Origin of the sequence: Embleya sp. NBC_00888, assembly GCF_045207655.1 — a bacterium.
Classification (GTDB): Bacteria; Actinomycetota; Actinomycetes; order Streptomycetales; family Streptomycetaceae; genus Embleya.
The window spans coordinates 6,377,007-6,838,379 of the sequence record NZ_CP108784.1; the positions used below are offsets into that span (position 1 = coordinate 6,377,007).

Below are 461,373 nucleotides of genomic sequence, written 5' to 3' on the forward strand. Positions count from 1 at the left end.
CCGGTTTCGTCGAGGGCACGCTGGCCGCGATCGGCGGGCGGACCATTCACGCCTATCACACCGAGGGTGCCGGCGGCGGGCACGCGCCGGACATCATCACCGTGGCCGGACTGCCCAACATCCTGCCCTCGTCCACCAATCCGACCCGGCCGCACACCGTCAACACGGTCGAGGAACACCTCGACATGCTGATGGTCTGCCACCACCTGAATCCGGCCGTTGCCGAGGACCTGGCGTTCGCCGAGTCGCGGATCCGGCCCTCGACCATCGCCGCCGAGGACGTGCTGCACGACCTCGGGGCGATCTCCATGATCGGCTCGGACAGCCAGGCGATGGGCCGGGTCGGCGAGACCGTGCTGCGCACGTGGCAGACCGCGCACGTGAACAAGGTCCGGCGCGGCGCGCTGCCCGGCGACGGGGCCGCGGACAACCTGCGGGCCCGGCGCTACGTGGCCAAGTACACGATCTGCCCGGCCGTCGCGCACGGCCTGGACGAGGAGGTCGGCTCGGTCGCCGTCGGCAAGCTCGCCGACCTGGTGTTGTGGGACCCGAGGTTCTTCGGCGTACGACCGCACCTGGTGGTCAAGGGCGGGGCCATCGCGTGGGCCGCGATGGGCGACGCGAACGCGTCCATTCCCACGCCGCAACCGGTGTTGCCCAGGCCCATGTTCGGTGCGGCGGCGCGCACCGCCGCGGCGACGTCGGTGCACTTCGTGGCGCCGGCGGCGCTGGAGGACGGGCTCGCGCGGCGGCTGAACATCGACCGCCGACTGGTGCCGACCGGGGACGTGCGAGGACGGGGCAAGTCGGCCATGCCGCTCAATGACGCCATGCCGCACATCGAGGTGGATCCCGAGACGTTCTCGGTGCGCGTGGACGGTGAGAAAGTGGTTGCGGCGCCGGCCGGAACCTTGCCGATGGCGCAACGTTATTTCCTGTTCTGATTGCGCCCGATCGCTTCTTGACGGAGGGTCAGTGAAAGCTGACTCACCGTCAGGATGTAGAACTGTGACTGCGGTGACCGGCCAGGACCGACATCGACACGTTACGACCAGTAAGAGGTGGTACTCATGGGTGCTGGACTTCTCCTGCTCGGGGATTCCAGGCTGCCGGCAGGCGGCTACGCGCATTCGGGCGGCTTGGAGAACGCCGTCCTGCGGGGCGAGGTGCACGACCTCGACACACTCACCGAATTCCTGCTCGGCAAGCTCTACGGCACCGGCGCGGTGCAGGCGGCCTTCGCCGCCGTCGCCGCGCTGACCGCGGGGCCGTACGCGCTGCCCGAGATCGCGCCGTGGGCCGAACTCGACGCCGAACTCGACGCGCGGACCGCCTCCGCGCCGGCCCGGGCCGCCTCGCGCGCCCAGGGCCGATCACTGCGCCGGGTGGCCAAGGCGGCCTGGCCCACCGAACCGTGGCCGGTCCTGGGGGTGTCCCCGCATCACGCGATCGTGCTCGGCGCGGCGGCCACCCGGGCCCGGCTCGACGAGCGCGAGGCGGCCGTGCTGGCCGCGACCAACGTGGTCAACGGGCCCGCCTCGGCGGCGGTCAAGCTGCTCTCCCTCGATCCGATCTCGGTCACCGTGGTGCTCGCCGAGATGGCCGGGCACTGCGACCAGGTCGCCGAGGAGGCCGCCGATGCGGCCCGCACCGTGTTCGCCGACGGCGACTGGGACCGGCTGCCGTGCTGGTCCTCGGTCGGCCTCGACGTCTGCGCCGAACTGCACGCCCACGAGGAGGTCGTCCACTTTGCATCTTGACCACGCCCCCGGCAACGGCGGTACCCACACGCACACTTCGCCCCCGCCCGCGGTGCCCGGCTCGCGCGCGTTGCGGATCGGCATCGGCGGACCGGTGGGATCCGGCAAGACGGCGCTGGTCGCCGCGCTGTGCCGGGTCCTCGCCGACCGCTTCTCGCTCGCGGTGGTCACCAACGACATCTACACCACCGAGGACGCCGACTTCCTGCGCGCCGCCGGGGTGTTGGCGGCGGACCGGATCGCCGCCGTGCAGACCGGCTGCTGTCCGCACACCGCCGTGCGCGACGACATCAGCGGCAACCTGGACGCGGTCGAGGATCTGGAGGCGGCGCATCCGGACCTGGACCTGGTGATCATCGAGTCCGGCGGCGACAACCTGACCATGACCTTCAGCCGGGGCCTGGCCGATGTGCAGATGTTCGTCATCGACGTCTCCGGCGGCGACAAGGTGCCGCGCAAGGGCGGTCCCGGGGTGACCCGTTCCGACCTGCTGGTGATCAACAAGACCGACATCGCCCCGCAGATCGGCGCCGACCTGGCCGTGATGGACCGCGACGCGGCCCGCATGCGACCGGGCACCCCGGTGGCCTTCCTGTCGCTGCGCGAGAGTCCGGGCGCGGACGTGGTCACCGCGTGGGTGCTCGACCAGATCGCCGCATGGCGGGCCGGCACGGCGGTACCGGTACGGCCGGCGGGCGCGGTCGGGGTCGCGTCGGCCGCGGCCCCGGTCCTCGGGTGAGGGCAACCGCCGTGGTCCGCGCGGAACTTCGGCACGGCCGCACGGTGCTGACCGAACTGCGCGGACAGGTGCCGCTGCTGCCGCGCGAGGTGTCCGTGCCGGGCGGTGTTGCCGAGGTGGTCTTCGTGGGCGGCGCGGCCGGACCGATCGGCGGCGACGACCTGGCGCTGCGCGTCGAGGTGGGGGCCGGCGCGCGGCTGCGGGTACGCACCGCCGCCGCCGCGGTGATCCTGATCGGCGACGGCACGCCGGCCCGGCAGCGGGTTCACCTGGTGATCGGTGCCGGCGGCCTGCTGGAGTGGCTGCCGGAACCGGTCGTGGTGGCCGCGCGGGCCGCCTTCCACAGCGTCGTGCGGGCCGAACCGGCGCCGGACGCACGCCTGTTCGTGCAGGAGACGCTGGTCCTGGGGCGTGTAGGCGAGCCTTGCGGGGACGCGCTCTTGCGCTGGGACGTTCTCGTCGACGGGCGTCCGGTGCTGCGCCAGCAAAGCGGCTACGGCCCGGCCGCGCATCCGGGCTGGCGCGGACCGGCAGGCACGGCCGGCGGGACGGTGGTGGCCACCCGGTTGACCCTGCCGGCCCCGCCCGATCGACCGACCAGTGCGCCGGGCCGGGCGGTGTGCGATCTCGCGGGCGGCGGGCTCCTGGTGACCGTGACCGCGCGGGACACGATGACGGCACACCGCGCGCTCGCGGGGATGTCGGCCTCGGCTTTGGCCCCGGCGACGCCCGCGGCCCCGGTCGCGCCCTTGGCCGATCAGCTCTCCAGGGCGACCAGTTCGGAGCCGGCCGTACCCAGCAACAACACCTCGCCGGTGCCCGCGGGAGCGGCGGTCAGGTAGGTCGGCAGCGGATGCGTCCAGCGCCGCCGGCCCGTCGCCCGATCGAAGGCGTGCAACTCGTCGGTGCCGCCGGCGTAGGCGATCCCGTTCACCACGGCCACCGGGCTGGGCACACTGGCACCGGTGGTCCGCCGCCAGCGCTCCGCGCCGGTGCGCGCGTCCAGCGCGTACAGCGTCCCGACGTCGGTGGTGTAGATGATGTCGTCCTCGACCACCGGCGCGGTCAGGTCCGGGGTGCCGCGGAAGCGCCAGACGATCTCGCCGGTGGCGATGTTCAGCGCGACCAGGGTGAACCCGGTGACCACGTAGACCAGATCATGGATGACGTGCGGAGGCCGGGTGATCGGCGCGGCGAGGTGGATCGACCATCGCGGCTCCCTGCGCTCGGGGACGATCGCGCTGACCGTGCCGTCGGTGTGGGTCAGGAACACCAGGTCGCCGCCGTTCTCGCCGATCACGGCCGGCATCACCCCGCCGCGCTGCGCCGACTCGCTCCACTCCCAGCGGTGCGCGCCCTGCGCGATGTCGAACGCGAGCACCCGGTCGTCCCGGGTGCCCACCACCAGGGACGAGCCCAGCATCACCGGCGCGCCGAGGATCTGGTCGCCCGCGTACTGCTGCCACACCCGTTCACCGCTGCCCGGGTCGAGCGCGGAGAGTTGCCCCGCCACACACGCCAGGAACACGGCGGTTCCGGAGACCACCGGCTCGGACCACACCATCGACTCGGTGCGCGCGGTCCACAGCGCGACGCCGGTCTCGGTGCCCAGGGCCATCACCACGTTCTCCGTGGTCGTGCAGTAGGCGACGTTGTCGAAGACCTGGAGGGTGGTCACCCGACCCTCCACCGCGCGCCGCCATCGCGTCTTCGGCCGCGTCCGGCCCTCGCCCAGCCGCGCGAACGCGACGCCGGCCGAGGTCACCGTCGCCGCGGTGACCGCGAAGCCGCCCGCGATCAGGAGCCGGCGCCGGGTCAGTCTGCTCCCGGTCGGCGGGTCCTGTGCCCGGGCCGCCTGCGGCATGTCGGCGCGCTCCGGCGCGGGGGCGGCGGGCAGGACCAGTACCGAGGGCCGCGGGGTCAGCACTCGGTCCACGTCCACCGCCGTCGGACGTTGTCCGGGATCGGGATCCAGGCAGCGCCGGAGCAGCGGGCTCAACTCGGCGGAGGGCGTGCCGCCGCCGGCGAGCGTGATCAGCGTGCCGAACGCGTACACGTCCTCGGAGGGATCACCGCCGTCGTCCGCGTCCGTGCGGCCCGCGAAGCCGGTCACGCGCGGACCGTACGGGGTGATCAGCACCTGGTCCGGACCCAGCCGTCCGTGCACGAGACCGATCGCATGCACACGGGCCAGAGCGTCGGCGATGCCCGCCGCGACCTCGCGCAACGGGCCGTCCGCAAGCGGACCGTCGTGGTCGAGCACCTCACCGAGCGTCCGCACTCCGGGCATCGCCCACGCCCTTCCGGGACCTGTCGACGTGCTTGCTGGAGAGCAGAGTAGGACCTGGGGGGCGGCACGGATAGAGCCCGCAAAAACGATCCGGAAACGGTTCGCCGGCCCGACGCGCGAGGGGAACACGAGGCGCCCGGGGCGATCTCGGCGGCGTTTTCGGACCGGTTCGCGCGTGCTCCGGGACCGGGCCGGAACCGGTTCGGACCGGGGGCGGGTCGGCTTCGGATCGGGTCCGGATCGTGTGGGGATCGGCTTCGAGCCGTGTTCGGACCGGGGCCGGACGGGACCGGGGCCGGCTTCGGGGCAAAAGACGGGCCGGCTTCGGACAAAAGACGGGCCTGCTTCGGACAAAAGAAAAGGAGGCGCCCGGCCAAAGGCGCCTCCTTCGCGAACCGCACAGCGTTTCGCGAGCAGGACGATCATAACCCGCCCGCGCCCGCCGGATCGCCGGCGCCGGCTCGGGGTCGTCGCGGTGCTCAGTCCCGCGCCGACTCGAGCGCGCCGTCCCACACCCGGTGCCAATGGGCGACCGCCGACTCGCCCGTCCCCACGACCATCGTCGGCAGACCCGCGTCGAAGCCGCGCTGACAGGACTCGGCGCCGGGGAAGTCCTCGGTCACCAGCACCCGCTTGTTGGTCTCGTGGTTGGCCCGGGCCATGGCGATGCTGCTCTCGGCCAGTGGCTCCCAGGTGCCCTCGGTCATGTGCACGACCGAGCGGTTCGGCCGGTCGCCCGGGTAGATCCGCAACATTGTGGTGCTCAGCGGGCTCTCGATCAGCACGGTGGACGGCAACACCGTCTGCACGTTGACCATCGGCAGCCGCGCGGGCCAGGACTCCTCGGGGACCTCGGCGAGCTGCTCGAACCCCACGATCGGGACCGCGAACCGGGTGTGCGGTCCCCACGTGTCGACGATGCCGTGGTTGAGCACGATCCCGTTGATGGTCGCGGTGTGCAGGAACGGTACGTGGTACGCCTCGACGTTGACGTCGACGGTGAGCTTCCAGTTGCAGGCCAACTCGAACCGCTCGCTGACCACCGCGCGGGTGCGGTCGTACGGGAAACCCGCGTAGGCGTCCTCCAATTCGTCCAGCGCACCGGCCACTTCGACGTCCGGACGCAGGCCGACCACGACCAGGCCGGCGGACAGCGCGACCGGCAGCGGGCGCAGGCCGAACCTCTCCGGGTCGATCCCGGGGAACTGCGGACGCCCGGGCAGCCCGGTCAAGGCGCCCCGGTCGTCGAAGGTCCAGCCGTGATAGCCGCAGCGAAAGCGCTGCGCGCTTCCGCAGCCGGTGCCGGTCAGGCCCTCGGTCTCCGGGACGTCCCGGCTGACCCGCATGCCCCGGTGGGTGCACGCGTCCAGAAAGGCGTGCAATCCGCCGTCCCGGTCCCGGGTCACCAGGACCGGTACGCCGTCCACGTCGCGCGCGATGAAGTCGCCCGGCTCGGCCACCTCTCCGGCCCAGCCGATCACCTGCGGCGTGCGGCGGAAGAGCACCTCCCGCTCGCGGGCGTGCCGGACCGGGTCGGTGAAGCACGAGCCGTCCAGGACGGCGGGCGCCGTGCCCAGGTCGAGCGTGCGGTGGGTGATGTGCTCGATGATGCGCCGCCCGGTGGCGACCACGTCCTGGTGCTTCACGGTGTGACTCCGATGTCCGGGCCGGCCGGCACAACCCCGACCGGATCTCTGTTACACCGTTACATTGTTGGACCGAGCCGATACCCCGTCAATGACCCGCGACCGGATGTGGTGTCATCAGTGGGCAATCGCACGTGGAGGTCAGCACCATGCCCGGCCGGGTCGAGAACGTTGCCTATGACATCGCGGGCCTGACCCTGTCGGGTCTGCTCGCCCGACCCGGACCCGGCGTCCGCCCCCGCGGACTGCTGCTCGCGCTGCACGGCGGCGGGTCGCGCGCGGCCTACTGGCATCGCGAGGGCGCCGCCGAGGGCTCACTCCTGCTGTTGGGCGCGGCGCTCGGTTGGACGGTCCTGGCGATCGACCGACCCGGTTACGGAGCCTCCGCGGGTCTGGCCCGGGAGCGACAGGGGCTGGATGCGCAGGCGGACCTGGTGTTCGCGTTGCTCGACGAGGTGGCCGAGAGCCTCGTCGACACGCCGGACGAGGCGACCGGGATTCCGGCCGGCGCGGAGTCGGACGGGCCGGGTCGGCTGCCGGTGTTCGTCGTCGCGCACTCGATGGGCGCGATCCTGGCGCTGCGGATGGGCGCGGACAAGCGCGGTCGGGAACTGCTCGGGCTCGCCGTCGGCGGCGCGCCGTTGCGGTACACGCCACAGCGGTTGGCCGAGTTCGCCTCGGTCCCCACCGAGGGCGACTTCGTGCCGTCGACCGGCGGCGGCGCTCCGGACACCTTCTTCGGGCCGCCCGGGTCCTACGACCCGGCGCTGCTCACCCGGGCCGGGCGGGTGGCGGCGGCGGTGCCGATGGCCGAGTTCCTCGACGTTCGGGAGACCCCGCACACGCTGCCCGCGGTGCTGGCCAGGGTGGTGCCGCCGGTGCACTGGACCGTGGCCGAGTTCGAGCGCTCCCAGCCGGCCGGTCCCGAAGTAGCGGCCGAGGCGCGCGAGTTGCTCACCGCCGCGGGTTGGGTGGAGACGCACACGCAGCGCGGTGTCGGGCACAACATCAGCCTGCACCACGCCGCGCGCGCGTATCACCTGCGGGTGCTGGCCTTCGCCGAGGAATGCCTGCTCGCGAGCCCCGCCGACGGCTGACGCGCCGACGACGGGGGAGCGAGCGGCGGAACCACCGACCCCGGACCGACCGACCCCGGACCGACCGACCCCGACCCGTCCGGCGCCCGGGCGTCGCCGGTCACGGCCGGTCCGGCAGGGTGAACCACACCACCTTGCCCGGGGGGAGTCGATCGGCGCCCCACGCGTGCGCCAAGCCGTCGATCATCCGCAACCCCCGACCCGACTCCTCGTCCCAGTCGCCGACCCGGGCGATCGGCATGCGCGGTGACGAGTCGCGCACCTCCACCCGCAGCACGTCGCCGTCGTGCAGCAGGGTCAGCGCGTGCCAGGCCCCGGGCCCGACGTGGACGAGCACGTTGGTCAGTAGTTCGGTCAGCAGTACCTCCGCCACGTCGACCAACCCGGCCAGGCCCCAGTCGTGCAGGACCTTGCCGGTGGTCCGACGGGCCCGGCCCACCCCCAGGGCCGAGGCGGCGAGTTGAACGCAATAGTGACGGACGTCCTCCGCCATCACCGGCATGTCGACCTCCGGACGTGCGGCAGGGGGTCGCACGATCCGAGGCATGCACTCAGAGCGACCCGTGGACAACATTAAGTCATGGCCGACATGGAGCGTGCCCGGCCGTGAATGAGTGTGCAACTCCCAATCTTGGATCGACGGGAAGTTTCCGGTAGTAACCACACTTCCACGCGCAGTAGGGCACACTGTCCCCCGATCGGACGCGCCGACGTTCCGGTTCGGTGCGTGAACAGCGTGTAAGTGGAGGTGCGGCGTGGCCATGGCGCCCAATCCGACCGTTCGGCAGCGCAGGCTCGGAACCGAACTGCGCCGGTTGCGCGAAGCGCGCGGCCTCAGCCTCGAAGATGTCGCCGTGCGCCTGGAGTGCTCGGATTCCAAGGTCAGTCGGATCGAATTGGGCCGCAGCGGCGTGCGACCGGTGGACCTGCGCATCCTGCTGGACCTGTACCGGGTCGCGGACGAGCAGGAGCGCGATTCGCTGCTGACCCTGGCGCGCGAGGCGAAGAAGCGCGGCTGGTGGCACAGCTACTCGTCGATCCTGCCCAGCTCCTATGCCGAACTGCTCAGCCTGGAGGCCGAGTCCTCGGGTATGCGGGGATTCGAACTCTCGCTCATTCCCGGCCTGTTGCAGACGCCGGACTATGTCCGGGCGGTGATCGCCGCGGTGCGCGAGGACATGTCCGCCGAGCAGGTGGACATGCTCGTGCGGGTCCGCCAGGAGCGGCAGGCGGTGCTGGACCGCGTCGGGCCGCACGGTGAGGCGACGTTCCGGCTGACCGTGGTGATCTCGGAGTCCGTGCTGCGCACCGTGGTGGGCGGTCGGGAGACGATGCGGGCCCAGTTGGAACACCTGATGGCCGCCGCCGCGCGGCCGCACGTGCGCCTGCAGATCCTCCCGTTCTCGGCGGGCGCACACCCGGCGATCGAGGGTTCATTCGCGATCATCGGATTCCCCGCGCTTTCCGATCTGGATGTGGTCGTCCTCGACACGCATACGAGTAGCCTCTATCTGGAGGAGCCCGAACACGTCAGCGTCTATGAGCGTTTGTTTGAGGACATCCGCGCTTCGGCGCTGTCGTACGGTGAATCCTTGTCCATGATCGAGCTCGCAGCAAAGGAATTGTCTTGAGCAACACAAACCCGGGTTCGCTTTTCCGGTTCGATTCCCCGAGTATCACTGCGGTTTCCTACCCCGATGGGAAAGACGCAGGTCAAGGCGCTGTCGCCGGTCACGCGTGGCGGCGGAGCACATACAGCGGCGCCACCAGCAATTGCGTCGAGACGGCCCCCGTCGAGAGCGCCGTCCTGGTGCGCGACTCGAAAGTTGCCGCCGGTCCGGTGCTCGAACTGGAAGCCGGTGCGTGGCAGACCTTTATCGGTGGGATCGGCGCCTGAGTCGAGTCCGTTCCGATACCGAACGGTTGATTGTTCGCGCTCCTCACTCCCAAGAGTGGGAATTAATCCCACGAAAGAGTGAATTCTCCCGATGATCGTCCCGGGTTCCCGTGCCCCGGGACGCTCCCAATGCGCAACTCTCCGTCGCCGACCCCTTACTCCACTCCGTGCGCTGCCCTCCGGTACGCTCCGGCAGCGCATCGGGGTGGAAGAGTGGTGGGGTGCAGATCTCGGTGCTTGGCCCGCTCCAAGTGTGGGACGACGACGGTCGATCCGTGACGATCGGCGGCGCGCGATTGCGTGCGCTGCTGATCCGGCTTGCCCTGGACCCCGGCAAGCCGGTTTCCGCCGACCGGCTGATCGCGGCCGTGTGGGGCGACGAGCCCCCCGCCGGGGCCGGCAACGCGCTCCAGTCGCTGATCTCCCGGCTGCGTCGACAACTGCCCGCCGAACTCGACTCGGGGCCGGCCGGCTACGTGTTGGGGATCCGCCCCGAGGACGTGGACGCGCACGTGTTCGGCACGCTCGCGGTCCGCGGTCGCCGGATGCTGGGCGAACGCGACCCGGCGGGCGCCGCCGAGACCCTGGGCCGGGCGCTCGCGCTGTGGCGGGGGCCGGCGCTGGTCGACGCCGCCGACGCGCCGTTCGCGATCGGCCCAGCGGCGCGGCTGGCCGAGCAGCGCCTGGGCGCGATCGAGGACCGGGTGCAGGCCCAGTTGACGCTCGGCCGCAGCCAGGGACTGGCCGCCGAACTGGAACAGTTGACCCGCGAACACCCGCTGCGCGAGCGACTGTACGGACTGCTGATCCGCACGCTGCACGAAGAGGGCCGCCGGGCGGACGCGCTGACGCTGTATCAGGACCTGCGCGAGCGGCTCGCGGACGAGTTGGGCATCGACCCCTCGCCGGACCTGGAGGCGGCCTACCTCGCGGTGTTGCGCGGCGGCGACCCGCGCCCGACGGCGCGGGCGACCCCGCCCGCGCCGGCCGAGCCCCGCCCCCCGGCCGCGCCCCGCCCGGCGCCGGGCAATCTGCCCGCGCGGCTGACCACGTTCGTCGGCCGCGAGGACGAGGTGGTCCGGGTCGACCGGCTGCTCGAAGAGTCGCGCCTGGTCACCGTGGTGGGCCCGGGAGGCGCGGGCAAGACCCGGCTGAGCACCGAGGCCGGCGCCCGGATCGCGGCCCGCGGCCAGGGTGTGGACGGCGGCATCTGGTTCGTCGAACTCGCCCCGGTACTGGACCCGTTGGACGTCCCACAGGCGGTCCTGGCGGCATTGGGACGACGTGAGGTGGGTCTGCTGGACACCCATCTGCCCGGCCCCGGCCGCGATGTCGTGGACCGGATCGCCGAGCTGCTCGCGGGCCGGCCCATCCTGCTGATCCTGGACAACTGTGAACACCTGATCGCCGCCGCCGCGGCCTTCGCCGGCCGGCTGCTCGCCCAGACACCCAACCTGCGGATCCTGGCCACCAGCCGGGAACCGCTGGGCATCGACGGCGAGATGTTGTGCCCGCTGGGGCCGCTCGCGCTGCCCCCGGTCGACGTCGGCGTGGACGAGGGCACGACCTACGCGTCGGTGCGGCTGTTCGCCGACCGGGCCCGCGCGGTCCGCCCGGGCCTGGTGATCGACGCCGCCACCATCGGCGCGGTCGCCGAGATCTGCCGGCGGCTGGACGGGCAACCGCTCGCCATCGAACTCGCCGCCGCCCGCACCCGCTCGCTCACCCCCGCGCAGATCGCGCACCGGCTCGACGACCGGTTCCGCCTGCTGACCGGCGGGAGTCGGACCGCGCTGCCCCGGCACCAGACGTTGCGCGCGGTGGTCGAGTGGAGCTGGGACCTGCTGGAGGAGCACGAACGGGTCGCGCTGCGCCGACTGTCGGTGTTCGCCGGCGGCACCACGCTGGAAGCCGCCGAGGCGGTGCTGCCGGGCGAGGACTTCGCCGCGGCCGATGTGCTCGACCTGCTCGCCGGGTTGGTGGACAAGTCGCTCGTGGACGTGATCGGCAGCACCGAGACCCGCTACCGGTTGCTGGAGACGATCCAGGCCTACGCGAGCGAGCGGCTCGACGACGCGGGCGAGGCGGACGCGACCGCGGACCGGCACGCGCGCTGGTTCATCCGCTACACCGAGGCGGAGGACGCGCGGCTGCGCGGGCCGGGACAGATCGAGGCGATCAACCGGATCGCCGCCGAGCACGACAACCTCGCGGTCGTGCTGCGCCACGCGGTCGAGCACGGGGACGCGGACATCGCCACCCGGCTGGTCGAGGCGCTGTCCTGGTTCTGGGCGATACGCGGCAATCACGGCGAGGGACACGCGTGGGGCCACGAGGGGCTCGCGGTGCCCGGACCCGCGCCGCAGGACAAGCGCGCCACCGCGCTCGCGTTCCACGCGCTGCACGCCTTCTCGGCCGGCGAGCGGTGGGACGCGATCCGCGCCTACGCCGGGGCCCGGATCATCGTCCGTCGACTCGGACCCGAGGCGCCGCGGTCGCTGCCGGTGTTCCTCGACATGCTGGGCTACGTGGTGCGCGGGGACAACGAGGCCATGGGCGCGGCGCTGGTGGCGGCCGACACGCTCGACGACCCGTGGACCCAGGCGATGGCCCGGCTGATGCGTGGGCACTTCGCGGTCAACCTCGGCCGGCCCGAGAGCGCGGTCTACTTCCTGAACGACGCCCGGGACCGGTTCGCCGCCATGGGCGACCGGTGGGGACGCGCGTCCGCGATCTCGGGGCTGGCCGAACTGCTGATGTACACGGCCGACTTCGACGGCGCCTTGGTCGCCGTGGACGAGGCGCTTGTGCTGCTGTACGAGTTGCAGGCGGAGGACGAGATCCCACAACTCCTGGTCCGTCGGGGGATGATCCACGCGCGGGCCGGCGACATCGAGGCCGCGCGGCGGGTGATGGACGATCTCGTCGAGCGCGTCGATCAGCACTCGACTCCGCTCTCACTCCTGCTCGCCGAGCTCGGACTGGGCGAACTCGCTCGCTATACCGAGGACTTCGAGGGGGCCGAGCAACACTATCGGCGCGCCTTCGCGGAGCTGCCGAACACCTCCTTGCTGCCCCCGCAACTGATCGGCAGCCTGCACGTCGGCCGGGCCCACGTCGCGTGCGGCCGCGGCGACGTGGCGGCGGCCCGGCACCACCTCGAGGCCGCGGTCCCGTACGCGCTGGAGAGTCAGGACATGCCGGTGTTGGCCTCGTGTGTCGAGGGGTTCGCCGTGCTGGCCCTGACCAACGGTGACCTCGAGGGCGCGGCGCTGCGGCTCGGCGCGGCACAGGTGGTGCGCGGCCACCCCGGTTTCGGCGACATCGACGCGGACCGGGTCGCGCGACGGTTGGAAGTGAGCATGGGGGTCGAGGAATTCACCCGGGTGAGGGCGATCGGCGCGGCGCTGGGGGTGGACGAGGTGATCACGCTGGTCCGCCCGGAACCGCTCGCGGCCCCGGAACCCTGAGGGCGCCGGGGCGGTTCGGAGCGCGAGCGGGCCGGCGTCGGCTCCGGCGGTCGGGCGGTACCGCCGGAGGGTCGGCTCCGGCGGACTCACCGGCGAGGCGTCAGACCCGGCGGTTGTACTGGCGAAGCGTCAACGGGATGAACACCGCCATCAGGGCGAACGCCCAGATCACCGCCACGGTCGCGTGATGGGCCACCGGTCCGCCGGTGAGCAGACCACGCGAGGCGTTGGTCACCTCGGTGACCGGGTTGATCTTGACCCACGCCTGCAACCAGCCCGGCATCGTCGAGGTCTTGGCGAACAGGTTCGAGCCGAAGGTCAGCGGAAACATCATCACGAACGAGACGCCCTGCACGGTGCGCGGCTGCTTCAAGGTCACCCCGAGCAACGCCACGACCCAGCAGATGGCGAACGCGAACAGCAGCACCAGGCCGACCGCGGCGATCACCGCGAACACGTTCGTGTGGAACCGGAAGCCGATGATCGTGCCGAACACGAACACGGACGCGACGGCAACCAGGAACCGGAGCACGTCGCCGAGCACGGTGCCCGCCAGCGGCGCGATCCGCGAGATCGGCAGGCTGCGGAACCGGTCGAACACACCCGTGGACATGTCGGTGCACAGCCCGACTCCGGTGCCCACCGAGGCGAACACCACGGTCTGCACCAGGATCCCGGGCAGGACGAACTGGAGATAGTCGTGCGTGCTGCCCTCGATCGCGCCGCCGAAGAGGTACACGAACATCACGGTGAACAGGATCGGCTGCAAAGTCAGGTCGATCAGTTGTTCGCTCTGCTTCTTCAACTTCACCAGGCTGCGCCAGGTGAGCGTGAGCGTGTGCCGCACCGCGGCGCTGGGGGCGTTGCGGTGCGGTACGTGCGCGGCCGGCTGCTCGGGCGGGTGCGCGGCGGTGTCGTCGGCGGGACGGACGGTGGTCGTGGTCATCGGGAGGCTCCTAGGACACGGGCCAGATGGGAGATGGTCAGCAGCAGGACGGCGAGCAGTGGCAGAACCCGGGTGCCGTAGACGTCGGGACGGTGTTTCACGCGGCCTTGCCCCGGTCGGTCGCCCCGTCGTCGCGCTCGGTCGAGTCCTGGCTGCGGTGCCCGGTGAGGGTCATGAACACCTCGTCCAGGCTGGGCAGTCGCAGGGCGAACTCGGTGGCCCGGATCCCGGCCTGGTCGAGCCGGGAGACCACCACCGGGAGCAGGTTCTCGTCGGAGACCGCGACGGTGACCTGACCGCGCTCGCTCTCCACGATCGGATCCCGGCCGGTGAGTTCGCGCAACAGCTCGACCACGTCGGGCATTCGGGTCGGGTCGGTCGGCCGGACCTCCAGGCTCTGGCCGCCGACCTGGCTCTTGAGCTGGTCGGCCGTGCCGTTGGCGATCACCCGACCGTGGTCGATCACCACGATGTCGCTCGCCAACTGATCGGCCTCGTCGAGGTACTGCGTGGTCAGCAGCACCGTGACCCCCTCGTCGCGGACCAGTTCGCGCAACATCTGCCACACGTCGCCGCGACTGCGCGGGTCGAGCCCGGTGGTCGGCTCGTCCAGGTACAGGAAGGCGGGGCGACCCACGAGCGAGGCGGCCAGGTCGAGCCGGCGGCGCATACCACCCGAATAGGTGCCCGGGGTGCGACCGCCGGCCTCGGTCAGGTCGAAACGGGCGAGCAGTTCGCGGGCACGCGCCTTCGCCTCGTTGCGGGGCATGTCGAGCAGCCGGCCGAGCAGGAGCAGGTTCTCGAAGCCGGTCATCTCCTCGTCCACCGAGGCGTACTGGCCGGTGAGCCCGATCAGGCCGCGCACGTCGTGCGCCTGCCGGACCGTGTCGAACCCGCCGACCCGGGCGATGCCCGCGTCCGGCTTGATCAGCGTGGCCAGTACGCGGACCATCGTGGTCTTGCCCGCGCCGTTGGGGCCCAGCAGGCCCAGCACGGTGCCGGCCTCGGCCCGCAGGTCGACCCCGGCCAACGCGGTGGTGGTGCCGTACCGCTTGACCAGGCCCTCGGTCTCGATCGCGTATGTCATTGGGGTCGCTCCCCGCTAGGTGTTCGTCGTTCGTGTTCGACGTCTTCGTCGTGTGTCGCCATCAGCTTCACCGGGCCCGCTGATATCGCGCGCACACGCCGCCGGCACCGCCGGCACCGACCTGACACGGTGCCGCCACCGACCCGGCGCCCGCAGCGGTAATGTCCTGGCCCTGAGGGTCGGCGTGGGGAGAACGAGGGAAGACCATCGGGAGCCGCCACATGCTCGCGATAACTTCGAGGTGACAGCGTTCGCGGAGCACGCGGGCGGTCGGGGGCGGCGGACGTGGGTCGGGTCGACCGACAAGGGGCACACGCGACAGTGGGGGAGGCAGAGCGTTGGCGGCAGCCGTTCCGATTTCGCAGGCACCGGGCCCGGGAGTGCCCGCACGGGCTACGGGCGGTCCGGCCGGGATGATGCGATCACGAGGCATATCCGTGCGCCGACTGGTTCGAGCCGGCGCCACCACTCCCGGCCTGATGCTCGTCACCGGCGTGGTGCTGGTGCTGATCAGCCTGCTGGCCGGACTGTTCGCCGTCCTGGCGGTGGGGGACCGCGCGGACGCGGCCAAGGCGGTGGCCACCGGCAGTGAACCGCTCGGCGTCAAGACCCAGGAGATCTACCGGGCACTCGCCGACGCCGACGCGACCGCGGCGGCCGGGCTGCTCGAAGGCGGCGTCGAATCGGCCGATGTGCGCGAGCGCTACCAGCGGGCCATCCAGACCGCGTCGAGCACGCTGATCTCCGCGACCGCCGCCGGCGCCACCGGCAAGGTCGCCGAACAACTCGCCGTGATCGGCGTGCAACTGCCCGAGTACGCCCGCCTGGTCGAGCGCGCCCGCGCCGAGACCCGGCAGGGCAACACGGTCGGCGCCGCCTACCTGCGCTCCGCCTCCAAGAACGTGATGCGCGGCAAGATCCTGCCCGCCGCCACCACGCTGCACGACATGGTGGAAAAGCGCCTCGCCGGCGACCACCGCGACGCCACCTCGACCCCGTGGGTGCCGCTGAGCCTGCTGCTGGTCAGCCTGGCCGCGTTCGCCGCCGCCCTGTGGTTCTTCGCGCTGCGCACGCACCGTCGGATCAACATCGGCCTGCTGATCGCGGGACTGGCCACGCTGGTGTCCATCGGGTGGCTGTGGGCCGGCACCGACAGTTCGCGCACCGACCTCGACCGCAGCCGCAGCGGAGGCTGGGGGCCGGTCGAGACGCTCGCCCAGGCCCGCTTCCTGACCCTGCAGGCGCACGGCGACGAGAGCCTGACCCTGGTCATGCGGGGCAGCGACAACGAACAGTACGAGAACGACTTCAACGAGGTGTGGGGCAAGCTCGTCGGCGTCCCGGCCGAGGGGGGCAAACCCGCGGTGACCGGCATGCTGACCCGCGCCGAGCAGGTCACCGGCTCGGACGCGAGCACGCTGGCGAAGGTCAAGGCCGCGCAGGCCGCCGCCGCGGACTGGAAGAAGGCGCACGGGGACGTCGTCCTGCTGTACCGAAACGGCGAGTTCGAGAAGGCCGTCGCCCAGGTGACCAAGGCCGACGGCGCCTCGCGGGTGGCCTTCACCAAGATCGACGAGGCGTTGGCGGCCGCGGTCGACAAGGACCAGAAGGACTTCGAACGTTCGGTGGCCGCCGGTCGGGACGCGCTCACCGGTCTCGACGTCGGCCTGGGCGTACTGGCGCTGATCGCCGCCGCCGCGACCGTGGACGGCGTCCGTCGCGAGGTCGGGAGGTACAACCGGCCATGAACACCCGCATCGCGCTGCCCGCGGCGGTCTGCGCCCTCGTGCTGACCGTCGCCGGTTGCGGCGCCGGGGTCGACCAGCGCGGCACCGGGCAGCCCGCGCCGCCCGCCGCCGCGCCGCGCGCGACCCCGGGACCCGACACCTCGTGTCCGAACGTCACCGCGAGCCTGCGCCCGACCGGCGCGCTGCCCGCGCCGACCGCGCTGCCCGCCGGCAGCACGATGGAGGTGCTGCGCCGTCGCGGCTTCCTGATCGCCGGCATCGACCAGAGCAGCTTCCCGTTCGGCTTCGTGGACCCGAGGTCGAACACCCTCCGCGGCTTCGACATCGACCTGCTGCGCGAGGTGGCGAAGGCGATCTTCGGCGACGACGGCCCGCAGCGCATCCAGTTCCGGGTGGTGCGCAACGAGGAGCGCGCGATCGCGGTTGCGCGCGGCGACGTGGACATCATCGCCGAGACCATGACGATCAACTGTCAGCGCAAGCAGAGCGTCGAGTTCTCCTCGGTCTACTTCAACGCCGGCCAGCGGCTGCTGGTGCAGCGCGACGGCACCGCCGATCGCGCCGACTACGGCGCCGGGTTGGCCGCACTGCCGCGCGATATGCGGGTGTGCTCGGTGCCCGGCTCCACCTCGATCACCCTGCTGCGCGAGCAGGCGCCGCAGGTGAAGGTGGTCGAGGGCGACACCTGGGCGGGCTGCCTGGTGTTGCTGCAACAGGGCGAGGCGGACGCGATCACCACCGACGACACGATCCTGGCCGGTCTCCAGGCGCAGGACCGCGTCTTCACCGTCGTGGTCGGCGGCAACCTCACGCTGGAGCCGTACGGCATGGCGATCGCCAAGGATCGTCCCGACTTCGTCCGGTTCGTCAACGCGGTGCTCGAGCGGACCCGTCAGAACGGCCGGTGGAAGGCGTTGTACCGGGAGTACCTGGGCAACTCCCTGGCAGCCGAGGTCCCCGACCCGCCCGCGGCGGTATACCGGGACAGCGCGTGAACCGAGCCCCCCGCGTGCTGGGCCGCGACGAGATCGACGAACTGATGGCTCGTCACGAAGCGGAGTACGACGGCATCACGGCCGGTCTGATGGAGTTGGAGAGCCACCCGGGACGGCAACTCCTGGAAGGCGGACCGCTGACCGGCCGCACCGCCGAGCAGTGGGAGGCCGGCCGCCGGGCGATCTCCCTGCTGTGGGGGCACCGCGAGGCGTACGGCGCGGTGCTGGATCGGCTGCGCGCGCTGCGCGGTCGGCGCGGCAAGCCGCTGCGGCCGGAGTTGGAGGAGTTGTCCTTCCTGCTGCTGGGACAGTCCGCCGAACTGGCCGCGCGCGACATCCCGATCGGCCGGCGCGGGCTGACCGACCCGGCGACCCAGGCGCGCCGGATGAGCCTGGCCGAACTGGTCGCGGACATGGCACCGGCGTGGACCGAGGTGACCGCGGTGGTCGAGGCGGCGGACGAGGTGTGGACCCGACTGGTGCCCACCCTGGACCGGGTGGACGCGGGAATCGTGGCCGCCGAGGCCCGGATCGCCGAGCTCGGCGGCCCGGACGCGGTGCCCGAACAGGCCGCGGCGCTGGACGGGATCCGCCGCCGCCTCGAGACCGCCCGTACCCTGGTGGCCGGCGATCCGCTCGCGCTGACCGGTGCGAACGAGCGCCGCATCGGCACCGTGGACGTCTCCGCCATCGAGGCCGATCTGCGCCAAGTCGCCGACTCGGTGCGACACTTGCTCATCGTCCGGGGTCGCTTCGACGAACGGATCCGCCGACTGGCGGGCATGCTCGACGAGTTGGGGTACCAGGAGGGCGACACGATTCGGCGACGCGCGCATGTGCTCGGCCGGATCGGCGACAAGCGGGTGCCCGAGGTGCCGCTGCGGGCGGCCACCCTGCGGGATCGGCTGGCCTCGGTCACCATGCTCGGCGGCGAGGGCGACTGGGCGCGTGTCTCGCGGGAGCTGAGCGCGTTGGAGAACGACGTACAAGGTGCCCGGGACCGGCTGGCGGCCACCCGCGCGCACATCGACGCGCCACTTGCCCGGCGTGACGAACTGCGCGGTCTGGTGCAGTCCTACCGGGCGATGGCCGCACGCGGCGGACACGGCGAGGACGCCGCATTGGAGTCGCTGTACAGCCACGCCAAGGAGTTGTTGTGGCGAGCGCCGTGTGAACTCGAAGTGGCGGTACGGGTGGTGACCCGCTATCAGGAGGCGGTGATCGCCGCGCACCGCGAGGATCGTCCGGACGACAAGGGGGAACAGAGATGACCAAGTGCAATCGCCCGCCTTGCCCGGGCGAGATCGACGACGGGTTCTGCACCGAGTGCGGCCGCGAACCGCTGGCCGCCGGCCCGGCCCCGGTGGATCCCGGGCACGACCCGAATCGGTCCGCGAGGTCCGGCGTCTCCGGCGTCTCCGGCACCGCCGGCACCGCCGGCTCCTCGTCCGCGCGCAGCGCCTCCGGGCGCAGCTCGCGGCGCTCCGGCAGCACCGGTACCAGCCGTCGGCTCGGCGGCGGTCTGGTCGAGATGCCCAACGTGCCGCGCCGCAACCCGGAGACCGCGCTCGCGCGCAACCCGGTGATTCCCGAGGAGAAGCGCTTCTGCCGCAAGTGCGAGCAGCCGGTCGGGCGCGGCCGCGGCGGTCGGCCCGGCGTCGCGAACGGGTTCTGCCCGCGCGATCGCACGCCGTTCTCGTTCGCGCCCAAGCTTCAGCGCGACGACATGGTCGGCCAGTACCGGATCATCGGCTGCCTCGCCCGCGGCGGCTTCGGCTGGGTCTATCTCGCCCAGGACACCGCCGCGCACAACATGTGGGTCGTGCTCAAGGGCCTGCTCGGCAGCGACGACGCCGACTCGCGTGCCGCGGCCCTGGCCGAGCAGCGCATCCTGACCCAGATCCAGCACGCCAACATCGTGCACATCCAGACCGTCGTGCAGCACCCGGACCCGCTCACCGGCCGGGACGAGACCTACCTGGTGATGGAGTACGTCGGCGGCCTGTCGCTGATGGACCGGCTCAAGTCGATGCGCGAGAGCGACCCCAAGGCCGTGCTGCCGGTCGAGCAGGTGCTGGCCTACGCGATCGACATCCTGCCCGCGTTCGGCTACCTGCACCAACAGAACCTGGTCTACTGCGACTTCAAGCCGGACAACGTGATCCAGACCGAGGACCAGCTCAAGCTGATCGACCTCGGCGCGGTGACCGACCTGGCCCGACCGGGCAAGTTCACCTACGGCACGGTCGGCTACCAGGCACCCGAGATCGAGACCGTCCGGGCCGAACCGTCGGTCGAGTCGGACCTGTTCACCATCGGCCGCACGATGGCCGTGCTCAGCTTCTACTTCGCCGGTTACACCCGCAAGTACAAGGCGGCCCTGCCACCCGCGTCCGAGGTGCCGCTGTTCACCGAATTCGAGTCCTACCACCGGCTGTTGCTGCGGGCCACGCACCCCGAGCCGGAGCAGCGCTTCGCCTCCGCGGCGGACATGGCCGAGCAGTGCGTCGCGGTGCTGCGCGAGGTGGTCGCGATCCGCTCCGGCGAGCCGCGTCCGGGCGTGTCCGGCCTGTTCGGGCCGGAGACCCGGGTCGTGCACGCCGAGGTGGCCGCGCGCAACACCGAGCCCGGCCTGCTCGCGCCCGCCCCCGACCCGGCGGTGATCGCCGGCGCGTTGCCGGTGCCCCGGGTGGACGCCGCCGATCCGGCCGCGAACCTGCTGGCCACGGTGGCCACCACCAATCCCGACGAGTTGCTCTCCGCGCTCACCGCCGCGGGCGTCTCCTCGCCGGAGGGCACGCTGCGGCTGGTCCGGATGTGCATCGAGCAGGGTGATGTGGTGCGTGCCCGGGCCTTCCTCGCGGACATCGACGCCGACGACTGGCGACTGCCCTGGTTCGAGGGCCTGGCCGCGCTGTCCGACCAGGATCTCCCGCGTGCCCACGAGTGCTTCGACGGAGTGCGCGGCGCGCTGCCCGGCGAGCCCGCGCCGCGGATCGCGCTCGGCGCGGTCCGCGAACTGATGGGCCGCCACGACGAGGCGGCCGCCGAGTATCGCGGTGTGTGGGCCACCGACCGGGCCTACGTCGCCGCGGCCTTCGGGCTGGCCCGATGCCAACTGGCCACCGGCGACCGGGCGGGTGCGGTCCGCACCCTGGAGAGCGTGCCGGACACCTCGGCCAACCACGTCGCGGCGCAGACCGCGGCGTTGCGCACCCGGATCAGTGGTCGGGGCGCGGGCGAGGCGTTGGGCCCCGACCTGACCGCGGCGTCCGACCGGCTGGGTGCGTTGCGCCTGGAGGGCGAGGCGCACGATCGGCTCGCCGTCGAGTTGTTGGAGACCGCGCTGGAGTGGGTCAAGGCGGGCGCGAAGGGTGGGAATTCGGGCACCGGGGACGCGGGTGGAACCGCGAAGGTGCTCGGCAGCGAGTTGAAGGAAAAGCCTCTGCGGTTCGCCTTGGAAAAGTGTTACCGCGATCTGGCCCGGCACGTGACGACGCATGCGGAGCGCATCGCGCTCGTCGACCGGGCGAACGAGGTGCGACCGTGGACGTGGGTGTGATCAGAGTGGCTGGATATGGACGACTGGACGCGGCCGGGCCCGGGGGCGCCCCGGATGGGGACGAGGCCGCCCCGCCCGAGCCGCCGACGGCCCCCGGCGGGGCGTGTCCCTCGTGCGGGCTCGCCGGCGACGCGGACGACCGGTACTGCGAGTCCTGTGGCTACGACCTGGACATCCCGGTGCCGCCGGTGGCCGAACGGCCGCCGCCCAGGCGGGTGGTGACGCCCAGCGGGCACGGCCCGGTGTGCTCCGCGTGCGGTACCGCGACGATCGGCTCGGACGGGTGGTGCGACGCGTGCGGGCGGCCGTTCAACCCGCGCGATCACGTCGAGAGCGACCTGGGGCTGGTCGCGATGGTCAGCAACCGGGGTCTGCGGCACCGGCGCAACGAGGACTCCGCCGCACTGCGGGTGTTGCGGATGCCGGACGGCAGCGATCACGTGGTCGCGGTGGTGTGCGACGGGGTGTCCTCCTCGCCGCGCCCCGACGAGGCGTCGGCGACCGCAGCCGAGACCGCGTGCGCGACGATGGCGGCCACGCTGGTCGAGGGGTGTGGACCGGCCAAGGCCACCAGCGCGGGAGTGGCCGCCGCGGCGAGCGCGGTGGCCCGGATGCCCGGGGCCGAGGACGCGGGCAACGCCCCGGCGTGCACCCTGGTGTCGGCGATCATGACGCCCGGCGAGATCACCGTGGGCTGGGTGGGCGACAGCCGCGCCTATTGGCTGGCCGATCCGGACAGCGGCGCGGACGACGCCGCGGACGGCGACGACACGCTGCCCGGTGCGAGCACGCTGCCTCGTGGGGCGGTCGGCGAGCCGTACGTGGACGACGCGGGGCCGGACGAGGTCCGGCGCACCCCCTCCGCGCTGCTGACCGAGGACGACTCCTGGGCGACCCGGATGATCGCGCTCGGCGCGATGACCGAGGCCGAGGCGTACGCGGACCGACGCGCGCACGCGATCGTGTCCTGGCTGGGCGCGGACGCGGGCGAGGTTCGGCCCCGGGTGACCAGCCTGCGCCCGTCCGGCCCCGGAGTCCTGCTGCTGTGCAGCGACGGGTTGTGGAACTACCTCTCGGTCGCGCCGACGCTGGCCGCGATGGTGCTGCCCGGTGCGCTGGAACAGCCGCTGGCCGCCGCGCGGATGCTCACCGGCTTCGCGCTCGACCGCGGCGGTGCCGACAACATCACCGTCGCGCTGATCCCGTTCAACCCGCCCGGGGATCCGGTGCGCGGCCCCGACCACGTCTGAGCCGGAAACGAAGGAGTCGGATTCATGTCAGGCGCCCCCGAATTCACCATCGAGATCAACCAGAACCCCTACCTCCCGATGGGAGGTCACGAGGTCCACGCCGTCGCGCACATCCAGGCGTCGGGGCCGCCGACCGGGGTGCGGGCCGGCGCTCGCGGCGCCGAGGTGATCATGGTGGACAGCTCGGGTTCGATGGACTTCCCGTCCACCAAGCTCAAGGCCGCCAAGCAGGCCACCAAGGCCGCGATCGACACGCTGCGCGACGGTACGCTGTTCGCGGTGGTCTCGGGGACCGGCATGGCGTCGATGGTGTATCCGTTCGAGGAGGGCCTGGTCGCGGCCGACGAGCGCACTCGCAAGGAGGCCAAGCGCGAGGTGGACAAGCTCCGCGCGCGCGGCGGCACCGCGATGGGGCAGTGGCTGCTGATGGCCCGCCGCCTGCTGGAACCGCACAAGGACGCGATCCGGCACGCGATCCTGCTCACCGACGGCAAGAACGAGAGCGAGCGCGAACAGGACCTGGCCGAGGCGATCGCCTACTGCGAGGGCGTGTTCGTCTGCGACTGCCGGGGCATCGGCCTGGACTGGCGGGTGGAGGAGGTGCGCAAGATCTCCACCGCGCTGCTGGGCGACATCGGCCTGGTGAGCGAACCGGCCGACCTGGTCGCCGACTTCACCAGGATGATGCAGAACGCGATGGGCAAGTCGGTGGCCGACGTGACGCTGCGCGTGCGCACGATCAACAACGCCCGGGTGAAGTACGTCAAGCAGACCTACCCGGTGATCGACGACCTGACCGCCCGGCGCACCGAGGTGGGGCCCAACGTGGGGGACTACCCGACCGGTTCGTGGGGCGGCGAGAGCAAGCACTACCACGTGTGCCTGGAGGTCGAGCCGGACGAGGTCAACCCGGGCGGCAAGCGCCGCCCGTGTCAGATCTCGGTGGTGCTGCCGGACGGCGCGGGCGGTCTGGAACTGGCCAAGGCCGGCGTGTTCGCGCAGTGGACCGACGACGAGGAACTCTCCACCCGGATCAACCAGGAGGTGGCCAAGGTCACCGGCCGGGAGAAGCTGGCCAACGCGGTCCAGGAGGGCCTGCAGGCCCGCCGGGACGGGGACGAGACCACCGCGACCGCGCGGCTGGTGCAGGCCTTGGAGCTGGCCAACGAGGCGGGTGACGAGCACACCGCGCGGCTGCTCGGCCGGGTCGTGGAGATCGAGGCGGACGGCACCAGCAGGCTCCGCAACGACGACGACGAGGGAATGATGATCATCGACGTCGAGTCGCACAAGACCGCCCGGGTGGGACCGCCGATCGAGGGCTGAGCCTGGTTGCCGGCATGTGTCGGGCTGGGTACGGGGAACAGGAAGGAGGTCCGCTCATGCACATCTGTCCGGTCGGTCATGAGTCCACCGCCGCGGACTACTGCGACGAGTGCGGACGTACGATGCCCACCGCCGGCGATCCGTCCGACGGTCCGACCGGGTCGGGCCCGGGCGGGCCGGGGCCGGGCGGGGACGTGCTGACCTGTCGCTTCTGCGCGACCGAGTACACGCCGGACGACCAGTTCTGTGAGGGCTGCGGGCACGAATTGACGCACGGGTCGAGCGGGCCCGGCGGCGGGGAGGACGACGGGAACAAGGGGGGCGGTGGGCAGGGCGGGAACGGCACGAAGGGCGACGAGGGCGGGAACGGCACGAAGGGCGGGCCGGGGCCGACCGAGGACCCGCCGCCTCCCCGCACGGTGTGGACGGCCCGCGTGGTGCCCGACCACGACTACTTCCTGCGGGTGCTCGAATGGGACGGCCCGGACGCGCACAGCATGCGCTTCCCGCACGAACAGGAGCCGTGGACGCTGGAGTTGACCGGCGAGTCGATGCGCATCGGCCGGCGCAACTCCAGCACGAGCTCGGCCCCGCCGGAGATTCCGATCGGTGACCCGGGAGTCTCCCGCCGCCATGCGATGTTGCTGCGCTGCGGGGACGGCACGTGGGAGGTGATGGACCTGGGATCGGCCAACGGGACCACCATCAACGCCGGTTTCGACCGGGTCCGCCGCGACCCGGTGCACCTCAAGGACGGCGACCGCGTGCACGTGGGGGCCTGGACGACGCTGGAGATCCGGCGCGTGGAGCTGTGAGGCCGCCGGCGCCGCGACGCCGGTCGGACCCGGGGGCACGCCCCACGGCCGACCGGCGCCGGTGCGGTCAACCGGTCGCGGCCACGCCCGGGGCCAGTGCGGCCAGGATCGGGCCCGGGTCGGCGGCGGCCTCGGCCGAGGTCAGCCGCGCGGTGACGCGTCCCGTGGACAACACCGTCAGATGATCCGCGATGCCCTGGACGAAGCCCAGTTGCGGGGCGGCGACCAGGATGGTCAGACCCTCGTCGGCGAGCGTGGTGATCAGCGCCCGGATCTGCTCGGCGATCACCGGGGACAGGCCCTCGGTCGGCTCGTCCAGCAGGATCAGCCGCGGCCCGCCGAGCAGTGCCCGGGCGATCGCGAGCATCTGCTGTTCGCCGCCGGAGAGTTGCGAACCCCGGTTGCCCGCGCGCTCGCCCAGGCGCGGCAGTAGCTCCAGCACCCGCGCGGGGGTCCACGCGGCGTGCTTGCGGTGGGCCAGCTTGAGATGCTCGGCCACGGTCAGGCTCGCGAACACCCGCCGGCCCTGCGGCACCAGGCCGATGCCCGCGAGCGAGACGCGGTGCGCGGGACGTCCGGTGAGGTCGCCGCCGTCCAGCGTCACGCGTCCGCCGGAGGGCTTGAGCAGCCCCGCGACGGTGTGGATGAGGGTGGACTTGCCCGCTCCGTTGGCGCCCAGGAGCGCGTGCACCGTGCCCTCGGGGATGCTCAGGTCCACCCCGTGCAGCACCGAGCCGCCCTGGTAGCCCGCCGTCAGTTCGCCGATCTCCAGCACGATTCAGCCCACTTCCTGGTGCTCGGGCTCGGACGCGCCCAGATACGTGTCGCGTACCGCCTGGTCCGCCGCGATCTCGTCCGGCGTGCCGGTGGCCAGCAGTTGTCCGGACGCCAGCACCGTCACGGTGTCGGTGACCTCGCGCACCAGCGCGAAGTTGTGCTCGACCAGCACCATGGTCACCTCGGCCGGCAGCGCCTTGAGCACCGCGGCCAGCCGCTCGATGTCGGTGTCGGTCAGACCCGCGGCCGGCTCGTCCAGCAGCAGCAGCTTCGGATGGCCCGCGAGGGCCATCGCGATGTCGAGCAACCGCCGGGAGCCGTGCGAGAGTTCGCCGGCGATCTCGTCCGCGCGGTCGGTCAGGCCGACGGTCTCCAGATGGGTCGCCGCCTCACCCGCCAACGCGCGGTAGCGGGTGGGTCGCCACGCCGTGCCGGCGACCCGGGCGTGCCGCCACGCGGCCAGTGTCACGTTGTCCAGGACGGAGAGCGAGGGCACCACCGCGGGCTGCTGGAACGCGCGCGCGATGCCGAGCCGGGACCGGCGCGCCGGGGGCAGCCGGGTGATGTCGCGACCGGCGAACACGATGCTGCCCGAGGTCACCGGGGTCGCGCCCGCGACCATGCCGAGCACGGTCGACTTGCCCGCGCCGTTGGGGCCGAGGAGCGCGTGCCGAGCGCCGCGGCGCACGGTCAGATCCAGGTCGCCCACCGCCGCCAGCGCGCCGTAGCGGCGGGTCAGGCCGGTGATGGTGAGCAGCGCCTCCGGGTCGGCGACGGTTTCCGGCTTCGTGCTCGGATCCGCCGGCGCCTTCTCGGCTTCCTCCTCCTGCTCTTCCTTCTCGGTCGCTCCGCCGGCCCGGGCCAGGGCTCGCCACGCGGCGCGTGAGCCGCCCGCGGTCAAGCCGACCAGGCCGCCCGGCAGCGTGTACACCGCGATCAGGAACAGCACGCCCAGCAGCAGCGGGCCGTGCCCCGGCCAGGGACCGGAGAGCCAGTCCCGGGTGAACACGATCAGCGCCGCGCCGATCATCGCGCCGACCAGCGACGCGCCGCCGCCGATGACCACCGCGAGCAGCACCAGCGAGGAGGTGTCGAAGCCGATGTGCGCGGGCGAGATGTAGCGCTGCACCGAGATCAGCAACGCGCCGGCGACGCCCGCGAGCGCGCCGACCCCGATGTAGGTGACCGAGAGGTAGCGGGTCACCGGGTGGCCGGTCGCGCGCATCCGGGTCTCGTTCTCGCGCGCGCCGTCCAGCAGCAGACCGGCGGGCGAGCGCAGCACCAGCGCGGTGATCCCGATCACCACAAGCGTGGTGATCAGCACGTACCAGTAGGTGTCCACGTCGTCGACGAGGTCGCCCATGCCCCAGAAGGGCTCGATCGGCGGCACCCCGGACTTGCCGTCGGTGCCGCCGGTGACCGACTTCCACTTCTCCGCGGCGGTGCGCACCAGTTCGCCGACGGCCAGGGTGATCATCAGCACCGTGACGCCGCGCGTGCGCACCACGATCGGCGCGGTGACCGCGTTGAACAGGGCGCCCGCCGCCGCCGCGACCAGGGTGTGCACGACGCCGATCCGCATGCCGTGCTCGGCCAGGATCGCCGCCGTGTAGCCGCCGACCGCGTACGGCGCGACCTGGCCCAGCGAGGGCAGTCCGGCGCCGCCGCCGAGCACCGCGACGCTGGCCGCGAGCACGCCCAGGGACAGCGCCTGGGACAGCAGGATCAGGGTGAACAGGCCGACCAGGTACGGCGCCGCGAACAACCACACGATCGCGGCGACGGCCAGGATTCGGCCCACCAGGACCGCGCGCGGCGAGCGCAGCGCGGTGCGCGCGCGCAGGGCGAGGGTGGTCATACTCGGCTCCCCGTCGGGCCGAAGCGCGCGGTGCGCGCGATCAGCATCACGGCCATCGTGGCGAACAGCAGATAGGGCGCGAGGTCGGGCATCAGCGTGACGCCGAGCGTCTGCACCTCGCCGACCAGGATCGCCGCCAACAGCGCACCGCCGACCGAACCCAGCCCGCCGATCACCACGACCAGCAGGGATTGCAGCAGCACGGTGTTGGCCACCGACGTGGACGGGCCGATGATCGGCGCGCCCAGACCGCCCGCGAGGCCGGCCAGGGCACCCGCGGCGATCAGTACGCCGGTGCGCACCCGGGCCGGCGAGATGCCGCCGGCCGCGAGCATCTCGGGGTCGTCCACCGACGCGCGCACGGCCGCGCCGACGCGGGTACGCGAGAGCACGTACCAGCCGCCGAACCCGAGCACGACCGCGACCACGATGAACGCGAGTCGGTAGCCCGGGTAGTTGTGGCCCAGGATCGACACCGGCTCCTCGAGTGCGCCGGGCACCGGGACCTGCGGGTCGTCCTTGCCGAACGTGGTGGTCAGCAGATCGCTGCCGACCAGCGCGACGCCGAAGGTCAGCATGGCCTGCGCCATGTGACCTCTGCCGGCGATCGGCGCGGTCAGCGCCGCGAGCACCCCGCCACCGGCCGCGCCCGCCCCGATGCCCGCGAGCACCGCGAGTGCCAGACCCACCCACGAGCCGTCGGCGACGGCGGTCGCGGTGTAGGCGGCGAACGCGTAGAGCGTGCCGTGCGCGAGGTTGAGGACTCCGCCCGAGCCGAAGGCCAGAGTCAGGCCCGCGGCCACGACGAACAGCAGCAGCCCGTAGGCCACTCCGTCCAGGGCGGGGATGAAATTGTCGTCGAACCAGCCCACGGCACGCTCCCTTTCGCTCCGAATCCGCCGCTAGCCGAGCGTGCCGAGTTCGCGGACCATCACGTTGCTCAGCGCGGTGCCGTCCTGCTTGACCTCACGCAGGTACCACTTCTGCACGGGAGCGTGCGTGTTCGGGTTGAACTCCCAGGAACCGCGCGGGCTGTCGATCTTGCCGGTCTTGGCGATCGCGGCGTTGACCGTCTCCGGGGTGACCTTGTCGCCCGCGGCGGCGATCGCCTTGTCCAGGACGGCGGCCGCGTCGTACATGGTCGCCGACATCATCGTCGGCAGCGCGTTGTACTTGCCCTGGTAGGCCGCGACGAACGAGCGGTTGGCCGGGATGTCCAGGGTGGGCGTGTAGTTGAGCGAGGTGAACACGCCCTTGGCCGCGTCGCCCTCGGCCCCGAGCACCGCGCCCTCGGTCAGGAAGCCCGCGGCGTACAGCGGGATGTCCTTGACGTCGGACTGCTTGTACTGCTTGACGAAGTTCACCGCGGCGGTGCCCGCGTAGAACGTGTAGACCGCCTTGGCGCCCGAGTTCTTGATCTCGGTGAAGTACGGCTGGAAGTTGGTGGTGGCCGGGAACGGCGTCCACTTGGTTTTGCCGTCCGGGTTCGCCAGCTTGCCGCCGAGCTTTTCGAACGTGTCGGTGAAGCCGCGGAGCTGGTCGAAACCACCCTGGTACTCCGGGCCGATCGCGTAGACCGTGCCGGCCACGTTCTCCTTGATGTACGGGGCCGCCGCCACACCCGGCTCCTCGGAGAGGTAGCTGGTGTGCCAGACGTAGTCCGGCTTGTCGATCTTGCCGGGGCGACCGACGGCGCCGATCATCGGCACCTTGTTGTCGTTGACGATCTGCACGTTGGCGGCCACCGTGGCCGCGTTGGTCAGGCCCACCACGGCGGTGACCTTGTCCTGCTTGATCAGCTTGGTGACCGAGGGCACCGAGGTCTGCGGGCCGTCGCCCTCGTCGGTGATCACGAGCTCGATCTTGTGCCCGCCCAGCTTGCCGCCGTGCTGGTCGAGGTAGGTCTGGAAGCCGTTCTGCAGGTCCGGGCCGAGCGACGCGTAGACACCGGTCAGCGGGATCGTCAGGCCGATCTTGAGCGTGCCGGAGGACGATCCGCCCTTCTTGTCGTCCGCCGCGCTGCCGCTGCACGCGGTGGTGAAGGCGAGGGCGCCGGCGATCAGGCCGGCGGCGGTGACGCGGAACGTGCGTCGGGTTATGGGACTTGCCGGGGTCATGACGTGCTCCAGGGTGTGGACGTGGGAGAGCGATCGAGCAGAGGGAGGGCCGCGTCGGGAGGGACGCGAGGATGCTTCGGTCAGCCCAGCGCGCCGCGCTGTACGTGCAGGAAGCGCTCGCGGGCGGCCGGGGTCAGGGCCGGGCCGACCTGGTTGATCAGCTCGGCCATCTCGAACGAGACCTGACCGATGTCGCACTCCCGCGAGGCCAGCACCAGCAGCGAGGCGCCGTCGCTGACCTGCATCGAGAACATGAACGCGCCGTTCATCTCGGTCAGGTTGCTGGCCACCGGGTCGGTGCCGAACAGCCGTGCGGCACCGGCCAGCAGGCTGACCAGGCCGGACGCGACCGCGCCGAGCTGGTCGGCGCGGTCCTGCGGCAGCGAACTGGTGTTGGCCACCACGAGTCCGTCCGCGGAGACCGCGACGGCGTGCAGCACCTCGGGCACCCGGGTGGCGAAATCGTTGAGCAGCCAACTGAGATCGGCTGCGGTGGGGTGGGTCACGATCTCTCCTTGTGATCCGGTTCGCCGCCGCCGGGGCGGGGCGAGGGGGCGCGGCGGGCCCGGCTGTGCCCGATGCCCTGCGCGAAGGCGGACATGGCCGCGGACACCTGGCGGGCGTCCCGGCGGTCCGGCGTGTCGTTCGCCCGGGCGGGCGTTCCGGCCGAGCCGACCAGCGGCGCGGCGGGTGCGGCGGGGCTGCCCGGGTGCACGGTGGGAGTGTCCCGGCGAACCCGCAGCGGCAGCCCCGTGTTCGTGGTGCGGCCGGACTCCGTCGGTTCCGGAGCCGACGGCAGCGACCGTTCCGGACGCCGCTCGGGTTCGACCTGCGCCGGCGGGGCCGGCGGGGCGAGCGCGGGCGGGGTCGGGGCGGCGGGCACGGGCGGCCGAGATCCGGTGAAGCGCAGTCCCGAGGGCGCGGGTTCACGCGGTCCGGGAGCGCTCGCGTCGCTGACCGGTTGCGGCCGGGTGGGCGTGAACACGCTCGGCACCGGCTCGAACGGACCCGGGTCGGGATGGCCGCCGGCGCGTACGCCGACGTCCGGCACCCGACCGGAGGGGGGCAGCTGCGCGACCTCGGCCTTGGGCACGCCGCGGTGCCGACCGGGGCGATCGCGGAAGACCACGATGTCCTCGGGCAGACCGACCTCGGCGACCGTGCCACCCTGCGGGCCCGGGGCCAGGGTGATCGTGATGCCGTAGCGCGTGGCCAGGTGGCCGGCCACGGTCAGACCCATCGCGCGCACCGCGTGCACGTCCAACTGGGCCGGCGACGCGAGGCGTTCGTTGAACCCGGCCAGTCGCTCCGGGGTGATGCCCACGCCGGAGTCGGTCACGGTCAGCACCGCGCCGTCGCCGCGACGGTTCGCCTGGAGTACCACCCAGGTCTCCGGACGGCTGAACTTGGTCGCGTTGTCCAGCAGTTCGGCGAGCAGGTGCGCGACGTCGTCGCGGGCCCGTCCGGCGATCAGGATGCGCGGGTCCACCGCGCCGGGGTCGACCCGGGTGAACCGTTCGATCCGGCCGATCGCCGCGCGCGCGACGTCCAGGAGCAGCGCGTCCTCGCGTACGCGCGCGGTGCCCTCGCCGCCGAGCACCAGCAGACTGGTGTTGTTGCGGCCCATGCGCTGGACCAGGTGGTCGAGCGAGTACAGCCGCTTGAGCCGGTCCGGGTCGTGCTCGTGCGCCTCGGCTTCGTCGAGGACCTTGACCAGGCCGTCGGTGAGCCGCTGGTTGCGGCGGGCGAGCGCGACCAGCACGGTGGCGATACCGGCCCGCAGGACCGCCTGTTCGGCGGCGATGCGGACGGCGGCGGTGAAGACGGTGTTGAACGCCGAGCCCACCTCGGCGATCTCGTCCTTGCCGCGCACCTCGATGGGGGTGCCCGCGCGTTCGGCGATCTCGTCGGCGGTCGCGCCGTCGAGGGAACGCCCCTGCTGGAGCTTGGCGACGGCGTCCGGCAGACCGGTGTAGGCCACCTCGTGCGCGGTGTCGCGCAGGCGCAGCAGTTCGCGCGTCATCGGCCGGCCCAGGCGCAGCACCAGGAGTACGGCGGCGGCCAGCGCGAGCAGCACCGCCGCGGCCTGTCCGATCGCCCACCAGCGTCGGCTGTCGCGTTCGTCGCTGACCGAGGTCAGCACCGACGCGTCCACGCGTCGTTCGACGTCGCTGATCCGGGCGATCCGGTCGGCGGTCGCCTTGGTCCACACGTCCTGAGGGATCAGGATGGGCGTGTCCACCCTGGCCCGGGAGACGGCGTCCTCGAGCTGGTGCACGGCCAGGATCTCCGGGCCGGTCTGGGCGAGTTCCAGCCAGCCCAGCCACTCCTCGTCGGCGAGCGACTCGAAGGACGTCTCGCTCTCGTCGTAGCCGGTCCGGGTGGCCAGGATGTCCTGCTGTTGGGACGGCGAGATCCGGCTGGACGCCAGCGCGCGCAGGACCGCCGTCTGTTGTTGTCCCAGCCACTCCGTGGCGTGCGAGAGCGCGGCGGCGGCACGCAGGCGGTCCGAGTTGTCGGGGCCGGCGCCGCCTGCCTGGGCCACGCTGTCGCGGTAGTCGAGCGCGTCCGCGATCAGGATGCGGTAGCGGAAGACGACGGCGGTCAGCGAGGTGCCCTTGGGTGCCTGGACCTGCTCGCGCAGCGCGGTCAGGTCGGTCAGGCCCGCGTCCAGCCTGCGCAGCCGTTCCTTGGTGTTGCCGGGGATCGAGCCGAGGTCCTTGCGCAACTTGCGGTAGCGCGTGGCGCTCTCGTCCGTCGCGGCGGTGCGCTGGTGGTACGTGACCAGCGCGCCGCTGCCGGCGTCCGGCCACAGCACCGCGGCGGCAGCCGCGCGTTCGCTCTGCAGACGGTGCGCGAGCTCGCCCGCCTCCGCGGAGACCTTGGTCAGCGAGCGCAGGCGGTTCGCGTCGAGGGCCTCGCCGGTCGTGGTGGACACGGCGAGTCCCGCGGAGCCCACCATCACGGTGAGGGGCACGGCGACGAGCAGGACGAGTTTCCGAGTGATGTTCAGGTCGTCCACCACCAGGTCGGTGCCGGGGTGGAGCGAGGCAGGGATACGGAGTCGAGTATTCCGCTTGTCAAGTACGTCATTTTCCCGATGATTCGCACTTTCCGGTCTTGCGCTTTCGGTGACGCGGATCGCGTCCTATTCCGTGCACGACGGGCAGAGCCTAGCGGCATTCGCACGTGTGCTCGCAGTGGCCGGTGGGTAATGCATCGCGCACCCCGCATACGGCGGCGAATGTTGACATCCGTAAGTTAACCCTGCGAAGGAATACCCATGGTCGATCATGGCAATACACAGACGCATATCACGTGATTTAGCACGGACTTCTACGGTCGGGCACCTATATCCGTATTTCGGCCCCCATCTTCGGGCGCCCGTTTGCCAACCATTCGTTGGGATATACCGGATCGTTGCCCTCCGTTTTTGAGGTGCCGACCAACCGGATAGTCGAACCCGGCTGCCTAGACTGAGCCGAGACCGATCCCGGCGGACCGAATTGGGAGAGTCACATGCAGCGCCGACGCGCCCTGGCTTTTTTCCTGGCCGTGCCGATCGCCGCCGCCGCGGGGACGGCCGTGTGGGTCACCGACTCGTCCTCCTCCGACGGCAGCCCCGGGACCGACCCGGGCGCGGCTCCGGGCTCGGGCGGGCCGGACCCCGGTGCGGCCGAGCCCGGCGGCGCCGAGGCCGGTGAGCCGCCGCCCGGACCACTCGCCGCCGACGCCCGAGGACTGGTCCCGATCCCGATCGAGGCGCTCGGCGCCCAGGGCGCGGGCTGGACGCTGTCCCGGGACACCAGGGTGCGGGCCGCGAGCGAGGCCGCGCGGGCGGTCGCCGAGGTGGTCGCCGCCGAACTGCGCACCGCCACCGGCCTGCCCCTGCCCGTGGTGGTCGATGCCCGCGCCCGCGCCGGAACCGACCTGTCCCTGGTGCCGGACCCGCCCGGGACGACGCCGGCGGACCGGCCGGCCGGCGACGAGGCGTACGCGTTGACCGTGACCGCGCGCGGCGCCACGATCCGCGCGAGCGCTCCGGCCGGCCTGTATCGAGGCGCCCAGACGCTGCGCCAACTGGTCCCGGCCCGGGCACCGTTCGAACTGCGTCCCGCCGTGGTCCGGGACGCGCCGCGGTATCCGTACCGGGGCATCATGATCGACCTGGCCCGGCACTTCTATCCGCCCGCCGAGATGCGCCGGCTGATCGACCACATCGCCGCCTACAAGTTCAACCACCTGCACCTGCACCTGACCGACGACCAGGGCTGGCGGATCGCGATCGAGGGTCGACCCCGGCTCACCGGGATCGGCGCCTCCACCCAGGTCGGCGGCGGGCCGGGCGGCTTCTGGACGGCGGCCGACTACCAGGGGGTGATCGGCTACGCGGCCGAGCGCTTCATCACCGTGGTGCCCGAGATCGACATGCCCGGACACACCAACGCGGCGATCGTGGCCTACCCGGAACTGGCCTGCGACGGACGCAAGTACGCCCCCTACACCGGTACCCAGGTCGGCTTCTCCGCGCTGTGCGTGGACGGCGAGGCGACCTACACCTTCCTCGACGAGGTGCTCGGCCGGCTCGCCGAACTCACCCCGGGCCCCTACCTGCACATCGGCGGGGACGAGACACACACCCTCAAGCCCGCGCAGTACCGGGCGTTCATGGCCCGCGCGCAACCGATCGTGGCCAGGCACGGCAAGCAACTCATCGCGTGGCACCAACTCGCCGCAGGCGACCCGGTGCCCGGCGCCATCATCGAGTACTGGGGCGCGTCCAAGCAGGACGCGGCCGCGGTCGCGGCCGCCGCGCGGGCCGGGCACAAGGTGGTGATGGCCCCGGCCGACCACGCCTACCTGGACATGAAGTACGCCGGGGGCGAGCGGCTCGGGGTGACCTGGGCGGGCACCGTGGATGTGCGCACGTCGTACGACTGGGAACCCTCGACGCACCTGCCGGGGCTGCCCGCGGACGCGGTGCTCGGGGTCGAGGGCGCGTTGTGGGGCGAGACGATCAAGAGCGTCGCGGACGCCGAGTATCTGCTCTTCCCACGGCTCGCGGCGGTCGCCGAAGCGGCCTGGTCCCGGCCGGAGCGGCGCGACTGGGCGGACTTCAGGACCCGGATCGGCACGCACGAGGCGCGGTGGCAGGCGCGGGGGATCAACTACGCGCGGAAGTTGTCCTGACGCGGGCGCCCGGCGTGGGTGGGTCCGGCCCTCGGGGACTGTCCATGGGGACTGTGCTCGGGCCTGCGCTCGGGCCTGCGCTCGGGCCCGTGTATCGATTCGGGCTCGTACCTCGTGCCCACACCCCGTGCTCGGACCCCTCCTCGAATCTGTGCTCGGATCCGTCCTCGGGTACCGGGACGCCGATCGGATCGATCGGTGGGCCGGTACGGCCGGTACCCGGGAACGGACCGCTCAGCGGCGGACCGCGCCCGCGGTGAGGGCGATGATCGCGACCAGCACCGCCGGAATGGCCAACGCCGTGGTCAGGCTGGTGTGGTGGGCGATGAAGCCGATCATCGGCGGGCCCGCGAGCAGCCCGATGTAGGCGATGCCGGTCACCCGCGAGATGGCCCACGCGGCGGGCACTCCCGGGGTGTTGCCGGCCGCGCTGAACGTCACCGGCGCGACCGGGGCCACCCCGACGCCGAACAGCGTGAAGCCGAGCACCGAGACCGCCGGCCACGGCGTGGCCAGCGCGAGCGTCATGCCGAGCGCGCCGATCAGCGCGCCCACCCGCAACACCGCGACCGGGCCGAACCGTTCCACCACCCGGTCACCGGCGAACCGGCCCGCGGCCATCGCCACCGACATGCCCGCGAAGCCCAACCCGGCGACACCCGGCGAACTGTCCAGCGTCTCGCGCAGATGTACGCCGCTCCAGTCCGCCACCGCACCCTCGCCGACGAACGAGCACAGCCCGATCAGCGCGAGCAACACCACGGCGCGATAGCCCGCGAGCAATCGGAGCAGACCACCGCCCGCGGCCGGCGCGGCCGGTCGCGTCGGATCCTCCGGCTCGACCGGGGCGTGTACGTGCGGGTCGTCCGCGACGCCCAGCAACGCGCGCGAACCCGCCCACACGGCCAGTGCGAGCACCACCGCCATCACCGACAGATGCACCCGGGGGGTGATCCCCAGAGCCGCCGCGCCGGATCCGACGAGCGCGCCGAACAGCCCGCCGAGGCTGTAACCGCCGTGCAGGCTGTTCATGATCGGGCGGCGCAAGTGCTGCTCGATCGCCACGCCCTGCGCGTTCACCGCGACATCGGTGAAGCCCATCAGCATGCCCAGGACCAGCAGGCCCACCGCCAAGGAGGGCAGGTCCCACGCGAACGCCGGCAGGAGCAGCGCCAGACAGCCGCCGATCACCGACACCCGCGCGACCCGTTTGCTGCCCCATCGCCCGGCGGCGGTACCCGCGAGTTGCACCGCCACCAGCGCACCGACCGGCGAGCCGAGCAGGGCCAGCCCCAACTGGGCGTCGTCGAGCTCCAGATCCTCCTTGAACTGCGGGATCCGGGCCAGGAAGTCCGCGACCGCGGCGCTGAACGCGAAGAACACGAACAGCGCGGCCAGTCGCGCGCCGCGCAACCGCTCGGCGGAGAGTTCGCGGGTCGTTCCCCCCGAGACGCTCACACCGCGCAGGAGCCGTCGGCGCACGCGTCGCCGTCGCCCGCGGGCGCGGCCGACTCGGCGCTTTGATCCCGCACCTGCTCCAGGACCTGGAGGAACGTGGACGCCTCCTGCGCACCCTGGACCGCCCACTTGCCCTCGAACACGAACGTCGGCACCGCGGTGACGCCCATCTCCTGCGCCTCGGCGATCTCGCGCCGGACCTCGTCGGTGCCCTCGTCGGACGCGAGGAAGGCGACCACGCGGTCCCGGTCCAGGCCGGCCTCGACCGCGAACTCGGTCAACCGGTCGTGGTCGGCGACGTTCTCACCCTCGGTGAAGTACGCCGCGAGCAGCCGGTCCTTGAGTGCGGCCTGGGCCGTCGGGCCGAACTCGGTGAGCGCGAGCCACAACACTCGGTGCGCGGTCAGCGTGTTCACCGCCAGGGCCCGGGTGAAGTCGAAGGTGATGCCCTCGCCGGCGCCCACGTCGGCGAGCCGCGCGTTCATTCCGTCGAGGTTCGCCGCGCCGAACTTCGCGGCCAGCCGCTCGCGCAGCGGCGCCGGCTCGGCCGGAGTGGTGGGGTCCAGCTCGTAGGGACGGTACGTGACCTGGATGTCCTCGGCGCCCGGGAACGCCGCGAGCGCGCGCTCGAAGCGCCGCTTCCCGACGTAGCACCACGGGCACGCGATATCGCTGTAGATCTCGACCTTCACTTGCTCTCCAGCTTCCTTGCTCGGTGGTCGGGGACACGCGACGCTCGGCGGCGGCGTCCCGGGACACACGGGATCGAAGACACGCCCTGGGGCGATACAAAGGACGGACGTACCGACGGTCACGGCGGCGGACGCACCGGATGTGAAACATACGTGCAGGCGCCAAACATTCCCCAACCGGCCGTATCGCCGCCGGGGACCCGGGCGTAATCTGACCGCTGCTCGTCGTCCGTCACCCGGAACGCACGCCGTACCCGCGCGGCGTCACCTGCCCGAGGAGTCCTCGTGGACCAGATAACCCAGTACAAGCGCGCCGTCGACGCCTTCCGTCCGCTGCTCGCCGAGGTCGGCGACGAACAGCTCGGGCTCGAGTGTCCGTGTGATCAGTGGGACGTACGAGGTCTGCTCACGCATGCCACCGGCGCACAGCGCGGTCTGGCGGCGGCGCTGGCCGGGCCCACCGAGCCGGTCTCCGAGGACCCCCGGGAGGACTTCGAGGCGGTGGTCGAGACGATGCTCGCGACCTTCACCCCGGAGCGGATCGCCGCGGCGATCAAGACCCCGTTCGGCGAGCAGACCGGCGGCTTCCTGCTCGGCCTGGCCACCGGTGACATCTTCGTGCACGCGTGGGACCTGGCCCGGGCCCTGGGCAAGCCGACCGACCTGGACCCCGAGCTCGCCGAGGCGCTCCTGGAGCGCATGCGCAAGACCCTGCCGGACGCCGCGCGCGGGGAGGGTCGCGCGTTCGGCCCGGAGCAGCCGGTCGCCGCGGACGCGCCGGCCGCCGACCGGCTCGCCGCGTTCACCGGCCGTGCGGTGAACTGAGCCCGAATCGCCCCGCCGGGCCCGGGACATCCCGGACAAGCCCTACCGGACGCGGCACCTGACGGCTCGTCAGGCTGCGCATGGGGCGGTCGGCGGTGTATGCACGTCAACGCACACCCCCAGTCGATCGGGAGTATCGATGAGCACGTCGCAGCACGATCACGGCCGGATGGATCCGCCTCGCGTCCAGGAGGTGGCCGACGGAGCGTACGCGTACATCCAGCCGGACGGCACCTGGTGGATCAACAACACCGGGTTCCTGGTCGGTCCGGAGGGCGTCGTCGCGATCGACGGCTGTGCCACCGAGGCCCGGACCCGCACGTTCCTGGAGACGATCGCGAAGCACACCGACGCCCCGGTGCGCACGCTGATCAACACCCACCACCACGGCGACCACACGAACGGGAACTACCTGTTCGAGTCGGCCACCATCGTGGCGCACGAGAACACCCGGACCGAGATCCTGAAGCTGGGGATCATGGAGGTCGAATCGATCTGGCCGGGCGTCGGCTGGGGCGGCGTGCGCGCGGTCCCGCCGTTCCTGACCTTCACCGACAGCGTCACCGTGTACGCGGGCGATCTGCGGGCGCAGGTACGGCACTTCGGCGCCGCGCACACCTCGAACGACTCGGTGGTGTGGCTCGAGGAGCAGGGCGTCCTGTACACCGGCGACCTGATCTTCAACGGCGGTACCCCGTTCCTGCTGATGGGCTCGCCCGCCGGCTACCTCGAAGTGCTGGAGCGGGTAAAGCAGTTGGGCGCCACCACGCTGGTCCCCGGACACGGCGAGGTGTGTGGTCCGGAGCAGATCGACTACGCGATCGGGTACACGAACTTCGTGCTGGAGACCGCGCGCAAGGGGCTTGACGCGGGGCTGGACCCGTTGAGCGTGGCGCGGGAGACGGACCTCGGCGAGTACGCGGCGCTGTCCGACCCGGAGCGGATCGTGGGCAACCTGCATCGTGCGTACGCGGAGTTGAACGGGGTTGAGCGGGCGGGGGCGATCGACATATACGGCGCGCTCGGGGACATGGTGACGTTCAACGACGGCAAGCCGCTCTCCTGCTTCGCGTGACGGGCTTGGCCGACCTGCGGTTTCGCTTCGCGTGACGGGGTGGGCCGACCTGCGGTCTGGCGGCCTCAAGCGCCGGCCGGGCTGAGTGGCCTCAAGTGCCGGCCGCGCTGGTTTGGCCGTCGGTCGGGCTGGGTGTGGGTGGTTGAGGGTTGGTTGTGGGGCGGTTGGTTGGTTGTGGGGGCGCCGGTTGGGCTGTGGGATGGCCTGGCCGGCGCTTTTGGTTGGTTTCCGGTGAGTGGAAGGTTGGGGGGTGGGGCGGGGGGTGGGCGCATAGCTTCGGGGGGTCGGGGTGGTGGGTGATCGGAGATGGCGTGGACAAGGTGGTCGGTACGGCCGAGGCGGCGGTGGCGGATATCGGGGACGGGGCCTCGATCGCGGTCGGCGGGTTCGGGCTGTGTGGGATTCCCTCGGTGCTGATCGGGGCCCTGTACGCGCAGGGCGCCGGCGATCTGCGGGTCGTCTCCAACAACTGCGGCGTGGATCGATGGGGACTCGGCATCCTGCTGCACGCCGGGCGCATCTCGCGCGCGACCGGCAGCTATGTCGGCGAGAACAAGGAGTTCGCCCGGCAGTACCTGTCCGGTGAGATCGAGCTCGAACTCACCCCGCAGGGCACCCTCGCCGAACGGCTGCGGGCCGGTGGGTGCGGCATCCCGGCCTTCTTCACCCCGGCCGGCGTCGGTACCCAGGTGGCCGAGGGCGGTCTGCCGTGGCGCTACGACGCGGCCGGCGCGGTCGTGGTGGCCTCGCCGAGGAAGGAGGTGCGGGTCTTCGACGGGGTCGAGTACGTCCTGGAGGAGTCGATCACCACCGACTACGCGCTGGTCCGGGCGGCCCGGGGCGATCGGCACGGCAATCTGGTGTTCGACAAGTCGGCGCGCAACTTCAATCCGCTCGCCGCGATGGCCGGGCGGATCACCGTCGTCGAGGTCGAGGAGCTGGTCGAACCGGGCGAACTCGACCCGGACGAGGTGCACCTGCCCGGGGTGTTCGTGCAGCGGGTGGTGGTCCTGAGCGCGGCCCAGGTCGCCGACAAGCAGATCGAGAAGACCACGATCACCGCGCCGGCGGCGCGGGGAACGGTGCGCGACTGATGGCCTGGACCAGGGACGAGATGGCCGCGCGGGCGGCGGCCGAGCTGGCCGACGGGTCGTATGTGAACCTCGGTATCGGGCTGCCCACGCTGGTACCCAACCACATCCCGGCCGGCGTGCACGTGGTGCTGCACTCGGAGAACGGGCTGCTCGGAGTGGGACCCTATCCGCACGAGGACGAGGTCGACGCGGACCTGATCAACGCCGGCAAGGAGACCGTCACGGTCCTGCCGGGTGCCTCGTTCTTCGATTCGGCGCTGTCCTTCGGGATGATCCGAGGCGGTCACATCGACGCCGCGATCCTGGGCGCGATGCAGGTCAGCGCGGTGGGCGACCTGGCGAACTGGACCATTCCCGGCAAGATGATCAAGGGCATGGGCGGCGCGATGGACCTCGTGCACGGCGCCCGTCGGGTGATCGTGCTGATGGAGCACGTGTCCCGGAAGGGCGAGCACAAGATCGTCGAGACGTGTTCGCTGCCGCTCACCGGCAAGCGCTGCGTCCAGCGGGTGGTCACCGACCTCGCGGTGATCGACGTGACCGAGCGCGGCCTGCTCCTGGTCGAGACGGCCCCCGACGTCACCGAGGACGAGGTGCGCGCGAAGACCGGCGCGAAGTTGCTGTCCTGACACGGTGGGCCGACTCCCGCGGATCCGTCGCGGCTCTGTGATCATGTGGCGATGATCATGGGGCAGTGATCATTTACCTGTGATCATTCAGCGATACCGACACCGCGTCGCCGGTGCTCGGCACGTATCGGAACAGGGAGCAATCGCATGAAGTTCGCCACCTTCGACCTGGCCGGCTCGACTCGTTGCGGAGTCGTGGCCGGTGCGGGCGACGCCGTCGTGCACCCGCTGCCGGTGGGCGTCACGCTGCTCGGCCTGATCGAGCGCGGCGCCGAGGAGTTGCGCGCGGCGGGCGAGCGGGCCCGGTCGGAACCGGCGGTCGCGCTCACCGACGTGCGGCTGCTGCCGCCGCTACAGCCGCCCACCGTCCGCGACTTCGTGGCGTTCGAGGAACACGTCGAGGGCGTCGCGGTCACCGTGCAGGGCCCGGACGCGACCGTGGTGCCGGAGTGGTACGAGCTGCCCACCTTCTACTTCACCAACCCCTACGCGATCATCGGCCCGAGCGACGTGGTGCCGATGCCGCCCGGGTCGAACGTGCTCGACTTCGAGTTGGAGGTCGGCATCGTGATCGGCCGCGCGGGCAAGGACCTGACGGTCGAGCAGGCGGCGGAGCACATCATCGGCTACACCATCTTCAACGACTGGTCGGCGCGCGACCTCCAAGCCCGTGAGATGCGGGTGGGTCTGGGCCCGTGCAAGGGCAAGGACACCGCGACCACGCTGGGCCCGTGGCTGGTGACCGCCGACGAGTTCGAGGTCCACCGGGACGCGGACGGCTTCCTGGACGTGGCCATGCGCGCGTCGGTCAACGGCGTCGAGGTCGGCCGGGACTCACTGGTCAACATGGGCTGGCCGCCCGCCGAACTGGTCGCCTACGCGTCGCGGGGCACCTGGGTCCGACCCGGCGACGTACTGGGCACCGGCACCTGCGGCAACGGCGGCTGCCTGGGCGAACTGTGGGGCCTGGGACGGGAGTTGCCGCCGCTGCGACCGGGCGACACGGTCGCGCTCACGGTCGAGGGAATCGGCACGCTGACCAACACCGTGGTCGAGGGCGCCGCACCGCGAGCGATCCCGGCCGCGCGCAAGCGCCCGCGCACCCGCAAGGAGTCCTTCGACGCGTGAGGCCGTGGCCTTCTCGGCCTTCTCGGCCTCCTCGGCCTCCTCGGCCTCCCGGCACCCGGTCGGCGGGTGCTCGTTCGCTCAGCCGTTCAGATAGGCGAGTACGGCGAGCACCCGTCGATGCCCCGCGTCGTCGGGGGCCGGCCCGAGCTTCGCGAAGATGTTGCGGATGTGCTTGTTCACCGCGCCCTCGCTGATCACCAGAAGCCGGCCGATGTCCGTGTTCGACCTGCCCTCCGCCATCAGTGCGAGCACCTCGCGCTCGCGGGGGGTCAGTTCGCGCAGCGGGTCGTCGGAGCGGCGCCGGACCAGGAGTTGGGCCACCACCTCGGGATCCATCACCGTGCCGCCCGCCGCCACCCGACGCAGCGCGTCGGCGAACTCGTCGACGTCGCCCACCCGTTGCTTGAGCAGATAGCCGGTCGCCCCCTTGCCGTCGGCGAGCAACTCCGCCGCGTACCGGTCCTCGACATAGGCGGACAACACCAGCACGGGCAGCCCGGGCCGGCGCCGCCGGGCCTCGATCGCGGCCCGCAACCCCTCGTCGCGAAAGTCCGGCGGCAGCCGCACGTCGACGACCGTGACGTCCGGGGCGTGCGCCGCGACGGCGGCCAGGAAGTCGGTGCCGTTGTCCACCGCCGCCGCGACCTCGAAGCCCTCACCGGTCAGCAGCAGGACCAGGCCCTCGCGCAGCAGCGCGTCGTCCTCCGCGATCACCACCCGCACGGCAACTCCGCGCGCAGTCGGGTCGGTCCGCCTACCGGGCTGTGCACGCTCAACCGGCCGTCCAGCGCGGCCGCGCGCCGCCGGATGCCGACCAGGCCGCTGCCCGCGTGCTCGTCCGCGCCACCGCGCCCGTCGTCCTCGACCTCGATCACCAGCGTGTCCTCCTCGCGGGTCAGCCGGACCTCGACGTGTGCGGCGTGGCTGTGTTTGGCCACATTGTTCAATGCCTCGGCGACGACGAAGTACGCGGCCGTCTCCACCGCGGCCGGTGTGCGGGTCAGCCCGGCGGTGTGCACGACGCAGGGCACCGGACAGCGGGCGGCCAGGGCCGAGACGGCGCCGTCCAGGCCGCGTTCGGCCAGGATTGGCGGGTGGATGCCGCGCACCACGTCGCGCAACTCGTCCAGCGCGTCGCCGGCCGCCCGTCGAGCGCGTCGGACCAGCGGCAGCGCCTGCTCCGGATCGCGTTCCAGGGCCCGTTCGATCAGCCCGAGATGCAGCACCACGGCGAGCAGTCGGTTCTGCGTACCGTCGTGCAAGTCCCTTTCGATCCGCCGCAGTTCGGCGCCGTGCGCGTCCAGTGCGGCGGCTCGGCTCGCGGTGACCTCGGCCAGCCGCTCGACCACCGACCCGTCCGGCGGGGTGAGCAGCGGGCGGGTCAGCCGGGCCTGGCCGCGCAGCAGCGGCGCGGCCAGGGCAACCGCGAGCACCGCGACGGCCGCGCCGATCGGGAGCATCGCCGCGGCCTTCCACCACGAGTCGACCGCGAAGCCGACGCCGGACGGCGCCCGACCCGGCACGGCCCACCACCACAGCGGCATGGTGAGGTTGTTGACGGCGCTGACGGTCAGGCCGAGGCCGAGCACGGCGGCGAGGGTTGCGGTCAGACCGTGTACCGGAAGCCACAGCAGGTCCCGTCGTCCGGCGGGGTCGGTCAGCGCGATGCGCGCGCGGGTGAGCAGCGGGCCGTCGAGGGGGCGATAGTGCTCGGGCACAGGTGGGCCGCCGAGCACGACGCCCACCCGACGGCGTTCGGCGCCGGCCAGTCGCCGCACCCCGCGCAGCAGCGGGGTCAGCAGGGGCAGGCCGAAGCCGGCGACGTACAGGCACGCGCACATGAGGACCACGGGCAGCGCGAGCAGGGCGAGGAGGCCGGTGCCGCCGGCCTGCGCGAGCAGACCCAGCCGGGTGGGCAGGCCGCGAAGTGCGGCGCGCGCTGCGGGCAGGCCGGACAGTGCGGCTCGCCCTGCGGGGAGCACGGCGCGTGCTTGGGGCAGTTCGGGTTTCGTGTGCACCGCTCGACCCCTTTCCTGGGCTCGTTCGATGGTCTCCGCCGCCGCGCGCGAGAGGTAGCCGAGCCGCGGGTGTCCCGATGGTGGTGCGCGCATCACCATCGGAACGGGCGCGTGCGGGCTGCCGGGACACCGCCACGGAATCCTACGTTTGTGCGGGTCGGCGGCTCACCCGGAGCGGTCGGCGGCAACGACGAAGGAGTCGACCGTGAGCGACCGATCCTCCCGACCGCGTCCGGCGCTGCGTCCGCCGTGGTCCTGGCTGCTGCTTGTGCTCGTCGTCGGCGTGGTCGTGAACGTACTGATCACGGTGTGACGGGCGGCGCCGCTGACCCGCCCTCCACCCGGTGCGCGCGCACCAGTTCCAGCACCCACACCAGCAGCGCCAGGGCCCCGAAGGCCGCGCCCAGCACGCACACCGCAAGCCAGCCGGCCGCCGCGTACAGGGTGGTCGAGGCGATCGCGCCGCCCGCGCTGCCGATCGAGTAGAAGATCATGTAGCCGCCGATCAGCCGGCTGCCGGCATCCGGGCGCAACGGGTGGATCAACGTCTGGCTGGTGACGTGGACCGCCTGTACGGCGAGGTCGAGCACGATGGTGCCCAGGACCAGTGCCCACAGCGACTGGCGGGTGAAGGCGAGCGGCAGCCAGGACAGGGTGAGCAGCACCAGCGCGATCCCGGTGACCCGGTTCGCGTGTCCTCGGTCGCTCAGCCGCCCGGCCGGGATCGCGCCGAGCGCCCCGGCCGCGCCGGCCAGGCCGAAGGCGCCGATCGCGGTGTGCGACAGCGACAGCGGCGGCTCGCTCAACGGGAGTGCGACGCTGCTCCACAGGGTGCTGAAGGCGGCGAAGATCAGCAGCGCGAAGAGCGCGCGGACCCGGAAGAGGCGTTCCTCGACGAACAGCGTCACGGTCGAGACGAGCAGCTTGCGATAGGACGGTGGCGCCTTCCGATCGCCCGGCGGCGTGTCGACGGAAGCGGGCACCCGATCGTCGCGCCGACGCGGCAGCACTCGGTACAGCGTCCCGGCCAGCGCCAGGGTCAGCGCGGCGAAGCCGAGGTACACCGCGCGCCAGCCCGCCAGGTCGGCCACCGTGCCGGAGACGGTGCGGGCGAGCAGGATGCCGGTGACCACGCCGCTGGTCACCGAACCGACGACGCGACCGCGTTCGGCCGGCGCGGCCAGCGCGGCGGCATAGGCGACGACCGCCTGGGTGACCACCGCGAGCAGGCCCACGGCGATCATCGCGACGAACAGCAGCGCGGCGTTGCCGGCCAGCCCGACGGCGGCCAACGCGGCGGCCAGCAGCGCGAATTGGCCGACGAGCAGCCGGCGACGGTCGATCAGGTCGCCGAGCGGGACGAGTAGGAACAGGCCGAATCCGTAGCCGACCTGGGTCAGCGTGACCACGACGCCCACGGTGCCGGCGGCGAGACCGAGGTCGTGCCCCATGGTCACCAGGAGCGGTTGGGCGAGGTAGACGTTCGCGACGGCGACGCCGGCGGCGATCGCGAAGACGAGGGTGAGCGCACGGGGGAGCGAGCCGGATCCGGCGGTCGGCGCGGTGCCCACGGCTTCCCGGGTTCGCGCTTCGGCCCTCTTCCCGGTTCGCGCTTCGCTCACCTTCCCGGTTCGCGCGTCGGTCCTCTCCGCGGTGCGGTCTTTGCTCCTCTCCCCGGTGTGCTCCGGCGCGTCGTGCTCGGCAGCCATGTCCCACTCCTCGTGCATCTGGTTGCAAGTTGCCACCGGATGCACGCTAGACGAGCTTGGTAGCATGTTGCAACCAGGGTGATGATGGGTGATCGCCCGGCAGGAGAGGACGAGGCATGGTGCAGCGCACACGGTTCGACGACAGCACGTGTCCGGTGGCCCGGTCCGTGGACGCGATCGGCGACTGGTGGTCGCTGCTGATCGTGCGCGACGCGTTCGACGGGAGCCGGCGGTTCGGCGAGTTCCAGCGCAGCCTGGGCGTGGCCAAGAACATCCTGACCACACGGCTGCGCGCGCTGGTGGCCGGCGGGATCATGGAGGTGGTGCCCGCGTCGGACGGCAGCGCCTACGGCGAGTACGTGCTGACCGCCAAGGGCCGCGACCTGTTCACCGTGATCGTCGCGCTGCGGCAGTGGGGCGAGGCGCACTGGTTCGAGCCGGCCGAGCCGCAGTCCAGCCTGCTGGACCGCCGCGACGGCCGGCCGCTGCGGGCGCTCGAGGTGCACGCCGCGGACGGCCGGCGGATCCGGCCGGAGGACACCGAGGTACGCAAGGTCGAGTGAGCCGCGAGCGGCCCGGGGACGGGTGAGCCGCGACCGCCCCGGGACCGCGATCGACCTACCGCGCGGGCGCCGCCACCAGGCCCAGGCGGGTCAGCAGGTCGAAGAACAACCGCTCGACGAACGGATCCCGCTTCAGGGCCAGCAATTCCAGGACGGGCTCGGGCCGCACCTGGTACCCGGCCGCCGCGGCCCACCGGACCGCGGCCTCCGCGACGCGCGGCCGATCCTCCTCCAGCCACGCGGCGGCCTCGTCCCGGAACCGGGCGAAGTCGCCCCGCCCGCCCGCGCGTTCCCAACGGTCCTGGGCCAACCGCGAGGCGGCGGTGCCGGGGTCGAGCCAGCCCTCCCAGAAGTGCGTCCCGCTCAGCCCCTGGACGTGCGCGACATCGCTCTCGAACACGCCACACACCAGTACGGGGGAGCCGGTTCGGGCGGCCAGGTCGGTCAGCCACGGCCCCTGGAAGGCGTACGGATCCTCGAAGTGCCGCACGTGCACCGCGCGCCAGCCGTCGAGGTAGGACCACTCGCCGTAGACCGGATGTCCGTTTCCGCCGACGAAGGGGGCCAGGTCCGTCAACGGCGTTTGTGCGCGTAATACGACGATGTCCCCGTTGAATCCCATGGCCCACCCCTTCGGTCGCGATGTCCGTCGGGGTTCAACGTAGATACCGCGTCCGACAACCGACCGGGTGTCAGGTCCGCGCCTCGGGGACCTGCTCCACGGCGCTCGTTCCGCTGCCCGGCCTGGATTCCCACTCCCAGGTCTCCTCCAGCCGGATCCGCCCGTCCGGCAACACGAGCACGGCACTGACGCAGTGCCCGGACGCGGTGGCGCCGGACCGGTTGAGTTGCGTGTAGCGAAAGTCCAGCGTGTCCGCCTCCCGAGTGCCGATCAGGTGGCCCCGCACGATGTCGCCGCCGCTGTACTCGGCCCAGATCACGCCGTCACGCTCGTGGTACGTGAAGAATGTGGAAGCGTCCACCTCGCCGTGCTCGGGACGATCGAGCGGGGCGAAGCCGAGTCCATCCAGGGACGGTGCGGGCATGGTGCGTACCTCCGACGGGCGGTGTGCGGTCGGGCATGCGACGCGCGACCGGGCACCCGGTGTCGTGCCGGGCACCGCGCGTGCGGTACTCGGCTCCGGGTGCGCGACGCGGCGCTCGGACGCGAGCAGCGTAGACGCGGGGCGCCTGGATCGACGTCCTCCACCCGGAGGATCCGACGGCCCCGGCCTACGTCGCGGGGAGGCCCTGCCAGCGCCACTTGCCGACCCGGCGCGGGTGACCGGGGAGTTCGGTACGGCCGGTGCACCACAACAGAGTGGGCCAGGCGTCGAAACCGGTGGGCGCGTCGGGGAACATCCGCGCCCGCACCCGGGCGCAGATCCGCGGATCGGGCCGGTAGGCCAGGTCGAGTCCGGCCGCCAGGTCGTGCATGTGGACCATGACCTCGACCATGCCCATTCCCGCGAAGCCGTCCGGGTCGGAGATCCCGTACGGATGGAACGCGCGGGCCGAGTCGGGCCGGGTGGCCACCATGGCGGTGAGGAATGCCCCGCCGGCCCGGACCGCGTGCAGGATCTCGGCCGGCGTCGCGTCGGCGTCGGCCTCGATGTCCACCGGGAGGTAGTCGTCCATCCGGCTCGACGCGAGTTGGCCGGCGTACGCGTACAGATCGCCGACGATGTGGACCAGGGTGTAACGACAGTCCCATTCCAATTCCCCCGCCCGGCGTGACCAGTCCCGTTCGCTCTCGGTTGCCTCGGTCAACACCGCGACGGCGTGTGCGACCGTCGATTCCACGTCCTGTGCAGCCTGTGATCCCATTCGGCGATTTATACCGGGGGTGGGTGCGAAGGCGCATGTCCATTCGGTGAGGATGGTGGTTCTGCCGGCCACCGCGTCCCCGGAGAGCATCATGACCACCGCCACCACGACCGCGACCATCGTGCCGATGCGTGCCGAGCACGCCGACCAGGTGCTCGCGATCTATCAGCTCGGCATCGACGGCGGGGACGCCACCTTCCAGGAGAGCGCGCCGGACTGGGCCGAATTCGACGCGGGCAAACTGCCCGAGCACCGCTTCGTCGCGCTCGACGGGGCGACCGGCACGGTGCTGGGTTGGGTGGCCGCGAGCCCGACGTCCAAGCGCGCGGTCTACCGCGGTGTGGTGGAGACCTCGGTCTACGTCCACCCCGACGCGGCGGGCCGAGGCGTGGGCCGCGCCCTGCTGACCGCGCAGATCGCCTCGACCGAGGCGGCCGGCGTGTGGACCATCCAGGCCGGCGTCTTCCCGGAGAACACCGGCAGCCTCGCCCTGCACGCGGCTCTGGGTTTCCGCACCATCGGCACCCGCGAGCGGGTCGGCCGGCACCACGGCCGCTGGCGCGATGTCATCCTCCTGGAACGCCGCAGTCCGACGGTGGACTGAGCGGAGCGCGCACGCTTGCGGGTCGCGGCGGGTCGCGGCGGGTCGCGGCGGGTCGCGGTGCGTCGCGGGGGAGAGGTGCACCCTCCGGATCGTGGTGGGTCGAGTGGGACGCGCACGCTTCCGGATCGCGGTGGGCCGAGCGGGACGCGCACCCGACGGATCGCGGTGGGCGGGGCGCGCGCCCTTCGCGGCGCGGCCCTCGACGCGCCCACGATCGCCGCTCGCGCCCGCCTCCGCGCCCGGCGACCGCCGTCGTCAAACGTCCGACGGGTCGTCAGATCCCAGGCCCGCTATGCCTTGACCTCTTCGGCGCGCGGTGAATAATCGACATCGTTGTAGTGATCAAGGATGTGGAAGTTCGGCTTGGGGTGGGCCGGTCCGGTGCGCGGCGAACACACCTCGCGGCGGGCCGTCCGCCCGGAACGAGGAGACGGTACATGCGCGCGATCCTGCACACCGCCACGGGCGCCGAGATCCGGGACGATGTCACCGTACGTGACCCGGAGGCCGGTGAGGTCCTGGTACGGATCGTCGCGACCGGGGTCTGCCACAGCGACGTCAGCGTGCTGGAGGGCGTCATCGAGTGGCCCACGCCGTCCGTGCTCGGGCACGAGGGCGCCGGGATCGTGGAGAAGGTCGGCGCGGGCGTCGGTACGGTCGCGCCCGGCGACCACGTGGTGATCACCACGATCGCCGCGTGCGGGATGTGTCGGCACTGCCAGACCGGCCACCCCAACCGCTGCCGCCAGACGCTGGGCAACCGGGGCACGCCGTTCGCGATCGGTGACGAGCCGGTGTGGAACTTCGCCGGTGCGTCCACCTTCGCCGAGCTCACCCTGGTCAAGGAAATCCAGTGCGTGACCATCCCCAAGGACGTGCCGCTGACCTCCGCGTGCCTGGTGCCGTGCGGCGTGGTCACCGGCTCGGGCGCGGTGCTCAACCGGGCGAACGTACTGCCCGGTCAGACCGCGGCCGTGATCGGCCTCGGCGGCGTCGGCCTGTCCGCCGTCCAGGCGCTCCGGCTCAAGGGCGCCGGCCGCGTGGTCGGCATCGACACCGTGCCCGGCAAGTTCGAGCTGGCCGGCAAGTTCGGCGCGACCGACTTCGTCAAGTCCGGGAAGGACGTGGACGTCGCGGACGAGATCCGCACCCTGTTCCCGTACAGCGACGAGGTCAAGGTCGGCGTGTTCGGCGCGGGCGGCGTGGACTGGATCTTCGAGTGCACCGGCATCCCGGCGGTCCTGGAGAACGCCATGGAGGCCCTGGACTGGGGCGGCACGCTGATCGCCGTCGGCCAGCCCGCGCAGACCGCGACCGCCAACATCCGGATCGCCAACCTGCTCCAGTGCGACCGGGGCATCCTGGGCACGCGCGCCGGCGGGGTGCGTCCGCACGAGGACATTCGGGCGATCGTCGAGCTGTACCGCCAGGGCAAGTTCGACCTGGACGCGCTGGTCTCCAAGGTCTATCCCGCCGACGGCTTCCACGACGTGCTCGACGACATGCACAACGGCCGGATCGCGCGCGGCGTCATCGCGTTCTGAGGCCCGCCCGGCCCGGATCGACCGGCCGGATCGCCGATCCGACCGGCCCGCTCGCCGGTTGCGGATCGCCGATCCGGCCGGCCGCCCGAGAGGACCGCCGACCCATGACGGACGACACCCGACCCGGTACGGACGAGCCGGTGCCCGCCGCCGGGAACTGGGGCCGCTGGGGCCCCGAGGACGAGCGCGGGGCGCTCAACCTGATCGAACCGGCGGGCGTCCGGGCCGCCGCGCACGAGATCCGGACCGGGCGCTCGTACTCGCTCGCACTGCCCATCACGCGCGGCAACCAGCCCGCCTTCGACTTCCGCGGCTCACCGCAGCGGCTGACCCTGGTCAGCCAGACCGACGCGATGTTCGAGGGGTTCGAGGGCGGCGACGACGTCGGCTCGAACGAGGACGTGCTGATCATCCCGTCGCACAACCTCACGCACATGGACGCGCTGTGCCACGTGCAGGCCAAGGGCCGCTTCTACAACGGCTTCCCGGCCGACACGTTCCGCTCGCACACCGGCGCCGGCCGCTGCGGGATCGACAAGCTCGGCGCGTTCGCGGCCCGGGCGGTGCTGCTGGACCTGCCTCGGTACTTCGATACGCCGCACCTGGAGGGCGGATACAAGATCACCGGCGCCGACCTGGCCGGATGCGCCGAGCGACAGGGCGTCGAGGTCCGCTCCGGCGACGCGCTGCTGGTCCGCACCGGCTATCTCGACGAGTACCGCGCCATCACGGCCTCGGGCCGCGAACCGTCGTTCGCGCAGCCGGGCCTGTCCCTCGACGCGGTGGAGTACGTCCGGGCGCGGGACATCAGCGTCGTGGGCGCGGACAACAGCGCGATCGAGTGCATTCCGTTCGACGATCGGTTCCTGTCGGTACACATCGCGTTGCTGGTCGAATCGGGCGTCCCGCTTCTCGAACACCTGTGGTTGAGCGAGCTCGCCGAGGCGATGGCGGAGGCGGGCGCCTATTCGTGCCTGTTGTGTGTTGCGCCGCTTCCGGTCACCGGCGCAACGGGTAGCCCCATCAATCCGGTTGCCATTGTCTGATCGTCTGACGACTGACATAGTCCATGGGCAGGTCGTCTCGGTCTCGTTTCCTCCGTCGGGACCGAGGCGACCGCTTAGCCGAGACGGTTAGTCGAGTCGGTTAGTCGAGTCGCTTGGGCCCGCCGCCGGGCCGCGGAAACAACATGTGTGATCACACATGATCGCGGGTGCGTCGCGTATGTAGCGCAGACCCCGCCCCACGGATCTCGACGGATCTCCACCGATCTCGACCGATCTCGACGGTTCTCCGCGAGCCTTCCCGGACGTGAAGCCTCGTTCGTGGGTCCGCAATGCCGAACCTTTAGTCGCGGTGTACAACCCAACCCAACCCGGCTTCGGAAATCCGGCCCGAGATATGCACGTTATCGCACAGTATTAAATTGACGCAGTCAAGGACTGCTATCATGGTCGGGTGAACTCCACCGAAAACGTCGAAGCGATCCAGCGGGCGCTGGAGGCCCTGCTTCGGCGCCACGCCAGCCGCCGAGTGTACGCGGGCCAGGCCGCCGCGGCGGGCGCGACCATCTCGCAGCCCGCCTACGTGCTGCTGCGCCGAATCGAGAAGCAAGGTCCGCTCCCCATGGGGGAGTTGGCGCGCATGACCAACATGGACCCGGGCGCCACCGCCCGCCAGGTGGGCCAACTGGAGCGGGACGGCTACGTACGGCGCTCACCCAGCCCGGACGACGGACGGGTCAGCCTCGTCTCGCTGACGCCGCGCGGCGACTCGGTCCGGCGCCGGCTCAACGACGTCATGGATCGGCGGATGAGCGAGATGCTCGACCGCTGGAGCGACACGGACCGCGAGACGTTCGCCACCCTGCTGCAGCGATTCGTCGAGGAGATGGCCGAGGGCGAGATTCCCGCCGCCATCGAGGACCCAGCCGTCTGAGCACGGCCGGCGCCTTCGGGCGGCGCGCCCGACAATTCGTCATACCCCAAATTGCCAGGGCTTCTCGTTGCGAGAGGCCCTGGCAATTTGCGTGAGCCATCGACTTGTCCACAAAGCCGGCCGCATCCGCATCCGCATCCGTATCCGGGTTTCGACTGTCAGCTATCCGACGCCCGGTTCGGCGGACCGCCCGGCAATGTCCTACGCGCTGTCGGTAGCCCCGATATCGGTGCGGTCGAGGCCGTATTCGCCGCCGATCGGGAACGGCGCGGCGTTGTCCCCGGCTCTCGGGCTTCCATTCGGAAACGGGGGATGCGCCCAATCCGCCACGGGGCCCATAGGGCGGTCGATCGGTTCGAGATCCGCCGACAGCGCGAACCAGGCGGGACCGCCCGGCGGTTGGACGATCGCCAATGTGCCCTTGTCCACGGCCCACAACTCCATGACCGCGCCGACCGGCCGCTCCTTCGCGTCCTGCGCTCCGACGTACGCGACGCGCTCGTACAGGACCGGCCGAGAGATCCGGAGAATGACCAGGTCCCGGATTCGGCAGGTGAATTCGATGCCGCTTCGCAGGCGCAGGTGGACCTGCCGACCCCATACATCCATGAGCACGCCTTCACGACCGGAGCAGGCGTCGCGGCACCACGCATGCCGGTAGCGCTCGAAGAACGCGCGGCCTCTGTCGAGGTCCCGCTGCGTGCTCCCCGCAAGCTGCTTCGAGGCGGTCATCGCCCGTCCCGCCCACCTGAGCGCGGCGTGCGAAACCGCACCGACAACCGCCAGGCCCGCCAGGTCTGCCAGGTCCGCCAAGTCCTCCCCCAACGACGATGAGAACGCAGGTGCCTAAGGACCTGCGTCGGGTGCGGGGCACGCGGGGCAGGTCGGAGAGCGCAGAAGTCCGCTTCGTCGACCCACTTCCGGACGAGCAGGCGCAACTGCTCGTCCCGCGCGTCGCGTTCCGGTGCCGACACGAGCGTCGAGCTTCGTTGGGTCCATCCGATGCGATCTGTCATCGTGATGACGTGTCCTTTCTCGTTTCGGGCACGCAGGGGGCGAGACGCTGTCCAGGCATTCACTCGCCCCCTACCTCCCATCCCTCGTCGGGCCGCCGCTCGACCACGGAACGGCTGCGCCGACTCCCTCGCCCCGCACGGTCGGTCAGGGAAAGGGCGGCCTTGGCGCACGCGGGAGTCCATCGCGCGCCGGAGTGGCCCTCTGCGGTTGCGGTGGGTGGTGATTCGGCCACTCTGTGATCCAGGATCGGCCAATCGCCCTAGTCTTTGAAGAAACCCACCGTTGCGGATGCAATTGGAACGAAGAGGGGTACGGGTGTGCGATTCCGGGAGCGTCGGACCGATCCGACAAACGGATCACCTCGTCAGCGCGTGGCCGCCCAGATTCGCGAGCATCGAACGCGAGCCGGCATGTCCGTAACGGAGTTGGCCGACGTCGTTGGCTACAGCAAGGCGTCGATGAGCCGCTTCGAGACGTGCGACAGTCCGGTCCCGGAAGAACTGTGCCCGAAGCTCGACGCGGCGTTCGGCACGAACGGCCTGTTCACCGCTCTGTTCGAGATGCTGCGCGGAGTGCGGTTCCCGGATCGGTACTTGGAGTACATGAGCCTGGAGAACGACGCCTTTGGCTTGAGGGAGTGGGCGGGGTTCCGCATTCCCGGACTACTCCAGACCCCGGCATACGCGCGCGCGGTCTTCCGGGAGGCGGACCGGGGGGCAACCGAAGAAGAGATCGAAGCGCGCGTCGCTGCCCGGATGGACCGACGCGCAATCTTCGACAAAGACCCAAGCCCCTACTTCGCGGCGATCCTTGACGAGTCGGTCCTACGCCGCTGGATCGGTGGACCGATCGTCATGGCGGAACAACTCGCTGCCCTCCTGCCGATGATGGATCACGAGTACGGCACCGCTCGGGTGCTGCCCCTCTGCCGCGGCGAATTCGGCCTCAGCGAGGCAACGCAGATCGTGATCGAGCTGGAGGACGGTACGTCGCTGATCTACGTGGAAGGCAGCGCGAGTGGGCAGATCCTTGAGGATCCGGACGTCGTCACCATGCGCAAACGCACCTACGATCGGGTGAGTGCCTACGCCCTGACCCCGAGGGAATCGGCAGCCATGATCCGCGCCGCAATCAAGGAGTACGAGGCATGCACGCAATCCCCGATCTGAGCGCCGCTGCCTGGCGTAAGTCGAGTCACAGCAACGACGATCAAGGCGCGTGCGTCGAAGTTGCCGATGGCTTCCCGGGTTTCGTCCCCGTTCGCGACAGCAAGGACCCCAGCGTCGGTTGTCTGGTCGTGTCTGCGGGTTCGTGGGGTTTCCTCATGACGTCGTTGCGCGGCTGACGCAACCGGGTTGCCGTGGAAGGAGTACGAGGCGTGCACGAATTGCCTGATCTGAGCGCCGTTGCTTGGCGTAGGTCGACCCACAGCAACTCTGACCAGGGTGCGTGCGTCGAGGTCTCCGACGGCCTTCCCGGCGTCGTCCCCGTCCGGGACAGCAAGGACCCGAGCGTCGGCTGTCTGATTGTTCCTGTCGCTTCATGGGGTGTGCTCACGGCGTCGTTGCGCGGCTGAGGCGATCGGCCTGCCCCGTCGCCCGAATCGGTGGGTGACGGGGCATCGTCCTCGGTACGCGGCTCGCGCTACGCCAGGCCGGAGAAGTCGAGGTTTCCGACGGTCAGGCCGGCGTTGAAGCCGCCGTCCAGGTTGATGTTCACGCCGTTGAGGAAGCCGGAGGCTTCCGCGCCCAGGAACGCGAGCGCGAGGGCGACGTCGCGGCCGGTGGCGAGTCGGCCGTTGCCCTGGGAGATGTTCCAGTCGATCACCTTGTCGGAGATCGTCTTACGGAAGTCCGGCAGCAGCGGGGTATCGATCGGCGACGGGCACACGCTGTTGATCCGCAGGCCCTTCGCCGCGGCCGTACGGGCGTAATACATCGTGTAAACCTGTACGAGCTCCTTGCTGTAGCTGTAGGCGTCGCTGCCGAGTTCGTTGCTCGCGAGCCATTTCTGCGCGGCGTCCCAGTCCTCGATCGCGATCAACTGCTTGATCGCCTCCAGGTGGGCAGGCCACGAAATCCCCGCGATCGACGCGGTGTTCACGATCGCCGCGCCCTCGGGCAGCGCGCCCTTGGCCACGAGTGCCTCGGTCAACCGGCGCAACGAGAGGTAGTTGATCGCGAACACGGCCGGCGCGGGCAGCGTGCTGGCCACGCCCGCGTTGTTGAACAGCGCGTGTACCGGGCCGTCGATCGCGTCGACGGCGGCGTCGACCGACGCGGCGTCCGACAGGTCGGTCCGGATGAATGTGTGCGCCGAGCCGGTCGGCTCCTTGAGGTCGAGCACGGTGATGTGCTCTGCACCCTGCTCGGCCAGCACCTCGACCAGGGCGGCGCCCACACCCGAGAAGCCTCCCGTGACGACAACGCGCTTACCTTCGAACCCGAACGGGTTGGTCATGGTGTGGAGTCCCCTCGTGACAGTGGTTGGTCAGACCCTAGGATCGTCCCTTGATTCGGTCAACGATCTGCCCGGGGTGTTCTCGTTGCGTTCGCTTGACCTTGTCAAGGACTCGGCTTACCGTCCCAGAGTGATCCAGTTCGCTATTCACGACGGCATCGCCGTCATCACGCTTGACCGGCCCGAGAAGCTCAACGTGTTCTCCGGCGGGATGGGCGTCGCCCTGGGAGACGCGTACGCGCGTTGCGACGTGGACGACGCGGTGCGGGTGGTGGTGCTGACCGGCGCGGGGCGGGCGTTCTGCGCCGGGGCCGACATGTCGCCGGCCGCGGACACTTTTGCGGGGCCGGAGTCGGGGCCGCCGGGGTCCGAGCGGGGCTCGGGGTCGGGGTCGGCGTACGGACCGGAGCCGGAGCCGAGGTCGGGGTCCGGGCTGGGGTCGGTGTCGCCGGCGGCGTTGGCGTCGGCGTACGGACCAGAGTCGAAGCCGGAGCCCGGTGGGCGTGGGTGTGCGCCTGCGCGTGCGCGGGAGTTCAGTGCGTCGCCGGTCCGGCCGCCCGCCTGGGCCGTGCGCAAGCCGGTGATCGCGGCGATCAACGGGCACGCGATCGGCATCGGGTTCACCCTGGCGATGCAGTGCGACATCCGGATCGTGGCCGAGGACGCGAAGTTGGCGATTCCCCAGGTGCGGCGCGGCATGGTGCCCGACGCGCAGTCGCACTGGACGGTGCCGACCGCCACCTCGCGAGCGGTGGCCGCCGACATCCTGTTGACCGGGCGTACGTTCCGGGGGAGCGAGGCACTCGCGCTGGGGCTTGCCTCGCGCGCGCTGCCCGCCGCCGAGGTATTGCCCGCCGCGCTGGAGATCGCCCGCGACATCGCCACCAACGTGCACCCGGTGTCCGCCGCGCTCACCAAACGCCTGCTGTGGGCGGACGCCGGTCCGGACGAGGTCGAGCGACTCGAAACCGCCTATCACCGCATCCTGATGGGCACCGAGGACGCGCGCGAGGGCCCGCGCGCCTGGTCGGAACGGCGCGCGCCGCGCTGGACCGGCACGGTCACCGGCGCGTGGGACCGTGTACACGAAGCGGAAACCGCGAAATCCTCGGTACAGGAGAACAAGTGACGCCCCCTCAGCTCGATGTCATGGCAGCCGGCCTCACCCTGCGCGGCATGCAACGCGCCGCAGCCGCCACCGAGCGGGCCGGCTTCGACGGGCTATGGCTCACCGAAGGCGGCCGCACCGCGTACACCGCCGCGACCGCCGCGGCGCTGGCCACCGAGAGCCTGACCATCGGCACCGGCATCGCGGTCGCCTTCGCCCGCAGCCCGATGGTCACCGCGTCGGCGGCCTGGGAACTCGCCGAGGCCACCGGCGGACGCTTCGTCCTGGGCCTGGGCACGCAGGTACGACCGCACATCGAACGGCGCTACTCGGCCGAGTTCGACCAGCCGGGACCGCGACTGCGCGAGTACGTCGGCGCGTTGCGGGCGATCTGGGCGGCCTTCCGGGGTGAGGAACGACTGCGGTTCAAGGGCGAGTTCTATCGCTTCACGCTGATGACGCCGGAGTGGACGCCGGGCGGCTCGATCGCCGACCCGCCGATCTACCTGGCCGGGGTCAACCCGTGGATGTTGCGGATGATCGGCGAGGTGGCCGACGGCCTGCACGTCCACCCGCTGCACAGCGTGCGCTACATCGAGGAGGTGGTCCGCCCCCAACTCGCCGCCGGCGGCGCGGCCGACGACTTCGCGCTGGTCTGCCCGGTGATGACCGCGACCGGCGACACCGACGAGGAGATCGAGGCCGAACGCGAGAAGCTGCGCCTGCGCTTGGCCTTCTACGGCTCGACACCCGGCTACGCCAAGGTCTTCGAGACCCACGGCTGGGACGACCTCCAACCCCGCCTGAACCGCCTCTTCGCTGCCAAGGACCGCGCGGGCATGGCCGCCGCGATCGACGACGAGGTTTTGGACACCCTGACGGTGAGCGCCCCGTGGGACGGCCTGGCCCAAGCCCTGATGAACCGCTACCGCGGCGTCGCGACCCGCGTGGTCGCGTACTCGGCGGTCAGCACCTGGCGCGAGGACACCAGCGCGGTGGAACGCTGGACGGAGGTCGCAGCCGCGTTCCATGAGCTGGCGTGAGGGCAGCCGGCCGGGGCGGCGGCGCAACGACAAGGCGCTTCACTCGGCTGGGCGGGGTAGGCGGTCCTGAGACGCAACGCCCTGCTGCGCGCGGCCGGGGCAGCTCGGGATGAAGGTTGCTCGGGGTCGTCACGAGGGTTGCGTTGTCCGGCGAGCCGGGGCCTGGGCCGGCAGAAAAAGCGACCACCACCGGCGGCGGGAGAGGGCGGCCCTTTGGTCGGGCTTACCGAGGACCCTCCCGAGTGACCAGTGCTCTTCACGGAGAGCACTGCTCTCGGCGTGCGTTGCGCGTCGGTGAGGGTCGGGCGCGGGTGGGCTTGTGCTCGGGGGTCGGCGTTGGCCGGTGTCGGTCGGTGTCGGTCGGCCCGGTCCCGGGATGCTGGTGGTGGGGCTGATTTCTCGGGCGAGGTGCGGGTTTTGCTCGGCAGGAACGCCGCCGACAACAGTGGAGGGCGTGGGCGGCCGGGTGCGGCTGGCCGGGGCGCGTTCGCGAGTCCCGAGTGACCCGTGCTCTTTACAGAGAGCACTGCTCTCGGCGTGCGTTGCGTGTGTCGGCGGGGTCGGGCGCGGGTGGCCTTGTGCTCACTGGTCGGCACAGGGCGGTGTCGGTCGGATCGGTGTGGTCTATCGGCGGTCGGGAGCTCTAGTCCTCCGGCGAGATCCGGGCTTTGTTTGCCATGAAAGGCGCCGGCAACGGCGGAGGGCGTGGGTGGCCCGGTGAGGTTCGCCGGGGAGTCTTCCCGAGTGAGTTGGCTCTTTGTGAGAGCACTGCTCGCGGTATGCCTTGCGCGCCGGCGTAGCCGGGGAGGGGGTGAGGTTGGCCGGGGCCGGGGCGGTTCCCGAGTGACCCGTGCTCTTCACGGAGAGCACTGCTCTCGGTGTGCACTGCGGGTCGGTGGGGTCGGATGCTGGCGGCTTTGTGAGCAGGGGTTGGCGTTGGTCGGTGTCGGTCGGCTCGGCCCCGGGTCGCCAGCGGTGGAGTCTGAGTTCTCCGGTGCGATGCGGGCTTTGCTCGGCAGGAAAGGTGCCGGCAACGGCGGGGTGGGTTGGCCGGTGGGGCCGGCCGGGGTGCGTTCGCGAGTGACCTGTGCTCTTGATGGAGAGCACTGCTCTCGGTGTGCGTTGCGCGTCGGTGGCGTCGGGCGCGGGTGGCCTTGTACTCAGGGATCGGCGTCGGCTGGTGTCGGACGCCCGGTGCCAGGTCACCGGCAGTCAGTGGCCCCGGCCCGCCGATGAGACCCAGGCTTTGCTTGTCAGGGAAAGCGCCGGCAACGGCTGAGGGGGTGGTCCGGTGAGGTTCGCCGGGGCTCATTCCCGAGTGGGTTGGTTGGTTGCGGAGAGCACTGCTCTCGGTATGCGTTGCCTGTTGGTGGGGATGGGCGGGGTGGCTTTGTGCGCATGGGTTGGCGGTGGCCGATGTCGGTCGGCCCGGTCTCGGGTCGCCGCTGTTTGAGCCTGAGTTCTCCGGCGAGATGCTCGGCAGGAAAGGCACCCGCAGTAGCGGAGGGGGTGGGATGGTCCGCCGAGGTGCCCCGGGGGGCCTTCCCGAGTGGCCCGCCTCTTTATAGAGAGCACTGCTCTCGGCATGCGTTGCGCCTTGGTGGGGTCGGCCACGGGCGGCCTCGTGCCCCCAGGTTGGCATTGGCCGCTGTCCGTTGGCCCGGTCTCGGGTATCGGCGGTCAGGAGCCCTGAGTTCTCCGGTTCTCCGGTGAGATGCCGGCATGTCTTGCCGCGAGGCGCCCGCAACGGTGGATGGAGCGGGTGGCCCGGTGCGGTTGGCCGGTGCCTTCCCGGGTGCGTCGGGTGGTTGCGGAGTGCGATGCCGGCGGTATGCGTCGCGCCAGAGTGAGAACGGCTGCGGGTGGCTTTGTGCTCACCGGTCGGCGTTGGCCGGTGTTGGTCGGTCGGTCCCGGGTGACCAGCGCGGTTCGGGAGCCCACCACCGTCCGGCGAAATGCATCGAGATTGGTGGCCTTGAAGTCACTGGGAATGGTGTTGTGCGCGGTTTCGGTGGGCCCCCGGTCGCAATTTGGAGGCGGGTCTCGATTCCAGGGTCGACAGCCTCCGGGCAGGCGTTCACACGCCCGTCCATACCTTCGACAAACCGGCTCTGACCTGCTGGATTTCCGGAGTTTGCCTAGGCTGATGTCTTCTGCCGCACACCCTCGGAGGGGACATCGTGAGTGGGGAAGCGATCAGGTACGACGCAGCCGACATCCAGGTGCTGGAGCCTCGGGAAGCTGTTCGGAAGCGGCCCGGGATGTACGTCGGATCAACCGGTGAACGCGGGCTGCACCACTTGGTGTTCGATGTTGTCGACCGGGCGGTGAACGAGGTTCTGACCGGCCGTGCCGGCTGCGTCGACATCACGCTCACACCCGACGGCGGCGTGCGCGTCGCCGATGACGGGCCGGGTCTTTCCGTCGAGGACGGCGAGGACATCGGCAGTCCCAATCTCGAAGCCCTGCTGACACGCATGCACTGGCGGCCGGGGCCCGGTGGCCGCTACGACGTGGCGCCCCTCGACGGCGGTATCGGGCTCTTCGTCGCCAACGTCCTGTCGAGTCGGATGACGGCCGAGGTGTGGTGCGAAGGGGTCCATTGGGGACGGGAGTACGCGCGAGGCGTCCCGGTCACCGCGCTCACCGACGCGGAGCCGGCAACCGGAAGCGGGACCGCCATCGCCTTCCGGCCGGACCCCGAAATCTTCGGGACGACGGACTGCTCGTTCGACACCCTGGCGGACCGCTTCAGGGAACTGGCCCTCCTGAACCGGGACTTGGAGATCTCACTGACAGATCTGCGCCGCCCGGCCGAGTCCCGGTCGGTTCGATTCCGATCCCCGGACGGCATGCGGGAGTTCGTCCCAATCCTCGACGCTCAGGCGGCGGCACCCGCTTACCCGGACATCATCGGCTTCGAACAGGAAGACCCACGGATGGCCGGGAGGATGGAGGTGGCGTTCCGGTGGCGCGGCCCCGGCGAGGAGCGGATCCGGAGTTTCGCCAACAGCAGGCCCACCTCCTGCGGCGGCACCCACGTGAACGGCTTGCGTGACGGGCTGGCTGCTGCGGTCAACGCGTACGCGCGGGCGCGGCAACTCCTGACGGCGACGGACCCCGATCTCGGCATCGACCGGATCGGCGAGGGCCTGACGGCGGTGGTGTCGGTGAAGCTGGACCATCCCGAGTTCGAGGGCTCCACGCGCGGCGTACTGGGCAACGCCGAAGTACGCGCCTGCGTCGCACAGGCCGTCCGGGAACACCTCGCCAGGTGGCTGGAAGAACACCCGGAGCAGGCCGCAGCCCTGATCGACCGAATCCTCCGGGGCGCCGACCAGGACTGACCGCCACCAAACCGCCCCGCTGGTTCCCGTATCCGGGACCAGTGGGGCGACCGGCACCACACGCATAAGCAGCCAAGCCCGCGCCACGGCCGCGCCCAAGGCCAACTCCCGCGCCCAGTGCCACAGACAGCACACCGACAGCCCGTCACGCGAGACAACGAACGAATCTGCCCGGCCCATCCGAGACGACGGCAACCAGATCACCCGAGCCGGGCCGTCGGCGATTTCGACCCGGATCGCGGTGACGGTTGCGGGTGTTGCGAGCCTGCGCGACCTGCGGTTTCGGTGGGACGGCGCAAGCAAGAACCTGCCGAGTGCCGGCTTCGCGCACCGTCGGCACAACGCACCGCTCCACCCGATCAAGTACCGCCGTATGAATCGAAAACCCGGATCCCGACGTCCGTGATCTCGCTCCGCGCTCACCCCGATCTGTGGTTTTCAACTCAAGCGAAGCCGCAACCCCCAACGGCATCCGGCTTCGTGACACCTCGTCACCTCCACTCGCCGCACCCAAAGCGCCCCAACCCACCCGGGAGGGCGCCCCGGCGAACCTCACCAAGACTGCCCACTCCCTCCGCGGTTGCCGGCGCCTTCCCGACAGGCAAGGCCCGCATCTCGCCGGAGGGCCCATGGCTCCTGGCCGCCGGTGACCTGGGGTCGGGCCGACCGGCACCGGCGTACGCCGATCGGTGAGCACAAAGCCACCCGCGCCCGACCCCACCGAGGCGCGGCGCATACCGAGAGCAGTGCTCTCCGCAAACAACCAACCACATACCAACGCGCCCCGGTGAGCCTTACCGGACCGCCAACCCCCTCCGTCGTTGCGGGCGCTTTTCTTGGCAAGCAAGGACTGGATCTAGTCGGCGGGCCCAGGGCCCCTGGCAGCCGGCGACCTGGCACCGGGCCGACCGACACCGGCCAACGCCAACCCGTGCGCACCAAAGCCACCCGCATTCGACCCCGCCAAGCGCAACGCATCGCGCGAGCAGTGCTCTCGCAAAGAGCCCACCCGTTCGGGAAGGCGCCCCGGCGAGCCTCATCGAACCGCCCACGCCCTCCGTCGTTGCAGGCGCCCTTTTTGGCAAGCAAAGCCTGGATCTCGCCGGAGAACTCAGGCTCCCGACCGCCGGTTGCCTGGGATCGGGCCGACCGACACCGGCCTATGTCGACCCGTGACCACAAGGCCATCTGCGCCCAGCCCCACCAACACGCACTGCATGCCGAGAGCAGTGCTCTCCGTGAAGAGCACGGGTCACTCGCGAATGCGCCCGTGCAGCTTCATCGGGCCGCCTACTCCCCGCCGTTGCCGACGCCTTTCCTGCCGGGCAAGCCCGCACCTCACCAGAGAACTCAGGCTCCACCACCGGCGACCCGAGACCGGGCCGACCGACATCGGCCACCGCCAACCCATGCGCGCAAAGCCACCAGCTTCCGGCCCCACCAACACGCACTGCACGCCGAGAGCAGTGCTCTCCGTGAAGAGCACGGGTCACTCGGGATCCGCCCCGACCGACCTCAGCGAACCGCCCCTCCCCGACCACGCCGGCGCGCAACGCATTCCGCGAGCAGTGCTCTCGCGAACAGCCGACCCACTGCGGTGGGCGCCCCGGCGAACCTCACGGGGCCGCCCACGCCCTTCGTCGTATCCGGCCGCTTTCCTGCCGAGCAAGCCCGCGTCGCGGGGGTGAGCTCAGGCTTCTCCGTGAGCACAAAGCCACCCCTGATCGACCCCTCCATTGCGCGATTCACACCGCGAGCAGTGCTCTCGCAAGGAGACGACCCACTCGGGAGCGCGGCTCGGCAAGCCTCGTCGGACCGCCACCCCCATCCGTCGTTGCCGGCGCGTTTCCTGCCGAGCAAGGTCCGATCGCGCCGGGGAGTCCAGGGCCCCGACTGCCGACGGCGCGACACCGGGCTAACCGACACCGGCCAACGCTGAGGGCTGGGCACGAGGCCCCACCCCTGCTCGAACCCACCATCGCGCAAGGCACACCGAGAGCAGTGCTCTCGCAAAGCGCCGACCCGCTCGGAACGCGGTCAGGCCGGCCTCGTCGGACGGACCGCCACCCCCGAGCAGTGCTCTCGCGAAACGCCGACGTGCTCGGAACGCGGTCGGGCCGGCCTCGTCGGACGGACCGCCACCCCCACTCGCCGTTGCCGGCGCCTTTCTCGCGAGCACAGCTCGCGTTTCGCCGGAGAGTTCGGGCTCCAGGCCACCGGTGACCTGGAACAGGGCCGGCCGACGCCGGCCGACGCCGGCCCATGAGCGCAAAGCCGGCGGCCCCCGGCCCGACCATTGCGCAACGCAGGCCGAGAGCAGTGCTCTCTGTGGAGAGCATGAGTCACTCGGGAGGCTCCTCGGCGAACCCGACCGAAGTCCCGCCCTCCTCCCGCCGCCGCTGGTTGCTTTTTCTGCCGGGCGAAGCCCCGTCTCACCGGATAACCCAACCCCCCGAGGACCCCGACTCGCGCCCCGATTCCGGACCCAGGCCAACCCCTCGACCGCGACAGTTAGCTGACGGGCCGTCAGGGAATTTATATAGCAAATCAGATCAAAACGTACCGACGCCCAGTGATCACTCTTCCCCGTGCCCGTGTGCCGTGCTAAACACTGTCAATCAGTTCGGCTGGAGTACACCGATCCGGTTGGCACCGTCCACGAGACGCGCCCGCCCCATCGAGGCCGAGCGGCGCTTTGCCCCCAAAGATTCCGTACAAAACCGGACGTGTCGCAGTGGTGACACGTGTCCGGCGCGCGCCTCTGCACAGAACGGAAAGTACCGGTATGTCTGCGACCGTTGAAGTACCCGCGAAGCCGCCGGAGCCCGAATCGGACCCGTCCTCGGTCGACACCGGTCGACTCGACGGAGTGTCCAAGGGCCGGGTCTTCGCAGTTCTGGCCGTCGTGGTCATGTTCTCCGAGGTCGTGCCGCTCCAGTACGCGATGATCTCCTCGGCCGTGCCCGAGATCGCCCCGTCGTTCCGGTCCGTCGGCGAGAGCATCTCGTGGATGGTGGTGATCCTGGGCCTGGTCGGCGGCGCGGTGAGCCCGCTGATCGGGAAGCTCTCTGACGTCTACGGCAAGAAGCGGCTGCTGCTCGCGACCAGTGTCTCGTTCCTGGTCGGCTCGCTGGTCTGCGCGCTCACCAGTTCGTGGCCGCTGTTCCTGGTCGGCCGCGCGCTCCAGGCGGTCGCGTTCGGCATGACCGCCGTCGTGTACGGGCTCATTCGCGACCTGATGCCGCGCAAGTTCATCCCGGTCGCGATCGGCATCTCGGCCACCGGCCTCGGCCTCTCGGCCGCGCTCGCGCCGGTGGTCGGCGGGCTGCTCACCGAGCACTACTCGTGGCGCTCGCTGTTCTGGTTCCTGGTCGTCTACATGCTCGTGCTGATCCCGCTGCTGCTGGTCGTGGTGCCGGAGTCCAAGCTGCGCGTTCCGCAGAAGGTGGACTACGTCGGCGGTGTCATCCTCGGCGTCGGGCTCGCGCTGATCCTGCTCTACATCAGCCAGGGGCAGTCCTGGGGCTGGGGCAAGCCCTCCGCGTTCGGATACGCGCTGCTGGGCGTGCTCGTGATCGCGCTGTGGGCACTGTGGGAGAAGCGGGTGGAGAACCCGATCATCGACCTGAAGCTGCTCACCGCTCCGCGTGTGGCGCTCGTGCTCGGGATCGCGTTCCTGGCGAACATGATCATCGGCATCCAGAACTACCTCACCAGCTACATGGGCCTGACCCCGGACAACGTCAAGCAGAGCACGCTCGACCAGTACGCCGACGGCGCCGTCCAAGGCGCCAAGGCGATGGGCGCGCCCGAGGCGATGTGGGCCGGAATCGCCGACCAGGTCAAGGCGGCCGTCTCGTTCAACGACTCGCTCGACTACGCGCTCGGCTTCACCCTGCTCGGCCTCGCCCTGCACGTGCTGATCTGGCAGTCGATGTCCAGCATGATCGCCGGCCCGCTGGCCGGGCTGTGGGGCCAGCGTCGAGGGCTGCGGATGCCGATGATCGTCGGCGTCGCGACGCTGACCGTCGCCGGCTTCATGTACCTGTTCCTGCACGACTCCTGGCAGTTGATGCTGCTCTGCGGCGTGGTCTACGGCATCGGCTTCGGGATGTACTACGCCGCGGCGCCGAACCTGATCATCGAGGCGGTACCGCAGGAGCAGCAGGGCATCTCGTCCAGCATGCTGGTCGTCGCCCAGTCGTTCGGCGCGTCGGTCGGGGTCGCGCTGCTGTCGCCGATCTTCACCGACAACCGGTTGAAGATCACCGGACCGGCACCGAGCGGCCAGGGCCTGGCCACCAACGACGCGTGCAACGAGCGGGGCTGTACGTACACCACGGACGCCTTCACCACCGGGTTCTGGGTCCTGATCGCGTGCGGTGTGCTGGCGCTCGTGATCGCCCTGGTGATGAAGCACGGCCGCAAGCCCGCGACGGGCGGCCTGCTGCACTAGCGGCCGGCCGCAACCGAACGGGTCGACCCGGTCGAGTCGGTCGGCGTCCGACGGGGGCGGCCTGCGGCCTGACACACCCTCAGGGCCCGGGTATCCGAGGGGGATACCAGGGCCCTGACGGCACGTCACCGACCGACCCGCCGACCCGCCGACCCGCCGACCCGCCGACCCAGGCCTTGCCTCGCCGACGCGACCCAGCCCTCGGCTCCGCCGACCGACCCGACCCGGTCCCCGCCCCGCACCGCTTCGCCCCGCCTACACTCCGAGCTTCAGCGTGTCCAACAGCGCGATCAGCCGCGCCGCTTGCTGCTCCGGGTCGCCGTCCGCCGGGGTGAGTCGCAGTTCCGGTGCCTCCGGCGCCTCGTACGGGGCCGAGATGCCGGTGAAGTCGCCGATCTCCCCGCGGCGGGCCTTGGCGTACAGGCCCTTCGGGTCGCGGCGTTCACATTCCTCGATCGGGGTGTCCACGAACACCTCCAGGAACGGCAGGCCGTCCCGGACGTGCAGGGCGCGGACCCGGTCGCGGTCGGCGCGGTACGGGCTGATCACCGGGACGATCGCGATCACACCCGCGTCGGCGAAGAGGCGGGCCACCTCGCCGACCCGGCGGATGTTCTCGGTCCGGTCCTCGGCTCCGAAGCCCAGGTCGCCGTTCAGTCCGAGCCGGACGTTGTCGCCGTCCAGGCGGTACGCGGTGATCCCGCGCTCGACCAGGAGCCGCTCGGCGATCACCGCGACCGTCGACTTGCCCGAGCCCGACAGCCCGGTGAACCAGATCGTCGCCCCGAGCGCCGGACGCTGCTCGCGCGTCACTCCGCCCTCGTGCCAGACCACGTTGCGCTCGCTCACGACTCTCCATCCGCGTTGATTCGCGTTGATTCCGCGCTGATACCGAGGCTTCGTACGGTACGGGGCGCCCCTCACCCTCCCGGATCCGGTCCGCCACCCGGACCACTCTGCCCCGAGCCCGAGCCCGAGCCCGAGCCGGCACCCCGGGCCGCACTCCGAGCCCGAACCCGAGCCGCCACCCCGAGCCCGAGCCCAAGCCGCCACCCCGGGCCACCCCGCCGCCCCCACACCCGCATCGCCGATCAGTATCTGACACCTCTTCAGATTTACCTTCACAAAGAGCTAATCTGCGGCGGGGCCGCGCCCGCTCGGCGTCCGCCCGCGAACTCGAACGACGTGAGGGAGGCCGTACCGCCATGGCCTGGACACCGCCGCACCGCGCCGCCTGGACCGAGACCCTTGCCGCCGGCGACATCCCGCCGCTCACCGACGACCTGGACCGGCCGTTCGCCGCCGCCGCGCTGATCGGCGAGGCCCGGGCCAGGACCGGACTGACCGACCCGGGCGAGGACGACGACCCCGGCTTCCGCGAGGGGCTGGACCGACTGCTCCACGCGCTGGAGCACGAGGCGAACCTGGACCGGGTGGGCCGCTGGTGGGCGCACACCTGGGTTGCCCGGCTTCTCGACGTGCGGCTTCAGGTCGCCCGCTACGTCCGGGACGATCCCGGCGTGCTCGACGAGCCGATCCACCGGCCGATCTTCGTCACCGGCGGTCCCCGGACCGGGACTTCGATCCTGCACGCGCTGCTTGCCCGGGATCCGGCGAACCGGGTGCCGGCCACCTGGGAGTTCCTGCGCCCGGTTCCGCCGCCGGAGCCCGCGACCCGGGACACCGATCCGCGGATCGGGCTCGCCGAGCGCGAGATCCGGTTCATCACGAGTGCGGTGCCGGCCATGGACGCGATTCACGAGAAGAGCGGCACGCTGCCCAAGGAATGCATCAGCGCGCATGCGCTCGCGTTCCGATCCGAGGACTTCACCGGGCAGTTCGCGATCCCGTCCTATGCCGCGTGGTTGGCCGAGTGCGACATGCGGCCCGCGTACGCCTATCACCGGCTCGTGTTGCAGATCCTCCAGCGCCGCACGCCGGGGGAGACCCGCTGGGTGCTCAAGTCACCCGCGCACCTACTGACCCTGGACGCGCTGGTCGACGTATACCCCGACGCGCGGCTCGCGGTGACCCACCGCGACCCGCTCACCGTGCTGGCCTCGTTGAGCAGCCTGATCGCCACGATCCACCACGCGTACGGCAATCCGTCCGACATCCGGGACGTCGCCCGCACCCAGAGCGATCTGTGGTGCACCGCGTACGACCGGCTCACCGCGTTTCGTGACGCGGGTCGGGTCGCCGAATCCGACTGGCACGATTCGGCCTACGCCGACTTCATGCGCGACCCGATCGCGGTGGTGGGCGAGTTGTACGTCACATTCGGTCTGGATCTCACCATCGAGGCCGAGACGGCGATGCGCGCGTACCTGGCCGAACGGCCCCAGGGCAGGCATGGGAGGCACAACTACTCGTTCGACGACCTCGGATTGGCCCGGGAGGACGTACGATCTCGGCTGACGGACTATCAGAAGCGGTTCCTGGTCCCGACGGAAGAGATCTGACGTGCAGTCGAACGAACTCCGCACGAACGACCCGCACCAGCAAGTCCCGCACCAGCAAGCACCGCAGCAGCAAGTCCCGCACCGGCAGGACGCGAACGACCGGCACCACCACGACCCGCGCCGCAACGACCCACCCGCGCACGACGTGGTCAACGGCACCGCGTGGCGCGCCTATTGTGAGCGGATGGCCGCGCTCGGCGACCGCATTCTGGAGGCCGACTTCCCCGGCGCGACCGACGCCGACCGGGCCGAGGGCATCCGGCACCTGGCCAATCAGGTCGCCTGCTGGCTGACCTACCAACTCGCCGCGACCGACCCGCAGAACCCGGCCTTCTTCACCCACAACGACCTCGCCTACCGCTGGGGCGGGCCGAACGTGGACCAGAACGCGCGCCGCGCGCCGATCGCGGGGGACGGCGTGTACCGGCTCACCGTGACGATGAACGCGTGCGAGAAGTTCGTACTCCAGGTCAAACCGGGGGACATGCACTCCGGGCGGACCGACATCGTCGCCGAGACCTCCTCGGCCGCGCTGGGTGTCGGGCCCGGCGACACCGTCGAGATCATCCTCAGCGCCACCGAGCAACCCGGGAACTGGGTCCCCCTCACACCGGACGCCCGGGTTCTGCACGTACGCGACTACTACTTCGACTGGAAGCCGGAACAGCCCGCCATGCTCGCCCTCGAACGCCTGGACACCCAGGGGCGACCGGCCGCACGGGTGACCCCGGAGCGGGTCGCGGGCATGCTCGACGGCGCCGCGACGTCGGTGGAGAACTCGATCGAGGTCTGGAACGACTGGGTGCGCACCACCGGCGACCGGCAGGCGGTGAACACGTTCAGTACGCCGGCCACGGTGGCCGGCGGGGTCAAGGAGGTCGTGTACGGCTTCGCGCGGGTGCGGCTGACGGATGATCAAGTGCTGATCGTGGAGACCGACCCCCGCGTCTCCGGGCAGTGGGATCTCCAGCTCTACAGCCCCGGTTGGTTCGAGTCGCTCGACTTCGCCAACCGCCAGACCTCGCTCAATCACGCGCAGGCCGAGCGCGATCCCGACGGGCTGATCCGGGTCGTGATCGGCGCGCTGGACCCCGGCGTACCGAACTGGCTGGACACCGAGGGCCGAACGGAGGTCTTCGCGACGCACCGCTGGCTCGACCCCCGCGAACAACCCACCGTCCGGGCCCTGGTGGTCCCCCGCCACGAGGTCCGCGACCACCTCGTCCCGACCACCCGAACGGTCGACGAACCGGAACGCCGCGAAACGATGCGAAGGCGCTCCGCGCACGTCTCGTGGCGCTTCCGGGCCTGACATCGGATCGACACCGACACCGACACCGATACGGTCCCGCCACATCCGGCGGGCGGGACCGGCGCCCGGACGGCCGCTACCGCTACCGACCATGGCCCGACTCTGGGCAGCCGACGGCCGGAACCTCGGATCAGACCGTTGCGCTCTCCGTCTCCGGCTTCGGGGCGGGGACGACCTCGGTCTTCTTGCGGAGCGTGGAGGCGGCGTCCGAGTCGCGGATGGTCAGGGCGGCGATCGCGCCGAGGACCGCGAGGCCGGCCGCGACCAGGAAGGCCACGTGGTAGGCGTGCAGGTTCGGGCTCGGGGCGCCGCCGGAGTGGATCGTCATCGTGCCGATTCCGGCGAGCACGCTCGCCAGCAGCGCGACGCCGAGGGCCGAGCCGAGTTGGCGCTGCACGTTGAAGATGGTCGAGGCGCGGCCGTTGTCGGCCGGCGCGGTACGCGCGAACGCCGCCGCCTGCATCGGGATCATCACGTGCGCCATCGAGGCACCCGTGCAGAACATCAGCACCACGATCAGCACGGCCGAGGTGTCGCCGTCGACCAGGGCGAGCAGCGCCGCGCACGCGCCGATGCCGAGCAGACCGCCCGCCATCAGTCGACGCGGACCGACCACCGGGTACAGGCGCGAGACCCACTGGGTGGCGATCACGACACCGAACGCCTCGGGGAAGGTGAGCAGACCGGTCTCCAGGGCGCTCTTGCCGAACGCCTGCTGCTGCATCAGCGGGAAGACGTACAGCACGCCCAGGAACGCCGCGGAGTTGACCATCGACACCACGTTGGTGCTCACGAACAGCCGGTCGCGGAGCAGCCGCAGGTGCAGCATCGGCTCCTTGACCCGCAGTTCGACGAAGACCATCGCGATACACAGGATCAGTCCGGAGATCCCGGTGGACAGGATGATCGGCGAGCCCCAGCCCTTGGTCGCGCCCTCGCTCAGCGCGTACATCAGCAGCGCGAAACCGGCCCCGGAGAGCACGAAGCCGGGCAGGTCGAAGCGACCGGCCCTGGGGTTCTTGTACTCCTCCAGGAAGATCAGGCCGAACACGAACGCGGCCACGCCCACCGGCAGGTTGATGTAGAAGACCCAGTGCCAGGACGCCTTGTCCACGAGCAGGCCGCCGAGCACCGGTCCGAGCGCGGGCGCCAGGGCGGTGGGGACCATCAGGATGCGGGACGCGCGCACGCGCTCCTCGGGCGGGAAGACCCGGAACATCATCGCCATGCCGACCGGCGTCAGCATGCCGCCGCCCGCGCCCTGGAGGATGCGGAACAGCACCAGTTGGTCGATGCTCTGGGCCAGCCCGCACAGCGCGGACGCGCCGGTGAACAGGGCCAGCGCGATCAGGAAGATCCGCTTGCTGCCGAAGCGGTCGCCGAGCCAGCCGGACGCGGGGATGAACACCGCGAGGCTGACCAGGTAGCCGACCGCGACCGTGGCCAGGCTCGCCTGGGAGGCGCCGAGGTCCTTGCCGATCGCCGGCAGTGCGACGTTGATGATGGTGATGTCGAGGATGTTGACGAACATCGCGGCGACGAAGACGGCGCCGACCACGACCTTCTGACTGAGGCGTGACGCGGATATGGGCGGCATACGGCGGGGGCCTTCGTTCGGGGAGGGTGCGTGGAGGGCGGGAGAGGGAGGCGAGAGCCGAGCGTGGAATGCGGAGCGTAATACTGAGCGAAGCTCACTATATCTTTTCGTACAGGTGCATACGACAGGTTTTTCCCGACCGGACCAACGCCGACGGCCCGGGAGAGCTTCCTCCCGGGCCGTCGGCGTGACGCTTCTTACAGGTGGTCGGGCCGGTCGGCCCGCCGGTTCCCTACCGGTCGACCGCGCTCAGTGCTCGCCCTCGCCGCGCGCCGGCACGCCGAGTGCCTTGCACGCGTCGTTGTACTGCGTGACGACCTCGATCCGCACGTCCCGGCGCTCGGTGATCGAACGACTCCACGGCACCCGCACCGCGACCGGTTCGCCGGCAACGATCGCCGAGTAGTACGCCGCGTCGCCGTCCAGGCCGGTCATCGTGGCCGAGGTGGCCTCCGGCTGCCCGCCCAGGCCGCGCGAGATCAACAGGCAGTCGTCGGGGTGGTCGTCGTTCATGTGCTTGCAGACGGCGGTGATCGCGTCCGCTCCGAACGGGTTGACGCTCGCCTCGCTCATGCGGGTCGCCTCCAGCGGTAGGGGTGGGATCAGGCGCGTGCGGAGTCGCGGCGTCGACGAGACGCGGCGACCGCACCCACGCCGACCACCAGCATGCCCGCGCCGACATAGGCGAGCTGCGTGCTCGACGAACCGGTCTTGGGCAGCTTCGGCTCGCCGGCCTCGGTGGTGGCGCCGGTCTGCGGCGTCGTCGTGGCGGGCGCCGCGGGCGCGGCGGCGCCGAAGGTCACCGGGACCCACACGTCCTGGTCGCGGTTGGCCAGGTCGGTGTGGTCGTTGAAGGTGGCCACGAAGCACGCGGTGGCGGCGCAGTCCACCTTCTTCTTGTCCTTGCCCTCGAAGCTCTGCGCGGGCTTGATCTTGACCGAGAAGGTACCGTCCGCGCCGACCTGCGGGACGTAGCCCGCGTTGCCGTACTGGGTGGGCACGCCGCCGGCCGGCTTGGCCACGGTCTGCGCGATGTACACGCCCTTGCCCGGCTTGTAGCCCTTGCCGGTGACGGTGATCTCCTCGCCGCCGGCGGCCAGGCCGGTCGACTTGGACAGGGTGATGGTGGGGGCGTCGGCGGCCGACGCGGGGGCGGCGGCGAAGGTGGTGAGGCCGAGGCCGGCGATCGCGCCGGCGGCGACGGCCGCGGCGGTACGGGACTTGCGCATATGTGGACTCCGGAAGCTGGGAACGAGCTCGGTGGGTCAGGGGAGGTGGTCAGGCGCTCGGACGACGGCGCTTGACCACCACGCCGACGGCCACCAGGACCACCACGACCGCGGCGATCAGCCCGATGATCAGGCCGGTGTTGCCGCTGTCGTCGTCCTCGTCCTGGGCCGAGGTCTTCGCGGTGTCGGCGCCGGGCGAGGCGGCAGGCGAGGTGGCGGGCGCAGCGGCCGAGGACTGCGGCGCACCGCCCGCGCCGGGAGCGCCGGCCTGCGGGGCGGCGGTGGCCGGCCCGGGGCTCGCGGGCAGGCCCGGGGCCTCGCCCGCGAAGCCGATCGGGAGGTAGACCTCCTGCGTACGGTCCTTGCCGTTGGCCGAGTTGGACGTCGCGATGGCGCACCGGGTCTTGAGGCAGTCGACCGTGCCGAACTTGGCGGCGACCTTGACGTCGGTGCTGAACGAGCCGGTCGCGTCCGCCTCGGTGGGGCCGCCGAACGAGCCCATGTCGCACGCGCGGCCCGCGCCCTGGGCGGGGTCGCACGGCAGGATGAACAGCCGTACGCCCGGCGTGAAGCCCTTGCCGACCAGCTTGACCACGTCGCCCGCCGGGTTCAGCCCGGTGGTCTTCTCCGCGGTCAGGGTGGCCTTGCCCGCCGCCGGGGTGCCGCTCGCGTGCGCGGGCCCCGCGAGGCCGACGAGCGCCCACGCGAGAAGGAGGGTCGCGATGGCGGCGACGGTGCCGCCGAGGCGTCCGGTGCGGGCTGGGCTCACGTTGTGTCCTCTGGGCCGACCGTACGACCGCGTACGGAATGATTGGAGGTGAGGCTATCCTAAGACCGGGCCGGATCGCCCGGACTTCCGGGGGTTGCCACAAGGCCGTCCGGGAACGGCGCGAAACCGCGTCGTGCCCGCCGTACGCGAACGGCGCGAAACGCGTCACAACGCCATACGCGAAACGGCGCGAAACGCCATGCGCGAACGGTGCGACATCGAGTGACGGCGGCGCCAGGGCGGCCCGATCGAGGGGTCGGGTCCGCCGCGCGAGGTCCGGACCGCGCCGGCCGGGATCGCCGCCCGGGTCGACCGAGACCCCGCCGCACCCTCACCGACACCCTCACCGACACCCCCGCCGACAACGTGCCGACAAGTTGTCGGTAACTTATTGACGGCACCGCATGGCGCCACACAGACTGCGAGGACCGGCGGAAACGGGCGGCAACCCGAATCCCCGCGAGCGCTTCGCCATGGGCGAAACGCCGAATCCGCACGGGCGAAGCCGCCTGATCCGTCATAGTTCGCACCGTACGCCCTCACCTGGGCCTGTTCGGTAGATCTTGTCGCACCTAGGGGAAACCTCATGACCACGACCGAGACCGCCGAGACCGCCGGTGCCACCCCGACCTTCGCCGAGTCGCTGCGCAAGCGCTCGTGGGCCTTCCATCAGGAGGCCGAGGGTTCGGGCTTCCTGGAGGCGCTGATGAAGGGCGAGCTGACCCGGGACGCGTACACCGCGATGGTGGCCCAGCACTACTGGGCCTACGTCGTGCTCGACGACGCCGCGGACACCATGCGCGACGACCCGATCGGCGCCCCGTTCGCCGACGGGCGACTGGACCGCCGGGCCATCCTCGAGGCCGACATGCTCTTCCTGGCCGGCGAGAACTGGAAGCAGGAGTGGCCCGCGAACGAGGCCACCGTGCGCTACGCCGACCGGATGCGGGAGAAGTGCTACGACTGGGCCGGCGGCTTCGTCGCGCACCACTACACCCGCTACCTCGGCGACATGTCCGGCGGCCAGTTCATCGCCAAGCAGATGCGCAAGCACTACGACCTGCCCGGCACCCAGGGCAGCGACTTCTACGTGTTCGACCAGCTCGGCGACCTGACCGTGTGGAAGGACGCCTACCGCGCGGCGATGAACAACGCGCCGTGGGACGCCGAGGAGCAGGAACTGGTGATCCAGGAGGTGCTGTTCGCGTACGACATCAACAGCGCCGTGCTGCGTGAGCTGGGTCGGGACCTGGAGCGCTTCCGCAAGACCGCCTGAACCACCGACACCGCCTGAACGACCGAGACCGCCCGAACCACCGAGACCGCCTGAACGACGGCGGAACGCCACGTTCCGCCGGCACCGCACGACCCGGGGGCCCACCGTCCGATGCGCCGTCAGACAATGGATGGCGCATCGGATCGGCAGGGAGAGTGATGACGAACTACCTGGTGCGGCGGGTCCTGGGCGTCGTCGTGGTGATGTTCGCCGTCGTGACCGGCCTGTTCCTGCTGCTGCACGCGTCCCCGGTGAGCCCGGTCAACCAGCTCGCGCCGCAGGTCGCGGCCGATCCGGTGGCCCGTGCCGCGGTCGAGCATCGGATGGGTCTGGACCGGCCGTTGCCGACCCAGTACCTCGACTACGTCGGCGACGCGCTGCGCGGCGACTTCGGCACCTCGCTCTACGACGGCACCTCGGTCTCCGGGCAACTCGGCCGCGCGCTGCCGATCTCGCTCGAACTGGGGCTGCTCGCCTGCGTGTTCGCGGTGATCCCGGCGGTGCTGCTGGGCGTGTGGTCGGTGCTGCGCCGCGGTGGGGTGGTCGATCACGGCACGCGGGTGCTGAGCGTGGTGGCGATGTCGTTGCCGGGCTACTGGCTGGCCGTGATCGCGCTCGTGGTGGTCGGCGACAGCCATCCCGATCTGCTGCCCAACGCGGGCGGCTTCGTCACCTTCGGCGAGGATCCCGCGACCAACCTCAAGGTGCTCGTGTTGCCCGCGATCGTGCTCGGCCTGGCCACCTTCGCGATGCTCACCCGCTCGTTGCGCGGCGGGCTGGCCGACGCGATGGCCTCGGACCATGTACTGTTCGCCCGCGCGATGGGCGGTTCGCGACTGCTCACGCTGCGCCGGGTGGCGCTGCGCGGCGCGCTGCTGCCGACGCTGACCGTGGCCGGCGTGCTGCTCGGCGGGTTGTTGTCGGGCACCGTGCTGATCGAGAACGTCTTCCAGATCCCCGGGATCGGCCAACTGATGGTCACCGCGTTCCAGCGGCAGGACTACCCGCTCGCGCTCGGCGCGTGCGTGGCGACCTCGGCCATCTTCCTGCTGTTGAACCTGGTGGTCGACCTGCTCTACCCGCTGCTGGATCCACGCACCGCGGCGGGCGTCACCCGGGACAAGCCCGGACGGGCCGCGTGAGGGCCCGACCGCGCCTGCCGCGATGGGGCGTGGCCGGTTGGATCGGCCTGGCCTGCGTCCTGCTCTATCTCCTGGTGGCCACCGTCGGCCGGCTGCACGGCGACCCCACCGCACTGGTGACCGCGGGCCCCGAGGCGCCCTCGCTCGCGCACCCCTTCGGCACCGACCACCTCGGCCGCGACCTGCTGTCCCGGACCGCCGAGGGCGCCTGGACCTCGCTGTGGATCTGCCTGACCTCGATCGGCTTCGCGGTCGCGGTCGGCATGCCGCTGGGCGTGCTCGCCGGATACCGGCACGGCGGCCGCCTGGACGGTCTGCTGATGCGCTCGGTGGAAACCCTGCAAGCCCTGCCGCAGTTCGTCTTCGTGATGTTCCTGATCGGTCTGATGGGCACCGCGGACATGCACTTCGGGCCGATCACCGTGGGCAACGGACCCCGGGTGGCGCTCGCCATCGGGCTGGGCTTCGTGCCCTACTTCGCCCGGGTCGCGCGCGGCGCGACGGTGGTGGAGATGCGCGAGGACTACGTCGGCAACCTGCGCGGGCTGGGCGTGCCCACCCGGGAGATCCTCTTCCGCGAGGTGCTGGTCAACGTCTGGCCGCCGGTGCTCGGCCAGGCCTGCCTGGCGATGGCCATCGCGGTCTTCGCCGAGGGCGGCCTGAGCTTCCTGGGCCTGGGTGTGGCCCCGCCGCAGGCCACGCTGGGCAACCTGATCGCCGACGCCGGCGGGCAGATCATCGGCGGCGACTGGTGGTACGCGACGCTGCCCGGCACCGTTCTGGTGCTCGGGATCCTGGGCTTCAACCTGCTCGGCGACACGTCCGGCGGCGCCCGACCACGCCCCGCGGCGGCCGGTCCGACCACACGCCGGATCCCCAGGCAGACCCGGGCCACAAAGCAGGCCGCAAAGCAGACCCCGACCCTCGAGCAGACTCCCACTCCCAAGGAGATCCCGTGACCCCGGTGCGCACAGTCGGCTTGAACCGTCGAGGCTTTCTCGGCCTCGCGGCGCTCGCGGCGGCCGGCGGTACGGGCGTGCTCACCGCTTGTTCGAGCTCCTCCGGGGCCAAGCGGGTGGCCGACCGGCACAAGGACGGCATCCTGCGGATCGGCGTCGCCTCCGCGCCCGGCAGCCTGAACCCGCTGGACTCCGGCTCGGAGATCACCCGGTGGATCGCCGAGCCGATCATGGAGAGCCTGTACGGCTACGACGCCAAGCTCGCCTCGGTGCCGCTGCTCGCGGATGGCGAACCGCAGATCAGCGACGACAAACTGGCCTGGACGATCCGGTTGCGTCAGGGCGTGGTGTGGCACGACGGCACGCCGTTCACCGCCGACGACGTGGTGGCCACCCTCGCGCACATGCTCGACCTCTCGGCCGGCAGCGAGTGGATCACCTACATGCTCGGCTACCTCTCCCGGTTCGAGCGGGTCGACGAGCACACCGTGCGGATCGTGCTGAGCAAGCCGTACGGCCTGCTGCGCTCGCACCTGACCAACCTGCCGATCACGCACCGCGACTACGTGGCCCGCAAGGACACGATGATGGGCACCGGGCCGTACCGGTTGGACCGGTTCGTGGCCGGCCAGAGCTTCACCCTCTCCCGCTTCGACCGCTACCACGGCGGCCAGTACGCCGCCGGCGCCGCGCCCGCGTTCGCCGGTATGGAGTACACGGTCTTCGCCGACGCCAACACGCGCGTGTTGAGCCTGCGCCAGGGCAAGGTCGACCTGATCACCGCACCGTCCTTCGCCACCTTCGACATGATCCGCAAGGACAAGTCGCTCGCGCTGGTGCTCACCGAGGCGCCGTTGGACGTGCTCAGCTACGTGATGATGAAGAAGGAGCCGTTCAACGATCCCGACTTCCGCAAGGCGGTCGCGCTGTCGATGGACCGCCAGGGGGTGTTGCAACGGGTGTACGGCGGCGAGGGCACGGTGGGCCAGGGCCCGATCGGGCCCGCCGAACTCGGCTGGGATCCCACCTTCAAGCCGTTCGCACCCGCGCCGGACCTGGAGCGGGCGCGCGTGCTGCTGGCCCGGGCGAAGACGGCCAAGCGCTCGTTCACCGTGACCATCGGCACCAACCAGGGGATCCGCGACATCGCCCAGGTGCTGGTGGCGGGCTGGAAGCAGATCGGCCTCGACGTCACCATCGAGCAACTCGCGGGCGGGCCGTGGTCGAACAAGTGGCTCTCGCGCGACTACGACATGCTGATGAACACGTTCTCGTCCGGGTTCACCTCCGGCCCGGCGAACTACCTCACCCTCGCGCCCGCCGGCTCCGCCAACGTGCTCTCCTGCGGCTACGCCAACCCCGAGGTGGACAAGCTGATCGACACCGTCTGGCAGACCTCGGACGACGCCGAGCGGGTGGCCGCGCTCGGCCGGGTGGACAAGCTGCTCGCCGAGGACGCGGTGATCACCCCGCCCGCCTATCCCAAGCTCGCCCTCGCCCAGCGCGCCGAACTGTCCCCACTGGACCCGACGATGTTGCGGATCAGCCGGCTGGACCCGCAACACCTGCGGTTCGTGTGATGGACGGTGCGACCGCGGCCGAGGTGCCGCTGCTGCGGGTGCGCGATCTCGACGTCGACTACCGGGGCCCGGCCGGGCCGGTGCCCGCGGTGCGTGGGGTCTCCTTCGACGTGGCACCCGGCGAGATCCTGGGCCTGGTCGGCGAGTCGGGCAGCGGCAAGAGCAGCGTGTGCGCCGCGCTGATGGGCCTGCTGCCGGACGGCGCGCGGCGGGCGGGCGGCATCGAGTTCCGGGGCGAGGACCTGGCCGGCATGCGGGAGCGGGACCTGCGCCGGATCCGGGGGCGCAGGCTGGCGTTCGTACCGCAGCAGCCGATGACCTCGCTCGCGCCGACCACGCCGGTGCTGCGCCAACTGCGCTGGTACCTGGGCGATCGGCTGGACGACGTGGAGGTCCGCGAGACGCTGATCGGGATCGGTCTGGGGCCGGTCCTGGAGCGCCCGCGCGATCTGCCCGGCGGCTTCTCCGGCGGTCAGCTCCAGCGCGTGGTGATCGCGATCGCCGCGCTCGCGCACGAGCCCGCGCTGCTGCTCGCCGACGAGCCGACCACCACCTTGGACGCCACCGTGCAGGCACAGGTGCTGCGGCTGTTGTTGACCCTGCGGGACAAGCTCGGACTCGCCCTGGTCTACGTCTCGCACGACCTCGCGGTGGTCTCCACGATCTGTGACCGGGTCGGTGTGATGTACGGCGGGCGCCTGGTGGAGACCGCGCCGGTCCGGGAGATCTTCGCCGCGCCCAGGCACCCGTACACCCGGGCGCTGATCGCCGCGATGCCCGCGACGACGCCGGCGGATCGGCCGCTGCGCGCGGTCGAGGGCAGCGCGGACGGCGCGAACCTGCTGCCCGGATGCCCATTCGCACCGCGCTGCCCGCACGTGCTGGACGTGTGCCGCGAACGCATGCCGGCCGCGGCCCGGCACGGCGCGAGCGACGTGTGCTGCCACTGGGTGGACGAGGAGGCCGGCCGGTGAGCGCGCTGTTGACGGTGGACGGGCTGACCCGTCGATACGTCCTGCCCAAACCGTTCGGCCGGCGGGCCGAGCCGCGGGTCGTGCCCGCCGCCGAGGACGTCTCGTTCGAGGTCGCGGCCGGCGAGGTGCTGGCCGTCGTCGGCGAGTCCGGCTCCGGCAAGACCACCGTCGCGCGTGTGCTCGCGGGGCTGGACACCGCGACCTCGGGCACGGTGGCGCTGGCGGGCCGCACGCTGCCCGGTGAGCGCGGCCCGGCGGATCAACGCCTGGTGCAACTCGTCACACAGAACCCGCGGGCCGCGTTCAACCGGCGCCGCTCGCTGCGGCACGCGCTGCATCAGCCGTTGCGCGTGCACGGACTGGGCGCGAACCGGGCCGAGCGCGAGGAACTGGTTCTGGCGATGGTCGAGCGGGTCGGCCTGACGGCGGATCACCTGGACCGGCTGCCCGGCGAGGTCAGCGGCGGCGAACTGGCCCGCTTGGTGCTCGCCCGCGCGTTGCTCGTGCGCCCGCGCGTGCTGGTCCTGGACGAGCCGACCGCGAGTCTGGACGCGAGCGTCAAGGCGACGGTGGTCAACCTGCTGCTGCGGCTGCGCACCGAACTCGACCTGGCGATCGTGGTGATCACCCACGAGATCGACATCGCCCGCCGGCTCGCCGATCGCGTGGCGGTGATGTACCTGGGTCGGATCGTCGAACTGGGCCCGGCCGAGCGCGTGTTGGGTGATCCGCGACACCCCTACCCGCGGATGTTGCTGGCGAGCGTGCCGGTGCCCGACCCGGAGCGGATCGGCCGGGCGAACGCGGCGTCGTTGGGCGAGGGCATCGTCGGCGAGGTGCCCTCGGCGCTCGCCCCGCCGGCCGGCTGCGCGTACCACCCGCGCTGCCCGTTCGCGACCGAGGTGTGTCGCGACCGGCGACCGCCGCTCGAGTCGCTCGGCGACGTCGAGGTCGCCTGTCACCATCCCCACTCCGGGCCGAGTGGGACCCCGAGCAGGTAGCGCGCGGACCGTAAGGCGACCGCGGTTCGACCCGGGCAGCGCATTCGGGTATCGATTCGGTGTACGGCGGCGTGTCGGCGCGCACCGCTATCCTCCGGGTATTCCGCAAATCCGGAAAGTTGATCAACATTTCGCCGGCCACTCGCTTTATCGACCCCGCTCGGTCCATTGCGCACGGATAATCGCCGTACTCCTCATGCGGAAGACGGAACTCCGCACTACTCCGCAAGGAGGGGATCGCGCGACGAAACCTCCTCAGGTGCCCGGAAACCACCGGGGGATGCCGGACGTCCTGAGTGGTACGGGGATCGTCGGCGGCACCCGAGAGGTTCGCGGTGATAACAAAAGTGTTTCGCGAAGGAAAAGTCCGGGTGAGCTATGACACGCGTGTTCTCGGTGCTTGATCGATCCGACTTCGATCGGGCAAGCTGAACCGTCAGACCGACCGGGACGGCACGAATTCCTGGCCAACTGTAATGTTGGGGATGTTTTCGGGGGTCCAGGGAGAGATATGGGGAGTGATTCCCGCGGTCTTGAGCGCGCGCCCGGCGCGAGCGACGACGACTCGGCGGGCATCGACGCCGCGGTCATCGACCCGGACGTGGTGATGCGCCAGGCCGGCCACGAGAACTTTCCCGTGGCGATGGGGATCCTGCGCCCCGACCACCGGCGCCACCTGCTGGCCGTCTACGGCTTCGCCCGCCTGGTGGACGACATCGGCGACGAGGCCGAGGGCGACCGGGTCGCCCAGCTCGACGCGTTCGAGGGCGACCTGCGCCGTGTCTACACCGGTACCCCGAAGCTCGAGGTGCTGCGCCGCCTGCAACCGAGCGTGCGCGAACTCGACCTGCCGATCGAACCGTTCCTGGGTCTGATCGAGGCCAACCGACAGGATCAGGTGGTGCGCCGCTACGCGACGTACGAGGATCTGGTCGCCTACTGCGCGCTGTCCGCGAACCCGGTCGGCCGGATCGTGCTGCACGTGTTCGGTCGCGCGAGCGAGGAACGCGTCGCGCGCTCCGACGAGATCTGCACCGCGCTCCAGATCGTCGAGCACCTCCAGGACGTCGCCGAGGACCTCGAACGCGACCGGATCTACCTGCCCAAGGAGGACCTGGACCGGTTCGACGTCACCGAGGCCGACCTCGCGGCGCCCGCCGCCGCGCCCTCGGTGCGCCGACTGATCGCCTACGAGACACACCGCGCGACGCAGTTGCTGCGCCTGGGCGCACCGCTCGCGGGGACACTGCGAGGGCGCGAGCGCCTCGCGATCGCCGGGTTCGTGGCCGGTGGACGAGCGGCCGTGGCCGCGATCAAGGACGTCGGCTTCGACGTCCTGGCCCACCGGGCCAAGCCCGGCAAGGCCACCCTGCTGCGCGAGCTGTCCGGCGTACTGGTACGAAAGAGGTAAAAGGGGAACCATGGACGTCGACGCTTCGTACGCGTATTGCGAGCGCCTGACCCGCAATCAGGCACGCAACTTCTACTACGGCATCCGGCTGCTGCCCGAGCCCAAGCGCCTCGCGCTCAGCGCCGTGTACGCCTTCGCGCGAGAGATCGACGACATCGGCGACGGCGACCTGCCGGCCGACCGCAAGGTCGCGGAGCTGGCCCGGATGCGCAAACAACTCAAGGACCTGAGCGCGGATCGCGACCCGGTCGCGGTCGCGCTCGCCGACGCCGCGACCCGATTCCCGATCCCGCTGCCCGCGCTCGACGAACTGATCGACGGCGTCGAGATGGACGTGCGCGAGACCGAGTACGAGACCTTCGACGAGCTGCGGGTCTACTGCCGCTGCGTCGCGGGCACGGTGGGCCGGCTCTCGCTGGGCATCTTCGGCTCGCGCGACTCGCTGCACGCGCCCGATCTCGCGGACACCCTGGGCATCGCGCTCCAGATCACCAACATCCTCCGCGACATCAAGGAGGACAAGGACAACGGCCGGGTCTACCTGCCCCGCGAGGACCTGGCCAAGTTCGGCCTCGAGGACGCCTGGCACAAGGGCGGCCGGTTCACCCAGAGCGCGGCCTTCGAGGACCTGGTCCGGTTCGAGGGCAATCGCGCCGAGCAGCTCTTCGAGCGGGGTCTGACCCTGCTCCCGCTGCTCGACCGGCGCAGCGCCGCCAGCACCGGCGCGATGGCGGGCATCTACCGCCGGCTGCTGACCAGGATCATGGAGGAACCGGGCCAGGTGCTGATAGGTCGGCTCTCGCTCCCGAGCTGGGAGAAGGCCGAGATCGCCGCACGGGCACTGGCCGGCCTACCGGTCGGCGCCCGTTCGCTGCTCGCGCGCAGGCGGTGAACATCGATCGATGACCGGCCCCGGGCCGGAACGGGAAGCCGGTCGCAGGGGCCGGTACAGGGATTGATCACGTGGGTACGGAGCAAGGCATGAGCGCACGCATGGTGGTGATCGGGGGCGGCCTGGCGGGCATCACCGCCGCGCTGGCCGCCGCCGACGCCGGCGTCCGGGTCACTCTCCTGGAGGGCCGGCCCCGGTTGGGCGGCGCGACGTTCTCGCTGCGCCGCGACGACATGTGGCTCGACAACGGGCAACACGTGTTCCTGCGCTGCTGCACCGAGTACATCTCCTTCCTGGAGCGGATCGGCAGCGCCGACAAGGTCTACCTCCAGCCCCGGATGGACGTCCCGGTCCGCACCCCCTGGGGCACCCGCACCCGGCTGCGCCGCTCCGCGCTGCCCGCCCCGCTGCACCTGTCCTCGGCGCTGGCCCGCTACCCCCTGCTGACCATGGCCGGCCGGGCCCGGGTCGGCCTGGCCGCACTCGCCCTGCGCCGCCTGGACCCGGCCGACCCGGCCCTGGACGAACTCACCTTCGCCGCGTGGCTGGACCGCTTCGGCGTCACCGCCCGCGAGCGCGAGGCGATGTGGGACCTGATCGGCGTCGCCACGCTCAACCTGCCCGCCACCGAGGCATCCCTCGGCATGGCCGTCAAGGTCTTCCGCACCGGCGTGCTCGACCGCAACGACGGCGCCGACATCGGCTGGAGTCTGGTCCCGCTCCAGGAACTGCACGGCGACGCGGCGACTCGCGCGCTGGAGCGCGCGGGCGTGCGGGTGCACCTGCGCACCCGGGTGGACGCGCTCGACGCCGGCGCCGGCGGGTTCGCCATACACGCCGGCGGCGAACGAATCGAGGCGGACGCGGTGGTGCTGGCCGTACCGCACTACGACGCGGCCCGACTGCTGCCCGCGGGCGCCCTGCTGCTCGGCGACATGCCCGCCGACCCGACCCTGCTCGCCGGCCTGGGCACCTCGCCGATCGTCAACCTGCACGTGCTCTACGACCGCCCGGTCCTGGACGTCCCGCTCGCCGCGGGCATCGGGAGCCCGGTCCAGTGGATGTTCGACCGCAGCGCCGGTCACGGACTGGCGGCCGGCCGCTACGTGGCCGTGTCGCTGTCCGCGGCGGGTCGGGAAATCGACCTGACGAGCGCACAGCTGCGGGATAGGTTCGTCGCGGAGTTGGCCCGCGTGCTGCCCTCGGCCCGAAACGCCCGGGTCGAGCGGTTCGTGGTCACCAAGGAGCGGGCCGCGACCTTCCGTCCCGCCCCCGGTTCGGGCCGGCTTCGTCCCGGCCCCCGGACCGCGGTCCCCGGTCTCGCCCTGGCCGGGGCGTGGACCGCCACCGGATGGCCCGCGACGATGGAGGGCGCCGTTCGCAGCGGCCTTTCCGCCGCCCGCGAGGCCCTCCCGCATCTCGGCCGCACCCGTGCCATCCCGGAGAGGACGACGCCGCTATGACGCTCGCCGACGCATCGATCGCCCCCGCCGTGCTCGATCGCGCGCGCGAGGCGAGCCGCCCCGCGCTGCGGGTCGCGACGGCCCGACTCGAACCACCCCTGGCCCGTGTGGCCGCGTATCACATGGGGTGGGCCGACGAGGCCGGTCGCGAACTGCCCGGCAACGGCGGCAAGGCGCTGCGCCCCGCGCTCGCGCTGCTCTCCGCCGAGGCGGTCGGCGCGCCGACCGGTGTGGGCGTGCCCGGCGCCGTCGCGGTCGAACTCGTGCACAACTTCTCGCTGATCCACGACGACCTCATGGACGGCGACGAGGAACGTCGGCATCGGCCCACCGCGTGGAAGGTCTTCGGTCCGGGACTCGCCGTCCTGGCCGGCGACGGTCTGCTCGTGCTGGCCGAACAGGTCCTGATGGACGCCGACGACGCGGACGGCGATCGTGCCGCCCGACTGCTCACCGAGGCCACCGCCCGGTTGATCGACGGACAGTCCCAGGACCTGTCCTTCGAGGCCCGACTCGACGTCACCGTCGAGGAGTGCCTGACCATGGCGGGCAACAAGACCGGGGCCCTGCTGGCCTGCGCGTCGGCGATCGGGGCGGCCCTCGCGGGCGCCGACGAACGCACCGTGCAGGCGCTGTACGGCTTCGGGCACCACCTAGGCGTCGCCTTCCAGGCGGTGGACGACCTGCTGGGGATCTGGGGACGACCCGAGGTCACCGGCAAACCCGCCTGGAACGACCTGCGCCGACGCAAGAAGTCCGTGCCGGTCGTCGCCGCCCTCTCGAGCGACACGACCGCCGGACGCGAGCTGGCGCGCATCTACACGGACGAAGGACCGCGCAACGAGGAGGGACTCGCCCTGGCCGCGCGCCTGGTCGAGGAGGCGGGCGGACGTGCCCGCACCGAGACCGAGGCGGCACGGCGCCTGGAGCAGGCCATGGCCTGCCTGGACTCCCTGGACGTCCCGCAAGGTACCTACACGGACCTGACCTCACTCGCGGCCTTCACCACCACTCGGGAGTTGTGAAGAGATGACAGTGACCGTCCAGCCGGGAATCGGCGACGTCGACGACGACGGGGTCAGGGGCGCACTCGACAGGGCCGTCGCCCATCTGATGGAGCTTCAGGACGATGCGGGCTGGTGGAAGGGGGAGCTGGAGACCAACGTCACGATGGACGCGGAGGATCTGCTCTTCCGCGAGTTCCTCGGCATCCGCACCGAGGAGCAGACCCTGGCCAGTGCGCGCTGGATCCGCGCCAACCAGCGCTCGGACGGTACCTGGGCGACCTTCTTCGGCGGTCCCGCCGACCTGTCGGTGACCGTCGAGGCGTACGTCGCGCTCAAGCTGGCCGGTGACGACCCGGACGCCAAGCACATGGCCGCCGCGGCGGCCTTCATCCGCGACGGCGGCGGCATCGCCAACACCCGCGTGTTCACCCGGTTCTGGCTGGCCTTCTTCGGCTGGTGGTCGTGGGACGACCTGCCGGTGCTGCCGCCGGAGATCATCTACCTGCCCAAGTGGTTCCCGCTCAACGTCTACGACTTCGCCTGCTGGGCCCGGCAGACCATCGTGCCGCTGACCATCGTCAGCTCGCTGCGCCCGGTCCGGCCCGCGCCGTTCGAGCTCGCCGAACTGCGCCCCACCGGCGCGGTCCGGAGCCGGCCCGCGGCCGACGACCCGTGGTCGCGGGTGTTCCGCGCGCTGGACGCGGGGCTGCACCAGTACCAGAAGCGGCCGATCAAGCCGATCCGGCAGGCCGCGATGCGCAAGGCCGAGCAGTGGATCGTGCAGCGCCAGGAGGCGGACGGCGGATGGGGCGGCATCCAGCCGCCGTGGGTCTACTCGCTGATCGCGCTGCGCCTGATGGGCTACCCGCTCAACCACCCGGTGATGGCGCAGGGCATCAAGGGCCTGGACGGGTTCACCATCGTGGACACCGACGAGGACGGCGAACTGCGCCGCCGGTTCGAGGCGTGCCAGTCGCCGGTGTGGGACACCGGGTTGACCCTGGTCGCGCTGCGGGACGCGGGAGTTCCGGCCGCCGACCCCAGGGTGGTCAAGGCGGCCGGGTGGCTGATGGACGAGGAGATCCGCGAGGTCGGCGACTGGGCGGTGCGCCGACCGGACCTGGAACCGGGCGGCTGGGCCTTCGAGTTCGCCAACGACTACTACCCGGACACCGACGACACGGCCGAGATCGTGATGGCCCTGCGCTACACCGACCACCCGGACGGCGCGCGCAAGGACGCGGTGCTGGACCGGGCCGAGCGGTGGACGGCCGGGATGCGCAGCAAGGACGGCGGTTGGGGCGCGTTCGACGCGGACAACGTCAGCATCCTGCCGCTGAAGCTGCCGTTCTGTGATTTCGGCGCGGTCACCGATCCGCCCTCGGCCGACGTCACCGCGCACATCGTGGAGATGCTCGCCGACGGCGGTGCCCGCTACAGCTCCTATGTCGCCGACGGCGTCAAGTGGTTGATGGACCATCAGGAGGCGGACGGCTCCTGGTTCGGCCGCTGGGGCGCGAACTACATCTACGGCACCGGCGCGGTGCTGCCGGCGCTGGTGACCGCCGGCGTCGACCCCCGGCACGCGGCGATCCGGCGCGCGGTGCGCTGGCTGGAGGCACGGCAGAACCCGGACGGCGGCTGGGGCGAGAACCTGCGCAGCTACGATCAGCCGAAGACCTGGTCCGGGCGCGGCGAATCCACCGCGTCGCAGACCGCGTGGGCGCTGCTCGCGTTGCACGCGGCGGGCGAGTTCGGCGAGGTCGCGCAGCGCGGCATCGACTGGCTGACCGAGCATCAGAACGAGCTGGGCGGGTGGGACGAGCCGCAGTTCACCGGCACCGGCTTCCCCGGCGACTTCTACATCAAGTACCACATGTACCGACTCGTCTTCCCCGTGATGGCGCTCGGCCGGTACGCCGGGACGACGGACTGAACATGCCCCTGATGGTGGTCACCCCGCTGCGCATCGAGATGCGCGCGGTCGAGGCGGGGTTGATGGGCGCCTTCAACGTGCGCGTGGAGCGCGCGGGGATGGGACCGGACAAGGCTCGCGCCCGGGCGCGAGCCCTGTCCGCGCTCCCGGCCGCGGAGTACGGCTCGCTCGCGGTCGCGGGATTCGGCGCGGGCGTGGGGGAGAAGGTCGCGGTGGGCGACGTGGTGATCGCCTCCGAGGTGCGCGGTTCGGACGGCACGGTGATCGAACTGCCGAGCTCCGAGGTGTTGTTGGAGTGGATGCGGCGGGTCTCGCCCAAGCTGAGGCTGCATCACGGTCCGATCGAGACCGTGGACCGGTTGGTCAAGGGCCGGGCCCGGCAGGCGCTGCGCGAGCGCGGCGCGCTGGCGGCCGACATGGAGTCGGCGTACCTGCTCGCGGCGGCGGGTGCTCGGCCGGCCGGGGTGGTCAGGGTGATCACCGACACCCCGGAGCGGGAACTGCTGCGGCCCCGCCTGCTGGTGGACGGGTTCAAGGCCTTCCGCACGTTGCGCCACGCGACCCCGGCCCTGCTTGACTGGGCCAACGACGAGCGAACCAAGTCAGGAGGTACGGCGGGCGATGACGTTCGACCTGGGTGAGACGTACGAGGCGTACGCGGACCGCGGCTTCGAGCTGCACGCGAAGCACCTCAACCCGCAACTCCCGCGCGTGCTGCGGACGATCGGCATGGACCGCAATTACGTCCGGGCCGAGGGGCCGTACCTGTACGACGACAAGGGCGACCGGTACCTGGACTTCCTGTCCGGGTTCGGCACCTACGGCGTGGGCCGGCACCACCCCGTGGTGCGCAAGGCGATGCAGGACGTGATCGCGCTCGATCTGCCGGACATCGTGCACTTCCACACCCCGCCGCTGGCCGCCGCGCTGGCCGACCGGCTGCTGGCCAGGGCGCCGGGGATGGACCGGGTGTACTTCTGCAACAGCGGGACGGAGGCGGTCGAGGCGGCGCTGAAGTTCGCCCGCTTCGCCACCGGGCGGCGGCGGATCGTCTACATCGACCACGCCTTCCACGGGTTGACCACGGGCGCGCTCTCGGTCAACGGCGCGGCGGAGTTCCGCAAGGGCTTCGATCCGCTGCTGCCGGACGTGGGCATCGCGCTGGGCGATCTGGACGCGCTGGCCCGGGAGTTGAAGCGCGGTGACGTCGCGGCGCTGATCATCGAGCCGATCCTGGGCAAGGGCGTGCTGGCGCCGCCGCCGGGCTGGCTGGCCGCCGCGCAGCGGTTGCTGCGCGAACACGGCGCGTTGTTGATCGCCGACGAGGTGCAGACCGGGATGGGCCGCACCGGCAAATTCTTCGCGTACCAGTGGGAGGACGGCGTCGAGCCGGACATCGTCACGGTCGCCAAGGCGCTGTCGGGCGGATACGTGCCGATCGGCGCGACACTCACCCGGGACTGGGTGTTCAAGAAGGTCTATTCGACGATGGACCGCGTGCTCGTGCACGACTGCACGTTCGGCGGCAACAACCAGGCGATGGCGGCGGGTCTGGCCACCCTGGCGGTGCTCGACGACGAGGACCTGATCGGCAACAGCGCGCGGATGGGCGACGCGTTCGTGGCCGGGCTGGCCCCGCTGATCGACAAGTACGAGCTGTTCGCCGAGGTGCGCGGGCGGGGCCTGATGATCGGCCTGGAGTTCGGCAAGCCGCGCTCGCTCAAGCTGCGCGCCGGGTGGACGGCATTGCAGGCGGCCCGGCACGGGTTGTTCGCGCAGATGGTGGTGGTGCCGCTCTTCCAGCGGCACCGGGTGCTGACCCAGGTCGCGGGCGACCACATGGACGTGATCAAGCTGCTGCCGCCGTACGTCGTGGGGCCCGAGGACGTGCAGCACTTCGTGGCCGGGTTCGTGGACGTGATGGACGACGCGCACAAGGGCACCGGTTTGATGTGGGACTTCGGACGGACCCTGATCAAGCAGGCGATGACCAACCGCTGACGCCCTCCGTGGCTATGGCCCATACCCCCTGCTGCTGTTAAGTTGATGGAGTCAATCAACTTGATGGCGCAGGGGGTTTTGCCATGTCCGCAGTCGGGTCCACGGCCGGGGCGGGGGCGATCGACTTGATGATCGGTTTCCCCAGTGCACAGGCCAAGAGCCACTACGACTTCCTGAAGCCGCAACTGCGCGACGCGGAGAGCGGCGAGATGGAGTTCCCCGCCGAGTACATGTTCAAGGGGGTGCCGAACCACCTGGACGAGGGCGTCGATCCGATCGCGGTGACGCTCGGGCAGATGGACGCCTGTGGCGTCGAGATCGGTCTGGTCGGGATGAGCGAGACCGCGCTGCGGGCGATCGCCGAGCACCCCGACCGGTTCCGGCCCACGCTGGAGGTGGACCCGAACGACATCACCACCACGGTCCGCCGGATTCGCCGGGCGTACGAGGAGCACCACATCGTCGCGGTGACCACGTTCCCGGCCGGCTGCAACCCGCAGGTACCGGTGAGCGATCGGCGCTACTACCCGATCTACCAGACCTGTATCGACCTGGACCTGCCGATCGTCTCCAACGCGGGCATCGCCGGCCCGCGCGTACCGTCCGCGTGTCAGGACGTCATGCACTTCGATCAGGTCTGTTACGACTTCCCGGAGTTGCGCATCGTGATGCGGCACGGCGCGGAGCCGTGGGAGGACCTCGCGGTCAAGCTGATGCTCAAGTGGCCGGGGCTGTACTACATGACGTCGGCGTTCGCGCCGAAGTACTACCCCAAGGCGATCGTCGACTACGCCAACACGCGCGGCGCGGACAAGGTGATGTACGCGGGCTACTACCCGATGGGCCTGTCCCTGGAGCGGATCTTCCGGGAACTGCCGGACGTGCCGTTCAAGCCCGAGGTGCGGGCGAAGTTCCTGCGGGAGAACGCGATGCGGGTGTTCAAGCTGGACGGAAAGGGGTGAGGGCCGTGTCGGATCGGCACACGATCATCTCGGCGGACGGGCACGCGGGCGCCGGGATGGACACCTATCGCGAGTTCCTGGACCCGTCCTGGCGCGCGGAGTTCGACGACTGGCGGGAGCGCTACCGCAACCCGTTCCGGGACCTCCAGGGCGACGGTCGCACCCGCAACTGGGACGACGACCGGCGGATCGCCGAGTTGGCCGCGGACGGCATCGTCGCCGAGGTGGTGTTCCCCAACACGGTGCCGCCGTTCTTCCCGACCGGGCAACTGCTCGCCCGCCCGCCGTCGGCGCGCTCCTACGCCCGCCGGCTGGCCGGGATCCGGGCGCACAACCGGTGGCTGGCCCAGTGGTGCGGCGGGGCGAACGCGGTGCGTCGGGCCGGGCTGGCCCAGGTGTTCCTGAACGACATCGAGGACGCGGTCGCCGAGGCGGTGTGGGCCAAGGAGCAGGGGCTCGCGGGCATTTTGATCCCGACCACGCCGCCGGACGTGAGCGGCATCCTGCCGCTGTACGCGCCGGAGTGGGACCGGCTCTGGGAGGTGTGCCAGGACCTGGAGTTGGCGGTGGTCAACCACGGCGGTTCGGGCAGTCCGGACTACGGCGACCACCCGGCCGCGACGTTCCTGTGGATCGCCGAGGCGACGCTGTTCTCCCGTCGGCCGCTGACCCACATGCTGCTGTCCGGGGCGTTCGCGCGCTTTCCCCGGCTCAAGTTCGCCATCACCGAGCAGGGCGCGGCCTGGATCCCGCCGCTGCTGCGGCAGTTGGACGGCTATCACGCGCAGATGGCCACCGGTCGGATCGGTGAGCTCAAGTACACCGAGGCCGACCGGCTGCCGGAGCCGCCCAGCGCGTATTTCGCCCGCAACTGCTGGGTGGGCGCGAGCTTCCCGTCGCCGACGGAGGCGCTGGCGCGGCACGAGTTGGGCATCGACCGCTATATGTGGGGCGCGGACTACCCGCACGACGAGGGCACCTATCCGTACACGCGGGAGGCGCTGCGTCGGTCCTTCCACGACGCCTCGCCGACCGAGTTGCGCGCGATCCTGGCCGGGAACGCGGCGACGCTGTACGGCTTCGACCTGCCCGCGCTGGACGCACTGGCGGCCGAGGTCGGCCCGACCCACGCGGAACTCGCCGAGCCGCTGGCCGACCTCCCCGCGAACAGCAACAGCCCCGCGTTCACCCGGCCGTAGCCGCCTCGTCCGCCGGCCGGACCGCGCCCGATCGGCTCGGCTGCCGTTGACCGACCGGTCGCGGACGCCCCACCTGCGGTTCTGGCCATCGTCTGGCCCCGGCAATCCCGCTCGGCGGCGGTGGCGAGCCTCGTTCGGGCGGCCGCGTCGGTGGCCGAGCGGGGGACGGTCGCGTCGTGACGCGGCCCACGTCGCGGGATCCCCGAACGGCCATTGATGGTTGGCGGGGGCCGGACTAGAGTCGCGCAACCGAACTGTCGCGCGTGCCTTCCCGGGAGCAAAAACGATCATGGTGGAACAGAAGAACGACGAGTTCATCGAGCCCTCGCCCGAGGAGATCGTTCTCTTCACCAAGGAGCACGTCTCGCAGATGGAGCAGTCGGACGGCGACGACGTCTGGCTCCTGGCCGGGATGAACCACGTGCTCGTGCACACGGTCGGCCGCAAGAGCGGCAAGCTGCACAAGGTCGCGCTCCCGTTCTGGGCGGACGAGAACGGCCACCGCGTCGTGGTCGGTTCCTTCGCCGGCGCCGCCAAGCACCCGTCCTGGTACGTGAACCTGTCCGACCGCACGGCCAACCCGCAACTGCTGGTCCGTGTCCAGCACGCCACGTACTGGAGCACCGCCGAGATCCTCGACGGCGACGAGTACACCAAGACCTGGGCCGCGCTCACCACCGACCGCGAGTACTACAACAACTACCAGACCCGCACCGACCGCCGGATTCCGTTGGTCCGCCTCCCGGAAACCACCCTGATCGCCCGCCGCGACTGACGCCTCGAACCGAAACGCCTCGAACCGCGCCCGTCAGCCCGTCAGCAGCTTCTTCTGGACCTTGCCCATTGCGTTGCGGGGCAGTTCGGTGACGAAGACCACGCGCCTGGGGCGCTTGTGCACGGACAGTCCCGACGCGACGTGGTCGATGAGCTGACGCTCCGTCACCTCGGCACCGGAGACCACGAAGGCGACGATCTCCTGGCCCAGATCGGGGTGCGCGACGCCGATCACCGCCGCCTCGTGGACGGCCGGGTGGGCCAGTAGGGAAGCCTCCACCTCGCCCGCGCCGACCCGGTAGCCGCCGGTCTTGATCAGGTCGGTGCTCGCCCGGCCGACGATGCGATGCCGGCCCTCGGCGTCGATCACCGCGACGTCGCCGGTGCGGAACCAGCCGTCCGGGGTCAGCGTCTCGGCGGTCGCGTCGGGGCGGTTCAGGTAGCCCTGGAACAGGGTCGGCGAATCGATCTGCAACTCGCCGACCGTTTCGCCGTCGTACGGACACGCGGACCCGTCCTCGCCGACCAGTCGGGTGCGCACGCCCGCGATCGGCAACCCGACGAAGCCGGGCCGGCGCTCGCCGTCCGCCCGAGTGCTGACCGTGATCAGCGTCTCGGTCATGCCGTACCGCTCGATCGGCCGGTGCCCGGTGAGTTCGGTCAGCCGCTCGAACACCGGGACGGGCAGCGGCGCGCTCCCGGACACCAGCAACCGCGCGCTCGTGAGCGCGCGTGCCGAGTCCTCGTCCCGGGTGACCCGCGACCACACCGTGGGCACGCCGAAGTACATGCTCCCGCCGGCCTGTGCGTACGCCGCCGGCGTGGGCCGGCCGGTGTGCACCACCCGCGAGCCGACGCGCAGCGCGCCGAGTACGCCCAGCACGAGACCGTGCACGTGGAACAGCGGCAGGCCGTGGACCAGGACGTCGTCCGGTGTCCACGCCCACGCTTCGGTGAGGCCGTCGAGGCCGGCCGCGATCGCCACGTGCGGGATCAGCACGCCCTTCGGCGGACCCGTGGTGCCGCTCGTGTACAGGATCAGCGCCGTCGTGTCCGGGGCCGGCTCCCGGTGCGTGCTCGCCGAGCGCGCGGTGAGGTCGACCGGCATGGTCGGCAACCCGGTGTCGGTCCACGGGCCCGGCGCGAGCAGCAGTACCGCGCCCGAGTCGGACAGGATGTGCGCGCGCTCCAGCGGACCCGAGTCCGGCGGAACCGGGACCACCGGGACGCCCGCGATCAGGCCGGCCAGCGTGGCCACCACCGTGGCCGAACTCGCGTCCGCCCGCAGCGCGACGGCCCGCGCGCCCGCGATGCGATCCGCCAACGCCGTCGCGGCCCCGAACAACGCCTCGCGTGACATCGCCTCCCCGGCCACCGTGACCGCGTCGAACCGATCCGGCACGGGTGAGTCAAGCGAGACGAGAGCAGACACGAACCGACCTCCAGCCACGACAACCGACCCGCCGATGCTAGTGCGCGCGGCGCCGCGTCAGGCGCCGTCGCCCGAACCCGCGACCTGCCCCGGCACCCCCGCCCCGGCACCCCCGCGCCGCGCGGCACGGACGACGGCGGGCATCCCGCGTCGCGAGCCTGGGGATTCCCCCGGGACAACGGGTGGGGCGGCGCATAGCGTGGGGGTGAGTGGGGCGGGGAACCGGCTGGGGGGTCGGGCCGTCCCAGGGGCAGGACGATCGGTGGAGCAAGGAGTGGTTGTGCGTCGAAATCGCGCGAGGACACTGAGGATCTCGGCCGTTGCGGCGGTGTGCATATCGCTCGGCGCGCTGACCGCGTGCGGAACCGCCGAGAGTCCGCTGTCGACCATCGAGAAGACGTCGCCGACCGAACCGGTGACCGAGCCCGCGGGTTCCGGCCTGGACGAGAACGTCCGCAACGAGGACCTCGACGTCGGCGAACTGGCGCGCCGGGCAAAGCAGTCCGCGTCCGGTCTCAAGACCGTGCACGTGGTGGCGGACATCGTCTCCGACGGCAAGGCGATGCGGCTCGACCTACGCGTGGACCGCGGTAGCGAGGACTTCCAGGGCACCATCCAGCAGAACGACGTCCGGCTGGACGTGCGCCGGGTCGGCTCCGACATGTACGTCAAGGGCGACGAGCGGGCGTACCGCTCGCTGGTCGGCACCGTGGACGGCGAACTCGCCGCCAAGCTGCTCGCCGGCAAATGGCTCAAGGGCGACGTCAACAGCGAGAAACTGCGCGGCGTCCGCAGCATCACCACCGTCGCCGATCCCGGCGCGGCCTTGAAGAACTTCCCCGAGGACGGCGTCAAGCTGCCCATCGAGACGATCGACGACCGCAGGATGATCCCGCTCACCGGTCCGCCCGGGAGCAACAACGGCAAGGTCTACATCGAGGCCCAGGGCGGCAAGCCCTACCCGGTGCTGATCGTGTCCAAGGGTGCGAGCAACAGCGGGTCGATCAGCTACGGCGACTTCGACGTACCGGTCAAGGTGACCGTGCCGCCGGCCGCCGACGTGATCGAGATCCCCGACCGCACGAGCTCGTCGAGCACCCCCCGCCCGGGCAGCACGGCCTGACACCGTCCGCCCGACGCCGAAAGGCCATCACCCCCGTTGACCGGCCCCGCCCGCCTCGGAGTCCGCGACGGGAGGCCGAAGGCACACCCTAGGATGCTCTGCGTCAACGCGCCGCGTCCGTCGACGAGGCGCGGCATCGGGGAACCACCGCGGAGGGGAGTTGCGATGACGGTCGTTCTCGCACAGGGGGAGCGCGTCACCATCGGCAAGGGCGAGGCCGGTTCGGTCGCCCGGGTCCGGATGGGACTGGGCTGGGACCCGATCAAGCACGAGGGGCTGCGCCCGGGGCTGCAGGCGCTCACCGGCGTCGACCTGGACGCGTCGTGTCTGCTGTTCGACGCCGATCACCATCTCGTGGACACCGTGTGGCCCAGGCAGTTGGTCTCCAAGGACGGCGCGGTCACGCACACCGGGGACAACACCACCGGGGCCGGCGAGGGTGACGACGAGTCGATCATCGTGGACCTCGCCGCGCTGCCGCTGCGGGTGACGGCGCTGGTCTTCACGGTCAGTGCGTTCTCCAGCGACGACTTCTCCCGGGTCGCCAACGCGTTCTGCCGGCTGGTGGACGAGCGCGACGAGAGCGAACTCGTGCGCTACGAACTCTCCACCACCGACTCGCACGACAACGCGCAGATCATGGTCAAGCTCGCGCGCGGCGGCGACGGCTGGGTGCTGACCGCGATCGGCCGCTCGGCCAAGGGAAACACGTTCAGCGACCTGCTGCCCGAGGTCCAGAAGTACCTGTAGGCGTCACCTCGGCGGGACACCCCGCCACAGGCGACCGCGGACTACGCCGCGACGACGAGCCCGCGCTCGCGCGCGTAGTCCGCCAACGCCTCGCGCAGCCGGCGCCGACCCCGGTGCAGGCGCGACATCACCGTGCCGAGCGGGACGCCCATGAACGCGGCTATGTCCTTGTACGGATAGCCCTCCACATCGGCCAGGTACACCGCGATCCGGAACTCCTCGGGCAGTTCCCGCAGTGCGGCCACCACCTGCGAGTCCGGCAGGTGGTCCAACGCCTCGGTCTCCGCCGACCGCAGCCCGGTCGACTCGTGTGTTCCGGCCCGGTAGAGCTGCCAGTCCTCGATCTCCTGCACGCCCGACGCCACCGGCTGCCGCTGCTTCCGGCGGTAGGAGGTGATGAAGGTGTTGGTGAGGATCCGGTACAGCCAGGCCTTCAGGTTCGTTCCGTCGCGGAACTGATGGAAGGACGCGTACGCCTTCGTGAACGTCTCCTGGACCAGGTCCTCGGCGTCCGAGGCGTTGCGGGTCATCCGCAGCGCGGCCGGGTAGAGCGGGTCCAGGAACGGCACGGCGTCACGCTCGAAGCGTTCGCGCCGCGGTCCGGGGGTGGTCAGGAGATCAGTCAAGTCGTCGCTCCCGCTACACGATGCACGGACCCGTCGGCGCCTGTCGGTCCCCACCGCGCCCGGGTATGTAAATCTCCCCTGCCCATCATGTTCCCGCCGATGCGGGAAACAGCCGGGCCATTGGTCCCTCATCGGTGCGAAATCGGTGTGCGGACCGAACCGCGTGCGAGATCGGCGCGATCGAGCACGATCGGGGCACACCGCGGTCACGGAACGTCGGGATCGGTTCACGCTGTGTCGACCGTGGTGTTCCCCGGTCCGGCCGGGAGCCCTATGCTCACCGTGATGGGCACGTCACAGCTTGGCCACCGCGAGCTTCGCCAGCGTGACCAACTGGTCCTTGGTCGGCGGCGGGTCGCCGCCGCCCGCGTTGAGCGAGAACACCGCCGTCTCGTCGCCGCGACGGGCCGCGATCACCAGCACGCCACCGATGGTGTCGGGCTGTACGTACACCGCCGCGTCGCCCAGCCCCGGCACCTTCTCGGTCCGGGTGTCGCCCAGCGTGCCCAGGTAGGCGTCCAGCGCCTTGTCCACGCCGCCCGAGGTCTTCGAGCGGGTCGCGATCGTGCTGATCACCGGAGCCCCGTCGGCCGCCGCGTAGTCGCAGCCCAGCGGATTCTGCGCGGCCCGCAGCCCCGGCATCGCCAGCGCCTGCGAGACCTGCTCGGCGGTGAGCACCCCACACGCGTCCACCGCCCGCAGATCGCCGCCCGCGCCGGCGCCGCCCGCGGTCGGGCTCGGGCTCTTCGCGCCGTCCGCCTTCGTGCCGCCGTCGTCGTTGCACGCGGCCACCGGCAGCACGACGGCCGCGACCGCGACCACCACGCCCATCCGAACCCTCACGGCGCTCCCCATTCCCGGCTCGTCCCCCCGGGACGTCCCCCGGCTCCCGGCATGATCCGACATTTCCCGGTCCGCGGTGCGGTCCCGCACAAATCGTCGCGGCTTCCGAGCGGCGCGACAATGCCGCCGCGTCTCGCGATGCGGGCTGCGATCAAGCTCACACCACCCCCGACGAACCCGGAATCCGCAGGTGGGGCCGGGAATTCGGTCGGGTCCGATGTGCCCGGCATGTGGACCGGGCCTGCGGGGCACCTGCACACGTGTCCTAAAGTCACGCAGGTTCGACCCCGATGCCGCCGCTCCACCAAGGGCACGGCACTCTGTCGTCCCGAGGCACCCGTCCGATTTCCCCCGCACCCGGACACCCCGGGCAAGGAGGTACGTAGCTCGTGATCCGTAAGCTGTTGGTGGCCAACCGAGGCGAAATCGCCGTGCGCGCCCTGCGCGCCGCCACCGAGCTCGACATCACCACGGTCGCCGTCTACGCGTACGAGGACCGGCACTCGCTGCATCGCCAGAAGGCGGACGAGAGTTACGAGATCGGCGAGCGGGGTCATCCGCTGCGCGCCTACCTCGACGTCGACACGATCGTCGGCGCGGCGATCGCGTGCGGTGCCGACGCGATCTACCCCGGCTACGGCTTCCTGTCCGAGAACCCGCTGCTCGCCGAGGCGTGCGAGGCCAACGGGATCACCTTCGTCGGCCCCTCGGCCGAGGTGCTCTCGCTCGCGGGCAACAAGGTGCGCGCGCTCGAGGCCGCGAAGGGCGCCGGGCTGCCCACGCTGCAGACCGCGCCGCCGCAGGACGACGTGGACGCGCTGGTGGCCGCCGCGGACACGATCGGCTTCCCGATCTTCGTCAAGGCCGCCGCCGGCGGTGGTGGCCGAGGGCTGCGCAAGGTGGACCGCCGCGAGGACCTGCGCTCCTCGATCGAGACCGCGATGCGCGAGGCGCAGACCGCCTTCGGCGACCCCACCGTCTTCCTGGAAGAGGCGGTGATCCGCCCGCGCCACATCGAGGTCCAGATCCTGGCCGGTGCCGACGGCGGCGTCGTGCACCTGTACGAGCGGGACTGCTCGATGCAGCGGCGGCACCAGAAGGTCGTCGAGATCGCGCCCGCGCCCAACCTGGACCCCGAACTGCGGGACCGGATCTGCGCCGACGCGGTGCGCTTCGCGGAGGCCGTGGGCTACCGCAACGCGGGCACCGTGGAGTTCCTGCTCGACGAGCGCGGCCGGTACGTGTTCATCGAGATGAACCCGCGCATCCAGGTCGAGCACACGGTCACCGAGGAGATCACCGGAGTCGACCTGGTGCAGGCCCAGTTGCGGGTCGCCTCCGGCGCGAGCCTGAGCGATCTCGGGCTGGTGCAGAGCGAGATCCGGATCCAGGGCGCGGCCCTGCAGTGCCGGATCACCACCGAGGACCCCGCGGCCGACTTCCGCCCGGACACCGGCACCGTGTCCGCCTACCGCTCGCCCGGCGGCGCGGGCGTGCGCCTGGACGGCGGTACCTACACCGGCGCCGAGGTGCTGCCCTACTTCGACTCGATGCTGGTCAAGCTGACCTGCCGGGGCCGGACCTTCGGCGACGCGGTCAACCGGGCCCGGCGCGCGGTGGCCGAGTTCCGCATCCGCGGTGTCGCGACCAACATTCCGTTCCTGCAGGCCGTGCTCGAGGACCCGGCCTTCCGCCAGGGCCGGATCACCACGTCGTTCATCGACGAGCACCCCGAGCTGGTCCGCTCCCGCCCGGGTGCCGACCGCGGCACCCGGCTGCTGGCCTACCTGGCCGACGTCACGGTCAACCGCCCGTACGGCCCGACCCCGAGCATCGCCGTCCCGCGCACCAAGCTGCCCGAGCTGCCCACCGGCGACCTGCCCACGGGCAGCCGGGACCGGCTCCTGGAGCTGGGCGCGGCCGGGTTCGCCCGGGCGCTGCGCGAGCAGAGCGCGCTGGCGATCACCGACACCACCTTCCGCGACGCGCACCAGTCGCTGCTGGCGACCCGGGTGCGCACCTACGACCTGGCCGCCGCGGCGCCCTACGTCGCGCGGCTGACGCCGGAGCTGCTCAGCGTCGAGGCGTGGGGCGGCGCGACCTACGACGTCGCGCTGCGCTTCCTCAAGGAGGACCCGTGGCACCGCCTGGCGGCGCTGCGCGAGGGCATGCCCAACCTCAACATCCAGATGTTGCTGCGCGGTCGCAACACCGTCGGGTACACGCCGTACCCCGACAAGGTGTGCGTGCGGTTCGTCGAGGAGGCCGCCCGCACCGGCATCGACGTGTTCCGCATCTTCGACGCGCTCAACGACATCGAGGCGATGCGTCCGGCGATCGAGGCCACGCTCGGCACGCACGCGATCGCCGAGGGCACTCTGTGCTACACTGGCGACCTGTCCAACCCGGCCGAGAAGTTGTACACGCTGGACTACTACCTGCGGCTCGCCGAGCAACTGGTCGAGGCCGGCGTGCACGTGTTGTGCGTCAAGGACATGGCCGGCCTGCTCCGGGCACCCGCCGCGCGCACCCTGATCGGGGCGCTGCGCGAGCGCTTCGACCTCCCGGTGCACCTGCACACCCACGACACCGCCGGCGGCCAGTTGGCCACCTACCTCGCCGCCGTCGAGGCGGGGGTCGACGCGATCGACGGCGCCTCGGCCGCGCTGGCCGGGACCACCAGCCAGCCGCCGCTGTCCGCGATCGTGGCCGCGACCGACTACACCGAGCGCGCCACCGGCCTGTCCCTGGACGCGCTGTGCGCGCTGGAGCCCTACTGGGCGGCGGTGCGCGAGGCGTACGCGCCGTTCGAGTCCGGCCTGCCCGCGCCCACCGGCCGGGTCTACCGGCACGAGATCCCCGGCGGCCAGCTCTCCAACCTGCGCCAGCAGGCCATCGCACTGGGCCTGGGCCACAAGTTCGAGGACATCGAGGACGCCTACGCGGCGTCGAACCGGATCCTGGGCAACATCGTCAAGGTCACCCCGTCCAGCAAGGTGGTCGGCGACCTCGCGCTGCACCTGAGCGCGGTGGGCGCCGATCCGGCCAAGTTCGAGGCCGACCCCGGCGCGTTCGACGTGCCGGACTCGGTGATCGGCTTCCTCCAGGGCGAGCTGGGCACCCCGCCCGGCGGCTGGCCCGAGCCGTTCCGCACCCGCGCCCTCGCGGGCCGCACCGCGAGCGCGGCGCGCACGGTGGAGCTGACCCCGGAGCAGGACGCCGCGCTGGACGGCGACGAACTGCGCGACACGCTCAACCGACTGCTGTTCCCCGGCCCGGCCAAGGACTACGACGAGGCCGAGCGGCTGTACGGCGACGTCTCCGCGGTGCCGACCGTGCCGTTCCTGTACGGCCTGGTCCAGGGCGAGGAACTGGCCATCAAGTTGTCCACGGGGGTCTCGCTCTACCTCGCGGTCGAGGCGGTCGGCGACGCCGACGAGCGCGGCTTCCGCACCGTGTACTGCCGGATGAACGGTCAGCCGCGGGTGCTCTCGGTGCGCGACCGCTCGGTCAAGCCGGCCCGTCCGGAGAGCGAGCGGGCCAACCCGGACAACCCGAAGCACGTGGCCGCGCCGTTCAGCGGTGTGGTCACCCTCCAGGTGGCCGTGGGCGACGAGGTCGAGGCCGGCGGCACGGTGGCGACCATCGAGGCGATGAAGATGGAGGCGTCGATCACCGCGCAGAGCGCGGGCACCGTGGCCCGGTTGGCGATCGGTGCGGTGTCCTCGGTCGAGGCCGGCGACCTGCTGCTCGAACTGGGCTGACCCGGCCCGATCCGCGGCGGAGCGATCCGAGCGGGTCGAAGCCGATCGAATCCGGACCAACTCGATCGTTTTCTCGACCGGCCCGAACCACACGAACCACCACCCGAGCATTCGGGTGGTGGTTCGTGGCGCTTTTCGGACACGTTTGGCAGACGTTTGATTGCCTCATGTCCGATTTCACTGCGCCGTATGGGCTGCTTTCGCTCGTTTTTTCCGTTTCGTCGGTCCGTCGTTTCCCGAGGTGGGGCCGCATGTCGCGATCCTGACGTCAGGACGTACCCCCGGAGGGCTCTTGATCTTCCTGTGCTTCAGGTCACAGACTCGATGTCGCTCGGGGTTATCGGTGTCCATCCATCCGGATTGGGAGACCCTGCATGGCCGTGCGCCTGAGCACCCTCGACACGACCGCGGAACCCCGCGCCGCCGCACCCCCGCCACCACCGACCGTCGATCTGGACGACCTGCTGGCCCACCCGCACCTGGTCACCCGGCTGCCCACGCCGATGGCCCGGGCGGCGGGCGATCTGATGCTCGCCCGGCTCGCCACGCTGGAACCGGGCACCGTGGACCACTCGTACCTGCGCGGACTGCTCGTCGAGCTGAACCTGCCGATGGTCCGGCACGCCGCCGGGCGCTACCGGCGCCGCGGTGAGCCGGTCGAGGACATCGTCCAGGTCGGCACGATCGGCCTGATCAAGGCGATCGACCGCTACGAGGCGGATCGCGGCAGCAGCTTCATGGCCTACGCGATGCCGACCATCATCGGCGAGATCAAGCGCTTCTTCCGGGACACCTCGTGGTCCGTGCGGGTGCCGCGCCGGCTGCGCGAACTGCGCACCGAACTGCTGCGCGCCACCGACGAACTGACCGCGCTGCACGGCCGCACGCCCACGCCGCGCGAACTCTCCGAGCGGTTGTGCATCACCGAGGAGGAGGTGCTCGAAGGACTGGACGCCTGCACGGTGTACACCGCGACCTCACTCGACGAGACCGCCTACGGCGACGCGGACGGTCAGGAGACGGTCGGCGACCGGCTCGGCTCCGAGGACCACGCGCTCGATCTGGTCGAGTACCGCGAGGCACTGCGCCCGCTGCTGGCCGAACTGCCGCAGCGCGAGCGCGCCATCCTGGTCATGCGGTTCTACGGCAACCTGACCCAGGCGCAGATCGGTGAGCGGATCGGCATCTCGCAGATGCACGTGTCCCGCCTTCTCGCCCGGACCCTGGCGTCGCTGCGCGAACGACTGATGATCCCGGGCTGACCACCCGCGCGCCCGGTTCGCCGACCGGGCGCGTTCCCCTTCCCGGTGGCAGCCAGAGGTTTGTTCGCCGGCGGGCCGAGAAGCCGCCAGGCGTAGGCTCGACTCGGGAAGGGGAACGCGCATGAGCGTTCGGCTCGACCGCAGGATCGCGCACGACGGCGTCGCCGAGGAGGCGCGGGAAGGTGTCCCGAGCGTCGACGAGGTGCTCGCCGAGCCGATCCTGATCGAGGGCTTGGCCCCGATGGCGGCGCGCGACCTCGGGGAGCGCATGTTGTGCCTGCTGGCCCGTACCGAACCCGGCACCCGTACACACAGCGAACTGCGCGGATGCCTGGTCGCGCTGAACATGCCGCTCGTGCGCCATGCCGCCGGACGCTACCGGCGCCGGGCCGAGCCGATGGAGGACATCCTCCAGGTCGGCACGATCGGCCTGATCAAGGCGATCGACGGCTACGACGGCGGCCGGGAGACCGGCTTCCTGGCGTACGCGATGCCCACCATCGCGGGCGAGATCAAGCGCTTCTTCCGGGACACGTCCTGGGCCGTGCGGGTACCGCGCCGGCTGCGTGAACTGCGGGGGGAACTGATGCGGGCCAACGACGCGTTGACCGCCGACCTCGGCCGCGAGCCGTGCGCCGCCGAGTTGGCGCGGCGGCTCGACCTGAGCGAGGCACAGGTGGCGGAGGGACTCGCGGCGTGTTCGGCGTACAGCGCCTCCTCGCTCGACGAGTCCGCCTACGGCGACGCCGTCACGGTCGGCGAACGGATGGGGCGCGACGACCACGCGCTCGACCTGGTCGAGTACCGCGAGTCGCTCAAGCCGCTGATCGCAGGCCTCCCGCAGCGCGAGCGGACCATCCTCGCGCTGCGGTTCACCGGCGACCTGACCCAGGCCCAGATCGGCGAACGCCTGGGCATCTCCCAGATGCACGTCTCGCGCCTGCTCACGCACACCCTGAAGGTGCTCCGGGAGGGCCTGACGACCGGACGCGAGAGCTTCGCGGTGTGAGGCGGGGCGGCGGGCCCGCCGGCCCGCCTGCTCGCCGGCCGTTCGGCCTCGGCGTCCGGCGGGTCAGCGGAAGACCACCTCGAAGGGGCGGCGGAAGTAGGCGAGTTTCTCCGGGGGCAGCGGCACCCGGTCGTCGCGGCCCGGGACCAGCGGCGCTATCTGCGAGGCCAGGCAGGACAACGCCCGTTCCTTGCGCGCCTGTTGCACCTCGGTCAGGTCGACGCGCAGGGCCCGGCTCCAGGGCACCCGGCTGTCCTGCGGTCGCGCCCACTGCCACATCCGCAGCGGGAACTCCAGCAGTGCGACGCCGGTCTCGCGGGCCGCGACGTCGGCCGCGCGCCCGGTGCTCTCGTGATCGGCGAGGCCGTCCTCGCGCCAATTGCTCACGCACAGCGCGAAGTCGGCGACGAGTGGGATCAGCCGGTCCACCACGTCGCGTTCGTGCGTACTCACCGTACGGTCCGGGACGCGCAGCCGGATCACCTCGACCGGGGCCACCCCGCCGGGATTGCCGACGATCGTGGCGAACGCGCGGTCGGACTCGCGCACCCGGCGGGCGGCGAGTACGGAGCCCGGTAAGCGGCTGCCCGGATGGGACGCGTCGCCGTCGGTCACGCTGACCACCCGCACCCGCGAACCCTCCGCCACCGCACGGGAGATGAGCCCGCCCACACCCAGGAGCGCGTCCTCCGGGTGCGCCGCGACCACCACGAGACCGCCGGCCAGGATCGGCCAGTCCTCGGGCAGCGCGCTCGGCAACGATTGCCGCTGCCAGTCGGTCTCGGTGGTCCACCCGCTTCCGGGGGCCGGATCGGGTGCGGAGGAGCGTGATCCGCGGAAGGTGGGAAGGCTCATCGTGTCTCCCTGTCGAGAGGCGGAGTCGGGGTGGCGGTCTCCCAAGGGTGTGGTCGGCGCCGGGGTGAGACTTACGAGCATCGGCTACCCGGGCGGGTTCTGGCCATGTGTGACGGGGGAATCACCGAGCCTTCAGCCGGCTGTCGGGACCGCCTCGGCGTCGTCCGTTCGCTTCGGCGCCGGGATGTGCGCGGCTTCGACCGGTTTGCGTCCGGGGATGAACAGCGCCACGAGCAGGCCCAGGACGGCCGCTCCGCAACCCAACCACAACGCGGTCACGAACGCGTCGTGCGAGGGGAACTCGCGTCCGCCCGCGCGCATCGTCATGTTCGCCAGCACGACGCCGATCACCGCGCTGGAGGTCGAGGTGCCGATCGAGCGCATCAGCGTGTTCAGACCGGTCGCCGAACCGGTCTCGCCGATCGGTACGGCCTGCATGATCAGCGACGGCATCGCCGCGTACGCCAGCGCGACGCCGAGTGCCGAGACCACCGTCATCGCGACGATCTTCCACAGCGCGTCGAGCATGAACACCGAGAGCGCGTAGCCGATCGCGATCACCAGGGTGCCCACCAGCAGCGAGACCTTCGGCCCGTAGGCGGCGGACAGCCGCGCGGACAGCGGGGACACCAGCATCATCACGATGCCGGACGGCGCCATGCACAGACCCGCGACGACCATGCTCCTGCCCAGCCCGTAACCGGTGTTCTCCGGGTTCATCAGCACCTGCGGGAACACCAGCGACTGGGCGAACATCGCGAAGCCGACCACGACCGAGGCGAGGTTGGTGAACAACACCTGCGGCCTTGCCGATATGCGCAGGTCCACCAGCGGTTGCGCGGTCCGCAGTTCGAGCCATCCCCAGCCGAGCAGTACGACGACCGCGACCGCGAGCAGGCCCAGTGTGGTCGCGCCGCCCCAGCCCCAGTCGGCGCCCTTGGTGATCACGAGCAGGAGCGCGACCAACCCGACGGACAGGCCCGCCGCACCGGCGAAGTCGAAGCGGCCCGGCAGGCGGACCGGCGACTCGGGTACCAGGAGCAGCACCAGCACGACGTCCAACGCGCCGATCGCGCCGGCCGCCCAGAACATCATGTGCCAGTCGGCGTGCTGCGCGATCAGCGCGGCCACCGGCAGCCCGATCGCGCCGCCGATCCCCAGCGTCGCGCTCATCAGCGCGATCGAGGAGCCCAGCTTCGCGGGCGGGAGTTCGTCGCGCATGATGCTGATGCCGAGCGGAATCACGCCGAACGACGCGCCCTGGAGGAGGCGGCCGATCACCATCGGGAGCAGCGAGTCCGACAGCGCGCACAACACGGAGCCGACGACCATCAGGCCCAGGCTGACGATCAGGATCCGGCGCTTGCCGAACATGTCGCCGAGCCTGCCCATCACCGGGGTGCAGACCGCGCCGGAGAGCAGGGTCGCGGTGACCACCCAGGACGCGTTGGCGGGCGAGGTGTCGAGCAGCCTGGGCAGGTCGGGCAGCAGCGGTACGACCAGGGTCTGCATGAGCGCCACGACCACGCCGCAGAAGGCCAGCACCGCCACCACCGATCCGGCCCGGTCCACAGGTCCGGGCGGGTGGGCGGGAGCGCCCGCCGGGCTCGGCTCGGATATGCCGCTCGGACCGGTCACGGACTGCCTCCAGGGTTCGCCGGGTGAATGTTGCGGTCGACCTGCTGTGGGCGACCTGGCGCGGTCGACCTGCCGTGGTCGACGAATGTGCACGATACACATCATGTGTATCGTGCACATGACCTGGGGTGAGCGCTAGGGTCGTGGGGACGGCGCATTGGTGTGAAGGCGGGAGTGGACGTGTTGGAAGGGATCGAGCGGGAGCTGATGCTGATCGCTCGGCACCACGTCATGGGCAAGCGGCGGGGTGACGGCATGGAGCGGTCCGCCTACCTGCTGCTGACCCGCCTGGAGGTCGAGGGGCCGATGTCGATCGGGCAACTCGCAGAAGCGTTTCGGCTCGACACCTCCACGGTGAATCGCCAGGTGGCCGCGCTGCTGCGGGCCGGCGACGCGGAGCGGATCGCGGACCCGGACGGCGGGCTCGCCCGCAAGCTGCGGATCACCGAGGGCGGCGCGGAACGGCTCGCGGGGGAGCGGGCGACGCACTGCCACGGTCTGGAACGTGTCCTGGCGTCCTGGGACGAGGGCGAGCGGCGCGAACTGTTCGAGGTGCTGACCCGGTTCAACCGGTCGGTCGAGAACGTCGAGGGACGCGAGTGGCCGAGGAACGAACTCGCGCCGGAGCGTACGGGCGACGTGGCGCACACGGGCGGCGTTGCGCGCGGGTGAGCGCGGGCGGGGAGGTGCGCGGGTCGCCGAGTCCGGCGTCGGGCGCGGGGGCGGGGTCGCGGGTATGACGTGCGGCGTGTCGCCTCACCGCTCGGGGGTTGCCGGGCGGTGAGGTGACGACGAGTCAGAGGCCTTTGTCCGGGCCGGATTCGGGCGCGGACTCGGGGTCGGCCGGCGGAGTGGGGTCGGTCTGCGGATCGGCATCGGGTCCCGACGTCGCCTCGGCGGTGAGGGTGATCGCGGGCTCGGCCTCGGACGTAGTCCCGGGCTTCGGTGGGGACTTCGGGTCGGTGTCGGGCTTGGACGCCTGCGCGGGTGGGGACTTCGGGTCGATTCCGGGCTTGGACGCCTGCGTCGGTGGGGACTTCGGGTCGGTCTTGGCATCGGCCTCGCCGTCGGCCGTCGGCTGCTCCGGTATGGACTCGGTCGTCGGCTCCGGTTCCCGGCGTTGATCCGGGCGTTGATCCGGGCCCTGATCCGGGTCCGGGGCTGCCGGGGCCTGGTTCCGGTCCCGCTCCGACCCGGGCTCGCGCGCGGAATCCGGGTCCGGCTTCGAAGCAGGTGTCGGCTCGTCGGCCGCTTCACCCGGCTCGCCCTTGTCCGGCTCCGGCGCGCTCGCGTCCGACGTGTCCGGCTTCGCGGTTGCCGATCCCGCCGCGGGAGCGCCCTCCGTCCGCACCGTGGCCGGGTCCGTCGACTCCGGTTCCGTAGCCGGTCGTTCCGCCGCTCGGCCGCCCGCCACGGGCACCGGCACGGGCGCGGCGGCGGTCGCCGGGACGGGGGCGGCGGCGGGGTCGGCGAGGTCCTCGTCGTACCCGTCCTCCGCCGCGTCCGGGTCGTCCGCGAACCGGCGGCGGCCCGCGAGCGCGAGCAGGGCGCCGGCCGCGACCAGGATCAGGCCCGCGACCAGGATCGTCGGCTCGTTCCCACTGGCGCCCGCGATGTCCGCCGCGGTCGACGCCGTGCCTTCGAGGGTCCTCAACGGTGTCATCCGATCCATCGGCGAACAGGTCCGGTCGTCTTACTAGCAGACTCGCCGAACCCAGGGAAACCGGCCTCGACCTGAGAGTTTTCCTGGTCGAAACACGAAGGCGCAAGGATCGCCCCGCGAACAAGGGAGCCGCGATGACTGTCATGGCGACACGTACGGGGCTGGGCTGGGAGCACGGGATCGACGACGTACCGTCCGCCGTCGCGTTGTCGGGTGGATTGTGCGTGGTCGCGGGAGCCGCCGGCGGGGTTCGGCTGCTGGACGCGGCGACCGGGCAACTCCAGGGCCGGATCGTGTTGCCCGGTGGGGTGTACCGCGCCGGCTTCTCGCCCGACGGCACCGTGGTCGCGCTCGCCGGCCCCACCGGGTACGCGCTGTGGCGGGTCACCGACGGTGCGCTGCTGATGCGCACACCGGGCCTGCCCGCGCGCTTCGCGTGGTCCGCGGGCAATCGGTGCGCGGTGTCCTTCGGCGGCGCGGTACGCGTCTACGCGGGCGACACCGGGACCGAGTCGTGGCGCGCCGTGGACGGCCCGGTCCAGGTGGACGACGTGGTCTGGGTCGACTCGGTCGGCGGGCTGGCGGTCGCGCTCGGCGGCGAGGTGCACATGTACGGGCCGCGCGGGCGGACGAACGTGTGGACCTACCCGATTCCGGTGCGGGTGCTCGCGGGGGCGCCGGACGGGGCGTGGTTGTGCGCGGCGGGCGACGCGCCGGGTGTGCACATCCGCGGCGCGGGCGGTACGCACGAGGACCTCGGCGCGGTCGGCGGCGCGCCGGTGACCGGGCTCGCGCTCGATTGCGGCGGACACCGACTCGCCGCCGAGGATTCGGCCGGACTGACCGTGTGGGACCTCGCCGCCCGCGGTGGCCGGGTGCGCCCGCGCCCGCGCCGGTTGCCCGCTCAACCGCACGCGTGCGTGCCGAGTTGGCGGCCGGGCGGCGGTGGACTGATGGCCACCTCGGGCGGCGACGGCATGCTCGTGGTGTGGGACGTGCGTGCCGGCTCGGCCCGCAAGGCGCCGACCCCGCTGGCCCGCCGGCACGTCTCGGCGCCGGTGACCGCGCTCGCGTGGCACGGCCGGGACGCGCTGCTGTTCGCGGACCGGACCGGGCGGGTCGGCGCCCAGTGGTTCCGGGAGATCGGGAGCCGCTGACCGGGCCGGCGGTGCCGGCGGCACGATCGCTTAGGTTAGCCTCGCCTTACATTCGCTGTGTACGGTCGGGAGGGTCCGCCCATGGAACTGCTCGTGGAAGATCTGCACGCCGGTTATCCGGGGCATCGCGCCGTGTCGGGTGTGGATCTGGCGGTGGCCGCCGGCAGTGTCGTCGCGATCGTCGGGCCCAACGGTTGCGGCAAGTCCACCCTGCTGCGCTCGATCGCCCGCCTGCACAAGCCGGATTCGGGTCGGGTCACCGTCGGCGGCGACGACATCTGGCGGCTGAAGCCGCGTCAGGCCGCGCACCGGGTCGGGCTGTTGCCGCAGAACCCGACGGCACCGGAGGCGGTCACGGTGGCCGGCCTGGTGCGCTACGGCCGGCATCCGCACCAGGGACTGTTCCGCCAGTGGTCGCGCGCGGACGAGCGGGTCTGCCGGGACGCGCTGACCGCGACCGGTGTACTCGACTTGGCCGATCGGCGGGTGGACCGGCTCTCCGGCGGGCAACGGCAGCGCTGCTGGGTCGCCATGGTGATCGCGCAGGAGGCGCCGGTGATGCTCCTCGACGAACCGACCTCGGCGCTGGATCTGGGGCACGCGGTGGAGGTGCTGGGCCTGGTCCGACAGGTGGCGGCGGGTGGGCGCACGGTGGTGATGGTGCTGCACGACCTGCCGTCGGCGGCCCGATACGCGGACGTGCTGGTCGCCATGCGCGACGGTCGGGTGGTCGCCTCCGGACCGCCTCGCGAGGTCGTCGACGCGGCGCTGGTGCGGGCGTTGTACGACGTGGACGCGGACATCCTGCGCGCGCCGGGCGACGGCACACCCGTCGTGGTGCCCAGGATGGCCGGTGCCGGTGCCGGTGCCGGTGCCGGTGTCGACGCCGAGGTCGAGGTCGTTTCGGTCGCGGATGTCGAGCGGGCCGGGATCGCTCCGTCCGGCGGGTGAGGCGACCGGTTCCGGGCCGCCCGGTCCTCGCCCGGGCCGGGTGTTCGGGTAGGTTGCCCACACGAATGTGACGATGCGTCAGTTGATGAGGTGGGCAATGTTCGGCAGGAAGAATAAGGTCGCGGCGGCGGCCGAAGGCCGCGATGTGGCTGCGCTCGTGCTGCGCGCGACGCTCGGTCCGATGCTCTTCGCGCACGGCTACAACAAGGTCGCCGGCCCCGGCGGCCTCGCGGGCACCACCGGTTGGTTCGAATCGCTCGGGCTCAAGCCCGCCGAGGTGCACGCGCGCCTCGCGGCCGGCACCGAGATGGCGGCCGGCGTCGGTATAGCGCTCGGCGTGGCCAACCCGCTGCCGGCGGCGGCGACGGTGGGCCTGATGAGCGTCGCCGCGGCGACCGACCACAAGGGCAAGGGCTTCTTCGTCTTCAAGGGCGGCTGGGAGTACACCGCGGTCGTCGGCGGCGCCGCGGTCGCGCTGGCCGCGCTGGGCAACGGCAAGTACTCGGTGGACGCGCTGATCGGCCGCAAGAGGTCGGGCCTGCGCCCGGCGCTGTTCGCGGCCGGCGTCGGCGTCGCGAACGCCGCGCTGCTGATGAAGCTGTGCTACAAGCCGGACCCGAAGCCGGACGAGACCGTCGAGGCGTAAGCGCGACGAGGCCGTCCGCCCGTGCGCCGGGGGCGAGGGCGTCGAGCGCAACGCGGACGAGACGGTCGACACGTCACACTTCGGTCGGCTCGGCCCGCACCGATCCACTGGGTGCGGGCCGGGGTGTCCGGGCGAGCGGCTACGTTGGATCCCACTTGGATCCATGGGCGTTGCGCCCTCGTGTGGAGGTTCTTGCTGTGCAGACGTTGCCCGAGTCCTGGCAGCCCGTGCTCGCGGAGGAGTTGGCGAAGCCCTACTACGCCGAGCTGACCGCGTACGTGGACGCGGAACGCAAGGAACACCAGATCTTCCCGCCGGACGAAGAGGTCTTCGCGGCGCTGGAGGCGACGCCGTATGAGGACGTCCGGGTGTTCGTCGTCGGGCAGGACCCGTACCACGACGACAACCAGGCGCACGGCATGTGCTTCTCGGTGCGGCCCGAGGTGCGGATCCCGCCGTCGCTGCGCAACATCTACAAGGAGATGCACGCCGACATCGGCCTGCCCATCCCGGACAACGGCTACCTGATGCCGTGGGCGCGTCAGGGCGTGCTGCTGATGAACACGGTGCTCACCGTGCGCGCGCACGAGGCCGCGTCGCACAAGGGCCGCGGTTGGGAGAAGTTCACCGACGCGGTGATCAAGGCGGTGAACGACCGGGACGAACCGGTGGTGTTCGTGCTGTGGGGCGGGCACGCGAAGAAGAAGGCGGCGCTGATCGACACCGCCAAGCACACCATCGTGCAGGGCGCGCACCCCTCGCCGTTGTCCGCGAAGCTCTTCCACGGCAGCAAGCCGTTCTCCCAGATCGACGCCGCGCTCGAGACCATGGGGCACAAGCCGATCGACTGGACCATCCCGAACCTGAAGAAGTAGCGCGCGGACGGGGCGCAAGAAAAACGACAACCGACGTTCCGGTTCGGTATCGGCTCGGCCGGTATCGGACCGGAAACGGGCGTCGAAGGGGAATGGCCGGAAATCTCCTTGCATCGGTGCGGAACACCTATCACGTGCCCTTACGGTGTGAGGCTCCCCCTTTCCATGCCTCCGAGGCGGCCCCCGTGTCGACGACCACCGTTTCACCCGCGTCTCCCACCCGAACCCCCTCCCGCGCCCCCACGCTCGACCTCACTCCCGGCTACGTCGCGCACCGCGGTCTGCGTGAGGAATTGGCCCGACTGACCGAGGTGACCCGAAACCTCGATCCGGTCGACATCCTGCGCGTGCGGGCGGTCGAGGAGCATCTCGCCCTGGTGCTGCGCTTCCTGCGCGCGCATCACCGCGAGGAACACACCGTGCTGTACCCGTGGGTGCGCGCCGGCTCGCCGCGCGCCGCCCGCACCGTGACCGCGTTCCAGGTGGACCACTCGGCCCTGGAGGACGCGATGCGCCGCGCCGCCGATCCGAGCGTGCCGCTGCGCGACCGCTCGCCCGCGATCGGGCGGTTGTACGACCTCGTGGCCCGACACAGCCTGGCCGAGGAACACCAGTTGTTCCCGCTGATGCGCCTGCACGTGCGGGCCACGCCCGACGGACGGATGCCGACCCGCACGGTGCGGGTCTGGGGCCGCGACCTGCCCGCGCTCGTCGCCTTCCACCTGCACCACGCCACGGACGCCGAGCGGCGGCGCGTGCTGCGCTGGATCCCGCCCGGCACGGCCCTGCTGTGGCGGGCGGGCTGGCGGCGGGCCTACGAGCGGCGCCGGCGTGCCGCGTACGGAGATTGACGCCGGTTCGGCGGATTCGACTCGGCAAGTGAGCGGCCGCGCGGCCTTTGCTCAGGAGGGCTGTTCGGCCGAGTCGGCCGGGCGGGTCAGCTCGGCCAGCAACGCGCGGACGTGCTCGATCTCCGGTCCGGTCGGCTGTACGTCCTCCAGCGCCCGCACCAGAGCGTCCAGCGCGCGCGCCGGTGCCGGCTCGGCGAGCGTGGACAGGTCGTGGATCAGCCGCAGCAGCATGATCCGCGGCGCGGCGATCTGCTCGCGGGGCAAAGGGTGTTCGTAGTAGCTCTCGGCCAGATCCAGCCACAGGTTCCACAGGTCGGTGCGGGCGATCCTGGGCACCGCCAGGATCGCGTCGGTCAGCGCCCGGATCTGCCCGGCCGTGATCGTGCGCCGGAGCACGGGCGCGGCCGGCAGCCGGGGCGCGGGCGCCGCCGGGACCGTGCCGCCCATGCCGCCCGTTCCGCCGGTGCGCGGGGCCGGGAACGCCGGTGGCGCGGTCGGCCGGGACGGCCCGTGGACGGCCGTCATCAGCTCCTCGCGCGCGTCCTCCTCGGACTTGCCGTACAGCGTCTTGCGCAGCAACGGCCGCAGCACGGACGGGATCGCCTCGCGGTCCAACTCGTGCACCACGAGCGGGATCAGCCGGCGCCCGCTGCCGCGCAGCGCGTCCGACATCGCGGTCCACTCGACGGTGGTCCAGCGCTCCGCCACGAAGTACGCCGGGGAGAACAGCGCGATCATGTGTCCCGCGTTGTCCAGCGCGCGACTGACCAGGGTGGTCAGGTTCTCGCCCGTGGCCCAGTCCCACGCGTCGAGTTCGACCTCCAGGCCGTCCTGCAGGAGTTGGCCCGCGATCCACTCCGCCCAGGCGGTGTCCGAACCGGCGTGGCTGATGAAGTAGCGCACCGCGTCGCCCCCGTGCTCCCCGTCGTTCGCCATGGGCACCAGCATCGCGCACCCGCCGGCCGGATTCGGCCGCTCGGCCGGAAGGGTGGGCGGAACCACCCGTTCAGCCGGGCAGGTTCTCGATCGCGCGACAGACCTCCTCGACGCCCTGGGTGTTGGGCAACACGTCGTGCAGCGCGCGGCACAGGCACTGCAGCGAATGGATCGGCTCCGGCCCGTTGACCAGGGTTCGGATCATGTGCAGAAGCATCGACCGCGCGTCGGTCATGTGCCGGTGCAGCAACTGGTGTTCGAGGTAGTCCTCGGATAAATCCAGCCAGATCGACCACGTGTCCGGCGCGCGCAGGCCGCGTACCGCCAGGAACAGGTCGGCGAGGTAGACCACCTGGTTCTGCGGGATGGTCCGGGACAGCTTGGCCATGTTGCCGAAGCGCAGCAGTTCCAGCGTCACCTCCGGCGACACCTCGCCGGAGGCGAACAGTTCGGCGACCCGGGCGATCGCGGCCGGTCGATCGCCCACGAACGCGGCGATCGCCTCGGCGGTGACCATCTCCAGCTCGAATCCGCGATGCGCGTCGAAGAGCATCAGCACCGAGGAACCCCGGTCCAGCGGCGGCAGATCGACCGTGGTGCCCAGGTGGCGGGCCAGCGGATCGGTGCTGGTGATCAGCACGTGGCCGGGACCGGTCGGGATCATCTCGCCGATCAGTCCGGGCCGGTCCACCTCGTCGAAGACCAGTAACCAGCCCTCACGCGAGCGCAGTTCGTGCCCGGGACCGACCTGCTGGTCGACCCGCCGGCCCAGGTCGGCCAGTTGGCCGAGCGCCCGATGCACGAACGCGACGCCGCTCTCGCCGGCCCGGGCGGCACAGTCGAACCACCACACCACGTCGTACAGGTGCCGGTGCCGGTAGGCGTACTCGCGGGCCAGGTGGGTGGTGCCCATGCCGGGCAGGTCGTCCTGCGGGCGCAGCACCACCCGGTGTTCGACCTGCATCAGCGTGCGCAGGTCGGCGAGGGTGCTGTCACGCCCGTAGAACCGGCCTCTGGCGCCCGGGACATGCCACACCGGCGGATTGTCCGTGGGCGAGCGCGGTGGGGGCGGAGGCGGAATCCTGGGCGGTCGCGCCGGTCTCGGTGGCGGCGGTGGCGGGGGTATCGGGTCCGACACGTTCAGGAGGACCCCGGATTCCGCGCGGGCAACGGCGCGAACCGGTGCACCGCGTCGACGAGCAGGTCACGCTGCCCGACCGCGTCCGCCTCGGTCAGGTCGACCGGTCGAACGCCGCGGAACATCGACGGTACCTGGGTGCTGCCGATCACGATCGGCAGCAGCCTGCCGCCGGTGCCCGCGTCGCCCAGCGCCTCCTCCCACTCGTCCATGGCCAGCCGTCTGGCCTCGAAGTAGTGCTCGGAGAACAGCGCGAGCACGTGTTCGCCCAGGCCGCGCGCGCGGCCCATCGCCTTGCCGAAGCTCTCGCCCGCGCTCCAGTCCCAACGGCTCAGCGAGACCCGGTAGTCCTCGAAGGTGAGCACCTCGCTGACCCAGTCCGCCCAGGCCAGGTCGTTGCCCACATAGCTGATCACCAGGTCGGTGCGGGCCGGGGGGACCGGCTCCAGGATCGGCAGGCGGCGCGGCGCCTCGGGCAGCGTGCGCGTCCCGGCCTCGTGGCTGCCGAACATCGGCTCGACCTCGTCCGCCTCGACGACGGTCAGCGGCGCCAGCCGGTGGCGCAACGCCTCGGCCACCCGGTCGGCGACCGCGCGCACCGCGCGCACGTACCCCAGGTCGCGGATGCCGCCCAGCCGCAGCATGTCGAACACGCCCGGGCCGCGGCCCGGTCCGGCGATCCCGACCGGCCACTCGATCGTGCCCACGGCGTCCGGCGGCGGTTGTTCGAGCGTGGTCCAGGGCACCGCGATCAGATTCGGCGGCGCGACACCGACGATCGACTCGTGTCGACGCAACCGGTCGGTGAACACCGCCCAGTCGCGCCCGCAGTCCAGGTCCTCGAAGTAGTCGTCCGAACACAGCGCGACCATCGCGCGCGCCTGCGCGGGCGGGTCGCCGTCCGGCACCTGGATCGGGCCGAAGGTCGGCTGCAATCGGATCGCCGCGCGCACCCGCTCCCTCCCGCGCCGCAGTTCGGCCTCGACGTCGTCGTGAAAGCGGGCCGCCCACTTGGGATCGTGGTCGGCGACGTGACTCGTGAAGAAGTCGTAGTCCACCAAGCGACCCCCGGGATCGAGCACCGTACGAAGGACGGCCGAGTGGCACCCACGCGCCGGAACGTCGGGTCTGGCAAGTGCCTTCCCCATGCCGGCCGTTCGTGTGTACGACTCTGCCCACACAGAGCATCGCGCAGGCCGACCCGGCCCGGCTAGTATAGGAAGGCTTGTGTAATCGTGGCGATACGTTCCGCACTCGAATGTACGGGTTTCACCCGGACGGCACGCGCGAGCGGCACACGCCGGCCGTGCGGGGGGAAAACCGACGGTCGAGCGACGCGGGAGAACGGGGGACCTGCGGTGCAAGGAGAGCGCGGTGACGTGGAGTCGGCCCTGCCCGACCTCGACGGGCTCTGTCTCGACGACCTCGACGACCTGCCGGCCTCCGTGCTCGCGTCGGCGCTGCGGCGGCTGATCCACGAGTCCGAGGAGCCCTCGGAGGCGGTGGTGGCCGGCTTCCAGAGTGTGGTCGACCCCGTGCCCGTGGAGGCGGCCTGCGCCGGTCACGCGAGCGGGCCGGCCGGCGACGACGATCCCCGGGCGGGCGGGAGCGGCGCCGCCGGGGTCTGAGCACGGGAGGGCCGATGAGCGAAGCGACACCGTTTCGACAATTCGTGGTCAAGATCGCCTCCCGCTGCGACCTCGCGTGCGATCACTGTTACGTGTACGAACTCCGGGATCGGAGTTGGCGGGACCGCCCCCGGGTGATCGCCGCCGGCACCGTGGACGCGCTCGGCGGCCGACTGCGCGCGCACGCGCGCCGGTTCGGCCTGCCGGTCCTGGACATCGTGCTGCACGGCGGCGAACCGTTGCTCGCCGGACCGGAGCGGATCGACGCCATCGCGCGCGACCTGCGCGCCGCGGTGGCGGGTGTGACCGAACTGCGTTTCACCATGCAGACCAACGGCGTCCGGTTGGACGAGCGGTGCGCCGAGGTGTTGTCGGCGCACCGGATCCGGGTCGGCGTCTCGTTGGACGGCGACGCGCGCGCCCACGACCGACACCGCCGGCACGCCGACGGGCGCGGCAGCCACGCCGAGGCGGTGCGGGCCGTCGCCCTGCTGCGCACCGAGCGCTACCGGCCCCTGTACGGCGGCCTGTTGTGCACGATCGACCTGCGCAACGACCCGGTGGCCACCTACGAGGAGCTGCTCTCGCACGCGCCGCCGATGATCGACCTGCTCCTGCCGCACGCCACCTGGGAGTTCCCACCCCCCGGCGGCGGAGCGGGCGAAACCCCCTACGCGCGCTGGCTGATCGCGGTCTTCGACCGCTGGTATCGGGCGCCGGTGCGCGAGACGCGCGTACGGATCCTGGAGGACCTGGTGGATCTGATCCTGGGCCGGGCGGTGCAGAGCGAGATCCTGGGGCTGGGGCCGCCGGGTTCGGTGGTGATCGAGACCGACGGCACGTTCGAGCGCGAGGACTCGCTCAAGGCGGCCTACGACGGTGCGGCGGCCACCGGCCTGGACGTCTTCCGCCACGACCCGGCGACGGTGCTCGCCGCGCCGGCGTACGCCCGCGCGGGAGCCGGTGCGGCCGGGCTGAGCGCGACGTGTCGGCGCTGCCCGGTGGTGCGCACCTGCGGCGGCGGGCTGCGGGCGCACCGGTATCGCCCGGACAACGGCTTCGACAACCCGTCCGTGTACTGCGCCGACCTGCGCGCGCTGATCGACCACGTCGGTGCGCGGGTGCGGGCCGACGTGCGGGCCCTGGTGGCCGGGTCGGGGAGGCGCGGATGATCGGCACCCATCGGCTCGACGCGGCCGCCTTCGACCGACTCGCCGCCGGGCACGGCGACTTCGACGCGGTGTCCGCGCTGGCCCGGGCGCAGGAGAGCCGCCGACTGCTCCAGGTGTACGCGGTCGTGGCCACCGCCCGTGAGCGCTTGCCGCACGCGCGCACCGCGCACCTCACCGATGCCCTGGACCTGCTCGCGCACGTGCAACGCACCGCGCCGGACGCGGCCAGGACGGTGCTGATGCACCCCTACACCGGCGCCTGGGCGATGCGCTGCCTGCTGCGACTGGGTGGCGCCGACCCCGACCCGTCGCCCGCCGAATCGGATCGACTCCTGGGCCATCTGGGGGCGATCGCCGCCGCCGCCGCACTGCGCGCCGACCCCGAGCACGGCCCGCCCGGCCGGGTCGAACTGCACACCGTCGGCGGCTGGGCCCACCTGCCCACGCTGGGCCGGGCGCGGGTGGCCGGCGACCCGGGGCGGATCGCGCTGACCGGACGGCACTGGTCGACGGGCGGGCGGCCGGTGGCCCGCCGACAGGTCAACCGCAGGTGTTCCGCAACCGCCGCCGGCCTGACCGCGTCCTTGGCCATCGAGGACGTCGACCCCTACCGGGACGTGCACCGCTGGCAACCGACCGCCCGGTTGAGCGCACGCCAAGTATCCTTGCTACAAAGGAATTTCGCGTCCGCATGGGGTGAGCTGGCACACTCTCACCGAGCCTACGCGGGTGCCATGACGGCGGCGCTGTCCACGCTGGTTCCGGTCGTCGGCGGGCCGGGAGTCAGCTTCAGTTCCTCGTCCCGGTACGCGTTCGGCGGCCTGGCGCTCACGCCCGAGGTGGGTCCGACCACGCTGGCCGTCACCCTGGTTCACGAGTTCCAGCACAACAAGCTCGGCGCGATACAGGACATCACGAATCTCTCGGTGCGCTCGGCGGTCCGGTATCGGGCGCCCTGGCGGTTGGACCCCCGACCGGTGGGGGCGTTGTTGCAGGGTGCTTACGCGCACCTGGGGATCGCGGATTTCTGGCGGGTTCGCCGGCAGATCGCGGACAGGGAGGAGCAGGATCGGGCACAGGCCGAGTTCGCGGTGCACCGCGCGCACGTCGCCGAGGCGATCGACACGCTGCGCGGGTCGGGCGAACTGACCCCGGACGGCGAACGGGTGGTGCGGGCCATGGCGGGCACCGTCGCATCGTGGTGGCACGAGGACGTTCCCGCGGAGGCGGCACGACACGCGGCCGAACGGGTGCGATCGGGCCGTCGGGCGTGGGTCGAACGCAATGGCGATCGGGACGGCGCGACCCCGGCGGGCGGGCAGTCGGCACGAGTGGAGCGACACGAAACGAGAGATGAACATGAGATTACCTGATGTAACGAGGAGTAACTTCGAGTGATGGACTCGGGTAGCCTGGGAACAACGAGTGACGGTCGGGGAGGGCAATCCACCGCGCGTCGCGACCAAGCGCCGATACCAGGGGTCGAGATGACACCAGTCTTCTTCACGAGCCGGTCGTGCGGGGACGAGCGTGCCTACGTCGAGCGCTTCCACGCCGACCTCGAACAGGCCGTCTCCGCTCGCGCGCCCGGTCGCAACGGCGCGCGCGGACTGCTGTCACCCTGCGGCGATCGTGATCCGGGCGCCCCACCCGATGCGTCGGCCGCGTGTTCGGTTCCCGCGGCGGTGGTGCTGGCATCGCCCGACTACCTCGCCGATCCCGACGCCATGCGCGAATGGGCGGTGATGGCCGAGCGGGTGCGTGGCCATCGGGTCCGCACCGGCGAGCACCTGGACGCGATGGTCACCGTGCGCTGGCGGGCCACCGAGCCCCACCCCGGCGAGCAGCCGACCCCCGATCTGGGGGCCGACGACGACTTCGGTCCGATCTACGCCGGCCAGGGCCTGTTCGACCTGATGCGGCTGGAGGGCCACTCGGCCGACTATCTGCGCCTGATCGCCGAGTTGGCCCGCGTGGTGGTCGAGGTCAACCGCGTCCCACTGCGCCCGCTGCCACCGGCCGAGGCGCGCGAACTCTTCCCGACCGTGCGCACCCGGCCGAGCCCCGCCGCGCGGGTTTCGGCCGCCGGCTCGCCGTTCGCGACCGCCGCCCGGACCCTGCCGCCGCGCGCGCGCACCGGCCCGGACCTGCCCGCCCGACCCCGTTGGATCACGGCCCGACACAACCCTCGCCGCCCGTTGCTGTGGGGACCCGGTGGCGATGTTGAGGAGCACTGAAACGATGAGCGACAACCCACCGGGAACCGTCGTCACGTTCTACTCGTACAAGGGCGGCACCGGGCGCACGATGGCCCTCGCCAACGTCGCCTGGATCCTGGCCTCCCGAGGCAAGCGCGTGCTCGTCGTGGACTGGGATCTCGAATCACCGGGCCTGCACCGCTACTTCCACCCCTACCTGATCGACAAGCGGCTCGAGGACACGCGCGGCGTGCTCGACATGATCCGCGCGTTCGCCAAGGTGGTCGGCTCCGACGCGAGCACGGACGCGATGATCGAGGCGGCCCGGATCGCGGAGAGCCGGGTGGACGGCTGCGCGGTCAAGGTCGACCGGGACTTCCCCGACGGCGGCCTGATCCGCTTCCTCGGTCCGGGCCGACAGAACCACGAGTACGCCGCCACGCTGGCCGGCTTCAACTGGGCCGACTTCTGCGAGAGCCCGCACGGCATCGGCTTCCTGGACGCGCTGCGCGAGGACATGCGCGCGTCCTACGACTACGCGCTGATCGACAGCCGTACCGGCCTCAACGACATCGCCGGGATCTGCACCACACTGTTGCCCGACGTCGTGGTGGACGGCTTCACCCTGAACGAACAGGCCATCGACGGCGGCGTCAACGTGGCCCGCTCGATCGCCCGACAGGCCGATCGCCCGCTGCGCATCCTGCCCGTCCCGATGCGCGTCGAGGACGACGAGAAGGACAAGCTCGAAGCCGGCCGCGACCACGCCCGCGAGCGCTTCGCGGAATTCGTCGCGGATCGATCCGAGGCCGAACGGGCCAAGTACTGGGGCGAGGTGGAGATCCCGTACAAGGCGTTCTACGCCTACGAGGAGACCCTGGCCACGCTGGGCGACCGACCGCTGCAGGAAGGCAGCCTGCTGAGCGCGTACGAGCGGCTGACCGGCGTGCTCACCGACGGCGCGATCAGCCGGCTGAATCCGATCGACGAGGTCGACCGCCGCCGCGAACTGCGCCGCTTCGAGCGTATCCGCTACACCGCCCCGGTGACCGTGCGGATCCTCTACAGCGCCCGGGACCGGATGTGGGTCGACTGGGTGCGGGCCCAACTGACCGCCTCGGGCGCCCAGGTGGTCGGCACCGGTGGTGGCGACACGCCGCTGGAGAAGCTGCGCGTCGTGGACAGCGTCGTGGTGGTCTCCTCCGCGGACTCGCTGAGCAGCCCGACCTGGACCGCGATGCGCACGGCGCTGCGCCGGCTCGTGGCGGTCGACCGGATGAGCGTGGTCACGCTGCGGGTGGACGACGTGCTCGACAGCGACCCGGGGGTGGGCGAGACGATCATGTTGTCCTCGCTGTCCGAGGAGAACTGCCGGGACGCGCTGCTGACCGCGTTCGGCCGACCCGTCTCGGACGCACCGCCCGCGGACGGTCCCAGGTTCCCCGGCACCAAACCGAAGGTGTCCTACCTGCTGCCCCGACACTCGGCGTTCACCGGCCGCGACGACATTCTCGAACGCCTGCGCGACCAGCTCGCCAAGGGCGCCACCGCCGTACTGCCCCAGGCGCTGCACGGCTTGGGCGGTGTCGGCAAGACCCAGGTCGCCCTCGAGTACGCGCACCGTTTCGCCGCCGACTACGACGTCATCTGGTGGGTCTCCGCCGAGCAGGCCCAGGGCGTCGCCGCCCAACTCGCCCGGCTCGGCGGCCGACTGGACCTGCCCACCGGCGAGAACGTCGCGGACGCGACGGCCACGGTGTTGCAGACCCTGCAACAGGGCGAGCCGTACGACCGCTGGCTGTTGATCTACGACAACGCCGACGAGCCCGCGTCGCTGGCCGACCTGATGCCCCAGGGCAGCGTCAACGGGCATGTCCTGGTCACCTCGCGCAACGACCTGTGGGCGCGCAGCGCCCGCCCGTTGGAGGTCCCGGTCTTCCGCCGGGACGAGAGCGTCGCGCTGCTCCAGCGCCGGGTGCCCACGCTCACCGAGGCGGACGCGCAGAAGGTGGCCACCGCGCTGGGCGACCTGCCGCTGGCGGTCGAACAGGCCGGTGCCTGGCTCGCCGAGTCGGCGATGCAGGTCGAGGAATACCTGGAGCGGGTCAACACGCGCGTCACCGCGATCCTGGAGGAGGGCCAGCCGCCGGACTACCCGACCACGGCCGCCGCGACCTGGACCGTCTCGCTCGACGAACTCAAGGAGCGCCAGCCGGCCGCGGTGCGCCTGCTGGAGCTGTGCGCGTACCTGTCGCCGGACTCGATCTCGATGCGCCTGCTGCGCTCGCGCGAGGTGCTGCGCGAACTGGCCCAGGTGGACAGCTCGCTCGGCGACACCCTGCTGTTGCCCAGGATCTTCCAGCAACTCGGCCGGTACGCGCTGGCCCGGGTGGACCGGGGCGCGGACACCATCCAGGTGCACCGGCTGGTCCAGGCCGTACTGCGCGACCAGATGCCGCCGGACGTGAACCAGGCGCGCCGGGAGCGGGCCCTGGAGATCCTGGCCGCCAACGCCCCCGGCGACGTGGACGACCCGGGCAACCAGGAGATCTACGACGAGCTCTACAAGCACCTGGTGCCCTCGCGCGCGCTGGAGAGCGACTCGGAGGCCGTACGCCGCTGGATCGTCGAACAGGTGCGTTTCGCCTGGCGCTCCAACGACTGGGAGTTCGCCCAGTACATCGCCGAGATCGCGTTGGACCGCTGGCGGGCGGCGTTCAGCCGGCACGACGCGCTGACACTGCGGATGTGTACGCAGTTGGCGAACATCTACCGCTCCCAGGGGCGTTACCGCAAGGCGTACGACCTGGACCGGTCCACCCTGGAGTTGCAGCGCGAGACGCTCGGCCCGGATCACCCGCACACCCTGATCACCGGACGCGGCTACGGCGGCGACCTGCGATCGCTCGGTCGTTTCCAGACCGCGCTGGAATCCGACCGGGACAACTACCGGCGATTCAGCGAGGTCTTCGGCGAGGACACCAACGACGCCCTGCTCGCGGCCAACAACCTCGGCGTCTCGCTGCGCCTGATGGGCCGGCTGGAGGAGGCCCGCGAGGTACACCAGGCGGCGTACGACCTGCGTCGGCGCAACCAGGGCGAGGACCACCCCAGGACCTGCTACCTGGCCAACCAGGTCGGCCAGGACCTGCGTGAACTGGGCGACTACCCGGGCTCGCGGGCGGTGTTGCAGGCGACGCTGGCCCGCGAGGAGGCGATCGGCCGCACCCGGGACGCGCTGCGCACCTCGAAGAACCTCGCGGTGACCATTCGCCAGACCGGGGACGCGCGCTACGCCCGGTCCCTGGACAGCGACACGCTGGAGAAGTACCGCTCCTACCTCAGCCCCACCCATCCCGACATGCTGGCCTGCGCGGTCAACCTCGCGGCCGACCACCACGCGATGGGCAACGACGACCAGGCGCTCGAACTCGCCCAGGACGCCTACCAGGGCTACCGCGAGCAGTTCGGCGCGCAGCACCCGTTCACCTACGGCTGCGGCAGCAACCTCTCGACCTACCTGCGGGCGATCGGTCGGCACGAGGAGGCGATGGCGCTGGGCCGCAGGTGCCACGAGGGCCTGCGCGAATCGCTGGGCGAGGAACACCCGTTCACGCTCGCCGCGGCGCTCAACCACTCGAACAACCTGTATCAGGCGGGCGAGACGAACGAGTGTGCCGAGCTGGACCGGGTGACCTACGAGCGGTACGAGGTGCTGCTCGGCGCGGACCACCCGCACACCCTGGTCGCGGCCTGCAACCGGGTGCAGAGTCTGGGCGAGATCGGTCTGGCGGACGAGTCCCGCGAGTGGTTCGTCCGGGTCGAGCGCGCGTGTCGGCGCAAGCTCGGCGACGCGCACCCGATCACCCAGGGGCTGCGGGAGCGCCGCCGGCTGGAGACCGACATCGAGGTGCCCACGACCTGATCGGGTCGCCTTCTCGGCGCACGCGGCCGGCCCGACCACTGGTCGGGCCGGCCGCGGCGTGCTCAGGCCGGGTAAATCCGGACCGGCATGTCCTTGATGCCGTTGAGGAAGTTGGAGCGCATCCGCCGCGCCGGGCCGAGTGATTCCACCCGCTCGACCCGCTCCGCGAGGGTGCGGAAGATGATCTCCAGTTCGAGCCGGGCCAGGTGCCGGCCGAGGCAGAAGTGCGGGCCGCCGCCCCCGAAGCCGAGCATCGGGTTCGGATCGCGCCCGATGTCCAGGCGATAGGGGTCGGCGAAGACGTCCTCGTCGCGGTTGGCGGACGCGTAGAAGACCACCACCTTGTCGCCCGCCGCGATCGGCTGCCCGCTCAGTTCGGTGTCCTGTACCGCCGTGCGCTTGAAGGCGTTGACCGGGCTGACCCAGCGGACGATCTCGTCGGCGGCGGTGCCGGCCAGGCCGGCCGGGTCGGCGCGCAGCCGCTCCCACTGCTGGGGGTGCTCGATCAGGGCCAGCATGCCGCCGGAAATCGCGTTGCGGGTGGTCTCGTTGCCGGCCACGGCGAGCAGCATGAAGAACAGATCGAACTCGAGCGCGGTCAGCTCCTGACCGTCGCGGTCGGGGCACACCAGCTTGGACACGATGTCGTCCACGGGACACGCGCGCCGGGCCGCGCCCAGCGCGTCCGCGTAGCCGAACATCTCCATCTGCACCTGCTCGGCCTCGCCCGCGTCCCGGCGCAGGTCCGGGTCCGCCTCGCCGACCAGCTTGTTCGACCACTCGAACAGTCGATGCCGGTCGACCTGGGGCACACCCATCAGGTCGGCGATCACCACGAGCGGCAGTTCGGCCGCGCACATCGCCACGAAGTCGCCCTCGCCGGTGTCGACGGCGTTCGCCACGATGCGTTCGCAGGCGTCGCGGACCTTGTCCTCCAGGGTCAGCGTGCTGCGTGGGGTGAAGCCCTTGTTGACGATGTTGCGCAGCCGGGAGTGCTCCGGCGGATCCATGTTGAGCATCATCAGCCGCTGGGTGTCGAGCATGTCCCCCTCGGGTTCGCCGAGCAGCGACAGCCGCTCGCGCGACGAGAAGATCTCCGGGTTCCGGGACACCCGGACCACGTCGGCGTGCCGGGTGACGGCCCAGAAGCCGTCCGGGCGTTCGGGATCGGGGTGGCGGTACACGGGCGCGGCGCGGCGCATTCGGGCGAACGTGGCGTGCGGGATGCCCGCCGCGTAGCTGTCGGGGCTGTAGACGTCGAACGCGGTGGCGTTCGGGACGGCGCTGTCGATCTTTTCGGGCACGGGCTGACCTTCCGGCAGTGGTGCTGACGGGGGGCGCGGGCGCGGTCAGAATTCCACGGCTCGGGTGGGTCGGGAAGAGCGATCGGGGCGTTGCCGCGGGAATGTCGCGGCGGGCGCGCTCGCGGGACCGACTGCGCCGGGACACCCGGACACGCCGTCGACGGGCCTCGACCCGCGGGCACGGTTCCGGACACGCCGTCGACACGCCGGGCGCGTGGTTACGGAGCGCGACTCACCGTGCGAAAGCGTGACGTTTTGCTACTTTATAGACACTTTCTGTTAGTTTTTGTGCCGGTGACAAAAGCACATAAATGCCGCCGTCCCACCGGCACTCGTCTCGCGCCGTCCCGAAATCGGTGCGGCCGTTCCGTCCCCTGCGCTCCCGAGCGCGCCCTCCCGAGGAGTCACCCCATGGCCTTGTCCATCTCCACCGTCGTCTTGCTCGGCGTCATCGTGTTCATCTTCATCCGCAAGGGCGGCATGCGAATCCCGCACGCGATCGTGTGCGCGTTGCTCGGGTTCTACCTCGCCAGTACCTCGATCGCGCCGAGCATCCACAGCAGCGGGAAGAGCGTCGCGAACCTGCTGAGCAACCTGAACTTCTGATCGCGGCGGTCACCCGAAACCGGCTCGGCGGCAGGTCCGCCGGGCCGGTCTTCGCCGTATGAGGCCGGACGAACCGGTGTCGGACCGGACGAGGGCGCGGCGCCGAACGAGGACGTAGTGGAGGCAGGCATGGCGAACCCGGACGCGGTCGAGACGCCGCTGGTGGTCGTGGGTACGGACGGCTCGGAACACGGCGACCGGGCGGTGGCCCGGGCCGCCGAGGCGGCCGCCCGGTGTGGTGCGCGGCTGCGCGTGGTGCACGCGATCCGGGTGCCGATGGCCACCCCCGGCTTCGAGCCGGTGGAGCCGAACGAGGCCACCCGCCGGGCGGCCGAGGAACTGGTCAAGGACGCGGCGGCGGCGGCGTTGCGGCGCCATCCGGATCTGGCCGTGGAGGCCGGGGTCGGCTACGGCCTGCCCGGGGACGCGCTGCTCGCGGCGGCCGAGGGTGCGATCCTGCTGGTCGCCGGATCGCGGGGCCGAGGCGGCTTCGCCGGCCTGCTGCTCGGTTCGGTCTCCCGCTTCCTGACCGCGCGCACGCCGTGCCCGCTGCTGATCGTGCGCGGCGAGTACGGGGCGCCGGCCGGGACCGGTCCGGGCGGGACCGATGTGCTGCTCGGCGTCCAGGGCGACGGTGACGAGCGGGCGGTACGGGCCGCGTTCGAGGCGGCTCGGGCGTGGCGCCTTCCGGTGCACGCGGTGCACGCGTGGAGTTGGCCCGGCTACGCCGGCCTCGCCGGGCCCAGCGATGCGGACATGCGCGCGGTTTCCGAGGTGCACGCGACCGCGCTGGCGGGTGCGCTGGGGCAGTCGCGGGCGCGGTTTCCCGATGTCGAGGTGCGCGCGGACTCGGTCATGGCCGACGCGGCCGGGACGCTGGTGGAGGCCTCGGCGGGCAGTGCGCTGGCCGTGGTCGGGGTTCGGCACCGCCGAGGCCCACTGCGGCACTGGGTCGGCCATGTCGCGGCCACCGCGATCGAACACGCGCACTGCCCGGTTCTGGTGGTGCCGCTGGAATGAGCGGGTGGGCCGGCGACGTGCGCGATCCGCCGCCCGCTCGCCCACCGACCGCGCGCCCCCGGCCGCCCGGCCGGGCTCGTCGGCCCGACCGCGGGCCGCCGCGCGGTGGCCGCGTTTCGATCGCCGTTTCAATCAGTGATTGAAAATGCCGGCACTTCGTGGTTTCGTGCCTGCCGTGACAGCGCGATCGCGGGCCCGGCTGCTCGACGAGGCCGAACGGCTCTTTCTCACCCAGGGTTACGACAAGGTCTCCGTCCGGGCGGTGAACGCCGCCGCCGGGATGAATCCGGCCGCCGTGCACTACCACTTCGGCTCCAAACGGGACCTGGTGGTGGCGCTGCTGCAGGAGCGCCTCGGGCCGTTGTGGGCCGGGCCGCTGGCCGAGTTGGACCGCGCCCGCGCGGCCGGGTGGACGCCCACGGTCGGCGAGGTGGTCACGATCATCGTCGAGCCGTTCGACCGGCTGGCCCGCGAGCCGAACGGGCCGATGTTGCTCCAACTGCTCGCCCGCACCGTGCTTTCCGGGACCGAACTGCCCTGGGACGACCCGTGGTTTCGGCACGGACCCTGGCGCGAACTGCTGGCCGCGGCGCGCCCGGACCTGAGCGCCCGGGAGATCACGGACCGCTGGCGGCTCGCCTTCGACCTGTTGCTCCAGCTCTACGGCCAACCCGTGGCGGACGTGTTCATGGCGCCGCCCGCCGCCGCGGCCGTCGCCGGCTTCGTCACCGCCGGCCTCGACGCCCCGCGCGCCGCCGACCCGTCCACGCCCGGTCCGTCCTCGCCCGGTCCGTCCCGGACCGCACGCACAGAACGAGGTGCCCCGTGATACCCGACGTCCTCGCCCCCGCCAAGCTCGGCCCGCTCACGCTGCGCAACCGGATCATCAAGGCCGCCACCTTCGAGGGAGTCACTCCGGACGCGCTGGTCACCGACGACCTGATCGAGTACCACCGCCGCCCGGCCGCGGGCGGCATCGGGATGACCACCGTGGCCTACTGCGCGGTCGCCCCCGAGGGCCGCACCGACCGGCACCAGATCTGGATGCGCCCCGAGGCGGTGCCCGGACTGCGCCGGCTCACCGACGCGGTGCACGCCGAGGGCGCGGCGGTCTCGGCCCAGCTCGGCCACGCCGGCCCGGTGGCCAACGCCAAGTCCAACGGCCGACCCGCACTGTCCGCGGGGCGGATGTTCAACCCGCTCGGCATGCGCGTCACGCGTGCCGCGACCGAGGCCGACATCGACCGGATCACCCGCGCGCACGCCGACGCCGCGCTGATCGCGATCGAGTCCGGCTTCGACGCGGTGGAGATCCACCTCGGCCACAACTATTTCGCCAGCGCCTTCCTCAGCCCCAAGCTCAACCACCGCAAGGACGCCTACGGCGGCTCGCTCGCCAACCGGGCCAAGGTCGCGCGCGGTGTGTGCCGGGCGGTGCGGGACGCGGTCGGCGACCGCATCGCGGTGACCGCCAAGCTCAACATGGAGGACGGCGTCCCGGGCGGCATCCGGTTGGAGGAGAGCATCCGCACCGCCCGTTGGCTGGAGGAGGACGGCTCGCTGGACGCGCTGGAGCTGACCGCCGGCAGCTCGCTGCTCAACCCGATGTACCTCTTCCGCGGCGACGCCCCGGTGCCCGAGTTCGCCGCGACCTTCCCGCAGCCGCAGCGGCTCGGGGTCAAGCTGATCGGCAACAGGATCCTGCGCTCGTACCCGTACGAGGAGGCATATCTGCTCGCCTCCGCACGGCAGTTCCGAGCCGAGCTGAAGCTGCCGCTGATCCTGCTCGGCGGGATCACCAACCGGGACACGATGGACCTCGCGATGACCGAGGGCTTCGAGTTCGTCGCGATGGGCCGCGCGGTGCTGCGCGAGCCGGACCTGATCAACCGGATCGCGGCCGAACGCGACACCAGGTCGTTGTGCATCCATTGCAACAAGTGCATGCCGACCATCTACAGCCGCACCCGCTGCGTGGTGATCGAACCGCGGGCGTAGCCGTGCCGACGCCGGACGGACCGGGACACGGACCCGTCCGGCGTTCGCACGCACGTGCGCGGATACGTTCGCGGACACACCTTCGCCGACACCGGGTGCGGCCCGGCTCGGGCTGTGCCGAGTCGCGCCGCACCCGCCCCGCGCTCAGGCCAGGTAGCGGCTGATCGAGTCGATCACGCACGCCGGCTTCGCCGAGTCGGCGATCTCGATGGTGATCCGGATGGTCGCCTGGATGCCGCCGGTGATGTCGGCCACCGCCACGATCTCCGCGCCGCCGCGTACCCGCGAACCCACCGGGACCGGTGCCGGGAAGCGCACCTTGTCCACGCCGTAGTTCACGCCCATCGAGATGTTGCGCACCTCGAGGATCTGCGGCAGGAAGAGGTTGGACAGCGCCAGGGTCAGGTAGCCGTGCGCGATCGGCGCGCCGAACGGACCCTCTTTCGCCTTCTCCACGTCCACGTGGATCCACTGGTGGTCGCCGGTCGCGTCGGCGAACAGGTTGATCCGCTCCTGGGTGATCTCCAGCCACTCGCTGTGGCCGAGGTGCTTGCCCACCGAGTCCTTGATCTGCTGGAGGTCGGTGAAGACGGTGGCCGCCATATGCGCTCCCGGTCGTTTCTGATGGTCTGTCAGATCAGCTCTCCCGGGTATACCAGACCGGCCCGCCCGGACGCCGCGCGGGACGCTCAGGCGGTCGGGATCCAGGCCACCTGCCGCACGTCGGCGAGCCGGTCGACGGAGATCCCCGCGTTCGAGACGGTCCACAGTTCGGTGCCGACCACCAGCGAGCGACGGATGGTCGCGCTCGGGTGCGCGACCCGACCCACCTCGACGATCCGACTGCCCTCGATCCGCAACACCAGCGCGTACGAGCCGCCGGCCATCGGGGACTTCTCGCCCGGCGCGATCTGCGGCTGGGCGGAGACGCTGTACGAACCGTTCACCGGCACCACCACGGTGCCGTCCTTGGGCCAGTACAGGAACGCGTGCGCGTCCTGCTCGGCCTGCGAGCTCGCCCCCGGCACCGCGACCTGCGCGACCCGGGTCGGATTCGCCAACGTGCTCACGTCGAACAGGGACACCTGGGTGCCCAGCCGCCGGCCGGTGTCGGTGGCGTCCTGGCCGACCCCGATCAGCCGCCCGTCGGCGATCGGATGCAGGTAGGCCGAGTAGCCGTTGATCTTGAGCTCGCCGACCGCCTTGGGGTTGCGCGGGTCGCTCAGGTCGAGGGTGTACAGCGGGTCGGTCTGCCGGAAGGTGACCACGTACGCGATCGGGCCCGCGAAGCGCACGCCCATGATCCGCTCGGTCCGGCCCAGGCCGCCCACCCGGCCGATCGGGGTCAGCCGGTCGCCGCTGCGAGCCAGCACGGTGACCACCGACTCGCTCGCGGAGCGCGGCGCGATCGGCGGCTGCACGTCCAAGGGCGGGTTCGGCCCGGCGTCGGTCGGGTCGCTCGGGGCGATGCCGCGCGGCGTACTGCCCGGGACGCCGCGATCCGGAATCGCGCCACTCGTGCCGGCGCTGCCCCGCGGCAGCGGCAGATCGCTCGGCGCGTTCCGGGGGATCGTCGGGTCGCCGGCCGAGAGCGTGGTGGCCACCCGCAGATTGCCCGCGTGTTCGGACATCGCGTACTCGTTGACCATCGAGCCGGCGACCACACCCGTGCCGACCAGCTTCGGGGTGCCCTTGCCGGAGATGTCGAGCTGATTGATCGTGGTCGTCGTGGTCGGCGGCCCGCCGCCGACCACCTTCGATTCGCTCGACACGCTTCGTTGGGTGGACGTGGTCGCCAGATAGAGGTTGGCCTGCGACGCGTACACGTGGTCCACGTCCGCGGCCACCGTCACCGGATCGCCCTTGTCCAGATCGCGGGTCAGGTCGAAGGACAACACGCTCAGCGTCGCGGTGCCGGTGTGCCCGGGATCGCCGGGCTTGGCCTGCGGACGGCTGACCCGGTCGCAGCCGACGAGGTTGCCGGAATCGGTCCGGCCGCCCGCGGCGAGGGTGAACTGCGGCAGCCAGTCCGAGGCGGTCGAGCGCTGGATCAGATCCTTGGCCTTGGCCGGCGACCTGTCCGTGGACAGCTTCAGCCGCGGTTGCGAACGCACCACGATCCGCGCGGTACTGCCGATCTGCCGCCCGTCGACGTAGCCGCCGTCCACCGAAAGATCGCCGATCAGCCGCGGGGCGGCGGTCAGGTCCACCAGCACGAAGCGGGCCCGGTTGCCCGGGGCGATGGCGGAAGAGCCGCCCGGATCGCCCGGGATCGGCGCCATCTTGCCCGAACCGCCGTTGGACTTGGGCAGGTTCGTGGTGCCGTTGAGGATGAGCAGGGCCCGGTCGCCAGACAGCAGCAGGTCGGTCGCCCGCGCGCCGGGCACGTCCAGCGTCCCGGTGACCCGGTGGGTCGCCACGTCGACGACGTTCAGCCGCCCGCCGGCCACGGTCAGCACCCGACGGCCGTCGGTCTTGACCAGGTCGGGCTCGTCGACGCCCTGCTCCTGGGTGTTGGTGGTCGAGTGCTCGGGCGCGGTCGGCGCCGCCTTGTCGGCGGTGAGGCCCTCCGGTGCCGCCGCCCTGGGCGCGGCTGCCGGTGCCTCGGCGTCCGCCACCGCCCCGGGCGGGATCCGGCCGGACTTCGAGTCGTTGTCGCGCTCCTCGGTCACCCGGCGCAGCGCCGCCGCGCGGAAGTCGTCGACCAAGGCGCCGCAGGAGTCGAACGCGGTGAGCCGCATCGGCTCGCCCGACAACACGGGCGTGCGCGCGGGATCCGGCTTCGAACCGCCGGACGACGTGCAACCGCTGACGACGAGTCCCGCCGTCAGCACGAATATCGGCAGGGCCGCGGCCCCGCGCGTGGAACGGTCGTGGATTCGCATGGCGGTGTGACGGAGCGGGCATCGGAACGGTTCCCGCGCCCCGCCCCGGGCAGGTGTGCCGACAAGCCGGTCCCGGCTGCGAAGGGAGTGCCTCGATGACGCTGTGGCCCGGACACCCGTTTCCCCTGGGTGCCTCCTACGACGGAACGGGCGTCAACTTCGCCCTGTACAGCGATGTCGCCACCGGCGTCGACCTGTCCTTGATCGACGGCGGCGGACACGAGGAACGCGTGCCGCTGCGCGAGGTGGACGGCGGCATCTGGCACGGATACCTGCCCGGTCTGCAACCGGGTCAGCGCTACGGCTACCGCGTACACGGACCGTGGGAGCCGCGCCGGGGGATCCGCTGCAACCCGGCCAAGCTGCTCCTGGATCCGTACGGCAAGGCGTTCGACGGTGACATCCACTGGGGCCAACCGGTGTTCGGGTACCGGTTCGGCGACCCGGAGCGGATCGACGAGACCGACTCGGCGCCGCACATGATGACCTCGGTCGTGGTCAATCCGTACTTCGACTGGGGAGACGACCACCGACCCGGGCACGAGTACCACGACACGGTGATCTACGAGGCGCACGTGCGAGGGCTGACGATGCGTCATCCCGACATCCCGGAGGAGATCCGCGGCACCTACGCGGGCATGGCGCACCCGAGGATGATCGACTACTTCCGGTCGCTGGGGGTCACCGCGGTCGAGCTGATGCCCGTGCACCAGTTCGTCAACGACGGGCACCTGGTCTCCCGGGGACTGGGCAACTACTGGGGCTACAACACGATCGGCTTCTTCGCGCCGCACGCCGCCTACTCCTCGACCGGCTCGCTGGGCCAACAGGTGCAGGAGTTCCGCTATCTGGTGAAATGCCTGCATCAGGCCGGTATCGAGGTGATCCTCGACGTGGTCTACAACCACACCGCGGAAGGCAACCACCTGGGCCCGACGCTGGGCTTCCGCGGCATCGACAACAGCGCCTACTACCGGCTGTCCGAACAGGATCCGCGCTACTACTGGGACACCACCGGCACCGGCAACTCGCTGCGCATGTCGCACCCGCACGTACTCCAGATGATCATGGACTCGCTGCGCTACTGGGTCACCGACATGCACGTGGACGGCTTCCGCTTCGACCTCGCGGCGGCGTTGGCCCGGCAGTTCTACGAGGTGGACAAGCTCTCCGCGTTCTTCGACCTGGTCCAGCAGGACCCGGTGGTCAGCCGGGTCAAACTGATCGCCGAGCCCTGGGACGTCGGCGACGAGGGCTACCAGGTGGGCAACTTCCCGCCGCTGTGGACCGAGTGGAACGGCCGCTACCGCGACACCGTGCGCGATTTGTGGCGGGGCGAGCCCGGCGTGCTGCCGGACTTCGCCGCCCGGCTCACCGGCTCCAGCGACATGTACCGCCACGACGGCCGGCGACCGACCGCGTCGGTCAACTTCGTCACCGCGCACGACGGCTTCACGCTGCACGACCTGGTCTCCTACGAGCACAAGCACAACGAGGCCAACGGCGAGGACGGCCGGGACGGGGAGAACCACAACCGTTCCTGGAGCTGCGGCGTCGAGGGCGAGAGCACCGACATCGAGATCCTCGCGCTGCGGGAGAAGACCAAGCGCAACATCGCCGCGACGCTGCTGTTGTCCCAGGGCGTGCCGATGCTGCTGCACGGCGACGAGATCGCCCGCACCCAGGGCGGCAACAACAACGCCTACTGCCAGGACAACGAGGTCTCCTGGGTCGACTGGGAACGCGGCCGGGAGCACTGGGTGTTCCTGGAATGGGTGCAGATGCTGATCCGGCTGCGCCGCGAGCATCCGGTGTTCCGCCGCCGGCGCTTCCTGCGCGGGCTGCCGGTGGACGGCGAGACGTTGGCCGACATCGTGTGGTTCGCGCCGGACGGCCGGCCGATGACCGAGGCGGACTGGCAGGCCGGGTTCAACAAGGCGATCTCGGTCTTCCTCAACGGCGACGCGATCGGCGAGCCGGGCCCGCGCGGCGAACCCATCCGGGACGACTCGTTCTTCCTGTTGATCAACGCGCACGAGGGAGACCTGCACTTCACCCTGCCGCCGGCCGAGTTCGGCGCGGCGTGGGGGACGGTCCTGGACAGCGCGACGGTGGTGCTCGACCGGGACCGGCCCGCGGCCAAGGCGGGCACCTCCGTACACCTGGAGGCACGCTCGCTGCGGCTGCTGCGCCGACTGTTCTGACCGCTCGCGCCAGGCCGCGGGATACGACGGACTCATCCCTGCGGCTGTTGTCTCGGGGTCGGGCCAAGGGTTATCCCTGATGGACCACGCTTCGTTCACAGCGCATGCTGTATGGAGCCGTGTGCAGAGCGAGAGGAGCCGCGCATGCACCCGAACTCCGGTCCTCATCCACCCCATTGGTACGGCATGCCCGCGCACATGCGGGTCGGCGACGCGGATCGCGAACGAACGATCGAACACCTGAAGTACGCGTACGGCGAAGGCAGGTTGAACGCCGAAGAGTTCGAGGAACGGGTGGCCTCGGCGTTGGCGGGGCGCACCCGGGCGGACCTGGAGGCGCTGCTCGACGACCTGTTGATGCCGATGCAGATGCCGATGCCGCCGATGCCTCGGACCAAGACCGGACCACCACCGCAGTGGTGGCTGAATCGACCACCCGGGCCGCCCGAGCGGCCGGGTTCGGAGCGGGGCTGGGGCGCGGCCGCGCACTGGAGCGGCTTCTGCGCGCCCGTGGTCGGCCCGTACCTGATCCGCAAGACCGTGGGTGCCCGCTCGGAGTTCGTCCGGGACAACGCCCGCGCGGCGCTGAACTTCCAGTTGACCTGCCTGCTGTCGTTCGTGCTGGCCCCGCTCCTGGCGCTGCTCGGCGATTTCGGCGGCCTGCTGATCGGCGTCATGTACTCGGCCATCGCGGTCTGCGCCATCATCGGCGGCGCGCGGGCCGCGGGCGGCGACGTGATGCGGTACCCGATCAGCCTGCGGGCGGTGAAGTGAGCCGATTCGGGCGGGTCGAGGCGGCGCTTCGGGACCCGGCCTAGGCCCCTGTCCGGCGGACCCACCAAGATCCGCCGGACAGGGCCTAGGCGCCGGCGGGGTTGGCCCGGCGGGTGGGGCGGCTGCTGCGGCCGAGGCGACTCGGCCGGGTCCAGAGCAGGAGTTCGCCGCCGGGCGGGGAGACCACGCCGCCGCGCGCGGGGTCGCCCGCGAACCACACGTCGCCGCCGTCGCACTTGTGCAGGTGCCACCAGCGGTGCGACATGGACACCACGGTCAGCGCGTACTGCGTGCCGTCGCCGGTCCGATCGCCGATCACCAGTGGCGGTCCCCACGCGCCGTCGCCGTCGGCCGGGTCGCGGAAGCGGCACGAGCAGTTCACCCACGGGTGGCGGGAGAGCGTGCGGCGCATCCGACGGGCCAGTACCAGCGCGCCGATCCCGATCACCAGGGCGGTGAGACCCACCACGAGCGGGACCATGCCCCAGCCGCCCCATGCCCCGTCACCGTTGTCGTCGGCCGTGGACAGGATCGCGAACCACGCTCCGGTGCTCGCCACGCCGATCACCGTCGCCGCGACGGCGCGGAGCCGATAGACCCGCAGTGCCCGGGCCGTCGCGTGCGAGGAGAGGGCTACGTCCTCCCACCGCTCGCTACCCATGGCAGCACCCTAAGCAGGCGCGGGCGGCAATGGTGAACCGGTGCGTGTCGGGCGCGTCCACCACGTGTGTGGATACGTGCGTGGATACGTGCGTGGACCGGGTCCCGGCGCACCGCTGCCGCTCCCCGGAGAGGGTAGCGGCAGCGCCGCGCGGGTGTGGACTCCGGCACGCCGGACGGTCTTCGCCGGGTCGGGCGCACTTCAGTACGTCAGGCGCACTTCAGTACGTCAGGCCGTGTCCGAACGGGAAGACCGGGTCCTTGCCGTCCCGGGGCACGTCCGAGCGCTGGGCCCGCACGTCGGCCATCGAGCGCGGCAGCTCGAACGGCAGCCTGCCCTCGGGGCGTACCCGACCGAACAGCGCGTCCAGGAGCGGCGCGTCGGCGCAGCCGTAGTTCGCCACCAGGGCGGCGGACTTCTCGGCGATCTCCGGGATCACCGCCGGGCGCTCCAGGTAGATGTCCACCACGGTGGGCACCGTCGCGCACAGGTCCAGGATCGGGGTCAGCTCGGCCTCGGTGAACTCCAGCGAGCCCGCGTGGAAGAACTGCTCGAAGCCACCCTCGCGCGGTTCGAACGGGGTCTTGATCCGAATGATCGCCACGTCCGCCTCCTCGGGCGTGGCCACCACCCTGGCGTAGCCGGCCGCCACCTCGGGGTCCAGGCCGTTGACGTACACGCGCGTGCCCTCGGCCAGCGGCAGTACCGGCCCGTTCCCCGATACCGGCTTGTTCCCCAGCACCGTGATCGACCTGCTCTGCGCGCGCAGCCCGGCCGCGATACCGGCTTCGGTGCCCACCAGCGCGGCGGTGGCGGCGGGGTCCACGAACGGGTGGTCGAACAGGCCGAGAACGAACTTCTCGCGCAGCAGACGCCGTACCGACACGTCCAGCCGCTCCTGGTCGAGCCGGCCCGCCCGGACCAGCGCGACGACCTGCTCGGGGATGTCCTCGCCGCCGAACTGGTCGCAGCCGGCCTCGATCACCCGCAACACGCGGTCCGGAATCGACAACTGCTCGACGCCCCAGGCCCGTGCGGGCATGGTCTGGCCCATGATGTTCGCGTCGGAGATCAGGCCCCAGTCGGTGCACACGATGCCGTCGAAGCCCAGCCGTTCGCGCAACAGGCCGGTGATGACGCCCTTGTTGAAGCCGAACGCGACGGCTTCGTGCTCGGTCTCGATCGGCATGCCGTAGTACGGCATCATCTGCGAGGTTCCGGCCGCGAGCGCCTTCTCGAACGGCTCCAGGTGGTAGTCGAAGTTGCCGCCCGGGTAGACCTGCTCGCGCCCGTACGGGAAGTGCGGGTCCTCGCCGTCGAGCTGCGGGCCGCCGCCGGGGAAGTGCTTGGTCATGCAGGCCACGGACTCGGTGTTCAACGTCTCGCCCTGCGCGCCCCGGATGTAGGCGGCGACCAGCTTGCCGGTCAGCTCGGCGTCCTCGCCGAACGTGCCGTTGATCCGCGACCAGCGCGGTTCGGTGGCGAGGTCGATCTGCGGGTGCAGCGCGAGCCGGATGCCCACCGCGAGGTACTCGCGGCGCATCAGGTCGGCGAACTCGCGCACCAGTTCCTCGTCGCCGATCGCGGCCAGGCCGAGCGTCTCGGGGTACTGCGAGAAGCCCTCGGCGTACGCGGCGGTGCCCGGGTTGTCGGTGAAGTGGTGCCGGGGGTCGGTGGACAGCGTGACCGGGATGCCCAGCCGGGTCTCCAGCGCCAACTCCTGGATCCGGTTGTGCCACTGCGCGATGTGCTCGGGCGGGCCGCCGCCGAGCAGGTTGAAGTGGTTCATCCCCTTCTCGAGGATCATCTCCCGCACCGTGTGGTTGAACGGCAGGAAGCCCTTGTCGTCCAGCAGCCTGCCCTGGGGGCCCATCACCGCGATGGTCTGGAACATCAGACCGGCCTTCTCCTCGACCGTCATCCGGCCGAGCAGGTCCGCGACCCGCTCCTCGATCGGCAGCGACGCGTCCTCGTAGGGGCAGGTCGCGGCGCGGAAGCGGGTGCGCGCGGTGATCTCGGCCGGGGTGTTCTCGGTCGCGGTGGTCTCGGTCATGGATCCTCCGTCAAAAACCTAGTGGTCAGTAGGTTTTCTAACACGGCACGCCCCACCGACTCCAGCGATTCGCCCGGAGGATCCGGATCCGCTTCGTCACACCATGATCGTTTCGGGGGCGTTTCATGATCGTTCGCATCGGTGGCGGGCCCCGCACGGGGAGTGCGAACGCTCCGTACAATGGGGCGAATGCGCGCCGGGGGCCAGGCGTGACCGGGTGCCCGGGCGTGACGGTGCCTTCGACGGTTCGGAGCGGATCGGTCGGCATACCGGGATCCGGCGCATTCACACCACATGGGTACGAGGGGCGGACGCAGGTTGGACACCGTGCGGGGCTTGCTCGACTCGCTGCGAGATTTCCTCGACCACGGCGCGTGGACGAACTGGCCGCTGCCGGTCTCGGTGGCGATCTTCACCGTCGTCTGCGCGCTGGGGGTGGCCGCGCTGGTGCCCAAGTCGCTGTTCGCGCCGGTCGCGGGAGCCCTGTTCGGCGCGATCGGCGGCACGGTGGTCACCCTGGTCGGCGCCACCCTGGGCGCGGTGATCAGCCTGTACCTGGGACGCCGGCTCGGCCGGGAGCGGATCAGTGGCTGGCTGCACAAGCGCGAGGCGCTGGCCGAGCTCGACCGCCGACTCTCCCGCAACGGCTTGGTGCCGATCACCATCCTGCGGATGATCCCGGTGATCCCGTCCTCGGTGGTCAGCTACGGCGCGGCGGCGACCGCGATACGCACCGGCCACTTCGTGATCGGGACGGCGCTCGGCATGCTGCCGATGACACTGGTCCAGTGCGCGGCGGGCGCGTCGGTCCGGCACGGTCTGTCCACGCCCGTCGTGGTCAGCGTGTTCGTCGGCTGCGTCTCGCTCGCCCTGGCCATGGTGGCCGTGCGGCGTCGCGGCGGGGAGTCCGCGCGGATGGCTCCGCAGGCGTCGGACGGGGCCGAATAGCGGGGACGGGGTTCACCGACCCTGCGTCGGCGACTCGGTCCCAAGCCTGGCCGGATACCAAGCCTGGCCGGATACCAAGCCTGGCCGTTTACCCGGTCGGATGCCGCGTGGGACAGCGGTCCGGCGCCGGGCCGGGTGCCCGGTCGGGTGCCCGGTCGGGTGCCGCGTCGCCGTTCCGACGAGAGTTCGATGGCCCGCCTACGCTGGACGCATGCGGGCCGAGGTGGGGGATCACGAGAAGCGCGGTGAGCGCGGGGAGCGCGAGGAGCGCGAGAAACAGGGGGAGCCGGGGAAGCGGTCGGCGGCGCGGTCGGGAGGGAAACGGGCCCGGATCGTCGGTGTGGACGTCGCCCGCGCGCTCGCCGTCCTGGGCATGTTCGCGTCGCACGTCGGACCCGACCCGTACGACGGCGGTGTGGACACGCTCGTTCAGGGGGCCACCGGTCGGGCCTCCGCGCTGTTCGCGTTCCTGGCCGGGGTCTCGCTGGTGCTGATGTCCGGCCGAGCGCCGCTGCGCGGGCTCGGCCGCGACTCCTCGGCCGCGGTTACCCGAGTGCTGATCCGGGCCGTACTGCTGATCCCGCTCGGCATGTGGCTGGCCGACCTGGACACCGGCGTGCTGGTCATCCTGGCCTTCTACGGCCTCTACTTCCTGCTCGCGTGGCCCGCGCTGTGGTTGAGCACCCGCGCGCTCGTATTCCTCGCCACCGGCTGGGCGGTGTTCGGGCCGATGGTCTCGTACGCGCTGCGCGCGGTCGGCGGCACCGACGGCATCCCGTACGGGGCTCCCGGATTCGACGACTGGCACGGTCCGGGCGACCTGTTCGAGACGCTGTTCCTGACCGGCAGCTACCCGGCGATCACGTGGCTGCCGTTCGTTTTCGCCGGGATGGCGGTCGGCCGGCTGCGACTGGCCGACCGGGGCGTGCAACGCGCGTTCGTCGGGATCGGCACCGGTCTTGCCCTGCTCGGGTACGGTGGATCCTGGCTCGTGGTCGAGCTGTTCACCGGCGACCGGCTCACGCGGGTCGCGGAGCCGTACGGCGTGTACGAGGTGCTCCACAGCCGGGTCGGCTCGGTCCCGGCGAACGACCCGGCGTGGCTGACCGTCGCCGAGGGCCACACCGGCACACCGTTCGAGATCGTCGGCGCGATCGGCGTCGCCCTCGCCGTGCTCGGCCTCACGCTGCTGGCCTGCCGCGCCTGGATCGGCCGGATCGTGCTCGACCCGCTGATCGCCGTCGGCGCGACGGCGCTCACCGTGTACACCGCCCACCTGATCGTGATCGACCGCTGGTTCCCGCTCACCGGAGGACAGGACTGGCAGCGGCTGGTCGGCTTCTTCGTCTGCACGCTGCTGCTGTGCTGGATCTGGCGGCACACGCTGCGCAAGGGCCCGATGGAGGCGGCCCTGCACGTGCTCTCCGCGCTCCCCGCACGATGGGTGCGAGGAGCGGGTCGGTCGGGACGGCCGGACCCGGCGGGTCGGAGGGGCGGCTCGGACCGGCCGGTCCGGTCGGGCGCGGAGCGGGTCGAAGCCGATCGCGTGGGCCGGTCGGATGTGGACCGGTCAGATCAGTAGGCCCTGGGCCTTGGCGCGGGCGAGCCAGCCCGGGTACTCGTTGGTCATCATCTCGTAGAGCTGACCGTCCGGGACGTTCGCCGGATCCTGCACCGAGAAGAAGTCGGCGTTGTCGACGTAGCGCCCGGTCAGGTCGTCCAGCTCCTCCAGGAACGAGAAGCCGCCCGGCCGACCCAGGCCCATGAACTGCCAGAAGATCGGCTCGAAGCTGGAGTGGGTGATCTGCTCGCGGGTCGCCTCGCGCGAGGTGGTCTGGCCGTCGGTGATGAACATGACGTAGACGGGCAGGTCGTTCGCCAACGGCTGGTGACGTGGCCCGCTCGAGCCGAAGTAGTGCTCGCGGACCAGTCGCATCGCGCCGGCGTAGTCGGTCGAGCCCTCCAGACCGGGGTTTCGGCGGATCCGCTCGGCCCAGCCGTGGTACTCGCCCAGCCCGAGTTGGCCGACCGCGTGGCCCCGGGAGCCGAACAGGAACACGTCCACGGCCGCGTTGTCGTCGAAGCGCAGGCCGAGCGAGAGCACCCGTTCGGCGAGCGCCTGCACCTTGCCGCGCTTGAACAGCGACTGCATCGAATACGAGATGTCCAGGCACAGCGCGACCCGCGCGGTGTGCTCGCCGAGGCCGCGCTTCTCCAGGCTCACCGCGGCCTGCTTGGTCAGGTTGAGGAGCTGCGGGTGGCCCTCGTCGGCGAGCCGCTTCTCCATGTTGACCAGGTTCTGCTTCTTCAGGCTGACCGCGGGGGCCGCGGGCGCCGCGGGTGGGGCCGCAGTCGGCCGGGCGGGAACCGCGGGAGTCGTGGAGGCCGCGGGCGGGGCGTCGTCGGCGGCGACCTCGATGCCGAAGTCGGTGGCCAGCCCGGTCAGTCCGGACGCGTACCCCTGGCCGACCGCGCGGAACTTCCAGGCGCCGCCCCGCAGGTAGAACTCGCCGAACAGGAAGGCCGTCTCGGTGGACGCCTCGTCGATGTCGAACTCGGCGATCGGACCGCCCTGCGCCGACACCACGTGCAGCGCCAGGCCCGGCACCTGCCCGAACGTGCCGCCATCGGCCGACGCGCCGATCACCACCCGCTCGACGTCCGGCGGCATCGCGGCCAGGTTCACCTGGATCGTGTCGGTGACGATGCCGTCGGCGGCGGGCCGCTTACCCTCGTGCCGGACCGCGCCGGCGGCGTCGGAGGGCTGGTTGTAGAAGACGAAATCCGTCTCCGCGCGCACCTTGCCGGCGGCGTTCAGCAACAGCGCCGACGCGTCCACGTCGGGCGCTCCCGCCGCGCGCCAGGTCAGGACCGCACGGAGCTCGGCGGTCGGTACCGGAGTGTTCCCACCTTTGCTTATCTTCGCCATGGCGCCCATCTTGCCCCTCACGCCCAACGAACGTCCGTCCCCGGGCCGGCCAACCGACACGACCCACGTCCCGCGACCACGCCGACACGGCCGCACGACCGGCCGACGCCGGCGACACGCGCGCCGACGCCCGCGTCCGCGTCCGCGTCCGCGTCCGGAACCGCCCTCGCGGCCGGGTTCGTCCGCCCGGAGGGTGCGGACCGGTGGGTCAGTCGGCTCGGTTGCCCACCCGTGCGCGTGTTCGCGTTCGTGCTCGGGGGCGGGTGGAACGCCGGGACGGAATCGGCCTGCGTCGGGTTGCGGTGCCCGGGCCCGGGCTCGTGCCTGGGCTCGCACCCACGCCCACGCTGGTCGTGGTTGCAGTCGCGGTTGCGGCTGCGGCTGCGGTCGTGGGGGAGAAGACGCGTTCGGGGCCGGGTGCACCTGCGACGGCCACGATGCCCGGGTGCCGGGCTTTGTCCGTCCCGGAGATCTCGTCTCGCGATTCGAGGCCGCTCGCGTTCATGTCGATGCCCAGGGCCGCACTCGGTTCCGCGTCCGGGCCTTCGCCCGGGTGCGAGAGAGCCTCCGCGTTCGTGTTCGCGCCGGTGAGCGTGTCGGCCGTCCGGGCCGCGTGGGCGAGGGGGAGGGTGCACAGGGCGGCGGTGAGGGCGATCAGGGCGCCGGTGGTGGGTGCGCCGAACGCGGCGAGTGCGGACAGGCCGACGATCGGGCCGCACGCCGTGCCGAAGGTGTTGGCCGACATCGCCAGGCCGCTCCACCGACCACGCGCGTCCAGTCCCGCGGCCACGCCCAGGACGTACGTGGTGACCGCCTGGCACGAGGCGTTCCAGCCGAGCAGGCCCACCGCGTACAGCACGACCCCGCCGGGCGGTGCCAGGGTCAGCGCGAGCGCCGCCAGTCCGCCCGCGCCCACCGCGGTCACCAGCGGGACGGTTCGGGCGCGGCCCCGACCGACCGAGGTCGCGATCACGACGCCGACGACGCCGGCCAATAGGCAGGCCGCGCACAGCGCGCTCACCGTCGCGGCGGACAGGCCCACCCGATCGGTGCCGACGCCCGCCGCGATGGCCCACAGCGCGTTCATGGCCACCGAACGAACGCCGACGGCGGTGGTCAGCAGCAGCCCGGTACGACGCTGTGGCGCCGGTCCGAGCGCGGCGGCCGGATCGAGCGTGGCCGCGGGCGCCGGAAGATGCCGCACCATCGGCAACGCGCTCAACCCGACCGCCGCCAGCACACCCACCGTCGCGCCCCGCCCACCGCCGAGCACCGGGACCAGCACGTACAACGCGGTCCCGGACAGGGCCACCGCGAGCAGCGCGAGGCCGGACGTGCGGGCCGGGTCTGCCGTACCGGCCATCGCGGCGGTGGCCACGGTCAGAGCCATCCCGCTCCCCGCGCCGCCGACGATCGCGCCCGCGACGGCGAGCCACGTACTGCCGGTGAGCGCCGCGAGCGTGAAGCCGCCGACCATCAGGATCAGCCCGGCGCGGGCCGGCCGTTCGCGCCCCGCCCGCCCGGCAACCCGGGTGATGCCGGCGCCCGCGAGTGCGGAGGCGAGGAGTACGGCGGTGCCGATCGCGCCGGCGGCGGTGCCGGACAGTCCCAGGCCGGTACGTACGGCGTCGAGGAAGATCGGCAGGAGGTTTGCCATCAGATAGCCGGCCGAGGCCAGTACCGAGATGGCGGCGACGGCCGCGCCGGGCCGGCTCGCGCGGACACGCGCAGCGTCGGACCGGCTCGCGCGGGCGCGCGCGGGCAGGGTGAATACGGACACGGGTGGAGCTCTTTTCCCGAACGGGCCGGTACGGCAGGCCGAACACCGCGCACGGGCCGGCGGGCGGCCGGTGGGCGCGGCGGGGCAGGGGAGCGTGGCCGGCCGAGGGCCCGTCGAGTCGAGAGGACGAGAGGGCGGTACGACGTGGCTGGACGCTCTGTGTGTGGTGTCCGCGCGGGCGTGCGTACGGGGACGTCGGGCCGCGCGTGGTGGCGACCGGCGGCGATGGCGGCACGGTCGCGGGGCCGCTCGAAGCGGCCGAGGCAGGTGCGGGGCGTTACACGGGCGTCCAGGCGGGAGGCGGGGCGAGGTGGGTCTGCGAGGGCGTGTCGCGAGGACGTGCCCTGGGCCCCGGTGAGGTCGATCCTGAGCGACCCGGCCCGGGTGCGCGAACCCGTTCGCGGTGACGCGTGGGGTTCGGCGGGATCAGGGTGGCACCCCGTGAGGCGTGATGTCCAGGTTTGCTGGTTTGGAATCTGTAACAGGTGGGTAATGCGCGCGCAGTTGCTTGATCGGGTCGACTCGACGGCGTCCTGTCGGCACCCCCGCGACACACCGATCACACCCTGGACATCGAGCGGGCGGAGCACGCCACGAAGCGGTCTGATCCGGCCGTTTTGCGGCAGGACTCGATCTCGGTCTCGTCCTGTGTTAGTCTTGAGCCTGTTGCAGTTGTGGTTCGCATCATCTTCTGAGTGCGCCTGTAGAGCTGTTCACTACAGGCGCATTTTGCATTTCGGTAGCTTCCGAAATGAGGGCGAAAAACGCGGCGACGCCCGGATTCACGAAGTGTGGATTCGTTCATCGGCCCACATGTAGGGAGAAAAATATGGCTACCGGAACCGTGAAGTGGTTCAACTCGGAAAAGGGCTTCGGCTTCATCGCGCAGGACGGTGGCGGCGACGACGTCTTCGCCCACTTCTCCGCGATTCAGGGCAACGGCTACCGTGAGCTCGTCGAGGGCGAAGCTGTCGAATTCGACGTCGTGCAGGGCCAGAAGGGCCTCCAGGCGGAGAACATCAACCGCCTCTGATCTTCACCGATCAGCACGACCGAGGGCCGGTGCCGCACTTCATGTGCGGCGCCGGCCCTCGGCGTTTTCCGGTTCGGATGCGTTTTCCCGGTCGGAGGGGCTCCCCGCTTCGGAGGGGTTCTCCGGTTCGGAGGGGTTCTCCACGGCGGCGGGGTGCTTCGGTTCGGAAGGGGTCTCCAGGGAAGTGGGGCTCTCCGGTCCCGGGGGTTCAGACCGGCTGCGTGACGCCCGTCGAACCGCCGGTGCCGAGTGCGGCCAACTCCTCCTCGACCCGACGCGCGTGGGCCTCCTCGTCCTCCCGGGCCTTGCGCGGACTCCAGCGGCCGGCCATCACGAACACGCACGGGATGAAGAGCGCCTGACACGCCAGCGTCAGCCACCACCAGCGCATCCACTCGTCGCTCGCGCGATCCTTCGCCTTCTGCACTTCCTCGCCGTGGTCGATCAGGATTCCGAGCGACTTCTGCTTCTGCTCGACCAGATTCAGCTTGGCCATGTCGCCACCGGCCAGTTGCAACGCCTTGATCTGCAGCTCGATCGGGATCGACGCGCGGTCGGGGAACTTGGCCAACTGCACGAACAGCGCCGGATCCTTCATCACCAACTCCAGCGCGGGGCCCGCGTCCGCCTGCGCCGCGACCACCTCCTCGCCGTGGTTCACCAGCGGCGTCGCCGAGGTGACGATGACCGGCGTGAACACCGCCGACACCGACACCACGATCCGGATGATCCAGCCCCACACCGCCAGCCCCGTCGCGGTCGCCGCCGGGTTGTGCTTCTCGACGGTCTCCGTGTACCCGGCCATCCACGGCGCGTACGTCAGCCCGCTGCACACGCCGATGCCCACCAGGAGCCACGCGAACGTGTAGTAGCCCGTGTCCGGCTTGTTGGTGGTCAGCGCGAACAGGAACGTGAACACCACCGTCCCCACGCCACCCACGATCATGAACGGCTTGCGCACCCGGGTCAGGTCGGACGCGATCCCGACCACGACGAGCGCGATCGCGTTGGCACCCCAGTACCAGTTGGCGAGCGCGTTGGTGCGCTGCTCGGAATACCCGTAGACGGTCGAGTAGTAGACGACCAGGTTGCCGACGACCGTGTAGTAGAACATCAGGTGCAGGCTGATCCCGAGCGCCGGCGCGAGGATGTCCAGCCGCATCATCTGTCGCCAGTGGTTCTTCTGCGCGACCTCCACGTCCAGGCCGCGTGCCTTGGCCTCGATCAGCGCCTTGTCGCGCAGCGAGACCATGAGCTGATCGCGCAGCGCCGGGGACAGTTCGCGCAGACCGAACAGCGCGATCACGAACACGACCAGGCCGGCGATGCCCGCGTACCGGAACTCGTCCTGCCAACTGCTCGTGTCCAGCGTGTTGCTGCTGACGGTGGTGACCACCAGGCTGCCGATGATCGGACCCAGCGTCCAGAAGCCCATCGCCCCGGCCCGGCCGACCTGCGGCGAGAAGTCGCGGATCAGCGCGGGCGTGGCGACCAGGGCCATGCCCTCGACGATGTTCACCAGGGCCATGAAGAACATGAACCAGCCCTTGCTCTCCGCGTTGGGCAACGCGAACAGCACGAGTACGCCGGTGAGGGCCAGGCCATACACGACCAGGTTGGCCCGCCCCCACCGGTCGGCGAGGCCGGCCAGCAGTGAGGCGAACGCGCCGACCGCGTTGCCGACGACCGAGATCATCGTCGCGTACATGAAGGTCATGCCGTACTCGTGCATCAGCAGCGTGGAGACCGCGTACTGGATGTAGAGCTCGTAGTACAGGATCACCGAGCCGACGACCACGATGGACAGGTAGAAGATCCGCGGCCCGTTGGCCGGATAGTGGTCCAACTGCCGGTGCCACAGGCCGCGGAGCAGCGCGGGCAGCGGGCCGGAGGGTGCCGGTGCCGTGGGCTTCGTGGACGGCTCGGGATCACTCGCGGCGGGCGGGCCCGATGGGGAAGTGCTGGAAGACATGCGGCCTCCTCGACGAGCGTGGGTCTATCGAGGTACAGGGGTGCGCAGGGGTGCACACGGATGTGCGGGGATGCGCGGGGATGCGCATGAGCGCGCGGGGGTGCTGAGGGAACAGGGCCGTGCGGATACGTCGGACCAGGGGGAAGGGACGACCCCCTGGGCCAACGCGTGGAGTGACCTTAGTACCGGCCGGTAGCGCGCTACCAGAGCGAACGCCAAGAAATGGAACGGGTTGCGATTCTGATCCCGACCAACGCCCGTACCTGGGCGGATGCGACGGGTCCGATGCGCGTGGGCGGGGGACGGCCGGGCGCGCGGGTGGGGACGGTCGGTCGGTGGCCCGGGGGCTGCCCGGGGGTGGCCCGAGGGCGGTCGGGTGACGGTCGGGGCGAGGCAGGGGGGAGGCCGGGGGGACGGTCCGGGTCGAGGGGGTAGTGGCGCGTGCGGCGAGGTCGCGGTGGGACAAAACTGGAGGATTTTGCCGAAGCCGGGAGATCGATTGGGGGAGACTTGCGCACGCGGTTCAGGCCCGCCGTCGTGTCGTCGCGTTCTACCGTGGACCCACCGTTATCGCCCAATGCAAGGGGTATCGCGTGGAATCGATCTCGGTGGATCTACTGAGCGGACTCGCGGCGGGAGCCGGGGGCGACGCCGGCCGACTCGCCTGGACACGCCTGGTGGAACTGGTCCGGACGCCGCTGCCGCGTGCGGCGGATCCGTCGGGGAGCGAGTCGGGGGCCGAGTCGGAGACGGAGTCGGGAAGCGCGTCAGGGCCGCGGTCGGGGCCGGAGTCGGGAAGCGATCCGGGGGCGATATCGCGGACTTCGTCGGGTGGGGGCGAGTCGCCCGTACCGCACCGGCGAGCCCCGGTGCCCACGGGCGAGTTGGAACTGACCCTGCTCGGTCACGAGGCGCCCGGCGGCCTGCGGGCGTACACGCGGGCCCACGCGCTGGCCGGCGCACTGTCCTTGCGGGCCGACCGGGACCCGGACTTCGCCCGTTCGATCGACCGCTGGTACGCGGACGCGCGCCGGATCGGAATGGGCGGCGAGGCGGGCGCTCGCGGGTCGGAGGCGGATGGGCGCGGGTGTTGTGGAGAGGGCGGGGGTGCCGGCGGTGGCGGTTGCGCTGGGCTTGCGGGCGGAGGTGGCGTGATCGTGCTGGGCGAGGGCATCGACGGCCCGTTCCGGGTGGGGCCGTCGGGGTATTCACCGGGGCCTGCGCAGGGCGCGACGGGTGGGGTGGAGGCCGAGGCGGGGGATGCGTGGGCGGATGGGGCGGTGGGGGAGGGGGCTGGTGAGGGCCACGTGGGTGGAGACGAGGGCGCCGGGGCGGAGGAGGACGATGGGGGCGCCGCTGCGCGGTGAGGTGATTGGCGAGTGGCCTTCCCGGTGCGTGGCCTGCGGCGTGGGTCTGGCGTCGCCGGGGGGTGAACTTGGTTTCCTGGCTGATCGGTTGTCGGGGAGGAATCTGCCGGCTCTTGTGCGGGGTGCTTGATGCGGGGCTTGCCGTCGGGCTGTGCCGCGTGTGTGGCCTGTGTCGCGCGGCTTCGTGAGAATCCGGTGCGGGTGCGGGTGCGGGTGCAGGTGTGCCCGGGTGCCCGTGCGCGCGTGTGCGCGTGTGCCTTGTGGGACTTGGCCTGGTGCTTGCCTGTCCTTTGTGATGCAGGCGGAGCGTACGTGTGTCCACGGGTCGGCCCGGCCTGGTGCCGGCCCGATCTGGCCCGGTCCGAGCGACAGCGTGTCGTGGCGGCCTGGGCCGGTGTCGGTACGACTCTGGGCTTCCGCAGTCGAGTTCGGCACCCGAGTGCGGCCTTGTCCGCATGCCGATGTGAACCCTGGCCTCCCGGGCCGGCCCACCGTCCCCTGACCGGCGGGGCCCGGTCACCCCGCGTCGGCTTCGCGGCCGGGCCGGGGCGGAAGCGCGTTCGTGTAGGAGGCGCGGCGTCGGTGATGTGGGGTGACCCGTGGGCATGGCGAGGTCCGGCGTCTGGGCGATGCCGGCCGGGGGAGCCACGCACACGTACGCACACAGGTACACAGGCACGTACGTACGTACATACGTCCGCGCGTCCCGTCCCGTCCTGTCCTGTCCCGGCCGGGCCGGGGCGGGAACCTCGTGTGGTCGAGGCCCTGGTTCGGATCTTCGCCTGGTGCAAGCCCCGGTTCAGGTCTTGGCGTGTCGGCGTCGGATCGGGGCGCCTCGGACCGTGGTCGGGCGGCGGGCGGCGTCCGTTTCGGGGTGAGCCTCGGCGCGTGTGTCGGACTGGGCCTCGGGTCGGGGCTCGGGCCGTGGGCGGGGGTCCGCCGCGGCCGGGTCGAGAATGAAGCGCATCCGGGTCAGATGCGCCCGAGCGGTCTCCAGACCTCGATCGGCCGGCCCGGGGACACGTTCGCGCATCGCTACGACGGCAGGCCCCAGACGTACCGACTCGCGGGCGTCCGCCACCCGCAGCCAGACCTTGAGCGCGTTGTCGGCGGCGGCGATCGTACTCGGGTGTTGCGGGCCGACCGCCTCGGCGCCGCGTTCGGCGACCTGGCAGTAGATCAGCACCGCGTCCGCGACTCGGCCCAGACCGGCGCTCACGAACGCCAGCATCGCCTGTGCGTCCAGCGTCCCCGGATGCGCGGGGCCGACCAACTTCTCCATGTGCATGCTGAGTTCGGCGGCCTTCTGCCAGGCCTCCATGCCGCGCCCGGTGTCCGCAGCGTGCCGGATGGCGGCCAACTCGTTCCAGTACGTGGGCAGTACGTCCGCCGGCCGAATCAGCGCACCCGCCGCCGACGCGCCCTGCGACAGTGCCCGGCGGGCCGGTGTGGGCGCGACCGCCCGGCCGCGGACCGGCATCGACATCGGCCGGCTCGGTCCGATGCCTCGATGTGGCGCGAGCGCCGGGGGTAGTTGAGTGGGGCTCGTGGCCGGTGGCCGGCGCGCGGGAGTCGGCGTCAGGGCACTCGCGTCCGAGGTCTGGATGCGCACGGTTATCCGAGGCGGCAGCGGCGGAGGCGGCGGCTCGGGATGCGGGCGCGGGGCCGAACCGGTCGCACGACGGCTCGACTTGGCGGTGGCGGCGGGGCGTGGCGAGAGCCGCCTCGCCATGCCCGCCCCGGGGTTGTACGCGGGCTCGGCCGCAGGGCCCTCGGCGGCGCGGTACCCACCGTCCTTCGCGGGGCCGGTCGTCGGGCTGTTGGCCCGGTCGTCCGCGGCGCGGTACGCCGGGCCGGGGAACTCCGGCTCACGATCCAAGAGGGCGGCTTTGGTGGGTGGGCGCGGCTTGGTACGGGCGGCCGGGGTCGCGGCGCCGCGCCCGGTCGACGGCGGAACGCCGTCCCCGCGGGCGGGTTGGCCCAGCGGACGGCTGCCCGGTTTGGCCACGCCGGCCCGGAGCGCCTCGCGCAGGCTGGTACCCGGCACCTCGGGCTCGTCGTCCGGCCCGGAGGTGAGCGCGGAACGCACCAGGCCCAACGCGCGTCGACCGACCCCGGGTTCGTCCCGCGAACGGGTGGGCGGGTGCGCGTCCGGTTCGGTGCCCGGATCAGCGCGGGGGGCGGCGCGAGGGTCGGCGCGGGGATCGGAGAGCGGCGGCCGGTGGGTGGTGGGCTCGGGGGCGACGCCGCCACCGACGACGCCGGAGCCGCGCAGGCCGGAACGTTGCGCCGGGGTCATGCCGTTCGGCGGCACCGCGGACAGCGCCGACACCCCGGTCCCGCCGGCGGCGTTGCCACGCGGAGTGACCGCCTTGAGCCGCCGGACGGCCGTACGCAAGGTCGGCGGCCGGGCCTCGGGAGAGCAGTTGGCCAACGCGAGCGACCCGGCGGACGGCGCGAACTCGACGGTGTCCGGCGCCAGTCGGGCCCGCTCGGCAAGCAACGGATGGATCTCCTCGGCCGGTACGGGATCCGGCAATTCCGGGAAGCCCTGCCCGAGCGCGGCCACCAGCGCCCGAGTGAACGGATCCGGCGGGCCCTTGACGTCCGGGGGGTTCAACACGCCCCACAGCGGAATGCCCTGGCACAACTCGTGCGCCCGCTCGCGGGCGGCCTCCCAGGATTCCCGGCCGGCCGTCAGATCGCAGATCACCAGGGTGTTCTCGGCCGGCCGAGGACCCAGCAACTCGACCACCCAGGACCACGGAAGCCCGTCGTACCGGACCGAGTTGGGAGTCGAATCACGCAGCCCGAGGTGCAGTTCGCGACGTCTCCGGTCGAGCAGGAGGCGGCCGGTCAGGTACACGATCACCGGCCCGTCCACCGCACCGGCGGCCTGAAGATAAGCCCGAACGGCGTGCGGCTGGACCGCGTCCGGCAACTGAACGACATCGGCGGCGGCGTCCGGAAAGAGCTGATGCGGCGTCAGAGCCGACATCGCGACCAGGTTGCCACCACTGTCCGAACGCCGTCCCCGCCCGGATCTACCACCCTCCACGAGCAGCAACTGGCCTCGCTCGGACGGGATTCGGATGAGCCGCCCACCACGTTCGGTCATGTGTGCCTCCCCGGCCGAGCCATCTTGGGTGGACCACCACGCTCCTGAAGGTTAGGGGTATCGACCGGCCATGGTCGACATATCGGACCGGTTGGCCGGTGGGGCGCACCGACGGACACGGTCGCAACGAGGCACCCCGGGGGCGCACAAGGGGCGCAGGCGCACAAGCCTCGGCCGCGCGGCGGACCCTACGCACCGGGCCCATCGGGCCTCCCCTCCCCGGACTCCCGCCGCGCCACGCGGCCGAATCGCATCCTCGTGCGCCGGCCGGTTGTCAGCCGTGGATCGGGTGGAGCCGTCGGCGCCGATCGGGACGGGCTCGTGCGTGGGGTCGGCTGACGCTCGTGCCGGTGGGGGCAGCGTCATCCTTCGCAAGGGTGGCACGTCGTCACGTGGATAGGACGTTACGTTGTCACGCCCGGACACGGCTGAGCCCGCGCGGCGCCATGCCCTCGCGGGGCGGAGGCCGACGGCCGGCCGGCCCTGCTGCGCGCGTCGGGGGTCGCGGGTCGCATCGGTGCTCATGGTTGCGTTCGGCGATCTCAACGGAGAGCAGTGCTCACGATTGCGATCAGCGTGCGCTTGGGGGCGGGAGCGGGAGCGGGAGCGAGAGCCGCACCGCACTGCCCCGCACCACAAGAGCGGTGCTCTCGCCTGTGAGCAGTGCTCCGCTATCTCCGCGCCGGCCTACAGGGACTCCGGAGAGCGGTGCTCTTGTCTATGAGCGATGCTCCCCACTCCCCGCTCCCCGCGCCGGCCTGCGGAGAGCGGAGATGGTGGAGAGCGGTGCTCTCGGTTGCGATCGGTGCTCGGTGAGCACAGGGCGGCCTGCGAGAGCGGTGCTCTCGTTGCGGTGATGTGCTCTCCGGGCTTGGTGTGACGCGTGTGGCTGCGATCAATGGGAGTGTGCTTCGGCTTGGAACGATCGATGCTCTTGTTGGTGTGCGGCGCTCTCGTTTCTCTGGTGCGCGGGGCGCCGCGCATTTCGCGCCGCGCGCCGCCCGTCTTGCGCCGCGCACTGCGCATCTCGCGCCGCGTATCTCGCACTGGCGGTGAGCGTGCGGGTGGAGCAAAGCGAAGAGGGGGTGGCAGGGGGCCGCCGCCCTCGCGTGTGGAGCGGTGTTCATGGTTGCGTCTGGTGATCTTGATGGAGAGCGGTGCTCTTGATTGTGATCGGGGTGCGCGTCTGTGGTGCTTGGTGTTGTGAGAGCGGTGCTCTCTTTGGGGTCTGGTGCTCTTGGGTGTGGCTGGGGGAGGTACTCCGAGCGGGTGTGAGAGAGCGGTGCTCTCGTTTATGTGCAGTGCTCTGGTGTCTGGCACACTGGCCGCATGACCGCAGCTCCCCGTACGGCGCGCGACCGCGCGAGAGTCGAATTGACCCACGAGATCAAGGAGGCCGCGCGTCGCCACCTTGCGGCCGAGGGTGCTCAGCAGTTGTCGCTGCGCGCCGTCGCTCGCGAGCTCGGTATGGCCTCGTCCGCGCTGTACCGCTACTTCCCGAGCCGGGACGACTTGCTGACCGCGCTGATCGTCGACGCCTACAACGCCGTGGGCGAGCGGGTCGAGCGGGCCGTCGACGCGGCGGCTCCCGCCGAGCACCCGCGAGCCGCCTGGCGCGCCCTGTGTGCCGCCGTTCGGGACTGGGCGCGTGAACATCCGCACGAATACGCGCTCATCTTCGGCTCGCCGGTGCCCGGATATCAGGCTCCGGAGGACACGAACGTCCCCTTCACCCGCGTCCCGGCCGCGCTCCTGCGCATCCTGCGCGACTCGGCCCACGACTTCGCCCGCCCCGCCGGCGAATCCGCCCTCCCAGGGCCGCTCGCGACCCAGTTCCAGGCGGTGGTCGAGGCGGGTGCGCTGGACGTGCAGCCGTCGGTGCTGGCTCGGGCGGTGTTCGCCTGGGCGGGCGTGTTCGGCATTGTGAGCTTCGAACTCTTCGGCCAACTCGCCGGCAGCGCCGACCCCGCCGACGCGTTCTTCGCGTACGCGGTCGAGCGGCACGCCGATCTGCTCGGGCTGGCCTGACCCGATGGGTCGACTCACCCGTGCGCAGGTCCTGGACGCGGCCCTCGCGCTCGCCGATCGGGACGGCATCGGCAAGCTCTCGATGCGTCGGATCGGGGCCGAACTCGGCGTCGAGGCGATGACCTTGTACCACTACGTCCCGAACAAGGACGCCGTCCTGGACGGCCTCGTCGAGCGGATCGTCGCCGGCGTGTCACCCGAGCCGACCGGGCCGCGCACCGTCTGGCTCGCCGAGTTCGCCCACACCTTCCGCGCCGAACTGCTCAGCCACCCGTCGGTCGTCCCGCTCGTGGCGACCCGCCCGGTCGCCACGCCGGACGCCCTGGCCGCCGTCGAACGCGCCGTGGCGGCCCTGGTCGCGGAGGGCCTCGCGCCGCTTCGCGCGTTCCAACTCCTCAACGCGGTCACCACGTTCGTGATCGGCCACACGTTGGCGGAACTGGACCCCGCCGACGCGGCCCCGCCCACCCCGCCGCACGGTTCGGATGAACTCCCCTGTCTCGCCCAGGCGTTGGCGGCCGGATTGGGTACCCAGGCCGACCACGACGAGCGTTTCGCGCTGGCGATCACGGCGCTGTTGGCGGGCATCGAATAGGGGCACGGCGCACGGCGCGTGTCTCCGGATCGCCCCTCGCGATCGGGCGCACCGCCCGGCCTGCCCGGTTTTCCCGACCCCCCGGCTCTCCCGACCGCCCGGCCCGCCCCGGGGTGCGCCGAACTACGCCTGGACCAGCACTACCGCCGTGCCGTACGCGCAGATCTCCGTACCGTTGCCCGCGTCGGTGACGTCGTACCGCATCGCGAGAATCGCGTTGGCTCCCCGGCTCCGGGCCTGTTCGACGAGGCGTTCGGCGGCCTCCGTACGGCTTGCCACCAGTGTCTTGGTCAGGCCGCGCAGTTCACCGCCGACCATCGACTTGAAGCCCGCGCCGAGTTGGCTGCCGATGTTGCGGGAGCGCACGGTGAGGCCGAAGACCTCGCCGATTACCCGCTGTACGTGGTAGCCCGGCACGTCGTTGGTGGTGACCACGAGTACGCCCGGGTCGTCGGGCGCGCCGCCGTACGTGTCGAGATCGCTCATGTCGGCCTCCGAAATCGTGTGCGAACCTCGTATAGGTCGCCGCGCCGGGGCCGTTCCACACGTATGTCACCGGTTCGGCCCATGGGTAGGATCCACGGCCCACGGTCCTCGCGGCGTCCATCGATTCGATGCGCCGTTCGGGCCTCGAATCGGAGGTGTACACGTGAGTTCGCACGTCCTGCACGTCAGCGTCGACTGCGCCGACCCGTACGCGTTGGCCTCGTGGTGGTCCCAGGTCCTGGGCCGCCCGCTCGGCCCTGAGGACAAGCCCGGCGACCCCGAAGTGGAGGTGCTCCTGGAAGAGGGGCCGACGTTGCTGTTCCTGCAGGTTCCGGAGGAGAAGGCGGGGAAGAACCGGCTACACCTGGATCTGCGGCCGACGACCGGCCTGCGTGACGCGGAGGTCGAACGTGTCCTGGGCCTGGGCGCCCGCCTGGTCGACGATCGGCGCAACCCGGACGGGACCGGGTGGGCGGTACTGGCCGACCCCGAAGGCAACGAGTTCTGCGTCGTGCGGAGCGCGGCGGAACGCGGGGAGTGAGCGCGAAGCGCGAGACGGGGTGAGCCCGGCCGGACAGGCACGGGAGCCGGAGAGCGAGCGGTCGTCTGATGACCGATCGCTCGACAAGGGATCGCCTGGCCAACGATCCCCGGAGGAGCGCGACCTCGGGTGAGCAGTCCCTTGACCATTCTTACGCCGTAAGAGAAGCTGGTTCCGCATCGCACTTACGGTGTAAGACAACGGCTGGAAAGGAACGAGGGACATGCTGATCGGGGCGATGGTACGGCGACTCAACGACGGCGTGGATTATCCGACCTTTCGTGATGCGTGGCTTCCGGACGAGCGGTTCGCGGGTGATCCGAGGCGTGTGCTCAGCGCGATCGACCTTGCCGACCCGCAGCAGCTCCTGACGGTCGCGTTGGTCGACGCGACTCCCGAGCAGGTTCCCGAGTGGCTGGACCGGATCGGGGCGAGTGAACGGCGACGGGCCGAGCGGATCAAAGGTTTGGTCGGCCCGTGGCAGCTCAACAGCACGTACCGGATCGTGGCCGACGACGACTTCGCGTTGCCGATCACCCGCTGACGGCGGCGGCGCGATCCCCGGCGGAGGCCGGCCCCGGTCGTCCGGGCCCCGCTCCACCCAGCCACTTCACCCAGCGCACCCAGCGCGCCCGCCACACCCACCGCGCTTACCGCATTCACCGAACCCGCAGTGCCCGGCCGAAAACCTTTGTCGCGTACGTATGTTCCCCTGCTAGCGTCGCGGTGTGGCGAAATTGAACCAGATCATCGCGGTGGAGAAGGGCGTCAAGACCAAGTCCTTCCAGGAGTTGACGGACGCTCACCAGCGGGTCCAGAAGGGCGCGTTGCTGTCCGGCATTTCGCGTAACTACCAGCCCAAGGACGAAGAGGGCGAGCAGTTGCCGCCCGAGTCGACCCGGGTCCAGGTCAAGGGCGAGGAGGTGCTGCGTTCCGTCACCGGCACGCTGACCAGCCTCTTCGACGTGACCGCGACGAAGGACTGGGCCAACTGCGAGGCACGCGCCGACGTGGTGGTCGACGGTACGCCGCTGCTGCGTGATGTGCCGGTGTCGTACCTGCTCTTCCTGGAGAAGCAACTGGTCGACGTGCACACGTTCGTGCGCAAGCTGCCGGTCCTGGACGCCGCCGAGACTTGGACGCTCGACCCCTCCACGGACTCGTGGCGTACCGAGCCCGTGCGTACCGTGCGGACCAAGAAGGTGCCGCGCAACCACGTCAAGGCCGAGGCGACCGAACACCACCCGGCCCAGGTCGAGATGTACTTCGAGGACATCGCCGCCGGCTACTGGACCACGGTCAAGTTCTCCGGCGCGCTGCCCGCCCGGCGGGTGAACGAACTCGTCGACCGGGTGGAAAAGCTCCAGCGCGCGGTGAAGTTCGCCCGCGAGGAGGCCAACGGCGCGGAAGTGACGGACCGTCGGATCGGCGACGCCGTCTTCGGCTACCTGCTCGGCAACGGCCAGGGCGGGTAGTCTTCGAGAATCCCCCGGCCGGAGGGTCGGGGGTGCGCGAAGAGCGCAAGCTGAAACTGAAGCTTGTCGTGACGAACGCGGGTAACGGTGGAGGTTCGAATCCTCCCCCCGGCACCACGAGCCGGGGTGGCCCAATACGGCAGAGGCAGCCCGCGATCAATCTCAGACTCTTGCTCCAGACTCAGCATCGCCGCCCATCGCCGGATCGACCGGACGGGGCTCCAGTCGTCGGTTGCTGGTTCGACTCCAGCCCGGGCCGCTCGTGGCCTGGTAGTTCAAAGGTAGAACGCGACGACTTTCAAGACGACCCTGGTCCTTAAACGTGCCGGCGTGCCCGATAGGGCGGCACAGCGGGCCTCCGCGGGCAGGCTAGACCCGCGGAGGCCTACCAATTCCTTCGCCGAGTGCCGGCGAACCTTGCACGGATAGCGCCGGCTCCTTGGCGGGTGACGCCGGCTCTTTTGGCGGGTGGCGCCAACCCTTGACGAGTGGCAGCACCCCCTCTGACGGGTGGCCCCGGTCCAGTTGCCGGGAGGGTGCGGTGCGCGTGCCGGGTGGCGTCAATCCACCTTGGCCAACTCGCGCCATCGCACCAGGACTTCGGGATCGCCGTCGAGTCGGCAGCCGGTGGCGTCGGCTCGATTCCAGACCAGGAGATACAGGGCCTCGGCCGGGCCGGAGACGGTGAGATCGGCGGTGGCCGCTCCCGGTTCGACTCGGCGCCCGTCGGTGCCGATCCGCATCGTCCACGCGGCCGGGTCGTCGTCGGGGTCGATCGCGATGCTCAGCGGCGGGTCGGCGACCAGGTCGAGGCGGGGCCGGGACAGGAAGCCGGTCAGCAACTCGTCGATCCCGTCGGCGGCGAAGTCCGCAGGCACGGTGGACGGCACACCGGCCGCGAGTTCGACGTCGACGCGGTGAACGGCGGTCTCGTGCGCCTGGCGCCGAGCCCAGAACGAGAGCGCGGACGGCGCCTCGAAGAAGGTCCACCCCGGAGCGTCCGGTTCGACCGTGGTGAGGGTCTTCAGCAGGTCCGCGTGCGTGCCCCGGTACCAGTCGAGCAGTACGTCGTCGCCCGGCGCCTGGAACAGCGTCGCCGTTTCCTCCCTGTTCGGGCGCTGTGGGCTGCCCGACGCGACGACGAACGCGGCCCATCGATGGACGCCGCCCAGATGCGCGAGGAGGTCGCGAATCCGCCAGTCGGGGCAACTCGGTACGGGCGCTTCGAGGCCGACGCGCTCGGCCGTACGCGCGAGCAACTCGCCGTCGGCGCGCAGAATGTCGAGATGAGTGGCAATGTCCATCCGCTCAGATTCTCACGGGGGATCGGGGCGGAACAGGGGTACTCGGCGGCTCCCTGCGGCTCACCGCGGCCCGGGTGACACAGGATGCCCCTGGGGCCCGGAGCGGCCCAGGACGGCTCGGCCAATGGGACGCGACGCCCGGTCGGCGGTTCTATGCTGGGGTGCGATGGGTAGCTTCGGTGTATATGTCGTCGCCCGATCGGCGTGGCCCCTGTTGGAATTGCCGGCCGTACAGCAGGCCGGCGGCGAACCGCGATGGTCGGCGCGCGACGGCGACTGGCAGGTTCTGCTGCTTTCCGCCGGCCTCGACCCCGGGCCGACGTTGATGGCGGATACGGATGCGCCGGTGCTGACCGCCGACGTGGTGTCCGGCCACTTCGCGATGATCGACGCGCAGAGCCCGCGTGGTGGCGACGTGTGGCACTGTGCGCTGGCTCCGCGCGTGGCCAGGTCGTACGCCCTGGACCAGGAACTCGGCCCGCCGCCGGAGCGGGTGGTGCCGCGCGCGGTCGGGTGGGCCCGCGAGGCGGGACTGACGCCGGACGAGGACGCCTTGGACACGACGCTGCGCGCGGAGGGGACGCCGGACGACCTGCTCCGGGCCTTCCTGGACGCGCTGGGATTTCGGTTTGTGACGGATGCGACGTAGGCGGGACGGGCGCCGGCGGGGCGCGAGCGGGCGCCGACGGGCACGGGCGCACATACGCGCGCGCTTTACGCGCGGACGGCGGCGGTTGGCCCGCTCGGCCGGCTCGGCCCGTCGGACAGATACGTGCTGATCTGCCGCAGCCAGCGGGTGTGGTAGCGACTGACCAGGGCGTCGGGGGTCAGCCTGGACAGCGTCGGCAGGTACTTGTTGGTGGTCTCGGAGCCGGCTCGGCGGGCGGTCAGCGAGGCCCGGCGGGTACGCGAACTCCGGTAGTCCGCAAGGGCTTCGGGGAGCGTCGCGGTCCGCCGCAGGGCACGGGTCAGGGCCCAGGCGTCCTCCAGTGCCTGGTTTCCGCCCTGCGCGACGGTCGGCGGCATCGTGTGCGCGGCGTCGCCGAGCAGGGTGGCTCGGCCGAGGCTCCACGAGCGCGGCACCTTGTGGCGATGGTGCGCGAAGTATTCGACGTCGGCGTCCGAGACCGCCGCGAGCACCCGGGGTACCGGCTCCGCCCAATGCCCGAACCGCTCGCGCAGTTCGGCGATCGGCGAGTCGGGCAGCGGCGCGGCCGGGTCGCGGCGCAGGTCGAACCACCACTGGAGCAGCCCGTCGCCCGCCGGGAGCAGGCCACACATCCCCTCGGGGCCGACGATCATCAGGCCGCGTCGCGAGGACACCACGTCGAGGTCGATCGGGCCGAGTCCCTGCCAGGTAATCCAGCCGGTCGGGACGGTGGGATCGGTACCCCACACGTGCCGGCGGACCACCGAGCGCGCGCCGTCGGCGCCGATCACCAGATCAGCCGCCTCCGTGCCGCCGTCGGCGAACTCCACCCGGGCATGCCGGGCGTCCTGGGTGACGCCGGTGCACGTCTTGTCGAACACGATGTCGCTCGCGGGCAGCACCGAGGCGAGTCGGCGGATCAGGTCGCGGCGGGGCATCGCGAGGTGGGGGTGGCCGTATCGGATCGCGGCGAGCGAGACATCGATCCGCATCAGTACGCCGCCCGCGTGATCACGTTGTTCGAGCAGGTCGATCGGTGCGCCGAGGCCGTCGGTGGAGATGCCCAGGTCGGCGAGGATGCCGGTGCCGTTGCTCCAGAGAGTGAGGGCCGAGCCGGACGTACGCAGTGCGGAGGCCCGTTCGTAGACCGTCACGTCGTGGCCGTCCGTACGCAGGGCGCGGGCCGCCGCGAGGCCGCCGATGCCTGCTCCGATCACCAGAATTCGCATGATGCCACCTCGCTGTGGTTGCTGCTGCGGGTCGCTGCTGTGAGTCGTACGCGCGGGGATCGCGCCGCGGGGTTGTCGCAGGGGAGGGTGGGCTGGGGAGGGCACGGCTGGGCTGGGCAGGGCTGGGCAGGGCTGGGCTGGGCTAGGCTGGGCACGAGCCGATTCGAATACCACTGTGGCAATAGTACTATCACAGCCTTGGTAATCTGATCGCATGGCACCACCCCCCAACAGCGCCCGCCGTCGAGCCATCGCGGACGGTGCGATCGAGGTCCTGGCCCGGGCCGGCGTACACGGCTTCAGCCATCGCGAGGTGGACGAGGCGGCCGGGCTGCCCGCGGGCACCACGTCGAACTACTTCCGCAATCGCGACGCGCTGCTGGGCGCGGCGGCGGAACGTGTGTTGGAGCTGCATCGTGCCGATATGGCAGCAGCGCACGCGGTCGTGGCCGCGCCGATCGACCGGGACGGCCTGGTCGAGCTGATCGCGATGTCGCTGGAGTTCTCGGCGACGGCGCACCGCGAGCGATACCTGGCCGTGTACGAACTCACCCTGGAGGCCACCCGCCGACCCGAGCTTCAGCGCACGTTGGACCACATGCAGACCGAGGCGGTCGATTTCACCCTGGATCAGCACCGGGCGCTGGGGCTGAACACCTCGCGCGAGGATGTGGGCACGCTGATCACGTTGTTCGGCGGCGCGTTGTACACGCTGGTCACGGGGCAGGCGGGGGCGGTGACGGGGACGGCTGCGCGGGCGCTGGCTCGGGGGATGGTGGCGGGGATCGGGTCGGTGGAGTGACGCGGCGGCTCGGGCTCGGGTCTGATCCGGGGCAGGATTCTTGGGCTTGGGCTTGGGCTTGGGCCTGCGCCTGGGTCTGGGCCTGGGCTTCGGGCCTGGGCTTGGGCATAGGCATGGGTTCGGCTTGGGCCTCGGCGGGGCGTACTCGTGGCGCGGCGGATGTCGGAGCCGGCGTGTTCAATGGAGAGATGGCTATTCGACGCGCCCGCGCCAATATCGATCCCGTCTCGGCCGAGCCGTCGATTCCCGACGACGGCCTCGTGATCCGGGACGAGGACTGGTACGGGAAGTCGTTGACGGAGAGCGACAGGTATACGCGCTATTCGTTCCTGGACACGGACTGGACCGAGGTGGCCGACGAGGGCGCGGTGTTCGACGAGTGCACGTTCGCCGGAGTGCGATTCAACGCGTCGCGGCACACCGGGGCGGCGTTCACGAACTGCACGTTCACGCGGTGCACCTTCTTCGATACCCGGTTCACCGACTGCAAGTTGGTCGGGAGCCTGTTCCGGCAGTGCACGTACACGCTGTTCGAAGTCTCGGGAGGGGATTGGTCGTTCGTCGGCCTGCCGGGCGCCGACCTGCGCCAGGCCGGCTTCGACGGCACTCGGATGCGCGAAGTGGACCTGACCGCCGCGCGTCTGGAGAAGGCGACGGTTACCGGGTGCGACCTGTCCGGCGCGACGCTGCACGGTTCGAAGCTGAGCGGCGCCGACTTGCGGGGCAGCGACCTCTCTTCGCTCGACCCGCTGACGGTCGAGTTCAACGGGGCGACGATCAGCCTGGAACAGGCCGCGACGCTCGCGACGACGATGGGGTGGCACGTCGGCTGAACGGAACGGGCCTGGGTGGCGCGGGATCGGGATGTCCCGCGCCACCTCGGGGCCGCGTCGTCCTCCGGCGTCGCGGGTGACCCGGAAGCGGCGAGTGGGGTCAGGGGCGGGCCGGACCGGTGCCCGCGCCGGTCGCGGTGATCGCACCGGCGATGGTGTCGAGGTCGGCGGCGGTCAGGGTCAGGTCGGTGGCCCCGATCCAGCCGTCGACCTGGGCGGACGTACGGGCGCCCACGATCGCGGCGGTGACGCCCGGCCAGGCCAACGTCCAGGCCACCGCGACCTCGGCCACGGAGACGCCGTGTTCGGCGGCGATCGGCCGCAGTGCGTCGGCGAGGGCGAGGTTGGCGGTCAGGCCGTCGGTGAAGTCGGGATGCCCCCTGCGCCAGTCCTCGTCGGCCAGACCCGCGACGCGCTCGACCGAGAACGCCCCGGTGAGCAGGCCCGATTGCATCGGCGAGTACACGATCACGCCGGTATCGTGCGCGGCGGCCCAGGCCAACTCGGGTGCGGCGGACCGGTTGATCGCGGAGAACGGCGGCTGGATCGCGTCCACGTGCGCGATGCGTTCGGCGATCTCCAACTGCTCGACGCTGTGATTGGACAGGCCGATCGCGCGGACCTTGCCCTCGGCCTTGAGGTCGGCCATCACCTGCCAGTACTCCGCGAGCGGCGTGGCGTTGGGCGAGGGCTTGCCGGCGTCGGCGCCGTACTCGAATGCCTCGCCGGTGTCCGGCCAGTGCACCTGGTAGAGGTCGATCGTCTCGACCTGCAACCGGCGCAGTGAGTCCTCGAGTTCACGCCGGACACTGGCCGGGTTCATCACCCGGCGCTCCGGGGTGGCCGGGTTGTTCGGGTCCCAGACCAGGCCGACCTTGGTGAACAGGTAGGGCCGTTCGTGCTCGGCGAGACCGGCGACGGCCATACCGACGAGCCGCTCGGAGTGGCCGTGGCCGTATACCGCGGCGGTGTCGATCCAGTTGACGCCGGCGGCGACGGAATGCCGGATCGCGGCGATCGACTCCGCGTCGTCGGTGGCACCCCAGCTGTAGTTCCAACCGGAGCCGGACACCGCCCACGCGCCGAAGCCGACGCGGGTGATGTCCATGGCGGTGGTGCCGAAGGGGGTTGTGGGCAGGCTCATGGTGTACGTACTCCGTACTCGAATCGGGGATGTCCGCTTGCGGCTGGGCGATGGCGGTTGTGCGTCGGCCGTCGGGTGCCGGCCGGTGTCGGGCCGTTGGCTGTTGGCCGCCCGCCGTCCGCCGTCCGCGAGGGATTTGCGCTTGCTTGGCGAGCCGTCGGGGCGGGCCGCGTTTCGCGTCGTGTCCCATCTTCGAGTTCGCGTCAGGTCCTACCCAGGGCTCTGCTCGGGCTGGGAACGCGTTGTCCTGGGTCCGGCAGAACCACCTTTGCCGGCCCCGGGCTTCGGCCGCCTCTAGGATCGGCAAAATGACCAAGCGTGCAGATCTGGGCGCCTTTCTGCGGTCCCGCCGGGCCCGGCTCAAGCCCGAGGACGTCGGCCTGACGCAGTACGGCGAGCGCCGCCGGGTGCCGGGGCTGCGTCGGGAGGAACTCGCGCGACTGGCGGGCGTGAGCGTGGACTACTACGTGCGGTTCGAGCAGGGCCGCGCGGAGAACGTCTCCGACGAGGTGCTGGACGCGATCGCCTCGGCGCTGCGGCTGAACCGGGACGAACACGGGCACTTGCGTGATCTCGTCCGGGCGATGTCGGGGCGGCGGGGGGCGGGGGCGACTTCGGGCGGGCCGGTGGGTGCGGCCGGTGGGACCGGTGTGGCCGCGGAGACGGCGGGTTCGATGGGTTCGGCGGCGTCGGTGGTTCCGGCGCAGGAGGTACGGCCGGGTGTGCGCAGGTTGTTGGCCTCGATGCCGGAGACGCCCGCGTTCGTGATGGGCCGGCGTACCGATCTGCTGGCCTGGAACCCGCTGTTCGCGACGCTGTTCATCGACGTCGACACGGTGCCGATCGAGCGGCGCAACAAGGCGTGGCTGGTGATTCGCGACGAGCGATTGCGCGCTCGGTACGTGAACTGGGAGACCAAGGCACAGGACGTCGTCGCCTACCTGCGGCTGGACGCCGGTCGCCACCCCGAGGACCCGGCCTTCGCCGAACTGATCAGCGAACTCTCCGAATCCAGCCCTGACTTCCGCCGCCTCTGGGCCACACACGAGGTCCGCGACAAGACCCACGGCGGCTATCACCTCCGCCACCCGGCCATCGGCGAACTCACGCTGTCCTACGAAAGCTTCCGCACGGTCGACGACCCGGACCAGACCCTCGTCACCTACACCGCCGAGGCCGACTCCCCCTCCGAAGCAGCCCTACGCATCCTCGCCAACCGCGCCCACCCCACCTCCACCCACCAGACGACACCAGGACCCCTCGTATAGACGTCACTTGCAGCCCGGACCCGAGCCGACAAGCCCACTCTGTCCTTGGCAGCAACGCACCGCCGGCAGAGGTCAGTTCATCACCTGAAGTTCGCCGATCCGGGTGGTGGTCGTGTCCGTTCCGGTCATGCCCGGGAGCGGGTGCGGGCCGGCCGCGTCCGTGTAGTAGGCCTCCCAATACACGGTGCCGGTCACTGTGAACTTGTCGCCGGTCTTCCCACGGGACGTGGTCACGTATTTGTGGCCGCATTTACTCATGTTGCCGAGGTCCGAAGGCTGATACGGCCTGCCGGGCCCGTCGCACTCGACGGTGTTGCCATCGCCCATATTCCAGACGACTTTGACCGATCGCGCATAGGCCGTGACGGAAACACCGCCCAGACTCAAGGGCTGGCTCAGCCACTCGGTCGACCACACGTTCTTGTCTTGGGAGTTGATCCACATCCAGACCGGGAGCCCCACCAGGCCGAGTTTCCCGTCCGCCGGGTTGACCGAAATCTTGGGGTTCTCGAGCCTGAGCTGTGCAAGGGCCATGAGTGCGATATCGGCGGGCGCGGGAGGCGGCGGAGCAAGTTGGTTTCCCTGTCCTTGCCCCGCAACGGCGCCTCCGTTCGTGATGGCCGAGCCACCGGTGGTGAAACCGGTTGTTCCGCCGCTGCCGGTGCTGCCGCCGGTTGTCCCGGCGCCGCCGTTCCCGCCGGTACTCCCCGAGGATGATCCTGGAACTCGGATGTCGATGCAGATGATGAGATTGCCGCACTGGTTGACGTCGGCTTTGGCGGACGGGAGAGCTAGGAAGGCTGCCGACAAACCCGCAGAGCATGCTAGAGCGGCGATTCGCACGATTCTTGAGTTTGCCATGACATCTCCTTCGGGAATGTCGAAATATGGCGCTGTCCGACCTTCGGACCTACTGGACCGGAGCTCCGTCAACGTTGAGCGGGCGCGTTGAGCTGGCAACGAGATCGATGGGCCCGTTCGGTGTGGCCGGTACTTTAAATGCATACATTGCGACGTTGGTCAACGTCAGGGATCGCCATTTGGTCACGCGACCGCTCAGGTTCTCATAGGTAGGACTTTGGTCGATGGTGAACGATCCTGCGGATCCTGCCGTCATATTTGACGTGACTTTGATGCTGCACATAACCAATTTTCCGCCGTCGGTGGTATTCCAGGCGGGAGTTCGATTCTGCGCGAGGGGCTCCGTTTGCACGGATACGGTTCCTCCCCTTGTCGCGGTGATGCCCTTCTCTTTGTTCCCTTGCTCGGACTGCAGTGTCGACTTTGCGGATTGACCCCAATTGCTCGATGTGGAGCCGCCGCTCAATCCGGTCGAAAAGTCACTGCAAATATTGTCGCCATAGTCGATCTCACCTTTGCCGTCCCCTTTGACGGTCGAGATCTCCGTGACGGACGGCAGGGATTTTTTGGATTCGGTGAATGCGAGGAACGACATCTTCCAAGGGCCTTCTCCTTGGGATTGCCGCAGGACTCCGAGAGAGGACCTGGAGTCGGTGCCGAGCTTTTGGAGTCCGATCGAGAGGAGCCATCGATCGCTGCCGGTCGGGGCGCTTTGCGGAGTAGCTGCTTGCATTTCGCTGGTGTTGGCCATCTCTTCGGTCATCTGGACGTTGTTGCCAAACTTGGCAATTCGCGCCTGGCGTGCCTTCGAGATGTCCAGCAGGATGCCTGTTTCGATACCATCAAGGGCGGCGATATCGTGACTCGACTTTGCCTTCTTGCTCGAGTCGTAGTAGTTCTGCGCGATGGTTTTGGCTTCGGCCTCGCTGATCGGGGGCGCGACCGGCGCCGGGCTTTGGGGTGTGCTCGATGGCACGGGCGCGGGAGCCGCGGCGGTTTTGGGGGCGGGTTGGTTGATTTTGGGGGTATTGGGTTTTTTGTCGGAGGAGCAGGCTGTGGTGCTTGCCAGGAGGGTGAGTGTGGCTATGCCTGCCAGGAGGGTTGCCGGGATTGGGGTCTTCTTGGGTCCGGCCAAAACTGCCACCCCCGCAGTTGCGATCTTCGGAGTTCGGTGCTCAACGGTGATCTGACGAAGCATCATTGCACTTGATCGGGTGAGCCGTAAGCGTCTTCGGGAGATCACTGCACGTAGTGGGATTGCGCCACGCGTTGGGGGCAAATCGGTGGCTATCGCGTGATCATGCGTGGTCGCGGGTGGGTGCGCAGGTCCGGGCCGGTGGGGGCGGGATTGGTCGGCTCGGGGGTTGAGGGTGGGGCGGGTACCGGTTCGGTGGGTGGCCGGAATGGGTTGAGGTCAGTGGGTGGTGCCGACGAGGGTGCTCAGGCCGTGGCCCTGTTGCCATTGCCACAGGCGTGGGCTGTCGAGCAGGACGATGCCGTGGTGGCGGGCGAACTGGCGGGCCTCTGTGGTGAATCCGTGGAGGGCGACGAAGACCGGGATGTCCGCCTGGTGGTTGTGGTGGGCCGTGCCGATGAAGTCGTGGAGGTCCAGGGGGTGGGTCTCGTGGTCGGCGGGGCGGCAGTGGATCAGGACCAGGCTGCCGTTGGGGAGGTAGGCCTTGACGTTGGCGTCCGGGGCGACCTGGACGGCGAGGAGGCCGTCGCGGCGGCAGAGGTCGGCGATCTGGAGCTCGAGGTCGCGGTCGTCCGGGTGTTCGGCGCGGTGGTCGAGGGCCGAGTTGGCGAGGTGCACGATCGCGCACAGGATGGCTACGGAGGCCGCGGTGGCCAGCCACGCGTCGTTGCCGTTGATGCCGAGGAAGGTGAAGAGGTCGTGCAGCGCGATCGCCGGAACGCCGACCAGCAGGACTATGGCCCGGCCGCGGAGCTTGGCGTGGGCGGGGGTTCGGGGCATGCGGGATCCCTCCGTTGGCTGCCGACGGCGGAGCGGGCGGCAGCTTAGGCGGAGGGGCGACCCGTCAACCACCCGACTGGATGGGGAGGAGGCGTGGTGGGTGGCTCCGGTGGGCTCTGTGCGGTTGGGATCGCCCTTGTCTGTGCGGGTGTTGGGGTCGGGTGGTCGGGTTGTCGGACGTTTGGTGGGTGCGGGGCCGAGTGGGTGATGGCAGGCGTTGGCCGCGGGGGCTTGGAGGGCCGTGGCAGACCCCGGATGCCACCGTGTCGTGGAGGATTCACCGTGTCCTGGAGGATTCATGCGAGTGGGCGGCGGGAGGCGCACCGCTCCTGTCGGGCCGTCGTCCGGTGACCGGCACGACCGACCCGACCCGACGCGAGCAACGCGACGGGACCCGAGCAACGCAACGGGACCCGCGCGACCCAACGCAACGGGACCGGACCCGACCTGACCCGGCCCGACCTGGCCGAACCCGACCTGACCTGGCCCGACCTGGCCGAACCCGACCCGACCCGGCCAACCCGACCCGACCCGACCCGACCGACCCGGCCAACCCGACCCGACCCGGCGCGATGCCGTGCCGGCCCCACGTGGATCCGAGTCGGGTCACCTTCGGTTCGGGCCTCCCCTCGACCCGAAGGTGGCGGCAAGAAGAGATGACTGCCGGGAGAACAGTCGATGCCAAGACGATGGCTCCCCCGACGGCCCCCGGAGCACCGTCGAGGTTCTGCGAAATCCGTTCGACCGGCGCCGACCGCAGTCGACCGGCGCCGACCGGCGCCGATGGCCGCCGACCATCGCTACCGAGCACCACCGCCAACCGGGGATGCGGCGACCATTCGTCCTCGGCTCGGTGAACTGCGATTCCGAAGGCGGTTAGTGTGCCGGCTCCGGCTCCGCTATCTTCTGCCGAATGAGCAGGATCCGTAAGACAGCGATCATGGTTGTGGCATGTTTCGGTCTCGCCTTTGCCGGGGTGGCGTCCGCGTACGCGATTCCCGGGCAGCACCCGCAGGTCCGCAAGGTCTGTCGCGTACTCGACCCCGAGGCCAAGCACGCCAAGCGCGCGAACCATGATGGCCGTACCGGTGACCCGTCGGTCCGCCGCCAGCGGCACGCAGGCGTGATGGGCGAGGTGGCCGACCACTACTGCGTGCCGGGCGGCGGGAAGCACCGGGTCAACCCAGGTGTACGACCTGCAGCACGGTGACGGTTGTCGTCCCTTCGTTGAGCAGGACCACCACGATCAAGGGCCCCGCGGCCGCGGTGCGGACGATGCGGTCGTCCTCGCCGTAGCGGACGGTGGCCGTGTACGGGTCACAGACCAGCTTGTAGAGCAGCAATCCCCAGTGGTTCAGCGTGGTCTCGGGGAAGCGGTCGATGACCTCTTGGTGTTCGATGCCGATCCTCGGGCGCCACGTCACGCGGCACTGCTTTGCGCTCGGCCGCGTGCGATCCACTTGCGGACGATCTCCTCGTCCACTTCGTCGAGATCCGGGTCCTTGCCGGTGGCCCGCACCTGCGCCGCGAGGGCGCGCGCGTGCGGGAGGCCGGCGATCAACTCCTCCGCGGCGTGGGTGTAGCGGGCCAGCAGCCCGGGCAGGTCGCCGATCGGCGTCAGGTGTACCAACCGCAGGAATTCGTGGCGGGCTTCGGGGTGCGGGAGTGCGTGGGCGATGCGATCCACGGTCCACGGGTCCGTGCTGTTCACGCCGGGCCTCTCTTCCCTCCGGACGAAATGATCCGGGATCAGATTAGGGGCCGAGCGTGCGGTCGCGGTGTGATCGGCGCATGACGATCGGTGTGTCTTGCGAGTGACAATCCGTCAATTTCAGTCGGGTGGAGTGCATTTGCCCGTTCTGGTGGCCGTGCACCTGACCGCCTCGGCGTCGTCGAGCGGGGTTGCCCGGGTCGGTTTGTTCGACTCCGGTTCCACGGCACCCGATTCCGGTCGCACGCTCTCCTGCTTGCGCGTGGCGTCCTCCTGCGCCGGCGCGGCCGCGTCGAGCGGCGGCACCGTCACCTCGGATCCGGATGGCAGCGAATCCGTCGACGGGGTCGAGGAGATCGACGGCGGCGGCCAAGTCGGCAAGGTGGGCGCAGACGGCGACGTCGGCGAAGACGGCGAAGACGGTGGGCTCGACGGCATCGTCGGAGTCGGCACCCGGCTCGTCGCCGGTGGGATGGGCGCCGCCGGCCTTACGCTCGCCTGATGCGAGGGGACCAAGAACATCCCCGCGCCGACGATCGCCAGCACGGCCGCCCCGGCGGCCGGCACGGCGAGTCGGCGGCGTCGGCGGACCCGTCTGCCGTCCGCGACGGCGGCGTCCACCACGCTCGGGAAGTCGGGCTCGGGCTGATCGAGGATGAGTTCGAACAGGTCGTGATCATTCATGGCCGGCCTCACCGTTCGGACAGCTCCCACATGTGCTCGCCGACGAGTTCGCGCAGTCGGTTCAGGCCGCGCGCGCTCTGGCTCTTGACCGTTCCGGTGCTGATCCGCAAGGCCTCGGCTGTTTGTTCGACACTCCAGTCCTCCCAGAATCGCAGCACGAGAACGGCCCGGTAGCGCGGCGGCAGCCGCAGCAGCGCCGCCCGCAGGGTCAGCCGCAGATCCGGCGACGAGGGCTCGTCGCACGGGTGTTGTGGCAGCTCGTCGACCGGCTCCTCCCGCCAACGGCCCTTGCGGTGCTGGTCGATGTAGGTGCGCGTCATCACGACGCGGGCGTACGCGTCGACGCTGCCGTCGCGACGCAGCCGGCCCCAGGCCGTGTACATCTTCATCAGCGTGGTCTGGGTGAGGTCCTGCGCCTCGTACCAGTCGCCGCACAGCAGGTAGGCCGAACGGCGCAGCTGGGCCTGGCGGGCCTCGGCGTACTCGCGGAACTCCCGTTCACGGGTGGCCTCCCTCACGCGGTCGGCAGCGAAGTGGCCGGGGAGTGGTCGCGGGGGTCGCGCACCGTGGTCTCCTCCTTGCTGGACCCTCGGTTCGGGCATGCGGCGCCCGGGTGTTGCCGGCGGCCTGTCTGCCTGCGTTTCGAGGGGTCGGTCATCCAGGAGATACGTGCTTCGACGGCCTCGGGTTGCACGACGACGCCGAGATGTTTCGCACGCACCCGGGGCGGGCGGACGGTGCAACGTGGGTCGGTCGGGCGGCGTACTCCTCTGTGCAAGCTTCGGGACCCGATCGGGTCCGGCGTCCAGCGAAGGGGTACGTACGTGACGAATCGTCAAGATCGGGCGCCCGGCCGGGGGATCCGCCGCGCGGGTCCCGCCGCCGGGGTGCTCGCGACCGTGGGCATCGCGCTGGGCGCCTGGGGCGGCATCGCGCCCGCGTCGGGAACCGGCGAGCCGCGACCGGAGCCCGCGTCGGTGATCTCGGTCGAGCCCCGCGATCGGTCCGCCACCCCACCGGCCGACGGAGCCACACGGCCGGGTGGCCCCACACCGGCTCGATCCACACCGAACCGTTCCACGGTGGACGGCTTCGGGGTGGTCGGGCCGAAGACCGCCGGCGCGCCCGTGCCGGGCAAGCCCCGCGTGGTCGTGCCGGGCCGGGCCGGCGTGGTCACGACCGGGAAGCCGTACGTGGACCGGGACTCCCGCCCGGCCGCCCCGAGTGTGGCGGGAGGCGACCTCTCCCCCGAGGCCCGTGCCACCGCCGGTGCCTACGGCCGCCTCGGGCACGCCTCCCGGCACCTCCCGCGCACTGCCCCGACCGCCCCGCGGGTCGCGTGGTAGACACTGACTCGTCGCGGGTGACCCATGCCCGTGGTCGAGCTCGAACCCCACCGAGCCCCGAACCTCGAGTCGGGAGCCGGCCCCAGGTCAAGGAGTCGCAGCGTGGTCCCGATCGCTCCGGGTGCAATTCCGTTGCTCGGTCACACCCCGGCGCTGCTGCGTGACCGCTGGGACTTCGTGTCCTCGCTGCGGGCCCACGGGCCGATCGTGCGGATCCGGGTCGGGCCGAAGGAGCTGTACGTCCTCAACGATCCGGCCCTGGTTCGTTGTGTGCTGGTCGAACACGCGGACACGATCGAGCGCGACGGCTTCTTCAAACAGGCCCGGTTGCACATCGGCGACGGCCTGGCCGCGTCGGACGGGCCGCTGCACCGCAGCCAACGGCGGACCCTGCAACCCGCGTTCCAGCGCTCGCGGATCGGCGGGTACGTCGAGCTGATCCGCCGCCAGGCCGAGGAGGCGAGCGCGCAATGGTTGCCCGGGGCCACGCTCGCGCTCGATCGGGAGATGAGCGAACTCGGGCTCGGCACGCTCGGCCGGTTGATCTTCGGCGAGAATCCGGCGGCCGACGCGGCGGTGGCCGAGGTACGGCGGTCGTTGCCGGTGTTCATCCAGGAGGTGTTCACCCGCACCGTGTTGCCGGAGTGGGCGCGGCAGTTGCCCACCCCCGGCAACCGGCGCTTCGCCGAGACCGGCCGGCGGCTGCGCGAGGCGATCGCCTCGGCGGTGGACGCGGGCGCGGGGGAGGGTCTCCTGGGCGAGTTCACCCGCATGGACATGGCGCCCGAACTGGTTCGCGACGAGGTCGTGTCGATGCTGATCGCCGGCAACGACAACACCAACGCCACCCTTTCGTGGGTGTTTCACGAGATCGGCCGGCACGAGGACGTTCGCAAACGTCTGCACGCGGAGCTCGACGAGGTGCTGTCCGGTGGGCCGGTGACCGCCGAGAACATCGGCGCTCTCGTATATACAAGGTGTGTTGTCGACGAGACGCTCCGGTTGTACGCGCCGTGGCTGGTGGTACGCCGGGCCAATCGCGACGTGGACGTGATGGGACATCACATCCCGCGCGGAAGCGACGTGTTGTACAGCCACCACGCGCTGCACCGGGATCCCGTGCTGTTCCCGCGGCCCGAGCTCTTCGACCCGGACCGGTGGACCGAACCGGGCTACCGCGGACAGGTGCGCGGCGTGTACATGCCGTTCGGGGCGGGTGTGCACCGGTGCATCGGCGAACACCTGTTCCTGGCCCAGATCGTGACCACCGTCGCGTCGGTGTGCGCCCGCTGGCATCTCGAACCCGCTCCCGGTAAGCCGTCCCGGCCCAGGACGAGCGCGCTGCCCCGCCCGGGTCGGCTCCCGGTGAGGGCCGTCCGCCGCAGGAGCTGAGGTCCCGCAGGAGCTGAGGTCGACGTCCGGCCACAGGGCCCGAGACCGTTGTCCGGGACAGGACCCGAGGCCGTCCGACAGCGGTCCACCAGCCGGTCGCCGGCGCCTCGTGAACCCGAACCGCCTGCCCTGTCAGGCCTCCAGGCGACTTGACGACACTTTCACCCGTTCGTCGGATTCGTCGAGGGGGCCCGAACAGGCGCACGGAGCGTGTCGAGTACGGTTCGGAGCGTCGGACGGGCGGTGCGTTATCACGTTCGGGCGATCACGGAGCGCGCAGAACTCGGCCGGCCAACAATTGCCCGAAAGTGCTTGCGGAGCGCCTCGTTTCGGGACCATCGTGGGGCCCGTTCGGTGTCCGGAACGAGATGCTTGCCCGTGATCTTGGGTGGGGTCGGGTTCGTCACATGGCGTCCCCGATCGTGCTGGTTGACGTGGTGGGAAGTCGTACCGGAAAGCTTCGAATGATCAACTTCGGCGGCTGTTTTCGGGCCGTTCACCATTCACCTGACAGTGTGTGTGGTGGAAGATACGAGCGGTAGCTCCGAAGTGGATCACGGTCCGCGCGGAACCTGGGTGGACCCGGCAGAGCAAGGGGGCGGAGCCGGTGGTGAAGGCAGCTACGGAACGGCCATCGGGCAACGGCGTCGTGCCGCAGGGCGCGGCTGCCGGTGCGATGCCGGTCACGCCTACGCGCAGCCTCGGCGCCAGACGCCGGCGGCCGGCTCTCATCGCGCTCTCGGTCGCGCTGATCGCGGCCGGTGGACTCGGCTCGGCGGCGTTCTATCAGATGGGCGACCAACGGGTGCCCGTGCTCGCGGTCGCGCGCACCGTGCCCTACGGCCAGACCATCTCCGCCGAGGACCTGCGGGTCGTGGAGATCAACGACGCGCCGGGACTTCGTCCGATCGGCTCCGGTTCCAAGGCCGCCATCGTGGGCAAACGCGCGGCGGTCGAGCTGCGCGCGGGCACGCTGCTGACCTCGGATCAGGTCACCGAGCGGATCGCGATCCAGCCCGGCGAGACGCTGGTACCGATCGCCGTGGACGCGACCAGGATGCCGGTGCAGCGGGTCACACCCGGCACCCGGATCCTGGTCGTGACGGCAGTGCCCGGTGCCGGCCCCGCCAATTCAGCTCCCGCCCAACCGAGCACCATCGCGGCCACGGTGATCCGCTCCAGTACGGGCGACCCGAACTCCGGCTCCGGCAAGTCCGTCCTGGACGTGGCGGTACCCGCCAAGGACGGTCCCGTGCTGGCCCTCCAGGTGTCCGAGGGCAGGTTCTCCATCGTCGTGGTGAACACGGGCAACGCGGACGCGGCGCCGGCCAGGACCGGAGGGGCCCCATGACCGTCGTCGCGGTCACCGGTGGCGCGGGCGCGCCCGGTGCCACCTCGACCGCGCTCGCGCTCCTGCTCACCTGGCCGCTGCCGGCCGGTCGTCGGGTGATCCTGATCGAGGCCGATCCGGACGGGGGTTCGATCCTCGCCGGTGCGCTCCAGGGGCGGGTTTCGGCCGAATACGGCCTGCACCAACTGGGTGTGGCGCATCGTCAGGGAAACCTGGTCGACGCGTTCTTCCGACAACTGGTGGACCTGTCCGACGGCCGCCGCGAACGGCTGTTGCTGCCCGGCCTCGTCGACCCCACACAGGCCTCCGGCCTGGCCTATACCTGGGATCCGATCTCGCAGCTCGCGGCCGGCCTGGGCAGCCAGCAGATCCCGCACGACGTGATCATCGACCTCGGCCGGCGCGGCACCACCGGCGCCTCGGCGATCGCCGCGCGCCGGGCCGACCTGGTACTGCCCGTCGTGCGCGGGACGTTGCCCTCGCTGGCCCAGGCGCATCCGCGGCTGGTCGCGCTGCGCAACGACCTCGACACGCACGGGACGGGCTCGGATTCGATCGCCCTCGTGGTGATCGAGCAGGGTCGCTACGCGCGCCAGGAGATCGGCAAGCACCTGGAGACGCCCGTACTGGGCCTGTTGCCGTTCGATCCCGAGCGCGCACGGGTGCTCTCCGACGGCGAGGGTGATACCGGGAAGCGTTTCCTGCGTTCGAGGTTCATGCGCGCCGCGCGCAGCACGGCGGAGGCCGCCCTCGCGTTGGCCGAGCAGCGCCGGATGCGGTTGGCGCCACGACCGACCGGCGGCGGCGAACTGCCGTCCGGGCCCGAGGCGCCCATGCCGAGCGACGGCTGGGCGCAGGCGGCCGCGTACATCCGTCGACCGGCGGACTCCGAGGTTCGACCCGAGGCCGAACCGGCGCACCGGCCGGCCGGCGAGGAGGCGGGTCATGTTCGATAACGCGCGGCCCCTGCACCCGGATCCGCACAACAAACCCGAACCGGAACCGGAAGCACCCGCCGAGCCCGGCTACCGCCCGCACATGCACGTCGTGCCCGGGATCCCGGAGGCCGAGGACGTGCTGTACGCGCCGCCGGCCCCGCCGTTGCGCACCTGGCCGGAGGGCTTCCAGCGGAGCGCGCCGGGCGACCCCGACGCGGGCCCCGTGCCCACCTGGTCGGCGGGCGCGGGTTCGCTGACCCCCGCCGTCGGGCACATCCCGCCGCCGACGCCCGCCAACGGCACGCCGGTTCCGCCGGGTGCGCCGGCCCACCCGCACGCGCGGATGAACGGCGCGGCCCGGCACCCGGACACCCGGGACGGCATGTTCACCGTGCCGCCGACCGCGAGCGTGAGTGCGAGCGGAGTCGGCACGGTCAGCCGCCGTCCCCCGGCCGGCGCGCCGTCCCCGACGACCGGGACCGTCAAGCCGCCCCGGAACCCGTCCGGCGAACCCGTGGTGGACCCGGCCGTGGTGCGGATACTCAAGGACCGCGCGGCCGAACAACTGCACGAGTTCGACAAGATGTCGCCCGGGATGACCAACGGGGACCGCGAGCAGCGCGGCCGGGCGATCGTCGCCCAGGTCGTCGCCGAATGGGCCGACGTCACCGCACGCGAGCGCGGCATCTCCACCACTCCCGCCGAAGACCGGGCGATGGCCCGGGCGGTGTGGGACTGGCTGTTCCGGGCCGGGCCGTTGGAGCCGTATCTGACCGACCCGGCCGTGGAGAACATCCTGGTCAACGGCTACGACACGGTCTGGGTCGACTACGCCGACCGGCCGCGGGTGCAGGTACCGCCGCTGACTTCCTCCGACGACGAACTACGCGAGTTGCTCCGCGACCTGGCCCGTCGCCACGGCAGCGGTGAACGCACCCTGTCCACCGCGCAACCCACGCTGGCCCTGCGGTTGCCGGACGGCTCGCGCCTCCAGGCGATCACCGAGGTCACCCCGCACACCTATGTGACGATCCGTCGGCACCGGGTGCGCGACGTACGCCTGGCCGAACTGATCGGCCTGGGCACGCTGGACCGGACCCTGGCCGCGTTCCTGGGCTCGCTGGTTCGCGCGAAGAAGAACCTGATCATCTGCGGGACCCAGGGCGTGGGCAAGACGTCGTTGTTGCGCGCGCTGTCCCACGAGATCCCCCGGGACGAGCGGATCGGTACCTTCGAGACCGAACTCGAACTGTTCCTACACGAGTTGGGACACCTACGCCAGGTGGTCGCGATCGAGGCCCGGGAGGGCAACGGCGAACGCGGCATCGACGGCAAGTCGGCGGGCGAGTTGACCATCGGCGAACTGATCCCGTCCGCACTGCGCATGTCGCTGTCCCGGATGATCGTCGGTGAGGTCCGCTCCAGCGAGATCGTGCCGATGTTGCGGGTGATGACCAACGGCGAGGGCGGCTCGATGTGCACGCTGCACGTGCGCGAGCCGGACATGATCTTCGACCGGATCGCCGAACTCTGCCTGGAGTACGGCGCGCACATGAGTCCCGAACTGGCCTACCGGCTCGCCTCGAACGCCGTCGACTACGTCGTCTTCGTGCGGATGATCGACGAGACGGCGATCGGCGGGAAGCGGCATCGTTTCGTCTCGCACGTCCTGGAGGTGACCGGGATGGGCGAGCACCGCCGCCCGGCCGTGAACACGATCTTCGCGCCGACCGGCGACGATCCGCGTGGCGTGGCCCGGATGTACCCCTCGGACATGCCGGACCTGATCCGGGCCGGGTTCAGCCCGCACCTGCTGGACGAGCCGCACGGTTGGCGCCCGTTGCAGCTCAAGCTGCATCAGGTCGGGTGACGGGCATGGGAGACGCGCTGTTGGTCGCGGTGTGCGGATGCCTGCTGGTCGGCGGTCTGATCGGTCTGGTGGTCGGCCTCGTCGGCACCTACGACGATCCGACGCCCAAGCCGCCCGGACGGCTGGAGTTGGCGGTACGGCGGTTGCGGTCGGGCCCGGTGAGCGCCCGACAGCGCACCGCGCGCCGGATCCGGCTCGGCATCGGCATCGCGGCGGCGGCCCTGGTCTGGCTGTTCACCGGATTCCTGGTGGCCGGGCTGCTCGTGATCGCCGCGTTCAGTGGGCTGCCGTGGCTGCTCGCCCCGACCAAGAGCGATCGCACCATCATCAACCGGCTGGACGCGCTGGCCGAGTGGACCCGGCGGATCGCCGACCTGATCGAACTGGGCGCAGGCCTGGAGAACGCGATCCTCACCTCGCGGGCGACCTGCCCGGAGCCGATCGTCGAGGAAGTCGGCGATCTGGTCAGCCGTTTGCAGTCGCGGTGGCGTCCGGACGAGGCGCTGCGCGCGTTCGCCGCCGACCTCGGCGACGCCACGGCGGACAAGATCGCGGCGGCGCTGATCCTGCGCGCCTCGGACCGCGGGCCAGGCCTGGCGATGGCGCTCAAGGATCTGGCCACGACGGTGCGCGAAGAGGTGCGCCAGCGCCGGGCGATCGAGGCGGACCGGGCCGGTGCCCGGATGGCGGTGCGCTGGATCACCTACATCACGCTCGCGGTGACCGGGCTGGTCGTGGTGATCAACCGCAGTTACGCGGAGCCGTACGGGACCGCGATGGGGCAACTGGTCCTGCTGCTGATGGCGATGGCCTATGTCGGCACCCTGATGTGGATGCGGGCGCTGGCCACGGACCGGGTCAAGCCCCGGTTCCTGGTCGCCGACCCGCGCAGCGTGGTCAAGGCCGCGCAAGCCGTGGACGTACAACAGGCGGACGGCGTGCACACCGCACCCGTGTTGCGGGGTGAGTGGTCGTGATCCCACCCGTGATGATCGTCAGCGGCTGCGTGCTGGGCGCGGGCGTCGCGCTGCTCGTGCGCGAACTGTGGCCCGCGCCGCCGGACCTGGGCAACGCGCTGCATCGGCTCTCCGGAGCGCCCAAGCGGCGCACCGAACAGACCGGCAGCAAGTACGACGACCAACTCGTCGCGCTGGCCCGTCGGGTCCCGGGATTTCGGGTGCCGCATCGCGAACTCGACCTGGTCGGCGAGACGGTCGCGCAGTTCGTGCGCACGAAGGCGCTGCTGGCCCTGCTCGGCCTGCTGCTGCCCGCGATGCTTTCCGCGGTGCTGGTGGCCACCGGTATCGGAGTGGCCTTCTACGTGCCGCTGTTCCTGTCCCTGGCGGTGGCGGCGGGGATGTGGTTCATCCCGGACTTCGCGCTGCGCGACCAGGCCAAGTTCGCCCGGATCGAGTTCCAGCACGCGGCCGCCGCCTATCTGGACCTGGTCGCGCTCGGCCGCGCCGGTGACGCGGGCCCGGCCGAGGCGTTGGAGCGGGCCGCGGCGGTGGGCGACGGTTGGGCGTTCGTCCGCATCCAGGACGCGTTGGCGCGGGCCCGAGTGGGCAGCGCCGACCCCTGGGACGGACTGCGCGATCTGGCAAAGGACCTCGATCTTCCCGAACTCGCCGACGTGGCCGACATCATCGAAATGGCCGGCACCGAAGGTGCCGCGGTGTACGGCACGTTGCGGGCCAGGTCGCAGTCGCTGCGCGTCGAACTACTCGCGAACGAGCACGAACAGGCGAACGCGGACTCGGAACGGCTCACCGTTCCCGGGACCATGCTCGTGGTGATCATGGGAATCCTGCTCGGATTCCCGGCGATATCCCGGATGTTCTCGGTATGAGCCGGCTTCTCGGTACGAATCACTCTCTTGGTACGAATCAGCTTCTCGGTATGAACCAGCTTCGGACCCCGAGCCGTTCTCCGGAAGGAGTACAGGCAATGCAGATCGGTTCCTCGTCCCCCGCGGTGCTCGATCGCGTGGAGACCGCCGTACACAAACTGGCCCCCGCCCCGATTGCCTTCGTATTGATCGTCACGGGCGGTGTGGTGGACCGCTACCGGCGGCTGCGCAAGGAGCGCGACCACGGAGCGGTCAGCATCGAGACGGCGATCATCGTCGCGGTGCTGATGGTGGCCGCGGTCAGCGTCGCGGCGGTCATCTACACCATGTACAAGAAATACCAGGATGGGCTGAAGAAGTCCGACGACAAATACCAGGAGCCGGTACCCAACGCCGACTAGCGATTCGGACCACGTCTTCGTGACCAAAGTGCCACACGGCTACCCCTACGACGCGATCCGGCGCCGTCTGCGCAAGGCAGGCGGGCCGGATCGTGGCGGCATGTCCATCACCATGGCGATCATCTTCCCGATGTTCATCCTGGTCCTGCTCGCGGTGATCCAGGGCTGCCTGTGGTGGTACGCGCGCGAGGTCGCGATGCAGGTCGCCAGGGAGAGCGTCGAGGAGGCGCGGCGCCGCAACGGCGACATCACGGCCGCGGAACAGCGGGGGCGGGATGTGGCGAAGGACCTCAGCGGGGGAATGCTCAAAGACCTGAAGGTGATTCCGAAGCGCGAGGGAGACGTGCGGATCAGGGTGACCGTCAGCGGTAGGTCGTTGTCGGTCGTGCCGGGGATCGGGAGTCTGACCATCACGCAGCACGCGGACGGTGTCGTCGAGCGGTGGACGACAGCGGGCCGATGAGGATCCGGGGGGCGAGGGTGTACAGGGGGAGCCTGCGGGCGGACGAGGGGTCGTTCGCCCTGGAGGCAGCGGTACTTGCGCCGGTGTTGATCGCGTTCCTGTGTCTGGTCATCGCCTTCGGGCGGATCTCGGTGGCCGGCAACGGGGTGGACGCGGCGGCGAAGGCGGGCGCGCGGGAGGCGTCGATCTCGCGCGACGGCAGTGACGCGAAGGGTCTGGCGGAGGCAGCCGTGGAGAGATCGCTGCGGCAGGAGGGTGTCGGCTGTCCCAGGAGTCGGCGCACGGTCGACGTGAACGTCGACGGCTTCAGTGCCGAGGTCGGCACGGCGGCGACCGTTACCGTCACCGTCACCTGCAACGTGTCGCTGTCCGACGTCGCGTTCCCCGGCATCCCCGGGTCGAAGACGATGCGGGGCCGATTCACCTCCGTGATCGACACCTACCGGGAGAGGTCGGAGTGACGACCGGCCGGCGCGTTCACGCGTACGCCGAGGGCGTCACCGGCGACCCCCGGGACCGGGGCTCGTTGGCCATCATGCTCGCGATCATGATGGCCGTGATCATCCTGCTCGTCGGGCTGGTCCTGGACGGCGGCGGCAAGTTGCGTACGGACTCCAGGGCCGACGCGTTCGCGCAGGAAGCCGCCCGCGCCGCAGGGCAGGCAATCGACCCCACCAAGGCCATTCCGGGCACCGCGATCGTGGTGCCGGAGGAGGACGCCAAGCGCGAGGCGCGCAAGTACCTCGCGTCCATCGATCCCCGTGCCATCGTCACCGTGACACCCGACGGCCGCAACGTCGACGTCTGGGTGACGCTGCACTACAAGACCAAGGTGGCCGCCTTCTTCGGCGTCTCCACCGTCACCGTCAGAGGCCATGCCCGTGCCGGGCTCGTCCATGGGATCCAAGCCCCGGAGGACGCACCGTGACCGTTACCCAAGGCCCTCGTCCCGGCTCCGGTCCCGGTACCCGGGCGCACGCTCGCAGCCGCGACGACCGCGGCCGACGCCGTGGACTCGGCCGCTTCCTCTTCGACTTCGTACGCGGCCTGCTCAGCCTCGTTGTCCTGCTCGCGTTGCTGGTCGGCCTGCCCGCGCTGCTCGTCGTGGCCACCACGACGCTGTTGCCGCACCGCCTGCCGGGACTGGACGAGGTCACCAAGATCCTCACCGAGCCCGACGACGGGAGCGGCTTCATCGCCGCGCTCGCGATCATCGCGTGGATCGCGTGGTTGTGCTTCGCGATCTCCGTCGTGGTGGAAATCCCGGCGCAGGTACGGGGGTTGTCCGCGCCGCGGATTCGCGGTCTGGGTTGGAGCCAGAAGGCGGCCGGAGCGCTGATCGGCGGCATCATGTTGCTGCTGCCCACCGGTACCGCGTTGGCGGCCGGCGAGGCACAGGCGGCTCCCCACCTGTCGGAGCGTGTCGCGAGCGCGCCGAACCGCACTGTCGAGCAGGAAATCCCGGTGCGGGTACAGGATCCCGGGACGAGCGCCGGACCCACGCACACCGTGCAGCGCGGCGACTCGTTGTGGACGATCGCCGAGGAGCGGCTGGGCGACGGCAAACGGTGGACGGAGATCGCCAAGCTCAACGACGGCAAGGTGATGGCGAACGGGCAGAAGTTCGACTCGGCGGACTATGTCGAGGAGGGCTGGGTGCTGACGCTGCCCGCGAACGCGGCGCCGCCCGCCGAGGTCAAGTCCGCGCACGCGCCGGACACCGGACCCGGGGACCGGCGCGACGACCGAAAGGCGCTGCCGCAGACGGTCACGGTCAAGCCGGGCGACACGTTGTCGGACATCGCCGAGGAACTGCTGGGCGACGGCGACCGCTATCCCGAGATCTTCGCCGCGAACAAGGACAAGCCGCAGCCGACCGGTTCGGCCCTGACCGACCCGAACGCGATCGAGCCCGGCTGGACGCTGTCCATCCCGGGTGCCGCAGGCACCGAGGCCCAGCAGCCGCAGGCACCCCAGCAGCAGCCTCCACAGCAACAACCGCCGCAGCAGCAGGCACCACCTCAGCAGCAGGCGCCGCAGCAACAACCGCCCCAGCAGCAAGCGCCGCAACAGCAGGCGCCGCAACAGCAGGCGCCACAACAGCAACAGCAGCCGCAACAGCAGCAGAAGCCTTTCGTCGAGACCCCGCCGCAGATCGCCAAACAGGATGCGATCACGGTGCCGAGCGCTCCCGCCAAGCCGAGCCAGGCACCGAGGCAGAACGCGGAGAACACCAATCCCACCGGGAGCCGCGCCGAGGCGCCCAGCCCGGGTGGAGACGAGCGTTCGCTGCCGGTCGGCGCCATCGCGTTGGGCGCGGTGGGCGCCGCGGCGGTGCTGGGCGCGTTGCTGGTGCGCCGTCGACTACAGCAGTCGGTGCGTCGGGACGGCCGGCGGATCGCGATGCCCGCGCCGGAGGCCGCCGACCTCGAACAACAACTGCGCGCCACCGAAACCCCGGACGCGCTCGACCTGTTCGACCGCACGCTCCGCACGTTGTGCGCGCGGATGTCGGACACCGGGCGCACCCTGCCGCTGATCGACTCGGTGCAACTGACCGACCGTCGACTCGAACTGCACCTGGCCGCGCCGTCACCGCCGCTGTATCCGTTCGAGGCGGTGCACGGCGACCACATGCACTGGACCTGCCCGGCGGACGCCGAGTTGCTGCACAGCAGCGCGGCGGCCAACGTCCCGGCGCCCTACCCCGCGCTCGCGGTGCTCGGCGAAACCGACGACGGCAGGCAACTGCTGGTGGACCTCGAATCGCTCGGCGTGGTCGGACTGACCGATGGTTCGGGCGAGGACAACCTCGCGGTGCTGCGCGCGCTGGCGGTCGAACTGCTCTCCAACGTGTGGAGCGACGACCTGTGCGTGACCGTGGTGGGCTTCGGTCGCGAGCTGCGTGACGTGGAGCGCGAGGGTCGGCAACAACTGCGCTACGCCTACTCGCTGGACGAGGCGCTGGGCCGCTTGGCGACCTGGTCCGACGAGGTGGTCGGCCTGCTCGACGACGCCAAACTCACCTCGCCGCGCCAGGCCCGTACCAAGGGCATCCTGCCCGACACCTGGCCGCCGGAGATCGTGCTGTCCCTGGAGCCGCTGACCGAGGCGCACGTTCCGCACATCCAGCGGCTGACCAACACCTATCCGCGCGCGGCCGCCGCGATCATCGCGCCGATTCACGCCGAGCCCTGGCTCAGTGGGCTCGGTGTGACCCGGTTGCCCACGATCCCCGGCGCGGTGACGCCGAGTCGGATCAACACCGATGTACACGTGCAGCGGCTCGAAGACCCGCAGTACCAGGCCCTGGTGAGCATGTTCACCGTCTCCAAGGACCTGGACGGTGTGCCCGCCGAAGAGTCGCTGATCCCGGTTCGGCGTCCCGAGCGCGAGCCGGAACCGGCACACGCGGGGGCCGCGTCCGTCGGCGGCAGCATGTCCACGGCCGCGTGGTCCGCGGTCGGCGGCATGGAGCGGCCGGCCCGGGTGGGCGGCGGCGTCGCGACCGAGGCCGATGCCGGGGCCGATCCGGTACCCGGCTACTACCAGCCGGATCCCACCGATCCGGAGCCGGACGAGCGGGCGTTCGCCGCACCCGGACGACCCGCGGGCAGGTCGGGTCGGGACGGGCGGGCCGGTGCGGGCTCGGGTCCGGGGTCTTGGGGCACGGCCGTATACCCGCTCCCGGGAGGGCCGTTGGCGCCTCCGGAGCGGATCGAACGGCGCCTCGGATCGACCGAGGACACCGGTTCGCTGCCGTTGCCCTGGCTGCCCGAGGATCCGCACGAGTACGACGCGCAGTCTCCCGACGAGGTCGAGCGCCCCTACGAACCGGAGTTGTTCCAGCCGCCGGTGGTCGGTCCGGACGGCACCGACCCGGCGGAGCCGGCGGCGTACCCGCAATCCGCCGAGGAGGCAGGGGCGGCGGCCGACGTGCGGGCCGGGGAATCGACCGACACGGAGCTCGGGTACGCGGAACAGTCATATGCCGAGTCGCCCTATGCGGAACCGCCGTACGCGCATCCGCCATATGGCGGCGAAGCGCCTGTGACGCCATCCTTCGAGGAGCCGGCCGTCGAGGGGTCGGTCCGTACCGGGTCGGTGTACGCCGAACCGAACGTCCAGGAGGCCGTCGACGCCATGCCGGACCGGCAGGAATCGGCCTCGGGGACGGTGGAATTCGAGGTGGCCGCGCTGGGGACTCCGGTGTCCGAGGCGGCGGACCCGGCGGACTCGACACTCGGCGAACCGGTTTTCGGAGCGCCTGTGTTTCCGGAACGCTCGCACGCGCACGACCCGTTGGTCGACGAGCGGACGCCCGAGGACGCCGGACACGACGAAATAGGACTCGAAGGGGTGGACGATCCCGAGGACCACCCCTACGCACCCGCCGGGGATGCCGGACGACCGGCCGACTCGGTGGCGGCCGCAGAGGCCCCGGACGAGGGAACAGCAGTGCCGATCGAGGCTCGGACCAGCACCGGAGAACAAGCCGTGCCGTGGGATGTCGAGGAGGCCCCGGAGGGTGCCTACGCGGCCTACCCGGCCCATGCCGCCAACGGACATGGGGGCGTTCGGGCCGACGTGCTCACCGGCCCCGGGGTCCAGGTCCTGGGCCCGGCCGACGAGGTCGACCTGATGCAGGGCGGCGAGCGCGGACGGACCGCTCCCGCGCCGTCCGAGCAGGCACGCGCGGTGCCCCCACCGGCGGATGCTCTCGCGGGCGGCGTCGAGATGCCGTCAGCCGAGTACTGGGGTGCGCCGGGGCAGGTCCAGGAGGGCCTGACCGTCCAGGAGGGGCCGACCGCCGAGGACTCCGGGATGTTCCTGGTGGTCGCGCCGGAGGCGGAGGCCGCCGTGGTGGACGCCCCGGAGGTGGGTTCGACGTGGGACGTCGCGCCGCCGGTCGCCGCGCTCCCGGCCGAGGCGCCGGTCGCGTCGGGTCAGGCCTCGGAGGGCTTCGCGCCGACCTACCCGGAGATCCGGATCCTGGGTCAGGTCGACCTGATCGGTGTGGGCGAGGAGGTCGAGCACGGCCGGCGCGCACGGCTCACCGAACTCGCCGCGTGGATCGCGCTGCACCCGGGCCGTCCGCTGACCGAACTCGACTCCGCCGTCTGGCCGCTGGGGGTCACCGCCACCGCGCGCAACTCGGCGATCAGCCAACTGCGCCGCTGGGTGGGCATCGGGCAGGACGGTACGAGCCACCTGCCGGCGGCGGTCGGCGGCGAGGGCTATGCCTTCGGGCCGGGCTTCGCGTGCGACTGGTTCCGCTTCCGTGAGTTGGTGGCGCCCGGCCTGTACGGGAACCACGAGGTGGCGATGGACTACGCGAGGGCGCTGGACATAGTGCGCGACGCGCCGTTCGACGGGGTGGGCCCGCGCCGCTACGTCTGGGCCGAGCCGTTTCGTCAGCAGATGATCGCCGAGATCGTCGACGTGGCCGCCCGACTGGCGGACTACCACCTGGACAACCACGACCCGCAGGCCGCCAAGCGGGCCTGCTCGGTCGGCCTGGTGGTGTGCCCGGAGTCGCAGATGCTCTACCGCACGATGTTCCGGGCGACGCACATAACCGGCGATCGTGCCGAGTTGGACTACTACGTCGACCGGTTGGACGGATTGCTGGCCGGCCTGGGCGCGGAACCGGAGCCGCTCACTGTGGAGTTGCTGCGGGATCTGTTGGACGACTGACCCGGCGGCGGGCGGATCGGCGCGGTTCGCCGGTCCGGCCGCCGGTTCGCCCGCCGGATCGGGCATCGGGCGGTCCGGGGCGACCGGTCCCGGTCACGCCCCGCGAATCAGCATCACGAGTACGGCCGCGCCGAGCAGGAACGGGCCGAACGGGACCACGCTGCCCCGACCCGCGCGCCGGGTCGCGGCCAGGGCGATCGCGTACAGGCCCACGCAGACGTACGCCAGGACCAACCCCTGGACGAGCGCGGCCCAGGCCAGCCAGCCGAGCACCAGGCCGACCAGGCCGGCCGCCTTGGCGTCGCCGAGGCCGATGCCCAGACCGCAGAGCGCGAGCACGAGGTGCAGGGCGTACGCCGCGGCCATCGCGAACAGCGCGCGCAGGTAGGCCTCCCAGTCGAGCGGGGCGAGCAACAGCGCGGCGAGCACGGGATAGCCGGGCAGGGTCAGCGGATCGGGGAGCCGCATCAGCCTGGCGTCGCACACCACGAGTGCCGAGGCGAGCAACGCGAAGGCCAGAAACGCGGGCAGTACCGCCTGGACGCCCACCCGCCACGACAACGCGCCGGCGGTGAGCACGAACGCGCCCGCGATCACGAGGCGGTCGCGACGCAGCACGCCGGCGGTGTCCGCGTCGAGATGGATCGGAGATATCCGCACGGCATCGGATCCTGTCAGACCGACGACCGACTCGGCACCGGGCCCGCGGGACTCGGACGACGCCGCAGCGCCATCCGGGTGGACTCCCCACGCCGTCCCGGCACCGAATCGGCCGGCACGCCGGGCCGGATCGGGGGCGGATCGGAGTCGAACCCGGGTCGAACCCGGGTCGAACCCGGGTCGAACCCGGGTCGAACCCGGATCGGATCGGGATCGAACCGAGATCGGATCGCACCCGCTTGTGCCGGAATCCGTACCGAGGCACCCGGTCGGGCGGCACACTGGGGACGTGTCCAAAGCCATGGCGTTCGACCCGTTCCGGCAGCCTCCTCCCGCGTCCGCACCGGAGTTCGGAGCCGGCGGACCGACGTCGGACGACGGCGTATACGTGTTCGACGACGAGCGCATCGTGCTGGCGGTCAACGTCGCGCTGGCGACTCGGCGGCCGTTGCTCGTCTTCGGGCCTCCGGGGTCGGGCAAGTCCACGCTCGCGCCGAACGTCGCGCGTCACCTGGGGCGGGTCTGCCACACCGAGGTGATCACCGCGCGCACCGAACCCGAGGACCTGCTGTGGCGGTTCGACGCGCTCCGTCGGCTCAACGACGCGCAGGTCCGCGAGGTCGCGCCGACGATCGGCGCGTACTGCGCGCAGGGCGTGTTGTGGAAGGCCTTCGATCCGTATCGCACCGTGCCCGGTCGGGCCGGGCAGGCGCCGGAGGACGGGCCGGTGTACGGCCGGCACACCGGTCCCGCTCCGGTGTCCGTGGTGCTGATCGACGAGATCGACAAGGCCGATCCGGACCTGCCGAACAGCCTGCTGGTACCCCTCGACACGCTGCGCTTCACCGGCCCGGACGGCGAGGAGGTGCGCGCGCGCCCGGGCGCCGAGCCGCTGGTGGTGATCACCAGCAACAACGAACGGGAGTTGCCCGCACCCTTCGTGCGCCGCTGCATCCTGCTCTCCCTCGAAGCCCCGGACCGCACACATCTGTTGAAGGTGGCCTGCGGTCATCTCGGGGACGCCTACGACGAATCCATGGCCGAGCAGGTCGCCGACCATCTGCTGAAGATCGCCGGCGAATCCGAGTCGGCTCCGGGCCCGAGCACGGCCGAGTTCCTCGACACGTTGCGCGCGTGCCACGAACTGGGCGTCACCGCGGGCAGCCGTACCTGGGACCTGGTCGTGGAGGTCGCACTGAGCAAGGGCCGAGGGAGCGCGAGGCCACGCGGGTGAGCGCCGGACGGGGGCAGGTCCATCTCGGCGACCTGGTCCGGGCGATCGTCGCGCTGGAGGTCACCGAGGTCGACACGGCGATGGAGATCGCCCGGGCGCTGGGCTTGTCCGCGACGACCGACTCGGTGCGACCGGTGGGCACTTCGGCCCGGACTCCGCCGCCGGCGGCGGACCCCGACGAGCCGCGCGGGACCCGGGACGATTCGCCTGCTGTCGTGAGCGCGCCCGTGCCGCCGCCGCGGGAGGCCGACGGCGGCTGCTCGTTGCTGGTGCTGCGTGAACCGAGGCCGGCTTCCGGTCGGGTTGTGGCGGACGAGTCGGATGGGGTCGACGTACAACGGTTGCTGGATTCCGGTTCGCGCGATGGCGCGCCCGAGCCGGTGTGGTCGGGGCGTTGGGCGTCGGGGGTGATGTTCGCGGCGACGGCGACCGATGTGATCGGCCGCGTACTGGACGAACGTGCTCTGGTTCGCGGGGTGGCCGATCGCGGGTTGGTGCGAACGCTTCCCTTCCGATCGCGGCCGACCACCCGGCTGGGCATACAACTCCTGCTGGACGGCGGCGAGTCCATGCGTCCCTTCCGGTTCGACCAGCGGTGGTTGCGTGAACTCGCGGACGCGGTGGTCGGGCGGGGCCGGGTCGAGGTGCTGCGCTTTCAGGGCACCCCGTGGCGCGGCGTGCGTGCGGTCGGGCGCCGTGGGCCGGTGGCCTACCGGGCGCCGGCGGCGGGTACGCCTGTGGTGCTGGTGTCGGATCTGGGCCTGCGCAGGCTGCCGTTCAGTGCCGCCGCCGCGGCCGGTTCGGCCGAGTGGCGGGATTGGATCGACGGGGTACGCCGTGCCGGATGTCCGGTGGTGTGCCTGACACCGTACGAGGCGCGGGCGCATCCGTGGGCGCTGCGCCGGCGCGTGGCGATGGTGCCGCTCGATCGGCGGACCTCGATTCGCGCGGCGCGGCGGGAGACTCGGCGGGCGGGGGAGGGGGTGCGGCGATGACGGGTCCACGCGGGCCCTTCGACGCGCGCCCGGCACCCGCCCGCGACGCGCGGCCGGACGGCGACGCCCCGCCGGACCTCGACAGCCCGCCGGACGGCGCCGAACCCGACGGATCGGCGGAGCTGCGCTATCTGCGGTGGCTGGCCGAGGCCGATCCGCCGTTGTACACGCTGGCCCGAGCCCTGTGCCTGGCCCCGCACGCCGCCCCGGCGTTCGTCCGGCGGGCGCGGCTGACATTCGTCCCGGCCAGTGCGGCGGGGCTGGAGGCGGACCTCTGGTTCTCGCCGCTGATCGAGTCCGCCGACGCGCGGGCCGTGGTGCTCGATCCGCTGATCGCGGCCGGGTTGCGGCACGAATTGTCTCGGGACCGGCGGCAGTGGAAGGCGGTGCTCTCCCTGACCGAGGACATGCAGCGCGAGGCACCGGAGTTGGTCCGGCGCTACACGCGACTCGCGCTGGCCGACGCCGGTGAGCGATGCGTGGACACGGAGGCCGAACTGGCCGGCTTCGCCGCCGGGATCTCGGCCGGTGCCTCCGACGGCGCGTCGGCCGACGATCTCTCCCGTTGGCTCGTGCACTTCCTGCCCAGGCTGCCCCGGGTGCTCGAGGCCGCCGCACCGGCCCGCACCCTGCTGATCTCGGCGGCGGCCCGGCTGGCGGTCGATCCGCCGGGCTGGGTGGTCGATCGGCACGGAACGGCCCGGGTCGCGGCGGCACGGGCGGCCGCGACCCGGACGCCGGTGCGCGGCCACGCGGAACTCGGGGTGCGGCTGGACGATGCCGGCCTGACCCTCAGCCGCCCGCCGGCACCGGGTTCGCGGGTGCTGGAAGTCCCGGGCGGGGAACGGGTACGGGTCGAGCTGGCGGGACCGGGGGAGGCCACGACACAGGGCCACGTGGTGGAGCTGGGGGCCGACGAGTCGGTGCGGGTGCCGGTCGCGGTGTTCGCCGAACTGGCCGTGAGGTCCACCGATCGGGACCCGCTGACGGGCCGCCGACTCATGAACGCGGAGACGGTCTTCGGGGCCACGGGCGCGTTGGCGGACGGCCGGCTCCGAGCGGCGCTGCGTTCGGCGGGTGAGGGGACGGAACTGCTGCTGTGGCAGGGCAAGCTGCGCCGGACCGTACCGCTGCGCGGAACTCCCCGCCTGCTACGAGCCGATGACCGGACCGGGACGATCCTGCTGGCGGCCGACGATCGGTTGCTCGTGGTGCGGACCGAAGTGGCCGAGACGGTGTCCATCGGCGGCCTGGGGGAGATCCGTGACGCGGTCGTCGCCACGCCCGACCGTTTGTCGCCGACGCCGTGCGTGGTCGTGGCGAACGAGCATGGTGTGTGCACGGTCCGGCCGGACGCGCCGACGGATCCGCCGATCTACCTGTCCCGGTCGGCCGAAGTGGGTCTGCGGATCTGGGTCGGTGCCGAGTCGTCGGAGTTGGTGATCGTGCGCGGCAGTGCGGAACCGGAGTTCGTCGACCTCGCGGGAGGCGGTGCGATCCGGTCCGAGGCGCGCGCCGACGTGCTGCCGGTGACCGCGATCACCAGCGCGCACGGCGGCCGTCCGCTGCTCTTCGCGCAGACCGGGCCGCAACTCGTGCTGATGCCGACCCCCGACACGACCCATGTCGTCCGGGGCGGCGGCCTGAGCACGGACATCGTGTCCGTCGCGATCAGCCGCGGCGGGGCCGGGACCGCGGCCGTGGACCGGGCGGGCCGGTTGCTGAGATGGGACGGCGCGACGATGTCGGGTCGGATGCGCGAAGTGCCGCTGCCGTTCCCGGCGGTGAGCATCTCGGCGGCGAGTCTGTGGGAGCTCACCGTGGTCGGCCGGGGCGGCCCGGTCGAACTGCGGGCCGAGGACGGCCGGACCGTGCTGCTCACGCCGACCCGGAACGCGGACCCGGAGACGGGTTGGCTGCGGGACACCCTGGTCGGCACGATGCCCGTGCGTGCCGGAGACCTGGAGTCTCTCGTGCGCTCGGGCATCGGCTGCGTATGCCTGCCCGTGCCGATGCGGGAGTCGACACCCGGGCGTACCGGCTCGGTGGCGGCCGGGGGGATCGTGCGCGCGGCCGGGGCGGCCGGGATCAAGCTGCTGGTCGACGTGAGGGTCGCGCACGGTTCGGAAGCGGTCCGGAGCGACCGCGGATCTCGATTGTTGCGTCATTGCGCCGAGTTGCTGGCGGCGGGTGCCGCAGGCGTACGAGTGTTGCCCTCGCGTCCGGCTGCGAGCGGCGACTCCACGACCGGCCGGTGCGACCCGACGGTGGAATTCCTACGGACGCTGCGGCGGTTGGTGGACGAGCATCCGGGGCGGGTGCTCGTACTCGATCGCGGTGCGGTCGGCGAGTCGGCATCGCGTGCCGGTGACGAGTGTTGCCATCTCGTGCTCGCCCAGGGCACTCGATCGGTGCCGCAGGCGCTGGCGCTCATGGAGACCGGGCAACCGTTCGCGGACGCCGTGCCGGACTGGGCCCTGTCGCTGTCGACCGGCATCGGGAGGGACCCGGCGGGTGCGGGTGCGATGGCCTCGGTCGCGCTCGCGTTACCGGGACTTCGGGCTGTGGGCGGGCTGCCCGTCGGTCCCCTGGGCGACGCCGTCGCCGCGTTGCTGCGCGTGCGCGGACGGGAGCGGGCACTTGCCCGGGGCACCGCGACCCGATTGGGGTCCGGCGACTCGGCCATGGTCGTGCTGTCCCGGCGATACCAGGACGACATCGTGGTCTGCGTGGCGAATCTCGGTACACAGCGAGGCACCGTGGCGCTGACCACACCCAGTCTGCCGCCCGGCAGGCTCGTGGACCTGCTGGATCCCTCGGGGCCGCAACCGGCGCGCACGCTCGGCGACAGGTCGCCGGCGATGGTCACCCTCGCCGCCCACGAATACCGCTGGTTCCGGCTGCTGACGTCCAACGAGCTCTACGCGAGCCGCTCGTGACGGCCCATCATGCCTTGGACCGGCCCGGTGCCGCCCCGACACCTCGTCCGCGGATCTTCGTCAGCCACAGCACGCGGGCGAAGCCGGGACAGGTCTGCTGCCGTTGTCTGGACGCGCGCGACGCGCTGGTCGAGCGGCTGAGCGCCGAGGGCTTCGAGGCCGTGTACGACAAGGACTTCCTGCGCAGCGGCGACGGGTGGCAGCAGGAGATCGCGCTGGAACTGCACGGCAGTCAGGCCACCGTACTGCTGCTGTCCCGGCACGCGCTGGAGTCGGCGAACGTCGGCTACGAGGCCAGCATCGCGGACGGCAGGCGGCGGGCCGACGCCCGATATCGCTTCATCGCACTGAAGTTGCCGGATGTGCGCCGCGTCGATCTCGCCGCGAGCGCGCTCAAGGCGATCCATCTCGGTGAGGTGGACATGTGCGACTGGGCCGACGACGAGATCGCCCGCGGTCGGCTGCCCGCCAAGCTGTGTGCGGATCTGGCGCAGATCCGGCTGTGGCACCTGGACCGCTCCTCGCCCACGCGCAACGCGGTGACCGCCGCGCTGGGCGAGGCGTACGAAGGACCGCTGCGGGCCGCCGCGGAGGTGCTGGGGGTGCGTGAGCGGCTCGACCGCGAAGTGCTCCGTGAACGGCTCAGCGAGGCGTTGTTGACCGAGCGCGCTCCGGCGCCCCGGCGCGAACCCGACCCGCTGGTGCGGGCGCTGGGCGAGGTGCTGCCGGTGCTGCGGTCGGAGCCGGCGGGCACGGTGGCCGACCTCAGTGTGGTGTACGCGCGGGTGCCCACGCTGGCCGCCGCGCAACTGGGCGAGTTGCGCGGGCGCGAGGACGGGCAGGTCGCCGTGCTCACCGCGACGCGCGACGGGACCCTGCGGGCGTACCTGCTCCGGGCCAGCGGTCACCCGCGTCCGTGGCCGCATGTGGAGGTCACGGTGCCGGCCGGCGCCCGGATGGCGGCGGGTCTGATCGCCGCGATCCGGGACGCGGTGGCCGGGCACCTGGACTACGACGGCTATGACGACCCGGAGTTGGAGGGCGAGATCGGGTTCCGTGAGGTGATCGAGGCGCACGCGCTGGAGACCGGACCGATCGTGGTGGTCATCCGGCACCTGCCGGACGCGGCGTTGGTGCGTGAGTTGCGGGTGGCGTTCCCGTGCCTGCTGTTGTTGTTCCTCACCGACCGGGTCGGCGCGTGCGGACCGGTCGAGGCGATCGAACTGGCGCCGTTGACGCCCTCCGGTGAAGGCGAGTTGAGACGTACGTACGGCCGGGCGATGCATCTGGCCGGCCATCCGGAACGACCCGATCCGCCCAGGAGGCCCGCGTGACCGTCGGTACGGACCCGGTGCTCGAACAGACGTGGCACGCGCAGCGTCGCTGGTCGCTCGCCGCGTCGACGGCCAAGGCGTCGGTGCAGCGATGGCGGCTGGTCCGGCTGGTGTTGGGGGTTGCCGGCGCGATATCGGTCACGGCGGGCACGCAGGTGTCCGGCGACCCGGGCAAGGTGCTGTCGCTGATCGGCGCGCTGTGTGTGGGACTGGTTCCGCTGGTGACGTCGCTGCGGCTGCCACCGGCCCGGATCGAGGCCTGGACGCGGCTGCGTTCGGTCAGCGAGGGGCTCAAGAGCGAGGTCTACCTCTACCTGACGGTGAGTGATCCGTACGCGGGCGCGGGGGCCGAGCGTCGGGCGCGATTGTCCGCACGGCGCGCTTGTTTCGAGGACGAGGCGAGCGAACTGCTGGGCCTGCTGCCGTCGTTGGACCCGGCGGAACAGCCGGCGCCGCCGGCCGTGCACGATGTGGACGGCTATGTGCGCGAGCGCATCGACGTTCAGGCGGACGGCTACTACCGGACGCAGGTGTCGCGGATGCGGCGGGGGCTGGCCCGGATCCAGTTCGCCGAGTTCGTGTTGGCGCTCACCGGCATGGCGCTCGCGGCGGTGGCGGGCACGGTGGGCGGCGGCCGGCTCGGGGCGTGGGTCCCGGTGGTGACGACGGTCTCGGCGTCGGTGATGGTGTACGGATACGGCGTTCGGTACCAGGAGAACCTGATCTCGTTCGCGCGGACCGCCGAGCAGTTGCGCCGGTTGCGCGACGATCGGGTGGCGCGGATGCCGCTGGATCCGGCCGAGGAGGCGCGGTTCGTGGAGCGGTGCGAGAACGTCATCTCGATCGAGACGCAGGGGTGGATGGCGCGTGCGGCGCACGCGGATCCGGGGCCGCCGCAGTAGGCGCCGCGGAGGCGGGGGTTGGTCGGGGGCGTCGCGAAGTGGCCGTCCGTGTCCGGTACTTCCGGACGCTGCGGCGTCAGGCCGTCCGCGTGCGCAGGTGGGTGCCGGCCGGGTTGTGCGGGTCGTCGGCGTAGCCGTGCGCGGGTTCGTCCGGGACAACGTCGGGCACGGTGTAGGGGGCGGAGCGCAGGCCCCAGTCGTAGTAGCCGCGGATCCAGTTGCGCATCCCCTCGACGCTCATCTCGACGGCGATGCGTTCGGTCGCGCCCAGACCGAGTTCGCCGCAGATCTGCGGCATGTACGCCTGGAGCGTCATGAACGTGTCGAGTTGCTCGTACGTCATCCTGGTCGCCTCGCGCAGCGCGACGTCGTGCGAGCAGTCCAGCCGGTCGCGCAGGACCATGACCAGGTTGTGCGACGCGACCCGGCGGCCGCGGCGGCCCGGTGACTGGATGTCGTTGATGTAGGCGATCGTGTCGGTCGCGGCCTCGCGCAGCCTGCGCATGAGCGGGTGCGCCTGGATCTGGGCGGGCACCTCGAACCTGCGGCTGCGTTCTATCGCGTCGAGCGAGTGCGGTATGCCGGCGGTGTTGCGGCGCATCACGCGATAGCTGTCCAGATCGGGTACCGCCCGGGAGGCGCTCATCCGCAGCTCGGACGCGTGCGAGGCGAGGAATCGGGCCCAGCTCGCCGCGAACCGGTTCTGCCAGGTCACCGAGGTGCCGTCGGACATCGAGGCCCAGACCTCGGACCAGGCCAGGGTGATCGGGGAGACCAGGTCGGGCGGGGTGCCGGGTTCGCGGAACGGGATGGTGATCAGTTCGCGGGCGATCTCGGCGACGCGGTCCGGGCGTTCGGGGGTCCGCGGGCGGGCGGCGGGGCCGCCGCCGGGGGTGGCGTCGGTGCCGGACCGGGCCTTGGTGCGGGCGTCGGCGTCCGGGTCGGCATCGCAGTCGTCGTCGAACAGGAAGGCCAGCGCGAACCAGTTCATCAACATGAACTGGTCGTCGGGCGACGCGTGCGGGTAGGTACGGCCGACGGCTTCCGGCAGGTCCCACGAGGTGTATTCGCGCAGACCCGCGTCGGTGCGGATCAGGCCGCGGTCGCGGACCCAGTCGAGGTGGCGGCTCCGGGCCTGGTCCAGGTACGGACTGATCGGGGCCTCGAACGGAATCGAGAACAGCACATCCTGCGGCACCTGGTCTCCCACCCGTTGCGTGATCATTGTTATGCCGCATCGGCGTCGCCGGCGCAAGATCCTTTGCGTGTGCGGAGAGTGACGTCGACGGGCGCTTCGACACGTGCGGTGATGCTGGTGCGGGCACGTGCGGTGATGCGTGTGCGGGCCGTGTCGTGGTGCTGCGTGCACGAGGCTCTCGCGGACGGGCTCGGGGGTCAGGCCGCGATGTGAGCGGTGCTCTCGGTGGAGAGCAGTGCTTTCAGGTCGTGCACGGCGGCGCGGCCGGCCCGGTTGGCACCGATCGTGCTTGCCGAAGGACCGTACCCCACAAGGTGGATGCGCGGGTCGCGCGCGGCGTGCGTACCGTCCATCCTGATGCCGCCGCCGGGCTCGCGCAGGTCCAGCGGCGCCAAGTGCCGCAGTGCCGCGCGGAATCCGGTCGCCCACACGATGGCGTCGGCGCGTACCGAGGAGCCGTCGGCCCATTCCACTCCGAGAGCGGTGATCCGATCGAAGATCGGCAGTCGCGTCAGCACTCCGTGCTCTCGCGCGGCGCGCACCGCGGCCGTCGGCGGCAGCCCCGTCACCGCCACCACACTCTCCGGCGGCAGCCCCGCACGAACACGCTCCTCCACCCGGGCGACCACGGACCGACCGACCTCGGCACTGAACTCCCCGTCGCGGAACACCGGCGGCCGACGGGTCACCCACGTGGTGGTGCCGACCTCGGCGATCTCGGCGAGCGCGTGGATGGCGGACGTACCGCCACCGACCACGACGACATGTTGTCCGGCGAACTCGGCCGGCCCACGATAGTCCGCCATGTGCAACTGCCGGCCGCGGAACTCGCCGGCGCCCGGGTAGTAGGGGATGAACGGGTGGCGCCACGTCCCGGTCGCGTTGATCAGGGCGCGGGCGGTCCAGGTGCCCCGGTCGGTTTCGATGGTCAACAGGTCGGCGGGGGCGGGGGGTTGCGTCGTGGTGGTCGCGTTCGAGTGGGCGGCATGCGGGCCGGTGGTGTGCGGGCCGGTGTCGAGGGGATGCGCGCCGGGGGCGGGCGTCGGGCGGGACGCCGCGCCGGGGCCGGGCTGCGCGCCCGGGGCAGGCGTCGAGCGCACGGCCGTGACGGCTACGGGGCGCACGATGTGCAGGTCGAAGGTGCGCTCGTAGGTCGCGAAGTATTCGGGCAGCGCCTCGAAGGCGGGCCGGGTCGGCTCGATCTGCGGTACCGGCAGGCCGGGAAGCTCGTGGATCCCGTGTACGGCTTCCATCCGCAGCGTGGGCCACCGGTGCCGCCAGGCTCCGCCCGGACCCTCGTCGGCGTCGAGTACGACGAACGACAGGCCGGAGCGGCGCAGATGGTAGGCGGCGGACAGCCCGGCCTGCCCGGCGCCGACGACCACGACGTCGAGGACACCATCGTCGGGCCGATGGGAGGCCCCGGGCTCGATGCCGGATGTGGTCCCGTGCCGGCGGGCGTCTCCGGACTCGATGCCGGCGGTGGCCCGTGGCTCGCGTCCGGCATCGGGGCGGGTGTGGGGCGGACCGGCGCTTGTGGCCGTGGTCGACGTCCCGGTCACGGTCGCTGCTGTCGTCACGCTCACCATCTCGCTCACACGAGCGAGAACAGGTGGATGCGGGAGATCCTTCCCGATCACCCCGTGGCGTCCACCACCGTCGCGATGCCGACCAGTTGGCCGGCCACGGTGACCAGGCCGAGCCATCGCCGTACGCCGCGCAGCCCCACTCTCGGCAACGCCGTCGAGACCGCGACCAGGAAGAGCGCGAGCAGGCTCGTCCCGAAGGCGAGCAGCGAGCCGTCGGCCGGGCCGACCGCCGGTTCGCGGCAACCCCATCGCTCCAGACAGTCGCTGGTGGCGTTCCAGTAGCCGGCGAGTACGACGGTGCAGTCCACCATGACCAGCACGACCGTGCCGAGGAACAACCCCCAGCCCACCAGCAGCGCACGCGGACCGGGCGCGTCCTCGCGGGCGCTCATGAGCGGGAGCTCATCCCGGGGCCGCCGGGCTCGCCGGGGCCGCCGGGCTCGCCGGGCTCGCCGGACTGGCTGGGCGCCGGGCTCGCCGGACTCATGGAACCCACGGGATGCACATAGCGCACATAACCTATATAGGGCACATAACGCACACGGCGCACATGATGCACGCGATGCGCGCGACACGCACAGTGCGCACGACGCACACAGTGCGCACGACACGCACAGCGCACAGGAGCCCCAAGACGTGCAGATCGGCTGACACTGCCGGGCCCGGGCCCGGGCCCGTCCCGGCCGATCCCGGCGGCCCGTCCCGAAACGTCGGCAGACGGGTCACGCACAACTCGCACGCGGTGCGCAGCGCCCGCCCGCCTCAGCGGACCAATCGGCCCCATCGGAGTCATTCGCGGCGGTTCCTTCACGGATCCGATCCGAGCAGCCGACCGAGTTGCTCCTGACAGCGATCGAGCCGGGCCTGGAGCAGGGTGACCTCGGCGACCAGTTGCGGCACGATCTCGTACTCGCCGCGCACGTACGGACTGGCGTCGGCGGCCACCGGCACCCCGGCGAGGCGGGCGTACGACCCGAACGACAACCCCACTCGCCCGGACGCACACCCGGTACAACTGCCCACCAAGCCGCGCCGGCCCACCACCCCCGTACCCGCGTCGACCAGCAGCTCGGCCGGATTGCCGCACCCGCAGGCCCCGACCCACACCGAGGTGACCCGCTGCCGGCTGTACCGGAAGCCGCGCTCGAAGCGGATATAGCCGCCCAGCACGTCCACCCGCAGCAGCGCGGCGTGCCGATACTCCGTGACGCACATCAGTTCGCGCGCGTCCGATTCGGCATTCAGGCAATAGAACCCACAGTCGCAGCGCGCCGCCGGCGGCCGATGCCGTCTCCCGTACGCGCAGCGCGCCTCGGCCTCGACCCCGTACGGCTGGCCGCGCCCGATCGACACGCCCGCGAAGCTCGCCCGATCACCGTCCACCGACAACAACAGCGCCGCGACCTTGTACCCCACGGGCGCGACGCCCGGTCGCTCCGCGGGCAGCCGCCGCCGGCCGATCATCGCCCGGCGACCACCGGCGGCACCTCCACCGCAGGCACCGCCGGGGCCCGCCCATCCGACCCCCGCACCTCCTTCGGCTCGGATGCCACCACGTTTCGCTCCCGCTCCTCCTCCACCCGCGTCACCCGCTCCACGACCACACCCGTCGCCACCGGCCTGCCGAGCTGCATGGGATTCCCCTCCCGATCGACTCCTCCCAGAAATGTTCACCCGCCGCACCCCCACCCACACCCACCACCTGATCCCCACAAAACGCCCACCGGAGCCGGCCAAACCAACCAACAGGTAACCGTGTCGCAAAGCCCTCCCGAACCTTGCTATCCTTGCCATGCACGCAGGGCACCACCCCTGCGCCCACTCGTCCGGGTGGCGGAATTGGCAGACGCGCTAGCTTGAGGTGCTAGTGCCCGAAAGGGCTTGGGGGTTCAAGTCCCCCCTCGGACACAACACAATCAGTACGTGTACTTCCGCAGTCGGTGATGGTCGAGTTTCGACCATCACCGTTTGTGTTTTGTCATCGAAGAACAGGTGCAGGCCGAGTGCCTAGTAGACCTCCCGCGTGCCGTCCCGGGGGCTTCCGGAGGATCTGCAGCCTCCCGCCCAGCGCCTCGATCAAGGTGCGGATCTCCTCCCGGAGGTTCGTCTCCGAACACGGCCACTCGTAGAAGGCTGCGCGGATCATGTCCGAGCGCATGCTCGCCGAGCGGCACCTGTGGCTCAGGGCCCGCACCACCGCGCGGACACGACCGTCTCACCGGCACCCGACCTGATCGGGCGGGATTTCGGTGCGCCGGCGCCGGACGAGCGGTGGCTCGGACATCACGTACCTGTCGGTCGGCGGCGAGTGGGTCTACCTCGCCATGGTCATCGACATGCACTCGCAGCGTGTCGCGGGCTGGTTCCTCGCGGTGCACTTGCGGTCCGGCCTGGTCACCGACGCGCTCGCGGCGTCGTTCCTCGCAATCGTCGAACGCGAACTCCTCCAGGGAATGGTCTGGTTGCCACGGAAGCAGTTACGACTCGTGGTGTTCGCCTGGCTGCGTATAACGCGAGCACGGGTCCCCGTGCAGTATTTGGGAGGACTCGGTGCTCGCGTAGGGGGCTTGGCGTGGTGTCCGAACCGCACGAGCGGCCGTGAAACTGCGGCCCTTCATGACAGCCGCTGTGGGACCTGGTCCACTAGCATCTTCAAGATCAGGCGGCCCGCCGGACTTCCTTGCCTCACCGGACAAGTCCCCACCCGCAGGGAGGTACTTGTGCGGTGGGGGACTTGTGCACCTGGATCGAATCTCTGCTCGTGACCTGGCACAGCGTGTGCTGGACCCGGACTACTTCACCCGCCTTGCGGACCTGGACCAGTCGCGGCACCCCAAGAACAAGCGCCTCGGCCCCTCTCAGATCGGCGCCTGGGAAGAAGGACTGCCGGTCATCGCGGACGATCTGCTGGCCGCCGGCCTCGGCAACGTCGAGGTCTTTGTCGAGTACTCCCTGCCGGCCACGGGGATCCAGCCGGACGTGGTGCTGGCGGGGCGGCACCCGGTGACTGGGGAGCCGTCGTATGTGGTCATCGAACTCAAGCGCTGGAAGCATGCCTCCGTCGATCCGGAGAACCCGACCCGATGCGATTGCGCGGCGGAATTCAGCGCCGGCTCCCAAAGGAATCCGGTCTACCAGGTTCGCGGCTACTGCAGCCAACTGCTGCGGCTGCACGGCTCGGTCATCGGTCACCCCGAACGGGTCTTGGGCTGCGCCTATTTGCACAACGCGCGCATGGGCGATGTCGGCAGTCTTGTGCTCCTTCAGACGAGCCAGCACGGTCTCCTCTTCACCGGCGACTCTCGCGAGAGCTTTCGCGAAATCCTGGAAAAGCGCTTGGCCTCCCAGCGGAACCCGACCGCGGGCAATCTTTGGGACAAGGAGCGTTTCGGCGGTCGTGTCAGCCTCAGGGAGACGATTCGTCACGAGCTCGCCGGTACACCGCAGTTCCAGCTGACCGGAAACCAGGGGGAGGCCTATCACGCAGTGCTGCATGCAGTCGAAGCCCGGCGGGCGACCGGCCGCAAACAAGTTGTCGTGATCACCGGAGCGGCCGGAACCGGGAAGTCCGCCATTGCCAATCGACTGCATCAAGACCTTCGCGCCCGTGGGCACAACACCGAGCTGGCGATCACCACGTCCGCCTACCGGGCTGTGGTCAGGGCGGAAGCGCCTCGGGGGACGAAGTACCTCTTGCAGTCCCCAGGTGCGTACCGGCGCGCGGAGCGGGATTCGGTCGCGGTGTTGATCTGTGACGAGGCACATCGGATCCAGCCGACCAGCGTGGGCATGTTCGCCCCTGCGAAGGAGCGGGCGGCCGCCAGGCCGCAGATCGAGGAGTTGATCGACGCGGGGCAGGTGTCGGTCTTCTTGCTGGACCAGTGTCAGGCTGTCCGCCCCGGGGACGTGGGCAGCATCGAGTTGATCTCCGATACCGCTCATGCGTTGGGCGCCGACGTCGCCCCGGTTGTGGACCTGGACGAGGCCTTTCGCTGCGGTGGCAGTCGAGCCTTCATGAACTGGGTGCACAGGCTGTTCGATCTCGTTCCCGGCAGAGCGGCGACGGTGTGGCAGCCGGATGGCCTCATGGAGGTTCGGACCGCTCGCAATATGTATGAAATGCACGAGTTTCTCCTGGGCAAGGACACGACTGGCAACTCTGCGCGGATCGCCGCCGGCTATGCCTGGTCGTGGAGCGACCCGCTTCCGGATGGAAGGCTCGTATGCGACATCGAGCTGGAGGACGGCTGGGTGTCGCCGTGGAACTCCCGATCCGGGAAGAGCGTCGAGGGCATCCCGAGCCGCGAACGTTGGGCGGTCGACCCAGGTGGCTTCCAGCAGATCGGCTGTATCTATACCGCGCAGGGGCTGGAGTACGACTGGGCCGGAGTGCTGTTCGGCAAGGACTTGGTACGCCGACAGGGTCGCTGGGTGGCTCAACCGCGCGAATCGCACGACCGGCGCGCCAAGCTGATGGCAGGCGTCGATGGCAGGCACTCGTTCGAGCTCTGCCTTCGCAACACCTACAAGGTGCTGATGACCCGCGGCATGTGCGGCGTGGTGGTGCACTCGGTCGACGCCGAGACGCAGCGCTACCTCGAAGCAATGGTGAACTCCAACCTCACGCGGGAGTACGCGAATGCGAGGCAGCAGTACCTGAAGCGCGCCAAGACGCAAAGCGGCGCGACCAGTGTTACCAAGTCGGAGGTTTCGGAGAGCAGTTGAAACAGTAGAGTTGGCGCGACCATTGCGGCCCGCCGGGCTTCCGTCGAACGGACACGCCCCCACCCGCGCGATGCACTTCGTGTTGCCTGGGGGCCGACCGCGATGTTGTTGCGCATGTCCGCGCAGAGACTGGCCGAGGAGTGCGTGGCGGGCACCTTGGCGGTGCGCCTAGGCGAGCGCTACCGGTTCATGTTCGGCTCTTCAGCGGGCGACGGCGAGCGTGCTTCGTGGGAAGCCAGCCTCAAAGCATTGGCGAACGACCTCATTGATGCGGGCTTGGGGCGCGTCGAGGTGATGCTCGAGTATCAGCTGCCGCTGACCAGCAAGCGTGCGGACGTGGTTCTCGCGGGAACGGATCCGCGCGACGGCCGGCCCTCGTATGTCATCGTCGAGCTCAAGCAGTGGACTTCGGCCACGATGGTCGAGGGCAGCGACGACCTGTGCCTGGTGCCCTGGTACGGGAACCGCCCACAGTTGCACCCGGTTCAGCAGGTCGCGGCGTACCGGGACTACCTCGTCGACTTCGTGCAGGCCCTTGCCGATCGACCCGAGCGTGTCATCGGGGCGGCCTACCTCCACAACGCGTCCCGTGCTGCGGTCGCAACGCTCGCGGCTGCCGTGGCGGACAGCACCGACAACATGATGTTCACTGCCGACGAGCGCGGTGAGTTCGTGGACTTCCTTCGTGGTCGACTCGCCGATTCCGACGGGAGCAACGCAGCCGACCTGCTCCGTGCGAGCAAGATCGCGCCCAGTCGCCAGCTGATGGCGGTTGCGGCCGACGAGGTCAGGAATCGCGAGCAGTTCGTGCTCCTCGACGAGCAGCGCGTTGCCTACTCGTTGGTGATGCGTACGGTGCGCGCGGCTCGCGAAGCGGACCACAAGGAAGCGATCGTCGTGACTGGTGGTCCCGGCTCCGGCAAGAGCGTCATCGCCCTCTCACTGCTGGGCGAGCTGGCCCGTCGCGGCCATACGGCGGTGCACGCCACCGGCTCGAAGTCGTTCACCGTCACACTGCGTCGGACGGTGGGGCGTGGTGCCACCCGAGTGCAGAAGCTCTTCCAGTACTTCAACGGATTCGCAAGCGCCGACCGCAACGGCCTTGACGTCTTGATTTGCGATGAGGCGCACCGGATCCGGGAGACCAGCAACAGCCGCTTCACCTCGGCCGCGAATCGCAGTACGAAGCGTCAGGTCGAGGAGCTGCTCGATGCCGCGCGGGTCCCCGTCTTCCTGCTGGACGAGCATCAGGTGGTGCGCCCGGGAGAGATGGGCACAGTTGCCGAGATCGATGCCGCGGCGCGGGTCAAGGGGATCGTGGTACGTCATGTCGACCTCGACGCCCAGTTCCGCTGCGGCGGTAGCCGGGAGTACGAGGAATGGGTCCTGCGCCTGTTGGGCCTGACAACGGGCGGACCGATCCCGTGGCGCGGCGACGACCGCTTCGAGGTGCAACTCGCCGAGAGCCCCGCAGACCTTGAAGCCCGTCTCCGTGGCCGTCTCGAGGCGGGATACGGAGCACGCATGACCGCAGGCTTCTGCTGGCCGTGGAGCGACCCCCGCCCGGACCGGACGCTCGTCGACGACGTGGTCATCGGCGATTGGCGCCGGCCCTGGAACGTGAAGGGCGACCGCGCTGTCGGCGATGCCCCACCGTCGCAACTGTGGGCCACCGACCCCGCCGGCTTCGGCCAGGTCGGCTGCATCTACACGGCCCAGGGCTTCGAGTACGACTGGAACGGTGTGATCATCGGCGCCGACCTCGTCTGGCGCGACGGCCGCTGGACCGCCGACCGGGCCGCCAGCCGCGACAGCGTAGTTGTACGCGCTCAGCCCCAGGAATTCGAAACCCTCGTCCGCAATACCTACAAGGTCCTGCTGACCCGAGGAATGGTCGGCACGATTTTGTACTCTCCTGACGAGGAAACACGAGTCATGTTGCGTGACTTGGTGATGCCGAGGCGGTCCGAGACCGTTTCCGCGTCGCTGCGCTGACAGGGCGTCGTGCCCCTGAAGGCGGGAGATGCCGATGAGGTGCACAGCCTGGGATTTCCGCTGACGGGAGTGATCGGCATGGCTACGGCTTCCTGTTGGCAAGGCCACGACTGAGAGAGACCTGAAGGCGCTTGCCAATCCGGGTCTGCGGGCGGTCCACAAGGACATTCAAGGTGCTAAGGGGGACTTCGGCCGGCCTTGCCCCCGGTTCTCTTGCCCGGCACTCGGAGGGCGTGCCGCGGACCAGACGGTTGTGGTGTTCCGGCGCTCGCGTACAGACTTGCAGAGCGCAGCACAGCGACACGAGGGGGCGATGTGGCTGACGACCGGGTCGAGGCAATCCTGGGCATGTGCATGGCGCTTGATATCGAGGCCAGGAAGGCTCGGCAGGCATCCAGGGATCTGCGGACGGTTGCGCTGCGCGATGGCCAGGGCGGCACCGACGTGAATGGACGCCGTACCTACGTGTTCCGTGTTGGCCACGGTGAGTGGCCTGCCGAGTTCACCGCCGCTGCGCTTGTCGCCCGTGCGGCCGGCAGGCAACACGGTCCTTGGGTCGCCGCGAAGGGGGCGCCCGAAGGACGAGGGGGGATACGCCTGGAGTGCGACGCCGAATTATCCGATCTGACCCGGGTCGATGTGGCTACGGACCCGGCCGAGGGCGAACTCCGGCTCCGTGCCAAGCTCATGGCCCTCGCCGAGTCCGATGACAAGTCGAGGCGGACGCGAGCCGGTCGGGTACTCGGGGCGGGTACCTCGAAGGCGCGGCCACCACGAGACGTCTGCGCGCTGGTCACCGGTCTCGACGCGCTCAACACACAGCAACGGAATGCTGTAACGCTGGGACTCGGCGCGGAGATTGCCTACATCTGGGGGCCGCCTGGTACGGGAAAGACCGATGTGGTCGCGGCCCTCGTCGAAGGGTGCTACCGGCAGGGTAAGACGGTGCTCCTCGTTTCGCCGACACACGTGGCGGTCGACCAGGCTCTTGAACGCGTATGCCGCCGCCTCGCAGGTGAACCGGGGTTCGCGAAGGGGCTGGTCCGGCGCATCGGTGAGGCAACCTCGACAAGCCTCAAAGAAGCGTACGGGGCGGTGATCGATGCCAAAGCTGTCATCGCGACCCTTGGCACCGAGACATCGCGTCGTCTCGAGAGCGCCCGGCGGTGGCAGCAACAGCTCAGCGAACTGGTGAACCTACGCGCTGAGTACGACACCCTCTTGGCCGAAGTCTCCGGCCTCCGAGAATCGACCGCGCATCAGCGCGACATCGATGACCAGGCCGCCCGCGCGATCTCGTCGTTACGTGACACGCTCGCCGGCCTGGATCGCAGGATCCGTGAAGCCGAACAGAGCGCGGCTGCCGGAGGCCTTCTCGCCGGGCGGCGGGCGAGGCAGGCCCAAAGCTGGACTGCAGAACGCGACAGTCTTGAGGACCAACTGAAGGTCCGCACCCGGACTGCTGCGGACCGTGCCCGTTTGTCGCAGGACGTTCGCAGGCGTGAGGCGGAGATCCAAGCGCGGATCGACGAACTCGGCCCACAACTGACCGGCCAACCTGACAGCGCCGGGCTCTCGCTCCTGGCCTCCCGGCAGGTACAACTGATAGGCGAGTTGCACGAGGCGCTCAGGGCGGTGGCGAGCCAAGTCGAATCCACCTGGCGGGTGGGCGCCGCGACCATCGCGAAGGCCGTACGCACCGGGTTTCCGACCGGGAAGACGGATGTGGTGATTGTCGATGAGGCAGGCATGGTGGACCTGCCGTCGGCGTACTACCTCGCCTCGCTGGCCGGCGAGCGCGTCGTATTCGCCGGGGACTTCCGACAGTTGCCCGCCGTGCTCACCAGCGTGGGAGCCAGGGGTTGCACCGACGAAGAGAAGCGCACCGTCGCCCAGTGGTTGGCCCGCGATCCCTTCGAGGCCGCGGGGCTGGTGTCGGAGCGGGGATCGGTGCGGCGTGACGCTCGTCTGGTCGCCCTGTCGACGCAGTACCGCATGCGCGCCGACATCTGCGCTCTGGTCAACGCCGTTGCCTACCCGGATGCGCCACTCCAGACAGGCCGTAATGAAGAAAGCGTGGTGCCCGCTGCCGACTTGCTCGGACGCCCACTCGTGCTGGTGGACACGTCCGCGCGGCGAATCCCCGGGCATCTCGTCAAATCGAATCCGGCCCACGTGGCGATCATTCACGAGCTCGTCCGAGGTCTTCAGTACGACCGAGTCCTGGCTCCGCACGGCACGACCGATCCCCCGGAAGGCCTCCGACCAGTCGACATCCTGGGCGTGATCACCCCGTATCGCGATCAGGTACGTGCTCTCGACGCGTCTCTCGCCGGCCGCTTCGGTACGTCGTACGAAGGACTGGTCGAAACCGTGCACCGTTTTCAGGGCAGCCAGCGACCGGTCGTCGTTATCGACACAGTTGCCGGCGCCGGCGACCGCGTAGGGACCTTTTACGAGGGCACCGGACTGAACTCCACCACCACTCGACTCCTCAACGTCGCGATGAGCCGCGCCCAGGACCACCTCGTCGTAGTCGCCGATGTCGACTTCCTGTGCACCAAGCTGGCACCCGGCAGTGAAACCCGCGTGATGCTCGACCACCTTGCCCTGCACGCCCAACACGTCCCGGTCGACGAACTCGTGCCGATCCGAGCAGCGGACGAGCTGGCCGGCCTGCCGCGTACCGAGTTGGCCCGCCCGGCGTTCTTCCCCGCAGACGAAGTACCCCGCGCGGTGTCCTGGGACCTACAGCGAGCACAGCGGGGCATCGACGTCTTTTGCGCATTCCTTGACCCGATGCCCGTCAATCGCTGGGCCGAGTTGCTGGCACTGCGCACTGCAGCGGGCGTTCGCGTGACCGTGCATACCCGGGAGCCGACCGATGCCCGTCGCAAGGCCCTTTTGCAGTCCCTGGAGTCGGCCGGCTGCGAGGTGCATTTCCGTGCCAGGATGCATGAGAAGGTGCTGATCATCGACGACATCTTGTGGCATGGCTCGCTCAACCTCTTCGCCTCGTCCGGGTGCTCGGACCTGATGATGCGCATCACGAGCGCCGAGGCATGCCACAACGTCCGCAGGCTCGTGGCCAATGCCGAGGCAGGAAGGGTCCGGACTCCTGGTATTTCCGGCCCGGGGCGCGATAGTGCGACAACGCCGTCCGGTCGCACGTCGACGGCCCCGGCCATTGCGGGGCGGTCGACCCGCAAGCTGCTGCTGTCAGTCCCGTTCGACGAGAAGGATGAAGCCAAGGCCCTGGGTGCTCGCTGGGACAGAGAAGCCAAGACTTGGTGGGTCGACCCGGAGACCGCGCCGCTGTCCGAGTTCGCACGATGGCTGCCGGCAGATGAACCGAACACCACGTGAAGCGCTACCGCACCCACACGTCCGAATTCGAACCTGCGCACACGGCTCCGGAGGCAGGCAGAGGCCACGTGCGTTTCAGCCTCGTGACCTGGTTGGGCTTGCGCACCCTTCGGTGTGCCCGTGGAGCACCGGACTGTCCGGGCATTGATGACGTGGGTTGCCCGTGGTAGAACCTGTTTCACTTGTGGGGCTCGTTCCCGGGCCCTTGCGGACCCGGCAGCGGTAGGTGCGCTGGGCACCGTCGCGATCGCGGCACGGATACCGGAGGTTGTCGTGGCCGACTCCGATGCGCCTGCACGCCCGCAGGTCAGCACGCGTGACCTGGCGGAGGTGCACGAGCGGCTCGTTGCCTGGCTGGCCGGACGGCTCCCGACGGGCGCAGACCCGCGGGTGTCGGAGCTGAGCACTCCCTCGACCAACGGCATGTCCAGCGAGACCCTGCTCTTCGACGCGGCCTGGACCGAGGACGGCGCGATCCGCACCGAGCGCTGCGTCGTTCGGATGCGCCCCGCCCTCGAGGCCAAACCGGTCTTCCCGACGTACGACCTCGACAAGCAGTACCGGGTCATGAGCCTGGTCGCGGAGCGCTGCGGCGTACCCGTCCCCAAGCTGCTGTGGGAAGAGCCGGGTGAGGCCGCGCCCGGCGCCCCGTTCTTCGTCATGCGGCGCGCCGACGGCTCCGCGCCGCCGGATGACGTGCCGTACACGATCGACAGCCGGCTCCTCAAGGCCGCGCCCGCCGACCGCGCCCGCCTCCAGGAGGAGTCCGTCCGGATCATCGCCGAGATCCACCAGATCTGCGCCACCGACGACGAGATCGCCTTCCTCCAGCTCGACCAGCCCGGCGGCACCACGCTGCGCCGCCACCTCAACGACCTCAAGGCGTACTACGCATGGGGCATGGAAGGGCGGCCCGTCCCACTCCTGGACCGCGCGTTCGCGTGGCTGGAGGCCAACTTCCCCGAGGACGCCGGCCCCGACGTCATCAGCTGGGGCGACGCCCGCATCGGCAACATCCTGTACGTCGACTTCGCCCCCACCGCCGTCCTCGACTGGGAGATGGCGGCCGTCGGCCCGCGCGAGATCGACCTCGCCTGGATGATCTTCGCCCACGACTTCTTCCAGGACCTCGCCGCCCGCTACGGCGGCCTGCCCGGCATCCCCGACCTGTTGCGCCGCGAGGACGTCTACTCCCGCTACGCGGAGCTCACCGGCCACACGCCGCGCAACACGCGGTACTTCGAGGTCTACGCGGCGGTCCGGCACGGCGTCCTCATGGCCCGCGTCGCGCGCCGCCAGGAGCACTTCGGCGAACGCGCGGTGGCGGAGAACCGCGACGAGACCGTCTTCCAACGCGTGCTCATCGAACGAATGCTCGACGGTACGTTCTGGGACAACCTGCCTTCCGCCCCCGCCCCCGCCCCCGCCCCCGCTGCCGGGGCCGGGGCCGGGGCTGCCGAGTGAACCCGATCGGTGCCCTCGTCGCGGCCGGCGAGACCTTCCGCCTGTGCCGGTCGAACTCGGTCACGGGGTTCGACCTGGGCCTTTCATCCGGCCGACCGGTCCTCGTCGAGTAGTCCGCCGAGTTGTCGACGGCGCCGGATTCGCTCTGGTCGTGCCGGGGCGCGATCACGTTCGGGGCGTCGTCCGGGGCTCGTAGGCCCATGATCAGAACAGCGCGGGCAGACGCTCCGACCTTTTCTGATCATGGGCTTCGACAACACGCCTCAGTCGAGTGCGGCGAGCACGTCGCGCAGGTCGACGAACTTGAAGCCGGTGGCCTCGCGGTCGCCGTCGCCCGGGGTCTCCTGGCCATCCTGGACGACCATCAGGCCCTTCGGGTAGCGCCTGCCGAGTGGGGCGTTCAGGACGGCGGCGCCGTCGCAGACCTCGGAGCCGTCCAAGGTGGCGGAGGCGCCGGTGATCCGGAAGCCCCCTCGTACTCATTGTCGTCGTCCGGCTCACGGTCATAGGCAACGAAGGTGTTGTCGCCCTGGCTGGAGGCGAGCAGGTAGCCGTCGCCGTCCGACTCGGTGAGCAGTGTCAGGCCCTCGACGTCGGCGCTCAGGTGCCGGCCGCCGTAGCCCGGGTCGGCACCGGAGGTGCACTCCTCGGTCTCCTCGTCGTACCTGCCCGGCACACCGAACTCGCGCACCCTGTCGAGGAGTTCCGGCCTGCCGGTGAGGTCGGCCGGGACGCGCCAGATGCCGACGTCCTCCTGCCCCGCGTACAGCGTGCCGTTCGCCGGGTCCACCACCATGCCCTCCACCTGCGGGAGTTCGCCGGGCTCGCCGCACGGGGCCCAGGTGGTGCCGTTGGGTAGCGGGAAGGCGGCCGGTAGGTCCAGGGTGCGGACCTGACGGTAGGTCACGGTGCCGGCCGGGGTGGCGGTCAGCTCCAGCAGGGCGATCCGGGTGCGATTGCGTTGGCTGGTCAGTGCGTAGCTGCGGCCGGTGCGCGGGTCGGTCCAGGTGGCCAGGCCGTAGGCGGTGGCCTGCTCGTTGATCTCCGCCTGATTCGCGGAGAACACCGGCCGGACGGCGGGGTCGGTGACGTCGGTGAGCGGGCCGCCCGGGCGGTCGCGGTCGATCCGGTAGATCCGCAGCCGGTCGTTGCCGCGGTCGCTGACCACCGCGAGATCGGCGCGGGCGCCTCCGAGGCGCATCCCGTGCAGGAGGTCGACGTTGTTGAACCGGCCCGGGGCGTCGTCCTCGCCGGGCCCGGCCGGAGCCGCGAGCGCCTGTACCTGGCGGGCCTCCAGGTCGTAGACCCGCAGGCCGCCCTGCTTGGCGGTGGCGATCACCAGACTGCGGCCCGGGTCGGCGGCGTTCCGCCAGATCGCCGGGTCGTCCGCGTTGGCGTCGCCACCCGCCTCGTCGTCGAACAGTGGGGCGGTCTCCGCCCGGGGGTGCACCACCGGGAGGCCGGCGGCCCCGGCGGGGAAGGCGAGCGTGGCGGTCAGAAGCGCGCCCGCGAACAGGGCCGCAGCACGCGTGGTGTGGCGAATCTTCATGTCACGGAACCCTGGCGCAACCGGATGGCTCGCCAACGATGACCTACCGACTGGTAGGTAAATATTGAGTGCACGTGCGCCTCCGGAGGCCCCAACCACTGTCCGCCCGCCGCGAGTTGAGAGGGTGCATCAGGTTGGCGCCGGTGGCGCCGGACCAGGGCTGGAAGGGGTTGGCGGCGAGGAGGTGAGCGGTGCCTGCGAACCAAACCTTGCCGGTGTCGGTATGACCGCAGCCGACGCGCCGGAAGAGTCCGTCGGTGGCGGCCGGCTCGACGGGCCTGTTCGATACCGGTCGCTCGGGCAACCCCGGTGTCGGGGGCGGAGATTCGGGGACGGGCGGCGCCGTCCCGGTCCTGTGCGACCCGGCCGTGGCCGTCGCCCCGCGTGGCCTGACATGCCATCGACGCCGGGAATGCTGCCCGATGCCCGGTCGCCCCATGCGCCGCGCCGCGCCACGCATACGCCCGACTCATGGATTCATCCGAGACCCCACGCATCTCGGGCCGCCGCCGGCAACGCCCGAGGCGTCACCCGGCGCACCGGCTCGGAGGGTGCGGTATGGGACCATCGGGCCGTTGCGTTGACAGCGGGGATTGGGAATATGCTTATTTGGGGTTTCAAGACCATATTCAAGACGCTTTCCGAGGGCGTCTTTCACTGTCCGAGGTGCGGGGGTGATCGGCAGTATCACTTGAAGTTGGCCCGGCGCTGGTTCACGCTGTTCTTCATTCCGATTTTCCCGTTCAAGGAACAGGGCACGCACGTCGAGTGTGCGACCTGTGGCGGCACGTACGAGGACACGGTGTTGCAGGGCGCGACCAGCGCGCAGATCTCCGAGCTGCTGGGCCAGGGGATGCGGGCGCTCGCGGTGACCATGCTGCGAGTTGCGGGTACGCCGTCCACGGCGGCGCGGACGGTGGCCACCGAAGCGGTCGTCGAGGCGGGCGTGTCCTGGTACTCGGTGGCCCAGTTGGATGCGGATCTCGCGGGTGCGGGCTTCGAGTTGCCTCCGGTGCTGGTGCCGCTCGGCGACCAACTCCAGCCGCAGGGGCGGGAATGGCTGCTCACCCGGGCGGCGTTGATCGCCGCCGCGGAGGGCGGGATCGGCTCGGCCGAGCGGGCGCTGCTCGATCAGGTCGGCGGCTTGCTGCAGATGACCCCGGCGCATGTCACGGGTGTCGTCGAGACGGCGCAGCGCAGCGTGCGGCGCGGCTGACACGTCGTGACGCGGGGCCGTAGGCCCCGCCGAGATCCCGCCTGCCCGCAAGGGTGGGCGGGATCTCGGCGTTTCCACCGGAGCGACGCGGCGGGGACGGTCAGGAGCCGACAGGTGCCGCCGCCACCGCGGCTGCCGAAACGGTTGCCGACGCGGCTGCCGAATCGGCGGGCGAGTCTGCGGCCGAAGCGGCGGCCGAGTCGGCGGGCGCGGAGTCGGGCAGGATCCGGCGGGCCTGGCGGCCGAGGGCGAGGAGGCGGCCGTCCGGTGTCCAGACCGCGCTGTCGTCCATGGCCCAGCCGCTGCCGGCGTGTTGGGTGCGGATCCGGACGAGGGCCCACCCGGGCACCGGGCCGTCGTCCAACGCGTCGCCGAAGTGCACCGTCAACTCCGCCGACGGGACCGGTCTGGGCCTGGTCCAGCGCGCGAACAGGGCCGGCGGCAGGGCATCGGCCAGTACGACCACGGCCGCCGCATCCAACGGCCTGCCGTCGGCGAACCGTATCCAAGCCGTCAACTCGGCGTCCGCGGCACCCGACAGCGGCAGCGTCGCGGTCGCCGGCCGGATCTCCAAACGCCTTGCGAACGGCACGAGTTCGACCGGAAGCTCCAGCGGGGCGCAAGCCTCCACCGGTGCCACCGTCGGCGCCGGGCCGCCGTCCTGATCGGGACCGGGACGCCGGGCACCGAACACCGCCGAGCCCAGCAGCACCGGATCACCGGCCTGTTCGGCACGGAACGAGGTGACCGAGGTACCTCGTCCGGCGTGCTCGACCGTGGTCGCCAGGACGAACGGCCGATCGTCGACCGGCCTGAGGAAGTGTGCGTTGACGGTCCGCACCGACCGCCCGCTGTCGGGCCGCTCGAACAACGTGTCCCGCATCGCATCGAGCGCGAGCGCCGCGAGATGCCCACCGTGTGCACCGGCCCACGCCCACCAGGACCGATCCACCGCAATCTCACGTACGGACTCGGCCCGCCCCCGCCCCGCCCCCACCCGCGCCACTCCCGCGTGCTCCATACCATTGCCTCCGCCGGGTTAGTTGGAAAATCATACTCACTATGGTCGCGGTGAGGATGGTGACCGGGAGGGGCGCCTCGGCGAGGTGGTGGTGCGGCGAGGCGGCAGTGGCGCGGCGAAGCCTTGGCGCGACGGGCCGAGGCCCGACGGGGCGGCGGGGCGGGGCGGCGGCGGGCGCGTCGATCGGATTGCGCCCCGACTCGCGCCCCGGGTTGCGCGCCTCCCCCCCCTGGCGTCATTCCGGAGGTGGTGAGTCGGAAAGCCCCCGCGAGGACCGCGATCAGGGCGGGCGTACGCGTGGACGCACGCAAGGGTCGTGGCAACTGCACTGTGGCGCCGTCGAGTTGGGCGTCGCACTGGGCGGACTGCCCGAGGTGGTGTGTTCGGCGTCGGGCGACACGGCGCGGCCCGGTGTCGAAAGGTGTTCAAGTGCCCGTTGATAAGGGCGATTCGGGGTGGTGAGGCGGGAAATTCGGGAATCGGCCGGCGGAATGTGGCGGTTGTTCGTCGGAGGTGGGGGTTCGGCGCCTCTCCGTGGGTATCGAAGGAGCAGATAGTGCGCGGCGCGCGCACGACGGCGATTGCGCCGGTGACCGGAACGACCAGGAGGACGTGGCCATGACGCGGATCAGGATCGTCAAACGCCCCGTTTCCCCGCGGCCGCAGCCGCCGGCGGATTTGCGTACACCTTCCGGGCGCCCGTTGCCCTATTGATGTCGATGTGGACTCGCCGAGGGCCGCCGGGGCACGGTGTCGGCCGCTTGTGCGGTGGTCGGACCCGCCCGATCGGGCGGGTCCGACTCGGTCCGCGCCTGCGCCCACCGCGGACAGACGTTGATCGAATGGGCATCGGACGTTGATTGACGCGCGTGACACTGACGCGTCCACGCGGTCTCGGCCGCGCCTCGCGATGGCCGGACGCCCGCGCCGTCGCCGTCCGCAAAAGGAACCGCCCCATGCCCGCCGCCACCCAGGCCGCGTCCTCCCCGCTCCTGCGCTTCACCGGGATCCGGCTCGTACACACCGCGCTGCGCCGCGACCTCGCCCCGATGGCGGGGCGGATCCGGGTGGCGTACACCGACGAGGGCGCGCCCGTCGCCGACGTCCTGGCCCAATGGCGGCTGCTCGCCCGGATCCTGATGGCCCATCACGAGTACGAGGACGCGTGCCTGTGGCCGGTGCTGCGGGTGGCCCGTCCGGAACTGCGGCTGCTGCTCAACCGCTTGGAGGCGGATCACCACCGGATCGACCACGACCTGACCGTGGTCACCGCGATGATCGGCAGCCTGGCCCGTGACCCGGAGCGCGCGTGGATGGTGGCCGCCGCCGTCGAGGCCGTGGTGGAGACGATCGACGCGCACCTGCGGGTGGAGGAGGTGCAGGTACTGCCCGAACTGGCCGCGGTGGTCGCGGCCGGCGAGCACATCGGCACCCTCGGCGCCTCGCTCGCGGCGATCGACGCGGCCGAGGTGTTCGACGTCCCGGCGCCGGTGCGCGGCGCGCCGACCGACGCGATCACGTGGCTGCTGGACGGGATCGCCGGAATCACCGGGGTCGCCGGAATCAGCGGAATCACCGGCGCGTCCGGTCTCCCCGCCGGGCCGACCCACGGCCGGTACCCGGGGCCACACTCGGCGTGAGCCGCCCGGTCCAGGTCCCTGACGCGCCCGTCTCCGTCCCCGACGTTCCCGCCCCGCCCGAGGCGGCCGACGCCGTTCGTCCACGGGGCACGGCCGCCGCCGTCGCGCACCCGCCTTCCCCCGCACCGGCTCCGAACCTCGCCCAGGCCGCCTGCACCCGTCCCCGACGCCCCCGGACACGGCCGTCGCCGTTCATCCACCGGGCACGGTCGCGCCGTCGCACACCCGTCTTACCCCACGCCGGGTCCGACCTCGCCCACGTCGCGTACATCCGCCCACCGCGTACACCCCGTCACCTCGTACGCCCCACCCCGCCTCGTCCCGCCCGTGCCGCGCACGCCCGACCCACCCCGCCCAGCCCCGACCCATCCCGCCCAGCCCCGACCCACCCCCGCGGCCCCCAACCCACGCCGCGTACCCCGCGCCGCACCTCCGCGTACGCCTTGACCTGCTCTATGCCGGGCGTCCGAGCGGAGCACCCGATTCCTCTCTACTCTTGACTGATGACGAATCACCCCCCAAATGGCCCATGATGGTGGTCACCCGTGGAGTTTGGTGGGGTGTGTGCCGGTCGTTCACGGCGCGCGTGGCATGCTGTGCCGTCAATGTTCTGCCGGATGGGGGAACGGCGGCCGTCCCGGGGGGATATCGATGAAACTGGCATTCCTCGTTGAGGAGCACTACCGCCACGACGGCATGCCGCTCGACGTGGTCCGACAGCTCGACGCGTGGGGGCATCACGTCGACATCGTGCGGCCCGGCAGCTCGTTGATCGAGTTGTCCGACCTGATCCGGGCCGGTTCACACGACGCGTGGGTGCTCAAGACGGTTTCCGGCGGTCCGGGGCTGAGCATGTTGGAGGCCGCGGCGGCACTCGGGCTGACCACGATCAACGACGCGCGCGCGATTCGATCGGTGCGCGACAAGGCGGTGGCCGCGGTGATCGCGCGCGCCCACGGGTTGCCGATGCCGGTCACCTATTTCGCCGCGGTTCCCGAGTTGCTCTCCTCGATTCCCGCCGACCGCTACCCGCTCGTGGTCAAGCCGGTCGGCGGCAGCTCCGGGCGGTCGGTGCACCTGGTGTCCACACCTGCGGAACTGGCCCGGTTGGGCGGTGAACTCGCGGGTGAAGGGCCGTTGTTGGCCCAAGCGTACGTGCGCAATTCGGGCCAGGATCTCAAGGTGTACTCGATTTCGGGGGAACTCCACGCGACCGTGCGGCGCTCACCGCTGCATCCGGAGCATCCCGTCCGCGAGAGTCGGGTACCGCTACCGAGCGGAACGGCCGCGCTCATGCACCGAATCGGCGCGGCCTTCGGGCTCGACCTGTTCGGCGTGGACATCATCGAGGGGCCGGACGGGCCGATGGTGGTGGACATCAACGACTTCCCGAGCTTTCGCTGCGTGCCCGACGGGGTGGCCCGGGTGGCCCGCGCGGTGCTCGACCTCGCGAGCGGCGGCGGCGCCGGAATCGGTGCCGCGGCCGGTACGGGCGTCGCCGCGAACGGCGTCGCCCGCACGCCGCTGCGCGCCAGGCCCGTGATCACCCCCGCCCGCGCCGGTACCACTCCGATCGTCGACGCCGCGCCGCCCGCGTACGTCGGCTGACGGGGCGCGTGCACACGTGCGGATCTGCCTTGTCACCGATCGGCCCGACCACCCCCTCCTGGCGGAAGCCCGAGCCCTGCTGACACCGCGTCACGAGGTGGTCGCGCTCGATCCGGACACCGTCACCGACCGACACCCGATCACCGCCGACGTCTACCTGCTCAAGGCCCGTACCGCGAAGGCGCTCGCCTTCGCGGAGCGGGCCGAGCGGCACGGCGCCCGGGTGCTCAACTCCGCGGCGGCCACGCGGGCGTGCCAGGACCGGGTACGCATGGCCGAACTCGCCTGGGCGGCCCGCCTGCCGTTCCCGGACACCACGGCGTTCGCCTCTCCCGCCAGTCTGCTCGCGACCGGACCGGCGTTCCCGCTCATGGTCAAGAGCCGGCACAGCCGCCGACACGACCTGGTCGCCCGGGTCGACCACCCGGACGCGCTGGGTGCGCTGGCCCGGGACTGGCCCGACGAGCCGATCGTGGCCCAGGAGTTCGTCGACAACGGCGGCTGGGACCACAAACTGTGGGTGGTCGACGGCCACGTCTTCGCGGGCCTGCGTCGCACCGCGCTCGACGGCCCCGCCGAAACCAAGCCGATCGCGCCCGAAGACCTCCCCACCGGCTGGTCCACACTCGCCCGCCGGGTCGGCATCGCCTTCGGCCTGGACGTGTACGGCGTCGACATCCTGGAGGTCGACGGCGTCCCGTCGATCATCGACGTCAACGCCTTCCCCGGCATGCGCGAGATGCGCGGAGCACCCGAGGCGCTGGCCGGATTGGTGGATCCGACCGAAAGGGCGGATCGGGCGGAAAGAATAAGCCGGGCGCAGGTATCCGCGACCTCCTCGATCGGCATTAATCGAGGCAATCGTACAAAACCGATCCGTTGATCGCGGCCCCCGGGAAACGTGTCGAAGAACCATGATCACCGAACGTGGTGGCGGGGATGCGGAGATCGCAATTCCCCTGCTACGGTTCTGCTGCCGACCGGATTAATTGTCGGTCGTAATCGCACATTGAAAGGTTCGGACCAAAGATGCCAGAGAGCCTCTACTATTTGCCTGCCACTTTCATGATGAGCGCAGCCGACTTCTGGTCGACGTTCGCGTTCTGGGTCTGAGTCAGCCCGCCGCGTCGTCGATGTGGCCCAGTGCGGTGCGTGCCTCGTCCGCCTCGGTGGCGCCCAGGCGCTCATAGCAGGCCAGCGCGGACGACCAGTACGGACGGGCGGCGAGCGCGCCGTCGATTGCCTCGGTCGTCCGTGCCAAACCGGCCAGTGCGTGCGCTTCCTCGAGTTCGATGCCCATCCGACGGGCCAGTTCCGCGCTCGTCCGATACTCCGCACGAGCGCCGGTGAGGTCGCCCACGTCGTGGCGGGCCCGGGCGAAGCCGGCGGCGGCCCGCTGGCGGTGCAGGTCGTCGTCGATGCGCTCGGCGATCTCGCGGCCCCGGGCGAAGTGCTCGATGGCCTCGTCCGGAGCGCTCATCGCCAAGTGCGCGAGGCCGACGTTGATCCGAGTGTCCGCCTCGCAGCGCAGGTCGCTGATCTGTGCGTAGACGCGGAGCGCCTGCGCGTAGCGCGCCAAGGCGCCGGTCGGATCACCGCGCGCGAGATCGACCTGACCCAGATTGTTCATCAGCACCGCGTATTCGGCCCGAGCATTGCTTCGCCGGACCACGTCGAGCGATTCCAGGTAGTAGCGCTCGGCGTTGTCGAAATCGTCCTGGAGAAAATAGAGCTCGCCGATGTTGTTGAGGATTTTCGCCAGTTCGCGCCATTCGCCGAGCGATTCGTAGATGTCCCGCGCGGCGAATAAGTGGGCGGCCGCCCGATCGAATTTCCGCAGATGGCCGAATGTCACGCCGAGGTGCAGCAGAATTCCGGCCCGTCCGTGTGGATTGTCCATCCCGCCGTGCATCGCCAACGCCCGTTCCAGATGTTCCCGGGCAGCCGTGAGCCGACCCGCGCGCACGTGGGTCGCGCCGATCTCGGCGAGGGCCTCGACCTGGCCGCGCAGGTCCTTCGCGTCCTCGGCGAGCGCGAGTGCCTCGGCGGCGTCGCGGAACGCGGCGTCGTGCGCGCCCAGGCGCCACTGGATCGAGGCGCGCTCGATCAGCAAGTGCGTTTCCGCCCGGGGATTCGGCGTGCCGTCGCGGCGCCACGCCTCGAGTGAGGCGCTGTACAGGTCGCGGGCGACCTCCCACGAGCCCCATTTCAACAAGGATCGGGTCAGCACCTCGGGTAGGAAGCGAATGTGCTCGGGCGACTCGACGCCGGCCGACCGCGTCGCCGCCACCAGGTTGAGGCGTTCTCGGCCGAGCCATTCCTCCGCCTCCTCGGCCGTCGCGAACGGCGGAGTCGTCCGGCGCGCCGGCACCGGCACCAGGCCCGAGCGCCGCCCGTGCGGGTAGGCCAGCCGATCGGCCTGGTCGGCCAGGTCCAGGTACAGATCCAGTAGCCGTCCCAGCGCGTCCGCGCGCTCTCGATCCGGCTCCTCGTGGTGGGCCGAGTGGATCGCGAAGTCGTGCACCAGGTCGTGGAAGCGATAGCGGTCGTGGGCGGGCTCGTCCAGCAGGTGGGTCTCCACCAACTCGTCGATGGCCCGCCGGGTTTCGTCCGGCCCGACGCCGCACAGCGCCACCGCGGCCGGCCACGCGAGGTCGGGACCGGGGTGCAGGGCGAGGCGGCGGAAAACCGATCGCGCGGCCGGGCCCAGTTCCGCGTAGGAGAGGTCGAACGCCATCGAGATTCCCGGGGGCGCGTCGATCACGTCCAGTCGTCGGGTCGCCTGGGCCAGCCGTGCGGCCAGATCGCGGACCCGCCAGGCGCGGTGTCGAAAGCGATTCGCCGTCAGTTGCACCGCCAACGGGTGGTTGCCGCACCGATTCACGATCTCGTCGACCAGCGCGCGGTCCGCGTTGTCCAGCTTTCGGGACTCCTCCGCGATCCGGGTGAACAGGGCCGCCGCGTCCGCCGTGTCGGGCACCTCCAAGGAGAGCGAACCGGCGCCTTCGAGATCGGTGAGCCGCCGCCTGCTGGTTACCAGCACCCGGCAACTGGGGCTCCCCGGCAGCAATAATCGCACCTGCGCGGCGTCTCGCACGTCGTCCAGCACGATCAGCGCGCGCCGGTCGGACATCTCCCGTCGCCACTGAGCCGCGCGCAGATCGAGTGTGGGCGCCAGGTGTTGTGCCGGCGTGCCCGTCGAGATCAGCAGCGACCCCAGCGCTTCGGTCGGTTCCACGGGCGCCTCGTGCGGATCGTGCGCGTGCAGGTTCAGATACAGCCGGCCGTCCGGATAGCTCGCCCGCATTCGGTGCGCGGCGTGGATGGCCAGGCAGGTCTTGCCCACCCCGGCCAGACCGGAGATCACCGTGATCGGCAGCGCGTTCCCGACATCGTCCTTGCGCAACAGCGCGGCCACCTCGGCGCGTCGGCCGATGAAGTGCCGGGTGTCCCGCAGCAGCGTGTCGGGCGCCGTTACGGTCGGTTCGGCGGACAACGCCCGCACCGGCGGCTCCGTGCGGGACTGGGCGGGCACCGACAGGGCCGGGTCCCGATGCAGCAGCCGGGTGTGCAGCCGTTCCAGGTCCGGTCCGGGGTCCGCGCCCAGTTCGGTGTTCAGCCGGGCTCGGGTCCGCCGGTAGGTCTCCAACGCCTCGCTGTATCGCCCGCAGCGGTACAGCGCGAGCATCAAATCGGCCACCACCGGTTCGGCGACGGGGTGACGCGCGGCCAGATCGCGTAACTCGCCCACGACCTCCGCGTGTCGACCCAGGACGAGCTCCAGGTGGATGCGACGTTCGCGGATCTGCCGGCGCTGCTCCTTGAGCTTGTCCCGCATGGACTCCACCCACAGTCCGGGCAGTCCGGCGAACGGCTGTCCGCGCCAGAGTTGTTCGGCCGTGCGCAGGAGGTCGGCGGCCGATGCCGGATCCTCGGTCGCGTTGGCCTGTTCGTACAGCCGGCGAAAGCGGCGGAAGTCGACCGACTCGGGATCCACGAGCAGGCGGTACGTCCGCGAATCCGAGGACACTCGCGCGGCGTCGCCCGTGGCGCGCAGCCGGTTGCGCAGTCGGGATATGTAGCTGCGCAGGGTCTCGACCGAGGTGATCGGCGGCTCGTCGTCCCACACCCGACTGATCATCGAGTCCGTGGAGACCGCGGCTCCTTCGGCACCCAGGAGAACGGCCAGCACGCACCGCTCCTTCAGCGATCCCAACTGCTGCCGCGTACCGTCCACCCACAATTCCATCGGTCCCAGCACGTGGATCGATAGCACCGCGTTATCCCCCCGCCCCAGTCCTCCCTGGCCAACGCGCCCGGTGCCGAGGTGTCGTCCAACCACTGTGGCACGTCCCGCCACAGCGCCACCAGAACGCGGCACCCGCAATCGACCGGAAATCGCCTATGCGTGACGACGGGTTCCGGTTGGCCGCGTTCTTGCAGGCGCATTGCAGGCGACCTGCAATGAATTCATCCGCTTCATCGGGGATGTCCGACTCGGCGGCAGTGCTTCGCCGCATCGACCGAACCGACCGCCCGGCCACGGGGGAACGGGGCCCGTCCGGTGGTGACGACGCTCATGGAGGCATGGATGACGATCATGGCGAACAACGATTGGAGACCCGTACCCGTCCGACCGGACGCGGCACGGTGGACGACCCGATCGGCGGTGCGGGGGGTGCTCGTCGTGGTGCACAACGTCACGTCGGGGCAGCGCCTGATCGACGCCGTTCGGCTCCTGGAGGGGGATCTGCGCGTGCACGTGTTCTTCACCATGGCGCCCACGGTCTTCGCCTCGGGGGTCGCGGAATTCCTCGATCGGCTCGGTGCCACCACGCTGCCGTGGCAGCGCGCGGTCGACATGCGCTTCGACCTCGCGCTGGCGGCCGGGCACGAGGGACTGCACGAACTGGACGCGCCGGTGATCGTGATGGCACACGGCGCCGGGCACAACAAGCTGGTGTCCGCCCCGCGCGGCGGCCGCATGGTGGCCCCACGCGGAACCTACGGTCTGTCCGCGCAATGGCTGATCCGGGACGGGCGGTTGGTGCCGGCCGGCATCCTGCTCGCGCACGCCGAGGAGTTGGCCCGGCTCGGTGTCGCCTGCCCGGAGGCGGTATCCGCGGCAGTGGTCGCCGGCGACCCCAACTACGACTGCCTGGTCGCGAGTCGCCCCGATCGTGCCCGCTATCGCGACGCACTGCGCATCGGCGCCCGACAACGACACGTCGTGGTCACCTCGACCTGGGGTGGCAACTCGCTGCTCGGCCGAACACCCGAGTTGCTGCATCGGATGACCACGGAACTGCCGCGCGACGCCTACCGGGTGACCGCGTTGATGCATCCCAACGTATGGAGCGGGCACGGCGCCTGGCAGGTGCGGTCCTGGCTCGCCGAGTCGCTGCGCGAGGGCCTGGTGCTGATCCCGCCGGAGGACGACTGGCGGGGCGTGCTGGTCTCGGCGGACTGTGTGGTCGGTGATCACGGCTCGCTGAGCCTGTACGCCACCGCCACCGGGGCTCCGGTGGCGCTGGCGACCTACCCGGAACAGGACATCGATCCCGCGTCCCCGCTGGGCGATCTGGCGGCCTTCGCGCCGCGGATCCGCCATCGCCGGTCGATGGTGGGGCAACTGTCGCGGATCCCGGCGGAATTCCGACAGTCGGACTACGCCCGGGTGGCCGCGCGGATCACCTCCGAGCCCGGCAGGTTCGCCCGCAACACCCGCGGCCTGATGTATCGGCACCTGAAGCTGAAGGTGCCCCCGGGGCGACCGTTCGTCCGGGTCGCGGACCTGCCGGGACCGATCCGATGACGGGGTCCCGGGCCTGCCCGAACTCGGGACCGACCGATCCCGGCGCCGTCTCGGTCGCCGTGCTGATCCGCTCCGAGGACGGGACGGTCGTCGTCGACGAGCATCTGCGCGCGGAACCGTCCTCCAGCCGAGCGCAGTTGGCCGACGTCCTGGTGGTGGACGAGCCCGGCCCGACGTCGTGGTCCCGGGTCGGGGCCCGCGACCGCGAGTTGGCCACGAGCCATCCCGGTGCTCTCGTCACGATGATCGTCTGCGGACCGACGCTGGCCCTGGTCCGCATCGGCGGTGCGACGGCGGGCCCGGCCCGGCGGACGAGCGGTGATCCCTCGTGGCCGGTGTACGCCTCGATCCTGCACGCGCTGACCGTCCGGGAGGTCGCGCCGCGCTGAGTCGCGGATCACCCCGGCGGCCCGAGGTCGCGCAGCCGCGCGCGAACGTCCTCGGCCGCCGGGGCCCGAACGGCGTCGTACAGGTCCAGCGCCTCGGTGTACAACTCCCGCGCTCGCTCGGGACGGCCCTGGAGCGCGGCCGTTTCGCCGAGCGCGGTGAGCACGTGCGCGACCTCCACCCGCGCGCTGTGGTCTCTCAGCACGTCCAGGGCCGCGACCAGGTGCCGCTCGGCCTGATCGGGCCGGGCCGAGCCCGACAACGCGCGGCCGATCAGGGCCCGGGCACGGGCGGCGTTGTACGCGTCGCCCAACCGGGCCAGTTCGGACCGGGCCGCCTCGGCGTGTTCGAGTGCCCGGTCCAGCCGGCCCGAACGCAGTGCGACGTCCGCCCGATTGAAGCGGGCCAGCGCGGCCGGACGATCGTCGCCCAACGCCCGACACCGGATCTCGGCCTCGCGAAACGCCTCGGCCGCCTCGTCCAGTCGACCCAGGCGAAGCAGCGCCAGACCGGTGTAGTTGCGAGCGCGAGCGGCGCCGATCGCGTCTCCGGAATCCACACACACCCGGATCGCGTCGGTGAACATCCGCAGCGCCTCGGCATGGCCGCCCGCGCTCGACTCACACAGCCCGCCCGAGGTCAACATCCGCGACTCCGCCGCCGAATCGGCGCAGGCGCGTGCCGCGCGCAACCCGATCACGTGGGCGGAACGCGCGTCCGCCAGATATTTGCCGCGCAGGAACAGCGGCCACAGCGCGTCGGTCAACTGCCACGCCACGGAGTGGAGTCCGGCGTCGTCGGCGGTGCGAATCGCGGCCACGAGGGTGACCCGGTGCGCCTCCAGCCAGGCCAGCGCTTCCTTCTCGTCGGCGAACTCCACGTACGGGACGCCGTCGTCGGCGTAGTCGCGGGCCAATGAGCGATGTTGGGGTTCGAGGATCTCCTCGGCTCGGGTCGCCGTGGCCAGGTAGTGGTCGAGCATCGCGCGCACCGCGTCGTCTTGTTCCGGGCTCGGGCGATCGGACAATTCGGCCACCGCGTGGAGTCGGATCAGATCGTGGAATCGGTAGCGACCATCCGTCGCCTCGGTGATCAGGTTCCGATCGAGGAGGGACTCGAGAACGGATCGCGCCGCCTCCTCGGGGTCCGGGACCGCGCGGGCGCCGAGCACGGCTGCCGCGACGATCGGCCCGAAGTCGGGCCCCGGATGCACGCCGAGACCGCGATACAGCAGGGCCGAGAGCTCGGGCAGGTCGCGGTAGGAGACGTCCAGCGCGGCTCGCACGGTGTGGTCGCCGTCCAGCGCGAGCGCGTTCAGGCGGCCGCGTTCGTCGGCCATCGCGCGCACCATCGTGGTGATCGGCCGGGTGGGTCGCGCCGCCAGCCGTGCCGCGGCCACCTGCACCGCCAGCGGGAGGCGTGCGCACAGGTCGACCAACTCGCCCGCCTGGACCGGTTCCTCGTCGACTCGCCGGTCGTTCATGGTGGCCGCGAGCAGTTCCACCGCGGCCTGCCGATCCAGCGGCTCGAGGTGGATCGGCACGCCGCCGTCGACCAGCAGCCCGGAGAGTCTGCTGCGGCTGGTCACCACCGTGACGTTGGGACCGGCCGGCAGCAGCGGTCTGACCTGGGCGGCGGTGGCCGCGTCGTCGAGCAGCACGGCCAACCGGCGCCGCGCGGTCAACGACCGGTACAGGCCCAGCTGTTCGGCGGGGGCGTGTGGCACCTGATCGGCCGGCACACCGAACGCGCGCAGGAAGCCTCCGACGATCTCACTCGACAGGGCCGGCCGGTCGCCGCCGTGCCCGCGCAGATCGGCGTACAACCGGCCGTCGGGGAACGCCTCGCCCAACTCGCGCAGCCAGGCCAGGGCGAGCGTCGTCTTGCCCACCCCGGGTAACCCGCTGAGCAGCGCGATCGTGCCGTTGTCGTGGCGCAGTCGGCTCAGCGCGTCCAACTCGCGACGCCGGTTGACCATCGGCGGGCCCGGTGGCAGCTGCCACGGCACGACTGTGTTGTCCGGCTGCCGCACCGAGAAGTGGATGCCGCCGTGCACGGTCCCCGCCTGCACGCTGGGGCCGTGTACGGTGCCGCCGAGTTCGTTGCGGCTCGCGGCGGGCCCGTCGGCGCGCTCGTGGTCGACCCCCGACACGTGCCGCCCCCGTTCGTCGCGGTCGAAGCTGCTCTCGCGCGTGGCCGAACCCGGCCCGGTGGGCGGGAAGGGCATTCTGGATGTTTGTCGCGTGGACGGCCCGCGAAACCTTTCCGGCCATATCGCCCGGCGCCGGGTATCGGGAATCGGTGCCCGCCTCGGGTGGCGGAGACGGGTCGACGCCGGGGTCCGGTGGCCGGGGATTGCGGATTCCGCCGCTCAGACCCGCTTCGGCAGGTACCGTTCCAGGTCGGTGAGCACGTGGCCGGCGGCGGAGTAGCCGGTGCCGACCATCCAGTACTCGTCGTCGACCTCGTGGGCCCGGTCGGCCCGGACCGCCTTCAGGGTCTTCCACAGCGGGCCGCCGAAGACCTTGTCGTGGTCGGTCTTGTCCTTGGGACCGTACGTGGCCACGAAGATCACGTCGCCGTCGGCCTTCTCGATCTGCTCCGCGCCGACCTCGACCATGAGGGTGTCGACGTTCTGCACGGCGGGGCGGCCGAGGCCGACCTCGGACAGGATGCTGCCGACGAAGCCGGCCTTGCCATACAGGCGGTTCTGGCCCGCGACGAAGCGCAACACGCTGACCTTCACCGCGGCCGGATCGCTCTGGGCGGCGCCCAGCGCCTTCGCCCGCGCGGTGAACTCGGCCACCACCCGATCACCTTCGGCCTTCTTGTTCAGCGCGTCGGCGTCCAGCAGGAAGTTCTGCCGCCACCGGGTGCCGGCCTGCTCGGAGAAGACCACCGGGGCGATCCTGCTCAGCGCGTCGTATCGATCGGTGTCGCGCACCAGGTTGCCCAGGATCAGGTCCGGGTGGAGCGCCTCGATCGCCTCCAGGTTGGGCGCGCCGATCGCGCCGACCTCCTTGATCCCGGCCGTCTTGTCGCCGTGGTACTTGGGGAATCCGGCGCCGGGGCTGCCGACGACCGACCCCACCGGCTCGACGCCCAGGGTCAGCGCGGTGTCCAACTCGCCCAGGTCGAGGGTGACCACACGCTTGGGCGCGACCGGAACCTTGACCGGGCCCTTCGCGGTACGCACCTCGCGGGTGTCCGCGGACGCCTTGGTGCCCTTGTCCCCATCGGCCCCCTCGGAGGAGCACCCGGTCAGGCCGAGGGCCAGGGCCACACCGAGGGCGGCCGTGACGCGGAGCAGGGACACGGAAGGCATGGGAGCTCCTTGCGACGGTGACGGGAACGGGGCCGACGGGAACGAGACGGGTCGAAGGGGGACCACGGATGCGCGACGACACCGTGGTTGCCACCCGCCCTGTGTGCCTACCCCGCCTTGCGCGGCTGTCCCGGAACCACCATCGGCGCGCCCGTGACCGGGCACGGGATGACCACGCAGTCGAGTCCGAAGACGTCGCGCACCAGGTCGGCCGTGACGATCCCGGCGGGCGTGCCCTGCGCGACGATCGAGCCGTCGCGCATCGCGATCAGGTGGTCCGCGTAGCGGCACGCCTGGTTGAGGTCGTGGAGCACCGCGACCACGGTGCGTTCCCGGGTGACATTCAACTCGCGCACCAGGTCGAGTACTTCGACCTGGTGCGCGATGTCCAGGAAGGTGGTCGGCTCGTCCAGGAGCAGGATGCCGGTGCCCTGGGCGAGCGCCATCGCGATCCACACTCGTTGCCGCTGGCCGCCGGAGAGCTCGTCCACGTAGCGGTCGGCGAGTTCGAGCACGTCGGTGCGTCGCATCGCGTCCGCCACCACGTCCTCGTCCTCGTCGGACCACTGCTGCCACCAGCGCTGGTACGGCTGCCGGCCGCGCGCGATCAGGTCGGCGACGGTGATGCCCTCGGGCGGTACCGGGCTTTGCGGCAACACGCCGATTCGCCGGGCGATCTCGCGGGTGGGCAGGTCGCGCAGCGCCGCGCCGTCGAGCAGCACGCTGCCCGAGACCGGCTTGAGCAGCCGGCCCAGTGAGCGCAACAGGGTCGACTTGCCGCACGCGTTCGGGCCGACCACGACGGTGACCTTTCCGGCCGGCACGTCCAGATCGAGGTCGCGCACCACGATCCGGTCCTCGTAACCGAGCGTCAGATCGCGTGCGCCGAGCTGGTGGGTGGTCATGAGGCGCCTCCGGCACGGGAACGGGTCAACATCCACAACAGGTACGGGCCGCCGACGGCGGCGGTGAGCACCCCCACCGGCAACTCGGCGTCGGGGATCAGCATCCGCGCGCCGATGTCCGCGAGGACCACGATCAGCGCGCCGAGCAGTGCCGAACACACCAGCGGCACCTGCGGGGTTCGGGTCAGCCGGCGGGCCAGTTGGGGCGCCACCAGGGCGACGAAGTCCACCGGACCGGCGGCCCCCGTGGCCACCGACGCGAGCAACACGCCGACCACGACCAGGCCGAGTCGGATCCGGCCGAGCCGCACGCCCAGGGCGATCGCGGTGTCGTCGTCGAAGCCGGCCGAGCGGGACGCCCGCGCCGCCCACACGATCGCCGGCGTGAGCGCGACCAGTACCCACAACAGCGGCTCGGCCTGGGACCAGCCACGCCCGTTCAGGCTGCCCGACATCCACACCTTGGCCTGCTGGGCCAAGGTGATGTCGGCCTTGGTGAGCAGCAGGTTGGTGACCGAGTACAGCGCCACCGAGATGCCGACGCCGATCAGCACGAAGCGCTGCGCGTTCAGGCCCCGGCGCCAGGCCAGCAGGTAGACCAGGAAGGCGGCGACGGTGCCGCCCGCGACCGCGGTGAGCGGGGTCGCGGTGGGCCCGCCGAAACCGAAGACCAGGCCGAACACCACGGCCGCCGCCGCTCCGTGCGAGACGCCGATGACGTCGGGACTGGCCAGCGGGTTGCGCGCCACGGTCTGGATCAGCGCGCCGGCGATGCCGAAGGACAGTCCGACCAACAGCCCGGCCGTCGTGCGCGGCAGCCGCAGCGTCTCGACGACGATGCTGTCGTCGACGCCGAACACCACCTTGAGCACGTCGCCGGGCAGGATGAACCGCACGCCCACGCACAGGCTGAGCAGGAACGCGGCCGCGAGCAGCACGGCCAGCACGCTCGCGACCACCGTGGAGCGGCGGTGCAGCAGGAACGAGAAGCGCGGGCGACGGACCAGGACATGGCCGTACGGGCGGTAGCTCATCCGGACACCACCGTCTTGCGGCGCACCAGCGCGACCAGGATCGGTACGCCGATCAGCGCGGTCATCGCCCCCACCTCGACCTCGGCGGGCGGGAAGATGATCCGGCCCAGCACGTCGGCGACCAACAGCAGGATCGGCGCGAGCAGCGCCGACATGGTCAGCACCCAGCGGTGGTCGGTGCCCACCAGGGCCCGCGCGGCGTGCGGGACGGCCAACCCGACGAAGGAGATCGGGCCGGTCGCGGCCACCGCGACGCCGGTCAGCACGGTCGCGCCCAGGCCACCGACGATCCGGATGCGATTCACCTTGTGGCCCAGCCCCTTGGCCACGTCGTCACCCAGCGCGAGCGCGTCCAGGCCGCGGGCGACGGAGGCCATCAAGAGCATGCCCGCGGCGACGAACGGCAACATCCGCCAGGCCACGTCGTCGGTGCGCCCGGACAGCGAGCCGACCAGCCAGAACCGGTACTGGTCCAGCGTGCCCTGGTCGGTGGTCAGCACCAGGGTGATCACCGCGCCGAGGGTGGCCGCCAGGGCCTGCCCGGACAGCGCGAGCTTGACCGGGGTGGCGCCGCCGCGCCCACGCGCCGCGACCGCGTACACCAGCACCCCCGTGCACAGCGCGCCGGCGAAGCCGAACCACACGTATCCGGTCAGGCTGGTCACGCCGAACACCGCGATCGCGGTCACCACGCCGGTGGCCGCGCCGGTGCTGATGCCCAGGATGCCGGGCTCGGCGATCGGGTTGCGGGTCAGCCCCTGCATGCAGGCGCCGGCGATGCCGAGCGACGCGCCGACCAGGAGCGCGACCACGGTACGCGGCACGCGCATCGAGTTGACCACGATCGCGTCCGTGGAGTCGCCGCCGTGCACGAGCGCGTCCAGGACGACGCTCGGTGCGATGGCTCGACTGCCCACGGTGAGGCTGAGCAGACAGGCGGCGGCCAGCACGAACAGGACCGAGACCAGGTAGAGGGCTCGGCGCTTGGTCGCACGACCCCGCGTCGGGAGGACATTCACTGGAGAAGGCTAGGCTTACCTGATATGTCCGAGTGGGCCGGGGGCCCGAGTTCACGCAGGGTCGCCGGACGATTTCGCCGGCCGTGCCCGCGGCTCGCGCACGAACGGGTCCGGGCCGACCGTGCACGCCGCCTCGGCACCGATCGCCTCGCCGGCGGCCCCGTTCTGCGACCCTTCGACCTTCGATACTTGGACCTTCGACTCCTCGACTCCTCGACCGAGACGGTCGAGCGGATCCGGCCCGTGCAGTGGTGGGATCCGTATCGGCCGAGACACCCGAGCGGAACCGAATCACCTTGATCTACGGAGTGAGCACCATGACCACCACCCTGTTCCGGGGCGCCGTGCGCACCGGCGCGGGCGACTCCGACGCGCTCGCCGTACGCGACGGCCGGGTCGTCGCGCTCGGGGCGGCCGCGCTCGCGCTCGACGCCGACGAGGTCGTCGAACTGGGTGCGGGCCTGCTGCTGCCGGCCTTCGGTGACGGACACGCCCACCCCCTATTCGGCGGTCTCGAACACTTCGGGCCGCAGGTCAAGGGCCTGAGCAGCGTCGAGGCGATCGCCGCCGAGGTCGGGCGCTGGGCGGCCGAACACCCGGACGAGGAGTGGATCGTCGGTGCGAGCTACGACCCGACCCTGGTCCCGGACGGCGAGTTCGACGCCCGCTGGCTGGACGCGGCGGTGGCCGACCGACCCGTGGTGTTGCGGGCGTACGACTATCACACCGTGTGGTGCAACACCGAGGCGCTGCGCCGGGCCGGGGTCACCGCCGCCACCCCCGACCCTCGGCTCGGCTGGATCGTCCGTCGCCCGGACGGCTCGGCGCTGGGCACGCTGCGCGAATGGCACGCGTGCGATCTGGTGTTGGACCGGGTGCCGGGACGACCGCTGGACGAACTGGTCGACGCGTTGCGGGTGGCCGGCGCGGCGTACGCGAGCGCGGGGCTGACCTGGGTTCAGGATGCCTGGGTGGAGCCGGAGATGGTGCCGGCGTACGTCGAGGCGGCGCGGCGCGGGGCGTTGGCCTTCCGGGCCAATCTGGCCTTCCGCGCCGACCCGGACCGGTGGCGGGAGCAGCGTGCCGAGTTCGTCGCCGCGCGGGCGTCGGTGGCGGCCGAGGGCGGGCCGTTGTTGTCCGCGCGGACGGTGAAGTTCTTCGCGGACGGCGTGATCGAGGGTGGTACGGCCGCGATGCTCGAACCCTATTGCGACGCGCCGCACAGCTGCGGGATGCCGGTATGGCCGCCGGCCGCGCTGGCCGAGGCGGTCACCGCGTTCGACGCGGACGGGTTCCAGGTGCACATCCACGCGATCGGCGACGCGGGGGTACGGACCGCGCTGGACGCGATCGAGGCCGCCGCGTCGGCCAACCCGAGATGGGATCGGCGGCCGGTGATCGCGCACGTGCAAATCGTCGACCCGGCCGACCTGGATCGTTTCGCACGGCTCGGGGTGATCGCCAACTTCGAGCCGCTGTGGGCTCAACTCGACCCGTTGCAGACCGAGTTGTCGATTCCCCGGGTGGGCCCGGAGCGGGGCGACCGGCAGTACCCGATGCGCGGCCTGGTCGACTCGGGCGCGCCGGTGTCGTTCGGCAGCGATTGGCCGGTGAGTTCGCATCAGCCGCTGGAGGGCATACAAGTCGCGGTCACCCGACGGACGTTCGAGGGCACGCCGAGCCGGGGCTGGACGCCGCGCGAGCGGTTGACGGTGGATCAGGCGTTGGACGCCTACACGGGTGGGGTCGCCCATCAGGCATTCGCGGACGACCGGCGGGTGTTGGAGGTGGGTGGTGCGGCCGATCTGGTGTGGCTGAGCGCGGATCCGCGCGTGGTCGACCCGATGACGCTGCGGCGGATCGCGGTGCTGGGGACGTGGTTGGCGGGGACGCGCACGCACTGAGTCGATGAGCGGGGCGAGGCAGGGCGCCGCGGGGCAAGCGCCTCGCTCGGCGTGCGGGCCTGCCGCGCGAGAGCAATCTTCGAGCGTACCGGCCGGTTATGGGGCAAATCGGGCTAGGATGGCCACATTTGCTGGCCCTATGACCCTTACGAGTGAATCTGAAGGTTATTCGGGCTAAAGCTGACGGTTGTGCCGGAAGATCGATCCCATGAGCGCATGGGGTCGGGCGCGCCGGTGGGGGTGCGTGGTCGGGGCGGGGGCCTTGTTGGCTGCTCCGGCCGGTGTGGCGTGGGCGGGGTCGGGTGCCGGGAGTGGTCACGCGCCGGGCACGAACGTGGATGTGTGTGTCTCGATCGGCCGTTCGCCCGGAGCGGTGGTCAAAGTCGATGTGACCGCGGCGACCGGGCCGCCGACCCATGGGATCGGGCTCACCGTCGACTTCCGGCTGGTGCGGGACGGCTCGTGTCGGCCGACGCCCAAACCGTCGCCGACACCCACGAAACCCAAGCCCACGCCGCCGCCCGCGTCCACGCCGCCGCCGAAGCCCACGCCGGTGCGGACCACTCCGCCGCCCGAGGTGCGATCCACGCCGGTGGCGGTCGTCGTGCCCAAGCCGACTCCGCCGCGGCCGACCCCACCGGTCTCGAAGCCCCCCAGCCCACCGCCCACCTCGCCGCCGACCACTCCTCCGGTGGTGACGCCGCCGCCGCTGCAACCGATCGCGGTCCGGCGGCCGGTGCTCCGGCCTCCTGTGGCGTCGCCGCCGGCGCGTGGGACGTCGATCGTCACGACGACGCTGCTGATCACCGCGCCGGCGATCCTGGCCGGTGCCGCGCTCAAGCCCCGAGGGCGAGCGGGCGCGCGCGGGTCGAGCGGCGGATCCGGCTGAGCCGACTCGTTTCGCCCGGTACGGCCGGGCCGCGCCGGCCATACCCGATTCCGCTTGGTGCGACGGACGTTCCCGAGTTCGTCGTACGGACCGCTGCTCTGGCTTCCCGCCGGGCGGCGGTGGGCTCCTCGGGGCCTTCCACCCGCGTCCCTCGCTCAACTCCACCCGGCTCCATCGGACTCCTCGATCCGGAGGTCACCCATGACGCATTGGGTTGTACTGGCACTCGCGATGGTCGCGGTGTGCACGGTCGTCCTGGCGGTCGTCGTGCTCAAGCAGCGCCGGTTGCCGGACGACGACGACCCGTCGGCCACCCCGGACGTGCTCGAATACATGACGATGATGATCGGCGTCGTCTACGCGATCGTGCTCGGTCTCGCGATCGCCGGCGTGTGGGAGGGGCGGGGCGCGGCCGAGGACGAGGTCCGGCGCGAGGCACAGGCGTTGCACGAGGTCAGTGAGCGGGTTCGGGTCTATCCGGAGCCGGTGCGCGATCGCCTGCGGGCGGACGTCGACGCCTACGTGAAGTACGTGGTCCAGAAGGAATGGTCCTATATGGCCGACCACGGCGAACTGTCCGACCGGGGCTCGAAGTTGTTCGAAACGATCCGGCACGGCGCCACCGACTACGTGCCGCAGGGCGACCAGGAAACGCAGATGTACCAACCGATCCTGGACCAGGTCGCGATCGCGGACGACGCGCGGCAGGCACGGGGCGGACAGGCCGGCTCGTCGATGCCGGGACTGGTGTGGTTCGGCCTGATCATCGGGGCCATGGTCACCGTGGGCATGATCTTCACGCTGCAGATCCGCAGATCCGCGCCGGAGTTGATCGTGGCCGGGTTGTTCAGCGCGTTGATCGCCTTCCTGTTGTTCCTGATCTGGGACCTGGACGCCCCCTTCGGGCAGGGGATGACGGCGGCATCGGACGCTTTCGTCACGCTGTTCCCGAATGCCGGATAGCGGTTTGGCGAATGCCGGAGTAGTGGATTGCTGATAACGGGCCTTCGAGACAACACGCCGACCACACCGCGCAATCGCATCGGATCAGCATGCCCGGCGGGTACTGGGACACGGCCCGGGCACGCCGACCTGGAACAGGTGGTGCGGGGGTCAGTGCACCTCCGTGCGGATGACCCGAATCGTGCCGATCAGCAGCGGAAGCACCAACCAGATGCCCATCGCGGTGCCGAGTCTGGCCCACTCGGTACCGGTGATGCCGGCGGTGTAGAGCGGTTCCAGGACCGAACCCGGGTTGATCCAGCGGTTGGTGGATTCCATGGCGGAGACGAGGCCGGAGAGGATGCCCAACAGGCTCGGGATCATGAAATAGGCCACGATGGCGAGCGGCGCGTTCAACAACACCGTGCCGAATGCCAGGCCGATGGTGATGGCGAGGACCGCCGCGAGCAATGTCGACGCGATCACCGAGGGCGGTATGGACCAGGTGCCCGCGCCGCGATCGGTGATCGTGGCGACCAGGCGCCCGAGCAGCGCGCACACCAGGCCCACCGCGAGCCCGATCACGCACAACACTCCTCCCGCCGCGACCTTCGCGGCCAGCACCCGGCGGCGGTCCGGTACGAGGGCGAAGGTGGTCAGCGCGGTGCGCTGGGACCATTCGCCGGTCACCGCGAGGATGCCGATCACCGGGAAGAGCACGGCGACGCCCGCCTGGGAGGAGCTGAGGAAGTCCTGCACGGTGCGGTCCTCGCGCGGTGCGGCGGTCAGGTTCACGATCACCAGGGCCACGGCGGCGAGCCCGACCACGCCCAGCAGCCATCTGCCCGCGCGAGTGTCGGTCATCTTGCGCAGTTCGACCTCGGTCAGTCGGCCGAGCGTGGGGGCGGCGACGGTCATGACCCGATCTCCTGGGGCACGGAGCCGATCAGGCTCAGGAACATCTCTTCGAGTCCTTCGTGTTCGGCGGGCCGCAGGTCCACCAGGACCACCCCCGCGTGCGCGGCGGCTCGTCCGACCGCCTCGGCCGGGGCATCCACCAGGTAGGCGCCGGCCGGGTCGGCCGGGCGATGCGGCAGCGCTGCCGCGACCAGGGCGGTGCGCAGGGCGACCGGGTCGAGGCCGACGACGCGAGTGCCGCCGGATGTGGTGAGCAGGTCACCCTTCACGCCGTCGGCCACGACTCGGCCCTTGGCGATCATCACGATCCGGTCGGCCACCGCCTCGATCTCGCGCAGTTGGTGCGACGACAACAGCGCGGTGCCGCCCCGGTCGGCGAAGTCGCGCAGGAGCGTGCGCATTTGGTAGACCCCTTCGGGGTCGAGGCCGCTGGTGGGCTCGTCCAGGATGAGCACGGCGGGGTTGCCGAGCAGCGCCTGCGCGACGCCCAGCCGTTGGCGCATCCCGAACGAGTAGCCGCCGACGCGACGCTTGGCCGCCGGGCCGGACAGGCCGACCAGGGTGAGGAGTTCCTCGACCCGGGCCCGCTCCACGTCGAGCACGCGGGCACACAGCGCCAACGTCTCGCGCCCACTGCGGCCCGCGTGCTGGGCGGCCGCGTCGAGCAGCACGCCGACGTGGCGCCCGGGATTGCCCAGTTGCCGGTAGGGCACGCCCTGGATGGCGGAGCTGCCGCGGGTGGGTGGGGTGAGGCCGCAGATCATCCGCATCGTGGTGGACTTGCCCGCGCCGTTGGGCCCGAGGAACCCGGTGACGGTGCCTGGCTCGCAGCGGAACGAGACGTCGTCGACGGCGACGTGCTCCCCGTAGCGCTTGGTCAGGTGCTCGACTGTGATCATGGCTCCAGCGTGGCCGCGCCGGGTGGTCGTGCGCAGCGGCCGAGGGGCCAGGATCCGCGGCCTTGGTCCATATCCGCCGCGACCAAGGACTGGGGACCGACGATCGACAGTCGCGGGTGGCTCAGGAATCGCACGCGTCGTGGACCAGCAGGGCGATCTGCACTCGGTTGTTGAGGTCGAGTTTGGTCAGGAGCCGGGAGACGTACGCCTTGACGGTCGCGATGCTGATGGACAGCTCCCTGCCGATCTCGGCGTTGGTGCGGCCCTTGCCGACGAGTGCGGCCACCGCGCGTTCACCCTCGCTGAGTCGGTCGAGGGCGGCCCGGGCCCGGGTTCGGCGCGGATCGACGCCGGCTGCCGCGACGTAGGACATCATCCGGCGCATCACGTCGGGGGAGAGCATCGGTTCGCCGCCCGCGACCCGGCGGATGGCGTCGATGATGTCCGGCGGCGGGGTGTGTTTGAGCAGGAAGCCGCTCGCGCCCGCGCGCATCGCCTTGAGGATGTGGTCGTCGGTGTCGAAGGTGGTCATCACGATCACCTCCGGCGCCTCGGGCCTGGCCCGGAGCGTCGCGGTGGCGGCCAGTCCGTCCACCCGGGGCATCCGGATGTCCATCAGCACCACGTCCGGTCGGTGCTCGTCGACCGCGACCAGGACGTCGGCGCCGTCGGACACCTCCGCCACCACGCGCACGTCGGGCAGCCCGGAGAGCATCATCGAGAGTCCGGCGCGGACGAGAGCGTCGTCGTCGACGACCAGGACCCGTACGCAGCCGTCGGCAGTAGTCACTTGGCCAACGGTAGCCAGACTCGGAGCCGGAAGTCACCGTCACCGGTGCGACCGTGCTCGAGTCGGCCGCCGATCAGCGCCACCCGTTCACGCAGGCCGATCAGCCCGGCCCCCGCGCCGGGGATGCCGCTGCCGGCGTGACCGCCCGGCAGCCGGTTGACCACCTCGATCGCGAGGCCGTCCTCGGGAGCGGGCGCGACCAGCACGCGTACGTGTGCGCCGGGGGCGTGCTTGCGGGCGTTGGTCAGGCCCTCCTGGACGATCCGGTAGGCGTGCCGCCCGGTGCGCCCCGACACCGACGGCAGTTCGGCCAGGTCGAGGTGCACGGTCGCGCCCGCCTGCCGGGACTCCTCGATCAGCGCGGGCAGGTCGCCGAGCACCGGCTGCGGGCGCTCGGGTTCGTCGCCGTCGCCGTCGGTCTCGTCGGGATGGGCGCGCAGTACGCCGATGACCTCGCGCAGGTCCTCCAGGGCCTCGAACGCGCACTGGCGGATGACCTCGGCGGCGCGGGCCTCCTCCGGTGACGCGCCGGCCCGGTATTCCAGGGCGCCGGCGTGGATCGCCAGCAGCGAGATCCGGTGCGCGAGCACGTCGTGCATCTCCCGGGCGAGTCGCTCGCGTTCGAGATGGCGGGCCTCCTCCACGCGTAGCCGCTGGCCCTCCTCGGCCTGCCGGGCGCGTTCGCGCCAGCTCGCGGTCAACTGCCGCTGGGATCGGATGAGCATGCCGGTGACCACGGAGGTGGTGATCAGCAGGAACATCGCCAGGACGGAGGTCCAGTAGCTGCGTGCGGAGTCGGCACCGACCCAGAACGTGCCCGCGATCAGCGCGACCTGGAACCCGGCGACCGAGACACTGGTCCGCCAGGGCCGGTGGATCGCCAGGCTGAGCAGGACGACCGGGGCCGAGCCGGTGACGGCGGCCGAGAGGAAGCCGACGGTCACCCACACCACGGCGAGTTGGGTCGGCCGGGCCCGGCGGAACAGCAGCATGCCCGCGAACATGATGCCGCCGAGGACGGCCTCGACCCATACGTTCGGCGGCTTGTCGTCCTCCTGGAGTGCGGTGACGAGGATCATCGAGCCGAGCACCAAGGCGCTCAGGGCGTAACCGAGGTCGGCGGCCCATTCGCGGTGGGTCCGGGCGCGGCGGGGCACGGCCGCGGCGGGCATCGGCCCCTGTGCCGGGTCGGTGCGGCGGGCTCGGGTCTTGATCACATCTGAGCGTAGGCAGCGGTTCGGCGGGTTCGGCAGTGGTCGTGGGTCGACGCGGGCATCGACTTTGGTCGGCGTATCGCGGCCGGGTGGCGGCCGATCCCGGCCCGATGCGTCCATCGGGCCGGGTCCACCGGGGTTCAGCCGATCTCGGAGAGGCAGTACGTGCTGCCGTAGGTCGGGACTCCGTTGCGGGTCCAGTAGCTGGAGTACGTGTAGTCCGCGCCGCTCACGTTGTCGCACGGGCGGCCGGCCATCGTGTACGGGAACACGCGCAGGACCTTGAAGTTGGCCTTGGGGTCGGAGCAGCGGACCGAGGTCAGCTCCTCCTGGCTGCCGCCCGTGGTGATGCTGCCGCTGAGGCACTCGCCCTTGTCGTAGGCGGTCTTCGTGCTCTCCGGCGTCGCCGATGTCTCGGCGGTCCGCGTGCTCCGGCTCGTGGCGGACGGCGACTGGTTCGTCGTGCCGCGCGTCGAGACGGGGTACGTGGCCGGCGCCGTGCGCGGCGTGAACACCGAGGACGCGGAGGGCGTTCCCGTGCTCGAAGTGCCCACGTGCGCCGTCTTCTTGTCGTTCCCGTCGCAGGCTCCCACCAGCAGGAAGGTGGCCGACACGGCCGCGATCACCGCGAATGGCGTGCGTGCGCCGAACGACCCGATCCGATTGCTCATGAGGATGCCCCTTTTCCGTACCGCGTCGATTACCGGCGGCACCGGTAAACCATGGCGGTATCGATTCCGCTCGGGCAACCGAAATCCGGGCAATCAAGGGGACTCCCTCAGCCCATCATCCGCGAGGCGTGTCGACTGCGCGGCGCATGCGTGGCGGAGCGGGGGCGAGCGGTCAGGAGGTGCCCGGGTCGACCGATTCGGCGGACAGTTCGGCGTTGCACGCGTTGCAGGTCCAGCGGGGGCGGAGCGGGTCGCCGCAGGTGACGTGGGTGATCCGGACGCCGGCCAGGCCGTCGGCGCTGAAGCGTTGTTCGGACCAGGCGATCAGGAAGGCGAAGGTGGGGAAGAAGTCGTGGCCCTTGGGGGTCAGCCGGTAGCCGGTGCGGCGGGCGCCCTCCTGGAGCGGTACCCGGGTCAGGATGCCCTCGTCGGTGAGCAGGCCCAATCGGGTGGTCAGGGTGTGCGGGGCGGTGTCGTGCATCAGGCGTTGGAAGTCGCCGAAGCGGTGCACGCCCAGGAACGCGGCGGCCAGGATCGCGGTGGAGGTGCGATCGGCCAGGACGGCGGCCGCGGCGATCGGGGAGTGCTCGCCGGTCGCCGCGGCCGAGCGGTGGTAGCGCCGCCTGGGGTTGGTGGCCTCGGCCGGGACGGCGGGGTCGCGGACCGCGGCGGTGTCGCGCGCGCTCACGCCGATCGCCCCGCACGCGCCGCAGCCGAAGATCGGATCGAAGCCGTGTCCGCAGGTCAGGTGTCGGGGGCGGGCCCGGACCCGGAGCGGTGAGGTGGGTGCCCAGCGTCGGTCCCACGCGTTGATCGCCACGAACGCCGGCCACAGGTCCCGGCCCGCGTCGGTCAGCCGGTACTCCTGGCGCGGTCCGGTCGCGGCCAGTACGCCGTCGGCCAGCAGGTCGCGCAGCCGCCGGGTGAGGACCGGGTCGGAGATGGCCAGCGCCGACTTGAGGTCGCCGTATCGCACCGGACCGGCCAGTGCCGCCCGCACGATCAGCAGGTTCCACAGGTCGCCCATCACCAGCAGGCCGTGCCCCAGTGAGGTGTGGGCGGGGGTCGGGGCGGGGGCAGTCTCCATGGGCGAAGTATTCCTTCGGTCGTTCCCCCGGTCGTGGCGAGCCCTCCACATGGGTGGGAAGTGCCCGATCCGGTTACTTCCACTCTAGAAGTATTCGACACCTCGGGTTAGCCTCCCGGCATACCTGGTTCCCTGCCGGCGAGTCTCCATCGACCTCGGAGTGGCCATGAACGACGAAGCCCGCGTAGTGCTCAAGCCGGTCGAAGACGGTGAGGAGAATCCCTATCTGCTCGGCGTCTACGCGCCGGTCGTGGATGAGATCTCCGCAAACGATCTGGAAGTGATCGGCTCGATTCCGGCCGATCTCAGCGGGGTGTACGTGCGCAACGGCCCGAACCGCCGGTTCCCGGCGACCGGCCGGCACCACTGGTTCGACGGCGACGGCATGGTGCACGCGGTGCACTTCGAGAACGGCCGGGCGCGGTACGCGAACCGCTGGGTGCGCACCGAGGCGTTCGAGGCGGAGAGCCGGGCCGGACGCGGGTTGTGGACGGGCGTGATGGAGGATCCCAAGGGCAATCCGTTCGGCAACGGACACGGCCTGGGTCTGAAGGACTCCGCGAACACCGACGTCACGTTCTTCGCCGGCAGGCTGCTGGCGAGTTGGTATCTGTGCGGTACGCCGCGCGCACTGGATCCGCTGTCGCTGGCGACGCTGGGTCCCGAGACGTTCTTGAACACCCTCACCGGCGACTTCATGGCGCATCCCAAGGTGGACGAGGCCACCGGTGAACTGTTCTGGTTCGACTACGGCCCCGAACCGCCCTACCTGCGCTATGGCGTGGTCGGCGCGGACGGAAGGGTCGCGCACACCACGCACGTCGACCTGCCCGGCCCGCGCCTGCCGCACGACATGGCGATCAGCGAGAACCACGCGATCCTGATGGACCTGCCGCTGATCCAGGACCAGGAGGCGCGTCGACAGGGCCGGTACAAGCTGCACTTCGAGCGATCGTTGCCGTCCCGGTTCGCGGTCCTGCCCCGGTACGGCGACGGTTCCCGGGTGCGCTGGTTCGAGGCCGCGCCCGGGTACATCTACCACGTCGTCAACTCCTGGGAGGAGGACGGCGAGATCGTGCTGGACGTGTGCCGGGTCAAGGACCCGCAGCACCAGCCGAGGATCTCCCACCCGCTCGCCCGAATGCTCGCCTACCTGCGCCTGGACGCCCAACTGTGGCGCTACCGCTTCGACCTGACCACCGGACGCACCGTCGAGGGGCCGCGCGACGAGGACAACACCGAGTTCCCCTCCATCGATGCGCGTGTGGTGGGCCGGCGCAACCGCTTCGCCTACAACGTGCACATCGCGCGCGAGGACACCCTGCTCTTCGACGGCATCGTGCGCTACGACCTGCACACCGGCGAACGCCAGGACCACCGCTTCGGTGCCGGGCGTTGGGGATCCGAGGCGCCGTTCGCCCCGCGCGACGGGGGCATCGGCGAGGACGACGGCTACCTGGTGTCGTTCGTGACCGACGAACGCGAGAACCGCTCGGAGGTGGTGGTCCTGGACGCCGCCGACCTGGCGGCCGGGCCGGTGTGCCGGATCCTGCTCCCGGTCCGGGTGCCGGTCGGCTTCCACGCCACATGGGTGCGCGCCGATCAGCTCGGAGGCCGGGGATGAGACTGCACACCGCCGAGCGGGCCGCGCGCTACGCGCCGTGGTGGGGCGGCCCGACCTGGGACCGGATGTTCCGCGATCGGGTGGCCGAACACCCGGACCGCACCGCGATCGTCGACCCGCCCAACCGCGTCGCGTCGATGGACGGCCCGCCCAAGCGGCTGACCTGGGCCGAACTCGACTCATACGTCGATAGGTTGGCCGCCGTACTGCTCGATCACGGGGTGGCGCGCGACACCGTGGTGGGCGTGCTCCTGCCCAACTCGGTCGAACTCGCGGCCGTCTACCTGGCGATCACCCGGCTCGGCGCGATCGCGACGCCGTTCCCGGTACAGTACCGCGAGTTCGAGCTGACCGAGTTGGCCAAGCCGGCCGACGTCCGGGTGTTCGTCACCGCCACCCGGGCGGCCTCGTGGCCCGCGGCGCGGGCGATCGCGGAACTTCCGCTGTCCGGCACGCGTGCGGTACTGGCCTTCGGTGACGACGTCCCGGAGGGTGTCACCGGGCTCGACGCGGCATGCGCGAAGGTCTCGACGCTGCCGCTCGGCCGCTACCTGGCGGGGCTGGAGAGCGACTCCGGCGACTGTGTGACGATCTGCTGGACGTCGGGAACCGAGGCCGTGCCCAAGGGGGTTCCGCGCTGCGCCGACGACTGGACGCCGATGGCGCTGGGCAGCGTCGACGCCGCCTCGCTGACCGGCGCGGACGTGCTGCTCAATCCGTTCCCGATGGTCAACATGGCGGGCATCGCCGGGATGTTCCTGCCCTGGTTGATCACCGGTGCCGTCCTCGTGCAGCACCACCCGTTCGACGCCGGCGTGTTCCTGGGCCAACTGGCCGCCGAGCGGGTCACCTACACCGTGGTGCCGCCCGCGCTGTTGGCGATGCTGTTGCGCCAGGACGCCCTGCCGGACGGGGCGCTCGCGTCGCTGCGCGTGGTGGGTTCGGGATCGGCGCCGCTGACCGAGGAGATGACGGTCGGCTGGGCCGAGCGGTTCGGCATCGAGGTGATCAACTACTTCGGCTCCAACGAGGGCGCGAGCCTGGCGGCGGATCCGAGCAGCGTGCCCGACCACCGCGACCGCGCGCACTACTTCCCACGCTTCGGCTCGCCCGACCACACCTGGTCCAACCGCGCCTCGCACGGCCTGCGCAGCCGTTTGGTGGATCCGGCCACCGAGGTCGAGATCACCGAGGTGGGTGTACCGGGGGAGTTGCGGCTCCAGGGGCCCGGGGTGTTCGCCGGGTACGTCACACGCGATCCGCGGGCGCGGCGGGAAGCGTTCGACGACGACGGCTGGTTTCGTACCGGGGACATGTTCGCGTACGCGGCCGACGCGTCGGGGGATCCGTGTCGGCTGCGCTACGTCGACCGGGCCAAGGACATCGTGGTGCGCGGTGGGATGAACATCTCCGCGGCCGAGGTGGAGAACCATCTGAGCGCGCATCCGGCGGTCGCCGAGGTCGCGATCGTCGCGGTGCCCGACCCGGTGATGGGCGAACGGGCCTGTGCGGTCGTGGTGGTCGCGCCGGGGGAGCGCGCACCGACCCTGGCCGAACTGGGCGCGTTCCTGAGGGAACGTCACATCGCGGTGTACAAGCTGCCCGAGCGGCTCGAACTGGTCGAGGAACTGCCGCGCAACCCGGTCGGCAAGGTGCGCAAGGCCGAACTGCGCACCCGCTTCGTGGAATTCGGGACCGGCCCGGCGTCGGCGGCGGGCGCCGATTCGGCATCGGGGTCCGACCCGTCCGCGGCGCCGATCGAGGACCACCCGGAAGGAGCCGACTCGTGACCTTGGCCCCGCTCTACATTCTCGGCGGCGCGCAGAGCGACTTCGCCCGCAACTGGGCCAAGGAGGGCCTTGGCCTGGTCGACCCGATGCGTGAGGTCGCCCTGGCCGCGGCGGCGGACGCGAAGGTGGACCCGGATGCGATCGAGGTCGTGCACGTGGGCAACCTGGCGGGCGAACTGTTCGCCGGGCAGGCGCATCTGGGCGGCTTGATGGCGACCGCCGTACCCGAGCTGGCCGGGCGGCCGAGCATGCGGCACGAGGCGGCGTGCGCGTCCGGGAGTTGCGCGGTGCTCGCGGCCGGCGCCGATCTCGGGGCCGGGCGCTACGACCTCGCGCTCGTGGTCGGCGTCGAGCTGATGCGCAATGTGCCCGCGGACGAGGGCGCGGCCCATCTGGGCACGGCCGCGTGGGCCGGACACGAGGCGTCGGACGCGCGGTTCCCGTGGCCGGCGCTGTTCGCCGAGATCGCCGACGCCTACGACGCCCGATACGGCCTGGACCCCGCACACCTGGGCGCGTTCGCCGCGGGCGCGTTCGCGAACGCCGCGCGCAACCCGCTCGCGCAGGCCCGGGACTGGGACTTCCCGGCGGCGGCCTTCACCGCGGACGACACGGCCAATCCGCCGGTCGCCGGTCGACTGCGGCGTACCGACTGCGGCCGAATCACCGACGGCGCCGCCGCGCTGGTCCTGGCCTCGCCCGCCTGGATCGCCGAACACGGCCTCGACCCGGCGGAGTTGGCCTGCGTACGCGGCTTCGGGCATCGCACCGACACGTTGTCCCTGGCCGCCAAGCTGGATCGTGCCGAAGAGGCGGTGATGTTCCCGCACTTGGCCGGCGCGATCGCGGACGCCTACCGGCGGGCCGGACTGCGGGGGGCCGCCGAGGTGCACGTGGCCGAACTGCACGACTGCTTCACCATCACCGGCCTGGTGGCTCTCGAACACCTGGGCGTGTGCGGTCCGGGGGAGGCGGGTCGTCTGGTTGCCGACGGGGTGTTCGGGCCGGGCGGACGATTGCCGGTCAATCCCGGCGGTGGACTGTTGGGCCTGGGGCATCCGGTGGGCGCGACCGGTGTGCGGATGGTGCTCGACGCGGCGCGGCAGGTGACCGGTCGGGCCGGGCCGATCCAGGTCGAGGACGCGCGTACGGCGTTGACGGTCAATGTGGGCGGTTCCTTCACGACGATCGTGACCACGGTCGTGGGCCGGGGGGCGGACGGGTGAGCGGCGATGTGTACATCCTCGACTCGGTGCGCACGCCGCGCGGGAAGGCCTCGCCGCGCGGCGGGCTGGCCGGGCTGCCCGCGCGGGCTCTGGTCGAGCACGTGCCGGCGGCGCTGGTGGCGCGTACCGGGGTGGATCCGGCGCGGGTGGACGACGTGGTGCTGGGCTGCGCGGGGCAGGTGGACGAGCAGGGCGCCAACCCGGCGCGTACCGCCGTGCTCACGCTGGGCTGGCCGGACAGCGTTCCGGGCCAGATGATCAACCGGTTCTGCGCGTCCGGGATCGACGCGGTCGCCTCGGCCGCGGCGCTGGTCCGGGCCGGACAGGCCGACCTGGTGATCGCGGGCGGGGTCGAATCCTCGTCCCGGGTGCCGATGTTCGCGGATCGGGGGCCGCTGTGGACCGACGCGGCGGTGATCGAGCGGGTCGGCGGTGTGCACATGGGCATCGCGGCGGACGTGGTGGCGACCGAGGAGGGGTACGACCGGGCCGAGTTGGACGCGTACGGGGCGCATACCCAGGAACGCGCGGCGCGGGCCTGGGCCCAGGGCCGGTTCGCCGACGCGGTGGCGGCGCTGCCGGGTGGGTTGGCGCACGACGAACACGTGCGGCCCGGCACCCGTGTCGAGGAACTCGCGAAGCTGGAACCGGCGTTCGCCGAGTTGGGCGCGAGTGGTCAGGATGCTCTCGCGCTTCGGCACCTGCCGCATCTGCGCGAGGTCCGGCACCTGCACACTCGGGGTACCTCGCCGTCGGTGGCCGACGGGGCGTGCGTACTGCTGCTGGGCACGCTCGGCTGGGCCGAGCGGCTGGGATTGTCACCGGTGGCGCGGGTGGTGTCCTCGGCGTCGGCGGGTGTGGATCCGGTCCGGATGTTGACGGCCGGTCAGCGGGCCGTCGGCAAGGCGTTGGCCCGGGCCGGGATCGGACCGGGGGATGTGGACGTGGTCGAGTTCGCCGAGGCGTTCGCCGCGCTGTGTCTGAAGATCCGGCGCGAACTGGGCTTCGGTGACGACCGGTTCAACGTGAACGGCGGCACGATCGCGATGGGACACGCGTTCGGTGCCACCGGGGCGATCCTGACCGGCGCGTGTGCGAACGAACTCGCGCGCTCGGGCGGTCGGTTCGGCGTGGCCGCGGTGAGTGGGGCGGCGGGACTGGGGACGGCCGTGGTGTTGGAGAGGATGCCGTGAGCGAGGACGTGCGATCCCGCGGGCCGGGGCTGTCGGTCTCGCTCGGGTTGTGGCAGGACCGGCCGGCGGAGGAGGCGCTGACGACGGCGCGGCTGGCGGACGAACTCGGCTACGCCGAACTGTGGATCGGCGAGATGGCCACCTATGACGCGTTCGCGCTGGCCACCGCGGTGGCCGGGGGTACCGAGCGGATCCCGCTGACCGTGGGGCCGTTGGCGGTGACGGTACGCGATCCGGCGACGGTCGCGATGGGGGCGGCCTCGGTTCGGGCGCTGACCGGACGGCGGGTGACGGTGGCGCTGGGCACCTCCTCGACGGTCGTGGTGGAGGGATGGCACGGGCGCTCGCGGGCCCGGGCGACCGTCGCCCTGGCGGAATCGGCCCGGCAGACCAGGGAGTTGCTGGACGGGGTTCGGTCGGACGGGCACGGGGAGGTGGTCCGCTCCGACGGCTACCGGCTGCGATTGCCGGCGCCGGGCGGGTCTGGGCTGACCGTGGCCGCGTTCGGGCCTGCGGCGATCCGGACGGCGGCGCGGTACGCGGATCGGCTGGTGTTGAACCTGGTCTCGCCGGAGACCGCGGCGGAGTTGATCGCCTCCCTGTCGCGAGCCGCGAAGGAGGCCGGGCGGCCTCGGCCCAAGGTCGCCGCGTGGGTGTGCGCGGCGGTGGGGGCGGGCGCGGTCGAGGGGGCGGAGCAACTGCGGCGCGGGCTGGTGGGGTATCTGGCCGCACCCGGGTACGGCGAGATGTTCGCGCGTGCGGGCTTCGGGGAGTTGGTCGCGTACGCGCGGACGGGGCCGCATCCGCGGGAATTGCTGGCGGCGATTCCGGAGGCGGCGGTGTCGGTGGTGGGGTTGGTGGGGTCGGTGGCGCACGCGTGCTCGCGGATCGCGGCGTATCGGGCGGCGGGGGTGGACGAGGTCGTCCTTGTGCCTTCGGCTACCGCGGGGGATCCGGGTGGCTCTGCGACGTTGTCGGCGCTGGTGGGTTGTTGACGCTGTTGTCCTCAATCGCCGGACGGGCTGGAATCGGCCCGGTCCCGCCTGGTCCTCAAGCGCCGGACGGGCTGAGGGGGTCGGTTCGACCGACGGGCTGGGGTGGGTCTGGTTCGGCTTTGTCCTCAAGCGCCGGACGGGCTGGGGGAGTTGGCTCGGTGGCTGGGGTGGGCCCGGTCCTGCTTTGTCCTCAAGCGCGGGACGGGCTGAGGGGGAGTTGGCTTGGGGGGCGGGGTGTTCAGGGGTGGGTGGCGTCCAGGTCGGTTGCGTAGAGGGTGAGGGCTTTGCGGTAGGGGGTCAGGTGGGGGTGGGTGCTGGTGGTGGCGATGACGTGGAGGAGGGATTCGACCGCGGTTTTGGGGTCGCCGGCGTTGTAGAGCGCCATGGCCAGGAACGTGGTCAGGCCCGGGTCCTCGGGGAATTCGGTGAGGCCTCGTTGCAGGATCGCCACCGCCTTGTCGTGCGCGCCGAACGCACGGTACGTGCTGCCCAGGCCCAGGAACGCGCCCAGGCGGTCCTCGGCCGGCAGGCCGTCCCCGATCAGGGCCCATTCGTAGAACGGCACGGCCTCGCGTTCCAGGCCGAGCACGTCGTGTGCCCAGGCCGCCTGGTAGGCGACCTGGGCGTCGCCCGGATACCGCTCGACCAGCGGCACCAGCCGCGCCCGCGCCTCCTCCACCGAGCCCGCCTCGCGCAGCGCGATCGCCTGGGCCAGGGCCGTGTCCCGTTCGTTGTCGATCATCCGGGCAGTGTTCCCTATCGGGCGGCCCGCACACGGTCCGGCTCGGGAACCACCCGAACCGGCCGCCCGGTTCGGTGTGTGGCCGGGATCGACCACGCGAGCAGCGCCGCGAGCAGGCAGCCGGTACCCAGCATGCCGAAGCAGATCAGGTAGCCGGTCAGCTCCGGTGCCTGGGCCACGCCCGCCGCCCGCGCGGTGCCCGAGTCGACCAGGGTCGCGCTCAGGATCGCGCCGAGCACGGCCGTACCGGTCGCCCCGCCCACCGTGCGCAGCACCGCGTTCATCCCGTTGGCCACGCCGGTCATGTCCGCGGGCACGTTGTCGTTGATCAGCGCGGGCATCGCGGAGAACGCGAGCCCGAGACCGAAGCCGAACAGCACGCCGACCATCGAGAACGCCCACCAGTGTCCGTGCAGCGGCAGCAGCAGGGCGAACGCCGCGCCGCTGAGCAGCGGTCCGAGCACCAGGGCGGGCTTGGGGCCGTACCGATTGGTCATCCGGGCCGCCACCGGCGCCGCCGCCAGGTTGCCGATCGTGCCCGGGAGCATGATCAGGCCCGCGATCAGCACCGACTTGCCGAAGCCGTAGCCGAGCGCCGACGGCGCTTGGATGAACGGCGGGAACAGCAGCGAGGAGCCGTACATCGCCATGCCGGTGAACACTCCGGACAGGTTGGCCAGCAGTACCGGCCGGCGGGCCAACACCCGCAGGTCGACCAGGGGTTCGGGGTGGTGCAGCGCCCAGGCGATCCACGCGGCGAACATCACCGCGGCCAGGATCAGCCCGCCGACCACCAGCGGATCGCCCCATCCGGACCGGCTGCCCATGCTCACCGCGGCCAGCAGCGCGGCCAGCCACGCGGACAGGGTGAGCGCGCCGATCAGGTCGACGTGCCCCTGGCGCCGTTCGGCGGTGTCCGGCACCACCCGCCACACCATCAGCATGGACAGCGCGGCCACCAGCGCGGAGAGCCAGAACAGCAGGTGGTAGTCCCAGCGGTCGGCGATCAGGCCGGTCATCACCGAGCCGAACGTGGCGCCGACGCTGATCGTGGCGCCGATGGTGGCGATGCTGCCGGCCGAGCGCTCCTTGGGGAATTCGTCGCGCACCACGCTCAGCGCGAGCGGGACCACGCCGCCGCCCATGCCCTGGAGCACCCGGCCGGCGATCAGCATCACGTAGGACGTGGTGCACGCGGCCAGCACCGAGCCGACCGCGACCGCCGCGAGCGCGAACAGCAGGAAACGTTTGCGACCGCGCAGGTCGCCGAGCCGGCCCAGCAGCGGGGTGGCCACCGCGGCGGCGAGCAGGTTGCCGGTGAGCACCCACGCGATGGCCGAGCTGGAGACGCCGAGACGGTTCTGCAGTTGCGGCAGGATCGGCGAGACCACGGTCTGCATGACCGCCATCGTGGTCGCGGCGAAGGACAGGGCGACCAGGATCATCGTCGGGCCGTGGCGCTTGGTCGGTGTGCGCGCGGCCCCCTTGGTGCCCGTGCTCATGCCGTCAGCGGCCGGTCCTCGACCCAGTCGCAGTGCAGCGTGCGGGTCTCGATGCGCCAGCCCTCGTCGGTGCGCGCGAACGTGTCGAGGTAGCGGATCGACATCACCCGGTCGCGGCGTACTCCGCACGACTCGTAGATGTGGTGTGCCATGCAGTACGTCTCGGCGTTCGCCCGATCGCCGCCCGGCTCGAAGGCGACGAGCTGATTGGCGATCAGGTGGGTGGTGGCCAGGTATCGGTCCAGGCTCGTCAGCGCCTTGGCGATCTCGGCCCGGCCGGTACGTACCGCCGGCGGCTCGGTGGATCCGGGGTCGCGGTGGATCACCAGGCGGCCCTCGGGGGTGAACATCGAGGCGACGAGGTCGGGCTTGCGGCGATCCGCGCCGTGTGCGTAGGTCTGCGCCACGTCCCGGATCTCGCTGCGATCGCGCAGTTCCCCCGAATCGTGCAGAGCGGGCGAATCCGCCTCGTCGTCGTGCATGTCCACCCTTTCAGCAGCCGTCGATCGCATGCTGACAGCAGTTGGATGACACACGCAAGTTTCTCTGACGTCGCGTCAGTTACATCTTCCGCGCAACGAACCACCCGTTCGGGAGGTCCGACCCGGGCGCCCGGGGTCGACCCGACCGGGCGCCCGGGTCGGTGCGTACGAAACGCCCGAGTCCCGGTCGCGGCCGACCCGCGCCGCGGCCGGCCGGCTACCCCCGCGCCACGAACACCACGTCCGGTTCCCCACGCGGCACCGGCACCTGATGCACGGTCACCTGTGCGAACCGGGCCCGCAGTCGGTCCGCGAAGGCCGGACTCGCGGTCGCGCTCCACACCGTCAGGACTCCGCCCGGCAACATCCTGGCCCGCAGCGCGGCCAGTCCCGCGTCGTCGTACAGCGACGCGTTGCCGTCGGTGACCGTCCAATCCGGCCCGTTGTCGATGTCCAGGCACAACGCGTGGAAGCGCTCGCCCGACCCCTCGCGCGACACATGGGGGCGCTCGCCCGACCCCTCGCCCGACCCCTCGCCCGACCGGGCCGCCGCCTCGTGGTCCGCCCGCTCCGACACCGCGTCGGCGGGCGCGGTAAGAGGGGAGCGCACCCAGGCCACCAGATCCGATGTGATCACCCTCACCCGCGAATCCGCCAGCGCGTGCCCGGAGAAGGGGGCGAGCGGCCCCCGGCCCCACCGCACCACGGCGGGTTCACGTTCGACCACGGTCACTTGCCCGACCCGGGGATCGGTCAGCGCCTCGCGCAGGGTGAAGCCGACACCCAGCCCGCCGACCAGGATCCGCAGCCCTCCGGGGACGCCGCTCGTCTCGGGTGCGTCGGGTGCGTCGGGTGCGTCGGGTGCGTCGGGTGCGTCGGGTGCCTCGGGTGCCTCGGGTGCCTCGGGTGCCTCGGGTGCCTCGGGAGTCGCGCGCGCGTCGTGCGCGTCGAACCCCTCCAGTGCGTCCAGCGCCGTGCGCACCAGCAGCCGCTCCGACGCGCCCGCGCGCGTGTCCATCAGAAAGCAGCCGTTGCTGATGATCTCGTAGTGCTCGCCCACGCGCCGCAGGACGAGTTCGCCGTCCGCCGCCGGGACGCGTTCGATCTCGTGTGCGTCGGTGGTCGGATCGATCGTGTACATCGGTTCACTGACTCCTTGTCGCTTTATGGAGAACGGGTGTCGCCGTGTCGCCTTCTCGCCTCCCGGGCGCCTTCGCATGCCGTGTGCGGCGGATCGCGAGCACCTCATAACAGTGCCATCACGAAGCCGGGGAATTCCGATCCCGAGGGGTCGAACGGTGACACGTGTGCAGTGCTGCGCCCCACCTCGTACCGGGCCGGGCATGGGCTGCCGGCCAGCGGTTTTCGCCGGTTCGGTGACTCTTGCACCCTGTAGGACACCCCGTTAAGGTCCCGGCCATTGCTTCATGGCCCATTGACTGATGGCATGTCAGATCCAGTCGCAGGGACGCCTCGCAGGCGAAGCCCGGGGCAGGGCAAGCACAAGACGAGAACGACGCGAGCACAGCGCAGGAGAAGTACGTGAGAGCGCACCGGGCACATCGGCCCGGCCCGCGGAAACGAAGTGTCGGGAGGGCTGATGGCATCAACTTCCGCCGGGCGGCGTGGGACGCGCCGCCGAGCGGCGGCCGGCTTGCTGGTCGTGCCGCTCCTGTTGGCGGTCGGCTGTAGCCGCTCGGGTGACGACGCGGTGGCCAAGGGTCCGGGATCGGGGGGCTCCGGCACCGCGGGATCCCAGAACCCGAAGGCTCCGGTCGGCTCCGGCGCGCCCGGTGACTTCGGCACGCTCAAGGACGTCTGCGGCAAGGGCGACGGCAAGCCGCTCACCAAGAAGGCCGACCGAGGCGTCACCGAGAAGCAGATCTCGGTCAGCGTGACCGGCGACCCCGGTGCGCCCGCGCAACCGGGCCTGGGCAAAGAGTTCTTCGAGATGGCCGACGGCTTCACCAAGTGGTGCAACGGCCTCGGCGGGATCAACGGCCGCACGATCAAGCTGACCCAGCGCGACGCCGCGCTCAGCAACGTCGGCACGGTGATGACGGCGGCCTGCCAGAGCGACTTCATGGTGGTCGGCGGCGGCAACCCGTTCGACAACGACGGCGTCAAGGCGCGTACCGGGTGCAAGCTCGGCGCCTTCCCGGCCTACGTGGTCGGCGAGGAATCGGCCAAGGCCGACCTCCAGGACCTCGCGGTCGGCCTGCCGGTGTCCACCACGGTCGTGGGCGCGTACAAGGCGGTCTTCGCCGCGCACCCCGAGGTCAAGGCCAAGGTCGGTCTGCTCGGCCAGAACATGGCCTCGCTGCGGCCCTCGATGGCCCGCTACAAGGCGGGTGTGGAGGCGGCCGGCGGCACGATCGTCTACAAGGAGGACGTCCCCGTCATGCCGCCCCCCGGGCGCACGACGCTGGAGAAGATGAAGAACGCCGGGGTCGAGATGCTGATCACCACGTGGCTCGCGGTGGACTCGTCGTCGATGTTCCGCGAGATGGACGCGATGAACTGGCACCCCAAGGTCATCGTCAGTGACGCCTCGGCCTACAACCGCTACACCCTCGCCGCCGCCAAGAACTCCAAGATCCCCGACACCTACATCTACCCGACGTTCGTGCCGCAGTCGCTCGGCGACAAGAACCCGGCCGTGCAGAAGGCGCTGGAGATCCTGCACCTGGCCGAGCCGAGCAAGGACCTGGAGTTCTTCCACATGTCCGGGATCAACTCCTGGCTGCTGTGGGCGAGCGCGGTCAAGGCGTGCGGAACGGAGGTCACCACGGAGTGCGTGCTCGACAAGGGCAAGCGCGCCAACTGGGACGCGGGCGGCCTGTTCGCGCCCGGTCCGATCGTGGAGACCAAGGACGTGCGCGCCGCCGACTGCTTCACCATGGTCAAGGCGACCGCAAAGGGCTTCGAGTACGACGCCGCGCTGACCAAGCCGAACAAGGCCGAGTTCTTCAACTGCGACCCGGCCAACGTGGTGGCGGTCGCGCCCGGTGCGCCGAGCGCGCCGCCGGCCTCGACACCGCCGACCACTCCGGGAGCCGGTACGCCGCCACCCGCGGAGACTTCCGGTGGGGGCAGCCCGCCGCCCGCCGACTCGGGCGAACCGCCGCCGGCCGCGCCGCCGGAGGAGAACGCCTGAGTCGCCCGCACACCCGAGCGACATCGCACCACGGCACCACCCGCTACACCGCATCACCCGGCAACCGCACGACCCGCACCACCGCTACACCCGTCGGCCGCTCACTCCGGTCGGTCCGACCCAGCGACACCCGTCGCCCTCTCGCCCCGCACCGGGCGGGAGGGCGGCCCAGCGGCCCTGACGACCTGTCAGGAGCCGTGCCGCACCAGTCTCCGAGACCGATCGCCCCGCGACACGGCCCGGCCCGAACGGAGGGCGCGTGCACGAGTTCATCATCCTCACCATCAGCGGCCTGGTCACCGGCGGCATCTATGCCATCACCGCCGGCGGCCTGACCCTGACCTACACCACCACGGGCATCTTCAACTTCGCCCACGGTGTCACCGGCGCGCTCGCCGCCTTCACCTACTGGCAGTTGCACTTCGACTGGGGTTGGCCGGTATGGCTGTCCATCGTCGTGGTGCTGGGCATCCTGGCCCCCGCGTTCGGGGTCTTCCTGCACTTCGCCATCATGCGACGGTTGGAGGGCACGTCGGAGACGACGCGCCTGATGGTCACCGTCGCGGTGCTGCTGAGCCTGCTCGCCGCGGTGATGTGGATCTGGGATCCGCAGACCCCGCGCAACGTGGTCAACTTCTTCCCCGGCGAGTCCGTGGACATCGGCGGCACGCGCGTGTCCTACCACGACCTGATCACCCTGGCCGTGGCGCTGATCGTGGCGATCGGCCTGTGGGTGTTGCTGCGCTCGACCCGCGCGGGCGTGGCCATGCGCGCCACCGTCGACGACCGCAACCTCGCGGTGCTCAACGGCTCGCGCCCCGAGGTGCCCGGCATGCTGGCCTGGGCGACCGGCACCATGCTGGCCGCGGTGGCCGGCATCCTGATCGCGCCCAAGCTCTCCTTCGCCGCGCTGCCGCTGACCCTGTTGATCGTCAACGCCTACGCAGCGGCGGTGATCGGCCGGCTCAAGAGCCTGCCGTGGACCTTCGTCGGCGCGATGATCATCGGGTTGGTCACCGAGTACGGCAAGGGCTACCTCACCGAGACCAGGTTCCCCACCGCGGGCCCCTACCTGTCCGGCCTCACCGACTCGATGCCGGTGCTGGTGCTGTTCGTGGCGATCCTGCTGCTGCCCACCTCCCGGCTGCGCGGCCACGCCTCCTCCCGCACCCGCGAGATCGCGCACCGCCCGACCTGGACCGGCTCGCTCGTCTTCGCCGGCCTGGTGATCGCGGGCGCGGTGGTCGCGGCCAACACCCTCGGCGCCGCCGACCTGTTCGCCAGCACCAAGATGTGGGGCTTCGCGATCATCGGCCTGTCGGTGATCCCGCTGGTCGGCTACGCCGGGAAGATGTCGCTGGCCCAACTGGGCTTCGCGGGCATCGGCGCGATCTGCGTCTCGCACCTGGGCTCCGGCGGTAATCCGCTGGGCCTGCTGTGGGCCGCGCTGATCTGCGCGGGCATCGGCGTGCTGGTCGCGCTGCCCGCATTGCGCCTGTCCGGGATCTACCTGGCCCTGGCCACCGCCGCGTTCGCGGTCATGCTGGACCGCTGGATCTTCCAACTGCCCGCGTTCACCTGGGGCGACACCAGGATCGACCTGTTCAACAGCGGCACGCTCAACTTCGAGCGCTTCGACTGGCCGGGCATCGACATCTCCTCCGACCGGGCCTACTTCATCTTCGGCGCGGTCTTCTTCGCGCTGTCCTCGCTGGTGGTGGTGTGGATCCGGCGCGGCGAGTTCGGCCGCAGGCTGCTGGCGATGAAGGACAGTCCGGCGGCGTGCGCGACGATCGGGATGAACCACAAGCTGACCACGCTCACCGTCTTCGGCCTGTCCGCCGCGATGGCGGGCGTCGGCGGCGGCATCATGGGCGGCGCGCTGGGCACCCTGTCGCCGGTCAACTTCGACTTCACCGCCGGGCTTTCGGTGCTGATGCTGATGGTGATCGCCGGTCTGACCTCGCCGGGCGCGGCGCTGTTCGCGGGCATCTTCCTGGGCACCCCGCTGATGACCAACCTCTTCCCGGACTACGCCCAGCTCACCACCATCCTGATCGGCCTCAACGGCATCGCGCTGGGCAAGAACCCGAACGGCTTCATCGCCGCCAAGATTCGCCCGGAATGGGAGCCCGCGCTGCGCCGGCCGGTCATCCTCGCGGCAAGCGCCGCAGCGCAACTGGCGCTGGTCGTCCTACGGTTCACCGACGTGATCGGGAACTGGGTCTTCGTCGTCGGGATCCTGCTCGCGGTGATCGGCATCCCCGCCGCGGTCAAGGCCGAACTGATGCTCAAGGCACCGCGCGCCGAACAGGAGCTGCCGCCGGGCCTGTCCGAGCAGCCCGAGCAACTGGGCCTGAACGGCGCCCGGTTCGAGGCCGCCGACATCGAGGCCCTGGACAAGCTGATCGCGATGCCCTCGCTGCCGACGGTCGCGATGGCCGATACACCGTCACCCACCCTGCCTGGAGCGCGTCATGGGGCTTGAGGTCGAGGGCGTCACGGTCCGCTTCGGCGGCCACACCGCCCTGAACAACGTCAACATCTGGGCCCACGAGGGCAAGGTCACCGGCCTGATCGGACCCAACGGCGCGGGCAAGACCACGATCTTCAACGTGATCACCGGTCTCCAACCGCCGTCGTCGGGCCGGGTCAGGATGGACGGGCGCGACGTCAGCAAGCTCGCGCCCTACCGCCGGGCCCGCCTGGGCATGGCCCGTACCTTCCAACGCCTGGAGCTGTTCGGCTCGTTGACGGTCCGGGAGAACATCCAGGTCGCCGCCGCGCAGTACCGCCGGTTGCACCGGGGCACCCGGGAGACCCCGCAGGACACCTCCGCGCGCCTGCTGCACCGCCTGAACCTGACCGAGATCGCGCATGTGCGCGCCGACCAACTGCCCACCGGGCAGGGCCGCGTGGTCGAGCTCGCGCGTTCGCTGGCGTCCCGGCCCAAGATCCTGCTCCTGGACGAGCCCGCCTCCGGCCAGGACGACGAGGAGACCCGAGGCTTCGGACAGTTGTTGCGCGAGATCGCCGACGACGGGGTCGCGGTGCTCCTGGTCGAGCACGACATGGATCTGGTGATGAACACCTGCGACGAACTGCACGTGCTTGACTTCGGCAAAAAAATCGCCAACGGTACGTGCGACGAGATCCGCGCCAACACCGCCGTACAGGCGGCATACCTGGGCACCGCCGACGCCGCGGAGGCCGCCGAAGTCCTGCAGGAGACCGTATGACGCTGAACGTGGCCGACGCGCCGCCGGCCGGCCCGCGCGGCATCCCGCCACTGCTCGAACTGCGCGGCATCAGCGCCGCGTACGAGCAGGTCGAGGTGCTGCACAAGGTGGACCTCGCGGTGCCCACCGGCAAGGTGATGGCGGTCCTGGGGCCCAACGGCGCCGGCAAGACCACGATGCTCAAGGTGATCACCGGGCTGCACGAGCCCACCGGCGGGGACATCTACCTCGCCGGGCGGTGCGTCACCGGGGCGGCGCCGGTGGACCTGGCCCGGATCGGCCTGTGCAGCATCCCGGAAGGCCGCGGCGTCTTCCCCAATCTCACCGTGTCCGAGAACCTGTGGATGGCGACCTACCGAGGGGTCTCCCGCAAGGAGATCGAGGAGAAGGTCTTCCCGATCTTCCCCCGCCTCAAGGAGCGCCGGACGCAGGCCGCGGGCACGATGTCGGGCGGCGAACAGCAGATGCTGGCCGTCGCCCGGGCGATCGCCACCAACCCGGCCATCATCCTGCTCGACGAGCTCTCGATGGGCCTCGCGCCCCTCGTCGTCGATCAGTTGTACGACGTGGTCGGCAAGATCGCCGAGACCGGTGTCACCGTGCTCCTGGTCGAGCAGTTCGCGCGTACGGCCCTGGCCGTCGCCGACCTCGCCGCGGTCATGAGCGGTGGCCGGATCCTTCAGGTCGGCACCCCGGACGAGATCGCCGGCGACCTGCACAGCGCGTACCTGGGCGGCTGATCGCACATGGCCGTCGGGTACGTACCAACCTCACGGCGACCCACGAGGTGAGCACTTATATGAGTATGAACAGCGTGAACGCCGACGGGCACCCCGCACCCGCGAGGCCCGGCGGCGAGCCGCCGACGGTTCCGCAGGGGGTGCCGACGGCCGGACCACCACCGGCGTTCGCCCCGCGCCACGCGGCGATCCCGGCGGCCACTCAGGATCGGACCCGGCAGTTCACCGCCGACGTCGGTGCCCTCAAACTGCGCGCGCCCAAGACCATGCTCGACACCCAGTTGATGTGGCTGGGCGTCGGTCTCATGGTGCTCGGGATCGGCATGGGCATCGGCGCCTACTTCATGTCGCACGGCACGACGCTGATCCTGACCCAGAACGACGCGATCACGTTGGGTCTCGCGGCGATCCCGGTCTCGCTCCTCGGGTTCGCCCTCTTCATCCGCTATTCGTTGTCCACGTATCTGCGGTTCTGGCTGGCCCGGCTGATCGCCGCCCAGCAGATGCCGCAGGCCGCCCCGGCGGTCGCGGGGCCGGGCGCGGACGCCACGGCGGTGCTGCCCGCCACCCCGGCGGGGCACTGAGCGACATTCCGGGGCGAGGACTCCTCAACGGGCCGCGCGCGGTGTCATCCTGAACGGGACGGACGCCGCGCGCAGCACCCGTGGAGGGCAGCGAGGACATGAGCGACAACCCGCAACCGGCGGACCCCGGTCCGACCGACACCCCCGCCCGGGACGGAAAGCGCCTCCGGCTGGTCACGGTGGTGTGGGCCGTGCTGATGACGGTCGCGGTCGTGATGATCATCCTGATGCTGCGCAGCTAGTGCCGCGCGCTCGTGACCCGGCTGTGGCCGGCCTCCGTGCGGAGGCCGGCCACAGCCGGGTCGACGCTCGTTCAGATCGCGGGCGGCAGGTCCACCAGCGTGCCCAGCGTGGCCCGATGCCGGTCCGAGGTGCCCAGCAGCAGCGAGGACGCCATCGCCCGCTTGAGGTACAGGTGCGCCGGGTGCTCCCAGGTGAAGCCGATCCCGCCGTGCATCTGCACACACTCCTCCGCGGCGCGCACCGCGACATCGCCGCAGTACGCCTGGGCCAGCGCGGTGGCCACCGCCGCGTCCGCCGAGTCCTCGGCCAGACACGCCGCCGCGTAGCGCGCCGCGGCGCGGGCGGCGGCGATGTCCGACCACAGATCGGCCGCGCGGTGCCGCAACGCCTGGAAGGAGCCGATCGGCCGGCCGAACTGGTGCCGCACCTTCAGGTACGCCACCGCCTCCGCCAACGCCTGCTCGGCCACCCCCAGTTGCTCCGACGCCAGCAGCGCCGCGCCGTACCGCAGCGCGTGCCCGAACGCCGCCTCGGCGTGCTCGGGCCCGGCCAGCACCCGGCCGTGCACCTGATCCAACGTCAACTCGCCCACCGGGCGGGTCGCGTCCAGCGAGGTCACCGCGCGCCGGGTCAGGTTCGCCGCGTCGCCCGCCACCAGGGCCAGGTGCGGCTCGCCGGCCACGATCACCGGGACCACCAACAACTCGGCCCGATCCGCGGCCAACACCCCGGTCACCGCGCCGGTCAGCGACAACCCCGGCCCGTCCGGCGCACCGGTCACCGACAGCGGGAAGGCGGCCCCCGGCCAGGTGCTCGCGGTCACCGCGAGCGTGCCGGTGCGGGTGCCGTCCGCGAGCACGCGCAGCGCGCCGTCGCGCGCCTCGCCGGCCGGGCAGGCCAGCAGCGCCGAGCCGGCCAGCACCGCGCTGGCCAGGAACGGCACCGGCGCCACCGCGCGACCCAACTCCTCCAGCACCACCGCGACCTCCCGAGGCCCCGCGCCGGCCCCGCCGAACTCCTCCGGGATCAACAGCCCGGCCAGGCCCACCTCGGCCGCGACCGCCTTCCACAGCCCGTCGTCGTACGCCTCGTCGGTGTCGATCCGCGCCAGCACGTCGTGCCACCCGCAGCGGTCCCGCAACAACTCGCGCAACGTCGCGCGCAGATCCTCCTCGACCTCGCCGTACAGCAGCGACGGCATACCGGACTCGCTCACCGCGGCATCTCCTTCCACGGCACCCTGGTGTCCGTGCGCGGCTCGCGCGGCAGGTCCAGGATCCGGTCGGCGATCACGTTGCGCAGCACCTCGGACGTGCCGCCCTCGATCGAATTGCCCTTCGCCCGCAAGTAGTAGTAGCCCGGCGCGCGCGCACCGAGCGTGGCCTGGCCCAGCTCGCTGCGGCGCATCGCCCAGTCGTCGTAGCCGAGCCCCTCCTCGCCGGTCAGCTCCAGCCACAACCGGGTCACGTCCTGGTTCAGCCGGGCGTAGGCGATCTTGGCCGCCGACCCCTCGGGGCCGGGCGCGCCGGCCGCCAACTGCTGGCGGATGCGCTCGTTGCCCAGCCGGGCCACCTCGCACTCCACCCAGGCCCGCAGCAGCCGGTCGTGCAGCCCGGGCGTACGCAGCTCCGGTCGATCCCGCCACATCCGCGCGACCGCGCCGATCGCGTCCGCCTCGCGCGGGGCCGCCGCGCCGCCGATGGCCACCCGCTCGTTCATCAGCGTCGTGTTCGACACCGTCCAGCCCTGGCCCACCTCGCCCGCCCGGTGCGCGTCCGGGATCCGCACGTCGGTCAGGAACACCTCGTTGAACTCGGCCTGCCCGGTGGCCTGGCGCAGCGGACGCACCTCGACCCCCGGCGACGTCATGTCCAGGAAGAAGTAGGTCAACCCCTGATGCTTGGGCAGGTCCGGATCGGTCCGGGCGAGCAGCATCGCCCAGCGCGCCTTGTGCGCGAGCGAGGTCCACACCTTCTGACCGTCGACGATCCAGTCGCCGTCACCCTCGCGAACCGCCCGGGTGGCCAGACCCGCCAGGTCCGAGCCCGCGCCGGGTTCGCTGAAGAGCTGGCACCAGATCTCCTCGCCGGTCCACAGCGGGCGCAACAACCGGGCCCGCAATTCGGGGCTTGCGTGCGCGACGATGGTCGGCGCGCCCATCCCCAGGCCGATCGGATTGCGGTACCCACTGGCCGCCTTCGCGCCCGCCGCGGTCAACGCGCTCTCGAGCACCTGCTGCAACGCCCGCGAGGCACCCAGGCCGCCGCAGCCGATCGGGAAGTGCACCCAGGCCAGGCCCGCGTCGAAGCGATGGCCCAGGAACTCGGCCGAGGGCATCGTGGTCGGATCGTGTGCCGCGACCAGTTCGGCCACTCTGTGCCGCACCTGGGCCGCGTCGACGGCACCGGCACCCGGTCCGCCGCCGGCAGGGTCGTCCGGTTCTCGGTCGCTCACGCCGTCCCGCTCTCCCACAACCGGTGCCTCCGTCCGTCGTCATGACGCCCTGTTCATCGACACCGACGCACCGTCGACAACCGGGCCACCTGGATGCTAGGCGTTGAACTCACCGGTAGGAAGCCCGCGCCCGGGCCCCCAAGCGATGCGCCCAGGCGATATGTTCGTCTCCCCGTGTGATCGAGCCACCCGCACGGACTTCAGCCGGGACCTTCCGGGATGCCGCGCGTCGCAGGGGGTGCTGTACCAGTCATGACCGCCGAAGAACTCGAGGCGGGTCTCGCCGCCGAACTCGCCGCGGACGGGGAGTCGGTCACCGAAGCACTGGACAAGTGGTCGGTGCGCACCCCGATGCGGGTCTTCATCCACTACGGCGAACACGGCCTGGATCTGAGCTACGCCGAGGCCAAGCGGGCCACCGACACGATCGCCGGCAACCTGGCCCGGGCGGGCATCCGGCGCGGCGACCGGGTGGCGGTGCACTGCCGCAGCGCGTACGCCGCCGCGCTGTGGATGTTCGGCATCTGGAAGGCCGGCGCGGTGTACTGCCCGCTGGACGCGGACGCGATCGGCGACCTGCTGGTCGAGCAACTGGAGGCCACCCAGCCGCTGCTGGTGGTCACCGAACGCGCGCTGGTGCACACGCTGGAGACGGTACGCCCGCATCTGAACCGGCTGCCGAGGCTGACCGTGCACGACGCGGTGGGACCCAGGCCGCCGCACGGCTACCCCGAGATCGCCTACGCCAACTTCCTGGCTCGCGCGGTGCCGCCGGCGGTGACGATCGACCCGGGCGACATCGGGATGATCGTGCACACCGCCGGGGTGACCGGGCGGCCCAAGGCCGCCCTGTTGGCGCACCGTTGGCTGGCCTCGTACACGCTGCTGCTGCGCCGGCTCACCACGCCGGAGGACGTGCTGCACGTGGACCTGCCGCTGCATTCGGTCCAGGGCGCGTTCGCGGGACTGGCCCGGGCCGCGTGGGCGGGCGCGGGCGTGTCGCTGTGGGACCGTTTCCATCCGGTCGACTTCTGGCGTCGCGTGGCCTCGGCGGGGGCCACCGGCGCGGTGCTCACCGAGACGATGGTGGGCTGGCTCGCGGGCGCGCCGGAGCGGCGCGGCGAGCGGAACAACCCGCTGAGCACGGTGCTGATGCAGCCGCTGCCGCCGACCCACCACGCGTTCGCGCGTCGGTTCGGGATCGACACCGTGGTGGCCGGCTACGGGCAGGTCGAGACGGGCCTGCCGATCGCGGCCGTCCTGGTCGGCCTCGACCCGAGCGAGGTCACCCCGGCGCCGCTGCGCCGCGGGCTGACGCCGGCGGCGGTCGCGAAGGTGTGCGCCCGATTGGGCGTACCGGTGATCGACGGGGCGCGGATCGTGCGCAAGGGTTGTCTGGGCGCGCCGTTGCCGTTCGCCCGGGTGGCGATCCTGGACGAGCACGACCGGCCGGTGCCGCGCGGCATGGTCGGCCACCTCGCGGTCCGCCCGCACCTGCCGGGCCTGTTGGTGCAGGAGTACGTGGACGATCCGCTGAGCATCGCGGAGGCCACCCGCAACCTGTGGTTCCACACCGGCGACGCGGCGGTGCTCGACGAGGAGGACGGGCTGCTGCACTTCGTCGACCGGGTCGTGGACCGGATCCGGATCCGCGGCGAGAACGTGTCGGCGTACCACATCGAGGACCTGGTCAACCAGCATCCCGACATCGCGGTGGGCGCGGTGTTCGGGGTGCCCGCCGACCGGGACGACGAGGACGAGGTGGTCCTGTACGCCGAGCCCGAGCCGGGCCGTGCGCTGGACCCGGACGAGCTACGCGCGTGGTGCGCGCAGTCGTTGCCCGCGTACATGCGGCCGGAGCACGTGCGGATCGTCGCGCGGATGCCGCGGACGCCGAACGGGCGGGTGGAGAAGTATCGGCTGCGCCGGCACTTCCTGGGTCTGGCCGATCGTCCGGGCCCGGCGGTGCGCGGTGTCGCGGTGCCGGCGGCGGCGCCGATGCCCGCGGCGCGGCCGGCGCTCGCACCCGCGCTGTCCCCGGTGCGGTCCGCGCTGCCGCCGTCGTTGCCGCCGGGGACGCGGCGCTGACCTCGTTCGCCGCGCTGGGTCATGCCGATAGCTGATCGTACGGATATGTCGCTTTCCATTGGGAAGGCGTAACACGCGCGCGACTTTGCGGGCGTGGGCAGATCCGAGGAGCGGCACCCATGGACAGCACGAACGGCGTCACGGGACCGACCGCCGAATCCGGCGCGGGGCGGCATCGGCGCAGCGGCAAGGGATTCGGGTTCGGCCTGCTGGTCGTGCTCGGCACGATGTTGGTGCTCGGCGGGATCGTCGGTCTGGTCTACACGGGCGTGGCCACGCTGACCACGATGGTGTTGTTCGGCTGGCTGCTGCTGATCGGCGGCGTGGTCGGGTTCGTACAGGCCATCCAGGCGCGCAAGGAGAACGCGTTCTGGCTCGTGGTCGCGGTCTCCGCGCTCAACATCGCGGCGGGCGTGGTGTTGTTGCGCCGGCCCGAGGTGGCGGCCGAGGCGCTCACCCTGTTCGTGGCCCTGTTGTTGCTGGGCGCGGGCATGTTCCGGATCGTGGGCGGCGTCGCGAGCATGTCCGCCAAGATGATCTGGACCGTCCTGGTCGGCGTGGTCGACCTGGTCCTGGGCCTGCTGGTGCTGGCCGAATGGCCGAGCAGCAGCCGCTACGCGATCGGTACGTTCATCTCGCTGGCCCTGCTCTTCGACGGACTGAGCCTGGTCAGCCTGGGCCTGACGGGCCGTCGGATCGTCGGCATGGTCCGCGAGGCGGAGGTCCCGGAGGCGGGGTCGCCCGCGGCGGACGAGGTCTCCCGCGACCCGGCCTCCGCCGAGTGGAAGGCCGAACAGGACGGCACCAGGGAAGGCACCTTCAAGGGCCCGGACACGATGACGAAACGACGCGACGACGAGGTGTAGGCCGGACGCCCTCGAACGCCGGACGGGCTGTTCCAGCCCGTCCGGCGTTCGAGGGCGTCCGGCCCCGGCAGGGGCCCATGGTGCGTCGGTGACCGGCGAAGCGGCGGACGGACCTACTTCGCCTCGACGTGCGCCGCGGGCGCGCGCCGGCTCATCAGCAGCGCCGGCAGGAACGCCAGTGCCATGAAGCTCACGGCCCACCAGTACGTCCCCTGGAAGGCGTCCGCCAACCGCGGCCCGATCTCGGTGATCACCGCCGGCGACAACGAGTGCAACTCGCCGAGCCCACCGGCCCCCTGCCCGGCGGGCAGGCCGTCCCGCATCGCGCCGGCCAGCAGCACCGACATCAGCGCTCCGCCGACCGCGGCCGAGACCTGCTGGATGATGGTCAAGGTGGTACCGGCGACCGCGACCTGCTCGTGCGACATGGCGCGCAGCGCGGAGGCGGTGGTCGGCATCAGCGTCATGCCGACCCCGACGCCCATCACCGACAGGCAGGACATCAGCACCCAGTAGGGGGTGTCCGCGGCGACCTGCGTGGTGAAGGCGAGGAACCCGGAGGCGGCGACCACGATCCCCACCAGCACGATCCGTCCCGGCGCGACCCGGTCACTGAGCCTGCTGGCGACCTGCATCGACAGCGCGGTGGCCAGCGCCTGCGGTGCGCCCAACAGGCCGGAGACGGTGGCGCTCTCGCCGCGCACCAGTTGGTAGTACAGCGGGGCCAGCATCATCGAGCCGAAGTACGCGCAGACGAACAGCACCATGGTGCCCGCGGCGGCGACGAACGGGCGACTGCGGAACAGTCGCAGGTCGATCAGCGCGTGCTCGATCCGCAGGGCCCGGACCACGAAGCCGACCACCAGGAGCGCGCCGAGCACGGCCGGCACCAGTGCCCCGGTGGAGCCGAAGTCGCCCTTGTCGCCGCCGGTGGCCAGGCCGTAGATGAGCAGCGCCAGACCGGGGGAGAGCATCAGCAGCCCGGGTACGTCCAGCGGCTTGGTCGGCTGCGGGGTGTCCCGCGGGAAGACCCTGGCGGCCAGCCCCAGGGCGATCGCGCCGATCGGCACGTTGATGAAGAAGATCCAGCGCCACGACACGTCGTCCACGAGCCAGCCGCCCAGGATCGGGCCGGCGAGCGGGCCGATCAGGACCGGGATGCCCAGGATGGCCATCGTGCGGCCCATTCGGCCGGGATCCGAGGCCCGGGCCAGGATGGTCATCCCGACCGGCATGATCAGGCCGCCGCCGAGCCCTTGGAGGACCCGGAAGGCGATCAGCGACTCGGCCGACCAGGCCAGTCCGGCCAGCACGGATCCGGCCGCGAAGGTGCCGATCGAGAACATGTACAGGCGTTTGGTGCCGAACCGGCCCATCGCCCACGCGGCCACCGGGATGACCGTGGCCAGGGCCAGTGTGTATCCCGTCGCCACCCATTGGATGGTGGCGAGCGGGGCGTCGAAGTCCTGCGCGAGGTGGTTGAGCGCGACGTTGACGACGGTGACGTCGAGTACGGACATCACCGAGCCGAGGACGACCACGAGGGCGATCGCCGCGATGCTTCGGGAAGGGGTGGGGACGTCGGCCGCGGGCGCACTCGCGGTCGGGGCGGTGGTGGTTGCCATCACGGGCTCCTGGCGTTCGGCGGGGAAATGGCGGCGGCTTCCCGGACGGTTCTCAGACGCCGTACGGGCGACGCGCGCGCATCGACCGGGAGGCGTCGGTCCACCACGCGAGCTGATCGAGCATCACCTTGGCCGCGGCGTCGGTGCCCGCGACGTCGACCGGCTGCCCGTCCGCGTCGAACTTCTCCCAGGCCATCGGGAACGCCAGGCCGTCCCGGGTGGTGACCATGTGCTGCTCGGCGAAGACCAGGCGCAGTTGCTCGACGGCGCGCAGGCCGCCGGAGATGCCGCCGTAGGACACGAAGCCGACCGGCTTGCCCTGCCACTCGCCGCGGAACAGGTCGATCATGTTCTTCAACCCGGCCGGGAAGCTGTGGTTGTACTCGGGCGTGACCACCACGAACGCGTCGGCGGCGTCGAGCCGGGCACCGACCGCGGTGACCACGGCGGCGGGTTCGCTGCCCATCGGGGCCCACACGTCCGGCAGCCGGTCGTGCGCCAGGTCGATGATGTCCACCTCGAAGTCCCCGTGCTGCTCGGCCTTGGCGGCGAACCAGGTGGACACGACCGGAGCGAAGCGACCCTCGCGGGTGCTCCCGACGATGACGGCCAGTCGGAAGGTGCTCGGGGCGGTGGTGGTCTGCGTGTCGGTGCTCATGGGATCCCCCAAGAAGATGAAGAGAAGTGCGAACGAGTCCTGTGCGGGCCCGGAATCGGTTCCGTCCGAGCGCCTGGTGAAGACGTTAGAAGTTCAAGTCGACTTCAGGTCAAGCCCGGCTCCGCACTTCTCTTCCCGAGTCGTCACCCGGACCCGGCCCGGGGGTTGCCGGTGCCGAGGGGAAATCGTTCAGGCGCGCTTCGAGTCCGTCGCCGTCGGGGACGCCTCGTCCGGGCCGCCGAGGGTGGTCAGGACGGCGATCGTGGCCAGGGCCACGGCACCGGCGCACACCATGACCGTCGAGGGGGAGGAGGCGTCGACGACGGCGCCGCCGGCGAGCGCGCCGCTGGCCAGGGTGAGCTGGAACGACGACGTGAACACGACCGTGGCGGCTTCTTGGGCGTGCGGCGCGGAGCGGGCGAACCAGGTCTGCGAGCAGGCCGGGACGGCGCCGTAGGCCAGGCCCCACACCACGAGTAGGCCGATCGCGCCCGCGTCCCGGCGGCCGAGGAGTGGGAACAGCAGCGTGGCGACGGCGATCAGCGCCGCGCACGTGACGAATGTCGCGCGCAGGTCGCGGACCATCGTCACGCCGGCGACGAAGTTGCCGATGATGCCGGCCACGCCGAAGGCCAGCAGATAGACGCCGATCAGCTCCCGGTCCACCCGGGTGACCTGCTCCAGGAACGGCGTCACGTACGTGTAGGCGCCGAAGTGCGCGATCACGATCAGGCAGGTCGCGGCGAGGCCGATCCGGATGCCGGTGCCGCGCAGCAGAGCGCGCAACACCCGGGCCCGGGTGACCTCGAGCGCGGGCAGCGGCGGCAACAGCACGGCGAGCGCGATCGCCACGCCCAGCGCGAGCACGCCCATGACCACGAACGAGGCGCGCCAGCCGATGTGTTCGCCGAGCTGCGTACCGGCCGGCAGGCCCAACACGGAGCCGGCCGGAACGGCCGCGAAGATCACGGCGGTTGCCGTACCCACCCGCTCCGTGCGCACCAACCGAGGCGCCAGTCCGGCCCCGATCGACCAGAACCCGCCGATGGTGACCCCCACCAGCGCCCGCGCCACCAACACCACCCAGAACGCGGGCGCGATGGCCGCGAGGAAATTCGCCGCCGCCAACAGCACGATCAGCGCGACCAACATCGTGCGCCGATCCAGCCGCCCGGTGGACACCGTCACCACCGGCGCGCAGACCGCCGCCAACAGGCCCGGTACGACCATCAACCACCCCGCCGTGCCGTCCGAGACGTCGAAGTCGTCCCCGATCGGCGTCAACAACCCGATCGGCAGAATCTCGGTCGTCACGATCGCGAAGATCCCGACCGACAGACACACCACGCCCGGCCAGTACCGGCGCGGCTCCGCCGCGTGCGATCCGGGTGCGTCGGCGGTGTGCGAGTCGGCTCCGGCAATGACGGACATGACGTCCCTTTCGGCAGGGCGGGGGAGGGGACCCCGACAACGGGGAGTCCCAGTACAACCGCCCCCGCCGCCCCGGGTCTGGCGGTATCCCGCCCTCAACGTCATCCCGCCCTCGACGTCACGAGCCCGGCGCCCCCCGACCTCCCGACCTCCCGACCTCCCGACCTCCCGACCTCCCGACCTCCCGACCTCCCGACCTCCCGACCCCCGACCCCCGACCCCCGACCCCCGACCTCCCGACCCCCGACCTCCCGACCTCCCGACCCCCGACCTCCCGACCTCCCGACCCCCGACCCCCGCCTCCCGGCCCCGGCCCCGGCCTCCCGCCTCCCGGCCTCCGGTCGAAGGGCTTCGCTGTGGGCGAACAGGGATCGGGAGGGTGGGGGAACAAAGAGGGGCTCTTGTTTCTTGAGTCAGTGCAGCGCAACTTTTTCGACTGTGGCTACCTGAGGGGCATGACATGAGCGAGACCATCGGGACCCTGACCCTGCCGGTTCTTCCGCTGGACGACGTGGTCGTCCTCCCCGGCATGGTGGTCCCGCTCGAACTCGATGACGCGGAGACCCGTGCCGCCGTGGATGCCGCGCGGGCCGCCGCGGGGCGGTCCGCCGGACCCGGCATCCGTAGTGAGAGCAAGGCGCGGGTGCTGCTTGTTCCGCGTGACGACGGGCAATACCCCGCGGTGGGCACGCTCGGGGTGATCGAGCAGGTCGGCCGGCTGCCCGGGGGTGAGTCGGTCGTGGTGGTGCGCGGCGAGAGCCGGGTGCGGATCGGTACCGGAACCACCGGCCCCGGCGCGGCGCTGTGGGTCGAGGCGACCCGGGTGGCGGACGTCGAGGCGGACGAGCACACCCACGAGCTGGCCCGCGAGTACAAGGCCCTGGTCACCACCGTGCTGGGCAAGCGCGGCGCGTGGCAGGTGGTCGACCACGTACAGGCGCTGGAGGACCCGAGCGACCTGGCGGACAACTCCGGCTACGCCCCGTACCTGACGCTTCAGCAGAAGATCGAGGTCCTGCAGACCGTCGACGTCCAGGAGCGGCTGACCAAGGTCGTCGGCTGGACCCGGGACCACCTCGCCGAGCTGGATGTGGCCGAGACGATCCGCAAGGACGTCCAGGAGGGCATGGACAAGCAGCAGCGCGAGTTCCTGCTCAAGCAGCAGCTCGCCGCGGTGCGCAAGGAGCTCAACGAGCTCAACGGCACCCCGGACAGCGAGGAGGAGGACTACCGCGCCCGGGTCGAGGCGGCGAACCTGCCGGAGAAGGTGCTGGCCGCCGCGCTCAAGGAGGTCGACAAGCTGGAGCACGCCTCCGACGCGTCGCCCGAGGGCGGCTGGATCCGCACCTGGCTGGACACCGTGCTGGAAATGCCGTGGAACGAGCGCAGCGAGGACGCGTACGACATCGCCGAGGCGCGTGCGATCCTGGACGCGGACCACTCCGGCCTGGTGGACGTCAAGGAGCGCATCGTCGAGTACCTCGCGGTGCGCAAGCGCCGCGAGGAGCGCGGGCTGGGCGTGGTCGGCGGCCGGCGGTCCGGCGCGGTACTGGCCCTGGTCGGTCCGCCCGGTGTCGGCAAGACCTCGCTGGGCGAGTCGGTGGCCCGCGCGATGGGTCGCTCGTTCGTCCGGGTCGCGCTCGGCGGCGTGCGCGACGAGGCCGAGGTCCGCGGCCACCGGCGCACCTACGTCGGCGCCCTGCCCGGTCGCATCGTCCGGGCGATCAAGGAGGCGGGCAGTATGAACCCCGTCGTCCTGCTCGACGAGATCGACAAGGTCGGCTCGGACTACCGCGGCGACCCGACCGCGGCCCTGCTGGAGGTGCTCGACCCGGCCCAGAACCACACCTTCCGCGACCACTACCTCGAGGTCGAACTCGACCTCTCCGACGTGGTGTTCCTGGCCACGGCCAACGTTCTGGAGACGATCCCCGAGCCGCTGCTCGACCGGATGGAACTGGTCCGGCTCGACGGCTACACCGAGGACGAGAAGGTCGTCATCGCCCGGGACCACCTGATCAAGCGTCAGTTGGACAAGGCGGGTCTGGACGACACCGAGGTGTCCTTCACCGAGGACGCGCTGCGGCTGCTGGCGGGCGAGTACACCCGGGAGGCGGGCGTGCGCACCCTGGAGCGCTCGATCGCCCGCGTGCTGCGCAAGGTCGCGGCTCGACAGGCGCTGGACGCCGACGCGCACCCGCTGCCGATCGCGGTGGACGCCGGCGACCTGCGCGACTACCTCGGCCGGCCCCGGCACACCCCGGAGTCGCTGCTGAGCAAGGCCGAGCAGCGCACCGCGGTGCCGGGCGTGGCCACCGGGCTCGCGGTCACCGGCGCGGGCGGCGACGTGCTCTACATCGAGGCGTCGCTCGCGGACGCGGAGACGGGCGGTACGGGACTGACCCTGACCGGCCAACTCGGCGACGTGATGAAGGAGTCGGCGCAGATCGCGCTGTCCTACCTGCGCTCGCGCGGGGCGGAGCTGGAGGTGCCGGTGGGCGACCTCAAGGACCGAGGCGTGCACATCCACGTCCCGGCCGGAGCGGTCCCCAAGGACGGCCCGAGCGCCGGTGTCACGATGACCACCGCGCTGGTGTCGCTGCTCACCGGGCGGCCGGTCCGCTCGGACGTGGCGATGACCGGCGAGGTCTCGCTCACCGGCCGGGTCCTGCCGATCGGCGGCGTGAAGCAGAAGCTGCTCGCCGCGGAGCGGGCCGGTGTGACCACCGTGCTGATCCCCAAGCGCAACGAGGCCGACCTGGACGACGTGCCCGAGGAGATCCTGAGCCGGCTCACCGTGCACGCGGTCGCCGACGTGCGCGAGGTGCTGGAACTGGCTTTGGAGCCGGCCAACGCCAAGCACACCATCGCCGCCTGACCCTGCGGGGCCTGCGAGAACATGCCGCGCGAGTCGCCTTCCGGGCGGCTCGCGCGGCATTTTTCGGCCACGGACGGACAAGCCGGTTGGCGGCGAATCTCGATTCGGTCACGCGCCGGATTGTTCGGTTGGTTGCTGTCAGTATTCGCGCATGTCATATGGAACGGGTGGGGGCCCGGGCTGGGGAGACGGTTCGTCCGCTCCGCCACCGCCCGGGTTTCCGCCGCAACCTCGGCCACAACGTCCCTGGTACCAACGCACCTTGTGGATCGTCGTCCTGCTCGTCGTGTTCGCGCCGGTGGGCATCTTCCTGATGTGGAAGTACACCGACTGGCAGCGCCCGCTGAAGATCGGCGTCGCGATCGTCGCGGGCGTGGTCTTCCTGGCCGCCTTCGCGAACGCGCTGTCCGACGGGAAGGACGACTCCGGAAAGGACAAGGTGACGCCGGCCTCGACGTCGACGCCGGTCCCCTCGGGCGCGGCGACGACGCCCGCGCCCGCCGCCACCACGGCGGCGCCGACGAGCGCGCCGCCGGTGAGCAGCACGGCGCCGCCGCCCGCGACCACGGCTCCCGCCGAACCGCCGCCGGCGGCACCGGCGCAGGACGAGGCGAATGTGCCGAAGGCGGATCCGCCGAAGGCCGACCCACCGAAGGCCGACCCGCCCAAGGTGGACCCGCCCAAGGTCGATCCGCCGCCGGCGAACGTCAACACGGTCCACCCGGGCTCGTTCTGTAGCCCCGTCGGAGCGACCGGTGTGACCGACAAGGGCACGGCGATGGTCTGCTCTCTGAAGGCAGGCGATTCCCGCGCGCGGTGGCGCGCGGCCTGATCGAGAACAAATCCCCGACCGCACGGCCCCTCGGTCTCCGCCGGGGGGCCGTCCTCTTGAGTACACGTACTCATGTGCGCAACACCCGGTCGGCCCAACACTGTTGCCATGACAACGCCGCTGCGTACCAACAACACCCAGGGCTTCTTCGTTCAGGCCGCGCTGTCCTTCGGCGTATCCGTGAGCGCGGTCCTGATCGGGATCGTCTACCTCCCGGTGGACCGCTGGATCCGGGCCTTCCTCGGTCTCGGCGTGCTCTACGTCGTGACGTCGAGCATCACCATCGCCAAGGTCGTCCGCGACCGCCAGGAGAGCGAGGCCGTGGTCAGCCGCGTTGACCAGGCGCGCCTGGAGAAGCTGCTGACCGACCACGACCTGTTCCGCAACGACGCGATCTGAACGCGGATGTGCGGCGCGCGATCCGCTCGACGCGCCGCCCCGCTAACTACCCAGTTCCTCGATCGTCTTCAGGATCCGCTTGTCCGACACCGGCTGCGGTGTGCCGAGGGACTGGGCGAAGTAGCTCACCCGCAGTTCCTCGATCTGCCAGCGCACCGCCGCGACCTCCGCCGGGATCGGTCCGCCCTTGGTTTGACGGTCCATCAAGTCCCGGTAGGCCGCCTGGATCTGATGGACCTTCAACATGCGCTCGCGATCCCGGACCGGGTCCGCCTCCAGGCGCTGCAACCGGCGCTCCATCGCCTGGAGATAGCGATGCACGTCCGGCAGTCGGCGCCAACCCGCCTTGGTCACGAAGCCCTTGTGCACCAGTGCCGTGTACTGCGCCTTCAAGTCGGCGAGCGCCGGTGCCAGCGCGGGACTCCGGGTGGCCTTCAGCCGCCCGGCCACGTTGTGCGACGCGCCCAGGATGCGCTCGACCTTGACCACGGTGTCCTCGGTCAGCCGAGGCAACCCGGCCTTGACCCGATCGCGCAGCCGCGCGAAGCCGGCCTCGTCCCACACCGGGCCGCCCGCGTCCTGGATCAGCATGTCCGCCGCGCACGCGAGGATGTCCTCGAAGAGCGCGTCGATGCCGCCGTGCGGGTTGTGGCTGAGCGTCAGCTTGGCCATGTTGGGCAGCCGGCCCTGGATCTGCTTGACCGGCGACTGCACGTTCAGCAGCACCAGACGCCGCGTTCCGCGCCGCATCGCGCGCGACTGCTCGGGTTCGCTGTCGAACAGCCGGACCGCCACCGAAGCGCCCTCGTCGACCAGCGCCGGATACGCCTTGACCACCAGCGGCCCGCGTCGCTGTTCGACCACTCGCGGCAGGTCGCCGATGGTCCACGCGGTGACGCCCGTGCGCTCGATGTCGAGCGTGCTCGCCGCCTCGGACACCGCGGCCCGCATCCGGTCGCGCAGCTTGAGCTTGAGCGCCTCCAGGTCCTTGCCCTCGGCGAGCACGCGCCGCTCGTCGTCGAGCACCCGGAAGGTCATCCGCAGGTGCTCGGGCACCTTCGTCAGGTCCCACGTCTCGCGCTTGACCGGCATGCCGGCCATCCGGCTCAACTCGCGCTCCAGCACGTCCACCAACGACCCCCGGCGAGCCGGGATCCGGGCCAGGATCGCGCGCGCGTAGTCCGGCGCCGGCACGAAGCCGCGGCGGATGCCCTTGGGCAGCGCACGGATGTAGGAGGTCACCAATTCCTCGCGCAGGCCCGGGATCTGCCAGTCGAAGCCCTCGCCGGTGAGCTGGTTGAGCACCGCGACCGGGATGTGCGCGGTGACCCCGTCCGCGTTCGAGCCGGGCTCGAACTGATAGGTCAGCTTGAGCTCCAGGCCCTGTTCGACCCACGTGTTCGGGTAGTCCTCCTCGGTGATCCCGCCCGCCTTGGCGTTGATCAGCATGGACTTCTCGAAGCTCAGCAGATCCGGCTCGGCCCGGTGGGCCTTCTTCCACCACGCGTCGAAGTGCCGTCCGGAGACCACGTCGGCCGGGACGCGTTCGTCGTAGAAGTCGAACAGGGTCTCGTCGTCGACCATGATGTCCCGGCGGCGGGCCCGGTGTTCGAGCTCCTCGACGTCCGCGAGCAGGCGCCGGTTGGCCGCGAAGAACTTGTGGTGCGTACGCCAGTCGCCCTCCACCAGGGCGTGCCGGATGAACAATTCGCGGGACAGCTCCGGGTCGACCTTGCCGTAGCCGACCTTGCGCGCGGCCACGATCGGCACGCCGTACAGCGTGACCTTCTCGTAGGCCATCACCGCGGCCATCTTCTGTTCCCAGTGCGGCTCGCTGTAGGTGCGCTTGATCAGGTGCCCGGCCAGCGGCTCGATCCACTCCGGCTCGATCCGCCCGGCGATCCGCGCCCACAGGCGGGACGTCTCGACGAGTTCGGCCGCCATCACCCACCGCGGCGGCTTCTTGAACAGCGCCGAGCCGGGGAAGACCGAGAAGCGGGTGCCGCGCGCGCCGCCGTACTCGCGCTTGGCCGGGTCCATCAGGCCGATGTGCGAGAGCAGTCCGGACAGGATCGCGGTGTGGATGTGCTGCGTGTTCGGCTCCTGCGGTCCGCCTCCAGGATCATCCGGGCCAGACGCGGGTCGACCGGCAGCTGGGACAACTTGCGGCCGACCGGGGTCAGCCGCTTGCGGACGTCCGGCTCGTCCGGGTCCAGCGCGCCCAGTTCCTGGAGGAGTTGTACGCCGTCCTTGATGTTGCGCCGGTCCGGCGGCTCCACGAACGGGAACGCGGCGATGTCGCCGAGGCCCAGCGCGGTCATCTGGAGGATGACCGAGGCCAGGTTGGTACGCAGGATCTCCGGGTCGGTGAACTCGGGCCGCGACTCGAAGTCCTCCTGCGAGTAAAGCCGGATGCAGATGCCGTCCGAGGTGCGCCCGCTGCGGCCCTTGCGCTGATTGGCGGAGGCCTGCGAGATGGCCTCGATCGGCAGCCGCTGCACCTTGGTGCGCAGGCTGTACCGGGAGATCCGGGCGGTGCCGGGGTCGATCACGTATTTGATGCCGGGTACGGTCAGCGAGGTCTCGGCGACGTTGGTCGCGAGCACGATGCGTCGCCCGGTGTGTTGCTGGAAGACCCGATGTTGTTCGGCGGCGGACAGGCGCGCGTACAGGGGCAGTACCTCGGTGTTGCGCAACTGTCGTTTGTTCAGTGCCTCGGCGGTGTCCCGGATCTCGCGCTCGCCGCTGAGGAAGACCAGGATGTCGCCGGACGCCTCGCCGAGCAGTTCGTCCACCGCGTCGCTGATCGCCTGTACCTGATCACGATCGTCGGCGCGGCGTCTGCCCCCGGCCTCCTCGTCGTCCTCGTCCTCGTCGACCTCCGCGACGAGCGGGCGATAGCGCACCTCGACGGGATACGTACGGCCGGACACCTCGATGATCGGCGCGTCGTCGAAGTGCTGCGAGAAGCGCTCCGGGTCGATCGTGGCCGAGGTGATGATCACCTTGAGGTCGGGACGGCGCGGCAACAGCTGTTTGAGGTAGCCGAGCAGGAAGTCGATGTTGAGGCTGCGTTCGTGCGCCTCGTCGATGATCAGCGTGTCGTACTGCCGCAGCAGCCGGTCGTTTTGCACCTCGGCGAGCAGGATGCCGTCGGTCATCAGCTTGACCAGCGTGTTGTCACTGGACTGGTCGTTGAAGCGGACCTTGTAGCCGACCACGTCGCCCAGTTGCCCGCCGAGTTCCTCGGCGATGCGGTCACCGACCGTACGCGCGGCGATCCGGCGCGGCTGGGTGTGCCCGATCAGGCCCTGCACCCCACGACCCAGCTCCAGGCAGATCTTCGGGATCTGGGTGGTCTTTCCGGAGCCGGTCTCGCCCGCGACGATGACGACCTGGTGGTCGCGGATCGCGGCCAGGATGTCGTCCTTCTTTTGGCTGACCGGCAGCGCCTCGGGGTAGCCGATCGTGGGCACGGCGGCGCGCCGGTTCGCGACCCGCGTCTCGGCGGCGTCGAACGCGGTGATCAGGCTCTCGGTCTCGGCGACCTGCTGCGGACCCTTGCGGTTCTTGCGGGTCCGGTCGAGACGACGGCGCAGACGGTCCTGATCCCGAAGCATCAGGTGGGGCAGGCGCGCCTGGAGGTCGGCGAGCTGAGATGTGGCTACTGGCGTTCCCATTACGGGGCCAAGGATAAGTGGCACCCCGGGGGCGCAGGCCAGCGGATTACTCCCGACGGCGATCTCCCCGGCAGATCCTCCTGTCATGTCAATTGTTGAACGTAGAACTACTTGGTATCCTGGACGCATGGACACCACCTCGCCCCAGGGCGCCGCGCGGCGCATGCCCGTCGTCTACCTCGGTCACGGCGCACCGCCGCTCGCGGACGACGCGCTGTGGACCGGCCAGCTCGCCGCCTGGTCCGCCGAGCTGCCCAGGCCCACGGCGATCCTGATGGTGTCCGCGCACTGGGAGGACGCCCCGATCGCGCTCGGCGCGACCCGCACGATTCCGCTCGTGTACGACTTCGGCGGCTTCCCGGAGCACTACTACCGGGTCACCTATCCGGCGCCGGGTACCCCCGAGCTGGCGGCGCGGGTGCGGGCGCTGCTCGGACCGGACGTGCGGGACGTGCCGGAGCGCGGCCTCGACCACGGCGCGTACGTACCGCTGGTCGAGATGTACCCGGACGCGGACGTGCCGGTGCTCCAGATGTCCCTGCCCACGCTCGACCCGGTGCGGCTGTACGAGGTCGGCCGACGGCTCGCGCCGCTGCGCGACGAGGGCGTGCTGATCGTGGGCAGCGGTTTCTTCACGCACAACCTGCGCGGCCTGGACCCCCGAGCGGACGCGCCGGCGCCGGGGTGGTCGAGCGAGTTCGACCACTGGGGCGACGAGGCGTTCCGCGTCGGCGACGTGGACGCGCTGCTCGACTTCACCCACAAGGCGCCCGCCGCGCGCCTGGCGCACCCCAGGACCGAGCACCTCGCGCCGCTGTTCGTCTCGCTCGGCGCCGGCCACGAGGACCTGGACCGGCTGAGCCAGGTGATCGACGGCTTCTGGTTCGGCCTCTCCAAGCGGTCCATCCAACTGGGCTGACGCGACGGAGCCGGATGGTCCGAATAAGGCCAATGTCGTAAATAAACGGAACTGCGCCACGGTGCGCCACCGGAGCCGTAACGTAGCGGCATGGCTGCCAGAACCCTGCCGCAGAGCTGCGTGGGAGTCGGCTGCATGCTCGTGCGTGAGCACCTGAACACCGAACAGCGTTTCTGGGCGGCGAGGTTCTTCCCGTCCGGCGGCGTGCGGGAGGACAGCGGGCTGCTCGTCGCGCTGCTGATGGCGTCGGCGCTGCACCGCGTCGCGCGCAGCCTGGGCATGTCGGACGCCGACCCGGACGCCGTGATGCGAGTTCCCGTGGTGCCGACGCACGCGCTCCTGCGCACCGACCACGACGCGATCGAGGCGGCTCGGACCTTCACCAATCCGGCCGAACTCGACGAGTTCCACACCCGCCTGACCCGCCTGTGCCCGGGTCGCGACGCGGTCTGGCCCTCGGTCCGCTGGACCGCCGAGGACCTCCTGCTGGTCTACGCGCACGCGGCGGCGACCCACCGGGTGCTCCCCACCCTGGACCCGACCCGGGCCCTGGCCGATATCGACCCGGGCCTGACCGTGGCCGGGTTGTGGGAGGAGTGAGCCCGGGCGCGGGCTCCGGGGCCGGGACACGCGAAGGTCCCCCGCCCCGTCTCGGGCGAGGGACCTCGGTGTCGGCGCGTTCCGCGCCTCAGGCCTCGTCGGCCGGGGTCAGGTCGCTCTCGTAGTGCACGATCGTCGGCGGGACCGCGAAGAACTCGCCGACGATGGCTCGCCACTGCGGAAACAGGTCCGACTCGCGGAAGCCGACCGTGTGCGCCTCCAGGGTCTCCCAGCCGATCAGCAGCAGGTACGACGTGGGCGACTCGACCTGGCGGATCAGGCGCGCCCAGCGGAAGCCGTCGGACTTGGCGACGACCTCGCGGCCCCGAAGGAACGCGGCCTCGAATTCGGCCTCGCGACCTTCCGCGACGGTGATGTCCGCGTGCTCGATGATCATGACAGGCTCCCTGCTCGGTCGGATCGGCTGCCGGGCCCGGATCGGGTACACGATCCGGGTCCGGGCGACAGGAGGATCATGGCGAACCGCCCCGGCGCGGATCGCGCCGGGGCGGTTCGCCACGCCGACGACCGGGCGTCGGCCCGGCCCACGGACCGTCGGCCGAGCAATGTCAGCCGAACCAGCTCCGCTTCTTCCGGGTCAGCTGGTAGCCCAGGATGCCGAACACCACGGCGACGAAGGTCGCCATCGCGGTCCAGAACCACCGCGCGTTCGGACCGTCCATCCAGTCCCACTGATACCAGTGGTCCTCTTCCTGGTCCCAGGCCACCGACCGGGTGTCCGCCGTCTGGCCGCTCTTGAGCACCGAGCCGGCCTTGGTGATCGGCACCAGCGGGTCGGCGAGCTGCCGGTCCGAGGTCGGTACCTGGTCGTCGCCGTCCTTGGTGTCCACCCGCACCGTCACCTTGGTCGCGGCGCCCGCGTCCAGGTCGGGCACGTCCATCGCGGCGATCCGGACGAAGTACATCCCGGGCAACGGGTCGGTGGACCACGGCTCGGCCCAGTCACGGACCGTACGCGGGGTGCAGGTCAGGCCGAGCTTGGTGTCGGCCTTCTGCGCCGTGGCGACCTGCTTGCCCTCGACGCACGGCTGGCGCCGGCGCAGGCCGTCGTAGATCTCGATCCGGTAGGTCACCGGGCCGCTGCGGGCGTTGCCGGAGGCCAGCTCCAGATCCACCTTGGCGTGGATCTCCTTGCCCGCCTTGGCCGGGAACTGCCAGTACAGATATTCGCCCTGGGACGCCGACCAGCGCGCGTCCTCGCCGAGCTGGAGCGTGCCCGCGCCCAGGAACGACGTCCCCGGCGGCACGTCCTGATCGGCCATCGCCGGCGCCGCGAACAGCGTCACGCCCACGAACGCCGCGGCGACCGTCGCCAACGCCCGCTTGATTCCACGGATCGCGCTCGTCATGACATCGCCTTCCCGAGAGCCTTGAACGCCCGGCGCAGCCAGCCGGCCAACAACCCGGCGATCAGGCCGAACCCGGCGAGTACGCCCAGGAACACCCAACCGCGGCCCAGGCCGTGCACGTTCGCGGCCTTGCTGTCGGTGGCCTGGACCAGGTCCACCGTCAGCTCCAGCGGCAGGCCCGGCTTGGTGGCCACGTTCGGCTGCGCGGCGAACGCGTTGGTGACGACCAGGCAGATCGTCCTGGTCTTCGCGTTGTCACTGTCGGTCTTGTACGGGTAGCGCAGACCGGCGGACTGCACGTCCGTGCGGCCGTTGCCCGCCCCCGCGTTGCCGACCAGTTCGCGGCCGTCCTCGCTGAACGCGGTGACCGTCACGTCGTAGTCGCGCGCGACCTTGCGGTCCGAACCCACCGTCGCGGTGGCCCGCAACTCCTGGTTCGGCTTGACCGGGACCTTGTACCAGAGGTGCTGGCTGAACTCCTCGCGGTCGCTGTACACGCCGGGCGCCAGCAACGGCGCGTCCTGGCAGCCGTTCGGGCTGCCCTTGACCGACGCGGGCGTCTCGTCCGCCTCGCGCACCGCGCGCTTGACGATCTGCTGGACCTTCTGCGACAGCTCGTCCGCGTTGAGCACCGAGGTGTAGGTGCCGCCGGTGGCCTCCGCGATGCAGGAGAGCTGACGACGGGTGTTCTCGTCCGGGACCAGGCCCAGTGTGTCCACGATCAGGTTGAGTCCGGACGCGGCCAACTCGCGGGCCACGTCGCACGGGTCGGGCGGCGCGCAGGTCTCCTCGCCGTCGGTGATCAGGACGATCCGACGGCTGCCGGTGCCGGTGCCGAGGTCCTTGGCGGCCTCGCGCAACGACAGCGCGATCGGGGTCCAGCCGGTCGGGGCCAGCTTGGCGATCTCGTTCTTGATCACGACCTTGTTGGGCCTGCCGACCGGGGCCAACTGCTGGGTGTCCACGCACCCCTTGGCCTTGTCGTTGCCCGGGTAGGTGGCACCCAGCACCCGCACGCCGAAGTCGGCGGGTTCCGGGACGCTGTCCACGACCTCGTTGAAGGCCTTCTTCGCGGCGTCCATGCGGGTCATCCCGCCGGCGTCGTTGGCCTTCATCGATCCGCTCACGTCGAGTACCAGCTCGACTTTCGGCGGAGGCCCGGTCGGATTCGTCTCGTCGGCCATCGCGGACGGTGCGGAACCGCCCACGACAGCCAAGGTCGTCAGCAGGCCGATCAAGCCGGCCCCGACCTTTCGCATCTTGATCGTCACGGGGGAGGATCCTACGGATCAAAACGGCCCGCCGTTTGCCGTCTGCCGTAGGCCGATTGACAACCCGTCAGGCGGTTGATGACGATTCGTCGGAAACATTCCCGGTGGGCGCGGTCAGGTCGTACAGCGTCGCCCCGCCCACGGTGGTCGCGGTGAACGACTGCGCGACCCAGGTCGCGATGGCCTGGGAGGCGTTGCTGCCGCCCATGCTGCGCATTCCGCCGCCCATGCCGTCACCGCCCGCGCCGCCGCCCATACCGCCGGCTCCGCCGCCGATGAAGTAGTGGATCCGACCGTCCGTGACCAACTTTTGGAACTCGGCCAGGGTCGGCGAGGGGTCGCTGCCGTTGAAGCCGCCGATCGGCATGACCGGCTTGCCGGTGGCCAGTTGATAGCCCGAGGCGCTGTTGGAGCCGACCGAGGCGGCCACCCACGTGTACGCGTCGCTGTCGCGCTTGAGCGTGTCGACGATCTCCTTGCCGGGTGTGCTGCCGTTGAGCAGTCCGCCCATCCCGCCGCCGCCCATGCCACCGCCCTGACGGGGCGTCATCCCACCGTTGCCCTGCGGAGCGCCGCCGTTGCCCGGTGTGGGGCGCTGCCCACGCGTGCCGCCGGTGCCGTCGGGGGCCTGGCCGTTCTGCCCCGGGGCGCCCGGGAACGGCTGTCCGCCCTGGCCCGGTTGGCCGCCCTGGACCTGTCCCGGCGGGCCGCCCTGGAACGACCGGGGCCCGCCCGCCATGCCACCGGGCCCACCGGGCCCACCGCGCCCGAAGCCCATTCCGGCTGGCCCCGCCGACGGGATCGACCCGCCCTTGGCGGTCGAGACGGTGTCCCACGTGTACGCCGTCGGTCCCGCGAGCAGCGCGGCCACGGAGATCGCGGCGGCCACCGGCGCGAGCCCGCGCAGCGCGGTCAGCGCGGCGCCGAACAGGCCCAGTCCGCCGACGACTCCGCCGATCAGCACGACGTGGCGCAGCCACGGATGCCAGTCCGGTGTCCGGTCGAGCAGGTGGTACGACCACCACGCGCCGACCATCACGGTCAGCGCCGCGACCGCCGCCGCGCGCACGACCCGGCGCCGTTCCCACAGCAGCGCGGCGCCCATCGCCACCACCGCGGCGATCGCCGGCGCCAACGCGATGTTGTAGTAGGCGTGGAAGATACCCGCCATGTAACTGAAGACCAACGCCGTGATCAACAGCCATCCGCCCCACAGCACGATCGCCGCGCGGGCGGGATCGGTGCGCGGTGCGCGTCGGGTCAGCCACAGGCCCACCGCGAGCAGGATCAGCGCGGAGGGCAACAACCAGGAGATCTGGCCGCCCATCTCGGCGTTGAACAACCGGTCCCACCCGGTGGCACCCCAGTTGCCGCCACCGCCGCGCGGCCCGCCGCCTCCGCCGCCTCTGCCTCCGCCTCCCACGCTGCCGGTCTCGTTGCCGTTGAGCCGGCCGAGCCCGTTGTAGCCCAGCGTGAGTTCGAGGATCGAGTTGTGTTGCGAGCCGCCGATGTAGGGGCGGGAGGATTCCGGCCACAGTTCGACGATGGCGATCCACCATCCGCCCGCGATCAGCAACGCGAGACCGGACCACAGCAGTTGCACCACCCGGCGCCAGAACCCGACCGGCGCGCACACCAGGTACACCAGCGCGAAGGCCGGTACGATCAGGAACGCCTGGAGCATCTTGGCCAGGAAGCCGAAGCCCACACACGCGCCGGCCAGCACCAACCAGCGGGTGCTCGCGCTCTCCTGGGCGCGCAACACCGCGTACGCGGCGACGGTGAGCAGCAGTACCAGCAGCGCGTCCGGGTTGTTGAACCGGAACATCAGCGCCGCGACCGGCGTCAGCGCGAGCAGCGCACCGGCCAACAGACCCGCCCAGGCCGGGAACCGGCGCCGTACCGCGAGGTAGAGCACGCCGACCGTGGCGACGCCCTCCAGGGCCTGCGGGACCAGGATGCTCCACGCGTTGACGCCGAAGAGCCGTGCGGACAGGCCCATCACCCACAACGACGCGGGGGTCTTGTCGACGGTGATCGAGTTGCCCGCGTCCGAGGAGCCGAAGAAGAACGCCTTCCAACTCTCGGTCCCGGCCTGGACGGCGGCCGAATAGAAGGAGTTGGCCCAGCCGGAGGCGCCCAGGCCCCAGATGTACAGCAGGCCGGTGCCCACCAGCAGGGCGAGGAACGCGGGCCGCACCCAGGGTGCGTCCGCCTCGCGCCCGCGAACCAGTCGGGCGTACCAGGGTTTGCCGGTTGCGCTGCCGGCATCGGGATGCGGTACGGGGAGCGGAGCCACTACGGCGGTCATGCGTCCTCACCTGCCGAGCCGGTCGAACCGGCGGAGTCGATGCCGGTCGGACCGGCGGATTCGGTCGCGCCGGCGGACCGGTGCGAGGGGGCCGAAGAGATCCGTGTGATCGGGGCGGTCCGGGCGGTCGGAGCCGCCGAAGGGGCCGAGCCTCTCGCCGCGTCGGACGTGATCGAAGTCACCGAGGCGATCGTCCGGCCCGGGCCTGTCGCGGTCGCCGAAGCCCCCGGATCCGCCGAAGTCCCCCGATCCGCCGCAGACGTCGGGTCCGAGGGATCGAACGGACCCACCGAGGCGGCCACTCGCGCGGTCCGGAACACCCACACCCGCAGCAGCAGGAAGCGCACGACGGTGGCGACCACGCCCGCGCCCACCAGCGCGCCCACCTCGACCGTGCGCGAGGGCCGGGCGGTCGCGGCGTGCAGCGCGGCCAGCGTCGCGCTGCTCAGGCCCAGGCCGACGACGAAGGCCAGGCCGCCCTGGGCCTGATGGCGCCAGGCCCCGGCCCGGCCGCGGATCCCGAAGGTGAATCGGCGGTTGGCCGCGGTGTTCGCGATCGTGGTGATGGTCAGCGCCAGCGCGTTCGCCGCGAGCGCGCCCATGCCGTCGCGCAGCAGGACGTACAGCAGCAGGTGTGCCAGCGTGCTCAGCACCCCGATCAGCGCGAAGCGCGGCAACTGCGCACGCATGCCGCGCGGCAGCCGCGCCTCGCGTACCCGGGGCGGGACCGAGACCCGGAAGGTGCCCGCCGCGATCCGCCGGGCCACCCGCGCCATGCCGCGCAGATCGTCCAGCGCGGTGCGCAGCACGTCGACCCGGCTGTCCGGATCGTCGACCCAGTCCACCGGGACCTCGTGGATCCGCAGCCCGTTGCGCTCGGCCAGCAACAGCAGTTCGGTGTCGAAGAACCACTCCTCGTCGTGGACGTGCGGCAACAGCGCCTGCGCGACCACCGTGCGCACGGCCTTGAAGCCGCACTGGGCGTCCGAGAAGCGCGCCGCGAACACCCCGCGCAGCAGCAGGTTGTAGGACCGCGACACCACCTCGCGGCGGGGACCTCGGAGCACCGCCGCCGAACGGGCCAGCCGGGTGCCGATGGCGAGATCGCTGTGGCCGCTGACCAACGGCGCGACCAGCGGGAGGAAGGCGTCCAGGTCGGTGGACAGATCGACGTCCATGTAGGCGACCACGTCCGCGTCGGACTCGGTCCACACCTTGCGCAGCGCCCGGCCGCGGCCCTTGCGGTCCAGGTGCACGGCGCGTACGTGCGGCAGTTCGCGCGCCAGGTCGCGGGCCACCTGCCAGGTCCGGTCGGTGCTGGCGTTGTCCGCGATGACGATGCGGAAGGCGTAGGGGAATCCGCCGAGCAGATAGGCGTGCAGGCGGCGCACGCTGGCGGCCAGGACGTGCGCCTCGTTGTACACGGGCACCACCACGTCCACGATCCGGGTGCGAATCGGTGTCGTCAGGCTCATGCCGGTGACGTTGTCGAGCGGGCCTGGGAGCCGTCTGAGGCGTTTCTTAAGGTGGGATGAGAATCGTCGCGGCGGCCGGAAACCGGGGTGTCCCGGGCACGGAGAGGGGTGGGGGCTGGCGCGGGACGGTGGTGGGATGCGAATCTCGCGGTCCGAGACGCGCCTATGCTGCCGATCGCAGGACCGGTGCGGCGCGACACAGCGATCCGGAGGTCGGATGAATACCTCGGCGGGTAGATCAGTCGGTGCGGACTCCGCGCAACCGTTCGTGGAGGCCGTCGAGATCCCGGCGGGCGGATGGATCTTCAACGCCCGCGTGGCCGGACCGGCGGACGGCCGGCCGGTGTTGTTCCTGCACGGCTTCCCGCAGACGTCCGCCTCCTGGACGGCGCAACTCCTGGGTCTGGCGCGGGCCGGCTACCGGGCCATCGCGTTCGACCAGCGCGGCTACTCGCCGGGAGCCCGTCCGCCCCAGGAATCGGCCTACGGGCGCGACGAGTTGGTCGGCGACGTGATCGCCGTGCTGGACGCACTCGGATCGACCCGGGTGGACCTGGTCGGCCACGACTGGGGCGGCGCGCTCGCCTGGCAGGTGGCGGGCCTGCACCCGGAACGGCTGCGCACTCTGACGGTGGTGTCCACGCCGCACCCGGCGGCGCTCACCGCGGCGGTCCGCGACGACGCCACCGGACAGCGGGAACAGTCCTCGTACATCCGGCTGTTCCGCACCCGCGGGGTGGCCGAGGAGAAGCTGTTGGCGGACGACGCGGCCTATCTGCGCGCGGCGTTCGCCTCGCTGCCCACCGAGGTCACCGAGCGCTACCTCGCCGTCCTGCGCGAACCGGGCGCGCTCACCGGCGCGTTGAACTGGTACCGGGCGGTCGACCCGAAGGTGCTGCGCGACATCGGCGACATCGCCACCCCCACGCTCTACGTCTGGAGCGACCGCGACCCCGCCTTCGGCCGTGCCGCGGCCGAGGCCACCGCGGACTCGATCACCGGCCCGTACCGCTTCGAGGTGCTCGCCGACGTCGACCACTGGGTCCCGGAGAACGGCGCACAAGCCCTGACGGGCCTGCTGCTGGAGCACTTGGCCGCTTTCGCCGACCAGGGGTGACGCCCGAGGGGCCGCCTCCCACCCCGGGCGGCCCAGGGGCGTCGGTGGGGTCGTGTTCGCCGGGGCCATGGAGCCGGGTGGGCAGCGCGGTCGCCGCGCGGGCATGCACCACTTCCGGAACCCCGGTCCGCCTCGCTTTGCACGACCCGGAGTTCCGCCCGGAGGTGATCCGGTCAGCTCAATGTGCCCGGGAGGCGGAGGCGGGCGATCGTGCCGGGCCCGTCTTCGGCGGGTTCGAGGGCCACCGTGCCGCCCGCGTCGGCGGTGGTGCGGGCCACGATGGCCAGACCGAGACCGGAACCGGGCAGGCCGCGAGCCGCGGGCGCGCGCCAGAAGCGTTCGAACACATACGGCACGTCCGCTTCGGCGATGCCGGGGCCGTGGTCGCGCACGGTGAGTTCGCCGTCCTCGAGCCGGACCTCGACGCTCGCCTCCCCCTCGGCGCCGCCGAACTTGAGCGCGTTGTCCAGCAGGTTGACCACCGCCCGCTCCAGCGAGGCGGGTTCACCGCGCACGAACCAGGGACTGATGTCCACCTCGATCCGCGCGTCGGGCGCACGCAACCTGGCCCGCCCCACTGCGCGTTCGACCGCGGTGTGCAGCGCGGCGGTGGTGGTCGGCGGTGTGTTGGGCACCTGCTCCGGCCGGGCCAGCAGCAGCAGATCGCCGACCAGGTCGGAGAGTTCGACCAGTTGCGCCTTGACGTTGTGCAGCAGGCGCTCCTTGTCGGCGGTCGGGATCGGCCGCCCGGTCTGCTCGCTGCGCAGCAGCAGGTCGGTATTGGTGCGCAACGACGTCAGCGGTGTGCGCAGTTCGTGTCCCGCGTCGGCGATCAACCGCTGCTGACGCAGCCGGGACGCCTTGAGCGACGCGGTCATCGCGTTGAACGAGCGGCCCAGGCGCGCGATCTCGTCCTTGCCCGCGATCGGGATCACGGTGTCCAGGTCCTCGGTGCGGGCCACGTGTTCGGCCGCCTCGGTGAGCCGGTCCACCGGCTTGAGCGCGGCCCGGGCAACCAACAGGCCCAGGGTCGCGGCGCCCACGACGCCGATCGCGCTCACCACCACCAGCCACATGGCGAGGCTGTCCAACGAGCTCTCGATCTCGCCGAGCGGCCGGGACACCGACACCGCCGTGTCCCGGCTCACCCGCTGGGTCATCACCCGGACGTGCTTCCCGTCCTTGGTGGTCGCGTCGTGGAACGTCACCTGCTTGCCGCCCGCCGCGACCGCCTTGTCGTCCTCGCTCACCGGGACCGGGGCCACCGGGTCGGTGCTGGTGCCCAGTTGAGTGCAGGACCACCCGTCCGCCCTGATCACCTGGTAGGTCAACAGGCCGCGCTGGAACGGCGGAGCGGGCCGGCCGCAGATTTCCGCGATGGTGGAGCTGATCCCACCGCGCGGATTCAGGAACGGTGTGCCGGTGGTGGCCAGTGTGCGGTCCATCTGCTCGCGCAGTTGATTGCGCGTCAGCACCCAGCAGGTCACCGCCGCCGCCGCGACGGCGAGGGCGACGGCGAGCGCGGTGAGCAGCGCCAGGCGGGCGCGCAGCGGCAGGTGACGGTGCATCAGGCCGGCGTCTCCGCCACGCGCAGCACGTAGCCGACACCGCGCACCGTGTGCACCAGCCGGGGCAGGCCGCCCGCCTCGGTCTTGCGGCGCAGGTACATCACGTACACGTCGAGCGAGTTGGACGCGGGTTCGAAGTCGAACCCCCAGACGTTGCGCAGGATCTGCTCCCGGGTCAGCACCTGGCGCGGATGGGTGAGCAACAACTCCAGCAGGGTGTACTCCGTTCGGGTCAGGTCGATCGGCTTGCCCGCCCGGGTGACCTCGCGCGAGGCGGTGTCCATCCGCAGGTCGGCGAAGGAGAGCGCGTCGTCGGCCGATTCGCTCGGCCCGGACATCGCGCTGCGGCGCAGCAGCGCCCGTACCCGGGCCAGCAGTTCGTCCAACTCGAACGGCTTCACCAGGTAGTCGTCCGCGCCCGCGTCGAGCCCGGTGACCCGGTCCCCGACCGCGTCGCGCGCGGTGAGCATCAGCACCGGGAGCGTGTCGCCGCGCGCGCGTAGTCGCCGGCACGCGGTGAGACCGTCCATCCGCGGCATCAGCACGTCCAACAGGACCAGGTCCGGCTCGTCGCCGGCGATCGCGGTGAGCGCGGCCACTCCCTCGTCGGCGAGGGTGACCCGGTAGCCCTCGAAGCGCAGGCTGGACTCGAGTGCCTCGCGAACGGCGGGTTCGTCGTCGACGACGAGGATGTGCGGCGTTCCGGTGTCGGCGGCGGGCGTCATGGCGGCGACTCCTTGATTCGGCGGATCCCGGGGGACCGGTTACTGCGGGTCGCCCCACGGTCGCACGCGGACACCCTCCGTGTGGACTCGGCACAAAGCGTGTCGTACCAATGTGCGCGCCGGACATGAAAGGAACATGAAAGCGACGCCGTTCGGTCGCGGATGACCCGCTCATGTGAGGATCTAGGGCGTGTCCTCAGTCCTCCGAGGGGGGTCCGAAGACAGGCCCCCAGGGCCACGGGACCGGTATCGCGACGGCAACCATGCCCGCCGCGGCGCCGGCCCCGCGCGGCACGGGTGACCCCGATCGTCGCGCCGAACCGCCCCGAACCCGGAGGAGAACCGTGGACGCCGAGCCGGTACGCAGCAACCCGGACGCCGAGCCGACGCACCCGCCCACCACCGACGACCCGGTGCGGATGAGCCTGGACGACGGAATCGCCACCATCACGCTGGATTCGCCGGCCAACCGCAACGCGTTGTCCGCGCGCCTGGTGGCCCGGCTGCGCCACCACCTCGCCGAGGCCGGCGTGGACGAGCGGGTGCGCGCGGTGGTGCTCACCCACACCGGGCCGACCTTCTGTTCGGGCATGGACCTGCGCGAGGCCGCCGCGGGCGGCATGGCGCACGGCGCCGAGCAACTGCTCGCGCTGCTGCGGCTGGTGGTCGAGGTACCGGTGCCGGTGGTCGCGCACCTGCGGGGCAACGCGCGCGCGGGCGGGATCGGCCTGGTCGGCGCGGCGGACCTGGCGATCGCGCCCGCACAGGCCACCTTCGCGTTCACCGAGGCGCGGCTGGGGCTCAGCCCTGCGGTGATCTCGTTGACCACGGCGCCGCGGATGGACCCGCGCTCGGTGTCGCGATACTTCCTCACCGGCGACGTGTTCGACGGTGTGGAGGCCGAGCGGATCGGGCTGCTCACCCGCGCGGTGGACGGCGTCGGCGGCGCGGACGACGCGGTCGCCGCGCTGGTCGCCTCGTTCCGGCTGTGCTCGCGACAGGGCCTGATCGAGTCCAAGAAGCTCACCACCGGCGCGGTACGGGCGGGCTTCGACCGCGACGGCCAGGCGCTCGCGCGGCGTTCCGCCGAGTTGTTCGCCTCGCCCGACGCGACCGAGGGCATGGCGGCCTTCCGGGACAAGCGCAAGCCGAAGTGGGTGACCGGATGAGCGGGAGGCGGCGCGCGGCGTGAACGGCGAACTGTTCCCGCTGCCCCGGGAGCGGGTCGAGATCGCGCCGGGAGCATGGCACGTACCGGACTGGCTCTCGCTCGACGAGCAGCGCGAACTGGTGGTGGCGGCGCGGTCGTGGGCCGCGCCGCCGGCCGGCATGCGGCACGTGGTGATGCCGTCGGGCGGCGTGATGAGCGTGCGCAGCGTGAGCCTGGGGCTGCATTGGGAGCCGTACCGCTACACCGAGCGACTGCCGACCGGCGAGCGGGTCAAGCCCTTCCCGCCGCTGCTCGGCGACGCGGCCCGGCGGGCGGTGGCCGAGGTGTACGGCTCGATCCCGGCCGACCCGTACGACATCGGCCTGGTCAACTTCTACGACGCGGACGCGCGGATGGGTCTGCATCGGGACGCGGACGAGGAGTCGCCGGCCCCGGTGGTGTCGCTGAGCATCGGCGACACGTGCGTCTTTCGCTTCGGCAACACCGAGACCCGCACCCGCCCGTGGACGGACGTGGAACTGCGCGGCGGCGACCTGGTGGTGTTCGGCGGCCCGTCCCGCCTCGCGTACCACGGCGTGCCCAGGATCCGCCCGGGCACCGGCGATCCGAGCACCGGGTTGGCCGCCGGGCGGCTCAACATCACCATCCGGGCGTCGGGCCGACCCGACGGGTGAGGCCCGCGCCTCCGGGGCGTCCCCGAGTCCGGCGCCGGGCGTCTCTTCCCTCGGGACGGGGTTGACGGATCACGCCCCGGAAGGGAACGCTCGTACGAGTCACCGAGCGGAGTCGATCGATCACCCATCGGATTCCTCGGGAGTCCCGGGTCCATCGCGCGGCATCGCCGCCGGCCCGAACCGGACGGACCACACGAGCCATTGGGAGCGCCATGTCACCGCGACGCCGCCGGGTCGGTCCGCTCCTCGCCGTGGGCGCGTCGGTCCTGGTCGCGTGCGGCGGGCCGGCGCACTACCGAGCGGTGGTGTCCGCGTCGCCGGCGCACGGGAGCGGCCCGTGTGGGGCCGCCGTCGACCACGGCGAGTTACCCGAGTGGGCGCGTGTGGGCCTCGCGCCCGGCGCCGCGCCCCCGCATGTGTTCGGCGCGCGCGGCGAGATCGTCGCGGTCCTGCTCGGGTATCCGTACACGGCCCCGGCCAGGCCCGGCCGGCCGAGCAAGATCCTGTGGGCGGTGCGCCCGCGGCCCGACGGCACGGAGCGGCCGAGTGGGACGCTGCGGATCGAGGCGACCCTGGTCGGCGGCAGCGACATCGTCACCCGCGAGGTGATCGGCGGCCCCGGCCCGTCCAACATCGACCTGCCCGCGCCGGGATGCTGGCATCTCGACCTGGCCTGGTCCGGCCGCACCGACGCGGTGGACATCCCGTACGGATCCGCGTAGCCGAAATCCGGCACGGATCCGCGTAGCCGAAACGCGACGCGCGCGTCGGTGCCCACGCCCGGGGCGGCCGGGGACCGAAGACACGCCCGATGCGCCGGGGTCGAAGACTCGCCCCGGGTCGGCCCCGGGCTATCCCGCCGCCGCGGCCAGTGCGGCCAGGGCCATCCGCCGCAACATCGGCGCCAGCACGCGCTGCGGGGTGCGCAGGGTGTGCGGGGTCGAGTTGATCAGGCCGAAGGCGGCGTGCACCGCGGCGCGCGCCTCGCGGTCGTCGAGGCGGTCCGGATGGGCCTTGAGCGCGACCTCGACCCAGATCTCCACGTACGCGCGCTGCACCCGGCGGATCCGGTGCCGCTCGGCCGTCGGCACCTGATTGAGCGCGTGGTCGTGCAGCGTGATCAGGTCCGGGTGACGCAGCGCGAACTCGACCTGACCCTCGATCAGCGCGTCCAGGGCCCGCGCCGGGTCCTCGATCGCGGCCCGCTCCAGCCCCCTGGCCAGGAGCTGCTCGCTGATGCCCACCAGCAACTCGGTCAGCATCGCCTCCTTGCCCCGGAAGTGCTTGTACAGCGCGGGGCCGCTGATCCCGACCGCCGCGCCGATGTCGTCCATGCCCACGCCCTGATAGCCGCGCTCGGCGAACAGCCGGGCGGCCACCTGCAGGATCTGGTCTCGACGGCTCACGGTCATGTGTCCATGCTAGACACTCGGATTAACCGTGGTTAACCTCGGGGGCAGGTGAACGCAGGTTAACTTGAGGCGGTGTCATGGAGAGCGTGCTCGGCACAGCCGCCGACCCGGGGGCGAAGACGTACCGGGCCAACGCGGAGGCACACGAACGCGCGGTCGGCGAACTGCGCGACCGGCTGGCGACCACCGCCCTGGGCGGCGGCGACCGCGCCCGGGAGCGGCACACCGCGCGCGGCAAACTGCTGCCGCGCGACCGGGTGGAGGCGCTGCTCGACCCGGGCACGCCGTTCCTGGAGATCGCGCCGCTGGCCGCCGACGGGATGTACGGCGGCGACGCGCCGGCGGCGGGAATCATCGCGGGCGTCGGCCGGGTGGCCGGACGCGAGTGCGTGATCGCGGCCAACGACGCGACCGTCAAGGGCGGCACGTACTACCCGATGACGGTCAAGAAGCACCTGCGCGCGCAGGAGATCGCGCTGGAGAACCGGCTGCCGTGCCTGTACCTGGTCGACTCCGGCGGCGCGTTCCTGCCGATGCAGGACGAGGTCTTCCCGGACCGGGACCACTTCGGCCGGATCTTCTTCAACCAGGCGCGGATGAGCGCCAAGGGCATCCCGCAGATCTCCGCGGTGCTCGGCTCGTGCACCGCCGGCGGCGCGTACGTGCCGGCGATGAGCGACGAGACGGTGATCGTGCGCGACCAGGGCACGATCTTCCTCGGCGGCCCGCCGCTGGTGAAGGCCGCCACCGGTGAGGTGGTCAGTGCCGAGGAGTTGGGCGGCGGCGACGTGCACGCCCGGATCTCCGGTGTGGTCGACCACCTCGCGGCCGACGACAAGGACGCGCTGCGGATCGTCCGCGACATCGTCAACACGCTCGGCGCCCGGCCGCGACTGCCCTGGGACGTACGCGAGATCGAGCCCCCTGCGGTCGATCCGGCCGGGCTCTACGGGGTGGTGCCGCCGGACGCGCGCACGCCCTACGACGTGCGCGAGGTGATCGCCCGGATCGTCGACGGCTCGCGCTTTCACGAGTTCAAGGGCGAGTACGGCACCACGCTGGTCACCGGCTTCGCCCGGATCCACGGCCACCCGGTGGGCATCGTCGCCAACAACGGCATCCTGTTCGCCGAATCCGCGGTCAAGGGCGCGCACTTCATCGAACTGTGCGACCAGCGCGGAGTGCCGCTGGTGTTCCTGCAGAACATCACCGGCTTCATGGTCGGCAAGGACTACGAACACGGCGGCATCGCCAAGCACGGCGCCAAGATGGTGACCGCCGTGGCCACCACGCGCGTGCCCAAGCTGACCGTGGTGATCGGCGGCTCGCACGGCGCGGGCAACTACTCGATGTGCGGCCGCGCGTACAGTCCGCGCTTTCTGTGGATGTGGCCCACCGCCAAGATCTCGGTGATGGGCGGCGAGCAGGCCGCGACCGTGCTCGCCACGGTCAAGCGCGACCAGATCGAGGCGCGCGGCGAGAGCTGGTCCGGCGAGGAGGAGTTCAAGCAGCCGATCCGCGACCAGTACGAGCGCCAGGGCAACGCCTACTACGCGACCGCGCGGCTGTGGGACGACGGGATCATCGACCCGCTCGACACTCGCACCGTACTGGGGCTGGCGCTGACGGCGTGTGGGAACGCGCCGCTGGCCGAGCCGCGGTTCGGTCTGTTCCGGATGTGAGGGGTCACGACGTGTTCGAGGCTGTACTGGTCGCCAACCGAGGCGAGATCGCGGTCCGGGTGATTCGCACGCTGCGCCGACTGGGCGTGCGCGCGATCACCGTGTACGCGCCGGACGACGCGGACGCGCGGCATGTGCGCGAGGCCGACATGGCGGTCGAGGTGCCCGGCTATCTGGACGGCGACGCGGTGGTCGCCGCGGCGCTGCGATCCGGTGCTCGGGCGATCCACCCCGGCTACGGATTCCTGTCCGAGAACGCCGCGTTCGCCGCCGCCGTCGAGCGGGCGGGGCTGGCCTTCGTCGGACCGCCGGCGGCGGTGATCGAGCTGATGGGCGACAAGATCCGGGCCAAGGAGACGGTCGCGGCCTACGGTGTCCCGGTGGTGCCGGGCGGTGGCGCGGCCGGCATGTCCGACGGCGAACTCGCGGACATCGCCCGGGAGATCGGCTTCCCGGTGTTGATCAAGCCGTCGGCGGGCGGTGGCGGCAAGGGCATGCGCCTGGTGCACGACGGCGCGCTGCTCGCGGACGAGATCGCGGCGGCCCGCCGGCAGGCCAAGGGCGCGTTCGGCGACGACACGCTGCTGATCGAGCGCTGGATCGAGCGCCCCCGGCACATCGAGATCCAGGTGCTCGCGGACACCCACGGCACCGTCGTGCACCTGGGCGAACGCGAGTGCAGCCTGCAGCGCCGGCACCAGAAGATCATCGAGGAGGCCCCGTCCGCGCTGCTGGACCCGGACACCCGGGCCGAGATGGGCGCCGCCGCCGTGCGCGCGGCCAAGGCCTGCGGCTACGTGGGCGCGGGCACCATCGAGTTCATCGTGCCGGCCGAGAATCCCGACTCGTTCTACTTCATGGAGATGAACACCCGCCTCCAGGTCGAGCACCCGGTGACCGAACTGGTCACCCGGGTCGACCTGGTGGAGAGCCAACTGCGGGTCGCCGCCGGTGCCGCGATCGGCAAGTCCGACGTGTCGATGCACGGCCACGCCGTCGAGGCGCGGATCTACGCCGAGGACCCCGATCGGGGCTTCCTGCCCACCGGTGGACGGGTGCTGACGGTGTGTGAGCCGGACCTGGAGGGCGTCCGGGTGGACTCCGGGCTGCGCGAGGGCGGCGAGATCGGCAGCTCCTACGACCCGATGCTGGCGAAGGTGATCGCGTACGGCGACGACCGCGCGACGGCGATCACCCGACTGCGGGCGGCCCTCGCGCAGACCCGGGTGTTGGGCGTGACCACCAACCTGGGCTTCCTGTACCGCCTGTTGGGCGACCCGGCGGTGCTCGCGGGCGACCTGGACACCGGCTTGGTCGAGGCCAGGACCGACGACCTGACCGGCCGGCCGGCGCCACCCGAGGTGGCGGTCGCGGCGGCGCTGGCGGCGCGCGCCGAGCGGATCACCGGCACCGGCTGGGTGGACCCGTTCTCGGCGCAGACCGGGTGGCGGGTCGGCGGGCCGGCCTGGGACACGCACGTGTTGCGGATCGGGCCGGGCGAGCCGATCGAGGTTCGGGTGCGCGACGGCGAGGTCTCGGTGAACGGCGGCCCGCCGGTGCCCGCGTCGGTGCGGGTCGTGCCGGGCGGGCTCGTGGTCGCCCACGACGGGCTGACCAAGCGCTTCGACTACGCCGCCGAGTCGTCCGGGGTGCGCTGGCTGGCGTACGGCCCGGACACCTGGCGGGTGAGCGAGGTGGACACCGTACGGGCCGAGGCGGCCGGCGGCGCGGCGGCCAGTGGCGCGCTGACCTCGCCGATGCCCGGCACGGTGACCGTGGTCAAGGCCGCGGTCGGCGACCGGGTCACCCGCGGCCAGACCGTGGTCGTGGTGGAGGCGATGAAGATGGAGCACGCGCTGACCGCGCCCTTCGACGGCGTGGTCACCGAGATCGGTGTATCGGCCGGCGCGTCGGTGGCGATGGACCAGACGCTGGCGCTGGTGGTGGCCGAGGCGCCGGCGGCGCCGCTCGACGGGGCGCTCGACGTGCCGATCGGCGGGGCGCTCGACGCACCGATCGGCGGGGCGCCGGCCGTGCCGCTCGACGGGATGCCGCCCGAGGTGCCGCTCGACCGGGAGGCGAAGGCCTGATGACGCGACAGTTGCCGGATACCCACCGCGAATCCGGGCTGCCGGAACGGGTGTTCATCCACGAGGTGGGCGCGCGCGACGGACTCCAGAACGAGTCGGGCGTGGTGCCCACCGAGGCCAAGGTGGAGTTCGTCCGCCGGCTGGCCCGGGCCGGTCTGGGCACGATCGAGGTGACCAGCTTCGTCCCGCCCAAGTGGGTGCCCCAACTCGCGGATGCCGCCGAGGTGTTCGCGGCGGTCCTCGCGGACGCCGAGATCGCGACGGCCGATCGCCGGCTGCCGGTCCTGGTGCCCAACGAACGCGGCTTCGACCGCGCGCTGGAGTTGGGCGCGCGGCGGATCGCGGTGTTCGGCAGCGCCACCGAGACGTTCGCCCGACGCAACCTCAACCGCACGGTGGCCGAATCGCTGGACATGTTCCGCCCGGTGGTCGAGCGGGCCGGCGCCGCCGGCATCGACACCCGCGGCTACCTGTCCATGTGCTGGGGCGATCCGTGGGAGGGCCCGGTCCCGCTCGACCAGGTGGTCCGGGTCGGCAAGGCCCTCGTCGAGATGGGCTGTTCGCAGCTCAGCCTGGGCGACACGATCGGTGTCGCCACGCCCGGACACGTCACCGCGCTGCTGACCGCCTTCGTCGAGGCCGGTGTCCCGGCCGAGCGGATCGCCGTGCACTTCCACGACAGCTACGGCCAGGCGCTGGCCAACACGCTGGCGGCGCTGCGCTTCGGGGTGACCACGGTGGACGCCTCGGCGGGCGGCCTGGGCGGTTGCCCGTACGCGGAGAGCGCCACCGGCAACCTGGCCACCGAGGACCTGGTCTGGATGTTGCACGGCCTGGGCATCGACACCGGCGTCGACCTCGGCGCACTGGTGGCCACCAGCGTGTGGATGGCCGAACTGCTCGGCCGCCCCAGCCCCTCGCGCGCGGTCCAGGCCCTCGCCGGCAAGCGGGTGGACGCCCACGGCCTGGTATTGACCGACCCGACCTCCTAGGGCGGGTCCTCGATCCCCGCCGGGTCCTCAGATCCCCGCCGGGCCGTCGAAGACCCACCCCGGCGACTGCCCACCCGCAGCCGACCGACCGACCCACCCACGGACCGGTGTCGCCACGAGCGCGCCGACCCGCCCCGCCACCGAATCCGGGAGCCTGCCCCATGTTGGACCACCGCCTCGACGACGAGTACGAGCAACTGCGCCGCACCGTCGCCGAGTTCGCCAAGGAAGTGATCGCACCCGCGATCGGCGAGCTGTACGAGAAGCACGAATTCCCGTACACGATCGTGCGCGAGATGGGCCGGATGGGCCTGTTCGGGCTGCCGTTCCCGGAGGAGTACGGCGGCATGGGCGGCGACTACCTCGCGCTGGGCCTGGTGCTCGAAGAGCTGGCCCGGGTCGACTCCTCGGTCGCGATCACGCTGGAGGCGGCCGTGTCGCTGGGCGCGATGCCGATCCACCGGTTCGGCACCAAGGAGCAGAAGGAGACCTGGCTGCCCAAGCTGACCAGCGGCGAGATGCTCGGCGCCTTCGGCCTGACCGAGCCCGGCGGCGGCTCGGACGCCGGCGCCACGCGCACCACCGCGCGCCTGGACGAGGCGACGGGGGAGTGGGTGATCAACGGCGGCAAATGCTTCATCACCAACTCCGGCACCGACATCACCGGTTTCGTCACGGTCACCGCGGTCACCGGCACCAAGGCCGGCGGCGGCAAGGAGATCAGCACGATCATCGTGCCCGCCGGCACCAAGGGCTTCACCGTCGCGCCGCCGTACTCCAAGGTCGGCTGGAACTGCTCGGACACCCGTGAGCTGTCCTTCGAGGACGTGCGCGTCCCGGCCGAGAACCTGCTCGGCGAACGCGGCCGGGGCTACGCCCAGTTCCTGTCCATCCTGGACGAGGGCCGGGTGGCCATCGCGGCGCTGGCCACCGGGTTGGCGCAGGGTTGCGTGGACGAGTCGGTGCGCTACGCCGGCGAACGTGAGGCCTTCGGCCGCCCGATCGGCGCCAACCAGGCGATCGCCTTCAAGCTCGCGGACATGGAACTGCGCGCGCACAACTCCCGGTTGGCCTGGCGGCACGCCGCCTCGCTGCTGGTGCACGGCGAGCGGTTCAAGAAGGAGGCCGCGCTGGCCAAGCTCTACAGCTCGGAGAGCGCGGTGGACAACGCCCGCGACGCCACCCAGATCCACGGCGGCTACGGCTTCATGAACGAGTACCCGGTGGCCCGCTTCTGGCGCGACGCCAAGATCCTGGAGATCGGCGAGGGCACCAGCGAGGTCCAGCGCATGCTGATCGCCCGCGAACTGGGCCTGCCGCGCTGACCGCGGCGGGACATCGGGGCCGACCTTCCGGGACGCACGTCGTCCCGGCGGGTCGGCGTCAGTGTGCTGGGCGGATGGGCGGCTTCACAGCGAGACGGCGCGGGTGATGGTGACGACGAGGACTCCGGCGCTGATCGTGTAGCGGACGAACACCCCGGAGATCGTGGTTTCCCGGCGGTCTCGGTCGCCGCCGACCTGCACGGAGCCGGACCCGTAGGGGTCGCGGCCGAGGGACGAGTCCACGGCGTTCTTGAAGGCCCGGATCTGCCCGGAGGACAGGGGTTTGAGGCCGTCTTCGGCCTCATTCGTGTATTGCACGCGATAGCTCATGTGATCGCGTTCCCGTCTCGGTCCACGCAGTCGCCGAAGTCGCCGGCCTTGAGACGCTCGTGCACGGCCTCGTCGTCCTCCTGGGCCTCCGGAGGAAGCGCCCAGTGCAGGATGGCGTCGCGTTCGAGCCGATCGAGCGGGGTCTCGTAGATGACCTTGTCGAACTCGTCGCGACGGTCCTCGGGGAGGGCGGCCCGGATCTCGGCGAGCGTATTCGGCAGCTCGATGCGCTCGCCACGGACGACGGTGGTTCTGGGCATGGCGGCCTCCTGCTCGCGATGGGCCCTCCAGAATGGCATCGCGCGGTCCCCGCCCGACAGCGGGCGCGCACCAAAGGACCACACACCACCCCGGTGCGCGCCCCCGCGACGTGCCGGGGCGCCGACGTATCTCTCCCCCCGAGTACCGACGATCATCCGAACGACAGCCGGGTGGCCGGCCTCCTGAGACGGCCGTCGAGCGGTAGCCGTACGACGGCTGACAGTGAGATCGCTCCCAACCCGTGGGCGGCTCGGCGCTCGTGCCCGCGACCGGGCGGACGCCGGTCGAACCGGGGATTCCGGAAGGTGGGATTTCGCGTTCTGATGGTTGACCTAGTCCACTGTTGTGAGGATGGTGGCGGGCAGGCAGTTGTCCGGGACCAGGGGAGGGACGCCGTGGCCAAGCGGTTCGAGGGACGTAGAGCTTTGATCACCGGGGCCAGCAGGGGAATCGGGGCGGCGTTGGCGGTGCGGCTCGCGGCCGAGGGAGCCGATGTGGCGGTGACCGCGCGTACGTTGCGACAGGGCAACCTGGCCGGGTCGTTGGAGCGGACCGAGACGCTGATCGCCCGGCACGGGCGGCGCAGCGCGGTGGTGGTGGCCGACCTGTCCGACGAGGGGCAGCGGGCCAGGATCGTCCCGGCCGCCGAGGAGGGGCTCGGCGGGCCGATCGACATCCTGGTCAACAACGCGGCGATGGCCTCGTACGCGTCGTTGCGGGTGTATCCGCAACGACGGGCGCGGCTGCACTTCGAGGTCAACGTGCTCGCGCCGATGGAGTTGTGTCAGGCCGTGGTGCCCGCGATGGCCACGCGCGGCGAGGGCTGGATCGTGAACGTGACCAGCGGCACCGCGCGGCCGTGGGCGGGGCCGCCGTTCGAACTGGGCGTGCTGGGCACCAAGACCGCGGTGTACGGGGCGTCCAAGGCCGCGTTGAACCGGATCACCAACGCGCTGGCCGCGGAGCTGTACGGGACCGGGATCCGGGTGAACACGATCGAGCCGCGGGCCGCGGTGCTCAGCGAGGGCGCGGAGGAATTGGTCGGCGGGCAGTTGCGACCCGATCAGATCGAGACCATGGACCAGATGGTCTCCGCGACCCTGGAACTGTGCGACGGCCCGGCGTCGCGGACCGGCGGCGAGTACGTGAGCCTGGACCTGCTGGCCGAACTGGGCATCAGGGTCTGAGCGCCGCGCCGGCGAACCGACCGCCAGGCGCGGCTCACGCGGCGAACCGACCGCCAGGCGCGGCTCACCCGGAGGGCCGACCGCGAGGCGTGGCTCACCCGGCGGGCCGACCGCGATCCGCGTGCCTCACTCCGGCAACCGCAGCAGCAGCGCGGCGAGCAGCCGGGTCTTGGGGTCGGTCCAGTCCAGCCCGGTCAGTTCGCCGGCCCGGCGGATCCGATAGCGCAGCGTGTTGGGATGGATGTGCAGGGCCGCCGCCGCGGCCCGCACGTCGCCCAGCGCGTCCAGCCAGGCCAGCACCGAGCCGGTGTACTCGGTGCCGTGCTCGGCGTCGTGCGCGCGCAGCGCGTTCAGCCGGGGATCGCGGATGTGTCGCCGGTCGGTCAACAGCGCCTGGACCTCGCCGTACAGCACCGCCGGGCGGACCTCGGACAGGGCCGCGACCTCGGCCGACACACCGCCCGCCGCCATCGCGTCCAGGACCCGGTCGACCGATTCCCGGGCCGCCACCGTGCGGGCCAGGCTCGGCGCCGGGTCGCCGACGGCGCCGCGTACCGCCAGGTCCAGGTGGCCGTGCGCCGCCTCGGCGATCTCGTGCGCCCAACCGAGCACCACCGACTCGGCCGGCGGCGCGGACAGCAGTACGTACAGCCGCGCGCCCAGCGGCGCGACGTGCGCGTGGCTGTGCCGGGCCGCCGCGTACACCGAGACCAGGTTGGCCAGTTCGGTCCGGGCCAACTCCTGGGACGGCTCGTCCGGCCTGCTCGCGCGCACGGTGAAGCCCAGGACCTGCACCGGCCGCACCGGATCCAGGCCCAACTGGGTGCCGGCGGTCCGGGCCGCGACGGCGCCGGTGAGCAGGCCCGCGACGTTCTCCCGGGTCACCCCGGCCTCGGCGGGCAGCCGGGTACGCCGCCGGACCAGGTGCAGCGTGGCCACCCGCGCCGCGCCGAGCAGCACCTCGGCCGCCCGCTCGGCGAGCGGCTGCCGGCCCTCCTGCACCCAGATCGTGCCCAGCCAGCGCCCACCCGCGTGCACGCCGACCGCCAGTCGGCGGCGGATGCCCAGATCGGGGCGCTCCTCGACGGCGATCACCTCGGCCGTGGTGCGCAGCCGGTGGAAGACGCCCCAGTCGCGCAGCCGGGCCATGTACTCCTCCGGCCCCTGCCAGCCCAGGATGGACAACCGGCGCAGTTCGTCGGCCTCGTCCGGCCCGGTCGCGCGCGAGTAGGCGAGCACGCGGTTGGCGCTGTCCTCGATGCTGACCCCGCCGCCGGTGAGCATCGCGGTGGTCTGGGCGAGCGAGAACAGGTCGCCGCCGTCCGGCGGTTCGGCGTCCGGGCGTTCGTCCAGCGCGGCGTGCGCGAGCGCGGCCACCTGCTCCCAGCGGGCCTCCGGGCGTACCGAGAGCAACACCACGCCCGCCGTGTCGGCGACCTCGCGCAGCGCCGCGTGTTCGCCCTTGACCGCGACCGCCGTCGCGCCGGCCGCGCCCGCCGCGCGCACCGTGCCCGCCGCCGCCCGGCCGCGCAGGCCGACCGCCAGGAGCAGGTCGCCCGGCATCGTGTGCGGCTCCTCCTCCGGGTCGAGGATCGACACGTGCCGGACCAGGCCCTCCAGGCCGCCGGCCGCCGCCGCGACCCGGACCGGGCCGTCGCCGACCGGGCCGCCCAGAGCAGCCAGCAGTTCACGCAGCGGGACGCCGGTTTCGGCCACTTTCGACCCCTTCGGGAATGTTGGCCGATGAGCCAAGTTGGGTGTTTCGAGTTTAACCGATCGGATAAACACCCGAGGCCGAGTCCGGCCTAGCGTTGGGGTCGAGAGGCATGCCCGATCTCGGCGTGGATCAGGCGTCCGGCGAAGCACCGCTCACCCGGACCGCCGAACGCCGAGACCACCCGGATCGCCGAACACGTCGATCATCCGAACATTCGGATCGATCACCGATCATCGGATCACCGAAGAGGAGCGCCGTTTTGGACGCTGTGACCCAGGTCCCCGCCCCGGTCAACGAGCCGGCACACGACTACGCCCCCGGCACGCCCGCGCGGGCCCGCCTCGAAGCGAAGCTCAAGGAACTGGCCGCGGCCCCGATCGACCTCCCGATAACCATCGGCGGCGCGCGCCGGATGGGCTCCGGTGAGCGCACGGACGTGGTGCAACCGCACAACCACGGCGCGCGCCTGGGCACCTTCGCGCACGCCGGCACCCAGGACGCCCGGGACGCGATCGACGCGGCCCTGGCCGCCGCGCCGGCGTGGCGCGACCTGTCCTTCGACGACCGCGCGGCGATCTTCCTCAAGGCCGCCGACCTGCTCGCCGGCCCGTGGCGCGAGACCCTCGCCGCCGCGACCATGCTGGGCCAGGGCAAGAACGCGCAGCAGGCCGAGGTCGACTCCTCCTGTGAGCTGATCGACTTCTGGCGCTTCAACGTGCAGTTCGCCCGCCGGGTGCTGGCCGAGCAGCCGATCAGCAGCCCGGGCGTGTGGAACCGCACGGACCACCGGCCGCTGGAGGGCTTCGTCTACGCGATCACCCCGTTCAACTTCACCGCCATCGCGGGCAACCTGCCCACCGCGCCGGCGCTGATGGGCAACGTGGTGGTCTGGAAGCCCTCGCCCACCCAGACCCTCTCGGCCGTACTGCTGATGCGCCTGCTGGAGGAGGCCGGACTCCCGGCCGGTGTGATCAACCTGGTCACCGGCGACGGCATCGCGGTCTCCGAGGTCGCGCTCGCGCACCCCGCGCTCGCGGCCATCCACTTCACCGGATCCACCGCGACCTTCCAGCACCTGTGGCGCACGGTCGGCGAGAACATCGCCGGCTACCGCACCTACCCGCGGATCGTCGGCGAGACCGGCGGCAAGGACTTCGTGGTCGCGCACCCCAGCGCCGACCACGACGTGCTGCGCACGGCGCTGGTGCGCGGCGCGTTCGAGTACCAGGGCCAGAAGTGCTCGGCCGCCTCGCGCGCCTACATTCCGCGCTCGATCTGGGAATCCGGCTTCAAGGACGACTTCCTGGCCACCGTCGACGGGCTGTCGATGGGCGACGTCACCGATCTGAGCCACTTCCTGGGCGCGGTCATCGACGAGCGCGCGTTCGCCAAGAACAAGGCCGCGATCGACCGCGCGCACGCCGACGACACGGTCGAGGTCGCCGCGGGCGGCAGCTACGACGACAGCGTCGGCTGGTTCGTCCGACCCACCGTGCTGGTCTCGGCGAACGCCGACCACGACATCTTCAAGGACGAGTACTTCGGCCCGATCCTGGCCGTGCACGTCTACGAGGACGACGCCTACGACACGATGCTCGCCCAGATGGAGTCGGTGTCCGCGTACGGCCTCACCGGCGCGGTGATCGCGCAGGACCGCGAGGCGATCGCGCACACCGCGCACGTGCTGCGGTTCGCGGCGGGCAACTTCTACATCAACGACCGTCCCACCGGTGCGGTGGTGGGTCAGCAGCCGTTCGGCGGTGGGCGCGCGTCCGGCACCAACGACAAGGCCGGTGCGATGCAGAACCTGATGCGCTGGACCAGCTCGCGCTCGATCAAGGAGACGTTCGTCCCGGCGACGGACCACCGCTACCCGCACATGGGCTGACCCTCACCCCACCGGTATTTCGGGAGAAGAAATGCTCCGCAGCCCCATCCTCGCGGCGGCCCGCTCGCCGCGGACCCGCTCGCTGGTCGAGCACCTGCCGCCGACCCGGGCGATCGTGGACCGCTTCGTGGCCGGCGACGTGCTCGCGGACGCGGTCCGGGTCACCCGTGAACTCGTCGACTCCGGGCGCAAGGTGACACTCGATCACCTCGGCGAGGACACCGCCGATCGGGCCCAGGCCGACGCGACGGTGGACGCGTACGAGGCACTGCTCGGCACGCTCGGCGAGACCGGGCTCGCGCGCAGCGCCGAGGTGTCGGTCAAGCTCTCCGCCGTCGGACAGTTCCTGCCCGGCGACGGCGAGCAGGTCGCGCTGGACAACGCCCGGCGTATCTGCGCCGCCGCCGCGCGGGTGGGCACCACGGTCACCCTGGACATGGAGGACCACACCACGACCGACTCGACCCTGGGCATCCTGCGCGATCTGCGCAAGGACTTCCCGTGGGTGGGCGCGGTGCTCCAGGCGTATCTGCGCCGCACCGAGCAGGACTGCCGGGACCTGGCCCACGAGGGCTCGCGGGTGCGGCTGTGCAAGGGCGCCTACCAGGAGCCGGAGTCGGTCGCGTTCCAGGACAAGGGCGACGTGGACCGCTCGTACGTGCGGTGCCTGCGGATCCTGATGGGGGGCGCGGGCTACCCGATGGTGGCCTCGCACGACCCGCGCCTGATCGCCATCGCGCGACACCTCGCGGACCTGGCCGGGCGGCCGCCGGGCAGCTTCGAGTTCCAGATGTTGTACGGCATCCGGCCCGAGGAGCAGGCCCGGATCGTCGAGCGCGGCGACCTGATGCGCATCTACCTCCCGTACGGCGCCGAGTGGTACGGCTACTTCATGCGCCGGCTCGCGGAGCGCCCGGCGAACCTGACCTTCTTCCTGCGCGCGATGGCCACCAAGGGGTAGGCGGCGCGCCCTGCGAGCGCCGGACGGGCCGATATCGGCCCGTCCGGCGCTCGCCCGTTCGGGGCGGCGACGCGGATCGGCTCCCCGCCCGCCGTCGGCGCACATCGGCACGGGCCACGTCCGTCGGCGCCGGCCAGGGTCGTCCTCGATCCGGATCGGGGAGGCTCGAAGCCACAGGGCGCACATCAGGTCGCGCGCACTCCGCCCATGTGCGCCGGCTACCGACCGGGGCCGGCGCGATGCCAGGCTGTAGATATGGACGAGCAGATCCGAGACCCGCGCGAACCCGACGTCACCATCCATACGGGCGGCGCCATGTGGCCCACGCCCGGCGAGATCCGCGCCGAACTCCCCGACGACGCCCGCGCCGAGTTCGAACAGGACTACGCCCACGCCCTCCAGGTCGCGGCCGACCTCGGCGACCTCGCCCAACTCGCCAACATCCTCGGCCCCTGGCAGCGGCGCCTCCAATATCACCGCGCCGGGACCTACGACGACGTTCTCGACCGGGCCCGCGCCATCCGAGCGGGCGAAGACGTCGGCGCCATTCCGCTCGCAAGGCTCCGGAAGGCGGACCTGTGAGCTATTCCATCGAGTACCACCCGAAGGCCGAACTCGTCAGGCGCACCCTGCCGCGCGACGCCCTCAACGCGCTCGATGTCCTCGAACGCCGGCTCCAACAGGACCCTTGGGGTGCCGGGAGCCGCATGGCCGGTGGCCTGAAGGACACCTTGGAAGCGCCGTTCGGCCGCTACGGCTTCGCCGCTTACGTGGTCCAGGACCGGCGCGTCATGGTCAGCGTCATCAGCCTCACCTGGACCGGCTGACCACGACCCGCTCACCTCATGGACGGCGAATGCCCAACCCGTTCCCTTAGGGCAAGGCTGCGCAGAGGATGACGCGCTGAAGGCGGGTGGGCGCGATATGAGCGAATGCCGGCATGTGCAGAGCCACCCGGGCCGCCCGCACCGGGATCCTTTGCGGCGGCGCCGCATCCAGAGCACGCTCCGGCGCCCGGAGCCCCAATGCGAGGTCTCCGGGTACGAAAAAGAGTTCAGTGCGGACATAGGCCGCAGCGGCAGTCTGCCTCGTCATCGGCACGAACCGACACCCACCGCACCAGCTCCGCGACGCGCGCGCCCAATCCGGCTCGTGTGGATGAGGCCATACCCCGGACGCTACCCGCGCCCGCGCGATCGGGATGGCGATTTCGTGTGACTACAGCCCGATCAGGTCCGCGAGTTCGGACAGCGAGTCGACCGTCCAATCCGCGCGATTCACCTCGGGATCGCCCGCCCACAGGTAGCCCCACGGGCCGCGACGCACCAGTGCGGTTCGCAACCCTGCCCGAGCCGCCGGGATGTGGTCGTTCGCCGGGTGGTCACCGACGTACAGGATCTCGTGGGGCGCACCGGGCGCCCACTCCAGAAGCCGCCGAAAGAAGCCGTCATCGGGCTTGGCGACGCCCCGCTCCTCCGACACCGCCAACGCGTCCGCCGGCAGTTCCAGGGCCCGCAGCATCTCGCCTGCCCGCCGGGTCTGGTTGCCCGCGATACCCACCCACACGCCTGCGGCACGCAGCCCGGCCAGGGCCGGCCGTACGTCCGGATACAAGTCGGACTCCTCGAGAACCTCGCGAACACCGGCCGCCTCGCTCGCGGCCCGGTCCGCGGCCGGGTCGAAGCCGGGCCGGATCCGACGAAGCGCCTCGGCGTTGTCCATCCCGAGCGCCGTCACCGCCCCGACCAGCGCCGACATGGTGTGCGCCGGAACACCGACCCACTCGGCCCAACGCCCCCAAAACCGGGCGTCGTTGGTCAAGGTCTCGCCAACGTCGAAAACGACACTCTCGATCATGCAACTCAGGCTAAGGCGCGACCACGTCGTGGATGCAAAAGTGCGAGGACGTGTGCGCCGGCTACCGATCGTGCCCGGAGCGATGCCACGCTGTGGCAATGAACGAGCAGGTGCGACATTCGCGCGAACCCAACGTCACCATCCACAGGGATGCCTCCCTTGGTCGGCGCCCGCCCAACTCCGCGCCGAGTCGCCTGGACAGCGACCGACGCCGGTCCCCGATCTCCTCCCGACTCCGGGAGGAGATCGGGGAGTTCGCGCCCGGCACTATCGCTGCGATCCTGCGGCGGGCAGCATCGAGTCGGCGAGCATGATCGAGATTACCGGTGCCCGACTGGCCCTGCGCGAACTTCAACTCGACGACGTCGACGCGGTCCTCGCGATCGACGGTGACGAGGAGGCCACTCGCCACCTGTCGTTCGAGCCGCGCACCCGCGAGCAGGTCGAAGCCATCGTCGAACGCTCGATCGCATCGGCGCGGGTCGACCCGCGCACCGAGTACGCAACGGCGGTGGCCCTGGGCGGGAACCTCATCGGCTTCGCCCGACTTGCCCTGGACCCGCACAGTCCACGCGGAGCAACCATCGGATTCGCCCTCCGTCCGGACGCGTGGGGACAGGGGTACGGCGTCGAGACCGTGCACCTTCTCGCCGCTCTTGCCTTCCGGCGGCTCGATCTCCACCGAATCTGGGGGGCTCGCGCCCCGTTGAACGAGGTCTCGGGGCGCACCATGGAACGCGCCGGATTCATCCGGGAAGGCACCATCCGCGAACACGTCCACGTCCGAGGCAACTGGCGAGACTCCGTCGTATACGGGCTCCTCGATCACGAATGGAAATCCCCGATCGGGTTCCCGTCGTAGTCACGCTCGCCGCCCCGGGGCGCGTCCGGTCCCGTGACCGCCTCCTATGCTCCGACGCATGAGCGAATCCCGGGTGTTGTACATCGTCGCGGGCGCGGCGCCGCCCGTCCTCGACATCGCCACGCTCCTCGCCGAGGTGCGAGCGCGAGAATGGGATCCCTGCCTGATCCTCACGCCGACGGCGGCCGACTGGCTGTCGAACAGCCTCGACACCCTCACCGCCGTGGCCGGCCGCCGGCCACGCACCCGCAACCGCCGACCGGGCGAGGAACGTCCCTTCCCCGCACCCGACGCCCTGCTCGCGTGCCCGCTCACCTTCAACTCGCTCAACAAATGGACGCTGGGCCTGGCCGACAACGTCGCCCTGGGCACCCTCGCGGAATGGCTGAGCACGCACCTCCCGACCGTGGCCGTCCCGTGGTTCAACGACACCCTCGCCGCGCACCCGGCCTACGCCGACAGCATCCAGACGTTGTCCTCGTACGGCGTCACGATCCACCTGGACCCGAACGGCCGGCCACACAGCGGTGACGTCCCGGTGGACTGGTCGGCGATCGCGAACCTCCTGCCGGCGAATCCGGGCTGAGCCCATCGCCGGACGCCGGGTGGGGCCACGAAAGCAGCCCGTCCGGCATGTGCGCGTTGTGGAGCGGCCCGCTTCCGAACACCGAAGGCAGGGCGGCTTCGGGATGTTCGGGGCCTGGGCAGTGGGCAGTGGGCGGTGGATGTGCGACGGGTCGCCGTGGTGAGGGAACTACCCGTCGAGTCGCCATCCTCCAGGCTTGCCCGGTGGATAGAGGGTCTGCCGGGTGCCGTCGATGCGCAATCGAAGGTCGTGCGGGGCGGGGGATCCGGTGGCCTGCCACTCCTGGTGGATCGTATCGATGGCGTCCCACAAGCGTCGGGGGCCGCCTTGGGTCACCGTCCCGGTGGCGTGCTCGAAGGTGGCCCAACTTCCGTCCGGGTGGCCGAGGTTGGTGCTGCGCCCGCCGGCTTCATTGCCGGTGAACCTGCTGCATCCGGGCACGGCGAGGCCGAGGATGAACCGGGTGTCGGCCCCGTCGAGGGCGGCCGGGGGTGTTTCGGATGCCCGCGTGGCGCCGTCGCGTCCCTCGGTTACGGCTGCCCATGCCGCTCGGATGTCGGGCGATTGCGGTCGGGAGATCATGAACGACGCGGTTGGGTCGGCCAGGATCGGCCCGTCGGCCTGTCCCGAGCCGGTGACGGTCGGGCGGACCAGGGCGTAGGCGTCGAGCGGACCGGCCAGGGTGAGCAGCAGGACACCGCCGATGCGGGTGGCGTCGACCCATGCCGAGGGGACGCGGCGGACGCTGAAGGTCGCGATGAGTCGGTCGTATCGATCACGTGCGCTGCCGACCGCCGCGCCGCCGTCACCTGTGCGCAGAGTGGGTGTGTGGCCGGCTGCGGCGAGGCGTCGTGCGGCGGTGGCGGTGATGGCGGGGTCGATGTCGATGGTGGTGACCTGTTCGGCGCCGAGTCGGGCCGACAGGAGGGCGGTGTTGTAACCGGTACCGCATCCCGCCTCGAACACCCGGTCGCCGTCGCGGACGTCGAGGTGTTCGAGCATGCGCGCCATCAATGAGGGCCGGGTGCTCGACGACGTCGGTGTGCCCTTGGTCGGCTCGTGGTCGTCGTCGGTGATGTCTCGTCCGTCGAGTTGGGTGACGAGGGACTCGTCGGCGTACGCCGCGGCGAGGTACGCCGGTTCGCCGGCGTGCCGGGGGATCCAACGCCGACGCCCGCCGACGTCGCCGACGGTCCAGAATGAAGGAACGAATAGGTGCCGGGCAGTCACCCGGAACGCTTCCTGCCATGGTGTTGTCCGCAGATCCCCGGCCTCGACGAGCCGCCGGACGAGGTCCGCACGCAATGCGTCCGCCTCCTTGCTGTCCACCCTGTGTGCGGCGGTCACGCGTCCTCCGTGAGAAGTTCGGCGATGGCATCGGCAATGGGGACCTTGGCGGCGAGTTCGATCCAACCCCATTGGCCGGCAGGGTTGTTCTCCAGGAACGTCCACGTTCCGTCGGGGGATACGACGAAGTCCATCGCGCTGAAATTGAGCTTGTAGTGTTCCTGGAAGCGGCGAACGCCTTCCGCGACATCCGAAGGAACGCTGATCGGATCGTAGGTGAGTGCCGCGTAATCGGTGCGCCAATCGACCCGGGCGGCTGCGGATCCGGCATGGATGGCCACGGCGAACATGTGCCGGCCGACGACCGTCAGCCGCACCTCGTTTTGCTTGGGGACGAACTCCTGGAAAAGATGCGCGGTCGCCCGCACCGAGTCGTCGAGGTCGTTCGGGTCGATCAAGCGAAAGGGTACGGACTCCCAGGATGGCCCGACGTTCAGGCGTACGCCTGCGGGGTGGATCGGCTTGTATCCGACGGGCCGGTCGCTGCCCTGGGCGAACGCGCGGGCGGCGGCCGGGTCGGACGTGATGAGCGTGCGGGGTGTCCGGAGACCGCAGAACGCGGCAATAACGAGTTGCCGGGGTTTGCCCTGGGCGTCGATGAGCAGTCGCGGGCGGGTCACCCACGGCACGGGCAGGGATTCCAGGACTCCGTACACGGCGGCGGCGGACTCGCCGATGGCCCACTCACGGGCGGGGCCGACGACTGCGGCGGGAGGGTCCGGCGGTGCGGGCCGCACCAGGTGTACGGCCCGCACGGATTCGAGGTCCACCGCCCGATCGAGACCCACGAGAGTCCCGGACCAATGCCCGCCGAAGTGCTCCGCGGTGAGTATCACCCGCTGGGGATGGTCCGCGACATCGAACCGCATCACCGGCACGTTTCGTCGATTGAGGGCATCTACCACCAGGTCGGCTGATGGATCCGTCTGTTGGGCCAGGACCAGGACGGTGGACCCGCCCATCAGCGGTAGGGGTCGCTGGTGTCGTCCGAGGCACCGTCCAGGTTCGTGGACGTGACCGTCGCGGCCATGGGCGCGTTTCGAGCCCACAGACGACCGTCGCAGTCGAGATTCACCTGAAGCTCGGCGTCCCAATGCCGACCGGGGTCGACGTCGACGGTGTTGGGCTCGCTCGTGTGGCGCAGACCGAACGGGATGCCGGGAGCTTTCATCGTGTCGGGCATGGTGCTCCTAGGGTTGAGCGGAACGGAAGCTGCTGCGGTTACGACACTTCACTGCGAGGAGGAGCGCGGGGATACGTGCCCATGTCGCCCAGCGTCGCAGGCGTTGGTCTGTGATCGGCAGGTCTCCGGCGGAGTTGAGGAAGCACTGGTGGTCGGCTCCCGAAGATGCCGGATGTGCCCGGCCGACCGCGATGCGGCGGCTGCCGACTGCGTGACGTGGCGGGCAAGACGAAGTGGCTTTGTGGCGCCGTCGGTCAGACCGGTCGGGTGAGGGGTCCTGCCTTGTACATCTCGGCGGCGGGCGCGGTGGCGGTTTCCCGGGTGCGGACGCCGTGTTCGTATTCGACCATCCATCGGGTGCCGTCGTGCCAGATCTCGGTGATGGTGCCGAGGTGGTGGTTGCGGGGGCCGAGCTTGCGCCAGAGGTGGTCGCCGATCGACCACGGGGGTGAGGCGGACATGATCTTTCCTCGGATGCGGAAGGGGGCGGTCGGGGCGGTCTGCGTCCTGTGCCGGCTGGGCGCGGGGGTGTGTTCGCGGTGCAGGATCATCCGTACGTAGCCGGGAGAGAAACCGGCGATACGGGTGATGGTTTCGGTGGGGATGCCGGCGTGGTGGGCGTCGGCGACCGCGGCGCGGAGTGCGGCGCCGGCGGTGCGGCACTGTTGGTGGTGCGCTTGCCGTTGGTGGTGTGGCGTTGTTGCGGGGTTCGGGTGTCGGCCCTGGAGTCGGGTGCGTTCGGCTGCGGTTGCGGCGAGGCGGGCGAGGGCGGCCTGGCGGCCGTGGGGTGGTGGGTGCACGACCCTCCTTCCGGGCTGTGGGTCGATGGCCTGCCCGGCCGGGCGTGCGGGGGTCTTCAGGCACCCGGCCGGGCAAGGGGTGAGGGGCCGGTCCCGCAGCCGCGCCGGTGACTGCGGGACCGGGTGCCGCCCGCCGGTGTGGTCGGGCGCGGGCGGCGTCGGAGGGGACTCAGCCACCCGGGCCCGGGATGCCGCCGCCGACCGGCGGGGGTGGGAACGTCCGCATCAGGTGCATCCGCGACTCGTGCACCAAAGCCGTCAGTTCGGCGCGCGTCACGTCGAGGGGATCGCGGTCCGGGGCGATGATCCGGATCGGGCGGTCCGGGTCTCCGGACGGTTGGACGGCTACGGACTTTGACATGAAAAACGGCCCCTCGCGTTGGAAACCTGCTGGTCAACAACGCTAGGGGCCGTCCAGTGACGGAGAGGCTACAGATTGTATCCCTTCCGGGGCTTGCGTCAGGCCACCCCGACGCGCCTCGCGAACTCCATCCGACGCCCACTCCTGCGGTACTTCGCTGTCATCAGGCGCACGTTCTCCCGCACCGAGGGATGCATCCTCGCGTGCTGCGGTGCCAGGCGCTCCGCGTACTCGAACGCGTCCCATGCCGAGTCGTGGTCGCCGGCCAGGTAGTGCGCGCGGCCGGCGTCGATGTGGAAGTGGCTGCGGCGCTCCCTGCTGTAGTCCTGCGGCAAGACGATCCGCTCCAACCGGCGTACCGCGTCTCGCCCCCGGCCCAGTTCGACCGGCAGCGACACGCCCCAGATCGCCACATTGGTCGGGCCGAAGACCAACTCGAAGTCGTTGCGGTCCCCACCTAGTTCGTTCGCCGACTCCTCGGCCTTTGCCCAGTGCGCCCATGCGGCGTCGCCGTCGTAGGCGCGCGCCGAGTTGAGGGATGCCTTCAGGTGGTAGGCACCCGCGAGCGACAGAGACAACGGGTCGTCGCGGTGCTGCGGCTTGGACAACTCGGCCAAGCCGTCGTCAAGGATGGTCGCGGCCTCGTCGTGCTCGCCGATGCCGATGTACTCGCCCGACTCGTACCAGCGCGCGGCCAACATCCGTAGCGGATCCTCCGTACGCTCGGCAGCCCACAGGACCCGCTCGGTCGCGAGCGTCGCATCGCTGACCAGGCCCATTTTGTACAGGTACTGCATCGCCGCCTCGTAGGCCGAGCACAGCAGACCGTACGCCTCGCGTCGGTCGTCCGATTCCAGGATGTGCGTTGCGATGCGGGTGTCGAGCAGCAGGTCCGGCAACACCTCGCCGGTTCGCGTCATCGCTGCGGCCTGCCGCCAGGCGTTTGCCTCGGCCACACGAGCGCGCAGTTCGGCGAGATCGACCTCGCGGGCCTGTGCCTCCGTCAGGCGGGGCGCCCGGTTGTAGCGGAGAAGTTCACGTTTGATCGCGGACACGGCTCCGTCATCCGATCCGGGCGCGTAGTAGGGCGCTCCGGTGATGTCCGTGGGGTGGCACTTCAAGGCACGCGCCAGGCTCAGGATGTTCGCGGGGCGGTCCAGGGATCGAGCGCCGCGTTCGTATGCCTTGATGGCGGCGAGGCTGAAGTTCGTCTCCATCGCGAGGCGGCTCTGCGTCCAGCCTCGGGCGGCACGCGCGGCGGCGAGTCTCGTGCCGTTGTGCGGTGCGAACGTCGGTGTTTCATCGTGGTCCGTTGGCATGGCCTGGATTCCCTCCGAGCAGGTCCACCCGAGCCGATGTGTGCGCCGTCGCGCCGGTGCTGCCCTGCAGCCGGTGGCGGCGCCGCCCCGTACTCCGGCGGGATAATCAGGTACCGCCAGCGTACGCCGACGCACAACGCCGGCAGGCGAGTCTGCTCCGCTGCCATCCGTGGGAGCGGGGCGAAGTCATCTCCGGGCGCAAACCTGTTCGTGCTGCTCATGCTTCACCGGCTGCGGGCGTTGTGACCTGCGGCGACTACGGGAGTCTCAGGGGCGCACGCCAGTTCGCGTGCTCCACCCGTGTGCGCCGGCTATCGGTCGTCAACGGAGCGCTGCCATTCTGGAAGGCCTATCGCGAGCAGGAGGCAGTCATGCCCAGAACCACCGTCGTCCGTGGCGAGCGGATCGAGCTGCCGAATACGCTCGCGGAGATCCGTGCCGCCCTTCCCGAGGACCGTCGCGACGAGTTCGACAAGGTTATGTACGAGACCCCGCTCGATCGGCTCGAACGCGACGCCATCCTGCACTGGGCGCTTCCTCCGGAGGCTCAGGAGGAGGACGAAGAAGATGCCCGCCGGATCAAGGCCGGGGATTTCAGCTTTGCCCAGTGGACGGACGGCGACGGAAACGCGGTGCCCCGATGAGCCGCTACTACGTGCAGTACTCCGACCGGGCCGAGGATGGCCTCAAGCCCCTGTCGGCCTCGCAGATCCGCGCCTTCAAATCGACCGTCGAATCAACCGTGGGCAACGACCCCTACGGGCACGGATCCAGTCAGGTGGGGTCCGACCGGGACCGCCGCGAGGCCACGGTTACGGGCGTGTTCATCCGGTACATGGTCAGCAACAGCGTGCTGGTCGTGAGCGTCACCCGCGCCGTCTCGCTGTGAAGCCGCCCATCCGCCCAGGACACTGACGCCGACCCGCCGGGACGACGTGCGTCCCGGAAGGTCGGCCCCGATGTCCCGCCGGGCGAGGTCGGGTTTGGCCTTGGTGTCGCCGGGGTGTGGATTCGGTCAGTGTGGGATGTCCACCGGGGGCAGGACCTCGGCTGTGGGGGAGAAACGGGTGGGGACGGCGAAGGTGCCCTTGGTGGGCGGCGGCTCGTGGTGGTCGGCGGCGGATTCGGCTCGGCGCAGGACGACCAGGGCGGCGATCGGCGGGGCCGGCGCCTCGGGGGCCAGGAAGGGCTCGTCGGCGACGCCCGCGAAGGCCTCGCGGGCGGTGCTCGCCGGGTCGGGCGCGGCGTACTCCAGGATGTCGGCGCCCAGCCGCCGGCCGGTGTTGCGCAGGTGCAGGTACGCGGTCGTGCAGGCCTCGCGTGCGGCGGTGCCGTCCGCCTCGGCCAGCGCCCGTTCGTAGGCGGCGTGCACCTCGGGCGGGGTGGCCGCCGGGGTGATCCCGAGGACGTCGTAGGGCGATCGCTCCGCTGCGGGCATGATCCGTGCTCCGGGTTCGTGGTCCGTGGTCCGAGATGTGGGTGGCGGGGTGGGCGGTGGGGTGCGGCCGGTCGCTCGACGCTCGGTCAGTAGTAGCCGTGGATCCGGGCCCGGATCTCGTCCAGGATCTCCCGGGTGCCGTCCGTGGGGTGGTACTCGTTCGCGCGTTCCAGGTGTACGAGCGCCGTGTGGTTGTGTCCCATGTTCGCCTGCCGCACCCCCTCGTTGTGCAACGCCAGCGCCAGCAGCACGGTGTTCTCCGGGGTCAACGGGATCGCCTCCAGCACCCGGATCGCGTCCTGATAGCGCTCCTCGCCCAGATACACCGCCACCAACGCGTCCCGCAGCCTCGGCTCCTCGTGCTCGGCGAGGGCCCGACCGAGCACCTCGATCGCCTCGTACGCTCGGCCCTTGGCGAGCAGGTCGTAGCCGCGGTCCACCACCACCACGATCCACGCCTCGCGCAGCGGCTCGATCTCCAAGCCGTCGGCGATCTCGCAGCGCAACAACTCCTCGGCGACCTCGTAATGCCGCGCGTAGTAGTGGTTGAACGCCAACGCGCGGCGCGTGGGCGGGTCGTCGCCGTAGTGCAGGGCCTCCTCGAGCAGGGTGATCGCCCGCTCGAAGTCCTCCTCGCCTTCGCTCGTCCGCGCCGCCTCCGACAGCAGCGCGGCCACCCGTCGGCGCGCCTCGGCGGCCGGCGACTCGCCCTCCCCGCCGGTGTCCGCGAGTTCGAGCGCCTCGCGCATCGCCGCGACCGCCTGCTCGCGCGCGCCACCGCGCAGCGCGAGTCGCTCGGCACTCAGGAACAGCGCGTTGGTCAACCCGATCCGACCCGCCTCGCCGGGGTCGAGCGCGAACGCCTCGCGCATCGTGGCGACCGCCTCCTCGACCGCCGCGTCGGTGCCGGTCGCCAACAACTCCATCACCAGCCCGCGCAGCGCGCCGGCCGCCAAGGCCCGCACGGCCGCGTCGTCCGGGGTCAGCTCCAACGCCCGGCGAACCAGCGCGATCGCGTCGCGGTACAGCTTGCGCTCGTGCGCCTGCCGCGCGAGTTGCGCGTACGCCCCGGCCAACGCCGCACGCAGGCCCGGCCCGTCCGGGGCGAGCGCCCACGCGCGGGACAACAACCGGGCCGCCTCCGCGTGTTCGTTCGGATCGGCGGCCAACACCGCTTGCGCGGCCCGGATTCCGACCCGGGCGGCCAACTCCGTCGCGTCCGCCGGCAGCGGCGCCGCCTGCTCCAGACACCCCAGCGCCGGTGCCCACTCCCCGCGTTCGCCCAGATCCCGGGCCCGAGCCAGGTGCGCCCGGGCCAGCAGCGCGGCCACCCCCGGCGTCGCGGCGGGCCCGGCCAACCCGGCCAGCGCGGTCAGCCCGGAGATCGCCTCGTCGAACCGGCCGGCGTCGATCAGATGGTGGTACAGGCCCAACGGGCCGAGCAGGTCGGCGGTGTGCGCGTCCACCGCGGCCCGGACCGCGGCGGCCAGTTCGCGGCCCGCCGGCGACCCGTGCTCGGGGTCGGCGACCCGCTCCAGGAACATCGGCCCGCACACGATCGCGGCGGGTGCCGGCTCGGTGTGCGCGATACGTTCGGTCGCGGCCACCTCCAACGCCCAGCGCTGTGCCAACTCGCGGTACAGCGCGGCCACCGCGCCCTCGCTCTGCCCGGCCCGCTCCCGCAACTCGCGGTGCACCCGCTCGATCTGCTCGGTGCGCGCGATCCGGATCCGCTCCTCGGAGATCTCCCGCCCGGTGCGCGCCTCCAGATCGATCCAGAACCTCGGGCTGTACAGCACCGCGGCCCAGGTTCCGCACACCAGTTGCCACATCGCGGTGGTGTGCCCCGCGTCGTCGGCCAACCCGGCGCGCAGCGCGGACAGCGCCAGACACTGGAGGTTGCGCACATCGGTGGGCACCGCGCGCTCCAGTTCGAGCCGAATCGCGATCGAGGCGTCGTGTCGATCCGCCCGCGCGTGCGCGAGCGCCTGCCACGAGCGCAACAGCGGCCGCGCCCGACGCACCTGCGCCAACTCCGGCACCAGGCCCGCCGCGCGCTCCACGTCCGCCGACGCGGCGACCAGGTCGGCGCTGTGCGCGGCGGCCCGGCGCACGTACACCCGGGCGGCGATCAACCTGCCCGCGTCACTCGCCCCGGGGCCGGCCAACAACGGCTCCAGGCCCGCCAACGCCGCGTCGTGATCGCCGCGCTGGGCACGCAGCAGGGCCAACAGGTGGTGCGCCGAGGTACGCCCGCTGCCGCTCGCCCACCGGGTCAGCTCGGCCTCCGCCGCCGCACCCGTGCCGGCCTGGTGCGCGCACGCGGTCAGCGCGGCCAACATCGCGTCCGCGCAGCCCCCGCAGCGGGCCGGCAGGTCGCCGCCGAGCACGCCGTGGTCGGCGCAATAGGCCCGCCCGCACTGGCCGCACACGGCCCGCGCCGACGCGACGCACCCGGCCGACTCGCACACCGCCGCATGCGGCTGCGGCTCCACCGGCCCGGGCACCACCAGCGACTGCCGGTACGCCTGGGCCGCGTCGCCCCACCGGCGGGCCCGCGCGGCGTGCATCCCGCGCACCGCCCACGCGGCCGGTTCGGCCTCGGCCAGCGCCCCCAGCGGTACGGTTCCCGCGCCGAGCGCGAGCCGGGCCAGCGGCGCGAGATGCCCCACGCGCGGATCGGCCACCGGATCGAGCGCGGCCGACAACCGCACCGCGACCGCCGGTTCGCCCGCGTACAGCGCCGCGATCGCCAGATGCACCCGGATCCGCCGATCGCCCGGCACCAACGCGACCGCCGCGCCGAGCCGATCCCGCGCGGCCGTCAGCGGCGCGCCCCGGTCGCGGCCGAACCGCAACAACTCGGCGCCCTCGCGAAACAGGGTCTCGGCCAGCGCGACCCGATAGCCCTCGTGGTCGGGAAACGCGTCCCGACACGCCTGCCAGTGCTCACGCGCGAGCGCGTGGTCGCCGGCCGTGAGCGCGGCCCTGGCCAGCAGATCGCGCGCGGTGGCCACGTTGTGCGCGCGGATCGCGTCGTTGACCCCGCCCGGCGCCGCCCACAACTCGTCCGCCCGGTCCACCCGACCCAGTCGGGCGTACCCCAGGCCCAGGTGGAAGCGCGCCGCGCCGCTGGGTTCGGTACGCACCGGCCCCAGCACCTCGATGCCGTCCGTGATCCGCCCCGCCGCGATCCGGGCCGCGCCGAGCCGGACCACGCCCGGCGTCCAGTCCGGGCGGGCCGCCAACCCGCTCTCGTACGCCTGCGCTGCGCCCGCGTGGTCGCCGGCGTGCTCGCGGACCAGGCCCAACCCGAAGCGGGCCGGCGCGTAGTGCGGGTCCAGCCGGGCGGTGGTCTCGAACTCGCGCCGGGCCAGCGTCCACTCGTCCTCGACTACGGCGAGTTGTCCGCGCGCGTAGTGGGCCCGCGCGTCGCCGGGCGCCGCGGCGACCGCGGCATCCGCGTCGGCCCGCGCCGCGCCCAGGTCGCCCTCGTCCCGATAGGCGATGCCGCGGAAGAGCAACGCCTCGGCCGCCAACGGCGAATCGTCGTCCACCCGGTCCAACACCCGCCAGAACGACGCGATCGCGTCCTGGCGTCGCTCGCGCCGCAGCCGTACGCACGCCTGCCGGTGGTGCGCGAGCGCGCTGTCGTCGCCCGCCTCGATCGCCGCCGAGAACGAGGCGTCGGCCGCCTCCAGCTCACCGGTCGCGCTGTAGGCGCGGGCCAGCAGGTGGTGCTGCACCGCGTTGCGCTCGCGGATCTCGGCCAGATGCACCACCGCGCGCCCCGCGGCACCGAGTTCGAACAGCGCCCGGCCCAGCCCGAAGCGGGCCCGCGCGTGTTTGGGCTCGGCCGCCACCACCCGCTCGAAACACGGCGCCGCCGCCGCGAAATCCGCGTCCTCCTCGTGCAGCGTGCCCAGCGTCAGGTTGGCCGCGACGTGTCCGGGCTGCGCCGCGAGGACGCGCCGCAACACCGGGAAGGCTGCCGTGCGGTCCCCCCGGGCCAGCGTGAGCGTGACGAACTCCAGTTGTACGTCCGCGTGCTCGGGCAGCAGGTCGGCCGCCCGGCGGAGCGGCTCCAGGGCCGCCGCGTCCCGGCCCAGCGCGTGCTGCGCGCGGCCCAGACCGAGCCATGCCTGCGCGTGCGTGGGGGCCAGTGTGCAGGTGCGGGTGAGCAGGGCCACGGCGGCTTCGAGCGCCGCGGCTCGGGACATCTTGTCGGCGGGCTTGCGGCGCAGGTGGGTCAGCGCCATCGCGTACAGCACCTCGGGCCGCTCCGGCTCGATGGTCAACGAGCGCTCGAACGCGGCGAGCGCGTCGTCCGGGCGACCCGCGTCGCGGTACAGCCTGCCCAGTTCGTAGCACGTGGAGGCGCGCGGCACGAGCCGGTCGGCGCGCTCGAACGCGGCGGTCGCCTCGGCCGCCCGACCGAGGTCGCGCAGCGCGCACGCGCGGCCGTACACCGCCCACTCGGTCCGCGGCGCGCCCGCCTCGATCCGGCCCGCGAGTTCCTCCACCACGAGCAGTTCGGCCCTGGGTAGGCCGGGCGCGACCACGCACCGGGCCTCCAGGAAGTCGTACGCCGCGTGATCGGGATCGGTGTCGGTGCGGGTGACCAGGTCCACACAGATCGCGATGTCCAGCGCGCCGGGGCCGGCCCGCCGGGTCGCGTCGGCGGCGGTCAGCTCCAGCGCGGCGGCGGGCAGCGCGGTCAGCGCGAACGCGGTCCGGAAGGCGGTGATCGCGTCGACCGAGCGGCCCTGGCGGCTCGCCACCTCGCCCAGGCCCACCAGCGCCCGCCCCCGGGTCTCGGCGTGCGCGTCCGCGACGCCGGGCTTGACCAACGCGTCCGCGACGCGGCGATAGCCGCGCTCGGCCGCGGCCAGTCGGCCCGCCCGGTGCGCGGCCTCGGCCTGAGTCAACAACGTCTCGGCGCGCGCCGCGATCGACGCGGGTCTGCGCCGGAAACCGAACCACATCAGAGCGGCCACCAAAGCGAGGAGGGCCGCGATGGCGGCGAGAAGCGGGACCGTCATCGGGCGGCCCGCGGGGTATGCCGTACTACGTCGATCAACGGGTCCCCCGACCGTTCAACCCAACAAACACCGTTCATCCCAGCATCGAGCGCTCATGCTAGAACACGCGTCATCCGACTTTCAGGTGCTTGGCGGCCCCGGCTTGGGCAAAATCGCGCCGCGTGCGGACATGGCGACACCGGCGCGCCGACCGCCGCCGACTACGCTCGGTGGCCATGAGCAGCACACCGCCCCCGGATCGACCGACCGAGCAGGATTTCCACCGGCTGCTGGAGCGTACCGGCGCCGAGATCGCCCAGGGCCTGACCGAGGACGAGTTCGAATCGGTGGAAAAGGAGTTCGGATTCCGATTCGCCGCCGATCACCGTCTGTTGTTGTCGGCCGGCCTGCCGGTCGGGAAGAGCTGGCCGAAGTGGCGGGACGGCAACGCGCGGAGCCTCAAGGCGCAACTGGGCTGGCCGAGCGAGGGTGTGCTGTTCGACGTCGAGCACAACGCTTTCTGGCCCTCGACGTGGGGCGCGCGTCCGGCGCAGCTCAAGCACGCGCTCAAGTCGGCGCGATATCACCTGGCGCGGGTGCCGACGATGGTGCCGGTGTACGGCCACCGCTACCTGCCCGGCACCGAGGGCCAGTGGGGTCACCCGGTGTTGTCCATGATGCAGACCGACATCGTGGTGTACGGCGCGAACCTGGCCAACTACCTCGCGGCGGAGTTCGCCGGCGGGGCGATCGAGCAGGCGCCGGTGACGGTGCCGTTCTGGCGCGACCTGGCCTCGTGAGCGGGTACGTCCGGCACGCCGACGTCTCGTGACCCGTGCTGCCGCCCGAGCCCGGCTGTCGTCCGAGCCCGGCCGCCGCCCGGGTCCGGCCGAAGTGCCGCGGCTCGGCCGCCGCGACGAACGCGAACCCGGGCGAGGTCCGGGTCCAGGCCGCTCACCACGGGTGACAACCTTCGGTTGTCGGTGCGGGCGATCGGTTGTTGGCCCTGGAGACACCCGCCGATGTCTGCTGGATCCCGGCGGGTGCACCGGGCGGCGCACCCGAGCGGTGGACCCGAGCACGCGGGCACCGCAACGCCAGAACCGACCCGGGAGCACACCGCGATGCAGGCGCCGACACCGACCGAACCGGCGGACCCGTCCGCCGACACCACCGTTTTCGAATTGCCCGGATTCCTCCCGCAGTTCATCGCCGGCAATCGTTCCAGGGCGCTCGTGTGCGGACTGGACCCGCACGAGTACGACCGGGTCACCGCCGACCTCGACACGCTCCGCGACTGGCTGCCCGCGTTCCGGCGGGTCGGCGAGAGGTACCGCGACGCGGGCGAGACGTACGCGGCGGACGGGCGCGTGGTGTCCGCGGGCGACGCGCTGCGCACCGCCGCGCGCTGGTTGCACTGTGCGACGTTCCCGCCGCTCGCCGAGCACGAGCGCACGATCGCGGCGGCGCGCGAGGCGGACGCGGTGATGGCACGGGCGTTCGCGCACCTGGACCCGGGTGCGGTGCGGATCGAGGGGGAGGGGTTCGCGGGATGGCTGCGCCGACCTTCCGGGGCGGTCGGGCCGACCCGGGTGGTGGTCGTGGCTCCCGGCCTCAACTCCGGCAAGGAGGAGTTCCACGCGGTCGACGAGGCGCTGCTGCGACGCGGCGTCGCGAGCTTCTCCTTCGACGGCCCCGGCCAGGGCGTCCTGGTCGACACCGCGCCGCGAGCCGACTACCACCGCGTGGTCGGCCGGGTGATCGACGCCCTGGAGACCCGTACCGACCTGGACACCAGCGCCGGCGTCGGCCTGGTCGGGATGAGCCTGGGCGGCTTCTACGCGACCCTGACCGCCGCGCACGAACCGCGCGTGGCGGCAACCGTCGCGGTCAGCGGCCCGTACCGGCTCGACTGGGCCGAACTCCCGCTGTTCGTGCGGGAGACGCTCACCGTGCGCACCGGGAGTGCGGGCGCCGCCCAGGAGTTCGTGCACGGCGTCGATCTCGCCGGTATCGCGTCGGGCATCGGCACACCGCTGCGGGTGGTCGAAGGCGGCGAGGACATCACGCCCGGCGTACTCCCCGCCGAACGTGCCGCGCACCAGGCGCCTTCGGGCGAACTGCTCGTGGTCCCGTACGGCGACCATCTGCTGTGCAACGCGCAGTCCGCGTGGCTGCCCGGCACCGCCGACTGGCTGGTGGACCGACTCGGGTAGCCGACGGCTTCAGCGGGTCAGGCCCGCGTCGTGGGCGATCAGGCCGGCCTGGGTGCGATTGGCGCAGTCGAGTTTGGTCAGGGTGCGCGAGACGTACGCCTTGACGGTGGCCTCGGTCAGGTGCAGGCGGGCCGCGATCCGGGAATTGGACAGGCCCTCGCCCAGGCAGCCCAGGATCTCGGTCTCCCGGTCGCTGAGCTCGCGGATCGCGTGGCGGGCTGCACGGCGCGCGGTGTCGCGGGCCGCGCTCGCGCCGATCAGATTGCGGGCGGCGGCCGGCGACAACACCGTGTTGCCGTCGGCGGCCACCCGCAGCAGGGCGATCAGGTCCTCGGGCGGGGTGTCCTTGAGCAGGAAGCCGACCGCGCCGGTGTGCAGCGCGCGCAGCACGTGGTCGTCGGTGTCGATCGTGGTCAGCACGACGACCTTGGGCGGCGCGTCGAGCCGGACCATCCGGCGCAGCGCGGACAGCCCGTCCACGCCGGGCATGTGCAGATCCAGCAGGACCAGGTCCGGGCGATGCCGGACCACCTGTTCCAAAGCCTCGGCGCCGTCGTACGCCTCGCCGACGATGTCGAGGTCCGGGGCACCGCCGAGGATCGTGCGCAGGTGCGCGCACACCATGCGTTCGTCGTCCACCAGCAGGAGTCGGATCATGCGGCACCTTCGTCGAGATCTCGGTGGGGCGGGCGGGATACGGAGGGGATCGGGACGAACGCGTCCAGCACGAAGCCCCCGGTGTCGTCGGGTCCGGCACGCAGGCGCCCGCCGAGGAGTTCGACACGTTCGCGCAGGCCGAGCAGGCCGGTGCCGCCGGTGCCCAGGTCGACGTCCGGGGCCCGGGCCGCCTCGGTGTTGGCGACGGTGACGCCGATGCCCGAGGGCTCGTGCCGGATCGACACCCGCACCCGGGCGCCGGGCGCGTGCTTGTGCACGTTGGTCAGCGCCTCCTGCACCACGCGCCGCACGGTCCGCACGGCGGCCGGCGCGTCCCCGGCGGCCGGTACGCCGGTCACCGTCGACTCGATCGGCACGCCGGCGGCGCGCGAGTCGGCGATCAGGTCGGATACGTCCGGCCCGGTCGGCGTGCCGAGGCGCGTGTGCGCGCCGACCGACGACGGATCGTCGGGGGCGTTCGGTCCCGCGATCGGTCCGGGCGGGGCACCCGGTCCCGGGAGCGGTTCGTCGGGGGCGCGCAGCACCGCGACCAGTTCGCGCAGTTCGGCCAAGGCCTGACAGCCGGTCAGGCGCAACTCCTCGGCCGCCGAACGCACGTTGTCCTGCTCGGCGATCGTGCGCAGCGCGCCCGCCTGAAGCACCATCAGCGAGACCCGGTGGGTGATCATGTCGTGCATCTCGCCCGCCAACCGGCGCCGTTCCTCGGCCCGTGCCCGTCGGTCGCGTTCGGCCTGCTCGCGCTCGACCCGTTCGGCGCGCTCGGCCAGCGCGAGCAGCAGGTTGCGGCGCGAGGCCAGGTACATCCCGAGCAGCAACGGGGTGCCGATGGCGAGGAACTCGACGAAGACGTCCGAACCCGGCTGGGTCCGCCACGGTTCGCACATGGTCACCGCGAGACCGGCGGCGAGCAGCCACTTGACGGGCCGGTTCGGGGCGTACGCGCCGAGCGCGTAGGCCGCGAACGGCCCGGCCAGGACCGACTCGCCGATCGACAGTGCGAAGACGATCGCGACCGAGCCGAGCGGACGGCGGCGACGCCCGATCAGCGCGGCGCCGGCGGCGACCTGGACGAGTACTCCCCACCACGGCACGTCCCGCGGAGTCTGCCATCCGTTGCTGTCGAACGAGCCCAGCGCGCGCAGCAGTCCCGCCAGGGCGGCGACCGACGTCGCCAGCACGACGTCGAAGACGAGGGCGCGCGGGATCGACCCGGGCGGCGGACGGTACACGTCGGCCAACCTATCGGGAGGGGTCCGGGCGTTCGGCCATCCACCGGGCACGTCCGTGATCGAACCAGGCGGGATCCGCGGGATCCGCGCGATCGGTCCCCGGGTCATGCGGTTCATGCGGTTCATTCGGTTCCGAGCGCGCCGAGCACCGACATGCGTGCTGCCCGGCGGGCCGGCCATGCCGCCGCAAGCACGCCGACGCCGATCGCGCCGAGGACGAACAGGACGATGCGCGGCCACGGGATCGTGGCGCCCAGGGGGACGTTGCCCAGGTCGATGCCGCGTACCGCCAGGACGCCCACCGCGACGCCCAGGACGACTCCGAGCAGGGCGCCGAAGAGCGAGATCAGCGCCGCCTCCAGGCGGATCAGGTCGCGCACCCTGCGGGCGTCCAGGCCGATCGCGCGCAACAGGCCGATCTCGCGGGTGCGTTCGAGCACCGACATCGCGAGGGTGTTGACGATGCCGATGACCGCGATCAGGACGGCCATGCCGAGCAGGCCGTAGACGATGTTCAGGAGCAGATCGATGCCGGCCGCCAGACCCTTGCGCAAGTCGTCCTTGGATTGCACGCGCAGCGCCGGGTCGGCGCCGAACGCCTCGTCCAGGGTGGTGTGGAGGGCCTTGGCCTCGCCCGACACGGCGCGGACGAACACCTGGCGGCCGAGCGGGCGTTCCAGGTGCGGGTCGAGGGTGCGGGTGGAGACCAGGTACGGCGCCACGATCGGGTTGGCGCGGTAGACGCCGCCGACGCGCAGTGTTCCCGGGACGCCGTCGGGGAAGGTCACGGGCACCGTCATGCCGACCTTCAGCCCGCGCGAGTCCGCTTCGACCCGCTCGACGAGCAGGTCCGTGCCGAGTGCCTCGGGTCCACCCGCGACGAAGTCGAGACGCATCACCTGGGGGCCGGCGACCGGATCCAGGGCGGCGATTTCGCGCTCGCCGTCGGCGATCCTGACGGCGCTCGTGCGGTACACGCTCGCGGCGGCGACGTGCGGGAGACGGCCGATCCGCTCCACGGTCTCGGGGGCCATCGGGTCGCGCAACGTGGTGGACACCGCGTAGTCGGCGGTCAGCCCGCGCGCCGCCGCGTGGTCGAGGCTGTCCCGCAACGACGCGCCGATCACGGTCAGTCCGGTGACCAGGAACAGGCCGATCATCAGTGCCGACGCTGTCGCGGCGGTACGGCGCGGATCGCGCAGCGCGTTGCGTCCCGCGAGCCGGCCGGTCACCCCGAACACCCGGGTGAGCGGGCGGGCGAGGAGTCCGATGACGGCCACGGACAGCAGCGGGATCAGCATCAGCACGCCGGTCACCGCGGTCACCCCGCACACCACGATCAGCATGGGCTCGCCGTCGCCGCCCGGCGCGATGCGCGTGGTGGCGTACGCGCCGGTGGCGCCCAGGACGAGCAGGAGCAGGCCGAGCAGATTGCGGCGGAGCAATCCGGTGGGGTTGGGCGGGCTTGCCCGGAGCGCGGCCATCGGGGGGATTCGGGCCACCTTGCGGGTGGGCAGCCACGCGGCGGCGACGGTGACGCCGACGCCCACGACGAGGGACCACGAGATCGTGGCGGGCCGTACCACGAGCGGGCCGCGCGGCGGTTCGGCGTCGGTGCCGCGCAGCAGGGCGAGCAGTCCGGCGGCCAGGGCGATGCCCAGGAGCAGGCCGAGCAGCGCGCCGACCAGGCCGGTGGCCAACGCCTCGAAGCGCACCGAGCGGGTGACCTGGCGGCGGGTGGCGCCCACCGCGCGCAGCAGCGCGAGTTCGCGGGTGCGCCGGCCGATCAGCATGGTGAAGGTGTTGGTGATGATGAACGTGCCGACGAACAGCGCGATGCCGGCGAACACGAGCAGCCCGGTGGCCAGTCCGACGGTGCCGGCCGCGGCCAGTTCGCGGCGTTCGGCGGTGAGCGTGGCGCCGGTGACCACCTCGGCGCCGGCGGGGGTCAGGGCGCGGACGGCGTCGGTCGCCGCGGCGTCGGTGGTGCCGGGATGGGTGGAGACGGTGATCAGGTCGTACGTGCCCGGGGCGGCGAACAGGCCTTGCGCGGTGCGGGTGTCGAACAGGGTGAGGGTGGCGCCGAGGCGGATTCGGGCGTCGTCGGCGTGCACGGTGCCGACGAGCGTGGCGTCCAGGGTGCCGCCGCCGGCGACCACGCGCAGCCGGTCGCCGACCCGGTGGCCGGCCGAGCGGGCACCCGCGTCGTCCAGGGCGATTTCGCCCGGGGCGGTGGGTGCGCGACCCGAAGTCACCCGGTACAGCGGATCGGAACCGTCGGGCCCGGGCGCGTGGTTGGTACCCACCGCCTCCTCGACCCGGCCGACCAGATGCCCTTTACGGTCGACGACCACTGCCGGCCCGGAAACGGAGCCGCGCACGGACTCGACGCCGGGCAACGCACGCAGCCGATCCACCAGGTGTGCGTCCAACGCGGGTCGGTCGGGCGTGTCCTGGTCGGGATCGATGCGGACGCCGACGGCGACCCCCGCGAAGTCGTCGGCCGCGGCCGATGCGGACGCCTCGGTGATGCTGTCCTTGAGGGTGAGCACACCGGAGACGAATGCGACGCCGAAGACGATCGCGAGCACCGTCAGAGCCAGGCGCGCCCGCTGCGCGGCAAGGGTACGAAGGGCGTTCCTGAGCATGGGCGACGTCCTGAACACGATGGGATTCCGGCCGAAGTCGGCAAGACCCCACCACCCTCACGCGGGCCCATCTCCCTTCGATACGTCCGCGGGAGGGCCTCGGTGTCCACCATCGCCACCCCAGCGGTCCGATCGGACCACCCGAACCAACAAAGGCCACACCGCCGTTGCGGGACGGGCGCCCCACCTCGGCGGGCAACGCCTGTCGTGTTCCGCATACTTCGCATGCGGTGGGCTCTTCCCGCCATGGTTCGAGTTTCGAGCCCCCGTCCCGGCCGTTCTCGCGTTCGTCCGCCGTAAGTGCGTTGTTACAGAGTCTGCTAGTTCTCGGGTCGACCGCGCGTCCAACCTGTTGCCGGGATATCCGGTGCGGCGTCGCGGAACCCGCGTGGTGTGTGGGTCGTTGCGGGCGTCGGGGGCGTGCCGGGATGTCCGCCGTTCCCTCTCGTGACCATGTCACCGGTCTGCGACAGCGGCGTCGTGGACCGACGACTCCCGTATCGCCGGCGTCCGCGGCCGTTTCATAGTGGATCTCGCAAGCAGCCGGGAGCCGAACCAGTTTCGGCCCGACCACTGGACACCAAGGGGTTTTCTTCATGTTCGGCCAACGTCGCAAGGCCATTCTCGTCTCCGCAGCCCTCGCCACCGGCGCCATGCTGATGACGGCGTGCCAGGACACGGACTCGGACAAGAACACCGGCGCCGCACCGCCCCCCGCCTCCGCACCCGCCGGCCAGGCCGGCAACGCAACCACCCCACCCGCCGCCTCCACCACCACCGGCGGCGGCAACCAGGGCGGCGGCCAGGGCAGCGGTACGACCCCCGCCGGAAAGACCTCCGCCGGGCAAGGGACCACCGGCCAGGGCACCACCGGCACCACCGGCGGGACCGGCGCCGGCGACAACAGCTCGATCGGCAAGTGTCGCACCGACGACCTCAGGGCCACCGCGCAGGACGCCACCATCACGGGCGACGACGAGCTCACCGTCATGGTGACGTTCAAGAATATCGGTCACAACTGCACCATGTCCGGATTCGCGGGCGTCGACCTCCAGACCGCCAAGGGGCCCCTGTCCGCGAAGCGCGTCGGCGCACCCGCGGACCCGTTCACCCTCAAGAGCGACAAGTCCGTGTCCTTCGGCGTCACCTACCCCAGCGGTGCCACCGGCGACTACGGCGTCAAGGTCACGGGTCTGCAGGTCACCCCGCCCGGAGAGACCAAGTCGATGAACCTGAGCTGGCCCGGCACCCCCACCGTGCCGGTCGTCGACGGTGCCGGCTCCCCGATCAACGTCGGCCCCATCGGCGGCGCCGGCCAAGGCGGCTGACCCACACCCGCGCAACACCGAGGCACACCCGGGGCCCCGCCCCACCGCACAAGCGGTGGAGCGGGGCCCGCAGACTCACCGACACCGGACAGGCGCTGATCCCGATGCGGGTTCAGCGCTTGAGCGTGAAGGTGAAGTCTCCGGAGAGCTTGCCGTTCAGCCGGACCGCCGAGACGACTTTCCCCTCCACGATCAGCCGCTCGACCTCGGCCCGTGAAAGACCGCAACCCTCGGCGATCAGTCGCACCGGCCGGACCGGGATCCGCGCCGCGAAGCGGACCGAGACGTCGATCACCTCGCGGTCGGAATGGTCCGATCCGCCGGTGTCGAGGCGCCAGGCGCCGCCCCAGTCGAGGGCGATGCGATTACGGCGCCGCACGACCGGATCCTGGAGCAACTCGGCTGTCAGGCCGGGGTCGTTGTCATGCAGCCGGTCGAGCAGTTCAGGTCGTACGGAGCGCACGTTCATCCGCTCCAGGACCGTGAGCTTGGCGGTTTCCCCGCACGCGGTACAGAGCACGAGGAGCCAGGCGTCGATGAGCTTGTGGTTTGCGTTGACGCGGAATTTTCCGCTTGCCCGGAAGCGCTCGGACGCGCACGCGTGACAACGGCGGAGAACGAGCGGCAGGCAGGTGGGTACGACCACCCAGTTTTCGAGCACAGAAGTACACCGGTTCCAGTGAGAAGTCGGCAGCAAAAAGCAGCGCGGCGCACATGTGCGGCGACGCGCGACGATTCATCGCTCGGGAGGTCTCACAGGGTGTACAACGGCACGTCCTTGCCCAGACGACTGGATTCGGCAGCACGGTAGGGCGCGCAGAGGCGCAGTTCCACCGGTTTTCGAGCACCTCATCGCCGGGTCTCGAAACTCTTCTGCCGGGCCTGGGCACGACAAAAGCCCCGTCACAGCGGCTGGGCCGGGTGTGACGGGGCTTGGGTCGGCTCACGGAGGCTTCGATCGCCTCGAAGATGTCGCGGTCGGTTTCCTGTTGCCGGGCCGGCGGATCGCGCCGGTCGGCGACACGGCCGGCTCGGGTTCGCCCGGGAAGCGACGCGGTGGGCGGTGTGTCAGGTGCTGATGGTGGCGACGGGTTCGAGGCCGTAGGTGCGGGCGTAGCCGTTCTCGGTGCCGACGAGGAGGTCGAGAACCTCGAAGTAGCGGTCCCAGAACGGGGTTTCGCGCAGTGCGTCGATGAGGAGCTGGTAGGAGTGGTGGTCGTCGGCTTCCCACACCCAGACGTCGGTGACGCGCGCGGAGTAGAACTCCGTGTCGTAGAAGCGTGACCGGACGCCGGAGGTCTTCGCCTTGATGGCCGGCAGCACGTGGGTGGTGAAGGCCTCCACGCGTTCCGGGACGGTCAGGGCGAGCCACTCGGGTGTGGTCTTGACCAGCATGAACGCCGTGATCGGCGGCTCGGTCTTTTCAGCGGGCATCGGGGTGTCTCCAATATGGCAGGTGGTGTGGGCGCGCCGGGCTCTGCGTGTTCCGGCGCCGGGTGCCGGACTTCAGGAGTCGACGGCGGGCTTGAGGGTCTGCGCGCACCACTGCTCGAAGCTGGTGGGGGAGGCGGTGTCCGGGGTGCGGGCGACGCCGGCGTCGAGGCCCTCGTCCTTGGCCCGCTTCATGTCGACGATGCCCTGGACGAACTCCTTGTTGAGGCCGTAGCCGACGAGCGTGGCGTACATCTCCTCGAGCGACTGGCGTTCGTAGCGGACGGGGCGGCCGAGCTGTTCGGTCATGATGCGGGCCAGGTCGTTGGGGGACAGGTCCTGCGGCCCGAGGACCGGGACGCTGCCGGTGCCGGTCCACGAGCGGTCCAGCAGCAGGCCGGCGGCGGTGGCCGCGATGTCGGCGACTGCGACGAAGGGGGCCTTGCGGTCGGCGTCGACGGTGTCGATGAACAGGCCCTGCTCGCGGATCGAGTCCACCTCCTCCAGGAGGTTCTCGAAGAAGGACGGGTTGGCCAGGGCCCGGTAGGCGACGCCGGTGTCGGCGATGAGGTCGTCCATGGCGAGGGAGGCGGTGACGAGGCCGGCCCGGTCGGCGAGCGGGGTGCCGCGGCCGAGCGCGGAGACGCCGACGGCGTGGCCGACGCCGTGGGCGGCGAGCGCCTTGGCGGCGGGGCGGGTGAAGCCGGTCCAGCCGTCCTGCGGGGTCAGGGAGGAGTCCGGGGGGACGAGCCAGAACACGGCGTCCGCGCCCTCGAAGGCCCGGTCGAGGACCTCGGCGTCCGCGTGCGAGCCGGTGACCACGTCGACGCGTCCGCGCGCCGCGTCCGGAAGCCGGGCGGGATCGCGCACGATCACGCGCAGTTCCTCGCCTGCGGCGGGGGCGGACTCCAGGAGCAGCGAGAGCAGGTGACGGCCGATGTTCCCGGTGGGTGCAGTGATGACGATCATGAAAACCTCGTAGGTCGCGCCGGTTCGTTACGCCTCGATCCTGCTGAGGATCGCCGTGCTGCCACAATGGGAACTTCGGCACGGAATCATTGACTGAAATGGAATAATGCTGGTGAGCAGCCCGGACCCGGTCATCGACGCCAATCTCGCCATCGCACTGGATGCTCTGCTGGCCGAGAACAGCGTGACCCGCGCCGCCGCACGTCTGCACACCTCGCCCGCCGCGATGAGCCGCACCCTCGCCCGGCTGCGCCGCGTCCTCCAGGACCCCCTCCTGGTCCGGGCCGGACAGGCCATGGTTCCCACGCCACGCGCCCTGGCCCTGCGGGAGGAGGCGGCCGCGGTGGTCCGCAGCCTCGGAGCGCTGCTCAGTCCCGGCGCGAGCGTCGACCCCGCGGGCCTGAGCAGTACCTTCACCCTCCAAGCCGCCGACCTGGTCGGCGCGGCACTGGCTCCCGGACTGCTGCGACTGGGCCGGCGGGAGGCGCCGGGGGTCTCGTTCCGGATCCTGGCCGAAGAACTGGAGGCCGGACCCGCCCTGCGCGACGGCCGGATCGACCTGGAGATCGGATCCATCGATCACGTCGACCCTGAAACCCGGGTCGAGGAACTGGTCGGCCTCCGCATGGTGGCGGCCGTCCGGCCCGGCCATCCGCTCACCGAGGGGCCGCTGACCCCGGCCCGGTTTGCCGCCGCCCAGCACGTCGCGGTCAGCCGCCGGGGCCGGTTCACCGGCCCCCTCGACACGGTCCTGGCCGAGCGGAACCTCCGCCGGCGGGTCAGCGTGGTCCTCCCCAGCCACCTGGCGGCGATGGCCCTCGCCGCCCGCAGCGACGCCGTCTGCCTCGTACCCGCCGCACTCCCCGGCGCCGCCCCCTCGCCCCTCACCCACGACGCCGCCGCCCTCGGACTGCACCTCCTCGACATGCCCCTGGAACTGCCCCCGGTGACCATCGGCATGGCCTGGCACCCGCGACACACCGCCGACGGCGCACACCGCTGGCTCCGCAGCACCGTCCGCCGAACCCTCTGCCCCCCGACACCAACCCCCGAGACCACCACGGCGGCCACGCTCGACCCCGAGTAGTACGGCACCACCCGGCCCGTGCGGACGCATGCGCGTTGGCAGCAATCCGAGGTGCGTGCGCGCCCGCCCGACGTCAGGTCCCGCCCGGCTCTGGATCGGTCGCACGACAAAGCCCCGCCACGTGAGGTGACGGGGCTCGGTCGGCTGGTGGATCAGGCAGCGCGCAACGTGGACAGCAGCGCGGACCAGGATGCGGGGGCGACCACCAGGTGGCCGACGCTCGGGTCCTTGGAGTCCCGGACAGGCACAACCGAGAAGCCGGGGGCGACCTCCACGCACTCCGCTCCTTGAGGGGCGCTGTAGCTCGACTTACGCCACGTCGCTTGACCGAATTCGGGCTCAAGGGTCATGTTCTGAACTCCTCTATCGCTGCCTTGATCATTTCCGCCGAGTCCTTGGGCGACGGCGCGCGGGCGCACACGCGATCGTACGCCCTTTGCCGACGCCGGACTTCGTCCGGGTCCTCGATCAATTGCCCGCTATCGCTGCCTTCCAGCCATACACCGGTGGTTCCATCGGCCAGTGTCATCAGCACCGTGGTCCCACCGAGAAGCGGATGCCCGCCGAGCTTTGACGGCCACACCTGAATCGTCGTGCGGCTCGTGTCGACCTGCGGCAGCAGTGACGCGAGTTGCTGGTGTGTTGTCTCGTGGCTTCCGATCATCCGGTGCAACACAGCTTCGTCAAGTACGGCCGAGTAGGCGGGCGGATCATCACGGGCGAGGGTGGACTGCCGTGCGATGCGCTCATTCGTGGCGTCGTCGATCTCTTCCGCTGTTTCGTATACCTCGCCATTGAGAAGCAACGCCCGCGCGTACTCGGGTGTTTGCAGCAGTCCGGGAACGACTTGGGGAGCGTACGTGCCGATCCGTACTGCCTTGGCCTCATAGTCGCTCAACAAGCGCCACCTACCAGGATGGCGATCGTCTTTGATCATCCGATACATGGATTGGAACATGAGCCCGGTTGCGAAGAGTTCGTCAAGTTTCGCGGGAATGTCGGATGGGATCGACCGCTGCGCGCGCTCGAATCGCGACAGCGTTGATGTGTCATAACCGAGCTTCCCCGCAACGATTTCAAGGGACAGTCCGGCAGCTTCGCGGTACTCCCGCATCAACTCGCCGTAGGTGCCTCTTGGGCCGGCCCCGGGGTCAATGGGTCGTGGCTTGAATCGCACACCCGTTCTCCTTGTCCTTGCCAAAAAATTGTGCCCACGGTTCCGAGCTTTCGAGCGTACAGAGAGTGGCGTCATCATCGCCTTACTCCCAGTGAAGTCACGCGAAGCGGCGAAAGGCGTGTCATGAACTCTCCACCCGAGGACAGCAACCCGGATCCGGGGCGACCCATGAGTGACGGGGTGGGGCTCGTGGTTCACCAGATCAACCTGATCCGCACTCACTTCCGGCGTTCGTCCGAGCGAATTGGCAACTCGGCACCGTGGCCGTGGGGCGACGACCTTCCCGATCGGGAGCCTCCATGTGCATGTTCGCCGAACTGCTGCTATTTGCACACGGATCACTGAACCGCGTCGTCGGTTCGGCGGACGAGAGGCAAGACCGGGCGGCTAAGCGTCGCCCCCCGAAATCCGACAGCGGCCGGGCGTCTCGATTCCAGGCGTGAGCCCGGCCGCTGCCTTCCATCTATCCACTGTGAGGCAGTGATGGAGATTCAAGGGTATCGAGCGATCCAGGTCGGTACGCGCGTTCGGCATGTGGATGAGCACGCGGATTTGCCGGAGGGGACGGTGGTCGCGCTTCCCGCTGCGTCGACGCGGGTTGCCGTTGTGCAGCCGTCCGGGGCCGGCCGGTCGCCGTACCTGTGCCCGATCGGTCATCTGGTTGCGCTTGATTCGGATGGCGAACTCGCGCGAGTGGTAGCGGAATTGCGGCGCGTCGATCAGTTCGGGTGTGCTGTCGGCGGGCCGCTTTCGGTGCCGATCACACCCGGCGGCGAGTCCGTGCGGGAGACGAAGTGAGCAGGCGGTACGGGTGGCATGAACTGCCCTGCCGAGTAGTCGAGTTCGTGGAGAAGGCGGCCGGGCCCGTTCGTTCGGTCGAACCGGTCGTCGGGCCGCACACCAGTTCCTTTGCCGCGACCCTCACCACGCCGACCGGTCGGGTCTTCGTCAAGGCCGCCGAGGAGGCGACGGCACCCCTTTCGGCTCGGGCGCAGACGAGTGAGATTGCGGCGAGTGGGGTTACCGGGGTTCTGTCCCCTCGGCTGTTGCGTCACGGGGCGGCCGACGGGTGGCGGGTGCTTGTGTTCGAGCACGTGGACGGGCGGTCCGTGCGGATGCGTTTGGATTCGGGGGATCTCGCGCAGGTCGTCGGGGTCGTGGATCGGATCGGGCGGATTCAACCCGGCCGCAGTGCCGGGCTGCCTACTTTGGTCGGACGGCTTCGGGAGCATCTGCCGCCCGGACGGAGTGGGCCGCTGTGCGGGAATCGGCTCCTGCATACCGACCTGACCTCGGCCAACATGATCATCCGGCCCGACGGGCGACTGTCCGTCGTCGACTGGGGGCAGGTGGCGCTCGGTCCGAGGTGGGCGGAGATCGCCTACCTCGGCGCGGCCCTGTTGGAAGAGGGCCACAACCTCGGCGAAGTCCGGCGCTGGATATGGCGATTCCCCGAATGGCGACGCACCTCGCTCACCGCCCGCCGCACCCTCGCCGACGCGATGGTCCGGCACTCCGCCGACCGCGCCGGCTGGTGGATCAGCCTCGTTCAAGCGCCGATTGCCGGCTGACGTCTCACGAGTCGCCGTGTGCGCCTGGGTCGCCTCGCCGGCGTACCAGCGGTAGGTAGACCTCGTCGACGATCTCGACGAGCACCTCGTCGGGCGCCGTCGGGACCCCGCGCATGACGAACTCGTTGCGCAGCAGTACGACCGCCACGGTGGCGACTCGGGGATGGAGCGCCTCGGGCGACGCCTCGCCGCGAGCGACCGCACGCCCCAGCAGCGTCAGCCAGCTCGCGGCCACGGAGTCGGTGGACTGCTCCGGCAGTTGCGCCGTGAACTCCGAAGCGCTGCCGGCAGCGGCCATGAGATCGCGCAACACCATGCCGAGCGGCGAACTCCAATGGCGGTTGGCTCGGCGGAGCAATTCCAGGACGTCACCGCGCAGTTCGCCGGTGTCGGGAGGCTGGACCGTCGTGGCCAGTTGCCGATAGGCGGCGATCCCCAGCGCGAGGCGGTTGGGCCAGCGACGGTAGATCGCGTTCTTGTTGGTGCCGGCGCGTCGGGCGACCCGATCCATGGTCAGCCCGGCGTACCCGGACTCGATGAGCTCGTCGGCCGCGGCGCGCAGGATCGCCTCTTCCAGGGCGACCCCGCGGCGCCGCGTCTGCCCGGTGCCCGGCTGCTTCGTCGGATCGTCCGCCATGGCCTCTTCCCGTGATTCGGTACCGACCGTTCCTCTCAACTTTGTACTTGCCTCCAGATCAGGCGCAAGTAAGGTACTCCACGTACCTTAACTATTCCGATCGAAGGGCATTGCGCATGCGCGCCAAAGGCATCACGTACGACACCGGGTTCGTCCGCGACGGCACGAACTCCCGTGTGCGGTTCGACCCGGACGAGGTCGGGCGTGAGCTGCGCATCATCCGTGACGACCTGCACTGCAACGCGGTCCGCATCACCGGTGGCCTGCCCGACCGGCTGGAGATCGCCGCCCGGCACGCGGCCGACCTGGGCCTGGAGGTCTGGTTCTCGCCATACCCGCTCGAGCTGACCACCGACGAGATGTCGGCGCTGTTCGCCGACTGTGCCGAACGGGCCGAACGAATCCGGCAACGCGCCCGCGCCGAGGTCGTGTTCGTCACCGGCGCCGAACTGAGCCTGATGAACAAGGGCTTCCTGCCCGGCGAATCCGTCGACGAGCGAGTCGAACTACTCACCCACCCGGACCGCCTGCGCGAGCACATCGCCGAGGTCGGCGCGCGCGTGAACGACTTTCTCGGCAAGGCCGCGGCCCTCGTTCGCGAACGATTCGGCGGCCGGATCACCTACGCCGCCGTACCGCTGGAACGCGTCGACTGGACGCCCTTCGACATCGTGTCCCTGGACCTCTACCGGTCGGCCGAGACCGCCGCGCAGTTCGCCGAGGGCGTGCACGGCCTCGTCGCGTCGCAGCAAAAGCCGTTCGCCATCACCGAGTTCGGCGCCGCATGCTTCGGCGACACGGGCGCGCGCGGCCTGGAAATCGTCGAGCACGACAGGGACACCGGCATGCCGATCCGCCTGAACGGCGAGTACGTCCGTGACGAGGCCGGCCAGGCCGCCTACGTACGCGAACTCCTCGAGGCCTTCGACGCCGGAGGCATCGACAGCACCTTCGTCTTCCTCTTCGCGCTGCACTCCCACCCGCACCGACCCGACGGCGACCCCCGCGACGACCTGGATCTGGCGAGCTACGGCATCGTCAAGGTCCTGGAGAGCCGCCACGGGGACGCCTACCCCGACCTGCGCTGGGAGCCCAAGGCCGCGTTCGCCACCGTCGCCGAGTACCACCGAACACACTGAGCCGGCCGCCCCGGGAGTCGACGCGAACCGGGGCAACGTCCCGACACGGCCTCACGGAGGCATCGGTTTCCATCGAATCTGCGACCCCTATGGTCGAATGATCCTCGCATCTGCAAGGATGGCGATCCGCAAGTGGCGGCTTCTGCCGTGGTTTGCGGGTATCGGCTTCGCTCTGTGGGAGAGGCGCTCGTGACTAGGATCCCGGCCGTGAACATGTTCGGGATCGGTGATGCGGCGGCTCTGCTCGGAGTGAGCGCGGACACGGTGCGGCGGTGGGTGGACTCCGGTCGGCTCGACGCGCGGCGGGACGAGAACGGTCGGCGGGTGGTGGAGGGTGCGGCGCTGGCCGCGTTCGCCCGCTCGGCGGCCGCCGGCGACGCCCGCGCGGACAGCGAGCGACTCGGCTGGTCGTCCGCGCGCAACCGCTTCCGCGGCATCGTCACCGACGTCCGCAAGGACACGGTGATGGCCCAGGTCGAGATCCAGGCCGGGCCGTACCGGGTGGTCTCGCTGATGAGCGCCGAGGCCGCGGACGAACTCGGCCTGCGGGTCGGGGTGCTCGCCACGGCAGTGGTGAAGTCGACGAATGTCATGGTGGAGCGGACCGAGGGCGCGCGTGAGCACTCCCTCGAATAGTGGGGAGTCGACACGATGGGTGCAGTGGGCACGGTGCGGGCCAGACGTGCGGTTTCGGCGGCACTGCTCGCGGGCGCGCTGATCGCGCTCGCCGGATGCGGCAGCGACGACGACAAGGACGACAAGAAGGTCGGCGGGGCCACGCCGCCGGTCGGTACCGGCACGTCCGCGCCCGCCGCCGACGCCAAGCAGCTCAAGGGCACCGTCACCGTGTTCGCCGCGGCCTCGCTGACCGAGACGTTCACCGCGCTGGGCAAGCAGTTCGAGGCCGCGCACCCGGGCGTCACGGTCAAGTTCAATTACCTCGGCAGCTCGGCCCTGGCCGCGAGCATCAACCAGGGTGCGCCCGCCGACGTGTTCGCCTCCGCCGACGAGAAGAACATGAAGCTCGTCACCGACGCCAAGAACGCCGACGGCACGCCCACCGCGTTCGCCAAGAACACGTTGCAGATCGCGGTCGCGCCGGGCAACCCGAAGAACATCAAGTCGCTCGCCGACCTCAAGCAGGACGGCCTCAAGGTCGCCCAGTGCGCCCCGCAGGTGCCGTGCGGCGCCGCCGCCAAGACCGCCCTCGACGCGGCCGGGGTCAAGTTCACCCCCTCGACGCTCGAACAGGACGTCAAGGCCGCGCTCACCAAGCTCACCCTGGGCGAGGTGGACGCCGCCCTCGTCTACCGCACCGACGTCAAGGCGGCCGGTGCCAAGGCGGTCGGCGTGGACTTCCCCGAGTCCGCGCAGGCGGTCAACACGTACCCGATCGTCCCGCTCGCCAAGGCGCCCAACGCGGACGCGGCCAAGGCGTTCGTGGCGTACGTCCTGTCCGAGCCCGGCCGCACGGCCCTGACGGCGGCGGGCTTCCAGGCACCGTGAGCCGATCTCCCCGGGTGCGCCGCCACGAGCAGGTCGTGGGCGATCAAGCCGTACGCGAGCAAGCCGTACGCACGCCGTTCGGACGCAGGCGGGCAGATCGCCCCCGACGCGGCGGCGGGGCACCCCTGGCACTGCTCGTACCCGGCCTGATCGGCCTGGTGTTCCTGGTGCTGCCGCTGCTCGGGCTGCTGATCCGGGCACCGTGGAGCGACCTGGCGAGTCAACTTCGCAGTACCGAGGTCCGCGAGGCGCTCAAGCTCTCGCTGTTCACCGCGACCGTGGCCACCGGCGTCGTGCTGGTCCTGGGGGTACCGCTGGCCTGGCTGCTGGCCAGGACCGAATTCCCCGGCCGCCGGCTGGTCCGCGCGCTGGTCACGCTGCCGCTGGTGCTGCCGCCCGTGGTGGGCGGTGTCGCGCTGCTCCTGGTGCTCGGCCGCAAGGGCATCGTGGGCGAGTGGCTGGACGAGACCTTCGGCTACACGCTGCCGTTCACCACGACCGGCGTGATCGTGGCCGAGGCGTTCGTGGCCATGCCGTTCCTGGTGATCAGCGTCGAGGGCGCGCTACGGGCGGCCGATCCGCGCTACGAGGAGGCCGCCGCGACGCTCGGCGCGTCCCGCTGGACCGCGTTCCGCCGGGTCACCCTGCCGCTGATCGCACCCGGCGTGGCGGCCGGCGCGGTCCTCGCGTGGGCCCGCGCGCTCGGCGAGTTCGGCGCCACCATCACCTTCGCCGGCAACTTCCCGGGCAAGACCCAGACCATGCCGCTCGCCGTCTACCTGGCCCTGGAAACCGACCCGGAGGCGGCGATCGTGCTCTCCCTCGTGCTGCTGGCGGTGTCCGTGCTGATCCTGGCCGGCCTGCGCGAACGCTGGATGACCACCTCGTGACCGGCCCGGACGAAGCGGCCGGCACGAGTGAATCGACCGCCCCGGAGCACGCCGGCGGCCTCGACGCCCACCTCGTCGTCACCCGCGACGCGTTCCGCCTGGACGTACACCTGACCGCCGCACCCGGCGAGGTGGTCGCGCTGCTCGGCCCCAACGGCGCCGGCAAGAGCACCGCGCTGCGCGCCCTGGCCGGCCTCGTCCCGCTCGGCGCCGGCGGCCACACCAGGCTCGCGGGTGTCGACCTGGAGGACCCGAAGCGGCGGCTGTACACGCCACCCGAGCGGCGACCGGTGGGCGTGGTCTTCCAGGACTACCTGCTCTTCCCGCACCTGTCCGCGCTGGAGAACGTCGCCTTCGGTCCGCGCTGCCAGGGCGTCGGCCGACGCGAGGCCCGCGGCCTGGCGGCGGACTGGCTGGACCGGGTCGGCCTGGCCGAACACGCCGGTGTCAAGCCGGGCCGGCTCTCCGGCGGACAGGCGCAACGGGTCGCGCTCGCCCGCGCGCTGGCCACCCATCCGCGACTGCTGCTCCTGGACGAGCCGTTGGCCGCGCTGGACGCGCGCACCCGGGTGGAGGTGCGCGCGACGCTGCGCCGGCACCTGGCCGACTTCGACGGGGTCGCGGTGGTGATCACCCACGACCCGCTGGACGCGATGGTGCTGGCCGACCGGCTCACCGTGATCGAGGCGGGGCATGCGGTCCAGGACGGTACGCCGGCCCAGGTGGCCCGGCACCCGCGTACCGACTACGTGGCGCGCCTGGTGGGCCTGAACCTGTACCGGGGCACCACCTCGGCCGGCGGCGTCGACCTGCCCGCCGGGCAGCGCCTGGTGGTGGCCGAACTCCCGGACGCCGACGAGGTGTTCGTGGCCTTCCCGCCGGCCGCGGTAACGCTGTACCGGAGCCGGCCCGACGGCAGCCCGCGCAACCTGTGGCAGGTCGAGGTGGATGGCATGGAGCTGCACGGCGACACCGTCCGGGTCGAGTTGACCGGCCCCGTCCCGCTGCTCGCCGACGTCACCCCGCTCGCGGTCGCCGAACTCGAACTCGCGCCGGGCAAGCCGGTGTGGGCAGCGGTCAAGGCGACCGAGGCGCGGGCGTACCCGGCCTGAACGAGGCACCCGGCCCGGCGGCCCCACCTTCCCCGGCGCGATGACGGCGCGCCCGACGACAGCGCGGCCAACAGCAGCGCGCCCGACGACGGCGCGCCCCGATGACAGTGCGACCGTGCACCATGGTCTACGTGACGAGCCTGACCACCACGGATGCGACCCGCGCGCGGATGAGTCGCCAACGCAGCAAGGACACCGGCGTCGAGGTCGCGCTGCGACGCGTGTTGCACGGCATGGGCCTGCGCTACCGCGTGCACCGCCGCCCGCTCAAGGGCATCCGCCGCGAGGCGGACGTCGTGTTCGGCCCGGCCAAGGTCGCCGTCTACGTCGACGGCTGCTTCTGGCACGGCTGCCCGGTGCACGCGACCTGGCCCAAGCGCAACGCCGAGTTCTGGAAGACCAAGATCGAGGGAAACCGCACCCGCGACGCCGACACCGACCGGCGGATGGCCGAGGCCGGCTGGCTGGTCGTGCGGGTCTGGGAGCACGAGGACGCGGCCACGGCGGCGGCCAGGGTGCGGGAGGCGGTGATCGCCCGACGCGCGGCCGGCTAACCTGTCCGCATGGCACGACCCATCACCATGATCGACCTGTTCGCGGGCTGCGGTGGAATGACGTCCGGATTCGCCGCCGCGAAGGGCTTTCGGCCGGTCATGGCGGTCGAGTGGAATCTGCACGCCGCCGCGACCTACGCCGCCAACTTCGGCGAGGCGCACATGCGCTGGGGCGACATCGCGGAGATCCCGGACAAGGACATCCCGCGCGCCGACCTGATCATCGGCGGCCCGCCCTGCCAGGGCTTCTCCAACCTGGGCAGTCGCAACGTCGAGGACCCGCGCAACAAACTCTGGAAGGAATACCTGCGCTTCGTGCGCCGGGCCAGGCCCAAGGTGTTCGTGATCGAGAACGTGGACCGCTTCCAGAAGTCCGCCGAGTTCGCGCTGCTGCTCGCGGAGGCGCAGCCCGGCGGCCTCCTGGAGGGGTACGTGTTGACCGACGCGCTGCTCCCGGCGGTGGACTACGGCGTTCCGCAGCGGCGCAAGCGGGCGATCGTGATCGGCTCCCGGATCGGCGAGATCACCGTCCCCGAGCCGACCCACGGCCCCGGCCGCCCGCTGCGCTGGAACACCGTCCGGGACGCGATCGAGCACCTGCCGAGGATCCCCGGTACGACCAGCCTGCCGGTCGCCAGGACCGAGTTCTTCGGCCGCAGCGTGCCGGGCGTGTTCAAGGAGGCCGACCTGCATCTGGCCCGCACGCCGATCGAGCGCTCGCTGCTGCGCTACGACTGCGTCCCGCCCGGCGGCGGCCGATTCGACCTGCCGGACCACCTGCTGCCGGACTGCTGGCGGAACAAGAAGACCGGCACGACGGACGTGATGGGCCGGATGCGCTGGGACCACCCGTCGCTGACCATCCGGACCGAGTTCTACAAGCCGGAGAAGGGTCAGTACCTGCACCCGCAGTGGAACCCGGACGATCCGACCGACCGGGTCAACCGCCCGATCACGCATCGCGAGGCGGCCCGGCTCCAGTCCTTCTCGGATACCTTCGTGTGGTGCGGATCCAAGACCGAGATCGCCCGGCAGATCGGCAACGCGGTGCCGCCCGGGCTCGCGGAGGCGATCGCCCGGCACTTGAAGCCGCGGTTGCTGGCGGCGCGGTAGCGCGCGGAGCGCACGGGCGGGAGGAGCGGCGCCCGCCGGTCGCGGCTCAGGCGCCCGGGGCACCCTCGCCGTCGTCCGTCCCCGCGTCGTCCGTCTCCGCGTCGTCCGTCTCCGCGTCCAAGCCGTACATCCGGGGCGGGAGCTGCTGCTCCGCCCAGTCCAGTTCCGCGTCCAGGTCGAGCCAGATGCGGTCCCGGCGATCGCCCGGGGCATCGAGGTGGATCGCGACCCAGGTGAAGATGCCGCACACCGTGGCCCGGGCCCGGTCCGGCGCGCTGATCTGCGCCGCGAACCAGACGGCCACGCCGGCGCGGGTGGGGATCAGATACTGCTCGTTGTCCGGGGCGGGCCGGCCGGTGGTCGCGCAGCGCGGCGGTTCCAGCACCTTCATCCAGGTCAGCACCGCGCCCGGAGCCTGGTCCTCGAAGCACTCGGTGACCGATTCGCGGATCGCGCCGGCCGGGTCCTCGCCGAGCCAGCCGAACCACGCGTCGTCCTCGAGCAGCTTGGTGAAGTCGTCCCGCGGCGGCCCGTGGTGCGGGTTCTCCCGGTACTCGCCGGTCAACAGCCCGTCCGGACCGACCACCCACGCGCCTCGGATCGCCTCACCGGGCACGTATCCGTTGGGGTCGTCGGCGAACGCCGGATCGATCTCGGCGACCGAACCGCCCGGACTCCGCGCGGCGGCGGCGAGCAGCCCCTGATCGTCCGGAACCCGGCGCCGCGCTCCGGAACCGGTCGCCGAGGACTCACCCATGCGTGCCACTCTCCTGTGCGGTCGATCCCGCGCGGTCGATCCCGCGCGGTCGATGGCGTCGCGGGCCGATCGGTTCGGCCCGGGACGAGTGCGCAATTCTCGCGCACCGGGCGCGGGCGTGGTCGGCCCGGGTCAGCGCCCCCAGGCCGCCGTGATCGCGGCCCTGTGCTCGGCGGCGCGCTCGCGGGCTTCGGCGGCCTCGGCGGACCGGCCCAGGGCGTCGGCCAGGCGGGCCCGGCCCAGCCAGTTGTACGGGCTGGTCGGGCGGAGGTTGATCCGCTCGCTGAGCAGCGTCCGGGCCAGGTCGTGCCGGTTCGCCCGCAGCGCCGCCTCGACCAGGGTCTGCTGGATCGCGTCGCGCTGGGCGTGGCTGCCGCCGAAGGTGTTCAGGTGGTGCCGGATCGGGACGAGGATGTCGACGGTGTCCGCGTACCGGCCCTGTTCGAAGGCGACCAGCGCGCGGCAGACCGGCAGGCCGACCTGCGCCGTCATCCGGTCGTTGGCCACCTCTCGGTGGGGTGTGCCGAGCCGGTTCTCGCGATTCTCGATCACCGCCTGAGCGGCGGCGATCCGGCCGGCGCCGAGGTAGGCCATCACGGCGTGCGTGTCGTTGAACGCGTAGTACGGGACGTCCGCGCGGGCCGCCCACGCGTCGGCGAGCCGGTTCCAGCGCTCGACCTGCGCGTTGCCGGTGAGGTGAATACGCCACAACAGGGCCGAGGCGTCCAGGAGTTCCATCGCGACACCGAGCGACCTGTCGTTGTGCAGTACCGCGTCGTGGATGGCCAGGGCACGATCGATCGCGCCGGCCTCGATCGAGAACAGCCCGTAGTGCCACCAGTTGTGCACGTTCAGGTAGTTGCCGCTCGTCCAGTCGGCGGTGCGGGCGTCCAGGTAGCGGATGCCCTCGGCGAACCGGCCCTGCATCTCGTACGTGTGCACCACCGCGTGGATCGCCCACACGTCGCGCGGATTCGCGGCCACGGCGGTCGACCCGGCCTCCTCGGAGCGCGCGTAGTGGCCGGTCTCCTCCAGGCCGAACGCGGCCATCCCCAACACCGGACCGTAGTGCGGATCGTCCCGATCCCACGCGCTCAGCGCGCCGCCGACCCGATCGCGCAGGCGCAGCGCGTCGCCGGTGAGGAAGTCGATCTGATGGCCGACCAGCAGCGCGAGCGCGTCCCGGGGATAGGCCACGACCAACTCGTGCAGGATGTCCCCGGCCCGGTGGATGTCGCCGGCCAGCCACGCCTCGGCGGCCCGCATGTGCGCGACCTCGCGGGCGCCGACCCGGGTGGGGGTCGGCACGAACGCGGCGTAGCGCTCGTTCGCGGCGGCGGCGTCCACCGACTCGGTGCCCAGCAGGCCCAGATAGGCCGCGAACACGTTGGCCATCGGCGCGTTCGGATTGGCCAGCAGCGCCGCCTCGACCTCGGTGCTTACCTCGGGTCGGAAGAACAACAGCGCGTCGAGCGCACGTTCGTAGTGCCGGACCGCCTCCGGACCCATGCCGGACAGTTCGAGCCCGTGCCGATCCACCGTGCCCATCGCGGGGTCCTTCCGTCGCGCCGATGAGACCCGATTAAACACGCCTCGCGGAGCGCGTAGACACCTCTCGCGGATAGCGCGAACTCAGGACGCGGCGGCCTCCCACGCGCCCGGGGACCGGTAGTGGTTGTTGTGGCCCGCAGCCAGGACGGTACGCAGGCGCTCGACGTCGGGAGTGTCGGCGGGCAGGCGCAGCCGACCGAGCAGGGCGAGGCCGGCCGCCGTGTCGAGGCTGCCGTGGACGTCCCCGTAGCTGCCCCGAAGCCCCTGGAACAGGGCCGGGTGCAGCTCGGGTCGGGCCGCCGCGGCCTGGTACACCGGGTACTTGAGCGGCCAGGGCACCGGGCCCGAGCACTCCAGCACACGGCCGGCCCGCCGGAACAACGGCTGGTCGTGGGCGACTCGACCCAGCCGGTCGAGATCGTTGCCCAGCACCTCGGCGAACGCCCGCTCCACGGTGGCTCGATCCTCGAACCAGTCCACCCAAAGGGAGTAGCCGACCGCCTCGTACTCCCGCTCCGCCTCCAACCGGGCGCGGTAGCCGGCCCAGAACACGTCGGCGGGAGGCGGGTCGGTCTTGCTCGCCAGTGCGAAACGCATCTCGCAGGTCACCCAATAGTCGTCCAACAGGTCCAGGAACCCGAACGCGAGCCGCAACCGCCCGGCCCCGTCCAGGTCCGGATCCGTGATCGCGACATCGGTCCAGGAATGCGCCAACTCGTTGCCGGTCATCGGTTCGTCGGGTGTCTCGGCGTCTCGCCACGTGCCGTCGTCGGACTCGGTGATGCCTTCGATGGCGAGCCAGGCCCGGGCGTGCTCCGCGTCGTCGTCCATGAGGCAAGTGTGTCGGAACGGGACGGGAACACGGCCGGGCCGGCGCGACGCCTACTCGCCCACCGGAGAGCCCAGTTCGCGCAACGCGGTGTCCAAGGGTGACGCGGACACCTCCAGGATCTTCGTCGTCACCGTCGCGTCGAGGGTGGACGCGCCCTCGGTGAGGTAGAGCATCTCCTCGACCTCCGCCATGATCGGGTTCTCCAGGCCGATCGCGCGCACCTCCTCGGCCGTCATCCGGGTCAGCCGCGGGTCGGGTGAGCCGGTCAGCTCGGCGAGGCGTGCGGTGAGGTCCCGGATGGAGCTGGTCGACGACGGCACGTGCCACGCCCGGCCCCAGGATTCGGCCGACCGCGCCGCCGCGACGAGGGTGCGGGCCACGTCGCCGGTGTAGGACCAGCTCTGCGGCGCGTCCAGGTCGCCGGGGATCGCGGCCGGGGTGCCGGCGAGCACCTGCGGGACGACCAGGAAGTTGTACAACGAACCCGCTCCCGCCCCCAGGAAGTCGCTCGCGCGGACCTCGGTGACCAGGACCCGGCCCGCGTCGTGCGCGGCCAGCGCGTTCGTCCACATCTGCGCGCGGACGCGGCCCTTGACGGTGGTCGGGGCCATCGGCAGGTCTTCGGTCATCGGCCCGTCCACCGGGCCGTAGCCGTACAGGTTGCCGAGCATCACGTAGTGCGCCCCCGTGCGCTCCGCCGCCGTCAACATCGCCGCGGCCAGCGGCGGCCAGTCGATGGGCCAGCGATCGTAGGACGGCATCGCGCAGTTGAACAACGTCCGCGCACCGCGGGTGAGCTCGATCAGGCGGACGGTATCGGTCGCGTCGGCGGCGACGCGTTCGATCAGCGGGTGCACCGGGCCGCCACCGCGGCGGCTGACCACCCGTACCCGCTCACCAGACTCGGCGAGCAGCAGTGCGGTGGCCGAGCCGGTGGTGCCGGTACCGACGACGACGTGGAAGACGGATGACGAGGACATCAGCGCTCCGGGAAGGGGAGGAGGGGAAGTGGAGGTGTCCGAGGAGGACGTGATCACCTTCCCGCCCGGGCCGGGGCGTACGGTAGTGGCCGGAACGCCAAACATCCGGAGGTTCGGGCCATGCATCGAATAGCCGTCGTGGCCGTGCCACCGGTGACCACGTTCGACCTGTCCATCCCGGAACTGGTGCTCGGTGGCGTCGACATGGTCGAGGGCGTGGCCGGCTACCGGGTGCGGGTGTGTACCGCCGAGCCCGGCGCCGTGGTCGGCACCGGCAGTCTGGACATCGTGGTGCCGCACGGCCTCGACGCGATCGACGACGCCGAGACGGTGATCGTCACCGGCACGGGCGCCCGTGCCGATGCCGACCCGCGCGTCCTGGCCGCGCTGCGTGACGCCGCGGCGGCGGGGAAGCGGATGGCGTCGATCTGTACCGGCGCGTTCGTGCTGGCCCAGGCGGGCCTTCTGGACGGGCGCGCGGCCACCACGTACTGGATGATGACCGAGGAGTTCCGCCGCCGCTTCCCGGCCGTGGACCTGCGGCCGGACGTGCTGTACGTCGAGGACGGCCCGATCCTGACCTCCGCCGGCCTGTCCGCCGGGATCGACCTGTGCCTGCACCTGATCCGGACCGACTACGGCGCCGCCACGGCCAACACGGTCGCGCGTCTGGTCGTCGCCGCGCCGGTACGCCCCGGCGGCCAGGCCCAGTTCATCGAATCACCGCTCCCACCGGAAAGCGGTGTGTCGCTCGCCGGCACCCGGGCCTGGGCGCTGGCCCGGCTCGACGAACCGCTCACGCTGGCCGACCTCGCCGCGCACGCGAGCACCAGCGTGCGTACCCTCACCCGCCGCTTCCACGCCGAGACCAGCCTCAGCCCACTGCAATGGCTGCTCCACCAACGGGTGGACCGGGCACGGGAGTTGCTGGAGACCACCGACCTGTCCATGGAACTGGTGGCACACCACAGCGGCATCGGCACCACCGACTCGCTGCGCAAACACCTGGTCCGCCGCACCGGCCTGACCCCCAGCGGCTATCGCGCGGCGTTCACCCGCACCCCCACCGAGCCGGCGGTCACCGCCCTCCGGACCCCGAACCCGTAGGGGACACGCGTCCGGCCGCGTAGGGGACGAGCAACCGGTCGGCGCGCCGGGATGCATGCCCGCTACGCGGTCACGGTCGAGCCGCCGCTACGCGCCCGGGATGCACGTCCGCTACGCGCCCGCCGCGGCCGGCCGACCGCCGCCGTCAGGCACCCTGATCGGCCGTCGGCTCGGGCCCTCGGCGGCCGGTTCGCGGAGGGAGGGGGTTCCGGCTTACCCGACGTGCGGCCGCGTGGGATCGTCGGACGATGTACGAACCTGACCGGCGGAACAGTGCGGCGTCCGGGCCCGTTCGGGGGCACGGGCAGGACGACACGCCCTTCACGCATCGGGGCTTCGGGGATGCCGACGTGGTGCTGGATCTTCCGGTGCCGGGTCGGCCTGCCCTGTTGCAGGTCGAGAGCGCGCCGGGGCGACACGTGCGGTTGTGGCGCGTCGATCGACCGGGTGGGCCGGTCGAGGAGTGTGTCTACGACGGTCCGCGCGAGGGCTCCGACGGCAGCATCCTGATCTCGGACCAGGGGCGGCGGGCGCTGCGGACGGTGCGGGTCCGGTGCTCCGGCGCGTGGTCCTTGCAGCTCAAACAACCGGACGCGGCGCGGGAGTTCGAGCGCTCGGTGGAGGGCTTCGGCAGCGAGGTGGTCTGCTACACGGGACCGCTCGGGGTGGCCAGGCTCACCGGCGCCCGGTCGGGTGGGCAGGTCGAGGTCCGAGTGGTGCCGCCGAGGGAAGGGGCGGCTGCGGGGGGCTGGCGGGGGATCGATGAGCGCCGGCAACAAGCGTGGCAGCCACCGGAGTTCGAGGTCGCCGGACCGCGGCTGCTGGTCGTCACCGCGGGTGGCGCATGGTCGCTCGACGTCGACCCGACGCCGCCGATTCGGCCCGATCTGCCCGAGGGCACGTTCGTGCTGCACGGTGTGGGCGACCTCGCGGCGATCGTGCCGATCACCCACCCGTCCGAGGTCTCGGTGTTGGAGGCGGTCTGGGTGTCGGGGGCCGAATTCACCTTGGTGTGCGGAGAGCCGAGGATCGCCGGCGCCCCCCTTCACCGGCTGGGGCCGGATCGGCCATGTCTGCGGATTCGGCCCGGCGTCCGGGTTCGGGGCGGGATGCCGATTCAGATCTTCGGGCGCGGGAGCGAATGGGAGATACGGACGACCACACCCACCGACACACCCTCGGGCACCGGCCTGGGCGTGGCCGATTACGACGCCGCGGACGTGGCCGGGTTCCGCGTACTCCCGACGCCGGTGACTTTCGGCCCCGACGAGCGGAGCTGGAAGCTGGGGGTGGCAACCATGCGGTGGCGACAGGCGGTATACCTGCCCGAGCGCGAGGCCGACCCGGAGCCCGATCCCGAGTCGCAGCACGCGGGTAAGGCGTCCGACACGTCGAACCCACCCCGACCGAGGCGCTCCTGGCCAGGCCGCCTGCTCGACCGGCTGCGCCTGCGGCCTCCGTCCGGCGACTGACCGACACCCCGCCCACGACGCTTCCGTCGACCCGGGAGCCGCCCGACCACACCGCCCCGCGCGACGGTTTCGTCACACCGGCTCGAACTCCGCCTCCCGCATTCCCAACAACCGCCCCAACGCGCTTCGGCCCTCCTCGGTCGCCCGGACCGCCCGACCCGTGCCGACCCGCTCCGTCCACCCCCGGGCACCGAACAGCCGGCACAGTTCGGCGCCGGCCGTGCCCGCGAGGTGGTGGCGGCGTTCGGTCCAGTCCAGGCAGGGCCGGGCCAACGGGCGCTTGCGCGACGTGGTGAGGTCGGCGCCCAGGTCGGTGAGCCACGCGATGCCCGGGTCGGTGAGCGCGAAGCCGGCGTCCTGGCGGAGCAGGTCCCGGGCGGTGAGCGCGTCGGTGATCGCCACGCCCAGCCGGCCGGCCAGGTGGTCGTAGCAGGTGCGGCCCCGGGCCAGGGCCGCACCTGCCGAGTGCGCGCGCAGCGAGTTCGCCGGACGGGTGGTCACGGGCGTCGCGTACGCGGCCAGGTCCTCGACCATGCGGGCCACACCCGGGTCCGCGAGCCGGACGTACCGGTGTCGGCCCTGCCGCTCCTGGACCAGCAGGCCGCCCTCGACCAACCGGGTCAGATGCTCGCTGATCGTGGACGGCGCGACCCCGCAGTGCCGAGCCAGTTCGCCGCCGGTCCAGGCACGGCGGTCCAGGAGGGCGAGGCATACCGCCGCGCGGGTCTCGTCCGCGAGGAGTGCGGCGAGCGCGGCGAGTCGCGGGACCGAATCCGGGTCGGTGGCACGTGCGATCGAGTCCATGCCGCCATCATCGGCCGGCGACGCTTCGGCGCGCGCCGAAGGGTCCGCCGCCGCGTCGTACGACTGACGCCCTGTCAAGATGGACAGGTGCTCCCACCCCTTGCAGGCGTCACCGTCGTCTCCCTGGAACAGGCCATCGCCGCGCCGTACGCGACTCGGCAACTGGCCGATCTGGGCGCGCGCGTGATCAAGATCGAGCGCCCGGGCGCGGGCGATTTCGCCCGCGCGTACGACGAGACCGTCGAGGGATTGTCGAGCCACTTCGTCTGGGCGAATCGCGGGAAGGAAAGCCTCGCGCTCGATCTCAAGGACGAGCGCGCGGCGGAAATCCTGGACCGCCTGCTCGCCCGCGCGGACGTGTTCGTCCAGAATCTCGCGCCCGGCGCGGCGGATCGTTTGGGCCTGGGCGCCGCGGATTTGCGGGCCAGATTTCCTCGGCTGATCGTCTGTGGAATATCGGGTTATGGGACTTCCGGTCCCTATCGCGACAAGAAGGCGTACGACCTGCTGGTGCAATGCGAGGCCGGCCTGCTCTCGGTCACCGGGACACCGGACGCGCCCGCCAAGGCCGGCATCCCGATCGCCGACATCGCCGCCGCGATGTATGCCTTCACCGGCACGCTGACCGCGCTGTACGAGCGCCGGGTCACCGGCGAGGGCAGTGCGTTCGAGGTGTCCATGCTGGACGCGCTCGGCGAGTGGATGGGCTTCCCGTACTACTTCGCGACCTACGGCGGGACGCCTGTGCCGCGCACCGGCGCGCGACACGCGGCGATCGCGCCGTACGGCCCATACCGCGTCGGCGACGGCGGCCAGGTGTTCGTCGGTGTGCAGAACGACCGCGAATGGGCCGCGCTGTGCGAGCGGGTGCTGGGCCGGCCGGACCTGATCGACGACCCCCGGTTCCGGAGCAACTCGCTGCGGGTGGCCGGCAACGAGCGGCTCACCGAGCTGATCGAGGCGGCCTTCGCGGACCGCGACGCCGACGAGATCGTGGCGAGCCTGGACGCGGTCGGCATCGCCAACGCCCGGATGCGCACCATCGCCGAGTTCGCCGAGCACCCGCAACACGCCGCGCGGGACCGGATGCGCACGATCGACTCGCCCGCCGGTCCGCTGCGCGCGCTGCTGCCGCCGGTCACGGTGACCGGTCGTGAGGCGGCGATGGGCCCGATCCCGGCGGTCGGCGAACACACGGCGGCGATCCTGGCCGAGTTGGGAATCGAACCCGAGTGAGCGGTCGCCTGCCGCGCGGGCGTCCGGGCGGGCGGTACCGGGGTGCGGGGTCCGAGCGCCGGGTCGGAGCACGGGGGTCCGAGTGCGGGGTCCGAGTACGGGGGTCCGAGCGTGGGGTCCGAGCGTGGGGTCCGAGAAGAAATATTTCGCGCCTTCCGGGGTCGGCGACTTTTCCGTGCTAGCCTCGAGGCAGTTGCAGTAGTGGTTCCCATGAATTTCGTGAGCGCCTTACGGTCGTGACCGTCGGGCGCTTTTTGTTTATGTCGAACCGGGTTCATGTGAAAAATGGATTGCTGTTGCGACTTGGACATGCGCACGTGCGCATTTCCATTTGGCACCACGAAGGAGATTTGTATGGCTACTGGAACCGTGAAGTGGTTCAACGCGGAAAAGGGCTTCGGCTTCATCCAGGCGGACGACGGCGGCCCGGATGTTTTCGCGCACTACTCGGCGATCCAGTCGCAGGGCTACCGTGAGCTTGTCGAGGGCCAGAAGGTCTCCTACGACGCTGTTCAGGGCCAGAAGGGCCCGCAGGCGGAGAACATCACCGTCTGACGGCACATCATCGCCGAGCGCGGCCCGCACCGATTCCGGTGCAGGCCGCGCTTGCGTGTGTCCGGGCCCGCGGCCCGCGGTGGATGATGCGTGCATGGGATACATCGGAAACGACGAGCACGCCGGCAGGCTGCGCGCGATCCGCGCATGCGGCCGGATCCTGTCCGGGGTACGGCCCACCACGGTCGCCGAACGCTTGGCCCGGCTGACCGCGTACGCGCAGGACACCGTCGACCCCGGCGAGTGGCCGGACATGTACGGCGACGGCGGCGCGGTCGCCCGGCTGGAGGCGTGTACGGCCGAGCTGCTCGGCACCGAGGCGGCGCTGCTGTTCCCCACCGGCACCATGGCCCAGCAGGTCGCGCTGCGCTGTCACGCCGGCGCGACCGGTTCGAACGTGGTCGGCATCCACCCGAGGGCCCATCCGCTGACCTACGAGCGTGACGCGATGTCGGTGCTGTCCGGACTTCGACCCCTGACGCTCACCCAGGGGCCCGGTCAGATCACCGCCGAGGACATCCGCACCAGTGGTGAGCGCTTCGGCACCCTGTTCTACGAACTCCCGCTGCGCGATCACGGATTCGTGCTGCCCGAGTGGGACGAGCTGATCGCCGTCGTGCAGGCCGCGCGGGACCGCGACGCGGCGCTGCACTTGGACGGCGCGCGGTTGTGGGAGAGCACCACGTACCTTCGCCGCGGGCTGAGCGAGATCGTCGACCTGTTCGACTCGGTCTACGTCTCCTATTACAAGGGCCTGGGCGCGAGCGCCGGCGCGGCCCTCGCGGGTGGCGCCGAGCTGATCGAGGAGGCGCACGCGTGGCGGCACCGGTACGGCGGGCGGCCCTTCCAGGCCTGGCCGATGGCGCTGGACGCGCTCGTGGCCCTGGAGGAGACGCTGCCTCGGCTGCCCGGCTACGTCGCGCACGCCGAGGTCGTGGCCGCGGGCCTGGGCCGGGTGCCCGGGGCGACCGTGTTCCCGGCCGTGCCGCACACGCACCAGTTCCAGGTGTGGCTGCCGTACCCGGCCGAGCTGCTCAACCGGACCGGTCTCGAGCACGCCGTCGACCGGGGCGTGTGGCTGGCCGGCCGCTGGACCGAGCCGGCCCTGCCGGGATTGTCGTTCGCCGAGGTCACCGTCGCCGAACCCGCCCTGGAGTGGAGCGCAGACGAGGTCGCCGACGAGTTCGGTGCCTTCGTGGAGCGGGTGCGCAAGAACGGCTGAGCCCGAGAGCCCGCGGCGGACGTCTGCGGCGGAGCCGGCGGTGACATGTGTCACCACCGGCTCCGACGCCGATCGGGGCATGTTGCGTCAAGGCGGGCCACTGAGCGATGCTGGCCCCGCGCCGGCCCTACCGGCGCGGGGAGGGCGTGGCAGGAACCCGGTGCGATCCCGGGACGGTCCCGCCACTGTGACCGGCTCCGCCGTACGACGTCATCCGACGCCGGCGACGGGACCGGGAGTCAGGAACTGCGCGTCTCACCCCGAGTCCGATGGGGCGAGGACCCCGGAGAGGCGCTCCAGGTGACGATTTCGTCCTGCCGGCGTTCTTGCATCCGCAGCTTCGACTGCGGCACCCACTCCAGCGGCATTCCCGCTCGCTTCCGCGGCACGTTCGACGGCGGCTCTCCCGTTCGCGACATCCACTCCGTGGTCCGCCACGCCGGCATCGGCGGAGGCGCCCGGTGATCCTGCTCCTGTCGACATCCGACACCGACCTGCTCAGCGCGAAGGCGAGCGAGGGTGACTGGCGACTGGCCAACCCGGCCCGCGTCGACGTCGCCGACCTGCCCGCGCTTTTGGACGGCACCGACCTGGTCGTGGTGCGCCTGCTCGGCGGGCGGCGTGCGTGGGAGGCGGGCCTGGACGCGCTGCTGGCCGGTCCGCGCCCGGTGGTCGTGCTCAGCGGCGAACTCACCGCCGACGCCGCGCTGATGGAACTGGCGACCGTACCCGCCGGGGTGAGCGCACAGGCCCACGCCTACCTCGCCCAGGGCGGCCCGGACAACCTGACCCAACTGCACCGCTTCCTCTCCGACACGCTGCTGCTCACCGGGCACGGCTTCGAGCCGCCCGTCGAGGTGCCCTCCTGGGGCCGGCTGGACCGTAGCGCGCGCGAGATCGACGGCCCCGCCGTGGGCGTGCTCTACTACCGCGCCCACCACCTGGCCGGGAACACCGCGTTCGTGGACGACCTGTGCGCGGCGATCGAGAACGCGGGCGGGCGGCCGGTACCGATCTGGTGCGCGTCGCTGCGTGGTGCGGACGAGTCGTTGTTCGCGGCGCTGGGCGAACTCGACGCGCTGCTGGTGACCGTGCTCGCGGCGGGCGGCGCGGGCGGGGCCAAGCCGGCCGAGGTCTCCGCCGGCGGCGACGACGAGCAGTGGGACGTCGGCGCGCTGGCCGGTCTGGACATCACCATCCTCCAGGCGCTGAACCTGACCACCAGCCGGGCCGAATGGGAGGCCGGCGACGCGGGCCTGTCCCCGATGGACGCGGCCACCCAGGTCGCGGTGCCCGAGTTCGACGGCCGGTTGATCACCGTCCCGTTCTCGTTCAAGGAGACGAGCCCGGACGGACTCACCCACTACGCCGCCGACCCCGAGCGGGCCGCGCGCGTCGCCGGGATCGCGGTGCGGCACGCCCGACTCCGGCACATTCCGGTCGGCGAGCGCAAAATCGGCATGGTGCTGTCCGCGTACCCGACCAAGCACTCCCGGATCGGCAACGCGGTCGGCCTGGACACCCCGGCCTCCGCCGTCGCGCTGCTGCGCGCGATGCGCGCGGCCGGCTACGACGTCGGCGCGCTCGACGGCGCCGACGCGCTGCCCGGGCTCGAACCGCCGGACGGCGACAAGCTCATCCACGCGCTGATCGCGGCGGGCGGCCAGGACCCGGAGTGGTTGACGGAGGGTCAGCTCGAAGGCAACCCGGTCCGCATCTCGGCGGCCGAGTACCGCGAGCGCTACGCGAAGTTGCCGCTGGGGCTGCGCGCGAACATCGAGGAACACTGGGGCCCGCCGCCCGGCGAGCTGTACGTGGACCACTCGCGCGACCCCGAGGGCGAGATCGTGCTCGCGGCGCTGCGCGCGGGCAACGTGATCCTGATCATCCAACCGCCGCGCGGCTTCGGCGAGAACCCGGTGGCCATCTACCACGACCCGGACCTGCCGCCGAGCCACCACTACCTGGCCGCCTACTGGTGGCTGGACGCGCCCGCCGGCCCGGGCGGGTTCGGCGCGCACGCGCTCGTACACCTGGGCAAGCACGGCACGTTGGAATGGCTGCCGGGCAAGAACCTGGGCCTGTCCGCGGAATGCGGTCCGGACGCGGTGCTCGGCGACCTGCCGCTGGTGTACCCGTTCCTGGTGAACGACCCGGGCGAGGGCGCGCAGGCCAAGCGGCGCGCGCACGCGATCATCGTGGACCACCTGGTGCCGCCGATGGCGCGGGCCGAGACCTACGGCGACCTGACCCGCCTGGAGCAACTGCTCGACGAGTACGCCAACGTGCAGGCGCTCGACCCGGCCAAGGGTCCGGCGCTGCAGGCGCAGATCTGGACGCTGATCCAGGCCACCAAGCTCGACCACGACCTGGGCATCACCGACCGGCCGCACGAGGCCGAGTTCGACGACCTGATCCTGCACCTGGACGGGTGGTTGTGCGAGGTCAAGGACGCGCAGATCCGCGAGGGCCTGCACATCCTGGGCAGCGCGCCCACCGGCGAGGGCCGGATCAACCTGGTCACCGCGATGTTGCGGGCGCGTCAGGTGTGGGGTGGCAAGGCCGCCGCGCTGCCGGGGCTGCGCGAATCGCTCGGCCTGGTCGAGGGCGGCGGCGCCTCGCGCACCGAGACCGACGACGCCGAGGACCGTGCGCACCGCCTGGTCGCGGCGATGGAGGCGGGCGGGTGGGACCCGGCCCGGGCCCTGGCCGTCACGCACGAGGTGCTGGGCGCCGAATCGGCGGCGGTCGCCGACGTGTTGGCGTTCGCCGCCACCGAGATCGTGCCGCGCCTGGACCGCACCGGCGACGAGATCGGCGCGGTACTGCATGCGCTGGAGGGCGGCTACGTCGCGGCCGGGCCCAGCGGTTCGCCGCTGCGCGGGCTGGTCAACGTGCTGCCGACCGGACGCAACTTCTACACCGTGGACCCGAAGGCGATCCCGAGCCGGTTGGCCTGGGAGACCGGACAGGCGCTCGCGGACTCGCTGTTGGACCGCTACCGCGCCGACAACGACGGCGACTGGCCGCGCTCGGTGGGGCTTTCGGTGTGGGGCACCAGCGCGATGCGCACCAGCGGCGACGACATCGCCGAGGTGCTCGCGCTGCTGGGCGTGCGGCCGTTGTGGGACGACGCGTCGCGCCGGGTGACCGGGATCGAGGCGATCCCGCTCGCCGAGCTGGGCCGGCCGCGGGTGGATGTGACGGTGCGCATCTCCGGCTTCTTCCGGGACGCCTTCCCGCACGTGGTGCTGCTGCTCGACGACGCGGTGCGGCTGGTCGCGGAGTTGGCCGAGCCGGACGAGGACAACTACGTCCGGGCGCACGTGCGCGCCGACACCGCCCGACACGGCGACGCGCGCCGGGCGACCACGCGCGTGTTCGGCTCCCGGCCCGGCGCGTACGGCGCGGGGTTGTTGCCGCTGATCGACGCGCGCACGTGGCGCGACGACGCGGACCTGGCCGAGGTGTACGCGACCTGGGGCGGCTACGCCTACGGGCGGGGCCTGGACGGGGTGTTCGCGCGCGAGGACATGGAGGACGCGTACCGCAGGATCGCGGTCGCGGCCAAGAACACCGACACGCGCGAGCACGACATCGCCGATTCGGACGACTACTTCCAGTACCACGGCGGCATGGTCGCGGCGGTGCGCGCGCTGACCGGCACCGCGCCGGCGGCCTACATCGGCGACTCGACGATGCCGGACGCGGTCCGCACCAGGACGCTCCAGCAGGAGACCGCACGGGTCTTCCGCGCCCGGGTGGTCAACCCGCGCTGGATCGAGGCGATGCGCAAGCACGGCTACAAGGGCGCGTTCGAACTGGCCGCCACGGTGGACTACCTGTTCGGCTACGACGCCACGACCGGTGTGGTGGCGGACTGGATGTACGAGAAGCTCGCGGGCGAGTACGTCCTGGACGAGACCAACCGGGAGTTCATGCGCACCGCCAACCCGTGGGCGCTGCGCGGAATCGCCGAACGACTCCTCGAAGCCGCCGACCGGGGCATGTGGGAGAAGCCCGAAGCGGCCACGCTGGACGGGCTGCGCGAGGTCTACCTGGATGTCGAGGGCGACCTCGAGGGCGGCGAGGACGCGGGGGATGCCTGAGCGGGGCGGCGACGCGCCCGGCAGGGCCGATTCGCCGCCCGAGGTGAGTACCGATCCGGGCGAGGACCGGCTTCCGGGGCTGCGCCCGGGGCCGGCGCTCGGGATGGCGTGGTCCGGCGCGGGCGCCGCGACCGGGCCCGCGGACCTGGGGTGGTTGCCCGGCCCGATCCGGCCGGGCGACCGGGTCGAGACGTTCGTCGCGCGGCTGCCGCGCCACGAGGCCGGACCCGACCCGGAACCCGCCGGGTCGGTGTGCGTGGTCGGGATCGGCGACGACGGCTGGGACGGACTCTCCTGCGCCGCCCGGGAGATGGTGGCCGCGGCCGAGGTGCTGGTCGGCGGCGCACGGCATCTGGCGCTGGTGCCGGACACCGCGGCCGAGCGGGTCGAGTGGCCGTCGCCGTTCACGGTGCGGTTCGTGGCGGAGTCGGCCGCCCACCGGCGGGTGTGTGTGCTGGCCAGCGGCGACCCGATGTTCTTCGGCGTCGGGGCCACCCTGGTCCGCGAGTTGGGCGCTGCGCGGGTCACGGTCCTGCCCGCGCCGTCGTCGGCCTCGCTGGCCTGCGCCCGGCTGGGCTGGTCCGTGCAGGGTGTGCCGGTGGTCAGCGCGGTGGGCCGCCCGCCGGCCACACTGGCCGTCGAACTCGCCCGTGCCGCACGCATCCTGGTGCTGAGCGCGGATGGGCTGACGCCGGGACGGGTGGCCGTACTGCTGCGTGAACGCGGCTTCGGGACGAGCAAGGTCACCGTGCTGGAGCACCTGGGCGGCCCGGCGGAGTCCGTGTGGCAGGGCAGCGCGGACGCGCTCGCGGCGGCCCCCGAACGGCGGTTCGCCGACCTGAACGTGGTCGCGGTCGAGTGTGGGGACGGTCCCGGACGAAGCCGCGTGCCCGGCCTGCCGGACGATGTCTACGCGCACGACGGGCAGTTGACCAAGCGCGAGATTCGGGCCGTGACGTTGGCCGCGCTCGGGCCGCTTCCGGGCGAAGTGTTGTGGGACGTGGGCGCGGGCAGCGGCAGCATCGGGATCGAGTGGATGCGCGCGCATCCGACGTGCCGGGCGATCGGCTTCGAGACCCGCGAGGACCGCGCCGAACGGGCCCGGTCGAACGCGGTCGCGCTGGGCGTGCCGGGGCTGCGGATCGTGGTCGGCCGGGCTCCGGAGGTGCTCGCGGAGGACGTGGGGCTCGCCGAATTCGCGGGCGTGGCACCGGACGCCGTGTTCATCGGCGGCGGGCTGACCGTGCCGGGTGTGGTCGAACGCTGCTGGGCGGCGCTGCGCCCGGGCGGTCGACTGGTCGCGAACGCGGTGGTGGCCGAGACCGAGGCCGAGTTGTTGCGCCATCGCGCGGCATACGGCGGGGAATTGACGCGCGTGCAGATCACCCGGTCCGCTCCGGTGGGCCGGTTCACCGGGTGGCGCCCGGCGATGCCGGTCACCCAGTGGGTGGCGGTCAAGCCGCTTTCCGATGCGAACGAGGAGTAGTTCCATGACCGTGCACTTCATCGGCGCCGGCCCCGGCGCGGCCGACCTGATCACGGTGCGGGGGCTGCGGATCATCGCCGCGTCGCCGGTGTGCCTGTACGCGGGCGCGCTGGTGCCGCGCGAACTGGTCGAGGCGGCGCCGCCCGGGGCCCGCCTCGTGGACACCGCCGAGCTGAACCTGGACCAGATCGTCGAGGAACTGCGGGCCGCACACGCGGCCGGGCACGACGTGGCCCGGCTCCACTCGGGGGACACCTCGTTCTTCAGCGCGGTGGCGGAGCAGCAGCGCCGCCTCGACGCGCTCGGCATCCCGTGGGACATCACCCCGGGCGTACCGGCGTTCGCCGCCGCCGCGGCGGCGATGGGCCGCGAACTGACGCTGCCCACGGTGGGCCAGACGGTGATCCTGACCCGGGTCGCGGGCAACGCGACGGCGATGCCGCCGGGCGAGGACCTGGCCACCCTGGGCCGGTCCGGCGCGCTGCTGGTGCTGCACCTGGCGGTGGGTCAGGTCGAGCGCGTGGTGGCCGAGTTGACCCCGCTCTACGGTGCGGACTGCCCGGTCGCGGTGGTCGCGCGCGCGTCGCGTCCGGACGAGTTGATCGTGCGCGGCGAACTCGTCGACCTGGTGTCCCTGGTGCGGGACAACGGCATCAAGGCGGTGGCGGTCATCATGGTCGGCCGCGTCCTGGGCGAACCGGGCTTCTGCGACAGCCACTTGTACAGCGAGATTCGCGACCGGACCGAGCCGAGGCCGGTCGGGTGAGCCGGGCTGGCGGCGCCTGGTCGCCGGCCGGACAGGACCTAGGCGGGCGCGGCCCGGCCGACGATGGTGCCGGTGCGGTTGATCGCGATCACGTCGACGGTGATCGGGAGTTCACTGCCGCGCAGCAGGGTTCGGGCGGCGTCGCGGGCGGCCTCCGCGACGGCGTCGCCGAGCGGGACGTCCGCCGCGCGGGCCAGTTCGAGCGCGTGCAGGGCGGTGTTCGCGGCGCGGATGTGGGTGGCCAGGTCGGCGTCGCCGCCGACCGCCGTGGCCCGGTCGGCGAGCGCGTCCAGGTTCACCTGCGAACGGCCCGAGTGCAGGTCGAGGTGGCCGTCGGCGAGCTTGGAGAGCTTGGCGAAGCCACCGGCGATGGTCAGCCGCGGGATCGGGTGCCTGCGCAGGTACTTGAGCAGCGCGCCGGCGAAGTCGCCCATGTCCAGCAGCGCCGTGCCGGACAGGCCGTACACCTCGGCGCCGACCCGCTCGGAGGTGGTGCCGGTCGCGCCGAGCACGTGGGTCTCGCCGGTGGCCAGCGCGACGTCGATGCCACGGCGGATCGAGTCGATCCAGGCCGAGCACGAGTACGGGATCACGATGCCGGTGGTGCCCAGGATGGACAGGCCGCCGAGGATGCCCAGCCGCGGGTTCCAGGTCTGTTCGGCGATCCGGGCGCCGTCGTCCACGGACAGTTCGACGGTGACGTCGCCGGTGCCGCCGTGCGCCGCGGCCACCCGGGCCACCGCCTCGCGAATCAGCTTGCGGGGGACGGGATTGACGGCCGGTTCGCCGACCGCGAGCGGCAGGCCGGGCAGGGTCACCGTGCCGACGCCCGGACCCGCGCGGAAGATCACGCCGGAACCGGGCGCGGCGTGCCGCACGGTGGCCCGGATCAGCGCGCCGTGGGTGACGTCCGGGTCGTCGCCGGCGTCCTTGACGACGCCGGCCATGGCGGTGCGGGGCGGGGGGTTCTCGGCTGTGGGGGCTTCGGTGGTGGAGTCTTGGGTTGTGGGGTCTTGGTTCGTGGGCTCTTGGGCTGTTCGTTCCTGGGTCGTGAGCTCTTGGGGCAAGAGGTCTCGGGTCGTGAGCTCTTCGACGGCGAGGGCGAACGCGGGCGTCTGGCCGCCGGGCAGCCACACGGTCACCGGGTCGGGAAACTCGCCGGTCAGCAGAGCCTGGTAGGCGGCCGTCGCGGCGGCGGTCGCGCATGCTCCGGTGGTCCACCCTCGGCGCAACTGATCGGGGCGGGTCATCGGGGGAGGAGCCAATCGTGAGCGGGTCGGGAGGGGCGCGTGCGGTGAGCGGGGCGACGGAAGCCGGTACCGCCGACGCGCCGATGATCGGGTCCGGCGACTCGCTCGTCTCGCTCGTCTCGCGCGGCTCGCTCGACTCGGTGGGCTCCGGTCATCCGCCGGGTCCGGTTGGTTCCGGCGGCCCGTTGGGCTCGGTTGGCTCCGGTGCTCCACCGGGCCCCGTTGCCTCCGGTGATCCGGTCGGCTTGGTTACTGCCGGTGACGGGGGCCGTGTGGTGCTTGTGCTGGGAGGTACCGCCGAGGCTCGTGTGCTTGCCGCGCGGTTGGTGGACGTCCCGGGATTGCGTGTCGTGTCGTCGCTGGCCGGGCGTACCAGCGCGCCCGTGTTGCCGGTCGGCGAGACCCGCGTGGGCGGCTTCGGCGGCGTGCCCGGCCTGGTCGCGTGGTTGCGGGCGCGGGCCGCGGCGGCCGTGGTCGACGCCACCCACCCGTTCGCGGCACGGATCTCGGTGAACGCGGTCGCGGCCTGCGCCGAGGCCGGCGTCCCGCTGCTGCGCCTGCAACGTCCGGGCTGGACCGCCGTGCCCGGCGACCGCTGGTACCCGGTCGACTCCGCCGACGAGGCCGCGCGGATCCTGCCCGGCCTGGCTCGGCGGGTCTTCCTGACCACGGGCCGCCTGGAGACCGCGCCCTACGCGCACCTGGACGACCTGTGGTTCCTGCTGCGCAGCGTCGAGCCGCCCACGGGTGCGTTGCCGCGCGCGTGCGAGGTGCTGTTGTCCCGAGGCCCGTTCACGGTCGGCGACGAGATCGCGCTGCTGCGTGACCGGCGCATCGACGCGCTCGTGACCAAGGACAGTGGCGGTGCCCTGACGGCGGCCAAACTCACCGCCGCCCGCGAGTTGGGTCTGCCGGTGGTGCTGATCCGCCGCCCCCGGGTGTGCGCACCGGAGCAGGTCACCGACGCGGAGTCCGCCGCGCGGTGGGTCCTGGCCGGGCCTGCCGGGCCTGCCGGGCCTGCCGGGTCGACCGGGCCCGCCGAGCGGGCCGCGGCGGCCGAAGGGTGAGTCGCGCACGCGACTCACTGTGACACAGGACGGCCCCGAGTCGATCTTGGCGACCCGGCCGAGCCGCCGGCCCGTCGCGCCGGGCCGGCCCGGCGAACGGCGCGGCTCGACCCGAGCGACGTACGCGAACATGGCCGGCCCGATCGTCAGGCCGGGTAGCGCCGCGGCGTGTACACGCCGGTGCTGCCGTCCGGGCGAGGGTAGGTGCGGGTCTGCGAGGAGCCGATGATCAGCAGCGTACGCATGTCCACCACCTCCGGGTCCAGGTCGGCCAGCCGGACCACGCGCACCGACTCGGTCGGGCCGCCGACGTCGCGGCCCACCACGACCGGGGTGTCCGGGCCGCGGTGCTTGAGGAACAGGTCGCGGGCCTCGGCGACCTGGGTGCGCCGGGTCTTGGAGGCCGGGTTGTAGATCGCGACCGCGAGGTCCGCCTCGGCGGCGGCGGTCAGCCGACGCTCGATCACCTCCCACGGCTTGAGGATCGCGGACAGGCTGATCACACAGAAGTCGTGGCCCAGCGGCGCACCCGCGCGGGACGCCACCGCCTGCATCGCCGACAGCCCGGCGACCACCCGGACCGGGACCTCGGTGGCCGTCTCGTGCGCGGCCTCCAGTACGGCCGACGCCATCGCGAACACGCCCGCGTCGCCGGAGGAGACCACCGCGACCCGGCCGCCCGCCTCGGCCAACGCGATGGCGTGGCGCGCGCGTTCGGCCTCGACCCGGTTGTCGGTGCGGTGCCGCTTCTGGCCGGGCCGAGGTTGCACGCGGTCGACGTACGGGCCGTAGCCGACCACGTGATCGGCGGCGGCGAGCGCGGCGTGCGCGTCGGGGGTGAGCCATTCCGGACCGGCCGGCCCCAGGCCGACCACGTCGATCGAGCCGATCTCGCCGGTGGGTTCGGGCAGCACGTACTCCGGTTCCGGCGCGCGCGGCGTGCGGTTGGTCGCGAACTCGCCGCCGGACGCCGCCGACGGGGTGATCACGAGGGAGAAGTACGGGACCTCGTCCGGGACTACATCGGCGAGCGGGCGCACCTGCTGCCGATCGGTGGTCGCGCGCTCCACGTACCAGGTGCGCTCGGCCAGCCCGGCCTGCTCGAACGCACCGCGCACCGCCGGGAAATGCCGCTTGCCGAGCTTGATCACCGCAGCCGAGTCGGCGGTCCGCAGCCGGGCCGCGAGCACGTCGGGCGGGAGCGTACCGGGCAGGATCGTCAGCACCTCGTCGTGCTGCACGAGCGGCCGGCCCAGCACGGCCGCCGCGCCGCTGACCGAGGTCACGCCGGGCACCACCTCGACCTGATAGCGGTCGGCGAGGCGTTCGTGCCAGTACATGTACGAGCCGTAGAAGAACGGGTCCCCCTCGCACAGCACCGCGACATCGCGCCCGGCGTCCAGATGCGCGGCGATCTCGGCGGCGGTCGAGTCGTAGTAGTCGGCGAGCGCGCCGTCGTACCCGCCCGGGTGATCGGTGCTCTCGGTGGTCACCGGGTATTCGAGCGGGAGGCGGAGCTGAGTGTCGCTCAGATACGGCTCGGCGATGGTGATCGCGACGCCGCGCGCACCCTTCTTGACCGGGTAGGCGACCACGTCGGCCGAGGTGATCAGGCGATGCGCCTTCAGGGTGATCAGCTCGGGGTCGCCCGGGCCGAGGCCGATGCCGTACAGGCGGCCGGTGGTGGTCACGCTGTGCTCCTGGGGGGTGGGTGGGGCGGTTCTCTTTCGCGACTTCTCGGCGTCGGGCTGTTGCCCGCCGCCTATTCCTGGTCGCTCGCGAGGGCGTTCAGGGCGGCGGCGGTCATCGCGCTGCCGCCGCGGCGGCCGTGTACGACGAGGTAGGGGATGCCGGCGGGGTGGTCGGCCAGGGCCTGCTTGGACTCGGCCGCGCCGATGAAGCCGACCGGGATCCCGATGATCGCGGCGGGGTGCGGGGCGCCCTGGTCGATCAGTTCGAGCAGCCGGAACAGCGCGGTCGGCGCGTTGCCGACCGCGACCACGGCGCCGGCGAGGTCGTCGATCCACAGGTCCACGGCGGCGGCGCTGCGGGTGGTGCGCTGTTCGGCGGCCAGGACCGGAGTGCGCGGGTCGGCGAGCAGGCAGCGCACGTCGTTGTCCTTGGGCAGGCGCTTGCGCGTAACCCCGGACGCGACCATGTTCGCGTCACACAGGATCGGCGCACCGGCACGCAGCGCCTCGGCACCGGCACGGGCCACGTCGGGGTGGAAGCCGACGTCCTGCGGGAGGTCGGTCATGCCGCACGCGTGGATCATCCGGACGACGACGCGCGAGACGTCCTCGGGAAAGCGGGACAGGTCCGCCTCGGCCCGGATGGTCGCGAACGAACGCCGATAGATCTCGGCGCCGTCCTTGATCCAGTCGTCGTCCACGTCGGCTGCTCCTTTGCCCGGGGGCGGGTGGTGATGGTCGTCGTCGTTCGTGTGGAGGGCATGGCGGTTCGTGCCCGATGAACCTGCCGGGCGGCGGGTCCGTCGACCGTCATGCCGGGGTGGACGGTGCGGGTGGCCCCGGTGCGGGTGCCCGCGCGGGGCCGGGGCCGGGGGTGGGCGCTCGGCCGGGCGGGACGGTTTCGTACGTGCCGTCCTCGCGCGCGACCACAAGCGTCGCACCGGCGGGCTTGCCGCATGCGCGGGCACAGCCGACCCAGTGGGTGTCGGCGCGGCCGAGGGCTCCGGGGCGATCGGCGGCCGGACGATCCGCGTCCATCGGGGTGGTGTCCGCGAGGGCGGCGCCGATGAGGGAGCGGCCCAGGGCGTGGCGGGTGGCCTCGGTGCGTACGTCGGCCAGGGCCCGACGGCATGCGCCCAAGCCGCTGCACGCGGTTACGCCGCGCCACGGGGAAGCGGGGTCGCAGGGCAGGCCGGCTGCTTCGAGGGCGGCCGATGTCGCTGCCGGGTCGGTCATGTCGCGGATCACGACGCCTCTGGTGCCGGTGATGCGCAGTTCGGCCCGCAGGCCGACGAGGGCGGACAGATGACGCCGCGTCAGGCGACCGAGCGGGACCAGGGCTCCGACGGCGAAGCGGCCGTCGGACTGCGGGAGTACGCCGATGGGCGGCCGGCTGCCGCTGCGGCGATGGGGCCCTGCGGGGCTCGGGCCGGCGGCCGCGGGCCCGCCGGTGGGACGCGGGAAGGGGGCGGCCCCGAGGGCGGCGGCGAACCGGGCCGCGCCGGAGGGGAGTTCGCGGATGTGCCAGGCCCCGGTGTCGGCGCGGGCGGCCAGGAACGCGCGGGCCGCGTGGACGATGGCCGCCGGGGCGTCGGCGGGGGCGAATCGCCAGGTCGTGTCGTGGCCGGCGGCGTGCAGCGCGAAGGTGTCGCGGGCCGGCGCGACCAGGTCCAGGTCGTGGCGGGCGGAGGCGATCGGGATCCCGCCGTCGTCGATGCCGATCAGGAAGCGGCCGGACAGGGCGCTCAGATCCGGGGCCGCGCACAGGGCGTGGTCGACGGCGGTGAGTACGGCGTCCGCGTCCAGCAGCGCGTTCGGGTCGCGGCCGGCCAGTGGGCCGGCGAGGATGTTGCGCACCCGGTCGTGGCTGCGGGAGGGCATCAGGCCGGCCGCGGTGACGGCCTCGGCGAGGGCGGGCAGGTCGGCCTCGGCCAGGCCGCGCAGCTGGATGTTCGCGCGTGCCGTCAGGTCGATCGAACCGGTACCGAAACGCCCTGCCAGCTCGGCGAGTTCGTGTAGTTGGGCGGGGGTGAGCCGACCGCCCGGGAGGCGTACGCGCGCGATCAGGCCGTCGTCGGCCGGCGACGCGTCCACGACCCCGGGGCAGGCGTCGTCGCGCTCGCGGACCACCACCGCACCCACCGCCCTTCGTCGCGCCTCGGTGCCTCGTATCGGTATGCCCGGCCTGTCACCCCATGTCGGGTTGTCGATCGGCCAGATGCGACACTGTTGCATATGGACGACGGTGTACAGCACCCCACCCCCGATCCGGTGGCCGAGGCGGTGCGGCAGATCCGCGCGCACGGCGAGCGGGTCACGGTGGCGCGTACCGCAGTGCTTCGGGTGCTGGCGGACGCCGACGAACATCTGAGCGCCGACGCGATCTTCGCCGCCGTCTCCCGGGCGGCGCCGGGCGTGCACCGGACCACCATCTACCGCGCGCTGGACGCACTCGAACGCCTCGACCTGGTCGCCTTCACCCGCCTGCGCCACGACGCGGCCACCTATCACCTGGCGGGCCACCTGGTCGGCGGCACACACGTGCACGTACGCTGCCGCGTCTGCGGCACGGTCAGCCACGCGCCGGGCGACCTGCTCGACGACGTCGCCTCCCGCCTGGCCGCCGAACAGGGCTTCGTCCTCGACCCGACAGCCGTCGCCCTCACCGGCCGCTGCGAAGCCTGCACGAAACCCCCCGCCCGCTTCGAAGCCCCCCGCCGAAACCGCCCCTGACCCACACCCGACCACGATCACCCGGTCGAGGACGTCCGGCACTTCGCCCGATCGACCGGCTTCACTCGACCATCGGGCGTCACGTTCCGTTGCTGCGGGGTCGGGTCGAGGGTGTGCGTGCCGTCGTGGCGCACCGGCGCCGCCCGACCATCCGGCATTGCGCGCCGATCCTGCGGCACCGGCCGAGCACGTCCCGGAGCCCCCTCCCACCCAGCCGGACGCCGACACCCGCACAGCAAGTGAGAGCCGAACCGAACGCCCCGCGCCCCGCCGACACCGACGTGCGCCCGGCACGGGACGCGCTACGCCCGGCCACTCCCGCCGCCACGCAGCGCGGGCTCGGCGCCGCGACCGGACCGCCGCGCCGCCGCCCTGCCACGCCGGCCCACTTCCCTGCCGCGCCGATCCCCGGCCGGTCCACTTCCGGCCGTCGCGCCGCCCACGCTCATCGCCGCGTCGACCGGGGTTGTGTTGGGTTCTTCGCGGGGTGCGGTGTGTGGTGGGGGTGGGGTCAGGTCGGGAGGACGAAGCGGTAGCCGGTTGCCAGTAGGCGGGGGAGCCATAGGCTCAGGGCGGCCACCGTTTGGGAGCGGTCGCCGCCCGCGTCGTGGTTGACGATGATCGAGCCGGTTGTGGTGTCGGCCAGGATTCGGCGGACGATCTCGCTCGTGCCGGGCTGTTCCCAGTCGCGGGGATCGACGGACCAGCCGAGGGGGCGCAGGCCGTTGGCGCGCAGCGCGCCCATGACCTCGGCCGACCAGCCGCCGTACGGGGCGCGGAACCACTCGATCCGAAGTCCCGGCAGGACTCGATCGATTGTGGTCAGATTGCGCTCCACTTCCTCCATCACGCCGTCCGGTTGCAGGTGCCGGAGGTCGGCGTGGGACCACGAGTGGCCGGCGATCGCGTGGCCGCCGTCGTGGATCGCGCGGAGCAGTTCGGGGTGTCGTTCGACCTCCGAGCCCACGACGCAGAACGTCGCGGGGACCCGATATTTCTGCAGTACCCGCAGTACCTGCGGCGTGTACTCGGGATGCGGTCCGTCGTCGAAGGTCACCGCGATGCGTCTGGGTCCGGCGTCGACGAATCGGACCGGTTCCGAGACGAAGGCGGGGCGTGGGGAGGGTTGTCCGTCGGTGGCGACGGCGGACGGTGCGGCGACGGTGAGAAGACCGAGAGTGGCGGCGGCGCCCATCAGCAACGTACGGCGCGACGTGGCGGAAGTGGTGTCCATGCCGAGTGTCTTGCACATGTCCGAGACCGCGTTCACGAGGACACGCACGACGCGACGGGAGTTCACCGGATCGGCGGATCGGTGGTCGGCGGATCGTCGCCCCGCGCGCCGGAGTTCCGAATTCGAGCCCCGGGACTCGAGCACGGTGCGGCGGGCCGAACGCGACTGAACCCGACCGCCTCGAACAAATCCGGTCTCGGCCGCCGGGCCGCCGATTCCTCCCGGGCCGTACCCGACGCCCCGCCCTCATCCCCGCGGCCGACCGGAAGGCAGGTCCGTACGCCGAGGTGTCGACACCGCGCCCGATGCCAGAATTCCGCACATGATCACACCTCCGGGGACCGGCGCCACCAGCACACCCGCACCTGCCCCCGTACCCGGCTCCGCCGTCGCCGTGCCACCCGCCCCGCGCTGGGCGGTCGTGGCCGCGCACGTTGCGGCGCTGACCCCGTTGCCCTCCGCGATCTGGCGGTTCGCGCTCGTCTTCGGCAACCACGGTGGATACACCGAGCAGGGCTACGCGAACATGAACATGACCGGGTGGGGCGGGCCGTGGGTGGTCTTCCTCAGCCTGAGCACCGAACTGGCCGCCCTGCTCACCCTCGGACTGGTCCGGCCCTGGGGGGAACGCCCACCCCGCTGGGTCCCGTTCGTCGGCGGGCGGCGGATGAACCCGGTGCACGTGACGCGTGTCGCCTACACCGGCGTGGTGATCCTGGTCCTGCTGTGGACCCAGTTCCTGTTCTGGTGGGCCGTCCCGCACGACGACATGACCGATTCCGGAGGCGACCTGCTCGGCGTGCTGTACCAGCCGCTGGTGTGGTGGGCGCCGCTCCTGGCGGCGGTGACGTGGTCGTACCGCCGGCGCCACCTCGGTGAACCCGCCCGAGGTGGCGCCGAATAGGACCCGGACCCGGTCCTGCTACGTCAGGCCCGAGAGAGGATCCGGCCCCGCGTCCTTCCGGGCCGCGTGGTGGCGGGCGGTGGCCACGCCGACCACGATGCCCAGGAGGGCCGCCGCGCCCATCAGGCCCGCCTGGATCTCGAATGCCCGGCTGAATCCGTCCACCACGGCGTCCTGCTGCATGATGCCGGACTTCACCCGGTCCTTGGTGTGGTTGGTCGCGACCGTGACCAGGACCGCGATGCCGATCGCCGCGCCGATCTGCTGACACGTCGTCACCATCGCGGAGGCGACGCCGCCTTCGCCCTCGCCGGCTCCGCCGGTCGCGGTGTGGATGATCGCGACGAACGCGACGCCCAGGCCCAGTCCGGTGATCACCAGCGCGGGCATCAGGTGACCGGTGTACGAACTGTGCGCGTCCAGGCGGCTCATCAGCCACATGCCGCCGGCGGCGACCGCCGGTCCCACGCTCACCGGAAGCAACGGGCCGCGGTTGGCGATCAGTTTGGTGGACACCGCCGCGCCGAGTCCCATGCCGACGCTGAACGGCAGGAAGGACAGGCCGGTCTCCATCGGCGACCAGCCCTGGATGCGCTGCATGTACAGCGTGAGGAAGAAGAACATCGCGAACAGACCGCCGGCCGCGACCAGGACCAGGACGTCCGCGAGCACCAGGTGCCGCATCCGCAACAGGGCTCGGGGCAGCAGCGGTTCGGCCGCGTAGCGTTGGCGTACCGCGAAGCCGATCGCGAGGACGGCCGCGATGCCCAGTCCGAGTAGGGTCCGGGTCGAGCTCCACGGGTGGGTGTCGGTCTCGACCACGGTGTACACGAGCGTCAGCACGGCGGCGGTGCCGATCGCGGCGCCGGCGAAGTCCGGTACCCGGCGGGCCGCTTCCCGGTCGTCGGGGCCGATCACCTTGGGCAGCGCGAGCAGCGTGAGCGCGCCCACGGGCAGGTTGATCAGGAAGATCCAGCGCCAGTGGGTCCACTCGACGAGCGCACCGCCGAGCAACAGGCCGGTGGCCGCGCCGAGTCCGGTGAGTGCGGCCCAGGTGCCCAGCGCGCGGGCCCGCTCGGCCGGTTCCCGGAAGGTCGCCAGCAGGATGGCCAGTGCGGCGGGGGACAACAGCGCGCCGGCGATGCCCTGTGCGGCGCGGGCTCCGATCAGCACCGCGGAGTTCGGCGCGATGCCGCAGACCGCCGACGCCAGCACGAACATCACCAGGCTGATCCCGAACAGGCGCCGTCGGCCGAGCAGGTCGGCCAGACCGCCGCCGATCAGCAGGAAGCCGCCGAAGGTCAGGAAGTAGGCGTTGGTGACCCAGGACAGCGAGCTCTCGGTGAAGTCGAGATCGTCGCCGATGGTGGGCAGCGCGACGTTGACGATCGTGTCGTCGACGAGCAGCACGAACTGCGCGACGCACACGAGCAGCAGAACGAGCTTCGGATTCACCGGGCGGGCGGAGCGGGTCGAGTCGGGGTCCGCGGATCGCGAGCGCCCGGCGGCCCCGGCGGATGCGGCGGGTTCGGTGACCGCGTCCGCATCGGCCCCGGCCGCGGACTCGGTGGCGGGTATCCCTGAGGAAGCCATCGCTTTTCCTACGTTCGTAGAAGTAAGTTCTATAGTTGTAGAGAATATTTCTACAAGCGTCAAGCGCAGGGATAATGGACACATGCCCCACGTGAACGATCCCGCCGGCACGCCCGACGCCTCCGCCTCCTCCGCCACATCGGCCCCGGCGGTCCGGGCGGCCCCGGCCGGCGTACCCGCCACGCCCGATCCGCCCGCCGGCTCGGCGCGCGTCGACCGGCGCACGCTGATGCTGGACGCGTCGATTCGGGTGCTGGCCACACACGGGCTGCGCGGGCTCACCCATCGCGCGGTACAAGAGGAGGCGGGGCTGCCCAACGGCTCGGTCACGTACTACTTCAAGACCCGCGATCAGCTCATCCTGGCGGTGATCGAGCGGATGGCCGAGCGGGACAAGAGGTACGCCGGCGAGATCACGCACGAACTGATGCGGATGACGGCGGTCCGGCCGATCGAGATCGACTATCCGCAACTGGCCGTGAACATGCGTGAGTGGTGGGACGGCGAACGCAGCGTGCAGTTGGCCCGTCTGGAGCTGGAACTCGCGGGCGCGCGCGAGCCGTTGATCCGCGAGGCGATGATCCGCTGTCAGGCCGAGTTTCGAGCCTTCGCGGAACTGATCGCGTTGTCGCTGGGCTCCACCGACGCGCGCCTGGACGGGCACATCATGCTGGCGCTGCTCCAGGGGATGTTGTTCGACCACGTCACCCGCGACTGGGACGACCCACAGCTCCTGGAGGTCGGCCTGCGTCGGGTGATCGAGTCGGTACGGCACTGAAGCGACGCCGGGCGGCCCGCACGGAAACGGCGCCGGGCCGGCACCGAACCGGCCCGGGCTCGCCGACCCCACCCGATCGGCAGAGTCCGGCCCTCGGGAGAGGGCGGAGGGGGAGGCGAGCGCGCCGCTCGGTCAGCGCTTGTGTACCGGGGCGTCCGAGTCGTGGACCACGTTCGTGATCCGGCTGACCCCGTCCACCCGCTCGGACAGCGACGGCAGTACGCCCAGCGAAGGCCCGACCACCAGCGCCACGACCATCAGCGCGATCATCGCGGCGGCCTGCGTGGTGCGCCGGGTCCACCAGCGCACGCCCGACGGCCGGCCGGCCCGGGCCCGCCCGAGGGCGCCGCCGTGGGTCTCCCGGCCGAGTACGCCGTGGTGGTGCGCCTGCGCGGAAACCGCTCGACGAACAGACATCTGCTCCGACTCCCCATCCATGGCACGCCGCCCTTCGACGGTCGTGAGGTCGCACCGTCGATCCCCTGTCGTGCTGCCTCCACTGTGGTCCCTTTCGGCCGCGCCGTCACCGGACAATCCGGCCGGCTCACAGGGTTCTCACAGAGTTGTGACAGTTTGCCGACCGTGGCATGACCCAACCGACGCCGGACGACCGATTTCGCGGCTCCGCCGCGGCTCCCCCCGATGCCGCGACACCCGGAAGCCCCTACACGCAGTGGCCCCGGGAATCCCCGGCGCCGCGACACCGGGAATCCCCGACGCCGGGGCGGGGTGACACAAGTCGTCCGGTCAGTCGCCCAGTTCGACCGGCAGCGTGCTCAGGCCGCGCACGCGGACCGAGGGCTGCCACGAGACCGGCGCGTGCCGTCGGGCCTTCGGGAAGCGGGTCAGGATGGTGCGGACCGCGAGTTCGGCCTCCAGGCGGGCCAGCGGTGCGCCGATGCAGTAGTGGATGCCCTGGCCGAAGCTCAGGTGGCGGGCCGGATCGGGGCGGTCCAACCGGATGCGGTCCGGACGGGCGTAGCGGCGCGGGTCGCGGTTGGCCGAGGCGATGGACAGGAAGACGGTGTCCCCGGCCGGGATGGTGACGCCGTCGAGTTCGATGTCCTCCAGCGGGAAGCGGCGGATCGCGAGCAGCGCCGGCGACATGTGCCGGGCGACCTCCTCGACCAGGACCGGAACCGCCTCCGGGTCGGCGAGCAGCGCGTCGCGCAGCGCCTCGTCCTCGATCGTCGCGTGCAGGGCGCCGGCCATCAGGTTGGCCGAGTTCTCGTAGCCCGCGAAGAGCAGCAGGAAGGCCAGCGAGGTCAGTTCGTCCTCGCTCAGCCGATCCTCGGCGTCCCGCGCGGCGATCAGCGCGGACAACAGGTCGGGACCGGGCTCGGCGCGCTTGGCGGCGAGCAGCGCGACGAAGAACGCGTACATCTCGCGCACCGTCGCGCGGATGCCCTCACGGGTTGCGTCCGCACCCAGTACGGCATTGGTCCAGGTGCGGAAGTCGGACCGGGACTCGGTTGGCACGCCGAGCAGTTCGGAGATCACGCCGACCGCGAAGGGCGACGCGAAGTCCTTGACCAGGTCCACCCGTTCGCGGCCGGCGAGGTCGTCGGCCAGGGACTCGACGGTGCGTTCGAGCCGGGGGCGCAGGTCGGCGGTGTGGCGCGGGGTGAAGGCCTGGCCGGCGAGGCGGCGCAGTCGGGTGTGGTCGGGCGGGTCCATGTTGAGCAGGTTGGCGTCCAGCGCGGGCGGGAGTTCGAATCCCTGGTAACCGCCGGGCTTGGCATGCCCTTTGTGCAACGAGAACCTCGGGTCGCCCAGAGCCGCCTGGACATCCGCGTACCGCGTGACCAACCACGCGGGGCTGCCGTCCGGCGCGACGATCGTGTGCACGGGTCCGGCCTCGCGCATTCGAGCGAAGACGCCGTGCGGATCGTGGGCCATGGCGCGAGCGACATCCACCGAGAACCGCTTTCGATCGGCAACAACGAGCTTTGCCAACCTAGCGAGGCCCCACCTCGCCCGCCAATCTCCCCGGGCCCCGCGACAACCCGATCCGGAGGCGGCGTGGACGCCGCCGCGTGCCGTCACCGCCGTCGCGGCCGTCCTCGCATGCGCCGCCACCCTGCTCCCGGCTCGGGCCGCGCCGCCGCGCTGCGCACGGCGCCGATCCGGGGGAGCGATACGCGGACCCGAGGCGGGTGCGATCAGCGGGACGCCGATTCGATGCTCTCCTTCCGGTCCCCGGCCCGAGCCTCCCCGTCCCAGGCCCGGGGCAGGAAGTCCGCGATCAGCGGGGCGATGTCCGGCAGCTTGTCCTCGAGGGCGAAGTGCCCGGTGTCCAGGATGTGCACCTCGGCGTCGGGGAGGTCGGCGAGGTAGGCGTGTGCGCCGGTCGCCGGGAAGAAGATGTCGTTGCGGCCCCAGAGGATCAGCGTCGCCGGACGGTGTTCGGCCAGCCAGGCCTGCCACGTCGGGTACAGCGCGACGTTGGTGTGGTAGTTCAGCGCCAGGTCGACCTGGGCCTCCTTGCGGCCCGGCTGGTCCAGGAAGTGCTGGTCCAGCGTCCAGCCGTCGGGCGCCACCAGGGTGGGGTCGGCGGTGCCGCCCTCGTACTGGCTCCGGGTCACCGGCAGCACCAGCAACTCGGCGGCCTTCTCCCGGGCGCCCTCCACCTCGGGGGTGAGCGCGATGAAGGCGCGGGCCATCTCCGACAGCCCCTCGGCGTAGGCGTTCGCGTTCTGCACGATCAACCCGGCCACCGCCGCCGGCCGCCGCTGGGCCAGCCGCAACCCGACCGGACCGCCGAAGTCGAAGGTGTACAGCACGTACCGATCCAGCCCGAGCGCGTCCACGAAGCCCTCGACCACATCGGCCAGCCGCTCGAACGAGTAGGTGAAGCCCGCCGGCACCTCGGTGTGGCCGAAGCCGGGGTAGTCCGGCGCGATCAACCGGAAGTCGTTGCCCAGCACGTCCATCAGCCGTCGGAACTGGTGCGAGGCCGAGGGAAAGCCGTGCAGCAGAAGCAACGTGGGCGCACCCACCGGCCCGGTCTCCCGGTAGAACACCCGAACGCCGTCGACCTCCACGAAACGGTGCGCGATCTGCGGAACAGCGGTGATGCTCATGATCTCTACCTCCGGCGACGGCTTGATGTCGTAGTTCTATCGGTGATCGAACTAATGAGTCAAGCTCTCAATGAGCATTAGTTTGATCATGCGTTGAAGAAGAGTCGACCGAGCGGTCGCATCAGCGGGTCGATTGCCCCGAGTGGCATACCGAGATCGATATGCATCACGGTCCAAAGAGTATTGGACGGGCATGTCGTGGGCGGGGGAAGCTCGCTGCGTCGGGGCTTGCGGCGAAGGGATTGGGCGATGGGACGGTCGATGGCCGGGAAGGGTGTGCTGCCCGCGCACTATCTGGCGGGAGAGTTCAGCCGGGCGGGCGGCGAGAGATTCCCGCTGGTGAACCCGGTGGACGGGGCCGTCGTGGGCGATGTTCCCGAGGCCGATCGGGCGATCGTCGACGCCGCCGTCGCCGCCGCGCGCAGCGCGCTCTCGCAGTGGGGGTCGGCGTCCGTCGAGCTGCGGGCCGAGGCGATGCGGCGGATCGCGGACGGCATCGAGGCGCGGTTCGAGGAGTTCGTGGCCGCCGAGGTCGCGGACACCGGCAAGCCGCGCGAGCTCGCCGCCACCGTGGACATCCCCCGGGCGATCGGCAACTTCCGCGCCTACGCCGACCTGCTGTACGGGCGGCCCGAGCGGGCCCACTCGACCGCCGTGCCCGGATGGAGCGGCGGCACCGGCCGGGCGCTCAACTACACCGTGCGCCGTCCGCTGGGCGTGGTCGCGATCATCTCGCCGTGGAACCTCCCGCTCCTGCTGCTGACCTGGAAGGTCGCGCCCGCGCTCGCGGCCGGGAACACCGTGGTGGCCAAGCCGTCCGAGGAGACGCCGTGCACCGCGACGCTGCTCGCCGAGGTGATCCACGAAGCCGGGCTGCCGGTCGGCGCGTTCAACCTGATCCACGGTCACGGCGCGGGTGCGGCGGGGGAGTTCCTCACCGAGCACGCGGGCGTCGACGCCATCGCGTTCACCGGCGAATCGGCCACCGGCAGCGCGATCATGCGCAAGGCCGCCGAGCACATCACCCCGGTGTCCTTCGAACTCGGCGGCAAGAACCCGGCGATCGTGTTCGCCGACGCGGACTTCGAGGAGGCGGTGGCGGGCACCGTACGCTCCTCCTTCACCCACTCCGGCCAGATTTGCCTGTGCACCGAGCGGGTCTACGTCGAGCGCTCGATCTTCGCCGCGTTCGTGGTCGAACTCGGCTCCCGAGCAAGGGCGTTGACCGACTACGGCCCGATGATCTCGGCGGCGCACCGGGACAAGGTGCTGTCCTACTACCGGCTCGCCGTCGAGGAGGGGGCCACGGTCGTCGCGGGCGGCGGCGTACCGAGCTTCGGTGACGAGCGGGATCGGGGGTTCCACGTGGAACCGACGGTGCTGACCGGCCTGCCGCAGAGCTCGCGCACCGTACGGGAGGAGGTCTTCGGGCCGATCTGCCATGTGCTGCCGTTCGACACCGAGGACGAGGCGATTGCACTCGCCAACGACAGCCCGTACGGCCTGGCCGCGACCGTCTGGACGCGTGACCTCTCCCGCGCGCACCGGGTCGCCCCGCGCGTCGAGGCCGGGATCGTGTGGGTCAACTGTTGGAATCTGCGGGACCTGCGCACCCCGTTCGGCGGGATCAAGGCATCCGGGATCGGCCGGGAGGGCGGCGAGTACTCGTTGGACTTCTTCTCCGAACCGGTGAACATCTGCATCAAGATCTGACCGAATCAGGATCCGACCGCCGCCGGGAACGAGAGTGACAGTGACTGAGACAACGACGAACGCCATCGACGCGGCCGCCGCGCGGCTGCTCGACGCGGAGAGGTCCGGCGTCGCGTGTGCGCCGGTGCGCGACCTGATCACCGGCGTGGAGGACGCGTACGCGGTCCAGGAGCGGCTGACCCTCGGCCGGCTCGCCGAGGGCCGCCGGCTGGTCGGGCGCAAGATCGGCCTGACCTCCGCCGCCGTGCAGAGCCAGCTCGGGGTGCACGAACCGGACTTCGGCATGCTGTACGCGGACATGGCGGTGCCGGACGGCGCCGAGATACCGGTCGGTGCGGTGCTCCAGCCCAGGGCCGAGGCCGAGGTCGCGCTCGTACTGGAGGCCGACCTGACGCACGAGCGGCACACCGTCGCCGACCTGATCCGGGCCACCGCGTTCGTGCTGCCCGCGATCGAGGTGTGCGGCAGCCGAGTGCGCGACTGGGACATCACCATCGCGGACACCGTCGCGGACAACGCCTCCTCCGGGATGTACGTGCTCGGCAACCGGCCGGTGGCGCTCGGCGACCTGGACCTGCGGCTCGCGGGCATGGTCCTGGAGCGGCGCGGCGAGCCGGTCTCCAGCGGCGTCGGCGCGGCCTGCCTGGGCCACCCGCTGAACGCGGCGATCTGGCTCGCGGACACCCTCGTCCGGCTCGGCCGACCGCTGCGCGCCGGGGACACCGTGCTCACCGGCGCGCTGGGCCCGATGGTGGCGGTGGCCCCGGGAGACGTGTTGGAGGCCCGGATCGACGGGCTCGGCGACGTACGTGTCGCGTTCGCGGCGACGAACCCCGAGGAGAACTCATGACCGACACCGCCGACGGCGCGACCGAGCGCACCGCGGGCGCCACGCACGTGGGTGACGGCGAAGCGACCGACGCCCGACTCGTGGCCGCCCTCGCCGGCACTTTGGACGAGGCCGGACGAGGCCGGCGTACCGTCGCCCGGCTCACCGACACCACCGATCTCGACCTGGACACCGCGTACCGGGTCCAGCGCGCCGTGATCGACCGTCGGGTGGCCCGGGGCGAGGCGCTGATCGGCGTCAAGATGGGGTTCACCAGCCGCGCCAAGATGGTCCAGATGGGCGTCGACGACGTGATCTGGGGCCTGCTCACCGACGCGATGCTGGTCGAGGAGGGTGGTGTGCTCGACCTGGGCGAGCTGATCCACCCCCGGATCGAGCCGGAGATCGCGTTCTTGATCGGCAGCCCGCTGTCCGGCACGATTACCCCGACCGAGGCGGTCCGCGCGATCGCCGGTGTCTCGGTCGCCTACGAGGTGCTGGACTCGCGCTACGCGGACTTCAAGTTCACGCTGCCCGACGTGATCGCGGACAACGCGTCCGCGGCCGGCTTCGGCTTCGGTACCTGGCACGACCCGACCGGACTCGACCTGAGCAACCTGGGCCTGCTCGTCGAGATCGACGGACGCGTCGTGGCGACCGGGTCCTCGGCGGCGATCCTGGGCAACCCGCTGCGCTCGCTGATCGCGGCCGCCCGACTGGCCGCCGAGGCCGGTCTCGAACTCCGGCCCGGATGGGTCGTGCTCGCGGGGGCTGCCACCGCCGCGATGCCGCTGCCCAAGGGCGTGCACGTGCGCGTGTCCGCGGCCGGCCTCGGCCGCGCGGAGGTGACCACACGATGAGCGCCGACGACGGCATCCTGGTCGCCGGCAAGGCCGCCCCGCGCGGCCGGTTCCCGCACGTCAAGCGGGCCGGTGACTTCGTCTACGTGTCCGGCACCAGTTCCCGGCGACCCGACGGCACCTTCGTCGGCGCGAGCGCGGACGCGATGGGCACCACCGATCTGGACATCCGGGCGCAGACCCGGGCGGTGATCGAGAACATCGCCGACCTGCTGGCCGCCGCGGGCGGTGGTCTGGCCGACGCGGTCTCGCTCACCACCTACCTGGTCAGCATGAACGACTTCGGCGGCTACAACGAGGTCTACGCCGAGTACTTCGACGAGACCGGCCCCACGCGCACCACCGTCGCGGTCCACCAGCTCCCGCATCCGCATCTGCTGATCGAGATCTCCTGTGTCGCGTACCTGCCGAGGCCGGACCGCTCCGTGCCGGACGGCTCCGTGCCGGATCCCACCGTCGTCGGCGAGCCCTGAGGGATCGCGCGAGAACCCGATCCGAACCGCACGAGAACCGAACCACGCGAGAACCCGAACCGACCGCGCGACAACCGAAGTGCGTGAACCCGAACCGACCGCGCGAGAACGCGAACGGACCGTGAGAGAAAGGGACCGCGAGCGATGAGTCTGCCCAAGCCGACCAATGGCCTGCCGTTCAACTTCGCCCGGTGGATCGACGAACACCGGGAACTGCTGAAGCCGCCGGTCGGCAACATCCAGATCTGGACCGAGGCCGACCTGGTGGTCACCGTGGTCGGCGGCCCCAACCAGCGCACCGACTTCCACGACGACCCGATCGAGGAGTTCTTCTACCAGCTCCAGGGCAACATGGTGCTCCGGGTGATGGACGAGGAGGGCAAGCCGCCGGTCGACATCCAGATCAACGAGGGCGACGTATTCCTGCTGCCGCCGCACGTGCGGCACTCCCCGCAGCGCCCAGAGGCGGGCAGCATCGGACTGGTGGTCGAATTCAGCCGGGCGCAGGGTCTGATCGACGCCTTCGAGTGGTACTGCGTCGAGTGTCACCGGCTGGTGAACCGCTCGACGGTGCAACTCGGGTCGATCGTCGAGGACCTGCCGCCGCTGTTCGAGGCCTTCTACGACGGCGACCGCACCTGCCCGCACTGCGGCGCGATCCATCCGGGCCGGCACTGGCCGGACGCGATGCGACCGCGAACCGTGCCCCGGTCCGACGCCGCCGGGATCCCGCGGACCGGGCCCGGACCCGCCGCCTGATCTCCACCCCTGCCCCGACCGCCGGCCGAGCCCGGCGGTGAACCACGGAGGTTCCGTGACTGTCATCGACGTCCATTCGCACGTCTTCCCGAGGATCTCGCAGGCCGAGAGCCGCATCCTGACGGGCGCGGGCGAGCCGTGGCTGCGGGTCCACGGTGACGGCACCGGGATGATGATGAGCGGCGAGGACGAGTACCGCCCGGTGATTGCGCCGCTGTGGGACCCCGAGCGCCGGTTGGCCGACATGGACACGCTCGGCGTGGACGTCCAGGCGATCTCCTCGACGCCGCTGATGTTCGGCTACGCGGCCGAGACCGCGCGCGCGGTCGAGTGGTGCGACCTGGTCAACGAACGCATCCTCGACTACTGCTCGCTCGACCCGGAGCGGCTGCTGCCGCTGTGTCAGGTCCCGCTCCAGGACATCGGCGCGGCGTGCGCGACCGCGTCCCGGGCCGCGGCGGCCGGGCATCGCGGCGTGCACATCGGCAACCACGTCGGCGATCGGTACCTCGGCGACGACGGGATCGTGGAGTTCCTCGCGCACTGCGCCGCCGAGGAGATCCCGGTGCTCGTGCACCCGTGGGACATGCTCGGCGGCGAGCGCATGCGCGGCCACATGTTGCCGTGGCTGGTCGGGATGCCCGCGGAGACCCAGTTGAGCATCCTCGGGATGATCCTCCAGGGCGCGTTCGAGAAGTTGCCCGAGTCACTGCGGCTGTGCTTCTGCCACGGCGGCGGCAGCTTCGCCTTCCTGCTGGGCCGGGCCGACAACGCGTGGCACAACCGGGATCTGGTCCGGGCCGATTCGCCCAGGCCGCCGTCCGAGTACGTACGGCGCTTCCACGTCGACTCGGCCGTGTTCGACCCGCGCGCGTTGCGGTTGCTGGTCGAGGTGATGGGGCCGGACCGGGTCATGCTCGGCACCGATTTCCCGTTCCCGCTGGGCGAGTCGGACCCCGGCGGCGTGATCCGGGCCTGCCCCGAACTGACCGCGGAACAAAGGCGGATGATCCTCGGCGGCAACGCGGCGCGCTTCTTCGGACTGGGTGAGCGACCCGGCACGGGCGAGCGGTACGCGCCGCGACAGATGGCGGAACCCACGAAGGGACTCAAGCGATGACCGACCGGACCAAGGTCGCCATCATCGGGTCGGGCAATATCGGCACCGACCTGATGATCAAGATTCTGCGGGTGTCGAGCACGCTCGAACTCGCCGCGATGGTGGGCATCGACCCCACGTCGGACGGCCTGGCCCGGGCGGCCCGATTCGGCATACCGACCACGCACGAGGGCGTCGAGGGCCTGCTCGCCCTGCCGGACTTCGCGGACATCGAGATCGTGTTCGACGCGACCTCGGCGGGCGCGCACCGGCACAACGCCAAGGTGCTCGCGCCGTACGGGAAGCGGCTGATCGACCTGACGCCGGCCGCGCTCGGCCCGTACGTGATCCCGGCGGTCAACCTGGACGAGCATCCGGACGCGGCCGACCTGAACATGGTCACCTGCGGCGGCCAGGCCACCGTGCCGATCGTCGCCGCGGTGTCCCGAACCACGCCGGTGGCCTACGCGGAGATCGTCGCGTCCATCTCCTCGCGTTCGGCCGGTCCCGGCACCCGCGCCAACATCGACGAGTTCACCGAGACCACGTCGCGTGCCCTGGAGCAGGTCGGCGGCGCGGCCGTGGGCAAGGCGATCATCGTGCTGAACCCGGCCGAGCCACCGATGATCATGCGCGACACGGTGTACTGCGTGATCGGCGCGGACGCCGACGAGGCGGCGGTGACCGCGTCGATCCTGACCATGGTCGCCGAGGTCGCCTCCTACGTCCCGGGCTACCGGCTCAAGCAGGACGTGCAGTTCCGCCCGATCACGGCGAACGATCCGCTCGCCCGACTGGCGGGCGGCAGCGGCACGTTGGTCTCGGTCTTCCTCGAAGTCGAGGGCGCGGCGCACTACCTGCCGGCCTACGCCGGGAACCTGGACATCATGACGTCCGCCGCGCTGCGCGCGGCAGAGAGGTCGGCCACCCGATGACGCACGAGATCTACGTCCAGGACGTGACCCTGCGGGACGGCATGCACGCCATCCGGCACCGGTACACCACCGACCAGGTCCGGGAGATCGCCGCCGCGCTGGACGCGGCCGGTGTGGATGCGATCGAGGTCGCGCACGGCGACGGGCTGGCCGGGTCGAGCGTCAACTACGGGCCGGGCGCGCACTCCGACGACGAGTGGATCGCCGCGGCGGCCGAGGTGGTCACCCGGGCCAAGCTGACCACCCTGTTGCTGCCGGGCATCGGGACGCTGGCCGAACTGCGCCGGGCCCACGACCTGGGAGTTCGCTCGGTCCGGGTGGCCACGCACTGTACCGAGGCGGACATCTCCGCCCAGCACATCGCGGCGGCCCGCGAGCTGGGCATGGACGTCGCGGGCTTCCTGATGATGAGTCACCTCGCGCCCGCGGACGAACTGGCGCACCAGGCCAAGCTGATGGAGTCCTACGGCGCGCAGTGCGTGTACGTCACCGACTCCGGCGGCCGGCTCACCATGGACGGCGTGCGTGATCGGGTGCGGGCGTACCGCGAGGTGTTGGCGCCGGAGACCGAGATCGGCATCCACGCGCACCACAACCTCGGTCTGGGCGTCGCCAATTCGGTGGTCGCGGTGGAGCACGGCGTGCGTCGGGTGGACGCCTCGCTGGCCGGGATGGGCGCGGGTGCGGGCAACTGCCCGCTGGAGGCGTTCGTCGCGGTCGCCGACCTTTTGGGGTGGCGGCACGGCTGTGCGGTCTTCCGGCTCATGGACGCGGCCGACGACATCGTCCGCCCGTTGCAGGACCGGCCGGTCCAGGTCGACCGGGAGACCCTCACCCTCGGCTATGCGGGCGTGTACAGCAGCTTCCTGCGGCACGCGGAGGACGCGGCCGTCCGCTACGGCCTGGACACCCGGGACATCCTGGTCGAGGTCGGCCGGCGCGGCATGGTCGGCGGCCAGGAGGACATGATCGTCGACATCGCGCTGGACCTGGTCAACGCGGCGAAGTAGCCCGATGGGCGACGACGGGAGCCGGTTTCGCCGAAGGGCGGGGCCGGCTCCCGTCGTCTTCGTCGGCGTACGGACGGCGCCCAGAGCGTGAGACGAATGCCGCGTAGACCTTGACTGGTATAGACCATTCGTATTGAGTGAGCCCCGCAACATCTCGTCCAGGGGCCTCGATCGAGGCAAGCGCCGGTCCAGGTACGACAGTTGACGTACGCGTAATGGTACTTCCCGTCGATCAAGCGCGGTGTCCCCCGCGCGAGGGAGTGGGCTTCCATGGCGAGAAAACGGATCGTGGCGTTCCTGTTGGCCATCGTGGTGGTGGGGGCGTTGGCAGCGGCCCTGCCGTTCGCCTCGACCGCCTCCGCGGCCGGTTGCGCGACCGGATGGAGTTCGTCGGCCGTCTACACGGGCGGTGCGACCGCCTCGTACAACGGCCACAACTGGGGCGCCAAGTGGTGGACCCAGGGTGAGGTGCCCGGAACCACGGACGTCTGGGCGGACCAGGGCTCGTGCGGCGGCGGTGGCGACCCGACCACCGGCGGCTCGACCGGTGGGTCGACCGGCGGGGGCGGCACCTGTACGTACCCGAACTGGGCCGCGGGCACGAACTACGCGGTCGGCGCCATCGTGCGCTACACGAACGGCAACCTCTACCGGGCGAAGAACGCGAACCCCGGCTACGACCCGGTGATCAGCACCTGGTTCTGGGAGCCGTTCACCTGCAACGGATCCACCACCGGCGGTACGACCACCAGCGGAAGCACGGGTGGCAACGGCGGCAACCCGGGCGACTTCGTGGTGAGCGAGGCGCAGTTCAACCAGATGTTCCCGAACCGGAACCCGTTCTACACGTACGCCGGCCTGACCGCCGCGCTGAGCGCCTACCCGGGCTTCGCCAAGACCGGCAGCGACACGGTCAAGAAGCAGGAGGCGGCGGCCTTCCTGGCCAACGTCAACCACGAGACGGGTGGCCTGGTCCACATCGTCGAGCAGAACACTGCGAACTACCCGCACTACTGCGACGCCAATCAGCCGTACGGCTGCCCGGCCGGTCAGGCCGCCTACTACGGGCGCGGCCCGATCCAGTTGAGCTGGAACTTCAACTACAAGGCAGCGGGTGACGCCCTGGGCATCAACCTGCTGAACAATCCCTACCTGGTCCAGAACGATCCGGCCGTGGCCTGGAAGACCGGTCTCTGGTACTGGAACACCCAGAACGGCCCCGGCACGATGACCCCGCACAACGCGATGGTCAACGGGGCGGGCTTCGGCGAGACCATCCGCAGCATCAACGGCGCGTTGGAATGCAACGGCGGCAACCCCGCGCAAGTACAGAGCCGGATCAACAGCTACCAGTCGTTCGTGTCGATCCTGGGCACCACGCCCGGGAACAACCTGAGCTGCTGAGTCCGGGCGCGGGGCGGGCCGATCCGGCGGCCCGCCCCGCGCGTCCGGCGTCGCGGGTCAGGCCGACGGGGCCGGCGGTTCCCCCTCCACCGTGACCGTGGCCACCGTGTCGTAGAAGCACAGCAGGCCGGCGATGTCGGGGACCGAGTCGATCGGCTCGGGATAGGCCCAGGCCACGTCCGCGCGCGGGCCGGTGCCGCCGTTGCCCAGGTAGGTCCAATACGAGGCCTCGCCCTTGAACGGACACGTGGTGTGCGTGTCGGTGGGCTTGAAGCGGGTCAACTCGACATCGTCCGGTGGGAGGTAGTACCGGATCGGCAGTCCGGTCTCGTGGAGCACCACCGGACGGGTGGATCGCGCGACCACCTCGCCGTCGATTACGACGGTCACCGTCTGCGTACTGCGCACGGTCGTCACGAGGTGGCCCTGTGCGGGTATCGGCATGCGAATCTCCTCCGCGGTACTCGGTGCTGCGGTCGTCCCTCGCTCAACCGTCGCGGCGGGCGAACCATTCCGGCGGCATCGGGCGCCGGCGCGGTGTTCGGCGTGGTGTCCGACACGGTGCTTCGGTGCCGGATGGGCCGCGAAAGCGTCCGTCGAATGTGTGAGTAACGTGTGGATCGATTCAATTGGTATAGACCTATTGCTCGGGGTGCGGGCACCGGCTAGCGTTTTCCGCGTGCGCGCCGGCAGCACAACAGGGCCCAATTACCGTTCCAGCGAACCGAGTTGCCCTCGGGGCGAGAAATGGAGTCGAGCACATGCGCAAGGCTATGGCGGGTGTCGCGTTGGCTGCGGCGTTGTTGGGCGTGGGGGCTGCCGCGCAGCCCGCGATGGCGGACCCGGCCCCGGGCGGCAGCTTCATCTTCTACGGCTACTACCCGTCGCAGGCCTCCTGCGACGCGGCCGGCCGCGCGGCCGCACCGGCCCACGGCCCGGTGTACCTCTGTCTCAACAACGGCGGCACCCTCTGGTCGCTCTGGGTGCACTAGCGGCACTCGGTAGGGACGAGGAATGAGGCGGTGCCCCGAGTAGTGGGGGGCACCGCCTCATTCCTCGTCACACCACGCGGTGACGGTGACGGTCAGGCCGGGGTCGTCACGATCGCGGCCGCGGCTCGGGAGGAGTCCCTGGCGCGGAAGGCGACCAGGCGGCGGTCGGCGGAGATCGCGGTGCTGGGCGGGACCAGGGCGAAGGCCATGACGAGCTCGTTTTGATCGGGCTCCATGGTCGGGTACATCAGCAGGCAACCGCGTCGGGGTGCGGCGAGGCCGTCCGCGACGGGGTCACCGATGGAGGGATCGGTGCCCACGATTCGCCGGGCGGCATAGCGGTGCGGCGGGAAGCTCACCTGGGTGAATCGTTTGCCTTCGCGGCGACGACGGCTCACCACATCGAGTGGGCCGAACCCGTGCAGGGTCACCGGATCCAGGTTGGGTGTCTGCAATTGGGGGGCGATCACGACCCAGTCCTCGATCTTCGCGGCGATCTCCGGATTCTCCAGGTAGGCGAGATCGGGGCGGAACTGACCGGGCTCCGACCAGCGCAACTCACGGAGCACCGACAGCAGTCGGCCGTGTCCGAGCCGCCCGATGTAGGTGGGGAAGCGGAGCAGTCGATCCTCCACCGGGTAGGCGAGTTCGGTGCGTTCCAGCGCCAGTGCCGCGATCACCGGCTCGAACCGCTCGACGTTGTGCCGCAAGTCGACCTGCTTGGTGGGGTAGGCCGAACGCTCCACCCACAACCCCGGCGAACGGGTCTCCACCAGCTCGGCGTTGAACATCTTGTTGCGCGCCGTCGGCTTGAGCCACGGCAGCCGCTGGGTGACCAGCGGCGGGATCTGTGCCGGGGTCACCTGCGGTGCCCCGTCGACGAGTTCGGCGTACAGCCGGAGCTGGTCGCGGAACTCCTCCTCGTCCCGGCAGATCGCCTCGAACGCCTCGTACAGGTCGCCGTTGCTCCCGCCCTCGTCCCGGCCGATGTAAAGCCGAACCAGGTCGCGGTAGTTCTTCCGGAAGCCGAACCAGCGCCCCATCTGCATGAGCGTGTCGGCGGCGAGCGTCTTGCGGCGGTAGTAGGACACGGTCAGGCCCTCGATGGTGAAGCCGCGCGAGAGCTTGGCGCCGCCGACCAGGATCCGCCAGACCTTCTGCCGGTCGAAGTCGGCGGTGCGCTGCTCGATCTCCTTGTCACCGTTGATCACCACGACCGGGCTGCCGATCGAGTCCTCGATCCGCATCGCGGCGATGCCGATGTACGGCGCGATGTCGGCGTAGGAGCCCGGGATCGCCGCACCCGCCGCGTGTGCCTCGCTGACCGGCCGCACGTCCTGCTCGTAGAGCTGCCGCAGCCGCGCCTGCGCGCCGGAGCCCAGGTAGCCCGCGCGCCGCCAGATCGCGTTGATCGCCGCGGCCTGGTCCCGGTGTACGTGCGTCTTCACCGACTCGTGCACGAGCATGGTGTGGTGCCGGAAGTGGTCGGCGCCCAGGCCGTGGTCCTCCCGGAACAGCTTGATCGCGCCGGTCAGCACGAACATGTCGATCGCCGTGCCCAGGTCCGTGTCGTCGTCATCGTGCAGCGGCCGGACCGAGCGCACGTGGGCGAGGCCGGCCGAGTTGGCCACCGTGCGCTCGTCCGCCGGAATCGTGGAGTCGATGTCGTGGAAGTCGGCGACGCCCATATAGCCGTCCGGACGGTCCAGCGAGATCACGAAGTCCTTGGGGAAGATGTCCTCGGCGTCGGCGGGGTCGATGAACACGTTCGCGAACGGGGTCGCCGTGTAGCCGATGTACTGGGCGCGCGGCAACATTCCGAGCAGTTCCGAGATGATCCCGTTGATCGCGGTGCGCTGGACCTGGTCCTGTGTCCACTTCCTGGGATCGGAGGTGTTCACCGAGGCCTGGTCGGACTCGTCGTCGATGATCAAAGTCGGGATCTCGCCGCGTTCGGTCTTGATCCGACCGAGGTCCTTGACCAGCTTCTTGAGGACCGAAGCGTTCTTCTTGACCACCATCAGCCGGGCCGAGCTGCGGTGCAGGTTCTCCGGCGCGTACAGCGGGGTGAAGCGGTCGGCCTTCTCGAACTCCAGCGCGCTGAGTCCCTGGCGCAGCGCCTGGTAGTCGTCCTGATGCCGGGTCAGCCGGACGATGTCGAAGCCGCCCAGCCGGGACGGCAGCGCGCCGTGGCGCAGGAATCCGCCGTCCAGCCGGTCCCGGTCGTCCAGGTAGTCGTAGTCGCGGAACGTGAGGGTGCCCGAATCCGGGTCCTGGCCGTAGTAGATGTTCTCGACGCCGACCAGCTCCATGTCCAGTCGGCGCTGGGTCTGCGCGCGCAGCGCCTCGATGGTGCCGGTGAGCACGATCACCAGGCGATAGCCGGCATCGATGGCCTTCGCGATGACGCCGGTGAAGTTGGCGGTCTTGCCGCTCTGTACGTAGCCGACCACCAAGCCCTTGGACTGGTAGGGCTGTTCGCAGGTGGGGTCGGCCAACCGTTCGACCACACGGGTGGTGTTGCGATCGAGTGCGGTCACCGACTCGGGGGCCCACCTCTTGTCCAAGAGCGCCTCCCGGTAGGCGTTCCAGTAGTGGCTGTGGTGTCGGGCCACCTCCTCGGTGTACCAGGGATCCCAGCCGTCCTCGGAGATCACCACCGCGCCGGACCCGCGGGCGAACGGCGCTCGCCGGTCCAGCAGATCACGGGTCGCGACGGCCAGGCCGAGTGCTTCGTACGTCGCGGCCCGGCGTTGCTCGGTGTTCGGCGGGGTGGCTCCGTCGGCGAAGTCCCAACGACTGAGCCGGTCCCGCCACAGGATGAGCAGCGCGTCGTCGGGGTGCGCGTGGTGCAGACGCCGGCGCAGCGCCGATTCGCCGAGATCGGGGAGCGGACCACCATGGTCTTCGGCCTGGTAGGCGAGCGCCTTGAACAGGTTCTTGGGCCCGGCGGCCATCCCGCCGAAGGCCGCCCGGTGCAGCGCCAGGAGCGCGAGGTCTTCGGTCACCGGGGTTCGTCCTTCGGGGAGTTCGGCTCGGAGAGATCCGACGCGACGTCGGGCGGGAGGGTGCGCGCCGGGTCGACGATGTGGTCCAGCCCGTCGGGAGACGGCGCGATCGAGGGAATCAGGTCGGCGACGTCGATGCGGTAGTCGACGTCGACGATGCGCACCACCAAGGACTCGGGCAGCGGCGCGAGGATGCTCCCGGTCAGCCGAGGGAAGCCCGCGTCGACGGGGAACGCCAGTGGCGCGCCACTGGGTGCCCAGCGATGCTCGCGCGGGATCGCGTGCTCGTTTCCGGTGACCAGCTTCAGCCGGGTGTCGAAATCGTCCAGGGCCCCGGGGGCTTGCACGCGCAGCGTCGAGCGGATGCCCTCGATCAGGCCGAGCACCGTTCGTCCGGCGTCGCTCTCGTCGAGCACGTGCGAGACGAACCACAGCGGTCGGTCCGGGTGCGGCGTGAGCTGGTTCAGGCCGTGGATCGTGTGCACCCGGGGCGGTCCGGCGACGGTCTTGACCTCGATGTCGTAGGGGCCGACGGTGAAGTCGTGGTCGGTGCACGTGGGGTGTTGCCACGCGTCGATGGCCGCGTGCCACCCTCTGGCCGTCGACAGCCCGACCAGCGTGAGGAGTTCGCCGAACAGGCCGATCTCCGCCTCCAGCGACATCCGCCGCCCCGGAGCCAACAGCCGGCGCCACGCCAGCACCGTGGTCTGCACCGCCACGACCGGCGCCGTGCCCTCCTCCTGGATGCGATTCGCGATCTCGCAACACACGATGTGGAACTCGCGGAGCAGGTCGACACGTTCGATGAAGACCTGGAGGAACTGCTCGCCCCCGTCCAGGACGCACACCGCCCGGATGCCCTGCATGCCCAGCCGAGGCGCCTTGCTGCCGAGTGCGACCGGGATGCGCAGCGCCGGTCGCAGGCCGCCCGCCTCCAGGCGCCAGAACAGCGGTGGGTCGCCCTCGATCGGGATCAGCATCGGCATGCGGCTGTCGAGATGGTCGCGCAGCGCGTCGCAACTCAGGTGCCTGCTGCGGTGGCCCGCGCTCACGAGGTGCCCTCGGCCTCGTACTTCGCGGTCTCGCTCTTGACCGCGGTCAACAGCAGCGACTGCCACAGGTCCAGGTTGTCCTTGACCCGGGGACCCATCCGCTCACCCGTGAACGCCTCGTTCATCAGCAGGTACAGCAGCGTCTTGAGCACCGGCACGTCGTTGAGGCCGGCGCGTCGGCCGCCGAGCAGCGCGGCGCGGAACTGCTTGTTCAGCGACAGCCGGCGCTCCTCCCGGTCGATCGCGAAGAACACGTCCCCGCCGAGCGGCACCCAGCGCACCTCGATCGGCTCCTCGCCGGGCACGAACGGGAGTTCCTCCTCGATCGCGGTGCGCAACTCCGGGGCGAAGCCCTTGCCGGGCGGCAGCACGGCCTTGCGCTCGCGGGTGGTGGTGCGGGCCTGCCGGTACGCCCCCTCGGCGTCCTTCAGGTAGTCCAGGAAGCCGCGCCCGTCCTGGTCGGTCGCGCGTTCGACCGCGTCGACGAAGCCCGGGATCGGCTGGAGTTCGGCCTTCTTGACGGTGAGTCCGAACGCGTGTTCCGAGTCGGCCGGCAGGTCGAACGCGATCCGGGCCAGGGACAGATGTTGCTCGCCCTGACGCAGGCCGTGCCAGCCGCCGGCCTGGACCAGCCGGTCGTTGCGGTACGCGTACAGCCCCTGGCGGACCAGGATGCCGCCGGGGAGGCGGAACTGTTCGGCGTTCGAGCGCGGCGTCCACACGTGCGCGGTCAGCTCAAGTGGCCCCACCCCGTCCAGCGTGGTGGTGAACACGCGTGGATAGCCCGGCAGTCCGGAGATCGGGTAGTCGAACGGGTCCACCGCCTGCACCGACCAGGTCATCGGCGGCGTCGCGTCGTCGAGGCCGGAGACCGCGATGGTGATCCGGATCCGGCCGTCGGCGAGGAAACGATGCAGGTGTAGGCCGAGGTGGTCGGCCAGCGACCGCATGGTCTTGGTGAGATAGATGTCGGTCTGCCCGGCGTCGCCGCGCGCGGGGAAGTCGCGGACGCCGTCCCAGCGCACCGCCGTGCCGTTCCACACCACGTACTCGTCGTACAGATCCAGGAAGCGCTTGGCGAACTCGAGCTCGACGATGTCGCACTGGAAGCTCTCCTGAGCGTGTTCGGTCCGCCAGCGGCGGCCGACCGTACCGGCCCGCTTGGCCCGGCTGATCACGGTGACGCTGTCGGCGTGGCTGAAGGACGCGGCCTTGAGGCCCATGCCGAACATGCCGAGCGCTTGTTCGCCGTACGCGCGCCGCTTGCCCACGGTCATCGCGGTATCCAACTCGGACTCGGTCATCCCGCGCCCGTTGTCCACGACGACCAGCGAGGTCAACAGGTCGCCGCTGCGCTGGAAGTGCACGACGACATCGGAGGCGCCGGCGTCGATCGAGTTGTCCACCAGGTCGGCCACCGCCTCCTCGAAGCGGTAGCCCTGACTGGCGAGTCCCTTGATGTACCCGGGATCCGGAGGCAGGTGCTTGCTGCCGCTCGTAGGTACGTCGAAACGCCAGTCGTCCATGCCCACCCCTGGATCCCACACCCTCGGTGCGCGCAGTCACGCGCCCGCCCCCACTTGCGCCGGTCCGACCGTAGCGGTTGGCCCGGCAACCCAAAAGCGGAACGGCGGACTCGTGACTTCCGCAGCGCTCGATCACGCCGGGGGAACAGGGGAGGGGAACGGGGAGGGCAGGAATCGGGAGGGTGGGGGAACGGGAGGGTGGGGAGCGGGGTTACAGACCCCGGCGCAGCCGCGGGCGGGCGAAGTCGGCCCACTGGGCCGGGAACTCGGCCTCGACCCGCCGGGCCAGCGCGATCTCCTGGCCGTACAGCAGGCCCCACGTGAAGGAGCTCTCGCCCGCGCCGTGTGCCGCGATGGCCAGCCGACGCAGCGCCTTGCGGGTCTGCACGCTGTCCTGGTGCGTGCCGAGCAGGCTCTGCAGCCCCTTGGCTCGTTTGGTGAGCCGTTTGGCGGGCTTGCCCAGTGCCGGGCGGGTGGCCTCGCCGGCGTAGCGGACCCGTTTCGCGGCCTTGCGCACCTCGTGCAGTGCGGTGTCGCGGGCCCGGCCGGTGGGCGAGCGCAGCGCGACCCGGGCACGCCGGGAGATCCGCCGATCGCTGCGGAGCAGGGCCGCCGTGACCGGGCGGCGGGCCGGTTGGCTTGCCTTGACCGTGAACGGTGGCCTCGCGATCAGGGCGTCCAGTGCGTCCAGCAGGGCGAAGTAGCGGGCGCCGTCGAGTTCGGCGAGGACGCGGACCCGGGCCTCGGTACGCCCACGCGCGTCCCAGGCGGTCAAGCGGGCCTCGACCGGACCGAGCACCGCCTCGGCGGGCAGCGCGGCGATCCGCTCGCGCAGTCGCTCGGCGAGCACCTCCTGATCCCGAACCCGACCCAACTCCGCCGCGAGCCACTTGAGTTCCGCGCCCAGGATCCCGGTCACCCGCTCGTCCAGCACCCGCGCGAAGACCCGGAACGCGCTGCGCAGCCGCCGGGTGGCGACCCGCATCCTGTGCACCGAATCCGGCTCGTCGAGGCGGACCAGGGGGTCGTACGCGAGCAGCGTGTCGACCTGTTCCCGAACGTAGTCCAGCGCCACCGCGCCGGCGCTGTCCGCGCGCGGCTTCGCGACCCGGCGTTCCGGCCGCAGACCCGCCTCGGCCAGCGCGTGCCCGAGCTTGGAGGGGGCCGCCGAGCGGCGCCAACCGCCCTTGGCCAGTCGCCGGTCCAGCGCGTCCAACAACGCGGGCTCGCCGTCCACCAGTTCGACCTCGACCTCGGACCAGGACGTGCTGCCGGGCCTCGGCCCGACGAACACGTCGGCGGTCACCGCGTCGCGCGCGATCTCGGCGAGCGTGGGCCCGCCCGCACGGGCGACGCGCACCTCGCGCACGGTCCGCAAGCGCACCACCGGAACCGGCTCGGTCCCGCGCGTGTACGCCCGGATGCGCACCGCGAGTTCGGCCGGCAGCACCCGCTCGGACGCGCCGAGCGGCACCCGTACCTCGTCCCGCGTGTCCACCCCGGCGGGCAACTTCAGATGCCACCCGGCATCCGCGCCGCCGGTCCGCCGCCGCAGCGTGATCCCGCGCGCGGCCAGCGCCAGGCCGGGCGTGTCGAAGTACATCGCGTCCAGCTCGACGGTCTCGCCGACCTCGACCCGCACCCCGTCCGGCATCCCGGCGAAGTCCGGCACGCCCACCCCGTCCGGCGCGACATACTTGCGCTCGACCTCACGCACGACTTCTGCCATGGCACGCACCTGCTTCCTCGGGGCGTCGCGAGGGTCTCGACCCGGGTGGGCGAGGGATCCTCGGGGGCGGATGGTCGACAGGTCCCGGACCGGAGTTCGCCGACCGGGCTCGCGGATACCTGTGCCCGATTCCGCCGGCCCGACACGGGTGATCGGCGCGGGTTCAGTCCTCGAACGTCCAGGCGAACATGACGTGGTCGGACTCGGTGTCGGCGGCGGCGGAGCGGTAGGTCGCGACGGCGGCCTCGTTTTCGCGGTCGGTGAGCACCCACATGCCGTAGCAGCCGCGTTTGCGGGCCAACTCGGCCAGGGCCTCGGTGAGTGCGCGGCCGATGCCGTGGCGCTGGTGGTCGTCGGCGACGGCCAGTTCGTACAGGAACATCTCGGTGCCCTTGTCCGGGTGCGTCGTCTCGACGCCGGTGACCATCCCGACCGGGGTGGCGCCCACGTAGGCCAGCAGGATGTGATGCCCCGCCTCGCCCAGGAAGCGGGCCGCCCAGTCCGGGCGTACCGGGTCGTCGAAGAGGTCCCCGGCCGCGATCACGTCCGCCACCGTCGTCACACGCCGAATAGTCGCCACATTCGTATCCACGACGACATTCAACGAGATTCGGACCCGTTCCAGAAGCCGTGACAGGCAATGGACATCCCATGGTTGGGGCGGAGAGAGGGTGACTTCAGGAGGAATGGCACGGTTTGACGCGGGTCGGCTTTGCCCGCCTACTCGCCGGACGACTTCCCGGACGATTCCCCTGGCGACTTCCCCGGCGATTCGGCGGACGACTTCCCGGACGGCCTCCCGGACGACCTTCCGGCCGACTTCCCGGCGAACGACAGCGCGCGGCGTACATCGCGGCCGGCCTGGCGGGACTGGGCCCAGACGGTGCGCGAGATCGCGCCGATCGGGCCGAGCGTCGCGCGCCAACCGTCGGCGATCGCGCGAGTGGTGGGGGCCACCACCGCCGTCCTCGCCCACACCAGCGGTCGCCCGATCAGTACCCGCACCGCCCGAGCGCTCGCGCCGACCAGGAGCGCCGTCCGCCGCCCGATCCACAACGCCGGTCGTACCGCCGCGAAGCGCAGTCCTCGGCCGGCCGCCCGGGCAAGCAGCACCGTCTCCCGGCCGGCCCGGCGCACGGGCAGCACGATCAGGAAGCGCAGCGCCCGACCGATCATCCGGGCGAGCAGCACGGACCCGCGGCCGGCCCAGCGCGCCGGCGGCACGACCAGGACGTACAGCACCCGGCCGAGGGCGCGGAGGAGGCGGACGACCCGGCGCCAGGCCCAGACCACCGATCGTGCGACGACCACCTCGAAGACGATTCCGATGCCGCGCCCGACGGCGGCGATCCCGCGTCCGACGAGCCGCAGCACGTGCAGCGTGCCTCGACCGGCCCAGCGGATCGGGACGACGAGGCCGAGGTACGACACGCGTCCGATGAACCGGGCGCCCAGGACCAGGCCGCGCCCGAGCAGGTCGGCTCCGGCGACCAGTCCGCGCCACACCCACCCGACCGGCGTCAGTACGACGTGCCGGAGCAGGAAGCCGACACCCCGCCCGAGCACGACCAGACCACGTCGGCCGACGCGCGCGCCGGCCAGTACGCCGCGCGACAGCCACTTCAGCGGCACGATCAGGACGTAGTACAACCACCGCCCGAGGCCGCGCCCGGCCACCCGGCCGGCGCGCCAACCCCACCGGGCGGGCAGTACGAGAAGGACGTACCCGACGCGCCCGATCGCGGCGCCCGGCAGGCGGAGGGCACGGATCAGCAACCGGACCACCGCGACCAGCCCGGGACCCAGCGGACGCAGCAGTGCGGTCCGGGCCCAGCGCAGCGGCACCACGATCGCGTACCGAACGAACAGCCGCAGCCCGCGCCACAGCAGGTCGACGGCCGGCCACCGCAGCCCTCGACCCACCGCGAACACACCGGCCCGCACGCCCTTCGCGAGCGGGACCAGGATCAGGCCCCACACCCAGGTGTGGAGCCCGCGCCCGACGGCCACGATCGCGCGCACCATCGGGATCAGGAGCCAGTTCCGAACTCCTGCGTTGACGGCGCGCCCGAGCGCTGCCAGAAACCGGCCGGCCGGGTACAGGGCCCGGTCCCGGGCACCTCGGCCGACGACCTTGAGCAGTTCCCACACCAGCCGGGTCGGCAACAGCACGAGCACCGCGACGATCCGGATCGGCCAGCGGATCAGGTCGTAGATCAGGCCGGTCGGCTCCGCGGGGGAACCGGTCGGCTTCGTCGCGGTCGCGGTCGCGGTCGCCGACGCAGGCGTCGGCACAGGCGCCGGCGTAGCCGCGGACGCGGCTACGGGTGCTTGTCGCGCGAGCGAAAGGTCCTTGCGTAGATCAACCGGAACCAAACCATCCGGTCGTTCGCCGTCGCGATCGGTGTCCCCCATGTGTGTCCCCCCGAGGTGGCCCGGCTCCCCGCCGGATCCTGCCTCCTTGGGACACCGCGACCGGCGCATCCTCACGCTCCGTGCGCGAGGAATTTTCGAACGTGGGAGGAGATGTAGAGCCTGCGAGACCCGGCGGCCCCGGTCCGCGCGCCGCCGAGGCGGCGCGCGGACCGGGGCCGCAACCGCGGGTCAGACCTCCAACCGCGCCGGTCCGGCCGCCGCCACGCCGTCCTTCGAACCCACCTCCGTCTCGGTAACCGCCTTCGCGTCCCCGTTCGAAGCCTCGTCCGAAGTCCCGTCCACGTCCCCACCCGAAGCCCCGGCCGCCGCGCGCCGCAGCAGCAGCCCGACCGCCCCGACCACCACCGCGATCGCGATCAAATAGCCGAAGGTGCCCTGGAACGCGGGCACCACGGCGTGGCTCTCGGTGCGGTTCTGCAGGACCAGCGCGGCGATCGCGATGCCGAGCGTGCCGCCGATCTGGTTGCTGAGGTAGACGGCCGCCGTCGCGCTGGGCACCGATTCCGGGGCCACCGAGCCGAACACGGAGGACATCGCGGGCGCGCCGACGAAGCCCAGGCCCGCACCGGTCACCAGCGAATAGCCCACCAGGATCACGGTGTTGGTGCCGGCGTCGGCGGTACTGAAGCCCAGGATGCCCAGCGCGGCCAGCACGCCGCCGAACGGGATCAGCGCGCGGGCACCGATCTTGTCGAAGAGTTGCCCTGCGATCGGCATGCCGATCCACACGCCGACTCCCTGCGGTACCAGCAGCAGGCCCGCGGCCATCACGCCCCGGTCGCGCGCGACCTGGTAGTACAGCGGGATCAGGAACAGCAGGGAGAACAACAGGATTCCGGTCAGGAACACCGCGCCGATGCCGCCCGCGAAGCCGCGGATCCGGAACAGCCGGACGTCGATCAGCGGGTGCTCGGCACGCAGCGCGTGCAGTACGTAGCCGACGATCAGCGCCGCGCCCGCGATCAGTGCCGCGATCACCTGCGGCGCGCCGAAGCCGCTGTCGCCGGCGGCCTGGGAGAGGCCGTAGACGACCGCCGCGAACCCCGGGCACAGCAGCGCGATGCCGCGCGCGTCCAACGGCGGCGGCTCGCCCTCGCGCGGCGGATCGGCCGGGATCTGCCGGTAGGCCAGTGCCAGCGCGAGCACGCCGATCGGCAGGTTGATGATGAACATCCAGCGCCAGTTGGCGTGTTCGAGCAGTACGCCGCCGAGCACCGGACCCAGGATCGGGCCCAGGGTGACCACGGCGCCGACGATGCCGATCATCTTTCCGGCCCGCTTGGGGCCGGCCGCCAGGGCGAGCATGGTCAGCAGGGTGGGCTCCAGCGCGCCGACGCCGATGCCCTGGAGCACCCGGAAGGCGATCAGGCTCTCCGCGTTCCAGGCGATCGCGGACAGCGCCGAACCGGCGAGGAAGACGGTCAGCCCGGTCAGCCATACGGTCTTGCCGCCGTAGCGGGCGGCGGCCCAGCCGGCCAGCGGCACGGTCGCGGCGAGGGCCAACAGGTAGCCGGTGGCCACCCATTCGATGGTCTTGAGGGGTGCGTCGAAGCGGTCGCCGAGGGTCTCGATGCCGACGTTGACGATCGTGGTGTCCAGGATGCCCATCACGCCGCCGAGCAGCATCACCAGCATCAGGCGCAGGAGTGGCCCGTCGATCTTGGTCTCGGGGTCGGGGGGTGCGGTGGCCATGAACGCCTCCAAGTTACCGATGAGATCAGTTAACTAAACTCGCGAGTAAAAATTAACAGCACGTCTGGTAACGTCGCAACATGGTCGAGGGAACGAAGAGGTCGACGACGCGAACGACCGGCGGTACGGCGACGCGGGCCGGCGGGGCGGCCCGCACGAGCGCGGAAACGGCGCAGCCCGAGGCGGCCGAACCGGCGCCGCCGGCCGCGCACGCCACCACGCGCGGGCGGATCGACAAGCGCCGGGCGATCCTGGCCGCCGCCGAGGCGGTGTTCACCCGTGAGGGCTACACGCTGGCCGGGATCGACGCGATCGCGGCCGAGGCGGGCGTGTCCAAGCCGACCATCTACAACCACCTCGGCGGCAAGGAGAACCTCTTCCGCACCGTCGTGGTGGAGGCCGCGATCGAGTCCAGCGGCCGGATCCTGGCCGCCTTGGAGGCGTTTCCCACCGACGCCGAGGACCTGCATCCGCGGCTGACCGCCATCGCCCACCGCGTCGTGCAGTGTCAGGCCGGCGAGAAGGGCTGGGCACTCCAGCGGCTGGTGTACGCCGAGGCCGCGCGCTTCCCGGACCTGTACGACACCATCCGCGAGGGCGGCACGGTACGGATCATCGACGCGTTGGCGGGCCGACTGGCCCGGCTCGCGCACGGCGGACACCTGGACATCGACGACCCGGTCACCGCCGCGAACCAGTTCCTGGCGCTGATCTCCGGGGACCTGCCCACGCTCACCGCGCTGGGCACCCGGCCGGTGGACGACGCGGCCCTGGACCGCGCGGTCACCGCCGGGGTGACCACGTTCCTGCGCGCGTTCGAGCCGCGCGCGGGCGCCGCCCCGGTCACGACGCGCCCCCGGCGCTGAGCACCCGACCCTCGCGCGCCGCCGGATCCCTCGGTGCGACGAGCGGGTCGTCCTCGGCCGCCGTCACCGGGCGCGGTACGGCCGCGAGCAACTCGCGGGTGTAGGGCGCCTGCGGCCGGGTGAACACCCGCTCGGCGTCGCCGCTCTCCACCACCCGGCCGTCCTTCATCACCAGGATGCGATCGCTGACGTGCCGGATCACCCCCAGGTCGTGCGAGATGAACAGCAGCGCCAGGCCCAACTCGGACCGCAGATCGGCGAGCAGGTCGAGGATCTGGGCCTGGATGGACACATCCAGCGCGGACACCGGCTCGTCGCACACGATCAACTCCGGTGAGGGCGCCAACGCCCGTGCGATGGCCACGCGTTGCCGTTGACCGCCGGACATCTCGCGCGGCCGGCGGTCCAACAGGTCCGTGGACAGGCCGACCAGTGCCAGGAGTTCGGCCACCCGGGCGCGATGCGCGGCGCGGGTGGGTCGCAGCCGGCCGCCCGGGAGTCCCGCGGCGGCGACCGCCTCGCCCAGGATCCGGGCGACCGGGTAGCGGGGGTCGAACGAGCCGAGCGGGTCCTGCTGTACTGCCTGGATCCGCCCGCGCGAGGCACGCCGCGCGGACTCGGGCAGCTCGCTCCACGGCGCGTTGCGAAAGCGCACGGATCCCGTGTCGGGCCGTTCCCAGCCCAGTACGATCCGCGCGGCCGTGGTCTTGCCGGACCCGGACTCGCCCACCACGCCCAGCGTCTCGCCCGCCCGCAGCTCGAACGACACGTCCCGGACCGCGTCGTGCCGGGTCCCGTCCGGCGCGCGGAAACGTTTGCCGATCCCGGCCACCTCCAACAACACCTCGCCCACGGGCGGCGCGGCCGACACCGCCGGCCGGGTCGGGCCCACCGGCGCGGACAGGCGGGTCCCCTTCGCGTGCACCGACGGCACCGCCGCGAGCAGCGCCCGGGTGTAGGAGTGCTCCGGCTCGGACAAGACCCGTGCGGCCGGCCCCTGTTCGACGACCTCGCCCGCGTACATCACCGCGATGCGGTCGGCCATCCGGGCCACCGCGGCCAGGTCGTGGCTGATCAGCAGTACGGCCGTGCCCTGTTCCTTGAGCCGGCCCAGCAGGCCGAGCACCTGGGCCTGCACCGTGACGTCGAGCGCGGTGGTCGGCTCGTCCGCGAGGAGCAGTTCGGGGCCACCGGCCAGCGCGGAGGCGATCAGGCCGCGCTGGCGCAGCCCGCCGGAGAGCTGGTGCGGGTACTGCCGGGCCCGGCGGGCGGGGTCCGGGATGCCGACGTCGCCCAGGAGTTCGAGCGTGCGGGCGCCGACTCGATCGCGGGGCACCACGGCGTGGGTGCGCAGCGTCTCGGCGACCTCCGCGCCGACCGTGCGCAGCGGGTCGAGCGAGACCAGCGCGTCCTGGAGGACCAGGCCGATCCGCCGGCCCCGGATCGTTCGCCAGCGCGACTCGGACAGCCGGCTCAGGTCGGTACCGGCGAAGTCGAGGCGCCGGGCGCTCACCCGGGCACCGCCGCCGGTGAGCCCGACCAGGGTGCGCGCGGTGACGCTCTTGCCGGACCCGGATTCGCCGACCACGGCCAGGCATTCGCCGCGGGCCAGGGTGAACGACACGTCGCGCACCACGGGTTCGCGGCCGGGGAAGGCGACGTCGAGTCCGTCCACGACGAGCAGCGGTTCGGTCGCGGGGGTGGTGGTCATCGGGGGATCCCTCCGGCGAATCGGGTACGGGCATGCCGGCCGGCCACGTTCACCGCGATCACCGCGCAGGTGACCGCAGCCCCGGGGAACACCCCGATCCACCACGCGGTCTCCAGGAAGCCGCGCCCCTCGGAGAGCATCGCGCCCCACTCGGGCGAGGGCGGCTGAGCACCCAGGCCCAGGAAGCTGAGCCCGGACGCGTAGATCAGCGACGTGCCGAAGCCGACCGTGCCCAGCACCAGGAGCGGCCCGATCGCGTTGGGCAACACGTGCCGCACGATCAGCACGGGTCGGCGCAGGCCCAGGCCCGCCGCCGCCTCGACGTAGCCCGAGCGGCGCACCACCAGGGCCTCGGCGCGCACCAGACGCGCGTAACCGGGCATTGCCGCGATCGCCACCGCGACCATCACGTCCACCGTGCCCCGGCCGAGCAGGGTGACCACGAACAGCGCGAGCAGCAGTTCGGGCAGCGACAACATGATGTCGGCCAGGCGCATGCCCACCTGATCGGCGGCCCGCCCGCCCAGCGCCGAGAGCAGTCCCCAGACGGTCCCGCCGACCAGTGCGAACACGGTGGCCCCCAGACCCAGCAGGAGCGAGGGGCGGGCGCCGTGCAGGACCCGGGCGAACACGTCGCGGCCGAGTTGGTCGGTGCCGAACCAGTGCTCCGCGCTCGGTCCCTGAAGGGCGGCGAGCGGATCGGTGTCGATCGGCGAGGTGCCGGTGAACAGCCCGGGCGCGAGGCCGATCAACGCGAACAGCAGCAGAACGGCGAGCGCCACCACGACGCTCGGCCGCGGCGTGCCGGCGCACCGGATCCGCACCCGCCGTTTGCCGGCCGCCAGTGTCTGGCTCATCCGCTCAGCCTTTCCGCAGCCGTGGGTCGATGACGGCGTAGAGCACGTCGGTGAGTTGCGAGATCAGCACGAACACCAGGGCGGCGAGCAGCACGACACCCATCACCACCGGCATGTCCTTGGTGTTCACCGATTGCAGGGTCAGCGCGCCGATCCCGGGCCGGGCGAAGACCTTCTCGACCAGCACCGTGCCGCCGAGCAGGGTTCCGGTCAGCCAGCCGGACAGGGTCAGCAGCGGAATCGCCGCGTGCCGGAAGGCGTGCCGGACCCGGACCGCGGTCGCGCTCAGCCCGCGCGCCCGCGCGGTGACCACGAACGGCTCGCCCAGTGCCTTGTCCAGGCTCTCCCGGAGCACCTGCGCGAGCACCCCCGCGATCGGCAGGGCGAGCGTCACGGCGGGCAGCACCAGCGTCTGCACGCCCTCGGTGCCGGCCACCGGGAACCACTGCAACCGGAACGAGAACACCGTCAGCAGCACGATGCCCAGCCAGAACGAGGGCGTGGACACCGCGACCAACTCCCACGCGCCCAGCGCCGACCGCAGCGCGGACCGCCGCCCGGCGGTGGCCAGCGCCGACACCACGGCGATCACCACGGCCAACACAAGTGCGGACAGCGCCAGTTCGAAGGTCGAGCCGAACTGCTCGCCGATCAGCGCGGACACCGGTTGCTGGAGCTGATAGGACTCGCCCAGCCGGCCGTGCAGCAACTCCCACAGATAGTGCAGGTATTGGCTGACCAGCGGATCGTTAAAGCCGTAGTCGGCGCGGATCTGCGCGCGCACGGCCGGGGAGGCGGTGGTCTGCGGGCCCAGCAGCGTGGCCACCGGATCGCCCGGCAGTAGCTTGAGCCCGGCGAACGCCAGCGTCGCGGCGCCGAGCAGGACCGTCGCGATCGCCACCAGGCGCCCGCCGACCGCGCGCAACACGCGCGGCAGGCGGGCGGTGGGGGCGGCCGAGGCCGCGGCGGAGGTCATCGCCGCGAGGTCCACACGTCGTGGAACAGCGGCCACGCGTTCGGGTCCAACCGCAGCCCGTTGATCTGCTTGCCGGTCGCGAACAAGGTGGTGGCCGAGTAGAGCGGGACCACCGCGGCGTGTTCGATCACCCAGCCCTGGGTCTTGGCGTAGAGCTGATCGCGGGTGGGCCGATCCAGGGTGGCCGCCGCGGCGTTGGTCCATTCGTCGATCTGCGGGTTGCTCAGCCAGGCCGCGTTCTGCCCGCCGGTGCTGGGCAGGTTCGCCGAGTTGAAGTACAGCCGCAGCACGTCCGGTTCGAACCGGGCCCAACTCATGTCGAGCAGGTCGTACTTGCCCGCGTAGGCGTTCGTGGTGAACGCGCCCAGGTCCAGGGCCGGGCGCTGGACCTCCACACCGATCTTCTTCAGGTCCGACTGCACGGCCTGGGCCAGGATGTCGCGCTGCTCACGCACGGCGGCGGGCGCGGTCGGCCACTGCACGGTCAACCGCTTGCCGTCCCGGGTCCGGTAGCCGTCCCCGTCGCGCGCGCTCCACCCGGCCTCGTCCAGCAAGCGGCCCGCGAGCGCCGGGTCGTAGGGCCAGGTGTTCTCCAACGACTTGTCGTAGGCCGGCGTGGCCGGTCCCAGCGGGCCCCACGCGCGCCGGTACTGGTCGAAGTAGATCGATTGGATGTTCGGTCCGATGTTGATCCCGCGCTGCACCGCCTTGCGTACCCGCTCGTCGTCGAACGGCGCCCGCGTGGTGTTCAGGAACAGGCTGTACACCGCGCCCGCGAAGTCGTGCCGCACCACGCGCACGTCCGCGCGCGCCTCCAGGCTCTTGACGTTGATCGGCGGGATCGATCCGGCGATGTCCACCTGACCGCCGGCGAACGCGCCCACCCGGACCGAGTCCTCGGGCAGGAAGCGGAAGGTGAGCTTGTCCAGGTAGGCGGCGCCCTGGTGCTTGGATCCGGCCGGCGCCCAGTTGTACGCCGGGTTGTTCTCCAGCGTCAGGCTCTGCGCCTTGGTGTGCGCGGCGAACTTGAACGGGCCGGTGCCCACCAACTGGGCCCCGCCCGCGCACAGTTTGTCGCCTGCCGCGGCCAACGCCTGTGGCGAGTAGAAGCCGAGGTAGGCGGTGCTCGCGGCCTGGAGGAAGGGTGCGAACGGCTTGCCGAAGGTGACCTTGACGGTCGCCGGGTCGAGCACCTCGGCGCCGGTGTAGGGGCCCAGCAGGCTCGCCGCGTACTGCGACTTGGTGGTCTTGGCCGCGATGCGGTCGAAGTTGACCTTGACCGCGTTCGCGTCGAACGCGGTGCCGTCGGTGAACTTCACGTCGGTGCGCAGCTTGAACGTGTAGCTGGTCAGGTCCGGCGCGACCTCCCAGGAAGTGGCCAGCCAGGGCTGGAAGTTGCCCTGCTCGTCCTCGGAGACCAGCGAGTCGAAGACATTGCGCTGGATCGAGGCGGTGATGTCCTGGGGGCTGACGTGGATGTCGAAGCAGGTCGGCTCGGTGTTGATCGCCACCGTCGCGGATCCGCCCTTGACCGGCGGACCCGCGTCCTGCTCCGCCGCCGCCTTGTCGGTCTTGGTGTTCGCGGTACAGGCGGACAGGACCAACGCGGCGGCGAGTGCCGCACCGACGATTCCGGGTAGACGTGGTCGGAATACGCGCATGGTCGAGTCCTGTCGAGAGTCGGGGGATCGTGCGAAGAGGCGCAGGGCGGAGCGACCGCCGCCGGCACACCAGGACGCTAGTGGCGCCGCCGCGACCCCCAGCACCCCTAACGGACCCCTACCGACCCTTGCGGGTGCGGGGACGGAAACGGGTGCGATCGGGAGTCCGGCGTGACTTGTCCGATGGTGCGTCATTTGTACGCCTCGCCCGTGTCATAAGGGGGCGAACGGCGTGTCCGGGTGTCGGCTTTCTTTCGCGATGCCTTCGTGTTGACGCGACGCGGGCGGATTTCTAGACTGCCGTTCAGCTATGAAGCGAAAGTCCGGATCACCGACTCGGAGCTTTACTACTTCTTCTTCGGAGATGGCCGTGCAGGGGACCCGTGGTGCGAGCGCTTCGCGACTCGCCCTGGTGTCCCGCCTCGACGTCGACCTCGCGCGCATGTCCAGCGGGCTGTGTCGTCGAGTCCTTCGTCGCAGGGATCGCTCGTCGGGTTGATGCCCGCGCCGCCCGGCAGGTGACGGGCGGACGTCGTACCCGTACATCCGAGTACCCGTACATCCGACCAGGACCGGGTCGATCCCTCTCCGTTTCCGAGGTCCCCTCGGGCCCATCGACGTGCCCGACGGCTCCGGCACCCCGGACTCCGAAACAACGCGTGCCGCCGGCGTTCGAGGCGTGGATATCCTGCCTCGTTTCGGCCCGGGCGTGGTACGGGCGTGCGGAAATATTAATTCAGCGTCAATAGCGAATTCAACATGCGGAAACGCAGAGATTTCCGCCGGGGGAGTGGCACGTGTTTTTCGTGGGTCGAACCGAGGAACTCAGCCGACTGGATACCGCCCGGGCCCGCTGCGCGACCGGCGTCGGCGGCGTGATCACCGTCTGCGGGCCCGTGGCGGTCGGCAAGACCGCACTCCTGCACGCGTTCAGTGATCGGCCCGCGTCCGACGACGCGCTCTTCCTGCGCGCCGTGGGCACCCCGATGGAACAGGACTTCCCGCTCGGCGTGGTGCGCCAACTGGTCCTGGCGGCGCCGCCGGCCGACGTGGACGCGAGCCGGATCGACCGGCTCCTGGACGACGGCGCGTACACCGCCGCGTTCGGCGGCACCGACGCGCCGACCCCGACCACGGTGCGCGCCGTGCACGAACTCGGCGCGGTGCTCCTGACGTTGGCGCAGACCCGGCCCGTCGTGATCGTGGTGGACGACATCCAGCACGCCGACCCGGTGTCGCTCCAGTTCCTGGCCCACCTGATCCGGCGGATCCGCGGCGCGTCGATCCTGGTGCTGCTCGGCGAGCGCGATCACGCCGCCGCGCCCTCGGCCGCGTTCGCCGCGTTCTCGGCGGAGGTCGAACGCCAGCCGCACCACCAGCGGGTCCGCCTGGGCCTGCTCGGCCGCGCCTCGGTCACCGAGCTGCTGGCCCACTTGCTGGGGCCGGCCGCGGCCGCTCGGCTGTCCGCCGACGTGCTCGAACTCAGCGGCGGGAACCCGCTGTTGATCCGTGCCTTACTGGAGGACACGGGCCCCGGCGCCCGCTCGGACTCCTCCCGCCGCCCACTGCGGCCCACCGTCGCGGACGCGTACTGCCGGGCCGTGGTCGGCTGCCTGTACCGGCTCGACCCGGCCACCGTGGACGTCGCACGCGGACTGGCCCTGCTCGGCGAATCGGAGACCACCGAAGGTCTGGCCGAACTGCTCGAACTCGAACCGGCCACGGCCACCCGCGCGGCCCGCACCCTCAACGACGCGGGACTGGTGGCCTGCGGTCGATTCCGCGACGACCGGGCCCGCCTGGCGGTGTTGGACACCATGACCCGCCCGGAACGCGAGCGCGGGCATGGCCGGGCGGCCACGCTGCTGCACATCGACGGCGCCCCCTCCGAGTCGGTCGCCAAACACCTGGCCGGCGCCGGGGAGTTCCGGGCGCCGTGGGCGGTGCGCACGCTGCGCGAGGCGGCCGAGGCGGTGGTCGCCGAGGGTGATCTGCGGTTGGCCGTCGACTACCTCAAGCTGGCCGAGCGGATCGCTCCGGACGAGTGCACCCGGGTGTCCATCAAGGCGTTCCTGATCGGCCTGGAGTGGCTGGTCAACCCGGCAGCCGCCGCACGACACGTGCCGTGGCTGGCCACCGCGGTCCGCGACGGCCGACTCACCGGCCGGGACGCGCTGGTGTGCGTGCGCTATCTGGCCTGGTACGGCCGACTCGACGAGGCCAAGGCCGTGGTGGAGGCCGGCCGGCGCTCCTGCGCGCCCGGCGAGGCGGCCGAGTGGGCCACCGCCGCCGAGGTCCGCGCCGCCCGGGTCTGGCTCAAGTACTGGTACCCCGCCGTGGACGCGGGAGTATCCGAGCCCGAGGTGTCCCCGCTGCCCGCGACCATCGGCCGGATCGAGGGCCTGGACCTGCTCACCGCCGTGCTGGCCGGGCGGTTGAGCGGCGACCAGGTGTGCGATCGCGCCGAGCGCATCCTGCGCGGCTCGCGGCTGGACGACGGCACGATGGAATCGCTCACCTCCACGCTGACCGCGCTGGTGTACGCCGATCGGGCCGCCGAGGCACAGGAGTGGTGCGCCACGCTGATCGACCAGGCGGCGGCGCGGCGCAGCCCGATCGCGCACGCGCTGATGGCCGCCGTGTTCGGCGAGATCGCGGTCCGCCAGGGTGACCTGCTCGGTGCCGAGGAGAGTGCGAAGACCGCGCTGACCCGGATCGTGCCCGAGGGCTGGGGCGTCGCGGTGGGTGTCCCGCTCGCCGCGCGGATCACCGCCGCGGTCGCCCGCGGTGACCACGAGCAGGCCGCCCGGCATCTGGAACTCCCGGTGCCGGGCGCGATGTTCCACACCCCGGCGGGGCTGCACTACCTGCACGCGTGCGGGCGGTACAACCTGGCCACCGGCCGCCCGGACGCGGCCCTGCACGACTTCATGTCGTGCGGCGAGCTGATGATGGCGTGGCGGATCGACCTGCCCGGGTTGGTGCCGTGGCGGGTCGAGGCGGCCCGCGCGCACGTGCGCCTGGGCGATCACGACGCGGCCCGCGAGTTGCTCGCGGAGCAGTTCGACCGGCTGTCGGACGAGCCTTCGCGTACCCGGGGGTTGGCCCTGGGCGTGCAGGCGGAGGTGGTCGAACTGCGCCGCAGACCCGCCCTGCTGTGGGAGTCGATCCGCGAACTCCAGGCCTGCGGCGACCGCTTCGAGTTGTCCCTGGCGTTCGCCGGACTCGGCAACGCCTACCGCGAACTGGGCGACTTCGGACGGGCCCGGCGCGCCGCGCGGCGGGCGCAACAGTTGTCCGAGGCGTGCCAGGGCGAGCCGCCGCGCCCGCTGCCGCGCACCGAGCGGCTGGCCGCGGTGCCCGATCGGGACGGCGCGATACCGCACGTGCCGCAGCCGGCGCCGATCCGGGAACCCGCCCGGATCGGTGAGGCGGGCCGGATCGGCGAGGCCGGGCGGGTCGCCGAGTCGGGGCGCGTCGTCGAGGCGGGCCGGGCCCGCGCCTCGGAGCCCACCCCGATGGTCGGCGCGTCCGCCGGCGTGGACGAACAGCCCGGCGCGGGCCTGAGCGACGCCGAGCGCCGGGTCGCCGCGCTGGCCGCGCAGGGGCAGACCAACCGGGAGATCTCGCGCCGGCTGTTCATCACGGTCAGCACCGTCGAACAGCATCTGACCAGGGTCTATCGCAAGCTCGGGGTGGCCCGCCGACTGGATCTGCCGCCGTGGTTGGAAGAGGAGATCGCGGGCTGAACGGCCCCTGACCGGGGGTGGGACCGGGGACGCCGCGCGAGTCGGGCGGCGCCCCCGGAAGACCCGGTCGGGGGCCGTTTCGCGAGTCCTGTGCACGACTGCTCCCCTATGGGGTCGGTAGGGGATCGACAGGGGTTATTCGGGTGGGGTCCACCGGACGAATCTTGAGACCGTTCGGCGCAGTCGTCGCCGTTCGGGACCGGACCGTTCGGGATGAGGGGCGACCACTCCGCGATGATGAGCCGCGAGAACACCACCAGCAAGCGTGACCGGCACGGCAGCGCGATCGCCGTCATCGGGATGGCGTGCCGGCTGCCGGGCGCCGCCGACCCCGCCGCGTTCTGGCGACTCCTGCGGGAGGGCGTCGATGCCGTCGGGGAAGCCGGCGCCGAGCGCCGCCGCGGCGCCGATCTGCGTCCGGGCGGCTACCTGGACCGGGTCGACACCTTCGACGCGGCGTTCTTCGGGATCTCGCCGCGCGAGGCCGACGCGATGGACCCGCATCAGCGACTGGTCCTCGAACTCGGGTGGGAGGCCGCCGAGGACGCCGGCCTCCCGCCCGGATCCCTGGCCGGTACCCGGGCCGGCGTGTTCGTCGGCGCGATCGCGGCCGACTGGTCCACCGTGGTGCACCGGTACGGCGCCGACGCGATCACCAGGCACACCTTCACCGGCGTCGCCCGCGGCCTGATCGCCAACCGGCTGTCCTGGGCCCTGGACCTGAACGGCCCGAGCCTGACCGTCGACACCGCGCAGTCCTCGTCCCTGGTCGCGATCCACCTGGCCTGCGAGAGCCTGCGCCGCGGCGAGTCGAGCGTGGCGTTCGCCGGCGGCGTGCACCTGAACCTCGCGCCCGAGAGCACCGTGGGCGCGGAACGCTTCGGTGGACTCTCGCCCGACCACCGCTCGTTCACCTTCGACGCGCGGGCCAACGGTTTCGTGCGCGGGGAGGGCGGCGCGGTGGTACTGCTCAAGCCGCTGGAGCGGGCGCTGGCCGACGGCGACCCGATCCACGCGGTCATCCACGGCAGCGCGGTCGGCAGCGACGGCGACACCGACGGACTCACCGTGCCCGACGCCGCGGCGCAGACGGACGTGTTGCTCCGGGCGGCCGACGCCGCGGGCGTGGCCCCCGAGCGGATCCAGTACGTCGAACTGCACGGCACCGGCACCCGGGTCGGCGACCCGATCGAGGCCGCCGCGCTGGGCTCGGCCTACGGCGCGGGCCGAACCGGCGCCGACCGGGTCGCGGTCGGCTCGGTGAAGACCAACATCGGCCACCTCGAGGGCGCGTCCGGGATCGTCGGACTGGTCAAGACCGTGCTGGGCATCCGGCACCGCACCCTGCCCGCGAGCCTGAACCACGCCACCGCCAACCCGGCGATCGACCTGGACGCGGCCGGCCTGCGGGTGCAGACCGCGCCCGGCCCCTGGCCGCACCCGGATCGGCCGCTGTTCGCCGGGGTCAGCTCGTTCGGGATGGGCGGGACGAACTGCCACGTGGTGCTGGGCGAGCCGCCCGCCACACCCGCCCGGCAGCTGCCCGGAACCCGGGTGTTCGACCCGTCCGCGGTGCTGCCGTGGCCGCTGTCCGCCCGCGACCCCGAGGCGCTGCGCGACCAGGCCGACCGGCTGCGCGCGGCGCTGACCGAGCACACCGTGCCGCAGGACGTCGCGCTGACCCTCACGGCGGGCCGCGCCGCGTTCGAGCAGCGGGCCGTGCTCCTGGGCGCGGACCTGGCCGAACTCAGCGACACCACCGACGCGTTGGCTCGGGCGCTGCCGAGCGCGGGAGCCGTGACCGGCACCGCCCGACCGCACACCTCGACCGTGTTCGTCTTCCCCGGCCAGGGTTCGCAGTGGGTCGGCATGGCCACCGAACTACTGCACGCCTCGCCGGTGTTCGCCGCCCACCTGGACGCCTGCGCGGACGCGCTCGCGCCGCACGTGGACTGGTCGCCGCACGACGTGCTGCGGGACGCGCCGGGCGCCGCCTCGCTCGATCGGGTGGACGTCGTACAGCCCGTGCTGTTCGCCGTGATGGTCTCGCTGGCCCGGCTGTGGCAGGCGTTCGGGGTCCGACCCGACGCGGTGATCGGCCACTCGCAGGGGGAGATCGCCGCCGCGCACATCGCCGGCGCGCTCACCCTGGCGGACGCGGCCCGCCTGGTGGCGCGGCGCAGCCGGCTGCTGACCGGTCTGGCGCCCGGCGGTGGCATGGCCTCCATCCCGCGTCCGGCCGACGAGGTGCGGGTCGCGCTCGGCGACCGGACCGACCGGCTCGGCATCGCGGCGATCAACGGGCCCGCGTCCACCGTGGTCTCCGGCGACCGGGCCGCGCTCGACGCGCTGCTGGCCGAATACACCCAGGCGGGCGTGGACGTACGGTCGATCCCGGTGGACTACGCGTCGCACTCGCCGCACGTCGAGCCGCTGCGCGCCGACCTGGCCCGCGAACTCGACGGAATCGGGCCGGTGTCGAGCCCGATCGAGTTCTACTCCACGGTCACCGGCGGTCCGCTGGACACCGCCGAACTGGACGCCGACTACTGGTACCGCAACCTGCGCGGCACGGTGCGCTTCCAGGACGCGGCCCGCGCCGCGCTCGCCGACGGCCGGCGTACCTTCGTCGAGGTCAGTCCGCATCCCGTGCTGACCATGGGCCTTCGCCAGCTCCTGGACGCGGACGAGGCGGCCGGATCGGACGCGCTGACGGTGGGCACGCTGCGCCGCGGCGACGGCGGGCCGCGCCGGCTGCTGACCTCTCTGGCCCAGGCGTACGTGCACGGCACCCCGGTGGACTGGACCGCCGCGCTGCCGGCCGCGGCCCGCCGCGCCGAACTGCCCACGTACGCGTTCCGGCGCACCCCGCACTGGATCCCCGAACCCGACTCGGCCGCTCCCGACGCCGCGCCGCGACCGGCCGAGCCCGCGCGACCGGCCGAGCCCGCGCAGCCCGCCGTACACCCCGCCCCGGCGGCACACCCGGAGCCGGCCCTTCCCGCCGGACCCGACCCGCTGATCCTGGTCCGCGCCACCGCCGCCGTCGTGCTCGGACACGCCGGACCCGGCGCGGTCGACCCGGACCGCACCTTCAAGGACCTCGGTTTCGACTCGGTCGGCGCGCTGGAGTTCCGCGACCGGCTGGCCGCCGCGAGCGGGACCGGGCTGTCCGCGTCGCTGACCTTCGACCACCCGACCCCCCGGGCCGTCGCCCGTCACCTCGCGGATCGCACGGCCGGCACCGTGTCCGCCGGTGCCGCGCGGTCCGGGGCCACCCCGGCGCCGGTCGCGCACGAGGACGACCCGATCGTCGTCGTCGCGACCGGCGGCCGCTGGCCCGGCGGCGCGGACACCCCCGAGGCGCTGTGGGACCTGCTCGCCGCCGAGGCCGACGCGATCGGCCCGTTCCCGACCAACCGCGGCTGGGACCTGGACGCGCTCTACGACCCCGAGCTCGCCCGCCCCGGCACATCCTCGGTGCGCGCGGGCGGATTCCTCTACGACGCCGACGCGTTCGACCCCGGCTTCTTCGGGATCAGCCCGCGCGAGGCGGCCGCGATGGACCCGCAGCAGCGGCTGCTCCTGGAGGCCGCGTGGGAGGTGGTCGAGCGGGCCGGCATCGCGCCGACCGCGTTGCGCGGCACCCGGGCGGGCGTCTTCGTCGGCGCCATGCCGCAGGACTACGGCCCGCGGCTGCACGAGGCGCCCGAGGGCTACGGCGGCCACCTGCTCACCGGCAGTCTGAGCAGCGTCGCCTCCGGCCGGCTGGCGTACACCCTGGGCCTGGAGGGCCCCGCCCTGACCATCGACACCGCGTGCTCCTCCTCCCTGGTCGCGCTGCACCTGGCGACCCGCGCGCTGCGCGCCGGCGAATGCACCCTCGCGCTGGCGGGCGGCGTCACGGTGATGTCCACGCCCGGCATGTTCACCGAGTTCAGCCGGCAACACGGGCTCGCCCCCGACGGCCGCTGCAAGCCGTTCTCCGCCGCCGCCGACGGCACCGCGTGGGCCGAGGGCGTGGCCCTGGTGCTGCTGGAGCGGCTGTCCGACGCCCGCCGGCTGGGCCACCCGGTGCTCGCCGTGGTGCGCGGCAGCGCGGTCAACCAGGACGGCGCCTCCAACGGCCTGACCGCGCCCAACGGACCCGCCCAGCAGCGGGTGATCCGCCAGGCGCTGGCCGACGCGCGCCTGGACCCGGCCGAGATCGACGCGGTCGAGGCGCACGGGACCGGCACCACGCTCGGCGACCCGATCGAGGCCGAGGCGCTGCTGGCCACCTACGGTGCCGACCGCCCCGCCGAGCGCCCGCTCCTGCTCGGATCGGTCAAGTCCAACCTGGGACACACCCAGGCCGCCGCCGGGGTGACCGGCGTGATCGCGCTGATCGAGGCGATGCGGCACGGCGAACTCCCGCGCACCCTGCACCTGGACGCGCCGTCCCCGCACGTGGACTGGTCCCGAGGCGGCGTCGAGGTGCTCGCGGCGCGGACCGCCTGGCCCCGGACCGACCGCCCGCGCCGCGCGGCGGTGTCCTCGTTCGGAATCAGCGGCACCAACGCGCACGTCATCCTGGAACAGGCCGCGGAGACCGCGGTCTCGCCCGGCACCGACCAGGGCGGCCCGTGGTTGTTGTCCGCCGCGAGCGAGGACGCGCTGCGCGCCCAGGCGGCCCGACTGCGCGCACACGTCGCCGACCACCCCGACGTCGCGCCCGGCGACCTGGCTTTCGCGCTGGCCGACGGCCGAGGCACCTTCGCGCACCGCGCGGTGATCACCGGGACCGGCCGGGAGCACCTGCTGCGCGGCCTGGACGCGCTGATCGACGGCGTCGACGCGGCCGACCTGATCCGGGGCGAGGCCGGACCGACCGGTTCGCTCGCCGTCCTGTTCAGCGGACAGGGCAGCCAGCGGGTCGGCATGGGCCGCGAACTGTACGCGGCCGAACCGGTGTTCGCGCGGGCCCTGGACGAGGCGCTGGAGCACCTGGACGCGGCCCCGGAACGCCCCCTGCGCGCCCTGCTGTTCGCCGCGCCGGACAGCCCCGAGGCCGCGCTGCTGCACGCGACCGAGTACACCCAGCCCGCGCTGTTCGCGGTGGAGACCGCGCTGTATCGACTCGCCGAATCGCGCGGGATCCGCGCCGATCACCTGATCGGCCACTCGATCGGCGAACTGACCGCCGCGCACATCGCCGGCGTGCTCACCCTGGCCGACGCCGCGACGCTGGTGGTGGCCCGGGGCCGGCTGATGGGCGAACTGCCCGCGACCGGCGCGATGATCGCGCTCCAGGGCACCGAGGATGAGGTCGCCGAACTGGTCGCCGGTCACGAGGCGCACGTGGGCGTCGCGGCCGTCAACAGCCCCGACTCCGTGGTGATCTCGGGAACGGCCGACATCGTCGACGGCTTGGCCGCGCGCTGGCGCGCGGGCGGCCGCAAGACCAAGCGGCTCCAGGTCAGCCACGCCTTCCACTCGCCGCACATGGACGCCGTGCTCGACGAGTTCCGAGCGGTCGCGGCAAGCCTGCGCTTCTCCCCGCCGCGCATCCCGATCGTCTCCAACCTGACCGGCGATGTGGCCGACGCCGCCGAACTGACCGACCCGAACTACTGGGTCCGGCACATCCGCGAGGCGGTCCGCTTCCGCGACGGCGTGCGCAGACTCGCCGAACTGGGCACCACCACCTACCTGGAACTGGGCCCCGACGCGGTGCTCACCGCGCTCACCCTCGCGAGCCTGGACGACCCCGCGCCGCTCGTGCTCGCCGCGCTGCGCGCCGACCGCCCCGAGGCGCTCACCTACACCCGGGCGCTGGCCCGGCTGCACGTGGCGGGCATCGGTGTCGACTGGGCCCCGGTCTGGGCCGGCCGCGCCGTGCGCCGCGTCGACCTGCCCACGTACGCCTTCCAGCGCCGCCGGCACTGGCTGGACGCGCCGCACGCCGCCGACCCGACCTCGGCCGGGCTCGACCCCAGCGAACACCCCCTCCTCGGCGCGGGCTTCGAGCGCGCGGACGGCTCCGGCCTGGTCTGGACCGGCGTGCTCTCCACCCGGAGCCGGCCGTGGCTCGCGGACCACGCCGTGCACGACACGGTCCTGCTGCCCGGCACCGCGTTCGTCGACCTCGCGCTGCACGCCGCCGAACGGGCCGGCGCCGGCGGGATCGGCGAACTCGTGCTGGCCGCACCGCTGGTCCTGCCCGAGGACGGCACCGTGCGGATCGAACTCGCGGTGGGCGCCGAGGAGACGGACGGCACCCGAGCGGTCACCGTGCACTCGCGCGCCGCCGACGCCGAGGAGTGGACCCGGCACGCCGCCGGACGGTTGACCCCGGCCGAGACCGCCGTGCCCGGCCGGGACGAGGGCACGTGGCCGCCGCCGGGCGCGGTCGCCGTGGACGTCGAGGACCTGTACGAGCGGCTCGCCGACCTGGGCTACCACTACGGCCCGGTCTTCCGGGGCCTGACCGCCGCGTGGCGCCACGGCGAGGAGCTGCTCGCCGAGGTCGTGCTGCCGGACCCGGCCGAGGAGTTCGGCCACCCGGTGCACCCCGCACTGCTGGACGCCGCGCTGCACGCCGTCGTCGCGCTGCTGCCCGGATCCGAGCCGAACGCGCCCACCCGGCTGCCGTTCGCGTGGGCCGGGATCCGGGCGTACGCCGCCGGCGCCCGCGAACTGCGGGTGCGGATCGCGCCGCTGGGCCCCGACGCCGTCGCGCTGACCGCCACCGACGCCGACGGCACGCCCGTGGTCTCGATCGACCGGCTGACCCTGCGCGCGATCCCGGCCGACCGCTTCGCCGCCCGCCCGACCACCACGTCGGACTCCTGGTACCACGTGCACTGGGTGCCGGTGCCGGGCGACACGGTCGCCGCCGAACAGGGCACCTGGGTGGTGCTCGCGGACGGCGACGCGGACCCGCTCGGCTCGGGCATCCACCCCGCGTCGCCCGAGGTGCACCGCGACCTCGCCGGACTGCGCGCCGCGCTCGCCGCCGGAGCCCGCCCGCCCGCGCGGGTGCTGGTGGCCTTCGACCCGCCGAGCCCCGCGCTGGGCACCGCCGTCGCCACCCACGCGGTCACCGAACGGGCGGTCACGCTGCTCCGCGAATGGCTGGGCGACCCGCGCTTCGCCGACATCGAACTCGTCCTGGTCACCCGCGAGGCGGTGGCCACACACGCCGGTGAGGACGTCCGCGACCTGAGCGCCTCCGGCCTGTGGGGTCTGATCCGGGCCGCGGCCGGCGAACACCCGGGCCGACTGCGGATCCTGGACCTGGACGCACACCCCGACTCGGCCGCCGCGGTGGCCTCGGCACTGGCCGGCGGCGAGCCGCAACTCGCGCTGCGCGGCGGCGCGATCCTGGCCCCGCGACTGGCCCCGGTACGCCCCGACGACGCGCTCGAACCGCCCACCCCCGACGCACCCTGGCGACTGGACGTCACCGAACCCGGCAGCATCGACAACATCGCGCTGCTGCCCGCGCCCGAGGCCGCCCTGCCGTTGGCGGCCGGCCAGGTGCGGATCGCGGTGCGCGCGGCCGGACTGAACTTCCGCGACGTGCTGATCGCGCTGGGCGGATACCCCGGCGCCGCCCGGATCGGCGCGGAGGGCGCCGGCCGGGTCCTGGAGATCGGCCCGGGAGTGAGCGAACTCGCGGTCGGCGACCGGGTGATGGGCCTGCTTCCCGGCATCCTGGGCTCGCACGCCGTGGTCGACCACCGACTGCTCACCCCGATCCCGGCGGGCTGGACCTACGCGCGGGCCGCGACCGTCCCGGTGGCGTTCCTGACCGCGTATCACGGCCTGGTCGAACTGGCCGGGCTGCGCCCGGGCGAATCCGTCCTGGTGCACGCCGCCACCGGCGGGGTCGGGACCGCCGCCGTGCAGCTCGCCCGACACCTGGGCGCCGACGTCCTGGGCACCGCGAGCCCGGCCAAGTGGCCCACGCTGCGCGCCCAGGGCCTGACCGACGAGGCCATCGCGTCCTCGCGCACCCTCGACTTCGAGAGCCGATTCCGCGCCGTCACCGGCGGGCGCGGCGTCGACGTCGTGCTCAACTCGCTCGCCCGCGAATTCACCGACGCCTCACTGCGGCTGCTCGCGCCCGGCGGCCGGTTCGTCGAGATGGGCAAGACCGACCCGCGCGAACCCGACGCGGTGGCCGCCGCCCACCCGGGGGTCGACTACCGCGCGTTCGACCTGCTGACCCTGGAGCCCGAGCGGATCGGCCGGATGCTGCGCGTCCTGGCCCCGCTGTTCGCGGCCGGCACGCTCACCCCGCTGCCGGTCACCGCGTGGGACATCCGGCACGGCGTACGCGCGCTGCGGCACCTGAGCCAGGCCCGACACACCGGCAAACTGGTCCTGACCATCGCGCCCGCCGGCGTCGACCCGACCGGCACGGTCCTGATCACCGGCGGCACCGGCGCGCTGGGCGCCCTGGCCGCCCGCCGGCTGATCACCCGACACGGTGCCCGACACGTGCTGCTGGTCGGCCGCACCGGCCCGGCCGCACCCGGAGCCGACGCACTGCGTGCCGAACTGCGCGCGCTGGGCGCCGAGGTCGAGATCGCGGCGTGCGACGTGGCCGACCCGAGCGCGCTCTCCGAACTGCTCGCCGCCATCCCGACCGCACACCCGCTCACCGCCGTCGTACACACCGCCGGCGTGGTCGCCGACGGCGCGCTCACCGGGACCGACCCCGGGCGACTGCACGCCGTGCTGCGGCCCAAGGTGGACGCCGCGTGGCACCTGCACGCGCTCACCGCCGACCTGGACCTGTCCGCGTTCGTGCTGTACTCCTCGGCCGTCGGCGTCCTGGGCAACCCCGGCCAGTCCGCCTACGCCGCGGCCAACACCTTCCTGGACGCGCTCGCCCACCACCGACACGGTCACGGCCTGCCCGCGACCTCGATCGGGTGGGGCCACTGGGCCGAGGCGGGCGGGCTGGCCGCGCACCTGAGCGAGGTGGACCGCCGCCGGATGGCGGGCAGCGGCCTGGCCCCGATGAGCACCGAAGCCGGCCTGGACCTGCTCGACCGTGCGCTGGACACACCCCTGCCGGCACCGGTCGCGGCCCGGATCGACACCGGCGCGCTGCGTCCCGACGCGGCGACCGCGCTCCTGGCCGGCCTGACCCGCGCGGCCGGCCCCGGTCGAGTGCCCGCGCAACGCGGCGCCTCGTCCCGCACCGGCACGGGCCGCCGGGCCGGCGCCGGGATCCGGGAGCGGCTCGCGGGCCGCCCGGACGACGAACAGCGCCGCGAACTGCTCCTGTTCGTCCGGCTCACCGCCGCGGCCATTCTCGGGCACGACGGGCCGGCCGCGATCAAGCCGGAACGCGGCTTCCTGGAAGCCGAGTTCGACTCGCTCGGCGCGATCGAGCTGCGCAACCGGATCAACGCGGGCACCGGCCTGGAACTGCCGTCGACGCTGATCTTCGACCACCCGACCCCGATCGCGCTGGCCGAACACCTGCGGGAGCGGCTGTTCGCCGCCGCCCCGCACCCGGGCACCGGCTCGCTGCTCGCCGAACTCGACCGCTGGCAGGTCTCGTTGACCGGGCTGCTGGCCGACGGCGGCGCCCCGGACGAGGACTTCCGGACCGGCGCGGTGGCGCGCCTGTACGCACTGCTGGGCCGGCTCGGCGCCGAGGTACCCGGGGATCCGACGGCGGCGCTGATCGAACAACTCGGCGCGGCCGGCGACGACGAGCTCTTCGACTTCATCGACAACGAGCTCGGCATCTCCTGATCCGGCCCACCCAGGCCCCCGCGGCCCCCACGACTGGCACCACCACCACGGCGAAGCCGCTGCACGGAAAAGGCAGATACCCCATGGCGAACGAAGAGAAGCTGCGCGACTACCTCACCCGGGTGACCGCCGACCTGCACCAGGCCCGGCGCCGGCTGCGGGAGAACGAGGAAGCCCGGAACGAACCGATCGCCGTGGTCGGTATCGGCTGCCGGCTGCCGGGCGGCGTGCACTCGGCGGACGACCTGTGGCGGCTGGTGGCCGAGGGCCGGGACGCGGTCGGCGGCTTCCCGACCGACCGGGGTTGGGACCTGGACGGTCTGTACGACCCGGACCCGGACGCGGTCGGCAGGACGTACACCCGCCAGGGCGGCTTCCTGCACGACGCGGCCGAGTTCGACGCGGCCTTCTTCGGCCTCTCGCCGCGCGAGGCGCTCGCCGCCGATCCCCAGCAGCGGCTGCTCCTGGAGACCGCGTGGGAGGCCCTGGAGGACGCCGGGATCGATCCGGCGGCGATCCGCGGCTCGTCCACCGGGGTCTTCGCCGGCGTGATCGCGCAGGAGTACACGCCGCGGCTGTACAAGACCACGCCCGACCGGGTGGACGGCTACGTGCTCACCGGCAGCACCACGAGCGTGGCGTCCGGTCGGATCTCCTACACCTTCGGGTTCGAGGGGCCTGCGGTGACGGTGGACACCGCGTGCTCGTCGTCGTTGGTGGCGCTGCATCTGGCGGCGCAGTCGCTGCGCTCGGGCGAGTGCGATCTCGCGCTCGCGGGCGGCGCCACGGTGATGGCCTCGCCCGGGATGTTCGTCGAGTTCGCCCGCCAGCGCGGGCTGTCCGCGGACGGCCGGTGCAAGGCGTTCGCCGGCGCCGCCGACGGCACCGGCTGGGCCGAGGGCGTCGGGCTGCTGGTGCTGGAGCGGCTCTCCGACGCACGCGCGGCCGGGCACCGGGTGCTCGCGGTGATCCGGGGCAGCGCGGTCAACCAGGACGGCACCAGCAGCCAACTCACCGCGCCCAACGGACCCTCGCAGCAGCGGGTGATCCGCCGGGCGCTGGCCAACGCGGGCCTGACCCCGGCCGATGTGGACGTGGTCGAGGCACACGGCACCGGCACCCGGCTCGGCGACCCGATCGAGGCGCAGGCGCTGCTCGCCACCTACGGCCGGGACCGGGCGCCGGAACAGCCGTTGTGGCTGGGCTCGTTGAAGTCCAACATCGGCCACGCGCAGGCCGCGGCGGGCGTGGCCGGCGTGATCAAGATGGTCCAGGCGCTGCGGCACGGCGTACTGCCCAAAACCCTGCACGTGGACGAACCCACCACGCACGTGGACTGGTCCTCGGGCGGGGTACGGCTGCTGACCGAGGCGCGGTCGTGGCCGGAGACGGCCGCGCCGCGCCGCGCGGCGGTGTCCGCGTTCGGGGTGAGCGGCACCAACGCGCACGTGATCCTGGAACTCCCCGACGAGGACCGCGAGTCGCAGCCCGCTCCGCTGCCGGCGCCCGCACCGTCGATCCCGTGGGTGCTCTCCGCCAAGTCGCCGCGGGCACTTCGAGCCCAGGCCGCTCGGCTGGGCGAGCGACTCGACGCGGCCCCCGCGCTCGACGCCGCCGAGGTGGGCTTCGCACTCGCCTCCTCGCGCTCGGTGTTCGGCGAGCGGGCGGTCGTGGTGGGCGCGGATCGGGCCGCGCTGACCACCGGGCTGGGCGCGTTGACACGTGGCGAATCGGCACCGGGCGTGGTCACCGGCACGGCGGACGCGGCCGGGAGGACCGTGTTCGTCTTTCCCGGACAGGGCTCGCAGTGGGCCGGGATGGCCGCCGACCTGTACGCCCAGTCGCCGGTGTTCGCGGCACGGTTCGACGAGTGCGCGAAGGCGCTGGAACCGCACGTGGATTGGTCGCCGATCGAGGTGTTGACCGGTGACGAGGGCGCGCCGTCGTTGGATCGGGTGGATGTGGTCCAGCCGGTGTTGTGGGCGGTGCTGGTGTCGCTGGCCGAGGTGTGGCGGGCGTACGGGGTCGTCCCGGACGCGCTCGTCGGTCACTCGCAGGGCGAGATCGCGGCGGCGGTGGTGGCCGGCGGGTTGTCCCTGGAGGACGGGGCCACGGTGGTCGCGCTGCGCAGTCGGGCGATCCTCGCGCTGTCCGGACGGGGCGGGATGGCCTCGGTGGCTCTGGCCGAGCCCGAGGTCCGGGCGCGGATCGCCGGTGGGGACGGGCGGATCTCCGTCGCGGCGGTCAACGGTCCGGGTCAGGTGGTGGTCTCGGGCGAGCCGGACGCGCTGGAGGAACTGGTCGCCGCGGTGACCGCGGAGGGCGGTCGGGCCCGGGTGATCCCGGTGGACTACGCGTCGCATTCGGCCCAGGTGGAGGAGATCCGCGCGCGCATCGTCGCCGACCTGGCCGCGATCGCGCCGACCTCGGGGACGATCCCGCTCTGGTCGACGGTGACCGGCGCGTGGATCGACACCGCCGCAATGGACGGTGGGTACTGGGCGACCAACCTGCGCGAGACCGTGCGCTTCGCGGAGGCGGTGCGCGCGCTCGCGGACGCGGATCACGGCGTGTTCGTCGAGGTGAGCCCGCATCCCGTGCTGACCGCCGCGATCCAGGACACTCTGGAGGAGATCGGCGCGGCCGACACCGTCGTGGTCGGCACGCTGCGCCGCGAGCAGGGTGACCTGGTCCGGCTGCACACCTCGCTGGCCGAGGCGTTCGTGCGCGGTGTACCGGTCGCGTGGGATGTCGCGTTCGAGGCGGGAGCGGTCGAGCGGGTGTCCCTGCCGACCTACGCGTTCCAGCGCGAGAGGTTCTGGCTGGACACCGGCGAGTACACGCCGCCCGCCGCGGCGGCGGCCGACGCGGCCTTCTGGGACCTCGTCGAGGGCGGCGACCGCGCGGGCCTGTCCGCCGCGCTGGGCGACGTCGACGGCGATCTGGCCGAGCCGCTCGGTGCGGTGTTGCCGGCCCTGTCCTCGTGGTGGGACCGGCACCGTTCCGATGCCACCACGGATGCCTGGCGGCATCGCATCGTCTGGCGCCCGGTGGCGGGCGCGGAGGGCGGCGACCGGTTCACCGGCACCTGGCTGCTGGTGCTTCCGGAGGAGTCGGCATCCGGCCCGGTGACCCGGTGGTTCGAGACCGCCCTGGCCTCCTCCGAGTCTCGGGTGGTGCCCGTCGTGGTGGGCCGTGAACAAGCGGACCGCGCCGAGCTGCGCGCGCTGCTCGCGGAGGCCGCCGGCGCAGCCGGGGAGCCGGTGACCGGGATCGTGTCGCTGCTCGCCCTGGCCGAAGGGTCGGTCACCGCGTTCCCGGCGGTGCCGTGGGGCGCGGCGGCGACACTGGCGCTGGTCCAGGGCCTGGGCGACGCGGACCTGCACGCTCCGGTGTGGGCGGTCACCGGCGGCGCGGTCTCGGTCGATGCGGACGACCCGGTCCGGGTGCCCGAACAGGCCCAGGTGTGGGGCTTCGGCGGCATCGCCGCGGCCGAACTCCCGGACCTGTGGGGCGGCTTGATCGACATACCGGCCGAGCTGCCGGCGGACCCGGCGGCCACGCGGCTGAGCGCCGTGTTGTCCGGCGCGGCGGGGGAGAGCGAGATCGCGATCCGCGGCGCGGCGACGTGGGCCCGCAGGCTGGTCCGGGCACCACACGCGGCCGGCTCCTCGGCCGGGTCGTGGCAGCCGTCCGGGACCGTGCTGGTCACCGGCGGCACCGGAGCACTCGGCGGGCACGTGGCCCGCTGGGTCGCGGCGCGCGGCGCCGAACACGTGCTGCTGGTGAGCAGGTCGGGGGCCGAGGCCCCGGACGCATCGACCCTCGCGGCGGACCTGGAGGCGTTCGGCGCCCGGGTGTCCTTCGCGGCCTGCGACGTCGGCGACCGGACCGCGCTGGCGGACGTACTCGCGGGCGTGCCCGCACAGTTCCCGCTCACCGCCGTCGTGCACGCGGCGGCGGTGCTCGACGACGCGGTGATCGCCGACCTGACCCTCGATCAACTCGACCGCGTGTTGCGGGTCAAGGTGGACGGCGCCCGCCACCTGGACGAACTCACCCGCGAGCTGGACCTGTCCGCGTTCGTGCTGTTCTCCTCGCTCGCGGGCATCTGCGGCGTGCCGGGCCAGGGGAACTACGCGCCGGGCAACGCCCACCTCGACGCGCTGGCCGCCCGGCGCCGGGCCGCCGGGCTGCCCGCGACGGCGATCTCGTGGGGCCACTGGGCCGGTGGCGGGATCGCCGCGCCCGAGGTCGAACAGCGGCTGGCCCGACAGGGGTTGCGGATGCTCGACCCGGATGCGGCCATTCGGGTGCTGGGCCGGGTGCTCGACGCGGACGAGTCCCATCTGACGGTGTGCGACATCGACTGGGACGTGTTGTTCCGGAATCGGCGCGCGCCGCTGGTCACCGAACTGCTCGGCGCGAAGGGCCCGGATCCCGCCGCGCCCGCGCCCGCCCTCGCCGGGGCCGGCGGCGGCACCTTCGCGACCCGGTTGACCGGGCTGGGCTCGGCCGACCGGCTGCGCTTCCTGGTCGAGGCGGTGCGTACCCAGGCGGCGGTGGTCCAGGGCCACCGCGGCGCCGCCGCCGTCGATCCCGGGAAGCCGTTCCGGGACCAGGGGTTCGATTCGCTGACGGCGGTGGAGCTGCGCAATCGGCTGACCGCCGAAACCGGTCTGCGGTTGCCCGCGACGCTGGTCTTCGACTACCCCACGCCCAACGCGCTCGCCGAATTCCTGCGCGGTGAGATCCTCGGCGACGTCGGTGGCGTCGGCGACACCGAGGCGACCATCGCCGCCGGCGCGGCGGCTCGCGCCAACGCCGACGATCCGATCGTGATCGTCGGGATGGCCTGCCGCCTTCCCGGCGGGGTGAGTTCGCCCGCCGACCTGTGGCGGCTCGTGGAGGCCGGCACGGACGCCGTCGGCGAGTTCCCCACCGACCGGGGATGGGACGTCGACGGTCTGTACGACCCGGATCCGGACCGGGTGGGCACGTCGTACACCCGTGCGGGTGCCTTCCTGCCCGACGCGACCGGGTTCGACGGCGCGTTCTTCGGCATCTCGCCGCGCGAGGCGCTGGCGATGGACCCGCAGCAGCGGCTGCTCCTGGAGACCGCGTGGGAGGCGTTCGAGCGGGCCGGGATCAACCCGGACACGTTGATCGGGAGCCGGACCGGCGTGTTCGCCGGCATGGCCGGCCACGACTACGGGCGCGGCCTGACCGAGGCGCCCGAGGGCCTGGAGGGCTATCTCGGCACCGGGAGCGCGGGCAGTGTCGCGTCCGGTCGGATCTCCTACTCGTTCGGCTTCGAGGGTCCCGCGGTCACGGTGGACACCGCGTGCTCGTCGTCACTGGTGGCGATGCACCTGGCCGCCCAGTCGTTGCGCACCGGCGAGAGCGACCTCGCGCTCGCCGGCGGGGTGGCCGTGATGGCCACGCCGGGCATGTTCGTCGAGTTCTCCCGGCAGCGCGGGCTGTCCGTGGACGGGCGCTGCAAGGCGTTCGCCGGCGCCGCCGACGGTACGGGCTGGGCCGAGGGCGTCGGACTCGTCCTGCTCGAACGGTTGTCGGACGCGCGGCGCAACGGGCACCGGGTGCTCGCGGTGCTGCGCGGCAGTGCGGTCAACCAGGACGGTGCGTCGAACGGCCTGACGGCGCCGAACGGTCCGTCCCAGCAGCGGGTGATCCGCCGGGCGCTCGCCGACGCGGGTGTCACGGCGGCGGACGTGGACGTCGTCGAGGCGCACGGCACGGGTACGACGTTGGGTGATCCGATCGAGGCGCAGGCGTTGATCGCGACGTACGGGCAGGACCGACCGGTCGAACGGCCGCTCTGGTTGGGTTCGTTGAAGTCGAACATCGGGCACGCGCAGGCGGCTGCCGGTGTGGCGGGTGTGATCAAGATGGTGGAGGCGCTGCGGCACGGGGTGTTGCCCAGGACGTTGCATGTGGACGAGCCGACGCCGCATGTGGACTGGTCGGCGGGCGCGGTACGGCTGCTGACGCAGGCCCGGCCGTGGCCGGAGACCGGCCGGCCGCGCCGGGCGGCGGTGTCGGCGTTCGGGGTGAGCGGCACGAACGCGCACGTGATCCTCGAACTCCCGGAGCCTCCCGCAAAAGTGCACGTCGAGGAGCCGGTCACGGCCGCCCCGGCGGTGCTCCCGTGGGTCCTGTCCGGCCGGACTCCGGACGCGCTGCGGGCGCAGGCTGCTCGGGTGCGCGGCGCACTGGACGAGGATCCGGTGGGTGCGGGGTTCTCGCTGGTCACCTCGCGAGCGTTGTTCGCGGAACGGGCCGTGCTGGTCGGGGACACGACCGGATGGGCGTTCGGCCTGGACGCGGTGGCACGCGGCGAGAGTGCGGCGGGCGTGGTGACCGGGACGGCCGGACCGGTCGGCAAGACCGTGTTCGTGTTCCCGGGCCAGGGCTCGCAGTGGACCGGTATGGCGGCCGAACTCCACGGCCAGTCACCGGTGTTCGCGGCCCGCTTCGACGAGTGCGCGGCGGCCCTGGCGGAGTTCGTGGACTGGTCGCCGGTCGAGGTGTTGACCGGTGTCCAGGGTGCGCCGTCGTTGGATCGGGTGGATGTGGTCCAGCCGCTGTTGTGGGCGGTGTTGGTGTCGCTGGCCGAGGTGTGGCGCTCCTTCGGAGTGGCACCGGACGCGCTGGTCGGCCACTCGCAGGGCGAGATCGCGGCGGCTGTGGTGGCCGGCGGACTGTCCCTGGCCGACGGAGCACGGGTGGTGGCGCTGCGCAGTCGGGCGATCCTCGCGCTGTCCGGGCGCGGCGGGATGGCGTCGGTGGCCGAGCCGGTCGCGGTGGTTCGCGAGCGGCTCGCCGGCTGGGACGGGCGGATCTCGGTCGCGGCCGTGAACGGCCCCGGCCAGGTGGTGGTCTCCGGCGAGCCGGACGCCTTGGCCGAGTTGGTGGCGGCGGTCACCGACCAGGGCGGCCGGGCCCGGCTCATCCCGGTGGACTACGCGTCGCATTCGGCGCACGTCGAGGAAATCCGGTCGGAGATCGTGGCCGAGTTGGCCGGCATCGCACCGGTGTCCGGGACGATCCCGATCTGGTCGACGGTCACCGGGGGCTGGTTGGACACGGCCGCGATGGACGGCGCGTACTGGGCAAACAACCTGCGCGAGACGGTGCGCTTCGAGGAGGCCACCCGAGGCCTCGCCGCCGCCGGCCACGGCGTGTTCGTGGAGTTGAGCCCGCATCCGGTGCTCACCGCCGCGATCGAGGCGACGCTGGACGAGGAGGGCCCGGAGAACCCGGTCGTGGTCGGCACGCTGCGCCGCGACCAGGGCGGCGCGCAGCGCCTGTACGTCTCCCTTGCCGAAGCCTTCGTGCGCGGCGTCGCGGTGGACTGGACCGCCGCGTTCGCCGGGAGCAGGCCGCGGCGGGTCGAGCTGCCCACCTACCCCTTCGAGCGCAAGCGCTACTGGCTCGACACCCCGGGCCCGGCCGGTTCGACGACCGGCACGGGTACGGCTGCGGGGGCGCCGGCCACGATCGACGCGGCGTTCTGGTCGCTCGTGGAGAGCGGTGACCAGGCGGGCCTGGCCCAGGCGTTGGGTGCGCAGACCTCGGCGGAGTCGTTGGGCGCGGTGTTGCCCGCGTTGTCGTCGTGGTGGGACCGTCGGCGCTCGGGAGCCACCCTCGACGCGTGGCGGCACCGGATCGTGTGGCGCCCGGTCGCCGGTACCGGGATCGGGAATCTGTCCGGAACCTGGCTGCTCGTGGTGCCCGAGGAGGAGGAGGCGGCCGGCGCGTGGGCGGACTTCCTGACCCCGCTGTTGACCGCCGCCGGTGCCCGGGTGGAGCGCGTTCCCGTCGCTCGCGACCGGGGTGAGTGGGCGGCGCTGCGGGACCTGGCCGCGGCACAGCCCGGACCGGTCGCGGGTGTGCTCTCGCTGTTGGCACTGGCCGCCGGCACCGCGGCCGGCTTCGACGCGGTGCCCTGGGGGACGGCGGCGACCGTCGCCCTGGTCCAGGCCCTGGACGACGCGGGGGTGGTGGCACCGCTGTGGGCGGTGACCGGCGGCGCGGTGACGGTCGGTGCGGCGGACCCGGTTCGGGTACCCGAGCAGGCGCAGGTGTGGGGCTTCGGCGGGGTCGTCGCGGCCGAGAATCCGCGCTCGTGGGGCGGCCTGATCGACCTGCCGAGCGCGTATCCCGGCGCGGACGCCGAGGCGCCGGCCTGGACCCGCCTGGTGGCGGTGCTGGCCGGCGCGGTGGACGAGCGGGACATCGCGGTGCGGCCGACCGGGGCCTGGGGCCGCCGGCTGGTTCGCGCGCCGCTCGGCGCCGCCCGGCCGGCCGGGACCTGGCGGCCGTCCGGCACGGTGTTGGTGACCGGCGGGACCGGGGCGCTGGGCGGGCACGTGGCCCGCTGGGTCGCGGCGCGCGGGGCCGAGCACGTGCTGCTGGTCAGCCGTACCGGCGCGGACGCGCCCGGCGCCGATCGACTGGCCGAGGACGTCGCCGCGGCGGGCGCGCGGGTGTCCTTCGCGTCGTGCGACGTGGGCGATCGGGACGCGCTGGCCGAGGTACTGGCCGCGATTCCGGCGGAGTTCCCGCTGACCGCCGTGCTGCACGCGGCGGCGATCCTGGACGACGCGGTGATCGGCGAGCTGACCCTGGACCAACAGCAGCGGGTGGCGCGGGTCAAGGTGGACGGCGCCCGGCATCTCGACGAACTCACCCGGGACGCCGACCTGTCGGCGTTCGTGCTGTTCTCCTCGGTGGCCGGGCTGTGCGGGGTCGCCGGCCAGGGCAACTACGCGCCCGGGAACGCCTACCTGGACGCGCTCGCCGCACGTCGTCGGGCCGACGGGCGGCCCGCGACCTCGGTGTCCTGGGGGCACTGGGCCGGCGGCGGGATCGCCGCGCCGGAGATCGAGGAGCGCCTGGGCCGTCAGGGCCTGACCATGCTCGATCCAGCCCTCGCGGTCGAGGCGCTCGGGCAGATCCTGGACGCGAACGAGAGCCATCTGACGGTGTGCGACATCGACTGGGACGTGCTGTTCCGCGACCGGCCGCACCCGCTGGTCGCCGAACTCCTGCGCGCGCCCGCGGCCTCGACGACGGCCTCGGGATCGGCGACGGATTCGGCGTCGACCTCGCCCGAGACGGCGGCGACCAGGCTGATCGCGACACTCGCCGAACTGGCCGAGGAGGAGCGCCGACCGCACCTGGTGCGGTTGGTCCGGACCCGGGCCGCGATCGTGCACGGGCACGCCTCCGCCGACGCGGTGGCGGCCGGGAAGCCGTTCCGGGACCAGGGGTTCGATTCGCTGACGGCGGTGGAGCTGCGCAATCGGCTGACCGCCGAGACCGGTCTGCGATTGCCCGCGACGCTGGTCTTCGACTACCCCACGCCCAACGCGCTCGCCGAATTCCTGCACGGCGAACTGGTGCCGCGGGTGGTTCCGAGCGCCGACGCCATCCGGGCCGAGATCGACCGCCTGGAAGCACTCCTCGCGCACGCCGCCGCCGATCCGGCCGAACACGAGGCGACGGCGGTCCGGCTCGCCGAGATCGCCGCACGCTGGGCCGCCGGCGCGGCACCCGCTCCGGAGCCGGCCGGCATCGAACCCGAAGGCATCGCCGACGAGATCGACTCGGCCACCGACGACGAGCTCATCGAATTCATCGGCAAGCAGTTCGGCATCTCCTGACTTGTCGGTCCCTGCGAAAGGCACAACCACCATGAGCGACCAGCAGATCCGCCACCTGCTCAAGCGGCTCACCGTCGAGCTGCACGAGACCCGGGAACGGCTCAAGGAGGCGCAGAACCCGACGCCCGAGCCGATCGCGATCGTCTCGGCGGCGTGCCGGCTGCCCGGCGGCGCCGAGTCGCCCGAGGAGTTGTGGCGCATCCTGGCCGAAGGGGTCGACGTGGTCGGCGACTTCCCCGACGACCGAGGCTGGGACGTCGAGGAGCTGTACGATCCGGACCCCGATCGACCAGGCAAGTCGTATACCCGCAAGGGCGCGTTCCTGGCCGACATCGCCGGGTTCGACGCCGAGTTCTTCGGCATCTCGCCCCGCGAGGCGCTGGCCACCGACCCGCAACACCGGCTGCTCCTGGAGACCGCCTGGGAGCTGTTCGAGCGGGTCGGCATCGACCCGACCACGCTGGCGGGCAGCCGGACCGGGGTCTTCGCCGGCCTCAACGGGCAGGACTACGCGGCCCGGCTGAGCGAGGTGCCCGACGAGGTCGGCGGCTACATCGGCAACGGCAACGCGGCGAGCGTGGCGTCCGGGCGGATCGCCTACTCGTTCGGCTTCGAGGGCCCGGCGGTGACCGTGGACACCGCGTGCTCGTCCTCGCTGGTCGCGCTGCACCTGGCGGCACACTCGCTGCGCAGCGGCGAATGCGATCTCGCGATCGCCGGTGGCGTGACGCTGATGGCCTCGCCGCTGGGGTTCGTCGAGTTCTCCCGGCAGCGCGGCCTGGCCCCGGACGGCCGCTGCAAGGCGTTCGCGGGCGCGGCGGACGGCACCGGATGGTCCGAGGGCACCGGTCTGGTGCTGGTCGAACGGCTCGCGGACGCACGGCGGTCGGGCCACCGCGTGCTGGCCGTTCTGCGCGGCAGCGCGGTCAACCAGGACGGCGCCTCCAACGGCCTGACCGCGCCGAACGGCCCGTCCCAGCAGCGGGTGATCCGGCAGGCGCTGCGCAACGCCCGGCTGAGCGCGGCCGACATCGACGCGGTCGAGGCGCACGGCACCGGGACCACGCTGGGCGACCCGATCGAGGCGCAGGCGCTGATCGCGACCTACGGCAGGGACCGTCCCGAGGATCGACCGCTGTGGATCGGCTCGGCCAAGTCCAACATCGGGCACACCCAGGCCGCCGCCGGGATCGTCGGCGTGATCAAGATGATCGAGGCGATGCGACACGGCGTGCTGCCCAGGACGCTGCACGTGGACGAGCCGACGCCGCACGTGGACTGGTCGGCGGGCGCGGTGCGGTTGTTGACGCAGGCCAGGCCCTGGCCGGAGACCGGACGTCCGCGCCGGGTCGGCATCTCGGCGTTCGGTGCGAGCGGGACCAACGCACACCTGATCCTGGAGCAGCCGGAAGCCGTCGAGGCGACCGCCCCGGCGGAGGGGGAGCGCGAGGGCACGCTTGCCGCCGCGCCCTGGCTGCTCTCGGCCCGGACGCCGGCCGCGCTGCGCGCCCAGGCGGCCCGGCTCGCGGCACACGTGCGAGGCGCGGCGGTCAAGACCACCGACGTCGTGGACATCGGCTACTCGCTGGCCGCCGGCCGGGCCCGGTTCGACGAGCGCGCCGTGCTGGTCGCGGGCGCCGATTCGCCGACCGGCTTGGCCGGCTACCTGGCCGGCCTCGACGCGCTCGCCGCCGACACGCCGACCCCGACCGTGGTCCGGGGCTCGGCCGGCGGATCCGGCACGCTCGCCTACCTGTTCACCGGACAGGGCAGCCAGCGCGTCGGCATGGGCCGCGAACTGTACGACGCCTACCCGGTGTTCGCCGCCGCGTTCGACGAGGTGGCGAGGGCGCTGGACGGCGAGCTGGCGGGTCACGTCCCGTACCCGCTGCGCGATGTGGTGTTCGGCGTCGCCGAGGACGCCGCCGAACACCTGGACCGGACCGTGTACGCGCAGCCGGCGCTGTTCGCGATCGAGGTCGCGCTGTATCGGCTGTACGCGTCGTGGGGCCTGCGGCCGGACTTCGTCACCGGGCACTCGCTCGGCGAACTCACCGCCGCGCACGTCGCGGACGTGCTCACCGTCGCGGACGCGGCCACACTCGTGGCGGCCAGGGCCCGGCTGATGCAGGCGATGCCCACCACCGGGGCGATGATCGCGGTGCAGGCGAGCGAGGAGGAGGTCACCGCCGCGCTGGCCGGGCGCGAGCACGAGGTCGGCATCGCGGCGATCAACGGCCCGACCTCGATCGTGCTCTCCGGCGCTGCCGACGCGGCCCTCGAAATCGCCGCCGGCTTCGCCGCACAGGGCCGCAAGACCAAACGACTGCGGGTCAGCCACGCGTTCCACTCGCCGCTGATGACCGGGATGCTCGCCGAGTTCGAGCGCGTTGCCGGCACGCTGACCTATCGTGCGCCGCGCGTCCCGGTGGTCTCCAACCTCACCGGGCGACCGGCCGGGATCGAGGAACTGGGCGACCCGGGCCACTGGGTCGCACACGTGCGCAACGCGGTCCGCTTCCGGGACGTGATCGCACACCTCGCGACGGCCGGCGTCACCACCTATCTCGAACTCGGCCCGGACGGCGTGCTCACCGCGATGGCCCAGGACAGCCTGGCCGACGCGCCCGCGAGCGACCAGGCGCCCGCCTTCGCGGCGGCGCTGCGCCGGGACCGGCCGGAGGCGGACACCGCGCTGCTCGCACTCGGCACCGCCCACGCGCACGGCGCCGACGTGGACTGGGCCACGCTGTACGCCGGTTCCGGCGCACGCCGGGTCGAGCTGCCCACGTACCCCTTCCAGCACCGGCGCTTCTGGATCGAGCAACCCGCCACGACGGCCGGAAACGCCGCCGGCCTGGGGCTGGCCGCCGCCGAGCACCCGCTCCTGGCCGCCTCGTTGCGAGTGGCCACCGGCCCGGGCGCGGCGGCGGACGGCGGACCGCACGCGGTGCTGCTGACCGGGCGACTGTCGCTGCGCACCCATCCGTGGCTGGCCGCGCACGTTGTGCTCGGTTCGGTCCTGGTGCCCGGAACGGCCTTCGTGGAGGCCGCGATCCGGGCGGGCGACGAGGTAGGCCTGGACACCGTCGACGAGCTGGTGATCGAGACTCCGCTGATTCTGCGCGAGCGGGACGCGGTACATCTCCAGGTCGTCGTCGACGGCCCCGAGGACGAGCGCACCGACCGGCGGCCGATCGCGGTGTACGCCCGGCCCGAGGACGCCGAGTCGGACGCGCCGTGGACGCGGCACGCGGTCGGCTTCCTGGTCGCCGCCGAGGACGGAACGCGGACCGATGGCGCCGCCGGCGAGGTGTGGCCGCCGGTGGGCGCGACGGCGATCGACGTGAGCCGGGCGTACGCCACACTCGCCGAGGCCGGGATCGACTACGGCCCGGCGTTCCAGGGCCTGCGAGCCGCCTGGCGGCTGGGTGACAAGATCCTCGCCGAAGCCGAACTGCCCGCCGAACAACACGCCGACGCCGCCCGATTCGGCATCCACCCGGCACTGCTCGACGCGGCGCTGCACATCGCCTCCCTGGACAACCTGGATCAATCGCGGGACACGCAAGGGCGCCGGCTGCCGTTCGTGTGGAACGGAGTGCGACTGCACGCGTCCGGCGCGACCACGCTCCGGATCCGGATCGCGGTGACCGGGCCCGGCGAGCTGACCTTGGCGGCCACCGACGCCGGCGGCGCGCCGGTGGTGTCGATCGACACGCTGGCCACACGGCTGGTGACGGCGGATCAACTCGAGGGGCGGCAGACGGCGGAAGCGGACGCGCTGTTCGAGCTCGCCTGGGTCGACCACGCGGTGGTCGACGAACCGGGCGCGCCGGCCCCGGCGATCGCACTCGGCACGGACACCCGGCGGCTCGCCGACGGAACGCTCATGCTGACGGTCGAGGCCGCCGAGGACACGCTCACCGCCGTACACCGGGAGACCGCACGGGTGTTGGCGCAGCTCCAGGGCGACGCCGAACGTGTCCTGGTGCTCACCCGCGGCGCCTTCGCGGTGACCGAGGGCGACGTACCCGATCCGACCGGCGCGGCGGTGGCCGGTCTGGTCCGCTCCGCCCAGTCCGAACAGCCGGGCCGGATCGTATTGATCGACCTGGACGAGGAACCCGCCTCGCACGCCGTGCTCGGCGCGGCCCACGCGAGCGCGCGCGCCGCCGACGAACAGCAACTGGCGATCCGCGCGGGAGCGCCGTACGCGCCGCGTCTGCGCCGGGCCGCGGCGCTCGATCCGCGCGAGGTGCGCGGCTGGGACCCCGAGGGCACCGTCCTGGTGACCGGCGGTATCGGGGTGCTCGGCGCGCTCCTCGCCCGACACCTGGTGGCCGAACACGGTATGCGCCGGTTGCTGTTGACCGGCCGTCGGGGCCCGGACACCCCGGGCGCGGCCGACCTGGTCGCCGAACTGACCGCGCTCGGCGCGCAGGTCAGCGTCGTGGCGGCGGACGTGGCGGACCGCGAGGCGCTGGCCGCGCTGATCGCCGGTGTGCCGGCGGCCTATCCGCTGACCGCCGTCGTGCACGCGGCCGGTGTCATCGACGACGGTGTGCTCGACGCGCTCACCCCCGAGCGGCTGGCGGCGGTACTGCGGCCCAAGGCCGACGCGGCCTGGCATCTGCACGAGTTGACCCGGCATCAGGACCTGGCCGGCTTCGTGCTGTTCTCCTCGGTGGCGGCCACCCTGGGCGGCCCCGGGCAGGGCAACTACGCCGCCGCCAACAGCTTCCTGGACGCGCTCGCCGCCCGACGCCGCGGGCTCGGGCTGCCCGCCGTCTCGTTGGCGTGGGGCATGTGGGCCGAGGCGGGCGGGATGACCGCGCACCTGGCCGACGCGGACCGGCTTCGCGCGGCCCGGGCCGGGATCCGTGCGCTGGGCTCGGCCGCCGGGCTGCGCCTGTTCGACCTGGCCGTGCGGCCGGACGGCGGTCCGAGCGGGATCGACCGGGCCGTACTGGTGCCGGCGCCGCTGGACCTGGCGGGCCTGCGGGCCCGGCCGGAGGCGGTTCCCGCGTTGCTGCGCGGCCTCGTCCGGCCCGGCCGGCGGCAGGCGGTCAAGGCGGCCGGACCGGCCTCGCTCGGGCAGCGGTTGGCCGCGCTGGGCTCGGCCGAGCGCGAGCAGGCACTGCTCGACCTGGTCCGCGCCGAGGTCGCGGGCGTACTGGGCGCGGACCCCGACGCGGTCGGCGTCCGACGCGCGTTCAGCGACCTGGGCATGGACTCGCTCACCGCGGTCGAACTGCGCAACCGGCTCAACACCGCCACCGGCCTGCGGCTGCCCGCGACCCTGGTCTTCGACCACCCGACCCCGGGCGCGCTCGCCGACCACCTGCGCGGCGCACTGCTCGGCGACCTGCCGGACGCGCACGCCGCGCCCGTGCCGGCGCCGGCGGGCGGGCTCGCGGCGACTGCGGACGACCCGATCGTGATCGTCGGCATGGCCTGCCGGCTCCCGGGTGGCGTGGCCTCCTCGGACGACCTGTGGCGGCTGGTCGAATCCGGCACCGACGCGGTGGGCGAGTTCCCCACCGATCGCGGGTGGGACGTCGAGGACCTGTTCGACCCGGACCCCGAGGCGGCCGGCAAGTCGTACACCCGGCACGGCGGCTTCCTCTACGACGCCGCCGAGTTCGACGCGGGGTTCTTCGAGATCTCACCGCGCGAGGCGCTGGCCACCGACCCGCAGCAGCGGCTGCTCCTGGAGACCACGTGGGAGGTGATCGAGCGGGCCGGCATCGACCCGACCACGCTGCGCGGCAGCCGGACCGGGGTGTTCGCCGGCGTGATGTACCACGACTACGCGCCGCACCCGGGCAACGTGCCCAGCGCCCTGGAGGGTTACGTCGGCAACGGCAACGCCGGCAGCGTCGCGTCCGGCCGGATCTCCTACTCGTTCGGCTTCGAGGGCCCGGCGGTCACCATCGACACCGCGTGCTCGTCCTCGCTGGTCACGCTGCACCTGGCCGCGCAGTCGTTGCGGCTGGGCGAGAGCGATCTCGCGGTCGCGGGCGGCGTCGCGGTGATGGCCTCACCGGGCGCGTTCACCGAGTTCTCCCGGCAGCGCGGCCTGTCCGTGGACGGGCGCTGCAAGGCGTTCGCCGGCGCGGCGGACGGCGTCGGCTGGGCCGAGGGCGTCGGCATGTTGCTGCTCGAACGGTTGTCGGACGCGCGGCGCAACGGGCATCGGGTGCTCGCGGTGGTGCGTGGCAGTGCGGTCAACCAGGACGGTGCCTCGAACGGCCTGACCGCGCCCAACGGCCCGTCCCAGCAGCGGGTGATCCGCCAGGCCCTGGCCAACTCCGGGCTGGCCGCCGGTGAGGTCGACGCGGTGGAGGCGCACGGGACGGGCACGACGTTGGGGGATCCGATCGAGGCGCAGGCGTTGATCGCGACGTATGGGCAGGACCGCCCCTCGGAGCGACCCTTGTGGTTGGGTTCGTTGAAGTCGAACATCGGGCACGCGCAGGCGGCCGCCGGTGTCGCGGGTGTGATCAAGATGGTCGAGGCGCTGCGGCGCGGGGTGTTGCCCAGGACGTTGCACGTGGACGAGCCGACGCCGCACGTGGACTGGTCGGCCGGCGCGGTACGGCTGCTGACGCAGGGCCGGCCGTGGCCCGAGACCGGTCGGCCTCGCCGAGCGGGGGTCTCCTCGTTCGGGGTCAGCGGCACCAACGCGCACGTGATCCTGGAGCAGCCGCCGGCGGAGGTCGAGCCCGACCCGGGCGACGCGCACCCCGACACGGTGCTGCCCTGGATCGTGTCCGCCAAGCGGGTCCCGGCACTGCGCGCACAGGCCGAACGACTGGCCGACCTCCTCGCGAGCGGCCCGGATCCGGTGGACGTCGGCTCGGCCCTGATCGGCACCCGGGCCGCGCTCGAAGAGCGCGCGGTGGTGATCGGCGAGCCGGACTTGCTGACCGAGGGCCTGGCCGCGCTGTCCCGAGGCGACTCGGCCGCCGACGTGGTGACCGGATCGGCGGCGGGCACGCTCGGCAGGACGGTGTTCGTCTTCCCCGGACAGGGCTCGCAGTGGGTCGGGATGGCCGCCGAACTCTACGGCCAGTCGGCCGTGTTCGCGTCCCGAGTCGGCGAGTGCGCGAAGGCGCTCGAACCGTTCGTCGACTGGTCGGCGACCGATGTGCTGACCGGTGTCGAGGGCGCGCCGTCGTTGGATCGAGTGGACGTGGTCCAGCCCGTGTTGTGGGCGGTCCTGGTCTCCCTCGCCGAGGTGTGGCGTTCGTACGGCGTGCTCCCGGACGCGGTCGTGGGCCATTCGCAGGGCGAGATCGCGGCGGCGGTGGTCGCGGGCGGGTTGTCGTTGGCGGACGGTGCGCGGGTGGTGGCGCTGCGAAGCAAGGCGATCGTGGCATTGTCCGGACGCGGTGGGATGGCGTCGGTGGCGCTGCCCGAGGCGGAAGTGCGGGAGCGGATCGCGGAGTGGGGCGGGCGGGTGTCGATCGCCGCCGTCAACGGTCCCGGTCAGGTGGTGGTCTCCGGCGATCCGGACGTGCTCGCCGAACTGGTCGCCTCGGTGACGGCCGAGGGTGGCCGGGCCCGGGTGATTCCGGTGGACTACGCGTCGCACTCGGCCCAGGTGGACGAGATTCGGGACCGGATCGTCGCCGATCTGGCCGATATCGCGCCGGTGTCCGGGACGGTGCCGATCCTGTCGACCGTCACCGGCGAGTGGCTGGACACGGCCTCGATGGATGCCGGCTACTGGGCGGGCAATCTGCGGGAGACCGTGCGGTTCGAGGAGGCCACGCGAGCCCTGGCCGCCTCCGGGCACGGGGTCTTCGTCGAGGTGAGCCCGCATCCGGTGCTGGTGGCGGCGATCCAGGAGACCCTGGAGGCCGCCGAGACGAAGCGCTCGCTCGTGGTCGGTACGCTGCGCCGCGACCAGGGCGGTGCGCGGCGCCTGTACACCTCGCTCGCCGAGTTGTGGGTGCGCGGCGTCGACGTCGACTGGAGCACGGCCTACGCGGGGTACCGGCCACGCCGAGTGCAGTTGCCCACGTACGCGTTCCAGCACGAGCGCTACTGGCTCGACGGGAGCCGGACCGCGCGGGACGGCGCGGGCGCGCTCGGACTGCCGAGCGAGGCCGGCCCGCGGCCCGTCGAGGACGCGGCGCCCACTCTTCCGGACCGGCTCGCGGGCCTGGGACCGGCCGAACGCGAGGGTGTGGTGCTGGAATTCATACGCACCGAGACCGCCGTCGTGCTCGGCCACGGCGACCCGGTCGCGGTCGAGCCCGAACGTGCCTTCCGTGAACTCGGCTTCGACTCGCTGACCGCCGTGGAGCTGCGCAACCGGCTGAACGCGGGTTCGGGCCTGCGACTGCCGGCCACGCTGATCTTCGACTACCCGACCCCGACCGAGGTCGCCGCGTTCGTCGCCGAGTTGCTCGCCGACCGACCGGCGAGCGTCCCGGGCCGCCCGCTGCCGTCCGCGCTGGAGGAACTCGACCGGCTGGACGCCGCGCTGTCGGCGGACCTCGGCGACTCCGCCCGGCGGTTGGCGATCCTCGACCGGCTGCGGGTGCTCGCGAACAAGTGGGCCGACCCCTCGGCCGGTTCGGCGCCGGCCGACTCGGACGAGATCGATCTGGACACCGCCAGCGACGAGGAACTGTTCGGCCTGCTCGACAACAACGTCGAATCCTTCTGACCCCCCCGGACCACCGAACCCATCAGGAAAGGCAGTTCCATGTCGGACGAAGACAAGCTCCGGGGATATCTCAAGCGCGCGCTGGCCGATGTCCGCCAGGCAAGGAAACGGGTCCACGAGATCGAGGCGAGCCGGCGCGAGCCGATCGCGATCGTCGGGATGGCCTGCCGGCTGCCCGGTGGCGTCGGCTCGCCCGAAGACCTGTGGCGGCTGGTCGAATCCGGGACGGACGCGGTCGGCGAGGCCCCCACCGACCGGGGCTGGGACCTGCGCGACCTCTACGATCCGGACCCCGACCGGCCCGGCACCACCTACACGACGGCGGGCTCCTTCCTGCCGGACGCCGGGGACTTCGACGCGGCGTTCTTCGGCATCTCGCCCCGCGAGGCGTTGGCCACCGACCCCCAGCAGCGGCTGCTCCTGGAGACCGCGTGGGACGCGTTCGAGCGCGCCGGCATCGACGTCACGAGCCTGCGCCGCAGCCGGACCTCGGTGTTCACCGGAATCGCCGGGATCGATTACGCGCCGGCCCTGGACCGGGTTCCGCAGGAGTTGGAGGGCTACCTGGGCACCGGGACGCTGGGCAGCGTGGCGTCCGGTCGGATCTCCTACACCTTCGGGTTCGAGGGGCCCGCGGTGACGGTGGACACCGCGTGCTCGTCGTCGTTGGTGGCGCTGCATCTGGCGGCGCAGTCGCTGCGCTCGGGCGAGTGCGATCTCGCGCTCGCGGGCGGCGCCACGGTGATGGCCTCGCCGATGGGCTACGTCGAGTTCTCCCGGCAGCGCGGGTTGTCCGTGGACGGCCGGTGCAAGGCGTTCGCCGCGTCGGCGGACGGCACCGGGTGGGCCGAGGGGGTCGGCGTACTGATCCTGGAACGTCTCTCGGACGCCGAGCGCCTGGGCCATCGGGTGCTCGCCGTGGTGCGTGGCAGCGCGGTCAACCAGGACGGCGCCTCGAACGGTCTGACCGCGCCGAACGGACCGGCCCAGCAGCGGGTGATCCGCGAGGCGCTGGCCAACGCCGAGCTGGCGGCGGGCGACGTGGACGTGGTGGAGGCACACGGGACCGGGACCACCTTGGGCGACCCGATCGAGGCGCAGGCCCTGCTGGCCACGTACGGCCGGGACCGCCCGGCGGAACGGCCTCTGTGGCTGGGTTCGTTGAAGTCCAACATCGGCCACGCGCAGGCCGCGGCCGGTGTCGCGGGTGTGATCAAGATGGTCCAGGCGCTGGGCCACGGCGTGTTGCCGAAGACGCTGCACGCCGAGGAGCCGACGCCGCACGTGGACTGGTCCTCGGGCGGGGTGCGGTTGTTGACCGAGGCTCGGCCCTGGCCGGAGGCGGACCGCCCGCGTCGGGCGGCGGTGTCCGCGTTCGGGGTGAGCGGCACCAACGCGCACGTGATCCTGGAACTCCCGGAACCGGAGCCGGAGATCGCCGAGCGGGACGACGCGCCGGAGCCCGCCGTACTGCCGTGGGTGTTGTCGGCCAAGACCCCGGACGCGTTGCGCGCGCAGGCGGGTCGCCTGGCGGATCGGCTCGGCGCCGACCCGTCGCCCGCGACCGTGGACGTGGGCTTCTCGCTGGTGTCCACCAGGGCCGCGTTCGGGGAGCGCGCCGTCGTGCTCGGCGATCGGAGCCGACTGGTCGCGGGCCTGGGCGCGGTGCTGCGCGCCGAGTCGGTGGCCGGCGTGGTCACCGGGTCGGCCGGGCCGGTGGGCCGGACCGTGTTCGTCTTTCCCGGCCAGGGTTCGCAGTGGACCGGGATGGCGGCCGAACTGCACGAGCAGTCACCACTGTTCGCGGCGGCCTTCGCGGAGTGCGCGAAGGCGCTGGAGCCGTTCGTGGACTGGTCGGCGACCGACGTGCTCACCGGCGTCGAGGGCGCGCCGTCCCTGGATCGGGTGGACGTGGTCCAGCCGGTGTTGTGGGCGGTGCTGGTGTCGCTCGCCGAAGTGTGGCGCTCGTTCGGGGTGGTCCCGGACGCGGTCGTGGGCCATTCGCAGGGGGAGATCGCGGCGGCGGTGGTGGCCGGCGGATTGTCCCTGGAGGACGGCGCTCGGGTGGTGGCGCTGCGGAGTCGGGCGATCGTCGCGTTGTCCGGGCGCGGTGGGATGGCCTCGGTGGCGCTGGCCGAGTCGCACGTCCGCGCGCGGATCGACGCGTGGGACGGGCGGATCTCGGTCGCGGCCGTGAATGGTCCGGGCCAGGTGGTGGTCTCGGGAGAGCCGGACGCGCTGGCGGAGCTGGTCGCGGCGGTGACCGCCGAGGGTGGCCGGGCCCGCCTGATTCCGGTGGACTACGCGTCGCACTCGGCCCAGGTGGAGGAGATCCGGGCACGCATCGCCGAGGACCTGGCGGCGGTCGCGCCGGTGTCCGGGTCGGTGCCGCTGTGGTCGACGGTGACCGGCGACTGGTTGGACACGACCGGGATGGATGGCGCGTACTGGGCGACCAACCTGCGGGAGACGGTCCGGTTCGAGGAGGCGACCCGGGGGCTGGCGGCGTCCGGGCACGGGGTGTTCGTCGAGGTGAGCCCGCATCCGGTGTTGACCGCCGCGATCGAGGCGACGCTGGAGGACGCGGGTCGGGAAAGTCCGGTCGTGGTCGGCACGTTGCGCCGCGACCAGGGTGGCGCGCAGCGCCTGTACACCTCGCTCGCCGAGTTGTGGGTGCGTGGGGTGTCCGTCGACTGGGGCACGGCCTTCGCCGAACACCAGCCGAGCCGGGTCGACTTGCCCACCTACGCGTTCCAGCGCAAGCGCTACTGGCGGCAGACCCTGGGCGATCCGACGGCCGGACCCGCGTCGCTGGGCCTGCGCCCGGTCGAACACCCGCTGCTCGGCGCTTCCGTGCGCGCCGGCGACGGCGACGAGGTGTTGCTGACCGGGCGGATCTCGGTGCGGTCGCATCCGTGGCTGGCCGACCACGCGGTGCGCGACACGGTGTTGTTGCCGGCGTCCGCCTTCCTGGAACTCGCGCTGCGGGCCGGCGACGAGGTGGGCCTGGGCACGGTGGACGAACTCGTGATCGAGGCACCGCTGATCCTGGCCGACTCGGACGCGGCCGTGCACCTTCAGGTCGCGGTGGGTGCGGCGGCCGAGGACGGGCGGCGCCGGTTCGCGGTGTTCTCGCGGGAGGAGGACGCGCCGGAAGACGCGGACTGGGCCCGGCACGCGGGTGGCTTCCTGGCGCCGGAGGCGGCCGAGGTCGACGCCGGGACGGACGCCGCGTTCGCCTTCGGCGACTGGCCGCCCGCCGACGGGGTCGAGGTCCCGGTCGAGGACGCCTACGACGTGCTCGTCGCCGCCGGGATCGACTACGGGCCGGTCTTCCAGGGCCTACAGGCGGCGTGGCGCGGCGACGACGTGCTGTTCGCCGACGTCGCGCTGGCCCCGGAGCAGGCCGAGGACGCGCCGCGGTTCGGCGTGCATCCGGCCCTGCTGGACTCGGCGCTGCACATCGCGGTGGTCGACGCCGTGCGGCGCGCCGCGGCGGCCGGTGAGCGGACCGGGACGAGCCTGGCCTACGCCTGGAGCGGTGTGCGGTTGCACGCGACCGGCGCGGCCCGGCTGCGGGTGCGGCTCGCGTTCGCCGGTCCGGACGCGGTCTCCCTGGAGGCCGCGGACGAGCGGGGCGCGCCGGTGTTGTCGGTCGGGTCGCTGATCTCCCGCCCGGTGCCCGGCGGCCTGCCGGCCGGCGGCGCCGGTACCCGATCGCGGGCCTCGGCGGATGCGGACGTACCGGGCTCGGCGGCCGTACGGCGCACCCGGCGGGCCGTGCGCTCGGCGCCGGCGAGCACCGCATCGGCGTTCGCGCAGCGGCTCGCGGCGGGGTCCGAGGGGGAGCGGATCGAGATCCTGGTGGATCTGGTGCGCGCCGAACTGGGCGTCGTGCTCGGCCACGCGGGCGACGAATCGGTGGACGCGGACCAGGCGTTCCTCGAGGTCGGCCTGGACTCGCTGACCGCCGTGGAACTGCGCAACCGGCTGTCCGCCGCGACCGGTCTCCGGTTGCCCGCCACGGTCACGATCGCGCATCCCACCCCGCGCGGCCTCGCCCTGCACCTGGACGCCGAACTGGCCGAACAGGGCAAGTCCCCGGCGAAGGCGCAGGTTTCGGAGGCCGCGCCCACCGAGGTGGCCAAGGGCGCGCTGGCCTCCTTCTACGTCCAGCTCTGCGCGGCCGGCAAGTACAACACCGCGGCCGAGGTGATCATGGCCTCGGCGGGCCTGCGCCCGTCCTTTCCGCCGGCCGAGCGCGACCGGCACGCCAAGCCGGTGCTGCGGTTGGCCACGGGCGACGCGGGGCCCGCGATCGTGTGCTTCCCGTCGCTGAGCGCGATCTCCGGACCGCACGAGTACGCCCGCTTCGGGCAGGTGTTCCAGGGCGAGCGGGACGTGTTCGTGCTCCAGACGCCGGGCTTCGCGGCCGAGGAGTCGCTGCCCGAGCACGCCGACGCCCTGATCCAGATTCACCTGGAGAGTGTGCGGGCGGCCGTGGGCGAGCGGCCGTTCATCGTGGTGGGGCGTTCGATGGGCGGTTGCATCGCGCACGAGGTGACCCGCCGACTGGAGGCCGAGGGCGTGCGTCCCGTCGGACTGGGACTGATCGACACGTTCCCGATCGACACCGCGCTGGTGCCGGGCATGGACTGGTGGCTGCCCGCGATGATCGAGGGCATGCTCGGCCGGGTCGCGCGGTACGACATGACCCTGAACGACACCAACCTGACCACGATGGGCCGGTACCAGCGGCTGTTCGCCGATTGGAAGCCGCAGCCGATCGCGACCCCGACCCTGGTCGCCCAGGCGCAGACCCCGGTGCGGGGCACGGTGATCGATCCCGAGGGCCGGTGGGACTGGCGGGCGTACTGGCCGCTGCCGCACGACCTGATCGGGATCACCGGTGACCACTTCACCGTGCTGGAGGACCACGCCGACCTGACGGCGGCGACGATCGTGGAATGGGCGGCCGGTCTGCCCGGCTGAGCGCTCCACCACGGCACATCGCGAGCACAACACCACTTCGAGGCTGGGAAATTCATGACGAAGGTACTGTCCCCGGCGGATCTCGCCGAGATCCACCGCACACTCGCGCTGTTCGCGCACGTCTTCGACAACGGGGATGTGGCCGGGCTCGATCTCGTGTTCACCGAGGACGTCGTGGTCGAGATCGGCGTCGGCGCGCCGCGGTCCTTCCGGGGCATCGCCGAGTTCGCCGAGTACACCCGGGGCAAGAGCGCGGCGACGCCGGACCACCACACGCTCAACACCACCGTCGAGGTGGACGGGCACGGGCAGGTCCAGGCCCGCAGCCGGTACATCGGGATCAACCCGGCGGGCCGGCTGACCGGCGGCGAGTTCCTGGACATCCTGCGGGAGACCCCGCACGGCTGGCGGATCGCCTACCGACTGAGCCTGCCACGCGCCCCCCGCCAGGCCGGCGCGGGCGCGCCCAAGGCGGAATTCCCGCTTCCGGTACGGCTTTCCGAAGTGGTCGCATCGTGAGCGCCGGCGCGGTGAGGCTGACCGCCGAGGACGTCGCGGGCATCCACGACACCCTCGCGCTGTTCGCGCACGTCTTCGACAACGACGACATCGGCGAGCTGGACCGGGTGTTCACCGACGACGCGGTGATCGAGAACACCATCGGCAACGGCTACACGCTCGACGGCCTGGCCTCGGCCCGGCAGTTCACCGGTCGACGCAGCCCGGACACACCCGACCACCAGACGCTGGACACGGTGTTGTTGGTGGACGCGGGCGGCACGGTGCGGGCCCGCAGCCGGTACATCGCCACGCTGACCGACGGCGAGGTGCACGGCGGGGACTACTACGACATCCTCGAACGCACGCCGCGGGGCTGGCGGATCAAGTACCGGGTCTCGGTGCCCCGGCATCCGATCCTGGACCGGATCGACCTGCCGGAGGAGTTCGCCCGGGCATGGCGGCCCACGGCGGACAACGTGGTGCGGTTCGCCCGGGAGTGAGAAACGCACGGATCGGGGCGCGGCCGACGGCCGCGCCCCGATCCCGGTGGAGCTCGGGGGTGCGGACCCACCAGGATCCGCCGGACAGGGCCTAGCGGGCCACCGCGATCGTGGTCAGCGCGATGCCCGCGTCGACCTGCCAGCGACCGGCGAACCCGTCCAGCGGTCGGTCCTCGATCAACAGCCGGGCGGCGAAGGTGCCGGCCACCGGATCGAACTCGACCTCGGCCTCGGCGAAGTCCAACCACCGTTCGGTGAGCGGGAACCACGCCTTGTAGACCGACTCCTTGGCGCTGAACAACAGCCGATCCCAGGCGATCTCGGGTCGGCCGGCGGCCAGGTCGAGCAGGTGCTTGCGCTCGGTCTCGGACGAGACGGTCGTCAACACCCCCTCGGGCAGCGGCAGTGCCGGCTCGGCGTCGATGCCCAGGGTGAGCAGCACGGCCCGATCGGCGACGGCCGCGGCACGGTACCCGGCGCAGTGCGTCATGCTGCCGACCACGCCCGCCGGCCACCCGGGCGCGCCGCGCAACCCCGGCAGCAGCGGTGCGGCGGGTACGCCCATCCGGGCCAACGCGCGGCGTGCGCAGCGCCGTACGGTGGTGAACTCGCGGCGGCGCTTGTCCACCGCCTTGGCGAGCAGCGCCTCCTCGGCCGGGAACAGCGGCGGCCCGTCGGGGTCGTCGAAGGACTCCTCGGCGAACACCTCGGGCGGCAACACGCGGGCGATCAGCGTCTCGTCGACGGGACGCGTGGCGGTCATCGGGCGCCCGCCTGTTGGTCCGTACGGGTGGTGTCGGCGGTCTCGGCGGGCACGATCCGGCGCGGGATCGGCCGGCGCAGCCCGTTCTTGCGCTCGCGCGGATAGCCGAGCGAGACCTCCTCGAAGCGCACCCCGTCGTACCACGTGGTGCGCGGGATGTGCAGGTGGCCGTAGACGACGGCGGCGGTCGGGAAGCGGCGATGCCAGTCGGCGGTGAGGTCGGTGCCGCACCACTGCGCGAACTCCGGGTACCACATCACGTCCGTGGGCTGCCGGACCAGCGGGAAGTGATTGACCATCAACAGCGGCGCGTCCGGATCGGCCGCCGCCGCGAGCCGGCCCTCGCTGTACGCCACCCGGGCCCGGCACCACTCGCCTCGGGTCGGATAGGGGTCGGGGTGCAGCATGAACTCGTCGCTGCACACCACGCCGGCGGCGTACGCGGCGTCCAACGCCTCCTGCTGCGTGGTCGTGCCGGGCGGGCGCCAGGTGTAGTCGTAGAGCACGAACAGCGGTGCCACGGTGACCGGACCGCCCGGACCGTCCCAGACCGGGAACGGGTCCTCGGGGGTGAGCACGCCCAACTCCCGGCACATCGCCACCAGATGGCGGTAGCGCTCCTCGCCGCGCAGTTGCACCGGGTCGTCCGGCGTGGACCACAACTCGTGGTTTCCCGGGACCCACACCACGCGCGCGAAACGCTCGGCGAGCAGCCGAAGGGTCGCCTGGGTCTCCTCGATGTGCTCGGCCACGTCACCCGCGACCAGGATCCAGTCCTGGTCGGTTCCGGGCCGGATGCCCTCGACGAGTACGCGGTTGGACGGGATCGCGGAATGCAGGTCGCTGACTGCGTACAGCGCGCGCTCGGGCAAACGGGCAGTGCTCATCGATCGACCATAAGCGGGTTCGCGGTGCGCTGGGAAGGCCGACACGAGGTGGTCCGGCTCGCCCGCAAGGCCCGCGCAAGGTCGCGTAGGGGTCGGTCAGGGGTACGCCACACGCCCGGCATATGTCACCGTCGTCAGGAAGCAAGACCGGACCGCCGGAGAGCGCAAGACCCGACCGTCAAAGAGAGGGAAGAGCCGTTGCGGTACGAGATTCTCGGCCCCGTGCGGATCGTCGACGGCCATGAGCCGCGCACGATCGCGGCGCCCAAGCCGGAGACCCTCCTGGCCGCCCTGCTCGCGCGGCGGGGCCAATTGCTGACCGTCGAGCAGATCGTGGCCGAGATCTGGCCCGACGCCGGACCGCAGCGGGCCAAGTCCACGGTGCACGTGTACGTTTCCCGGCTGCGGGCGATGCTCGGCGCCCAGGGGCCCGCGCGGCACGGCCCGTTGGCCACCTGCGCGGGCGGCTACGTGCTGCACGCGGGACCGGACCGGCTGGACGCGGACGCGTTCCACGGCCTGGTCGACCGGGGCCGGGCGGGACTGTGCGCCGGGCGGCGGCACGAGGCGGCGGAGACCTTCACGAGCGCCCTCGACCTGTGGCGGGGGCCGGCGTACGCGGGCGTCACGCAGGGGCCGATCGTGCGCGCGCACGCGGCGCGGCTGGACGCGTCCCGGCTGGAGTGCCTGGAAATGCTGATCGAGGCCAACCTCGCGCTCGGCCGCTATCGGGAGAGCGTCGCGCGGCTGTACGCGCTGACCGCCGAGTATCCGCTGCACGAGAACTTCGCCCGGCACCTGATGGTCGCGCTCAACCACTGCGGCCGGCGCGGCGACGCGCTCGCGGTGTACCAGGGCACGCGGGGAGCGTTGCGCGAGGTCCTGGGCCTGGAGCCGTCCCGGGCGTTGCGCGAGGTACAGCACGCGGTGCTCACCGGAGTGGAGCCGCGGGGCACGCGGACCGACTCGCTCGCCGGGTAGCGATGATCAACAGCGACGATCGGGAAGGAACCCGTCACATGACTACCGCCTCCGCCGTCTCGGATGCCTGGATCCGCCGATTCCATCCGGCCGCGAAACCGCTGCCGCGCCTGGTCGCCCTGCCGCACGCGGGTGGATCGGCGAGCTTCTGGTTCCCGCTGTCTGCGGCGCTCGAGGGCCGGGCCGAGGTGCTCGGCGTGCAGTACCCGGGGCGCCAGGATCGGCGTGCCGAACCGCTGATCGACGACATCGACACCCTGGCGGACCGGATCACCGCGGCCCTGGACCCGTGGCTGGACGAGCGGAGTCCGCTGATCCTGTTCGGCCACAGCATGGGCGCGATCCTCGGCTACGAGGTGGCCCGCCGGTTGCGGGTGCCGCCCGCCGCGCTGATCGCCTCCGGCCGCCGGGCCCCGGACCGGGGGCGCGACGAGCGGCTCCACCTCCTGGACGACGCGGGGCTGGCCGCCGAACTGCGCTCGATGAGCGGCACGGACGCGAGCATCCTGGCGGACGAGGAGGTGCTGCGCATGGTGCTGCCGGCGCTGCGCGCCGACTACCGCGCGATCGAGACGTACAAGTGCGCTTCCGCGAACCCGCTGGAATGCCCGATCACGGTGCTGATCGGCGACAGCGACCCGAAGGTCACCCTCGACGAGGCGATGTCCTGGCGCGAACACACGATCGGCACATTCGCCCTGCACACCTTCGCCGGCGGACACTTCTACCTGACCGATCACCAGGCCGCGGTCACCGCGCGCATCGCCGCCGCGATCTCGGCGGTGACGGGCCGCTCCGGCGCCTGAGCCACCCGGGGTGCCCCCGGTCGGCGGACCACCGCTCGGGGCGCTCGCTCGAATGGCTCCCGGTCTCGACCGGCGTACCGGTCCGGGACACGGGGGCCGACGAGCGCCGGATCGAACACTCATGCGAAACGCGGTGCACGCTCCGCCGGCGGCGGCGATGCGGCCCGCCGATGATCGAGGCATGGCCGGTCAGGATCAAGTTCATGCCGTATTGCCCGAGATTCAGCCGATGCTGGCCACCGCCGCGGCGCTGCCGGGGGAGGGCTACGACCTCGACTGGGGCTTCGAGGTCAACTGGGACGGCGCCCGTACGGTGGCGTACTGCGCGGGGGACCGGACCGTACGACTGGTCTCGGGCGAGGGCGAGGACGTCACCCGTACCTACCCCGAGCTGGCCGGCCTCGGCGAGCAGCACGGACAGCGGCAGGCCGTGCTCGACGGGGAGATCGTGGTGCTCGACGATCGCGGGCGCCCCGACCTCGAACTGCTCCGACGGCGGATGGGCGTGGTGAACCCACGCAAGGTGGCCCGGCTGACCATGGACGCTCCGGTGCACCTGATGCTCTTCGACGTGATGTACCTGGACGGCCGCTCGCTGCTGCCCACCCCGTACCGCGAGCGCCGGATGCTCCTGGAGAGCCTGGACCTGGCCGGGCCCCGGTGGTCCACGCCCGAATGGAGCGAGGGCGACGTGCAGCACGCGTGGGCGACGAGCCTGCACCACGGGTACGAGGGCATCGTGGGCAAGCGGCTGGCCTCGGACTACCAGCCCGGTCGCCGCTCCCCGGACTGGATCAAGGCCAAGCACATCGAGACGCACGACGTGGTCATCGGCGGCTGGGTCGAGGGCCGAGGCGACCTGCGCGGCCTCCCGGGCAGCCTGCTCGTGGGCGTCGACGCACCGGACGGGCTGCGCTTCGTCGGCACGGTGGAGGACGGCCTGACCGCCGCCGAGCGCGGCGAACTCGGCGAATACCTGGGTGCGTTGACCCGCGCCGACTCGCCGTTCGCCGGATTCGCCGACATCCCCGGCGCGCAGTGGGTCGAACCCCGCCTGGTCGCCGAGGTCACCGTCTCCGGCTGGACCACCGGCGGCCGACTCCGCCACCCGACCTGGCAACGGCTGCGCCCGGACCTGACGCGTCGCTGAGGCACGGCCCCGATACCCCGGCGAGAACGCCGGGCGGCCGGCCGGTGAACATTGCCGGGGTCGGCGGGCGGGGCCGAAATCCGCCTATGCACGGGTGATTTCGGCACGGGACGATGAGGGACCCCATCCGAGCACCAAGGGCGACGACTGCGGAAGATCCGGACCGCGAACGGGCGTTTCGGCTCGGCATCCCGACGGGTCATCGGGTTCGGACAGCACAACTCCCGTCGATGCCTCCGCCGACGTCCCCACGTCCGCCGAGGAGACCACTCGTGCTCTCGCTGCCTCGCACCCTGTCCGCGACGGCCGTGGCCGTCACCGTCGTCGCCGGGACCGCATTCGTCGCGCCGACCGCCCACGCCGCCTCCGCGTCGAACTACGCGGCCCTGGGCGACTCGTACAGCGCCGGCGTCGGCGCGGGCAACTACCTACCCGACAGCGGCGCCTGCAAGCGCAGCGCCAACTCCTACCCGGCCCTGTGGAACAACAGCCACCCGGGCGGCTTCGCCTTCGTCGCCTGCTCCGGTGCCAAGACCGCCGACGTTCGCGTCGGCCAACTGTCCGTGCTGAACTCCGCGACCACCCTGGTGACCATCAGCATCGGCGGCAACGACGCCGGGTTCGTCGACACCGTCAAGTCCTGCGTGCTGGGTTCGGACAACGACTGCTCGGTCGCCGTCGACAAGGCGAAGACCTACGCGACGACGAAGCTCCCCGCCGACCTGGACGCCACGTACGCGCAGATCCACAACCGCGCGCCCAACGCGCGGCTGATCGTGCTCGGTTACCCGCGTCTGTTCGAACTCGGCGGGTGCTTCCTGGGCATGAGCACGTACAAGCGCACCATCCTCAACCAGGCCGCCGACACCCTGGCCGAGATCACCCGAGGGCGGGCCGGCGCGGCGAACGCCGACTACGCCGACGTGCGCGACCGCTTCGCCGGACACGGCGTGTGCGGCTCGAATCCCTGGATCAACAACATCAAGCTGCCGATCGACGAGTCCTACCACCCCAACGGCGCGGGCCAGAGCCAGGGCTACCTGCCCGCACTCCAGGCCACCGTCGGGGCGACCGTCGGAGTGCGCCCCTAGGGCCTCACGTGCCGCGTTCTTCGCGGGCACCGGCCTACTCCTTCGCGGCCCGGGCGAACTGCCGGGCGATGACTATGCGTTGGATCTGGTTGGTGCCCTCGAAGATCTGCATGATCTTGGCCTCGCGCATGTAGCGCTCGACCGGGAACTCGCGGGTGTAGCCGCATCCGCCGAACACCTGGACCGCGTCCGTGGTGACCTTCATCGCCGCGTCGGTGGCGACCAGCTTCGCGACGCTGGCCTGGCGGCTGTACGGCCGGCCCAGGTCGCGGCGGCGGGCCGCGTCCAGGTAGGTCGCGCGGGCGGAGTCGACGGCGGCGGCCATGTCGGCGAGCAGGAAGCCCAGACCCTGGTGGTCGACGATCCGACGGCCGAACGTGGTGCGTTCGTTGGCGTAGTCGACCGCCGCGTCCAACGCGGCCTGGGCCAAGCCCGTCGCGCACGCCGCGATGCCCAACCGGCCCGAGTCCAGCGCGCTCAACGCGATCGCCAACCCCTGGCCCTCGGCCCCGATCAGGCGGCCCCGGTCCAGGATCGCGCCGTCCCAGAACGCGCTGGTGGTGGGCACCGCGTTCAGGCCCATCTTCTCCTCCGGCCGACCGAATTCCAGCCCCTCGGCCGCGCCCGGCGCCAGGAAGCACGAGATGCCCCGGCTGCCCTCGCCGGTCCGGGCGAACAGGGCGTAGAAGTCGGCCTTTCCGCCGTGCGTGATCCACGCCTTGGTGCCGTTGATCCGGTATCCGTCGGCGACCGGGCGCGCCTTGCACACGATCGCGGCGGCGTCCGAGCCCGCGTGCGGTTCGGACAGGCTGTACCCGCCGATCAACCGGCCCTCCAGCATCCGCGGCAACCACCGCTCGCGCTGCTCGGGCGTGCCGTAGGTGGCCACCGGAAAGCAGGCCAGCGTGTGCACACTGGTGGCGACCGCCACCGCCGCCCAGCGCGCGGCCAGTTCCTCCAGGACCTGGAGGTAGACCTCGTAGGGCTGGCCGCTGCCGCCGTCCTCCTCGGCGTACGGCAGACCGAGCAGGCCCACCTCGCCCAGGATGCCGAACAGCCCCTCGGGGTAGGTCTCGTCGCGTTCGTGGCGCGCGGCGATGGGTGCCAGCTCGCGGTCCGCGACGGTGCGGGTGAGATCGAGCAGGTCCTCGGCGTCCCGAGTGGGCAGGAGGCGGTCGACGGTCACGGCTGCTCCGGAAGTCGGGGGTGTCGGGGTGTCGGGGGGGAGGAGGAAGGCCGGCCCCGCGGGGCCGGCCGAAGCGGGAAGGGGTTCAGCCGGCCCAGACGAGCGCGGGGTCGGCGGCCTTGTCGACCGGGGTGGGCGCGGTCAGTTCGGCCAGCGCGGTGCGCGCCGCCGTGCGGTACTCGGCGACTCGGGCGAGCTTGATCTCCTCGTAGCCGCGGATCGACTCGGGCAGCGCGACCAGCGCCACCACCGCGTCCACGTTGGCGGCGGACAGCTCGCGCAGCGCGGCCCGGACCAGGTTCCGGTACTGCGGCACCAGTTCGCGCTCGACCCGACGCACCTCGGCGTAGCCGAACACGTCCAGGCGGGTCCCGCGCAGGCCGCGCGCCGCGCGCAGGGCCCGGAAGGCCGGCACCGCCGTGCGGCGCAGCCGGATCTTGCGCTTCATCCCCAGGTAGCGCAGCACCGGCGGGTGCAGCAGCACCGAGACCGCCGCGTCCGGGCCGAACTCGGCGTCTCGACGGGCCTGTTCGACCGGGTCCAGGTGCAGGCGGGCCACCTCGTACTCGTCCTTGTAGGCCATCAGGTGGTGCAGCGCCCGGGCGTACGCCACCGCGACGCGCTCACCCGCCGGCGCGCCGGCCCGCTCGATCGCCAGGGTCCGGACCGCGCGCACGTCGTCGGCGTACCGGCGGGCGTAGGCCGCGTCCTGGTAGCCCGTCAGATCGGCGATCCGGGTGCCCAGCACCTCGCGCAGCTCGGCCTCGCCGCCCGAGCCGTCGGCCAGCGCCGCCGAGGCCGCGTCGACCTCGACCACCGCGCGGGGCGGCGCCTCGACGGCGGCGGCCAGTACCGCGGCCGGGTCCACGGCCATCGCCCGACCCCAGCGGAACGCCGCCAGGTTCTTGTCCACGGCCGCGCCGTTGAGGGTGATCGCCCGCTCGATCGCACTCGCGCTCAGTGGCAGGCAGCCGTGCTGGAACGCGGCCCCGATCAGGATCATGTTGGCCGGCATGTGGTCGGCGAACAGCGCCTCGGACAGGCCCAGCGCGTCCAGGTACAGGTTCTCGGCGTGCCTGGTCGCCGCGTCGATGCGCTCCAGCGTCTCGTTCGGGGAACCGGGCAGCGCGATCTGGTTGGTGACCATCGCGGCGGTCGGCACGATCGCGGTGTTGACCACGGCGACGGTGCGCTCCGGGTCGGCGGTGGCCAGGTTGCTCGCGGCCGCCGTGCCGAGCAGGTCGAAGCCGATCAGCACGTCCGCGCCGGCCCGCGAGGCGCGCAGCGCGCCGTCGATCGGCCGGTTCGAGATGCGCAGGTCGGACACCACCGGGCCGCCCTTCTGGGCCAGGCCGGTCTGCTCGAGGCCGGCCGCGTACAGCCCGTCCAGGTGGGCGGCCATCTGCAGGATCGAGGACACGGTCACCACGCCGGTGCCACCGATCCCGGGCATCCGCACCAGCAGGTCGGCGTCGGTGACCCGACGCGCGGGCGGCGCCGGTTCCAGCGGCAGGGCCGGTATGCTCCGGGCCTTGCGGGTGCCCGGCTCGACCAGCAGGAAGGACGGGCAGTCGCCGTTCAGGCAACTGAAGTCCGAGTTGCACGAGCCCTGGTGGATGTGCGTCTTGCGGCCGAACTCGGTGTCCACCGGCTGCACCGACAGGCACGAGGACTTGTCCCCGCAGTCGCCGCAGCCCTCGCACACCCGCTCGTTGACGACCACCTTCTCGGCCGGCGTCGGCAACTGCCCCCGCTTGCGCAGCCGGCGCTCCTCGGCCGCGCACCGGTCGTCGTGGATCAGCACGGTCACGCCGTCGAGGGCGGCCAACTCACGCTCTGCATCCGCGAGTTCGTCGCGGTGGCGGACGGTGGCGATCGGGTCGAGCCGAACTCCGCGGTAACCGCGCGGGTCGTCGGTGGTGACCACCACCCGGCGCACCCCCTCGACCGCGAGCCAGCGGGTCAACGCCGGTACGTCCAGCCGCCCTTCGGCCTTCTGGCCGCCGGTCATCGCGACCGCGTCGTTGTACAGCAGCTTGTAGGTCATCTTGGCGCCGGCCGCGACGGCGGCCCGGATCGCCAGCGACCCGGAGTGGTGGAAGGTGCCGTCGCCGAGGTTCTGCACGAAGTGCTTGTCGTCGGTGAACGGCATCAGGCCGATCCACTGCGCGCCCTCACCGCCCATCTGGGTCAGCCCGAGCTGATGCCCTCGGCCCTTGCCGTCCAGCGCGATCATCACGTGGCAGCCGATGCCGACGCCGACCAAGGTGTCGTCGGCGGTGCGGGTGGAGGCGTTGTGCGGACAACCGGAACAGAAGTACGGGGTGCGCGAGGCCAACATCGGCAGCGCGATCCGCGACGGGCGCCTGGGGGCGAGCGTGGCCAGGTAGGCGGTCGCGGACGCGGGCAGCCGCTCGGTGCCGATCCGCGCGGCGATGGCCCGGGCCACGTCGTCCGCGCCGAGCGTGCCGCGCGCGGTGAGCAGCGGGCGACCGGTGTCGTCCCGGCGACCGACGATGCGCGGCGCGTCCGGGCGACGGTACAGGGCCTCCTTGAGGCGAGCCTCCAGGAACGGCACCTTGTCCTCGACGACCAGCACCTCGTCCAGGCCGTCGGTGAGCTCGGCCAGTTCGGCGTCGTCCAGCGGGAACGGCATGCCGATCCGGATCAGCCGGACGCCGAGTGTGTCGTCCCCGTCCAGGCCGAGGTCGGCGAGCGCGCGGCGGACCACCGAGAACGACACACCCGCGGCGAGGATGCCGAGGCGGGCGTCGGTGGCGTCCTGCTCGATCCGGTTGAGCCGGTGCTCCCGGGCGTAGGCGCGGGCCAGGTCGAGCCGACGGGTGATCAGGTCGTGCTCGGCGTCGAGCGCGGCCGGGCCGACCAGCGTGGGCAGCGTGCCGCGCTTGGTCGCCGCCGGGACCGGGATGCCCTTGCCCCACCCGGACACGTCCACCGTGGTCGACGCGTCGGCGATGTCGGCGACGATCTTCAGGCCGGTCCACAGGCCGCACGCGCGGGACATGGCCACCGCGTGCAGGCCGAACTCGACGATCTCGCCGACCGTGCCGGGCGCGAGCAGCGGCATCGACAGGCTTTCCATCATCGGTTCGCACGAGCTGGGCACCGTCGACGACTTGCTGCCCGGGTCGTCGCCGATCCACGCGACGGCGCCGCCGAGCGGGGCGGTACCGGCCATCGTGGCGTGCCGGATCGCGTCCGCGGCCCGGTCCAGGCCCGGGTTCTTGCCGTACCAGAACCCGGTCACACCGGCGTACCGGGCGCCCGGGGTCTGGTCGACGAGCTGCGTCCCGGCGACCGCGGTCGCGGCCAGCTCCTCGTTCAACCCCGCCTGGAACACCACGCCGGCCGGGTCCAGCCAGCGCTTGGCGCGACCCATCTCCAGGTCCACGCCACCCAGCGGCGAACCCTGGTAGCCGCTGACGAAGACCCGGGTGTCCAGGCCGCGCGCGATGTCCAGACGGCGCTGCTCCAGGGTCAGCCGGATCAGCGCCTGCACACCCGAGATCAGCACGCGGCCCTGCTCGGCGGTGTACTTGTCGTCCAGGGAGACATCCGGGAAGGACGAGGGCGCGTCCTGCGACGCCGGGACCGGAAGCGAAGGCGAAGCCTGATCTGTGCGCACGGAAGCCTCCGTCGTAGCCGGATGGGGTGGCGGCTGGGGGTGGGGTGGAGTGCGGTAAGCACACCAATGGCGCCTCCAGGACGCAAGTACCTTGCGAGATTTAGGGCGGAAGACGCAAAGATCTTGCCGAGTGGTGATTGGCCAGTCGATTTGTTTGCGTGTGAAGCGCGTCACCGAAGGGGTCGGGATGGGACCCGGGTCGTTCGCGTGGTGCCGTCCAGGGGTAGCCGAGCACACCGTGGGAACGACGAAACGCGACGAGATGCGGGATGAGGGGCGGTGCGGCCGGAATGGGCGATTCGCAGGCGCGTGAACCGGACGTACACGAGCCGGGAGGGCGTGCATCGGGAATGCGTGAACCGGATGCACGCGAGCCGGACGTGGGCGAGCCGGACGTGCGCGAACTGCGCGAGATCGACGAGTTTCGCGACGTCGAGCACCTGTACGGCGGGATCTGGCCGGCCGTGCCGGGGCAGGGCCTCCCGGTGACCGTCGAGCTGATGCGGGCGCTCACGTACGCCGGGAACTACGTCGCCGGGGCGTATCGGGACGGCCGAATGGTCGGTGCGACGGTCGCCTTCCTGGGCGCGCCGATCGGCGAGACGCTGCACTCGCACGTCACCGGCGCGCTGGCCGGGAGCGGCGCGGGCTTCGCGCTCAAGACGCACCAGCGCGAATGGGCCCTCGCGCGCGGGCTGCGCCGGATCACCTGGACGTACGACCCGCTGATCCGTCGCAACGCCCACTTCAACGTGACCAAGCTGGGCGCGCGTCCGGTGGCCTACCTGCCGGACTTCTACGGCGACATGGTGGACACCGTCAACAGCGGCGACGAGAGCGACCGGCTCCTGGTGTCCTGGGAGCTGAACGACCCGAGGGTACGAGCGGCCGTGCGCCGCGAGTGGACCCCGCCCCCGCCGCCCCCGAACGGCCGGCCGGCCCTGACGACACGGGCCGGCCGACCGGCTCCGACCGGCACGAACGCCGAGACGGTACTGATCGCCGTCCCCCCGGACATCGAATCCCTCCGCCGCACCGACCCGACCATGTCCCGAGCCTGGCGCACAGCCCTACGCGACACCCTGGGCGTGTTCCTCGACCACGGAGCCACGGTGCTGAGCTTCGACCGGGACGAGGGGTATGTGGTGTCGCGCTCGCGGCGAGACTGACCAGGCCGCGTCCCGCGCGCGACGGATCGACTCGCGATCCGGCCCGGCCCTCCCGACGCGGCTCGACGCGGCTCGACCCGGCCGGTTCGGGCATCGCCCGAGGGTCAGGGATTGAGTGCCGCGGTGACGGAATCCGCGAGGGGGGTGGTGGGGCGGCCGAGAAGGTCGGCCAAGTGGCCCGTGGTGGTGGCCAGTTCGCCTCGGGCGATGGCCGCCTCGGTGTCGGCGAAGACCGGGATCATGGGTTCGGGGAGACCGGCGGCGCGAAGGGCCCGGGCGTATTCGGCGGCGGGGAGCGCGCGGTAGGCGACCGGCGTGCCGGACAGGCGGGTCACCACGTCGGCGTACTCGGCCAGGGTCCACGCGGTGTCGCCGGCGAGTTCGTAGGTCGCGTACTCGTGGCCCGGGCCGGTCAGCACGATCGCGGCGGCCTCGGCGTAGTCGGTGCGTGCGGCGGTGGCGAGTCGGCTGTCGGGCGCGGCGCTGCCCAGGATGGTGCCGCCGGCTGGCACGCCGGGGAGTCGGGCGGTGTAGTTCTCGGTGTACCAGCCGTTGCGCAGGAAGGTGTACGGCACGCCGGAATCCTGGATCAGGCGCTCGGTGACGTGGTGGTCGTCGGCGACCAGGAAGCGGGTGTTCGGGCCGCCCAGGATGCCGGTGTAGGCGAGCAGTGCGACGCCGGCCGCCTTGGCCGCGTCCACCACGGCGGCGTGTTGGGCGACGCGGATGCCGAACTCGTTGCCGGAGACGAGCAGTACCCGGTCGCCGGGACCGAACACGCCGACCAGCGACTCGGCGTCGTCGTGATCCGCCGTCCTGATTGCGACGCCCCGATCGGCCAGATCTGCGGCCTTCGCCGGATCGCGGACCACGACGGCGACCCGGTCGGCGGGTACCCGGTCCAGCAGGTGCCGCACGACGAGGCGGCCGAGTTGTCCGGTGGCGGCGGTGACGACGTACATGGTGCGCGCTCCTTGATGTTGTGCCGGTGGGTTCGCCGAGGGGCCGAGGTGCCGATGGGCGAATGCGGTCGGCGAGCCGCTTCGTGCAGTAAAGTACAACGGTGATGGCAAATTTGTACAACGAGCGTTGTAAGTTTCCGAAGGGGTGCGATGAGCGACGTGAGCCGGCCGACCGGTGAGGCTGCGAGTCCCGGTCCTCGTCGGGACTGGGGTGGGAAGCGGGCCGCGATCCTGGCGGGCGCCCGGGTCGTGTTCGGGCGGGAGGGGTACGCGGGGGCCGGCATCGATGCCATCGCGGCCGAGGCGGGCGCCTCCACACGGACGATCTACAACCATTTCCAGGACAAGGAGACGCTGTTCGGCGCGGCTGTCCGGGACAGCTCGATCCAGGTGCGCGACCGGCTGATCGCGGCCGTTCGACGGCACCCGGACCGGGTCGGCGACCTGGAGGCGGACCTGATCGCGTTGGCCCGGGCGTGGGTGGACGTGACCGTGGAGTGCGCCGAACACTTCGCGCTGGTGCGTCAGTTGAACGTCGCGGCGGGGCAGTTCCCGGGCGAGCTGATCGACGAGTGGCGGGCCGTCGGCCCGGATGCTGCGCGGGCCGAACTCGCCCGGTACATGGCGCTGTTGATCGCCCGTGGGCAACTCGCCGACGGTGATCCGGAGCGGATCGCGCGGTACTTCCACCTGCTGGCGTTCGCCGAGATCAACGAGCGCGCCGCCGCGGTGGAGGGTCGTCTCGAGGATGCCGAAATCACCAAGATCCTCACCGCCGGCGTGCGCGCCTTCCTCTATGGCCAACTGTCCGGTCGGGCGTCATGAGCGCGCTCCCGCGCGGCATGGAGGCAGGATCTGCCCGAATTCGGGCAGATTCTTGCCGTCCGGGTGGGTCGGGTCCAGGATCGGAGTGTGGCTGACGGCGAATTGGTGGAGCGCATCGCGGCGACGACCGGGTTGTCCCCCTCGGAGGCGGCGCGGATCGTCGACGACGTGCTGGCCTGGTACCGAGAGCCGGTCGAGGACTACGTCCGGCGCCGGCATCGGCACCACAAGGTCTACGGCAAGCGCAACGCGCAGATCTACCGCCTGATCGCCGCCGAACTCGGTGATCGCCTCGTCGCGCCACCCGAGTTGACCGAGCGTCAACTGCGGCGCGTCATCTACGGCTGAGCCGACGGGTTCCGCCGGCCCGACCGGGTTCCCCGGGTCGACCGGGTCGCCTCGGCCGACCCGGTCGCCGGCCACCCGCGACGTGCCCGACGGACCGACCCTCCGACCCTTCGACCGCCCGGTGTGGCCGAACGGACCGACCTGCCAAGAGCAAGGAGCGCAGCAGCATGTGCGGAATCGTGGGTTACATCGGCGCGCAGCAGGCCGCCCCCATCCTGCTCGAAGGACTCGCCCGGCTGGAGTACCGAGGCTACGACTCGGCCGGCATCGCGGTGCTGGGCGCGCGCGGCGCGGCCAAGGTGGTGCGTCGGGTGGGCCGCGTCCACGCGCTCGCGGCCGCCGTACCGGCCAAGACCTCGGGCCGGGTCGGCATCGGGCACACCCGATGGGCCACCCATGGCGTGCCCTCGGAGACCAACGCGCATCCGCACGCTTCGGCGGACGGCCGGATCCAGGTCGTGCACAACGGGATCATCGACAACGCGGCGGCGTTGCGGGCCCGGCTCACCGCGGAGGGGGTCGAACTGGCCTCCGAGACCGACACCGAGGCGCTGGCGCACCTGATCGCCCGGGCGAACGAGGACACCCTGGAGGCGGCCGTGGTGGCCGCACTCGCGCAGGTGACCGGGACGTACGCGATCGCCGTCGTGGACGCGGCGACCCCGGACCGGATCGTGGTGGCCCGGAACGGCTCGCCGCTGGTGATCGGGGTCGGCGAGCGGGAGATGTTCGTCGCGAGCGACGCCGCGGCCCTGGTCCGGCACACCAGTTCGGTCGTGCACCTGGAGGACGGCGAGTTGGCGAGCGTCACCGCGACCGGCTTCCGCACGTTCACCCGTGAGCACGAGGACGTCGCCAAGACGCCCACCACGGTCGAGCTCACCGTCGAGGAACTCGAACTCGCGGGCCACGAGCACTTCATGCACAAGGAGATCCACGAACAGCCTTCCTCCGTGGAGCGCATGCTGGGCGGGCGGCTCGACGACCGGTTCGGCTCGGCCCGGCTGGACGGACTGCGGATGGAGTTGCGCGAACTGCGCGGGTTCCGTCGGGTCAAGGTGCTCGGGTGCGGATCGGCCTACTACGTGGGCCAGTTGGGGGCCGGACTGATCGAGGACCTGGCCCGGGTGCCGGCCGACGCCGAACCGGCCTCGGAGTTCCGCTACCGCAATCCGGTGATCGAGCCGGACACGCTGTACGTCGCGGTCAGCCAGTCCGGCGAGACCGCCGACACGTTGTTCGCGGTGCGCGAGATCCAGCGCAAGGGCGGTCGGGTGGTCGGCCTGGTCAACGTGGTCGGCTCGTCCATCGCGCGGCAGTGCGACGGCGGCATCTACCTGCACGCAGGGCCCGAGGTCTCGGTGGCCTCGACCAAGGCGCTGACCCACATGTCGGTGGGCTTCGCGCTGTTGGCGCTGGCGCTCGGTCGGGTGCACGACCTGTCGCACGCGGACGGCGCGCGGATCCTGGCCGGCCTCCAGGCGCTGCCCGGCCAGATCGCCGAGATCCTGGCCGACGAGGAGACCATCGCCGAAGCGGGTCGGCGGCTCGCGGACGCGCGCAGCCTGTTCTTCATCGGCCGGGTGCGGGGCTTCCCGGTCGCGCGGGAGGCGGCGCAGAAGTTCAAGGAGATCACCTACCGGCACGCCGAGGCGTACCCGAGCAGCGAGCTCAAGCACGGTCCGCTCGCGCTGATCGACGCCGACCTGCCGACGGTGGCGATCATCCCGGACGACGGCCTGGTCGGCCGCAATCTCGCGGCGGCACACGAGATCCGCGCGCGCGGCGGCCGGCTGACCGTGATCACCCACCCGGGGGTGGACCTCGGCGACCTCGAAGCCGACCGGATCGACATCCCGCGCAACGAACCCGAACTGGACCCGATCCTGCTGACGATCCCCACCCAACTCCTGGCCTACCACGCGGCCCGGGCCCTCGGTGAGGACATCGACCGCCCCCGCAACCTCGCCAAGTCCGTCACGGTCGAGTAGGCCACCCGGTCCACCCCCCGTTGCCCACCCGGTCCACCCCCCGTTGCCCACCCGGCCCGCTCGGCACCCCCGAGCGGGCCGGACGCATGTCCGGACCCCCGCGCCCCGGACACACGACACCCGTGCGGCGGCACGCCCGCCCGCCCGCGCCCGCCGCGGCGACCGATCGGGGGGCCGTCCGGATCACCCGGAGAGACGACCTGCGGTGGGCAGCCCGGCCCGCGGCGGGGGAGTCTCGGGTGTGGACACCGCACCCACCCTCGCAGCCCTCGCAGCCCCAACGGCTCCACTCGGCTCACCCCGACCCGAGCCCGCCTCGGACCCGATCCGCGCCCACCCCCGTCGCCCGCCCGAGGCGCACTCTGCCGCCCGAGGGATTATCGCGTTACATTGACTGTCGTCAGGAATGATAGATACTGGCTCCGCGACTCCCGCTGACACCAGGATGAGGTGCGCGCACATGGAGCTGTTTCCCTCCGCTCATGTCGACACGTTTTGCCGTGATCGACTGCCACCGGCCGAGTTGTGGCCCGAACTGCGTTTCGAATTGCCGGAATTGCACTACCCGACTCGGCTCAACTGTGCCCGGGTCCTGTTGGACGACACCGTGCGCCGACTGGGTCCCGACCGGCGGTGTCTGGTCACGCTCGATGACGAGTGGACGTACGGTGACCTGCTGCTTCGGGCCGATCAGGTGGCCCGGGTGCTGACCGAGGAGCTCGGCGTGGTGCCGGGCAACCGGGTGTTGCTGCGCGGCCCGAACAACCCGTGGCTGGTCGCCTGCTGGTTCGGCGTACTCAAGGCGGGTGGTGTCGTGGTCACCACGATGCCGCTGCTCCGGGCGCACGAGCTGACCACGCTGTGCGAGATCAGCGCGCCCACGGTGGCGCTGTGCGACCACCGCTTCCTGGAGGAGCTGGACGCGGCCCGGGTGCCGGGGCTGACCACCCTCGCCTACGGCGGCGACGCGCCGACCGACCTCGGCCGGCGCTGCGCGGACAAGAGCGGCGGGTTCGAGGCGGTGGACACCTCGGCCGACGACGTCGCGCTGATCGCGTTCACCTCCGGGACCACCGGCCGGCCCAAGGCCACCATGCACTTCCACCGCGACGTTTTGGCCAACTCCGACACCTTCTCGCGGCACATCCTCAAGCCCACCCCGGACGACCTGTTCGCGGGCACCCCGCCGCTGGGCTTCACCTTCGGCCTCGGCGGCCTGGTGGTCTTCCCGCTGCACGTCGGCGCGGCCACCCTGCTGCTCGAGCACGCCTCGCCCGAGCGGCTGGCCCGGATCATCGCCGAGCACGGCGTCACCGTGCTGTTCACCGCGCCGACCGCCTACCGGGCGATCATGGGCGCGGGCCTGGCCGACCTGCTCAAGGGCGTCCGGCGATGCGTGTCGGCGGGTGAGGCGCTGCCCGCGGAGACCTGGCACGACCTGCACGCGGCGACCGGGATCGAGCTGATCGACGGGATCGGCGCGACCGAACTGCTGCACGTGTTCGTCTCCGCCGCCGACCAGGACATCCGCCCCGGCGCGACCGGCCGAGCGGTGCCCGGCTTCGAGGCGGTGGTGCTCGACGCCGACGGTCACCGTGTCCCGGACGGTACGCCCGGGCAGCTCGCGGTCAAGGGGCCGACCGGCTGCCGGTACCTCGACGACCCGCGCCAGACCAGTTACGTGCGGGACGGCTGGAACATCACCGGCGACACCTACATCCGCGACGCCGACGGCTACCTCTGGTACCAGGCCCGCAGCGACGACATGATCGTCTCCTCCGGCTACAACATCGCCGGCCCCGAGGTCGAACTCGCCCTGGCCGCCCACCCGGACGTCGCCGAGTGCGGCGTGGTCGGCGCGCCGGACCCCAGACGCGGCCTGATCGTCAAGGCGTACGTCGTGCTGCGCGAGGGCGTGGCCGCCGACGCCGAGACCGCCACCCGCATCCAGACCTTCGTCAAGCAGGCCATCGCGCCGTACAAGTACCCGCGCGCCGTCGAGTTCGTGGCCACGCTGCCGCGCACCGGCAACGGCAAGCTGCGCCGCGGCGAACTGCGCGCCTGGGCCCAGGCGCCCGCCGCGCCCGCACCGGCCGGCCCCAAACCCCCGGCCCCGAACCCCCTTGCCCCGGAGACCTCGTGAAAGGCGACGAGATGCAGGACACCCGCCCGGCACAGACCGACCCGACCGATCCGGCGGACGACTCCGAGGCGGCGACGCTGCCCTCGGTGGTGATCGAGCGCCGGGTCGAATGGCAGGACACCGACGCCGCCGGCCACTACCACTACTCGGCGGTGCAGCGCTGGGTCGAGGCGGCGGAGGCGGTGCTGCTGCGCCGGCTGGGTGTGGCCGACCTGTTCGGCCGGATCCCGCGCGTGCACTTCGAGGCGGACTACCGCGAGCGGCTGTGGTTCGGCGAGTCCGCGCACATCGCGCTGGGGATCGCCCGGGTGGGCACCAGTTCGCTGCACTACACGTTCGAGGTGCGCGGCGAGCAGGGCATCGCCGCGACCGGTCGGGTGTCCGTCGCGCACTGCCCGCCGGACGCGAAGGGCGCCTCGCCCTGGCCGGACGAGACCCGGGCCGCGCTCTCCAGCGGCGGCCCGCAACGACCGGAGTCGTACGCCTGACCGGCGCGCCGGTGCGAGGGCTCGAAGGACGCCGCGAGCCCTCCACCCGCACCGGATATCGCGCCCTGTTGACGACCGTGGAATTTATTACATACGCTCGGGTAGGCCGGGAACATTGGAGGACGCTGTGCGCATCGCAGTCATCGGTGGCGGGCCGGGCGGGTTGTACTTCGCCGCCCTCGCCAAGCAGCTCTCGCCGGCCGCGGAGATCACCCTGTGGGAGCGCAACGCACCGGACGACGTGTTCGGCTTCGGCGTGGTCTTCTCCGACGAGACGCTGGACGGCATCGCGCAGGCCGACCCGGAGATCTTCGCCGCGATGTCCGCGGGCTTCGCCCGCTGGACCGACATCGACATCCGCTACGGCGGTCGCACCCTGACCTCCGGCGGGCACGGGTTCGCCGCGCTGGGCCGGGAGCGGCTGCTGCGCATCCTCCAGGAGCGGTGCGCCGCGCTCGGCGTGGACCTGCGCTACCGCACCGAGGCGCCCGACGTGGACGAACTGGCGCGCACCCACGACCTGGTGGTCGCCTCGGACGGCGTGCGCTCGGCGGTGCGCGAACGCTACGCCGACACCTTCCGGCCCGATCTCGACGAGCGCGGCTGCCGGTACATGTGGCTGGGCACCGACAAGGTCTTCGACGCGTTCACCTTCATCGTCGACAAGTTCGACTTCGGCGTGGTGCAGGTGCACGCGTATCCGTTCGACGACCGACGCAGCACCTTCATCGTCGAACTCGCCGAGGACGCCTGGCGGCGCGGCGGGTTCGCCGAGTTCGCCGGCCGCGACCTGCCGCGCGGGGCCAGTGACGACGCGGGTATCGCGCGGTGCGAGGCGCTGCTGGCCGAACACCTGGACGGCCACCGGCTGATCCCGAACAACTCGCGCTGGATCAGGTTCAGCACCGTGCGCAACGCCTCGTGGCACCACGAGAACGTGGTCCTGCTCGGCGACGCCGCGCACACCGCGCACTTCTCCATCGGCTCGGGCACCAAGCTGGCGATGGAGGATGCGCTCGCGCTGGCCGCCTGCCTGAACGAGCACGCCGGCATCCCGGCCGCGCTGACCGCCTACGAGGCCGAGCGCAAGCCGGTGGTCGGCTCCACCCAGCGCGCCGCGCAGGCCAGCCTGGAATGGTTCGAGAACATCGACCGCGCGGTCGGCCAGGCGCCCGAGCAGTTCGCCTTCAACCTGCTCACCCGCAGCCGCCGGGTCACCCACGCCAACCTGCTCGAGCGCGACCCCGCGTTCGTCGCCCGGGTGGACACCGCGTTCACCGCCGGGCGGCCGGACCGGGTGGACGCCGCGCCGATGTTCCAGCCCTTCCGGCTCGGCTCGGTCCGGCTGCGCAACCGTGTGCTGGTGCCGCCGATGGCCACCTACGCGGCGCGCGACGGCATCCCGGGGCCGTTCGAGGCCGCGCACCTGGGCGCGCTCGCACTCGGCGGCGCGAGCCTGGTCTTCGCGGGCATGACGGCCGTACTGCCCAACGGCCGGGCCACCGAGGCCTGTCCGGGCCTGTGGTCGGACGCGCACGAGGCCGCGTGGCGCGATGTGGTCACCCGGGTCAAGGAACAGGCCCCGGACGGACCGCTGCTGGGCATCCAGCTCAGCCACGCCGGACGCCGCGCGGCGACCACCGTGCCGGACGCCGACGGTCGGAGTGTGCCGCTGGGCCCGAACGGCTGGCCGACGGTGGCCGCGTCGGCGATCCCCTGGGACACCGCGAACGACTTCCGGCCGCGCGAGGCGGACCGCGCGGACCTGGACGCGATCACCGCCGCGTTCGCCGCCGCCGCCGCGCGGGCCGACCGGGCGGGCTTCGACGCGCTGGAACTCCAGTACGGCCACGGCCACCTGATGTCCGGCTTCCTGTCCCCGCTGACCAACCTGCGCGAGGACGAGTACGGCGGCTCGCTCGCCGGCCGGCTGCGCTTCCCGATAGAGGTGCTGTCCGCGGTGCGGGCGGTGTGGCCGACGAACAAGCCGCTGGTGGTGCGCATCTCGGCGAGCGACTGGGCCCAGGGCGGCACCACCGAGGACGACGCGGTACGCATCGCCCGGGCACTGGCGGCGGCCGGCGCGGACGGCATCGACGTGTCCTCGGGCGAGGTGGTCGCGCACGAGCGGCCCGCCTACGGGCGCGGCTACCAGACCCCGTTCGCCGATCTGATCCGCAACGCGACCGGCGTGCCGACCATCGCGGTCGGCGCGATCTCCACCTACGACGACGTCAACTCGATCCTGCTCGCGGGTCGCGCCGACCTGTGCGCGGTCGGCCGCGCCCACCTGTACGACCCGATGTGGACGTTGCACGCCGCCGCCGAGCAGGGCTACACCGGACCCGGCGCGTCCTGGCCGAGCGCGTGGCGCCCCGGCAGCCGCAAGCCGCCCGGCGCGGGCAGCGACCGGGTGCCGCCGCGACTGCACCTGCTGCGCGAGAGCGTCGAAGCGGTGCCGCGCCGCTGGCGGCCCGAGCCCGACCCGAGCCTGGTGGCCGTACCCGGCCGGCGTTGACCCGGACACGAGGAGCCCGACATGGACAGTCCCACCCCGCCGATCGTGCTGACCGGTGAACAACGCGACAACCCGCCCCGGTTCAAGGCCGCCGCCGTGCAGGCCTCGCCGGTCTACCTGGACGCGGCCGCCACGGTGGCCAAGGCGGTCGCACTGATCCGCGAAGCCGCCGCCAACGGCGCCGCCTTGATCGTCTTCCCCGAGGTGTTCGTGCCGGGGTACCCGTACTGGAACTGGACGATGAACCCGGTCCAGGGCTCGCCCTGGTTCGAACGCCTGTACCGCTCCTCGGTGGACGTGCCCGGCCCGCACGTGGAGGCACTGCGCGCCGCCGCCCGGGCGGCCGGCGCGGTGGTGGTGATCGGCGTCAACGAGCGCGGCCCGCACAGCATGGGCGTGCTCTACAACACGATGCTGACCATCGACGCGGACGGCGAACTGATCGGGGTGCACCGCAAGCTGGTGCCCACCTGGGCGGAGAAGCTGACCTGGACCGGCGGCGACGGCAGCTCGCTGCGCGTGCACCCGACCGGGATCGGCCCGCTCGGCGTGCTCGCGTGCGGCGAGAACACCAACACGCTGGCCCGCTTCACCCTGCTCGCGCAGGGCGAACTCGTGCACGCCGCGAGCTACATCGCCCTGCCGGTGGCACCGGCCGACTACGACATGGCGGACGCCATCGCGGTGCGCACCGCCGCGCACAGCTTCGAGGGCAAGGTGTTCTCCGTGGTCGCGTGCTCGACCATCTCGCCCGAGATCGTGGACGCCATCGCCGGCGACGACGACGAGGTGCGCAAGCAGCTCGGCCGCGAACGCAGCGCGCTCTCCGGGATCTTCGGCCCCGACGGCCGCCCGGTGACCGAACCGCTGATCGACGACGAGGGCATCGTCTACGCCGACATCGACCTCGCCAAGTGCATCCAGCCCAAGCAGATGCACGACATCGTCGGCCACTACAACCGCTTCGACATCTTCCGACTGAACGTCGACAACCGGCCCAGATCGCCGATCACGTTCACCCACGACAGTGCCCCCACGCCCCTCGCACCTGCCCCCGAGGAGGAGAAATGACCACCCAGGACGACAACATGCTCGGCCGGGCCCGAGTCACCGACACCCCGGAACTGAGCGCCTACTACGCCGAGTTGGCCGACCGCGAGGCCGGTGCGCTGTGGACCGTGGCGAACGAGATCGAGCCGTGGTACCCACAGCCCAAGTCGGTGCCCACGCTGTGGCGCTACGCCGAACTGCGCCCCCTGGTGCGCAAGGCGCTCGACCTGGTCAAGGCGGACGACGCGGGCCGGCGGGTGGTGATGCTGGTCAACCCCGGGCGCCGGGACGTCAGCGCGGCGGCCGGCCTGCTGTACACGGGCCTGCAGATCATGGGCCCGGGCGAGTCGATGACCGCCCACCGACACCAGGCCGCCGCGCTGCGCTTCGTCCTGGAGGGCACCGGCGCGTGGACCATCGTGGACGGCGAGAAACTCAAGGTCGGCGCCCGCGACTTCGCGATCACCCCGAACGGCACCTGGCACGAGCACGGCAACGAGTCCGACGACGCGCCGGTGATCTGGCAGGACGGCCTGGACATTCCGCTGGTCAACGCGCTGGACGCGGGCTTCTACGAGGTGCACCCCGACGTGTACCAGGTGCCCGGCAAGGTGGTGAACTCCTCGGTCCTGACCTTCGGCGGCAACCTGGTGCCGTACGGCGCCGAGCGGTGGACCCGGCCCTACTCACCGCTGCTGGCCTGGCCGTGGGAGCCCACCTACCAGGCGCTGTTGGACCTGGCGAAGGCGAGCGAGGGATCGCCGTACGACGGCGTGATCATGGAGTACACCAACCCCGCCACCGGCGGCTCGGTGATGCCGACGATGAGCGCGCACATCCAACTCCTGCGCGCGGGACAGGCGACGAAGGCGCACCGGCACACCGGTTCGGTCGTGTACACCGCGGCCAAGGGCCACGGCGTCTCGATCGTGGGCGGGCAGCGCTTCGAGTGGCACGAGGGCGACGTCTTCGCGGTCCCGGCCTGGGCCTGGCACGAACACGCCAACCTCGACACCTCCGAGGACGCGGTGTTGTTCTCCTTCAACGACTTCCCGGTGATGCGCTCGCTCGGCTTCCACCGCGAAGAGGCGTACGTCGACAACGACGGACATCAGCCGACCCCCTGATCACCGGGGCGCCGGATCGGGCCGCGTGCCCACCGATCGCCGGCCCCGCGATTCCCGACCCCCACGACGACCCGGGCGGCGCGACCGCGCCGCCCGGACGCAAGGACAGTGAGGACACTCCCATGCGCCTGGTCACCTACACCGTCGACGGCACGACGCCCCGCCTGGGCGCCGAGGACGGCGCGCACGTGATCGACCTCGTCGCGCTCGCCGCCGCCGCGGACACCGAACTCCCCGGCGATCTGCTGTCGTTCATCCGCGCCGGCGCCGAGGCGTTCGACGCCGCGCGCGACCTGCTCGGCGGCGACCCGGCCGACCGGCCCGCCGCCGCCGTGCACGCGAGCACCGACGTGCGGCTGCTCGCGCCGCTGCGGCCCGGGAAGATCATCGGCATCGGGCTCAACTACGTCGAGCACGTGGCCGAGTCCAACCGCACCCTGGACACCGCGAAGGAACTCCCGGATCGCCCGGTGCTGTTCGGCAAGCCCGCGACCGCCGTGACCGGCCCCGGCGCACCGATCCTGCACAACGGCGACCTGACGCAGCAGCTCGACTGGGAGTGCGAACTCGCGGTCGTGATCGGGCGGACCGCGTACAAGGTGAGCGAGGCCGACGCGTGGGACCACGTGTTCGGGTACAGCATCATGAACGACATCAGCGCCCGCGACCAGCGCCGGTCCGGACAGTGGTTCTTCTCCAAGGGCCAGGACTCCTACGCGCCGTTCGGCCCCGCGGTGGTCACCGCCGACGACATCCCGGACGCGCAGGCGCTGGACCTGTCGCTGCGGGTCAACGGCGACGTCAAGCAGAAGTCCAACACGCGGCACATGCTCTTCGACATCCCGCGCCTGATCGCCGACATCTCCTCCGGGATGACCCTGGAGCCGGGCGACGTGATCTCCACGGGATCGCCGTCCGGCGTCGGCGCGGCCCAGGTCCCGCCGCAGTACCTGCGCCCCGGCGACGTGGTGGAGGCCACCGTGGAGCGGATCGGCACGCTGTCCAACCCGGTGATCGACGCCCGCTGACCCGCGGCTCGTCCCCACCCCACACTCTCGGCTCGCAGTCGGCATCCAGCAGGAGGACCTCCGTGCGTCAACACCCCTACCGCATCGGCCAGATCGTGCCGAGCTCGAACGTCACGATGGAAACCGAGGTGCCCGCGATCCTGCGGGCGCGCGAGGCGGTCGCCCCGGAGCGCTTCACGTTCCACTCCAGTCGGATGCGGATGACGCACGTCACGCCCGAGCAACTCAAGGCGATGGACGCCGACTCCGACCGCTGCGCCGTCGAACTCTCCGACGCGCGGGTGGACGTGCTCGGCTACGCGTGCCTGGTGGCGATCATGAGCATGGGCCTGGGCTACCACCGGGTCTCCGAGGAGCGCCTGCACACCCGGACCGTCGAGAACGGCGCACCCGCGCCGGTGGTCACCAGCGCCGGCGCGCTCGTGCACGGACTGCACACGATCGGCGCGCGCAAGGTCGCCCTGGTCGCGCCGTACATGCTGCCGCTGACCCGCACCGTGGTGGACTACCTGGGCCACGAGGGCATCGAGGTGCTCGACTTCGAGGCGCTGGAGATCCCGGACAACCTCGACGTGGCCGCGCACGACCCGCTGCGCCTGCCGGGCATCGCGGAGCGGCTCGCCCACGCGGACGCGGACGCGGTGGTGTTGTCCGCGTGCGTGCAGATGCCCTCGCTGGCCGCGATCGAGGAGGCCGAGCAACGACTGGGCAAGCCGGTCGTCTCCGCCGCGGTGTGCACCGTGCACCAGATGTTGCGTGCCCTCGACCTGCCCGCCTTCGCGCCGGGGGCCGGACACCTGCTGTCCGGGAAGTTCGCCGAGGCGCCCCTGGGCGCCGCCTCCGCCGACGCGGGTTCGGCGACGTGAGCGCCCCGGGCCCGGACGACGCGCCGCTGGTGCGGCTGCCCGTCGGCACGCTGCGCGGGCGGGCCGAGAACGGGCTCGCGGTCTTTCGCGGCATCCCGTACGCGGCGCCGCCGGTCGGCGAACTGCGCTGGCGGCCGGCCCGACCGCATCCGGGTTGGGCCGGGATCCGGGACGCGGGCGAGTACGGCCCCAGCGCCCCGCAGGTCGGGCTGGTCGACCCGGTCCTCGGCGGCCACGGCGCGCCTCCGTTCGACGAGGACTGCCTCACGCTGAACGTCTGGACGCCGGGCCCGGACGACGCCCGCCGCCCGGTCCTGGTCTGGATCCACGGCGGCGGCTTCGTCAGTGGCTCCGGCGCGCTGCCGATCTACGCGGGGGACACCTTCGCGCGCGACGGCGACCTGGTCGTGGTGAGCGTCTCCTACCGGATCGGCGCGCTCGGCTACCTCTACCTCGGGGCCGAGGACGACGCGGACGCCGGGAACTTCTGGTTGACCGACCAACTCGCCGCACTGCGCTGGATCCGGGAGCACATCGCGGCCTTCGGCGGCGACCCGGACGACATCACCGTCGCGGGCCAGTCGGGCGGCGCCTTCTCCACGGCGGCGCTGGCCGTACATCCGCAGGGGCGCGGCCTGTTCCGCCGGGCGATCCTGCAGAGCCCGCCGCTGGGTGTGCACACGCCCGACCGCGAGGAAGCGCTGCGGACCACGGCCGCGCTGATGGAGGTGGCCGGCGTCCCCGACGTCGCGGGGTTGCGCGCGCTGCCGTGGGAGGCGTTGGTCGAGGCCACCGTCGGCATGTTCGGGGTGCAGGCCCGGTGGGGCCGATGGCCGGTGCCGTTCCTGCCCATGGTCGACGGGTCGACGCTGACCCGGCATCCGCTGGCGGCGCTGCTGGCCGGGGAGAATCCGGACCTGGACATCCTGCTCGGCTGGACCGCCGACGAGGCCGGCTTCGCGTTCGGGGCCAACGAGATGTACGCGCGGGCCACGTTCGAGCAGGTCCGGGCACGATTCGAGGAGGCGTTCGGCGCGCGGGGCGGGGAGGCGTACGAGATCTTCGCCGCCGAGCGTCCGGGGGCAACCGCGCTCGAACTGCTGACCGATCTGGTCTCCGAGGAGTTGTTCCGGCTGCCGGGCACGGCCCTCGCGGAAGGTCTGGCCGAACAGGAACGGCCGGTGTGGCTTTACCAGTTCGACTACCCGACGCCCGCGTACGACGGTCGGCTGGGCGCCGCGCACTGCCTGGAGTTGCCGTTCACGTTCCGCAACGCGGACCGGTGGGCACACGCACCGTTCCTGGCCGGGGTCGAGCCGAAGACCCTGGACGGGCTGGGCGCGGCGATGCACGACGCGTGGATCGCGTTCGTCCGGACCGGCGACCCCAACCACGCCGGACTGCCCGCGTGGGAGCGGTACACGACACCGACCCGGGCGACGATGCGCTTCGCGGCGGCCTGCGAGGCGGGGACCGACCCGGTCGGCGCGGCCAAGCGCGGGTTGTCCGGGGCCGGCGCGGCCGGCGGGAGGGCCTGAGCGCGGGCGGCGGGCCGGTGCCGGCCGGCCCGAGGGGGTGGGGAGCGGGGCTTTCGAGGGGTCGCCGAACGGTGCGCGAGTGCGGCCGGGGCGTCGAGGACCGGGTGGTTCGCACGGTTCGCGCGTTTCGGCCGAATGATCGTCGCGGTGGAATACTGGCCGCCGCTCCGCACGGAGACTCCCCACGGAAGGAGGCCCTGGATGGGCTTCGGCCCCAAGTCCATGGCCACGCTCGGCAAGGCGATCACCGGCCGTGACCTGATCGCCACGGACACCCCAGCGGGGTTCGGGTCGGCCGCTACGCGCCGGACCCTCCCGGCGCGTACCCGGTCGGACCTCCTGGTCGCGCTCGTGGCGATGGCCGTCGACCTGCTCGGCTACGTGGTCACCGTCCGCGGCGACGGCGCCGGGGAGACCGCGATCAGCGTCGCCTTCCTGGTCGCCTCGGCGCTGTGCCTGGTGGCCCGCCGGCGCGCCCCGTTCCCGGTGCTGCTCGCGGTGCTCGTGCTCCAGGTGGGGTTGAACCTGTCGACCGACATCGGGCAGCGGTTCGGCATCTCGTTGGCGGTCGCGCTGTACACCGTCGGCCTGGCCTGCCGGCCCCGGACGATCGCGGTGGCCGCGGCGCTGACCATGGCCGCCCAGACCTCCGGCTACCGCAACGCCGACGAGTCGTTCGTCTGGACCTTCAGCGGCGACCTGGTCGCGACCGCGCTCGTGCTGGGCGCGAGCGCGGCGGTGCGGCACTGGCAGGGACAGGTCGAGGTCAACCGGGTCCTGCTGGCCGAGCGGGCGCTGACCGAGGAGCGCCGGCGGATCGCCCGGGAACTGCACGACATCGTGGCGCACCACATCACCACCATGCATCTGATGTCCGGCGGCGCCCGGGCCAGTCTGGAACGCGACCTGGACGGCGCGCGCGGCGCACTGCTCACCCTGGAGGCGTCCGGCCGGGTCGCGCTGGACGAGATGCGGCAGTTGCTCGGCGTGCTGCGCAGTGACAAGGACCCGGAGAGCGCGCCGTCGAGCCCGCAGCCCGGCGTCGACGACCTCGACCGGCTGATCGCCGAATCCTGCCTGGCCGGCCTGCCGACCGAGCTCCAGGTGCTCGGCACGCGCCGCGAACTGCCGCTGCCGGTCGGCCTCGCGCTGTACCGGATCGCCCAGGAGGCGCTCACCAACGCGCGCAAGCACGCCGGCAGCGCGGCGATGGCCCGGGTGCTGCTGGAATACCTGCCGGACGCGGTCGCCATCGAGATCCGCGACGACGGCGGCGGCGCCAAGGCCGGCGGTGGTTACGCGACGACCGGTGGTGGTCACGGGCTGCTCGGCATGCGCGAGCGGGTGGCGGTGCACGGCGGATCCTTCCGGGCCGAGCACGTCGCGGGCGGCGGGTTCCTGGTCGCGGCGAGCATCCCGGTGACGGCGGCGACGGGGCCGGCCGGCGAGCCCACGACGCCGTCGACGCCCCCGGTTCCCGACGCCCTCGCTCGACTCGCCCCGGCCGAGATCGAGGTGCTGCGCCTGGTCGCGGCGGGCAAGGACAGCGGCGAGATCGCCGAGGCCATGCGGGTCGAGGACGCCACCGTGGAGCGGTACGAGAGGGACCTGCTGGGCAAGCTCGACCTGCGCGATCGTGCGCAGGCCGTGGTGGTGGCGTACGAATCCGGCCTGGTCCGGGTCGGCCACACCACCATGCCGCGCTGACCGGTTGTGCGTTCGCACCAAGGGTTGCCCTCGGGTTCGTCGTCACGGCCATGAGCGGGAGCGGTTCGTCCGCGTAGCGTGCCGGTACGCCGCCGAGCCCACTCGCGAAAGAGGTCCCATGGCCGCAACCGTCGACTCCGCCCACTGGAATGCCCGTCTCGCCGAGCTGATCACCCGATACGACGTACCGGGCGCGAGCCTGGCGTTCGCGCACGAGGGTGAGGTATACACCTTCGTCGCCGGGGTGCTGAACAAGGACACCGGCACTCCGGTCTCGACCGACTCGCTGTTCCAGATCGGCTCGGTGAGCAAGGTGTGGACGGCGACCCAGTTGATGCTGCTGGTCGAGCAGGGCCGGCTCACCCTGGACACGCCGGTCGTCGAGCTGCTGCCCGAGTTCAAGGTCGCCGACGCGCAGGTGACCAAGACGGTGACGGTGCGGCACCTGCTGACGCACACCTCCGGTATCGACGGCGACCTGTTCCTGGACTCCGGGCGCGGCGACGACTGTCTGGAGAAGTACGTCGCGGCCTGCGCCGAGCTGACCCAGAACCACCCGATCGGCGAGTCGTTCTCGTATTGCAACTCCGGCTTCGTGATCGCGGGACGGATCATCGAGCGGCTCACCGGCAAGACCTGGGACGCGGCGCTGCGCGAGCAGATCTGTGCGCCTCTGGGTCTGACGCACACCTGGACGCTGCCGGAGGACGTGCTGCGGTTCAGCGCGGCGACGGGGCACGTCGAGGACGGCAGCCCCACCTCGGTATGGGGCCTGACCCGGGCCATGGGACCGGCCGGGCTGATCTGCGCGCGAGCGAGCGATGTGGTCGCGTTCGGCCTGGCCCACCTGGGCACCGAACTGCTGGCCGCACCGGGTGCGATGACCGAGCCGCAGGTGCGCCTGCCCAACCCGTACACGATCGCTCCGGAGTGGGGGATCGGCTGGATCCTCGACGAGTGGTCCGGGCACCGGGTGATCATGCACGCGGGCAACACCATCGGCCAGTCCGCGATGCTCTGGGTGCTGCCCGACACCGGCACGGTGGTCTGCCTGCTGGCCAACGGCGGTGAGACGTCCGCGCTGCAACGCACCCTGGGCGCCGAGCTGTTCGCCGTGCTCGCGGACGTCGAGATGCCGGAGCTGCTCGGCCCGCCCGACACGCCGGTGGACGTGGACGTCGCGCGCCACGCGGGGACGTACGAGCGGGTGGGCTGCCTGGCGACGGTGAGTGTCGGGGACGACGCCAAGCTGCACCTGAACATCCGGGTCACCGGCGCGCTGGCCGACATCTCGCCGGAGATGGACTGGGATCTGATCCCCGTCGACGAGAGCACGTTCGTGGGCCGCCGCGAGGGCAGCCCGCTGTGGGACAGCATGGTCTTCTACGAACTCGCCGACGGCTCGCGGTACATACACATGGGCGTACGCGCCACCCCGAAGACCGCCTGACCCGCCGCCGGGCCGCCTTGGGGAGCACCGCCCGGTGAGCCCGGATCCGACCCGCACCATCCCGCGTGTGCCAGGTGCCCCGGGTGGTGCCGGTTCGGGTCCGGGCTTACGGTCGAACGAGTGAGCGCACCCCGTCCGGTCGGGCGCACCATCGCCGGATCGCCGGGGCCGTCGACGCACACCGGATCGTCGGGACCGCCGAACCGCATCGGATCGGTCGGAGACCGTCGATTCCCGCCGGACGGCGCCGCGTGGCGCGGCCCTCGGCAACCGCGGGACCCAACATGGCGAATCCTCACGCGACACCCTCGCAGACCGCCGCCGCACCGAAACGACGCGGCGGCAATGGCGCCGCGCTCGCGGTGATCGCCTCGTGTCAGCTCATGGTTGTGCTGGACATCACCATCGTGAACATCGCGCTGCCGCACATCCAGAGCTCGTTGGAGTTCTCCACCACCAGCCTGTCCTGGGTGCTCAACGCGTACACGCTCACCTTCGGCGGTCTGCTGCTGCTCGGTGGGCGTGCGGGCGACATCCTGGGCCGCAGGCGGGTGTTCATCTTCGGCGTGTTGCTGTTCGTGATCGCCTCGCTACTCGGCGGACTCGCGCAGACCGCGCCGCAACTGCTCGCCGCCCGGGCGCTCCAGGGTGTCGGCGGCGCCATCGCGTCCCCGACCGCCCTCGCCCTGATCACCACGACCTTTGCCGAAGGCCCGGCCCGCAACCGGGCCTTCGGCGTCTTCGCGGCGGTCTCCGCGGGCGGCGGCGCGATCGGGCTGCTGGCCGGCGGCATCCTGGTCGAATGGCTGGACTGGCGGTGGGTGTTCTTCGTCAACGTGCCCATCGGCGTGCTCATCGCACTGGCCACGCCGCGCTACATCAGGGAGTCCGAGCGACATCCCGGCCACTTCGACGTGCTCGGCGCGCTCACCTCGACCCTGGGCATCGGCTCGCTCGTGTACGGCTTCATCCGGGCCGCCCAGGAGGGCTGGCGGGACAGCCTGACCCTCGCCGCGTTCGCGGCGGCCGTCGTCCTGCTGGCGATCTTCCTCTCCATCGAGCGCAGGTCCAGGCAGCCGATCACGCCGCTGGCGATGTTCGCGGACCGTAACCGGTCGGGCACGTACGGCATCATGTTGTGCCTGGCGGCGGCGATCTTCGGGATGTTCTTCTTCCTGACCCTGTTCGTCCAGGACGTCCTGGGCTTCAGCCCGATCGAGGCCGGTCTGGCCTTCCTCCCGATCAGCGCGGTGATCGCGGTCGGCGCCGGCTTCGCGTCGCAACTGCTGCCGCGCTACGGACCCAAACCCTTCATGGTCGTCGGCGCCCTCCTGGCGGCGGCCGGCCTCGCCTGGCTGACCCGTACCGACGTGCACAGCACCTACGCCGGCAGCATCCTGGGCCCGACGCTGGTCTTCGGCCTCGGCATGGGCATGCAGTTCGTGTCGCTGACCCTGATGGCCGTCTCCGGCGTCGCCGCCCAGGAAACGGGCGCCGCCTCGGGCCTGCTCAACGCCACCCAACAGGTGGGCGGTTCGCTCGGCCTGTCCATCCTGGTCACCGTCTTCGGCACCGCCAACCGCAACGAGGCCAAGGATCAGGTCCCGGCCTTCCTCGCCCAGGCCACGCCGGCCGAGCGCGCCACCTTCGAGCGCACCGGCGACCTGCCCGCGCCCTGGAGTCACCAGGTACTGACCACGGGCATCTCCGCCGCCTTCGTCACGGCCGCGATCTTCGCGGTGATCGCCGCCGTGATCGCGATGTTCGTCATCCAGGTCCGCGCCTCGGACCTCGAACGCCTCCGCGGCGCCGGCCCCCCGGGCCCAGGAGGCTGACCAAACGCCGGATCGGCGTGACCCCCGCCGGATCGGCGCCACCGATCACGACCAGGCCGGCTCCGCGCTGCGGCCTTCCAACTTCCCGACTTCGCACGCCCGGGCCGTAAATGCAGAAAAACCCCTGAACAACAGGGGTCTCTCGTGGTGTCCGAGGGGGGACTTGAACCCCCAAGCCCTTTCGGGCACTAGCACCTCAAGCTAGCGCGTCTGCCAATTCCGCCACCCGGACCGGGTGGTCTCCGCTGGTGTTTCGTGCGGCGACGTGGAGAACCATATCAAAGATCCGGAGGGGAATCGGACCGGGATGGGTGGGGCTGACCTGGGGGTTGGCCTGGGTCGGCGTGGTGGGTGGTTCGGTGGTGGGGGAGGTTCGGGGCCGGGGTGGTTTGGTTGCCGGGCCGGGCCGGGGTGGATCGGGGGCGGGGTGGATTGGTGTGGGGGCGGTGGGGTGGGGTGGGTCAGGGCTTGTCGAGTAGGTGGGCTTCCTGGGTTGGTGTCAGGCCCTGGGAGAGTGGGGGTTCGCCTCGGGCGCGGTCCCAGGTGCGGACGTCGGCGGCGGTGATCGACAGTGGCGTGGTCGGGAGGCCGGCGGCGCGGGCTCGGGTGGCGCTGCGTTGGCGGGTGGGCCATTGGGGCTCGGGGGTGACCAGGGGGAAGGGGCCGGGGATCACGTCGGGGGAGACGGGGACGATTTCCACCTCGGTGCCGGCGGCCCGGGCGCAGGTGTGGATCAGGTCGCCCAGGGTGGTCGGTTCGGCCGGGCCTACGGCGTGGAAGGCGCCGGGGCGGTGGTCGATCAGGAGTTGGGTGACCAGGCGGGCCAGGTCGCGGGAGTCGACCACCTGGATCGGCTGTTCGGGTCGGCCCGGGAGGGCGACGCGGCCGCCGCGGGCGGCTCGGCGACTCCAGTACGTGAAGGTTTCCTGTACGTCGTGCGGGCCGGCGACCTTGCCCGGGCGCACGATGGTGGCGCGGTCGCCGTAGCGGGCGAGTACGTCGTCCTCACAGGCGACCTTGCAGGGGCCATAGGTGTCGTTGTCGAGTACCTCGGTGTCGCGGACGGGTGCGCGGCGAGGGGTGTCCTCGTCCGAGCCGGGGCCGACTCCGGACTGTACGTACACGGCGTGGCTGGAGACGAACAGGTAGCGGCCGACCCGGTCGCCGAGCACCGCCATCGCCTGCCCGACGTGGCGCGGTACGTATCCGCTGACGTCCACCACCGCGTCCCACTCGCCGTCGCGCAGCGCCGTGTAGTCGCCGGTGTCGCGGTCGCCGATCCGTCGGGCGGCCTGCGGGAAGAGGTCGGCGCCGGTTCTGCCTCGGCCGAACAGGGTCACCTCGGCGCCCCGGGCCAGGGCGTCCTCGACGATCGCCCGGCCCACGAACGCGGTGCCCCCGAGCACAAGAATTCGCATGGTTCGCGACCGTATCGGGTCGCCGGGACGGGCGCCCCCGCTTTCCCGGTGCCTCGCATGTCAACTGTGGTTGACAGGGCCGGAATGTCAACGTAGGTTGACGGTCATGACCGAAGCAACCGACCTCGCCAGTCGTGCGGGGGACCGGGATCCACGGGTGGGCCTACGGGCCGTGGCCGCGCTGCGCCGGCTGCTCGAGCAATTGGAGGCCGTGCAGGTGCGCAGTGCGCGCGTGCAGGGGTGGTCGTGGCAGGAGATCGCGGCCGAGCTCGGAGTGAGCCGCCAGGCGGTGCACAAGAAGCACGGGAGGAACTGATGTTCGAGAGGTTCACGGACAGTGCCCGGGGCGTCGTGTACGGGGCCATCGAGCATTCGCGGCGGGTTGGGGACGCCCGCGTGGAGGGGGAGCACATGCTCGCGGCGCTGCTGGACGCGCAGGGTACGCAGGCCTCGGTCGCGCTGGCGACGCTCGGGTTCGTGGCGAGTCGGGACGAGTTCGAACGCGGACTGGCCCGGGCCCGGCGGCGCGGCGGCATGTCGCAGGCAGACGAGGCCGCGCTCGCCGACCTGGGGATCGACGTCGGGGAGATCGTCGCGCGCGTCGAACAGGCGCACGGCGAGGGCGCGTTGGCGGTGGGCCGACGGCGGCGCCGGCTGTGGCCGTTCGGTGGGCGTACCGGGCACGTCCCGTTCGCGCCCGGTGCCAAGAAGGTGTTGGAGCAGTCGCTGCGCGAGTCGGTGGCGCGCGGTCAGCGGCACATCGGCGACGAGCACATTCTGCTCGCGCTCACCGCCTGTTCGGGCGTGGTCGCGGACCTGCTCGCGGAACACGGCGTCACCCACACGGCGGTACTGCGGGCACTGGCGCCGACGGCACAGGCGGGCTGACCGCGCCCACGCCCACGTCCACGTCCACGCGAGACGGGGGACCGGGACGTCTTGGGCCGACCACGCCGCGCCCACGCCGGCGCCCGACGGGCGGACCGGAGACGTCGCGGTAGGCCCCCGCCCGACGGGCGCCGCCCGGGCAACACCGGTGGCCCGGCCAACGCCCATGGTCGGTGCCGAAACCCACGCGCACCTGGCGGACGGGCCCATCGAACAGATGCGAGCGGAGCGCCCGACCTGCCTGCCGGGTCCGGCGCAGCCCGCTGAGCCGAAGGGAGCCGGGGAGCCCCAGGCCCAACCCGCGCTCATCCCCACCCGCCTACGTTCGGGCCCGGGCGGGCCCTATCACCCGGAGCGGAAGGGCCACCCGGCCGGATCCGGTCGGCCCACCCGCCTTACTCGGCCCGAAGCCGGACGCGGAGCCCAAGCCCCACGTGGATCCCATGCCGACCCGGCCGGGCCGAACCGCCGGCGGCGAAGGCCCGCCCGGCCGGGTTCGTTTCAGCTCGATCACCCCCCGGCGCCGACGCGGCCCCGAAGCTCAGGTCCTGACCGGGCGCCACGCTCGCGCGGTCGCGTTCGCCCCGGAAGGGCCCAACGGCCCGGAGCGAAAGGCTCGCTCGGTTTGCCCCGGCCCGCTTGGCCCGCCGACCCCAATCGGCCCGAACGCCGCCGCGAAGTTCAAGCCCTATCCGGGCTCATGCCGATGCGACTGCGCTCGGGCCGAACGGGCCTATCGGGCCGGAGCGAAGAGCCCGCCCGGCCCGGCCCGACGACTTCAGCCCCATGCGGTCCGAACGCGCACCGTCCGAACGCGCACCGTCCGAACGCGCACCGTCCGAACGCGGCCGGGAAGCCCGAGTCCCACCGTCCCACCCGGCCGCGATCACCGCCCTCATCCCACGGCCTCATCCCAAGGCCCCGGCCCTACTTCACGTCCTCACTCGACCAAGCCGGCCCGCCGCAGCGCGTCCGCGATCGCGCCGCCGCCTCCGGCCGGGCCCTGCGGTCCTCGGCTCTGCTTCGGGGGAGTCGCG

359 protein-coding genes, 2 tRNA genes, 3 pseudogenes and 1 riboswitch (2 of these 365 running past the window's edge) are annotated in these 461,373 nt (G+C 71.7%); of the genes and pseudogenes, 216 read left to right on the plus strand and 148 right to left on the minus strand.

Annotated features, from left to right (window positions below; genetic code table 11):
- The 4 genes from OG948_RS27235 to OG948_RS27250 all read left to right on the plus strand — a co-directional run.
- On the plus strand, window positions 1–944 hold the 3' portion of the coding sequence (locus tag OG948_RS27235; protein WP_406298955.1) for an urease subunit alpha. 778 nt of this gene lie to the left of the window's left edge; only the last 944 of its 1,722 coding nucleotides appear in the window; its start codon lies beyond the left edge, outside the window; the stop codon is at window positions 942–944.
- Window positions 945–1,070: 126 nt separating this feature from the next.
- A complete protein-coding gene (locus tag OG948_RS27240) occupies window positions 1,071–1,760 on the plus strand; it encodes an urease accessory protein UreF (RefSeq protein ID WP_406298956.1) in 690 nt (229 codons plus the stop codon).
- The gene (gene ureG / locus OG948_RS27245; protein ID WP_406298958.1) at window positions 1,750–2,499 is read left to right on the plus strand and encodes an urease accessory protein UreG; all 750 of its coding nucleotides are present in this window, start codon (window positions 1,750–1,752) and stop codon (window positions 2,497–2,499) included. Before OG948_RS27240 ends, ureG begins: the two co-directional genes overlap by 11 nt.
- On the plus strand, window positions 2,496–3,341 hold the full coding sequence (locus OG948_RS27250) for an urease accessory protein UreD (RefSeq protein WP_406298959.1): 846 nt from the start codon (window positions 2,496–2,498) through the stop codon (window positions 3,339–3,341). Before ureG ends, OG948_RS27250 begins: the two co-directional genes overlap by 4 nt.
- Here OG948_RS27250 and OG948_RS27255 read toward each other — a convergent pair.
- Together OG948_RS27255 and OG948_RS27260 are read right to left on the minus strand one after the other, a co-directional pair.
- A complete protein-coding gene (locus OG948_RS27255) occupies window positions 3,257–4,789 on the minus strand; it encodes a PQQ-binding-like beta-propeller repeat protein (protein ID WP_406298960.1) in 1,533 nt (510 codons plus the stop codon). The genes OG948_RS27250 and OG948_RS27255 overlap by 85 nt on opposite strands.
- A gap of 479 nt (window positions 4,790–5,268) precedes the next feature.
- The gene (locus OG948_RS27260; RefSeq protein ID WP_406298961.1) at window positions 5,269–6,435 is read right to left on the minus strand and encodes an SRPBCC family protein; all 1,167 of its coding nucleotides are present in this window, start codon (window positions 6,433–6,435) and stop codon (window positions 5,269–5,271) included.
- A 149-nt stretch (window positions 6,436–6,584) separates the two neighbouring features.
- On the opposite strand from OG948_RS27260, the gene OG948_RS27265 reads away from it, so the two are divergent.
- The gene (locus tag OG948_RS27265) at window positions 6,585–7,532 is read left to right on the plus strand and encodes an alpha/beta fold hydrolase (protein WP_406298962.1); all 948 of its coding nucleotides are present in this window, start codon (window positions 6,585–6,587) and stop codon (window positions 7,530–7,532) included.
- Window positions 7,533–7,632: 100 nt separating this feature from the next.
- Here OG948_RS27265 and OG948_RS27270 read toward each other — a convergent pair whose 3' ends face one another.
- Window positions 7,633–8,034, minus strand: a complete 402-nt coding sequence (locus OG948_RS27270) for an ATP-binding protein (protein ID WP_395859738.1) — start codon at window positions 8,032–8,034, stop codon at window positions 7,633–7,635.
- A 259-nt stretch (window positions 8,035–8,293) separates the two neighbouring features.
- On the opposite strand from OG948_RS27270, the gene OG948_RS27275 reads away from it, so the two are divergent.
- From OG948_RS27275 to OG948_RS27285, 3 genes are all read left to right on the plus strand, one after another.
- The gene (locus OG948_RS27275) at window positions 8,294–9,163 is read left to right on the plus strand and encodes a helix-turn-helix domain-containing protein (protein WP_402229602.1); all 870 of its coding nucleotides are present in this window, start codon (window positions 8,294–8,296) and stop codon (window positions 9,161–9,163) included.
- Window positions 9,160–9,429, plus strand: a complete 270-nt coding sequence (locus tag OG948_RS27280; RefSeq protein ID WP_406298963.1) for a DUF397 domain-containing protein — start codon at window positions 9,160–9,162, stop codon at window positions 9,427–9,429. The genes OG948_RS27275 and OG948_RS27280 overlap by 4 nt, the downstream gene beginning before the upstream one ends.
- Before the next feature lie 275 nt (window positions 9,430–9,704).
- Entirely contained in the window at window positions 9,705–12,899 is a 3,195-nt protein-coding gene (locus OG948_RS27285; protein ID WP_406298964.1) for a BTAD domain-containing putative transcriptional regulator, read from the plus strand.
- A 100-nt stretch (window positions 12,900–12,999) separates the two neighbouring features.
- Here the strand turns inward: OG948_RS27285 and OG948_RS27290 are convergent, their stop codons facing one another.
- Window positions 13,000–13,845 carry an ABC transporter permease gene (locus tag OG948_RS27290; protein ID WP_406298966.1) on the minus strand — a complete coding sequence of 282 codons (846 nt, stop codon included), beginning with the start codon at window positions 13,843–13,845 and terminating at the stop codon, window positions 13,000–13,002.
- Between the two features lie 97 nt (window positions 13,846–13,942).
- Window positions 13,943–14,932: an ATP-binding cassette domain-containing protein gene (locus OG948_RS27295; protein WP_406298967.1), complete on the minus strand. Its 990-nt coding sequence runs from the start codon at window positions 14,930–14,932 to the stop codon at window positions 13,943–13,945.
- A gap of 437 nt (window positions 14,933–15,369) precedes the next feature.
- Here OG948_RS27295 and OG948_RS27300 point away from each other — a divergent pair, with 437 nt between their 5' ends.
- From OG948_RS27300 to OG948_RS27330, 7 genes are read left to right on the plus strand one after another with little or no spacing between them, the layout of a single operon-like run.
- On the plus strand, window positions 15,370–16,680 hold the full coding sequence (locus OG948_RS27300; RefSeq protein WP_406298968.1) for a hypothetical protein: 1,311 nt from the start codon (window positions 15,370–15,372) through the stop codon (window positions 16,678–16,680).
- Entirely contained in the window at window positions 16,677–17,675 is a 999-nt protein-coding gene (locus OG948_RS27305; protein ID WP_406298969.1) for a glutamate ABC transporter substrate-binding protein, read from the plus strand. Before OG948_RS27300 ends, OG948_RS27305 begins: the two co-directional genes overlap by 4 nt.
- Window positions 17,672–18,946: a hypothetical protein gene (locus tag OG948_RS27310; RefSeq protein WP_406298970.1), complete on the plus strand. Its 1,275-nt coding sequence runs from the start codon at window positions 17,672–17,674 to the stop codon at window positions 18,944–18,946. Before OG948_RS27305 ends, OG948_RS27310 begins: the two co-directional genes overlap by 4 nt.
- On the plus strand, window positions 18,943–21,237 hold the full coding sequence (locus tag OG948_RS27315; protein WP_406298971.1) for a tetratricopeptide repeat protein: 2,295 nt from the start codon (window positions 18,943–18,945) through the stop codon (window positions 21,235–21,237). Before OG948_RS27310 ends, OG948_RS27315 begins: the two co-directional genes overlap by 4 nt.
- A complete protein-coding gene (locus OG948_RS27320) occupies window positions 21,234–22,487 on the plus strand; it encodes a protein phosphatase 2C domain-containing protein (RefSeq protein ID WP_406298972.1) in 1,254 nt (417 codons plus the stop codon). Before OG948_RS27315 ends, OG948_RS27320 begins: the two co-directional genes overlap by 4 nt.
- Before the next feature lie 24 nt (window positions 22,488–22,511).
- Window positions 22,512–23,813, plus strand: coding sequence for a VWA domain-containing protein (locus OG948_RS27325; protein ID WP_406298973.1), 1,302 nt, complete (start codon window positions 22,512–22,514; stop codon window positions 23,811–23,813).
- A gap of 56 nt (window positions 23,814–23,869) precedes the next feature.
- Window positions 23,870–24,628, plus strand: coding sequence for an FHA domain-containing protein (locus tag OG948_RS27330; protein ID WP_406298974.1), 759 nt, complete (start codon window positions 23,870–23,872; stop codon window positions 24,626–24,628).
- A gap of 67 nt (window positions 24,629–24,695) precedes the next feature.
- Here OG948_RS27330 and OG948_RS27335 read toward each other — a convergent pair whose 3' ends face one another.
- From OG948_RS27335 to OG948_RS27360, 6 genes are all read right to left on the minus strand, one after another.
- Complete coding sequence (locus OG948_RS27335; protein WP_395859726.1) at window positions 24,696–25,403, minus strand: ABC transporter ATP-binding protein; 708 nt, start codon at window positions 25,401–25,403, stop codon at window positions 24,696–24,698.
- 3 nt (window positions 25,404–25,406) lie between these two features.
- On the minus strand, window positions 25,407–27,263 hold the full coding sequence (locus tag OG948_RS27340) for an ATP-binding cassette domain-containing protein (RefSeq protein ID WP_406298975.1): 1,857 nt from the start codon (window positions 27,261–27,263) through the stop codon (window positions 25,407–25,409).
- Window positions 27,260–28,135 carry a branched-chain amino acid ABC transporter permease gene (locus tag OG948_RS27345; protein ID WP_406298976.1) on the minus strand — a complete coding sequence of 292 codons (876 nt, stop codon included), beginning with the start codon at window positions 28,133–28,135 and terminating at the stop codon, window positions 27,260–27,262. The genes OG948_RS27340 and OG948_RS27345 overlap by 4 nt, the downstream gene beginning before the upstream one ends.
- A 30-nt stretch (window positions 28,136–28,165) precedes the next feature.
- Window positions 28,166–29,380 carry an ABC transporter substrate-binding protein gene (locus OG948_RS27350; protein ID WP_406298977.1) on the minus strand — a complete coding sequence of 405 codons (1,215 nt, stop codon included), beginning with the start codon at window positions 29,378–29,380 and terminating at the stop codon, window positions 28,166–28,168.
- Window positions 29,381–29,460: 80 nt separating this feature from the next.
- Entirely contained in the window at window positions 29,461–29,886 is a 426-nt protein-coding gene (locus OG948_RS27355; RefSeq protein ID WP_360314312.1) for a roadblock/LC7 domain-containing protein, read from the minus strand.
- Entirely contained in the window at window positions 29,883–32,402 is a 2,520-nt protein-coding gene (locus OG948_RS27360; protein ID WP_406298979.1) for a nitrate- and nitrite sensing domain-containing protein, read from the minus strand. Before OG948_RS27360 ends, OG948_RS27355 begins: the two co-directional genes overlap by 4 nt.
- A gap of 497 nt (window positions 32,403–32,899) precedes the next feature.
- On the opposite strand from OG948_RS27360, the gene OG948_RS27365 reads away from it, so the two are divergent.
- A complete protein-coding gene (locus OG948_RS27365; RefSeq protein ID WP_406298980.1) occupies window positions 32,900–34,570 on the plus strand; it encodes a family 20 glycosylhydrolase in 1,671 nt (556 codons plus the stop codon).
- Window positions 34,571–34,804: 234 nt separating this feature from the next.
- Here OG948_RS27365 and OG948_RS27370 read toward each other — a convergent pair whose 3' ends face one another.
- Window positions 34,805–36,028 carry an MFS transporter gene (locus OG948_RS27370; RefSeq protein ID WP_406298981.1) on the minus strand — a complete coding sequence of 408 codons (1,224 nt, stop codon included), beginning with the start codon at window positions 36,026–36,028 and terminating at the stop codon, window positions 34,805–34,807.
- Window positions 36,025–36,720 (minus strand): DsbA family oxidoreductase, encoded by a 696-nt coding sequence (locus OG948_RS27375; protein WP_406298982.1) that lies wholly within the window; start codon window positions 36,718–36,720, stop codon window positions 36,025–36,027. The genes OG948_RS27370 and OG948_RS27375 overlap by 4 nt, the downstream gene beginning before the upstream one ends.
- Window positions 36,721–37,005: 285 nt before the next feature.
- On the opposite strand from OG948_RS27375, the gene OG948_RS27380 reads away from it, so the two are divergent.
- The 5 genes from OG948_RS27380 to OG948_RS27400 all read left to right on the plus strand — a co-directional run bounded on the left by OG948_RS27380 (window position 37,006) and on the right by OG948_RS27400 (window position 41,471).
- Window positions 37,006–37,545 carry a TIGR03086 family metal-binding protein gene (locus OG948_RS27380; protein WP_406298983.1) on the plus strand — a complete coding sequence of 180 codons (540 nt, stop codon included), beginning with the start codon at window positions 37,006–37,008 and terminating at the stop codon, window positions 37,543–37,545.
- A gap of 139 nt (window positions 37,546–37,684) precedes the next feature.
- Entirely contained in the window at window positions 37,685–38,620 is a 936-nt protein-coding gene (locus tag OG948_RS27385) for an MBL fold metallo-hydrolase (RefSeq protein ID WP_406298984.1), read from the plus strand.
- Window positions 38,621–38,931: 311 nt separating this feature from the next.
- Window positions 38,932–39,714 carry a CoA transferase subunit A gene (locus OG948_RS27390; protein WP_406298985.1) on the plus strand — a complete coding sequence of 261 codons (783 nt, stop codon included), beginning with the start codon at window positions 38,932–38,934 and terminating at the stop codon, window positions 39,712–39,714.
- Window positions 39,714–40,343, plus strand: a complete 630-nt coding sequence (locus tag OG948_RS27395) for a 3-oxoacid CoA-transferase subunit B (protein ID WP_406298986.1) — start codon at window positions 39,714–39,716, stop codon at window positions 40,341–40,343. The genes OG948_RS27390 and OG948_RS27395 overlap by 1 nt, the downstream gene beginning before the upstream one ends.
- Before the next feature lie 147 nt (window positions 40,344–40,490).
- Complete coding sequence (locus OG948_RS27400) at window positions 40,491–41,471, plus strand: fumarylacetoacetate hydrolase family protein (protein ID WP_406298987.1); 981 nt, start codon at window positions 40,491–40,493, stop codon at window positions 41,469–41,471.
- Between the two features lie 78 nt (window positions 41,472–41,549).
- Here OG948_RS27400 and OG948_RS27405 read toward each other — a convergent pair whose 3' ends face one another.
- The 3 genes from OG948_RS27405 to OG948_RS27415 form a co-directional block, all read right to left on the minus strand.
- Window positions 41,550–42,194, minus strand: coding sequence for a response regulator (locus tag OG948_RS27405; protein WP_406298988.1), 645 nt, complete (start codon window positions 42,192–42,194; stop codon window positions 41,550–41,552).
- Window positions 42,182–43,489, minus strand: coding sequence for a sensor histidine kinase (locus tag OG948_RS27410; RefSeq protein WP_406298989.1), 1,308 nt, complete (start codon window positions 43,487–43,489; stop codon window positions 42,182–42,184). Before OG948_RS27410 ends, OG948_RS27405 begins: the two co-directional genes overlap by 13 nt.
- Before the next feature lie 302 nt (window positions 43,490–43,791).
- Complete coding sequence (locus OG948_RS27415) at window positions 43,792–45,198, minus strand: MFS transporter (RefSeq protein WP_406300355.1); 1,407 nt, start codon at window positions 45,196–45,198, stop codon at window positions 43,792–43,794.
- Between the two features lie 116 nt (window positions 45,199–45,314).
- Between OG948_RS27415 and OG948_RS27420 the strand changes: the two genes are divergently transcribed.
- Window positions 45,315–45,761, plus strand: coding sequence for a winged helix-turn-helix transcriptional regulator (locus OG948_RS27420; protein ID WP_406298990.1), 447 nt, complete (start codon window positions 45,315–45,317; stop codon window positions 45,759–45,761).
- A 55-nt stretch (window positions 45,762–45,816) separates the two neighbouring features.
- Here the strand turns inward: OG948_RS27420 and OG948_RS27425 are convergent, their stop codons facing one another.
- From OG948_RS27425 to OG948_RS27435, 3 genes are all read right to left on the minus strand, one after another.
- Window positions 45,817–46,383, minus strand: a complete 567-nt coding sequence (locus tag OG948_RS27425; protein WP_406298991.1) for a hypothetical protein — start codon at window positions 46,381–46,383, stop codon at window positions 45,817–45,819.
- A gap of 70 nt (window positions 46,384–46,453) precedes the next feature.
- Complete coding sequence (locus OG948_RS27430; RefSeq protein ID WP_406298992.1) at window positions 46,454–46,807, minus strand: hypothetical protein; 354 nt, start codon at window positions 46,805–46,807, stop codon at window positions 46,454–46,456.
- A gap of 187 nt (window positions 46,808–46,994) precedes the next feature.
- On the minus strand, window positions 46,995–47,588 hold the full coding sequence (locus OG948_RS27435; protein WP_406298993.1) for a maleylpyruvate isomerase N-terminal domain-containing protein: 594 nt from the start codon (window positions 47,586–47,588) through the stop codon (window positions 46,995–46,997).
- Between the two features lie 91 nt (window positions 47,589–47,679).
- On the opposite strand from OG948_RS27435, the gene OG948_RS27440 reads away from it, so the two are divergent.
- From OG948_RS27440 to OG948_RS27455, 4 genes are all read left to right on the plus strand, one after another.
- Window positions 47,680–48,192 (plus strand): GNAT family N-acetyltransferase, encoded by a 513-nt coding sequence (locus OG948_RS27440; protein WP_406298994.1) that lies wholly within the window; start codon window positions 47,680–47,682, stop codon window positions 48,190–48,192.
- Between the two features lie 437 nt (window positions 48,193–48,629).
- The gene (locus OG948_RS27445) at window positions 48,630–49,736 is read left to right on the plus strand and encodes an alcohol dehydrogenase catalytic domain-containing protein (protein WP_406298995.1); all 1,107 of its coding nucleotides are present in this window, start codon (window positions 48,630–48,632) and stop codon (window positions 49,734–49,736) included.
- A gap of 104 nt (window positions 49,737–49,840) precedes the next feature.
- Window positions 49,841–50,782, plus strand: a complete 942-nt coding sequence (locus OG948_RS27450; RefSeq protein WP_406298996.1) for a cyclase family protein — start codon at window positions 49,841–49,843, stop codon at window positions 50,780–50,782.
- 412 nt (window positions 50,783–51,194) lie between these two features.
- Window positions 51,195–51,674: a MarR family winged helix-turn-helix transcriptional regulator gene (locus OG948_RS27455; protein ID WP_406298997.1), complete on the plus strand. Its 480-nt coding sequence runs from the start codon at window positions 51,195–51,197 to the stop codon at window positions 51,672–51,674.
- Window positions 51,675–51,875: 201 nt separating this feature from the next.
- Here the strand turns inward: OG948_RS27455 and OG948_RS27460 are convergent, their stop codons facing one another.
- Entirely contained in the window at window positions 51,876–52,406 is a 531-nt protein-coding gene (locus tag OG948_RS27460) for a hypothetical protein (protein WP_406298998.1), read from the minus strand.
- A 656-nt stretch (window positions 52,407–53,062) separates the two neighbouring features.
- Between OG948_RS27460 and OG948_RS27465 the strand changes: the two genes are divergently transcribed.
- Genes OG948_RS27465 through OG948_RS27475 form a run of 3 tightly spaced genes read left to right on the plus strand, consistent with a single transcriptional unit; the run spans window position 53,063 to window position 54,267 of the window.
- A complete protein-coding gene (locus OG948_RS27465; RefSeq protein ID WP_406298999.1) occupies window positions 53,063–53,860 on the plus strand; it encodes a Scr1 family TA system antitoxin-like transcriptional regulator in 798 nt (265 codons plus the stop codon).
- Window positions 53,839–54,036, plus strand: a complete 198-nt coding sequence (locus OG948_RS27470; RefSeq protein WP_406299000.1) for a DUF397 domain-containing protein — start codon at window positions 53,839–53,841, stop codon at window positions 54,034–54,036. The genes OG948_RS27465 and OG948_RS27470 overlap by 22 nt, the downstream gene beginning before the upstream one ends.
- A 33-nt stretch (window positions 54,037–54,069) precedes the next feature.
- Entirely contained in the window at window positions 54,070–54,267 is a 198-nt protein-coding gene (locus OG948_RS27475) for a DUF397 domain-containing protein (RefSeq protein ID WP_406299001.1), read from the plus strand.
- 68 nt (window positions 54,268–54,335) lie between these two features.
- On the opposite strand, the gene OG948_RS27480 is transcribed toward OG948_RS27475, so the two are convergent.
- Window positions 54,336–55,151 (minus strand): coniferyl-alcohol dehydrogenase, encoded by an 816-nt coding sequence (locus OG948_RS27480; protein WP_406299002.1) that lies wholly within the window; start codon window positions 55,149–55,151, stop codon window positions 54,336–54,338.
- A gap of 130 nt (window positions 55,152–55,281) precedes the next feature.
- On the opposite strand from OG948_RS27480, the gene OG948_RS27485 reads away from it, so the two are divergent.
- The 4 genes from OG948_RS27485 (at window position 55,282) to OG948_RS27500 (ending at window position 65,105) form a co-directional block, all read left to right on the plus strand.
- Window positions 55,282–56,280, plus strand: coding sequence for an enoyl-CoA hydratase/isomerase family protein (locus OG948_RS27485; RefSeq protein ID WP_406299003.1), 999 nt, complete (start codon window positions 55,282–55,284; stop codon window positions 56,278–56,280).
- Entirely contained in the window at window positions 56,277–57,302 is a 1,026-nt protein-coding gene (locus tag OG948_RS27490; protein WP_406299004.1) for a TIGR03617 family F420-dependent LLM class oxidoreductase, read from the plus strand. Before OG948_RS27485 ends, OG948_RS27490 begins: the two co-directional genes overlap by 4 nt.
- 2,222 nt (window positions 57,303–59,524) lie before the next feature.
- Window positions 59,525–60,649: an ATP-binding protein gene (locus OG948_RS27495; protein ID WP_406300356.1), complete on the plus strand. Its 1,125-nt coding sequence runs from the start codon at window positions 59,525–59,527 to the stop codon at window positions 60,647–60,649.
- Between the two features lie 2,785 nt (window positions 60,650–63,434).
- Window positions 63,435–65,105 carry an MFS transporter gene (locus OG948_RS27500; RefSeq protein WP_406299005.1) on the plus strand — a complete coding sequence of 557 codons (1,671 nt, stop codon included), beginning with the start codon at window positions 63,435–63,437 and terminating at the stop codon, window positions 65,103–65,105.
- A 255-nt stretch (window positions 65,106–65,360) separates the two neighbouring features.
- On the opposite strand, the gene cysC is transcribed toward OG948_RS27500, so the two are convergent.
- Complete coding sequence (cysC, locus tag OG948_RS27505; RefSeq protein ID WP_406299006.1) at window positions 65,361–65,954, minus strand: adenylyl-sulfate kinase; 594 nt, start codon at window positions 65,952–65,954, stop codon at window positions 65,361–65,363.
- Between the two features lie 356 nt (window positions 65,955–66,310).
- Between cysC and OG948_RS27510 the strand changes: the two genes are divergently transcribed.
- Both OG948_RS27510 and OG948_RS27515 read left to right on the plus strand, forming a co-directional pair.
- Window positions 66,311–67,567: a sulfotransferase family protein gene (locus OG948_RS27510; protein WP_406299007.1), complete on the plus strand. Its 1,257-nt coding sequence runs from the start codon at window positions 66,311–66,313 to the stop codon at window positions 67,565–67,567.
- Window position 67,568: 1 nt separating this feature from the next.
- The gene (locus tag OG948_RS27515; protein ID WP_406299008.1) at window positions 67,569–68,879 is read left to right on the plus strand and encodes a DUF1214 domain-containing protein; all 1,311 of its coding nucleotides are present in this window, start codon (window positions 67,569–67,571) and stop codon (window positions 68,877–68,879) included.
- A gap of 130 nt (window positions 68,880–69,009) precedes the next feature.
- Here the strand turns inward: OG948_RS27515 and OG948_RS27520 are convergent, their stop codons facing one another.
- The 4 genes from OG948_RS27520 to OG948_RS27535 all read right to left on the minus strand — a co-directional run bounded on the left by OG948_RS27520 (window position 69,010) and on the right by OG948_RS27535 (window position 72,474).
- A complete protein-coding gene (locus OG948_RS27520; RefSeq protein WP_406299009.1) occupies window positions 69,010–70,476 on the minus strand; it encodes an MDR family MFS transporter in 1,467 nt (488 codons plus the stop codon).
- 249 nt (window positions 70,477–70,725) lie between these two features.
- Window positions 70,726–71,049, minus strand: a complete 324-nt coding sequence (locus OG948_RS27525; RefSeq protein ID WP_406299010.1) for a DUF2470 domain-containing protein — start codon at window positions 71,047–71,049, stop codon at window positions 70,726–70,728.
- Window positions 71,050–71,078: 29 nt separating this feature from the next.
- Window positions 71,079–71,705, minus strand: coding sequence for a neocarzinostatin apoprotein domain-containing protein (locus tag OG948_RS27530; protein ID WP_395859683.1), 627 nt, complete (start codon window positions 71,703–71,705; stop codon window positions 71,079–71,081).
- 49 nt (window positions 71,706–71,754) lie between these two features.
- Window positions 71,755–72,474, minus strand: a complete 720-nt coding sequence (locus OG948_RS27535; RefSeq protein WP_406299011.1) for a neocarzinostatin apoprotein domain-containing protein — start codon at window positions 72,472–72,474, stop codon at window positions 71,755–71,757.
- A gap of 586 nt (window positions 72,475–73,060) precedes the next feature.
- Here OG948_RS27535 and OG948_RS27540 point away from each other — a divergent pair.
- The 16 genes from OG948_RS27540 (at window position 73,061) to OG948_RS27615 (ending at window position 91,052) form a co-directional block, all read left to right on the plus strand.
- Window positions 73,061–73,750 carry a heme oxygenase (biliverdin-producing) gene (locus OG948_RS27540; RefSeq protein ID WP_406299012.1) on the plus strand — a complete coding sequence of 230 codons (690 nt, stop codon included), beginning with the start codon at window positions 73,061–73,063 and terminating at the stop codon, window positions 73,748–73,750.
- A gap of 158 nt (window positions 73,751–73,908) precedes the next feature.
- A complete protein-coding gene (locus tag OG948_RS27545; protein WP_406299013.1) occupies window positions 73,909–74,892 on the plus strand; it encodes an ABC transporter permease in 984 nt (327 codons plus the stop codon).
- Window positions 74,889–75,851: an ABC transporter permease gene (locus tag OG948_RS27550; RefSeq protein ID WP_406299014.1), complete on the plus strand. Its 963-nt coding sequence runs from the start codon at window positions 74,889–74,891 to the stop codon at window positions 75,849–75,851. Before OG948_RS27545 ends, OG948_RS27550 begins: the two co-directional genes overlap by 4 nt.
- Window positions 75,848–77,431, plus strand: a complete 1,584-nt coding sequence (locus OG948_RS27555; protein ID WP_406299015.1) for an ABC transporter substrate-binding protein — start codon at window positions 75,848–75,850, stop codon at window positions 77,429–77,431. Before OG948_RS27550 ends, OG948_RS27555 begins: the two co-directional genes overlap by 4 nt.
- A complete protein-coding gene (locus OG948_RS27560) occupies window positions 77,431–78,405 on the plus strand; it encodes an ABC transporter ATP-binding protein (RefSeq protein WP_406299016.1) in 975 nt (324 codons plus the stop codon). Before OG948_RS27555 ends, OG948_RS27560 begins: the two co-directional genes overlap by 1 nt.
- A complete protein-coding gene (locus OG948_RS27565) occupies window positions 78,402–79,406 on the plus strand; it encodes an oligopeptide/dipeptide ABC transporter ATP-binding protein (RefSeq protein ID WP_406299017.1) in 1,005 nt (334 codons plus the stop codon). Before OG948_RS27560 ends, OG948_RS27565 begins: the two co-directional genes overlap by 4 nt.
- Before the next feature lie 511 nt (window positions 79,407–79,917).
- The gene (gene hpnC, locus OG948_RS27570) at window positions 79,918–80,817 is read left to right on the plus strand and encodes a squalene synthase HpnC (RefSeq protein WP_406299018.1); all 900 of its coding nucleotides are present in this window, start codon (window positions 79,918–79,920) and stop codon (window positions 80,815–80,817) included.
- Between the two features lie 10 nt (window positions 80,818–80,827).
- A complete protein-coding gene (gene hpnD, locus OG948_RS27575) occupies window positions 80,828–81,709 on the plus strand; it encodes a presqualene diphosphate synthase HpnD (protein ID WP_406299019.1) in 882 nt (293 codons plus the stop codon).
- Between the two features lie 89 nt (window positions 81,710–81,798).
- Complete coding sequence (gene hpnE, locus OG948_RS27580) at window positions 81,799–83,172, plus strand: hydroxysqualene dehydroxylase HpnE (protein WP_406299020.1); 1,374 nt, start codon at window positions 81,799–81,801, stop codon at window positions 83,170–83,172.
- Window positions 83,169–84,197 (plus strand): polyprenyl synthetase family protein, encoded by a 1,029-nt coding sequence (locus OG948_RS27585; RefSeq protein WP_406299021.1) that lies wholly within the window; start codon window positions 83,169–83,171, stop codon window positions 84,195–84,197. The genes hpnE and OG948_RS27585 overlap by 4 nt, the downstream gene beginning before the upstream one ends.
- Before the next feature lie 4 nt (window positions 84,198–84,201).
- Complete coding sequence (gene shc / locus OG948_RS27590) at window positions 84,202–86,115, plus strand: squalene--hopene cyclase (protein WP_406299022.1); 1,914 nt, start codon at window positions 84,202–84,204, stop codon at window positions 86,113–86,115.
- A 2-nt stretch (window positions 86,116–86,117) separates the two neighbouring features.
- A complete protein-coding gene (locus tag OG948_RS27595; RefSeq protein WP_406299023.1) occupies window positions 86,118–86,756 on the plus strand; it encodes a 1-hydroxy-2-methyl-2-butenyl 4-diphosphate reductase in 639 nt (212 codons plus the stop codon).
- Window positions 86,737–88,116 carry an aspartate aminotransferase family protein gene (locus OG948_RS27600; RefSeq protein WP_406299024.1) on the plus strand — a complete coding sequence of 460 codons (1,380 nt, stop codon included), beginning with the start codon at window positions 86,737–86,739 and terminating at the stop codon, window positions 88,114–88,116. Before OG948_RS27595 ends, OG948_RS27600 begins: the two co-directional genes overlap by 20 nt.
- Before the next feature lie 83 nt (window positions 88,117–88,199).
- The gene (locus OG948_RS27605; protein WP_406299025.1) at window positions 88,200–89,078 is read left to right on the plus strand and encodes an amidohydrolase family protein; all 879 of its coding nucleotides are present in this window, start codon (window positions 88,200–88,202) and stop codon (window positions 89,076–89,078) included.
- A gap of 5 nt (window positions 89,079–89,083) precedes the next feature.
- Window positions 89,084–90,277 carry an amidohydrolase family protein gene (locus OG948_RS27610; protein ID WP_406299026.1) on the plus strand — a complete coding sequence of 398 codons (1,194 nt, stop codon included), beginning with the start codon at window positions 89,084–89,086 and terminating at the stop codon, window positions 90,275–90,277.
- Between the two features lie 289 nt (window positions 90,278–90,566).
- Window positions 90,567–91,052, plus strand: a complete 486-nt coding sequence (locus OG948_RS27615; protein WP_406299027.1) for a nitroreductase/quinone reductase family protein — start codon at window positions 90,567–90,569, stop codon at window positions 91,050–91,052.
- 33 nt (window positions 91,053–91,085) lie between these two features.
- On the opposite strand, the gene OG948_RS27620 is transcribed toward OG948_RS27615, so the two are convergent.
- On the minus strand, window positions 91,086–92,483 hold the full coding sequence (locus OG948_RS27620) for an acyl-CoA synthetase (protein WP_406299028.1): 1,398 nt from the start codon (window positions 92,481–92,483) through the stop codon (window positions 91,086–91,088).
- Between the two features lie 280 nt (window positions 92,484–92,763).
- Here OG948_RS27620 and OG948_RS27625 point away from each other — a divergent pair, with 280 nt between their 5' ends.
- Window positions 92,764–93,606 carry a hypothetical protein gene (locus tag OG948_RS27625; protein WP_406299029.1) on the plus strand — a complete coding sequence of 281 codons (843 nt, stop codon included), beginning with the start codon at window positions 92,764–92,766 and terminating at the stop codon, window positions 93,604–93,606.
- 165 nt (window positions 93,607–93,771) lie between these two features.
- The gene (locus tag OG948_RS27630) at window positions 93,772–94,356 is read left to right on the plus strand and encodes a TerD family protein (protein ID WP_406299030.1); all 585 of its coding nucleotides are present in this window, start codon (window positions 93,772–93,774) and stop codon (window positions 94,354–94,356) included.
- Window positions 94,357–94,397: 41 nt separating this feature from the next.
- Here OG948_RS27630 and OG948_RS27635 read toward each other — a convergent pair whose 3' ends face one another.
- Window positions 94,398–94,982, minus strand: a complete 585-nt coding sequence (locus OG948_RS27635; RefSeq protein WP_406299031.1) for a sigma-70 family RNA polymerase sigma factor — start codon at window positions 94,980–94,982, stop codon at window positions 94,398–94,400.
- 294 nt (window positions 94,983–95,276) lie between these two features.
- The gene (locus OG948_RS27640) at window positions 95,277–95,825 is read right to left on the minus strand and encodes a DUF3558 family protein (RefSeq protein ID WP_395859660.1); all 549 of its coding nucleotides are present in this window, start codon (window positions 95,823–95,825) and stop codon (window positions 95,277–95,279) included.
- A 389-nt stretch (window positions 95,826–96,214) separates the two neighbouring features.
- On the opposite strand from OG948_RS27640, the gene OG948_RS27645 reads away from it, so the two are divergent.
- The 3 genes from OG948_RS27645 to OG948_RS27655 all read left to right on the plus strand — a co-directional run bounded on the left by OG948_RS27645 (window position 96,215) and on the right by OG948_RS27655 (window position 101,860).
- The gene (locus tag OG948_RS27645) at window positions 96,215–99,589 is read left to right on the plus strand and encodes a pyruvate carboxylase (RefSeq protein WP_406299032.1); all 3,375 of its coding nucleotides are present in this window, start codon (window positions 96,215–96,217) and stop codon (window positions 99,587–99,589) included.
- 374 nt (window positions 99,590–99,963) lie between these two features.
- A complete protein-coding gene (locus OG948_RS27650) occupies window positions 99,964–100,851 on the plus strand; it encodes an RNA polymerase sigma factor SigF (RefSeq protein ID WP_395859658.1) in 888 nt (295 codons plus the stop codon).
- A 121-nt stretch (window positions 100,852–100,972) separates the two neighbouring features.
- Window positions 100,973–101,860, plus strand: a complete 888-nt coding sequence (locus tag OG948_RS27655; protein WP_406299033.1) for a SigB/SigF/SigG family RNA polymerase sigma factor — start codon at window positions 100,973–100,975, stop codon at window positions 101,858–101,860.
- Between the two features lie 63 nt (window positions 101,861–101,923).
- On the opposite strand, the gene OG948_RS27660 is transcribed toward OG948_RS27655, so the two are convergent.
- Window positions 101,924–102,715, minus strand: a complete 792-nt coding sequence (locus OG948_RS27660) for a PIG-L deacetylase family protein (protein ID WP_406299034.1) — start codon at window positions 102,713–102,715, stop codon at window positions 101,924–101,926.
- A 132-nt stretch (window positions 102,716–102,847) separates the two neighbouring features.
- Complete coding sequence (locus OG948_RS27665; protein ID WP_406300357.1) at window positions 102,848–104,227, minus strand: MFS transporter; 1,380 nt, start codon at window positions 104,225–104,227, stop codon at window positions 102,848–102,850.
- Window positions 104,228–104,560: 333 nt separating this feature from the next.
- Here OG948_RS27665 and OG948_RS27670 point away from each other — a divergent pair, with 333 nt between their 5' ends.
- On the plus strand, window positions 104,561–105,025 hold the full coding sequence (locus tag OG948_RS27670; RefSeq protein ID WP_395859909.1) for a MarR family winged helix-turn-helix transcriptional regulator: 465 nt from the start codon (window positions 104,561–104,563) through the stop codon (window positions 105,023–105,025).
- A gap of 124 nt (window positions 105,026–105,149) precedes the next feature.
- On the opposite strand, the gene OG948_RS27675 is transcribed toward OG948_RS27670, so the two are convergent.
- Window positions 105,150–106,016 carry a hypothetical protein gene (locus OG948_RS27675; protein WP_406299035.1) on the minus strand — a complete coding sequence of 289 codons (867 nt, stop codon included), beginning with the start codon at window positions 106,014–106,016 and terminating at the stop codon, window positions 105,150–105,152.
- Between the two features lie 134 nt (window positions 106,017–106,150).
- Between OG948_RS27675 and OG948_RS27680 the strand changes: the two genes are divergently transcribed.
- The 5 genes from OG948_RS27680 (at window position 106,151) to OG948_RS27700 (ending at window position 110,496) form a co-directional block, all read left to right on the plus strand.
- Window positions 106,151–107,173: a WD40 repeat domain-containing protein gene (locus OG948_RS27680; RefSeq protein ID WP_406299036.1), complete on the plus strand. Its 1,023-nt coding sequence runs from the start codon at window positions 106,151–106,153 to the stop codon at window positions 107,171–107,173.
- Window positions 107,174–107,254: 81 nt separating this feature from the next.
- Window positions 107,255–108,124 (plus strand): ABC transporter ATP-binding protein, encoded by an 870-nt coding sequence (locus OG948_RS27685; RefSeq protein ID WP_406299037.1) that lies wholly within the window; start codon window positions 107,255–107,257, stop codon window positions 108,122–108,124.
- A gap of 97 nt (window positions 108,125–108,221) precedes the next feature.
- Window positions 108,222–108,770, plus strand: a complete 549-nt coding sequence (locus OG948_RS27690; protein ID WP_395859652.1) for a DoxX family protein — start codon at window positions 108,222–108,224, stop codon at window positions 108,768–108,770.
- A gap of 197 nt (window positions 108,771–108,967) precedes the next feature.
- Window positions 108,968–109,645 carry a uracil-DNA glycosylase gene (locus tag OG948_RS27695; protein WP_406299038.1) on the plus strand — a complete coding sequence of 226 codons (678 nt, stop codon included), beginning with the start codon at window positions 108,968–108,970 and terminating at the stop codon, window positions 109,643–109,645.
- Window positions 109,646–109,830: 185 nt separating this feature from the next.
- Window positions 109,831–110,496, plus strand: coding sequence for a hemerythrin domain-containing protein (locus tag OG948_RS27700; RefSeq protein WP_406299039.1), 666 nt, complete (start codon window positions 109,831–109,833; stop codon window positions 110,494–110,496).
- A gap of 51 nt (window positions 110,497–110,547) precedes the next feature.
- Here the strand turns inward: OG948_RS27700 and OG948_RS27705 are convergent, their stop codons facing one another.
- The 3 genes from OG948_RS27705 to OG948_RS27715 all read right to left on the minus strand — a co-directional run bounded on the left by OG948_RS27705 (window position 110,548) and on the right by OG948_RS27715 (window position 113,652).
- Window positions 110,548–111,432 carry a TIR domain-containing protein gene (locus tag OG948_RS27705; RefSeq protein ID WP_406299040.1) on the minus strand — a complete coding sequence of 295 codons (885 nt, stop codon included), beginning with the start codon at window positions 111,430–111,432 and terminating at the stop codon, window positions 110,548–110,550.
- A gap of 70 nt (window positions 111,433–111,502) precedes the next feature.
- Window positions 111,503–112,468: an effector-associated domain 2-containing protein gene (locus tag OG948_RS27710; RefSeq protein WP_406299041.1), complete on the minus strand. Its 966-nt coding sequence runs from the start codon at window positions 112,466–112,468 to the stop codon at window positions 111,503–111,505.
- Window positions 112,469–112,572: 104 nt separating this feature from the next.
- On the minus strand, window positions 112,573–113,652 hold the full coding sequence (locus OG948_RS27715; protein ID WP_406299042.1) for a TIR domain-containing protein: 1,080 nt from the start codon (window positions 113,650–113,652) through the stop codon (window positions 112,573–112,575).
- A gap of 297 nt (window positions 113,653–113,949) precedes the next feature.
- On the opposite strand from OG948_RS27715, the gene fxsA reads away from it, so the two are divergent.
- The 5 genes from fxsA to fxsT all read left to right on the plus strand — a co-directional run bounded on the left by fxsA (window position 113,950) and on the right by fxsT (window position 121,493).
- Complete coding sequence (gene fxsA / locus OG948_RS27720) at window positions 113,950–114,198, plus strand: FxSxx-COOH cyclophane-containing RiPP peptide (RefSeq protein ID WP_406299043.1); 249 nt, start codon at window positions 113,950–113,952, stop codon at window positions 114,196–114,198.
- 14 nt (window positions 114,199–114,212) lie between these two features.
- On the plus strand, window positions 114,213–115,370 hold the full coding sequence (locus tag OG948_RS27725; protein ID WP_406299044.1) for an FxsB family cyclophane-forming radical SAM/SPASM peptide maturase: 1,158 nt from the start codon (window positions 114,213–114,215) through the stop codon (window positions 115,368–115,370).
- Window positions 115,367–116,743, plus strand: a complete 1,377-nt coding sequence (locus OG948_RS27730) for an HEXXH motif domain-containing protein (RefSeq protein ID WP_406299045.1) — start codon at window positions 115,367–115,369, stop codon at window positions 116,741–116,743. The genes OG948_RS27725 and OG948_RS27730 overlap by 4 nt, the downstream gene beginning before the upstream one ends.
- Window positions 116,744–116,857: 114 nt before the next feature.
- A complete protein-coding gene (locus tag OG948_RS27735) occupies window positions 116,858–117,607 on the plus strand; it encodes a hypothetical protein (protein WP_406299046.1) in 750 nt (249 codons plus the stop codon).
- A gap of 4 nt (window positions 117,608–117,611) precedes the next feature.
- Window positions 117,612–121,493 (plus strand): FxSxx-COOH system tetratricopeptide repeat protein, encoded by a 3,882-nt coding sequence (gene fxsT, locus OG948_RS27740; protein ID WP_406299047.1) that lies wholly within the window; start codon window positions 117,612–117,614, stop codon window positions 121,491–121,493.
- A 62-nt stretch (window positions 121,494–121,555) separates the two neighbouring features.
- Here the strand turns inward: fxsT and OG948_RS27745 are convergent, their stop codons facing one another.
- Entirely contained in the window at window positions 121,556–122,797 is a 1,242-nt protein-coding gene (locus OG948_RS27745) for a cytochrome P450 (RefSeq protein WP_406299048.1), read from the minus strand.
- Between the two features lie 411 nt (window positions 122,798–123,208).
- Here OG948_RS27745 and OG948_RS27750 point away from each other — a divergent pair, with 411 nt between their 5' ends.
- The 4 genes from OG948_RS27750 to OG948_RS27765 all read left to right on the plus strand — a co-directional run bounded on the left by OG948_RS27750 (window position 123,209) and on the right by OG948_RS27765 (window position 126,421).
- Window positions 123,209–123,403, plus strand: a complete 195-nt coding sequence (locus OG948_RS27750) for a DUF2304 domain-containing protein (RefSeq protein ID WP_126639508.1) — start codon at window positions 123,209–123,211, stop codon at window positions 123,401–123,403.
- Between the two features lie 129 nt (window positions 123,404–123,532).
- On the plus strand, window positions 123,533–124,423 hold the full coding sequence (locus tag OG948_RS27755; RefSeq protein WP_406299049.1) for a universal stress protein: 891 nt from the start codon (window positions 123,533–123,535) through the stop codon (window positions 124,421–124,423).
- 175 nt (window positions 124,424–124,598) lie between these two features.
- Window positions 124,599–125,252, plus strand: coding sequence for a TetR/AcrR family transcriptional regulator (locus tag OG948_RS27760; RefSeq protein WP_406299050.1), 654 nt, complete (start codon window positions 124,599–124,601; stop codon window positions 125,250–125,252).
- Window positions 125,249–126,421, plus strand: coding sequence for an NADH:flavin oxidoreductase (locus OG948_RS27765; protein ID WP_406299051.1), 1,173 nt, complete (start codon window positions 125,249–125,251; stop codon window positions 126,419–126,421). Before OG948_RS27760 ends, OG948_RS27765 begins: the two co-directional genes overlap by 4 nt.
- A 144-nt stretch (window positions 126,422–126,565) precedes the next feature.
- Here OG948_RS27765 and OG948_RS27770 read toward each other — a convergent pair whose 3' ends face one another.
- Together OG948_RS27770 and OG948_RS27775 are read right to left on the minus strand one after the other, a co-directional pair.
- On the minus strand, window positions 126,566–127,024 hold the full coding sequence (locus OG948_RS27770) for a MaoC family dehydratase (protein WP_395859637.1): 459 nt from the start codon (window positions 127,022–127,024) through the stop codon (window positions 126,566–126,568).
- Window positions 127,025–127,110: 86 nt separating this feature from the next.
- Window positions 127,111–129,306, minus strand: a complete 2,196-nt coding sequence (locus tag OG948_RS27775; RefSeq protein WP_406299052.1) for a beta-propeller domain-containing protein — start codon at window positions 129,304–129,306, stop codon at window positions 127,111–127,113.
- 95 nt (window positions 129,307–129,401) lie between these two features.
- Here OG948_RS27775 and glgX point away from each other — a divergent pair, with 95 nt between their 5' ends.
- Window positions 129,402–131,510, plus strand: coding sequence for a glycogen debranching protein GlgX (gene glgX, locus OG948_RS27780; RefSeq protein WP_406299053.1), 2,109 nt, complete (start codon window positions 129,402–129,404; stop codon window positions 131,508–131,510).
- Between the two features lie 144 nt (window positions 131,511–131,654).
- Complete coding sequence (locus tag OG948_RS27785) at window positions 131,655–132,284, plus strand: DUF1707 and DUF4870 domain-containing protein (protein WP_406299054.1); 630 nt, start codon at window positions 131,655–131,657, stop codon at window positions 132,282–132,284.
- Window positions 132,285–132,369: 85 nt separating this feature from the next.
- Here OG948_RS27785 and OG948_RS27790 read toward each other — a convergent pair whose 3' ends face one another.
- Together OG948_RS27790 and OG948_RS27795 are read right to left on the minus strand one after the other, a co-directional pair.
- Entirely contained in the window at window positions 132,370–132,945 is a 576-nt protein-coding gene (locus OG948_RS27790) for a hypothetical protein (protein ID WP_406299055.1), read from the minus strand.
- Between the two features lie 220 nt (window positions 132,946–133,165).
- Window positions 133,166–134,998 (minus strand): glycoside hydrolase family 3 N-terminal domain-containing protein, encoded by a 1,833-nt coding sequence (locus OG948_RS27795; protein WP_406299056.1) that lies wholly within the window; start codon window positions 134,996–134,998, stop codon window positions 133,166–133,168.
- 294 nt (window positions 134,999–135,292) lie between these two features.
- On the opposite strand from OG948_RS27795, the gene OG948_RS27800 reads away from it, so the two are divergent.
- Entirely contained in the window at window positions 135,293–135,946 is a 654-nt protein-coding gene (locus tag OG948_RS27800; protein WP_406299057.1) for a TVP38/TMEM64 family protein, read from the plus strand.
- Between the two features lie 211 nt (window positions 135,947–136,157).
- Window positions 136,158–137,528 (plus strand): DUF418 domain-containing protein, encoded by a 1,371-nt coding sequence (locus OG948_RS27805; protein ID WP_406299058.1) that lies wholly within the window; start codon window positions 136,158–136,160, stop codon window positions 137,526–137,528.
- Here the strand turns inward: OG948_RS27805 and OG948_RS27810 are convergent.
- Entirely contained in the window at window positions 137,517–138,875 is a 1,359-nt protein-coding gene (locus tag OG948_RS27810) for a VWA domain-containing protein (protein ID WP_406299059.1), read from the minus strand. The two genes, OG948_RS27805 and OG948_RS27810, sit on opposite strands and share 12 nt — an antisense overlap.
- A gap of 208 nt (window positions 138,876–139,083) precedes the next feature.
- Complete coding sequence (locus OG948_RS27815) at window positions 139,084–140,655, minus strand: MFS transporter (RefSeq protein ID WP_406299060.1); 1,572 nt, start codon at window positions 140,653–140,655, stop codon at window positions 139,084–139,086.
- Window positions 140,656–141,484: 829 nt separating this feature from the next.
- On the opposite strand from OG948_RS27815, the gene OG948_RS27820 reads away from it, so the two are divergent.
- Entirely contained in the window at window positions 141,485–141,688 is a 204-nt protein-coding gene (locus OG948_RS27820) for a cold-shock protein (protein ID WP_020555278.1), read from the plus strand.
- Between the two features lie 208 nt (window positions 141,689–141,896).
- Here OG948_RS27820 and OG948_RS27825 read toward each other — a convergent pair whose 3' ends face one another.
- Window positions 141,897–143,660: an MFS transporter gene (locus tag OG948_RS27825; RefSeq protein ID WP_406299061.1), complete on the minus strand. Its 1,764-nt coding sequence runs from the start codon at window positions 143,658–143,660 to the stop codon at window positions 141,897–141,899.
- A gap of 869 nt (window positions 143,661–144,529) precedes the next feature.
- Between OG948_RS27825 and OG948_RS27830 the strand changes: the two genes are divergently transcribed.
- Window positions 144,530–145,027 carry a hypothetical protein gene (locus OG948_RS27830; RefSeq protein WP_406299062.1) on the plus strand — a complete coding sequence of 166 codons (498 nt, stop codon included), beginning with the start codon at window positions 144,530–144,532 and terminating at the stop codon, window positions 145,025–145,027.
- 799 nt (window positions 145,028–145,826) lie between these two features.
- Here the strand turns inward: OG948_RS27830 and OG948_RS27835 are convergent.
- On the minus strand, window positions 145,827–148,145 hold the full coding sequence (locus tag OG948_RS27835) for a hypothetical protein (protein ID WP_406299063.1): 2,319 nt from the start codon (window positions 148,143–148,145) through the stop codon (window positions 145,827–145,829).
- 1,329 nt (window positions 148,146–149,474) lie between these two features.
- Between OG948_RS27835 and OG948_RS27840 the strand changes: the two genes are divergently transcribed.
- Together OG948_RS27840 and OG948_RS27845 are read left to right on the plus strand one after the other, a co-directional pair.
- A complete protein-coding gene (locus OG948_RS27840; protein WP_406299064.1) occupies window positions 149,475–150,173 on the plus strand; it encodes a TetR/AcrR family transcriptional regulator in 699 nt (232 codons plus the stop codon).
- Window positions 150,174–150,177: 4 nt separating this feature from the next.
- Window positions 150,178–150,768, plus strand: a complete 591-nt coding sequence (locus tag OG948_RS27845; protein WP_406299065.1) for a TetR/AcrR family transcriptional regulator C-terminal domain-containing protein — start codon at window positions 150,178–150,180, stop codon at window positions 150,766–150,768.
- A gap of 123 nt (window positions 150,769–150,891) precedes the next feature.
- On the opposite strand, the gene OG948_RS27850 is transcribed toward OG948_RS27845, so the two are convergent.
- Entirely contained in the window at window positions 150,892–151,254 is a 363-nt protein-coding gene (locus OG948_RS27850; protein WP_406299066.1) for a YbjQ family protein, read from the minus strand.
- A gap of 163 nt (window positions 151,255–151,417) precedes the next feature.
- Between OG948_RS27850 and OG948_RS27855 the strand changes: the two genes are divergently transcribed.
- The 3 genes from OG948_RS27855 to OG948_RS27865 all read left to right on the plus strand — a co-directional run bounded on the left by OG948_RS27855 (window position 151,418) and on the right by OG948_RS27865 (window position 153,270).
- A complete protein-coding gene (locus OG948_RS27855; protein ID WP_395859622.1) occupies window positions 151,418–151,795 on the plus strand; it encodes a VOC family protein in 378 nt (125 codons plus the stop codon).
- A gap of 223 nt (window positions 151,796–152,018) precedes the next feature.
- A complete protein-coding gene (locus OG948_RS27860) occupies window positions 152,019–152,339 on the plus strand; it encodes a hypothetical protein (protein ID WP_406299067.1) in 321 nt (106 codons plus the stop codon).
- A gap of 184 nt (window positions 152,340–152,523) precedes the next feature.
- Window positions 152,524–153,270 (plus strand): hypothetical protein, encoded by a 747-nt coding sequence (locus OG948_RS27865; protein ID WP_406299068.1) that lies wholly within the window; start codon window positions 152,524–152,526, stop codon window positions 153,268–153,270.
- A gap of 560 nt (window positions 153,271–153,830) precedes the next feature.
- On the opposite strand, the gene OG948_RS27870 is transcribed toward OG948_RS27865, so the two are convergent.
- Window positions 153,831–154,574, minus strand: a complete 744-nt coding sequence (locus OG948_RS27870) for a maleylpyruvate isomerase family mycothiol-dependent enzyme (RefSeq protein ID WP_406299069.1) — start codon at window positions 154,572–154,574, stop codon at window positions 153,831–153,833.
- A gap of 166 nt (window positions 154,575–154,740) precedes the next feature.
- On the opposite strand from OG948_RS27870, the gene OG948_RS27875 reads away from it, so the two are divergent.
- Window positions 154,741–155,223, plus strand: coding sequence for a hypothetical protein (locus OG948_RS27875; protein WP_406299070.1), 483 nt, complete (start codon window positions 154,741–154,743; stop codon window positions 155,221–155,223).
- Between the two features lie 65 nt (window positions 155,224–155,288).
- Here the strand turns inward: OG948_RS27875 and OG948_RS27880 are convergent, their stop codons facing one another.
- Complete coding sequence (locus OG948_RS27880) at window positions 155,289–156,452, minus strand: FAD-dependent oxidoreductase (protein WP_406299071.1); 1,164 nt, start codon at window positions 156,450–156,452, stop codon at window positions 155,289–155,291.
- A 214-nt stretch (window positions 156,453–156,666) separates the two neighbouring features.
- Between OG948_RS27880 and OG948_RS27885 the strand changes: the two genes are divergently transcribed.
- Together OG948_RS27885 and OG948_RS27890 are read left to right on the plus strand one after the other, a co-directional pair.
- Window positions 156,667–157,254: a TetR/AcrR family transcriptional regulator gene (locus OG948_RS27885; protein ID WP_406299072.1), complete on the plus strand. Its 588-nt coding sequence runs from the start codon at window positions 156,667–156,669 to the stop codon at window positions 157,252–157,254.
- Between the two features lie 188 nt (window positions 157,255–157,442).
- Window positions 157,443–158,087 carry a pentapeptide repeat-containing protein gene (locus OG948_RS27890; RefSeq protein ID WP_406299073.1) on the plus strand — a complete coding sequence of 215 codons (645 nt, stop codon included), beginning with the start codon at window positions 157,443–157,445 and terminating at the stop codon, window positions 158,085–158,087.
- 100 nt (window positions 158,088–158,187) lie between these two features.
- Here the strand turns inward: OG948_RS27890 and OG948_RS27895 are convergent, their stop codons facing one another.
- The gene (locus OG948_RS27895; RefSeq protein ID WP_406299074.1) at window positions 158,188–159,231 is read right to left on the minus strand and encodes an aldo/keto reductase; all 1,044 of its coding nucleotides are present in this window, start codon (window positions 159,229–159,231) and stop codon (window positions 158,188–158,190) included.
- 308 nt (window positions 159,232–159,539) lie between these two features.
- Between OG948_RS27895 and OG948_RS27900 the strand changes: the two genes are divergently transcribed.
- Complete coding sequence (locus OG948_RS27900) at window positions 159,540–160,499, plus strand: helix-turn-helix domain-containing protein (protein WP_406299075.1); 960 nt, start codon at window positions 159,540–159,542, stop codon at window positions 160,497–160,499.
- A gap of 72 nt (window positions 160,500–160,571) precedes the next feature.
- Here OG948_RS27900 and OG948_RS27905 read toward each other — a convergent pair whose 3' ends face one another.
- The 5 genes from OG948_RS27905 to OG948_RS27925 all read right to left on the minus strand — a co-directional run bounded on the left by OG948_RS27905 (window position 160,572) and on the right by OG948_RS27925 (window position 165,046).
- Window positions 160,572–161,360: a hypothetical protein gene (locus OG948_RS27905; RefSeq protein ID WP_406299076.1), complete on the minus strand. Its 789-nt coding sequence runs from the start codon at window positions 161,358–161,360 to the stop codon at window positions 160,572–160,574.
- A gap of 49 nt (window positions 161,361–161,409) precedes the next feature.
- Entirely contained in the window at window positions 161,410–162,558 is a 1,149-nt protein-coding gene (locus tag OG948_RS27910) for a hypothetical protein (protein WP_406299077.1), read from the minus strand.
- 216 nt (window positions 162,559–162,774) lie between these two features.
- Window positions 162,775–163,335, minus strand: a complete 561-nt coding sequence (locus OG948_RS27915) for a restriction endonuclease (RefSeq protein ID WP_406299078.1) — start codon at window positions 163,333–163,335, stop codon at window positions 162,775–162,777.
- Between the two features lie 1,178 nt (window positions 163,336–164,513).
- Complete coding sequence (locus tag OG948_RS27920; RefSeq protein WP_020555267.1) at window positions 164,514–164,759, minus strand: hypothetical protein; 246 nt, start codon at window positions 164,757–164,759, stop codon at window positions 164,514–164,516.
- Entirely contained in the window at window positions 164,756–165,046 is a 291-nt protein-coding gene (locus tag OG948_RS27925; protein WP_402229019.1) for a hypothetical protein, read from the minus strand. Before OG948_RS27925 ends, OG948_RS27920 begins: the two co-directional genes overlap by 4 nt.
- Before the next feature lie 139 nt (window positions 165,047–165,185).
- Here OG948_RS27925 and OG948_RS27930 point away from each other — a divergent pair, with 139 nt between their 5' ends.
- Complete coding sequence (locus OG948_RS27930; RefSeq protein ID WP_406299079.1) at window positions 165,186–165,548, plus strand: hypothetical protein; 363 nt, start codon at window positions 165,186–165,188, stop codon at window positions 165,546–165,548.
- 190 nt (window positions 165,549–165,738) lie between these two features.
- Here the strand turns inward: OG948_RS27930 and OG948_RS27935 are convergent, their stop codons facing one another.
- Window positions 165,739–166,248 carry a SigE family RNA polymerase sigma factor gene (locus tag OG948_RS27935; protein ID WP_406299080.1) on the minus strand — a complete coding sequence of 170 codons (510 nt, stop codon included), beginning with the start codon at window positions 166,246–166,248 and terminating at the stop codon, window positions 165,739–165,741.
- A 306-nt stretch (window positions 166,249–166,554) separates the two neighbouring features.
- On the opposite strand from OG948_RS27935, the gene OG948_RS27940 reads away from it, so the two are divergent.
- The 12 genes from OG948_RS27940 (at window position 166,555) to OG948_RS27995 (ending at window position 181,037) form a co-directional block, all read left to right on the plus strand.
- Window positions 166,555–167,076, plus strand: a complete 522-nt coding sequence (locus OG948_RS27940; RefSeq protein WP_406299081.1) for a hypothetical protein — start codon at window positions 166,555–166,557, stop codon at window positions 167,074–167,076.
- A gap of 102 nt (window positions 167,077–167,178) precedes the next feature.
- Complete coding sequence (locus tag OG948_RS27945; protein ID WP_406299082.1) at window positions 167,179–168,468, plus strand: cytochrome P450; 1,290 nt, start codon at window positions 167,179–167,181, stop codon at window positions 168,466–168,468.
- Window positions 168,469–169,078: 610 nt separating this feature from the next.
- On the plus strand, window positions 169,079–169,819 hold the full coding sequence (locus OG948_RS27950; RefSeq protein ID WP_406299083.1) for an SAF domain-containing protein: 741 nt from the start codon (window positions 169,079–169,081) through the stop codon (window positions 169,817–169,819).
- Window positions 169,816–170,775 carry a hypothetical protein gene (locus tag OG948_RS27955; RefSeq protein ID WP_406299084.1) on the plus strand — a complete coding sequence of 320 codons (960 nt, stop codon included), beginning with the start codon at window positions 169,816–169,818 and terminating at the stop codon, window positions 170,773–170,775. The genes OG948_RS27950 and OG948_RS27955 overlap by 4 nt, the downstream gene beginning before the upstream one ends.
- Window positions 170,765–172,627 (plus strand): ATPase, T2SS/T4P/T4SS family, encoded by a 1,863-nt coding sequence (locus tag OG948_RS27960; protein WP_406299085.1) that lies wholly within the window; start codon window positions 170,765–170,767, stop codon window positions 172,625–172,627. Before OG948_RS27955 ends, OG948_RS27960 begins: the two co-directional genes overlap by 11 nt.
- A 5-nt stretch (window positions 172,628–172,632) precedes the next feature.
- The gene (locus OG948_RS27965) at window positions 172,633–173,604 is read left to right on the plus strand and encodes a type II secretion system F family protein (protein ID WP_406299086.1); all 972 of its coding nucleotides are present in this window, start codon (window positions 172,633–172,635) and stop codon (window positions 173,602–173,604) included.
- Window positions 173,601–174,476, plus strand: coding sequence for a type II secretion system F family protein (locus OG948_RS27970; protein ID WP_395859597.1), 876 nt, complete (start codon window positions 173,601–173,603; stop codon window positions 174,474–174,476). Before OG948_RS27965 ends, OG948_RS27970 begins: the two co-directional genes overlap by 4 nt.
- Window positions 174,477–174,574: 98 nt before the next feature.
- Window positions 174,575–174,877, plus strand: a complete 303-nt coding sequence (locus OG948_RS27975) for a hypothetical protein (RefSeq protein ID WP_395859596.1) — start codon at window positions 174,575–174,577, stop codon at window positions 174,875–174,877.
- 19 nt (window positions 174,878–174,896) lie between these two features.
- Window positions 174,897–175,340 (plus strand): TadE family protein, encoded by a 444-nt coding sequence (locus tag OG948_RS27980; protein ID WP_406299087.1) that lies wholly within the window; start codon window positions 174,897–174,899, stop codon window positions 175,338–175,340.
- Window positions 175,341–175,357: 17 nt separating this feature from the next.
- A complete protein-coding gene (locus OG948_RS27985; RefSeq protein WP_406299088.1) occupies window positions 175,358–175,801 on the plus strand; it encodes a TadE family protein in 444 nt (147 codons plus the stop codon).
- The gene (locus OG948_RS27990; RefSeq protein WP_406299089.1) at window positions 175,798–176,268 is read left to right on the plus strand and encodes a pilus assembly protein TadG-related protein; all 471 of its coding nucleotides are present in this window, start codon (window positions 175,798–175,800) and stop codon (window positions 176,266–176,268) included. The genes OG948_RS27985 and OG948_RS27990 overlap by 4 nt, the downstream gene beginning before the upstream one ends.
- A complete protein-coding gene (locus OG948_RS27995) occupies window positions 176,265–181,037 on the plus strand; it encodes a LysM peptidoglycan-binding domain-containing protein (protein ID WP_406299090.1) in 4,773 nt (1,590 codons plus the stop codon). Before OG948_RS27990 ends, OG948_RS27995 begins: the two co-directional genes overlap by 4 nt.
- 93 nt (window positions 181,038–181,130) lie before the next feature.
- Here the strand turns inward: OG948_RS27995 and OG948_RS28000 are convergent, their stop codons facing one another.
- Window positions 181,131–181,697: a prepilin peptidase gene (locus OG948_RS28000; protein ID WP_406299091.1), complete on the minus strand. Its 567-nt coding sequence runs from the start codon at window positions 181,695–181,697 to the stop codon at window positions 181,131–181,133.
- A gap of 289 nt (window positions 181,698–181,986) precedes the next feature.
- Here OG948_RS28000 and OG948_RS28005 point away from each other — a divergent pair, with 289 nt between their 5' ends.
- Genes OG948_RS28005 through OG948_RS28025 form a run of 5 tightly spaced genes read left to right on the plus strand, consistent with a single transcriptional unit; the run spans window position 181,987 to window position 189,101 of the window.
- Window positions 181,987–182,931 carry an AAA family ATPase gene (locus OG948_RS28005; protein ID WP_406299092.1) on the plus strand — a complete coding sequence of 315 codons (945 nt, stop codon included), beginning with the start codon at window positions 181,987–181,989 and terminating at the stop codon, window positions 182,929–182,931.
- Window positions 182,928–183,926, plus strand: coding sequence for a hypothetical protein (locus OG948_RS28010; protein ID WP_406299093.1), 999 nt, complete (start codon window positions 182,928–182,930; stop codon window positions 183,924–183,926). Before OG948_RS28005 ends, OG948_RS28010 begins: the two co-directional genes overlap by 4 nt.
- Window positions 183,923–186,865: a hypothetical protein gene (locus tag OG948_RS28015; RefSeq protein WP_406299094.1), complete on the plus strand. Its 2,943-nt coding sequence runs from the start codon at window positions 183,923–183,925 to the stop codon at window positions 186,863–186,865. The genes OG948_RS28010 and OG948_RS28015 overlap by 4 nt, the downstream gene beginning before the upstream one ends.
- A complete protein-coding gene (locus OG948_RS28020; RefSeq protein ID WP_406299095.1) occupies window positions 186,862–188,199 on the plus strand; it encodes a toll/interleukin-1 receptor domain-containing protein in 1,338 nt (445 codons plus the stop codon). The genes OG948_RS28015 and OG948_RS28020 overlap by 4 nt, the downstream gene beginning before the upstream one ends.
- Window positions 188,196–189,101, plus strand: coding sequence for a DUF4231 domain-containing protein (locus OG948_RS28025; protein ID WP_406299096.1), 906 nt, complete (start codon window positions 188,196–188,198; stop codon window positions 189,099–189,101). The genes OG948_RS28020 and OG948_RS28025 overlap by 4 nt, the downstream gene beginning before the upstream one ends.
- 76 nt (window positions 189,102–189,177) lie before the next feature.
- On the opposite strand, the gene OG948_RS28030 is transcribed toward OG948_RS28025, so the two are convergent.
- From OG948_RS28030 to OG948_RS28050, 5 genes are all read right to left on the minus strand, one after another.
- Window positions 189,178–190,311, minus strand: a complete 1,134-nt coding sequence (locus OG948_RS28030) for a terpene cyclase (RefSeq protein WP_406299097.1) — start codon at window positions 190,309–190,311, stop codon at window positions 189,178–189,180.
- Between the two features lie 185 nt (window positions 190,312–190,496).
- The gene (locus tag OG948_RS28035; protein WP_406300358.1) at window positions 190,497–191,732 is read right to left on the minus strand and encodes an FAD-dependent oxidoreductase; all 1,236 of its coding nucleotides are present in this window, start codon (window positions 191,730–191,732) and stop codon (window positions 190,497–190,499) included.
- Window positions 191,733–191,935: 203 nt separating this feature from the next.
- Window positions 191,936–192,280 carry a hypothetical protein gene (locus OG948_RS28040; RefSeq protein ID WP_406299098.1) on the minus strand — a complete coding sequence of 115 codons (345 nt, stop codon included), beginning with the start codon at window positions 192,278–192,280 and terminating at the stop codon, window positions 191,936–191,938.
- Between the two features lie 415 nt (window positions 192,281–192,695).
- Window positions 192,696–193,352: a hypothetical protein gene (locus OG948_RS28045; RefSeq protein WP_406299099.1), complete on the minus strand. Its 657-nt coding sequence runs from the start codon at window positions 193,350–193,352 to the stop codon at window positions 192,696–192,698.
- Window positions 193,349–193,522 carry a hypothetical protein gene (locus OG948_RS28050; protein ID WP_406299100.1) on the minus strand — a complete coding sequence of 58 codons (174 nt, stop codon included), beginning with the start codon at window positions 193,520–193,522 and terminating at the stop codon, window positions 193,349–193,351. The genes OG948_RS28045 and OG948_RS28050 overlap by 4 nt, the downstream gene beginning before the upstream one ends.
- 190 nt (window positions 193,523–193,712) lie before the next feature.
- Between OG948_RS28050 and OG948_RS28055 the strand changes: the two genes are divergently transcribed.
- The 5 genes from OG948_RS28055 (at window position 193,713) to OG948_RS28075 (ending at window position 203,438) form a co-directional block, all read left to right on the plus strand.
- Window positions 193,713–193,796: transfer RNA gene (locus OG948_RS28055), tRNA-Leu, on the plus strand.
- A gap of 870 nt (window positions 193,797–194,666) precedes the next feature.
- The gene (locus OG948_RS28060; RefSeq protein ID WP_406299101.1) at window positions 194,667–196,613 is read left to right on the plus strand and encodes a DNA/RNA helicase domain-containing protein; all 1,947 of its coding nucleotides are present in this window, start codon (window positions 194,667–194,669) and stop codon (window positions 196,611–196,613) included.
- Window positions 196,614–196,727: 114 nt separating this feature from the next.
- A complete protein-coding gene (locus tag OG948_RS28065) occupies window positions 196,728–198,608 on the plus strand; it encodes a DNA/RNA helicase domain-containing protein (protein WP_406299102.1) in 1,881 nt (626 codons plus the stop codon).
- Between the two features lie 315 nt (window positions 198,609–198,923).
- Window positions 198,924–201,974, plus strand: a complete 3,051-nt coding sequence (locus tag OG948_RS28070; protein ID WP_406299103.1) for an AAA domain-containing protein — start codon at window positions 198,924–198,926, stop codon at window positions 201,972–201,974.
- 273 nt (window positions 201,975–202,247) lie between these two features.
- The gene (locus tag OG948_RS28075; protein ID WP_406299104.1) at window positions 202,248–203,438 is read left to right on the plus strand and encodes a phosphotransferase family protein; all 1,191 of its coding nucleotides are present in this window, start codon (window positions 202,248–202,250) and stop codon (window positions 203,436–203,438) included.
- A gap of 263 nt (window positions 203,439–203,701) precedes the next feature.
- Here the strand turns inward: OG948_RS28075 and OG948_RS28080 are convergent.
- Window positions 203,702–204,987: pseudogene (locus OG948_RS28080) on the minus strand (phytase).
- 601 nt (window positions 204,988–205,588) lie between these two features.
- Here OG948_RS28080 and OG948_RS28085 point away from each other — a divergent pair.
- Window positions 205,589–206,203 carry a zinc ribbon domain-containing protein gene (locus tag OG948_RS28085; protein ID WP_395859575.1) on the plus strand — a complete coding sequence of 205 codons (615 nt, stop codon included), beginning with the start codon at window positions 205,589–205,591 and terminating at the stop codon, window positions 206,201–206,203.
- Window positions 206,204–206,303: 100 nt separating this feature from the next.
- Here the strand turns inward: OG948_RS28085 and OG948_RS28090 are convergent, their stop codons facing one another.
- Complete coding sequence (locus OG948_RS28090) at window positions 206,304–207,224, minus strand: acyl-CoA thioesterase (RefSeq protein ID WP_406299105.1); 921 nt, start codon at window positions 207,222–207,224, stop codon at window positions 206,304–206,306.
- Between the two features lie 956 nt (window positions 207,225–208,180).
- On the opposite strand from OG948_RS28090, the gene OG948_RS28095 reads away from it, so the two are divergent.
- From OG948_RS28095 to OG948_RS28105, 3 genes are all read left to right on the plus strand, one after another.
- Window positions 208,181–208,864, plus strand: coding sequence for a hemerythrin domain-containing protein (locus OG948_RS28095; RefSeq protein ID WP_406299106.1), 684 nt, complete (start codon window positions 208,181–208,183; stop codon window positions 208,862–208,864).
- Window positions 208,865–209,515: 651 nt separating this feature from the next.
- Window positions 209,516–210,472, plus strand: coding sequence for a RimK family alpha-L-glutamate ligase (locus OG948_RS28100; protein ID WP_406299107.1), 957 nt, complete (start codon window positions 209,516–209,518; stop codon window positions 210,470–210,472).
- 16 nt (window positions 210,473–210,488) lie between these two features.
- Entirely contained in the window at window positions 210,489–211,355 is an 867-nt protein-coding gene (locus tag OG948_RS28105; protein ID WP_406299108.1) for a RimK family alpha-L-glutamate ligase, read from the plus strand.
- 231 nt (window positions 211,356–211,586) lie between these two features.
- Here OG948_RS28105 and OG948_RS28110 read toward each other — a convergent pair whose 3' ends face one another.
- Complete coding sequence (locus OG948_RS28110) at window positions 211,587–214,721, minus strand: BTAD domain-containing putative transcriptional regulator (RefSeq protein ID WP_406299109.1); 3,135 nt, start codon at window positions 214,719–214,721, stop codon at window positions 211,587–211,589.
- 342 nt (window positions 214,722–215,063) lie between these two features.
- On the opposite strand from OG948_RS28110, the gene OG948_RS28115 reads away from it, so the two are divergent.
- Window positions 215,064–216,287, plus strand: a complete 1,224-nt coding sequence (locus tag OG948_RS28115; RefSeq protein ID WP_406299110.1) for a hypothetical protein — start codon at window positions 215,064–215,066, stop codon at window positions 216,285–216,287.
- On the plus strand, window positions 216,284–216,676 hold the full coding sequence (locus OG948_RS28120) for a hypothetical protein (protein WP_406299111.1): 393 nt from the start codon (window positions 216,284–216,286) through the stop codon (window positions 216,674–216,676). Before OG948_RS28115 ends, OG948_RS28120 begins: the two co-directional genes overlap by 4 nt.
- 8 nt (window positions 216,677–216,684) lie before the next feature.
- On the opposite strand, the gene OG948_RS28125 is transcribed toward OG948_RS28120, so the two are convergent.
- The 5 genes from OG948_RS28125 to OG948_RS28145 all read right to left on the minus strand — a co-directional run bounded on the left by OG948_RS28125 (window position 216,685) and on the right by OG948_RS28145 (window position 222,957).
- Window positions 216,685–218,901 (minus strand): ATP-binding protein, encoded by a 2,217-nt coding sequence (locus tag OG948_RS28125; protein WP_406299112.1) that lies wholly within the window; start codon window positions 218,899–218,901, stop codon window positions 216,685–216,687.
- A gap of 144 nt (window positions 218,902–219,045) precedes the next feature.
- On the minus strand, window positions 219,046–219,999 hold the full coding sequence (locus tag OG948_RS28130; protein WP_406299113.1) for an ABC transporter substrate-binding protein: 954 nt from the start codon (window positions 219,997–219,999) through the stop codon (window positions 219,046–219,048).
- Window positions 220,000–220,106: 107 nt separating this feature from the next.
- Window positions 220,107–220,904, minus strand: coding sequence for an ABC transporter ATP-binding protein (locus OG948_RS28135; RefSeq protein WP_406299114.1), 798 nt, complete (start codon window positions 220,902–220,904; stop codon window positions 220,107–220,109).
- A complete protein-coding gene (locus OG948_RS28140) occupies window positions 220,901–221,938 on the minus strand; it encodes a FecCD family ABC transporter permease (protein ID WP_406299115.1) in 1,038 nt (345 codons plus the stop codon). Before OG948_RS28140 ends, OG948_RS28135 begins: the two co-directional genes overlap by 4 nt.
- Window positions 221,935–222,957: a FecCD family ABC transporter permease gene (locus OG948_RS28145; RefSeq protein ID WP_406299116.1), complete on the minus strand. Its 1,023-nt coding sequence runs from the start codon at window positions 222,955–222,957 to the stop codon at window positions 221,935–221,937. The genes OG948_RS28140 and OG948_RS28145 overlap by 4 nt, the downstream gene beginning before the upstream one ends.
- A gap of 317 nt (window positions 222,958–223,274) precedes the next feature.
- Between OG948_RS28145 and OG948_RS28150 the strand changes: the two genes are divergently transcribed.
- Window positions 223,275–224,861 carry an amidohydrolase gene (locus OG948_RS28150; protein WP_406299117.1) on the plus strand — a complete coding sequence of 529 codons (1,587 nt, stop codon included), beginning with the start codon at window positions 223,275–223,277 and terminating at the stop codon, window positions 224,859–224,861.
- 315 nt (window positions 224,862–225,176) lie between these two features.
- On the opposite strand, the gene OG948_RS28155 is transcribed toward OG948_RS28150, so the two are convergent.
- The gene (locus OG948_RS28155; protein WP_406299118.1) at window positions 225,177–225,701 is read right to left on the minus strand and encodes a hypothetical protein; all 525 of its coding nucleotides are present in this window, start codon (window positions 225,699–225,701) and stop codon (window positions 225,177–225,179) included.
- A 250-nt stretch (window positions 225,702–225,951) separates the two neighbouring features.
- Here OG948_RS28155 and OG948_RS28160 point away from each other — a divergent pair, with 250 nt between their 5' ends.
- Window positions 225,952–226,713, plus strand: a complete 762-nt coding sequence (locus OG948_RS28160) for a hypothetical protein (protein WP_406299119.1) — start codon at window positions 225,952–225,954, stop codon at window positions 226,711–226,713.
- A 150-nt stretch (window positions 226,714–226,863) separates the two neighbouring features.
- Here the strand turns inward: OG948_RS28160 and OG948_RS28165 are convergent, their stop codons facing one another.
- The 6 genes from OG948_RS28165 to OG948_RS28190 form a co-directional block, all read right to left on the minus strand.
- Window positions 226,864–227,610 (minus strand): ABC transporter permease subunit, encoded by a 747-nt coding sequence (locus OG948_RS28165; protein ID WP_406299120.1) that lies wholly within the window; start codon window positions 227,608–227,610, stop codon window positions 226,864–226,866.
- Window positions 227,607–228,509, minus strand: a complete 903-nt coding sequence (locus OG948_RS28170; RefSeq protein ID WP_406299121.1) for an ABC transporter ATP-binding protein — start codon at window positions 228,507–228,509, stop codon at window positions 227,607–227,609. Before OG948_RS28170 ends, OG948_RS28165 begins: the two co-directional genes overlap by 4 nt.
- Window positions 228,510–228,630: 121 nt before the next feature.
- Window positions 228,631–229,299, minus strand: a complete 669-nt coding sequence (locus tag OG948_RS28175; RefSeq protein WP_395859554.1) for a response regulator — start codon at window positions 229,297–229,299, stop codon at window positions 228,631–228,633.
- On the minus strand, window positions 229,296–230,516 hold the full coding sequence (locus OG948_RS28180) for a sensor histidine kinase (RefSeq protein ID WP_406299122.1): 1,221 nt from the start codon (window positions 230,514–230,516) through the stop codon (window positions 229,296–229,298). The genes OG948_RS28175 and OG948_RS28180 overlap by 4 nt, the downstream gene beginning before the upstream one ends.
- Before the next feature lie 137 nt (window positions 230,517–230,653).
- The gene (locus OG948_RS28185; RefSeq protein WP_406299123.1) at window positions 230,654–231,184 is read right to left on the minus strand and encodes a hypothetical protein; all 531 of its coding nucleotides are present in this window, start codon (window positions 231,182–231,184) and stop codon (window positions 230,654–230,656) included.
- Between the two features lie 172 nt (window positions 231,185–231,356).
- Window positions 231,357–232,271 carry a winged helix-turn-helix transcriptional regulator gene (locus OG948_RS28190; protein WP_406299124.1) on the minus strand — a complete coding sequence of 305 codons (915 nt, stop codon included), beginning with the start codon at window positions 232,269–232,271 and terminating at the stop codon, window positions 231,357–231,359.
- 166 nt (window positions 232,272–232,437) lie between these two features.
- Between OG948_RS28190 and OG948_RS28195 the strand changes: the two genes are divergently transcribed.
- From OG948_RS28195 to OG948_RS28215, 5 genes are read left to right on the plus strand one after another with little or no spacing between them, the layout of a single operon-like run.
- A complete protein-coding gene (locus OG948_RS28195; protein ID WP_406299125.1) occupies window positions 232,438–233,895 on the plus strand; it encodes a carotenoid oxygenase family protein in 1,458 nt (485 codons plus the stop codon).
- Window positions 233,892–235,685, plus strand: a complete 1,794-nt coding sequence (locus OG948_RS28200) for a class I adenylate-forming enzyme family protein (RefSeq protein WP_406299126.1) — start codon at window positions 233,892–233,894, stop codon at window positions 235,683–235,685. Before OG948_RS28195 ends, OG948_RS28200 begins: the two co-directional genes overlap by 4 nt.
- Window positions 235,682–236,911: an acetyl-CoA acetyltransferase gene (locus tag OG948_RS28205; protein ID WP_406299127.1), complete on the plus strand. Its 1,230-nt coding sequence runs from the start codon at window positions 235,682–235,684 to the stop codon at window positions 236,909–236,911. The genes OG948_RS28200 and OG948_RS28205 overlap by 4 nt, the downstream gene beginning before the upstream one ends.
- Window positions 236,908–238,104, plus strand: coding sequence for an acetyl-CoA C-acyltransferase (locus tag OG948_RS28210; RefSeq protein WP_406299128.1), 1,197 nt, complete (start codon window positions 236,908–236,910; stop codon window positions 238,102–238,104). The genes OG948_RS28205 and OG948_RS28210 overlap by 4 nt, the downstream gene beginning before the upstream one ends.
- Window positions 238,101–239,099 carry an LLM class F420-dependent oxidoreductase gene (locus OG948_RS28215; RefSeq protein WP_406299129.1) on the plus strand — a complete coding sequence of 333 codons (999 nt, stop codon included), beginning with the start codon at window positions 238,101–238,103 and terminating at the stop codon, window positions 239,097–239,099. The genes OG948_RS28210 and OG948_RS28215 overlap by 4 nt, the downstream gene beginning before the upstream one ends.
- A 238-nt stretch (window positions 239,100–239,337) precedes the next feature.
- Here the strand turns inward: OG948_RS28215 and OG948_RS28220 are convergent, their stop codons facing one another.
- From OG948_RS28220 to OG948_RS28235, 4 genes are all read right to left on the minus strand, one after another.
- Window positions 239,338–239,841, minus strand: a complete 504-nt coding sequence (locus OG948_RS28220; protein ID WP_406299130.1) for a tetratricopeptide repeat protein — start codon at window positions 239,839–239,841, stop codon at window positions 239,338–239,340.
- Window positions 239,842–239,855: 14 nt separating this feature from the next.
- Window positions 239,856–241,343, minus strand: a complete 1,488-nt coding sequence (locus tag OG948_RS28225) for an MFS transporter (RefSeq protein ID WP_406299131.1) — start codon at window positions 241,341–241,343, stop codon at window positions 239,856–239,858.
- Complete coding sequence (locus OG948_RS28230; RefSeq protein ID WP_395859543.1) at window positions 241,340–241,825, minus strand: nuclear transport factor 2 family protein; 486 nt, start codon at window positions 241,823–241,825, stop codon at window positions 241,340–241,342. Before OG948_RS28230 ends, OG948_RS28225 begins: the two co-directional genes overlap by 4 nt.
- Window positions 241,826–242,042: 217 nt before the next feature.
- A complete protein-coding gene (locus OG948_RS28235; RefSeq protein WP_406299132.1) occupies window positions 242,043–242,966 on the minus strand; it encodes a spermidine synthase in 924 nt (307 codons plus the stop codon).
- 459 nt (window positions 242,967–243,425) lie between these two features.
- Here OG948_RS28235 and OG948_RS28240 point away from each other — a divergent pair, with 459 nt between their 5' ends.
- The 6 genes from OG948_RS28240 (at window position 243,426) to OG948_RS28265 (ending at window position 249,787) form a co-directional block, all read left to right on the plus strand.
- The gene (locus OG948_RS28240; RefSeq protein ID WP_406299133.1) at window positions 243,426–244,982 is read left to right on the plus strand and encodes an ABC transporter substrate-binding protein; all 1,557 of its coding nucleotides are present in this window, start codon (window positions 243,426–243,428) and stop codon (window positions 244,980–244,982) included.
- A gap of 259 nt (window positions 244,983–245,241) precedes the next feature.
- Window positions 245,242–247,470, plus strand: coding sequence for an ABC transporter permease subunit (locus OG948_RS28245; RefSeq protein WP_406299134.1), 2,229 nt, complete (start codon window positions 245,242–245,244; stop codon window positions 247,468–247,470).
- On the plus strand, window positions 247,460–248,221 hold the full coding sequence (locus OG948_RS28250) for an ABC transporter ATP-binding protein (protein ID WP_406299135.1): 762 nt from the start codon (window positions 247,460–247,462) through the stop codon (window positions 248,219–248,221). Before OG948_RS28245 ends, OG948_RS28250 begins: the two co-directional genes overlap by 11 nt.
- Window positions 248,218–248,961 (plus strand): ABC transporter ATP-binding protein, encoded by a 744-nt coding sequence (locus tag OG948_RS28255; protein ID WP_406299136.1) that lies wholly within the window; start codon window positions 248,218–248,220, stop codon window positions 248,959–248,961. The genes OG948_RS28250 and OG948_RS28255 overlap by 4 nt, the downstream gene beginning before the upstream one ends.
- Window positions 248,962–249,020: 59 nt before the next feature.
- Window positions 249,021–249,545 carry a hypothetical protein gene (locus OG948_RS28260; RefSeq protein ID WP_406299137.1) on the plus strand — a complete coding sequence of 175 codons (525 nt, stop codon included), beginning with the start codon at window positions 249,021–249,023 and terminating at the stop codon, window positions 249,543–249,545.
- 98 nt (window positions 249,546–249,643) lie between these two features.
- Window positions 249,644–249,787, plus strand: coding sequence for a hypothetical protein (locus OG948_RS28265; RefSeq protein WP_395859536.1), 144 nt, complete (start codon window positions 249,644–249,646; stop codon window positions 249,785–249,787).
- Between the two features lie 71 nt (window positions 249,788–249,858).
- On the opposite strand, the gene OG948_RS28270 is transcribed toward OG948_RS28265, so the two are convergent.
- Together OG948_RS28270 and OG948_RS28275 are read right to left on the minus strand one after the other, a co-directional pair.
- The gene (locus OG948_RS28270) at window positions 249,859–251,004 is read right to left on the minus strand and encodes an acyl-CoA dehydrogenase family protein (RefSeq protein WP_406299138.1); all 1,146 of its coding nucleotides are present in this window, start codon (window positions 251,002–251,004) and stop codon (window positions 249,859–249,861) included.
- The gene (locus OG948_RS28275) at window positions 251,001–252,242 is read right to left on the minus strand and encodes an acyl-CoA dehydrogenase family protein (RefSeq protein ID WP_406299139.1); all 1,242 of its coding nucleotides are present in this window, start codon (window positions 252,240–252,242) and stop codon (window positions 251,001–251,003) included. Before OG948_RS28275 ends, OG948_RS28270 begins: the two co-directional genes overlap by 4 nt.
- Before the next feature lie 252 nt (window positions 252,243–252,494).
- Between OG948_RS28275 and OG948_RS28280 the strand changes: the two genes are divergently transcribed.
- Complete coding sequence (locus OG948_RS28280; protein WP_406299140.1) at window positions 252,495–254,330, plus strand: AMP-binding protein; 1,836 nt, start codon at window positions 252,495–252,497, stop codon at window positions 254,328–254,330.
- Window positions 254,331–254,449: 119 nt separating this feature from the next.
- Window positions 254,450–255,196 (plus strand): HdeD family acid-resistance protein, encoded by a 747-nt coding sequence (locus OG948_RS28285; RefSeq protein ID WP_406299141.1) that lies wholly within the window; start codon window positions 254,450–254,452, stop codon window positions 255,194–255,196.
- 113 nt (window positions 255,197–255,309) lie between these two features.
- On the opposite strand, the gene OG948_RS28290 is transcribed toward OG948_RS28285, so the two are convergent.
- The 3 genes from OG948_RS28290 to OG948_RS28300 form a co-directional block, all read right to left on the minus strand.
- Window positions 255,310–256,821 (minus strand): DHA2 family efflux MFS transporter permease subunit, encoded by a 1,512-nt coding sequence (locus OG948_RS28290; protein WP_406299142.1) that lies wholly within the window; start codon window positions 256,819–256,821, stop codon window positions 255,310–255,312.
- Between the two features lie 52 nt (window positions 256,822–256,873).
- Window positions 256,874–257,479, minus strand: coding sequence for an NADPH-dependent FMN reductase (locus tag OG948_RS28295; RefSeq protein WP_406299143.1), 606 nt, complete (start codon window positions 257,477–257,479; stop codon window positions 256,874–256,876).
- A gap of 189 nt (window positions 257,480–257,668) precedes the next feature.
- On the minus strand, window positions 257,669–258,910 hold the full coding sequence (locus OG948_RS28300) for an MFS transporter (RefSeq protein WP_406299144.1): 1,242 nt from the start codon (window positions 258,908–258,910) through the stop codon (window positions 257,669–257,671).
- Window positions 258,911–259,370: 460 nt separating this feature from the next.
- On the opposite strand from OG948_RS28300, the gene lon reads away from it, so the two are divergent.
- The 3 genes from lon to OG948_RS28315 all read left to right on the plus strand — a co-directional run bounded on the left by lon (window position 259,371) and on the right by OG948_RS28315 (window position 263,019).
- Window positions 259,371–261,788, plus strand: a complete 2,418-nt coding sequence (lon, locus tag OG948_RS28305) for an endopeptidase La (protein ID WP_406299145.1) — start codon at window positions 259,371–259,373, stop codon at window positions 261,786–261,788.
- Window positions 261,789–262,050: 262 nt separating this feature from the next.
- Window positions 262,051–262,620 carry a hypothetical protein gene (locus tag OG948_RS28310; protein WP_406299146.1) on the plus strand — a complete coding sequence of 190 codons (570 nt, stop codon included), beginning with the start codon at window positions 262,051–262,053 and terminating at the stop codon, window positions 262,618–262,620.
- A gap of 108 nt (window positions 262,621–262,728) precedes the next feature.
- Complete coding sequence (locus OG948_RS28315) at window positions 262,729–263,019, plus strand: YiaA/YiaB family inner membrane protein (protein WP_406299147.1); 291 nt, start codon at window positions 262,729–262,731, stop codon at window positions 263,017–263,019.
- 42 nt (window positions 263,020–263,061) lie between these two features.
- Here the strand turns inward: OG948_RS28315 and hrpA are convergent.
- Window positions 263,062–266,699: pseudogene (gene hrpA, locus OG948_RS28320) on the minus strand (ATP-dependent RNA helicase HrpA).
- Window positions 266,700–266,826: 127 nt separating this feature from the next.
- Between hrpA and OG948_RS28325 the strand changes: the two are divergent.
- Together OG948_RS28325 and OG948_RS28330 are read left to right on the plus strand one after the other, a co-directional pair.
- Complete coding sequence (locus OG948_RS28325) at window positions 266,827–267,618, plus strand: dioxygenase (protein ID WP_406299148.1); 792 nt, start codon at window positions 266,827–266,829, stop codon at window positions 267,616–267,618.
- A 90-nt stretch (window positions 267,619–267,708) separates the two neighbouring features.
- A complete protein-coding gene (locus OG948_RS28330) occupies window positions 267,709–268,218 on the plus strand; it encodes a hypothetical protein (protein ID WP_406299149.1) in 510 nt (169 codons plus the stop codon).
- 88 nt (window positions 268,219–268,306) lie between these two features.
- Here OG948_RS28330 and OG948_RS28335 read toward each other — a convergent pair whose 3' ends face one another.
- The 5 genes from OG948_RS28335 to OG948_RS28355 form a co-directional block, all read right to left on the minus strand.
- A complete protein-coding gene (locus tag OG948_RS28335) occupies window positions 268,307–268,615 on the minus strand; it encodes an antibiotic biosynthesis monooxygenase family protein (RefSeq protein WP_406299150.1) in 309 nt (102 codons plus the stop codon).
- Window positions 268,616–268,787: 172 nt separating this feature from the next.
- Window positions 268,788–269,588 carry a peptidase gene (locus tag OG948_RS28340; RefSeq protein WP_406299151.1) on the minus strand — a complete coding sequence of 267 codons (801 nt, stop codon included), beginning with the start codon at window positions 269,586–269,588 and terminating at the stop codon, window positions 268,788–268,790.
- A complete protein-coding gene (locus OG948_RS28345; protein WP_395859520.1) occupies window positions 269,585–270,859 on the minus strand; it encodes a VWA domain-containing protein in 1,275 nt (424 codons plus the stop codon). Before OG948_RS28345 ends, OG948_RS28340 begins: the two co-directional genes overlap by 4 nt.
- Window positions 270,860–270,926: 67 nt before the next feature.
- The gene (locus OG948_RS28350) at window positions 270,927–273,170 is read right to left on the minus strand and encodes an ArnT family glycosyltransferase (RefSeq protein WP_406299152.1); all 2,244 of its coding nucleotides are present in this window, start codon (window positions 273,168–273,170) and stop codon (window positions 270,927–270,929) included.
- A complete protein-coding gene (locus OG948_RS28355; RefSeq protein ID WP_406299153.1) occupies window positions 273,167–274,645 on the minus strand; it encodes a glycosyltransferase in 1,479 nt (492 codons plus the stop codon). Before OG948_RS28355 ends, OG948_RS28350 begins: the two co-directional genes overlap by 4 nt.
- A 217-nt stretch (window positions 274,646–274,862) precedes the next feature.
- Here OG948_RS28355 and OG948_RS28360 point away from each other — a divergent pair, with 217 nt between their 5' ends.
- Complete coding sequence (locus OG948_RS28360) at window positions 274,863–275,762, plus strand: alpha/beta fold hydrolase (RefSeq protein WP_406299154.1); 900 nt, start codon at window positions 274,863–274,865, stop codon at window positions 275,760–275,762.
- A 173-nt stretch (window positions 275,763–275,935) separates the two neighbouring features.
- Here OG948_RS28360 and OG948_RS28365 read toward each other — a convergent pair whose 3' ends face one another.
- The gene (locus tag OG948_RS28365) at window positions 275,936–277,330 is read right to left on the minus strand and encodes a sensor histidine kinase (RefSeq protein WP_406299155.1); all 1,395 of its coding nucleotides are present in this window, start codon (window positions 277,328–277,330) and stop codon (window positions 275,936–275,938) included.
- Window positions 277,330–278,055 (minus strand): response regulator transcription factor, encoded by a 726-nt coding sequence (locus OG948_RS28370; protein WP_406299156.1) that lies wholly within the window; start codon window positions 278,053–278,055, stop codon window positions 277,330–277,332. The genes OG948_RS28365 and OG948_RS28370 overlap by 1 nt, the downstream gene beginning before the upstream one ends.
- Before the next feature lie 344 nt (window positions 278,056–278,399).
- Between OG948_RS28370 and OG948_RS28375 the strand changes: the two genes are divergently transcribed.
- From OG948_RS28375 to OG948_RS28385, 3 genes are all read left to right on the plus strand, one after another.
- Window positions 278,400–279,224 carry an enoyl-CoA hydratase family protein gene (locus tag OG948_RS28375; protein WP_406299157.1) on the plus strand — a complete coding sequence of 275 codons (825 nt, stop codon included), beginning with the start codon at window positions 278,400–278,402 and terminating at the stop codon, window positions 279,222–279,224.
- 19 nt (window positions 279,225–279,243) lie between these two features.
- Window positions 279,244–279,900, plus strand: a complete 657-nt coding sequence (locus OG948_RS28380) for an alpha-ketoglutarate-dependent dioxygenase AlkB family protein (RefSeq protein WP_406299158.1) — start codon at window positions 279,244–279,246, stop codon at window positions 279,898–279,900.
- Window positions 279,901–280,112: 212 nt separating this feature from the next.
- On the plus strand, window positions 280,113–280,622 hold the full coding sequence (locus OG948_RS28385) for a hypothetical protein (protein WP_406299159.1): 510 nt from the start codon (window positions 280,113–280,115) through the stop codon (window positions 280,620–280,622).
- A 129-nt stretch (window positions 280,623–280,751) separates the two neighbouring features.
- Here the strand turns inward: OG948_RS28385 and OG948_RS28390 are convergent, their stop codons facing one another.
- Entirely contained in the window at window positions 280,752–281,312 is a 561-nt protein-coding gene (locus OG948_RS28390) for a TetR/AcrR family transcriptional regulator (protein ID WP_395859511.1), read from the minus strand.
- A 77-nt stretch (window positions 281,313–281,389) separates the two neighbouring features.
- Here OG948_RS28390 and OG948_RS28395 point away from each other — a divergent pair, with 77 nt between their 5' ends.
- The 4 genes from OG948_RS28395 (at window position 281,390) to OG948_RS28410 (ending at window position 287,401) form a co-directional block, all read left to right on the plus strand.
- Complete coding sequence (locus OG948_RS28395) at window positions 281,390–282,994, plus strand: carboxyl transferase domain-containing protein (protein WP_406299160.1); 1,605 nt, start codon at window positions 281,390–281,392, stop codon at window positions 282,992–282,994.
- 11 nt (window positions 282,995–283,005) lie between these two features.
- Window positions 283,006–285,084 carry an acetyl/propionyl/methylcrotonyl-CoA carboxylase subunit alpha gene (locus tag OG948_RS28400; protein ID WP_406299161.1) on the plus strand — a complete coding sequence of 693 codons (2,079 nt, stop codon included), beginning with the start codon at window positions 283,006–283,008 and terminating at the stop codon, window positions 285,082–285,084.
- A complete protein-coding gene (locus OG948_RS28405; RefSeq protein WP_406299162.1) occupies window positions 285,084–286,076 on the plus strand; it encodes a hydroxymethylglutaryl-CoA lyase in 993 nt (330 codons plus the stop codon). Before OG948_RS28400 ends, OG948_RS28405 begins: the two co-directional genes overlap by 1 nt.
- 164 nt (window positions 286,077–286,240) lie before the next feature.
- Window positions 286,241–287,401: an acyl-CoA dehydrogenase family protein gene (locus OG948_RS28410; protein WP_406300359.1), complete on the plus strand. Its 1,161-nt coding sequence runs from the start codon at window positions 286,241–286,243 to the stop codon at window positions 287,399–287,401.
- 84 nt (window positions 287,402–287,485) lie between these two features.
- Here OG948_RS28410 and OG948_RS28415 read toward each other — a convergent pair whose 3' ends face one another.
- Together OG948_RS28415 and OG948_RS28420 are read right to left on the minus strand one after the other, a co-directional pair.
- Entirely contained in the window at window positions 287,486–287,731 is a 246-nt protein-coding gene (locus tag OG948_RS28415; protein WP_406299163.1) for a hypothetical protein, read from the minus strand.
- Complete coding sequence (locus OG948_RS28420; RefSeq protein ID WP_406299164.1) at window positions 287,728–287,991, minus strand: hypothetical protein; 264 nt, start codon at window positions 287,989–287,991, stop codon at window positions 287,728–287,730. The genes OG948_RS28415 and OG948_RS28420 overlap by 4 nt, the downstream gene beginning before the upstream one ends.
- A 396-nt stretch (window positions 287,992–288,387) precedes the next feature.
- Between OG948_RS28420 and OG948_RS28425 the strand changes: the two genes are divergently transcribed.
- Window positions 288,388–289,179, plus strand: a complete 792-nt coding sequence (locus OG948_RS28425) for an SDR family NAD(P)-dependent oxidoreductase (protein WP_395859505.1) — start codon at window positions 288,388–288,390, stop codon at window positions 289,177–289,179.
- Between the two features lie 126 nt (window positions 289,180–289,305).
- On the opposite strand, the gene OG948_RS28430 is transcribed toward OG948_RS28425, so the two are convergent.
- Entirely contained in the window at window positions 289,306–290,895 is a 1,590-nt protein-coding gene (locus tag OG948_RS28430; protein WP_406299165.1) for a PucR family transcriptional regulator, read from the minus strand.
- A gap of 260 nt (window positions 290,896–291,155) precedes the next feature.
- Here OG948_RS28430 and pruA point away from each other — a divergent pair, with 260 nt between their 5' ends.
- From pruA to OG948_RS28450, 4 genes are all read left to right on the plus strand, one after another.
- Entirely contained in the window at window positions 291,156–292,784 is a 1,629-nt protein-coding gene (pruA, locus tag OG948_RS28435) for an L-glutamate gamma-semialdehyde dehydrogenase (protein WP_406299166.1), read from the plus strand.
- A gap of 31 nt (window positions 292,785–292,815) precedes the next feature.
- On the plus strand, window positions 292,816–293,745 hold the full coding sequence (locus OG948_RS28440) for a proline dehydrogenase family protein (protein WP_406299167.1): 930 nt from the start codon (window positions 292,816–292,818) through the stop codon (window positions 293,743–293,745).
- Between the two features lie 255 nt (window positions 293,746–294,000).
- Window positions 294,001–294,327: a DUF6247 family protein gene (locus OG948_RS28445; protein ID WP_406299168.1), complete on the plus strand. Its 327-nt coding sequence runs from the start codon at window positions 294,001–294,003 to the stop codon at window positions 294,325–294,327.
- The gene (locus tag OG948_RS28450) at window positions 294,324–294,572 is read left to right on the plus strand and encodes a hypothetical protein (protein WP_406299169.1); all 249 of its coding nucleotides are present in this window, start codon (window positions 294,324–294,326) and stop codon (window positions 294,570–294,572) included. Before OG948_RS28445 ends, OG948_RS28450 begins: the two co-directional genes overlap by 4 nt.
- A gap of 391 nt (window positions 294,573–294,963) precedes the next feature.
- Here OG948_RS28450 and OG948_RS28455 read toward each other — a convergent pair whose 3' ends face one another.
- On the minus strand, window positions 294,964–295,602 hold the full coding sequence (locus OG948_RS28455; protein WP_406299170.1) for an HAD family hydrolase: 639 nt from the start codon (window positions 295,600–295,602) through the stop codon (window positions 294,964–294,966).
- A gap of 310 nt (window positions 295,603–295,912) precedes the next feature.
- Between OG948_RS28455 and OG948_RS28460 the strand changes: the two genes are divergently transcribed.
- Together OG948_RS28460 and OG948_RS28465 are read left to right on the plus strand one after the other, a co-directional pair.
- Entirely contained in the window at window positions 295,913–296,464 is a 552-nt protein-coding gene (locus tag OG948_RS28460) for a GNAT family N-acetyltransferase (RefSeq protein ID WP_406299171.1), read from the plus strand.
- A gap of 58 nt (window positions 296,465–296,522) precedes the next feature.
- Window positions 296,523–297,050, plus strand: coding sequence for a flavoprotein (locus OG948_RS28465; RefSeq protein ID WP_406299172.1), 528 nt, complete (start codon window positions 296,523–296,525; stop codon window positions 297,048–297,050).
- 168 nt (window positions 297,051–297,218) lie between these two features.
- On the opposite strand, the gene OG948_RS28470 is transcribed toward OG948_RS28465, so the two are convergent.
- From OG948_RS28470 to OG948_RS28495, 6 genes are all read right to left on the minus strand, one after another.
- Window positions 297,219–298,397: a methyltransferase domain-containing protein gene (locus OG948_RS28470; RefSeq protein ID WP_406299173.1), complete on the minus strand. Its 1,179-nt coding sequence runs from the start codon at window positions 298,395–298,397 to the stop codon at window positions 297,219–297,221.
- Window positions 298,394–299,359 (minus strand): MvdC/MvdD family ATP grasp protein, encoded by a 966-nt coding sequence (locus OG948_RS28475; protein WP_406299174.1) that lies wholly within the window; start codon window positions 299,357–299,359, stop codon window positions 298,394–298,396. The genes OG948_RS28470 and OG948_RS28475 overlap by 4 nt, the downstream gene beginning before the upstream one ends.
- Window positions 299,359–299,580, minus strand: a complete 222-nt coding sequence (locus tag OG948_RS28480) for a hypothetical protein (protein WP_406299175.1) — start codon at window positions 299,578–299,580, stop codon at window positions 299,359–299,361. The genes OG948_RS28475 and OG948_RS28480 overlap by 1 nt, the downstream gene beginning before the upstream one ends.
- Window positions 299,581–299,834: 254 nt before the next feature.
- Window positions 299,835–300,380: a hypothetical protein gene (locus OG948_RS28485; protein ID WP_406299176.1), complete on the minus strand. Its 546-nt coding sequence runs from the start codon at window positions 300,378–300,380 to the stop codon at window positions 299,835–299,837.
- 169 nt (window positions 300,381–300,549) lie between these two features.
- The gene (locus tag OG948_RS28490) at window positions 300,550–300,741 is read right to left on the minus strand and encodes a hypothetical protein (RefSeq protein ID WP_406299177.1); all 192 of its coding nucleotides are present in this window, start codon (window positions 300,739–300,741) and stop codon (window positions 300,550–300,552) included.
- 98 nt (window positions 300,742–300,839) lie between these two features.
- Window positions 300,840–302,060 carry a helix-turn-helix domain-containing protein gene (locus OG948_RS28495; protein ID WP_406299178.1) on the minus strand — a complete coding sequence of 407 codons (1,221 nt, stop codon included), beginning with the start codon at window positions 302,058–302,060 and terminating at the stop codon, window positions 300,840–300,842.
- A gap of 371 nt (window positions 302,061–302,431) precedes the next feature.
- Between OG948_RS28495 and OG948_RS28500 the strand changes: the two genes are divergently transcribed.
- Window positions 302,432–302,704, plus strand: coding sequence for a hypothetical protein (locus OG948_RS28500; protein WP_406299179.1), 273 nt, complete (start codon window positions 302,432–302,434; stop codon window positions 302,702–302,704).
- Window positions 302,701–302,949 (plus strand): hypothetical protein, encoded by a 249-nt coding sequence (locus tag OG948_RS28505; RefSeq protein WP_395859507.1) that lies wholly within the window; start codon window positions 302,701–302,703, stop codon window positions 302,947–302,949. Before OG948_RS28500 ends, OG948_RS28505 begins: the two co-directional genes overlap by 4 nt.
- A 126-nt stretch (window positions 302,950–303,075) precedes the next feature.
- Here OG948_RS28505 and OG948_RS28510 read toward each other — a convergent pair whose 3' ends face one another.
- Entirely contained in the window at window positions 303,076–303,498 is a 423-nt protein-coding gene (locus tag OG948_RS28510) for a hypothetical protein (RefSeq protein WP_406299180.1), read from the minus strand.
- 86 nt (window positions 303,499–303,584) lie between these two features.
- Window positions 303,585–308,540 (minus strand): tetratricopeptide repeat protein, encoded by a 4,956-nt coding sequence (locus tag OG948_RS28515; RefSeq protein ID WP_406299181.1) that lies wholly within the window; start codon window positions 308,538–308,540, stop codon window positions 303,585–303,587.
- A 215-nt stretch (window positions 308,541–308,755) separates the two neighbouring features.
- Between OG948_RS28515 and OG948_RS28520 the strand changes: the two genes are divergently transcribed.
- Window positions 308,756–309,319 (plus strand): hypothetical protein, encoded by a 564-nt coding sequence (locus tag OG948_RS28520; protein ID WP_406299182.1) that lies wholly within the window; start codon window positions 308,756–308,758, stop codon window positions 309,317–309,319.
- 222 nt (window positions 309,320–309,541) lie between these two features.
- Complete coding sequence (locus tag OG948_RS28525; RefSeq protein WP_406299183.1) at window positions 309,542–310,735, plus strand: alpha/beta hydrolase family protein; 1,194 nt, start codon at window positions 309,542–309,544, stop codon at window positions 310,733–310,735.
- Window positions 310,736–310,744: 9 nt separating this feature from the next.
- Here the strand turns inward: OG948_RS28525 and OG948_RS28530 are convergent, their stop codons facing one another.
- The 3 genes from OG948_RS28530 to OG948_RS28540 all read right to left on the minus strand — a co-directional run bounded on the left by OG948_RS28530 (window position 310,745) and on the right by OG948_RS28540 (window position 315,290).
- Window positions 310,745–311,392, minus strand: coding sequence for a response regulator (locus OG948_RS28530; RefSeq protein ID WP_406299184.1), 648 nt, complete (start codon window positions 311,390–311,392; stop codon window positions 310,745–310,747).
- On the minus strand, window positions 311,389–312,642 hold the full coding sequence (locus tag OG948_RS28535) for a sensor histidine kinase (protein WP_406299185.1): 1,254 nt from the start codon (window positions 312,640–312,642) through the stop codon (window positions 311,389–311,391). Before OG948_RS28535 ends, OG948_RS28530 begins: the two co-directional genes overlap by 4 nt.
- Before the next feature lie 122 nt (window positions 312,643–312,764).
- Window positions 312,765–315,290, minus strand: a complete 2,526-nt coding sequence (locus tag OG948_RS28540) for an FtsX-like permease family protein (RefSeq protein ID WP_406299186.1) — start codon at window positions 315,288–315,290, stop codon at window positions 312,765–312,767.
- 596 nt (window positions 315,291–315,886) lie between these two features.
- Here OG948_RS28540 and OG948_RS28545 point away from each other — a divergent pair.
- Complete coding sequence (locus tag OG948_RS28545) at window positions 315,887–316,618, plus strand: DUF4232 domain-containing protein (RefSeq protein ID WP_406299187.1); 732 nt, start codon at window positions 315,887–315,889, stop codon at window positions 316,616–316,618.
- 112 nt (window positions 316,619–316,730) lie between these two features.
- Here the strand turns inward: OG948_RS28545 and OG948_RS28550 are convergent, their stop codons facing one another.
- The 3 genes from OG948_RS28550 to OG948_RS28560 all read right to left on the minus strand — a co-directional run bounded on the left by OG948_RS28550 (window position 316,731) and on the right by OG948_RS28560 (window position 319,018).
- Window positions 316,731–317,279 carry a DUF1062 domain-containing protein gene (locus tag OG948_RS28550; protein WP_406299188.1) on the minus strand — a complete coding sequence of 183 codons (549 nt, stop codon included), beginning with the start codon at window positions 317,277–317,279 and terminating at the stop codon, window positions 316,731–316,733.
- A gap of 407 nt (window positions 317,280–317,686) precedes the next feature.
- Window positions 317,687–318,052, minus strand: a complete 366-nt coding sequence (locus OG948_RS28555; RefSeq protein ID WP_406299189.1) for a darcynin family protein — start codon at window positions 318,050–318,052, stop codon at window positions 317,687–317,689.
- Window positions 318,053–318,124: 72 nt separating this feature from the next.
- Entirely contained in the window at window positions 318,125–319,018 is an 894-nt protein-coding gene (locus tag OG948_RS28560; RefSeq protein ID WP_406299190.1) for an NAD(P)H-binding protein, read from the minus strand.
- A gap of 106 nt (window positions 319,019–319,124) precedes the next feature.
- On the opposite strand from OG948_RS28560, the gene OG948_RS28565 reads away from it, so the two are divergent.
- Window positions 319,125–320,105, plus strand: a complete 981-nt coding sequence (locus OG948_RS28565) for a LysR family transcriptional regulator (protein WP_406299191.1) — start codon at window positions 319,125–319,127, stop codon at window positions 320,103–320,105.
- Between the two features lie 152 nt (window positions 320,106–320,257).
- Here OG948_RS28565 and OG948_RS28570 read toward each other — a convergent pair whose 3' ends face one another.
- Window positions 320,258–320,455 (minus strand): DUF397 domain-containing protein, encoded by a 198-nt coding sequence (locus OG948_RS28570; protein WP_406299192.1) that lies wholly within the window; start codon window positions 320,453–320,455, stop codon window positions 320,258–320,260.
- Window positions 320,452–321,282, minus strand: coding sequence for a Scr1 family TA system antitoxin-like transcriptional regulator (locus tag OG948_RS28575; RefSeq protein WP_406299193.1), 831 nt, complete (start codon window positions 321,280–321,282; stop codon window positions 320,452–320,454). Before OG948_RS28575 ends, OG948_RS28570 begins: the two co-directional genes overlap by 4 nt.
- A 480-nt stretch (window positions 321,283–321,762) precedes the next feature.
- Here OG948_RS28575 and OG948_RS28580 point away from each other — a divergent pair, with 480 nt between their 5' ends.
- The gene (locus OG948_RS28580) at window positions 321,763–322,080 is read left to right on the plus strand and encodes a hypothetical protein (protein ID WP_406299194.1); all 318 of its coding nucleotides are present in this window, start codon (window positions 321,763–321,765) and stop codon (window positions 322,078–322,080) included.
- Window positions 322,077–322,853 (plus strand): phosphotransferase, encoded by a 777-nt coding sequence (locus OG948_RS28585; protein ID WP_406299195.1) that lies wholly within the window; start codon window positions 322,077–322,079, stop codon window positions 322,851–322,853. Before OG948_RS28580 ends, OG948_RS28585 begins: the two co-directional genes overlap by 4 nt.
- A 4-nt stretch (window positions 322,854–322,857) precedes the next feature.
- On the opposite strand, the gene OG948_RS28590 is transcribed toward OG948_RS28585, so the two are convergent.
- Window positions 322,858–323,490: a TetR/AcrR family transcriptional regulator gene (locus tag OG948_RS28590; RefSeq protein WP_406299196.1), complete on the minus strand. Its 633-nt coding sequence runs from the start codon at window positions 323,488–323,490 to the stop codon at window positions 322,858–322,860.
- Window positions 323,491–323,606: 116 nt separating this feature from the next.
- On the opposite strand from OG948_RS28590, the gene OG948_RS28595 reads away from it, so the two are divergent.
- From OG948_RS28595 to OG948_RS28625, 7 genes are all read left to right on the plus strand, one after another.
- Complete coding sequence (locus OG948_RS28595; protein WP_406299197.1) at window positions 323,607–324,629, plus strand: hypothetical protein; 1,023 nt, start codon at window positions 323,607–323,609, stop codon at window positions 324,627–324,629.
- A gap of 207 nt (window positions 324,630–324,836) precedes the next feature.
- Window positions 324,837–325,265 (plus strand): molybdopterin-binding protein, encoded by a 429-nt coding sequence (locus OG948_RS28600; RefSeq protein ID WP_395859901.1) that lies wholly within the window; start codon window positions 324,837–324,839, stop codon window positions 325,263–325,265.
- A 15-nt stretch (window positions 325,266–325,280) separates the two neighbouring features.
- On the plus strand, window positions 325,281–326,135 hold the full coding sequence (gene modA / locus OG948_RS28605) for a molybdate ABC transporter substrate-binding protein (protein WP_406299198.1): 855 nt from the start codon (window positions 325,281–325,283) through the stop codon (window positions 326,133–326,135).
- Between the two features lie 35 nt (window positions 326,136–326,170).
- Window positions 326,171–327,025 (plus strand): ABC transporter permease, encoded by an 855-nt coding sequence (locus tag OG948_RS28610; protein WP_406300360.1) that lies wholly within the window; start codon window positions 326,171–326,173, stop codon window positions 327,023–327,025.
- A complete protein-coding gene (locus OG948_RS28615) occupies window positions 327,022–328,137 on the plus strand; it encodes an ABC transporter ATP-binding protein (protein ID WP_406299199.1) in 1,116 nt (371 codons plus the stop codon). Before OG948_RS28610 ends, OG948_RS28615 begins: the two co-directional genes overlap by 4 nt.
- 122 nt (window positions 328,138–328,259) lie before the next feature.
- A complete protein-coding gene (locus tag OG948_RS28620; protein WP_406300361.1) occupies window positions 328,260–328,691 on the plus strand; it encodes a very short patch repair endonuclease in 432 nt (143 codons plus the stop codon).
- 9 nt (window positions 328,692–328,700) lie between these two features.
- The gene (locus tag OG948_RS28625; protein ID WP_406299200.1) at window positions 328,701–329,804 is read left to right on the plus strand and encodes a DNA cytosine methyltransferase; all 1,104 of its coding nucleotides are present in this window, start codon (window positions 328,701–328,703) and stop codon (window positions 329,802–329,804) included.
- 46 nt (window positions 329,805–329,850) lie between these two features.
- Here the strand turns inward: OG948_RS28625 and OG948_RS28630 are convergent, their stop codons facing one another.
- The 4 genes from OG948_RS28630 to OG948_RS28645 all read right to left on the minus strand — a co-directional run bounded on the left by OG948_RS28630 (window position 329,851) and on the right by OG948_RS28645 (window position 333,924).
- Window positions 329,851–330,561 (minus strand): hypothetical protein, encoded by a 711-nt coding sequence (locus OG948_RS28630; RefSeq protein ID WP_406299201.1) that lies wholly within the window; start codon window positions 330,559–330,561, stop codon window positions 329,851–329,853.
- 132 nt (window positions 330,562–330,693) lie between these two features.
- On the minus strand, window positions 330,694–332,109 hold the full coding sequence (locus OG948_RS28635) for a tetratricopeptide repeat protein (RefSeq protein ID WP_406299202.1): 1,416 nt from the start codon (window positions 332,107–332,109) through the stop codon (window positions 330,694–330,696).
- An 84-nt stretch (window positions 332,110–332,193) separates the two neighbouring features.
- Window positions 332,194–332,943 (minus strand): hypothetical protein, encoded by a 750-nt coding sequence (locus OG948_RS28640; protein ID WP_406299203.1) that lies wholly within the window; start codon window positions 332,941–332,943, stop codon window positions 332,194–332,196.
- Window positions 332,944–332,994: 51 nt separating this feature from the next.
- The gene (locus tag OG948_RS28645) at window positions 332,995–333,924 is read right to left on the minus strand and encodes an NAD-dependent epimerase/dehydratase family protein (RefSeq protein WP_406299204.1); all 930 of its coding nucleotides are present in this window, start codon (window positions 333,922–333,924) and stop codon (window positions 332,995–332,997) included.
- Between the two features lie 120 nt (window positions 333,925–334,044).
- Between OG948_RS28645 and OG948_RS28650 the strand changes: the two genes are divergently transcribed.
- Together OG948_RS28650 and OG948_RS28655 are read left to right on the plus strand one after the other, a co-directional pair.
- The gene (locus tag OG948_RS28650) at window positions 334,045–335,031 is read left to right on the plus strand and encodes a GlxA family transcriptional regulator (protein WP_406299205.1); all 987 of its coding nucleotides are present in this window, start codon (window positions 334,045–334,047) and stop codon (window positions 335,029–335,031) included.
- Window positions 335,032–335,279: 248 nt separating this feature from the next.
- Complete coding sequence (locus OG948_RS28655) at window positions 335,280–336,503, plus strand: hypothetical protein (RefSeq protein WP_406299206.1); 1,224 nt, start codon at window positions 335,280–335,282, stop codon at window positions 336,501–336,503.
- Window positions 336,504–336,575: 72 nt separating this feature from the next.
- Here the strand turns inward: OG948_RS28655 and OG948_RS28660 are convergent, their stop codons facing one another.
- A complete protein-coding gene (locus tag OG948_RS28660) occupies window positions 336,576–337,307 on the minus strand; it encodes an ArsR/SmtB family transcription factor (protein ID WP_406299207.1) in 732 nt (243 codons plus the stop codon).
- 87 nt (window positions 337,308–337,394) lie between these two features.
- Between OG948_RS28660 and OG948_RS28665 the strand changes: the two genes are divergently transcribed.
- The 6 genes from OG948_RS28665 (at window position 337,395) to cobM (ending at window position 346,681) form a co-directional block, all read left to right on the plus strand.
- Window positions 337,395–338,543 (plus strand): CaiB/BaiF CoA transferase family protein, encoded by a 1,149-nt coding sequence (locus OG948_RS28665; protein WP_406299208.1) that lies wholly within the window; start codon window positions 337,395–337,397, stop codon window positions 338,541–338,543.
- A gap of 354 nt (window positions 338,544–338,897) precedes the next feature.
- Entirely contained in the window at window positions 338,898–339,098 is a 201-nt protein-coding gene (locus OG948_RS28670) for a cold-shock protein (protein ID WP_026218153.1), read from the plus strand.
- A gap of 94 nt (window positions 339,099–339,192) precedes the next feature.
- The gene (locus OG948_RS28675) at window positions 339,193–340,320 is read left to right on the plus strand and encodes a threonine aldolase family protein (protein ID WP_406299209.1); all 1,128 of its coding nucleotides are present in this window, start codon (window positions 339,193–339,195) and stop codon (window positions 340,318–340,320) included.
- A 150-nt stretch (window positions 340,321–340,470) separates the two neighbouring features.
- A riboswitch (cobalamin riboswitch) is annotated at window positions 340,471–340,569 on the plus strand.
- 212 nt (window positions 340,570–340,781) lie between these two features.
- The gene (cobN, locus tag OG948_RS28680; RefSeq protein ID WP_406299210.1) at window positions 340,782–344,429 is read left to right on the plus strand and encodes a cobaltochelatase subunit CobN; all 3,648 of its coding nucleotides are present in this window, start codon (window positions 340,782–340,784) and stop codon (window positions 344,427–344,429) included.
- A complete protein-coding gene (gene cbiE, locus OG948_RS28685; protein ID WP_406299211.1) occupies window positions 344,422–345,915 on the plus strand; it encodes a precorrin-6y C5,15-methyltransferase (decarboxylating) subunit CbiE in 1,494 nt (497 codons plus the stop codon). The genes cobN and cbiE overlap by 8 nt, the downstream gene beginning before the upstream one ends.
- A 4-nt stretch (window positions 345,916–345,919) precedes the next feature.
- Window positions 345,920–346,681 (plus strand): precorrin-4 C(11)-methyltransferase, encoded by a 762-nt coding sequence (gene cobM, locus OG948_RS28690; protein ID WP_406299212.1) that lies wholly within the window; start codon window positions 345,920–345,922, stop codon window positions 346,679–346,681.
- A 38-nt stretch (window positions 346,682–346,719) separates the two neighbouring features.
- On the opposite strand, the gene OG948_RS28695 is transcribed toward cobM, so the two are convergent.
- On the minus strand, window positions 346,720–347,931 hold the full coding sequence (locus OG948_RS28695; protein ID WP_406299213.1) for a cobalt-precorrin-5B (C(1))-methyltransferase: 1,212 nt from the start codon (window positions 347,929–347,931) through the stop codon (window positions 346,720–346,722).
- A gap of 272 nt (window positions 347,932–348,203) precedes the next feature.
- Between OG948_RS28695 and OG948_RS28700 the strand changes: the two genes are divergently transcribed.
- On the plus strand, window positions 348,204–348,998 hold the full coding sequence (locus OG948_RS28700; RefSeq protein WP_406299214.1) for a cobalt-precorrin-6A reductase: 795 nt from the start codon (window positions 348,204–348,206) through the stop codon (window positions 348,996–348,998).
- A gap of 146 nt (window positions 348,999–349,144) precedes the next feature.
- Here OG948_RS28700 and OG948_RS28705 read toward each other — a convergent pair whose 3' ends face one another.
- The 3 genes from OG948_RS28705 to OG948_RS28715 all read right to left on the minus strand — a co-directional run bounded on the left by OG948_RS28705 (window position 349,145) and on the right by OG948_RS28715 (window position 352,831).
- Complete coding sequence (locus tag OG948_RS28705) at window positions 349,145–350,689, minus strand: precorrin-2 C(20)-methyltransferase (protein ID WP_406299215.1); 1,545 nt, start codon at window positions 350,687–350,689, stop codon at window positions 349,145–349,147.
- Window positions 350,690–350,760: 71 nt separating this feature from the next.
- On the minus strand, window positions 350,761–351,390 hold the full coding sequence (locus tag OG948_RS28710) for a precorrin-8X methylmutase (protein WP_406299216.1): 630 nt from the start codon (window positions 351,388–351,390) through the stop codon (window positions 350,761–350,763).
- A gap of 109 nt (window positions 351,391–351,499) precedes the next feature.
- Window positions 351,500–352,831, minus strand: coding sequence for a cobalamin biosynthesis protein CobG (locus tag OG948_RS28715; protein WP_406299217.1), 1,332 nt, complete (start codon window positions 352,829–352,831; stop codon window positions 351,500–351,502).
- A 93-nt stretch (window positions 352,832–352,924) separates the two neighbouring features.
- On the opposite strand from OG948_RS28715, the gene OG948_RS28720 reads away from it, so the two are divergent.
- Complete coding sequence (locus OG948_RS28720; RefSeq protein WP_406299218.1) at window positions 352,925–353,422, plus strand: Fur family transcriptional regulator; 498 nt, start codon at window positions 352,925–352,927, stop codon at window positions 353,420–353,422.
- Between the two features lie 511 nt (window positions 353,423–353,933).
- On the opposite strand, the gene OG948_RS28725 is transcribed toward OG948_RS28720, so the two are convergent.
- On the minus strand, window positions 353,934–354,704 hold the full coding sequence (locus tag OG948_RS28725) for a polysaccharide deacetylase family protein (protein ID WP_406299219.1): 771 nt from the start codon (window positions 354,702–354,704) through the stop codon (window positions 353,934–353,936).
- Window positions 354,705–354,978: 274 nt separating this feature from the next.
- On the opposite strand from OG948_RS28725, the gene OG948_RS28730 reads away from it, so the two are divergent.
- Window positions 354,979–355,560, plus strand: coding sequence for a hypothetical protein (locus OG948_RS28730; RefSeq protein ID WP_406299220.1), 582 nt, complete (start codon window positions 354,979–354,981; stop codon window positions 355,558–355,560).
- A gap of 18 nt (window positions 355,561–355,578) precedes the next feature.
- Here OG948_RS28730 and OG948_RS28735 read toward each other — a convergent pair whose 3' ends face one another.
- Entirely contained in the window at window positions 355,579–357,153 is a 1,575-nt protein-coding gene (locus OG948_RS28735; RefSeq protein ID WP_406299221.1) for an MFS transporter, read from the minus strand.
- An 82-nt stretch (window positions 357,154–357,235) separates the two neighbouring features.
- On the opposite strand from OG948_RS28735, the gene OG948_RS28740 reads away from it, so the two are divergent.
- On the plus strand, window positions 357,236–357,931 hold the full coding sequence (locus OG948_RS28740) for a TetR/AcrR family transcriptional regulator (protein WP_406299222.1): 696 nt from the start codon (window positions 357,236–357,238) through the stop codon (window positions 357,929–357,931).
- A gap of 132 nt (window positions 357,932–358,063) precedes the next feature.
- Here the strand turns inward: OG948_RS28740 and OG948_RS28745 are convergent, their stop codons facing one another.
- The 3 genes from OG948_RS28745 to OG948_RS28755 form a co-directional block, all read right to left on the minus strand.
- Window positions 358,064–358,348 carry a hypothetical protein gene (locus tag OG948_RS28745; RefSeq protein ID WP_406299223.1) on the minus strand — a complete coding sequence of 95 codons (285 nt, stop codon included), beginning with the start codon at window positions 358,346–358,348 and terminating at the stop codon, window positions 358,064–358,066.
- Between the two features lie 330 nt (window positions 358,349–358,678).
- Window positions 358,679–359,830: a cytochrome P450 gene (locus OG948_RS28750; RefSeq protein WP_406299224.1), complete on the minus strand. Its 1,152-nt coding sequence runs from the start codon at window positions 359,828–359,830 to the stop codon at window positions 358,679–358,681.
- A 263-nt stretch (window positions 359,831–360,093) separates the two neighbouring features.
- Window positions 360,094–361,014 (minus strand): alpha/beta fold hydrolase, encoded by a 921-nt coding sequence (locus OG948_RS28755; RefSeq protein WP_406299227.1) that lies wholly within the window; start codon window positions 361,012–361,014, stop codon window positions 360,094–360,096.
- A gap of 249 nt (window positions 361,015–361,263) precedes the next feature.
- Here OG948_RS28755 and OG948_RS28760 point away from each other — a divergent pair, with 249 nt between their 5' ends.
- From OG948_RS28760 to OG948_RS28800, 9 genes are all read left to right on the plus strand, one after another.
- Window positions 361,264–362,727, plus strand: coding sequence for a 2-hydroxymuconic semialdehyde dehydrogenase (locus OG948_RS28760; RefSeq protein ID WP_406299228.1), 1,464 nt, complete (start codon window positions 361,264–361,266; stop codon window positions 362,725–362,727).
- A gap of 34 nt (window positions 362,728–362,761) precedes the next feature.
- On the plus strand, window positions 362,762–363,577 hold the full coding sequence (locus tag OG948_RS28765) for a 2-keto-4-pentenoate hydratase (protein ID WP_406299229.1): 816 nt from the start codon (window positions 362,762–362,764) through the stop codon (window positions 363,575–363,577).
- Window positions 363,574–364,416, plus strand: coding sequence for a 2-keto-4-pentenoate hydratase (locus tag OG948_RS28770; protein ID WP_406299230.1), 843 nt, complete (start codon window positions 363,574–363,576; stop codon window positions 364,414–364,416). The genes OG948_RS28765 and OG948_RS28770 overlap by 4 nt, the downstream gene beginning before the upstream one ends.
- Window positions 364,413–364,889, plus strand: coding sequence for a RidA family protein (locus OG948_RS28775; RefSeq protein WP_406299231.1), 477 nt, complete (start codon window positions 364,413–364,415; stop codon window positions 364,887–364,889). Before OG948_RS28770 ends, OG948_RS28775 begins: the two co-directional genes overlap by 4 nt.
- Window positions 364,890–365,033: 144 nt before the next feature.
- Entirely contained in the window at window positions 365,034–365,648 is a 615-nt protein-coding gene (locus OG948_RS28780; RefSeq protein WP_406299232.1) for a 3-hydroxyanthranilate 3,4-dioxygenase, read from the plus strand.
- A gap of 55 nt (window positions 365,649–365,703) precedes the next feature.
- Entirely contained in the window at window positions 365,704–366,768 is a 1,065-nt protein-coding gene (locus tag OG948_RS28785) for an amidohydrolase family protein (protein ID WP_406299233.1), read from the plus strand.
- The gene (locus OG948_RS28790) at window positions 366,765–367,682 is read left to right on the plus strand and encodes an acetaldehyde dehydrogenase (acetylating) (RefSeq protein WP_406299234.1); all 918 of its coding nucleotides are present in this window, start codon (window positions 366,765–366,767) and stop codon (window positions 367,680–367,682) included. Before OG948_RS28785 ends, OG948_RS28790 begins: the two co-directional genes overlap by 4 nt.
- A complete protein-coding gene (dmpG, locus tag OG948_RS28795) occupies window positions 367,679–368,692 on the plus strand; it encodes a 4-hydroxy-2-oxovalerate aldolase (RefSeq protein WP_406299235.1) in 1,014 nt (337 codons plus the stop codon). The genes OG948_RS28790 and dmpG overlap by 4 nt, the downstream gene beginning before the upstream one ends.
- Window positions 368,693–368,962: 270 nt before the next feature.
- Window positions 368,963–370,096: a glycoside hydrolase family 19 protein gene (locus OG948_RS28800; protein ID WP_406299236.1), complete on the plus strand. Its 1,134-nt coding sequence runs from the start codon at window positions 368,963–368,965 to the stop codon at window positions 370,094–370,096.
- Window positions 370,097–370,153: 57 nt separating this feature from the next.
- Here OG948_RS28800 and OG948_RS28805 read toward each other — a convergent pair whose 3' ends face one another.
- On the minus strand, window positions 370,154–370,540 hold the full coding sequence (locus OG948_RS28805; protein ID WP_406299237.1) for a DUF427 domain-containing protein: 387 nt from the start codon (window positions 370,538–370,540) through the stop codon (window positions 370,154–370,156).
- Window positions 370,541–370,857: 317 nt separating this feature from the next.
- Between OG948_RS28805 and OG948_RS28810 the strand changes: the two genes are divergently transcribed.
- A complete protein-coding gene (locus OG948_RS28810) occupies window positions 370,858–371,088 on the plus strand; it encodes a hypothetical protein (protein WP_395859435.1) in 231 nt (76 codons plus the stop codon).
- A 92-nt stretch (window positions 371,089–371,180) separates the two neighbouring features.
- On the opposite strand, the gene OG948_RS28815 is transcribed toward OG948_RS28810, so the two are convergent.
- The 7 genes from OG948_RS28815 to OG948_RS28845 form a co-directional block, all read right to left on the minus strand.
- On the minus strand, window positions 371,181–374,096 hold the full coding sequence (locus tag OG948_RS28815; RefSeq protein WP_406299238.1) for a Z1 domain-containing protein: 2,916 nt from the start codon (window positions 374,094–374,096) through the stop codon (window positions 371,181–371,183).
- The gene (locus OG948_RS28820) at window positions 374,093–375,148 is read right to left on the minus strand and encodes a PD-(D/E)XK motif protein (RefSeq protein WP_406299239.1); all 1,056 of its coding nucleotides are present in this window, start codon (window positions 375,146–375,148) and stop codon (window positions 374,093–374,095) included. Before OG948_RS28820 ends, OG948_RS28815 begins: the two co-directional genes overlap by 4 nt.
- Window positions 375,145–376,674, minus strand: coding sequence for an ATP-binding protein (locus OG948_RS28825; RefSeq protein WP_406299240.1), 1,530 nt, complete (start codon window positions 376,672–376,674; stop codon window positions 375,145–375,147). The genes OG948_RS28820 and OG948_RS28825 overlap by 4 nt, the downstream gene beginning before the upstream one ends.
- 211 nt (window positions 376,675–376,885) lie before the next feature.
- Complete coding sequence (locus tag OG948_RS28830) at window positions 376,886–378,403, minus strand: CHAD domain-containing protein (protein ID WP_406299241.1); 1,518 nt, start codon at window positions 378,401–378,403, stop codon at window positions 376,886–376,888.
- Between the two features lie 163 nt (window positions 378,404–378,566).
- Window positions 378,567–378,965 carry a GNAT family N-acetyltransferase gene (locus OG948_RS28835; RefSeq protein WP_406299242.1) on the minus strand — a complete coding sequence of 133 codons (399 nt, stop codon included), beginning with the start codon at window positions 378,963–378,965 and terminating at the stop codon, window positions 378,567–378,569.
- A gap of 158 nt (window positions 378,966–379,123) precedes the next feature.
- Complete coding sequence (locus OG948_RS28840; protein WP_406299243.1) at window positions 379,124–380,698, minus strand: hypothetical protein; 1,575 nt, start codon at window positions 380,696–380,698, stop codon at window positions 379,124–379,126.
- Window positions 380,699–381,007: 309 nt separating this feature from the next.
- Window positions 381,008–382,531 carry an MDR family MFS transporter gene (locus OG948_RS28845; protein ID WP_406299244.1) on the minus strand — a complete coding sequence of 508 codons (1,524 nt, stop codon included), beginning with the start codon at window positions 382,529–382,531 and terminating at the stop codon, window positions 381,008–381,010.
- A gap of 80 nt (window positions 382,532–382,611) precedes the next feature.
- Here OG948_RS28845 and OG948_RS28850 point away from each other — a divergent pair, with 80 nt between their 5' ends.
- Window positions 382,612–383,397 (plus strand): TetR/AcrR family transcriptional regulator, encoded by a 786-nt coding sequence (locus OG948_RS28850; protein WP_406299245.1) that lies wholly within the window; start codon window positions 382,612–382,614, stop codon window positions 383,395–383,397.
- Here the strand turns inward: OG948_RS28850 and OG948_RS28855 are convergent.
- Genes OG948_RS28855 through OG948_RS28870 form a run of 4 tightly spaced genes read right to left on the minus strand, consistent with a single transcriptional unit; the run spans window position 383,375 to window position 388,602 of the window.
- Complete coding sequence (locus tag OG948_RS28855; RefSeq protein ID WP_406299246.1) at window positions 383,375–385,108, minus strand: dipeptide ABC transporter ATP-binding protein; 1,734 nt, start codon at window positions 385,106–385,108, stop codon at window positions 383,375–383,377. The two genes, OG948_RS28850 and OG948_RS28855, sit on opposite strands and share 23 nt — an antisense overlap.
- Window positions 385,105–385,965: an ABC transporter permease gene (locus OG948_RS28860; protein WP_406299247.1), complete on the minus strand. Its 861-nt coding sequence runs from the start codon at window positions 385,963–385,965 to the stop codon at window positions 385,105–385,107. Before OG948_RS28860 ends, OG948_RS28855 begins: the two co-directional genes overlap by 4 nt.
- Before the next feature lie 4 nt (window positions 385,966–385,969).
- The gene (locus OG948_RS28865; RefSeq protein WP_406299248.1) at window positions 385,970–386,941 is read right to left on the minus strand and encodes an ABC transporter permease; all 972 of its coding nucleotides are present in this window, start codon (window positions 386,939–386,941) and stop codon (window positions 385,970–385,972) included.
- Window positions 386,938–388,602, minus strand: coding sequence for an ABC transporter substrate-binding protein (locus OG948_RS28870; RefSeq protein ID WP_406299249.1), 1,665 nt, complete (start codon window positions 388,600–388,602; stop codon window positions 386,938–386,940). The genes OG948_RS28865 and OG948_RS28870 overlap by 4 nt, the downstream gene beginning before the upstream one ends.
- 797 nt (window positions 388,603–389,399) lie before the next feature.
- On the opposite strand from OG948_RS28870, the gene OG948_RS28875 reads away from it, so the two are divergent.
- The 7 genes and pseudogenes from OG948_RS28875 to OG948_RS28905 all read left to right on the plus strand — a co-directional run bounded on the left by OG948_RS28875 (window position 389,400) and on the right by OG948_RS28905 (window position 426,475).
- Entirely contained in the window at window positions 389,400–392,351 is a 2,952-nt protein-coding gene (locus tag OG948_RS28875) for an AAA family ATPase (RefSeq protein WP_406299250.1), read from the plus strand.
- Window positions 392,352–392,564: 213 nt separating this feature from the next.
- Window positions 392,565–402,110, plus strand: coding sequence for a type I polyketide synthase (locus OG948_RS28880; RefSeq protein WP_406299251.1), 9,546 nt, complete (start codon window positions 392,565–392,567; stop codon window positions 402,108–402,110).
- 83 nt (window positions 402,111–402,193) lie between these two features.
- Window positions 402,194–411,799, plus strand: a complete 9,606-nt coding sequence (locus OG948_RS28885; protein ID WP_406299252.1) for a type I polyketide synthase — start codon at window positions 402,194–402,196, stop codon at window positions 411,797–411,799.
- A gap of 127 nt (window positions 411,800–411,926) precedes the next feature.
- A pseudogene (locus tag OG948_RS28890) lies at window positions 411,927–420,188 on the plus strand (type I polyketide synthase); the annotation flags it as partial.
- Window positions 420,189–420,563: 375 nt separating this feature from the next.
- The gene (locus tag OG948_RS28895) at window positions 420,564–425,474 is read left to right on the plus strand and encodes an acyltransferase domain-containing protein (RefSeq protein WP_406300362.1); all 4,911 of its coding nucleotides are present in this window, start codon (window positions 420,564–420,566) and stop codon (window positions 425,472–425,474) included.
- Between the two features lie 54 nt (window positions 425,475–425,528).
- On the plus strand, window positions 425,529–425,993 hold the full coding sequence (locus tag OG948_RS28900) for a nuclear transport factor 2 family protein (RefSeq protein ID WP_406299253.1): 465 nt from the start codon (window positions 425,529–425,531) through the stop codon (window positions 425,991–425,993).
- Window positions 425,994–426,004: 11 nt separating this feature from the next.
- Window positions 426,005–426,475, plus strand: coding sequence for a nuclear transport factor 2 family protein (locus OG948_RS28905; protein WP_406299254.1), 471 nt, complete (start codon window positions 426,005–426,007; stop codon window positions 426,473–426,475).
- A 91-nt stretch (window positions 426,476–426,566) separates the two neighbouring features.
- On the opposite strand, the gene OG948_RS28910 is transcribed toward OG948_RS28905, so the two are convergent.
- Window positions 426,567–427,238 carry a 4'-phosphopantetheinyl transferase gene (locus OG948_RS28910; protein ID WP_406299255.1) on the minus strand — a complete coding sequence of 224 codons (672 nt, stop codon included), beginning with the start codon at window positions 427,236–427,238 and terminating at the stop codon, window positions 426,567–426,569.
- Window positions 427,235–428,125, minus strand: a complete 891-nt coding sequence (locus OG948_RS28915; RefSeq protein WP_406299256.1) for a metallophosphoesterase — start codon at window positions 428,123–428,125, stop codon at window positions 427,235–427,237. Before OG948_RS28915 ends, OG948_RS28910 begins: the two co-directional genes overlap by 4 nt.
- 198 nt (window positions 428,126–428,323) lie before the next feature.
- On the opposite strand from OG948_RS28915, the gene OG948_RS28920 reads away from it, so the two are divergent.
- The 4 genes from OG948_RS28920 to OG948_RS28935 all read left to right on the plus strand — a co-directional run bounded on the left by OG948_RS28920 (window position 428,324) and on the right by OG948_RS28935 (window position 432,153).
- On the plus strand, window positions 428,324–429,106 hold the full coding sequence (locus OG948_RS28920) for a BTAD domain-containing putative transcriptional regulator (RefSeq protein WP_406299257.1): 783 nt from the start codon (window positions 428,324–428,326) through the stop codon (window positions 429,104–429,106).
- 38 nt (window positions 429,107–429,144) lie between these two features.
- A complete protein-coding gene (locus OG948_RS28925; protein ID WP_406299258.1) occupies window positions 429,145–429,912 on the plus strand; it encodes a thioesterase II family protein in 768 nt (255 codons plus the stop codon).
- 181 nt (window positions 429,913–430,093) lie between these two features.
- Window positions 430,094–431,062, plus strand: coding sequence for a non-homologous end-joining DNA ligase (gene ligD / locus OG948_RS28930; protein WP_406299259.1), 969 nt, complete (start codon window positions 430,094–430,096; stop codon window positions 431,060–431,062).
- A 272-nt stretch (window positions 431,063–431,334) separates the two neighbouring features.
- Window positions 431,335–432,153, plus strand: a complete 819-nt coding sequence (locus tag OG948_RS28935) for an SGNH/GDSL hydrolase family protein (RefSeq protein ID WP_406299260.1) — start codon at window positions 431,335–431,337, stop codon at window positions 432,151–432,153.
- Between the two features lie 34 nt (window positions 432,154–432,187).
- Here the strand turns inward: OG948_RS28935 and OG948_RS28940 are convergent, their stop codons facing one another.
- On the minus strand, window positions 432,188–433,339 hold the full coding sequence (locus OG948_RS28940) for an acyl-CoA dehydrogenase family protein (protein WP_406299261.1): 1,152 nt from the start codon (window positions 433,337–433,339) through the stop codon (window positions 432,188–432,190).
- An 85-nt stretch (window positions 433,340–433,424) separates the two neighbouring features.
- On the minus strand, window positions 433,425–436,985 hold the full coding sequence (locus tag OG948_RS28945) for an indolepyruvate ferredoxin oxidoreductase family protein (protein ID WP_406299262.1): 3,561 nt from the start codon (window positions 436,983–436,985) through the stop codon (window positions 433,425–433,427).
- Between the two features lie 350 nt (window positions 436,986–437,335).
- Here OG948_RS28945 and OG948_RS28950 point away from each other — a divergent pair, with 350 nt between their 5' ends.
- Window positions 437,336–438,154, plus strand: coding sequence for a GNAT family N-acetyltransferase (locus OG948_RS28950; RefSeq protein WP_406299263.1), 819 nt, complete (start codon window positions 437,336–437,338; stop codon window positions 438,152–438,154).
- Between the two features lie 104 nt (window positions 438,155–438,258).
- On the opposite strand, the gene OG948_RS28955 is transcribed toward OG948_RS28950, so the two are convergent.
- Entirely contained in the window at window positions 438,259–439,116 is an 858-nt protein-coding gene (locus OG948_RS28955; protein WP_406299264.1) for an SDR family oxidoreductase, read from the minus strand.
- 150 nt (window positions 439,117–439,266) lie between these two features.
- Here OG948_RS28955 and OG948_RS28960 point away from each other — a divergent pair, with 150 nt between their 5' ends.
- The 14 genes from OG948_RS28960 (at window position 439,267) to OG948_RS29025 (ending at window position 458,030) form a co-directional block, all read left to right on the plus strand.
- On the plus strand, window positions 439,267–439,941 hold the full coding sequence (locus OG948_RS28960; RefSeq protein WP_406299265.1) for a TetR/AcrR family transcriptional regulator: 675 nt from the start codon (window positions 439,267–439,269) through the stop codon (window positions 439,939–439,941).
- Window positions 439,942–440,028: 87 nt separating this feature from the next.
- Window positions 440,029–440,289, plus strand: coding sequence for a hypothetical protein (locus OG948_RS28965; RefSeq protein ID WP_395859407.1), 261 nt, complete (start codon window positions 440,029–440,031; stop codon window positions 440,287–440,289).
- 167 nt (window positions 440,290–440,456) lie between these two features.
- A complete protein-coding gene (glmS, locus tag OG948_RS28970; RefSeq protein ID WP_406299266.1) occupies window positions 440,457–442,280 on the plus strand; it encodes a glutamine--fructose-6-phosphate transaminase (isomerizing) in 1,824 nt (607 codons plus the stop codon).
- Between the two features lie 460 nt (window positions 442,281–442,740).
- Window positions 442,741–444,423, plus strand: coding sequence for an AMP-binding protein (locus OG948_RS28975; RefSeq protein ID WP_406299267.1), 1,683 nt, complete (start codon window positions 442,741–442,743; stop codon window positions 444,421–444,423).
- On the plus strand, window positions 444,420–444,911 hold the full coding sequence (locus OG948_RS28980; RefSeq protein WP_406299268.1) for an acyl-CoA thioesterase: 492 nt from the start codon (window positions 444,420–444,422) through the stop codon (window positions 444,909–444,911). The genes OG948_RS28975 and OG948_RS28980 overlap by 4 nt, the downstream gene beginning before the upstream one ends.
- A 127-nt stretch (window positions 444,912–445,038) precedes the next feature.
- Complete coding sequence (locus tag OG948_RS28985) at window positions 445,039–447,429, plus strand: FAD-dependent monooxygenase (protein ID WP_406299269.1); 2,391 nt, start codon at window positions 445,039–445,041, stop codon at window positions 447,427–447,429.
- A gap of 21 nt (window positions 447,430–447,450) precedes the next feature.
- Entirely contained in the window at window positions 447,451–448,500 is a 1,050-nt protein-coding gene (locus OG948_RS28990; RefSeq protein WP_395859401.1) for a carbon-nitrogen hydrolase family protein, read from the plus strand.
- A complete protein-coding gene (locus OG948_RS28995) occupies window positions 448,497–449,606 on the plus strand; it encodes a cupin domain-containing protein (RefSeq protein ID WP_406299270.1) in 1,110 nt (369 codons plus the stop codon). The genes OG948_RS28990 and OG948_RS28995 overlap by 4 nt, the downstream gene beginning before the upstream one ends.
- A 122-nt stretch (window positions 449,607–449,728) precedes the next feature.
- Entirely contained in the window at window positions 449,729–450,634 is a 906-nt protein-coding gene (locus OG948_RS29000; protein ID WP_406299271.1) for a fumarylacetoacetate hydrolase family protein, read from the plus strand.
- 62 nt (window positions 450,635–450,696) lie between these two features.
- On the plus strand, window positions 450,697–451,500 hold the full coding sequence (locus OG948_RS29005; protein WP_406299272.1) for an Asp/Glu racemase: 804 nt from the start codon (window positions 450,697–450,699) through the stop codon (window positions 451,498–451,500).
- The gene (locus tag OG948_RS29010) at window positions 451,497–453,038 is read left to right on the plus strand and encodes a carboxylesterase/lipase family protein (protein ID WP_406299273.1); all 1,542 of its coding nucleotides are present in this window, start codon (window positions 451,497–451,499) and stop codon (window positions 453,036–453,038) included. The genes OG948_RS29005 and OG948_RS29010 overlap by 4 nt, the downstream gene beginning before the upstream one ends.
- Window positions 453,039–453,239: 201 nt before the next feature.
- Window positions 453,240–454,745 (plus strand): hybrid sensor histidine kinase/response regulator transcription factor, encoded by a 1,506-nt coding sequence (locus OG948_RS29015; RefSeq protein ID WP_406299274.1) that lies wholly within the window; start codon window positions 453,240–453,242, stop codon window positions 454,743–454,745.
- A 118-nt stretch (window positions 454,746–454,863) separates the two neighbouring features.
- Window positions 454,864–456,195 carry a serine hydrolase domain-containing protein gene (locus tag OG948_RS29020; protein WP_406299275.1) on the plus strand — a complete coding sequence of 444 codons (1,332 nt, stop codon included), beginning with the start codon at window positions 454,864–454,866 and terminating at the stop codon, window positions 456,193–456,195.
- A gap of 284 nt (window positions 456,196–456,479) precedes the next feature.
- Window positions 456,480–458,030, plus strand: coding sequence for an MFS transporter (locus tag OG948_RS29025; protein WP_406299276.1), 1,551 nt, complete (start codon window positions 456,480–456,482; stop codon window positions 458,028–458,030).
- Between the two features lie 145 nt (window positions 458,031–458,175).
- Here OG948_RS29025 and OG948_RS29030 read toward each other — a convergent pair.
- Both OG948_RS29030 and OG948_RS29035 read right to left on the minus strand, forming a co-directional pair.
- A tRNA-Leu gene (locus OG948_RS29030) sits at window positions 458,176–458,262 on the minus strand.
- Between the two features lie 229 nt (window positions 458,263–458,491).
- Window positions 458,492–459,448, minus strand: coding sequence for an NAD-dependent epimerase/dehydratase family protein (locus OG948_RS29035; RefSeq protein ID WP_406299277.1), 957 nt, complete (start codon window positions 459,446–459,448; stop codon window positions 458,492–458,494).
- Window positions 459,449–459,554: 106 nt separating this feature from the next.
- Here OG948_RS29035 and OG948_RS29040 point away from each other — a divergent pair, with 106 nt between their 5' ends.
- Together OG948_RS29040 and OG948_RS29045 are read left to right on the plus strand one after the other, a co-directional pair.
- Window positions 459,555–459,764: a helix-turn-helix domain-containing protein gene (locus tag OG948_RS29040; protein WP_026218136.1), complete on the plus strand. Its 210-nt coding sequence runs from the start codon at window positions 459,555–459,557 to the stop codon at window positions 459,762–459,764.
- Window positions 459,764–460,336 carry a Clp protease N-terminal domain-containing protein gene (locus OG948_RS29045; protein ID WP_406299278.1) on the plus strand — a complete coding sequence of 191 codons (573 nt, stop codon included), beginning with the start codon at window positions 459,764–459,766 and terminating at the stop codon, window positions 460,334–460,336. The genes OG948_RS29040 and OG948_RS29045 overlap by 1 nt, the downstream gene beginning before the upstream one ends.
- Window positions 460,337–461,276: 940 nt before the next feature.
- Here the strand turns inward: OG948_RS29045 and OG948_RS29050 are convergent.
- A protein-coding gene (locus OG948_RS29050) for a Tex family protein (RefSeq protein WP_406300363.1) crosses the window boundary here: on the minus strand, window positions 461,277–461,373 show its 3' portion. The gene runs 2,426 nt beyond the window's last position; the window shows 97 of its 2,523 coding nt (coding positions 2,427–2,523); the start codon falls outside the window, past its right edge; it ends in the stop codon at window positions 461,277–461,279.

Bases quoted from the DNA above. Each gene is read 5' to 3' on its own strand.
- OG948_RS29040 (WP_026218136.1), top strand. From the start codon at position 459,555: ATGACCGAAGCAACCGACCTCGCCAGTCGTGCGGGGGACCGGGATCCA.
- OG948_RS27960 (WP_406299085.1), top strand. From the start codon at position 170,765: ATGTTCGATAACGCGCGGCCCCTGCACCCGGATCCGCACAACAAACCC.
- OG948_RS27975 (WP_395859596.1), top strand. From the start codon at position 174,575: ATGCAGATCGGTTCCTCGTCCCCCGCGGTGCTCGATCGCGTGGAGACC.
- OG948_RS27790 (WP_406299055.1), bottom strand. From the start codon at position 132,945: ATGGGTAGCGAGCGGTGGGAGGACGTAGCCCTCTCCTCGCACGCGACG.
- OG948_RS27900 (WP_406299075.1), top strand. From the start codon at position 159,540: ATGACCAAGCGTGCAGATCTGGGCGCCTTTCTGCGGTCCCGCCGGGCC.
- OG948_RS28385 (WP_406299159.1), top strand. From the start codon at position 280,113: ATGTCACCGCGACGCCGCCGGGTCGGTCCGCTCCTCGCCGTGGGCGCG.
- modA (WP_406299198.1), top strand. From the start codon at position 325,281: ATGGGTGCAGTGGGCACGGTGCGGGCCAGACGTGCGGTTTCGGCGGCA.
- OG948_RS27560 (WP_406299016.1), top strand. From the start codon at position 77,431: ATGGACGGTGCGACCGCGGCCGAGGTGCCGCTGCTGCGGGTGCGCGAT.
- OG948_RS27400 (WP_406298987.1), top strand. From the start codon at position 40,491: ATGAAGTTCGCCACCTTCGACCTGGCCGGCTCGACTCGTTGCGGAGTC.
- OG948_RS28860 (WP_406299247.1), bottom strand. From the start codon at position 385,965: ATGAGCCAGACACTGGCGGCCGGCAAACGGCGGGTGCGGATCCGGTGC.
- OG948_RS28255 (WP_406299136.1), top strand. From the start codon at position 248,218: ATGACGCTGAACGTGGCCGACGCGCCGCCGGCCGGCCCGCGCGGCATC.
- OG948_RS27860 (WP_406299067.1), top strand. From the start codon at position 152,019: ATGCTGATCGGGGCGATGGTACGGCGACTCAACGACGGCGTGGATTAT.
- OG948_RS28810 (WP_395859435.1), top strand. From the start codon at position 370,858: ATGCGCAAGGCTATGGCGGGTGTCGCGTTGGCTGCGGCGTTGTTGGGC.
- OG948_RS28880 (WP_406299251.1), top strand. From the start codon at position 392,565: ATGAGGGGCGACCACTCCGCGATGATGAGCCGCGAGAACACCACCAGC.
- OG948_RS28540 (WP_406299186.1), bottom strand. From the start codon at position 315,290: ATGCTCAGGAACGCCCTTCGTACCCTTGCCGCGCAGCGGGCGCGCCTG.
- OG948_RS29020 (WP_406299275.1), top strand. From the start codon at position 454,864: ATGGCCGCAACCGTCGACTCCGCCCACTGGAATGCCCGTCTCGCCGAG.
- OG948_RS27680 (WP_406299036.1), top strand. From the start codon at position 106,151: ATGACTGTCATGGCGACACGTACGGGGCTGGGCTGGGAGCACGGGATC.
- OG948_RS28590 (WP_406299196.1), bottom strand. From the start codon at position 323,490: ATGGCGGACGATCCGACGAAGCAGCCGGGCACCGGGCAGACGCGGCGC.
- OG948_RS28755 (WP_406299227.1), bottom strand. From the start codon at position 361,014: ATGAGCATCACCGCTGTTCCGCAGATCGCGCACCGTTTCGTGGAGGTC.
- OG948_RS28555 (WP_406299189.1), bottom strand. From the start codon at position 318,052: ATGCCCGCTGAAAAGACCGAGCCGCCGATCACGGCGTTCATGCTGGTC.
- OG948_RS28405 (WP_406299162.1), top strand. From the start codon at position 285,084: ATGACGCGACAGTTGCCGGATACCCACCGCGAATCCGGGCTGCCGGAA.
- OG948_RS28480 (WP_406299175.1), bottom strand. From the start codon at position 299,580: ATGCCCGACACGATGAAAGCTCCCGGCATCCCGTTCGGTCTGCGCCAC.
- OG948_RS28090 (WP_406299105.1), bottom strand. From the start codon at position 207,224: ATGGAGCACGCGGGAGTGGCGCGGGTGGGGGCGGGGCGGGGGCGGGCC.
- OG948_RS27305 (WP_406298969.1), top strand. From the start codon at position 16,677: ATGAACACCCGCATCGCGCTGCCCGCGGCGGTCTGCGCCCTCGTGCTG.
- OG948_RS27520 (WP_406299009.1), bottom strand. From the start codon at position 70,476: ATGCCGCCCATATCCGCGTCACGCCTCAGTCAGAAGGTCGTGGTCGGC.
- OG948_RS28520 (WP_406299182.1), top strand. From the start codon at position 308,756: ATGAGCAGCACACCGCCCCCGGATCGACCGACCGAGCAGGATTTCCAC.
- OG948_RS28170 (WP_406299121.1), bottom strand. From the start codon at position 228,509: ATGATCACAGTCGAGCACCTGACCAAGCGCTACGGGGAGCACGTCGCC.
- OG948_RS28300 (WP_406299144.1), bottom strand. From the start codon at position 258,910: ATGTCCGTCATTGCCGGAGCCGACTCGCACACCGCCGACGCACCCGGA.
- OG948_RS27880 (WP_406299071.1), bottom strand. From the start codon at position 156,452: ATGCGAATTCTGGTGATCGGAGCAGGCATCGGCGGCCTCGCGGCGGCC.
- OG948_RS28230 (WP_395859543.1), bottom strand. From the start codon at position 241,825: ATGCACGACGACGAGGCGGATTCGCCCGCTCTGCACGATTCGGGGGAA.
- OG948_RS27415 (WP_406300355.1), bottom strand. From the start codon at position 45,198: ATGGCTGCCGAGCACGACGCGCCGGAGCACACCGGGGAGAGGAGCAAA.
- OG948_RS28330 (WP_406299149.1), top strand. From the start codon at position 267,709: ATGGCTGCCAGAACCCTGCCGCAGAGCTGCGTGGGAGTCGGCTGCATG.
- OG948_RS28465 (WP_406299172.1), top strand. From the start codon at position 296,523: ATGAGCGAATCCCGGGTGTTGTACATCGTCGCGGGCGCGGCGCCGCCC.
- OG948_RS27750 (WP_126639508.1), top strand. From the start codon at position 123,209: ATGGCCTTGTCCATCTCCACCGTCGTCTTGCTCGGCGTCATCGTGTTC.
- OG948_RS28775 (WP_406299231.1), top strand. From the start codon at position 364,413: ATGAGCGCCGACGACGGCATCCTGGTCGCCGGCAAGGCCGCCCCGCGC.
- OG948_RS28285 (WP_406299141.1), top strand. From the start codon at position 254,450: ATGGACAGCACGAACGGCGTCACGGGACCGACCGCCGAATCCGGCGCG.
- OG948_RS28455 (WP_406299170.1), bottom strand. From the start codon at position 295,602: ATGATCGAGAGTGTCGTTTTCGACGTTGGCGAGACCTTGACCAACGAC.
- OG948_RS28650 (WP_406299205.1), top strand. From the start codon at position 334,045: ATGCATCGAATAGCCGTCGTGGCCGTGCCACCGGTGACCACGTTCGAC.
- OG948_RS28735 (WP_406299221.1), bottom strand. From the start codon at position 357,153: ATGGCTTCCTCAGGGATACCCGCCACCGAGTCCGCGGCCGGGGCCGAT.
- fxsT (WP_406299047.1), top strand. From the start codon at position 117,612: ATGAGCGACAACCCACCGGGAACCGTCGTCACGTTCTACTCGTACAAG.
- OG948_RS28045 (WP_406299099.1), bottom strand. From the start codon at position 193,352: ATGATCGGCCGGCGGCGGCTGCCCGCGGAGCGACCGGGCGTCGCGCCC.
- OG948_RS27265 (WP_406298962.1), top strand. From the start codon at position 6,585: ATGCCCGGCCGGGTCGAGAACGTTGCCTATGACATCGCGGGCCTGACC.
- OG948_RS27585 (WP_406299021.1), top strand. From the start codon at position 83,169: ATGACGCTCGCCGACGCATCGATCGCCCCCGCCGTGCTCGATCGCGCG.
- OG948_RS29000 (WP_406299271.1), top strand. From the start codon at position 449,729: ATGCGCCTGGTCACCTACACCGTCGACGGCACGACGCCCCGCCTGGGC.
- OG948_RS27775 (WP_406299052.1), bottom strand. From the start codon at position 129,306: ATGCGAATCCACGACCGTTCCACGCGCGGGGCCGCGGCCCTGCCGATA.
- OG948_RS28265 (WP_395859536.1), top strand. From the start codon at position 249,644: ATGAGCGACAACCCGCAACCGGCGGACCCCGGTCCGACCGACACCCCC.
- OG948_RS28790 (WP_406299234.1), top strand. From the start codon at position 366,765: ATGACCGACCGGACCAAGGTCGCCATCATCGGGTCGGGCAATATCGGC.
- OG948_RS28740 (WP_406299222.1), top strand. From the start codon at position 357,236: ATGCCCCACGTGAACGATCCCGCCGGCACGCCCGACGCCTCCGCCTCC.
- hpnC (WP_406299018.1), top strand. From the start codon at position 79,918: ATGGGGAGTGATTCCCGCGGTCTTGAGCGCGCGCCCGGCGCGAGCGAC.
- OG948_RS28900 (WP_406299253.1), top strand. From the start codon at position 425,529: ATGACGAAGGTACTGTCCCCGGCGGATCTCGCCGAGATCCACCGCACA.
- OG948_RS27315 (WP_406298971.1), top strand. From the start codon at position 18,943: ATGACCAAGTGCAATCGCCCGCCTTGCCCGGGCGAGATCGACGACGGG.
- OG948_RS28295 (WP_406299143.1), bottom strand. From the start codon at position 257,479: ATGAGCACCGACACGCAGACCACCACCGCCCCGAGCACCTTCCGACTG.
- OG948_RS28160 (WP_406299119.1), top strand. From the start codon at position 225,952: ATGACGCATTGGGTTGTACTGGCACTCGCGATGGTCGCGGTGTGCACG.
- OG948_RS27910 (WP_406299077.1), bottom strand. From the start codon at position 162,558: ATGCTTCGTCAGATCACCGTTGAGCACCGAACTCCGAAGATCGCAACT.
- OG948_RS27530 (WP_395859683.1), bottom strand. From the start codon at position 71,705: ATGCGCAAGTCCCGTACCGCCGCGGCCGTCGCCGCCGGCGCGATCGCC.
- OG948_RS28225 (WP_406299131.1), bottom strand. From the start codon at position 241,343: ATGAGCACGGGCACCAAGGGGGCCGCGCGCACACCGACCAAGCGCCAC.
- OG948_RS28150 (WP_406299117.1), top strand. From the start codon at position 223,275: ATGACCACCACCCTGTTCCGGGGCGCCGTGCGCACCGGCGCGGGCGAC.
- OG948_RS28565 (WP_406299191.1), top strand. From the start codon at position 319,125: ATGCTGGTGAGCAGCCCGGACCCGGTCATCGACGCCAATCTCGCCATC.
- OG948_RS28745 (WP_406299223.1), bottom strand. From the start codon at position 358,348: ATGTCTGTTCGTCGAGCGGTTTCCGCGCAGGCGCACCACCACGGCGTA.
- OG948_RS28760 (WP_406299228.1), top strand. From the start codon at position 361,264: ATGGGACGGTCGATGGCCGGGAAGGGTGTGCTGCCCGCGCACTATCTG.
- OG948_RS27835 (WP_406299063.1), bottom strand. From the start codon at position 148,145: ATGACCGAACGTGGTGGGCGGCTCATCCGAATCCCGTCCGAGCGAGGC.
- OG948_RS28315 (WP_406299147.1), top strand. From the start codon at position 262,729: ATGACAACGCCGCTGCGTACCAACAACACCCAGGGCTTCTTCGTTCAG.
- OG948_RS27955 (WP_406299084.1), top strand. From the start codon at position 169,816: ATGACCGTCGTCGCGGTCACCGGTGGCGCGGGCGCGCCCGGTGCCACC.
- OG948_RS28855 (WP_406299246.1), bottom strand. From the start codon at position 385,108: ATGACCACCACCCCCGCGACCGAACCGCTGCTCGTCGTGGACGGACTC.
- OG948_RS28250 (WP_406299135.1), top strand. From the start codon at position 247,460: ATGGGGCTTGAGGTCGAGGGCGTCACGGTCCGCTTCGGCGGCCACACC.
- OG948_RS27730 (WP_406299045.1), top strand. From the start codon at position 115,367: ATGATCGGCACCCATCGGCTCGACGCGGCCGCCTTCGACCGACTCGCC.
- OG948_RS28015 (WP_406299094.1), top strand. From the start codon at position 183,923: ATGACGGGTCCACGCGGGCCCTTCGACGCGCGCCCGGCACCCGCCCGC.
- OG948_RS27385 (WP_406298984.1), top strand. From the start codon at position 37,685: ATGAGCACGTCGCAGCACGATCACGGCCGGATGGATCCGCCTCGCGTC.
- OG948_RS28340 (WP_406299151.1), bottom strand. From the start codon at position 269,588: ATGACGAGCGCGATCCGTGGAATCAAGCGGGCGTTGGCGACGGTCGCC.
- OG948_RS28990 (WP_395859401.1), top strand. From the start codon at position 447,451: ATGGACAGTCCCACCCCGCCGATCGTGCTGACCGGTGAACAACGCGAC.
- OG948_RS27905 (WP_406299076.1), bottom strand. From the start codon at position 161,360: ATGGCAAACTCAAGAATCGTGCGAATCGCCGCTCTAGCATGCTCTGCG.
- OG948_RS27605 (WP_406299025.1), top strand. From the start codon at position 88,200: ATGTCCGCAGTCGGGTCCACGGCCGGGGCGGGGGCGATCGACTTGATG.
- OG948_RS28440 (WP_406299167.1), top strand. From the start codon at position 292,816: ATGCTCCGCAGCCCCATCCTCGCGGCGGCCCGCTCGCCGCGGACCCGC.
- OG948_RS28040 (WP_406299098.1), bottom strand. From the start codon at position 192,280: ATGAGCGCCCGCGAGGACGCGCCCGGTCCGCGTGCGCTGCTGGTGGGC.
- OG948_RS27685 (WP_406299037.1), top strand. From the start codon at position 107,255: ATGGAACTGCTCGTGGAAGATCTGCACGCCGGTTATCCGGGGCATCGC.
- OG948_RS27525 (WP_406299010.1), bottom strand. From the start codon at position 71,049: ATGAGCGAGGCGAGCGTCAACCCGTTCGGAGCGGACGCGATCACCGCC.
- OG948_RS27915 (WP_406299078.1), bottom strand. From the start codon at position 163,335: ATGCCCCGAACCCCCGCCCACGCCAAGCTCCGCGGCCGGGCCATAGTC.
- OG948_RS28475 (WP_406299174.1), bottom strand. From the start codon at position 299,359: ATGGGCGGGTCCACCGTCCTGGTCCTGGCCCAACAGACGGATCCATCA.
- OG948_RS28620 (WP_406300361.1), top strand. From the start codon at position 328,260: ATGGTCTACGTGACGAGCCTGACCACCACGGATGCGACCCGCGCGCGG.
- OG948_RS27705 (WP_406299040.1), bottom strand. From the start codon at position 111,432: ATGGCGAACGACGGGGAGCACGGGGGCGACGCGGTGCGCTACTTCATC.
- OG948_RS28445 (WP_406299168.1), top strand. From the start codon at position 294,001: ATGGACGAGCAGATCCGAGACCCGCGCGAACCCGACGTCACCATCCAT.
- OG948_RS28350 (WP_406299152.1), bottom strand. From the start codon at position 273,170: ATGACCGCCGTAGTGGCTCCGCTCCCCGTACCGCATCCCGATGCCGGC.
- OG948_RS28750 (WP_406299224.1), bottom strand. From the start codon at position 359,830: ATGGCCCACGATCCGCACGGCGTCTTCGCTCGAATGCGCGAGGCCGGA.
- OG948_RS28135 (WP_406299114.1), bottom strand. From the start codon at position 220,904: ATGACCACCCACCAGCTCGGCGCACGCGATCTGACGCTCGGTTACGAG.
- OG948_RS28545 (WP_406299187.1), top strand. From the start codon at position 315,887: ATGTTCGGCCAACGTCGCAAGGCCATTCTCGTCTCCGCAGCCCTCGCC.
- OG948_RS28065 (WP_406299102.1), top strand. From the start codon at position 196,728: ATGTCCGCGCAGAGACTGGCCGAGGAGTGCGTGGCGGGCACCTTGGCG.
- OG948_RS28645 (WP_406299204.1), bottom strand. From the start codon at position 333,924: ATGTCCTCGTCATCCGTCTTCCACGTCGTCGTCGGTACCGGCACCACC.
- OG948_RS28915 (WP_406299256.1), bottom strand. From the start codon at position 428,125: ATGAGCACTGCCCGTTTGCCCGAGCGCGCGCTGTACGCAGTCAGCGAC.
- OG948_RS27510 (WP_406299007.1), top strand. From the start codon at position 66,311: ATGGCCTGGACACCGCCGCACCGCGCCGCCTGGACCGAGACCCTTGCC.
- OG948_RS28630 (WP_406299201.1), bottom strand. From the start codon at position 330,561: ATGGGTGAGTCCTCGGCGACCGGTTCCGGAGCGCGGCGCCGGGTTCCG.
- OG948_RS27500 (WP_406299005.1), top strand. From the start codon at position 63,435: ATGTCTGCGACCGTTGAAGTACCCGCGAAGCCGCCGGAGCCCGAATCG.
- OG948_RS28500 (WP_406299179.1), top strand. From the start codon at position 302,432: ATGCCCAGAACCACCGTCGTCCGTGGCGAGCGGATCGAGCTGCCGAAT.
- ligD (WP_406299259.1), top strand. From the start codon at position 430,094: ATGGCCGGTCAGGATCAAGTTCATGCCGTATTGCCCGAGATTCAGCCG.
- OG948_RS27540 (WP_406299012.1), top strand. From the start codon at position 73,061: ATGACCACGACCGAGACCGCCGAGACCGCCGGTGCCACCCCGACCTTC.
- OG948_RS27965 (WP_406299086.1), top strand. From the start codon at position 172,633: ATGGGAGACGCGCTGTTGGTCGCGGTGTGCGGATGCCTGCTGGTCGGC.
- OG948_RS28420 (WP_406299164.1), bottom strand. From the start codon at position 287,991: ATGCCCAGAACCACCGTCGTCCGTGGCGAGCGCATCGAGCTGCCGAAT.
- OG948_RS28885 (WP_406299252.1), top strand. From the start codon at position 402,194: ATGGCGAACGAAGAGAAGCTGCGCGACTACCTCACCCGGGTGACCGCC.
- lon (WP_406299145.1), top strand. From the start codon at position 259,371: ATGAGCGAGACCATCGGGACCCTGACCCTGCCGGTTCTTCCGCTGGAC.
- OG948_RS28780 (WP_406299232.1), top strand. From the start codon at position 365,034: ATGAGTCTGCCCAAGCCGACCAATGGCCTGCCGTTCAACTTCGCCCGG.
- OG948_RS28510 (WP_406299180.1), bottom strand. From the start codon at position 303,498: ATGCCCGCAGCGGAGCGATCGCCCTACGACGTCCTCGGGATCACCCCG.
- OG948_RS28845 (WP_406299244.1), bottom strand. From the start codon at position 382,531: ATGGCCACCGCACCCCCCGACCCCGAGACCAAGATCGACGGGCCACTC.
- OG948_RS27690 (WP_395859652.1), top strand. From the start codon at position 108,222: ATGTTCGGCAGGAAGAATAAGGTCGCGGCGGCGGCCGAAGGCCGCGAT.
- OG948_RS28960 (WP_406299265.1), top strand. From the start codon at position 439,267: ATGAGCGACGTGAGCCGGCCGACCGGTGAGGCTGCGAGTCCCGGTCCT.
- OG948_RS28950 (WP_406299263.1), top strand. From the start codon at position 437,336: ATGCGTGAACCGGATGCACGCGAGCCGGACGTGGGCGAGCCGGACGTG.
- OG948_RS27845 (WP_406299065.1), top strand. From the start codon at position 150,178: ATGGGTCGACTCACCCGTGCGCAGGTCCTGGACGCGGCCCTCGCGCTC.
- OG948_RS28525 (WP_406299183.1), top strand. From the start codon at position 309,542: ATGTCTGCTGGATCCCGGCGGGTGCACCGGGCGGCGCACCCGAGCGGT.
- OG948_RS28730 (WP_406299220.1), top strand. From the start codon at position 354,979: ATGATCACACCTCCGGGGACCGGCGCCACCAGCACACCCGCACCTGCC.
- OG948_RS28240 (WP_406299133.1), top strand. From the start codon at position 243,426: ATGGCATCAACTTCCGCCGGGCGGCGTGGGACGCGCCGCCGAGCGGCG.
- OG948_RS27395 (WP_406298986.1), top strand. From the start codon at position 39,714: ATGGCCTGGACCAGGGACGAGATGGCCGCGCGGGCGGCGGCCGAGCTG.
- OG948_RS27735 (WP_406299046.1), top strand. From the start codon at position 116,858: ATGACACCAGTCTTCTTCACGAGCCGGTCGTGCGGGGACGAGCGTGCC.
- OG948_RS29045 (WP_406299278.1), top strand. From the start codon at position 459,764: ATGTTCGAGAGGTTCACGGACAGTGCCCGGGGCGTCGTGTACGGGGCC.
- OG948_RS28640 (WP_406299203.1), bottom strand. From the start codon at position 332,943: ATGGACGACGACGCGGAGCACGCCCGGGCCTGGCTCGCCATCGAAGGC.
- OG948_RS27595 (WP_406299023.1), top strand. From the start codon at position 86,118: ATGCCCCTGATGGTGGTCACCCCGCTGCGCATCGAGATGCGCGCGGTC.
- hpnE (WP_406299020.1), top strand. From the start codon at position 81,799: ATGAGCGCACGCATGGTGGTGATCGGGGGCGGCCTGGCGGGCATCACC.
- OG948_RS27795 (WP_406299056.1), bottom strand. From the start codon at position 134,998: ATGACCGAGACCACCGCGACCGAGAACACCCCGGCCGAGATCACCGCG.
- OG948_RS28290 (WP_406299142.1), bottom strand. From the start codon at position 256,821: ATGGCAACCACCACCGCCCCGACCGCGAGTGCGCCCGCGGCCGACGTC.
- OG948_RS28110 (WP_406299109.1), bottom strand. From the start codon at position 214,721: ATGGAATTGTGGGTGGACGGTACGCGGCAGCAGTTGGGATCGCTGAAG.
- OG948_RS28355 (WP_406299153.1), bottom strand. From the start codon at position 274,645: ATGAGCCTGACGACACCGATTCGCACCCGGATCGTGGACGTGGTGGTG.
- OG948_RS28490 (WP_406299177.1), bottom strand. From the start codon at position 300,741: ATGTCAAAGTCCGTAGCCGTCCAACCGTCCGGAGACCCGGACCGCCCG.
- OG948_RS28120 (WP_406299111.1), top strand. From the start codon at position 216,284: ATGACGGGGTCCCGGGCCTGCCCGAACTCGGGACCGACCGATCCCGGC.
- OG948_RS27755 (WP_406299049.1), top strand. From the start codon at position 123,533: ATGGCGAACCCGGACGCGGTCGAGACGCCGCTGGTGGTCGTGGGTACG.
- OG948_RS27785 (WP_406299054.1), top strand. From the start codon at position 131,655: ATGCACCCGAACTCCGGTCCTCATCCACCCCATTGGTACGGCATGCCC.
- OG948_RS28280 (WP_406299140.1), top strand. From the start codon at position 252,495: ATGACCGCCGAAGAACTCGAGGCGGGTCTCGCCGCCGAACTCGCCGCG.
- OG948_RS28925 (WP_406299258.1), top strand. From the start codon at position 429,145: ATGACTACCGCCTCCGCCGTCTCGGATGCCTGGATCCGCCGATTCCAT.
- OG948_RS27660 (WP_406299034.1), bottom strand. From the start codon at position 102,715: ATGAGCCTTCCCACCTTCCGCGGATCACGCTCCTCCGCACCCGATCCG.
- OG948_RS28130 (WP_406299113.1), bottom strand. From the start codon at position 219,999: ATGCCTTCCGTGTCCCTGCTCCGCGTCACGGCCGCCCTCGGTGTGGCC.
- OG948_RS28570 (WP_406299192.1), bottom strand. From the start codon at position 320,455: ATGACCCTTGAGCCCGAATTCGGTCAAGCGACGTGGCGTAAGTCGAGC.
- OG948_RS29025 (WP_406299276.1), top strand. From the start codon at position 456,480: ATGGCGAATCCTCACGCGACACCCTCGCAGACCGCCGCCGCACCGAAA.
- OG948_RS29015 (WP_406299274.1), top strand. From the start codon at position 453,240: ATGGGCTTCGGCCCCAAGTCCATGGCCACGCTCGGCAAGGCGATCACC.
- OG948_RS28050 (WP_406299100.1), bottom strand. From the start codon at position 193,522: ATGCAGCTCGGCAGGCCGGTGGCGACGGGTGTGGTCGTGGAGCGGGTG.
- OG948_RS28955 (WP_406299264.1), bottom strand. From the start codon at position 439,116: ATGTACGTCGTCACCGCCGCCACCGGACAACTCGGCCGCCTCGTCGTG.
- OG948_RS27480 (WP_406299002.1), bottom strand. From the start codon at position 55,151: ATGACCAACCCGTTCGGGTTCGAAGGTAAGCGCGTTGTCGTCACGGGA.
- OG948_RS27675 (WP_406299035.1), bottom strand. From the start codon at position 106,016: ATGACACCGTTGAGGACCCTCGAAGGCACGGCGTCGACCGCGGCGGAC.
- OG948_RS28390 (WP_395859511.1), bottom strand. From the start codon at position 281,312: ATGACCGTGAGCCGTCGAGACCAGATCCTGCAGGTGGCCGCCCGGCTG.
- OG948_RS28850 (WP_406299245.1), top strand. From the start codon at position 382,612: ATGGTCGAGGGAACGAAGAGGTCGACGACGCGAACGACCGGCGGTACG.
- OG948_RS27240 (WP_406298956.1), top strand. From the start codon at position 1,071: ATGGGTGCTGGACTTCTCCTGCTCGGGGATTCCAGGCTGCCGGCAGGC.
- OG948_RS28095 (WP_406299106.1), top strand. From the start codon at position 208,181: ATGCCCGCCGCCACCCAGGCCGCGTCCTCCCCGCTCCTGCGCTTCACC.
- OG948_RS28995 (WP_406299270.1), top strand. From the start codon at position 448,497: ATGACCACCCAGGACGACAACATGCTCGGCCGGGCCCGAGTCACCGAC.
- OG948_RS27450 (WP_406298996.1), top strand. From the start codon at position 49,841: ATGACGGACGACACCCGACCCGGTACGGACGAGCCGGTGCCCGCCGCC.
- OG948_RS27290 (WP_406298966.1), bottom strand. From the start codon at position 13,845: ATGACCACGACCACCGTCCGTCCCGCCGACGACACCGCCGCGCACCCG.
- OG948_RS28085 (WP_395859575.1), top strand. From the start codon at position 205,589: ATGCTTATTTGGGGTTTCAAGACCATATTCAAGACGCTTTCCGAGGGC.
- OG948_RS28825 (WP_406299240.1), bottom strand. From the start codon at position 376,674: ATGGACGACTGGCGTTTCGACGTACCTACGAGCGGCAGCAAGCACCTG.
- cbiE (WP_406299211.1), top strand. From the start codon at position 344,422: ATGCCTGAGCGGGGCGGCGACGCGCCCGGCAGGGCCGATTCGCCGCCC.
- OG948_RS27800 (WP_406299057.1), top strand. From the start codon at position 135,293: ATGGGTACGAGGGGCGGACGCAGGTTGGACACCGTGCGGGGCTTGCTC.
- OG948_RS27470 (WP_406299000.1), top strand. From the start codon at position 53,839: ATGCACGCAATCCCCGATCTGAGCGCCGCTGCCTGGCGTAAGTCGAGT.
- OG948_RS27365 (WP_406298980.1), top strand. From the start codon at position 32,900: ATGCAGCGCCGACGCGCCCTGGCTTTTTTCCTGGCCGTGCCGATCGCC.
- OG948_RS27820 (WP_020555278.1), top strand. From the start codon at position 141,485: ATGGCTACCGGAACCGTGAAGTGGTTCAACTCGGAAAAGGGCTTCGGC.
- hpnD (WP_406299019.1), top strand. From the start codon at position 80,828: ATGGACGTCGACGCTTCGTACGCGTATTGCGAGCGCCTGACCCGCAAT.
- OG948_RS28830 (WP_406299241.1), bottom strand. From the start codon at position 378,403: ATGGCAGAAGTCGTGCGTGAGGTCGAGCGCAAGTATGTCGCGCCGGAC.
- OG948_RS27295 (WP_406298967.1), bottom strand. From the start codon at position 14,932: ATGACATACGCGATCGAGACCGAGGGCCTGGTCAAGCGGTACGGCACC.
- OG948_RS28595 (WP_406299197.1), top strand. From the start codon at position 323,607: ATGCGCGCCAAAGGCATCACGTACGACACCGGGTTCGTCCGCGACGGC.
- OG948_RS27895 (WP_406299074.1), bottom strand. From the start codon at position 159,231: ATGAGCCTGCCCACAACCCCCTTCGGCACCACCGCCATGGACATCACC.
- OG948_RS28660 (WP_406299207.1), bottom strand. From the start codon at position 337,307: ATGGACTCGATCGCACGTGCCACCGACCCGGATTCGGTCCCGCGACTC.
- OG948_RS27420 (WP_406298990.1), top strand. From the start codon at position 45,315: ATGGTGCAGCGCACACGGTTCGACGACAGCACGTGTCCGGTGGCCCGG.
- OG948_RS28655 (WP_406299206.1), top strand. From the start codon at position 335,280: ATGTACGAACCTGACCGGCGGAACAGTGCGGCGTCCGGGCCCGTTCGG.
- OG948_RS28395 (WP_406299160.1), top strand. From the start codon at position 281,390: ATGGAGAGCGTGCTCGGCACAGCCGCCGACCCGGGGGCGAAGACGTAC.
- OG948_RS27670 (WP_395859909.1), top strand. From the start codon at position 104,561: ATGCTGATCGCTCGGCACCACGTCATGGGCAAGCGGCGGGGTGACGGC.
- OG948_RS28165 (WP_406299120.1), bottom strand. From the start codon at position 227,610: ATGACCGTCGCCGCCCCCACGCTCGGCCGACTGACCGAGGTCGAACTG.
- OG948_RS27890 (WP_406299073.1), top strand. From the start codon at position 157,443: ATGGCTATTCGACGCGCCCGCGCCAATATCGATCCCGTCTCGGCCGAG.
- OG948_RS28190 (WP_406299124.1), bottom strand. From the start codon at position 232,271: ATGGAGACTGCCCCCGCCCCGACCCCCGCCCACACCTCACTGGGGCAC.
- OG948_RS27885 (WP_406299072.1), top strand. From the start codon at position 156,667: ATGGCACCACCCCCCAACAGCGCCCGCCGTCGAGCCATCGCGGACGGT.
- OG948_RS27275 (WP_402229602.1), top strand. From the start codon at position 8,294: ATGGCGCCCAATCCGACCGTTCGGCAGCGCAGGCTCGGAACCGAACTG.
- OG948_RS28670 (WP_026218153.1), top strand. From the start codon at position 338,898: ATGGCTACTGGAACCGTGAAGTGGTTCAACGCGGAAAAGGGCTTCGGC.
- OG948_RS27655 (WP_406299033.1), top strand. From the start codon at position 100,973: ATGAGCGTTCGGCTCGACCGCAGGATCGCGCACGACGGCGTCGCCGAG.
- OG948_RS28325 (WP_406299148.1), top strand. From the start codon at position 266,827: ATGGACACCACCTCGCCCCAGGGCGCCGCGCGGCGCATGCCCGTCGTC.
- OG948_RS27770 (WP_395859637.1), bottom strand. From the start codon at position 127,024: ATGGCGGCCACCGTCTTCACCGACCTCCAGCAGATCAAGGACTCGGTG.
- OG948_RS28335 (WP_406299150.1), bottom strand. From the start codon at position 268,615: ATGATCATCGAGCACGCGGACATCACCGTCGCGGAAGGTCGCGAGGCC.
- OG948_RS27435 (WP_406298993.1), bottom strand. From the start codon at position 47,588: ATGGGATCACAGGCTGCACAGGACGTGGAATCGACGGTCGCACACGCC.
- OG948_RS27440 (WP_406298994.1), top strand. From the start codon at position 47,680: ATGACCACCGCCACCACGACCGCGACCATCGTGCCGATGCGTGCCGAG.
- OG948_RS28865 (WP_406299248.1), bottom strand. From the start codon at position 386,941: ATGACCTCCGCCGCGGCCTCGGCCGCCCCCACCGCCCGCCTGCCGCGC.
- OG948_RS27330 (WP_406298974.1), top strand. From the start codon at position 23,870: ATGCACATCTGTCCGGTCGGTCATGAGTCCACCGCCGCGGACTACTGC.
- OG948_RS28695 (WP_406299213.1), bottom strand. From the start codon at position 347,931: ATGACCCGCCCCGATCAGTTGCGCCGAGGGTGGACCACCGGAGCATGC.
- OG948_RS27615 (WP_406299027.1), top strand. From the start codon at position 90,567: ATGGTGGAACAGAAGAACGACGAGTTCATCGAGCCCTCGCCCGAGGAG.
- glmS (WP_406299266.1), top strand. From the start codon at position 440,457: ATGTGCGGAATCGTGGGTTACATCGGCGCGCAGCAGGCCGCCCCCATC.
- OG948_RS28870 (WP_406299249.1), bottom strand. From the start codon at position 388,602: ATGCGCGTATTCCGACCACGTCTACCCGGAATCGTCGGTGCGGCACTC.
- OG948_RS28975 (WP_406299267.1), top strand. From the start codon at position 442,741: ATGGAGCTGTTTCCCTCCGCTCATGTCGACACGTTTTGCCGTGATCGA.
- OG948_RS27840 (WP_406299064.1), top strand. From the start codon at position 149,475: ATGACCGCAGCTCCCCGTACGGCGCGCGACCGCGCGAGAGTCGAATTG.
- OG948_RS28115 (WP_406299110.1), top strand. From the start codon at position 215,064: ATGACGATCATGGCGAACAACGATTGGAGACCCGTACCCGTCCGACCG.
- OG948_RS27805 (WP_406299058.1), top strand. From the start codon at position 136,158: ATGCGGGCCGAGGTGGGGGATCACGAGAAGCGCGGTGAGCGCGGGGAG.
- OG948_RS27600 (WP_406299024.1), top strand. From the start codon at position 86,737: ATGACGTTCGACCTGGGTGAGACGTACGAGGCGTACGCGGACCGCGGC.
- OG948_RS28260 (WP_406299137.1), top strand. From the start codon at position 249,021: ATGAGTATGAACAGCGTGAACGCCGACGGGCACCCCGCACCCGCGAGG.
- OG948_RS27870 (WP_406299069.1), bottom strand. From the start codon at position 154,574: ATGGACATTGCCACTCATCTCGACATTCTGCGCGCCGACGGCGAGTTG.
- OG948_RS28360 (WP_406299154.1), top strand. From the start codon at position 274,863: ATGAATACCTCGGCGGGTAGATCAGTCGGTGCGGACTCCGCGCAACCG.
- OG948_RS28495 (WP_406299178.1), bottom strand. From the start codon at position 302,060: ATGCCAACGGACCACGATGAAACACCGACGTTCGCACCGCACAACGGC.
- OG948_RS28910 (WP_406299255.1), bottom strand. From the start codon at position 427,238: ATGACCGCCACGCGTCCCGTCGACGAGACGCTGATCGCCCGCGTGTTG.
- OG948_RS27850 (WP_406299066.1), bottom strand. From the start codon at position 151,254: ATGAGCGATCTCGACACGTACGGCGGCGCGCCCGACGACCCGGGCGTA.
- OG948_RS28365 (WP_406299155.1), bottom strand. From the start codon at position 277,330: ATGCACCGTCACCTGCCGCTGCGCGCCCGCCTGGCGCTGCTCACCGCG.
- OG948_RS28100 (WP_406299107.1), top strand. From the start codon at position 209,516: ATGAAACTGGCATTCCTCGTTGAGGAGCACTACCGCCACGACGGCATG.
- OG948_RS28625 (WP_406299200.1), top strand. From the start codon at position 328,701: ATGGCACGACCCATCACCATGATCGACCTGTTCGCGGGCTGCGGTGGA.
- dmpG (WP_406299235.1), top strand. From the start codon at position 367,679: ATGACGCACGAGATCTACGTCCAGGACGTGACCCTGCGGGACGGCATG.
- OG948_RS27725 (WP_406299044.1), top strand. From the start codon at position 114,213: ATGAGCGAAGCGACACCGTTTCGACAATTCGTGGTCAAGATCGCCTCC.
- OG948_RS28530 (WP_406299184.1), bottom strand. From the start codon at position 311,392: ATGATCCGACTCCTGCTGGTGGACGACGAACGCATGGTGTGCGCGCAC.
- OG948_RS28805 (WP_406299237.1), bottom strand. From the start codon at position 370,540: ATGCCGATACCCGCACAGGGCCACCTCGTGACGACCGTGCGCAGTACG.
- OG948_RS28125 (WP_406299112.1), bottom strand. From the start codon at position 218,901: ATGCCCTTCCCGCCCACCGGGCCGGGTTCGGCCACGCGCGAGAGCAGC.
- OG948_RS27350 (WP_406298977.1), bottom strand. From the start codon at position 29,380: ATGACCCCGGCAAGTCCCATAACCCGACGCACGTTCCGCGTCACCGCC.
- OG948_RS27650 (WP_395859658.1), top strand. From the start codon at position 99,964: ATGGCCGTGCGCCTGAGCACCCTCGACACGACCGCGGAACCCCGCGCC.
- OG948_RS29035 (WP_406299277.1), bottom strand. From the start codon at position 459,448: ATGCGAATTCTTGTGCTCGGGGGCACCGCGTTCGTGGGCCGGGCGATC.
- OG948_RS27325 (WP_406298973.1), top strand. From the start codon at position 22,512: ATGTCAGGCGCCCCCGAATTCACCATCGAGATCAACCAGAACCCCTAC.
- OG948_RS28505 (WP_395859507.1), top strand. From the start codon at position 302,701: ATGAGCCGCTACTACGTGCAGTACTCCGACCGGGCCGAGGATGGCCTC.
- OG948_RS28370 (WP_406299156.1), bottom strand. From the start codon at position 278,055: ATGACGCCCGCCGCCGACACCGGAACGCCGCACATCCTCGTCGTCGAC.
- cobM (WP_406299212.1), top strand. From the start codon at position 345,920: ATGACCGTGCACTTCATCGGCGCCGGCCCCGGCGCGGCCGACCTGATC.
- OG948_RS28720 (WP_406299218.1), top strand. From the start codon at position 352,925: ATGGACGACGGTGTACAGCACCCCACCCCCGATCCGGTGGCCGAGGCG.
- shc (WP_406299022.1), top strand. From the start codon at position 84,202: ATGACAGTGACCGTCCAGCCGGGAATCGGCGACGTCGACGACGACGGG.
- OG948_RS28235 (WP_406299132.1), bottom strand. From the start codon at position 242,966: ATGTACACGATCGATCCGACCACCGACGCACACGAGATCGAACGCGTC.
- OG948_RS27875 (WP_406299070.1), top strand. From the start codon at position 154,741: ATGGGTAGCTTCGGTGTATATGTCGTCGCCCGATCGGCGTGGCCCCTG.
- OG948_RS28515 (WP_406299181.1), bottom strand. From the start codon at position 308,540: ATGACGGTCCCGCTTCTCGCCGCCATCGCGGCCCTCCTCGCTTTGGTG.
- OG948_RS28800 (WP_406299236.1), top strand. From the start codon at position 368,963: ATGGCGAGAAAACGGATCGTGGCGTTCCTGTTGGCCATCGTGGTGGTG.
- OG948_RS28200 (WP_406299126.1), top strand. From the start codon at position 233,892: ATGAGACTGCACACCGCCGAGCGGGCCGCGCGCTACGCGCCGTGGTGG.
- OG948_RS28140 (WP_406299115.1), bottom strand. From the start codon at position 221,938: ATGAGCTACCGCCCGTACGGCCATGTCCTGGTCCGTCGCCCGCGCTTC.
- OG948_RS27255 (WP_406298960.1), bottom strand. From the start codon at position 4,789: ATGCCCGGAGTGCGGACGCTCGGTGAGGTGCTCGACCACGACGGTCCG.
- OG948_RS27425 (WP_406298991.1), bottom strand. From the start codon at position 46,383: ATGGGATTCAACGGGGACATCGTCGTATTACGCGCACAAACGCCGTTG.
- OG948_RS28185 (WP_406299123.1), bottom strand. From the start codon at position 231,184: ATGAGCAATCGGATCGGGTCGTTCGGCGCACGCACGCCATTCGCGGTG.
- OG948_RS27430 (WP_406298992.1), bottom strand. From the start codon at position 46,807: ATGCCCGCACCGTCCCTGGATGGACTCGGCTTCGCCCCGCTCGATCGT.
- OG948_RS28220 (WP_406299130.1), bottom strand. From the start codon at position 239,841: ATGATCGACAACGAACGGGACACGGCCCTGGCCCAGGCGATCGCGCTG.
- OG948_RS27340 (WP_406298975.1), bottom strand. From the start codon at position 27,263: ATGACCACCCTCGCCCTGCGCGCGCGCACCGCGCTGCGCTCGCCGCGC.
- OG948_RS27445 (WP_406298995.1), top strand. From the start codon at position 48,630: ATGCGCGCGATCCTGCACACCGCCACGGGCGCCGAGATCCGGGACGAT.
- OG948_RS27665 (WP_406300357.1), bottom strand. From the start codon at position 104,227: ATGCAGACCCTGGTCGTACCGCTGCTGCCCGACCTGCCCAGGCTGCTC.
- OG948_RS27460 (WP_406298998.1), bottom strand. From the start codon at position 52,406: ATGACCGCCTCGAAGCAGCTTGCGGGGAGCACGCAGCGGGACCTCGAC.
- OG948_RS27825 (WP_406299061.1), bottom strand. From the start codon at position 143,660: ATGTCTTCCAGCACTTCCCCATCGGGCCCGCCCGCCGCGAGTGATCCC.
- OG948_RS27270 (WP_395859738.1), bottom strand. From the start codon at position 8,034: ATGCCGGTGATGGCGGAGGACGTCCGTCACTATTGCGTTCAACTCGCC.
- OG948_RS28460 (WP_406299171.1), top strand. From the start codon at position 295,913: ATGATCGAGATTACCGGTGCCCGACTGGCCCTGCGCGAACTTCAACTC.
- OG948_RS28675 (WP_406299209.1), top strand. From the start codon at position 339,193: ATGGGATACATCGGAAACGACGAGCACGCCGGCAGGCTGCGCGCGATC.
- OG948_RS28415 (WP_406299163.1), bottom strand. From the start codon at position 287,731: ATGAGCTATCGCGTGCAATACACGAATGAGGCCGAAGACGGCCTCAAA.
- OG948_RS27810 (WP_406299059.1), bottom strand. From the start codon at position 138,875: ATGGCGAAGATAAGCAAAGGTGGGAACACTCCGGTACCGACCGCCGAG.
- OG948_RS28560 (WP_406299190.1), bottom strand. From the start codon at position 319,018: ATGATCGTCATCACTGCACCCACCGGGAACATCGGCCGTCACCTGCTC.
- glgX (WP_406299053.1), top strand. From the start codon at position 129,402: ATGACGCTGTGGCCCGGACACCCGTTTCCCCTGGGTGCCTCCTACGAC.
- OG948_RS28770 (WP_406299230.1), top strand. From the start codon at position 363,574: ATGACCGACACCGCCGACGGCGCGACCGAGCGCACCGCGGGCGCCACG.
- OG948_RS27630 (WP_406299030.1), top strand. From the start codon at position 93,772: ATGACGGTCGTTCTCGCACAGGGGGAGCGCGTCACCATCGGCAAGGGC.
- OG948_RS28195 (WP_406299125.1), top strand. From the start codon at position 232,438: ATGAACGACGAAGCCCGCGTAGTGCTCAAGCCGGTCGAAGACGGTGAG.
- OG948_RS27545 (WP_406299013.1), top strand. From the start codon at position 73,909: ATGACGAACTACCTGGTGCGGCGGGTCCTGGGCGTCGTCGTGGTGATG.
- OG948_RS28635 (WP_406299202.1), bottom strand. From the start codon at position 332,109: ATGGGCACGGTGGATCGGCACGGGCTCGAACTGTCCGGCATGGGTCCG.